A 448876-nucleotide genomic window follows, 5' to 3' on the forward strand; every position below is an offset into this window, starting at 1 on the left:
TATCCGGCAGCATCTTTATAATGGGGCGATGCCTGTTACCGTGCCATCGACGCCCCTCACCTCCCCTCCACTGCCCCCGGCAGCCATTCACTGGTTGGCCGAATTGGGAATTGGCAACCGCCAGCAGCTCAATCAGGTGGGATGCATCACTGCCTTCCTACAATTGAAAGCGGCGGGCCATACCGTCACCCACCGTGTGTTGTTTGCCTTGGCCGCAGCGGCCCGCGGTGTGCATTGGAACCAGCTAACGGATACCGATCGCCAAGACTTGCTGCAACAGCTGGCGCAACACCCGCCGGTCGCCTTGCCTCCGGGGGCAGAAACCATCGCCACGTTCATGCAGGAAGCCATACAGTTGGCCGAACAGGCCAAACAGGCGGGAGAAGTGCCGGTGGGCGCGGTTGTGGTACGAGACGGCCTTATCATCGGACGTGGCTTCAACCAGCCGATTAGCGGCAGCGACCCTTCGGCTCATGCCGAAATGCAGGCGCTACGGGCTGCGGCCCGGCATCAGGGCAATTACCGATTGGATGGCTGTGATCTTTATGTCACGCTGGAACCTTGCCCGATGTGCAGCGGCGCCATCCTGCACGCCCGCGTTGCCCGCGTTATCTATGGCGCCGCAGATGCCAAAACCGGGGCGGTTAAGCAGCGTGATCAACCTGTTCGAAAACCGCCAGCTTAACCATCACACGGCGGTATTTGGCGGGCAACAGCAGGAACGCTGCGCCGCGCAACTGTCCGAATTTTTCCGCCAACGGCGACATTCAGGAAAATGAACATGAAGTCCGTGTGGCTCCACTCTTGTGCACTCACGTTGATGGGCTTGCTTGGCAGCACCGTGGTAATGGCTGACGCCCCCGCAGAGGTGGCAGCGGCCAGCCTGATTCTGCAAGCACAGACCGATGGGCCGTTACAACCGACCCAGCCCAATACCTTGCATTACGGCACCCCGTGGATACGGGTGGGCATCAAATCGCAAACACTGGTGTTATTTGACCCATGGGGCCGGGAGCAGCGTCACTATGTGGTATCCACCGCGCGTAACGGTGTCGGTGAGCGCGTCAACAGCTACCAGACGCCGCGTGGCTGGCACAAAGTTTGCGAAAAAATAGGCGACGGGGCGGAAGCCAATACCATCATCTTCCGGCGCAAGGTGACGCCATGGAAGTACACCGCTCAATTACACGCCGAATATCCCAACAAGGACTGGATACTGAGCCGCATCCTTTGGCTGTGTGGCGAAGAACCGGGCAAAAATCAGGGGGGTGAAGTGGACAGTTACGACCGCGCCATTTATATCCACGGTGCTAAGCGAACACGTGCAATGGGGTGTCCCAACCTCATTGGGCTGTGTGCGCATGCAAAACGGCGATGTGATTGAACTTTTTAACAACACCAGCCTTGGCATCGATGTGCTGATTGACGAGAACGCCTGATCATGAATCCCGCGCTGAACCTGACGACTCCGGCCCTGCTGTTTCCGGCTATTTCCCTGCTGTTACTGGCTTATACCAACCGTTTTCTCGGCCTCGCGGCCATTATCCGTCATCTTTACGATGACTATCGCAAGTCTCGTGACCAGAAAATCCTGCGCCAGATTGGCAATTTGCGCACCCGTATCGCCCTGATCAAATGGATGCAATTCCTTGGCGTGGGCAGCCTGTTTTTGTGCGTGGTGGCGATGTTTCAGGTCTACACTGGCTGGCCTGTGCTGGCGCAACTGAGCTTTGGCATCAGTCTGCTGTTGATGATTGCATCGCTGGGAATCTCGCTGGCCGAACTGGTGATGTCGTCCGATGCGCTGAAGATATTGCTGTCCGATCTGGAAGCACAGAAGGAGGCTTGAACCGCACCAGCCCTCTTTGGCCCGATGTCGTCACGGCCAAGGAGCGGCTTCATGCAGGGCAATGATTTCGGCCAACCTTGTAAGTCAGGCCGACACACGGTTTACAGGGGTTTCCGCCCGGCAATAACATGCAGCGGCATGGTCACCTGACGTATCAACAGTGGGCTGCCCCACGCCCGCATGATCTGATCCTGAGCATCATCCAGCACGCCCGAGCCCGGGCTTTGCATGCACAACTTGGTGGCCGACCGGTACGTAAATAGCCCAGCAACTGGGATAAGTCCCACTGCATGCTGATGACAAACTGGGGCGGGGGTACGGCTGGCAGATGACAGCCCACTTCCCGATACCCATCCCAGAGTAAACGGCTACAACTGGACCAGAACGGCCGCACAATCGACAGATACACCTTGGCGGCCTGATCAATTTCCGGCGTCACGGAAAACCAGTCATAGCCCCACGCGGCAAAGACACCACCGGGTTTGAGCACCCGTTCCAGCTCTGGCCAGAAACGGGGGTAGTCGAACCAGTGCAACGACTGCGCGACGGTAACCAACTCGAATACCTCGTCATCAAATGGCGTTTGCTCCGCCGGGCATTCCCGATAGAACACGCGCGGATGATGCTCCGCGGCGGCCAGTTGATTGGGATTGATATCGGTAGCGTCGACCCGGGCAAAGCTCTGCCCCAACCGGCAAGCCGTCTGCCCGGTTCCGGTCGCGCAATCCCACGCCCGCTGTTTCACCGGACATAACGACTCCAGCCAGGCAAACAGGGCTTCCGGATAGTGCGGACGATAACGGGCATACTGCTCGGAATGCAGGTCAAACGTGGCGATAGCTATTGCTCGAGGATCCATTCTGGCTATCCAGTTTTGCGCCACATGCGCGATGCTAAAGACATTAAATCTATCGCCAGCAAAACACAAGCTAAAACCATTAAATTTAATTAGAATTAAATTTATATATCAAATAACTTGATAGAAAGCCTTCCTGCCCATCGTCCACCTCCGCGCGGCTCGGGACCATCCATCAAGCAGAATGGTGGGCGAGCCAATGATCGAGCTGGCGGGCAAACGCCTGACGATCGGCCTGCGAAAGCGCATCCGGGCCGCCCGTATGCACCCCGCTGCCACGCAAGGTATCCATGAAGTCACGCATGGTCAGCTGCGCGGCAATGGTTTCTGGTGAGTAGACCTCTCCTCGCCAGTTTAGTGCCGCAGCGCCCTTGGCCAGCACTTCGGCCGCCAGCGGAATGTCTGCGGTCACCACCAGATCATGCTCGGCAGTGCGCCGCACGATTTCGTTGTCGGCCACATCAAAGCCCTTGGACACTTGCAAGGTGCGGATGGAGGGCGCGGCGGGAACATTAACCGGCCGATTGGCAACAAATGTCACCGGAACTCCGGTGCGCTGTGCCGCACGGCACAGTACTTCGCGGATCACCCCGGGGCAGGCATCCGCATCAACCCAAATCACCATCCTGTTTCTTTCACGGTAACAAAGCAGGAGCAAGCCTACCCGAATCCTGCCTTAATCGCCGAACAAGGTTGGCCGAAAACGTCAGAAAACATTGGCGCTAACAAAAAAGCGCACGGCCATCACAGCCATGCGCTTTGGCAAGCCAACCCTCCAGACTCAGAGCAGGCCCAGCAACGACCACCAGCTGACTGCAAACAGCAGCAGTAACAGATAGCCAATTCCGGTCAGCCACAGGCCAACCTGAGTAAACTGGCGTGACGTAAAGGTTTCGGTGCCCGGGCACACCATGTTCTGTGGTGCATTGATCGGCAGTACAAACCCGAAGCTGACGGTAAAAGCCAGCAACATGGCAATACCGGGGCCATTGATGGGGCCGGGCAAGCCAGCGAGCACGCTGACCATGATCGGCATCAGTGCGGCGGTCAGCGCGGTGGCACTGGCAAAGCCCAAGTGAATCAGAATCAGGAAGGCGCTAAGCACGGCAAATACGCCCAAGCCCGACAGCGTATCCAGATGCAGGCTGCTCACCACCAGCGTGGACAGCCACGTGGCGGCCTTGGTATCGAGCAAAGCGGTTCCCAAACTGATCCCCACGCCAAACACCACCACGGTGCCCCACGGAATACGTTTTTGCGCGTCACTCCAGCTCATGACCCCCACACCCGGCAGCATCATCAGCGCAATCCCGGCCACCGTACTGGAAGCGGTATCAATATGGTGCAGCTTGCCTTCGGTCGCCCACAGCGCCAGCAGCACCAAGGAGATAGTCAGCAAGCGTTTTTCCGCGCCGGTCATCGCACCCAAGCCCAGATAATCGTTGCGAATGGCTTCACGTCCGCCCGGAATGTCTTCGATTTCCGGCGGCATCAGACGGCGCACAACAAAATACAGCGCCACCGACATCGCCAGACTCCATGGCGCACCAGCGAGAAACCACTGAGTCCAGGTCAAGGCATGGCCAGCACCGAACGCTTTTTCGATAAACCCGCGCGACAGCAAGTTTTGCGCGGCCGAAGTGAGAATCCCCACGTTCCAGATGCTGGTTGCCTGCGCGATGGTAATCATCGACGAGGCTGCCAGCGGGCCTTTGCGATCCAGCTTCAGCGAGGCAATCCCACCCAGCATGATCGGCACCACACAGGCGGTACGCGCCGTGGCACTGGGCACAATGAAGCTCAACAGAATGGTCACGGCAATGGAGCTGATCAGCACCTTCCGCCCCCCAGCGCCGATACGCGACATGGTAAACAGCGCCAGCCGCTTATCCAGCCCGGTATGGGTCATCGCCGCGGCGATGAACAAGGCCGCCGCCACTAGGGCCAGCCCGGAGTTGGCAAAGCCGGAAAGCGCCAGTTTCAACGCTTTGTCCGTACCCAGCAGTTTTTCCGGGTGCAAGACATCCGGCGACATGCCCACACTGAAAATGATGAACACTGCGATCAGAATGGAACTGACGGTGTAATCCAGCGCCTCGCTGATCCAGATGATCACGGCAAAGGCCAGAATCGCCAGCATGTGGTGGCTAAACTTGTGGCAGCGTACCGGCAAGAGGCAAGGCTTCGATGGCGCCAGCAGCGAGCAACGCCAAGAGCGCACCCCAGAAGGTGGCAGGTTTCAGGCCTGCCACAGCGGGTAGATGGAACGACATGATGTCTCCTTTACAGGATGTGTGCACGGACCCGCCGCCGCATAGTTTGCGACACGGTAATCAGCCATACGCAATAGGTAACACTGATCAATCCGGCTATTTTTTTAAATAACTTAATTCATTATAGGAACAGATGTTGGTAATAGCTTGATCCGTATCAACAGAGAACTTCACGTCGTCCCGTGAAGGATCGCCCTCTTCCTCATCGCACACGCCCATGTGGCGGCGCGCGGTAGCATTACAGGTGAATACCGTGTTTTTCGCCTAAAGTAACAGTTGATCTCACCCCCTCAGGAGACGGCGACATGAGCAAACACATCTTGAGCATTTGCGGCGATTACGTGGAAGACTACGAACTGATGGTGCCGTTTCAGGCACTGCAGGCGATGGGACACAGCGTGGAGGCGGCCTGCCCGGGCAAGCACGCTGGCGAACAGATACGGACGGCGATTCATGATTTCGAAGGCGCGCAAACCTATAGCGAAAAACCCGGCCACAACTTCACCCTGAATGCCGATTTTGCCACGCTGGAACTGGACCGTTACGATGCGCTGCTGCTTCCCGGTGGCCGTGCACCGGAGTATCTGCGCCTGAACTTGCAGGTGTTGTCCTGCGTGCGCCATTTTGTTGATAACCACAAACCCATCGCCGCCATCTGCCATGGTGCGCAAATCCTGACAGCGGCGGATGCGGTGCGTGGCAAACAGGTTTCGGCCTATCCAGCCTGTGCGCCGGAAGTGCGTCAGGCAGGGGGAAGTTACGTCGAATTGCCCATGACCGGCGCCATCACGGACGGGCTGCTGGTAACAGCACCGGCATGGCTAAGCACATCCGGCCCGGCTGGCCCAATTCCACGCCTTGCTGAGTTAATCCGCTTACAACAAAACAGCCCCGCTCCATGCAGGAGGCGGGGCTGTTGTCAGCCTGATCCGGCCAAGGTTGGCCGAAAAGGCTGGCGGCTAAGCAGTAATCAGCTTCAGGCTTGGGCGACCGGAATCTTGCCGATCTTCACGCGCCATTCGGCCGGGCCGGTATTGTGTACGGAAGTGCCTTGCGAATCCACGGCCACCGTTACCGGCATGTCTTTCACTTCAAACTCGTAGATGGCTTCCATGCCAAGATCGTCAAAGGCCACCACCTTGGAGGTCTTGATCGCCTTGGACACCAGATAAGCAGAACCGCCCACGGCCATCAGATAAACAGCCTTGTTGTCCTTGATGGCATCAATTGCCGTCGGGCCACGTTCGGCCTTGCCGATCATCCCCAGCAGGCCGGTTTGTTCCAGCATCTGACGGGTGAACTTGTCCATGCGCGTGGCGGTAGTCGGGCCTGCCGGGCCAACCACTTCGTCACGGACCGGATCAACCGGGCCAACGTAGTAGATGAAGCGGTTGGTAAAGTCTACCGGCAGTTTTTCGCCCTTGTTGAGCATATCGACCATGCGCTTGTGAGCAGCATCGCGGCCGGTCAGGATCTTGCCGTTGAGCAACAACACATCGCCCGGCTGCCAGCTTTGTACTTCTTCCGGCGTAATGGTGTCGAGGTTGACGCGCTTGCCGTTGCTCGGGTTGTAGGTGATGTCCGGCCAGTCTTCCAGTTTCGGAGCTTCCAGTTTGGCCGGGCCAGTGCCGTCCAGATGGAATTCCACGTGACGGGTGGCGGCGCAGTTCGGGATCATGGCAACCGGCAGGCTGGCAGCGTGCGTCGGGTAGTCCATGATCTTGACGTCCAGCACCGTGGTCAGGCCACCCAGGCCTTGTGCGCCAATGCCCAGCGCATTGACTTTTTCCAGCAGTTCCAGACGCAGCTCTTCCACGCGGGTCAGGGTTTCGCCACGGGCGGCTTTTTCTTTTACCAGATGGATATCCACCGGCGCCATCAGGCTTTCCTTGGCCATCACCATGGCTTTTTCCGGCGTACCGCCGATACCGATCCCCAGAATGCCCGGAGGACACCAGCTAAGCGCCCATGGTCGGCACGGTTTTCAGTACCCAGTCGACGATGCTGTCAGACGGGTTGAGGGCGTAGAACTTGGATTTGTTTTCCGAGCCACCGCCCTTGGCGGCACAGGTCACTTCGACCTGATCGCCTTCGACGATCTCGTAGTGCACCACGGCAGGGGTGTTGTCCTTGGTGTTCTGACGTTTGCCAGCCGGATCGCGCAGTACCGAAGCACGCAGTTTGTTATCCGGGTTGGTGTAGGCACGGCGTACGCCTTCATTGACCATTTCCTGAACGCTCATCGTGGCATCCCACTGCACGTTCATGCCGACTTTCAGGAACACCACGGCAATACCGGTATCCTGACAGATCGGACGATGGCCTTCGGCACACATGCGGCTGTTGACCAGAATCTGCGCCATGGCATCTTTGGCGGCCGGGCTTTCTTCATGCAGATAAGCCTGGTACAGCGCGTCGATATAGTCCTTGGGATGGTAATAACTGATGAACTGGAAAGCATCGGCGATGCTCTGGATGAAATCGTCCTGACGGATCGTGGTCATTAAGTGTCTCCAGCGTGCTGCATTGAGAAGTGTGGCCGCTATTTTAAGGACTTACGCGCGATGGTTCTAGCCCAATTAACGGTAAAGGCTGATAAAGCCGTGTCCGATCATGCCCAGCTACGGCCAGCGGCGCAGCACGGCCCAACCGCCGGACGCTATCGCCAGCCCGCCTGCACGCAGGCGTTGCAGTAGCCTGCCATGCCATCTGGGTGTAGTGTTTACACAGGTCATCATGACCGCCACGGATCTGCCATAGAAGCAAATCCAGTCTGGCGGGATCTCACCCGTTAGCCTTCATTCAGGCCAGCCATCATGCCAACACCGCCAATACCGCCCCGTTCCGCTTTCTGGCAGCTTCCTGTCGCCAGCTTGTTGCAGCAATTGAAAAGCCGTCCTGATGGCCTCAGCCATGCCGAGGCTGCGGAGCGGTTGGCCGAATTTGGCCGTAATGTTATCCACGGCGAACGTCAGCGGGCGTTACTGGTGCAGTTTCTGGTCAAGTTCCGTAACCCGCTGGTCATCATCCTGCTGATTGCCAGCGCGCTGTCTGCCGTGACCGGCGATGTGGCCAGCTTTTTCATCATCACGGTGATTGTCGTGATCAGCGTGACGCTGGATTTTGTGCAGGAATACCGCGCCGGGCAGGCCGCAGAGCAGCTGCGCCAATCGGTGGCCATCCGCGGGCGCGTGCTACGGGATGGTCAGGCCGTGGAAATCCCGCTGGCAGAATTGGTGCCGGGCGATATCACCCTGCTGCGCGCTGGCGACCTGATTCCGTGCGATGGCCGGTTACTGGAAGCCAAAGACTTCTTCGTCAACCAGTCGCTGCTGACCGGTGAACCCTATCCGGTAGAAAAAACCGTGAGCGAAGGCTCGAGCGAAACCGACATCTTGCTCGCCAACAACAGCGTGCTACTCGGCACCTCGGTGATCAGCGGCAGCGCCAAAGTGCTGATGTGCCGCACCGGCCAGAGCACGACACTTGGCGACATTGCCGACACGCTGTTGGCCAAACCGCCTGCCACTGACTTCGAGCAGGGCATTCACCGCTTCGGCCTGCTGATCATGCGCATGACGGTGTTGCTGGTGTTGTTCGTACTGCTGGTCAATGCGTTCTTCCATCGGCCATGGTTGGAATCGTTCCTGTTTGCGGTGGCTCTCGCGGTTGGCCTGACGCCAGAGCTGCTACCCATGGTGGTTTCGGTCACCCTGTCGCGCGGGGCCCTGCGCATGGCGGCGCACAAGGTGATTGTGAAGCGGCTGGCATCGATTCATAACCTCGGCAGCATGGATGTGTTCTGTACCGACAAGACCGGCACGCTGACCGAGGCACGTATTCGTCTGGAGCGGCATGTCGCGCCGCTCGGGCAGGAAAGCCAACGGGTGCTGGAGCTGGCGTATATCAACAGTTCTTTTGAAACCGGTCTGCGCAGCCCCCGGATGACGCCATTCTGGAACACAAGGAAATTGACGCCAGCGGCTGGCAAAAAATAGATGAAGTCCCGTTCGACTTCGAGCGGCGCCGCGTGTCCGTGCTGGTGGACGATGGCAGTAGCTGCTGGTGGTCAAAGGAGCGCCGGAGGACATTCTACGGTTATCCGTGCGCTACGAAGTGGCCGGTGACGGCACGGCACAGTTGATGGACGAAACGGTGCGTGCGGCGATTAACCAGCAATTTGAAGCACTCAGCCAGCAGGGTTTCCGCGTTTTGGGCATTGCCTCGCGGCAGGTGGGCAAGGACCATCCCCATGCGGTGGTGAGCGATGAGACCGAACTGGTATTTGCTTTGCCGCGTTTCTCGACCCGCCCAAGGAAAGCGCCAAAACGGCGCTGACCAGGTTGGCCGAAGACCGGGTGGCGGTCAAAATCATCACCGGCGATAACGAACTGGTGACTCAGCATCTGTGCGCCCAACTCGGGCTGCCGGTTAGCGGGGTACTGACCGGCAGCGCGATCCAGCAAATGGATGATCAGGCCTTGGCCGCACGCGTGGAACACGTCAACCTGTTTTGCCGGGTGGCACCGGCGCAAAAAAACCGGATCATTCTGGCGCTGAAACGGCGTGGCCACGTGGTGGGCTATTTGGGCGATGGCATCAACGATGCGCCATCGCTACATTCGGCCGATGTGGGGATTTCTGTCGATAGCGCGGTGGATGTTGCCAAGGCCGCGGCGGACATGATTTTGCTGGAATCGAACCTGAACGTGCTGCATGCTTAGGCGTACAGGAAGGGCTGGACGTTCGGCAACATCATGAAGTACATCATGATGGGAACCAGCTCCAATTTTGGCAACATGTTCAGCATGGCCGGGGCAGCGCTGTTCTTGCCCTTCCTGCCCATGTTGCCGGTGCAGATCTTGCTCAACAACCTGCTCTACGACGTGTCCGAACTGCCGATTCCGCTGGATCAGGTGGATGATGAGGATTTGCGCCAACCGCGTCACTGGGACATGAATTTCATCCGCAATTTCATGCTGATCATCGGCCCGGTCAGCTCGCTGTTTGACTTCCTCACCTTCTACCTCATGCTCACGGTGTTTAATGCCTTAGGCGCAGCGCTGTTTCATACCGGCTGGTTTATCGAGTCGATGGCCACGCAGGTCCTGGTCATTTTTGTGATTCGCACCCGTCGCCATCCTTTCCACAGCCGCCCCAACCGCTGGCTGCTGGTCGGTTCCCTCATGGTGGTTGCCACGGCGGTATTGCTGCCGTTTACCCCGGCTGGCGTCCATTTGGGTTTCGTGCCGCCACCGGCTTCGTTCTTTTTCATCCTCATTGCCATGGTGCTGTTTTACCTGCTGGTGGTGGAACGCATCAAACAATGGTTCTTCCAGCGCTTTGCACCGGTCGTGAAGATGACGAACCCCTGAGCGGCCACGCTGATTTAACGTAGCATCCAGCGCGTGGCGTGCGATAACGGGCCTTGCAAGGCATGGGATACACCCGCGGGTAGATCCAGCGGCCTGAGCAGCATCTTGGCGGCCATCTCGATCGGATAATGCGCCTGAATCTGCTGCAAAAGCCGTCGGCTAAGTGCCTTGAAGTCGGCACGGTTGGCTCGAGCCGAGGCCTTGGCGCACGCCATACACATGCCATAAGGCGCACTCGGCATCTCCGCGCCGCGCTTCGAGGGCGCGCCGTTTCAGCGCGGCCATCACCTGCAGACGGCTGGTTTGCTCGCCTTGACGGTATTGGCGGAAATAGCGGAAAAAATGTTTGTAGTGGTCGATCTCTTCGGCACGAATCTGCTGTGCCAGCCCGACCAAAACCGGCTCGTCCGCACAGGCGGCCAGTGCTTGATAGAAGGTGGCCGTTCCGGTTTCCACCACGCATCGCGCCACCAGTTCCAGCCCGCGGGTAGGCTCCAGCTGCTCCATGGTGCACAGCTGCGAATAGTCGGCAACGAAGGCGCGATAGGCTTGCGGCCAGTCGAATTCTGGCCAGACCTGCTCAACATAGCCACGCAGCACCCGGCCGTGGCGGGTTTCTTCCTTCTGCCAATGATCATGCAGCCACGCCGTCACCACTTCATCGTCTGCGAAGCGCTGAGTCAGGTTGTCGGTATAGAGTTCCGACGTGATTTCGATGAACGACGCCGCCGCCACCAGATAGAACACATCCTCACGCTGGCGCACGCGGTCGGCTTGGATCGCGGCCCACGGGATCTGGTCGAGATTCCAGTTGGCCGAAAGGGGAACAGGTTGTTGCATCGCATGGGACTCCCGTTACAAGGCCGCAGACCGCTGGCAACAGCGCGCAGGCAACAAGCAAGGTTGGCCGAACACGCCTCGCTGCGGATAGATACAGACTCAAACCGGGCGACGATAGCCGCCAGCCACGCCTTGCGGTGACAGCACGATCTGCCAGAGCTGATTGAGGCGGGCGCGGAAACTGCTTAACACAGGCCAGCAGGTAATAACGCCACATGCGCTGAAAACGCTCGCCATAGTGCGGCGCAAACTGTGGCGAGGACTGGGCAAAGCGCTCATGCCAAGCCATCAGCGTGCGGTCATAGTCGGCACCAAAGTTATGCACATCCTCGATCAGGAAACGCGCCTCACACGCCTCGGCAATCTGGTCAAGCGAAGGCAGTTCACCGTTGGGGAAGATGTAGCGGTCAATCCACGGGTCGGTGGGGATATGGCGCCGGGTTTTGCCGATGGTGTGCAGCAAAAACAGCCCATCCTCCGTCAGGCTGCGCCGGGCCATCTGAAAAAAAGCACGATAATTCTTGTGGTTAAGCATGCTCGAACATGCCAATTGAAGCAATGCGCTCGAAGCGTTCGTGCCCGTCGCCATTGAACTGGCGGTAATCCTGCAAACGGAATTCCACCGGCAGACCGGCACAACGCTGACGCCCAAGTTCAGCCTGCTCGCGCGAGATCGTCAGGCCAACGCATTGCACGCCATGGCGTTCGGCTGCAAATTTCATCAGGCTGCCCCAACCACAACCAATGTCCAACAACCGCATGCCGGGTTGCAAACCCAGCTTGCGGCACACCAGCTCGAGCTTGGCGGCCTGCGCCTCTTCCAGCGAGCGGGCATCCGCCCAGTAGCCACAGGTATACGTCAGGCGCTGATCGAGCATGGCCGTGAAGAAATCATTGCCCAGATCGTAATGTGCCAGACCCACCGCCCAGGCCCGCCGCAGGTTTTGCAGATTGAACAGCCGCGCACGCACGGACTGCAGCCACAGCCGCGACATGCTTACCTTCTCTTCCAGCCGCGCCATGATCACCCGCGCAACAAACTCATCCAGCTGTGGGCAATCCCACCAGCCATCCATGTAGCTTTCGCCCAGCCCCGGGCTACCTTCCGCCAGAATCCGAGTGGCGGTTTGCGGGTGATGAATCTGCATGTCCCACGGGCGTTCTCCACCAATGCGGATATCGGCTTCGGCCAACAAGGCGGCAAGAGTGTGCCACGCGCTAACAGAATGCTTGCGCACGGGCTGCGACCGTACCGGCGCAGCGGTTTCGGTAATCATGGATGAAAACGGCGGCGATGCCATACGTCCTCCTTTGCCTTGCCATGCTGGGTAATGGCTACGGCGTTTCGGTATGTTCCAGTTGTGCCACACCGGGCCAGCAGCCTGAATCAGCGGCCTCGGCCCGTATGCATCCCCAAAACAACAGTCCATTACCACGGCACCATGGCAGGCATGACGTCAGGTATTGACCATCCCCGAAAAGAAGCCGCGCGAGGAAGGATTATTCGCGGCCTCAACAACGCTATTGCTGGAACTTGACTATCTCTTGCTGCCACAAGGTGGATCACAGGCCAACAGCGGTTACGCTGACAGGCCAAGTCCACATCGAGACACCGTTTGGCACTGGCGAAGTGACCACCGGCTTTTGCGCCCGACTCCGTTCAATCTCCCTCCGCGACGTTTTTTTATGTATAGCCCGCGGTCGGCACATTGCCATGGCCGCGAATAACCCCTGACGCAACATCAGTACAGTTGATAATTTGATATATAGTGAGTAGTTGATGTCATGCATCAAAATCGACGACAAAAAACCTGATGCATACTGAAACGGCTCACTCGACGAGACAGAAAACTGCTTTAATCAACAAAGCATTTTCAATAAAAATGATTATCTGACCGCGCCATCATGGCCAGAGGAACGCATTATGTTTTTCTTCAAAAAACACTCCCAGACACAACCAGCCAACACCAGCGCCGAGCGCCACGCGGCGGGATCGCAGGAAATGGGCATTATCCGTACCGATAATGCCAATTACGTGCGCGCGTTGACCGATGCGGGAAGTGCGTCGGTGCGTCTGGTGCTGGGTTACATCAACCCCGGTGCGGATCTGGATCAGGTGGCGCGTAACGCCGCCACGGCATTCCCCAATGCCAAGGTGGTGCTGTCCACCACGGCGGGCGAATTGTGTTCGCTTTCGGCCAACGATGCGCTTTATCTGCTTACCAATGGCCAATGGCAAAGCATGGTGTTCCAGCTGTTTGACGAGCGTCTGGTCAGCGATGTGTATGTCGCCAGCGTGCCGCTCGCCTGTGAAGACATCAAAAGTGGCACGCCTACCCTGCGCCACAGCGAGCGCCTGCGCCGCCTGAATGAAGCGCTGTCGCGCGTATCGCCACCGTTTGACATGAGCTGTGAAGAAGGCTTTGTCCTGACCCTGATAGACGGGCTTTCCAACAGCGAAAGCTACCTGATGGAAGCGGTGTACGAATCGGACCGTTTCCCGCTGCTGTTTGTGGGCGGCTCGGCCGGTGGCCCGCTGGATTTTTCCATGACGCGGCTGCATGACGGCCAGTCGACCAAAGACGGCCATGCCGTGCTGGTCTTCATCAAGATGGCCAAAGGCTATCGCTACGGCGTGTTCAAATCGCAGAACTTCCGGGAGACCGGGGTCAGTTTCACCATTGCCGAAGCCAATACCGAGCTGCGCCAGGTGACATCGGTCTTTAACCAGAATGGCCAGATCAGCAACGTGCTCGAGGTACTGGCCAAACACTTCAACTGCGCCGAAAGTGACGTCGCCAACAAGCTGGCCAGCTACAGCTTTGGCATCAAGATCAAGAACGAGCTGTTTGTCCGCTCGGTACTGGCGGTGGATACCAAGAAGCGGCTGCTGCAGTTTGCCTGTGACCTCTCGTTTGGCGAAACCCTGCATCTGGTAAAACAGGAAGATCTGGCCGAGCGCACCCGGCAGGATTTTACCAACTTCAGCCGGGGCAAGCCGGTGCCGGTGGGCGGGCTGCTGAATGACTGCATCCTGCGCCGCCTCAACAATGCCAACGCCTTGTCGCGCTGCAATGTCTACGGCGATATCCCCACCGCCGGGTTCTCCACCTTTGGCGAACTGCTGGGGGTGAACATCAACCAGACGCTGACTGCCTTGTTCTTTTATCGGGCTGACGGCACGTTCCACGACGATTTTGTACAGCGCTTCCCGGTGCACTACGCCAACTTCAAAAACTATTTCTATAGCCGCGAAGTGCAACGTGCCAGCATGATCGACCAGATGAAGAGCCGCGTCATCACCGAACTGCAAGGCTACAAGACCTTTGCCAGCCAGTTGATGGAAAGCCTGCCGGTGTTCCGCGACACCACGCGCGAACTGGTGGCCAGCCTGTTGGCCATCCAGCAGCAGATTCAGCAATTCTCCAGCGACGTGGAAGCGGGTAATCAGGTTTCCACCAGCGTGGGCAAGCGCATCGAATTGCTGGAAACCGATGCCCGGCAGATTGGCGATGTGATGCTGATGATCAAGAAAATTGCCGAACAGACCAACCTGCTGGCGCTCAACGCGGCGATTGAAGCCGCCCGTGCCGGTGAAGCAGGCCGCGGTTTTGCCGTTGTCGCCGACGAAGTGCGCAAACTGGCCAATACCACCCAGTCCAATCTGGATGCCACCGGCGGCGCGGTGGATCACGTGATGGCCGGGGTGAAGCAGGTAGGCGGCGACATGCGGGTAATGAGCGATCACGTACACCACTTTGCCAACGAAATGACGCAGATGGTAACCACGCTGCAGGCGCTGGCCGATACCTCGCAAACCAGCCAGCACCGTGTGGACGACATGCTGATGCATACCGAGGAGTTGTATCAGCGCATGAGCGAAGTGGATCGCGAAATGAACGCGATTCTGGCGCTGGAAAAACAGTAACCCCCACGGCACTTACACGATTGCCCTGACTGCGGGCGACAGGCGGCCATGCACCAGCTACGGCTGAAGCATGGCCGCCTGTTTGTTGTGCGTGGCACCGCCCTGCAGAACAGCGCTGCGGCGTTTTTCGGCCAACTACTCTCACTTGAAATTACCTGACCGGCCGGGCGGCTGCCATGTCATAATCGCTTACTGTACACGGCAAAGTCTTTCTGGATCATGGCATTACCCCTCCTTACGGCAACATTTCCGACTGGTTTTTCCCTCCGGGCCGCCGCCCAGACCCCTGCACAATGACGGTCAATACGCCTCTGGAAGGGCAAGCCACGGCTCGCCTGCGTGCGCTCGCGCTGGCAACACTGGCACTGACCATTTGCGCCATCGGCATTTATTGTTGGCGTCTTGAGGTATCCACCACCCACCTGCAGCACGACACACAGCGTCAGGTCGAGCAGCGCGTCAGCACGCTCGCCGGTGCCGTCGCCGGGCAGACGGAAGCGATGATTCAGCTGGTGGATTTCGCGCTGCAACACCTGTGCGATGAATATGAAGACGGCCGTTCCATCGCCAATGATGCGCGCTCGATCTTTCATAATTTTTCAGCTGATACCGTGAAAAACATCGAGGTGATCGATGCTGATGGTTATCGGTCATGGTCGAGCAGCGGCGCGCCAACGCACACCTACCTTGGCGAGCGCGAGTATTTCCGGGTTTTGCGCAACAGCACGGACGATCAGCTGTTTATCAGCCACCCGGTTTGGGATCGCGCCACCGGAACATGGTTAATCCACCTGTCGCGCCCCATCCAGCGTCAGGGGAAATTTGTCGGAGTCATGGTGGTGGCGCTGTCGCCGCGCTACTTTGCCGATAGCCATAACAGCCTCGACCCGCACCCACAAAATGTGATTTCGCTGTTTCGTAGCGATGGTGCCTATCTGGCGCGCACCCCCAACCTGACCACCGCATTGGGTAAAACCGTACCCGCCAGCTAAGCCGTTTATCGGGCCGCACGCCCGCCAGCAAGGCATCTTCCACGCGGTGGCGGCCTTCGACCAGATCAAACGCATTTATGCCCGGCGCCGCGGCACGCACTATCCGATCGTGGTTACCGTTGGTATCGACGAAGCGGCCGCGCTGTTACCGGTGCAACAGGAAAGCCAGGACGGCTGGCAGCGGGCGCTGGCTTAAGCAGCGCGCTGGTACTTGCGCTGGCCAGCATTGTGTCGCTGTTGCTGTTACGTGCAGCGCGCCAGCAGCAGTTTCTGGCGGCGAGCGAAAAGCGCTACCGCTCGTTCTTCCAGAAGAACACCTCGGTCAAGCTGGTGATCAACCCGGCCAATGGCATGATCGTCGATGCCAACCCTGCCGCCGCGGCGTATTACGGCTATACACGCGAGCAGCTGCTGGGCATGGGCATGGCCAACATCGACTGTCTGCCGGTCGAGGCATTGTTGGCCGAAATGCACGCGGCGCAAACCGAGCAACGCACTTATTTCAATCTGCGCCACCGTCTGACCTCGGGTGAGGAGCGCGATGTCGAGGTGTATGCCGGTCCGGTAGAAATCGAAGGCAAGACCCTGATCTTCGCCATCATCCACGACGTGACCACGCGTCACGAGCTGGAGCGCCGCCTGTCGGCCAGCGAGGAGTTGCACCGCAGCCTGTTTCTGACCATCGCCGAAGGCGTGGTGGTGATCAACGGCGACGGCGAAATTACCTCGTGGAACAGCGCGGCCTTGAGCATTCTTGGTGTCAGCGCCGACGCATTGCAAACCCGCCGCTCAGTATTGCTGGATGCCAATGGCGAAGCGTTGGCGCCACACGATTACCCCTCGCGACAAGCGGCGCGCGGCGAGCATCTGACCCAGTGCGCTGTTTGGCGTAGCCAAGGCCGATGGCTCACGCACCTGGCTGCTGTGCAACAGCCGTCCGCTGCTGGCCGCCAGCCACGCCTATGCCGGTGTCGCGGTCTTGTCGTTTGCCGACATCACCCAATTGGTGGACGCGGAAGAATCGCTGCGGCTGGCTCAGTCGGTGTTCGAGGTGGCTGGCGAAGGCATCATGGTTACGAATGCCGAAAACCGCATCATCGCGGTCAATCCGGCCTTTAGCCTGCTAACCGGTTATGAACCGCATGACATCATCGGCCAGATGCCTTCCGTGCTGGCTTCCGGTCAGCACGATGCAGCGTTTTACGCCGAAATGTGGCACCACATCCAGCATGACGGCCATTGGGAAGGCGAGGTGTATAACCGCCGCAAAGACGGCAGCCTGTTTGTCGAGTGGCTGCGGATTACCGTGGTGCCAGAACGGCGGGGACATGGCCGCCGACATGTGGCGATGTTCAGCGACATCACCTCTCTCAAGCATGAGGCGGAAACGGTCTGGCGTCAGGCCAATTTTGACGACCTGACCGGGCTGGCCAATCGCAAGCGACTGGAAGACCGCCTGAAAAACGCCATCGCCCAGGGCTGCGCGCAAACAGGCCATCGTGGCACTGCTGTTTATCGATCTGGACCGCTTCAAGCCGGTCAATGACCAGTATGGCCATGCCACCGGCGATGCCCTGCTGCGTCAGGTGGCCCAGCGGCTGGAACACAGCTTGCGCGAAGAAGACACCATTGCCCGGCTGGGCGGCGATGAGTTTGTCGTGGTGCTGCCGGATCTTGAGCAAACCGACAGCCCGGCGGTGGTGGCGCAGAAGATTGTTTCGGTGCTGTCGCAGCCGTTCAAGATTGACGACAACCTCATCGATATTTCTTGCAGCATCGGGATCAGCGTATTCCCGGAAGACGCCAGCACGGCCGAGGCACTGATTGCCCGCGCCGATGCGGCGATGTATCAGGCCAAGCAGGCCGGGCGCGGCAACTGGCGTTGTGCCAGCCACGACACCACAGCTGGATGTGAGGACGTTCCGGCGTGAGCCGACCGCGACTCTGGCAGCGCCTTCAACAGGTTTTTCGGCCAACCTGACAAACCCGGCTCGGCACATGAGCCGGTATGGACTGTGCACTAAAATCGCCCAACACGGCGGGGACGTTGTACCCTAGCCGCTTATTATTGAAAGTCTCGCGAGTAAACATGGAACAAGCAATCAAACTGATCGGGGCAGCGCTCACGAAAAATGGCAAATACAAGATTTTTCTTGAGTCAGCCGACGGCAGCAACCAACCGATGGGCACCCGCGAGATTGATGCCGATGCCATCCGCCTGCTGTTTCCCGTCCCGCTGAATGACAAGGGCGATGCCAAGGAGCTGGAAAGCCGCCTGCATCAGGGGCTGCTCAACAGCAAGAACGCCAAGGCCATCAAAATCCTGCACGACCTGATCACCATCGACAAGATCGTGCGCATCAAGCGCGCCCATCTGGCCAACTATTAATCCACCATACCAGCCCGGAGCGGCTCGGGGCGTGATATGCCCCTCCTCCGTCCACCGGGCATGGTTTGCCATGCGCTAAAGCCCCCACGCAACACATCACCAGCACTCCCGCCACGTCCTGCCGGTTTCCCCTCTTGTTAATGTCATGATTAGCGGTTACGCTTATAAAATATAAATTTATATAATATTAGGAGTATGCACATGTTGCGCCCCGCTCTCGCTCTTGTTCTTGCCAGCTTCAGTGTGTCCGCCCGGCGGCCGATCCCGCTCCGGAAATCGCCCCGTTGCAAGACGCGGCCAATCGCCTGTTGCAGCGCTTGGGTACGGCACTGAAACAGGAAATGTCCACGCATGGCCCAGTCGCCGCCATTGGCGTGTGCAAGGATCTGGCGCCGCAACTAGCAGGTGAACTGTCGCGGGAAAACGGCTGGAAAGTCACCCGTGTCAGCCTCAAGGTGCGCAACCCGATGCTGGGCCTGCCGGATGCCTCGGGAACAGCAGCAATTGCTGAATTTCGATGCCCAAGCCAAGAACGGCGCCGCTCCCGCCAACCTGCAACACGCCGAAATCATCACCGCGCCGGGGCCGCTATCAGCGCTACGTCAAGGCCATTCCCATGCAACCGATGTGCCTGACCTGCCATGGCCCGGCCGAGCAGATTCCCACCGAAGTGCGGCAGGCATTGCAACGCAGTTATCCGCACGACAAGGCCACCGGTTATCAGCCGGGCATGATCCGTGGTGCGGTGTCGATCACCCGGCCGCTGCCGTAACGCCGGTTTCGGCCAACCTTGGGCCGTCTGACGGCCCGTTTCTGGAAATCACTCCATGCCCAAGCTTTCTCGCCGGATGAAATGGGCGGTGTTCTTGCTGCTGGCGCTGCTGTTTTACCTGTTTGTACTGCGCACCGATCCCAAGGTCAGCGCGCTCAATGACGTCATCGCCCAGCGTGGCAGTAGCGCGCTGCAGCACTACCCCTATCCTTTCCACGTAGTACGGGTAGAAGGCGACACCGCCTACCTCTCCACCCCGCGCTCGCCGGATGTCCCGGTGGTCAGCGTGATTGGCACGATCGAACCCAAACTGGCCGGGGCATCAGATAACGATCCGGACTTCATGGCCGCACAGGCGCGCATGGCCCGGGTACAAGGCGAAGCCCGCGCACTGGTGCTGTCGCAGCCCGGCATCAAACATGTGGAATGGGAGCTGGATCGCTCCCGGCTACTGGACCACGGCGTGATGCTGCCGCCAAGCCAGCCCTGATTGGGCAACCGGGCGTTGCCGTCACGCGACGTCCGGCCGCTGCCAGCCATAAAGTCCTCCCGCTTGGCGCGGTGGCAATGGTATGCTCCGCCTCCCGCGCCACTCGGTTGGCGCCATGACATCCTCAACGCCTGCGGCCAGCGCCGCTCCCGGAGACTGGACCCATGCCATGGACTGACAACGGCGCCCTGGCCGCGCCACTTCACGCTGGTGAGGCCAACATGCTGAACACCATGCCGCGCGTGCTGTCGCTCATCCCGCCGATGACACAGCTCAACACGCCCTACCCCTCTACCGCCTATCTCACCGGTTTTTTGCGCTCACGGCAGATCCCGGCCCAGCAAGCCGATCTGGCGCTGGCGCTGGTGTTGCGGTTGTTTTCCCCCGCGGGTTTGCAGGCCATGCACGCGCGTATCGACGCCATGCCGCACCAACAACGCAGTGCTCAGGTGCAGGAATTTATGGCGCAGTTTCCGCGCTATCTGGCGACCATCGGCCCGGTCATCGGCTTTCTGCAAGGGCGTGATTCCACCGTTGCACACCGCATCTGCAGCCGCCAGTTTTTGCCGGAAGGCAGCCGTTTTGCCTCGCTGGACGTGTATGTCGATCCGGATGACCCGGAAGGTGGCGACCCGCTGTCCGGGCCTTTGGTGCACTGGGCCAGCAGGACCGTGCCCGTCATCTGGCCACGCTCTATCTGAATGACCTTGCAGACGTGGTGCGCGAAGCGGTGGATGCGCGCTTCGAGTTTGTGCGTTATGCCGAATCGCTGGCCATGAGCCAGCCCACCTTCGAGCCACTGGCGCGCTGGCGGCACCGCCCACGCTGGTGGACGAGATGCTGCATCAGCTGACGCTGGAAACCGTCGAACAGCAGCAACCCGATCTGGTGTTGCTGTCGGTGCCATTTCCCGGCTCGGTCTACGCCGCCTTCCGTATCGCACAAAGCATCAAGACACGTTGGCCGAACATCAAAACAGCGCTGGGTGGCGGCTTCGTCAATACCGAACTGCGTGAGCTGAAAGAGCCACGCGTATTCGACTATTTCGACTTCGTCACGCTGGATGATGGCGAAAAACCGATTCTCGCCATTCTGGAACACCTGCAGGGCCAGCGTTCGGCCTCGCGGCTGGTGCGCACCTATCTGCGCGACAACGGCGAGGTGCGCTACGTCAACCTGATGGAGGCCAACATCCCGTTTGCCGAGGTGGGCACACCAACCGGGACGGCCTGCCGATCGACCGTTACCTGTCGCTGCTCGACATGCTCAACCCGATGCACCGACTGTGGTCGGACGGACGCTGGAACAAGCTGACCGTGGCGCACGGCTGCTACTGGAAGAAATGCAGCTTTTGCGACATCACGCTGGACTATATCTCGCGCTACGAAACCGCCACGGCCGCCACGCTGGTGGACCGCATCGAGGCCATCATTGCCGAAACCGGGCAAACCGGCTTTCACTTTGTTGACGAAGCCGCACCGCCCAAGATGCTTCGGGCGTTGGCCGAAGAACTGCTGCGCCGCAATGTGGCGATTTCGTGGTGGGGCAATATCCGTTTCGAAAAGTCCTTTACCCCGGAGCTGTGCCAGCTACTGGCCGACAGCGGCTGCATCGCCATTTCCGGCGGGCTGGAAGTGGCCTCGGACCGGCTGCTCAAGCTGATGAAAAAAGGCGTCTCGGTGGAACAGGTGGCGCGCGTCACCCACAGTTTTACCGAGGTGTTGCGTGCTGGTGCATGCCTACCTGATGTACGGCTTTCCCACGCAGACAGTGCAGGACACGGTGGATGCGCTGGAATACGTGCGCCAGTTATTTGATAACGGCTGTATCCAGTCCGGCTTCTTCCACCGCTTTGCCTGCACCGTGCATTCGCCGGTGGGGCAGCACCCGGAAGAATATGGCGTTACGCTACAATCCTTGCCGCCGGTGACCTTTGCCAAGAACGACGTCGGTTTCATCGATCCCACCGGCACCGATCACAACGCCATGGGCCGTGCGCTCAACAAGGCGCTATACAACTACATGCACGGCATCGGGCTGGATGAGGATGTACGGCGCTGGTTTAGCGGCCGCGTGCCACGCCCGCGTGTGCCGCGCCACTTCATCGCCCGCGCACTGGCCAGCTACTGATATCGCTGCGTTCGGCCAGAGCATGCTGGGGTGCCCGGGCTGACCACCTCGCTAGTTGGCCGAAAAAGCCCGCACGCTGGCTTGCGGCAGACAGAAAAAAGGCCAGCCGTCACCGGCTGGCCAATCAGAGAAACCCAACGCGGCTCTAGTTAAACGCCTGGCTAAAATCCCCGACATTGGCACGCACGCCCGGCAACGGCTGCAAGCGGAAACGGTGCGTCAGAAACTTGAGGATGGAGGTCGTATCGTAGACGGTATGATCCACATAGCCCTTCTTGGCATAGGGCGAAATGATCAGGGTTGGCACGCGTGTGCCCGGCCCCCAGCGGTCCCCCTTGGGCGGCGCCACATGGTCCCAGAAACCACCGTTTTCATCATAGGTAACGATGATGACGGTATGCGGCCACAGCTTGCTGGCGCGGATGCGCTTCACGATCTGGGCAATGTGGGCATCGCCCGACATCACATCGGTATAGCCCGGATGTTCGTTCAGATTGCCCTGCGGCTTGTAGAATGCCACTTGCGGCAGCGTCCCGGCATCAATCGCCGCGAGGAAATCTGCGCCATCTTTCAGGTGTTCTGCCCGCGCGGCCGTACCCGGTGCATAGTTGGCAAAATAGTTGAACGGCTGATGGTGCGGCTGGAAATTGACCTCGCCATCGTTATAGATCTTGCTGCGGTCTTGCAGCGCCGTCTTCCAGCCACCGGCATACCAGGCCCAGCTGATACCCTTGGCCGTGAGCCGGTCACCAATGGTGGGCAAACTTTGCGCCGGTAACGGATGCTTGGCCGGATCAGCCATGGTTGGGTCGCCCTCGGCCTTGGGCGGGATGCCGCTCGGCTGATACGGCGGTTGCGTGGTGTTGACCGCATAACCATCCGGCGTCACCGCGCCATCATGCAGTTTCACTGGCCCCTGCGCGGCAGAGGCGAATCGGCCTTGCGCAACAACCGGCCTTGCGCATCCACCTTGGCGCGCATGCTGTCCGGGGCCGACTGGAACTCTGGCGTACAGGCGCACACCAGCCACATGTGATTCAGGAACGAGCCACCAAACGCGCCCATGAAGAAATGATCGGCCAAGGTGTATTGCACGGCCAGTTGCCACATGGGCAGGCTCGAGCCGTCGTAATAGCCCATGGCCAGACCACCGGCATCCGACAGCGCGGCAAAACGGTCATTCTTGCCACCGTTGATCTGCTCCCGGTTCTGGTAAAAACGGTGCACCAGATCGCGGGTGGCAGAATTGAGCGGCTTGCCGATTGCGGCATCATCCAGCCGGAACGGTTGGTTCGGCAAAGCGGCCGGATAGGACGTATCTGGCTGCTCACCCTTTTTCCACACCGGGGGCAAGCTTGCCAACACCGGCCATTCAGGTCGGCCTGCGGCTGGTAATGCTTTAATGCCTGCGCAATCCCGTCGGCACCGGGGAACAGGCCGTACAGGTTGTCAAAACTACGGTTTTCTCCGTAGATGACGATCACGTGCTGAATCTTGTCGAGGTGGGAAGGACGCGCCTCGGCCGTGTGCCCCAGCGTTGTCAGCGCCAAGCCCAACAAAGGCAGCAAAACAGCCTTGTGCAAAGAGAGATGCATGATAGATTGACCCAAATGCAGGAATGGGAAACAGGCCTATCATGCCTTGGCAGTATGATCAGTTGATGACAGCATCCCATGCGGATAACAGCGCCCACACCATCGTCTCAATCTTGCCATCTGCCAGCGGTTTATCTGTTAGTAAGCAGAACAAATACCTGCGGCTCAGGTACACTTCGCATTAAAGAATCATTACCCAGACCGTATGACCCTCCGTCGCCTCCTCGATAGCGTTGTCACACGCCTGTTGCTTTTGGCGCTCTGCATTGTGACGCTTGGCACAGTCGCTCGCTATTACACGCTCACCCATTTCCTGCACGATGATCTGGGAAACGTGGTGGAAAGCCAGCAATTGGCGCTGGCCAGCTACATTGCCCACGATATCGATGAAAAAATCGTGCAACGGCAGACCATGCTGACACGCCTTGCCACGTCGCTGCCGGTAAACCTGCTCAGCGAGCCGGAACGTCTGCGCGCCCTGGTTGAAAGAACATTACAGCTACCAGCAGCTATTCTCCGCCGGGTTATTCGTGGTCGACAAAAACGGGGCGGTGATTGCCGACTATCCGGCGCTGCCGCGCCGTGCGCGCACCAATTACGCCAGCCGTGATTACGTACAGGCCGCACTGGCAGGCTATGTGCGTATTGGCCGCCCGGCCATGGGGCATACCGCCAACGAGCCAATACTACCCATGGCGGCGCCCATCGCCAGTGGTCAGGCACAACCACCGGCTGTGCTGGTAGGCGTCACCGCCCTGACTGCGCCGGGTTTCCTCGATGCCTTGCGCCACAGCCGGATTGGCGACAGCAGTGGCGGCTTCTTGCTGATTTCGCCCCAAGACAAATTGTTTGTTTCCTCCTCGTCACCGGACATGGAGCTAAAACCCACGCCAGCCCCCGGCGTCAATCCGCTGCATGATCGGGCCATGGCGGGCTTTCGCGGCACGGGTATCACCGTCAACGCACGGGGCGAGGAAGAAGTCTCGGCCATGGTTTCCGTGCCCAGCGTCGGCTGGTTTGTGGTGGCGCATTTGCCCAGCCGTGACGCGTTTGCCACCATCGGCCGCTTGCAGCACTTTCTGGTGAAAAACGCCATCATGGCGACCACGGCGTTTATGTTCCTGTCGGCGCTTGGGCTGTATTTTGTCTTTCGCCCGCTGTTCCACGCCGTGGATCGTGCCGAGCGCATGACCCGTGGCGATTTGCCGCTCGAACCCTTACCGGTGGGACGCCACGATGAAGTCGGCCATCTGCTCATGGCGTTCAACCGCCTGTTAAGCAAGTTAAACGACAATCAGGCCGAGCTAGCTTATCTGGCGCATCACGACAAACTCACCGGCCTGCCCAACCGGGCCTTGCTTGCCGACCGCCTGCACCAGCTGCTAGCTCAGGCCCAACGCAATAATCAGCACGTCGCCGTGTTGTTTCTCGACCTCGATGGCTTCAAGCAGATCAACGACAACCTTGGCCACGAAGCAGGCGATGAGGCATTACGACAAGTGGCCGACCGCTTTGCTCTGATCGTGCGTCAGGCGGATACCCCGGCTCGCATTGGCGGAGATGAGTTTGTCCTGCTGCTCAGCAGCCCGGGCGACAAGGCCGAGCAAGCCGCCAGCGTGGTCGCGGCAAAATGTATCGATACCCTGAAAACACCGGTCATGCTGGGCGATAGCGAATGCGTGGTAGGGGTGTCCATCGGCATCGCGCTGGGCGACGGTTTCAGCACCTCGGATAGCCTGCTACTGGCCGCCGACCAAGCCATGTATCAAGCCAAAAATGCCGGACGCGGCCGCTATGTGATCCACACGCTGGCGCCGTCTTCACAACCGGCCTGAGGTGGATATTTCGCCGCCTGATTGCCACACCGCCAGCCATGTCTGATTCTTTTCTGCGCGCCGAAGCCTTGTTTCAGCAAGGCAACCAGTTGATGGCCACTGGCGATGATGCCGCCGCGCTGCAGTGCTTTAGCCAAGCGCTGGTCTACGAGCCGGAGTTGGCCGAAGCCCACGCCAACCTTGGCTTTCTGCAGGCCAAAGCCTGTCTGCAAGAGGCCGAGCATAGCTACCGCCGGGCACTGGCGCTATTACCGCAGAACCTGCAGATCCATCTGAATCTGGGCGCGTTGCTGATGGAGAGTAAACGCTTTGACGAATCCGAAGCCATCTATCGGCACGCCTTGGCTTTTGCTCCGCAATCCGCCCCGCTGTGGTCAAATCTGGGCGTATTGCTCGCCTGCTGCAAACGCGAAGAGGAAGCCGAACACTGCTATCGCACCGCTCTGGCGTTGGACCCGGATTATGGCAAAGCCCGTTTCAACCTGAGCTATGTGCTGCTGCGGCAAGGCCGTTTTGACGAAGGCTGGCGCTATCTGGAAGCAAGGCATGATTACGGCGCCTTATCGCACCACTTCACTTTTCCGCGCTGGCAAGGTGAGGCGCTGACCGGTAAAACCGTGGTGATTGGCTTTGAGGCTGGCCATGGAGACATGATCCAGTTCTGCCGCTACGCCACACAACTCAAAGCCATGGGAGCGGCACGGGTTTCCATCATTTGCCATCCGGGGCTAAAAACGCTGTTTGCCACCTTGGCGGATGTCGATGAGGTACTGTCTTTTCACGATACCATCCCGCAATCCGGCTGGGATTACTGGACACCACCCCTCAGCCTGCCCGGGCTATGCCATACCCGCCCTGGACAGCATTCCGGCGGCCCTGCCCTATCTCGCCGCTGACCCGGCCAAGGCCCGCCAATGGCGCCTGCGCCTGACCGGCAGCATTAAGCACGTTGGTTTGGTCTGGAAGGGAAACCCGTTATTTGAGAATGATGCAGACCGCTCCTTGCCTGGTCTGAACTGCCTCGCCCCGCTATCGTCCGTTCCCGGCATACAGTTGGTCAGCCTGCAAAAAGGCGCGGGCGAAGACGAAGCCCTCCGCCCGCCAGCGGGGCTAAACGTGTTGCCGCTGGGCGCAGAGCTGCAAGATTTTGCCGACACGGCCGCGCTCATCAGCGCGCTCGATCTGGTCATTAGCGTCGATACCGCCGTCGCCCATCTGGCTAGGCTGCACTGGGTAAGCCTTGCTGGCTGCTGCTGCCGGACTATCGCACCGATTGGCGCTGGCTGACCGGACGCAGCGACTCGCCCTGGTACCCCGACGTGATGCGACTGTTCCGCCAGCCGGGAGGAGGATGGCACCCCGTCATCACTGAGTTGACGGGGTGCCTGCAGGACTGGGTAATGGCGGGTTAGCCCGCGTTCGGCCAACCCCGGTGATATCCCGTGCAAGCATGGGACGCCGAAAGCAAAGCCACGGTCTTCAGTCAGTGTAGCGTCAGAAACCCGCCGACCACGTTGCCAACAAAGAAGTCGTGCCTTTGGAATAAGACGCGTGTTGTTGCCAATAAGCAGTTAGCGCAACCTGCTGTGCCTTGCCAACATCATAAATTGCTCCCGCGTTGGCCATGGCAAGCATGTCACCCTTATGCCCCATCGGCATGTTGAAGCTGGTTACATTAGGAATGTTGCTGACACCAGTGTAATGATCCATCTTGTAGTGCAGATATTGCTGAACCCCAACCCCGACATTAGCCGTCCATTTATCCATCAGACGCAGCGAAATATCAGAACCGGCAATAACAGCAAAGCTGTCCTGCACCATTTTGTTATAGCTTACCGGCCAGATCGTCTGTGATGAGGTGTCTTCACTGTAGGCCCCCATTGCCATGCGAGTGGAACGCACTCCCACATAAGGGATCAGCGTCACACTCCCCGTCAATGGATCAACATAATTTAAGCGGAGGGAATAAGCTTGGCCGGTTAACGCACTCTTGCCTTGCCCATCTTCCGTTGTCGCCGATGCGAGGCGTTTGACCGTCAGATCACTGGATGAAAAAGCGGCAGAGCCTTGAACATTCAGACCATGGCCATCGGGGTTAAGCATCCAGTTGCCAAACAAGCCAAATGTCGGCTGAGTAAAACGTTGAGAGATGGTGCTGCTGCCCTTGGTATCCAGCGGCTGATCGACAAAGACACCCAGTCGTGTCTGGGACGTTGGACGATAAGCTAACGTTACCAGTCCGCCCTGATTGGCAATCGCGTCTTGGGCTGAATAACTGTACCGTCCCCCGGCACTGACACAAACATTGTTGACGTCAAAAACAGTGCAATCATAAGACAGTGCCGTTTGCAAAGCCGCCGCTTAAGTATTGATAACAGATAGCAGGCCGCTGGCATTACGGCGAACCTGTTGCAGGGTGTCGTCAGCAGCGGGCGTCAGGTCCAAGTACACCTGATTAGCATCGTAACCGAGCAGATAACCAAGGCGAGTCACACCAGCAAGGTTATTACTAAAGGTCGAGAATGTTCCTGAACGCCCTCCTGATGCCTCAATCAGGACATAACGGCCAATGGCATAGTTGCCCTGAGCCGCCGTCAGATCAAGCACACCATTAAGAGTCGCGGCACCGGCAATACTGACTTTCTGGAAAGCCCCGGGAGCTCCGGCCATTCTCAATGCCCCGGTACTACCTTGGGTATAACTACCACTGAAAGAAACGCCAGCCGGATTGGCATTTCGCAAATCCAGGATGCCGTTGTTGGTCACGGCCGAAGACGTGCTGATCGACGCATTATTACCCGTCAGGGCAAGAGTGGAACCCGCATTGATCGTTGTCGGGCCGGTATAGGTATTGGCAGCGGTTAAATTGAGAGTGCCGCCACCATCCACCACGACATCCCCAGCCATGGAGCCATCGGTAATCGGGCTACTCACCGTCAGCGTCGTGCCGGGAGCGACGCTAAATACCGGGTCGCCTGCAACGGAAACGGGGGTGCTGATGGTCATGTTTGCCGTCGTTCGTAATGTTGCCGGAGTGGTGGCTGACCCGACCAGAGCCAAGCCCCCCGTCCCTAACGAACGAGGATCTGAAATCCTGAGCACAGCCCCGGCATCGACCTCGGTTCCGCCGGAATACGTATTGACCCCAGAGAGGTCAACATAGCCTTGTCCGGCAGCGCCACTATTGATAATGGTTAATTTCCCGGGCACACCGGGTGCAAGGTCTTGAATGTCACCGGACCATGTTGACGTATTACCGTTCTGGTCAATGGTGCCGTTGCGACTGGAAACGGTGAAATCAGCGCTGACCGTTCCTGCCGCCGACACCTTTAGCGTACCACCATCAAACGCTGGATTTACCGTTGATCCCAAGCCAGAAGAATTGAGCGTGGCACCACTAGTGATATTAGTAGCAACCTGTTGTGGCACATAAGCATATACCACCGTGTCAGAGAGATCATACCAACCAGAAGCTGCACTACCGGAACATAAGTACTGTTATAGTGATTATCAATGTAGGTAACCGATGGTCCACCACACATTATATGCGTCAGCCCACACTCTACAGGATCATAGAATGGTGTTTGTGTTACCAGTCCTGCAGCAAAATAAGGGCTGAAACTGTCCCACCAATTGGGAAATCCCAATTGAGGCCCTAAAGACAAAGCCGCATCACCAGCAAAAGAGCTACTGCCATACCACGGCATATAGGTGGTATTAAAATATGAGGTATTACTATCGTAAGAGCCGGTAAAAGTAGAAACTGTGTAAGTTTGACCGTTAAAAGTCACCGTGGCCGCAGGGGAAAAACTTGCTGCACCAATCAGGATTAATGCCGTGAGCCATTTTAATTTTTGATGACGGAATGTTGATCTGAGCTTCATGGAGTTTCAGTGGGGGTAATAACTGTGTGTGGGAACAATCACTTTACGCAAAAACAATATTCGGAACAACCTAATTTCCAGATTAATTAGCCTAAATGCATCACAATCCGCCGATACTTCTTATCAACTCGCTCGCAAATAAAAACCAGTTAAAACCAATGCCGACATTTAATAGAAATTGCTTTTTAATTTAAATTTTTCTATTTTAATCTTGCTGCAACAAACAACGAGACACCGGTGGTTCACCCAGCTTCTGCACAAATCCCTTGCAAACTAGACGATCGGTCTATTAAAATCACCCCATGTCACGAGTCAGTCAGTTTTCCGATACGCGCGAGCACTTGTTAGCCACCGGTGAAGCCATCATCCTCGGCAAGGGGTTTGCGGCCGTAGGGTTGGCCGAAATCCTGGGTAGCGCGGGTGTGCCCAAGGGGTCGTTTTACCATTACTTCCGCTCCAAGGAAGGTTTTGGGGTAGAGCTGTTGCAGCGCTATTTCGAACACTACGACGCACGCTTGCAACAGCAGTTACAGCAAGGCGAAGGTAGCGCACGCGACCGGTTGCTGGCTTACTTTGATGGCTGGCTGGACACCCACAAATGCTGCGACGAGCAGTCGCAAAGTTGTCTGGCCATCAAACTCGCGGCGGAGGTGTCCGACTTGTCCGAACCGATGCGTGAAGCGCTGGCTGAGGGCATGGGTCGCGTGGTGCAACGGCTGGCCGATTGCATCCGCCGGGGCAGCAACAAGGTTCGCTTTGCACCCAGCTGCCCGCCGACGAAACCGCCAGCGCGCTGTACAGTTTGTGGGTAGGCAGCGCGTTGTTGTTCAAGGTGCATCACAGCCGGGCACCGATGCAGGTGGTGCAGGCACAAACCCGGGCACTGCTGAAGATGCCGCAGTAATACGCAATTTAGCCAAACAAGACCGTCATGGCCGACGGTTTTTTTTGCAACAGAAACTAGACGACTGGTCTACTTATTTTCGGTCTAGTCTTGAACCAGAAAATAGCCAGTCGCTGGCCGCAACCCTGACACGATCTTTCCGGACATCCGGCTTTGCCTTTCCTTACAGGAGACCACGATGAACGCTGACAAATTATTTACCCCGCTCAAGGTAGGTGCTGTCACCCTGAAAAACCGCATCGTCATGGCGCCGCTTACCCGCCTGCGCAATACCGAACCGGGTGACGTGCCGACCGCTCTGGCGGTGGAGTATTACACCCAGCGCGCCAGTGGCGGCTTGCTGATTGCCGAGGGTACGCACATTTCCCCCACGGCCAAAGGCTATCTTAAGCGCGCCCGGCATTTACAGTGAAGCGCAGGTACAAGCCCTGGAAAGCGGTGAATGATTCGGTACACGCTGCCGGTGGCTTGATGGCGCTGCAGTTGTGGCATACCGGCCGCATTTCTCACCGTTCGCTGCAACCCGATGGTGAAGCGCCGGTTGCCCCTTCTGCCATCAAGGCCGACAGCAACACCAACGTGCGCCAGCCGGATGGCAGCTTGGCTCGCGTGCCTTGCGATACCCCGCGCGCGCTGGAAAGCGCCGAGATCGAAGACCTGATCGAAGACTACCGCCGCGCCACCGATAATGCGCGTCGCGCCCTTTGACCTGGTGGAAATCCATGCCGCGCATGGCTACTTGCTGCATCAGTTCCTGTCGCCGGAAGCCAACCATCGCACCGACGCCTACGGCGGCAGCATCGAAAACCGCGCACGTCTGGTGCTGGAAGTGGTGGATGCCATCGTGGCGGAATGGGATGCCGATCATGTTGGTATCCGCATTTCACCGCTAGGCATCTTCAACGGCCTCTCCGATGTCGGTCAGGAAGAGATGGCGTATTACCCGGTGGAACAGCTGGCCAAGCGCAAGCTGGCGTTCCTGCATATTTCCGAACCGGACTGGGCGGGTGGCCCAGCCTTTACCGAAGCCTTCCGCGCCGCCGTACGTCAGCGCTATCCGGGCGTCATCATCGGTGCCGGTGGCTATACTGCCGAGAAAGCGGAAACCCTGATCGGCAAGGGCTATATCGATGCCGCTGCCTTTGGCCGCAGCTATATCGCCAACTCGGACCTGGCCGAGCGCCTGCGCCGCAATGCGCCGCTCAACGAGCCGGATTTCGCCACGTTCTATGGCGGCGATGCCAAGGGGTATACCGACTACCCAACGCTGGAACAGGCGGGCAACTAACCTGCCGTCTGCCACGGCTTAAGCCATCACGCTTACCGTGTTTTGCTTACACGGCCACCTTCGATCAAGGTGGCCGGTATTCAGGAGCTCATCATGCCCAACGTACTGTTTGTTCTGACCAGCCATAACCGGCTGGGTGACACCGGCCAGCCGACCGGTTTCTGGATTGAAGAATTTGCCGCGCCCTACTATCGGCTGGCTGATCAGGGTGTAACGATCACGCTGGCCTCGCCTCAGGGCGGCCAGCCGCCGATCGACCCGAAAAGCGCTCTGCCGGATTTCCAAACGCCCGCCACCGAGCGCTTCAATCATGACAGCGCTCTGCAAGCTAAACTGGCCGCCACCTTGAAGCTGGCCGAGGTCAACGCCAACGACTTCGATGCCGTGTTTTACCCCGGCGGCCACGGCCCGCTGTGGGATCTGGTGGATAACCCGCACTCCATCGCCCTCATTGATGCCTTTGTCCGCGCCGACAAACCGGTTGGGGCGGTCTGCCATGCCTCGGCCGCGTTGATTCATGCCCATCAGGCGGACGGTAAACCGCTGGTGGCTAATGCAAGCGCGTGACCGGCTTTTCCAACAGCGAAGAAGACGCGGTACAGCTAACGCAGGTAGTGCCGCTGCTGGTGGAAGATGCACTCAAGGCGCAGCAGGGCATCTATGAAAAAGGGCCGGATTGGGGGCCGTTTGTACTACAGGATGGACGACTGGTTACCGGCCAGAATCCGGCTTCGTCCGAAGGCGTGGCCGACAAGCTGCTGGCCATGTTGGCCGAACAGTGACCGGACAAGCCACAACGGCCTGAAACCGGCCGCCAGATCATCGGCAAACCGTTGGCAAAACTGGCTGTACCGGGGCGCTTCTGGTAAATTTACAGGCTTTGCTGCGGCGAAGCCTGACTTCCGCCACGCTGTGCCGGGTGAGACCGATCCCGTGTGCGCAACAGCAGCCTAAACCTCCCTGACCTCGACTGTTTCTCGAGACGGATGCCGATGATGAAATCGCAAGAAAAAGCCCGGTAGTCCTGTCCGGCGGACAAGACTCCACCACCTGCCTGTATTGGGCGCTACAAAAATTTGGCGCCGGTAACGTGCAGGCGGTCACCTTTGATTATGGCCAGCGCCACCGTGTGGAACTGGAAAGCGCGCGCACCATCGCCGCCATGGCAGGTGTCCCGCAAACCGTGCTGCCGATCGATACCTTTGCCGCCATTGGCGGTAATGCGCTGACGGACGACGACATCGATCCGGAAAGCGGCGCACAGAACGGCGCAGCGCTGCCCAATACCTTTGTACCGGGCCGCAACCTGATTTTCCTGACCTTTGCCGCCGCGCTGGCCTACACCCGTGGCATCCGTCATCTGGTCACCGGCGTGGCGCAAACCGACTATTCCGGCTACCCGGATTGCCGCGAAAACACCCTCAAGGCGCTGGAGTTGTCGCTGCGCCTCGGCATGGACAGCCGGGTGGAACTGCACACGCCGCTGATGTATCTGAGCAAGGCTGAAACCGTCAAGTTGGCCGAACAGGTGGGCGCCATGGAGGCGCTGGCCTACAGCCACACCTGCTACAACGGTGAACAGCCGCCGTGCGGCCACTGCGCCGCCTGCCTGCTGCGCGCCAAGGGCTTTGCCGAAGCGGGCGTGGCCGACCCGCTGGTCGAACGCTGCAAGGGAGCCTGATATGCACGCTGCTTACGTACTGGCGGCGGCCGGTTTTGAAGCCGCGCGCCGCGTGGAACAGGCGTCCGGCCCGCAAGCCAATTTGCATGGTCACAGCTTTCATGTGCTGGCCCGCGCCGATGTCACCCATACCGATGGCGATTCGCTGAAAGCCGCGTTGGCCGAAGCGGTGGCGCCATTCAACTATGCCGATCTGAACAGCCGTCTGGCGGATACCGATGATCTGGCCATCGCCCACTCGCTGGCGGCCACACTGTCCAGCCCGGTGGCGGTGGCGCTGCGCAGCGCGCCTGACCGTGGCGTCACGGTGGAAAACGGCAGCGCCTACGTGTGGATTCACGTGCACTTCGAGGCCGCCCACCAACTGCCGCAAGTGCCAGTTGGCCACAAGTGCGGCCGCCTGCACGGCCACAGCTTTGCCGTGCGGCTGGTGGCCGATGCGGCGCATGCCAGCCATGCCGATCTGCAAGCCGCCCGGGCACCGCTGTATGCCCGCCTCAACCACCGTTACCTCAACGAGATGGAAGGGCTGGCCAACCCCACCAGCGAAGTCATCGCCCACTGGCTGTATAACGAACTTTCGGCCAACCTTAACGGCCTCAAATGGGTGGAAGTGCGCGAAACCCATACCGCTGGCAGCCAGTACGACGGCGAACGCTTCCGTATCTGGAAAGAGCAGACATTTGAAAGCGCCGTGCCGTTTGACGACGCTTAAGCCACTACACCGGCCACAGTTATCTGATGCGGCTGATGCTGACCGGCAAACTGGATCACACCATGGGCTGGGTACTGGATTTTGGCGACGTGAAAGACCGTTTCAAACCGGTATACCGCCAACTGGACCACAACCCGCTCGACCGCCTGACCGGCATCCGCAACGGCGACAGCCAGTCGGTAGCCGAATGGGTCCATGCGCACCTGTCACCACTGTTGCCGGAACTGACACGCATCGACCTGATGGAACACGACAACCGCGGCGTGTCGCTGATGTTCCACGACGACATGCGCTGGCCGCTGCTGTAAGGACGCCACGCCATGTATACCGTCAAGGAAATCTTCTACACGCTGCAAGGCGAAGGCCGTCAGGCCGGACGCGCCTCGGTATTCTGCCGCTTTGCTTACTGCAACCTGTGGAACGGGCTGGAACGCGACCGCGATCAGGCCATCTGCCAGTTTTGCGATACCGATTTCATCGGCACTGGCCCGGATGGCGGCAAGTTTGCCAGCGCCACCATGTTGGCCGAACGCATTGCCAGCGAATGGCCGCAAAATGCTGGTGGCACACCCTACGTGGTGTTTACCGGCGGCGAACCGCTGCTGCAACTGGATACACCGCTGATCGACGCCTTGCATGAACGCGGGTTCGAGATTGCCGTGGAAACCAACGGCACCATCTCCGCGCTTAAGCAGGCATCGACTGGATTTGTGTCAGCCCCAAGGCGCACCGCTGCAACAAACCTCCGGTCAGGAACTGAAGCTGGTCTATCCACAAGCCACGCAACTGCCGGAAACGGTAGCGCACTTGTCGTTCGAGCACTTTTACCTACAGCCGATGGATGGCCCGCAGCGCGCCGCCAACACCCAGGCCGCCATCGCCTACTGTCTGGCCCACCCGCGCTGGAAACTATCGCTGCAAAGCCATAAAGTGATCAACATTCGTTGAACTTTGCCGCGCGCCAGCCAGACCAATCGCCATGGATACGCGCTTATCCCTTCTTGAGGAACTTAACATGTCCACCTCCAAACAACTGATTGCCTCCGCGCTCGGTGCTGTCGTCGCCATGGGGACACTGGCCCCGGCCACGGTCCATGCTGGCGAAAAGGAAAAATGCTACGGCATCGCCAAGGCAGGCAAAAACGACTGTGCTTCCGCCACCGGCGTCCACTCTTGTGCCGCCCAAGCCAAGGCTGACCACGATCTGGGTGACTGGAAGTTTGTTGCCAAAGGCAGTTGCGAAAAACTGGGCGGCTCGCTGCAACCCAAGAAATAAGCCACGCCAGCCCGCGCCATGGCACTGACCACTCTCCCCTGCCGCAGTGGCATCGGGCTGCGTGCTCCGCACTATCATCAGGTGCTGGCGCAGCGGCCACCGCTCGGCTGGGTAGAGGTGCATAGCGAGAATTTTTTCGACGGCGGCGAGGCTCTCGCCATGCTGCACAAGGTCGCCGCAGAGTGGCCGCTGTCGCTGCATGGCGTCGGTTTGGGGCTGGGGTCAGCCGAGCGCCCCGACCGTCAGCATCTGGCCTCGCTCAGACATCTGGTGGAGCAGCTGCAACCGGCGGCGGTGTCGGAACACCTGTCGTTCAATCATTCTGACCAGCGTTACGTCAACGACCTGCTGCCCATTCCCTACACCCGGGCGGCGTTACCCAGCGTAGCGGCGCACGTCGCCGAAACGCAGGATGTGCTGCAACGGCCGATTCTGCTGGAAAACCTGTCCAGTTACCTGATGTTTCCCGGCAACGACCTGCATGAAGGCGAGTTTCTGGCCGAGCTGGTCAAGCGCACCGGCTGCGGCATTCTGCTGGACGTCAACAACCTGTACGTCAATCACGTCAATCTGGGCGTGGACATCGACGCGGTGTTGTCGGCGCTGCCGCCCGACGCGATTGGCGAGATCCATCTGGCCGGTTATTCGCAGCAGTTCGGTTTGCTGGTCGATACCCATAGCCAGCCGGTGCACCCGGAAGTGTGGCAGCTGTATCGTCAGGTCATCGCGCGCTTTGGCCCACGCCCAACACTGATTGAATGGGATCTGGACATTCCCCCGCTGGCGGTTTTACAAGCCGAAGCCGACAAGGCACAAGCCATCTTGCAGGAGCAGGCATGAACGACTGGCAGGCATGGCAACAGACCTTGCTGGAGTTAATCGCACAACCCGAGTACGACGCTTCGGCCAACCTTGCACTGCCAGCGGCCGCGCTGGCGGTCTACCGCAACAACTACCGCGTCGGTCTCCGCTCAACACTGGCATTCATTTACCCGGTTTGCTTAAGCAACTGGTGGGGGACGAATTCTTCAACGCGCTGGCCGCCGCGTTTATCGAGCAACACCCGTCCCGCTCCGGCAATCTGCATCATTACGGTCAAGAACTGGCCCACTGGCTGGCCGGGTTTGCCCCGGCGCAAAGCCTGCCTTACTTGCCCGATCTGGCAGAGCTGGAATGGGCTGTACATCGGGCCTACTACGCAGCCGATTTCACCCCGCTCGACAGCGCGGCTCTGGCCAAGGTTCCGCCAGCAAGTTGGCCGAACCTGACCTTGCAACTGGCACCCACCCTGACCTTGCTGCGCTCCGACTGGCCAATTGGCACGCTTTGGCTCGCCCATCAAAACGCCAACCCGGATGCAGCGCTGCAACAGATTGAAGCCATCGCAGAAAACGTCGTGGTCACGCGGTGCGCGGGTCAGGTCACCGTGCAATGTATCAGCCGCGCACAGGCCACGCTGATCGCCAGTCTGGCGGCCGGGCAGACGCTGGACGGCGCCACCCAACAAGCGCTGGCGCTCGACCCCAAGCTTGATCTGCAAAGCAGCCTGCTATTGCTGTTTCAGCAACACGGACTCAGCGGTTTTCGTCTGGCCGACCAGCCCGGCCAAGACTAGCGCTCGTCAGCACCAACGTCTTGCCCGCTACGGGCCACACCCCAAACCTGGCACGGCCTAACCGGCCATGCCCGGCGGATCGATTGCGCCAGCGTGGCAAAGCAGCGGGTAATTTCATCTTCATCCACCGGTGCATAGCCCAGCAACAGCCCTTGTTGCGCCGTCGTCCCCGCGCGGTAATAGCGGCTTAACGGCCGGGTGATGATGCCGCGCGCCAAGGCATCGGCACTGATCGCCTGATCGTTGCCCTTTTCGGCCAACCCCAGCACCAGATGCAGACCGGCAGCGCCATCATGAATCGGCAGACTCTGGCCAAACTCGTTGTCAATGGCAGACAACAAGGCTTCGCGCCGGGCCGCGTACAAGTTGCGCATGCGCCGGATATGCGAGACAAAATGCCCTTCCATGATGAAATCGGCCAACACCGCCTGAGTCAGATACTGACCGCCGCGAAAGAGCTCGGACAACCCGGTGCGGAACGGCTCGACCAGTTCTTTGGGCACCACCATGTACCCCAGCCGCAAGCCGGGAAACAGCACTTTGGAAAACGTCGCCAGATAGAGCACGCGGCCATGCTCATCCAGCCCTTGCAACGATGGCAGGGGCGGACGGCCGTAGCGGAACTCGCTGTCGTAATCATCTTCCACCACCCACACCTGATTGCGATGGGCATACGCCAGTAACTGGCGACGGCGCGCCGGGCTCATCACCGCCCCCAACGGGTATTGGTGCGACGGCGACACAAACACCAGCCGTGGCTGTTCCCACGGCATGCCTTCACGCACCTGCAAACCGGCTTCATCCACCGGCATCGGCACCGTTTCCAGCCCTGCCGTCCGCCACACGCTGTGCACCCCCCAATAACTGGGGTTTTCCACCCGAGCACTATCGCCCGGATCGCACAACAGCATGGCAATCAGTTGCAGCGAGGCGTGTGTCCCGTTGGTGATGATGATCTGCTCCGGTTCACAGCGCACGCCGCGCGAGGTGCGCAGATAATCGGCCAGCGCCTCGCGCAAGACAGGTAAACCGGTGTCCACCGAATAGGTCATTAATTCTGGCAGCGGTTTGCGCCAGTAGCGGTTATGCAGGCGCACCCGGTACGCGACGGAAAAGCCCGCATTTCCGGCACCCCGGGCATGAACGCCCCCCACTGCCGCAAACCGGCACCAGCCTGATTCATTAAGCCTGCACCGCGCCGCGACAGCAGCGGCAACACCTTGCTGGCCGGTTCTGGCTGGTCAGCCGTGGCCTGACGCTGGCGCACCATTTTGTCGGGCCGGGTATCCAGCACAAACGTGCCCTTGCCTACGTAAGCGGCCACATAGCCTTCCGCCGTCAGCCGTTCATAGACATGAATCACCGTATTGCGCGCGATGCCCAATTCAGCCGCCAGCTGGCGCGACGACGGTAGCCGACAGCCGGGCACCAGCTCCTCCAGCAAGATGGCCTCGCGCAACAGCCGGTACAGCTGCTTGTTGTCCGATTCCTCGCTGTCATGGGCAAAGCGCAGTTGCAACAAATCGGCCAACAGGGAATGGGGGCGGGTGGCGGCTAAACGAGAGGCTGGCATGGTGACAGTATCGGAACCAATTGGCTCCATTAAAAAAACAGAATTGGGTCTAATTCTATCACCAATCAATGATTACACTGCCGCCGATGCAGCCTTCTAGGTTGCTGATAAAAAAACATAATTGACTCTGGCCACCCTCCCCTACCGGAATTCGGCCAACTACAGAGGAAGTCTGGCTGCCCAAATGTGGCACGACGACTTTCAGGCAAGGAAGAACGATCAATGAGTGCACCTTCTCAAGGTTTGAGCCACGGGCTCAAGCAACGGCATGTCACCATGCTGTCCATTGCTTAAGCGTGATTGGCGCCGGGTTGTTTGTTGGCTCCGGCCACGCCATCGCCGAAGCCCGGCCGTGCTGCTGGCTTATGCCATCGCTGGCATGCTGGTGGTTCTGGTCATGCGCATGCTGGGTGAAATGGCGGTTGCCCAGCCAGATACCGGTTCGTTTTCCACCTATGCCGATCGCGCCATCGGCCACTGGGCGGGCTATATCATCGGTTGGTTGTACTGGTGGTTCTGGGTACTGGTGATTCCGCTGGAAGCCAACGCCGCCGCCACCATTTTGCACGCCCTGGTTCGGCTCGGTGCCGATGTGGGCATTTGCGCTGGGCATCACCTCGCTGCTCACCATCACCAACCTGTTCAGCGTCAAGAACTACGGTGAATTCGAGTTCTGGTTTGCCCTGATCAAGGTGGTGGCCATCGTGGCGTTCCTCGCCATTGCCGGTGCCGCCATCCTTGGCCTGATCCCGACGAGCCAGGTCAGCGGTGTTTCTCACCTGTTTGACCGTGGTGGTTTCATGCCGCATGGCTTTGGTGCCGTACTGGGCGCCATGCTGACCACCATGTTCACGTTCCTCGGCACCGAGATCGTCACCATCGCCGCTGCCGAATCCGACAATCCGGACAAACAGATCGCCAAGGCGACCAACTCGGTTATCTGGCGGATCAGCCTGTTCTATCTGGGTTCCATTTTTGTCGTGATTTCGCTGGTAGCGTGGAACGATCCGCAACTGCCGCTGGCCGGTTCCTATCAGCGTACGCTGGAACTGATCGGCATCCCGCACGCCAAGGCGCTGGTGGATGTCATCGTGCTGGTTTCCGTAGCCAGTTGCCTCAACTCCGCGCTGTACACCGCTTCGCGCATGCTGTACTCGCTGGCGGCTCGTCAGGATGCCTTTGAAATCTTCAACAGTACCGACAGCAATGGCACCCCGCGCATGGCGGTACTGGGCTCGATGGTGGTTGGCTTCCTGGTGGTAATTGCCAACTATCTGGTACCCAAAGAAGTGTTCAATATCCTGCTGGCCACCTCTGGCACCATCGCCCTGCTGGTCTATCTGGTGATTGCCATCTCGCAGCTGCGCATGCGCAAACTGATGGACACCAAGGGCCAGACGCCGTCCTTCCGCATGTGGTGTTTCCCTTGGCTGACCTGGGCCGTGATCGGTTTCATCTGCGCCGTACTGGTACTGATGGCCATTCGTCCGGATCACCAGATCGAGGTCATTGGCACCGCCGTCCTCACCATCGGTTTGATGGTCGTCGGCTGGCTCCGCGCCCGTGCCTTTGGCACGCCATGGCGCCAACCGCTGCTTAACCACCAAATAAACCGACAGTAACCGCCAGAACCTGACCGGGGCAGAGCCTTCGCGCTGACAACAGCACGGAGCCTCCGCCCCGGTTTTTTTCATGACAACCCTCCCGGCCTACCGCCGCATGCTGGCTAGCCATTGGCCCTATCCTCCCCCATCGGCCTCGTAGCGGATGGCCACAGCCAATCATCGACGTCTCCCAAGCCGCGTTCGTGGCTCACACCACATCCATCATTCGGCCAACCTTCAATCCAAATAAAGAACCGTCTGCCCACACCATCGGCTCGCTCCGTCCCCGATGCGACAGGTAATCAGCATTGCAGGTAATGAGTGGGAATGCAGAAAAGACCGCAACACGGCAAAAAAATGGGCTACAAGGGTACACCTAACAACGCTCGTTATGAAGGGAGAACAAGAGGAGAGACCATTGCATACCACTCCCACGATATGCAGGTTTACAACAAAATCGTTACATTCAGCCTGCTACACAATCCAGGCAATCAACGGTGCGGCAAATACGGTAGCCAAGCCACCCAACATCATCGTCAGGCTCGCCACCACGCCTTCTTCCGCACCCAGTTCATTCGCTTTGGCCGTTCCGGCACCATGTGCTGCGGCGCCCAACAACGCGCCCTTGGCCAGACGGGAACGTACCGGCAACCAGGCCAGCATCAATTCACCAATCAACATGCCACATACGCCGGTTACCACCACAAACACCGCCGTCAAATCGGGCGAAGCGCCAATACTCGGTGCCGCCGCCAAGGCAAACGGTGTACTGATCGAGCGCGGGGCCGGCTTTTCTGCAGCAATTGCGACAGATCCAGCCAACGCGCCAACCAGACCGAACTGATCACCGCCACCGGCATGCCAACCAGCACACCACTCAACAACGGTAACCAGTGCTTAAGCGGATCAGTTTGCGCTGCTCATAAATCGGCACAGCAAACGCCACCGTAGCGGGCCCCAACAGCCAAGTCAGCCAGTGGGTATCTTCAAAATAGGTGTGGTAAGGCACTCTGGCCACCACCACCAAGGCAATCAACACCAGCGGTGCCGCCAGAATCGGCGCGCTCCACCATTGATGCGTCTTGCCATATACTTGCTTGGCTACCCAGTAACAAACTATCGTTACCAGCAGGCAACCCAGCGCAATTTCATGCTCCATGGCTTACACTTCCCGGTGACGCCAGCGACGACGCCACACCAGTTCCAACCGATAGCTAAGATCCACAGCAAACGAAGTTGCCGCCATCACCATCATGGTGGAAAGCAGAATCACCAGTGCAATCCGTACTCCTGCGGCAGCGATGACCTGTGGATACTGCACCACGGCAACGACCGCCGGGATAAAAAACAGCAGCATTTCGGCCAACAGCCAACGCGCCCCACTGCGGCACCAGTCCAACGGAAGCCACCCCAGCCAGAGCGCTGCCAGCACCAAGCTCATGCCCAGTATTCCGGCAGGCACTTCCGGCAGGAATTGGCCGCTCAACCAACTTGCGCCCACCCACACCGCACTGAGCAAGACAACCTGACTTACCGTCATCAATGTCTGTTTCACTGCCATAAAATGGGTCGCCATGATTGAGCCACAACACAACACAGGGAGTGATGCAGAGTATAGTCTTGCCAAAGCCATTCAAAAAATGAATTAAAATTATCAGATCAATTCCATAATGGAATCTAAACATGGATATCCGCGCGCTGCGCTATTTTTCCGAAGTTGTAAAACGGCAAAGCTTCACTAAAGCGGCCGAAGCGCTATTCGTCACACAGCCCACCATCAGCAAAATGGTCAAACAGCTGGAAGACGAACTGGGCATGCCGTTGATCCTGCGCGAAGGGCGGCACTTCCGCCTGACCGATGCTTAAGCCGCGTCACCTACGAGCGAGGTCGCGAAATTCTGTCCGCCATGAGCCAGCTGAAAAACGAGCTCAACGACCTGGCCTCGCTCAGTAGCGGCGAACTGGTGGTTGGCCTGCCGCCGATGATGGGGGTGGCTTTCTTCGCGCCGGTGGTCAGCGCCTTCCGCGCGCGCTACCCCGGGGTGGAGCTCAAGATGGTGGAAGAAGGCGCCCTCGGCATCGAACACAGCATCCGTTCGGGCGCACTGGAAATCGGGCTGGCAGTACTGCCGGTCGACAATCAGATCTTCGACCAGTTTGCCGTGGTGCGCGATCCGCTGTGTCTGATTGCCCCGGCAGGTTCACCCGGCATGGGAAATCGGTGATCCATCTGGCGGAAATCGCCGATCAGGCGTTTGTGCTCTACCCGGAAGACTTTACCCTGTACAGCCGCATCACCCATGCCTTCCGCGAGCTGAACAAACCCCTGCACATCGTCGGACGCAGCGCACACTGGGACTTCATCGTGAAACTGGTGGCCGCGCGGCTGGGCGTAACCCTGCTACCACGTTCGGTAGTGGAACCGTTGGACCGGGAGGTTTACGATGTCATTCCCTTGTCCGACCGCCGCCTGATCTGGCACCTTGGGCTGATCTGGCGCAAAAACAGCTATCTGTCTCATGCCGCCCGGGCCTGGATTGCCGTCACCCGCGATGTACTGGGCGGCATGGAATAACACCGACTGCAACAAGGAATCGCTCTCATGAAAACCGTCATGGCCCGGCTACTGGCCGTACTGCTCACCAGCTGTGCCAGCTTCAGCCTGCAAAAGCCGCAAATCCATATCGCGGACATTCAACCGGTTAAGACCACGCTACTGGAACAATCCTTCGATCTGACGCTGCGCGTGCAAAACCCCAATAATCGCGAACTAACCGCCAAGGGCATCAGTTTTGATCTGAACGTCGCGGGCGAGAAACTGGCCACCGGCGTCAGCAACCAGTGCCGTGGCCATCCCGGCTCTCGGCGAAGGTAAAATCAAGCTACGGCTCTATACCTCGCTGGGCAGTTGGCTGAAACAGGCTGGCAAATTCATGGAAAAACCGGACGGCAAACTGGACTACGAAATCAAGGGCTATCTGGACGGGCTCAATGGCTGGGGGCGCATTCCGTTTACCAGCCGCGGCAGCTGGAACAATCCGCTACGCGCCCAGTAAGCAGTACAAGGTTGGCCGAAACACCGGAGAGTTCGGCCAACCTCGTACCTCAGTGACACCGCCATCAGTCGATGACACCACTGACCAGCGCAATAAAAAACGCCACCGTCTGGTGGCGTTTTCAGAGCAAGAACACTTGGCTTGATCAGAGCATGCCTTTGCTTTGCAGCAACTCGAACATGGTCTTGCCGATTTCAGCCGGGCTACGGGTATAGGCAATACCCGCGCGTTCAAAGGCTTTGAACTTCTCCTCAGCCGTACCCTTGCCGCCAGAGATGATGGCACCGGCATGGCCCATGCGCTTGCCCTTGGGAGCGGTCACCCCGGCAATGTAGCCAACCACCGGTTTGGTCACATAGGTCTTGGCAAACTCGGCCGCTTCCTCTTCCGCCGTACCGCCAATTTCACCGATCATCACGATCGCATCGGTATCCGGATCATCCCGGAACAGTTTCAGCGCATCAATGTGGCTAGTACCCGGGATCGGGTCACCGCCGATACCGATACACGTGGACTGGCCCAGACCCAAGGCGGTGGTTTGCGCCACGGCTTCATAGGTCAGCGTGCCAGAACGGGACACGATGCCGATACGGCCCGGATTGTGGATGTGCCACGGCATAATGCCGATCTTGCACTCGCCCGGAGTGATGATGCCGGGGCAGTTCGGCCCGATCAGGCGTACTAAGCCTTCGTCCACGGCTTTCTTCACGTACAGCATGTCCAGCGTCGGCACGCCTTCGGTAATGCAGACGATCAGCTTCACGCCGCTGTCCAGCGCTTCCAGAATGGAGTCCTTGGCAAAAGCCGCCGGTACATAGATCACCGAGGCGTCGGCCCGGGTCTCACGCACGGCATCTTTCATGGTATTGAACACCGGCAAACCCAGATGCTCGCTACCACCCTTGCCCGGTGTCACGCCACCCACTACCTTGGTGCCAACTTTCAGCGCCTGTTCAGCGTGGAAAGTCCCGTTCTTGCCGGTGAAACCCTGCACCAGCACTTTTGTGTTTTTGTTAACCAATACGCTCATGGTCTATTCCTTCGTCTGTGCAGGGGGGATCAGGCAGCGGCCTTGACGGCAGCAACGATCTTCTCGGCGGCGTCATTCAGGCCTTGGGCAGAAGTCAGCTTCAGGCCAGACTCGTCCAGCAGCTTGGCGCCCAGCTCGGCATTATTGCCTTCCAGACGTACCACCACCGGCACGGTGACATGAACTTCTTTCACCGCGGCGATAATCGCTTCGGCGATCATGTCGCAACGTACGATGCCACCAAAAATATTGATCAGCACACCCTGTACCGAGCTGTCGGCCGGATCAGTTTGAAGGCTTCGATCACGCGCTCTTTGGTTGCGCCGCCGCCCACATCCGGAAGTTGGCTTAAGCTGACCGCCCTTGAGCTTGATGATATCCATGGTAGCCATGGCCAGACCGGCACCGTTTACCATGCAACCGATATTGCCTTCCAGCGCCACGTAGTTCAGGTCGAACTCCGAGGCTTTCACCTCGCGCTCGTTTTCCTGCGAGGTGTCACGCTGGGCAGCCAGTTCAGGATGACGATACAGCGCATTGGAATCCAGATTGATCTTGGCATCGACACATGCCAAGGCCCCGCCTTCACGCACAGCCAGCGGGTTGACTTCGAACAGGGCGAAGTCGTTTTCGACGAAGGCCTGATAAGCGCCCAACATCATTTTTACAAAAGCATTGACCTGATCAGCCTTCAGTCCCAGTGCAAACGCCACATCGCGTGCCCGGAACGGCTGCATGCCCACCAGCGGATTCACCTCGACCTTGATGATCTTTTCCGGGGTTTCTTCCGCTACCTTCTCAATTTCCACGCCACCTTCGGTAGAGGCCATGAACACCACACGCTGGGAGCCACGGTCAACCACCGCGCCCAGATACAGTTCACGTTCTACCGGGTACATGTCTTCACATACCAGGACAGAATTGACCGGCTGGCCATTGGCATCAGTCTGGTAAGTCACCAGATTCGTGCCGATTAGCGCCTTGGCCACTTCTGCCGCTTCTTCACGGCTTTTTACCACTTTCACGCCACCGGCCTTACCTCGACCGCCAGCATGTACCTGAGCCTTCACAACGGCAAATTTACCACCAAGTTTGTCGTAAGCAGCGGCTGCTTCTTCCGGTGTCTTGGCAAGTACGCCCAGTTGCACCGGCAGGCCGTATTTGGCCAGCAGTTCTTTCGCTTGATATTCGTGCAGGTTCATCTATGGTTTCCTTTTGGTGGAAATGATGGTGAGCCTTTCGGCCAACGTCTCTCTTCCGTAATTATGTTTCCTCAACCCTTTTTGTATTCAGACCCGGCCACTCCGCCCGGAATAGCCAAGCCTCATACCCTTCTCGGAACCGGTCTTGCCGCAACAAAACCCCAGGGCACCCGACACAAAAATGGGGCGAAAAAGCGTATTTACTTCGTGTAAACAGCATTTTTGCCCCATCTTGCCAGTTTGCCCCATCGGTCTGGACAGCGTAAACCGGCCCTCAGGAATGGGTACCTCATTGCAAGGTACCACATCCTTTACTACTCAACACTACCCACTAGGGTAAGCCCCTAGCTTGCAAGTGGATCAACCGTGCAGCGCGCGCTTGTCAGCAGCCAGAGCGGCTTCGTGCACCACTTCGCTCAGCGACGGATGCGCATGGACAATGCGAGCCAAATCTTCGCTGGCTGCCTTGAATTCCATCGAAACCACACCCTCGGTCACCAGTTCGGACACCATCGGCCCGATCATGTGAATACCCGAGGATACGATCGGTCTTGGCATCGGCCAACAGCTTGACAGTACCTTGAGCCTGGCCCAGACCCAGCGCACGGCCGTTGGCGGCAAAGCTGGAAGTGCCTTTCTTGTATTCGATACCTTCAGCCTTGAGCTGCTCTTCGGTCTTGCCCACCCGGCAATTTCCGGCGAGGTATAGATTACCCAAGGAATGGTAGCAAAGTCGACATGCGGTTTTTGACCAGCAATACGCTCGGCCACAGCCACTGCTTCTTCCGAAGCCTTGTGAGCCAGCATCGGGCCACGTACTACGTCGCCAATCGCCCAAACATTAGGCAGGTTGGTATGACAGTTGTCATCCACCACTACAAAACCGCGTTGGTCGGTTTGCAGGCCCACCACATCGGCACCCAAGCCAGCCGTGTTCGGTACACGGCCGATCGACACGATCAGCTTGTCGAACTCGGCAGCAGTGGTTTCACCGTTCAGTTCGTAGTTAACGGTCACGCTATCGGCAGCGGTCTTGATCTCGCCAATTTTCACGCCAAGCTTGATGTCCAGACCGGTATCTTTGGTCAGCGTCTTGAACGCTTCCTTGGCGATCTGCTGGTCAGCGGCGGCCGGAAGGTAGGTGCCGCTTCCAGAATGGTCACTTCCGCCCCCAGACGCTTCCAGACCGACCCCATTTCCAGACCGATCACCCCGGCGCCAATCACACCCGTGCGCTTCGGCACGGCAGGCAGCGCCAGCGCACCTTCGTTGTCCAGCACCAGCTGGTTATCAGTCGGCAGACCCGGCAGCTGACGCGGGGTAGAACCGGTTGCCACGATAACGTGCGTGGCTTCCAGCGTATCCACCACGGCGCCGTTATCGGTCACTTCAACCACCCAGCGTTCGCCCTGACGGCCCTTGAAGGCGGCAAAGCCATGGATATTGGCAACCTTGTTCTTCTTGAACAGGAAGGCAATACCACCGGCATTCTTGTTGATGATGCCGGTCTTGCGTTCCAGCATGGTGGCCACGTCCATCTTGGCACCGTCCACGCTGATACCGTGCTTGGCAAAGTCATGCTGCACGGCGTGGAAGTTTTCCGAAGATTGCAACAAGGCCTTGGACGGGATGCAGCCCACGTTCAGGCAGGTACCGCCCAAAGACGGCTTGCCTTCCGGGTTTTTGAAGGCATCAACGCATGCCGTGTTGAAACCCAGTTGTGCTGCACGAATAGCCGCAACGTAACCGCCGGGGCCCCCACCAATCACAACCACGTCAAATTGTTGGCTCATGGATTTTTCCTTGTCTGGTTGGCCCAGTGCTTTCGGCCAACCTGCTTCAGTCATAAAGAATGCCTGAATGTTACTCACATCATGCGACGCAACAGTTTCAGGCACCCTTGTCGTTTCTTCAGGCTTGCCGGTATCGCTACCGGCATACCGTTATTACAGGTCCGAGGATCAGACGAGCCGGATCTTCCAGCAGGTCTTTGATCGTTACCAGCGTCAGCACGGCTTCGCGGCCATCAATGATGCGGTGGTCGTAAGACAGCGCCGGTACATCATCGGACGAACAACCACCTGACCATTTTCCACCACTGCACGCTCCTTGGTAGCGTGCATGCCCAGAATGGCAGATTGCGGCGGGTTAATGATCGGAGTGGACATCATGGAACCGAAAGTACCACCGTTGGTGATCGAGAACGTACCACCGGTCAGGTCTTCCAGCGCCAGCTTGCCGTCCTTGGCTTTCACGGCGAAATCAGCGATGGTCTTTTCGATCTCGGCAATCGACATCTGGTCAGCATTGCGCAGGATCGGTACAACCAGACCACGCGGGCTGCCAACAGCGATACCAATGTCAAAGTAGCCGTGATAGATCACGTCGTTACCATCAACCGAGGCATTCACTACCGGGAATTTCTTCAGGGCAGCTACCGCAGCCTTCACAAAGAACGACATGAAGCCCAGCTTCACGCCATGTTCTTTTTCAAACTTTTCCTTGTACTTGGCGCGCAGATCCATCACCGGCTTCATGTTCACTTCATTGAAGGTGGTGAGGATGGCATTGGTCTGTTGCGACATCAGCAGACGTTCTGCCACACGCTGACGCAGACGGCTCATCGGCACGCGCTGTTCCGGACGGTCAGACAGCAGCGAGGCCACATTAACCGCAGCAGGCGTGGATGCCAGTGCCGTACCAGCCGGTGCAGCAGGCTTGGCCAGTACCGGGCCGGATTGTGCCGGAGCTGCACTGGTCTTGGCCGCAGACTGCACATCTTCTTTCAGGATACGACCGTCGCGACCAGAACCAGCTACGTCAGCCAGATTCACGCCGGTTTCAGCAGCCAGCTTGGCGGCCGACGGCATCGCCGCACCACCGGTTGCAGCCGGGGCAGCAGCGGCCGGGGCCGGAGCCGCGGCAGCAGGTTCAGCAGCAGGAGCGGCCGCACTGGCCTTGGCTTCGGTATCGATTTGGGCAATCAGTTGACCAGAGGTCACCGTGGTGCCGTCCTGTTCGATGATCTTGACGATCACACCAGCCTGCGGCGCTGGCAGTTCCAGTACGACCTTGTCTGTTTCCAGATCGATCAGGTTTTCATCACGTTCAACAAAGTCGCTAACCTTCTTGTGCCAGGACATCAGGGTAGCTTCGGAAACCGATTCCGGCAGTTGCGGTACTTTAACTTCGATCAGCATGTTCTTCTCCATGATGGGCGGCCATCAGACCGCCCTCTTCCGTGTCTCTAGGGGTAGGACGTTATTTAGCAATCGTCATGGCTTCTTCGACGAAGCCTTTCAGTTGTGCCACGTGCTTGCTCATGTAACCCACTGCTTACGAGGCGGAGGATGGACGACCAGCAAAAGTCAGCGCTTGTTTGGCACCCATCAGGCCTTCCAGACGGTGACGGATCTGGTTCCAAGCCCCTTGGTTACGCGGTTCTTCCTGTACCCATACCACTTCCTTGGCATGGCTGTACTTGGACAACTCGGCGGCCAGCTGTTCGGTCGGGAACGGATACAGCTGCTCGATCCGCACGATGGCGATATCGTCAGCCAATTCACGTTCTTTGCGGCCGTTAAACAGATCGTAGTAGACCCTGGGCTTAAACACAACAGAACCCGTTTCACTTTCTTGGCATCCTGTACCGTGCTGTCACCGATAACCGGGCGGAAAGCACCGCTGGTAAAGGCGTCGATCGGGCTCATTGAGTCCTTGTAACGCAGCAGACGCTTGGACAGGAACACCACCAGCGGCTTGCGATACGGACGCAGGACCTGACGACGCAGCACATGGAACATCTGGCTGGCTTCGGACGGCATCACCACCGGATGTTGTGCTCGGCACACAGTTGCAACCAGCGTTCCACACGAGCGGAAGAGTGTTCCGGACCTTGGCCATCGTAGCCGTGCGGCAGGATGGTAGTCAGGCCACACAGACGGCCCCACTTGGTTTCACCAGAGGTAATGAACTGGTCAATGGCAACTTGTGCACCGTTGGCAAAGTCACCGAACTGGGCTTCCCAGATCACCAGCTGATCCGGTGCAGAGCAGGCATAGCCATACTCGTAAGCCAATACGGCTTCTTCATTCAGGATGGAGTCAATAACCGGGAACTCGGCCTGATTTTCCGACAGGTTACGCAACGGCACATAGGCGCCCTGATCCCAACGTTCACGGTTCTGATCGTGTACGACGGCATGGCGATGCGAGAACGTACCACGGCCGGAATCTTCACCGGACAGACGTACACCAAAGCCATTGGTCACCAGCGAAGCATATGCCAAGGTTTCGGCCATGCCCCAGTCGACATTCTGTTCACCAGCGGCCATGGCACGACGGGCTTTGAGCACCTTGTCTACGGTCGGGTGAACCTTGAAATCGGCCGGAACGGTGGTGAATTTTTTCGGCCAACCGCTGGATATCAGCCAGCGGCAGAGCGGTTTCGGTCGGATGCGCCCAGTGGGTGCCCATGAACGGGCTCCAGTCCACGGCGTGGCTACGACGGTAGTTGGTGAGGGCAGTCTGTTCAACATGCTCGCCTTTATCCAGCGCATCGCGGTAAGCACGGATGGCACCGTCAGCTTCTTCCTGCTTGAGCAGACCTTCGTTCACCAGACGCTCGGCATACATGGCGCGCACACCTGCGTGCTTGGCGATCTTTTTGTACATCATCGGCTGGGTCAGGAACGGATCATCGCCTTCGTTGTGGCCCAGTTTGCGATAGCACACCAGATCGATGACCACATCCTTGTGGAAGGCCATACGGTAATCCAGCGCTGCCTGCATCACATAGCACACGGCTTCCGGATCATCACCGTTGACGTGGAAGATCGGCGCTTCAACCATCTTGGACACATCGGTACAGTACAGCGTGGAACGCATGTCACGGGTATCGGACGTGGTGAAACCGACCTGGTTGTTGATGACGATGTGGATGGTGCCGCCGGTACCGTAGCCGCGAGTCTGCGACAGGTTGAAGGTACCACGGTTCACACCCAGACCGGCAAAGGCCGAGTCACCATGGATCAATACCGGAATCACCTGACGGCGTTCACTATCTTTGCGACGGTCCTGACGAGCGCGTACCGAACCTTCCACCACCGGATTCACAATTTCCAGATGCGACGGGTTGAACGCTAGGGAAACGTGCATCGGGCCGTTTTCGGTCGGAATATCCGACGAGAAGCCCATGTGGTATTTCACGTCACCGGAAGCCAGTTGCTGCGAGGTCTTGCCTTCGAATTCAGCAAACAGGTCACGCGGCAGCTTGCCCAGCGTATTCACCAATACGTTCAGACGACCGCGGTGGGCCATGCCGATGATCAGTTCTTGCACGCCCACGGCGCTGGAGGCGTGAATCAGGTGATCCAGCGCGGCGATGGTGCTTTCACCACCTTCCAGCGAGAAGCGTTTCTGGCCCACATATTTGGTATGTAGGTAACGCTCCAGCGTTTCGGCAGCAGTAATCTGGCTCAGAATGCGTTTTTTCTTGGCTGCATCGTAACGCGGGGTCGACAGGTCCCCTTCGAAACGCTTCTGTACCCAATGCATTTCATCACTGTTGGTGATGTGCATGTATTCCAGTGCCGATATTGCCACAGTAGGTCTGTTTGAGACGGGCCAGAATCTCGGACAATGGCAACTTCTGCGGGCCAACCAGCGAACCCACATTGAACTGTACCGCCATATCGGCATCGGTCAGCCCATGAGTAGCCGGGTCCAGTTCACGCAGATGGCGCTGATCCATACGCTTGAGCGGGTCAAGGTTAGCCTGACGGGAACCCAGAATGCGGTAAGCCGAAATCAGCTTGAGCACCGCCACCTGCTTTTGCATGGACTCCCATTCGGCGACAGGGCTGGAACGTTGACCGCCAACAGGCTTTTTGGCGAGCTGAACAAACGACTCCTGAATCGGCTGATGCGGAACATCGCGCTCCGCTGCACCGGGAGCTTGCGCCAGCTTGTCAAAATAGTCCCGCCATTCTGCCGGAACCGAATTCGGATCAGAGAGGAACTGTTCGTACAGCTCCTCGATGAACGGTGCATTCCCACCAAACAGGTAGGAATGACTGTACATGTCTTGCATCATTATTCGACCCTTTTTTGTCTACGTTGCAGCACTACAAAACGCTAAGGAAACTCGAGGCGGGATCACGGCAAATACCCCCTCCTTATTTCCGTAACGCTCTGATGGCGTCTGCCGTATTGAATATTGTGTATTGTTGAATACAAAGTGGAGCAAAAAAGGTTGGCCGAACGTTCGGCCAACCCTGTTACTGCAGATTAACGCTTGTCGATAGCTACCACGTCACGACGCGCAGCGCCGGTGTACAGCTGACGCGGACGACCGATCTTCATGCCAGGATCCGAAATCATTTCGTTCCAGTGGCTAATCCAGCCTACGGTACGAGCCGAGGGCAAAGATCGGAGTGAACATGGAAACCGGAATACCGATCGCAGACAGTACGATACCGGAGTAGAAGTCTACGTTCGGGTACAGTTTGCGTTCGATGAAGTACGGATCTTCCAGCGCGATCTTTTCCAGAGCCATGGCCAGCTTGAACTGCGGGTCGTTGTGCAGACCCAGTTCGTTCAACACTTCGTCGCAGGTCTGTTTCATGATCTTGGCGCGCGGGTCCATGTTCTTGTACACGCGGTGACCAAAGCCCATCAGTTTGTGGGTCTTGTTCTTAACGCCTTCCATGAAGGCCGGTACGTTTTCAACCGAACCGATCTCATCCAGCATTTTCAGTACAGCTTCGTTGGCGCCGCCGTGCGACGGACCCCACAGGCAAGCAATACCAGCAGCGATACATGCGAACGGGTTGGCGCCAGACGAACCAGCCAGACGAACGGTGGAGGTCGAAGCGTTTTGCTCATGGTCAGCATGCAAGGTGAAGATACGGTCCATTGCACGAGCAATAACCGGGCTCACCTTGTATTCGTCACACGGCGTCGAGAACATCATGTGCAGGAAGTTCTCGGCATAGCCCAAACCATTCTTCGGATAGGAGAACGGCAGGCCCTTGTTGTAGCGGTAAGCTTGAGCGGCGATGGTCGGCAGCTTGGCGATCAGGCGATGAGCCGAGATGCGACGATGTTCCGGATTGGTGATGTCCAGCGAGTCATGGTAGAACGCGGACAGCGCGCCAACCACACCCACCATTACAGCCATCGGGTGAGCGTCACGACGGAAGCCCTTGAACAGGCTCATCAGTTGGTCGTGCAGCATGTTGTGGCGCATGATGCCACGGTTAAATTCGGCACGTTGCTCAGCATTCGGCAGTTCGCCGTTCAGCAGCAAGTAGCAGACTTCCGGGTAATCGGTCTGTTCAGCCAGTTGTTCAATCGGGTAGCCGCGATAGTACAGGTAGCCTTTGTCACCATCGATAAAGGTGATGGAGGACTCGCAGCTGGCGGTAGCCGGGAAGCCCGGGTCAAACGTAAACATGCCAGTTTTGGCGAAGGTGCGGATGTCCACGACATCCCGGCCCAGCGTACCCTTCAGAACTGGAAATTCCGTGGTATCTTTGCCTTCGTTGTAAGTGAGCGTCACTTTCCGGTTGGTTTCCACAGCAATACTCCCAGTCAGTTTGTTTGTGGTTGTAATGTTTTTTAGCACGGCTAACTGCTACATGCCGTCAGAGTGCCCGCAGAATCTCGACGATACCCATCAATTCAGGATCATCCAGATCGGCTTTGCCGTTCACGACGTCGAGAAAATCGGTATCGGGTAGATCGAGTAGTTTTCTGTAGGCATCAATCTCCGCTGGGGAGAGTGAATCAAAGCGCTGGGCAAAAAACTTTTCCAGCACCAGATCCAGCTCCAATAATCCCCGGCGGGACCGCCAACGGATCCGTTTGAGTTCAATCGGATCGTAGTCGGTCATACAGCACGCTTAACCATCAGATCCTTGATCTTGCCAATTGCCTTCGTCGGGTTGAGGCCCTTCGGACACACATCAACGCAGTTCATGATGGTGTGGCAACGGAACAAGCGGTACGGATCTTCAAGATTATCGAGTCGTTCTGAGGTAGCCGTATCACGGGTATCCGCGATGAAGCGGTAAGCCGCCAACAGGCCAGCCGGACCAACGAACTTGTCCGGGTTCCACCAGAAAGACGGACACGACGTCGAGCAGCAGGCACACAGAATGCACTCGTACAGACCGTTGAGTTCTTCACGGTCAGCTTGCGACTGTCTGCGTTCACGCTCCGGGGGCGGCGTGTCATTGATAACGTACGGCTTGATAGAGTGGTATTGCTTGAAAAACTGAGCCATGTCCACGATCAGGTCGCGGATCACAGGCAGACCCGGCAGCGGGCGCAATTCGATCGGCTGCTTCAGGTCCTTGATGTCGGTCAGGCAAGCCAAGCCATTCTTGCCGTTGATGTTCATGGCATCAGAGCCACAAACACCTTCACGGCAGGAACGACGGAAGGCAATGGAGTCATCCTTTACCTTCAACTTGGTCAGTACATCCAGCAGTTTACGATCAGTGGCGTTGATTTCGACACTGACGTTCTGCATGTAAGGCTTGGCATCTACATCCGGATTGTAACGATAGATGCGAAACTGAACGGTTTGCGTAGTCATCTACAGTGATCCCCTTAGTAGGAACGGGTCTTCAAGGCGATCGTCTCTACGGAGAGAGGCTTCATGTTCACCGGCTTGTATTCCAGACGGTTACCATCGCGGTACCACAGCGTGTGCTTGAGCCAGTTCTGATCATCACGACCATTCGGATGTTCCGGGGTATCCGGAGCATCGTCACGAACGTGAGCACCACGCGATTCGGTACGGGCGTTGGCCGAAATCATGGTGGCCTTGGCCACTTCGATCAGGTTTTCCAGTTCCAGCGCTTCGGTACGAGCGGTGTTCCATACCTTGGACTTGTCGGAGATTTCGGTCTGTTGAACCATCTTCTCGACTTCCGTGATCTTGTCCACACCTTCGCTCAGCAAATCCTTGAAGCGGAATACGCCGCAATGGGTTTGCATGTTGCGCTGCATGGCCGTACGGGCATCATTCACTGCAACACCGTTGGTTTGGGTATCCAGACGGTTAACACGAGCCGGGGCACGATCAACATCCTGCATGGCCAGCGGCGGCAGTTCCTGCGGCTGAGCCTTGATGTAGTCGATCATGGTGTTACCGGAGCTCTTACCGAACACCAGCAAGTCCAGCAGCGAGTTGGTACCCAGACGGTTGGCACCGTGAACCGATGCACAAGCGCATTCGCCTGCTGCATAGAAGCCCGGAACCTTGTCACCGTGAACCATGACTTCGCCATGGTAGTTAGTCGGAATACCACCCATCTGGTAGTGACATGTCGGCACAACCGGAATCGGCGCCTTGATCGGGTCAACACCAGCAAACTTGATGGAAATTTCACGAATACCCGGCAGCTTGGACATGATCACAGCCGGATCCAGGTGAGTGATGTCCAGCAGTACGTGATCCTGATGCGGACCACAACCACGGCCTTCGTTGATTTCGGTCACCATGGCGCGGGATACCACGTCACGCGAAGCCAGATCCTTGGCATTCGGCGCGTAACGTTCCATGAAGCGCTCACCTGCGCTGTTGCGCAAGATACCGCCTTCACCACGCACACCTTCGGTAATCAGCACACCAGCACCGGCTACGCCAGTGGGGTGGAACTGCCAGAATTCCATATCTTCCAGCGGGATACCGGCACGAGCGGCCATACCCAGACCATCACCGGTATTGATGAAGGCGTTGGTGGAAGAAGCAAAGATACGGGTATACACCGCCAGTCGCAAACAGGGTAGCCTTGGCTTGGAACACCACGATTTCCGAGGTTTCCATTTCCAGCGCCACAACGCCCTGAACCACGCCTTCAGCATCGCGGATCAGATCAAGAGCCATCCATTCCACGAAGAAGTGGGTATTGGCACGGACGTTACGCTGGTACAACGCGTGCAGCATGGCGTGACCGGTACGGTCAGCGGCTGCGCAAGCACGGCGAACCGGTTTTTCACCGAAGTTCGACATGTGACCACCAAACGGACGTTGGTAAATCGTCCCGTCAGGGTTACGGTCAAAAGGCATACCGAAGTGTTCAAGCTCTACCACGACTTTCGGTGCTTCACGGCACATGAATTCGATGGCGTCTTGGTCGCCCAGCCAGTCCGACCCCTTCACGGTGTCGTACATGTGCCAGTGCCAGTGATCCTTCTCGGAGTTACCCAGCGAAGCAGACACACCACCTTGGGCTGCCACCGTGTGAGAACGGGTCGGGAACACTTTGGAGATAACGGCAGTTTTCAGACCTGCTTCAGAAAGCTGGAGGGCGGCTCGCATGCCGGCGCCACCGGCACCCACGATCACAGCGTCAAAATGACGAACAGGAACATTCATTACAGCCCCCAGACAACTTTAACTGAGTAGATGAAACAGGACACCAGCCAAACCAGCGTGAAAACATGCAAACCCAGACGCAGGCCCACCGGCTTGATGTAGTCCATCCATACATCGCGAATACCCACCCAGACGTGCATCAGCACAGCCAGAATGGTGGTCTGGGTCAAAACTTGCACCCATACATGACCAAAAAACGCTTTCCAGCCGTCGTAGCTGGATGGCACCGTCAACAGGAACACTGCCAGTGCTACGGTATAGATCATCATGATCACGGCCGTTGCACGTTGCAGTATCCAGTCCCGCAGACCGTAGTGAGCACCTACTACAATACGATTTACCATAGTGATACCCCCAAGATAACCGTCAGGGCCAGGCTGACAGCGAGCACGGTTTTCGCAGTTGCGCGGGCAGTCTGCAGATCGAGTCCTTTATGGATATCGAGCAACAGGAAACGGATACCGGCACAGAAGTGATGCAAATAGGCCCACAACAAACCGATGAGAACAATCTTCATCAGCGGGTGAGACACTACGGCACGGTAAGTTTCGAACGCGTCAGCGGAGCTGAGGGAACCGTGAAGAAGGTAAATCAACAGCGGGAGTGAAAAGAAGAGCGCCACACCACTGATCCGGTGCAGGATCGAGACAATACCCGGAAGGGGTAGCCTGATCGCGGCCAGATCCGAGGTGCTTCGGTCGTTGCTTCTGCATATGGCTTCCTTGGATGTTTTTGAACCAAGAGGTTATATCCAGACCCCTGACAGCGAGGTCCGCCTGAAGGGTTCCACCCTTGTTACTTCGGGCAGTTCCCCCTCAATACCTGTCATGCCGCACGATACAGCAGGTGCAGTATGACTGGAGAATTCTAGCAAAAACTGGAGCTCTTCGGCCCGTTTTTTGCCTGACAATGTTTGAAACGAATCACAACCCCGGCTAACGGGTCATCACGGTATAAGCCAGATCCTGCGTGAGACAATAACGCTCACGCCACTCGATCCGCTCTCCATCCACTGTTGATGACAACCTCAGCACACTCAAAACCGGCAAATCGAGCGAGGCGCCATGCTGCTCGAGCAAACTGGCTTCCTCGCGCGGCAACATGATCGCCCGAAATTGCTCGCTAACCAATTTCACGCGCACACCGAAACGCTGCTGCAACATGGCGTACACCCCTGTGGAGGTACGCAGCCAGTGAGACTCCAATTCTTCGAAACGCTCAGCCGGTAAATAAACATCATCCAACGCTACCGGGCGGCCACGCAGCCGCCAGAGTTGACGGATCCGATGCAGCGCTGCGCCACGCCGCAAACCCAAGGCATCAGCCATTTCTTCATGGGCATTGACCCGAGACAGGCCGAGGAACTCGCGCATCAGGCTGTCTGGCGTTTCATCAAACAACCCCGGGGTCAGCAGACGACCAGCCTCCCAATCGCTCGCTACCTCCGCAATGAACGTCCCCCCTGCCCTGCTGGCGGTACAACACGCCTTCGCCAACCAATTCCGTCAGCGCCTTGCGAACCGTTCCCTGACTGACCGACATCTGTTCGGCCAACTCCCACTCACTAGGCAGCGCCTCTGCCGCAGACCATTCACCGGCACAAATGCGCTGGGTAAGCAGTTGCTTGATTTGGGCATATAACGGCTGCTTAAGCTCAATGTCTTACCTACCATAGTCGACTTTTTATCACCAATTAAATCAAGCGTAAAGACAAGTCTTATATAAGACATAAGTTTTTATGCAGCATAACAGAAGCCGATAGTCCGAATCCACCGCCACAAGGAGAAGACTACGTGTTACACTCCCCAGCACATTGAAAGCACAGAGCAACATCTGTCATCTCACTCAACGGATAAATCAAAGGAGAGTCCGCCAATGAAAGCTCCCGTTCGCGTTGCTATCACCGGTGCCGCCGGTCAAATCGGCTACAGCCTGCTGTTCCGTATCGCCAGTGGTGAAATGCTGGGCAAAGACCAACCGGTCATCCTGCAACTGCTCGACCTGCCGCAAGCGCAAACCGCCGTTAAAGGCGTAATGATGGAACTGGAAGACTGTGCCTTCCCGCTGCTGGCAGGCATGATCGCTACCGACGACCCGAATGTTGCTTTCAAGGATGCTCAGGTTGCCCTGCTGGTTGGTGCCCGTCCGCGTAGCAAAGGCATGGAACGTAAAGACCTGCTGGAAGCCAACGGCGCCATCTTTACCGTTCAAGGCAAAGCACTGAACGACAATGCAGATCGCAACGTCAAGGTTCTGGTTGTTGGCAACCCGGCCAACACCAACGCTTACATCGCCATGAAGAGCGCTCCGGATCTGAATCCGAAGAACTTCACCGCCATGTTGCGTCTGGACCACAACCGCGCGCTGTCGCAGTTGGCTGCCAAAACCGGCAAACCGGTTGCTGCAATTGAAAAACTGGCTGTTTGGGGTAACCACTCGCCGACCATGTACGCTGATTACCGTTTCGCCACCATCGATGGCCAGCCGGTAAAAGACATGATCAATGACGACGTATGGAACCGCGACGTATTCCTGCCGACCGTCGGCAAACGTGGCGCCGCCATCATCGAAGCACGTGGCTTGTCTTCTGCTGCTTCCGCCGCCAATGCTGCCATCGACCACATCCGCGACTGGTCTTTGGGCACCAACGGCAAGTGGGTTACCATGGGTATTCCGTCCGATGGTTCTTACGGCATTCCGGAAGGCGTCATGTACGGCTTCCCGGTTGTATGCGAAAATGGCGAATACAAGATTGTTCAAGGTCTGGAAATCGACGAGTTCAGCCGTGAGCGCATGAACCTGACCTTGGCTGAGCTTGAAGAAGAGCGTGCGGCCATTGCCCATCTGTTCGGTTAATTCTTAACCTGGCAGTCAGATAAAAGCGCACCGAAAGGTGCGCTTTTTGTATTGGGCCGGGTAAATCCGCCAGCCAGACCAATCATCCCAAAAGCTTTTGATTTGGAGTACTCCAGCATGGAAGTTGAAGTTATCAACCAGATTGCCGCCAAGATCGACAACCTGGCCGCACGGATCACCGATATTCGGGGGTATCTTTGACTACGACGGCAAACGTGACCGTCTGGAAGAAGTTGTCCGCCTGACTGAAGACCCGGAAATCTGGAACGACCCGAAACGGGCACAGGATCTGGGACGCGAGCGCAAGCAGCTGGAAGACGTTGTACTGGTGCTGGACAAGATCGGCGCCACGGTGGAAGACAGCCGCGAGCTGTTTGACATGGCTCGGGAAGAAAACGACGACGATACGTTTGCTTCGCTGGAAGCCGACTTGGCTGGCGTCGAGGAAAAAGTTTCCCAACTGGAGTTCCGCAGAATGTTCCATGATCCGATGGATCCGAACAACTGCTTCCGGATATTCAGGCAGGCGTTAAGCGGCACCGAAGCTCAGGATTGGGCTTAGCATGCTGCTACGCATGTATGTGCGCTACGCCGAACGCAAAGGCTTCAAGGTGGAGATTCTGGAAGAATCGGAAGGCGAAGTCGCAGGCATCACCAGTGCCACCATCAAGATTGAAGGCGAATACGCCTTTGGCCTGCTGCGTACCGAAGTGGGGGTGCATCGACTGGTGCGCGTATCACCTTTTGACTCGAACGCCCGCCGCCATACCTCGTTTTCGTCGGTATTCGTCTATCCGGAAGTGGACGACAGCATTGAGGTCGACATCAATCCAGCTGATTTGCGCGTGGACACCTACCGTGCATCCGGTGCCGGTGGTCAGCACATCAACAAGACCGACTCGGCAGTCCGGATTACCCACTTGCCAACCAATATCGTCGTGCAATGCCAAAATGACCGCTCGCAGCACCGCAACCGCGACGAAGCCATGCAGATGCTGCGCGCCAAGCTCTATGAACTGGAGCTGAAAAAGCGCAACGAGGCCAAGCAGGCACTGGAAGACACAAAAACCGACGTGGGTTGGGGACACCAGATCCGCTCGTATGTGTTTGATCAGTCGCGAATCAAGGATCTGCGCACCAGCTACGAAGTTGGCAACATCAAGGGAGTCATGGATGGCGACCGGATGGATTTATCGAGGCAAGCCTCAAGCAAGGCGTCTGATCAAGTTGGCCGCAAGGCTGGGGCGGGCTGCAGGTCCGCCAGTACCCGCAGTAGTAACGGAGTCATCATGTCTGAACACGAACAAACAGCACCCAGCCAAGACGAAAACCAGATCATGGCGGAACGCCGCCTGAAACTTAAGAACATTCGCGAGAAGGGTATCGCCTTCCCGAACGACTTCAAGCGCACCCACTTTGCCAAGAAGCTGCAGGAGGCTCATGCTTAAGCAAAGAACGTGAGCAGCTGGAAGAGGAAAAGATCGAGGTTGCCGTAGTTGGCCGAATGATGCTCAAGCGTGTCATGGGCAAAGCCAGTTTTGCCACGCTGCAGGATGGCAGCGGCCGCATCCGAGGCATTTATTTCCAATGATGGTGTCGGCATTGATCAACACGCCGAATTCAAGCGCTTTGACATGGGTGACATCGTGGCAGTGCGCGGTGCACTGTTCAAAACCAAGACTGGCGAATTGACGGTACATGCCACGGAAGTGCGGCTGCTGTCCAAGAGTCTGCGTCCGCTGCCGGAAAAATTCCATGGTCTGACCGATCAGGAGCAGAAATACCGCCAGCGCTATCTTGACCTGATCATGAACGAGCACTCGCGCGATGTATTCGTGAAGCGCTCGCGCATTGTCCGAGGGTGTGCGTGACTACATGGTGGCGCAGGACTATCTGGAAGTGGAAACGCCGATGATGCACCCGATCCCGGGCGGCGCCACGGCCAAGCCGTTCATTACGCACCACAATGCGCTGGACATGGCACTCTACCTGCGCATCGCGCCGGAACTCTACCTGAAACGGCTGATTGTTGGCGGTCTGGAGCGGGTGTTTGAAGTTAACCGCAACTTCCGTAACGAAGGCATGAGTACCCGTCACAATCCAGAATTCACCATGATGGAGTTTTACGAGGCCTATGCCGACTATCACCGCATGATGGAAATGACGGAAGGCATCATCCAGAAAGTGGCTCGTGACGTATGCGGCAGCGTGCATCTGCAGTATCAAGGCAAGCCGGTGGACCTGTCGCGTTTCGAACGCCTGACCATCACTGATGCCATCAAGAAATACAACCCGCACTATACCGACGAGCAACTGCATGACCGTGCCTTCCTCAAGGCGGAAATCCAGCGTCTGGGCGGCAAACCGGTGCTTGTCGATGGCATTGGCGGGCTGCAACTGTCGCTATTTGAGGAAACCACCGAAGAGAAACTGTGGAATCCGACCTTCATCATCGATTACCCGGTAGAAGTCTCGCCACTGGCCCGTGCCTCCGATAGCCGCGAAGGCATTACCGAACGCTTTGAGCTGTTTGTCGTCGGTCGTGAACTGGCCAACGGCTACTCCGAGTTGAACGACCCGGAAGATCAAGCGGCGCGTTTCATGGAACAAGTGAAACAGAAAGATGCCGGTGATGACGAAGCGATGCACTACGATGCCGACTATGTACGTGCACTGGAATACGGTATGTCGCCGACCGGCGGCTGCGGGATTGGTATCGACCGCTTGGTGATGCTGCTGACTGATAGCGCCTCTATCCGCGATGTGATCCTGTTCCCGCAAATGCGTCCGGAATAAGCACTGAATCGCCGTACGCAAAAAAGGTTGGCCGAATTCGGCCAACCTTTTTTATTGCATCACGTCCAAACAAACCCGGGCATTCATCAGGAAGAAGGCTGCGGCGGCAGCAAGGTTTCATTGAGTAGCAACTTGACGAAATCTTCTGCTGGCAATGGTTTGGCCAACAGATACCCCTGTACCTGATCACACCCCTGTTCGCGCAGGAACTGCCACTGTTCGAGCGTTTCCACGCCTTCGGCCACCACCTTCATGTTGAGGTTCTTGGCCATATTGATGATGGCCTTGGAAATGGCAGTATCGTCCGAGTCGTTGGGAATATCCTGCACGAACGAGCGATCGATCTTGAGTTTGTCCGCCTTGAAGCGCTTGAGGTAAGACAAACTGGAGTAGCCGGTCCCAAAGTCGTCAATCGACAACTGCAGCCCCATCGACTTGATGGCATCGATGGTCTGGATGGTAGAACTCACATCATCCATGATCACGCTTTCGGTGACTTCAATATCCAGCACGTTGCCAGCCAAACCGTTAGAAGTCAGCGAGCGTTGCAACACCTCACTCAAGTCTTGTTGACGGAACTGCAACGCGGAAAGGTTAATCGCCAGCGAGAGCTTGGGTAGCCCTTCGCGTTGCCATTCGGCCAACTGGCGGCAGGCTTCACGAATCACCCAATTGCCCACTTGCACGATAAAGCCACGCTCTTCCGCCACGCTGATAAAGCGCGCAGGCCCCAGCAGTCCAAGCGCCGGATGCTGCCAACGGATCAGTGCTTCAGCCCCCAGAATACGGCCGGTCGCCATTTCCACTTGCGGCTGGTAATGCAGCACAAATTCGCTGCGCTCCAGAGCAAAGCGCAGCTGGCTTTCTACCGCCAGTGTTTCGCGTGCCCGCGCGTTGAGATCGGCGGTATAGAACTTGTAGCTGTTACGGCCGGAAGATTTGGCGTGGTACATCGCCGCGTCGGCATTGCGCACCAGAGTTTCGAAATCACGCCCATCATCCGGATAGACACTGATGCCGATCGAGGACGTAATGGTGAGCACATGATTATGCAGGTCTATCGAATCGACAAACGCATCACGGATTTTTTCTGCCGCGATGGCCGCTTCGCTCGGATCGGAGATCACCGGCAACAGGATGATGAACTCGTCCCCCCCTTGCCGCGCCAACGTCTCGCCCGGTCCCAATACCGACTTGATGCGGTCCGCCGCCACTTGCAACAAGGTGTCGCCAGCAGAATGGCCAAGCGATTCATTGACAGTCTTGAAGCGGTCCAGATCCAAAAGCAGTAAGGCCAGACGCTGGCCGTCGCGGTTGGCATTCTGAATAGCAAGATCCACGCGATCATGCATGTGAGCACGGTTGGGCAGATTGGTGAGCACATCGAAATGCGCCAGGAACTGGATACGTTCGTCTGCTGCCTTGCGTTCGGTCAGATCACTGAAGATGGCGACGTAGTGTGTGACCTCGCCCAGCAAGTTGCGCACGGCGTTGATGGCCAGCCATTCCGGATAGATTTCACCGTTCTTGCGGCGATTCCACACTTCGCCCTGCCATGACCCTTGCTCATTGAGCAGCGACCACATCTGATCGTAAAAATCGGCATCGTCTTAAGCCCGATGACAGCACGCTGGTTTTCTGCCCCAGCACTTCTTGCTGGTTGTAACCGGTGATCTCGGTAAAGGCGCGGTTGACACTGCGGATACGTTTTTCGGCATCGGTGATCATGATGCCTTCCACCGTGTTTTCAAACACCTTGGCCGCCAGTTGCACGCGCTCTTCCGCCGCGCGTTTTTCCGAAATATCGCGCACCATGCGCCAGACAGCATTGATTCGGCCAAACGAATCACGCATGGCGACAGTTTTGACACTCACCGGCACCGGATTACCAAAGCGGTTGATGTAAGTGGCCTCGAACTCATCACAATAGCCGAAACGCAACACCTTGTTGTCCAGATTGAACCGTTCCAGCGCTTCACTTTCCTGCCCGACCAGCGACCAGAAATTTTGCAGTTTCAACTGATCGAGGCTGTAACACATCAAGTTGAGAAACGCCGGGTTGGCATCGATCACCTGCCCGTCCAGCGAGCTGATGACGATACCGTCGAGATTGGACCAGAACAGTTCGCGGTATTTGTTTTCCGAGCGACGCAGGGCATCTTCCACTTCGCGGCGGCGCGCGATGTCGCCCTCCAGCGCCGGGTTTTGGAGCGCAATTCGTCGATCAGGCGCTTGAGTTCGGCACGCGTCCATTCCAGATGCTTACCCAAGCGGCCGATCTCGTCGCGCCGCAACCAGTAAAAGGGAGAATCCAGTTTGAGTTCGGCCAACTGTGTGGCCTGCTCGGCGAGGCTACGCATCGGCCGCAGAAAGCGCGAATGCAGAATTGCCATGATGAGCAAAATGGACAGCAAAAGCTGTGCCGCGAGGATCAGCAGAATGTTCTTGATCTGGTTGCGCAGCTCAATGGCCGGTGTTCGGTATCGAACTCCATGGTGACCGGCCGATTTCTTCGCCACGATACACCACCGGCTTCTGCACAAACGACACGCCACCGATGCGGCGCTCGCCACGCTGGGTGGAAAGAAACACCTGATTGGACTGGGTATCCGTCACGCGAATGGAGATAACGCGGCCATCTTCCATCACCGAAGCCAGCAAAGGGCTGCTTACCGGCGGCTGAGATTCCACAACGGTTCCTGCATCCCCAGCGCGACAATATCCAGCAAGCGCTTCTGGTCAACCTGTAACTCGTTATTGAGGCTGTCGCGCTGAATATTGAAGCTGATATAGCTGATGATCGAGGCAGGAATGAGCAGCCCGAGAATAACCGCGATCAGAAAGACCGTTCTTAGCGACAGACTTGAGGTGACACGCTGTTTTTCTTCCAAAGGGTATGCCATTTCGCGTTTTTTCGCCCACCAAAGTCACAGGCCGACACCTGCACTGCGAAGTATTGTTTATGGTATATCGGAGTATACACGGCATATTCCGTTGCGCTGCCGCTCCCGCCCCAAATTACAGCTAAAAAACAACCACCTGACAGACAGCATCAACGACGATGACACGTTACACCCGTCGTGCCAAGCCCTCATTTGCCATGATCAGGGCTGACGCCTACAATCCACGGCATTCTGAAGACTGAAGGACGATCCGTCACATGCCCCAGTCATGCTATGACACTATTATTACCGCTCGCTGGATCATTACCGTCGAAGCGGATGGCGAAGTGCTGGAAAACCATGCCATCGCCATCAAGAATGGCAGAATTGCCGCCATTTTTCCAGCGGATCAAGCCAGCGCCATGGAAGCGCGGCAACGGGTTGATTTAGGCCATCATGTCTTGATGCCGGGCCTGATCAATCTGCATGGTCATTCGGCCATGACACTGTTGCGCGGTCTGGCTGATGACAAGGCGCTGATGGACTGGCTGAACAACTATATCTGGCTTAGCTGAAGGCAAGCATGTTCGCGATGACTTCGTGTTTGATGGCGCGATGATCGCCATGGCCGAGATGATTCGTGGCGGTAGCACCACCATCAATGACATGTACTTCTATCACGGCGCCATGGCTCGTGCCGGGCTGGCTTCCGGCATGCGTACCTTTGTGGGCTGTTCCATTCTGGAATTCCCCACCAACTACGCGCAAAACGCCGACGACTACATCAGCAAAGGGTTGGCCGAACGCCGCGAGTTCCCTGGGCGAAGAACTGGTGACCTTTACCCCGGCGCCGCATGCGCCATATACCGTCTCGGATGACACCTTCCGCAAGGTCGTGATGCTGGCCGAGCAGGAAGACATGCTGATTCACTGCCACATTCACGAAACCAGCGAAGAAGTGGAGAACAGCGTCAAGGAACGCCACCAGCGCCCGCTGGCACGACTGAAAGAGCTGGGCGTGCTGTCGCCACGGCTGATCGCCGCGCACATGGTGCACCTGAATGCGGACGAGATCGAACTGGCTGCACGCCATGGCATCTCCATCGTGCACAACCCGGCCTCCAACATGAAACTGGCTTCCGGCATTGCACCGGTCAACGCTTTGCTCGCTGCCGGAGTGAACGTCGGGATTGGTACCGATGGTGCCGCCTCCAACAACAAGCTGGACATGTTGGCCGAAACCCGGCTCACCGCGCTACTAGCCAAGGTGGGCACTCTCGACCCGACCGCGGTTCCGGCCGCGACGGCCCTGCGCATGGCCACGCTGCATGGCGCCAAAGCGCTGGGCATTGATGACAAGGTGGGTTCGGTCCGCGTGGGCAAACAGGCCGACCTGATCGCCATCGATCTGTCGGATATCGAAACGGCACCGGCCTTCGACCCGATTTCGCATGTGGTTTATGCGGCTTAGGCCGCGAACAGGTCACCCATAGCTGGGTCAACGGCCGGGCGCTGCTGGCCAATCGTCAGCTGCTGACACTGGATGAAATCGAACTGAAAGCCAAGGCCGAAGACTGGCGCACGCGCATTCTGGCGAGGTAAGACATGAGCAATGTAGACGAACTGGAGCTGGACAAATTCAGTCAGCTCGCCCACAAATGGTGGGATACCAATAGCGAATTCAAACCGCTGCACGAAATCAACCCGCTGCGACTGGATTATATCGACGGGCATGCCGCCATCGCAGGCAAGGCGGTACTGGATGTCGGCTGTGGCGGCGGGATTCTGGCGGAAAGCATGGCCCGCCGTGGCGCGCAGGTCACCGGCATTGATCTGGCCAAAAAATCGCTGAAAGTGGCACAACTGCACAGCCCGGAATCCGGCATTGCCGTGGATTACCGCTGCGTGGCCGTGGAAACGTTGGCCGAAGAAGCACCGGCCAGCTTCGACGTGGTCACCTGCATGGAAATGCTGGAACATGTGCCAGACCCGGAAAGCGTGGTGCGCAGCTGCGCACAACTGGTACGCCCCGGCGGCTGGGTATTCTTCTCCACGCTCAACCGCAACGCCAAGTCCTATCTGCTGGCCGTGGTGGGTGCGGAATACCTGCTCAACATGCTGCCGCGCGGCACGCACGACTATGCCCGCTTTATCAAGCCGTCGGAACTCTCACGCATGACCCGGCATGCCGGGCTGGACGCCGTGGAAGTCAGCGGCATGAGCTATAACCCGCTGACCCGCATCTACGCACTGGGTGAAGACACGCAGGTGAATTACTTGCTGGCCTGCCGTCGGCCTGCACAGTAAAACTAAAGCGTCGCGCATGACCAACACGGGCCTTCGTCTGACGAAGGCCCGCTTGTTTTCTTCCCTGCCCCGTTCTGCATCATCATACAATGCGTCAATATCGAAGAATTGACGCTCACTATTGTCAAACAGCCGGACGATCCCCATGTCCGGATTGTCGAGCACAGACGTACATTGCAAAATAATAATATTAGAAGATGGAGAGATTAATGACCTTCAAGGCGACCGACTCGCTGGCCGAACAAATCGCCCAATATCTGGGCAACCAGATCATTCAGGGCCAAGTGGCGCCGGGTGAGCGCATTCAGGAGCTACGCATCGCGTCAGAACTGCGCGTCAGCCGCGGCTCGGTGCGCGAAGCGTTGCTGATTTTGCAACGTCGCCATCTGGTCGAGATTTTTCCGCGCCGTGGCGCCGTCGTCTCCAGCATTACCGCCAGTGATGTACGCGACTTTTTTGAATTATGGTTTCTGTTGCTGGATCGCGCCGTCTGCCACCTGGCGCTGGCGTGGCGCAATGAAGATCTGGCCGTTTTTTTCGAACTGATGGCACAACTGGATGCCTGCCATAGCCAGCATGACCTGCAAGGATTTTACGAAAACGGCGTCGAGTTTCTGCGCGCCCTGTATACGCATGATAGCAATCGCTACCTGAGAGACACCTTGCTCGATCTGCTGCCACTCACCCAGCGCTGCGTGCACGCCATTCTGCGGGCAGGCAAGAGCCAGATCAGCCACACGCATCGCTTCCTCAACGATTTGCTCAAGGCCATCATCGCACGCGACACCGACAGCCTGCATGCCTGTGTCACGGCTTTTGGCAAGGATTACAGCCTGCTCGCGCAGCAATCGGCGGTGGCACTGGAAGGCAGCGCCCCCCGCTAATTACGATAGATTTCGGCCAACCTTTAGCGGCGACGGTAAGTCACAAAGGCATAGGCCAGACCTTGCGCGCTGACGTGTTCTTCGCGCGCACTTTCCTGCCAGAGGGCGGCATCAATCGCCGGGAAATGAGCGTCGCCCTCATAATCGACGGCGATTTCCGTCAAGCAGATGACATCGGCCTGCCCGATCGCCTGCTGATACAGCTCTGCCCCACCAATGAGGCACACCTCGTCAACATCCCCTGCTGCGGCCAGAGCCTGCTCGAGTGAATGCACCACCGTCACGCCATCGGCCTGCCAGTCTACCTGACGGGTAATCACGATATTCAGCCGCCCGGGTAACGGTCGGCCAATCGATTCATACGTCTTGCGCCCCATCAGCACCGGTTTACCCAGCGTCACCGCCTTGAAATGCTTGAGGTCTTCCGGCAAATGCCGGGCAACTGGTTATTGATGCCTATGGTGTGGTTACGCGCCTTGGCCGCCACCAGTGTCAGCATGGGTTTGTTCATACCGCTACCTGTGCCTTGATATGGGGATGCGGATCGTAGCCTTGCAGCGAGAAATCCTCGAAGCGGAAGGCAAACAGATCGGTCACATCCGGGTTGATCTGCATGGTGGGCAATGGTCGCGGTTCACGGGTCAACTGCAACTGAGCCTGTTCCAGATGGTTGCTATAAATATGCGCATCCCCCAGCGTGTGGACAAAATCCCCCGGCTGCAAACCGCACACCTGCGCCACCATCATGGTCAACAAGGCGTAGGAAGCAATATTGAACGGTACGCCAAGGAAAATGTCGGCCGAACGCTGATACAGCTGGCAGGACAAACGCCCATCTGCGACATAAAACTGGAACAGGCTGTGGCACGGCGGCAGCGCCATTTCATCCACCAGCGCCGGGTTCCAGTGCCGAAACAATCAGGCGACGGGAATCGGGAGAGCGCTTGATCATGTCGACCACATTGCTAATCTGGTCGATATGACGGCCATCCGGCGCCTACCAGCTGCGCCACTGGTAACCGTAAACCGGGCCCAGATCGCCATTTTCGTCGGCCCATTCGTCCCAGATGGATACGCCGTTTTCCTTGAGATAGCGAATATTGGTGTCGCCGGACAAGAACCACAGCAACTCGTGCACGATGGACTTGAGGTGCAGTTTCTTGGTGGTAATCAGCGGAAAACCATCGGCCAGATTAAAGCGCATCTGGTAACCGAAGACCGAGCGGGTACCGGTACCGGTACGGTCGGTTTTGTCATGACCATGTTGCAACACATGGCGCATCAGGTCGAGATACTGTTGCATGGAAAAGTTACCGGAAAATAGCCGGTCATTTTAACCGGTATTCGCAAGAATGAAATGTTATTCAGGCACGGCTGACTGGCACAAAATGGAGCCAATCAGGCCAAACAGCAGACCACAACAGGCTGGCCCGGGCTCCGCGCTTAGGCTACCATCGACAGGTTTGTTTCCATAGCATATTTTCCCCGGCCAGATGGCAGAAGACTCCGACCTCGAACGCACAGAACCCGCGTCAGCCAAACGGCTGCAAACCGCGCGGGAAGAAGGCAACATCCCGCGTTCGCGCGAGTTGTCGACGTTTGCCGTCACCATGACCGGCGTGGCGCTGTTGATGACGCTGGGCGGCAAGATCGCCACCGCCCTGATGCAGATCATGCAGCAGATTTTTACCTTCGATCAGACGGTGGTGCATAAAACCGAGCCGGTTCTACTGCGCTTTCGCGAATCCTTCTTCACTATCGCCTGGCAGTTGTTGCCACTGTTTGGCGCGCTGTTCATCGTGGCCGCGCTGGTACCGTTATTCGTCGGCGGCTGGAACTTTACCCTGAAAACGGTCGAGCCAAAATTTTCCAAGCTCAATCCGTTAAGTGGCATCAAGCGGCTGTTTTCGGTCACCTCAGCGACCGAAGCGCTCAAGGCCATCCTGAAAAGCATGCTGATTGGCGGCGTGGCCACCTGGTTCATCTGGAAGGAACGCGCCGATCTGGTTGGCCTGATTTCCATGCCACTGGAAAGCGGCATCGCCAAGATGGCGGACATGATGATCCACACCTTCTTTGTGGTCACCGGGGCCATGCTGATGCTGGTGGTGGTGGATGTGCCCTTCCAGCTGTGGAACTACCACAAGCAATTGCGCATGACCAAGGAAGAGGTCAAACAGGAATTCAAGGAAGCCGAAGGCTCGCCCGAGGTAAAAGGCCGCATCCGTCAGATGCAGCGTGAAGCCGCCCGCAAGCGCATGATGCAGGAAGTTCCTTCGGCCAACGTCATCGTCACCAACCCGACACACTATGCGGTGGCGATCAAATACAAGGAAGGCATGGCCGCACCGCAGGTGGTGGCCAAAGGTTCGCTCAAGCTGGCCGCCCGGATCGTGGATACCGGCAAGGAAAACAAGGTGACGGTGATGCGTGCCCCCAGCTTTGCCCGGGCACTGTATTTTCATGCGGAACTGGGGCAGGACATCCCGGCCAAACTCTACTCGGCCGCCGCTCAGGTGCTGGCCTATGTTTACCAGTTGAATGTGTACCAGACCAACGGCGGGCTGGCGCCGGTCTACCCGGATCAGCTGGAAGTTCCACCCGAACTTGACCCGGAAAGCAAACCCCAGCAAGATGCGGCGCCGGACAAGGCCAGCAAGCAGGATCATGACAGGCGTTAAATGGATTCCCTACTCGATACACTGAAACGCTTCAACTACACCCGCCGGCCGGGCCCATCCTCATCATCCTCATTCTGACGATGATGGTGTTGCCGTTGCCGCCGGTGCTGCTGGATATTTTCTTTACCTTCAATATTGCGGTATCCGTCATCGTGCTGCTGGTTGGCATCAACGTGCGCCAGCCGCTGGATTTCTCGTCGTTTCCTTCCGTCTTGCTGATTACCACGCTGCTGCGGCTGTCGCTGAACGTCGCCTCCAGCCGGGTGATTCTGCTGGAAGGCCATACCGGTGCCGATGCCGCTTAAGAAGGTCATCGAGTCGTTCTCCCACTTTCTGGTGGGCGGCAATATCGCCATTGGTATTGTGGTGTTCGTCATCCTGACCATCATCAACTTCGTGGTGATCACCAAGGGCGCCGGACGGATTGCCGAAGTCAGCGCCCGCTTCACACTGGATGCCATGCCCGGCAAACAGATGGCGATTGATGCCGACCTCAACTAAGCCTGATCGGCGAAGAAGACGCCCGCCGCCGCCGTGCCACCATTGCCGAAGAAGCCAACTTCTTCGGCTCCATGGATGGTGCCTCGAAGTTCGTGCGCGGCGATGCCATGGCATCCTGATCATCATCATCAACATTGTCGGCGGGCTGATTGTCGGCATCGTTCAGCATGATCTGGCCGCCGGACAAGCGGCCGAGACCTATACCCTGCTCACCATCGGTGACGGTCTGGTCGCCCAGATTCCGGCGCTGATCATCTCTACCGCCGCCGGTATCGTGGTATCGCGCGTGGGCACCGACAAGGACATGTCCGAACAGTTTTTCGGCCAACTGTTCACCAAAGCGCCGGTGCTTTACATCACCGCTGGCGTACTGGGGCTGATCGGCATGATTCCCAACATGCCGCACTTTGCCTTCCTGCTGATTGCTTAAGCACGCTGGCCGGGCTGGCGTGGATGATGGAAAAACGCCAACTGGCGGCAGAGCAACAACAGCAACAAGCCGAAGCCGCCGCGCCGCCACCGGAACAGCCGATGGCCGAAGTCAGCTGGAACGACGTGCAACATGTCGATCAACTCGGGCTGGAAGTCGGCTATCGCCTGATACCGCTGGTGGACCGCAGTCAGGATGGCGAACTGCTGCGCCGCATCCGCGGCATCCGCAAAAAGATTGCCCAAGAGCTGGGCTTTCTGGTGCCGGTACACATCCGCGACAATCTGGAAATCAAACCCAATGCCTACCGCATCTTGCTCAAGGGCGTGGAAGTGGGCGAAGGCGAGGCCTATATCGGCCAGTATCTGGCCATCAATCCGGGACGTGTCAGCGGAGAGTTGGTAAGCGCACCTACCACCGACCCGGCATTTGGCCTGCTTAAACGGTGTGGATCGACGCTTAAGCGCGAGGAAGCCCAGACGCTGGGCTACACCGTGGTCGATGCCAGTACCGTTGTCGCCACGCACATCTCCAACCTGCTGCAAAACCACGCGGCAGAACTGCTGGGCCGCGAGGAAGTCCGGGCACTGATCGACCATCAGGCCAAGGAATCGCCAAAACTGATCGAGGATCTGGTGCCCAAGATCATCCCGATCAGCACGTTGCAAAAAGTGCTGCAACAATTGTTGACCGACGGCATCCACATCCGCGACTTCCGGACCATCGTGGAAACGCTGTCCGACCATATTGGCACCACACAGGACATCGACGAACTCACCTCGGCCGTGCGTACCGCCCTGTCACGCGTCATCGTGCAGCAGCTGTTCCCCGGCGAAACCGAATTGCCGTTGATGACACTGGAACCGGCACTGGAAAATGTGCTGCTGCAGGCCGTGCAATCCAAGACCGGCGGCGGACTGGAGCCGGGTTGGCCGAAAATCTGCTGTCCAGCGCCGCACAAGAAGCAGAGCAAGTGGAAAATCAGGGTTACAATCCGGTGCTGCTCACGCCACCCGGTTTGCGGCCATTATTAGCACGTTTCCTGCGCCGGGCACTCCCGCAATTGCGCGTGATCTCGCATAATGAGATACCTGATAATAAATCCATTCGTATAATTGCCGTCATCGGAGGCAGCAAGGGCTAATAACAGATGGTGGTAAAAAAATTCTTCGGCAAAACCACACGAGATGCACTGCGACAAGTTCGGGAAGAACTCGGTGCGGACGCCTTGATCCTGTCCAACCGCCCCACCATGGGCGGGGGGTGGAAATCATGGCCGTGGCCGATGCCGATGTGGCCAACCCGGCAACCACCTTGTCCACGTCGTCCAGCCGTCATCCGCCACGCAACGCCCCGGCGGCCAACCGTCCGGCCCCGGTGACGCCAACCCATAGCGGCAGTGCCGTCAACCGGGCCATTGCCCGCACCTATGCCATGCCGGTCGAGCCGCTGGAAAGCCCGGCCCCTCCGCGACTGGAAACTGCACCACCGCGCGCCGTGCCACAAAGCGCTCAGGCCTTTGCCAGCATGACGGAACCGGTCAGCGCCCAGCCGCCGGTGCCGCCGCCAGTTACCCGGCGTGAAGCCCCTCGCGCCCCGGCCCCTGCCGTCCCGGTTGAACCTGTCGCACCGCCCAGCGCACCGCTCGCGACCGAAGAACCGGAAGTGATGGCTCAGGAACTGAAGCAGATCGGTGACGAGATCAAGTTGCTACGCAGCCTGTTGCAAAGCCAGCTGGCGAGCTTTGCCTGGTCGGATATGGAAGGCAAAGCACCCAACCGCATCGAGCTGTTCAAACATCTGCTGACCATGGGTTTTAGCGCCAGCCTGATCCGCCAGCTGATCGAAAAAATGCTTAGCTGCAGTATCAAGGTGACGTGGCCATCAAATGGGCCCGTTCGGCCCTGATGCACAACCTGAAATGTGCCAATGCCGATCAGGAACTGATGGACAAGGGCGGAATCTACGCGCTGGTCGGCCCCACCGGCGTGGGCAAAACCACCACGGTTGCCAAACTGGCCGCTCGCGCCACCATGCGTTTTGGCGCCCAGCATGTGGCATTGGTCACCACCGACAGTTACCGGATTGGCGCACAGGACCAACTGCGCATTTACGGCAAAATTCTGGGCGTTCCGGTTTTTTCCGTACAAAACGAAGGCGACCTGCAACTGACGTTGGCCGATCTGGCCAGCCGTCACTTGGTGTTCATCGATACCGTGGGCATGGGGCAGCGTGATGCCCGCGTTGCCACGCAAACCGAGCTGTTCCGCGCTGCGGGCCGCCCGGTGGAGCGCCTGCTGCTGCTGGCCGCCAACGCCGACGGCCACACGCTGGAAGACGTCGTACGCCACTATCGCGGCGGCGGGCTGGCAGGCTGCATCCTGTCCAAGATCGATGAAGCCGTCGCCATGGGGCCGAGCCTCGATGTCATCATCCGCAACCGGCTACCGCTGTTCTACATGACCAATGGTCAGCGTGTACCGGAAGATCTGCACCTATCCAATGCGCCATTCTTGGTCGACCGTGCCCTGCGCGCACCGCAACCCGGTTCGCCGTTTGCCTTGCAGGCCGACGAAGTTCCGATCATGAATGCCGCACAAGCTGGCTGGCTGTAACCATGCTGGATCAAGCTGCCAGTCTGCGCCGCCTCAATGCCCACTCAGGCCGGGCGCCGAGTTTTGCCTTTATCGGCGCCGAAGGGTCGGGTGCCAGCACACTGGCGACCGAACTGAGTCTTGGCCTCGCTTATGCCGGGCAGCGGCCGCTACTGGTCGATTGCAGCTTTGGCCAAATCCAGGCCCGTCGCTTGGGCGTGCCAACCACGGCAACACTGGAAAGCCGGTGGTCAGCGTCAACGGGCTGGATGAAATGATGGTGACCTCACGACAGGGCATCCAGTTGATCAACCTGTATGCCCGCCCGGACGAGCGCGCGCTGTTTTCCGCCCAGCTGTGGCTCAGGCTGGGCAGTGAATTTGCTGCACTGGAACGGGACAGCACGGTTCTGCTGATTGATGTCCCCTCGCCTTCGATCGACCCGGTCCCGGCCAGCGTGGCAGACAACCTGATACTGGTGCTGTCGCTTACGGCCGAATCCCTGACCAGCGCCTATGCCAACATCAAGCGGCTGGCCAGCGGCTTTGGCTAAGCAACGCTTCAATGTGCTGGTCAATCGGGCCCATCATCTGGAAGAAGCGCGAGAATTGTTTACCCGCCTGTCCGCAGTCGCCAGTGAATTTCTCACGGTGTCATTGCGCTGGGTGGGGTTTGTACCGGACGACCCGGCCGTGCGGCGTAGCCATACCCTGCACCGTCCGCTGATGGAAGCGTTCCCGCAGAGCGAAGCCGCCATGGCGTTTTCGCAACTGGCGGCGGTATTGCCGCAATGGGATTCACCGGAAACCGAGCGCCGCGACACCGGCTTCATGGATCTGCTGATTGCCGCCTCGCGCGACTGGGCCGGGGCAGATGGAGTCAATGCACGATGACGTTAGTCTCTCCTCGCCGCAAGGGCTACACCAGCATGGCAACCGCCCATGGCGACATCGACGTAACCGTCTATGCCCCGCTGGTGAAAAAACTGGCCTGCATGCTGATGGCCCGGTTACCGGCATCGGTCGAACTGAATGACCTGATTCAGGTGGGCGTGATCGGCCTGATTGATGCCGCCCGCCAGTTTGATCCCAGCCGGGGCGTGCAGTTTGAAACCTTTGCCAGTCAGCGCGTGCGCGGCGCCATGCTGGACGAGTTGCGACGGGAAGACTGGCTGCCACGTCAGGCCCGACGCCAGTCGCGCCAGATCGAAAATGCCATCGCCACGCTGGAACAACAGCTAGGCCGCCACGTGAAGCGGAAATTGCCGAAGCACTGGCCATGTCGCTGGAAGATTATCAAAGCGCCCTGAGCGATTGTCGCGGCTTGTCGCTGGTGCATTTTGACGATTTTTCCGATCAGGATGGTGAATCACTGGCCGATGCCATCACCAACATCGCCGATGACAAGGCCGAAGACCCGCTGTCCACGCTTACCGATGGTGATTTCCGTCAGGCGCTGGTGGATGCCATCAAGACCCTGCCGGAACGGGACCAGCTGGTCATGTCGTTATATTACGAACAGGAACTCAACCTGAAGGAAATTGGCGCGGTGCTGGAAGTGTCCGAATCACGCGTGTGCCAGCTGCACAGCCGGGCCATCACCCGCCTGCGTACCAAACTCAGAGAATGGCTGTAAGCGCCGCCGCTTCGGCCAACCTTGTGCCGCCAACGGAAGAATTCAGTGGATAAAATCAGCATTATCGCCGTCATCATGGGGCTGACGGCCATCATCGCCGGGCAAGCGATCGAAGGTGGCAACATCGCCTCGCTGTTGCAACTGACGGCGTTCATGATTGTGATCGGCGGCACCGTCAGCGCCGTCATGCTGCAAAGTACGCCCAAGCAGTTCATGGCCGGGCTGCGCATGCTGAAGTGGGTGTTCCAGCCGCCGCTGTTCGACCATGAAAAGATGATCCGCGACATCATCAACTGGAGCCACGCCGCGCGCAAAGGCGGGCTGTTGTCGCTGGAAGGCTATGTCAGCCTGCAAAAAGATCCCTACACGCAAAAAGCGCTGCAAATGCTGGTGGATGGCGCGGAACCAGACACGCTACGCGCGGTGCTGGAAGTCGAAATCGACATGTTTGAACATGCGCGCAAGCAAGCGGCCCGCATCTGGGAATCGGGCTTAGGCGGCTATGCCCCGACGCTGGGGATTCTCGGTGCGGTACTCGGGCTGATCCACGTCATGGAAAACCTGTCCAACCCTTCCAAACTCGGCTCTGGCATTGCCGTGGCCTTCGTCGCCACCGTGTATGGTGTCGGTTCGGCCAACCTGTTTTTCCTGCCGGTAGCCAACAAACTCAAGCACCTGATTGCCTCGGAAGTGGCGCTGAAGGAACTGGTACTGGAAGGCATGGTGGCGATCGCCAATGGCGAAAACCCACGCATCATCGAAAACCGCCTGCGCAGCTTCCTTGCCATGCACGACTAAGCGTAACCACTGCAAGGTTGGCCGAAAAACCGGTGGATGTTCGGCCAACCTTTAACGAATTATTGCCGGTTTTAGCCCAACGCCTCCGGCTCCAGCACGCGCAACGCCGTACCCGGCAACGGTTTGCGCAAGTACGCCTCCAACAGCTTGTACGTATCCAGATCAAAAAGCGGCACGCCATTCAGTGCGCCACTCCCTCCCGCACGCGAGCCCAGATAACACCAGCGGTCAAAGACATACTCGACACTGACGCCGGTCACCTCATCGGTTTCCACCACCGCCACCGGCGCCGGATAAGGCCAGTTCTTCACCCGCAACTGCGCCAAGGCCAACATCAGCCGCTGGTTATGCTGCTCTGCCGTTTCCTTGCCAATACAGGCGCCACGACAGCGTCCCAGTGCATGGGCACAGCATGGCATCCCCTTGCGGCTGGTCACCTTCTCCACCCCCAGCATCGATTGGCACAAGCCATGAGCGGTCGCAATCTCCAGCAACACCTTGCGCGCCTCACGCGGCGTGCGGAACAACCCATACAAGTCAGCCGTACGGTTGAAATCCAGTTGTTCTGCCAGCACGATTCGCGGCCGGACGTAACCATCGTCACACGCTTCCAGCTGCAACGAGCAGGCATCATGCGACAAGCGCCCGCGCGGGTTGTGCGCCGGTTGCAGCGACTTGATCAACTGCGATTCCAGCAGCGTGGCGCCAAACTCGCCCAGCGTTTCATGCCACGCCACCCGGCGAATCTGCGAGGTCAGCAGCCCCCCCTTGCGCGCAGACTGGTCGCCGGCAAAATGCGACAACACCCCCGCCCGCAGATTACTGCCTTTGCCAACGTAGAGCGGCGCATCATCGTCGCCGTATAACATGTACACGCCGGGCACATCCGGCAACTGGTCCACCACATCGGGGGCCAACCCCGGCGGTAGCGCCGGTTTACCCGCCAGCGCCGTTGCGGCCGCCAGAACGGTATCCGCTCCCAATTCCGCTTGGGCACTGAGAATGAAGCGGTACACCGCCTCGGCATCGGCCAGCGCACGGTGGCGGGCATCCAGCTGAATCTGGTGACGGGCGATGATGCTATCCAGATTGTGCTTGAAGTGCTGTGGATACAGCCTAAGCGCGACAGTTTCACACTGCACAGCACCTCGCTCTGGAAGCGAATACCCAAGCGCTTGAACTCGTTTTTCAGGAAGCCATAGTCAAACCGGACATTGTGAGCAATCAGCAAACGGCCTTGCAGCTTGGCGAACAGGGTTTCGGCCAACCCGGCAAACGGTATCGCTTCGGCCACCATGGCATTGGAAATGCCCGTCATGTTCTCGATAAACGGCGGAATGGGCTGCCCCGGATTCACCAGACTTTCAAAGCGTTCGACCCTGTCACCATCAATCAGGATCACCCCCACCTCGGTGATGCGATCCTGCGTAATGTGCCCCCCGGTTGTTTCCAGATCGACAATGGCACAAGGCCGGTCAAACAACGTTTCCACTTTTTATGTGCTTTCATGGCCCGCAGCGGGCAGAAAAGACGATAGACGACCGGCGGCCATCCACAACGATGATTGTTCTTGACGTGCAGGCTCAGTAGACAGGCGTCAGGCAGCGTATGGCCGGGTGTCGCAGCACCTGCTACTCGTTGCACCCGCCGTCCCTAAGGCCACTGGTGTAGGCCACGCACGACAGAAGTCAGACTTAGTGTAACGTTTGCCATCAAAAAAACCCATAGGGTATTGACACCACATGGGCACATGAATAGAATTCGCCTCTCTCGCAAGACGCAAGTCCTGCAAGACAGTGCACCCGTAGCTCAGTTGGATAGAGTATCTGGCTACGAACCAGAGGGTCGGGCGTTCGAATCGCTCCGGGTGCACCAGCAGTCCCCATCGTCTAGAGGCCTAGGACATCGCCCTTTCACGGCGGTAACCGGGGTTCGAATCCCCGTGGGGACGCCAAGTTTGCATCCGTAGCTCAGTTGGATAGAGTATCTGGCTACGAACCAGAGGGTCGGGCGTTCGAATCGCTCCGGATGCACCAGTTGTCCCCATCGTCTAGAGGCCTAGGACATCGCCCTTTCACGGCGGTAACCGGGGTTCGAATCCCCGTGGGGACGCCAGGATTCGACAAAAAAAGCTCGGCTTAGCCGGGCTTTTTTGTTTTCCGCCTTGCCTACCATCCGCACCACAAATTCTCTAAGCAGATTAAGTCTCAAAGCCGCCACCTTACCCGTTGAACGAACAGGCAAAGCGGCGCTATGGCAGAGCCACCCTGATCAATCAGAAGTGATAGCTCACGCCCGTCATCAGCTTAGAGGTCAACTTCATCAAACCGGTCACCGGTGCCGAGCAAGGCTGCCGCGCCCTGCTCATGCGCCATATCAGCATGTTTCAGTTCATCGTCCCGCATCTGTGACACAATGGCCCGGCTGCGGACATCCTGCGCGGGCAACTGCTGCAAGTGGCTATCCAGATGCGCGCCGACCTGATGTTCCGTTTCCTCCAGAAACCCCAGATTCCATTTATCCCCGAGCAACCCGGCCGTGACGCCAATAGCCAGCGAGCCGCCATACCACAGCGGGTTGAACAGGCTTGGTCGTCCACCCAGCTCGCGGATGCGGCGCTCGGTCCATGCCAGATGCTCCACCTCTTCAAACGCCGCCTGACGCAGTGCCTCACGCGCCGCCGGATTGCGCGCCGTCAACGCCTGCCCTTGATACAACGCTTGGGCACAGACCTCACCACAGTGATTGACGCGCATCAGCCCTTGCGCATGACGCTTTTCCTGCTCGGACAACTCGGCTTCGGTCAACCCTTGATCAGGATGGGCACGGCTACTGGCCGCCGAGGCAAATAACGTACGCAGCCCTTTATCAAACTCCACGATCAGGCTATCTAGCATGTCGACGTTCTCAAAACCAATGAAATTGGGCAAAGATTATACCTGCCCACCGCACAGGCGGCACCTGCTGCTATAATCAGCCGCGAATGACAAACCGTATTCAACGACCCTTCTGAAAAGGATTCTGCCTGATGAACCTTGATCTGATCGGCCCGGGCAAAGACATGCCGGGCGACATTAATGTCGTAATCGAAATCTCCGCCAACAGTGCTCCGATCAAGTATGAATTCGACAAGGACAGTGGCGCCCTGATGGTAGACCGCTTCATGGGTACCTCCATGTTCTACCCGGCCAACTACGGTTTCGTACCGCAAACCCTGTCTGATGATGGCGACCCGGTCGATGTACTGGTGGTAACGCCGTTCCCGCTGCCGCCGGGCGTGCTGATCCGCTGCCGTGCACTGGGCATGATCAAGATGGAAGACGAATCCGGCGTGGATGCCAAACTGGTAGCCGTTCCGATGGAAAAACTCTGTCCGATGTACAAGGCCATCCAGAAGCTGGAAGACCTGCCGGAACTGTTGCGCAACCAGATGGTGCACTTCTTCGAGCACTACAAGGATCTGGAAAAAGGCAAATGGGTCAAGGTTCAGGGTTGGGGCACGCTGGAAGATGCCAAGACCGAACTGGTTGAAGGCATTGAACGCGCCAACAAGCAAAAAGCCTGATCGTGGCGGCAACCGCCCACAGATAAAAAGAAGCAAATGTTGCCTTTTTTAATACTCACAATGGTGGAACGACCACCCGCTATCCTCACTCAGCGCGAGGTATGGTGGGTGTCAACCGGATGCAGCGGGTTCTCCGCCGCGACCGGTGTCACCGGCGCCACCGATTGGACAGACACTGGCGTTGCCACCGCCCGCTCACCGCGCGCCTGACGATAATCATAGCCATCGCCAGCCAGTGCCGAGCAACCAACATCAGCGACAGGGCCATTACAGTATGTTTCAGCATGATAAGGGTATCCTGAAAAAGTAGTCGAGGCGACATGGCAAACGCCGCATCGCCTCGAACCATTCAATCAATGGCCGCGATAATTTTCTGCATGGGCCGCAATGGCCTTGGCGGCATAGTCATTGGCGGCCTGGCGTTCGGCATCGCTCTTCACAGACAGGTTCTGTGCCTGCGCCTTGACCACTTGCTGGTTTTTCCAGTTGTCGTAGCCATCACCGGCATACGCCAGAGTGGTGATCAGTGCATTGGCGGCCAAAGCGGCGATAAGGGTTTTCTTAAGCATTTTTTCGCTCCTGTTATGGTGAATCAGGCTCATCGGATCACCGGCACGGCGCGGCGCCATGACGTCTTGGCACAAGAAAAATCAATCAAAAAAATTGATCTTATCTCAGCCATTTACAAGTAAAGATAAACACGGCTTAATGAGCTGTGCGAGTGATCGTGTGGGATTACGGAACTCATTTTAGGCACGACAATGGCGCACTGATAGCGGAAAGAATTGAAACTATATTTCGAAAATTTTGAACATGAAATTATCCCCGGATGCCCTGCTGGTACTGGATGCCATCGCTCGTAACGGCAGCTTCTCGGCCGCCGCCGAAGAGCTGCATCGCGTGCCATCCACGATCACCTACACCATCCAGAAGCTGGAACAGGATCTGGATATCGCGATCTTTGACCGCTCCGGTCATCGCGCCCGCCTCACCCCTAGAGCGAACGCCTGCTCAAGGATGGCCGTTACCTGCTCGATGCCGCAGGCATGATCGAACATCGCATTCGTCGCCTGGCTGGCGGTTGGGAAAGTGAACTATTGATCACCATTGGTGATCTGCTGCAATTCGGCCAACTCGTGCCGATCATTGCCGAATTCGATGCCCTGCATAGCGGCACCCATCTGCGCTTCAGTCGTGAGGTATTTGGTGGCATCTGGGATGCTCTGTACGACGACCGGGCCGATCTGGTAATTGGCGCGCCCAGCCACCCGCCGCCGGGGGATTATTTCGCCCGCGATCTGGGCACCGTTGATTTTGCGTTTGTGGTGGCGCCTCACCATCCGCTCGCGCAGGAAGCCGAGCCGATTCCGCCGCACGTGCTGCGTCGGCACCGCGCCATCAGCGTGGGCGATACCTCACGCCGTTTACCGACACGTTCCTCCGGCATACTGGAAGGCCAGGAAACCCTGACCGTACCGGGTGGAGAAGCCAAGCTTGCCATGCTGGTTGCCGGACTGGGCTGTGGCTATCTGCCGCGCTCCATGGTGGCCAGTTATCTAGAGAGCGGCCAGCTGGTGGAAAAAACCATTCTGGAAAACCGTGGCAATATCAAAGTATTTTTTTCCGGAAGGAACCCCTGCCGAGCAAAGCCTTAAGCTGGTTTATTCAACGGCTGGAATTAGCGGTAAAACGGCAGGAACTGACTTTCTGAGTCGATGGTGACCTACACAGCGCTGGGCAACGCCCCTTACCTCCCTCGGTTTTTGCACCGCTTGGCGGCGCAAGGGGTGGTTGCGTACCCAACGCCTCACCATCTGGCGCAGCACGGCTGGCTCCCCGCGGCATGGCAAGGCTTTCTGGCCGACAACACCCTGCTGGATCTGACCACCGACAACACCGAGCAGCTACTCGCCACCCAGACACTGGCACAACAACACGGTAAAACGCTGATCGAAGTCAGCGGCTCATTCCTGCCCGCTGGCGCAGCACATGGCTTCATGTTGCTGGTCGGCTACTCGGGTGAGCTACCCAATGCCGCGCAACTGTGGCTGGATGCAGCCGCACCGGCGCCGGGTGCGTGGTTACCGTGTGGACCGGTCGGCAGCGCCCGCTTCACCCGCTACATCCTTGATGCCATGCGCTTTGCCCGGCAACAGGCACTGGCCGATCTCACCCCCCAGTCCAGCCAGGGACCCCCTGCATATCGACTGGCAGCAGCTGTTTCAAAAACAGCTGACGTTGGCCGAAAACATGCTGGCCCTCGCCCGGCAATATCTGAAGCGACACGGGCTGGATCACGAGACACTGGAGACCAGCACCGTGCTGGGCGACTTTTCCACCCCCGCCAGAGAGCAAGCTCACTTCGCCGCCAACCTGGCGCGGATGATCGTACTGGCACTGGGCCTTGGCCGAGGCTGTACAGGAAATCTTCAGCACGATAATGCAAGAGCCATCCGGTAACTAAGCACGGACAGCAGAAATGAAAAAACCCGCCGTAGCGGGTTTTTTTATCATGCACTGGCGAGTGAATCAGGCAGCGGTCGAAGCAGTTTTCTTGCGAGAAACGGCATCGGTAGCAGCTTTGGCCGAGTGCGTGGCAGCTTCTACGCTGGCTTCGGCGATCTCTGCGCCAACTTTCTTGGCAGTCTTGGAAACGCTTTCGAATGCAGCATTGGAGCTGTTCACAAAAGTCTTCAGGGCCGATACGGCAACGTCGGAACCAGCCGGAGCATTCTTGGACAGACGGTCCAGCGAGCTCAACAGGGCTTTGTTACCTTCAGCGATCTGTTCTTCCACAAAGGAAGTCAGTTCGTTCTGGGTGGCAACAGCTGCATCGTATACATTGCGTGCTACGGCAAAAGCCTGATCCAGAGCTGAGCCAGACCAGACTGCAGGTCGGCAAAGGCTTTCGGATCTTTGACTTCAGCCAGCGATTTGAAATTCTTGGCGTTGTCAGCCAGCAGCTTGCGGGTCAGGTCCAGCTGCAGATTGGCAAAACGTTCAGCAGAGGCCAGAACGATGGAAGACAGGCGAACAGCTTTGTCGAATTGTGCCTGTCCCAGAGCGGAAATTTCCGGGGTGTTGGTAAACATGTATTAGCTCCTAATGATGTTTGACAGCTCAGCAACAACAGCAACAAAACTGCTTCTCTGTTTTTGCTGCGATGCAGCAATTGCACTGTAATTCAACTGCCGGGAGAGGTCAAGAAATGTTGCGATGCACAAACAAGTAAACGACTATTTATTATGGTTTTTTACAACACAAACATTCCATTGACATGACAAAAATATGAAATCATCAGGCGCCATGGCAAGCTGCCACTGTTACCAGCCCAACAGAGGCCGCAAAACCGCACCCCGGCTGCCCCGCGCCATTGAAAGGGGAGCGCCAAGCCAGTACACTCGCGCAATAGAAGAAAACTATCCGATAAAACAGAATCATGACTATTGCGGCTAACGCCTTTGACATCAAATCAGCCAGTCTCGACCTGCTGGCCCTGCTGTTGCGTACTGACAATCTGGACGAACTGAAACAGGCTTTGGAAGCACGTTTTGGCTCGGCTAGCGCCGCGCCGACCGAGGCCTTCGTGCTGGACGTGGAAGCCTTGGCCGATCCGGCCAATCTGGACTACGGGCGTCTGCTGCCGCTGCTCGGTCGCTGTGGCATCCGTGCGGTTGCCTTGCGTCACCCGGATAGTGCATTGGCCGCCATCGCCAACCGCTTTGGCCTGGTCTACACCGGCACCGTGGGCCAGCCGCGCAGCGTGGCGACGGTACAAGAGCCGGAGCCGGTCAAACCGGAACCCGAAGTTGCCCCCGCGCCAGCGCTTACCCCAGCCACGCCCCCACGCTGATCGTCGACCGCCCGGTGCGGGCTTACCAGCAGATTTATGCCAAGGGCGGTGATCTGGTGCTGCTGGCCATGGTCAGCGCCGGGGCCGAAGTCATTGCTGATGGCAACATTCACGCCTATGCGCCATTGCGGGGCCGGGCGCTGGCAGGCGCGCGTGGCGATACCCGCGCCCGCATCTTTACCTACAGCATGGAAGCGGAGCTAGTTTCGGTTGCTGGCGTTTACCGCACCATTGAGCAAGACTTGCCGCACAGCATTAAAGGCAAGCCCACTCAGGTCTTTCTTGAGAACGAGCGCTTGGTGATGACCGCGCTCGGCGAGTAACGGATATTTCATTCATCCAAAGGGATTTACTGTGGCAAAAATCATCGTCGTGACTTCCGGCAAGGGTGGCGTAGGCAAGACCACCACCAGCGCCAGTTTCGCTTCTGGCCTTGCCCTGCGTGGCCACAAGACTGTCGTGATCGATTTTGACGTCGGCTTGCGTAACCTGGATCTGATCATGGGCTGCGAGCGACGCGTGGTGTACGACCTGATCAATGTCGTGCATGGTGAGGCGACCCTGAACCAGTGCGCTGATCAAGGACAAGCATTGCGATAATCTATTTATCCTGCTAAGCCTCGCAAACCCGCGACAAGGATGCGCTCAGCCGAGAAGGCGTGGAAAAAGTGTTGGCCGAACTGGCCGACAGCGGCTTTGACTACATTGTTTGCGACTCGTATTACCGGTATCGAAAAAGGCGCGCTGATGGCGCTGTATTTTGCCGATGAAGCGCTGATCGTCACCAACCCGGAAGTATCATCAGTACGCGACTCCGATCGCATCCTCGGGAATTCTGTCGTCCAAATCCAAACGGGCGGAAGAAGGCCGCGAACCGGTCAAGGAGCATCTGCTGATCAGCCGTTATGCACCGGCCCGCGTCGACAAGGGTGAGATGCTGTCGGTGGACGACGTGAAGGAAATCCTGCGCGTGCCACTGATTGGTGTCATTCCGGAATCGCAATCCGTGCTGCAAGCGTCCAACTCCGGTACGCTTACCATTCACCTGCAAGGCTCCGATGTCGCCGAAGCGTACTCGGACGTTATTGCACGATTCCCGGGCGAAGACCGCCCGATGCGTTTCCTGCAAGCCCCCAAAGTGGGTCTTCTCAAGCGCCTCTTTGGAGGTTAAGTCATGTCGCTCATTGATCTCATTTTTGGCAAACGTCAAAAGTCGGCCTCTATCGCGCGTGAACGCCTGCAGATCATTCTGGCGCACGAGCGCGATGGCCGCACGGGCGCACCGGACTACCTGCCTACTTTGCAACGCGAATTGATGGAAGTGATCTCCAAATACGTGGCAGTTAATCAGGATGACATCAAGGTCAATCTGGAACGCCGGGACAATCTGGAGGTTCTGGAAGTCAATATCGTGCTGCAGGAAAACCAGCGTTAAATCATGACGCTAACCGAACTGCGTTATATCGTAGCCGTGGCGCGTGAACGCCATTTCGGCCGGGCGGCACAAAGCTGCTTTGTCAGCCAGCCGACGCTTTCCATTGCCATCAAGAAGCTGGAAGACGAACTGGGCGTGACCTTGTTCGAGCGCGGCGGGCAGGAAGTGGCGGTCACCGAAATCGGCGAGCGCATCGTGGAGCAATCGCACCGGGTGCTGGAAGAAGCGGAACGGGTAAAACAGCTGGCTAAGACGAACACCAGAACGAACTGGTCGGGCCGCTGAAACTGGGGGTGATTTTCACCATCAGCCCGTACCTGCTGCCGCGCCTGATCCCTGCCCTGCGGATTCTGGCGCCGGACATGCCGCTGATTCTGGAAGAAAACTACACGCTGCGGCTGGCGGAAATGCTCAAGCGCGGCGAGGTGGATGCCATTATCGTGGCCGACCCGTTTGATGAAGCCGGTACGGAAGCCCGGCCGTTGTATGACGAGCCGTTTGTCGTAGCTACGCCCAAGGGGCACCCGTGGGAGAAGCGCGATACCGTATCGGCCAGCCAGCTGTCGGATGAAAGTGTGCTGCTGCTGACGCAAGGCAACTGCTTCCGTGATCAGGTGTTGCAAGCCTGTAGCGAGCTGGCCAGCCGCCAGAACCAGTCGGCTTGGCCAGCATGTTACAGGGCAGCTCGCTTAATACCATTCGCCACATGGTGGCCAGCGGCATGGGCATTACCGTGATGCTTACCACCTCGGTGGGCCCCAGCGATGCGGCCTTGTTGTCGGTGGTACCGTTCAGCGAACCGGTACCGCAACGTCGTGTTCTGCTGGTCACGCGCAAGCAGTTTTTCCGCAAGAAAGCAGTGGAAACGCTGCAACAGGCGGTATTCCGCTCTGGCCTGCCCGGCGTCACCATGCTGGAAGGCGCGGCGACACCAGCCTAAGGTCGTTAGGTGGAGGCTGTCGGGGATAGCACACAAAAAGGTTGGCCGAATAATTCGGCCAACCTTTTTCATATCAGACCACTAACGCTTAACCGCGGATCAGCGCAGCCAGACGCGCAATGCCTTCGTCGATACGTTCCGGCGCGGTATGACTGAAGTTGAGCCGCAGGTGCCCAATACCGGCGTTCGGATCGGGATAGAACGGCTCACCCGGCATGAAGGCGACATTCTGCTCCAGCGCCCGTTTCAGCACTTCGCGGGTATCTTGCGGTTTTTTCAGGGTCAACCAGAAGAACAGGCCGCCTTTGGGCATTTGCCAATCGGCCAGATCAGCAAAGTGTTTCTCCAGCGCCGCCTGCATCGCATCGCGCCCCACTTTGTAAGTGGCCCGCAAGTTGGTCAGATGCTGCGGATAATCCGGGCTCTTCAGCCACTTGGCCATAAACCACTGGCCGATGCGGTTGGTGTGCAAATCCATCGCCTGCTTCAGCTTGACCAGATACGGGTACAGATCGGGTGAAGCAATCAGGTAGCCTACGCGCAAGCCCGGTGCCAGCGTCTTGGAGAAGGAGCCGGAATAGATCCACGGCGCACTCTTCAGATGGCTGACCAATGGTGCCGGGGCCACGCCGTCGTAGCTCAGCTCACGGTACGGATCGTCTTCCAGTACCGGCACACCAGCCGCGTCGATGACTTCGGCCAACGCTTGCCGCGTAGCGGCGGAATAACAGGCGCCGGACGGGTTCTGGAAACTCGGAATCAGGTAGGTCAGGCGCGGTTTCACGCGTTCAAACGCCGCAGCCAGACTAGCCGGATTGAGTTCGCCATTTTCCTGCGGCACGGCGGTAATATCCGCGCCAAACAGACCATAAGCCTGCATGGTGGCCAGATAAGTCGGGCCTTCGGTCACCACCGGCGTACCCGGATCGATGAACAGCTTGGCGGTCAGGTCAATGGCTTGTTGCGAGCCGGACAGGATCAATACCTGATTGGCGCTGCACGGCACGCCAATCGCGCGGGCCTGTTCGGCGATCAATTCGCGCAACTCCGGTTCGCCCTCGGTGGTACCGTACTGGGCCAACGCCTGCGGCACCCCGCTGAAATCCAGTTCCGGCAGGCATTGCGGCGCAGGCAGCCCACCGGCAAAGGAAATCACTTCCGGACGCTGGGCGGCTGCCGGGATCTCGCGGATCAGTGAGCCGGTCAGACGTTCGATACGTTCTGAAAACATGGTAATCTCCCAAGTGTCATGCCGGAGCGTCCTGCTTTGACCGTGGCAGCGGGTAATACGCCAACGGGAACATCCAAGGCTCCGGAGCGGCGTCGGGTGGACAAGGAACCGCACCGAGGCAGAATGTCAGGCCATGACAGCCTCAATGATAATGATCAAAAAGCGTGCTACTATCGCTTCTCTGGAATAAATGTCAATTTTTTTGACCTAATTTACCCCTCAAGCAGGGCCGTCGTCAATATGTCAGACTCAGCAAGTCGCATCGATCTGCGCGCCACCATGGAAGCTTTCTTCCATGCCTACATGATGTTCACCGGCAGACCGGACGAAATTCTAGCCAAACGCGGTTTGGCGCGTGTGCATCATCGCATCATGTTTTTTGTCGCCCGCTATCCCGGATTGTCGGTCAAGGATCTGCTCGGTGCGCTGGGCGTCACCAAGCAGGCCATCAACATGCCCTTGCGCCAATTGGTGGAAATGGGACTGATCGACTCGCGTGCCGCGCGCCACGACAAGCGCGTCAAGGAGTTGACCTTGACCAGTGAGGGGAAAAAACTGGAGGAGATGCTGCACCGCGAGCAGGTGAAGCTGTTACAGCAGGCCTTTGAGTTGGCGGGAGACAGCAGCATTGCTTAGCTGGATTGCCGTCAACCGCGGTCTGGCAGGTCGCCTGCAGCAAAGCTAGCCCGTTCGGCCAACCTTACCGCCACGGTCAGAGGCCGTGGCCAGATTGATTATTCGATACGCTGATAGCTGACTTCCAGCACTTCGATTTCTTCCTCGCCGTCCGGGCCACGGAAATAAACCGTTTCCCCCTCGCGTGACTTGATCAAGGTACGCGCAATGGGTGAAATCCAGCTGATATGGCCACGGCTCAGGTCGGTTTCATCAACGCCGACAATACGCAACCGCTGTTCGCTGCCATCACCACGCTGGATCAGCACGGTCGCGGCAAAGAATACCTGATCGGTCGCTTCACGGCGTTCCGGATCAACCACTTCGGCCAACTCCAGCCGCTTGGTGAGGAAACGGATGCGCCGGTCGATCTCGCGCAAACGGCGTTTGCCATACAGATAGTCGCCGTTTTCCGAACGATCACCATTGCTCGCCGCCCAGTTGACGATCTGCACCATTTCCGGCCGCTCGCGGTGGACCAGATGGTACAGCTCATCTTTCAGCCGCTGCCAGCCGGGCGTGATGTAGTTCTTGCTGGAAGCTAACAAGCGCTGCTCGGCGGGCAAGTCGTCGTCCTGCTCGTCGTCGCTTTCCTTGGTAAAAGCCTTGCTCATGATTGCCTCGACCCTGTTAAACCTTGCCAACCGGCTGGTGTCCGCGCACCCACCGGCTCTTCCGTTTCACCATTATCATCTGGCGGCAGCCGTGGCGGCCGAATCACCACCACGGTTGGCTGACGCGGTTTAGCGCGGTTTTTTACGACCGGTGATGGTAAGGTCAGACCACTTCATCACAGCGGCCACTTCGGCCTGATTCAGCTCGTAGAACTGGCCACGCTTGAGGCGCGGCGGCAGGCCGATGTTGCCAAAACGCACGCGCATCAGGCGGCTCACCGTCAGGCCGAAGTGTTCGAACATGCGACGCACTTCACGGTTACGGCCTTCCTTGATCACCACGTTGTACCACTGGTTGGCGCTCTCGTCGGCCCCGCCGCGCTGATAGACGCGCTCGAAATGCGCCGGACCGTCGTCCAGTTCCACGCCAGCGGTCATTTCCTTCATGATTTCCGGCGTCAGTTCACCCAGCACGCGCACGGCGTATTCGCGTTCCACCTCAAAGCTCGGGTGCATCATGCGGTTGGCCAGCTCGCCGCTGGTGGTGATCAGCAACAGGCCGGAGGTATTCACGTCCAGACGGCCAATGGCCACCCAGCGGCTGGATTTGGCTTGCGGCAGGCGCTGGAACACGCTGACACGGCCTTCCGGATCATCGCGGCTGACGATTTCGCCTTCCTGTTTGTGATACATGATGATGCGCGGCAGACGATCCGGCCATTTGAGCTTGATGGCATCGCCCTTCACCGTCACCCGGTCGCGCGGGCCAACGCGGTCGCCCAGCTGGGCTTTCTTGCCATTGACCATAACCAGACCGGCTTCGATCCACTCTTCCATCTCGCGGCGCGAGCCGACACCGGAAGCGGCCAGCGCTTTTTGCAGGCGGATGGCGTCGATGTCATCCAGATCGACACGGGCTTCGCGCAAGCGCAGGGATTTTTCCTTGATTTCCTGACTGGGGCTACGCAAGCGCAGTTTCTTGGCTTTTTGCACCAGCGGCTTGCCCGGCCTTTGTCGAGGCGACGTTCCTGGCGCGGCGACAGATCGCCCTCTCCGGTCGGCGTGGCAAAGGTCTTGTTGCCAAAGCGGCGTTCGTGTTCAAGCGTACTGACCTGCCGGATTGCGACGATTACCGGCAGGCTTGTCGCCATACGGGCTACGCGCATTGCCGCGTTCATCGCGTCGGCCATCCTGACCGGCACGACCGCGACCACCAGCGGCACGGCCTTCACCGCGTTGCTGGCGCAGTTGCTGCTGAGCCATTTCCGGCGGCTCATCTTGAACAGCGGTGCAGAGTTATCCTGCGGCTGTTGCCCATCGGCCAGCGGCTGGCGACGGCCAGCGGCTGGGAAATTGGCATTGCCATCCTGCGCACCGCGCCCCTTGCCGAAGCCGTTGGGCTTGCCGCGCGACGAGCCAAAGCTGTTGCCGCGCGGCGCATCCGGGTAGCGCGGAGAAGAGGATTCACGACCTTTGACACGCGCCACCGGCTGGCGGGCGTGGTTACGTTCTTTCGACATGCTTGTCATTCTTTCACTATTAAGGCGCCCGCAGAAACGGCTCGGCGTGGCCCGATACGGCCAGCGCGATGCGCATGAGCACATCGGCCAGTCAGTCAGGCAAGGTAGCGTTTACTCTGCAACAGGCAGCAAGTTGTCCGCCTCATCATCGAGGGGGCTAGTTTCATCGGCTGGGTTTCGGCCAACCTCTTGCGGCGTAGACTCCGGCACCACCAAGGTTCCCAGATCGGCGAGCGGGGGCAGGTCTTTGAGTGAGACAAACCCCAGATCATCCAGAAACTTGCGGGTAGTGGCATACAGCCACGGCCGTCCGGGCACGTCCTTGTGCCCGATTACTTCGATCCAGCCCCGCTCCAGCAGGGTCTGCATCACGCTGGTGGCCACCGAAACGCCACGAATGGCTTCGATATCACCACGGGTAACAGGTTGTTTGTAGGCGATAATCGCCAAGGTTTCCATGACCGCACGCGAATAGCGCGGCGGCTTTTCCGGATTAAGCCGAGCCAGATAGGGCGTGAACTCGGCGCGCGCCCGAAAGCGCCAACCGGATGCCAGCTTGACCAGCTCGATTCCGCGGCCACGCCAGCTGAGGCGGATATCTTCCAGCAGCTCGGTGAGCAACGCGGATTTGATGTCCTCGGTAAACAGCTTTTTCAGCTGTGCCACCGTCAGCGGCTCCTGCGCCGTGAGCAAGGCGGTTTCCAGCACAATCTTGAGATAGTTGAGGTCTGTGATGGTGGTGGACATCGGTCGCAGGCAATTTATTTGCGCAGGAAGGCGCGGATTTTACACGATTTTTTGCCGGTGTGCAGACATCGCAACGGCTTTTCGGCCAACCTTGCCACAGCATGCTCCGTCATACCACGGCCGGGCGGATATAGATCGGCTGATAGGCCGCTTCCTGGCTGACCTTGATCATGCCTTCCTTGACCAGTTCCAGCACGGCGATGAAGTTGACCACCAAGTGCGCCACGCCCTTTTCCACCTCAAACAGGGCTTCAAACGGCACGTACTCGCGCCCGTCGAGATAGCGCAGGATCCAGCTCATCTGCTCGCGTACCGACAGCTCATCCTTCTCCACCTTATGGCTGCGGTTGTGCTTGGCGCGCGACAGAATGGCGAGCCAAGACTGGCGCAAATCAATCGGGCTGACCTCGGGCAGGCGCTGCTCAGCGCCCTGCTCGATCAAGACCGCGAGCCAAGCGAAATCGCGGTCGGCCTGCGGCAGCTTGTCCAGTTCCAGCGCCGCCAGTTTCATCTGCTCATAATCCAGCAGTAAGCGAACCAGCTCGGCACGCGGATCGTCCGGCTCGCCCTCGTCATCCAGCACCGGGCGCGGCAGCAACAGGCGCGACTTGATTTCGATCAGCAACGCCGCCATCAGCAGGTATTCCGCTGCCAGTTCCAGACGGTCAGCGCGCATGGCGTCGATGTAGCCCATGTATTGCGCCGTAATCTGCGCCATGGGGATATTCAGCACGTCGAGGTTTTGCTTGCGGATCAGGTACAGCAGCAAATCCAGCGGGCCTTCGAAACTGTCGAGAATGACCTGTAGTGCATCCGGTGGAATGAACAGATCCTGCGGCAACTCCAGTACAGGTTGGCCGAACACGTGCGCCAGCGGCACCCCGGCGCAAGGTCGGGGGCGTTAGCTGGAACTCGGCAACCGCCGTGTCGTTCATGGAGTCATTCCGCGCAAAGACCAACCAGTGCAGGTTGCCGTATCAGTAGCCCAAGCCCATGGCAGCACGTACGTCGCACATGGTGGCACGGGCGATTTTCTCGGCCTTGGCATTGCCTTCTTCCACAATTTCTTTCACCAATTGCGGGTTGGACAGATACTTTTCGGCGCGTTCGAACATCGGCTGCTGCTCTTTGAGTACGCCTTCGATCACCGGCTGTTTGCAATCCAGACAGCCGATCCCGGCGCTGGTACAGCCTTGCTTGACCCACTCGCGGGTGTTGTCATCGGAATAGACCTGATGCAGCTGCCAAACCGGGCATTTTTCCGGGCTGCCCGGATCGGTACGGCGCACGCGTGCCGGGTCGGTGGGCATGGCCCGTACTTTCTTGGTCACCGTGGCCGGGTCTTCCCGCATGGTGATGGCGTTGCCGTAGGATTTGGACATCTTGTTGCCATCCAGCCCCGGCATGCGCGAGGCCGCAGTGAGGCGCGCCTCCGGCTCAGGCAGAATGGTCTTGCCCTTGTTTTCCAGCCAGCTAAGCCAGCCGTTCGCGGTCGGCGGCGCCCGGGTTCTGGCTACCGGCCAGCAGCTCGCGCGCAGCCGCCAGCGCTTCATTGTCACCGCCTTGCAGATAGCTGGTGCGTAGCTGGGCAAAGGTTTTGCCGCTCTTGCCCATTTTCTTCACGGCGGCCAGCGACAGTTCTTCAAAATTCGGTTCACGACCAAACAGGTGATTGAAGCGCCGTGCCACTTCGCGCGTCAGCTCCACGTGCGGGATCTGGTCTTCGCCCACCGGCACCAAACCGGCCTTGTAAACCAGGATGTCGGCCGCCTGCAGCAACGGGTAACCGAGGAAACCATAGGTGCCCAGATCCTTGGTCGACAGCTTCTCGATCTGATCCTTGTAGGTGGGCACGCGCTCCAGCCAGCCCAGCGGTGTCACCATGGACAGGGCCAGATGCAGTTCCGCATGCTGCGGCACCCGCGACTGGATGAAGATGGTGGACTGCTCCGGGTCCACACCAGCTGCCAACCAGTCGATCACCATGTCCCAGATGCTTTTCTGAATAATGGACACATCGTCGTAGTTGGTGGTCAGCGCATGCCAGTCGGCCACCATGAAGTAGCAGTCATGAGTCTGTTGCAGCTCGACCCAGTTCTTGATGACGCCATGGTAATGGCCAAGGTGAAGGCTGCCCGTGGGGCGCATGCCGGACAGGATGCGGTTGGCAAACATGTGTTGTGTTATCCCGGATAATGGTAATTAGCAGAAAAGCAGTGGTGCACCGGCCCAGCGGCAGGCCAGTTAAGCGGCGGCATCAATGCAGCAGCGGGCCGAGCAGAGCATACACCAAGGCATAGAATGGACGCAGGATGCTGGACAGCATGCCGGTGGCGATGAGCGCAATCAGTATCCACATGCCATAGGGTTCCAGCTGTGAATACTTGTAGGCCAGCCCCGGCGGCAACAGGCTTTCCAGTATGCGGCCGCCGTCCAGCGGCAAGATGGGCAACAGGTTGAGCACCATCAGCACGATATTGATGCTGATACCGGCCCGGCTCATCAGGCGCAGCGGCTCGCTATAGCTGTTATCCATGCTGATGGCCAGACGGAAAAACAGCGCCCACATCACTGCCATGCCCAGATTGGCCAGCGGACCGGCCGCCGCCACCCAGCGCGAGCTGACGCGCGGATTGCGCAGCGCGCTAAAGTTGACCGGCACCGGCTTGGCCCAGCCAAAGATAAAACCGCCCAGCGTGATCGACAGCAACGGCAGCAGCACGGTGCCGATCGGGTCGATGTGCTTGAGCGGGTTGAGCGTCATGCGCCCCATCATGTAAGCGGTGGCATCGCCAAAATGCTTGGCCGCATAGGCGTGGGCCGCTTCATGCAGGGTAATGGCAAACAGGACCGGCAAGGCCCAGACCGTGATTTGTTGTACAAGGGTGAGTTCGCCCATAAGTCTTTCTTCAAAAAGGCTGTCAATGTGAGTCGATTGGGCTGTTCGGCCAACCTTTGGTTCCGCTTGGCCGCTCAGAGGCCAAATAGCGCCGGATCGCCCTTGCCGACCCGCACCAGCTCGATGCCATTGGTCAGGTCGATCACCGTCGAGGTTTGCGTGCTGCACCAGCCGCCGTCAATGATCAGGTCCACCTGGTTTTCCAGCCGCTCGCGTATTTCGTAGGGGTCGGTCATCGGTTCTTCATCGCCCGGCAGCAACAGCGTGGACGACAGGATCGGCTCGCCCAGTTCTTCCAACAGCGCCAGTGCAATCGGATTATCCGGCACGCGCAGGCCGATGGTGGAGCGTTTGGGGTGCAGCGTGCGGCGCGGCACTTCGCGGGTGGCCTCCAGAATGAAGGTATAGCTGCCCGGCGTGCCTTGAGCAAACGGAACTGGGCGTTATCGACCTTGGCGTAATTGGCCAGCTCGGACAAATTGTGGCACACCAGCGTCAGATGGTGCTTGAGGTCGATCTGGCGAATCTGCAGGATGCGCTCCATCGCCTTCTTGTCGCCCAGCATGCAACCGAGCGCATAGCAGGAGTCGGTGGGGTACACCACGACGCCGCCTTCGCGGAAAATCTTTACCGCCTCGCGAATCAACCGCTGTTGCGGATTCTCCGGGTGAATGACAAAAAACTGTGCCATGTGTGTATTGGCTTTCTAACTCAAATCAACTGTCGTTAGAGGGATGGGCGATGCGATCGGCCAATGCTTCCCATGCTTAAGCCGACAGATCGGCGGCAGGTCATCGGTTCTCCCCACATCGCGCCCGCCCTCGCCCCGGCGCATGAAAATCGCTTAAGCGCTGGCATACAACCCGTAACGCTGGGCAATCAGGGCATATTTATGGCGGTCGTCCAGACTGTGGCTGCCACTGGCGACTTCTATCCCCTCACCGCCCGCGTCCTTGAAATCCAGAATCAACCGCTCGGTCAGCGTGCGGCCAAAATCATAGCGGCCGGGGTGAGCAATAACCGCCATGCCGCCTGCCGCGCAAATCCAGCCAACGGCATCAGCCAGACTGGCCCACTGGTGCGGCACATAACCGGGCTTGCCGGGTGTCAGGTATTTGCGAAACACGGTGCGCACGTCCTTGACCTCCCCGCTTGCCACCAGAAAACGGGCAAAGTGCGTGCGCCCGATCATTTCCGGGTTGTCACACACCGCCATGGCACCGTCAAACGCCCCGGCAATGCCGATTTTGGCCAGCGATTCGCCCATCTCGCGCGCCCGGTTGACCCGGCCATCGCGGATGGACTGCAACCCGGCCGCCAACACGGCATTGGACGGATCAATACCCAAGCCGACAATGTGCACCGTATGCTTGCCGCTCCAGGTCACCGACACCTCAACGCCATTCAAGAAACCCAAGCCCAGCTCCAGCGCGCTGGCTCGCGCTTCGGCCAACCCGTTGGTGCAATCGTGGTCGGTCAGCGCCACCAGCGTGGCCTCGCGCTCGGCTGCACGGGCAATCACCTCGGCAGGCGCCAGCGCACCATCGGAGGCGTTGGAGTGAAAATGCAGGTCGATACTGGACACCGGCTACTCTCCTGTCGGCGCCTGAGCCGCCTGGCGCAGTTGCCGGGCCGCCAATTTGACGCGGTATTCGGCCAACTCCGCCGTGTAACGATCCCACACGCACGGCTCGCAGCCGCTGCCACAACATTCGTCGTCGGCTGGCGGCTGTGGTGCTTCCGGCATGGGATCAAAATCGTCGCTCATGCTGCCACCACATGAATGGTAAAGCCATCGCCGGACACCACTTGCCCCACGCGGATCTTGCAGGTTTTGCGCAACTCTTGCTGGCCATCGACCATGACATGGCCCTCGGCGATGAAATGTTTGGCCGCGCCACCGGAATCGCACACGCTGCAGGTCTTGAGCAAATCGCACAGCGCGATGTAATCGGTGCGCAGTTGATAGGTTTCGTTCATTTTTTCACACCTGTTCTGGACAGCACTGTGCATCGGCTGTGGATAGCCGCGGCAAGTCGTTCAGAAACTTCATTATTTTTAAACTGCCTGTTTTTTAGGCACCCGCCCCCGGTACAATCCACGCCAGCAGGTAACAACGCTGTGGGCCGTTTGTGGAAAATGGGGACAAGTGGCTGAGATAAAAGACTTTTGCACTACCTGATTAAAATTTAATCAGCACGCAATACTGGCCGCCGCCGCGACTGTCCAGCCACGGCCGCCGCGTAACTCCAAGCCGTTTCCACCGTTCGGCCAACCTCAGGCATCACGCCAATTATACGCGGCCCGTCCCCTGTACCGGAAATTCTCACAGGGCACGGGGACAGCCTTGTGCGCAGGCTGTGGACAGGCACGGCAACGTGTTGATCACAAAATATTTTTATCTGGCTGGTTATTTTTTAGGCAAACACCGGGATTACTCACATGGCCAGTGAAAAGTCATGTGGAGCGTCTGTGGACAAGTTCGCCAATACCTTGATGCACAAACAAAAACCTTGCCTGCCCATTTTTTAAGCAGCCAGCCAAACCATGCCAAGCCGTGCGCTACGCCGTCAATTCGCTTAAGCAATCGGGGTGCTCAGCGCCGCACGTAACGCCTCGCCGCGCAGGCCGGATGACAACAGTACATGCAGCTTGGCCAAGGCCGCTTCGGGCGTCATGTCGCCCCCGCTCACCGCACCAGCGGTGGCCAGCGGCTGACTGGCGGCATAGGCGCCAACCTGCACGGCACCATGCAAAACCTGACTGATATTCAGCACGGCACCGCCTGCCGCACTCAGGCTCCGTACGCCTTCCAGCAATACCGGATCGGCCGGTGCGTTGCCATTGCCATAGCTCATCAGCACCGCGCCATGCAGATCACCAGCCTGCAACGCCTGACCAATACAGCGAGCACCGGCACCGGGCGTCAGGAAGAAACAACCGATATTGACAGATTCATCCAGCCGTTGCGGCCGGAATGGTTCGGCGGCCTGACGCCAATGCTGGCGTTGCCACTGCTCCGCGATACCGAATTCGGCCAACCTTGGCGCATTCGGCGTGGCAAAACCGGCAAAGCTGGCGGCATCCAGCTTGCGCGCACGGCAACCGCGCAGCACCTGGCGGTTAAAGGCGATCACCACCTCGTGCAAATCCGCCTGTTGTGCCACCGTCAGCGCGTCCGCCAGATTGCTCCAGCCATCCGAGCGCGGGTGTCCCAGCGGCAACTGGGCGCCGGTCAGGACCACCGGCTTGCCCAGCCCGCGCAGGGCAAAGGCCAGCACACTGGCGCTATAAGCGAGGGTATCCGTGCCATGGATGATGACAAAGCCGTCATACGCGGCGTAATGCGCACTGATGTCGTCGATCATCCGGTTCCAGTGCGCGGGCGTGATGGCTGCCGAATCAATCAGCTGTGGATATTCCAGCACGGTCATCTCGACGTCGGCAGGGGCCAGCCGTTGCAACGGTTTGGACAACAAACCCGGCTGCGGGGCCAACCCCTGCGGCGTAGCCGCCATGCCGATGGTTCCCCCGGTATACAGCACAAGCAGACGACACATAGCGCAATCCTTTAACCCATCACAATGCGCGGATACTACCGCAAGCCCGCCAGACCGACATCTGCGCCTCTCACTCAATCACCCGGCTTCAGCAAGCGCCTTTACACGTATCCGCCATCACCTTGGTGAACTTTTGTTTAACTTTTGTTTAACTTTGGTAAACTCGCCCATTCGCCCGCTCAACGCGCAAGGCGGCCATCACCGTGCGAGGCATCTGCAAAACTGCCGTTGCGTCTTGAGCCGATGCACAGCTCCGTTTCTCACCCAACACAACCTACGCTAGTCGGCATTTCGTGCCATCACTGCAATGAATAAAAACTTTTTTACGGCCCCAAGCCCGTCACGTAGCACGTCCATCAAGCCATCGTTCTATGCCTTGCAGGCCAGTTGGGGCATCATCATTGCCGCTGCCATCATGTTTTTTGCCTTGCGTCTGGCCTTGATTGCTTTTTATGCCAAGCCACTGCCGTCGCTTGACGCGCTGGGTGAATGGCCCCACGCCTTGCTTCTGGGCGCACGGTTCGACCTGAAAATTGGCGCTATCGTTGGCGCCTTGTTCAGCCTCGTCGGCTTGCTCGTTCGCCCTGGTGCCAGAAAAATTTCAGCACCAGAAAACCCGCGCGCTACGTCTGGCACTCATCAGCGTGCTGTTTATTTTTTCGCTGATCGGCATCATCAACCTGTATTACTACGGGTTTTATCAGTCGCCGATCAACGCCATTATTTTCGGGCTGTTTGAAGACGACACATCGGCCGTGCTGCATACCGTCTGGGATGATTACCCCTTCGTCACCCTGATCGCCTGTATCAGTGTCGCGACCTATGTTTCCTACCGCGCCATTAACGCTCTCGCCACCCGGCAGTTTGCCCGGCACGCCTCCCGGCGCGGCATCTGGCTGGCCATCGCCTTACATATCGTCATCATGGCCGTGCTCATCCGTGGCTCGCTCGGGATTTTCCCGTTAAGAGAAATGGATATGGCCATCAGCACCAATCCTCTGGTCAATGCCTCCGTCCCCAACGGCATGACGGCGCTCTACATTGCCTACAGTGAACGAAAACAGCAGGCACTGGATGGTGATCCGGCGGTAACGCTGAAAAAGATGGGCTATCCGTCGGCACTGGCGGCGGCCAAAGCACTGGGCTTACCGGCTACAGAAGAAAATCAGGTGGAAAACGCGCTGTTTGCAAAAACCGCTGTCAATCCCCTGGCTGGCCAAGCATCCGCCGCATGTCGTGTTCTGCCAGATGGAAGGCTGGGGACAGCACCTGATGGATTATCAGTCGGCTAAAAACAATGTGATGGGCGAACTGGCCAATCAGCTGGACAAGCTGGTCTGGTATAAAAACTTTACCTCGTCGCAATACGGCACACATCCCAGCCTCGAAAGCCTGATCCTCAACACGCCGATCACGCCGCTCACCCAATCGAGTTACGGCTTCAAGCCGTATGGCAGTTCCATCGCCGGCCGTTCAAACATAACGGCTACCATACGCTGTTTGTGACCTCCGGCTCGGGCATGTGGCGCAACCTGTCCAATCGCCTGCCGGTGCAAGGGTTTGATGAAGTGGCCGATCAAAACACCATCATCAAGGCCAATCCGGCGGCCGGGCGCAGCCTGACCACCGGGGTGTTTATGATGGCTACATGTTCAGCTATGTCGAACAGCGGCTGAAAGCGGCAGAGGCCAAAGGGCAAAAACTGTTTGTCTATATACTCTCAACCACCGCCCATCCGCCCTACACCACGCCGCCGGACTACCACATTCTCCCGGTGGACTACAGCGTTTACCAAGGCAACGTGAATAAAGACCGGCCTTACGCCGAAAGCATCCTGAAAAGCTATCAATACCAAACCGATGCGCTTGGCTGGTTTGTTCATCATGTCAGCGATGCCGATTTTGGCTCCCGCACCATCATCGGCATGACCGGCGACCACAACACCCGGTCGTTCTATCACTACACCGGCACCGATGACATCCTGCACAATTACGGCGTGCCGCTGATGCTTTATGTGCCATCCGCCTATCAAGCAAACTGGCATGTCGACGCTTCGGTTTATGGCTCGCACCGGGATATTTTCCCCACTCTGATCAATCTGGCGCTATCCGATACCGCGTACTACCGCAGCGGCCAAAACCTGCTGGCGGCCAATGCCAGACAAAACGGCGTGGCGCTGTCGGTATACGACGTGGCCTTAACCGGGGACGGCGCCGTGCCGGACATTACGAAAAAACAGTTCATGAAAAAAACCGGCAAGGAATATGTTCCGTGCAAGGGTGCCGACTGCCCGGCTACGCTGGAATCGATGCGCCGCAAGGAACAGGCCTATGTTGGTCTGATGGACTGGTACATCCGCCAGCAGGCCAACCGGAAAAATCACTGAGTCACTGGCGATTGCAGGGTGGCAGGCCCACCCTGTTGGCGCCGCCACTTCAATCTCCGGCCCTTCCAGCCTCAAGGCTACGCAGAGGGCTAAGCCGCACCGCAGTTGCCCGAAGCCGCCGGTGCGTGGTTCCTCCACACCGTCAACCAGACTTGCCAAATTGGACAAAAACGGCTAAATTCGCACACTTCAATAGGCGGGTGTAGCTCAATGGTAGAGCAGAAGCTTCCCAAGCTTACGACGAGGGTTCGATTCCCTTCACCCGCTCCAGACCCTTTATCTTCACACTAGTCCAGCCTTCTTGCATGGCCCTCCCCGAGTAGATACAGATGAAATGGAACTCTGGCCGGTTGTGGCTTCGCATTACCGTTTACGGACTGACCGCCGTGCTCGCGCTGGCGGTGTTGGTGCAATCGCTGATCTTCTGGCAGTTTGACGAAACCCGCGTACGCACCGCCCTGACACACGCGCTGCAAGATACGCATCGTCAGATACAGATCGAAGGTCGTATTTCCCCCAGCCTGTTTCCCTCGCCGGGCATCGACATTGATCACATCATCATTACTGAGCCGGGCCAAACCACGCCATTCGCCCGTATCGAGCAGGCCAATGTCCACCGGCCTGGTGGCCGCTGTTTTTTGGCCGTAAAGAAGTCAAGGCTATCGGCTTGCATGGTGTCAGCGCCCATATCGAGCGCGACAGCGATGGCAGGCTGTCGATTGCCGACCTGTTTCAGCGCCGCCATCAACCCGGCATCACCATCCGCTTGGATACGGTTGCCATCCGGGAAGGCACCTTGATCGTCAATGATCAAGGCTCCAAAACCAGCACCCGGCTGGAAAGCATCAATCTGGATGCCGACAATCTGCGCGACAGCGCCAGCCTGTCGGCCGGAGCGCTGTTGGCCGACAACAAACGGCCGGTACGTCTGGCGATCAACACCCCGCTCACCATTCAGGATGATCAGGTCGATTTGGAACAGCTGGAAGCCGTCGCGCTGTCCAATGTGCAAGGACTGGGCGAAAGCAAGCTGACGCTGAACGGACAGTTCAAACTCAATTTTGCCACGCTGCAAACCACCGGCCAGAACCTCGCCATCACCTTCCACAGCGAGCGCCCCAGCAGCGAAGTGCACCTGACCCTGCCGACGCTGAACGCCAGCTTCCGCGAAATCACCATGCCGTCCGGCAAGCTCAGCGCCAAACTGGTGTACGCACACAGCGAGTATCAGCTGGATACCACGCTCGACAGCCTGAAGCTGGACCAAAGTGGTCTTTATGCTGATCGTCTCAAAGGCAATTTCAACTGGCTGGCTAAGCAAAACCCGTGTCAATGTCAAACTGAACTCGCCGTTGTCCATCATCGGCCTGAAACAACTGCACATGCAGCCGTTAACGCTGACCGCCGCCATCAGTACCCCGGCGCTGCCGCGCGGCACGCTGCAATCAAGCATGAGCGGCTCACTGGATGGCAACATCGACGAACCACGCTTCGATCTGCATGTAGCTAAGCCAGCTGGATGGCTCCAACCTGTCGGTAAATGTCACCCAGTTTGGCCTGATGCGGCCGCGCCACGAAGCAACCCTGTCAGTGGGCAAGCTGGACCTCAACCGCTATCTGCCGGAAGCCAAGGGCAACCCGGTGGCCATCTTCCAGGATACCAAGCCGCTGGCGCTGGACTGGCTGGATTTTTTTGATCTGACCGGCAAGGTATCGGTTGGCGAACTGGCAGTGGGCCGGTTCCGTATCAACAATGTCAGCAGCGATGTGCGCATCAATCCACACGAACTGGAACTGGACCAGATGTCGGCGGATATCTATGAAGGCCGCTTACAGGGGGATGCGCTGCTGTCACGCCGCGACACCCCGCACCTGCAACTGAAGCAGACGCTCAAAGGCATGAACATCCGCCCGCTACTGGTTGACCTGTTCAACTTCAATCGACTGGATGGCAAGGGCAACGGTCAGGTGGACGTCAATGCCGATGGCAAATCGTTTGCCGAATTGCGCAACGCGCTGACCGGATCGGTACAGATGAGCCTGAACAAAGGGGCGCTGAACGGGATTGACTTGGTAGCCGCACTGAAAAACCTGCTTAGGCGGAACTGAAAGGCTGGAATGCCACCGCGCAGGACGGCCAGAAGACCACCTTCTCCACGCTATCGGCCAGCTTCCATCTGGATCAGGGCGTGGCGCGCAGCCGGGACATGAAACTGGCCTCGCAACTGGTCAACGTCAACGGCAATGGCAAGCTGGATCTCAAGCAGAACATCATCGACTACACCATGGACGTGCAGGCCAACCCGCATGAGTTCAGCCGTTTCAAGGGTATCGATGTCCCGCTGAAGATTACCGGGCCGATCAACGCGCCGGTGTATGCGCTGGACTACAACGCCATGGTCAAAGGCAAGAAGACTGAAGGCGAAAAACAGCAGGCGCTCAAGCAGGAACTGAAGAAGCAGATCACCACCATCCTGCCGTAACCGGCAGACAGGGTTGGCCGAAACCGCATCCTTCGGCCAACCTTGGCTGGATGTCTTGATCAGCCTTCCAGAATACGGGCCTCGGCCTGCGCCAGCTGGTCGGGCGCACCCAGCGCCACCAGCACATCCCCTTCCTCAACGATAAAATCGGCGTCCAGATCCACCCTGCTTACTACGGTGCCGACGTACGGCCTTGACCTCTACCCCAAGGTCCTCCAGCTTGAGTTCGCCTAGCGTACGGCCAATCGACGCCGCACCGGAGCAGACCTGAATGCTCCACAAACGCAGCTGTTGCGCCTCGTCCAGCCCATCGCCATTATCACTGACGCCACGGAAGAAGCCGCGGAACAGGTTGTAACGGTGCTCACGCACGGTACGAATGCGCCGCAAGACGCGGTTGAGGGGCACACCCAGCACCATCAGCGCCTGCGACGCCAGCATCAGGCTGCCTTCCATCACATCGGCCACCACCTCGTCGGCACCGGCCTGACGCAGGGTCTGCATATCGACATCATCAAGGGTGCGCACGATCACCGGCAGGGTCTCGCTTACCTGACGCACCGCATGCAGAATCCGTAGCGCCATGTGGGTATCGGTAAAGGTGATCACCACCGCCTTGGCGCGTTGCAAGTAGGCGGCCAGCAACACCTCCTTTTTTTAAGCATCGCCAAACATCACCGGGTCGCCCGCCTCACCTGCCTTATGCACCCGCTCCGGGTCCATATCCGTGGCAAACACCGAGATGCCTTCGGTTTCCAGCAGGCGAGCCAGCGCCTGACCACTGCGGCCATAGCCGCAAATCAGCACGTGATCGCTCTTGGCCATGCTTTCCACCAGCATCTGGTGCAAATCCACCGCCTGCATCATCCAGTCCTGCTTGATCAGCTTGCGGGTAATTTTTTCCCCGTGGATGATGAGGAACGGCGCCAGCAGCATGGACAGCAAAATCGCCGCAATTGCCGCCTGCAGCGTGGCGGCGCTGATCAAACCGAGCGAACCGGACAGCGCCAGCAGGACAAAACCAAATTCCCCGCCCTGTGCCAGCGCCAGCGCGCCACGCATCGAATCATGCGGCTTATGACCAAAGGCCCGCCCCAGCCCAAACACAATCGCCAGTTTCACCGGCACCAACAGCGCCAGCATCAGCAGGACATCGCCAAAACGCTCGTACAGCACCGACAGCTCTACACGCATGCCGACGGTAATGAAGAAGAAGCCGAGCAGGATATCGCGGAACGGCTTGATATCCTCTTCCACCTGATAACGGTATTCGGTTTCGGAAATCAGCATCGCTCGGCAACAAACGCCCCCAGCGCCAGCGACAGGCCCGACAGCTCGGTCAGCCACGCCACCCCCAAGGTGACCAGCAGCACATTGATCATGAACAACTCACCGGAGCGCTGCCGTGCCACCAAGGTGAACCATGGCCGCATCAGACGTTGGCCGAAAAACAACAGCAACGCCATCACCACCACCACCTTGAGCGCCGCCAGCCCCGTGTCGAGCCACAGGCTCTCGCTACCGCCCGCAAAAGTTTAAGCAACAGGATCAGCAGCGGCACCACCGCGATGTCCTGAAACAGCAACACGCCAATGGCCAACTGGCCGTGTGGCTGGTTCAGCTCCAGCCGTTCAGTGAGCAATTTGCTGACAATCGCCGTGGAAGACATCGCCAAGGCGCCCCCCACCGCGAACCCGGCCGGGTACTGCCAGTCAGATATCCAATGGCGCCGGTAATCAGCAGCAAGGTCGCCACCACTTGTGCCAGCCCCACGCCAAACACCAGCTGGCGCATGGCGCGCAATTTGGACAGCGAGAACTCCAGACCAATCGAGAACATCATGAACACGATGCCGATCTCGCCCAGAAACTGCGTTTGCGGCCCTTGCGGTACCAGTTGCAACACGCCGGGGTTTGGCAATGAACCCCACCACCAGATAGCCCAGCATGGCAGGTACTTTCAGGCGGCGGCACAAGGTCACCGCCAACACGGCGGCCAACAGGACAAAAACGATGGGGGCTAATGAATGCATGAATCCAGACGAGTCCCGTGATCAGGTCAAACTGTTATCGATAAGCAAAAGATACACCAGGCTGTGAGCCAGCCGATTATAACCTTGATATACTTTTACCCTATGGAAAAGCCACTACAGCAAAAACGACTGCAATTAGCGCAAGAAGTTCTGGATACCGAAGCGCATGCCATCCTCGCCTTGTCCCGCACACTGGGTGCCGACTTCACGGCAGCCGTGGATGCGATACTCGCCTGCAGCGGGCGGGTAGTGGTGACTGGCATCGGCAAATCCGGACACGTTGGCCGAAAACTGGCCGCCACGCTGGCCAGCACCGGCTCGCCCGCCTTCTTCATGCACCCGGCAGAAGCGGCGCATGGCGACTTGGGCATGATCACCCACAGCGATGTCTTGCTGGCGCTGTCCAACTCGGGCGAAAGCGAAGAAATCATCGCCCTGCTGCTCGGCGCTCAAGCGCAAGGGCATCACCATCATCGCCATGACCGGCCTCGACGCTGGCCCGCGAAGCGGACATTCATCTGAATGCGCATGTGGACAAGGAAGCCTGCCCGCTGGGTCTGGCCCCCACCTCCAGCACCACCGCCGCACTGGCGCTGGGCGATGCACTGGCCGTGGTACTGCTCGATGCCCGCCACTTCGACAAGGAAGACTTTGCCCTGTCGCACCCAGGGCGGCAGTCTGGGGCGCCGGTTACTGGTACATGTGCGCGATGTCATGCATCACGGCGACGAACTGCCGCGCGTCGCACCGGGCACGCCGCTGAAAGACGCGCTGATGGAAATGTCGCGCCAACGTCTGGGCCTGGTGGTAGTGGTCGATGCCGACGCACAAATCCACGGCATCTATACCGATGGCGACTTGCGCCGCACGCTCGAGCGTTCGGCCAACCTGTACGATCTGACCATCGACGAGGTAATGAGCCGCCAGCCGCGTACCATCCATCAAGACAAACTGGCAACCGAAGCGGTGCGCCTGATGGAACAACACCAGATCACCGCCATTCTGGCGACCGACGACGCTGGCTAAGCTGGCTGGCGTGGTTCACATGCACGACCTGCTCAAGGCGGGCGTGGTGTAAGGACAACTATGCAAACGCTCAACGAACTGGCTCGCAATATCCGCCTGCTGATCATGGATGTGGACGGCGTGCTCACCGACGGCCGCATTTACTACAATGCGCAAGGTGAAGAGAGCAAATCCTTTTACGTGCAAGACGGGCTGGGGCTGAAACTGCTGCAGACCACCGATATCAAACTGGCCATCATCTCCGGCCGTGCCGACCGCTGTGTCGAACACCGCGCCAGCGCCTTGGGCATCGACTACTACTATTGCTTAAGCGTACGCGACAAAAAAGTGGCGCTGGATGAACTGTTGGCCGAAACCGGCCTCACCGCCAAACAATGCGCCTTCATCGGTGACGACCTGATCGACCTGCCGATCCTGCGCCGTGTCGGCCTCGCCGTAACCGTACCGGATGCCTCGGCACTGGTGCGTCAACATTCGCATTACGTCACCGGCAGCCCGGGCGGGCACGGCGCCGTACGCGAAGTGGCCGAACTGATCATGCAGGCGCAAGGCACCTTTGATGCCATCATCGCCGGGTTTTTAGCATGATCACCAGCCTGATGCGTTCCCACCGGGTGTTCCCGGTACTGCTGATCGGCCTGACCGCGCTGCTGACGCTGTGGCTCGACCAGATTTCGCGCTGGGAACCCAATAAGCGCGAACTGGACCCGAACAAGCCGGAGTTCGTGGCAGAAAACTTCACTGCCACCCGCTTTAGCCCGGAAGGTAGCTTGCAGGACCGGCTGGTCGCCAGCCGCATGTGGCAATACCCCGGCAAAGCCGATGTCTACTTCGACCAGCCGGATATGCGCGTCTACCAGCAAGGCATACTGCAATATCAGGCCGTGGGCGATAGTGGCCGCTACAACAATAAAACCAAACAGGCGTTTTTTGACCGCAAGGTCACCCTGATCCGCCCTGCCTCTGCCCGGGGACCGGAAACCCGGGTACTGACCAGTGCCATGCATGTTGACACCCAGCAACGCATCGCCAAGTCACAAGCACCCACCACGATTCACTATGGCAAGTCGGTGGCCAACTCCGTCGGCTTTGTCTACGAACAGCAAGCCGGGCAACTGAACCTGCTGTCACACGCAAAGGTTATTTATGAACCGTAACCGCCACCTGCTGGGCCTCCTGCTGGTTAAGCAGCCTGCTGCTGCCCGTGGCCCATGCCGAAAAAGCCGACCGCAACAAACCCATCGAAATCACCGCCAATACCGGCAGCCTGGATCAGCTCAAGGGCGTGACCACCTGGTCCGGTAATGTCGTGGTGATTCAGGGCACGCTCAAGCTCAACGCCGACCATGTCACCGTCACGCAAGACAAACAGGGCAACCAGACCATGCACGCCACCGGCCGCATCGTCACCTTCCGCCAGAAAATGGACGGCAAGAACGAATGGGTGGAAGGCCAGTCCAGTGTGCTCGACTACACCAGCGCCATTCATCTGGCTGTGCTGACCGGCAATGCCCGCGTCAAACGCGGCGAGGATCTGGTAATCGGCAACGTCATCACCTACAACACCGAAACCGAGCTGTATCAGGTCAACGGTGGTCCGAGCAGCGCCCCCAACAAGGGCCGTGTCACGGTAATCCTGCAGCCCAAGAATGCCACGCCGCCCAGCAGCGCCCCCGCCAAATCTGACGGAAAGCCGAAATGACAGACAGCGTACTCAAGGTTGAACGGCTCAAGAAACGTTACAAGAAGCGCACCGTCGTCAAGGACGTGGCGCTGGACATCAAAAGCGGTGAAGTCGTTGGCCTGCTCGGCCCCAACGGTGCTTAAGCAAAACCACCAGCTTCTACATGATTGTTGGCCTGATCGGCGCTGATGACGGGGAAATCACCCTCAACGGCACCCGCATCACCCACCTGCCCATCCATCAGCGGGCGCGCATGGGGCTGGGTTATTTGCCGCAGGAAGCCTCCATCTTCCGCAAGATGACGGTGGAAGAAAACATCATCGCCATTCTGGAGATTTCCGGTTTCAAGGGCGAAGAGCTGCAACAGGAACTCACCGTGCTGCTCGACGACCTGAATATCGCTCACCTGCGTGAGAACAGCGCGCTGTCCTTGTCCGGCGGCGAACGTCGTCGCGTGGAAATCGCCCGCGTACTGGCCACGCGTCCGCGCTTCATCTTGCTGGACGAACCGTTTTTTAAGCGTCGACCCGATTGCCGTCATCGACATCCAGAAAATCATTTCCTTTCTCAAGGAACGCGGCATCGGTATTCTCATTACCGATCACAACGTGCGAGAAACGCTACGCATCTGCGACCGGGCCTATATCATCAGCGACGGCTCCGTGCTGGCTTCCGGCCACCCACAAGAGCTGGTCAACAACGAGAAGGTTCGTCAGGTTTATCTGGGCGAACATTTCCACCTGTAGCCCATGAAACAGTCTCTACAGCTCAAAGTTTCGCAACAGCTCACGCTGACTCCGCAGTTGCAACAGTCGATCCGGCTGCTGCAACTCTCCACCCTCGACCTGCAGGCCGAAGTGGAGCAGTTCCTGCTGGACAACCCGATGCTGGAACGCAGCGAGGACCCCACCTCGCCAGCGGAGAGCCCGGCGCAAAGCGAGGACACGCCTGCATCAGACAGCAAAGACGAACAGGCCGACAGCCGGGACAGTTCAGCCGGAGAACTGCTCGACTGGGGCGGCAGCGGCAGTCGCCGTCAGGATGGCGATGACGAGTTCGACCCGATGCTCAATGTGCCCTGCCCCGTCAGCCTGCGCGAACACCTGCTGGCGCAGCTGGGCGAAATTGCCCTGCCGACGCGCGACAACGCCATTGTGCAGTTGCTGATCGAAGAGCTGGACGATGACGGCTACCTGACGCAGGATCTGGAAGAACTGGCCAGTCACCTGCCACTGGAACTGGAGCTGGAAGCCGATGAGCTGATGATTGGGCTGAAATTGCTGCAGCAGTTCGACCCCCCGGTGTCGGCGCCCGCTCACTATCCGAGTCGCTCAGCCTGCAACTGGCCCGCTTACCCGCCAGCGAGCCGGGGCGTGAGCTGGCACACACCATCGTCACCCAGCATCTCTCACTCTTGGGCAACCGCGACTACACCCGGCTCAAGCGACAGCTGAGTGTGGACGACAGCACGCTGAAAACCGCACAACAGCTAATTGCCCGCCTCAACCCACGCCCGGCCGCCTCTTTGGGCATGAAGATGTGCACTATGTCATCCCGGATGTCACTGTGCGCAAGCGCAAGGGACACTGGGTAGCCGAGCTGAACAATGGCGCCATTCCGCGGCTGCGCGTCAACCAGATGTATGCGCAGATGCTGGCAGCAAACCGCAGTGGCGCGGGCGAATTGTCGTCACGCCTGCAAGAGGCCAAGTGGCTGGTCAAGAACATACAGCAGCGATTTGACACCATCCTGAAAGTATCGGAAGCTATAGTCGAAAGGCAACAAGCGTTCTTTGAACAGGGTGAAGTGGCCATGCGGCCATTGATTCTGCGCGACATCGCAGATGAATTGGGCTTGCATGAATCGACGGTATCCCGGGTTACCACCCACAAATACCTGCTCTGCCCGCGTGGCCTGTTCGAGCTGAAATATTTCTTCGGCAGCTCTCTGGAAACCGATAGCGGTGGCGAGTGTTCGGCTACCGCCATCAAGGCCCATATCCGCCGCATGATCGATGCGGAAAATCACGCCAAGCCACTGTCCGATAGCGCAATTGCCGATGAACTGGCCAAGCAGGGGATACAGGTTGCAAGACGCACGGTAGCGAAGTATCGTGAAGCTATGCAGATACCACCGGTTAACCTGCGAAAGTCCCTGTAAGGCAGCAACAAGAATAAACCATTCCCGGACCGCTTCCGGCCGGGATGCAACACAAGTAAGGAGTACGGTATGAACCTGAAAATCACCGGCCTGCGCCTTGAAGTTACCCCGTCGCTGCGCGAATATGTTGAAACCAAGCTGGAACGGGTTACCCGTCACGTCGACAATGTTGTCGGGATTTCCGTCACCCTGTCGGTAGACAAACTGGTGCAAAAGGCAGAAGTGAACGTACACCTTGCTTAAGCAAGGATGTGCATGTTGAAGCCACCGACGCTGACATGTACGCGGCCATTGATGCGCTGGTGGACAAACTGGATCGCCAAGTGCTCAAGCACAAGGAAAAGCAGGGTGAACACCGCGGCACGCTGCCAGAAGAGACACTGTAACCCATTGAAAAAACAGCGGGAACCTCAGGGTTCCCGTTTTTGTTTGCCAAGGGGCTTTTTAAGCATGTCCCCCGCAACGTAGAATTGCCGGGTTTTTCAAGCTGCAATACCACCCACTATGAGCCTTATCGGGAAAATCCTGTCGCGGGACCATGTTCTTCTGGACCGGATGTCGCCAGCAAAAAGCGCGTATTCGAGCAGGTGGGCCTTATGATTGAAAACACCCACGGCATCGCACGCAGCGAAATTTTTGATTGTCTGTTTGCCCGTGAAAAACTGGGTTCTACCGGTTTGGGGCAAGGCGTGGCCATTCCGCATGGCCGCGCACAGGGGCTGAAAGAAGCCGTCGGGCTATTCATCCGCCTGAAGAATCCGATCCCATTTGATGCACCGGATGCCAAGCCGGTGCAAAGCCTGTTTGTCCTGCTGGTACCGGAACAAGCGACCGACCTGCACTTGCAGCTGCTGTCCGAACTGGCCCAGCTGTTTTCCAGTAGAGCAGATGCGGGAGCAACTGTTAAGCGCCGCCAGCGAAGATGACCTCTACCGCTTGCTGACTGAATGGACGCCACATGCCTAGCGTTAGCGTCCGCAAGCTCTATCAGGACAACCACCAGAAACTGAATCTGCAATGGGTTGCTGAGCACCGGTGGCGCCGACAATGTCATTGGTAATGATGAACAACGCCCAACGCTGGCGCTGGTGGGGCACCTCAACTTCATTCACCCCAACCGCGTACAGGTACTGGGGTTGGCCGAAGTGGATTACCTGAACCGGCTGGAACAGTCTGCGGCCAAAACCGCGCTAGACCAGCTGTTCTACAAGAGCATGTCGGTCGTGATTGTGGCCAACGGCCGGAAGCGCCAACGCTGTTACGCGACTACTGCCGGGCCCACAATGTGCCACTGATGAGCACGCCGCTGGAAAGCCCGTATCTGATGGATGTGCTGCGCATCTATCTGGCGCGCATGCTGGCAGTTTCCACCGTATTGCATGGTGTGTTTCTGGACGTGCTGGAAATTGGCGTGCTGATCATGGGCGATTCCGCCATGGGCAAGAGCGAGCTGGCGCTGGAGCTGATCTCGCGCGGCCATGGCCCGGTTGCCGATGATGCGGTGGAGCTCTACCGGGTTGGCCCGGAAACGCTGGAAGGCCGCTGCCCGCTGCTCCTGCGCGATTTTCTGGAAGTGCGTGGTCTGGGCATCCTGAATATCCGTACCGTGTTTGGCGAAACCGCCGTCCGCCCGAAAAAAGTACTCAAGCTGATCATTCATCTGATGAAGGCCAGCGATCAGGCCATGCAGGCGCTGGATCGCCTGAACATCCAGTCGGAAACGCAGGATATTCTTGGCGTTACCGTCCGCAAGGTAGTGTTGCCGGTGGCAGCGGGTCGCAACCTGGCCGTGCTGGTGGAAGCCGCGGTGCGCAACTACATCCTGCAGCTGCGTGGCATCGACAGCACGCGTGAATTCATCGAACGCCACACCAATTTCCTGCGGGAACAGGAAAATGCGCCTGATTTTGATTAGCGGCCTGTCCGGCTCGGGCAAGTCCGTGGCCTTGCGGGCACTGGAAGATTCGGGCTTTTATTGCGTCGACAATCTGCCCGCCACCATGTTGCCGGAAGCGCTGACGCTGTATAGCGATTATGGCTACGATGAAATCGCCATCAGTGTTGACACCCGCTCCAGCCCATCACTGGGAGCACTACCAACGGAAGTGCTGAAGCTGCGCGAGCGCGGCGTTGATGTGCGCCTGCTGTTTCTGGAAGCCAAGCAAGAAACGCTGGTCAAACGTTTTTCCGAGACCCGTCGCCGACACCCGCTTTCCGGTTCGGCAATGACCGTGGAAGAATGCATCCGGCTGGAGCTGGAGCTATTGGCCAACATTCAGGAGCTGGGCATCCGTATTGACACCAGCGAACTGTCCGCCAATGGTTTGCGCAACTGGGTGAAAAAACTGGTTGGTGCCGACAGCAGCCGTTTGACGCTGACATTCGAATCATTCGGTTTTAAGCATGGCGTACCGCTGGAAGCCGATTTTCTGTTTGATGTGCGCTGCCTGCCCAACCCGTACTACGACCCGCAACTGCGGCCTTTTACCGGCAAAGACCAGCCCATCATTGATTTCTTCCTGCGTACGCCGCAAGTGGCGGAGATGACGGAAGACATTCGCCAGATGGTGGCGAAATGGCTGCTTACCTTCCGCCGCGAAAACCGCAGTTACCTGACAGTTGCCATCGGCTGTACCGGTGGTCAGCATCGTTCCGTCTACATCACCGAACAGCTGGCCGGGCTTTTGCACATGAGCAGGTTCTGATCCGCCACCGCCAGCTTCCCGCCACGAAATAAACCATTTTGGGGCCCGCCGTTTCGGCCAACCTTTGTGGAGATTCACCATGCGTCCGCCTGATACCGTCACCGTGGCGCTGACCGGCGCTTCCGGTCTGCCCTATGGCCTGAAGCTGATCGACAGCCTGATCCGCGCCCAGCGCCGCGTATGGGTGCTCTACTCGCAAGCCGCCCAGATCGTTGCCAAGCAGGAGATGAATATCAGCCTGCCGTCGCGCCCGGCCGAATTGCAAGACTGGTTGCAACAGCGCACGCAGGCGCAAGCCGGGCAACTGGCGGTATTTGGCCGCGAGGAATGGTTTGCTCCGGTGGCTTCCGGTTCCAACCCGGCCGACGCCATGGTGGTCTGCCCGTGTTCGATGGGTACGCTGGCGGCCATCGCGCATGGCATGAGTGACAATCTGATCGAACGCGCCGCCGATGTATCGATCAAGGAACAGCGCAAGCTGATTCTGGTGCCACGCGAAACCCCGCTATCGGTCATCCATCTGGAAAACATGCTGAAACTGGCCCGCTTGGGAGTGGTCATTCTGCCGCCTGCCCCGGGCTTTTATACCCACCCACAAACGGTGGATGACATGGTGGACTTTGTCGTAGCGCGCATTCTGGATCAACTGGGCGTGGAAAACAGCCTGATCCCGCGCTGGGGCAACACGGTAACGGAGCCGACGGCATGAACCGCACCATCCTCAGCCTGCCAGCCTTGCGCCAACTGGAACATACCGCAGCCGCAGCTGGCGTTGATCTGATGCAACGCGCCGCCAGCTGCATTGCCGATTGGGTGCAGCGCCATTATCCGACCGATGCACGCCTGCTGATCGCCGCAGGGCCAGGCAACAACGGCGGCGATGCGCTATTTGCCGCTTGCCAGCTGATGGCCGTAAGCTTTGCCGTGGATGTCCTGCTGCCACAACCACCCACCAGCCCGGATTGCCAGCAGGCGCTGGCCGCCGTGTGCGAGGCGGGCGGTATTCCGCTGACAAGGTTGGCCGAAACCCACGAACCGCCAGACTTGATCATTGACGGCCTGTTTGGCATCGGGCTGAGTCGTGAACTGGGTGAGCCGTGGTGCGGCGTCATCCGGCAACTCAACCGGTTGGGGACGCCAATTCTGGCGCTGGACTGTCCCAGCGGACTCAACGCCTATACCGGCCAGCCAGTCAATGTAGCGATTCGCGCCTGCCACACCCTCACCTTTCTCTGCCACAAGCCGGGCCTCTACACCGCTGCGGGTGTCGATCTGGCCGGTGCGGTGGAACTGGCTACTCTCGATTGCCCGCTCGCGTGGCTACCCGATGCCGACGGCGCGCTCAACACGCTTAAGCACTGGCTGGATTGGCCAGACAGAGCGATAGCCACAAAGGCAGTTACGGTACGGTATGCATTGTCGGTGGTGCGGTTGGCATGCTGGGCGCCGCCCTGCTGGCTGGCCGGGCCGCACTGGCAGGGGGGCCGGTAAGGTGTTTGTTTGTACGCTGGATGACCGACTGGCGGTTGACCCGGTTGCCCCGGAACTGATGTTGCGTCCACTACGGGCCGATACGGCGTTGCCGGAGCACAGCGTACTGGCCGTTGGCCCGGGTTTCGGCCAACAGGACGACGCCCGTTGCTGGCTCGATGCGCTGCTGGCACAGCCCTGCCCGCTGGTACTGGATGCCGACGCCCTCAATCTGCTGGCTCAGGATGAGGCACGCCAGCAACAGCTGCGTGACCGCTGCGCCCCAACCATTCTTACCCCACATCCGGCCGAAGCCGCCCGCCTGCTGGGCACCGACACCGCCACGATTCAGCGCGACCGGGTCGAAGCCGCACGCCAGTTGGCACAACGCTATCACGCCATCGTCGTACTCAAAGGTGCCGAGCAGCCTGATCGCCCGCCCCGATGGCTTTTACCACCTCAATACCACCGGTAGTCCGGCGTTGGCCGTGGCCGGGCAAGGCGATGTTCTCAGCGGCCTGATCGCCGCCTTGCTGGCGCAGGGGCTGGACGCCTTCAGCGCCGCCAGCAGTGCCTGTTACCTGCACGGGCTGGCTAATACGAACAGTATCAGGCGGAAGCGGGTGGACCGATCGGGCTGGGAGCAGCGGCTACCGTGCCGCGCTTGAGCCGACTGATCAACCAGCATCTAGCGAATACACCCACGGCATAATCTATTGTCTACAATCCAATATTTACCCGTAGCCCGAGCCCGGTTAGTATGACCGCCCCGCGCTCAGGAGAATACTGGTGACAGACCAGAAAAAAGCTTATCTTTTCGGCCTTTCCGCCGTGCTTGCCTGGTCGACGGTAGCCACGGCCTTCAAGCTCAGCCTCAGCTACTTGAGCCCGGCACAACTGCTGCTATATGCCAGCCTGGCATCGTTACTCAGTCTGTGCGGCGTTCTGGCCGCCACAGGCAAACTCCCGTTGCTCTGGCCCACCTTGCGCCAACACTGGCGCCGCTCGCTGCTGCTCGGCGCGGTCAACCCCTTTATTTACTACCTGATTCTGTTCAAGGCCTATGCCTTGCTACCGGCACAGGAAGCTCAGTCCATCAATTACACCTGGGCGCTGACCATGACGCTACTGGCCGTACCGCTGCTGAAACAGGCACTGCGCTTAAGAAGATATCGTGGCAGCACTGACCTGCTATCTCGGGGTACTGGTTATCGGCACGCGTGGCGAATTATTGTCCCTGCATTTTTCCAACATGCAGGGCGTGGCCTATGCCTTGGCTTCGACACTGTTGTGGGCTACTGGATTGCCAACACCCGCGATCAACGCGACCCGCTAGTTGGCCTGACCCTCAACTTTGCCCTGTCGCTACCGTTATCGCTGGTCTGGTGTGCCGTCACCGGACAACTCACCAGCGTGGCATGGCAGGGTATCGCCGGAGCGGCTTACGTCGGAGCACTGGAAATGGGCTTTACCTTTGCCCTGTGGCTGACCGCGATGAAGCTCACCCGCCACACCGCCAGCATCGCCAACCTGATCTTTCTGTCGCCGCTGTTGTCATTAGGTTTGATTCACCTGATCGTCGGCGAAGCCATTCTGCCCTCTACCCTGCTAGGGCTGGGATTGATCCTGACCGGGCTATTGATCCAGAAATGCTGGCAGCGCGGACGCTGAACGCGGCAGAGGATGACAGCAAGCTAATTCCCTTCACGCCAAGCCAACTGGTAGCAAGAATGCGTTGAAAATGCCAAGATGTCGTGATTCTTGGCGAAGCGTCATGGACAATGGCAAAAGACATGCTGATGGCGCAAGGAACACCACCGATCATGAAAAGCATCAAAACCCGGCTACTGCTCTGGCTGATGGCCAGTATCACCGTGCTGACCGGCCTGTGCGGCGCCTTGTCTTACCAGCATGAAAGCTCGCCGAGCAAAACTATCAGGACTTGCGCCACGCGCTGCAGCAGCGGCTGGCGTTATCGCTGCCCCACAGTGTCTGGCAACTGGACGAAACCGCAATGCGGCAGATTCTGGATGCCGAACTAGGCTGGCCAGCCATCCACGCCATTCGCCTGCACGACGATGCCAATCTTAACGTTGGCCGTATCCGCGATGAGCGCAACATGCTACGCGACATGGCGCCCTCGGAACGCCCGACCGCTGATGATCTTCTCACCCTTCCCATCGTTTATCAGGGCAAGGGAAACACTCGGCGTTGCCACCGTCTACCTGTCACGTCAGGCCCTGCGTGACCGCCAGCAGCAGCAGGTACTGGAAATACTGCTGCTGATCGCCGTACTCAACGGCGGGGTATGCCTGCTGATGGCAATCAATCTGCAACGGTTGGTATGGCAGCCGCTGCGCCAGCTACTTGAAGCCATGGAAAGTTCGGCCAACGATAGCGTTCCGGCGGTAAACAACGCCAGCGAATGGACCCCGGCCAGACAGCGTTTGCAGCAACTGCGCCAGCAACTGGTCACGGCACAAACTCGCGCCACCGAAGCCGAGACAGCGGCACAGCTGGCCCATGAGCAGGTCGAACACAGCGAACAAACCTTGCAACACACCAGTCAGGCCCTGTTGGCGACGCAGCAACTGGCTGCCTTGGGCGGACTGGTGGCTAAGCGTCACCCATGAGATCAGTCAACCTGTCGGCCTGATGCTGACCACGGCATCGGATTTGGCCAGCACAACCTCCCGCATCAGCGAGAAACTCAACACCGGCGCCATGAGCAAGGGAGAGTGGCAGACGTATCTGGAAGCGGCACAGCACTATGAGGAACGACTGCTCGCACAGGCAGGCAGTGCCTCAAAGCTGATCCAGAGTTTCAAACAGATTGCGCTGGACCAGAGCCAGCCGGTGCGGCGCGATTTTCAGCTCAACCGCTATTTGCATAGCATCATCACCAGCCTGCAACCGACCTTGCGCCACACCACGGTAAAGGTACAAATCCAGTGCGAGGACGATCTGATACTGGACAGCTATCCGGGAACGTTTGCGCAGGTGATGATCAACTTGCTGCTGCATGTCGTGCAGGCAGGGTTGGCCGAACAGCCCACGGCGGAAATTCACATCGACGCGCAGCGCAACGGCCAGCAACAGCTGCTGCTGACCCTGCGGGATAATGGTCTGGGGCTATCGCCAGAACAGCTGAAGCACGTATTCGAGCCATCCTGGCAAACGGAAACCGCACAACCGGGCCATGTTTTGGCGTTAAACGTGATCGAAACGCTGGTACGGCAACAGCTGGGCGGAACGCTGGAAGTCAGCAGCGCCCCGGGGAAAGGGACGCAGTTCAACCTGTTGCTGCCCTTTATGGCACCTGGCCTGCACACACGCTAGCACCGGACAGGCCGAAACAGTCGCAGGCCATGCGTCATGACAGCCAGGCTCAAGCTGGCACGGGCAGGATCAGGCGACGTAAAACAGAATACTCAGGTACTGGCACACGCTGCCGCCCAGAACAAACAAATGCCAGATCCCATGACCGTGCCGGATCTTTTCATCATTGATGAACCAGTAAATCCCTACGCTGTATAACAGGCCACCGAGAGCCAGCCAGACCAGCCCGCCGGTCGGCAGCAGGGCCAGCAGCGGTTTGACCGCCACCAACACCAGCCAGCCCATTGCGACATACAGAATCATCGAGAGTAGCCGTGTCCGCCGCCCCAGCGTCAGCTCCTGCACGATGCCAAACACCGCCAGCCCCCAGCTCACCCCGAACAGTGACCACCCCCACGCGCCGCGCAATGTGATCAGCGCGTATGGCGTATAACTCCCGGCGATCAGCAAATAGATGGCCGAATGGTCGCATTTCTGCAGAATAGCCTTCGCCCGCCCGCGCACGCTGTGATACAGCGTCGAGATCAGATACAACAACACCAGCGTGCCGCCGTACAAGCTGAAGCTGACGACTTTCCAGGGCATCGCCCTGCTAAGCAATAGTCACCAGAACCACCAGGCCGGTAATGGCCAGCAATGCGCCAACCAGGTGGGAAATACCGTTAAAACGCTCCCCGTAATACATCACCATGTTCTCCGAAAGCGGCTTTAAGAACGGGCCGCGCCCCAAGCGGAGCGCCGCCAACCTTGTTAAAACGGCCTTGCTACCGAACGACACACGACGACGACACTCAGCGTTCGGCCAACCTTGCATTACCTGCATTTAATAGGGCAAGGATGGTCCGGGTTGGTTCCGTGTTTTAGCGAATTTGCATGAGAGAGCAAGCCGACAACATTCCCACCACCTGTCATGGCCGTTTTGCCCCCCACAAATTAAAACAGGCGAGCCGCAGCTCGCCTGTGATGCCGATACCAAACGCAGGAACTTAAGCGCCGAGCGCCGCCAGTACCTCGTCTCGTACGGTTTCCACGGCACGGGTGCCATCGATCTTGATGTATTTCGGCGCCTTGGCATCGCCGCTAGCCGCGCGCTGGCCGTAGAAGCCAACCAGCACTTCGGTTTGCTCGTGATACACGGACAGGCGTTTCTTCACGGTTTCTTCCTGATCATCATCACGCTGGATCAGGTCTTCGCCGGTCAGATCGTCCTTGCTTACCACCTTGGGCGGGTTGAACTTGATGTGGTAGGTACGGCCGGAGGCCACGTGCACACGACGGCCAGCCATGCGCTCGATGATGGCGCTGTCCGGTACGTCGATTTCCACCACGTAATCAATGTCCACACCGGCTGCGATCATGGCTTCGGCTTGCGGAATGGTGCGCGGGAAACCATCAAACAGGAAACCGTTGGCGCAGTCGGACTGGGCGATACGCTCTTTTACCAGGCCGATGATGATGTCGTCACGCACCGAGGCCGCTTAAGCATCCATGATGGCTTTGGCTTCCAGCCCCAGCGGCGTGCCTACTTTGACCGCCGCACGCAGCATGTCACCGGTGGAAATTTGCGGAATGCCGAATTTTTCTTTGATGAAGTTGGCCTGGGTGCCTTTGCCAGCGCCCGGAGCGCCCAACAGAATCAGTCTCATGTAATTACTCCTGTCAGTTTTATCTAGCGTTCGTTGTGTTCAGGTGAGTGCCGTCTTGATCGCGGCTTTTTAGCCTGTTCAGGCTGCGGCGAACAACGCGCGGACCCGTTCCCGAGTCTTGCGGCGTGTCCACCCCGGCAGGAGGAGCCTGCTCTACCCGCGCCACCATGATGGCATAGCCGTGCCACAACACACGCAATTGTTCCAGCGCCTCGAACACTTCCAGCGGCGCAGGAGACAGCGTGGTGTAGGTGGTCAGAAACCCAGCCTGGTAAGCGTACATACCAATGTGCCGCAAAACGGGTAAGTCTGGCGGCAAGACGTTTGTATCATGTGCAAACGCATCACGGGCATACGGTATCGGTGCCCGGCTAAAATAAAGGGCACGTCCAGCATGGTCAAGCACCACCTTGACCACATTGGGATTGAACATGTCGGCAGCGCTGTGCACGGGATGTGCGACCGTCGCCATGGGAACATGGCTGTTGGCCATCAGTTCGGCCAACGTGTCGATCAGCGCCGGGTCGATCAGAGGCTCATCGCCCTGCACATTGACCACGATGTCGCTGTCGGCCAAACCCAGCTGTTGTGCCACTTCCGCCAGACGGTCTGTGCCACTGGGGTGATCGGCGCGGGTCAGTACAGCCTCAACCCCGTGCGCAGCACAGGCGGCAATAATCTCGGCATGGTCGGTCGCCACGATCACGCGCGAAGCATGGCTGCGCGCGGCTTGTTCGGCAACACGCACCACCATCGGCTTGCCGTAAGCGATATCGGCCAGCGGTTTGCCCGGCAGGCGGCTGGACGCCATGCGCGCCGGGATGACCACGGTAAAACCGTTCATTTCACTTCTTCTTCCGGTGGCAGTTCGCGCGCCTCGGTCTCCAGCATCATCGGAATGCCATCCTTGATCGGGAAGGCCAGCCGGTCGCCTTTGCAGATTAATTCTTGATTGGTTTTGTCAAACACCAGCGGCCCTTTGCAAAGCGGGCACACCAGAATTTCCAGAAATTTAGCGTCCATGTCGTATCTTCAGTCGGGCTAGGATCCAGTCGGCAAGGTCGGGCTCAAGCTGCGCCGCCACTGGCAGAACCCATAGTCTAGCATGATTGCCGGGGGGCAACTTGACCGCGTCTTTGGCGGTGATGATCACGGCATCCGCCTCAGCGGGAATGTCCGCAACCGTCAGCGCATGATGATCGGGCAACGCCACGGTAGCGGCCAGCGTCACACCCAATTGCTGCAAGGTGGTGAAAAAACGTTCGGGATGGCCAATACCGGCCAATGCCACCACCTGCTGGCCCTGCAGCATCGCTTGCGTACAGCGTTGGGCCGGGTCATCCAGCCGGTACAACTCGCCCGGCTGCAAGGTCATGCCAAAACGGGGGACATCAGCTTACAGCGTCAGCAACGTTTCGGCCAACTTGCCATTGACCACGATGGCATCGACGCTTGCCAGACGGCTGGCTGGCTCACGCAACGGCCCGGCTTAAAAAGAGATGGCCGTTACCCAGTCCGCGCGCGCCATCCAGCACCACCAGCTCCAGATCGCGCCGCAGCCGGTAATGCTGCAAGCCATCATCCGTCAGCAACAATTGCAAATCGGGATGCTGCTGCAACAAATACTGCCCGGCCGCCACGCGGTTGCGCCCCACCACCACCGGGGCACCGGCTGCGGCCAACAGTAACGGTTCATCGCCAACCAGCTGGGCGGAACTCTGCGGGGTCACCGGTGGTTGGCCGAACATGACCACCGCCATAGCCGCGGCTGATGACGCCCACCTTGACCCCACGCGCCTGCAGCGCCTGCAGCAAAGCCACCGTCAGCGGCGTTTTACCCACCCCGCCGACATTGATATTGCCCACCACCACCACCGGCACCGGCAGCGCGACACTGGCGCACCAGCCGCGCCGGTACGCCAGACGCCGCACCCAGCTGATCAGAGCAAACAGCCCTTCCAGCGGAGCCAGAAGGGCTGTCAACCACAGTGTGGGGCGATACCAGTGCCGTTCCAGCCGCGTCACTGTCCCCCCGCCTGAGTGGCAAAGGTCAATTGAGTCAGCCCCGCCTCGCGGGCAGACTCCATCACGGTAATCACCGACTGATGCGTTGCCTTGGCGTCGGCATTGATGATCACCACAACGTCTTTCTTGCCCGCTGCCGTGTCCTTGAACAAATTCACCAGCCCGGCCTTGTCACCGGCGGCCAGCTTGCGCTCACCCACCATCATCTCGCCAGCTAAGCCGAAACGGCCACGTTGATCTCGGTGGTTTTTTGCTGCACGACCTCACCCTGCGCCGAGGGCAGGTTGATTTTCATTTCAGAGAATTTGGAATACGTGGTAGTGACCATCAGGAAAATCAGGATCACCAGCAACACGTCAATCAACGGGATGAAATTGATTTCCGGCTCTTCTCGGGAGCGACCGCGACGAAAGTTCATAATAAGCATCCGTTACGCATCCGAGCCGTTCTTGCGATCGCCATGCAGCACTTCCACCAGCTTCACGGCCCGGGACTCCATTTCTACCAGCAAGCCATCAACCTTGGCGCGGAAATGGCGGTAGAACATCATGCTGGGGATGGCCACGATCAGACCAAACGCGGTGTTATACAACGCCACGGAAATACCGTGCGCCAGTTCCTTGGGGTTGGCACCGGACGGCGCTTGCGAGCCGAAAATCTCGATCATGCCCACCACGGTACCCAGCAAGCCAAGCAGCGGCGCCATGGCGGCAATGGTGCCCAGCGTGGTCAGGTAGCGCTCCAGCTGATGCGCTTCCACCCGGCCCTCGTCCTCGATGGACTCCTTCATGGCTTCACGGCTGCCGGAAACATTGCGCAAGCCCGCGGCAAACAGACGGCCCAGCGGCGAATGGTTCATCAGCGACTGCAGCAACTCGCCGGACGCACCGCTGCGTCGATACTGCTGAATGGTCAGCGCCAACAGGCCATTCGGTGCTACGCGGGAAGCGCGCAGGCTGAAAAAACGTTCAAAAATAATGGCAAGCGAAACGACCGAAGCGGTAAGTATCGTCCAGATCGGCCAGTAACCGCTTCTATGATTGACCACACGGGGCATTCTCCAAGGCAGTCCTAAACGTTAAACTTTAGCGTTGAACGGGGGCGCTCGGCAACCGTCGGCGGTTTTTTTCCTGATTTAGCGGCGCTGGTTCGCAAACCGTTTCAAGGAAATTCGCTAAGCCATGATTTTGTAAGGGAATTTCAGCAACATCCACAAAAGCTGTGGATAAATTTGTTGATAACACGGTGCACAGCAGCGCAAAAGCCCGTCCCGTCAAGGTTCCCATTGGTTTGCCCGAAAATTGGACAAACACAATAAGCATTTGATTTTATTGATAATTAAAAACATCACTCGTCCGTTAGTGACGAGCTTTGTCCGACAATTTACAGACGAAAACATGCAGAACGCATGTTGTGGATGACTTGACAACCATGATTTTCAATGCCCTGAACAGCGACGTCATCAGCGTCTCCTCCCTCAACCGCATGGCGCGCGACCTGCTGGAATCGGGCTTGCCACCGATGTGGATTAGCGGCGAAGTGTCCAACCTGACGCTTGCGGCGTCGGGCCATGCCTATTTTTCGCTCAAGGATGGCGGCGCGCAGGTGCGCTGTGTGATGTTTCGCCACAAGCTGGCGGTGTTGGGGTTTCGGCCAACCGAAGGCATGCAGGTCGAACTGAAGGGGCTGGTCACCTTGTACGAAGCACGCGGCGAGTTCCAGATCAGCGTGGATAGCATGCGTTCGGCGGGTCTTGGGCGGCTATACGAGGCGTTTGAGCAGCTCAAGAGCAAACTGACGGCAGAGGGATTATTCGACGCCGCTCGCAAACGTCCAATTCCCAGCCACCCGGCCGCCATCGGCATCGTCACCTCGCTAAGCGGCGGCCGCCTTGCGCGATGTGGTCACCACGCTGCGACGGCGCATGCCGGGGATACCGGTCATTCTCTATCCAACGCCGGTGCAGGGCGGCAGCGCTGCGGCGCAGATCGCCCAAGCCATCCAGCAGGCCAGCCAGCGTCAGGAAGTGGAAGTGCTGATTGTCTGCCGTGGCGGTGGCAGCATTGAGGATTTGTGGTCATTCAATGAAGAGGTGGTGGCGCGAGCCATCGCCGCCTGTCGCGTGCCGGTGGTCAGTGGCGTGGGGCACGAAACCGATTTCACCATCTGCGATTTCGTCGCCGACCGGCGCGCGCCCACGCCCACGGCAGCGGCGGAACTGGTGTCACCCAGCAGGGAACACCTGCTAGCCCAGCTGGAACATGGTAAACGCGGGCTGGAACGGGCGCTAGGGCGGCTACTGACCGACAAATCACAGCAGCTGGATTTTCTGTCGCGCTTAGCTGGCTCATCCCGGCGAAAAACTGCAACGCCAACAGGAAAGCCTGCGGCAGGCAAAAGACCGGCTACAGCGCCGGTTGCACACCTTGTTCGACCAGCGCCACTGGGCGCTGCAAATGGCGCAGGCACGGCTGGCACGGCATCAGCCGGATCTGAACGCACATCAGCGCCAGCTCGCCATGTTGTCCAGTCATCTGACACGAGCCAGTCAGACGCTACTTCGCCAGCAACAGCAACATCTGGCACGACTGGAAATCGGCCTGACCGCACTGAATCCGGAAGCCGTGCTGGCACGTGGCTATGCCATTGTGCAGAAACAGGATGGCCGGGCCGTCAAAAGTGCGGAGGAACTGCACAACCATGAGCGCGTGTTGTTAAGGTTGGCCGAAGGCAGTACCGAAGCCATCATCGACCACCCACAGGGTGCGCAGCCGGAACTGCCGTTTTAAGCCGCGCACGTGATCACGCTTGACAGCAACGGCGAAATTTCACAGCATGGAACAATTAAAACAATCGTTTGATTTATCCGGCCATGAACTGCCTGCTGCCCTGACCAAACTCATCATCAACCTGTGGCCGCCTTTCCGCGGTGCAGGTATCCGCGTCACCCACCTGTCTGCCGACTGGCGTCAGGCAGAGGTGCAATTGAAGCTGGGGCTGACCAATCGCAATTATGTCGGCGTGCATTTTGGCGGCAGCTTGTACGCCATGACCGACCCGTTTTTCATGCTGCTATTGATGCAGCAGCTGGGGCCGGACTACTACGTGTGGGACAAGGCGGGGCACATCGACTATGTCAAACCGGGGCGCGGCACGGTCAAGGCACGCTTCCATGTGGACGAAGATCTGGTGAGCCACATCCGTCAGCAGACGGCAAGCGGTGAAAAATACCTGCCGCAATTGCAGGTAGAAGTGCACGACCAGCACGGCGACGTGGTGGCCCGGGTGCACAAGACACTCTATATCAAACGCAAAAAAGACCGCTGAGGCGGTCTTTTTTTCCTTAATGGCACAGCAAACAGTGTGCAGCCAAGCAGGGCGCTTCAGTCACCAAAACCACAGAACACTTCGCGCATCATGCGCAGCACTTCCAGTGTACGCAAATCACCCACGCGGTAGTAGACCCGGTTGGCATCGCGCCGGGTACGGAGTACGCCCTTGTCGCGCATGATGGCCAGATGCTGGGAAATATTGCTCTGTGAGGTGCCAACCTGCTCGACGATGTCTTGCACGCTGACCTCCCCCTTCTGCCAGCACCGAAATGATTTTCAGGCGCAGGGGATGCGACATGGCCTTCATGGCCCGGGAGGTCTGCTCGATCTGGTCATCATTGAACAGCAAGGTGCGAACTCCTAACGATGGTCATTATTTAGTGGTCTGATTACGTTACAATACTCGCCAACTCGCTACAACGCCTACCACCATCAAGAATTTCTAATATTCCTAACGAAATACATCATGAAGACTATCACGCCGGTTCTGCTACTGATCATGGATGGATTCGGACATCGTCAGGAAGGTGACGACAACGCCATTCTCCACGCCAACATGCCCAACTGGACGCGACTGCGCCAGGATTACCCCTACGGTGTAATCGACGCCTCGGAAAGCTACGTCGGCCTGCCGGGCGGGCAGTTTGGCAATTCGGAAGTGGGCCACCTGAACATTGGCTGCTTACCGTATCGTGCAACAGGACATCAGCCGCATCGATTGCGATATCGAAGCACCTTTGCCCAAAACCCGGTGTTGGCCGAAGCCATCAACCAGGCCAAGCACAGCACGCTGCACATCCTGGGCTTGTTGTCCGATGGTGGCGTACACAGCCACGAAAACCACATTCATGCGCTGATCCGCAATGCCCGGGCACAAGGTGTGCAAAACATCGCCATCCACGCCTTCCTAGACGGCCGTGACACGCCGCCGCGCAGCGCCGAGGCTTTACCTCAAGCGGCTGGACGCCGTGTTGGCCGAATGCCCGAATGCCCATCTGGCTTCGGTGTGCGGCCGGTACTGGGGCATGGACCGCGACAAGCGCTGGGAACGCGTGCTAAGCCTACCAGCTGCTGGTAGAAGGTGAAGGGCTGTATCACGCCGACAGCGGCCTGCAAGCGCTGGCCGACGCCTATGCCCGTGACGAGAATGATGAGTTTGTCAAAGCCACCGCCATCGGCGCCAAAACGGTGATGCAGGACGGCGATGTCGCGGTATTCATGAATTTCCGCGCCGACCGCGCCCGCCAGCTCACCAGCGCCCTGACAGACCCGAGCTTCGACGGTTTTCAGGCACGCCAGCCGAAACTGGCGTACTTCGCCACCCTCACCTCCTACGGCGAAGCCTACAAAAACCCGGTGGCCTACGCGCCGCAGAAAATCCACAACGGCTTTGGCGAATATCTTGCATCGCTTGGTCTCAAGCAATTGCGGATTGCCGAAACCGAGAAATATCCGCACGTGACCTATTTCTTCAACGGCGGGGAAGAACAGGTGTACCCGGGTGAAGAGCGCATTCTGGTTGCCTCGCCCAAAGTGGCCACCTATGACCTGCAGCCGGAAATGAGTGCGCCGGAAGTCACCGACAAGATTGTCGAAGCCATTCAGTCCGGTCAGTACCAAGCCATCATCTGCAATTACGCCAATGGCGACATGGTGGGCCATACCGGCAACTTTGCTGCGGCCATCAAGGCGGTGGAAGCGCTGGACGTCTGCATGGCGCGTTGCGTCGAGGCCATGCGTGCCGCCGGTGGCGAAGTGCTGATCACCGCCGACCACGGCAACTGCGAAATGATGCACGATGCCGCCAACGCGCAACCGCATACCCAGCACACCCTGAACAAGGTGCCATTCCTCTATGTTGGCCGAAACGCTACCATAGCCGACGGCGGTGCGCTGCGAGATATCGCCCCGTCGCTGCTGGCCATGATGGGCCTGCCGCAACCGGCGGAAATGACCGGCCGCTCGCTGATCAACTTCCAGTAATACTGCTGTCGTCTGCACGGCAGGGCCCCTCGGCCCTGCCTGCGGCTACCGACTACACGGAACAGGAATGAAACCCTACCTGCTAGTTGCCCTGCTCTCCGGCGCCGCCCAAGCGGCCACGCCTCCTCAACCCTGTCGACCGCGCCGCACCAGCAGACGCTGCAGACGGTGCGCAAGCAAATCGACAGTCTGAAAAAAGATCTGGCGCAAAAGCAGGTGGTGCGCAAGGAAGCGCAATCGGCCATTCAGGAATCGGAACAGGCCATCCGCCAAACCAGCCGGGCAATTGCCACGCTGGAGCAACAACAGCATGCCTCGGCCTCGCAGTTGGCCGAACTGCATGCGCAGCTGGAAAACTCGCGCCACAAACTGGCTAAGGCGTACGCCAGCGCGTGACCCAGATGTTGGCCCGCCAGTACAAAAACGGCCAGCACGACGCCATGGCGCTGATGCTCAACGCGCATGATCCCAACCAGACCTCGCGCGACCTGACCTACTACCAACATATTGCCCAGTCGCAGCAACAATTGGTGACGGCGCTGGTCCAACAGCAACGTCAGCTGGAAACGCTGTCGGCCCAACTGGAACAGCAGGTGGATCGGCTGGATCACCTGTCCAGCAGCAAAAGCCGGGAAAAACGCTCGCTGCTACAGGACAAAACCAGCAAGCTGGCGCAACTGGGACGAATCGACGGCGAAATCCAGCATGGCCAGAGCAAGCTGTCGAAACTGCAAGAAGATGAAAAACGCCTGACCAACCTGATCGCCCAGATCAACCGGAAATCAAACGGCGTCAGGCCGAAGCCGCACGGCAGGCCGCCATCGCTGCGCGCAAAGCGGCGGAAGCACGCAAGGCGAAACAGCAAGCCGCCATTCTCGCCGCGCGCAAGGAAAACGAACGACGCCGCAAGTTGGCCGAAAATGCCAAGAAACAAGGCAAGCCAGTGCCGCAGGAAGCACGCAGTACCGTAAAACCGGTGATCATTCCGGCCGAACCGGTACCGCGTGAAGACGCGGCCGACAGCAGCAACAGCGGGCGCGGTTTTGCCAGCTTGCAAGGCCGCATGAAACTGCCGGTTGCCGGGCAGATCGTCGGCCACTTTGGCAGCGCCCGCTCCGAAGGCACCAGTTGGAAAGGCTTGTTCATCAAAACCGGCGCTACCAGAGCGTACGCGCGGTGGCCGATGGCCGGGTGGTATATGCCGACGGACTGCGCGGCTTTGGCAATGCGGTCATCGTGGATCACGGTGGCAACTACATGACGGTGTATACCGGCTTGTCGGCCATCGGCAAGTCCGTGGGTAGCAGTGTCAAAGGTTGGCGACAGCCCTGGGCAGCACCGGGGCACTGGACAGCGGCGAATCTGGACTGTACTTTGAGATCCGACACTTGGGTCGACCACTCAACCCGCAATCCCGGGTACGCTGATACCGGGAACGGAGACGAACGAATTCATCATGACAAGCCAACGAATCAAGAAAATGGCCCGGCTGGGCGCCGGAGCCCTTGCCGGTGGGGTACTCACCCTCAGCCTGCAAGCGTTTGCCGACAAGGAAGTCGCCACACTCCCCCTGAATGAACTGCGCACCTTTGCCGAAGTCTTTGGCCGCATCAAACAGGATTACGTGGAACCGGTAGAAGACAAGAAGCTGATTGCCGATGCGATTAAAGGCATGCTCACCGGGCTTGACCCACACTCCGACTACATGGATGCCGAAGCCTTCAAGGAACTAAAGGAAGGTACGCAGGGCGAATTTGGCGGGCTGGGCATTGAAATCGGCGCCGAAGACGGCCTGGTCAAGGTAGTCGCCCCGATCGAAGACACCCCGGCACAGCGCGTCTAGCATCAAGAGCGGCGACCTCATCATCAAGATCGACGACACACCGGTGCGCGGCCTGAGCCTGAACGACGCCGTCAAACGCATGCGCGGCAAACCGGGCAGCAAAGTCATCCTGACCATCGCCCGCAAGAGCGAAGCCAAGCCGATTGTGGTCAGCCTGACACGCGCCGTCATCAAGACCAAGAGCGTCAAAATCAAGCTGCTGGAACCGGACTACGGCTATGTGCGGATTACCCAGTTCCGGGAACACACCACCGATAACCTGGCCGATGGCATCGCTACGCTGTACAAGGAAAACAAAAAACCGCTCAAAGGCATGATTCTGGACCTGCGCGATGATCCGGGCGGCCTGCTGAACGGTGCCGTCGGGGTTGCCACCGCCTTCCTGCCGCCGAATGCGCTGGTGGTCTACACCGAAGGCCGTACCGCCGATGCCAAGATGCGGCTGACGGCCAATGTGCAGAACTACGGTCGCCCGGGCGCGGCCGATCCGCTGGCGCACCTGCTTACCGACGCGCACAAGGTGCCGCTGGTGGTGCTGGTGAACGGTGGTTCGGCCTCGGCCTCGGAAATCGTGGCCGGTGCATTGCAGGATCACAAGCGCGCCGTTCTGGTTGGCACGCAAACCTTTGGCAAGGGCTCGGTGCAATCCATCCTGCCGCTGGGCAACGCGGGAGGCATCAAGCTCACCACGGCACGCTATTTCACCCCGAATGGCCGCTCCATCCAGGCCAAGGGCATCGTGCCGGATGTCACGGTGGAAGATGCTACCGTTACCTCGGCGGAACAGGCCTTGCGCATCCGCGAAGCCGATCTGGAAAACCACTTGTCCAACCCCAACGGCGACGACAAGAACAGCAAGCCAGCAGTCAAACCGGGCGTGCCAAGCAAGGTTGTGCTTAAGCGCCAAAACCGGACAACAAACGTCCAGCGCCGAAGGATGACGCCAGCCAAGATAACCCGCGCGAGCCGAATCCGAAGAACGACTATCAGTTGGCGCAAGGTTTGAATGTGCTCAAGGTGCAGCAGATTCTGATCAAATAACCACTAACACCGGCAGCCGGTTCCCCGGCCACCCCACCGCCCTGTTGACCGCACCTGATGTGCCAGGCAACAGGGCGCTTTTACTGTAACGGCCAGCGCCGACGCGACTCCGGCATACCCCATGTCCTGACAGGTATGCCGGATTCCTGTTACGCTCCGCCATTAGCTGTCAAAACCGTCATGGCTGGAGTCCAAGCAAGATGTTGAATCGGGAGTTTGTTCTGTCTTTTCGTGAATCCGCCCCTTACATCAACGCCTTCCGCGACAAAATTTTCGTGGTAGCCGTCAGTGGCGAAACCGTGATGGAAGGTGATTTCCATAGTCTGGCCCAGGATCTCAACCTGCTGGTCAGCCTGGGCGTTCGCATCGTGCTGGTGCATGGTATCCGCCCGCAAATCGAGGCGCTGCTCAAACGCTACGGCATTGCCCGGCTCTTTCACCGCGACCGGCGCGTGACCGATGCGATGACGCTGGACATCGTCAAACAGGCCTCTGGTGCCACCCGCCACGACATCGAAGCCAAGCTGTCGATGGGCCTGCCCGATTCGCCCATGCATGGCGCCCACATCCGGGTATCCGGCGGCAATTTGCTGACGGCCCGGCCACTGGGCGTGCTGGACGGCATCGACATGCAGTACACCGGTGAAGTCCGGCGCATCGACAGCGAAGCCATCCACGCCCGACTCAATGCTGGCGAGCTGGTGCTGATTTCGCCGGTGGGCTACTCGCCAACCGGCGAAGCCTTCAACCTCACCATGGAAGATGTGGCCACCCACGTCGCCACCGCGCTCAAGGCGGAAAAACTGATCTACGTGATCGAAGGCCGCGGGGTGATCAATGCCGATGGCCGCTGCCTGAGCACGCTCACCGCGCATCAGGCGGAACAACTGTTGGCCGCCTGGCACGCTGGAAAAAGATGTCGCGGCCTATCTGCCCTACGCCGTGCGTGCCACCCGCAATGGTGTGCCGCGTGCCCACCTGATCAGCTGGAAGACGGCGCCCTGTTGGCCGAACTGTTTACCAACGGCGGCAACGGCACGATGATCGCACGCGATCCGCTGGTAAAAGTCCGCAAGGCCAATATCGACGACATAGGCAAGATCATCAGCCTGATCCGCCCGCTGGAAGAACAGGGCATTCTGGTCAAGCGCAGCCGCGAGCATCTGGAAATGGAAATTGGCGACTTTTCCGTGGTCGAGCACGACGACAAGGTTTATGGCTGCGTGATCATGCACCCGTATCCCGAATCCAGCATGGCAGAGCTGGCCTGTCTGGCCGTGGCACCGGAAAAACGCGCTGCCGGTTTTGGCGAAATGCTGCTGCGCCATGTGGAAAGCCAAGCACGCCAATTGGGCATGAAATCGCTGTTCGTGCTCACCACGCAAACGTCGCACTGGTTTGTCGAGCGTGGCTTCAAGGAAGCAAGGATGCCCTGCCGCCATCGCGCCAGCAACTGTATAACCTGCAACGCCGCTCCAAGGTATTCGTCAAGCCGCTATAACCGCGGTTTCGGCCAACCTTGTCGGCAGCATGGTTGGAATGGCAGTCATCTCTGTGACACAATACTGCAGTATTATTTCAGCCTAACAATGCAAGGAATCGCCATGGCAAGAACCGTTAATTGCGTCAAGCTGGGCCGCGAAGCAGAAGCCCTCGACTTCCCGCCGCTGCCCGGTGAGCTTGGCAAGCGCGTGTTTGAAAACGTCTCCAAAGAAGCCCCGGCAAGGCTGGCTGCGTTATCAGACCATGCTGATCAACGAAAATCGCCTCAGCCTTGCCGATGCCCGCGCCCGCCAGTACCTGAGCCATCAACTGGAAGCCTATTTCTTTGGTCAAGGCGCAGAAACGCTAGGCGGGTTACACGCCGCCGCAAGCCTGATCTGCCAGTTTGCCCAAGCCCTCCTCGCGAGGGCTTTTGCTTATGCAAACCCGCCGCTTGCCTAAGCGGCCGGGCAAGCGCAGGATTATCCAGACAGGCGGGGCATGCGCCTCACCGGCTCTTGGCATTGATTACTTCCTTACCGTCTACGTTTATTGGCTGAATTACCGTATGTCACAACCGCACGACTTGCTACTGAACCGCGAACTGGGCCTGATCGAATTTAACCGCCGCGTGCTTGCACAGGCGGAAGATCCGCGCCTGCCACTTCTGGAACGACTCAAGTTTCTGTGCATCGTTTCCTCCAATCTGGACGAGTTCTTTGAGGTGCGCATCGCCCTGGCTCAAGGAAACCGCCCACGTCACGCCGGAACGCATTCTGGCTGATGGCAAAACACCGGATCAGGCACTGGCCATGGTATCTGCCGCCGCTCATGCCTTGGTCCGTGAACAATACACAGTAATGAGCGATGTGCTGTTCCCGGCCTTGCGCGAGCAGGACATCATTTTCCTGCGCCGGGCCGAATGGAGCACCCAGCAACAGGAATGGATCAGCAATTTCTTCTTCAAGGACCTGATGCCCATCCTGACGCCGATCGGACTGGACCCTTCCCATCCGTTCCCCAAGGTGCTGAACAAGTCGCTCAACTTTGCCGTCGAGCTGGAAGGCCGCGATGCCTTTGGCCGCCAGTCAGGCATCGCCATCGTGCAGGCGCCGCGCATCCTGCCGCGCGTGATCAAGCTACCGCCAGAGGTGTGCGACGGCCATCGTCATACCTTCGTGTTCCTGTCGTCCATCCTGCACTCGCATGTGCATGAATTGTTCCCGGGCATGACGGTCAAGGGCTGCTATCAGTTCCGCGTCACCCGTAACAGTGAACTCAACGTCGAAGACGAAGACCTGAAAAACCTGCGCACCGCCTTGCAAGGCGAATTGCGCCAGCGCCAGTTTGGCGATGCCGTTCGTCTGGAAATTGCCGACACTTGCCCGCCACACATGGAGGAATTCCTGCTCACCCAGTTTGGCCTGCAACCCCGGGACGTGTACCGGGTGGATGGCCCGGTCAATCTGGTGCGCCTGATGCAATTGCCCGATCTGGTCGACCGGCCCGATTTGAAATTCCCGCCGTTCCGGCCGTCCCTGCCGGGCGTGCTGTCCAAGAAAACCCCGCTGTTTGAGGCTATTTCCAAGGGCGATATCCTGCTGCATCACCCCTACCAGAGCTTCCAGCCGGTTATCGACCTGCTGAATCTGGTGGCTACCGATCCTCGCGTGGTGGCGGTGAAAATGACGGTCTACCGTACCGGTACCGACTCGGTCCTGATGGACTCGCTCATTGCCGCCGCCCGCGCTTACAAGCAGGTAACGGTGGTACTGGAGCTGATGGCGCGCTTTGATGAAGAAGCCAATATCAGCTGGGCCAGCTTACTGGAAGACGCTCACGTGGTGTACGGCGTATTTGGCTACAAGGTGCACGCCAAGATGCTGATGATCGTGCGGCGCGAAGAGCACGGCCTGAAACGCTATGTGCATCTGGGCACCGGCAACTACCATCCGCGCACGGCCAGAATGTATACCGACTTTGGCCTGCTGACCTGCAATGAGCAGATCGCCAGCGACGTAAACGATATTTTCGTGCAACTGACCGGTCTGGGCCGCGCCAGCAAACTGCATTTGCTGTACCAAAGCCCGTTTACCCTGCACTCCATGGTGATGACGGCGATCCAGCGCGAGATCGAACACGCCGAAGCAAACCCGCGCAAATCATCGCCAAGATGAACGCGCTGCTGGAACCGCAAGTCATCCATGCGCTGTATCGCGCCAGCCAGGGCGGGCGTCAAGATCCAGCTGATTGTGCGTGGCGTCTGCGCGCTGCGTCCAGGCGTGCCGGGGCTGTCGGACAACATCAGCGTACGCTCCATCGTCGGCCGCTTTCTGGAACATCCGCGCGTGTTCTACTTCTTCAATGACCGTCAGGAAGACCTGTTCATTGCCAGCGCCGACTGGATGGGCCGCAACTTCTTCCGCCGCATCGAAACCTGCGTACCGATCATCGACCCGCGCATCAAGCGCCGGGTGATCAAGGAAGGGCTGCGCCTGTATCTGGAAGACAACGTCAATGCCCGGGAAATGCAGAGCGACGGTAGCTACCGGCGCAAGAGCAGCCGTGGCAAGGAACACTGCGCACAAAATACCCTGATGGCGGAATACAACGTCTAACGGTTTCGGCCAACCCTGTTCCCGACACCCGCTTGCCCCCGGCTCCGGCCGTGGTGCACGCGGGTGTTGTTTTATGTAGTTCCCTGTAAAGAAGCCGCGCAGGCCGATAGCAACAACCGCCGCGAAGGCAGCGCCATTTGGTAGAATGCCGCCATCTTCAAGCTGCAATCTGTATGGAACCTCTATGGCCCAATACGTAATGTCGATGCTCCGTGTGAGCAAGGTGGTGCCGCCCAAGCGCCAGATCATCAAGGATATTTCGCTGTCGTTTTTCCCGGGCGCCAAGATCGGCCTGTTGGGCCTGAACGGGGCCGGTAAATCCACCGTGCTGCGCATCATGGCTAAGCGTGGATAAAGAATACGAAGGTGAAGTTCAGCATCTGCCCGGCGTCAAGATCGGCTATTTGCCGCAGGAACCGCAGCTGGACAACGAAAAAACCGTGCGCGAGGAAGTGGAAAGCGGCATGGGCGATGTCATGAGCGCGCAAAAACGGCTGGAGGAAGTCTATGCGGCCTACGCCGATCCGGATGCCGACTTCGACGCGTTGGCCGAAGAACAGGCCAAGCTGGAAGCGATCATCTCCGCCGGTGCCAATGACAATGTCGAACACCAGCTGGAAATCGCCGCCGACGCCCTGCGCCTGCCGCCGTGGGACGCCAAGATCGGCCCGCTGTCCGGCGGCGAAAAACGTCGCGTCGCGCTGTGCAAACTACTGCTGTCCAAACCCGACATGCTGCTGCTGGACGAACCGACCAACCACCGGATGCCGAATCGGTGGAATGGCTGGAGCAGTTTCTGGTGCGCTTCCCCGGCACCGTGGTCGCCGTCACCCACGACCGCTACTTCCTCGACAACGCCGCCGAGTGGATTCTGGAACTGGACCGCGGTGAAGGCATCCCGTGGAAAGGCAACTACTCCAGCTGGCTGGAACAGAAAGAAGCGCGACTGGAACAGGAAGCCAAATCCGAAGGTGCGCGCATCAAGGCCATGAAGCAGGAGCTGGAATGGGTGCGTCAGAACCCCAAAGGCCGACAAGCCAAATCCAAGGCACGTTTGGCCCGATTTGACGAACTCTCCAGCGTAGAACACCAAAAACGCAACGAAACCCGGGAAATCTTCATCCCCGTGGCCGAGCGGCTGGGTAATGAAGTGATCGAGTTTGAAAACGTCAGCAAAGCCTTCGGTGATCGCTTGCTGATCGACAACCTGAGCTTCAAGGCCCCGGCAGGCGCTATCGTCGGCATCATCGGCCCCAACGGCGCCGGTAAATCGACCCTGTTCAAGATGATCGCCGGTCTGGAACAGCCGGATTCCGGCACGGTAAAAATTGGCCAGACGGTGCAGATGGCCTATGTTGCCCAAACGCGCGAAGGGCTGGAAGCGGACAAGACGGTATTCGAAGACGTGGCCAATGGTCAGGATCTGGTCAACGTTGGCCGTTTTGAAATGAGCAGCCGCGCTTATCTTGGCCGTTTCAACTTCAAGGGCGCCGACCAGCAGAAGAAAGTGGGCATGCTCTCCGGCGGCGAACGCGGCCGCCTGCATCTGGCCAAAACGCTGCTCAAGGGCGGCAACGTACTGCTGCTGGATGAACCGTCCAACGATCTGGACGTGGAAACCCTGCGCGCGCTGGAAGATGCACTGCTGGAATACGCTTAAGCACGGTATTTGTCATCAGCCATGACCGCTGGTTCCTCGACCGCATCGCCACTCATATTCTGGCTGCCGAGGGCGAGAGTCAGTGGACCTTCTTTGACGGCAACTATCAGGAATACGAAGCCGACAAGAAAAAACGGCTGGGCGAAGAAGGCGCCAAGCCAAAACGGCTGCACTACAAACCCATCAGCCGCTAAGCGCATCCCCCCTATTTCGGCCAACCTTGCTCGTCAGGGTTGGCCGAAATTGTTTTTCCGCCACATTTTTGCCACAGCTATTTTCAGCCTGCTTCCAGCCCTATTTTCAATAAGGTCATTGTAACAAACCTGTCAGCAATGCCTGCGGCGCCATCCCGCCAGCACTATTCCCTCTCTCAAGCATGGTTAAGGTTTGCTCGGTAAATTTCCCGCACAGCACGCCTATCCTCACAAATAAATTCATATGTCATTTTAAATAATGTCATAAATAACCGGATTTTTTCTTTACATATCAAGGCATCTATCTTTATCGAAACGAAAATTGAATTAGAGATCCAGTGAGAAAATTTGCATGCTACATACCATAATGACTAAGACATGAGCACGCACCGGATTAGCGCTACGTGCCGCTCGGGATATTAATTTTTGCCAAGGTTCTGCCGCACAACCGGCAACGAGATGGAGTCGGCTTAGTGAAATTTTGGACTGTATGGTCAGGCTGGACACGCCATATCCGGCGTCTACCACGCGTCAGACGCCAGCGGAACCAACCCGGGGCTGACTGGCTGGACAGCAGCCCCAACCCGCTGATTGTCATCCGGCCAGATGGCGGCATCCATTACATCAACCCCGCCGCGCAACACCTGCTCGGCTATGGTGGGACATCCCTGCTCGGCGCTTCACTACAGCGCATCTTGCCCAGTACCGGCGAAGGCGATATTCCGCTATTGCAAATGCTGTTTTCCCATCGCAGCCAGCGCCCTGATGGCTGCATGGGGCTGCGCCAGATGATTTGCCACGATGGCCGCAGCATCATGATGCTGATTGATGCTGTCGCCCTGCCCGATAATCTGGTCATGCTGGTGCCACGCCAGCCCTCGCAGCTCTATCCCGATCTGTCGCAACACTATTTGGCCAACCGTCTGCTCAAATCGACCAACCTCGGCGAGGTCGGCATTGGAACCTGGATTCTGCACATGGATAGCGGTGAACTGGTGTGGAGCGAGGAAATGCACCAGTTGTTCGGCACCCACCCCGCGTCGTTTCCGGCAACGCTGGAGGCCTATTACGAATGCATCCACCCGGAAGACCGGGACGATGTGCGCTTTGCTCTGGAGCAGCACACCCACGGCAACCAACCGTTTGACCTCGAATACCGCGTCGTGCGCGGCGACGGCAGCATCCGCTACATGCTGGAGCGCAACCACATTCACCGTCGCCCCAATGGCAGCATCGATCACCTGTGGGGCACCGTCGCCGACATGACCGTGTTCCGCGAACTACAGGAACAACTCAGCCTGTCGCAACTGGTGGTGGAATACTGCTCGGAAGGCGTGGCGATCATGAACGAATCGTTCGACTGGACCTTCGTCAACCCGGCGCTATGTGACATGACCGGCCTCAGCCGCGAAATGCTGCAACGCTCGCCCCCCATCTTCCTGCACCCACAAACCCATCAGCCGCTACAGTTGGCCGAAATGCTGCCCATGCTGATCAGCCATGGCGGCTTCTGGCAGGGAGAACTGGGCATTGCCCGCGCCGATGGCTATCTGCCGGTGCTCGCCTCACTCTCGGTGGCACACAGCAACCCGGGGCTGGAAGGCAAATACTATATCTGGACCTGCACCGACATCACACCAATCAAGGTCTACGAACGTCAGCTAACCGAGATGGCGTTTTATGATTCGCTCACCGGACTGGCCAATCGCACCTTGCTCAATGACCGGCTACAACAGGCACTGCATCACGCACGCCGGAAAAGGAAGGACTGGCACTGGCGTTCATCGACCTCAACGGCTTTAAAAACATCAATGACAGTTTCGGCCATGCCGCTCGGCGATGCACTGCTCAAGGAAGTCGCCTTGCGGCTGAAAGATGCCGTACGTGACTGCGATACCGTCGGACGCTGGGGCGGCGATGAATTCGCCATTCTGCTTCCCGACTGCCGCGGGCGCGAAGACGCCCTGACACTGGTGCAGCGCCTGCTATCCAGTTGTCGGCTCACGCGGGCCCATGTGCGCGGCGACATGCAGGTATCGGCCAGCATTGGCGTCGTGCACTACCCGGAACACGGGGCCGACCCATCCGGGCTAATTCAACAAGCCGACCAGGCCATGTATAACGCCAAACAATACGGTCAGGGCGTAGTCTGGATTTATGGAGAAACCCAACCTGCCTATGTGCAGGAACAACGTTGCGCCCGTGCCAACAGGCGCGCGGATGCGCCACCACAGCGCTGAGAGATGGCTTGGCAGCTGGCGCCAAGCCTGACGTACTCATCATAAATATTGCAGAACTGCCCATTTTGGGCGAGCATGATTTAAAACTATTCCAACATAAATGATGGATGCTCTTATGTGGCAACGCCTGACGCGGACGTTATTCAGTGGTATATGGCTGGCCTTGGTACCACTTGCCGTGCAGGCAGCCCCCAAGGTCGTCACCATCGCCTTTGGCGAATCCATGCCGCCCTACGTGATTCAAGAAAGCAACAGCGGGCTGGAAATGGATATCGTCCGGGCCGCGCTGAAGGCACAAGGCTACGATCTGACACCGGTCTATTACTCACAGGCGCGGTTACGCCTTGGGCTACGCTCTTCCCGCGTGGATGGCATCGCCACCGTCAATGACGTACCCGGCAACCTGTCCGACATCTACATCCGTTACGAGGATGTGGCCATTACCTTGGCGGAGCGCCATCTTTTGCTGCGCTCCATTGATGACCTCGCACACTACCGCGTACTCGGCTTTCCCCAAGCGGCGCATTATCTGGGAAAGCGGTATTACGCCATGGCGCAGCGCAACCCCAACTATAGCGAACCGCCCAATCAACTGGACCAGAACCGCCTGCTCTACCATAACGCCGCCGACGTCGTAGTAGCCGACCGCCGCATTTACCACTGGATGGATCGCCAGCTGCAGCAGGTCTACAATGAACGACCGCGTCCGGTGGAAGAACACGCCTTGTTCATGCGCGTGCCCTATCGGGTTGTTTTCCGCTCCGCCACCGTGCGTGATGCCTTCAACAGCCTTGCGCACCATACAGAAAAACGGCCAGTACGCCCAAATCCTGAACCATTACCCGTGATGCCCAGTCACAGCGCCGTAACCATTCGGCCAACCCCGGCATTGCCATCCATATAGACACATCGTGAACCGTTACCTGTTACCCAGCCTGATCCTGACCGGCACCACGGCCGGTTGTGCCACTTCCTTACCACAACCAGCACAACCGGTTTCTGCTCCGGTCGCCAGCACACCAGCCGAAGCCATCATCCTGCCCCCCGCAGAAATCGAGGCCCCCACTCCGCCCGTGGTCGTTCCCACCCCGACGGCCCCCAAACCTGTCGTCATCACGGAACAACAAGGCTTGGCAGATTCTGGACAAGACCCTGCCGCCACGCATTGCCGACCGCAAGGGCTGGTCAACCGACATCTTCAATGCCTTCAAATACCTCAAGCTGCCGTATACCCGTGAAAATTTCTGTGCCGTCAACGCCGTGATCGAACAGGAATCAAGCTGGCAATCCGATCCGGGCGTACCCAATCTGCCCGCCATCGTCTGGGGAAAAATTGCGGAAAAAGCACACCGTTACCTGATCCCGCTGCCAGTCGTCAAAGCCGGTTTGATGAAAACCTCGCCCAACGGCAAGAGTTACAAGGAACGCATAGACCATCTGCGCACCGAACGGGAGATGAATGATCTGTTCGAAGACATGAACAGTGAAGCCAAAAAACTGGGCCTGCCCGCCGAGAAGAGCAACCCGATCCGGACCGGCGGCCCGATGCAGGTCAGCGTCGAATTTGCCACCGCACACGTACAGGTCTGGCCCTACCCCTATCCACGCCGCAGTATCCGGCAAGAAGTCTTCACCCGCCGCGGCGGGGTGTATTTTGGCAGCGCCATCCTGTTACAGTATCCGGCCCCCTACACACAAATGCTGTACCGCTTTGCCGACTTCAATGCCGGTCGCTACAGCAGTCGCAATGCGGCCTTCCAGGGCTGCCGTCGAAAAACTGGGTGGGCGCAGGCTATCGCTGGATGGTGACCTGCTCAGCTACCAGAATGGCCGCCCCGCTGCCAGCACAACCGAGCAAGCCCTGCTCGCGCTTGCGGGCCGCTTGGGCATGAGCAGTGGCGAGATCCAGCGTGACCTGAAACTGGAAAAATTTGCCGGATTCAGCCAAACCACGCTGTACCGGAAAGTGTTTGCCTTGGCCGATCAGCGTCTGGGGCGCCCGGCTCCACGTGCCATCCTGCCGCAGATCGATCTGAAAAGTCCCAAGATCACGCGCAAGCTCACCACCGAATGGTTCGCCAAACGTGTCGAAGGACGCTACGAAAACTGTCTGGCACGTTCGAGATAAAAATTGGACAAACTACGCCAGTGGATAGCCTACCGCCGTGGCCTCCGCGCCGGACTCTTTGCCAAAGAAAGAGCCTGAACGCAAAAAGCCCAGCACTGTGTGCTGGGCTTTTTGGTAAATCTTGGCGTCCCCACGGGGATTCGAACCCCGGTTACCGCCGTGAAAGGGCGATGTCCTAGGCCTCTAGACGATGGGGACAGCTGGTGCACCCGGAGCGATTCGAACGCCCGACCCTCTGGTTCGTAGCCAGATACTCTATCCAACTGAGCTACGGGTGCGGTGACTGGCGGAGAAAGAGGGATTCGAACCCTCGATACAGGTTTAAGCCCGTATGCTTCCTTAGCAGGGAAGTGCCTTCGACCTCTCGGCCATTTCTCCGTCGTCAGAGAACCGCAATACTAATAACTGCGGCGCTCTGTGTCAAGCATTAACTAGCAATCAGGCCGCGTGATCCAGCCCAAATGCCTTGTGCAACACGCGCACGGCCAGTTCCAGATACTTTTCGTCGATCAGCACCGACACCTTGATCTCGGAAGTCGAGATCATCTGGATGTTGATGCCCTCTTCGGCCAACGTGCGGAACATGGTGGAAGCCACGCCGCAGTGCGAACGCATGCCGACACCGACGATGGACACCTTGGCCACTTTTTCGTCGGAATCCAGCTTGGCGGCGCCAACGTGAGTCTGTACGTCACGCAGAATGCCAAAGGTACGTTGCGCTTCGCCACGCGGAACGGTGAAGGAGAAATCGGTGGTACCGTTGTCGCCCACGTTCTGGATGATCATGTCGACTTCGATGTTGGCATCGGAGATCGGGCCCGAGGATCTGGTAGGCAATGCCCGGCTTATCCGGTACGCCTTTGACATTGATACGGGCTTCGCTGCGGTCAAATGCAATGCCTGCAACCGGGGCTTTTTCCATATTTTCATCTTCCTCGAACGTAATCAGCGTACCTTCACCCTCCTCCCCGGAAACTGGAGAGCACACGCAACCGAACCTTGTATTTCCCCGCAAATTCTACCGAGCGGATTTGCAGCACCTTGGAACCCAGACTGGCCATCTCAAGCATTTCTTCAAAAGTAATGGTCTTGAGACGACGGGCTTCGGGCACCACGCGCGGGTCGGTGGTGTAAACGCCATCAACGTCGGTGTAAATCTGGCATTCGTCCGCTTTCAACGCTGCGGCAAGGGCGACGGCCGACGTATCCGAACCACCACGACCCAGCGTGGTGATATTGCCGTTTTCGTCCACGCCCTGAAAACCAGCGACGATCACGACGCGACCGGCCGTCAGGTCGGCACGCATGGCGTCTTCGTCGATGGACTGGATGCGCGCTTTGGTGTGGGCATCGTCAGTGGTTACCTTCACCTGCCAGCCGCAGTAGCTCTTGGCATCGACGCCGATGTTCTTCAGCGCCATCGCCAACAGGCCGATGGTGACCTGTTCGCCGGTGGAGATGATCACGTCCAGCTCACGCGGATCGGGATAGTCTTGAATGTCTTTGGCCAAGCCGATGAGGCGGTTGGTTTCGCCACTCATGGCAGAAACCACAACTACCACATCATGACCCTGCGCTTTCCATTTGGCGACACGGCGGGCCACATTCTTGATGCGATCGGTGGTGCCCACCGATGTCCCGCCGTACTTCTGTACGATGAGTGCCATGCTTGCTTCTTATATACAAAGGGTTGAAATGTCGAACACCGATTCTGTCCATATCTTGGCAAGAAATGCAAGGCCGTTGTTGGACAATGACCCACTTAATTGATGCAGCGCAGTACCGTCACGCCTGTCACCTAAAAAGTTGCACGACCTCCAGCCCCCGGCAAGGTTGGCCGAAACCGTCACACCGGCCACAGCGGTGGCTCATCCAGCAACGCCACTTGCTCACGCAGGGTAAGGATTTGTTCTTCCCAATAGCGCTGGCTGTTAAACCACGGGAACGCCGCCGGGAAAGCCGGATCGTGCCAGCGGCGCGCCAGCCGGCACTGAAGTGCAGCAGGCGCAAGGTACGCAAGGCTTCCACCAGATACAGTTCGCGGGTGTCGAACTCGTAAAAATCCTCATAACCGGCCAGAACATCAGCCAGCTGCTGACTCTGTTCTTGCCGTGAACCCGACAGCAACATCCAGATATCCTGAATCATGCGCCCCATGCGGCTATCGTCAAAATCGACAAAATGCGGGCCTGCCTCGGTCCACAAAATATTTCCGACATGACAATCGCCATGTAACCGCAGGGTATTCACGGCACCGGCGCGGTCAATACAACGCTGCACGCCATCCAGCGCCTGACGTGCCACGCCGCGATAGACATCCACCAGTTCGCGCGGCAGTAACCCGCTGGCAAACACATAGGCGAGCGGCTCCTCGCCAAAACTTTGCTGATCCAGCACGGGCCGCTGCTGATAGGGTTCGATTGCGCCCACTGCATGGATGCGCCCGAGAAAGCGGCCAATCCATTCCAGCGTGGCTGAATCGCCCAACTCCGGCACCCGGCCGCCACGGCGGGCAAACAGCGCAAAACGATAACCACCATGTTGATGCAAGGTATGCCCCGGCATGACAATGGCGGCACGACCGGAATCTCGCGTTCGGCCAACTCCAGAGTAAAGGCATGCTCTTCCAGAATCTGGGCATCACTCCAGCGTTCCGGTCGATAAAACTTGGCAACCAGCGGCGGGCCATCATCCATCCCGACCTGATAAACGCGGTTCTCATAACTGTTCAGGGCCAACAGGCTGCCAGAGGTAAGCAGGCCCAGTGCTTTCCACCGCATCCAGCAAGGTATCCGGCGTCAGCCCGGCAAAGGGTGGTGCTACCTCATTTTGTGCAGCGTTCAGTTGTGTCGTTTCAGCCATGCCAGCGTCCCCAGAGCACGATTAATAACCAGGGCGGCCAGTACCCACGCCAACGTAGCCGCTCCCAGCGCATACACCAGCCGCAAACGGTCCAGCAGCAGATAGAGCGACAGCAGATAAATAAAGTAAGGCACCATACCCCACATGCCAAACAGCAGTGTCAGTTTCAGCGCCGGTACGCCACGTTCACTGCCGACAATGTAATGTGCAATCAGCGCAAACGTGGGAAACAACGGCAACAACCCGGCGACAACATAATTGCGGGAACGCGACAGCAGGCTGATCAGCAGCACCACTAACGCGCCCAGCAATGACTTGAGCAACAACATTCCTGCACCGTCCTATTTTTGGCCTCTTGCCACCGATTGTCGCATAGGCCACCACCCACCCCGCAAAAACTCAGGAGTTGCACATCATTCTTGTTTGCATTTCCATTTAAAGTCTTACTACAATTTATTAAGACTTCCTTAATCTAGCTGTGCGATACTGCGGCGTTCCAAATCGTTTACCGACACTGCCATGACCCCATCCACGCGCCTACCCGACCACGTAGTAAGCGAGGAAGAAGCCCGCCACCACGCCGCCCGCACCAGTACGCTGGTCAGCGTTGTCGTCAATATTGTCCTGTCGCTGGCACAGATCAGCATCGGTCTGTTTGCCAAATCCCAAGGTCTGATTGCCGACGGTATCCACTCGCTCTCCGATCTGGTTTCAGATTTTGTTGTCTTGCTGGCCGGGCATCACAGCCGCAAAGGCCCGGACGAAGACCACCATTACGGCCATCAACGCTACGAAAATGCCGCGTCATTGGTATTGGGTGTACTGCTGCTGGCCGTCGGTATCGGCATGCTCTGGTCCGCCGCGGTCAAATTCGAGAACCCGGCTGCGATCCCATCTGTGCATAGCGCCGCGCTGTGGGTGGCGGGTGTGGCACTGCTCTCCAAGGAATTGCTGTTCCGCTATATGCTGGCCGTGGCCGAACGTGTCCGCTCCAGCATGTTGATTGCCAATGCCCGGCACGCCCGTTCCGATGCAGCGTCCTCACTGGTAGTCGCCGTGGGGATTATCGGCAACCTGATGGGTTACCCGCTGCTCGACCCGATTGCCGCGCTGATCGTTGGCTTCATGGTGAGCAAGATGGGCTGGAGCTTTACCGGGATGCCATGCATGACCTGATGGATGGTGCCGCCGACGAAGAAACCGTAGAAGCCATTCGCCAGACCTTGTTGACCACGCCGGGTGTCTACGCTTTGCACGACCTGCGTACCCGCAAGATGGGCGACCTGATCGTCGTGGATGTCCATCTGGAAGTGGACGACCGCATCAATGTAGTAGCAGGCCACGATATTGCCGTCACCGCGCGTCAGCGCGTGATGCAGCAGCACCCGGTACTGGACGTGATGACGCACGTCGACCCGGTTACCCTCAATCCGTCACAAGGCTGACAGGCGGGCCGCTCAAGGGTTTATCCGCATTGGCACACACGCAGCATCCGGCGTTTAATGCAGGCTGGATTGTTGCAACGGCCACGGTTGGAGACCCTTGAGCATCATGAAAATCGGCCTGTTTATTCCCTGTTTCATCAACGAGCTGTATCCGCACGTGGCCATGGCCACGCTGGAACTCTTGGAAGGCTATGGACTGACGGTGGAATTCCCACTGCAACAGTCCTGCTGCGGCCAACCACTGGCCAACAATGGCGACAGTGTTGGCGCCACTCAGGCCGCCCGGCACTTTACCGAGGTGTTCAAAAGCTACGATTACGTGGTCGCTCCTTCTGGCAGCTGCGTGTCACACGTCACCCATCATTACGACTGGTACATCGCCGACGATCGTGACTATCAGGGACTCAAGCCCAAGGTCTACGAAATCATTGAGTTTTTGCAGGACGTACTCAAGGTAGAAAAACTGCCCAAGCCGGTGTATTTCCCGCACAAAGTCTCCATTCACCAAAGCTGCCACGGCCTGCGTGAACTGCATCATGCCGCGCCGTCAGAACTGATGATGCCGTTTCACTCCCGGCTGGCAGACATCCTCAAACTGGTCGACGGCATCGAGGTCGTTACGCCTGAACGTCAGGATGAGTGTTGCGGCTTTGGCGGCACCTTCTGCGTGGATGAGCCGGAAGTATCTACCGCCATGGGCGAAGACCGCATCGCCCAGCACGAAGCCACCGGAGCCGACTACATCGTTGGTGCCGATTCGTCCTGTCTGATGCACATGGGCGGCATTATCCGCCACAACGGCCGCACCATCCGCCCGCTGCATATCGTGGAACTCCTCACCGGACGCGGAGGCCAGCCATGAAGAACGACAGAATCAACCACGCCGAGGCGGCAGTGGGCTTTCTGCAGGATCGCGCCCAGTGCCAAATGGCACGATAGCGCCATCTGGTGGGTGCGCCAGAAGCGTGACGCGCAAGCCAAACAATTGCCGGAGTGGGAGGAATTGCGCCGTCTGGCCAAGGAGATCAAGGGGCACACCCTTTCCCGACTGGACGACTACCTCACCCAGTTTGAGGCCAATGCCCAGAAAAACGGCGTTATCGTGCACTGGGCCAGCGATGCCGACGAACATAACCGCATCGTCCATGGCATTCTGGCCGAACGCGGCGTCAAGAAACTGGTCAAGTCCAAGTCGATGTTGACCGAAGAATGCGGGCTCAATCCTTACTTGGAAACGCGCGGTATTGAGGTGATCGACACCGATCTGGGCGAGCGCATCGTGCAATTGCGCCACGAGCCGCCCAGCCATATCGTCATGCCTAGGCTATCCACTTGAAAAAGAACAGATTTCCGAGCTGTTCCATCAGGAGCTTGGCACCGAGGCGGGCAACAACGATCCCACCTACCTCACCCACGCCGCGCGCGCCAACCTGCGCGAGCACTTTCTCAGCGCCGAAGCGGGGCTGACCGGCGTAAACTTCGGCATTGCCGAAACCGGTGGCATCGTTGTCTGCACCAATGAGGGCAATGCCGATCTGGGCACCAGCCTGCCGCCGCTGCACATCGCCTGCATGGGCATCGAAAAGATCATTCCCAAACTGGAACATCTGGGGGTCTTCACCCGTCTGCTGGCACGCTCGGCCATCGGCTCGCCCACCACCACTTACACCTCGCACTTTCACCAGCCACGACCGGGCGGCGAGTTGCATATCGTGATCGTGGACAATGGCCGCAGCGAAATTCTGGCTAACGACGATTTCTACCAGAGCCTGCGCTGCATCCGCTGCGGCGCCTGCATGAACACCTGTCCGGTTTATCGTCGCAGCAGCGGGCACAGCTATAGCTATGTGATTCCCGGCCCGATCGGCTCCACCCTTGGCCCCAGCCGCGACATCAAGAAACACTCCAGCATGGCATTTGCCTGCACCACCTGTGGATCGTGCTCCAATGTCTGCCCGGTCAAAATCAATCTGCACGAACAACTGGTATTGCAGCGTCGCCGGGCATTCGATCAGGGCGCTCTCAAGCCGGGCAAGAAAATGGGCCTGCTTGCCATGCGGTTCCTGACACAGCATCCGGCATTGTTTGACCTGTCCGGCAAGGTGCTGCGCAAGGTCATCCCCATCCTGCCGCAAGGCTTCGGCCAACATACCGCCGGGGACGCGCCGGGCGTGATTTACCGCAAGCGCCAGCACAAAGTTTCAAGGAAATGTACCGTCGCCGTCAGGAGGACAAAGCATGAGCAGCCGCGAGCGTATTCTGGAAAAAATCCGCCAGTCCCGCCCGGCGGGGCCAGAACTGCCGGATATCCATGCTGTGCCGTTTGTACAGTTCGATGACAAGTTCGGCGCATTCGCCAGCCTGATTCGTAATCTCGGCGGTGAGGCGGTCATTCTGGCCGATGGGCAGAGTATTGCCGACATCATCCACCAACGTTGGCCGAATGCCGGTCGCACGGTGGACCTGACACAACCCGGCAGCGAGCAGCCAGATCAGCCGCACGGCTGGAATGATGTGGATATCGCCATTGTGCCGGGAGCACTGGCCGTGGCAGAGAACGCGGCGGTGTGGGTCAGCCACCCGGACAACCGCTACCGCTCGCTCTATTTCCTGACGCAGAAACTGGTGATGGTGGTAGCCAAAGACGCCATCGTCGATACCATGCGCGACGCCTATGCCCGGGTTGAACTGCACGAGCACGGTTTTGGCAGTTTCATTTCCGGCTCGTCACGCACGGCGGATATCGAACAGAGCCCGGTAATGGGTGCGCATGGTGCCATGGCCGCCCTGGTCATTTTTGTCTGAGCGTGACGGGCGCCACTTGGCGTGACGCCGCCATTTAGCTTCGTTGCTTCCTTCAGCCCCCGCATGGGGGCCTTTTTCGTGTGCAAGGTTGGCCGAAACAACAAAGCCCTGCACAGGCAGGGCTTTGTTCGACGAGCACAACGCTGAATCAGCGTGCGCTTTCTACCTTGTAACGCGGCGGCAACAACAAAGCAGGAATTTCGCGAGCCTTCTTGCGACGTGAACGCGGCGGCAGCATCACATTCTTCAAACCCTCGCCCTTATCGCGAGCTTCGCTACGCACCGGGGTCGCACGGCCGCCGGTGATTGCGCCAGCAGCACCAGCAGCACCAGCAGTCGAGCGGCGCGGCGCACGCTCCTCCTGCCCGGCCGGACGCGGCAGCCGGGACGGCCAGAAGCCATCCACGGTTTGCGGCGTCAGCGTCTGCTTGGTCAACCGCTCGATCGCCTCATGCTGCTTACCCTCATCCGCGCTCATCAGCGAAATGGCCACACCGCTGGCACCGGCACGACCGGTACGGCCAATGCGGTGTACGTAATCTTCCGGCGAGTTAGGCAACTCGTAATTGACGACAAACGGCAGCTCGGAAATATCCAGACCACGCGCGGCCACATCGGTCGCCACCAGAACCCGCAGCGAGCCATCCTTGAACGCCGACATGATTTCCATCCGCATGCCTTGCGACTTGTCGCCGTGGATTGCCTCCACCGACAACCCTTCGCGCTTGAGATCTCGCGCCAGATGATCGGCACTGAGCTTGGTTTTGCAGAACACAATGACCGGCTCATGTCGCGCGTTTTGATCAGGTGCGCCAGCAAATGACGTTTACGTCCGGCATCCACCGAGTAGACAATCTGTTCCACCTGCGCATTGGTCGAGTTCTGCCGTGCCACCTCCACGGTTTGCGGCGTCTTCATGAAATCAGCCGCCAGCCGCTTGATTTCCGGGGCAAAGGTCGCCGAGAACAGCAAGGTCTGGCGCTCCTTCGGCAGCATGCTCATGATCTTGCGGATATCCTGAATGAAGCCCATGTCCAGCATGCGATCCGCTTCATCCAGTACCAGCACATCCACCTTGTTCAGCTGCACGGTCTTTTGCTGAATGTGGTCCAGCAAGCGCCCCGGCGTAGCAATCAGGATCTCCACACCACGACGCAACTCCTGCGTTTGCGGGTCCATATTCATCCCGCCAAAAATGGTGGTCGCCCGCAATGGCAGATATTTGGTATAGGTTTTGACATTCACGCCGATCTGGTCGGCCAACTCACGGGTGGGCGACAATACCAAGGCGCGCACCGGATGCATGGCAGGAGAAACACTCGACGTGGCAAATTTTTTCAACCGTTCCAGAATCGGCAGCATGAAAGCGGCGGTTTTGCCGGTACCGGTCTGGGCCGCAGCCAGCAGATCGTGGCCAGACAAGACCAGTGGAATGGCTTTTTCCTGAATCGGCGTAGGCTGACTATAGCCCTGTTCTTCAATAGCGCGAAGAATCTCGGGAGAAAGCCCGAGTTCGGCAAACAACATGAATAAGTACTCCACGGAATCCTGAACACGACACCAACGACCACCGGGGTCTGGCATACGTCAGAGTTCAATAAAAGGACGCCCACAAAAGGCAAAGCCGCCCGGAGGGCGGCAATATCTAGCGATCAACTCAAATGGTTGACAACACTCACAAGCAGGATGACAAACAACCATAACAACGCGCTACGCCAGATCAATCCCACCGCACTGCGCAAGAAGTTAGGGTCGGCGTCGTCGCCCAGCCCCAGTTCCGGGCGGAACTCGACGCTGTAGTCCTGACGCAGGGGATCACCCAGTTTCACCCCCAAGGCACCAGCGGCTGATGCCAGCAAGATACCATTGGCGTAATTGCCCCGGGTTTTTGCCTGAGAACGCCAGCAATAAACGGCATCTTCAAAGTCACCCATGATGGCAAAGCCCGCCGCAGTCAGGCGCACCGGCAACCAGTCAAGCCACGCGGCCACACTGGCGGCAAAACGGCCAAAGCGATCTTCGGCAGCATCCCGGCTACCCCATTTCTGATTGAGAATGGAGCTCAGGCGATACAGCAGCGCACCAGACGGCCCCGGCAGCAACGCAAACCAGAACATGGTGCCAAACACATGACGATAGCTATCGATCACCCCTTGCTCGATGGCCAGACGTGATACATCGCCCACCGACAGCGCCGCAGTCTGCTGGCCGGTCCAGTTAGCCAAAGCCTGCTTGGCATCCAGCTCGCGGCCTTCGCTCAACGCGACCGAAATCTCGGAGAAGGCGCTGGAAAAATGGCGGAACCCCATGGTCAGGTACAACACCAGCACGTTCCACAGCAAAGCCGAGGATCGGGCTGATTGCATACAGGACATAGTACACAGCCGGGCTAATGGCCGGGATCGGTACGATAGCGGCCAGCCATCCCATCACCCCATGCCGGTTGGAACCCGCATTGAGGTTACGTTCAAGATGATTGGCGTAGCGGGTAAACAGCAACCAGACCCGGTTACGGTTACCAAGCGGTCGCAGTTGCTCCAGTGCCAGAGCGATAATCAGGGAAATAAGGGTCATTGGTTCGGCATAATGGTTTTCTCAGGCCCGGTTGCCAAGATACCACAAAGGCCGCGACACGCCCACCAACAGTCACGCATTGGATGGGGAAAGGGCGAGAAGCCCAAGGAAAGCACACCTAACAACGACCAGTGTCGTTGCTACAGGCGTGACAGACCAGTGCAGGAAGAATCAGGCCGAACCGAGAAAACGGCCGCCGCCATTGATGGTGGGCTGGGTGCCATCAGGGCCATAGCCCAGCGTAGCGGCCGCAGCCTCCTTGAGGACAGTCAGGGCCTCATCGACATTTCCGAGGCGCTCCTGAATAAAGCGGCCATTGAGCTGATTGACGCTCTGGGCACGCAGCAGAATTTCTTCCAGCCGGGTCCAGGCCTCAGTCGCCTCAGGCTTGTCCGCCAGCCAGATATACACCGTATCGCTATCTTGCAAACCCAGACGCTGCATCAGCTGGGTACGATGCTCGGCCTGACGGGCAATGTCATCCAGGACCGGCTTTTGGTATCGGCCACACTTTCCAGCCGGTTAACCTGCCCTTGAATCAGGAGCTGTTGCTCGTCTTCCAGTACAGCCAGCAAGCGGCCCACCTGCTCGGACTCGGCATGGCACAACTGGACAAACTGCTCAACGTCATTCATGGCTATCACTTCCGCCGGTCAGTATTTACTTGGCCAATAACTCGCGTGCCGAAGCAATCAGACTACCCGCAATCTTTTCCGGATTGACGCTAAACGACCCGGACGCAATGGCCGATTTGATTGCCTCAACCTTGGCCGCATCAAAGGCGGGCGTGGCATTTGCCCGGGTTTCTACCGTACCGATATGGCTGGCCAACGGGTTGATCTCCACACTCTCTGCGCGCGCTGCCGTGGCAGTGCTGGCCGGAGCATTGGCATTGCTGTCGCGTTTGGCGACTTTGCTGGTGGTGGTATAAGCACCAATGGCGTTGCCCGAATTGTCGATTTTCATGACGGGGCCTTCCAAAAATAGGGATTGTTTCTATTATCGACCGAAAAAACAATCTCTTGAAACATTTCTCAATAAGTCACGGCCACACTGCCATCCTCGGCCACCACGCCACGGACCACGCGCCCGGAAGCCATGCGCACCGAAACGGATTCGCCAAGCGCCGCGTTGGCAATGGCCGTACCGTCGGCGACCACATCAAAGCCATCGCCTTGTGCCAGCACCCTGACCCGCTGATTGGCGCGCACCAGAAAAGGCATCCGCACCATGAAACCGCGCAACCAGGGCGTTTGGGTGCGCCACTGCGCATGGTATGGCCGATGGCCTGTGACAAGTCGGCCAGAACATTCTGCGCCAGTGCCGGATTCGCAACCTCTACCAACTGAACATCTGCCGCACTCAGCACCTCGCCAGCCGCCACCGCACGGTTCAGCACAACACCCAGACGTTTTTCATGAATGGTTACCGGCAGCCGCAACTGCCAGCCCTGCGCAGGACAGGACAGCGCCACAAACGTCGCCCCGGTGGTCTTGGCGGTGTTGGCCCAACCGGCTTGTGGTTGGGCACAGGTTAAACACGGCCAGATGTTTATCGAGGTGGCCCAATTGATAGCTGGCCTTACGCGCGGTCAATTCCTGCCGCAGAAAACCGTCGGCCAGCCGCTCCAACGCCTAAGCAGGCTCTGGTTGGCAGCCAGTACGCTCGCGCTGGCCAACACTGCCAGCAGGCAAAGTATGAATCGTTGCATCGGCACATTGTAAACCATGAACATTGACGCGGTGTTCGACCGCGCCATGGCGGCAAGGTTCTGCATCCACCTCATGCAAACAGGCTCCACAAGGGAGCCTGTCGAAAACGGCGCACGGCGTGGAATTACGCCTCCAGCTGTTGCTGGATAAAGGCTTTGACCTTGGCGGCATCGGCATCGAACACCACCACTTTTTGCGGCAGTTGCTCGATTCCGTCATAACCGGCCGGACGCGGCGGATCACGATCCAGCGCTTCGCGGATGGTGTCGGCAAACTTGGCAAGGCAGTTTCCAGACACACCACGGTTTCGTCCGGGCGGCGTACTTCGCGGGCAACCTTGATGCCGTCAGCCGTGTGGGTATCCACCACCACGCCATCTTCGGCATCGACGCGACGAATGGTCGCCAGGGCGGTCGGCGTGACTGCTCTTGCCGGAGACAAACCCAAAGGTGTCACGAGCATCGGCAAGGTTGGCCGAAAGATCGAAGCCTTCACCGCGCTCCACCTGAGCCCACAGCGCCTTGACCTTGGCGGGATCGCGACCAACCAGATCAAACACGAAACGCTCAAAGTTGGACGCTTTGGAGATATCCATCGACGGGCTGGAGGTCACGTAGGTATCGGCGGAGCCACGCGGACGATAGATGCCGGTCTTGAAGAATTCATCCAGCACATCGTTTTCGTTGGTAGCGACGATCAAGCGTTGCACCGGCAGGCCCATCTGTCTGGCAATATGCCCGGCGCAGACGTTGCCAAAATTACCGGACGGCACGCAGAAGCTAACCTGCTCGTCATTACTCTCGGTGGCGTTGAAATAGCCTTTGAAGTAATACACCACCTGCGCCACGATGCGTGCCCAGTTGATGGAATTGACAGTACCGATCTTGTATTTGGCCTTGAAGGCGTGATCGTTTTGCACCGCTTTGACGATATCCTGACAGTCGTCAAACATGCCGGTAATGGCGATGTTGTGGATATTGGCGTCTTGCAGGCTGTACATCTGGGCCCGCTGGAACGGGCTCATCAGGCCATCCGGGCTGAGCATGAACACGTTGATGCTTAGGCCTTGCCGCGCATGGCGTATTCGGCCGCCGAACCGGTATCGCCGGAGGTGGCGCCCAGAATGTTGAGCGTCTCGCCTTTTTTAGCCAGTACGTATTCGAACAGGTTGCCGAGGAACTGCATCGCCATGTCCTTGAAGGCCAGCGTCGGGCCATTGGACAGTTCCAGAATCACCAGACCATCGTGCAGGCGTTTGACCGGCGTGATGTCAGCACTGCCATACACGGCCGCCGTGTAGGTGCGCGACACGATGTCCTTGAGGTCCGCCTCCAGAATATCGGTGGCAAACAGGCGGATCACTTCAAATGCCAGATCGGCATAGGACAGCTGGCGCCAGGCATCCAGTTCTTTTCGGCCAACTTGCGGATAACTTTCCGGCAACGCCAGGCCACCATCGGGCGCCAGCCCCATCAGAATAGTGTCGGAAAAAGCCTGCGGCTGCATGCCGCCACGAGTACTGATATAACGCATTAGTTTCATTCCAGATAGTTGGCACAAGCCGCCTTGGCTTTGGCCATTTTCTGCTTGCCACGTGGGTCGTCTTTGCGAATTTGCCCGCTGAGCACGCCCATCACTTCTTCGGCACTGATGTCTTCGGCCAACTTGCGGCTGGCGCACTGGCAATAGCGATTGACCTTGTCGGCCGGATGCATGCCGACACCGTCAGAGGCGTGCGCTTCAGGCAGCCGCGCATCAGTGCTCCCTGCAGCAGGCTGTTTTGTGCCGGAGGCAAGGAGGCTGCGGCCGCGTGCCCGCTAACCACCGTCACCAAGCAGCACAGCAACCAACGGGCGCGCCAGCGGCCACCAGACAAGAGTTGAGCCGACATGATCACTTCATCAGGTAATGGACACAGGCATACACCCCTTTGGCCATCTTGGCCTTGAACTCGGGGCTGGACGCTTGCAGTTTGCCATCCATGATGTTGACCAGATCGTCTTCGGTCAACTCGTCGAACAGCTTGCCGGTTGCGCAATCACAGTAGTTCTTCAACCTGCCGTCCGACAGATTCAGGCTTTTGCCGGTATCGGAACTGGCACCCGAGCTGACGCACTGCTTGCTCATCAGGCTTACCATCGGCTCACGCGCCACATCCTTGATGGATTCGGCCTGAGCCAGCAGCGGGCACAGCAACAAGACGCACCAAAGGGCTTTAGTCATTGAGGTCTTCCATGCGCAGACGAACCACTTTGCCGGTCACGCTATCCAGCGTTTCGATGGCGGCAATGGCGGTGTTGATGGCTTTCTCCTGCACGCGATGGGTCAGGATCACCACTTCGGCAGTTCCTTCGCTGACCGAGCCTTTCTGGATCAGCGCCTCGATGGAGATGCCGTTATCGGCCAGCAGGCGGGTAATGTTGGCCAGCACGCCAGCACGGTCAGCAGCGCCGATGCGCAGGTAATAGGAGCTGACCACTTCGTCGATCGGCAAAATCGGCAGGTCTTTGAGCTGATCCGGCTGGAAGGCCAGCGGCGGAACGCGATGTTCGGTTTCTGCCGTCAGCAGGCGTGCCACGTCGATGATGTCGGCCACCACAGCAGAAGCGGTCGGCAAGGCACCGGCACCGGCGCCGTAGTACAGGGTCTGGCCGATGGCGTCGCCCTTGGCCAGCACGGCGTTCATCACGCCATTCACATTGGCGATCAACTGGCTTTCCGGAATCAGCGTCGGGTGCACACGCAGTTCGATGCCCGCCGCCGTGCGGCGCGTCAGGCCCAACAACTTGACGCGGTAGCCCAGTTCCTCGGCGTAACGGATATCCTTGGCATCCAGCTTGCTGATGCCTTCCAGATAGCACTTGTCAAACTGGGTGGGGATACCAAAGGCGATGGACGCCATCAACGTCAGTTTGTGGTTTAGGCATCATGGCCTTCGATATCGAAGGTCGGGTCGGCTTCGGCGTAACCCAGACGCTGGGCTTCGGCCAACACGTCGGCAAAGCTGGAGCCCTTTTCACGCATCTCGGTCAGGATGAAGTTGGAGGTGCCATTGATGATGCCGAGCAATCCATTGGATATGGTTGGCCGCCAGACCTTCACGCAGCGCCTTGATGATGGGGATACCGCCAGCGACAGCGGCTTCAAATGCCACCATCACGCCCTTTTCCTGCGCGCGGGCAAAAATTTCGTTGCCGTGGATCGCCAGCAGTTTCTTGTTGGCCGTTACCACATGCTTGCCATTCTCGATGGCCTTGAGCACCAGCTGCTTGGCGATGGTATCGCCGCCGATCAATTCCACCACCACATCGACATCCGGATGGGTCACTACCGTATTGGCATCATCAACCAGCGAGACTTCCGGACCCACGATAGAACGTGCACGTTCCAGATCACGATCTGCCGCCATGAACAAACGGATTTCGCGGCCAGCACGGCGGCTGATTTCTTCAGCATTACGCTTCAGTACGGTGGCGGTACCGCCACCAACTGTCCCCACTCCCAGCAGGCCAATATTGATCGGCTTCATGTGATCTCCTGTGATCTATCCGTTATTTGTCCCTGACCCCGCCCGTCATGCAGCCTTGCTGACGAGTCGACAAAGGCCTCGTGGCAAACCGGCACCACCGGCTTGCCACGAAGTCTTTCACCCCGCTAACCAAACCTACAGTTGCGGGCAATAATAAAGGGAGCCTGACAGCTCCCTCGGCATTTTACCAATGGTTGCCCATTTGCGCGCGTTTAGCCTCTGGCTGCGCACACAAACGGCATCCCACCGATTGCATCAATCGGTACCGTAGCGTTTACGGTAGCGCTCAAGGAAGCGGGCGATACGGCCGATGGCTTCGGTCAGATCGTCCGTATTGGGGAGGAATACCACGCGGAAGTGATCCGGCGCAATCCAGTTAAACCCGGTACCCTGTACCAGCAGCACTTTTTCCTGTTGCAGCAGTTCCAGCACAAACTGCTGGTCGTCCTGAATCGGGTAGACATTCGGGTCCAGACGCGGGAACAGGTACAGACCGCCACGCGGCTTGACACAGCTCACCCCGGGAATCTCCGACAACAGCTTCCAGTGCCAGGTCGCGCTGACGGGCCAGACGACCGGTTGGCATGACCAGATCATTGATGCTCTGGTAACCACCCAGCGCCGTCTGAATGGCCAGCTGTGCTTAAGCACGTTGGCGCACATACGCATCGAGGCCAGCATGTTGAGGCCTTCGATGTAATCCTTGGCGTGCGCTTTTTCACCTGACAGGATCAGCCAGCCGCCGCGATAGCCACAGGCACGGTAATTCTTGGACAGGCCATTGAAGGTCACGACGAACAGGTCCGGCGCCAGCGAGCCGATCGAGGTATGTTTTACCTCGTCGTACAGCACTTTGTCGTAGATTTCGTCGGAGTAGATGATCAGTTGGTGTTCGCGCGCGATTTCGACAATCTGCTGCAACAACTCGGGCGAATACACCGCGCCGGTGGGGTTGTTGGGGTTGATCAGCACGATGGCTTTGGTATGCGGCGTGATCTTGGCACGGATATCGTCGAGGCTGGGGAACCAGCCGTTGTTTTCGTCGCACAAGTAATGCACGGCGTTGCCGCTTACCAAGCTCACGGCGGCCGTCCACAACGGGTAATCTGGCGCAGGTACCAGCACTTCGTCGCCGCTATCCAGCAATGCCTGCATCGACATCATGATCAGTTCGGAGACGCCGTTACCGATGATGATGTCGTTTATGGTGACGTTGGGCAGTTTCTTTTCCTGCGCGTAGTGCATGATGGCCTTGCGCGCGGCAAACAGGCCCTTGGAATCGGAATAACCCGACGCTTGCGGCAAGTTGGCAATCACGTCTTCGATGATTTCATCCGGCGCGAAGAAGCCAAACGGCGCAGGGTTGCCGATATTGAGCTTGATAATGCGGTAGCCCTCGTCTTCCATGCGTTTTGCATGATCAAAGACCGGGCCACGAATATCGTAACAAACGTTGTCTAGTTTTTTGGATTTGTGTACTGACTGCATGGCGGCGTGTTTTCCCGGTGCGGGTTAGGCATTCGGAAACAGAGGTTTTTTTCCGGTTGCGCGGTTTATGTTCTTTCATAAGATCCCTTGTGTCTCCCGGCAGCCTGACGCCTCTTGATACCTGCAGCTGTTGTCGCAATGCTTGGCCACCGGGCCATCGCCTTGATGTCTGATCGCATGCTGGGCGGTGGGTCAAGCTATAATCCTATCCCAATCCGTGGTGCGCCGCATCAGGGTTTGGCGTTTCATGGCGACAAAATCTGCCAGCCGCACGCCACGCTTACCACGCGCGCCACAGCGACACGAGGAAACCCGCCCGATGAAAATGCAACAGTCCCCGGGACAAGGCAAAAACCTGTTTACCGGCTACGGTGACGGCCATGTCCTGATCAATGCCCAACGTCACGATGGCCACCTGATCGTTACCCCGGATAGCGTCAGCGCGTGGCAGGTGGAAACCTTCGAGACACTGACGGAACAACACTTTGCCACGCTACTGGCCGAGCAACCGGAGGTGGTGTTGTTCGGTTCCGGCAAAACCCTGCGCTTTCCGCATCCGCGCCTCACGGCGAAGTTGGCCGAAGCCGGCATCGGCGTGGATGTAATGAATACCGCGGCCGCCTGCCGCACGTTCAATATCCTGATGGCCGAGGATAGGCGAGTGGTGCTGGCCCTGCTCGCCATCTGAGCACCCAGATAGCCAAACGCCCCGTTGCAGCCAGTGCACACGGGGCGTTGCTTTATCGGTTGTCGCGTCAGATCAGCATTCCGGGCAGTTTGTGCCGTTGGCCGTTTCCCCGCCGAATTCTTCGTAGGCCATCAGCGCTTCGGCCGCGGTCATCAGGGACGGACCACCGCCCATGTAGACGGCAACTTGCAGCATTTCCATGAATTCGGCACGGGTACAGCCCAGCTTGACCAGTGCCTTGGTGTGGAAACCGAGGCAACCCTGACAACGCCCGGCGATACCAATGGCCAGTGCGATCAGCTCTTTGGTCTTGTTGGACAGCACACCTTCAACGTGTGCCGTCTTGCTCATCATCCCGAAACCCTTCATGGTTTCCGGGATTTCACGATGCATTTCGGCCAACTTGGCGCTCAGGTCTTGGGTCAGTTCGCGGTAATCGTGGCTCATCGCAGTCTCGCTTTATGAAATAACATTATATATTTTACTTAATCATACAGTGTCATGACAAGCCCCTGCACAAAAAAGCCCGTCATGCGACGGGCCCGGTATCCATGTGGCGTCGGTTAGTGCCACACGTCTTTCAGGACAATCACCAATAACAGCACGGCAATGAGCGCCAGCCAGAAATTACGCCGTTTCTGTTCGCGCATCAGGCCGATATAACCTTGCACCAGCAAATCGGTACGATTCGCGGACAAGGCTTCGTTCAGCTTGCGTGGCAAGGTGGGCAGCGTGGTCGCCCACTGTGGCGCTTCGTTTTTCAGCGAGCGCAGCAAGCCGCGCCAGCCAATCTGCTCGTTCATCCATTTAGTCAGGAACGGCTTGGCGGTATCCCACAGGTTCAGTTCCGGGTCCAGCTGCCGCCCCAAGCCTTCGATATTCAGCAGGGTTTTCTGCAACAACACCAGCTGCGGCTGAATTTCCACATTGAAGCGCTAAGCTGGTTTCAAACAGGCGCAACAACACCATGCCAAACGAAATCTGCGCCAACGGTTTGTCGAAGAACGGTTCGCACACGGTACGCACCGCGGCTTCCAGCTCTTCTGCCCGGGTATCACGCGGCACCCAGCCCGATTCGATATGCGCAGTCGCCACGCGCAGGTAATCGCGGTTGAAGAAAGCCGGGAAATTGACGGCCAGATAATGCTTGTCCACTTCCGTCAGACTGCCCACGATACCAAAGTCGAGCGCAATGTAACGGCCGTCTTCGGCCACAAAAATGTTGCCGGGATGCATGTCAGCATGGAAAAAACCATGGCGGAACACCCGGGTAAAGAAGATTTCCACGCCAAAGCGGCTGAGTTTTTTCAGATCAACGCCATCCGCCCGCAACTGGTCGATCTGACCGATTGGCGTGCCGTTCATCCATTCCAGCGTCAGCACGTTGCGCGCGGTGTAGTCATAAAACACTTCCGGCACCAGCAGCATGTCGGAGCCGATAAAATTGCGCCGCAGCTGCGAGGCGTTGCTTACCTCGTGCATCATGTCCAGTTCATCGTGCAGATATTTGTCGAACTCACCCACCACTTCCTGTGGTTTGAGGCGCTTGCCATCGACAAAAAAACGCTCGACCCAGCTTACCAGCGTTTTCAGCAGTGCCAGATCCTGTTCAATCACCGGTTGAATACCGGGGCGCAACACCTTGACCGCCACCTCGCGCCCTTTGCTGCCATCGCTCTGGCGCAACCAGGCCTTGTGCACCTGCGCCACCGAGGCACTGGCAACAGGCACATCACCAAAATCGACATACAGCTCGTCCACCCGTTGCCCTAGGCTGGCCTCGATCACGGCACGCGCCTGTTCGCCGGGAAAGGGCGCGACCTTATCCTGCAACCGCGCCAGCTCTTCGGCGTACTCGGGCGGCAACAAATCGCGGCGGGTGGACAGCACCTGACCAAACTTGACGAAGATCGGCCCCGTGCTTTCCAGCGCCAGACGGACGCGTTGCGGCAACGGTTCCGACGTGTCACGGCGCACCGGACACCAGCGGAACAGGCTATGCACAAAACCCAGACGCGAGTGGCCGCGGAAAAATTCGTCCAGGCCAAAGCGGTAAAAGGTGGAAACAATCTTGAAAAAACGCGAAGTGCGCATAAGGGCAAAATGCCTGTCAGAAAGGTTGGGAAGGAGGCAGCACCGCGGCTTCCAGCTGCGCCGGGCGCTTGTCCAGCCGGGCAACATCGTCGCGCAATGCATCCACCTGCTGCACATAACGGTTGACGTCGTCCTGTCGCGCCAACAGCGGGGCTTCTTCGCGCAGATGCTCCAGCCAGTTTTCGGCCAACCTCAGCGCCACATTGCCCTTGAAACCAAGCAGTCCACGCGCCCAGCCTTGCAGCCGGTTGGCGGCCACGTCACCCAGCAGGCGGGACAGGTCTTCTGTCGCATCCCATTGCAAGCGCGCCACCAGCTTGCCGACAGCAGCCGCCAGTTCGGCATCACCTTCCAGGCTGACATCGGCCAATGCCGGGCTTCGTCGCTGCAAGGCGGCGAGCGCGGCGGCGTGCTTGAGACGGATCATTGCCTCCGGTTCGCCCTCGCAACCGGCCAGCCAGCCTTCTTCGGTAATCACGCCCGTTACCTGCAACGGCGGCAGCACGATACCGATGCGCCGCCCGGCATAGGCGGCCAGCTCAGCGCGCCGCGCTGCTGGCCCAGCACATGATTAAACACTGCAATCTGGATTTTCATGCCCTGCGGCCTCCTGCGAGCAAACGGGCGGCGAAGGTAGCGGCTTAAGCAACGACAACGCCCTTCGCGCCTCATGGCGGTTGGTCAGACTTTGTAACCTTTGTGCAACGCCACCACGCCACCGGTCATGTTGTGGTAATCGACCTTGCCGAAACCGGCGTCGATCATCATCTGTTTGAGGGTTTCCTGATCCGGGTGCATGCGGATCGACTCGGCCAGATACTGGTAGCTATCCGGATCATTGGCCACCAGCTTGCCCATCAGCGGCAATGCCTTGAACGAGTACAAGTCATAGAACGGCGCCAGCGGTTTCCAGACCTTGGAGAATTCCAGCACCATCAACTTGCCGCCCGGCTTGAGCACCCGGCACATTTCCTTCAGCGCCAAATCCTTGTGCGTCATGTTGCGCAGGCCGAAGGCCACCGATACGGCGTCGAAGTAATTATCCGGAAACGGCAGCTTCTCGGCATCAGCCAGCGACACCGGCAGGATCAGGCCTTCGTCCAGCAGACGGTCACGGCCCACGGTCAGCATCGAGCTGTTGATATCGGTCAGCCACACTTCGCCGGTCTTGCCGACGCGCTTGGCCCAGCCGCGTGCCAGATCGCCGGTACCACCGGCAATGTCGAGCACCTTGTCACCGGCGCGTACGCCGGAGGTAGTCAATGTGAAATGCTTCCAGACCCGGTGCAGGCCACCGGACATCAGGTCGTTCATCACATCGTACTTCTGGGCCACCGAGTGGAACACGCCAGCTACCTTGGCGGCTTTCTCGCTTTCGTCTACCGTCTTGAAACCGAAATGGGTCTGCTTGTCCATGTCTACTCCCTGCTCGCGCCAGCGGCGGCGAGGCGATTCAGATAATCCTGCCAGTACTGGTCGTGCTTGACGCCCAGATCGTAAAGGTAATCCCGTGTATACAACCCGCTGTCGTGCCCATCATCAAACACGATTTTCAGCGCATAGTGTCCAACCGGCTCCGGGCAGTAATCGCCACATTTTTCTTGCCGGTTTGCAACACCTCTTGCCCCACGCCATGGCCACGCACCTCAGCCGAGGGCGAATACACGCGCAGATATTCACACGACAACGAAAAACTGGCGCCATCGTCAAAACGAATTTCCAGCTGATGCGAGCGTGCATGCAACTGGATTTCCTGCGGTCGCGGTGTCGCGGAAGTCAGCCCGGCCATGATGTGCTTGCTCCAGTCAGATAAACGGTGTCCGGGCGCTTCGGCCAACCCGGCCCGCGCCACGGCATTCGGTGTTCAGTTCTTGCGCTCCAGCAGCATGGCATCACCATAACTGAAGAAGCGGTACTCGGCCTGCACGGCATGCTGGTAGGCTTGCCGGATTTCATCGTAACCGGCAAAGGCCGACACCAGCATCATCAATGTCGACTTGGGCAAGTGGAAATTGGTCAGCAGGCGATCAACCACGCGGAATCGGTAACCCGGCGTGATGAAGATGTCGGTTTCCCCACGCCCGGCACACAACACGCCGGACTGCGCCGCCGATTCCAGCGCACGCATGCTGGTGGTTCCCACCGACAGCACCTTGTGCCCGGCGGCGCGCGCAGCGGCAATGGTCTCGACCGTGACCGGCGGAATCTCGTAAATTTCGCTGTGCATCTTGTGCTGCTCGATATTTTCCACCCGCACCGGCTGGAACGTACCGGCGCCGACATGCAAGGTCACGTAGGCCAGCTTGACGCCTTTTTCGGCCAACCTTTGCAGCATCTCATCGGTAAAGTGCAGGCTTAGACAGTCGGTGCCGCCACCGCGCCTTTTTCCCGAGCATAAACCGTCTGGTAACGCTCATCGTCCTCGCCCTCGGCCGAACGTTCTATATAAGGAGGCAACGGCAGCTTGCCGGAGGCATCCAGAATGTCGAACACGTTGGCCGAATCGACAAAGCGCAGTTTGAACAACTCGCCTTGCCGCTCCTCCATGACCGCCTCCCAGCGTCCGGCAAACAGCAAACGGCTGCCCGCCTTGGGCGATTTGGAGGCCCGCACGTGCGCCAGCGCCGTGTGTTCATCCAGCACCCGTTCGATCAGCGCCTCCACCTTGCCGCCGCTGGCCTTCTCGCCAAACAGGCGCGCCTTGATCACGCGGGTGTCATTGAATACCATGACGTCGCCCGCCGACACCAGATCGATAAAATCGGCAAACTGCAGGTCAGTCAGGGCCAAACCATCCACATGGAGCAGACGGCTACTACCACGCACAGCCGGATGCTGGGCAATCAGCCGCTCCGGCAAGTCGTAATCAAAATCGGAAAGCTGCATTATTCTGGGGACACGGTTTAAAACCGCCGAATTATACCCCTTGACGCGCCCGCCCGGCAGCCGCTTGTTTACGCCCGACGGCCGCCACTCACCTGAGGTACGCACGGCAAAAAGGTTGCACCGTTTGCCAATGCGGTTCACTCTAGACAAATTCAGCGCGGAGCATACGAGTGTACCTCCACGGCAGGCAAACCAAACACTCGTTTTAATTTCAGCAAAAGCTGGACATCTTGCAGCCAAATGCGGCAAACTCGCGCCCATGATGAAAACAGGAGTCAAGCCTTGACCCGAAAAATCCTTGTGCTGCACGGCCCCAATCTCAACCTGCTCGGAGTTCGGGAACCACAGCACTATGGCCGGGACACGCTTGCTGACATCAACCAGCGCCTGCAACACCGGGCGGCGGCGGCAGGCTTCGAACTGACGGCACTGCAAAGCAATGCAGAGTACGTGCTGGTGGAACGCATCCACCAGTGCCTGCAGGATGGCACGGACTTCATCATCATCAATCCGGCAGCCTTTACCCATACCAGCGTGGCGCTGCGCGATGCGCTTGCCGGAGTAAAGGTACCGTTCATCGAAGTACACCTATCCAACGTCCACGCCCGCGAGCCCTTCCGCCAGCACTCTTATTTTTCCGATCTGGCGGTCGGCGTGATTTGCGGGCTGGGGGCACACGGTTACGAATTGGCACTTGCGCACGCCCTGCGGCATGTCGCAACACAAGCCTGACCACTCAAAGAACATCCCATTCGAAGGATTGACATGGATCTGCGTAAACTCAAGAAACTGATCGACCTCGTCGAAGAATCCGGCATCGCCGAACTCGAAGTGACCGAAGGCGAAGAAAAAGTTCGCATCACGCGCGTAACAGCCGCTAACCAGCTGACCTACGCCCAACCCATGACCGCCCTTCAGGTTCCTGCGGCTGCACCGGCTGCGGCTGCCGCCCCGGCACCGGCTGCCGCCGAAGTGGCACCGGCCGACAACAAGAACGCGCTCAAGTCACCGATGGTAGGCACCTTCTACCGTTCGCCGAGCCCGACCGCCAAAGCCTTTGTCGAAGTGGGCCAAAGCGTCAACGCTTACGATACGCTGTGCATCATCGAAGCGATGAAGCTGATGAACGAGATCGAAGCCGACCGTTCCGGCGTCGTCAAGGCCATTCTGGTCGACGATGGCCAGCCTGTGGAATTTGGCGAACCGTTGTTCATCATCGAGTAAGTCCCAATATCGAGAAACGTGAAATGGGAAAAGTGTCCGGCCCAGCCCCACTTTTCACGTTTCACGTTTCGCTTTTTACGGGTGTATCCCATGTTTGAAAAAATCCTCATCGCCAACCGCGGAGAGATTGCCCTGCGTATTCAGCGGGCCTGCCGTGAAATGGGCATCAAGACCGTGGTCGTTCATTCCGAAGCCGACCGTGAAGCCAAATACGTCAAGCTGGCGGATGAATCGGTATGTATTGGCCCGGCGCCGTCGATGAAGAGCTACCTCAACGTGCCGAGCACTGATCGCCGCCGCTGAGGTCACGGACGCACAGGCCATCCATCCCGGCTATGGCTTCCTGTCGGAAAACGCCGACTTTGCCGAGCGCGTGGAACAATCTGGCTTCGTGTTTATCGGTCCGCGCCCGGAAACCATTCGTCTGATGGGCGACAAGGTTTCGGCCAAGCAAGCCATGATCGAAGCCGGTGTGCCGTGCGTACCGGGTTCCGATGGCGCGCTGCCGGATGATCCGGCAGAAATCGTCAAGATGGCGAAGAAAATCGGCTTCCCGGTGATCATCAAGGCCGCCGGTGGTGGCGGTGGTCGCGGCATGCGCGTGGTACACACCGAAGGCGCGCTGCTGTCCTCGGTACAAATGACCCGCACCGAAGCCGGTGCCGCCTTTGGCAACCCGACGGTGTACATGGAAAAGTACCTGCAGGAGCCACGCCACATCGAGATTCAGGTGTTGGCCGACGAATACGGCAATGCCATCTATCTGGGTGAACGTGACTGCTCCATGCAGCGCCGTCACCAGAAAATCATTGAAGAAGCACCGGCTCCGGGCATTACCGACGAGCAACGCCAGCGCGTAGGCGAAGCCTGCGCCGCTGCCTGCCGCCGCATTGGTTACCGTGGGGCCGGTACTTTCGAATTCCTGTTCGAAAAAGGCGAGTTCTACTTCATCGAAATGAACACGCGCGTACAGGTGGAACACCCGGTTACCGAGATGATTACCGGTGTCGACATCGTGCAGGAACAGATCCGCATCGCGGCTGGCGAGAAACTGCGCTATCAGCAAAAAGATATCGTCTTGCGTGGCCATGCCATGGAATGCCGTATCAACGCGGAAGATCCGTTCACCTTTGTCCCGAGTCCCGGCAAGATCGACGGCTACCATCCGGCCGGTGGCCCGGGTATCCGTATCGATTCACATATCTACCGGGGTTATACCGTGCCGTCGCACTACGACTCCATGGTGGGCAAGATGATCGCCTACGGCGACACCCGTGAGCAGGCCATGGCCCGCATGCGCGTGGCCCTGTCGGAAATGGTGATCACCGGCATCAAGACCAACATCCCGCTGCATCAGGAACTGTTCATGGATGCAGCCTTCCAACGTGGCTGCACCAGCATCCACTATCTGGAAGAACGGTTGTCCCAGTCTAAAAAGGGTACGGAATAATGGCCCGGCTGCAAGCCACCATTGAAGCCGATTCTGCCGTGGCAGAACGGTTGGCCGACGCCTTGATGGAAGCTGGCGCCCTGTCGTCTTCCATCGAAGACGCCTTGGCACGGAGCAGGAAGAGCCGATTTTCGGTGAGCCCGGCGAGCCGGTAGACCAGCTGTGGCGCCAAAGCCGTCTCGTCGTGCTGTTCGACGAAGCGGCCGATGTTGCCCTGCTGATTGCCGCCGCCGCCAACGCCTGCCAGCTGGCTATCCCGGCCTATACGCAGGAAAAGGTGGAAGAACAGGATTGGGTACGCATGACCCGGGCCCAGTTCGACCCGATCCGCATCTCCGACCGGCTGTGGATTACGCCGACCTGGCACCAGCCATGCGCCCCGGATGCGATCAACCTGCAACTGGACCCGGGCCCGGCATTTGGCACCGGCAGTCACCCCACCACCCGGCTGTGCCTGCAGTGGCTGGACGCCAATATCCGTGGCGGTGAATCGGTACTGGATTACGGCTGCGGCTCCGGCATTCTGGCAATTGCCGCGCTCAAACTGGGAGCGGCCAGTGCCGTGGGCGTGGATATCGATGCACAGGCGGTACGCTCCAGTCTCGACAACGCCAGCCAGAACAACGTGGTGGCGCACTTCTGTCTGCCGGACGCTGATCCCGAGGCCACCTATGATGTCGTCCTCGCCAACATTCTGGCCAATCCGCTGCGCATGCTTGGCAACCTGCTGGCCAGTCATGTAAAAACGGGGGGCAAGATTGTACTCTCCGGTATTCTGGCCGAGCAGGCAGAAGAACTGTCTGCCATCTATACCCAGTGGTTCGAAATGGACGCTCCGGTATTCGATGAGGGCTGGACCCGACTGACAGGAACCCGACGGTAGGCGGTATGACATACACCACACAGTGCCCCAGTTGCCAAACGCGCTTCAAGGTCAATAACCAGCAGCTAGCAGCTGCCAAAGGCTTGGTCCGCTGCGGGCGCTGTGCGCATGTCTTCAATGCCACCGAGCATTTCGTCAGCAGCGAACCACCGGCCGTGGCAGCTGCTCCGGCCCCCGCTGTCGCGGCACCACTGCCCACGCCACCGCAAGCAGCCGCCAGCCCGCTGCCAGCGACCAACAATCCAGCCGATGACTTCGAGCTGGAGCTACCCGATTTTGACCCGCTGGGTCCGTCGGCCGAACCGGTTCCGGCACCCGAGTTCGAGTTGAGCCTGCTCACCGAGCCGCTGGCCATGCCTACGCCGCCGGTCGAAAACCACGACCCGGTAGCCGCCGAGGCAGAGGAATTCCAGCGTGCGCTGGCAGAAGCCATGCAGAACCGGCATGTCAGTGCGCCAATCGGCAACCCGTTTGATGAGCCGTTGCCGACTCCGACGGCAACCGAATTGCCTGAAGACATAGCCACTCGTCAGATCACTGGCAGCGAGCCGATGGCAGAGGCCGTCGCACCGCAACCAGAAGAAATCATCCCCGCACCGGAAGCGCCGCTCGCGCCGGTGGCTGCACCAGAACCGGCAGCCAAAGTCGATGCGGCCAGCGAAAACGCCGTAGACGCGCCGGAAAAGGCAGCACGCTCGGGGCATATGCTGACGATCGTCATCGCTCTGGCCAGCGTGCTCGGTCTGGTCCTGCTGGCAGGCCAACTGGTGATGCTCAACCGTACCCGTATCGCCGCCGAGATTCCGGAAGCCCGTCCGACACTGGAAGCCGCCTGCCGTACCTTTGGCTGCCGGTGGGTTGGCCGACCGATATCGCACTGATCCGCACCGAATGGTCAGAGCTGGCTCAGGTTCCGGAACATCCCAATCTGATTCAGCTATCCGCTACGGCAAAAAATCACGCGCAATACGGTCAGAGCTATCCGATGCTGGAAGTGTCGCTCAAGGATGCCGACGATCAGGTCTTGATCCGCAAGGTCTTTACGCCCAAGGAATACCTGAAGAAGGATGACTTCAAGCTGGAGCACTTTAACGCCAACAGTGAAGTCAAAATCACCATGCGACTGGATGCTTAAGCAAAATCCGTCCCATGGGCTACAGCCTGTACTGGTTCTATCCCTGATCTCATGCCAAACGGCCGGATGGGGCATTCCTCCCGGCCACGGCAATCACAACGTACCCGGGGTTGCCACGGCCATTTCGGCCAACCTGATGCCTTAACCCGCGCAACCGCTTGCATTTCTCTCCCCCTGAGCCACTCTTAGAGAAACCAGAGGAGCATGACAATGAGTAATTTTCAGCTGTTGTATGGTGACGAAGCGTTACAGGTAAGCGGCAACTTCCCGCAAGCGGGCGAGACGCTGCCCAGCTTCATGCTGGTGGATGAGGGCAAACATGATGTTGCGCTGGAGGCCTTTGTTAAGCAAGCCCAAAGTCCTGTTGACGCTGCTCTCGCTGGATGAAGAAGAACATGGCGGCATGCGGCTGCTGCGCGCCACCCGACGCTTTCTGGAGCGCTGGCCACATGTCCAGCTGCTGGTGGTGACAGTGGATTCGCCCTCATCACTGGCGCGTGCCCGGCAAGAACACGGGTTGCCCGGTGTTGCCCTGCTCTCCACCTTGCGCGGACGCGACTTTCACAAGAGCTACGGCGTACTGATCACCGATTACCCGCTCACCGGCTACACCAGCCCGGCAATCTGGCTGGCCGACAGCCGGGACAAGATTCTCTATGCCGAACGCCTGAGCAACACGCTCAATGATTTTGACTTTGAAACCCTGACCAAGCTATAGCCGCCTTGATCTGCGCGTCACCTTATGCCAGAACCAACAAAGCCTCCCATTGGGAGGCTTTGTTGTAGTCAGGCCGTGTTAATCGTACCGTTGTTACAACAGCACGCCACCACCTTCGGATTTGGGCGAGCGGTTGAGCAAACCTTCCACCGCCTGATGCGGATCGTTGCCCTGATACAGCAAGCCGCACACGGCCGCGGTAATCGGCATATCCACTTCCAGCCGCTCGGCCATGGTCAGGACTTCGCGGGCCGTCGGCACACCTTCCGCCACATGCCCCAGTTCCGCCAGAATGGCTTCGACCGATTTGCCTTCGGCCAACTTCAGGCCCACCTGACGATTACGCGACAGCGCGCCGGTACAGGTGAGAATCAGATCGCCCATGCCGGACAAGCCCATCATGGTTTGCTGGCTGGCCCCCAAGGCCATGGCCAGACGGGTGATTTCGGCCAACCCGCGGGTGATCAGTGCCGCACGGGCGTTCATGCCAAAGCCCAGCCCATCGGCCACACCGGTGGCAATCGCCATCACGTTCTTGACCGCACCGCCCACTTCCACGCCCACCAGATCATCGTTGGCGTACAGGCGCAGGCGCGCGCTGTGCAACGTCTTGACCAGATGTCGGGCAAACGCTTCATTATCGGATGCGATGGTCACGGCAGCCGGTAAACCTAATGCCACTTCGCGGGCGAAGCTCGGGCCGGATAACACCCCGCACAGCTGATCCGTTAAGCAACTCTTCCGCCACCACCTGATGTGGCAACAGGCTGGAGCCGGTTTCAAAGCCCTTGCATGCCCACAACAGCGGCGGCAGCGGACGCTCCAGTGCCGTCAGGGCACGCAGGGTTGGCCGAAGCCCGGCAATCGGGGTCACCACCAGAATCAGTTCGGCACCGTCCAGCGCGGTGGATAAATCTGCCGTCAGGCCCAGCCCGTCGGGAAACGGACAATCCGGCAGGTAACGGCGGTTGACGCGCTCGCGCGCCAGCTCTGCGACCTGTTCGGCATCACGTGCCCACAGGGTAACCGTATGGTGTTTGGCAAAGGTGATCGCCAGTGCGCTGCCCCATGCCCCCGCTCCCAGAATAGCCAGTTTCATACCGCGCCTTTTTTACAAGCCCCACAGATCGGCAATGCTGGCATAGTTTGCACTGCCGTCGCGATGACGCACCTTGACCCAACCTGCCTTGGCTTAAGCTCCAGCATTTCCAGTACGCCATCACGCGCGACGGAGAACAGCGTGTGGCCATCCACCGCCGGGGCGTCCTTGACCAAAGCCTGATCCGCCGTCACCAGCAACCAGTGCTGGCGGGACAGCGCCGCCGCAGGAATCCAGTGCGATGGCACCGCTGGCATCACGCACCCGCGCCCACTCTTTTTGCCGTGAGATCACTTCAACCGGATAGTAACGACTGACCACAAACAGCTTGGTCGCCGTCAGTGCCGGTGCCTCATACAGCGCCACGCCGGTTTCCTTGACCGAGCGAAACTCTGGGCAAACGCCGCCGAAGGCAGCAAACCGGCACACAGGGCCAGCAGAGAAAAGAGGCGCGTCATGGCAGCACTCTTAATCAGGCGTTACCGGCTTCGGCCTGGCCTGCACGTTGTTGCATGTACAGCGCCTCGAAGTTGATCGGCGACAGCAGTACCGGCGGGAAGCCGGCACGGTTGATCACGCTGGACACCGCTTCGCGGGCATACGGGAACAGGATGTTGGGGCAGGCGACACCCAGAATCGGGTCGATATCTTCGACCGGGACGTTCTGCACACGGAAGATACCGGCTTGTGCCACTTCCACCAGGAACATGGTTTTTTCCGGCAGTTTGGCGGTGACGGTAACGGTCAGGCTCACTTCAAAGAAACCGTCATCGATCTGGTTGCCGGTGCTGGCGATCTGCATGTCGATTTCAGGCTGTGCTTCTTCCGGGAAGACCTGCGGGGCATGCGGCACTTCCGGGGAGAGGTCCTTCACGTAGATTTTTTCAATGGAGAAAACCGGTTGTACGTCTTGTTGCTCGCTCATGTCGTATCTCGCGTAAGGCTGCCATGGCAGCCGGATTGGAATCAGGATTCAGTCCGCATCATCGCATGAAAAGGCGGGTTCGGACCAGTGACTGCACGCGGCCTCAGTCGGCCAGCAAGATATCCAGTTTACCTGCCCGGTTCAGGGCCAGCAGATCATCACAGCCACCAACGTGCGTGTCGCCAATAAAGATTTGCGGCACGGTACGGCGGCCGGTCAGGCTCATCATCTTGTCGCGTTCGTCCGGTTGCAGATCGATGCGGATTTCCGTGATGGCCTCCACCCCTTTGCTGGCCAGCAACTGCTTGGCACGAATGCAATACGGGCACACGGCGGTGGTATACATGGTGACGGCTTTCATGGCCTTTTTCCTTGCTGAATACAGATGGTTCTTGAACGCCGATTATAGCGTCAAACTTCACTGGCCCCGGATGGCGGTCAGGCCGATGTTAGGGCGCCGCGCTGGCAAAACGCTCGATGACATCGTCCACAACCTGATCCAGCGCCTTGCCCATGGCCAAGGCCCGCGGGCTGTTGACGATGGCCACCAGCGCCAGACGGCGCCCATCCGGCGCCTGCCAGTAACCGGCCAGCGCCTTGACGTTGCTCAGCGTGCCGGTTTTCAGGCGTAGCCGCGGCCCCACGTCCTTGAAACGTTTTTTCAGGGTCCCGTCGGTACTGGCAATCGGCAGGCTGGCGATGAATTCGCCTAACATACGGGCCACGTGCGCTATTGAGCAAGACCTCACCCAGCATGTGCGCCGATACCCGTTCACGCCGCGACAGGCTGTTTGCGCCATTTTCCAGCACCAGCGGTTCGTCGGAGATATGGTTTTCGGCCAACGTGCGCCGCACGGCGTATTCGGCATTGGCGACGGTATCGGGGCTATGGCCGTCTTCGCGCCCCAGTGTCAGGTACAACGCCCGCGCCATGGTGTTGTTGCTGTATTTGTTCATTTCGGCCAACTCAACCGGCAATGGCTCGGATTCGAAGCTGGCCAGCAATCGCGCATTGCTGGGCGCAGCACCGACAGTCACCTCGCGCGGTCCTTGGCCGCCCAGCTCATGCCACAACGCGGTAAATGCCTGACCGGCGTAACCGACGTGATCGAGCACGTTGACAAAGGCCTGCTGGCCATCGCAACGGCGTGGCAGCGTACCGCTGACGCGAATCTGGTTGTCGGCCTCATGAATATGCACATGCTGCCGCACATCGCCGCAGGCCCCTTGCCCGCCGGGCTGCAAGTTGGCCGAAAGTGTCACCCCGGGCAGCGCCGGGTCCAACGCCACACGCGGGCCATTGTCATCGTGATAAAAGTGCAGCCAGGCCACTTTAAGCTGCGTCAGCTGGGTATCGGGATCAACCATGAAGGTTTTGCCGTCATCACCGCCAAATTTCTCGGCCGAGGCGATGCGGCTGAACGCCTGACGATCCAGCACCAGACGACCATCGATCTGCTGGATGCCGCGCCGCCGCAATTCCCGCAACAGCTGCTGCAAGTTGGCATTGGAAAAGCGCGGATCACCACGTCCCAGCCAGTACACATCGCCCTTGAGTACGCCATTTTCCAACGGCGCCGCCGACACCAGATCGGTTTTCCAGCGGTAGGTTGGCCCCAGCCGGTTAAGCGCCGCCCGGAGGTGAGCAGCTTCATGGTAGACGCCGGGTTGACTGGCACATCGGCGCGATGGCTGGTCAGAATCCCGCGCCCCTCGACCGGCGCCGCCCAGAGGGCAATTTCATCCGGCTTGAACCCATGCAAATCCAGCGCACATGCAGGCAAAGCCGCACCCAGCATGCCAAGCGCCAGCAGTTGTCGTATCCATCGTGTCATCTACATCTCCTGCGGGTCGACATCCAGCGACCAGCGTAATCCCTTGCCATGGCGGCGGGCGGCCGCCTCAACCACGGGCAGCAATTGCTCAAGAAAACGGTGCAAGTCAGCGCGCCGCGGCGATTCGAGCATCAATTGTGCCCGCTCGCGGTTGGCCAGCCGCACCATCAGCGCTGGCGCCGGGCCGGACACCAGCACGTTTTCGGCCAACGTTTCGATCTGCTCGCGCACGGCAGTCAGAAACGCCGTTGCCTCGTCCAGCTGTGCGGCATCGGCTCGCAGCAGCGCCTGATACACCGCGGGCGGGAAACCGGCCATCTGCCGTTCGGCCAACAAGGCATCCGCAAAACCATAAAAATCATGTGCCACCAGCGACTGGTATAACGGGTGCTCCGGCCACTGCGTTTGCACCAGTACCAGCCCGGCGGTTTCGGCCCGGCCAGCCCGGCCAGACACCTGCATCAGCTGGGCAAACAAGCGCTCGGAGGCACGGTAATCAGCCGAATACAGCCCGCCATCGGCATTGAGCACCACCACCAATGATAGCGTGCCAAAATCATGCCCCTTGGCGAGCATTTGCGTGCCGACCAGGATATCCACCTCGCCCTGATTGACCTTGCGGTAGATATCGTCCCAGTGCCGCTTTGTGGCGTGTGGTGTCACGGTCGATACGCAACAAGCGCGCTTGCGGCAACAACCGGCTCAACGCCGCTTCCAGCCGCTGCGTGCCCTGCCCCAGCGGCTTGATATCCGGATTGCCACATTCCGGACAAGCGGCACCGCTTGCTCCCAGCCGCAATGGTGGCAACGCAACTTGCGCTCCGGCAGATGCACCACCAGCTTGGTGGAGCAACGCGGGCAGCCACTGGTCCAGCCGCAATCACTGCAGGCCACCACCGGGGCGAATCCTCGCCGGTTGATGAACACCAGGCTCATCTGCCGCCGCGCCAACCGCTGCTGCAACGCCGCAATCACCGGTTCGGCCAACCCGTCGATCAACTTTTGCCGCCGGGTATCCACCAAATGAATCTCCGGCAACCGGGCCGCGCCGTGTGCGCGCTGCGACAACACCAGTTTGCGATAACGGCTAAGCCACCACATTGGCCACCGTTTCCAGACTGGGGGTTGCGCTGCCCAGCAGCACCGGCACGCCCGCCGTACGCGCACGCCACACCGCCAGGTCACGGGCATGGTAGCGTAACCCATCCTGCTGCTTGAACGAGCCATCATGCTCCTCGTCCACCACAATCAGGCCCAGTCGCGGCAACGGCGTAAACACCGACAAGCGGGTGCCAATGACAATATCCGCCTCGCCCTGCCATGCCGCCACCCAGCCTTTGAGGCGCTCTCCATCGGCCAGATTACTGTGCTGTACCACCAGATGCGATGACGGGAAGCGGCGCTCAAAGCGTTCGATCAGCTGCGGAGTCAGGTTGATTTCCGGCACCAACACCAGCACCTGACGCCGCTCGGCCGGGCGCTGACCTATCCATTGCAAGTACACCTCGGTCTTGCCACTGCCCGTTACACCGTGCAACAGCCACGGCTGAAACCCATCGGGTTGTGCCGTTAGCGCCCGCAGCGCCGCCTGTTGTTCGGCATTCAGATCCGGCCCGGGGGTAATCGTCAAGGCAGCAGGCATTGGCTCCACCCGCTCCACCCAACCGCTAGCCAGCCATTCGGCCAACAGCTTGCTGGCTTGTGGCGTCACCTGCCGCGCTTGCGTCAAGGATAACGGCCCCGCTTGCAAGGCCAGCCACAGTGCCAACCGTGCACGTTGCCGGGCCGTTAAGCCTACTCTGTTGCCCGGCAGGGGTCAGCGCCCAGCCACGGTTATCCGGCAGGACCACATCGCGTGGTGCACGCAAGGCAGTGGGCAAGGCGGTAAATAGCGTCTGACCAAGTGGATGGTGGTAATAATCAGCGGCAAACTGCACCATCGCCAGAAAATCGGCAGGTAATGGCGGTACACCCGACAACGGCCGCCCCAACGAACGGAGCTTTGCCGGGTCCAAGTCAGGTTGAGAGGCCAAATTCACCACAACACCGCACAACTGGCGCCCACCAAACGGCACGCACACTCGTTGCCCCACCTCAACGGCGCAAGACGTCAGATAACTGAACGTGCCAAACAGCGGCACATCCACCGCCACCTGCACCTGTCCGGCATCCGTTCGTTCCATGCAATCCCCTTAAAACCCAGCGCCGACAAGGCTTTGCGCCAACTACACACAAAAACTGTGGATAACTTTGTGCACAACCTTGAGGATTACCCGGCAAAATAAGCTGGATCGCCGTTCCCGCTGGATTGCACAAAAATTAATCAAACAAAATTTCTTTTTATTTTCAATGACTTAAAAATATTGCATCAATCTTGCCCAACGCTCTTGACAGGTAAAAGACAACCCGGTAGCGCGTGTGCATAACTTCAGGAACACCACACGCCAAAACTGTCAATCCCCCATGGTTGCCACCAGTCAAAGCAAAACGGCCACTGGAAAACCAATGGCCGCCTCAACAACATCCATGACCGCAATCAGCCGGGCTGATGGTAAGTACGCGACAGGCGATGCACCGCCTCCACCAGCGCGGCGGCATGCTCAGGCTGGGCAAACTGCGAAATGCCATGCCCCAGATTGAAAACGTGGCCCGAGCCATGACCATACGCCGCCAGAATGCGGGAGGCCTCCTGTTCAATCGCGGCAGGCTCGGCAAACAAGGTATTCGGGTCCATGTTCCCCTGCAACGCCACCTTGTCGCCTACCCGAGCACGCGCCTGACCGATATCGGTGGTCCAGTCGAGGCCAATTGCATCGGCTCCGATCGCCGCGATATCTTCCAGCCACTGCCCACCGCCCTTGGTAAACACAATGACCGGCACACGGCGGCCATCTGCTTCACGCTTGAGTCCCGAGACGATCTGCTGCATGTAGGCGAGCGAGAATTCACGATACGCCGCAGGCGTCAACGCACCGCCCCGGTGTATCAAAGATTTGCACGGCCTGAGCGCCAGCATCGATCTGCGCATTCAGATACGCCGTCACGCTCTGCGCGGTAATGCCAAGCACACGGTGCAGCAGCTCCGGCTAAGCTATACAACATCGCCTTGACGTGACGGAAGTCGGCCGAACTGCCGCCTTCGATCATATAACACGCCGGGGTAAACGGGCTGCCGGAAAAACCGATCAGCGGCACACGGCCATCCAGCGCACGGCGAATGCTGGTCACCGCATCAAATACATATTGCAACTTCTCCAGCGGTGCCACGGACAGCGCCTGAATGGCGGCTTCATCACGTAACGGCCGTTCAAACTTGGGACCTTCGCCCTCGGCAAAATACAGCCCCAACCCCATGGCATCCGGCACAGTCAGGATATCGGAGAACAGAATGGCGGCATCCAACGGAAAACGCTCCAGCGGTTGCAACGTCACCTCGGTGGCAAACTCCGGGCTGGTGCACAGGCCCATAAAGCTGCTTAAGCGCGGGCACGCGTGGCACGGTATTCCGGTAAATAACGGCTTACCGGCGCATCATCCAGATCGGGGTATAGTCAACCGGCTGCTTGAGCAGGGCACGCAAAAAAGTGTCGTTCTTGAGCTGGGTCATGATGGCTGAATGTCGGTGAAATTGGCGGGCATTATACCTTGCTTAAGCAAGATGGCGTCCCCGACTTGGATCAAGGTCGCTACTCTGGCAGAGGCATCAGCCGCTCCGCCGCCAGCGCATAAAAAAAGCGGCAAAGGCCGCTTTTCCCTACCAAGGCCAACATCGCTACACGTCAGCCTCGACCTCGTTCCCCTTGGCCTCCATCCAGCTACGACGGCTGGACGCTTCACCCTTGCCCATCAGCATGATGAACATCTCGCGGGTATGCGCCAATTCGCCAGGTCTGACGCGCACCGGGTCAGGCGACGGGTATCCGGGTTCATGGTGGTATCTTTCAGCTGCTCGGGGTTCATTTCACCCAGACCCTTGAAGCGCGAAATACTCCACGCGGTTTCCTTCACCCCTTCACTACGCAAGCGATCCAGAATGGCATCCAGCTCCGCCTCATCCAGCGCATAAATCTTGCGTGGCGGCCGATTCTTGCCTTGCCCCGGCACATCCACACGGAACAGCGGAGGCTGAGCGATGTAGACGTTGCCGTTCTCGATCAGGCGTGGGAAATGGCGGAAAAACAGCGTCAGCAGCAAAACCTGAATATGCGAACCGTCCACATCGGCATCGGAGAGGATGGCGATCTTGCCATAGCGCTGCCCGCTCAGGTCGGGGGTATCGTCCGGGCCATGCGGATCAACCCCGATCGCCACGGAAATATCGTGGATTTCCGCGTTGGAAAACAACTGGTCCCGATCGGTTTCCCAGCTATTGAGCACCTTGCCGCGCAACGGCAGGATAGCCTGATATTCCTTGTCGCGCGCCAGCTTGGCCGAACCACCGGCAGAGTCGCCTTCCACCAGAAACAACTCGTTGCGCTCGATGTCTTCGCTTTCGCAATCGGTCAGCTTGCCCGGCAATACCGCCACGCCGGAGCCTTTCTTTTTCTCGACCTTCTTCACCGATTTGAGACGGCTTTGTGCCTGACGAATCGCCAACTCGGCAATCTTCTTGCCCGCCTCGACGTTCTGACTCAGCCACAATTCAACCGGATCGCGCACCAGGCCGGAAATCAGCTTGAGCGCATCGCGGCTGGTCAGCTTATCCTTGGTCTGGCCCTGAAACTGAGGGTCGAGCACACGGGCCGACAACACAAAACGCACCCGGCTCCACACATCTTCTGCCATCAGCTTGACGCCACGGGGCAGCAAATTGTGATGGTCGACAAATCCCTTCACGGCTTCGAACACGCTGCGCCCGCAGCCCGGCCTCGTGCGTTCCGCCCAGCGGTGTAGGAATCAGGTTGACATAGCTCTCGCCACTGGCACCGTCCTCAAACCAGGCCATTGCCCACTGTGCGCCTTCACCTCGGGCAAACTGTTCATGTTCGTCACCGATAAACGCTTCGCTTAAGCAAAGAGCGGCGCCACCGGCTCATCGCCATTGCACAATTCTGCCAGATAGCTTTTCAACCCTTCCGGATAATGCCAGGACTTCACTTCATCGCCACTGGCTTTCTCCAGCGTCAAGGATACCGACACCCCGGGCAACAGCACCGCCTTGGCACGCAACAAGCGCTCCAGATCAGGCAAGGAATAGCGCGGGCTTTCAAAATAGCGGGCATCCGGCCACACCCGTACCCGGGTGCCGCTGGTACGCGGGCCACATTCGCCAACCTGTGTCAGCGGCTCGATCACATCGCCACCGGAGAAAACTAGCCGGTACACTCCGCCATCGCGCTTCACTTCCACTTCCAGACGGGTCGACAGCGCATTGGTGACACTAACCCCTACGCCATGCAGACCACCGGAAAAGGCGTAGGCACCACCGTCTTTCTTGTTGAACTTGCCACCAGCGTGCAGCCGGGTAAAGACCAACTCGACCACCGGTACATTCTCGGTGGGATGCAAGCCCACGGGAATCCCGCGGCCATCGTCCTCTACGCTGAGGGAACCATCCTGATGCACCGTGACGGCGATCTTGCGGGCATAACCACCCAGAGCCTCATCGGCCGCATTGTCGATCACCTCCTGACAGATGTGGGTCGGGTCGGTGGTCCGGGTATACATGCCCGGGCGTTCTTTCACCGGCTCCAGGCCTTTGAGTACCCGTACCGAAGATTCGTCGTACTGTTGCGTCATGTTGTTTCGAGGCTATCCAGATCAGTATTGGCCAGTTCGGCCAACTGACGGTTGTGACAACGATAAAAGAGGAATTGACTGGCTACCGAGCCGATCAGGGCGCAGAACATATCCCACTGGGTATCCCACGGATCACCCTGCGTGGCAAGAAACGCATCAGCCCCGGCCCCCAGCGCTACGGCTGTCCACCACTCGATCAACTCATACAAGGCGGACAACGCGAGACAGAAACAGGTGGTGAGAAACCCCAGCCAACCGCCGAGCAAGTGCGTACGGCGTGCCAGCACTTCCCGGGCCAGAATAGCCGGAATGGCCCCCTGCGCCAGATGGCCCAGCCGGTCATAATGATTGCGCGCCGGGCCCAAGGCGTCCTGCACCCAGAAGCCCAATGGCACCTGCGCATAGGTGTAGTGCGCCCCCACCAGCAAAATGCAGGCATGTAGCGCCATCATCCATACCGCCAGCTTCCCGGGCAAAGCGCGGCCACAACCACCACACGACCGGCAAACCGATCAGGGCCGGAATCGCTTCCAGCCACCGGTAGGGTAATCATGAGGCCGCACCACCGACCACAGCATGACCAGCAGGGCGCCACAAAATGGCAACCACGGACGAGCGGGTATCTGCACGGTTAACGGCATCAATAGGCTTCCGGCTCATCAGGTTTGGCGCCGACGCGCAGCAAGTAGTCGTCGCGGCTTTCTACCCCTTTGAGAAAGCGCGTCAATTCGGTCAGCGCACGGATATAGACATCGCGCTTGAAGTCGATGACGGCATCCACTGGCGCCCAGTAATCATTCCAGCGCCAGCCATCAAATTCAGGATGATTGGTTGCACGGAGGCACACGTCACATTCCCGCCCCACCAGCTTGAGCAAAAACCAGATCTGTTTTTGTCCCTTGTAACTGCCGCGCCATTCACGTCGCACCCAATTAATGGGGACGTCATAACGCATCCAGTCGCGGGTTCGGCCGAGAATCTTTACGTGCTGCGGCAACAGCCCCACTTCTTCCAGAAGTTCGCGGTACATGGCCGCTTCGGGACTTTCGCCGGGTTTGATGCCTCCTTGCGGAAACTGCCACGAGTGTTCACGCACCCGCTTGCCCCAGAACACCTCATTCTTGCCGTTGATGAGGATGATTCCAACATTGGGGCGGTATCCGTCCCGGTCCAGCATGGAGTAAACCTGCAATTCGTCTAGTTACCGGAATTTTTGCACATTTCGCCAGTGCATGCCATTCGGCCAACCACTAACGGCGCCGCGCCGGGCGGTCGGGCAGGTAATTCAGCGCTCTTGTCATCATGGCTTCAGGCCAGCCTACCAATTAGCAAGCAGGCATCTTGCACCAAGATAAGGCATCGCCATGACACGCCTATCGCCTGTGGAGCGACAACTCATCGTAAGCACATGAAACAAGCGTATAGCGGAAAACATTAGCGACAGCTATCACCATGCCAGCCGAATCGATGCAAAGCACCATGCAGGCCTGTTTCTTGCTGAAGGACACCTTGTCACTGCCGCCCTCACTCAATTTTCAGGGAAGCCGATCATGTCGATGCCAATTGCCCCGCACCTGACCGATTTCAAAGGGTTTCCACTTCATAGCTGGTACTCCGACGAGGCGCGCTTCACCGAGCGCTATCCCTTGCTGCAATCCGCACTGGATGTCGATGTCGCAGTGATTGGAGGAGGATTTACCGGGCTGTCGAGCGCACTAACGTTGGCCGAAAAGGGGCTTAGCGTGGCACTGCTGGAAGGCGCGCTGATCGGCTACGGCGCCTCGGGGCGCAACGGCGGGCAAGTTCTCCACGGATTTGCCGCACCGCAAAGTCAATTACGCAAGCAACTGGGGGAGTCCATGGCACGGCAGTGCTGGGAACTCTCGCTGGCCGGAGTCGATCTCCTGGCCGAGCGCATCACAAAGCACAAAATCGACTGCCACCTGCATTGGGGTTATCTGACCACTGCCAGCACCCCGCATCAGATCGCGCAGCTACAAGGCTGGCAGCAACAACTGGCCGACTATGGCCACAACGACACCCAGTGGCTGGACGAAGCGGAACTAGCACAACACATCCACTCGCCGACCTACCGCGCGGGCTTGTACGATCGCCGTTGCGGTCACATTCAGCCGTTACGCTACGCGCAAGGACTGGCCCGTGCCGCCTCGCAACTGGGCGTCAACATCTTCGAAGCCAGCCCGGCGGTCGCCCTCGAAGAAACCGCACACGCCGTAACCATTCGTACCGCCAGAGGGCTGATTCGTGCCGGTACGGCCATTCTGGCCTGTAATGTCGACATCGGCCGACTTCGGCCAACCCTGCGCCGCCGCTTTGTACCCGTCGCCTCCCACATCATCGCCACCGAACCACTGGGGCAGGAGCATGCCCAGCAACTCCTTCCCGGCAACGCAGCCGTTTGCGACAGCAATCATCTACTGGATTACTTCCGCCTCACGCCCGACCATCGTCTGCTGTTTGGTGGTCGCGCGCATCGCCCGGAGCGGCACGAAAGCTTTGTCATCCAGGAGAGACAACGCAAGCTTGGCAGTATCTTTCCTTCACTGGCTTCCTGCAAAATCGACTACAGCTGGCACGGCTATATCGACATCGGGCTCAACAAGCTGCCGCAATTAGGCCGGGAAGGTTCACGCGTCTATTACGCTCAGGGGTTTGCCGGGCATGGAGTCGCGCTGAGTGGGCTGGCTGGCTGGCTCATCGCCAATGCCATTACCGGCACCTCAAAAGACTTCGATCTATTGGCCGCTTTACCTGAGAGCAGGCTACCGCTGCCACTGGCACTACAGAACAGCCTCGTCCGCTTGGCAACACTGTATTACCGCCTGCGCGACAAGCTTGGACGATGAACAAGTTTCCCGCCAAGACCTCGAACATATCGCCCGCGCGCATTCGGTGGTAGCATGCGTCGATTAAACGTTGCACACCGGTCAGTCATGGCTTTTCTTCTTACGCCTCCATCGCTGGAGCGACTTCCTAAAATCGCTCTGGATGCGGCCGATTTCATCACTCTGAACAGCCCGCTCGAATTCCGTCAAACCTTGCTCAAGGCCATCGCCCGGTGCAGAACAGCGCATTTACATTGCGGCGCTCTATCTGGAAAACGACGAAGCCGGACAGGAAGTTCTGGCGGCACTGTATCAAGCCAAAACCGCACGGCCACAGCTGGACATCCGGATTCTGGTGGACTGGCACCGGGCACAACGCGGACGTATCGGCGAAGCCTCACAAAGCTGTAACGCCCGCTGGTATCAGGCACAACGACAACTGCACAACGTCGATTTGCCTGTTTACGGCATTCCGGTCCAGACCCGCGAACTATTTGGCGTTCTGCACCTGAAAGGCTTCATCGTCGACAACAGCGTACTCTACAGCGGCGCCAGCCTGAACAACGTCTACCTGCACAAACAGGAACGTTACCGCCTCGACCGTTACCATCTCATCCACAACGCAAGGTTGGCCGAAAGCATGGTAAGCTTCATCGCGCGTTACTTCTGTAATGATCCGGCGGTATTCCGTCTCGACCAGCCCGTACCGACCACGCGCAGCATCCGCCATGAAATCCGGCAATTCAGAAACCGGCTCAGCCGTGCCAAGTACACCCTGCCCGGTATCCACGCCAGCCGGGACGAGTTGTCCATCATGCCATTGGCAGGCCGGGCAAAAATAACCCGCTCAATCGCCTGATCATTCAGCTACTCAGCAAGACACGGCAAAAACTCATTATTTGCACCCCTTATTTCAATTTCCCTCTGGCCATCACGCGAGCGATTAACCGCGCTTTGCGTAACGGAGTAGAAATCGAAATCATTATTGGCGACAAAACCGCCAATGACTTCTACATACCCGAATCAGAACCGTTCAAACTGATCGGCGCCTTGCCGTATCTGTACGAAATGAACCTGAGACGCTTTATCAAGAAGCACCAGAAACAGATTACGCAAGGCCAGCTCCACATACGCCTCTGGCAACAGCAAGAGCATACCTACCACCTCAAGGGCATCTGGAGCGATGATCAGTACATCCTCCTGACGGGCAACAATCTCAATCCGCGAGCCTTCCGTCTGGACCTGGAAAACGCCTTGCTCATCCACGATCCCAAAGCAGAACTCAAAGAGCAAAGTCAGCAAGAGCAGCAGCGAATCTGCCAGGACACGCGGTTGATCGAGCATTACCGCGAACTGGAATCCCCGCGTCACTATCCGGTGAAAGTCAGAAAACTGCTCACACGTTTGAGTCGAGTACGCATCGACAGAATGCTCAACCTGATGCTGTAACACCACGTAATCAACGACAAGTATCAGCAAGGAAATAGCCCTCACTGCTCGACACGGGCAGGGACCGCTTGTTCACGGATTAAGACAGGACAGGATGCGGAGCCGGGGACCTTAAGCCAAGGCGCGGCCCGGCCATGGAGCCAGAGGAGAAGGCGCGGTGGCCGGTGTGAAATGCAAGAAGCCCAGCTGATTGAGCTGGGCTTCGTAAGGGGAGTCTGGCGGTGTCCTACTTTCACATGGCGAATGCCACACTATCATCGGCGCTAAGGCGTTTCACGGTCCTGTTCGGGATGGGAAGGCGTGGGACCACCTCGCTATGGCCACCAGACATAAGCTGTCAACAAACTGCAAGAAGCCTTGGGTTGATCTCTCAACCCTGAATTAACTTATGATTTCGGTAATTGATTGCACGTCGCACATTTACAGCCAGCTCGGTTTCCCAAGCCACTCAAATGATAGGATCAAGCCTCACGAGCAATTAGTATCGGTTAGCTTCACGCCTCACAGCGCTTCCACACCCGACCTATCAACGTCCCGGTCTCGAACGACTCTTCAGGAGGGTCAAGCCCTCAGGGAAGTCTCATCTTCAGGCGAGTTTCCCGCTTAGATGCTTTCAGCGGTTATCTCTTCCGAACTTAGCTACCCGGCAATGCCACTGGCGTGACAACCGGTACACCAGAGGTTCGTCCACTCCGGTCCTCTCGTACTAGGAGCAGCCCCCGTCAAACTTCCAACGCCCACTGCAGATAGGGACCAAACTGTCTCACGACGTTTTGAACCCAGCTCACGTACCACTTTAAATGGCGAACAGCCATACCCTTGGGACCGGCTACAGCCCCGGGATGTGATGAGCCGACATCGAGGTGCCAAACTCCGCCGTCGATGTGAACTCTTGGGCGGAATCAGCCTGTTATCCCCGGAGTACCTTTTATCCGTTGAGCGATGGCCCTTCCATTCAGAACCACCGGATCACTATGTCCTGCTTTCGCACCTGCTCGACTTGTCGGTCTCGCAGTTAAGCTACCTTTTGCCATTGCACTATCAGCACGATTTCCGACCGTACCTAGGTAACCTTCGAACTCCTCCGTTACACTTTGGGAGGAGACCGCCCCAGTCAAACTGCCTACCATGCACTGTCCCCGATCCGGATAACGGACCAAAGTTAGAACCTCAAAGGGGTCAGGGTGGTATTTCAAGGTTGGCTCCACCAGAACTAGCGTCCCGGCTTCTAAGCCTCCCACCTATCCTACACAAACCACTTCAAAGTCCAATGCAAAGCTACAGTAAAGGTTCACGGGGTCTTTCCGTCTAGCAGCGGGTAGATTGCATCTTCACAAACACTTCAACTTCGCTGAGTCTCAGGAGGAGACAGTGTGGCCATCGTTACGCCATTCGTGCGGGTCGGAACTTACCCGACAAGGAATTTCGCTACCTTAGGACCGTTATAGTTACGGCCGCCGTTTACCGGGGCTTCGATCAAGAGCTTGCACCCCATCACTTAACCTTCCGGCACCGGGCAGGCGTCACACCCTATACGTCCACTTTCGTGTTGGCAGAGTGCTGTGTTTTTGTTAAACAGTCGCAGCCACCGATTCTCTGCGACCTGTCGTAGCTTCAACCGCAAGGGTTTACACCACAACAGGCATACCTTCTCCCGAAGTTACGGTATCAATTTGCCGAGTTCCTTCTCCTGAGTTCTCTCAAGCGCCTTAGAATTTTCATCCTGCCCACCTGTGTCGGTTTGCGGTACGGTTCTCGTATAGCTGAAGCTTAGTGGCTTTTCCCGGAAGCGTGGTATCAGTCACTTCAGATCCGTAGATCCTCGTTATCACGTCTCGGCCTTAAGGAGAGGCGGATTTGCCTACCTCTCCAGCCTACCGGCTTGAACCAGGGCATCCAACACCGGCTGACCTAACCTTCTCCGTCCCCACATCGCACTATACGAAAGTACGGGAATTTTAACCCGTTTCCCATCGACTACGCTTTTCAGCCTCGCCTTAGGGGCCGACTCACCCTACGCCGATGAACGTTGCGTAGGAAACCTTGGGCTTTCGGCGAGCGGGCTTTTCACCCGCTTTATCGCTACTCATGTCAGCATTCGCACTTCTGATATCTCCAGCATGCCTTACGACACACCTTCACAGACCTACAGAACGCTCCCCTACCACGCACAGTAAACTGTGCATCCGCAGCTTCGGTTATAAGCTTGAGCCCCGTTACATCTTCCGCGCAGGACGACTCGACCAGTGAGCTATTACGCTTTCTTTAAATGATGGCTGCTTCTAAGCCAACATCCGGCTGTCTAGGCCTTCCCACCTCGTTTACCACTTAGCTTATCATTTGGGACCTTAGCTGGCGGTCTGGGTTGTTTCCCTCTTGACGATGGACGTTAGCACCCACCGTCTGTCTCCCATGCTTGCACTTTCCGGTATTCAGAGTTTGCCATGGTTTGGTAAATCGCAATGACCCCCTAGCCATAACAGTGCTTTACCCCCGGAAGTGATACATGAGGCACTACCTAAATAGTTTTCGGGGAGAACCAGCTATCTCCGAGTTTGTTTAGCCTTTCACCCCTATCCACAGCTCATCCCCTAATTTTGCAACATTAGTGGGTTCGGACCTCCAGTGCGTGTTACCGCACCTTCATCCGGCCATGGATAGATCACTCGGTTTCGGGTCTACACCCAGCGACTAAGACGCCCTATTCGGACTCGGTTTCCCTACGCCTCCCCTATTCGGTTAAGCTTGCCACTGAATGTAAGTCGCTGACCCATTATACAAAAGGTACGCAGTCACCCCTTGCGAGGCTCCCACTGTTTGTATGCATCCGGTTTCAGGTTCTATTTCACTCCCCTCCCGGGGTTCTTTTCGCCTTTCCCTCACGGTACTGGTTCACTATCGGTCGATCACGAGTATTTAGCCTTGGAGGATGGTCCCCCCATCTTCGGACAGGATTTCGCGTGTCCCGCCTTACTTTTCGTACACTTAGTTCTTGCCATGGCTTTTCGTCTACGGGACTATCACCCACTACGGTGGCACTTTCCAGAGCCTTCGACTAAGCCAAGTCATAAAGAGTACAGGCTGTTCCGCGTTCGCTCGCCACTACTGACGGAATCTCGGTTGATTTCTTTTCCTCGAGTTACTTAGATGTTTCAGTTCACTCGGTTCGCTTCCACTGACCTATGTATTCAGTCAGGGATACCTATTGCTAGGTGGGTTTCCCCCATTCGGATATCGCGGGATCAAAGCTCTATTGCCAGCTCCCCCGCGCTTTTCGCAGGCTTACACGTCCTTCATCGCCTGTGATCGCCAAGGCATCCACCAGATGCACTTAGTCGCTTGACCCTATCATTTCAGTAACCTGGTTACTTCCACAACAGGCTGTGTTTGTGCGACATGTCACACCGCCCCTTTTGATATGGCGACATGACATCGATACAATCAAATTACCCAAAGTCGACAAGCTTTCCAACGAAGACTTAACTCCGTTTTCCTTCTTGCCGTCTTGTTAATTCGGCTTCTTCAGTTTGTTAAAGATCGAGCGTACGACCTTGCGGTCTGTCAACGCAAACAAAAATTCACCGCCTCTCGACGATGCGCTTTTGTTTGGGCTGAGTGGTGGAGGATGACGGGATCGAACCGACGACCCCCTGCTTGCAAAGCAGGTGCTCTCCCAACTGAGCTAATCCCCCAACAGGTCAAATGGTGGGTCTGGTTGGACTCGAACCAACGACCCCCGCCTTATCAAGACGGTGCTCTAACCAGCTGAGCTACAAACCCAGTTGACGATGGCGTCTCGCCTTCCGGCTAAACTCCATGCCCTTAACTTCCAGAACAACCGATAGGTTGTGAGTACTCGGCTTCCGCCTTTCTCTAGAAAGGAGGTGATCCAGCCGCAGGTTCCCCTACGGCTACCTTGTTACGACTTCACCCCAGTCATGAAGCATACCGTGGTAACCGGACCCCCGAAGGTTATCCTAGCCACTTCTGGTATCCCCCACTCCCATGGTGTGACGGGCGGTGTGTACAAGACCCGGGAACGTATTCACCGCAGCATGCTGATCTGCGATTACTAGCGATTCCGACTTCACGCACTCGAGTTGCAGAGTGCGATCCGGACTACGATCGGTTTTCTGAGATTAGCTCCACCTCGCGGCTTGGCAACCCTCTGTACCGACCATTGTATGACGTGTGAAGCCCTGCTCATAAGGGCCATGAGGACTTGACGTCATCCCCACCTTCCTCCGGTTTGTCACCGGCAGTCTCATTAGAGTGCCCAACTTAATGATGGCAACTAATGACAAGGGTTGCGCTCGTTGCGGGACTTAACCCAACATCTCACGACACGAGCTGACGACAGCCATGCAGCACCTGTGTTACCGCTCCCTTTCGGGCACCCTCTAATCTCTCAGAGGTTCGGTACATGTCAAGAGCAGGTAAGGTTTTTCGCGTTGCATCGAATTAATCCACATCATCCACCGCTTGTGCGGGTCCCCGTCAATTCCTTTGAGTTTTAACCTTGCGGCCGTACTCCCGGGCGGTCAATTTCACGCGTTAGCTACGCTACCAAGGATTCAAACCCCCAACAGCTAATTGACATCGTTTAGGGCGTGGACTACCGGGGTATCTAATCCTGTTTGCTCCCCACGCTTTCGTGCATGAGCGTCAGTATCATCCCGGGGGGCTGCCTTCGCCATCGGTATTCCTCCACATCTCTACGCATTTCACTGCTACACGTGGAATTCTACCCCCCTCTGACGTACTCTAGTCGTGCAGTCTCCAATGCCGTTCCCGGTGTTAAGCCCGGGGCTTTCACATCAGACTTGCACAACCGCCTGCGCACGCTTTACGCCCAGTAATTCCGATTAACGCTCGCACCCTACGTATTACCGCGGCTGCTGGCACGTAGTTAGCCGGTGCTTATTCTTCAGGTACTGTCATCCCCGATCGCTATTAACGACCGGGATTTCCTCCCTGACAAAAGTCCTTTACAACCCGAAGGCCTTCTTCAGACACGCGGCATGGCTGGATCAGGGTTGCCCCCATTGTCCAAAATTCCCCACTGCTGCCTCCCGTAGGAGTCTGGGCCGTGTCTCAGTCCCAGTGTGGCGGATCATCCTCTCAGACCCGCTACGGATCGTCGCCTTGGTAAGCCTTTACCCCACCAACTAGCTAATCCGACGTCGGCCGCTCGAATAACGCGAGGCCCGAAGGTCCCCCGCTTTCCTCCTCAGAGCGTATGCGGTATTAGCACTCCTTTCGAAGCGTTATCCCCCATTACTCGGCACGTTCCGACGCATTACTCACCCGTTCGCCACTCGCCACCAGGAGCAAGCTCCCGTGCTGCCGTTCGACTTGCATGTGTAAAGCATGCCGCCAGCGTTCAATCTGAGCCAGGATCAAACTCTTCAGTTCAATCTCTTAGCAAATTTCTGGCACGCAAGATCAAAGAAATAAAACAAGTATTTCTGTCTCTTGCAGTGCAAGTGTTGGCTTCTACCAAGCACTCACACCTATCGGTTATTCTTTCTGTTAAAGATCGGTGCCAACCGCTTCGTTTCCGTTGCGTCGTCAGCTGAGGAGGCGAACTATACCCACCCCGGCCACACCCGTCAACACCTTTTTGCTAAAAACCCCGAACATTTCCCTGCCGACTGTTCCAAGCCGATAAATTTAAAGAAAAAAATAGGCCCCCTGTGCGGGGGCCCGGAATCGAAAGAAATAAGCTGCGACCAGATTATCATGCAGCTGTTACAAATTTATGTGGGCGCTATTGATGCCGGGCACCAATCTGGTTGAGCCATTACACGGACGGTTGGGCATTTGCAGCCATCTCTGCCTGCACCTTGTTCATGTCCAGATCACGTACAGCCTGGATGAGTTGTTCAAACTGCGTCGCCATCATGGCGCTTAAGCCTGATTGAACACCATCACGCGGTCTTTCAACACAATCAGGGTAGGAATGGAACGAATGCCGAAGTGTGCAGCCAGCTCTTGCTGTTCTTCTGTATTGATTTTGCCGAATACGATATCAGGGTGGTTGGCCGCCGCAGCCTCGAAGGTTGGGCCAAACATTTTGCATGGCCCACACCGGGGTGCCCAGAAATCCAGAATGACGATGCCGTCACGATCGACAGTGTCGTTGAAGGTTTCCGCGGTAACAGTAATGTGCGCCATGACGGCCTTTCTGCCGGGACTACCGGCCTGCATTGAAGATAACGCTATGGATATGCAGGCCAAGGGGGCGCGTTGCAAGCCGACGAGCCGATGGTTTTTACCAATGGCAGTGATTGGCACACGCTAAGGGTTGGCCGAAACACCCACTCAGAGAATGAGTTTGCGATAGCTCTCGCGCTCGATCTGGCGGATTTCCACGCAAAGCTGGGTACCGGCCGGGCCAGTAATATAGTGTGGCAATGTTTCCAGCAGCTGCGCCGACAGTTGCTGGCGCACACTCAGTTCGCGCCCACTGAGGATATAAAGTTGCAGATGCACAAATGGGGCTTTACCCGGTTCGACGCCGGTGAGCCAGTGCTCTCGCTGCACAGCCCGGGTTTTGATGTCACCAACGCTAAACAATCCGGTATCGGCCAATACTCCATTGAGCGCCTGCAAGGTAACGGGGATATCCAGACTCACGCCCGTGCTGTATTCGAGGATCATCTGTGGCATGTCAGGCGCCCTTGTGCTGAATGCGATAGCACTGGTGGATTTTACGGTTACGAAAATCCTCCGGCACCGACTGGTTGCTGATGTCCTGAATGGCGTAATCGTCCAGCAAGCGGTTATCCAGAACAAAACTGCGCAGGTTATTGGAGAAATAAAGCGTGCCGCTTGCCAGCAGTGCCATGGCGTGGTCGATCAGCCATAAGTGGTCACGCTGCACGTCCAGTACATCGCGCATTTTCTTGGAGTTGGAAAACGACGGCGGGTCCATCACGATGAGATCAAACTGGCGACCTTCCTGCACGGCGCCCTCCAGATACTGGAACACATCGGCACGAATCAGCTGATGGCGCGACAGATCGAGTCCATTGAGTTCGAAATTGCGCCGCGCCCAATCCTGATAGGTGTTGGACATGTCGACCGTTTCCGAACTGACGGCACCACCGGCGGCGGCGTAGACGGTAAAGCTGCCGGTGTAGGCAAACAGATTGAGAAATCGCTTACCGGAGGCTTGTGCGCGTACGCGCTTGCGGGTGTTGCGGTGATCAAGAAACAGCCCGGTATCCAGATAGGCGTCCAGATTGACGATGAAACGTTGGCCGAATTCTTCAACGACAAAATCCTTGCCGCCCTGCCCGACTTTTTCGTACTGGCTAATCCCTTTCTGGCGCTAAGCGGTTTTTCAGCGTGACGTGGCCGGGCGGAATTTCCAGCACACTGGCGATAGATTCCACCACGGCATCGACCCAGCCGCGATAGGCCTCGTCCGGCATCTCCCAACCGGTGTCATATTCCTGCAGGTGCACCCGATCCTTATAGATGTCCACGGCAAAAGGGAATTGCGGCACATCGCGGTCATAGGCACGCCAAGCATCCAGCCCCTGCCGACGGGCCCATTTGGAGAAATGTTTGACATTCTTGGCCAGCCGATTAGCAAAGGGAGAGACATCCACCATGACGATTCCTTGAAAACTTTAATGAGACAAACATTTGCCAGCCCAATGGCCTGACAAAAAAATACGCGCCAGTCGCATGGTACTGGCGCGCAGGTATTCGGCCAACCCTGAGGGGCCGAACACTGTTCATTTTGGCGTATACATGGCCATCAGCTTGCGGTAGACCGGTTCCGGCAGGTATTGGCGTATGACGTTTTCCCAGCCATGCGGCCCGACCAGGCCCTTGACCATGGTGGACGACACTTCGGCATATTCGCGCGGCGGCAGCAGGAAAACGGTGGTGATATCCGGATGCAGGTCGGAATTGATATAGCGCATGGTGCGCTCGTACTCGTAATCGCTGGCGGTGCGGATACCGCGCACGATGTAATTGGCACCCGCGCTTTGCGCGTAGTCGACCAGAAACTGGTTCTCGAATACGTCGACGCGCAATTTATCGAAGCCACGCGTGACCGCCCGTAGCATATCCACCCGTTCCCCCACACTGAAGGTACAGTGCTTTTCCGGATTGACGCCAACCGCCACCACCAACTCGTCAAACAGCTCCACCGCTTCACGAATCATCCACAGGTGACCGTTGGTTACTGGGTCAAAACTTCCGGCATAGACAGCTCGCTTCAATTCGGAGATTCCTTTGAGTGGATGGCGCAAAGCGGAATGTAACGTGCACACCTCAGAGGGTAAAGCCATTTTTGCTGCAATGCGCTAAAAATTTGCCAGATTAATAATGCGGCAGGCGTAATTATTCACTGCTGCAGACAACCGAAGTCATAGCGGAGGGCAACAATTATTACAGCGCTAACACTTCTGGTATCACAAACAACAGGCGGGAAAGCTGGAGAGACGGGAATAAAGAGGGTGCCGGTTGGTAACGTCCCCGAACCACCCACCCACATCGGCGACGCCACCATCACGGCAGCGCCACGATTACCAGCCGCCCCTCAAATAGCGTTTGACGCAAATCAAGGGAGCCGCATCAGCCAGACTAGCCCTGCCGGATAGCCCCAATTCCCCGGCGGCACAACGGAACAGGCAAAGCGCCAATAGTTGTTATTCCACGAGAGCAGCAGCGCCGTTTTTCGGCCAACCTTAACCGACCACGGCAGGGCTCAACACTTGCGAATGACCACGCTACCAACCGAATAGCCCGCACCAAACGACGAGATCACACCAATATCGCCAGCCCGTAAGTCGGCATGGTGCAGATGGAAGGCAATGATCGACCCCGCCGAGCTGGTATTGGCGTAACGGTCCAGAATCACCGGCGCTTCGTCCAGCGACGCGTCACGCCCCAACACGCGACGGGCAATCAGCTGGTTCATGCTGAGATTGGCCTGATGCAGCCAGAAGCGTCGTACCGCCTGTGGCGCGAGCGCCAAAGCCTGTAAATGACCGGCGATATGCTCTCCCACCAGCGGGCACACCTCTTTGAATACCTTGCGCCCTTGCTGCACAAACAGCTTGTCTGGCTGTCCGATTCCGGCTTCGTCGCAGCGATTGAGAAAACCGAAGTTATTGCGAATGTTATTGGAGAAGCGTGTAGCCAGCTGGCTGCCCAGCACTTCAAACGCGTTGGCCGAAACCGCCGCGTCCGCCCGCTCCAGCACCAGCGCGGTACAGGCATCGCCAAAGATGAAATGGCTGTCACGATCACGGAAATTGAGGTGTGCCGTGCAGATTTCCGGATTCACCATCAGCACCGCGCGCGCCCTGGCCGCACTGAATGGCGTTGACGCCGTTCTGGATACCAAAAGTGGCGGAAGAACAGGCCACGTTCATGTCAAAGGCGTAGCCGTCAATGCCGAGGGCGTGCTGCACTTCAATGGCAACCGCAGGATACGGCCGCGACAGATTGGAGCAAGCGACAATGACCATGTCGATATCCGCCCCCGTGCGCCCTGCCCGCTGCAGCGCTTCACGTGCCGCCGCCACTGCCATTTCCGCCTGCAGCGACAGCTGATCATCGGGACGCTGCGGCAAATAAGGTGTCATGCGTTGCGGGTCGAGAATCCCCGCCTTGTCCATGACATAACGTTGCTCGATGCCCGACGCCTTGACAATGAATTCGGTACTGGATGGCGCCAGCGCGGCCAGCGTACCGGCGTCGATCTCGGCCTGATGGCTGTCGTTGAAGTCCTGAACATACCGATTAAACGCTTCGACCAGCTCGGCATTACTGATCACATGCGGCGGCGTGAACAGGCCGCTCCCGCTAATCACGACTTTATTCATGACGGTTCCTTCCGTGTGATCGCCAGCCGTGAGCGCGCTCATCACACCCTGTCCGAGCACCGTCAGCAGCGACCCAATTAAAACAATTGTTTGATCCAATCATACACGAAAGCGACACGGACACCGGCAAGAAATCCATCCCCATCGCCCAAAAAACCTAGTAAAATGCTCAACTTTCCGGCCGGAGGGGCGCTCTCATGCAAACGCATGATTACCCCGCGTCACAAATAGTTGACTAAATTAGTCGGAAATTAGATATAATCACTCCAGAACGATTGAAGGAGTCCGAGACCATGCGTTTAACCACAAAAGGCCGCTTTGCGGTAACGGCCATGCTTGATTTGGCCATGCGCGAAGCCAAGGGCCCGGTCACGCTGGCGGGAATCAGCGAACGCCAGAGCATCTCGCTATCCTATCTGGAGCAGTTGTTTGGCAAATTACGCCGGGCCGAACTGGTGGAAAGCGTACGCGGCCCCGGTGGCGGGTATAATTTGGCCAAGACACCGGTCGACATTGCCGTGTCCGACATCATCGCCGCCGTGGATGAACCGGTGGATGCGACCCAGTGTGGCGGGCGCGAAAACTGTCATGGCAACAACCGTTGTATGACCCATGACTTGTGGACCAATCTGAACGCCACCATTTTTGAATATCTGTCCAAGGTAAGCCTTGCTGATCTGGTGGAAAAGCAGCTTACCAAGGAACAATCCGTTGTGCAGGACAAGCGTGAATGCAGCTCGCGTCAGTAAGCCGCATCCGCACCCGGCAGTCTGTAACGCCGGACAGCCTTCGTGGAGAATTTTAGAATGAGCCAGCTCAAGCTTCCGATCTACCTCGACTACTCGGCTACCACGCCAGTAGATCCGCGTGTTGCCGAGAAAATGATCCCTTATCTGACCGAGAAGTTCGGTAACCCGGCATCGCGCAGCCACAGCTTCGGCTGGGAGGCGGAAGAAGCAGTGGAAAACGCACGCGCCGAAGTGGCCCGGCTAATCAATGCCGACCCGAAAGAAATCGTCTGGACTTCCGGCGCAACCGAATCGGACAACCCTGGCCATCAAGGGCGCGGCCGAGTTCTACAAGAGCAAGGGCAAGCACATCATCACGGTCAAGACCGAACACAAGGCCGTGCTGGATACCTGCCGCGAGCTGGAACGTCGTGGTTTTGAAGTGACCTATCTGGGTGTGCAGGAAAATGGCCTGATCAATCTGGATGAATTCAAAGCTGCCATCCGCCCGGACACCATTCTGGTGTCGGTGATGTTCGTCAACAACGAGATCGGCGTGATTCAGGACATTCCGCAGATTGGGGAAATCTGCCGCGAAAAAGGCATCATCTTCCACGTGGATGCCACGCAGGCACCGGGCAAGGTCGATATCGACATGGACAAGCTCAAGGTGGATTTGATGAGTCTGTCTGCGCACAAGGTGTACGGCCCGAAAGGCATTGGCGCCTTGTATGTACGCCGTAAACCGCGCGTCCGGCTGGAAGCCCAGATGCACGGCGGTGGCCACGAACGCGGCTTCCGCTCCGGCACGCTGGCCACCCACCAGATCGTTGGCATGGGCGAGGCGTTCCGTCTGGCGCGCGAGGAAATGGCCAGCGAGCAGGCACGCATCCGCCAGCTACGCGACCGCCTGTGGAATGGTCTCCGAGGATATGGAAGAAGTCTATATCAACGGCGACATGGAACATCGCGTTCCCAACAACCTCAACGTCAGCTTCAACTTTGTTGAGGGCGAAAGCCTGATCATGGCGATCAAGGATTTGGCTGTTTCCAGTGGTTCGGCCTGCACTTCGGCCTCGCTGGAGCCGTCGTACGTGCTGCGCGCGCTGGGACGCAATGATGAACTGGCCCACAGCTCGATCCGTTTCACCCTCGGCCGCTTCACCACGGAAGAAGAAATCGACTACACCGTAAAGCTGCTCAAGGAAAAAATCGGCAAGCTGCGCGAACTGTCGCCGCTGTGGGAAATGTACAAGGACGGCGTGGACCTCAACACCGTTCAGTGGGCTGCACACTAACTGATTGATAGACGCTTTCGGCCAACCCGGACAAAGCCGCAAGGTTGGCCGAAACCGCAGGAGAAGCACCATGGCTTATAGCGACAAGGTACTGGAACATTACGAGAACCCGCGCAACGTCGGGGCATTTGAAAAAGGTGACGACACCGTAGGCACCGGCATGGTGGGCGCAAAGCCTGTGGCGACGTGATGAAGCTGCAGATCAAGGTAGGCGAAAATGGCGTCATCGAAGACGCCAAGTTCAAAACCTATGGCTGTGGTTCGGCCATTGCCTCCTCATCGCTGGTGACCGAATGGGTCAAGGGCAAGACGCTGGATGAAGCGCTGGCCATCAAGAACACCGACATCGCCGAAGAACTGGCGCTGCCGCCGGTCAAGATCCACTGCTCGATTCTGGCTGAAGACGCCATCAAGGCGGCAGTGAGCGACTACAAGCAAAAACACGGCAAGTAATTCAAGGCACGCGATCATGGCCATTACTCTGACTGAACGTGCCGCCCAGCACGTGAGCGACTTCCTTGCCAAACGCGGCAAGGGTCTGGGCATTCGTCTGGGGGTCAAAACGTCTGGCTGCTCCGGCATGGCATATAAGCTGGAGTTTGTCGATGCGCCCAGCGATGATGACATCACCTTCGACAGCCACGGCGTCACCGTGTTTACCGACGCCAAAAGCCCGGCCTACCTCGATGGCACCGAGCTGGATTACAGCAAGGAAGGCCTGAACGAAGGCTTCAAGTTCAATAACCCCAACGTGAAGAACGAGTGCGGTTGCGGCGAAAGCTTCAACGTCTGACCAGCCCTGCCGCTGGCGCTTCTGAACTTACGTTGTCGCTTACCTGATGGGCCGGTCGTTTCTTGTGCCCCCATCCGCCCGCGGACTAACACTATGCATGTCGATTTCTCGCAGGATCACTTCAGCCTGTTTGGTTTACCCGCCCGTTTCGCGCTCGACCTGCCCGCGCTGGAGCAGGCGTGGCGTACCGCCGCCGCTGAAGTGCACCCGGACCGTTACGCCAGCCATGGCGAGGCCGAAAAACGCATGGCGCTGATGATGGCCACACGCGTCAATGAGGCTTATCGCACGCTCAAGTCACCGCTGGCACGCGCCCGATACCTGCTGCAGCTGCGGGGCGTCGACACCCGGGAAGAAACCAACACCAGCATGCCCACGGATTTCCTCATGGCGCAGATGGAATGGCGCGAAGGAATTGAAGACGCCAAGGCCGCGGGCGATGTGGACGCACTGGAAGCGCTGTCACGTGACCTGCGTGGCGAAACCCGCCAGCTGGAAAACTTGCTGGAGCTGGCGCTGGATCAGCAAGCAGATTTGGACGCTGCCGCCCTTCTGGTGAGAAAATTGCGTTTTCTGGAAAAACTGGAACAGGAAATCGGTGACGCCATCGAAACTCTGCTGGACTGATACCGCCCGGCAAGCCGCACCGACGCCGTCAGGTTGGCCGAACGCCTGACGCTCCGCTCACAATAAAGACACGACGCTTATCATGGCTCTCTTGCAAATCGCCGAACCCGGCCTCTCCGCCGCCCCGCACCAACACCGCCGGCCATAGGCATCGACCCGGGCACCACCAACTCACTGGTCGCCACCGTGCGCAGCGGTTCCGCCACCGTGCTGGCCGACACAGATGGCCGCGGCCTGCTGCCGTCGGTCGTGCGCTACACGGAAGACGGGCAAACCGTGGTTGGCCATGAGGCACAAAAAGAGCAAAGCCGCGATCCGCACAACACCATCGTTTCGGTCAAGCGCTTCATGGGGCGCGGCCTTACCGACATTCAGGATGCAGGCAGCCTGCCCTATCGGTTTGTCGATGCGCCCGGCATGGTGCAACTGGTCACCCGCGCCGGGGTAAAAAGCCCGGTAGAAGTTTCTGCCGACATCCTGCGCGTGCTGCAGCAACGGGCACAAGCGGCGCTTGGCGGCGAACTGACCGGCGCCGTGATTACCGTACCGGCCTATTTTGACGACGCCCAACGCCAGGCCACCAAGGATGCCGCCCAGTTGGCCGGGCTGCATGTGCTGCGCCTGTTGAACGAACCGACTGCCGCTGCCATTGCCTACGGGCTCGACAATAGCTCGGAAGGCACTTACGTGGTCTACGATCTGGGCGGTGGCACCTTTGACGTTTCCATCCTGAAGCTGACGCGTGGCGTGTTTGAAGTGATGGCAACCAGCGGCGACTCCGCCCTCGGTGGCGACGATTTCGACCACCGCGTGTACTGCTGGATACTGGAGCAAGTTGGCCTCTCCGGCCTGAATGCACAGGACAGCCGCCTGCTGCTCACCTGCGCCCGGCAAGCCAAGGAAGCGCTTACCGATCACGCCGAAAGCCAGATCACCGCATTGCTCTCCGATGGTCAGGCCATTGATCTCACGCTGGATCAAAACACCTTCCGCCAGATCACCAAAACGCTGGTGGATAAAACCCTGACACCGGTACGCAAGGCACTGCGCGACGCTCGGCATCCAGCGCGAAGACGTCAAAGGCGTGGTCATGGTGGGCGGCGCCACGCGCATGCCACACGTACAAAAAGCGGTGGGGGAGTTTTTCGGCCAACCTCCGCTCACCAATCTCGACCCGGACAAGGTGGTTGCGCTGGGAGCAGCGATCCAGGCCAATGTGCTGGCTTAAGCAACAAGGGCGACGACGAATGGCTGCTGCTGGATGTCATCCCGCTGTCGCTGGGCATCGAAACCATGGGCGGCCTGACCGAAAAAATCATCCCGCGCAACAGCACCATTCCGATTGCCCGCGCGCAAGACTTCACCACCTTCAAGGACGGCCAGACGGCCATGTCCATCCACGTTTTGCAGGGTGAACGCGAACTGGTGAGCGACTGCCGCTCGCTGGCCAAATTCGTCCTGCGCGGCATCCCGCCGATGGTGGCTGGTGCCGCCCGCATTCGCATCACCTTTCAGGTGGATGCCGACGGCTTGCTGGCCGTCTCGGCGCGCGAGCTGACCTCCGGCGTGGAAGCCAGCATCGAGGTCAAACCGTCTTACGGTCTGACCGATGACGAAATCAGCCGCATGCTGACCGAATCGCTCGACCACGTTCAGGACGACATCGAAGCCCGCAAGCTGCGCGAGGCCATCGTTGATGCCGAAAGCCTGGTCGCCGCCACCCGCGCGGCGCTGCAAGCCGATGGCGAATTGCTGGCCGATGACGAACGTCTGGGCGTGGATAACGCCATCGCACAGGTTGAACAGGCCATCGCCAGCCGGGTCACCCGCCAGGTCAATGCCGCCGCCAGCCAGCTCAATCACGCCACCGAAACCTTTGCCGCCCGCCGCATGGATCGCAATATCCAGCGCGCGCTCAAAGGCCAGAACATTGCCGAACTGTAAGGACCATCATGCCGCGCATCATCGTTTTGCCGCATAGCCAGCTGTGCCCGGAAGGGGCCGTCATCGATCAGGCCGAACCCTGGCAAAAACATCTGTGAAACCCTGCTGGAACACGACATCGAGATCGAGCATGCCTGCGAAATGTCCTGTGCCTGCACCACCTGTCACGTGATCATCCGCGAGGGCTTCAATTCCCTCGCCCCCTCGGATGAACTGGAAGACGACATGCTGGACAAGGCCCGGGGGCTGGAGCCGACTTCGCGCCTGTCCTGCCGGGCACTGATTGGCGATCAGGATCTGGTGGTGGAAATCCCCAAATACACCATCAACCTGGCCCGTGAAAACCACTGAAAAGGATGCACGACATGAAGTGGACCGACGTCAACGACATTGCCATCGAACTGAGCGAAACCCACCCAGAGGTTGATCCCACGCAAGTGCGCTTCACCGATCTGCACAATTGGGTGCTGGCGTTGCCGGGCTTTGACGATGGTTAGGCGACGCGGCGGTGAGCGCGTACTGGAAGCCATCCAGCAAGCGTGGATCGACGAAGTCAACTGACCCGCCCACACGCCGCCGAACGCCCTGCCAGCCACCATCTGGCCGGGCGTTTTTTGTTTACGGCTTGCAGCCGTGCGGCGTTTGCCGTCCAATCAATACTTATCCCTCGCTCACGGAGTCGGCCATGTTTACCCTGATCATCGGCAGCAAAAACCATTCATCCTGGTCACTACGCCCCGGCTGGTCTTGAAAATGCTCAATGAGCCGTTTCTGGAACAGCTCATCCCGCTGTTTCAGCCTGAGACCAAGGCGCGCATTCAGGCCATCAGTCCATCCGGCAAAGTACCGGTCTTGCTTGATAACCAACAACGCATCTGGGATACGCTGGCCATTTGCGAATACCGGCCGAATGCTTCCCCGCTGCGCGACTATGGCCCGATGATGCTGCCGACCGGGCTCAGGCACGCTCGATCAGCGCCGAAATGCACGCCGGCTTTACCGCCCTGCGCACCCACATGCCGATGAACATTACCGCTCGCCATCCCGGTGTCGGTCACACGCCGGAGGTAGACGCCGACATCGCGCGCATTACCGGGCTGTGGCAGGAGTTGCGCCACCAGCACCAGGCCGATGGCCCGTTCCTGTTTGGTCACTTCACCATTGCCGATGCCTTCTATGCGCCAGTGGTCACCCGCTTCCTGACCTACGACGTGCCCCTGCCACCGCTGGCACAAGCCTACGCCGACCACATCCTGTCGCTGCCCGCCATGCAGGAATGGTATGACGCCGCCGCGGCCGAAGTGGCTTGACACGAGGGTTGGCCGGTTCGGCCAACCCTGCCACAGCATCCCTTCCACATGGAGGGTGGCCATACCATGTAGCACTCCCACGTGATTGGGGCCCCCCTTGACGACCACCATGCCGTCTTCTGCTCACGACATGGGTAGAGTTGTCACCATGACCACTGCGACGCCCTTGACGCAGCACATCGCGACGTAAAAAAGCCTGCATGCCTTATCGGCCATGCAGGCTTTTTCTGGTCCACTCATCCAGCAATGCTGGCAAGCGGATCAGATCGTCTTGGAATAACGCGCCTTGGTTTCTTTTTCGCGCAGATAACGGTCGAAAATCATCGCAATATTGCGGATCAGGAACCGCCCTTTCGGCTCTACCATCAGGAAATCACCGTCAAACGTCAGCAAGCCTTCTTTCTGCAACTCACGAATTTGCGGCAATTCATCCGCAAAGTGATTGGCAAAATTGATCCCGTACACCTGCTCAATCGCTTCCACTGACAACGAGAAACGGCACATCAGGCCATGAATGATACTGCGACGCAGAATATCGTCTTCGTTCAGCATCAAACCGCGCAGTACCGGTAAATGGCTTAAGCATCAATCCGGGCATAGTAACGGTCCAGATCTTTCTCGCTCTGGCTGTAACACGGGCCAACCTTGCCGATCGACGACACGCCAAAACCGATCATGTCACAGTCCGCGTAGGTGGAATATCCCCGGAAATTGCGCTGCAACCGCCCCTGACTCAAGGCCACCGACAGGTCGTCTTCCGGCTTGGCAAAGTGGTCCATACCGATAAACACGTAACCGGCATCCGCCAGAGCCTTGACCGAGTCTTGCAGAATATCCAGCTTGACGGCAGCAGCAGGCAAATCCGCCTCATTGATACGCCGCTGTGGCATGAACACGCTAGGCAAGTGCGCATAGTTGTACAAAGCAAGCCGATCCGGGCTGATGGCAATCACTTTTTCCAGCGTACGCGCCACGGATTCACGCGTTTGCAGCGGCAGGCCATAAATCAGGTCGATGCTGACTGATTTGAAGCCCGCATCACGCGCCGCCTGGATCACCTCCAGCGTTTCTTCCTCGCTCTGGATACGGTTAACCGCCTGCTGCACGCGCGGATCAAAATCCTGCACCCCGACGCTCATGCGGTTGAAACCCAGCTGGGCCAGATGAAAAACAGTCTCACGTCCCACTTTGCGCGGATCGATCTCTATGGAATACTCGCCCTCCGGCAAGAATTCGAAATGGGTGCGTAAAATTCCCATCAGTCGATCGAGTTGTGCATCGGACAGGAAGGTGGGCGTGCCGCCGCCAAAATGCAGCTGGATGACCTTTTCGCGATAGCCCAAGGCATCCGCCACCATCTTGATTTCCTTCTCAAGATAGTCGATGTAGGCATCGGCGCGGCTCTTGTCCTTGGTGATGATCTTGTTGCAACCACAGTAATAGCAAATAGTGTTGCAAAACGGTATATGCACGTATAGTGACACTGGCTTATGGTTAGCACCGATCTGGTGTAACTTCAGACAATGTTTATAATCCTCCTCCGTGAAGGCGGCCGTGAAACGGTCCGCCGTCGGATAGGACGTGTATCTTGGCCCCGAGCCATCGAGCCTTTCGATCAGTGCTCTGTCGAACTCGAAATGGGCGGGAGAAAACGGGTGGGTGGTCTTCATGTCGTCTTTAGATGGAAAAACCTCGGGTGGACTGGTAAATTTGCGGAAAACGTGCGAATTCCGCTTTGACCACGGTCAAGCTTCTTTACAAGGTGGGACAAAAACTTGCATGACTGATCAGACTCCTATTCCTCTGAACACGCTGAAAGTGTCGTGCTCCAATTGCAGTTTGCGCGAGCTGTGCCTGCCGGTTGGCCTGAACCGCGATGAAATGACCCAGCTCGATGCCGTCATCCGCCAGAGCCGTCGCTTCAAGCGTGGCGAGTATCTGTTCCGCAGCGGCGAAGCGTTCAAGTCGCTGTTTGCCGTGCGCACCGGTTTCTTCAAGACCAGCGTTGCCAGCCGGGATGGCCGCGAGCAGGTCACCGGCTTCCTGATGTCGGGCGAGCTGATGGGGCTGGACGGCATTTCGTCCAACGTGCACGGCTGCGATGCCATCGCACTGGAAGACAGCGAAGTGTGCGAGCTGCCGTTTAACCGCATGGCCAGCCCGGGACGCGACATTCCCAGTCTGCAGCACCATTTTTACCGCCTGATGAGCCGCGAGATCGTGCGCGATCAGAACTCCATGCTGCTGCTTGGCAACATGAAGGCCGAAGAACGCCCTGGCCGCATTTCTGTTGAATCTGTCGCAACGTTTGTCTACTCGCGGGTTTGCCGCCAACGATTTCATTCTGCGCATGAGCCGGGAAGAAATTGGCAGTTTTCTGGGGCTCAAACTGGAAACCGTCAGCCGGACGTTATCCAAATTCCAGCAACAAGGCTGGATTACCGTCGATCACAAGCATATTCAACTGGGTAAGCCGGAAGCGCTGAAAGAGCTGATTGCTTAAGCTGCCTGCATCCGCACGCGGAATAACCGCGCAAAGAGATAAAACCGCTTGCTCGGGGCATGTCATCTTGTTGGCATGCCCGTCACCTCCCACTCATCATTGACGACAACATTCCGTTTGCCAAGGTAACACTGCGGCTAACCGGCGACTTTCTGAAAAAATCTTGATCTGGAACAGAAGTGACGGCCACGTGGCTGTGGCGTATCGACCCAAGGCGGTTGCATCAGCCTGGATGAAAGATCGCCGCCGCCGGTGCGGCAGTGGAAGCTGGCAGGGCCTGGATACGCTGGCACAACGCCGCCAGACGCTCGGCATCAGGCCAGTCTGACGGAGTCACAAAGCCTCGCGTCACCTCGCACCAAGTACCGGTACTGTCCGGTTGCAACGCAGCCACCAGTTGCGGTCCCGTTGAGCAGTGCCAGCCGTGCGCGCAGGTCAGATTCGGCCAACGTATATTCCTCGCTCACGCGCGCTGGCGATAACCACGCCAAACGCGGCAATAGCACCCAACGCGCCCCGGCAGGCCGACACGGCCATGCTCCGCTCACCGATGCCACCCAGCCCGCGGGTTGGCTCACGGGTTGGCCGGAAGTGAAGCGCCAGCCGGTCAGGCGCAATCCTGCACGACAACCGACAAACCCCGGAGGCAACAGCGCTGAAGCAGCAGGATGGCGCGACAAAACCAGTTGTTGTGCCAGCTTGGCCGCCTTGAGCGGCCGGGCATCCTGCAAGCCGGGTCCGACCCACTCCGCATCGGTCTGAGGTTGCTGCAGGTAAAACTTGCTGGCAACTTCCAGATGCCACGGCTCGCCATCCAGCCGCAATAAAAAATCAAACTCGCCGACGGTATGGCTTTTTGCGTCGCGCACCGCCAGGTTGGCCGAAACCAGCTGGATGTGCGGGGCAAATTGGAACCAGAAGGTCAGCAGCAACTCGGCATAACGGCCAAGGCGACGTAGCGGCTGGTGCGACGCCAACCAGTCGAGTAATGGCTGCGGCCGGGCATCCAGCTCGCGCAAGCGTTGCTCGCCTTGTGCGCCCAGAAGCCTGGCAGGATCGATATCGCAACCGGATGTCCATGGCGAAGGCGCACTCAGCAAGAAGGCCAGATCGCGCACAGACTGCCGTGCCGGCAGGCGGCAACGAGCGGCAGTTCAATCGTCGTCGTGCTGGACATGGCCGTCGGCCACACGCTGCACCTGCTTGAGGAAGCCACGCAGAATATCGACTTCTTCGCGCAGCATGCCGGCGCGGTTGAACAGCGTACGCATGCGCCGCATCAGCCGTTCGCCATTGCGGCGGCGGTAGTAACCGATGTGTTCCAGTGTTTGGTCCAGATGACCACAGAAGCCTTCCACCTCACCACGGGTAGCCGTTTCACCCTCTGCGCGCAAGTAATCGACGGTGACGCCACTATGGCTGAACAGCTCGTAGGTCATCACCTGCACGGCCATGGCAAGGTTGAGCGAGAAGTAGTCCGGGTTGCCGGGAATGGTCACCAGCCGGTTGCACTGTTCGACCTCATCAATCGACAAGCCAAAGGTTTCGTTGCCAAACACCATGGCAACCTGCTCGCCGTCTTGCGCCCGGGCAATCAGCTCCGGGGTCGTCTCGCGCGGCGTGGACAGCGGAGTCGTCAGTTCGCGGCGACGGCTGGTGAGCGCGCACGCTACCGTCACGTCAGTCAGCGCTTCGGCCAACGTTGGTACCACCACCGCCTGTTCCAGTACATCGACAGCACCGGAGGCCAGCGTATTGGCTTCGTCACTGGGAAAGGTTTTCGGTTCAACCAGATAGAGCCGGGTCAGGCCCATGGTTTTCATGGCGCGGGCAGCCGAGCCGATGTTGCCGGGATGACTGGGGCGCGCCAGCACCACGCGAATGTTTTTCAGAAAATCAGGTACTTGGGGTTTATTCATCAGCGGTTTCGCATTAAAATGGCAGGCATTCATAAAGCCCGCGCCTACGCGTCGGGTTTTTTTGTTCCTTAACCCAGATTGTTATCAGCAGGTGTCCCGTGCTCACACGGGCTATCTGCCATTGTTGATAGTGTAGAGGCCGTCAATGCATCCGATGCTCAATGTCGCGGTTAAAGCCGCTCGTCGCGCTGGCAACGTTATCCAGCGTGCGTCGCTCAACCTCGATGCCGTTCGCGTAGAGAAAAAGCAGTTCAACGATTTTGTTACAGAGGCCGATCGCTCGGCGGAACAAACCATCATCGAAGCCATTCTCGACGCCTATCCGAAACACGCCATTCTAGCAGAAGAGACCGGCGCTCAAGGCATTGGCACCTCCGAGTACGAATGGATCATTGACCCGATCGACGGCACTACCAACTTCATGCACGGCCACCCGCAATACGCCATCTCCATTGCGCTGGCACACAAGGGCCAGATTCAGCAGGCCGTGGTGTATGACCCCAACCGTAACGATCTGTTTACCGCTTCGCGCGGTGTCGGTGCGTTCCTCAACGACCGCCGCATCCGCGTTTCCAAACGCTTCCTGATGAACGAATGCCTGATCGCCACCGGCTTTCCGGTTACCGATCAGAGCTATATCGACACCTATCTCTCCATGCTCAAAGACGTACTGGCCAAAACCGTCTGGCGTGCGTCGTGAAGGTGCGGCTTCGCTCGACCTGTGTAACGTGGCCTGCGGCCGCGTCGAAGGTTACTGGGAATTCAACCTCAAGCCGTGGGACATTGCCGCGGGCAGCCTGATCGTGCAAGAAGCCGGTGGCATTGTTACCGACATGCACGGTGAACAAGGTTGGCTGGAATCTGGCGATATCGTTGCCGCCAACCCGAAAGTGCTGGCACAGATGCTGCACCTGTTGGCTCCGCATCTATAAAAACATTAATTAGAAATTAATTTAAAATCCTCCGGCGCTGCTGGAGGATTTTTTTAATCAAAATGCACTTATTTGTTTAAAAAACAATTCTTATGACATGAATGAAAACAAAACACATCAAAAATAGATCACGGCTGTAAGTGTTTATTTGCAAAAGAATTATTACTTCCCGAATTGAGCAGCACACCCTATCTTTTTTTATAAATTGTCTTACAATCTGTCTGAGCACCATTAACAACGCTGTCCATGACAATAACGGAGTGTGCCAGATGAAAATAAGCCAACGACTCCTGCTAACCCTGTCCACTGCCTTGGTTGCCTTGCTAGCAGTCGGTTCATTTGGGCTGTGGCAACTGAAACAAGCCAACACCCGTTTTGATTACATTGCCGAAAACACCATGCCCAGCGTGCTGGCACTGGATCATGTCAAAGACACGTTTGCAGAAATGCGGGTGCAGGTTTACCGCCACGTGCTGGCCAACAATCCGGAACTGAAACAAAAAGAAGAACAACTGATTCGCGAATCGGACCAGAAGCTGGCTAGCGAGCTGAACGATTACGAAAAGAACCTGATCTCCAATCAGGAAGACCGTGATCTGCTGGCGAAAGACCGGCTACGCTCAAGGCCTATGAAGCCGGACGGGTGAAGTTGCTGCAACTTTCCAATGCCAACCAGCAAGCCGAAGCGCTGAATTACCTGATGCAAGGCACGCTCAGCACGCTAGCCGGGAAATGCGTGAGGCCATCGACGCACACAGCAAATTCAACTACAACGAAGCCAAGAAAATGACGGCGGACAACCACGCCGCCTATGAGCTGGCGTTCAAGTCCTGTCTGGGAGCCATGCTGCTGGCACTGATCGTCACCGGCGTCATGGCCATGCGTCTGTTCAGCAGCCTGCGCAGCAGCCCTGGATGGCATCAGCAGCACGCTGGTGAGCGTCAAGGACACCCTGAACTTCAAACAACGCGCACCGGTAGAACGCATGGATGAAGTGGGCCTGACGGCAACGGCCTTCAACGAGCTGCTGTCCACGTTGCAAAGAAGCTTTGGCGAAATTCGCAGCAGTGTCGGCAATATCGACCATTCGATGAGCGAAATGTCGAGCAACGCCGGTGAAATTGCCAAGAGTTCGGTGCATCAGAGCGAAGCGGCCTCCAGTATGGCGGCCGCGGTGGAACAAATGACGGTCAGCATCAACCATGTCGCTGACCGGGCACAGGAAGCCAGCCAGCAAACGCGCGATGCTTCAGCCAGATTGCCGAGGAAGGCAGCAAGGTTGTGCTGACCACGGTGGAAGGCATTACCACCATCGCCAGCTCGATCCGCGAAGCCGCTGATCGTATCTCGCTGCTGCGCGACGACAGCGAAACCATTGCCTCGGTATTGGGCGTGATCAAGGACATTGCCGACCAGACCAACCTGTTGGCGCTCAATGCCGCGATTGAAGCGGCGCGCGCCGGGGAAATGGGCCGTGGTTTTGCCGTGGTGGCCGATGAGGTGCGCAAGTTGGCCGAACGTACCGCCAGCTCCACCACGGAGATTTCCTCGGTCATCGCCAAAATGAAACAGGGAACCAACGATGCGGTGGGCAGCATGCAGCAAGTGGTGGAGCGCGTTACCCGGGAAGCCGACTGCGCCCGCGAAGCCAGCGATGCCATCGACCGTATCCAGCGCAATACGCAGCGTGCGATGGAACTGGTGCAGGATATTTCCGACAGCATCGTCGAGCAAAGTTCGGCCAGCCAAACCATTGCACAGAACGTCGAGCAGATTGCGCAGATGGCCGAAGAAAACTCGGCGGCATCCAGCAGCTCGGCGGATGCGGCCAAGCAGTTGCATCAGCAGGCACGCCAGATTCTGACGACGGTATCGCAATATCAGGTCTGAGTAGCGGGTCGTTGTGACCCGGTTCAGCAAAAAAAGGGAAGCCTGGCTTCCCTTTTTTCTTTCGGCCAACCCGGCTTCAGCGCCGTATGGCGAGTGGCCAGTCGAGCCGGTCAGTGCACAAACAATCAACGCCCCACTGGTATAAGCGCTGGGCGGAGGCAAGATCATTCACTGTGTAGCACAGCAGCCCGTAGCCCGCTGCCTTGATGGCGGCAGCTTGAGGCCGGGTTAAAAGTTGGCCATCGACATGCAACGCCACCGCCCCCAGTTGCTCTAATACGCTGGCCCAGTCATCCGGCACGGCTTCGGTCAGCCAAGCGCGCGGCAAATCCGGAGCCGCCGTGGCCGCCGCCAGTAGCGCGACACGGGAGAACGAGGACAACAGCGCTGGCACCTCGCTGCCCGTCCATATCCGGGCAGCGGCCCGGGCCACCAGCCGCCCGGTCATCGCCTCCTGCCCGGGGCCGGGTTTGAGTTCGATATTCAGCAACAGTTGATTGGCACGGCAGTAGGCGGCGACGTTGGCCAGCGTCGGTATCGGCTCGCCAGCGAATTCCGCGCCCAGCCAACTGCCAGCATCCAGTTCGGCCAACCCTGCCATCGGCTGCTGTGCCAGCGCGCCATGACCGGAGCTGGTGCGCTCCAGCGTGTCGTCGTGCATCAGCACACATACCTGATCGGCCGATAGCTTGACGTCACACTCCGCAGCACTGAAACCGTAGCGCACGGCAGCACGAAAACCCGCCGGGTGTTTTCCGGCGCCAGCGCCCCGCCACCGCGATGCGCCATCAGCGGCGGGTATGGCCAGCCGGTGCCATGGGGCATGGTCATGACAGCCTCCTGTAAAATATTGCGAATTGCGCGTGCGCCGTCCGGGCGATTTTCGGCCAACCTTTGGCACACCAGTAGCCTTGCCGACTGCGAAGCAGCAGTCGTACAGTAGCCACTTCCTCACAAGGATGCACTGATATGAATCCGACTGTCGTCATTATCGCCCGCTGGGTTGCCTTGCCGGGCAAAGCGGCTGACGTTGCGCACTGGCTGGAACATGCCGTAAAGGCCGCCCGGCAGGAACCGGGCTGCCTGCGTTATCAAGTCCACCACGGGCTGGATAATGCCAACCTGTTTGTCCTGTATGAAGAATATGTCGATGCGGCCGCCCATCAGACCCACATCAGCAGCACGGCTTTTCAGCAGATCGTGCTGGGGCAAATCGTGCCCCTTCTGGCCGAACGCCAGGTTGACCGGTTGCAAGCCGAATAAACGCTCCGCTACAGCAATGAGGCACCAACAAACCAGCACGGAGCTTAAGCACAGCCCGCATAATAGCGGCCGTCACCGCTTACGATGACCACCACAACCGGCGCTGGCCCGATATCGCCAGCGCCTGACAACACAGATGCCCTTCCCCCGGCCTGGTCCATGCCAACCGGGGCGTAATACGCCAACCGCGAAGTTATAACGATTTAAATGAAAAAAAGCAGCGAACACGAAGCCAAACACACGCCCATGATGCAGCAGTATCTGGCCATCAAGCGCGAACATGCCGACAAACTGGTGTTTTACCGCATGGGCGACTTTTACGAGCTGTTTTATGACGATGCCGAAAAAGCGGCCCGTCTGCTGGATATCACCCTCACCACGCGCGGCGCCAGCGCGGGCGTGCCGATCAAAATGGCCGGGGTGCCCTATCACGCGGTAGAAGGCTATCTGGCACGGCTGGTGAAACTGGGCGAATCGGTGGCCATTGCCGAGCAGATTGGCGACCCGGCACTGGCCAAGGGCCCGGTGGAGCGCAAGGTGGTACGCATCGTCACACCCGGCACGCTTACCGATGCGGCCTTGCTGGACGACAAACGCGACAATCTGGTGATGGCCATCAATCTGGTCAAGGGGACGCTGGGCTTAGCACGGCTCTCGCTGGCCAGCGGCGAATTCAAGATCATGCAAACCAGCGTGGACGAACTGGCCAGCGAACTGGAACGCCTGCGTCCTGCCGAACTGGTGATTCCGGACGATACCGGCCTGCTGCTGTTCGACCAGCTGACCATGCCGCGCAAGAAACTGCCGCCGTGGCAGTTTGACGGCGAATCGGCACAGCTGGCGCTGACTCGCCACTTTGGCACGCACGATCTGGTAAGCTTTGGCGCCGACACCCTGCCGGTTGCTGTCGGCGCTGCCGGAGCCTTGCTGGAATACGTCAAGACCACGCAAAGCGTCAATCCGGCGCACATCTCCGGACTGGCCGTGGAAGACGCTCGGCGACTTGATCCGCATGGATGCCGCCACCCGCCGCAATCTGGAACTGACCGAAACCATCCGTGGCGAACCGTCGCCCACGCTGGCGTCATTACTGGACACCTGCGCCACCAGCATGGGCAGCCGCTTGCTGCGCCATTGGCTGCATCACCCCATCCGCCAGCACGGCAAGCTCACGCGCTGGCTGGAAGCCGTGCGCGCCCTGCTACCGATACATGCCGACATCCACCAGGCACTGCGTCCGGTGGCGGATATCGAACGCATCACCGCGCGCGTGGCGCTGAAAAGTGCCCGCCCGCGCGATCTGGCGGCACTGCGCGATTCGCTGGCCGCGCTGTCGGCCGTCAAGACGTTGGCCGAACCACTGGAGGCACCGCTACTACAAGAACTGGCTGCGCTGCTGCCGGAACAATCGCCAGTGGTTGCGCTGTTGCAGGCCGCCATTCTGCAGGAGCCGTCGGTCTTGTTGCGCGAAGGCGGGGTAATCAACCACGGCTATTCGGCCAACCTGGACGAGTTGCGCGCGCTGCAAACCGACTGCGGCGACTTCTTGCTGCAACTGGAAGCACGCGAAAAGGCACGCACCGGCATCAGCACGCTGAAAGTCGAATTCAACCGCGTGCACGGGTTTTACATCGAAGTATCCAAGGCGCAGTCCGAGCATGTGCCGGATGACTATCGCCGCCGTCAGACACTGAAAAACGCCGAGCGTTACATCACGCCAGAGTTAAAAGAGTTCGAAGACAAAGCGCTGTCGGCGCAGGACCGTGCGCTGGCTCTGGAAAAACAGCTGTACGACGCGTTACTGGACCAACTGGCACCGTTCATTCCTGACCTCAAGCTGATTGCCAGGCCGTGGCGGGTGTGGACGTGCTGGCGGCGTTTGCCGAGCGCGCTGTTTTCCACAATTACGTTGAACCGGAATTCGTCAACGACACACGGCTGGAGATCATCAATGGCCGTCATCCGGTGGTGGAAGCCGAGGTCGAGCGCTTCATTGCCAACGACACCCGCCTGAGTGCCGAGCGCAAGCTGCTGTTGATCACCGGCCCGAACATGGGCGGTAAATCCACCTACATGCGGCAGAATGCGCTGATCACGCTGCAGGCACACATCGGCAGCTTCGTGCTTAAGCCAGCCGCGCCGTGATCGGCCCGATCGACCGGATTTTCACCCGCATCGGCGCCTCCGACGACCGGCCGGTGGCCGTTCCACCTTCATGGTGGAAATGACCGAAACCGCTAACATCCTCAATAACGCCAGCGAACACTCGCTGGTGCTGATGGATGAAGTCGGCCGTGGCACCTCCACCTTTGACGGGCTGGCGCTGGCTTGGGCCATCGCCAAGGCGCTGATTGAGAAAAGCCGCGCCTACACGCTGTTTGCTACCCATTACTTCGAGCTGACGCAGTTAGCCAGCGACTACCCCAGCGTGGCCAACGTGCATCTGTCTGCGGTCGAGCACAAGGACCGCATCGTGTTTCTGCATCATGTGGAAGACGGGCCAGCCAGCCAGAGCTATGGCCTCGCCGTGGCGCAGTTGGCAGGGGTGCCGCCCAAGGTGATCCGCGAAGCCAAACACTATCTGGCCGAACTGGAAAACCAGTCCATCGCACGCCAGCAGCCCGATCTGTTTGCCGCACCGCTGCCGTTACCGGCCGAAGCACCAGCCAATCCACTGGCAGACAAGTTGGCCGAAATCGACCCGGACGAGCTGACACCACGGCAAGCGCTGGAATTGTTATATGCATTGAAAAAACTGGTGGATTGAGTTAAGCAAAACGCTGAACATTGCCTACAATAAACCATGAAGTTCTGATGACACCTTGCAAGGAGAACCTAGATGTCCGATAGCACTGCCGTAAGTCCCGGTCTGGTTCGGCTGTTTGGCTTGACGGAAGAGGATGGCAGTATTTCCCTGGTCACGGTACGCGAGCGCGCCAACCGGCAGCTCACTCGCTTTGCCGATCTGGCCTTGCGCCAGTTGGCCGAACGCCACATCAGCATGCCACCGGCGCTGAGCCCGGTTGGCAATATCGGGGAGTGTTTGACGTTGGAAAACGAGCATCCGCAAGCGGCCGAGATTCAGCACTGGCTGCAAGGAAATGTCATGCTGTACAAGCATTTCAAGGAGGCGGAGGTGTTGTTCGAGGTGGTACGCGCCGCAGAATGCATCGGAGAAACCTTTCCGGAAGACTCCTGCTTTCATGTCGGGCTGACCAGCGCGGGGCCTATCGGTTACTTTGAAGTTTCCCACGCCCACTGACGGCGCGACGATACCGGCCACAAACCCAAAGGGGAAGCTCAGGCTTCCCCTTTTGACATGGCTCACGGCTAAACCGTCATCACTTCCGGGCCGCCACTGGCCGCCGCTTTGCCATGGCCACCATAGCGGCTGGCATAGCAGTTGATAAAGCGCATTTCGATCGGGTACGGATAAAAATCCTCGATATAGCCCTGACGGATGCGCTCCTGCCGATGCTGCCAGAAACGGGGATCGAGCAAATCCCGGTGATACTGCAGAAACACCTTGCGTACCTGCGGATCACCCAGCAAGAAGGTGCCAAACTCCTCCGGGAACACGTCGTTACGCGCCACCGGATACCATACCTCGCCGGACATCTCCATTTCCGGGTTGGGCGCTTCCGGAATCACGCGGAAATTACAATCGGTCATGTACTCGATTTCGTCGTAATCGTAGAAGATCACCCGGTTGTAACGCGTTACCCCAAAGTTCTTGAACAGCATGTCGCCGGGGAAGATGTTGGCCGAAGCCAGCTCCTTGATGGCATTGCCGTAATCGCGCACCGCCGCGTCTTTTTCTTCCGGCGTACAGGTTTGCAGATACAGGTTGAGCGGCTTCATGCGCCGTTCGATATAAACGTGCTTGATAATGATAGCGTCGTCGGTTTCCTCGATCATCGACGGCGCCAGCGTGCGCAGCTCCTCGATCAGCTCATCGGTAAAACGCGCCTTGGGGAAAGCCACGTTGGAAAACTCCAGCGTATCAGCCATGCGCCCCACCCGGTCGTGATGCTTCACCAGCTGGTATTTGCGTTCCACCGTCGCCCGGTCAACCTCCTTGGTGCGCCCGAACACGTCCTTGATCAGCTTGAATACATACGGATAGGACGGCAGCGTGAACACCAGCATGACCAAACCACGAATCCCCGGCGCGATGATGAACTGGTCATTGGAATGCTGCAGATGGTGCATGAAATCGCGGTAAAAAGTGTTCTTGCCCTGCTTTTGCAGGCCCAGCATGGTATACAGCTCGGCCTTGGTCTTGGTCGGCAACATCGAACGCAAGAACTGCACGTAGCCGGACGGCACCTCCATATCCGCCGGGAAATAGGCGCGGCTGAACGAGAACAGCACGCCAATACGCCAAGGCTCCAGCAACACCGTATCCAGATACAGCTTGCCCTCGGCGTCGTGCAACACCGGAATGGCAAACGGGTAGCTGCTGCCACCGTTGAGCACCTTGCCAAAGATATACGCCGTCTTGTTGCGGTAAAACGGTGACGACAACACCTGAATCTGCAGATTGGCCTCGGCTTTCGGCCAACGATGTTCCAGAAACTCATCGGCCTTGCGCAACACAAACGCCAGATCACGCCGTTGATTGGCAAAGGGCCGCTTCCAGTCAAAGTCGGTAATGATCTGCTGCATCACCTTGTGCAGATTGCTGTGGCGCGGGTAATAGCTGCGATACGACGGCGGATTGGATTCGATGTACTCGGTGGAAATCGCTTAAGCCGGATGAAGATGAAATCGTTGTTGAAGTAATCGCGATGCAGGATGCGGGTAAAAACCGAATTGAAGAAGGTTTCGGCCAACTCCGGCTGCTTGTGATTGGTCAGCAGGCCAATGAAATACAGCTTGGCCTGTTGCCAGATTTCATCATCCAGCAAACCGGCGTGAAATTCCCGGCTCAAGCGGATGGCCGTTTCCCTCACCCGGTCATCGTAAAACTGGATACGATCGCGGATCGACTGCTGCAACCCCTGCCAGTTGGCTTCCTCGAATAGCGTCTTGGCCTGACGGTTGCATTCACGAAACAGGCGGTAGTGCTTATTGAAGCCTTCGATCAGCGCCAGCGCGATGTCGCGCGCTACCGGGTTGTAATATTCGGGGATCAGCATGCTCTCACCTCGGGTAGTCATGCACACACACTGCTCACATCATCGATCGTGTGCAGTGTAGTTAGGCAACAGGCCGGGCCGCCGCAAGGCCAGCCCTGCGTTCAATGCCTCACCGTTTCGGCTTGCGGGCAAAGCGGAAGGTTGGCGACGGCGCCGTGGCTGACGGAGATCGGCCTGCCGGGGCCGCACCACCGGCGCGGTTAGCATGCGGGACACGGGGCAAATCTTCAAGATTCACCGTCAACTGGCGCAACTCGCCGGGCGCCAGGTCATCCAGCCGCCACGGACCAATGGCCACCCGCACCAGCCGCAAGGTCGGCAGCCCCACTTTGGCCGTCATCCGGCGCACCTGACGATTCTTGCCTTCACTGATGATAATCTCCAGCCAGCAATCCGGCACCGTCTTGCGAAAACGCACCGGCGGCACCCGCGGCCACAGCTCAGGCGTATCAATCTGCCGCACCTGCGCCGGGCGCGTAATGAAATCGCCCAGATCAACCCCCGCCCGCAGTTGCTCCAGCTGCGCTTCCGACGCCTGTCCCTCCACCTGAACCCAATACGTCTTCGGCAGCTTCCAGCGCGGATCGCTGATGCGGTGCTGCAAACTGCCTTCGCCCGTCAACAACAGCAGCCCCTCGCTATCGGTATCCAGCTTCTAGGCCGGATATACCCCCGGAATGGCGATATGGTCCTTCAGTGTCGGATGGCGTTCATGCTGCGAAAACTGACAGATGACACCGTATGGTTTATTGAACAAGATGAGCTGAGGCATTGTCTGGTAAGCGAAAATGAATCATGCGCCGGATAATAGCAAGGTCTGCCCCAAACAGTTACCCCGCCAACAGCCCCATCCCAACGCATCCATTCAGACTCTGGTCGCGGTAAGCGCAGAACCAGCGGCATGGCAACAACATTTCCATCCCCGGGGCAAGCCAATATCCTCACACCGACACCCCGGCCAACCGGCACATTCGGCTCCTTAAAATTCGCATTCGAACCATTGTTTGCCTATCTGTACCGATCAAAGTTCGTATCTGCACCAAACAGAGTGCCCGATGCGAGGTATAATTCACTTCCGAAAAGTCATCCGAAAGTCTCCGGGTATCACCGTCCCGTTACATGATCCATGTAGAGTGCGGACCAGGAGCGCGCCTTTCCAAGGCTTTTCGACGCGCCTAGCGAGAGCTTGCCCCATATACCAAAGCCGCCTAGCGGGAGCTTGTCCCACAGACCCAAGCCCCCTCGCGCAATCGTTCTCACGTCAAAATAATCATGGAGATAGAGTAATGCCCTCGGAACAGCCGACCATCATCTACACACTGACCGACGAAGCCCCCGCACTAGCTACCCGCGCCTTCCTGCCCATCATCCGTACGTTTACCGATGCAGCCAGCATCAATGTCGCCACGGCCGATATCTCGGTAGCAGCGCGTGTACTCAGCGAATTCCGCGATTATCTGACTGACGAACAGAAAGTACCGGACACCCACGGCCGAGCTGGCACAGCTCACTCAAGAACCCGACACCAACATCATCAAGCTGCCTAACATCAGCGCCTCCGTGGCCCAGCTGATCGCCGCCGTCAAAGAGCTGCAGAGCAAGGGCTACGCCATTCCGGACTATCCGGAAAACCCGGCTAGCGACGAAGAAAAAGCCATCAAGGCCCGCTACGCCAAGTGCCCGGGTTCGGCCGTGAACCCGGTACTGCGCGAAGGCAACTCTGATCGCCGTGCCCCGCTGGCAGTAAAGAACTACGCAAAAAAACACCCGCACTCCATGGGTGAGTGGAAAGCATGGTCGCAAACGCATGTATCTCACATGGACCATGGCGACTTCTATCACGGCGAAAAGTCCATGACCCTGGACAAGGCGCGCAACGTGAAGATGGAACTCACCACCCAGAGCGGCAACACCATCGTACTGAAGCCGAATATCCCGCTGCTGGAAGGCGAGATCATCGACTCCATGTTCATGAGCAAGAAAGCACTGTGTGACTTCTACGAAAAGGAACTGGAAGATTGCCGTCAGCTTAGGCATCCTGTTCTCGCTGCACGTAAAAGCCACCATGATGAAGGTGTCGCACCCAATCGTGTTCGGCCACTGCGTCAAGATCTACTACAAGGACGCCTTCGAAAAACACGGCAAGCTGTTTGACGAACTGGGCATCAACGTCAACAACGGCATGGCCACGCTGTACGAAAAGATCGAAACCCTGCCGGAATCCCAGCGCGACGAAATCATCCGCGACCTGCACGCCTGCCAGGAACATCGTCCGCGTCTGGCCATGGTCGATTCGGCCAAGGGCATCACCAACTTCCACTCGCCCAACGACGTGATCGTCGATGCTTCCATGCTTAAGCCATGATCCGCAACGGCGGCAAGATGTGGGGTGCCGATGGCAAGCCTTCCGACTGCAAGGCCGTGATGCCGGAGTCCACCTTCGCCCGCATCTATCAGGAAATGATCAACTTCTGCAAATGGCATGGCAACTTCGATCCGAAGACCATGGGCACCGTGCCGAACGTTGGCCTGATGGCACAAAAAGCGGAAGAATACGGCTCTCACGACACCACCTTCGAGATCCCGGAAGACGGCGTTGCCAACATCGTCGACGGCTACCGGCGAAGTACTGCTGTCGCAAAACGTCGAAGCTGGCGATATCTGGCGCATGTGCCAAGTAAAAGACGCCCCGATCCGCGACTGGGTCAAACTGGCCGTTACCCGCGCCCGTAACTCCGGCATGCTCAAGCTGTCTTCTGGCTGGACCCGTATCGTCCGCACGAAAATGAACTGATCAAGAAAGTCGAAAAATACCTGCAAGATCACGACACCAGCGGGCTGGACATCCAGATCATGTCGCAAGTTCGCGCCATGCGCTTCACGCTGGAACGCGTCGTACGCGGCCTAGACACCATTTCGGTAACTGGCAACATTCTGCGCGACTATCTGACCGACCTGTTCCCGATCATGGAACTGGGCACTTCCGCCAAGATGCTGTCCATCGTTCCGCTGATGGCTGGCGGCGGCATGTACGAAACCGGTGCAGGTGGTTCCGCGCCGAAGCATGTGCTGCAACTGCTGGAAGAAAATCACCTGCGCTGGGATTCGCTGGGTGAATTCCTCGCCCCGGCTGTTTCGCTGGAAGAGCTTGGTCTCAAAACCGGCAACAACAAGGCGAAGATCCTAGCCAAGACGCTGGACGATGCCACTGGCAAGTTGCTGGATAACAACAAGTCGCCATCCCGTCGTACCGGCGAGCTCGACAACCGCGGCAGCCAGTTCTACCTCGCCATGTACTGGGCACAGGCACTGGCCGCACAAACCGAGGATACCGAACTGCAGGCCCGTTTTGCACTGTTGGCCAAAACACTGGCTGAGAACGAGCAGCAGATCATCGACGAGCTTAAAGCCGTACAAGGCAAGCTAAGCCGACATCGGTGGCTACTACCTGCCGGATACGCAAAAGTGTGACGCCGTCATGCGTCCGAGCGCAACGTTCAACAGCATGCTCGCAGCCGCCCTCGCCTGAGGAAAAGCACACGGGCACGGCCATCCTCATCGTCGTGCCCAGACACTTTGCCATACAAAAGCGCCAAGGCTCGCCTTGGTGCTTTTTTTGTTTCCATAGATAAAAATCAACCCAACGCGATTTTCGTAGTCATTTGATGGATAATCCTGCATCACAGCTTCGGTACAGCCGAGACTGAGGACTACAATAGGGAGTGCCAGCGGTTATCCACCGCGACACGACAAAAACACGGAAACATGCCACGCCCCCCATTTGCAAGGAGAGAAAAAGCATGAGCGCATCCCATATCAAGGTTCCGGCAAACGGACAGAAGATCATCCCAGGACAAGCCATTCCCAACAACCCGATTATCCCCTTCATCGAAGGTGACGGGATTGGTGTCGACATCACTCCGGTCATGATCAAGGTGATCGACGCAGCAGTTGCCAAAGCCTATGGTGGCGAGAAAAAAATTCACTGGATGGAAGTCTACGCGGGCGAAAAATCCACCCAACTGTATGGCCCGGATGAATGGCTGCCCAAGGAAACCCTTGACGCGCTGAAAGAATACTCCGTCTCGATCAAGGGCCCAATGACCACTCCGGTCGGTGGCGGCATCCGTTCGCTCAACGTGGCATTGCGTCAGGAACTGGACCTGTACCAGTGCGTACGCCCGGTACAGTACTTCAAAGGGGTTCCTTCCCCGCTGAAACAGCCGGAACTGACCAACATGGTCATCTTCCGCGAAAATACTGAAGACATCTACGCCGGTATTGAATGGGCCAACGGCTCGGAAGGCGCCAAGAAGGTTATCAAGTTCCTGCAAGAAGAAATGGGCGTTACCAAGATTCGCTTCCCGCAAAGCTCGGGCATCGGCATCAAGCCGGTGTCAGTGGAAGGCACCCAGCGCCTGGTACGTGCCGCGATCAACTATGCCATCGACAATGACCGCAAGAGCGTAACCCCGGTCCACAAGGGCAACATCATGAAATTCACGGAAGGCCTGTTCCGTGATAGTGGCTACGAACTGGCCAAAACGGAGTTTGGTGCCGAGCCGATCAACGGCGGCCCATGGTGCTCGTTCAAAAACCCGAAAACCGGTAACGAAATCATCGTCAAAGATGCGATTGCCGATGCCTTCCTGCAGCAAATCCTGCTGCGCCCGGCGGAGTACGATGTGATTGCCTGCTGCAACCTGAATGGTGACTACATCTCCGACGCACTGGCTGCACAGGTGGGTGGCATTGGTATCGCCCCCGGCGCCAACATCTCCGACCAATACGCCTGCTTTGAAGCCACCCACGGTACGGCCCCCAAGTATGCGGGTCTGGACAAGGTCAACCCGGGTTCGCTGATCCTGTCTGCCGAGATGATGCTGCGCCACCTAGGTTGGAAGGAAGCCGCCAATCTGGTGATCAAAGCCATGGAAGCGGCCATTGCCGACAAGCAAGTCACTTACGACTTTGCCCGTCTGATGGATGGTGCAACCGAGGTCTCCTGCTCGGCCTTCGGCGATGCGATGATCGCCCGCATGTAAAAGCACCTACACGGCTACAGCAAGCCCGCCAAGGCGGGCTTTTTTATTGGCTGTGCCAGACTCCACCACCGTTTCGGCCAACCTGTAGCCAGACAAGAGAAGAGCCCGCCAATAATGACGGGCTCTTGGACTGTATCGGTCTTAGCGCTGACATGACGTCAGCGGGTAAAAATCCGGATTACGCAGCCTGAATATTCGACGCTTGTTTGCCCTTCGGACCAGTCGTCACTTCAAAGCTTACTCGTTGACCTTCTTTCAGGGTCTTGAAGCCTTGCATGTTGATGGCCGAGAAATGAGCGAACAGATCTTCACCACCTTCATCCGGGGTGATGAAACCGAAACCCTTAGCGTCGTTGAACCACTTTACGGTACCAATTGCCATTTTACTTCCTTGCATAAACAGGCTGGTGAAGCCGACCAAACTACAGCCTAAAGCGGCTCAGGCTCAAGCGTCCCAATGCCAAACAATTAAGCCAAGCACCAGACATCATTTCTACGCAACCATTGTTGCAGCGTCAAGTCAGAAAGGAAAAGAATGCGCACTACTTGAAAAAAAGTTGTCCGGGGCCAAAATTGAAGTAAACCGCAGTTACACTGAAAGTTGCCATGACAACGCAGGTCAACGACGACGTTGAACAAGAAAGCTCACGGGTACGCACCACACCGCCCCCGATGTATAAAGTCTTGTTATTGAACGATGATTACACCCCAATGGATTTTGTCGTAGAAGTATTGCAACAGCTCTTCTACCTGACACGGGGAAAAGCAACACGCATCATGTTGCAGGTGCACACGCAAGGCCGCGGCGTGTGTGGCGTTTATACCAAAGACGTGGCCGCCACCAAGGTCGAGCAGGTGTTACAGTATGCGCAAGCACACCAATATCCGCTCCAGTGCGTAATGGAGGAAAACTGATGATTGCCCAAGAGCTGGAAGTAAGCCTGCACATGGCGTTTATGGACGCCCGGCGCAAGCGGCACGAATTCATCAGCGTAGAGCATCTGCTGCTTGCCATGGCAGACAATCCCTCCGCTGCCGAAGTTTTGCGCGCCTGCGGTGCCAATCTCGATCAACTGAAAAAGCAGCTGTCCGACTTCGTCGACGAGCATACGCCGACCGTACCGGGCGATGCCGAAGTGGAAACCCAACCAACCCGGGCTTCCAGCGGGTCATCCAGCGCGCCATCTTGCACGTACAGTCGTCCGGCAAGAAGGAAGTGACCGGCGCTAACATCTTGGTCGCCATCTTTGGCGAAAAAGATTCGCACGCGGTGTACTACCTGCACCAGCAAGGAATTTCCCGTCTGGATGTAGTCAACTTCATCTCGCACGGCATCACCAAGCAACGCTCGCCACAACAGCCGCCGGAACCACGCGAAGGCAGCGATGTGGAGAGCGAAGAGGCAGCCAGCGGGCCGGGGGGCGCACTGGAAAACTACACCCAGAACCTCAACCAGCAAGCCCGTGACGGCAAGATCGACCCGCTGATCGGCCGCGAACACGAGCTGGAACGCACGGTACAAATCCTGTCGCAAGCGCCGCAAGAATAATCCGTTGCTGGTTGGCGAAGCCGGGGTGGGCAAAACGGCGATTGCCGAAGGCTTGGCTCGTCGCATCGTCAACAATGAAGTACCGGAAGTACTGAGCAACGCAACGGTGTACTCGCTCGATATGGGGGCCCTGCTGGCTTAAGACCAAATACCGCGGCGACTTTGAACAACGGCTGAAAGCGGTGATCAAACAGCTTTGTGATGATCCGCAGGCCATTTTGTTCATCGACGAGATCCATACGCTGATCGGTGCTGGTGCCGCTTCGGGGGGCACATTGGACGCGTCCAATCTGCTCATTAAGGCACTCTCCAATGGCAGCCTGCGCTGCATTGGGGCGACCACGTACAACGAGTACCGGGGCATTTTTGAAAAGGACAACGCCCTGTCGCGGCGCTTCCAGAAGATAGATATCAACGAACCGACGGTAGAACAGACCGTGGAAATTCTCAAAGGGCTGAAATCGCGCTTTGAGGCCCACCACGGGGTGAAATACACGCAGTCCGCGCTCGCCACGGCAGCCGAGTTGTCGGCCCGTTACATCAACGACCGTCATTTGCCGGACAAGGCCATCGACGTCATCGACGAGGCTGGCGCTGCTCAAAAGATTCTGCCCAAGTCGCGGCAGAAAAAAGTGATCAACAAGGCAGAGATCGAAGAGATTGTCGCCAAAATTGCGCGAATTCCACCGAAGAATGTCTCCAGCAACGATAAAAACGTGCTGAAGAATCTGGAACGCGATCTACGCAATGTGGTGTTTGGTCAGGACAAGGCGATTGAGAGCCCGGCAGCCGCCATCAAGATGACACGCTCCGGACTGGGTAATCCGCAAAAGCCGATCGGCTCTTTCCTGTTCTCTGGCCCGACTGGCGTGGGCAAAACGGAAGTGGCCCGCCAGCTGGCTTATGCCTTGGGTGTGGAGTTGGTACGGTTCGACATGTCAGAATACATGGAACGCCATGCAGTCAGCCGACTGATCGGGGCGCCTCCCGGCTATGTTGGTTTTGAACAGGGCGGTCTGCTGACGGAAGCGATCAACAAGAGCCCGTACTCGGTGCTGCTGCTGGATGAAATTGAAAAGGCCCATCCGGACATTTTCAATATTCTGCTGCAGGTGATGGATCACGGCACACTGACCGACAACAACGGTCGCAAAGCCGATTTCCGCAACGTGATCATCATCATGACCACTAACGCGGGCGCGGAGAGCCTCTCCAAACCGACGCTGGGCTTTACCGGCAGCAAGGCGCTGGGCGATGAAATGGCTGATATCAAGCGGCTATTCAGTCCGGAATTCCGCAACCGTCTGGATGCCATCATTCCGTTCCGGACGCTGGATGAAGCGATCATCCTGCAGGTGGTGGACAAGTTCCTGATGCAGCTGGAACAACAGTTGGCCGAAAAGAAAGTGGATGCCCACTTTACCGACAGCCTGCGAACGTTCTTGGCCAAGCATGGCTTCGACCCGCTGATGGGTGCCCGCCCGATGGCTCGTCTGATTCAGGACACCATCCGCAAGGCGCTGGCCGACGAGTTGCTGTTTGGTCGGCTGGTGGATGGCGGCGAAGTCACCATCACGGTAGATGCCGACGACAAAGTACAGCTGTGCTTTGAACAGCCGGAGCCACTCGCCGCAGAACCCGTCTGACGAATGCTCTTGGCACCTTAAGCTAGCCAACGCCCGGTCTAACCGGGCGTTTTCTTGCCTCTCCACGAATAAGTACAGTCGTCGACATAAAAAAAGCGCAAGGCCTAAGCCCTGCGCTTTTATCAAGCCAGCAAGAAGCTGGATTAGCCTTGCTTGCGAGCTTTTCTTTGATACGTGCAGACTTACCGGTACGACCACGCAGGTAGTACAGCTTGGCACGACGTACATCACCACGGCGCTTCACTTCAATCGAAGCCAGCAGCGGGGAGTAGGTTTGGAAGGTACGCTCAACACCTTCACCGGCGGAGATCTTGCGCACGATGAAAGCACTGTTCAGGCCGCGGTTACGCTTGGCGATAACAACACCTTCGTAAGCCTGCAGACGTTCGCGGTTACCTTCCTTTACTTTTACCTGAACAACCACGGTATCACCCGGGGCGAATTCCGGAATGGTTTTACCCAGACGGGCAATTTCTTCCTGCTCAAGCTTCTGGATCAGATCCATGTGATTACTCCTGATTTTTTTTAGAGTCTTGTTCCTGCTGGTACTCTGCCAGCAGCCGAGACTCCTGTTTTGACAAGGTGCGGTATTTTAGCAAATCGGGGCGGCGTTGCCACGTACGCCCCAGTGACTGCTTCAACCGCCATGTTGCAATCAGTGCATGATTACCGGACAACAACACCTCCGGCACCCGCATGCCCTGATAGTCTTCGGGTCGGGTATAGTGCGGACAATCAAGCAGTCCGTTTACGAATGAATCTTCATAAGCCGACTGAATATCGTTGAGCGCACCAGGGCAACAGACGGATCACCGCATCCATCAGTACCATGGTAAGCAGTTCGCCGCCGGATAAAACATAGTCACCAATGGAAACTTCTTCATCCACCTGACTTTGAATCAGGCGCTCGTCGATGCCTTCATAACGTCCGCACAGCAAAATCAAACCGGGACGCTGCGACAACTCCACAGCTTTGGCATGGGTCAAACCCCGCCCCTGCGGCGACAGATAAACCACATGGCTATTGGCGACACCAGCTTGCTGCTGGCGCTGACGAGCAGCTGCCAATGCCTGCTGCAGCGGCTCGATCAACATCACCATGCCGGGACCACCGCCATAAGGGCGATCATCCACCCGATGATAGTTGTCTACCGTGAAATCGCGAGGATTCCGGGCATGAAACCCCCAAAGGCCCAAATCAAGCGCCCGCTGGCTGATGCCGAAGCGGGCGATGGAAGCAAACATATCCGGAAACAGGGTAATGGCATCAATTTGCATTAGTAATCGATGCCCCAATCCACCAGAATACGTTTTTCGGCCAACTTGACGTCCAGCACATACTGGCCGACAAAGGGAATCAGGCGTTGCCCGGTTTCGCCATCCACAACCAGAATGTCATTGGCACCGGTTTCCATCAGCGCGGAGACCTGCCCCAACGTAACGCCATCCTGATTGACGACATCCAGACCAATCAGATCAGTCCAGTAATATTCATCGTCGCCCGCGTCAGGCAATTCGCTACGCGGAATGGCAATCTGCATGCCACGCAATGCTTCGGCAGCATCACGATCATCGACACCTTCCAGTTTTACTGCCAACGCTTTAGGCTGGACGGCGCCGTTTTCAAACTTGTACGACTTCCAGTTGCCTTCTTTACCCAGCCACCAGACCGGGTAATCAAACAGACTGTCGGGGTACTCGGTGTCAGCATGAACCTTGATGGAGCCACGAACACCGAAGGCGCCGCGCACAAACCCCATGGTTACGAGATCTTCGTTGCGCATGCGCCTTCAATCCAGCAGTGTTGAATCAGCAAACAGATCAGGCTGCAACTTTCTGCTCTTTGAGCAGCTTGGTCACGGTGTCGGAAACTTGAGCGCCAACGCCGATCCAGTAGTTCAGACGATCTTGGGTCAAACGCACGCGTTCTTCCTTCTCGTTTGCTACCGGGTTGTAGAAGCCAACGCGCTCGATGAAGCGACCGTCACGACGGTTACGGGAATCGGTCACCACGATATTGTAGAACGGACGGTTCTTGGAGCCGCCACGTGCCAGACGAATCACTACCATTGTCGATTGTCCTTGAAATAAAAACAGTATCTTAGAAAAGCCCTCGATTTTAGGTTACTTTTCCCTTATCGTGCAAGCGCTTAATCCATGCACGGCTTACACGGTGCCAGCCGATGGGGCGGGCACCGTGCCGCAATTGGCCGCCATGGTGACATGACCAGCCGTTTCGGCCAACCTTTACAGGATCTTGGTCACGATGGTAAGCGCCCGGTCTTCCGGATGGGTTTCGACGGTGAAACCCAGTTTGTGCATCAATTTGAGCATGCCCTTGTTACCCGCCAGCACCTCGCCACGCATCACGGTCAGCCCCTGCTCGCGCGCCGCATCAAACAACGCATTCATCAGGATAGGACCGATCCCGCGCCCCTGCCACTTGTCGGCAACTTCCAGCGCAAACTCGCAACCTTCGTTGTCCGGATCGGTGATGAAGCGCGCCACAGCCATCTGCTCTTCGCCCTGTTCGCCTTCGCAAGTCATGGCCGGGCCATTTCACGGTCGTAGTCCAGTTGGGTGAAACGCACCAGCATAGTTTGCGATAGCTGCTTGATACTCGACAGATAGCGGTTATAACGGCTTTCATCCGACAGGTTACGCACAAATTCCTGCTGCATTTGTGCATCTTCCGGACGTACCGGACGGATCATGACCTTGGTTTGGTCGTTGAGGGTGGCACACTGCACCATGTGGGTCGGATAAGGCATGATGGCCATGTGCTGGTAACGCCGCACGTCTGGCTTGGCGGCCTCAACGATGATGCGGGCATCCAGCGCGATCACGCCAGCCTCGTCGGCGACCAGCGGATTGATGTCCATTTCGCGCACTTCCGGCAATTCGCACACCATTTCCGACACCCGCAGCAGCACGCTTTCCAGCTCGACCATGTCCACAGCTTAAGCAGGTTCTTGAATGTCCCCAGTAATTTGCCGATCCGGGTCTGGTTGATCATGCTGTGAACCAGATAATCGTTCAGCGGTGGCAATGACAGCGCGCGGTCATGCATCACTTCAACGGCAATACCACCGGCGCCAAAGGTAATCACCGGACCAAACGAGGCATCGTGCGTCACCCCCACCATCAGTTCGCGGGCATAGCGGCGTTTGCGCATCGGCTGTACCGAGATGCCATCGATACGTGCGTCCGGCCGGGCTTGGCGGGTACGTTCGACGATGCCGTTGAATGCGCTGCGCAAGGTGGCTTCGTTGCTGATATTCAGCTCCACGCCCCCCACATCAGATTTATAGATGATGTCCGGCGAGTCGATTTTCAGTACCACCGGATAGCCGATCTCTTCGGCCAGACGAACGGCCTCGCCCTCGTCACGCGCCAGATGCGTGGGATTGACCGGGATATGAAACGCAGCCAGCACATTCTTGGATTCGCGCTCGGACAGAATGGTACGGCCTTCGGCCAACGCGGCGGCGATGACGCTACGCGCTAGACGAATATCCGGCGAGGCACGCTTTTCTTCCAGCGGGCCCGGCGTTTGCAGCAGCAACTGCTGGTTCTGGTGATACGACGCCAGATTGCGGAACACCTCGATGCCGTACTCCGGTGCGCGGAAATGTGCACACTTGGCTTTGGAAAACAGCTCGCGGCTTTCGGACACCTTGGCGTCACCCAGCCAAGACAGGAAGAGCGGTTTGTTCGATTCGCGCTGCAAACCGATCATCAATTGCGCCGTGGTCAGATGGTCGGTCCCCGCCTGCGGCGTGAAGATGACCAGCACGCCATCGACGTTGGGGTCATCCTGACAAGCCTTGACGGCGGTACGGAAGCGCACCGGTAGGCATCGCCGATGATGTCGATAGGATTGCCACCGGACCAATTGCGCGGCAGCGCACCATTTAGCAATTCCATCGTGGCATCAGACAGCTTGGCCAGCTCCACGCCATTGCTGTAGGCACTGTCGGCCGCCAAAACGCCCGGACCGATCCCGTTGGTGACGATGGCCGGGCGGCGCCCGCCAACACGATAATTGGCCGCCAGCACCTTGGCGGCGGTAAACAGCTGGGCAATGGAGGACACCCGCAGCACACCGGCGCGCGACAGCGCGGCGTCGAACACGTCACCGCTTTCCACCATGTTACTGGAGTGCGTCACGCCGGTGACGTCATCCTGATAACGCCCGGACTTGATAACCACCACCGGTTTGGTGCGGGCGGCAGCACGCAAGGCACTCATGAAACGGCGGGCATCATGGATGTGGTGGACATGCAACAGAATGCCCTGAGTGAAGCTGTCGGCCACCAGATAATCGAGGATCTCGCCAAAATCGACATCCAGCCCCTCCCCTACGGAGATGACGCTGGAAAACCCGATACCTTTGCTATCGGCCCAATCGAGCATGGCAGTACACAGGGCCGAGGATTGCGACACCAGCGCCAGATTCCCCGGCCGCACTTTACTGGTGTAATTGGTGGCGTTAAAACCCGCTACCGGGCGCATCAGGCCGAGCACATTCGGGCCGAGCACGCGAATCCCGGCCTGACGGGCAATGTTGAGCGATTCGTTGAGGACCTCGCGCTCAAGCTTTTCGCTATCGGCAAACTCCTTGGCCAGCAGCACCGCCTTGATGCCTTTCTTGGCACAGTCCCTCATGATGGTAAGCAAGGTCCGCAACGCGGTGCAGACGACCGCCAGATCAATCGCTGACTCCAGCTGGCGGACCGATGGGACGGCCGGAATGCCGCCAACCACCTTGTGATTCAGGTTGACCGGAAACAGCTTGCCCGGAAATTGCCAGCCAGCAGGTTGGCAAACACGGCCTGACCGATGGAGCCGGGGGTATCGCTGGCGCCAACCACGGCCACGTTGCGCGGGGAAAACAGCGAGGTGAGATAGTGAGGCCTCATGCGTTTTTATCCAGAAATTGATATTCGTTCGACACGACATTGACACCAACACACCGCTGCGGTGCCCTGCTGGCTCAAATGTCATGCTTAAGCAAATCATTGCGACAGCACCGGCGACATGTAGCGACCGGCGCTCCCATCTATCTACAGACTTCACACTATGCGGAAAGCCGGGGCCAATGCCAAGCGTCAGCACCGCAAAAATAGAGCGATCACCCTACATCCGTACAGCCGGTAGCCAGCCGACCAAGCAGGGTTGGCCGAAACCAGCGGGCGTCTCCATCATGCTGCATAGCCGCACGCTGCTTGGTGTTGACTTCCGACAATCTTCTGTCAATCGGGTTTCTTCGATTTTTCCAACTTGCCAATAGCATGACCAGCACTAAGCCAGTAGCGCTAACATGGCAATGTTGCTACTCTTTCGGGTTTGGTACACCACAATTATATTGCGTCGCATCAAGAGGGTAGCCGTACCTCCCGGTGGATACGGCAGGAGTTAAGGTCATCATGTCGAAACGCGTTGTTACACTCGCTCATTACTATACCCAGCCCGAAATTCAGCAGATGGCCGATAAAGTCGGCGACAGTCTGGAGTTGTCGCTGTACGCCAAGGAAGCACAAGCCGACACCATCGTGTTTGCCGGTGTGCGCTTCATGGCGGAAACCGCCAAGATTCTGAACCCGCAGGCAGAAGTCATTTTGCCCGACGCCGGTTCCACCTGTTCGCTGGTTACCCAGACTGACGTGGCAGCGCTGAAAGTATGGCGCGAAAGCTACCCCGACCACGTGCATGTGTCGTACATCAATTCCAGCGCCGAGCACAAAGCCCTGTCCGACTGGATTGTCACCAGCCGTAACGTCGATGACATCATCGCTTATCTGTATGAACAGGGTAAGAAGGTGATCTTCTCTCCCGATCGCAACATGGGTGCCTACCTCAACTACCAGTACGGCTACGACATGCCGCTGTGGTCGGCCGTGTGCGAGGTGCACGACAAGTTCAACGAAGCCGCCCTGAACGAAGCGTTCAATGCCGCACTCGGTGAAAAATACCTGATTGCTCACCCGGAAAGCCCGCTACCAGTGCTGAAGAAAGCCGACTACGTCGGCTCCACCTCTGGCATGCTCAACTGGGTAAAACAATTCAAGGGTGGCAGCAATGCCGTCATCTTTGTCGCCACCGAAGACGGCATTCTGTACAACATGAGTCTGGCCCGCCCGGATCTGGATTTGCGCCAGGCGCCAATCTACGCCGGTTGCCAGTGCAACTCCTGTCCTTACATGAAGCTGAACACGGTCGAGGCCGTCAAACGTGCCCAGCAAGGCGAAGGTACACGCATTGATTACCTCACCCCCGAGCAAATGGATGCAGCGCGCATCCCGATCGAGCGCATGCTTGAATTCAGTCAGCGCTACTATGCCTGATCGCACAAACCCGCCAGTTGGCGGGTTTTTTTACGCCACAAAACAACACAATGGCTTGGCACGGTTTTCCTGCCTCGTGGCTAAACGATACAATCTTGCTCATTATTCCGGGGTGATCGCATGAAATTTCTGATCAGTAATGACGATGGCTATTTTGCTCCGGGCATTGCCATGTTGGCCGAAACGCTGGCGCGCCACGGCGAGGTAGTGGTGGTAGCGCCGGAGCGTGATCGCAGCGGAGCGAGCAACTCGCTGACGCTCGACCGCCCGCTGACCGTACGCCGGGCCGCCAATGGCTATTACTATGTCAACGGCACCCCAACCGACTGTATTCATCTTGCCGTCACCGGCATGCTGGATTACAGCCCCGACATGATTTTCAGTGGCATCAATCACGGCCCCAACATGGGCGATGACACCATCTACTCCGGCACCGTGGCCGCTGCCACCGAAGGCTTTCTACTCGGCATTCCCTCCGTCGCCATTTCTCTGGCTAAGCTACAGCGGCCAACACTTTGCCACCGCCGCCGTGGTGGTTGAGCAACTACTGGAGCGTTGCCAGCGCGCGCCGCTGCGGGAACCGGTGCTGTTGAATGTAAATGTGCCAGACATGCCAGTTGAACAACTGCGTGGCACCCGGGTCACCCGGCTGGGGCGGCGCCATCATGCCGAACCGGCCATCAAGACTCAGAATCCGCGCGGCGAAACGATATACTGGGTCGGCCCGGTCGGCAGCGCACAAGATGCCGGTGAAGGGACCGACTTTCAGGCCGTCGGCAACGGCATGGTCTCGGTTACCCCCCTGATGCTAGACCTGACCGCTTTCGGCCAACTTGATGGAATCAACTCATGGCTTCACCGCTGACACAGGATCGGCAGGATTACGGCATGTTCTCCGAACGCACACGCAAGCGTCTGGTCGAGCGGTTGCGCCTTAAGCATTCAGGATGAACGCGTACTCAAGGCCATGTACGAGGTGCCCCGTCATCTGTTTGTCGATCAGGCTCTGGCCACCCGCGCCTACGATGACGTGTCGTTACCCATCGGCCACGGCCAGACCATCTCCCAACCGCTGACCGTGGCACGCATGAGCGAACAGCTGTTTGCACAGCGGCAACCGGGCAAAGTGCTGGAGATCGGCACCGGCTGCGGTTACCAGACCGCTGTCCTGCTAAAAATGGGCGCGGAAGTCTATTCGATTGAACGACTTGGCGCGATACTGGACAAAGCTAGACAGAACCTGCGCGCGGCCAAACTGGTACATGCCCGGCTGGTACACGGCGATGGTCATTTTGGCTTGCCGGAAGCCGCGCCATTTGACGGCATTATCATGACCGCCGCTGCACGCAACATTCCGGAAGCACTGGTGGAACAGTTGGCCGAAGGTGGCCGCCTCATCATGCCGATCGGCGAGAATGATCAGCATTTGTGGCTGATCGAACGCACCTCGCAGGGGCTACAAAAAACCCGACTCGACCCAGTCAAGTTTGTACCACTGCTGCCCGGGCGTAGCTGACAAGACCAAAATGCAACAATGGCGTCACTTAGCCATTTGCAACAATCTATTAATTGACATATAAAGAACAGGTATGAGTACACAGCGTTATCGGAATACTTACCCGCTGATTACCTCATTAGCGGTGACACTGCTGGCGGGTTGCAGCAGCCTGAGCCAGCAAGCCGCACCAGTAGAAAACGCCAACGCCGCACCGCTCACCGGTAGAGTTACCAGCATGCTTACGGCGGCCAGTGTCGCAACGGCGCAACCGGTTGCCGTCGCACAACCGCTGCCCTACCAGAGCAGCGACACCCCGGCTGCCACGCCGGTTGTTACAAGGCCAGCAGCCCCGTTGGGGGAAAAGACCCACGTGGTGAAGGCCGGTGAAAATCTGTTCCGTATTTCACTGAATAACGGCTTGAAATACAAAGATGTAGCCAACTGGAACAACTTGCCTGACACTAACATCAAAGTAGGTCAGGTACTGCGACTGACGCCGCCGGACAGTGAAACCGCTGCGGCCAGCGCAAACAGCCGCCTGCCAGCCAAGGTGACACCGGCAGCAAGCGACAAGAACACAACAAATAGCAACAGCAAGAATTACCCCAAAGCGCTCAAGCTGCCTTATTCAGCAGACGCAAATAAAACCCTCGCCCAGCAAAGTGAGGGCACGAGTAGCAAGAAACCGATGGCCAGCGCTGGCAAGGGCAACCGCCGCCACCCTCGAACATGGCAAACCGGTTTCACCGGCCAAGAAGGAAGCCAGTTCAGGGGTGGTAGCCAGTGGCAAGAAAGCGGATGACAGCACCGCCAAGCCTGCGGCGGAAGAGACACTCAGCTGGATCTGGCCAACGGAAGGCAAGGTGATTCGTGGCTACTCCGAGAACAACAAGGGTGTTGATCTCAGTGGACACAGCGGCCAGCCGGTGATGGCCGCCAGTGAAGGGAAAGTGGTATACAGCGGGAATGGCTTGCGTGGCTATGGCAAGCTGATCATCATCAAGCACAACAAGACATTCCTGTCTGCGTACGCCCACAACAGTCAGCTTTTAGTGAAGGAGGGCCAGTCCGTCAAGAAAGGGCAAAAGATTGCCGAAATGGGCAATACCGATGCCGACCAAGTGAAACTGCATTTCGAGATACGCCGTTTCGGAAAACCGGTGGACCCGATGCAGTACCTTGACCACAAATCCTGACTGAGAGGGTGACGCCCCTCCGGTGCAGGACACATGCAACGGGGGAGTTATGAGTCATAACATTGATATCCTCGAAGAAGAGGAAGTCCTCGAAGTCGAAGTAGTGGTGGAAGAAGCGGTTGCTGAAGCCGAACACGATGAAGTTGCCGAAGCTCCGGCGGCTTACGAAGAAGTGGCGGATGTCACCCAGATTTATCTCAACGACATCGGCAACAATGCCCTGCTGACACCCCAGCAGGAATTGGAGCTGGCACGTCGGGTGGTCGATGGCGATTTTGAGGCACGCCAGCGCATGATTGAACACAATCTGCGGCTGGTGGTGAACATCGCCAAGCACTACATCAACCGTGGTCTGGCCTTGCTCGACTTGATCGAGGAAGGCAATATCGGCCTGATGCATGCACTGGAAAAGTTCGATCCGGAACGCGGTTTCCGCTTTTCCACCTATGCCACCTGGTGGATTCGGCAAAGCATCGAACGCGCGATCATGAATCAATCGCGCACCATTCGCCTGCCGGTACATGTGATCAAGGAACTCAATGTCTACCTGCGCGCGTCGCGCCATCTGGAAAGCCAGATCGGACGGGAACCGACGCAGGAAGAGATTGCCCACCTGGTTGGCCGACCGGTGGAAGACGTCCGCCGGGTCATGAGCCTGAATGAACGGATGGCTTCACTGGATGCGCCACTGGATATTGACCCAATGCTGTCCATCGGCGAATCCATCCCGGACGAGCAGCAGGAAGAACCAGAAATCCAGCTGCACAACAGCCGTCTGGAACGCTTTGTGCACGATTGGCTGGCCCAGCTGAACGATAAACAACGCATGGTGATTGAACGGCGTTACGGGCTCAATGGCCATGAAATCAGCACGCTGGAAGAGTTGGCCTCAACGCTCAACCTGACGCGCGAGCGGGTTCGGCAAATCCAGATTGAAGGATTGGAACAATTGCGGCGCATCCTGCGGCGCAAGGGTATTTCCAAGGATTTCGTGTTGTAGCAACAAGCCCTCGCACACTCACCATACCCCCTGCCCCGGCAGGGGGTTTTGCATTATTTCCACCGTAGCATGGTCATAACCGCAGTCGTTTGACTTCAGCGAGCCAGTGACGGACAGCGGCATCGGTTGGCGCTGGTCCGTAACGCAAGTCGGCGTAACGGAGAATCAACGGCTTGACCCGTTGATAATCGGCTTCGGGCAAGGCACGCGCCTTGCGTCGCACCTCCAGCGGGCCATCGGATGGCAACACGCGAATCTGCCGGGCCTGCAATTTGCGCCGCAGCAGCATCCAGCCCAATGGCAACGGGGAGGATGCCACCGGACGGCGACGCCACCACAGCCACATGGGTAGCGCAGCAAGCAGCCCCCCCCAGCAATAGCGCTCGCAGCACACTCCCCGCCTCAACATGCTGCCCCAACCCCAGTGCGTTGATACACACTCTGCTGACGCTGGGCATCGTAACCCACCACCCACTGCTGCCAGACAAACGCGGCGGTCTGCCAGTTTTGCCGAGCCGCCAGCCACCAGCCGGGTACGGCCCGATGCGTCAGCGGCAAGGTTTCCGCTGCACCAGCAACACTCTGTTCGATGCTCTGCTCCACCCGGTTGGGCGCAATCGCGGCGGTGGCATCGACACGTAGCCACTGCTGGCGCGACGGCAACCAGATTTCGCTCCGGCATGGGCGTCCGACGAGCGTATCTGCCAGAACCGCCCCACCGGATTGTATTCACCGCCCTGATAACCCACCACGACCCGGGCGGGCAAAGTTTAGGCGGCACGCGCCAGAAAGGTCAGCGCGCCAGCATAATGTTCGCAAAAGCCTTGCCGAGTAAGGAACAGGAATTGGTCGATACTGTTTTCGGCCAACCTTGGCGGCGTCAGCGTATAGCGGAAACCTTCCAGCCGGAAATGCTCCAACGCCGCCTGCACCCAGGCGCGGTCATCCGGACTGCGTTGCCACAGGCTTTCGGCCAACTGCCGGGCCTGCGGATTACCCGCTGGCAAGCGGCGATAAAATGCCTGCTCCTGAGCGCTCAACCGTGCATACACACTGGCACCACTGGCGCTGGCCAGACGATAACGGCGCAGATCATCGTTTTTTATCAGTTGCCGCAACGTCCCGCCCTGCGCCAGCGCCGTATCAGCGCTCCCCGGCAACGGGTAATCCAGCGCGGGCAGACGGCCTTCCTCCGGACGCGTGGTCAGGCTGTAATGCCAGACCTGACCGCCGCTCAGGCTGACGCGCTCCTGCTGTATGGCGTGCAGGTTGGACCAGCGCTGGCCATCAAAATCATCGAAGGTCATCACCCGCCAATACAAGGCCCGCCGCGGCGGAGCTGGCTCGTTGAATACTACGGAAAACACCGGGTCATGGCGCGGAATCAACTGGCTGATACTGCCCGGCTCCATCGAATCGGCCAGCCCGGTGCTGGCCGTATGGCGGCTATCCGGCATGGACCAGAGCGGCCCGGGCAAACGTGGCATCGCGACAAACAACACCAGCATCAACGGCAATGCCAGCAGCAGGCTGACTACGGCCGTGCGCCCGCTGCCAACCGGTGGCGTACCGGCCAACAGCGCCATCGCCCAGGTCAACGCCAGCAGCGTCAGCACCAGCCATGAGGCCGCCAGCGGCGACTGATCAAACAACAGCGGCATGGCCGCCAGGAAGAAACCGAGCGTCAGCAAGACCCGCCAGTCGCGCAGGTTTTGCGTTTCAAATGCCTTGAAGCCCACCAGCAGCAGTAACAGCGCCACACCGCCTTCGCGCCCCACCAGCGTGCGCAATGTCAGCCATAACAGCACCACCGGCACCACCACGGCCAACAACACCAGCCAACGCGGCGGCAGTGTACTACCCCGCCAGACGCCCCGGGCCCGGCTTAAGCCAGCATCACGGTAAACAGCCATGCCACCCAGCCAGGCAAGAAGAACAACAATGGCGCCGCGGTAATCAGCAGCGCCGCCAGCACCGCCAGTTGGCCCGGTCGATGTGCGATCTGGCTCATGCTGCATCCTCATGCAGCGCCAGCGTTTGTAGCGCTTGTCCGGGCGCGGCAGCAGCCGAATCGATAATCTCGTTGGGGAGTTGCAACACATAGCGCTGCCCTTGCTGCTCACACCGCAGCACCCGCCAGCACAAACGCGAGAGCCGCGCTTCATCATCCAGCGTGGACGGATAATCCTGCCAGCTCAACTGCTGCAGGCTGGCCGCACTCGCGCCGACAAAACGCTTGCTGACCAGCACATCCCGCCGCGCCAATACGTTCCGTGCGATATGCCGTGGGGCATCGCCCTGCTGATAGGGCTGCAAATGGGAAAAATCGTCGTGCCCGGATGGGCTGGCGCCTTCGCCCTGCCCTTGCTGCGCGGAAACCTGGTTGTCCGTCATATCCTCCTGCGGCGCGGGATAGACCAACAGGTTGGCCGAAAAACGCAGGTAGGCAAATGCCCGCACCAGCCCAAACGGCGCCTCACTCCACACCGTCATCAGCGGATAGGGCCATAACCCGCGCTGCGGCATGGGCACCGGCAACGACAACAGCAGCTCGCCGTGTGGCGAGAGATGGCCCGGCACATCACCACCCCGCAGCGTCGCCAGTCCCAGCCAGATGGCCCGGCCAAGGCCTTGTGTGTCCTTGATCTGCAGCGTGCACGGCATGCTCCCCCCCCGCGAACACAGGCTCCGAGGACTGCGGAGTCAACTGTAGGCTTACCAACTGCCGATAGGCCATAAGCACCGCCACCAGCAACAACGCCACCAGCCAGAAAGCCAGCGCATAGGCGAGGCTGACGGAGTAATTGAGCGCCCCCAGCCAGATGGCCGCCGCGACCAGCAACAAGGTCCAGCCAAAGCGTGTGGGCAGCAGGTAGATACGGCGCTGCGTCAGCGTGCAACTGGTTTCGCACGGGAGGCGGTTCAGCCACCATTGCCGCAGACGGCTAGGGGATGGCCACATGGTTGAGCAGCTGCATCATGTCATCGTCCTGTCTGGCACCGGGGCGTGAGGAGGCCAGACGATGGCTTAAGCAACGCTGGGGAACACGGCCTTGACGTCTTCCGGCAGCACGTGACTGCGCCCTTCCAGCAAGGCCAGGGCACGCGCCGCCGACAACAGCGCCAGACCGGCACGGGGGCTGAGGCCTGCGGCGAAGCGGTCGCTGCGGCGCGTGGCTTCGGCCAACTCCAGCACATATTCCGCCAAGGACTGACTGACCTTGACCTGCTGCACCTGCGCTTGCAGCTGTTGCAAATCGGCGGCACTCATGGCCGGAGCCATGCCCGCCAACAACTGGCGCCGGTCTTCGCCCATCAGCAAAGACAGCTCGGCCTCTCGCAGAGGGAAACCGAGGGAAATCCGCATGAGAAACCGATCCAGCTGCGACTCCGGCAACGGAAACGTGCCGAGTTGCTCCTTGGGGTTCTGCGTGGCGATCACGAAAAACGGCTGCGGCAAGCGGTGGGTTTCACCATCCAGCGTCACCTGCCGCTCTTCCATCGCCTCCAGCAAGGCCGACTGCACCTTGGGCGAGGCACGGTTGATTTCATCGGCCAGCAACACCGGCTGAATACCGGGCAACAAAACGGAAGTCAGAGGTCTGCCGGTCAAAGATATTTCCGCCGAGGATATCGGCTTACAACAAGTCGCTGGTGAACTGTACGCGACGGTAGTGCAAACCCAGCACCCGCGCCAGCCCGTGCGCCAGTGTGGTTTTTCCGACACCGGGCAAATCTTCGATCAGCAAGTGCCCACCCGCGATCAAACATGCCAGCGCCAGCCGAATCGGCCGGGACTTGCCCGGGATCAGGGTATTGAGTTGGCGATACGCCAAGGAGAGTGATTGCATTTATAAACGGTTACGAGCAGTATTTATCAAAAAATCATACAACAAAGCCCATCGTACGCAACAAGGAAACGCTCGTGTTTACCTGGCTCAAAAACCATCTGCACCGGGCAGGACTGACTGCCTACATTACCCATTCCGAGTGTCTGCAGCACAACATGGGGGAGGGACACCCGGAATGCCCCGAGCGGCTTACCGCCATTCGGGATCAACTCATGGCGTCACAGATCTTTGACAGCCTACAGGAAATCGATGCCCCGGAAGTGACCGAGCAGCAACTGGCGCGCGTCCACCCGCCACGCTACGTGGAATACATCGAATCCTGCACGCCCAGCGTGGGCACCTTCCGCATCGACCCGGATACCGCCATTGGCCCCGGCACGTTCCAGGGCAGCCAAACGCGCGGCGGGTGCTGTGGTCAAGGCGGTGGATCTGGTGTGTGAGGACAAGGTGCCCAATGCCTTCTGTGCCATCCGCCCACCCGGCCACCATGCCGAAAGCGCCAAATCCATGGGCTTTTGTTTCTTCAACAATATCGCCGTCGGCGTGGCACACGCCCTGTCGGTGTACCACTATGAACGGGTCGCCATCATCGACTTCGACGTGCACCACGGCAACGGCACCGAAGAAATCTTCAAGGACGATCCGCGCGTGATGATGCTGTCAATTTTTCAGCATCCGTTCTTCCCCTACTGCGGCGACCAGCCGCTGGGCAGCAACATGCACAACACGCCGCTCAAAGCAGCACCGGCCGCGAGTTCCGCGAAGTGGTGGAACACAGCTGGCTGCCGCTGTTGCACGATTTCCAGCCGCAGATGCTGTTCATCTCGGCTTACTTTGATGCGCACCGCGAAGACGATATGGGCACCATGGGGCTGGTCGAAGCCGATTACGAATGGGTCACGCGTCACCTGCTGCAAATCGCCAACCAGTATGCCGAAGGACGCGTGGTTTCCGTGCTGGAAGGCGGCTATGACCTCTCCTCGCTGGCACGCAGCGTCACGGCCCATATCAAGGCGCTGTCCGACGGCTAAGTCCGGGTTTTCGGCCAACCTGCGCATGAAAAAGCCGCCTTTAAAGGCGGCTTTTTTGTGGCGAGAGCGACCCGTTATCGGGGTTACTGCAGCGGCGTATCCTTACCGCTGGCCACATCACTCTTTTCACCGATCTTGCCTTCCTGCCCGGTCAAGAGGTTGATCAGGTTCGACTTGTGGCGATGCACCACCAGAATGGCGATGATGATGCAGGTGCCAAAATACACGCTGTGCGGGCCGACGATGAAATAGGCATACACCGGCACCAGCACGCTGGCAACGATGGCGGCCAACGAGGAGATCTTGATGACAAAGGCCATGAACAGCCAGCTGGCCAGCGCCGCCAACGCCAGCCAGACGTTAAAGCCGAACAGCACGCCCACCGCCGTGGCAACGCCTTTCCCGCCCTTGAAACCAAAAAATACCGGCCACATGTGCCCGATCAGCACGGCCAGCGCCGCCATGGCGATGGCTTGCTCGCCCAGTCCATAGCGCGGCCCAACCCACGCCGTCAGCGCCACCGCCAACCAGCCCTTGGCGCCATCGCCCAGCAGCGTCAGCACCGCGGCCAGCTTGCGGCCAGAGCGCAACACGTTGGTGGCACCGGGGTTTTTTGAGCCGTAACTGCGCGGGTCGGCCATACCCATGGCACGGCTGACAATCACGGCAAACGACAGGGAACCGATCAGGTAGGCGGCAACAACAAATGCAAAAGCTGTTGTGGTCATGGCTTATCCACTAGAATACAAGGCTTCGGATTTTACGGTATCGGGCGGCAAACCCCAACCGCCGCAACTGAATGGACATCATATTTCTGCGCCAAGTGCGTGCCGACACCGTTATCGGTGTCTACGAATGGGAGCGTCAGGCTCCGCAGACCATTGAACTGGATCTGGAAATCGGCATCCCCAGCGAGGTGCCGTGCCACAGCGACGACATTGGCGACACCATCCACTATGGCGTGGTGGTGGAACGGCTGCGCAAGGCGTTGGCCGAACAACATTTCCTGCTGATCGAGGCGTTGGCCGAATACATTGCCAAGATGATCCGCGAGGATTTCGGCGCGCCGTGGGTCAAGGTTTCCGTCACCAAACTGGGCATCTTGCCCGGCGTAAAATACGTCGGCGTCCTGATCGAGCGCGGCCACCGCCCGCGTTAAACAAAAAAGTCCCGCCCGGCGGGACTTTTTTCATCACAACACTCTCATTCCGGCTGGTTGCGCATGAAATCGGCGGTGTTGTAGAACGCCTCAATCAGCTTCTGTTTCAGCCACTCCTCCACCATCAGCTCATCCACCGCCTTCTTCATGCAGTACATCCACTGATCGCGCGCACTGCTGTCCACCGGAAACGGCGCGTGACGCATGCGCAAGCGCGGATGGCCAAATGCCTCCATGTACAACGACGGGCCACCGAGCCAGCCGGACAAGAACATGAACAGCTTCTGGCGCGATCCCGCCAGATCCGCCGGATGCATCTCACGCAGCGCCTTGACCGACGGGTCGCTATCCATGATGTCGTAGAAGCGGTCGACCAGCCAGCGCACCACGCCCTCGCCTCCCAGCAACTGATACGGCGTCATCTCCTGCATGTTGTTCACTCCCCCTTAACCGGTTTGACCAAGGCGGCGGCTTGCTGCGCGCGCGAGCGGGCGGTTTCCACGTCCTCGGCGCGCACTACGGCCACGCCCATGCGACGGCGCACAAAACTTTCCGGTTTGCCAAACAGGCGGATATCCGCGCCCGGCACGGCCAGCGCTTCGGCCAACCCTTCGTAGGCAATGCCGAGCGGCGGCCATGCCACCATAGATCACGGCCGACGCTCCCGGGCTTTGCAGACTGGCATCCACCGGCAAGCCAAGAAGGGCACGCGCGTGCAGATCAAACTCCGAGAAGCGCTGAGTCGCCAGCGTCACCAGCCCGGTATCATGCGGACGCGGGCTGACCTCGGAAAACCACACTTGATCACCCTTGACGAACAGCTCCACCCCAAACAGCCCACGGCCGCCCAGCGCCTCGGTCACCGCCTTGGCCATGTCACGCGCGCGCTGCAAGGCCAGTTCACTCATCGCCTGCGGCTGCCAGCTTTCCACGTAATCACCGCTTTGCTGACGATGGCCAACCGATGCACAGAAATGCGTGGCAATGCCGCCCTGACCATCACTGGCGCGCACGGTCAGTTGGGTAATTTCATAATCAAAATCGATAAAACCTTCGACAATGACGCGGCCCTTGTCGACCCGGCTAAGCACTAACGGCATAGTTCCGTGCGGCCTCAACATCTGCCGGGCCTTTCAACAGCGATTGCCCCTTGCCGCTGGAGGACATCACCGGCTTCACCAGACACGGATAGCCGATGCTCGGCATCGATGGCGGCCTGCAATTCGGCCAGACTGGAGGCAAACGCGTAAGGCGAAGTCGGCAACCCCAACTCTTCGGCGGCCAGACAGCGGATGCCTTCACGGTTCATGGTCAGATGTGCGGCACGCGCAGTCGGAATGACTTCGGCCAACCCATCGGCCTCGATACGCAGCAGCTCGTCCGTGGCAATGGCCTCGATCTCCGGCACAATCAGGTGCGGTTTGACCTGTTCCACCAGACGACGCAATGCCTGCGCATCGGACATGTCTATTACGTAGTGATGATGAGCTACCTGCATGGCGGGGGCCCGGGGATAACGGTCTACCGCGATGGTTTCCACCCCCAGCCGCTGCAAGGCGATGACCACTTCCTTGCCCAGTTCCCCGCTGCCCAGCAGCATGACCTTGAGCGCACTGTTGCTCAGCGGCGTTCCGATACGCATGGCGATTCTCCCCAGTGATGAATGGCTTAGGCATCTTACCACGAGCACCGCTTACCAACTTGACGTGCGACAGCAGAACTGGCTGTCGCTTCATACCCCGGTAAAGGCAAACTCCACCGGGGGGCGTTGCCCGGAAATGATGGCAGCCAGCGCACGACCAGAACCCGGGCCTTCAGTCCAGCCCAGCGTGCCGTGGCCCGTATTCAGATACAGGTTGCGATAGCGCGTGCGGCCGATCAGCGGCACGTTGCCCGGTGTCGCCGGGCGCAAGCCGGTCCAGAAACGCGCCTCGTTCCAGCGGCAGGCATCGGCAAACAGCATTTTGCCGTGTCGGATCAGGGCCTGACAGCGCACGGCATTGAGGGCGGTGGAGTAGCCGTTGAGTTCAGCCGTACCGGCAATGCGCAGGTTGTCCCCCAGCCGCGAGATGAAAATCTTGTGCTCTTCGTCGGTGATACTCACCATGGGCGCGGCCGAGGCGTCCTGCAGCGGCAAGGTGGCGGAATAGCCTTTGAGCGGATAAACCGGCAATGCCAAACCGAGCGGCCGGGCCAGCAGAGGCGAGTAACTCCCCAGCGCCAGCACATAGGCATCGGCCTTGAGGCTATCGAAGGCCCCGTCCGGGCGCGTCACCGAAATGGCGCCAATCTGCTCACCGTCATGCTCCAGCGCGTTGATGCGGGTGCCGTAGCAGAACTCCACCCCGCGTGCGGCGGCCATGTCGGCCAACCGGCTGGTAAACAGATGTACGTTGCCGGACTCGTCGTCTTCGCAGAAGGTGGCCCCTGCCAGACGTGGTGCCGGTTAAGCCAGTGCCGGTTCCAGCGCGGCCAGCTCCTCGACCGTGATCAGCCGCTTGTTGACCCCAAACTGCTGCATGACCGCGGCAGTGTGTGCCGCTTCGTCCACCTCCTGCTGCGACCACAGCAAGGTGACAATGCCGCGGGAGAGCTGCTGATAATCGATGCCGGTCTGTTCGCGCAAGGCAATAAAGGTTTCGCGGCTGAACTTGCCAAGGTTGAGCATCTGCACCATGTTGTGATGCACCCGGCTACGGCGGCATTCCCACAAGAACTGCAAGCCCCAGCGCCATTGCGCCGGGTCCAGCCGTAAACGGAACAACAGCGGCGCATCTTCCTTGAGCAACCACTTGAGGGCCTTGAAGGGTGCCGAGGGCTTGGCCCGGTGGTTCGGACTGACTGACGGAAATCTGCCCGCCGTTGGCGAAGCTGGTTTCCCGCCCGGCGCCACTGGCCCGGTCCACCACCACGACCTCATGGCCGTGTTCCGCCAGAAACCACGCCGTGGATACCCCGACCACGCCCGCCCCCAGAACCGCGACTTTCATCTTTCCTCTCCGGCAGCAAACAAAACGGGCAAGCCGACCTTGCCCGTCATTTGAAACGTCAGATGGTAACGCCGCCATCGGGCAATCTCAATGGGGATAGCCCGGACAGCCGCGCCTACTGCGGTCAGGATTTGTGCACGCGCTCGTAGACCGTCTTGCCGCGCAGATGGAAATACTCGGAGGCAAAATAGAAGTTCTCCGAATGGCCGACAAACAGCAGTCCCTCCGGCTTGAGCAACGGCACAAAGCGCTTGAGCACGCCAAACTGGGTCTCGCGGTCAAAGTAGATCATCACGTTGCGGCAGAAAATGGCATCGAACTGTTTATGTAACAGCCAGTTGTGTTCGATCAGGTTCAGCCGCTGGAAGGTAATCATGTTGCGTAGCACCGCCTTGGCCTGAAATTGCCCATCCGGCAACTTGTCGAAATACTTGCTGGCATAACCCGCCTTAAACAAACGCGCCACCTTGTCGGCGGGATAAATCCCTTTTCGGCCAACCTCCAGCACGCTGGTATCCAGTGTCGGTCGCCAGAATCGAAATAGACGGCCGGTGCCCGTGCGGAAAAGCCTCCAGCGCAGTGATGGCAAGGGAATATGGCTCCTCGCCGGTGGAGGCGGCGGCGCACCAGATGCTCAAGTCGTTGGTCCCGGCGGCGGCACGTTGTTTGAGATGCTCGGCCAGAATCGGGAAATGATGCTCTTCACGGAAAAAGAACGTCAGATTGGTGGTCAGCGCATTGACGAATTGCTCGAACTCGCGCTTGCCTGCCAGCGATGACAGGAAATCGACATAGGCAGCAAAGCTGGTCAGTTTCAATTCGCGGATACGGCGCACCAGACGGCCATACACCATATCCTTCTTGGAAGGATTCAGCGCGATGCCCGCTTCCTTGTAAATCAGTGCGCGGATACGCTCGAAATCCGCATCGCTGAATGCGAACTCACGATTGAACTCAATCTTGGGCAGGGTGATCGGTGGCAGCTTGGTCATCGGCGCTCTCAACAAAAAAGCCCGGGTCAATACCCCGGGCTTCTATCTTATCCTGTCTGACGGCACTCAGACAGAGAAGGATGAGCCACAACCGCAAGTGGTAGTGGCATTCGGGTTGCGAATCACAAACTGCGAACCCTCCAGGGCTTTCCTGATAGTCGATCTCGGCACCAACCAGATACTGGTAGCTCATCGGATCAACCAGGGAACGTCACGCCGTCACGCTCGATCGAGGTGTCATCTTCGTTGGCAATTTCATCAAACGTGAAACCGTACTGAAAGCCCGAGCAACCACCACCGGTCACGAACACACGCAGTTTCAGATCAGGATTGCCTTCTTCCGCGATCAGGTCGCGTACTTTGTTGCACGCGCTATCGGTAAACGCGATCGGGGACGGCATTTCGGTTGCAGCAGCAGTCATGTTAAACCTCGCAAATCAGTAAAATTCCCATATGCCCAGCCACCAATCGTGCAACACGACGGCCACCGGCTATCACCTACTATTTTAGTCGGATATTAGGGCAGATGGCGAGCTTTCAAGCTATGCCGTTACGGCAGCAACGGCACAATGTCCAAACCGGCGTTCTCGGGTTGGCCGAACATCAGGTTCATTACCTGCACGGCCTGACCGGAAGCCCCCTTCACCAGATTGTCTTCCACCACCAGAATGATCAGCAGATCGCCATTTCCCGGGCGATGCAAGGCGATGCGCGCCGTGTTGGAACCGCGCACGGAACGCGTTTCCGGATGGCTGCCAGTCGGCAACACGTCAACAAACGGCTCACCGGCAAAACGCTGTTCAAACAGGGACTGGAAGTCGGTTTCCAGCGCATCCGGCTTAATCCGCGCATAAATGGTGGAATGAATCCCGCGGATCATCGGCGTGAGGTGCGGTACAAAGGTCAGCTTCACCGGTGCGCCATGAATGGTGGACAAACCTTGCTCGATTTCCGGCAAGTGACGGTGGCCAGCCACGCCATAGGCCTTGAAATTGTCACCGGCTTCGGCCAACAAGCCACCCACCGCCGCCTTGCGGCCCGCGCCGGAGACGCCGGACTTGCAGTCGGCAATCAGCGTCTGGGTATCAATCAACGACTTGCCGCCTTCCAGCAGCGGCAACAGGCCCAACTGCACGGAGGTGGGATAGCAGCTAAGCCATACCGATCAGGCGTGCCTGCTTGATCGCTTCACGATTCACTTCCGGCAGGCCATACACGGCTTCGGCCAACAGGTCGGTACAGGAGTGCTCCATCGCATACCATTGCTGGAACACCGCCGGGTCTTTCAGACGGAAGTCAGCCGCCGGGTCGATCACCTTGACGCCCGCCGCCAGCAGCTCGCGCGCCTGCGCCATGGCCACACCGTGCGGAGTGGCAAAAAACACCACGTCGCATTCGGTCAACGGCGTTTCATCCGGAGTGGAGAAGGCGATGTCCACGCGACCACGCAAGCTGGGGAACATGTCGGCCACTTTCATGCCAGCCTCTTTGCGCGAGGTCACAGCCGTAACCTTGGCCTCGGGATGCCCTGCCAGCAAACGCAACAATTCGACTCCGGTATACCCCGTGCCGCCGACGATACCCACCTTGATCATTCCGGGCTTCCTTCTGAGAAATGGTCCAAAGCCAGAAGTCTAAGGAGTACGCCATGGCAACGCAACAAAAGTTGCCACCCGCCCTCTCCGACAACCAGACAAAACAAAAGCCGCCCAGTGGGCGGCTTGCTGTGAAACAGTAAGTAAGCGGATTAACGCTTGGAGAACTGTTTGGCGCGGCGAGCTTTGCGCAGGCCAACTTTCTTACGTTCAACTTCACGAGCATCGCGAGTCACGAAGCCAGCGGTGGACAGAGCCGGTTTCAGGGCGCTGTCGAAGTCGATCAGGGCACGGGTGATGCCGTGACGGATAGCACCCGCTTGGCCGGTTTCACCACCACCTACAACGTTTACCTTGATATCGAAAGATTCGAGGTTTTCGGTCAGGGTCAGCGGCTGGCGGATAACCATGCGGCCGGTTTCACGAGCAAAGTATTCGTCAACAGGTTTGCCGTTAACGATAATCTGACCGGAACCTTTTTGCATGAACACGCGAGCAACAGAGCTCTTGCGACGACCGGTGCCGTAGTAATATTTACCGTTCATTTCTATGCCTTAAAATCAGATTTCCAGCACTTTGGGCTGTTGGGCTGTGTGCGGGTGCTCAGTACCGGAGTACACCTTGAGCTTCTTGATCATGGCGTAGCCCAGCGGACCCTTCGGCAGCATGCCTTTTACGGCTTTTTCCAGAACGCGTTCCGGGAACTGGTTTTGCAGTTCGGTGAAGTTGCGTTCGTAGATACCACCCGGGTAGCCGGTATGACGGTAATATTTTTTGTCCTGAGCCTTGGCACCGGTAACGCGCAATTTCTCAACGTTTACGACAACGATGTAATCACCGGTGTCAACGTGAGGGGTGTATTCCGCTTTGTGCTTGCCACGCAGACGGCGGGCAATCTCAGCCGCGAGGCGGCCCAGCACCTTATCGGAGGCGTCGACCACGTACCACTCGCGCTTTACTTCATGCGGCTTGGCAGAAAAGGTCTTCATGGAAATCTTCCATCGTAATTCTTGAAAGTTCCGGATTCTATTACAGTGGTGTTTAGACTGTCAAACCCTTGTGAGACAACAAGAAACAACACCACAAACTGTGGCGTGAAATGACCTGTCGGGCGCTGTCTATAGGTGGTTTTTCCTGTCTCAGCGGGCGACGGATCGCACACCACCAGCGCAGGCAAAAAAAAGCGCAATCGATTCTGATTGCGCCAAGTTCCACCTAAAGAAGGAGGATGGAGGAGACAACACCAAAACGCACACATTGCATGCAACGTCCTGATGCAGATTCGATTATCTGCCATGCATGCGGAACTTGGCAAGATTTTTGTGCGGTGCACGATAAAATGTCACGACCATTTCTACAACACACTCAAAACCTGGGCAAAACCACGGGAAATGGCCACTGAAATAGGCCTATGGATTGGTGTAACTGGCCTGACAGCGCTAGCAAAACGCTTTTTTTGTCATTGCTGCATCGCAACAATTATTACTTGGCAAACCTGCATCGCACACATCCAGCCCGCTACGTAAGCTCCGGTACTACTACGGTTTGATCAATCGCCGCTAATTTCGTGCTGCAAAGCCGTCAGCAAGCGGGAGGAGCCAAAACGGAAATGCTCGGCCGTCACCCACTCCGCGCCCATCACATGCTCGGCCAGATCGATGTACTCGGCAGCCTGCTCCACCGTTTGCAACTGGCTTAAGCGGCTTTGAACCCGCAGCGGCCACCACTGGCGCGGATAGCGGTCAGCATGATACCGGCGGCTTCCAGTGTGCACCCCACTGCCACCGTGCCGGTCGAGGTCTTGATGAAATCAGCGAAGCCGGCGATGGCGAGCAGGCTGGCATCCCGAATCTGCCGTGGGCTATCCAGTTCACCCGTTTCCAGTATCACCTTGAGCGTTTTCTCACCACAGGCGTCCTTGCAGGCTTCCACCAATTCGGCGGCCAGTTCTGCCTGCCCTTGCTGGAATGCCCGATAGGGAAACACGACATCAACTTCATCGGCGCCATCGGCGATGGCCGCACGGGTTTCTGCCACGGCCTGCGCCACATCGTCCGAGCCATGCGGGAAGTTGGCAACGGTTGCCACACGGACCTGCGCCAGGCCCAGTTCGTTCAGCGTTTGCCGCGCCAGTCGCACAAAAGCAGGCCGGATGCAGACGGCAGCAACCGTACCGGCAGCACTGCGAGCTTGCTGACACAGCGCGACAATGCTGTCGGCGGTATCGTTGGGATTGAGGCTAGTCAGGTCCAGCATGGCTAGCGCCCGACGGGCAACAGGAGTCAGTTCACTCATGGAATTCTCTCGAAAAAACACAACGGCCAACCCTGCCAAGGTTGGCCGAAAAAGCTAAACGGCGATGGCCCGCGCCGGGCTAGCCAATCGTTATACGCGGCGCGCTTCGATCACGCCTTGCAGGTCGCGGATACGCCCCAGCACGCGGTTGATGTCGTTGAGGTTGCGCACTTCCACGGTAAAACCCATCTTGGCATGCAGGTCGCGCGACAGAGTGTTGACCGCGATCAGGTTGAGCTTTTCCCGCACCAGCACGTCGGAAATATCGCGCAGCAGGCCGGTGCGATCCAGCGACTGCACCTCGATATCAATCGGGAACACGCTGTTTTTCTGGTCGCCCCATTCGGCGGTGATCAGCCGTTCGGGCGCGTCAGCCGACAGGCGCTTGAGCGTGACGCAGTTGGCGCGGTGAATGGAAATGCCACGTCCCTTGGTGACGAAGCCAACCACGGCGTCGGGCGGTGCCGGTTTGCAGCACTTGGCCAGCACCGTCATCAGGTTATCCACGCCTTCGATCAGAATGCCACCCGAATCATGATGGCCCTTGCTGGCTCTGATCAGGCTGGCCGGATTGACCTCGGCGGGCGCCGCCGGTGCAAAGCTGTCGATCGCCTGAGCAACCGAGCGCGTGGTCAGTTCGCCATGCCCCAGCGCGCCGTACAGCTCGTCCAGCTTGGCGTAGCCGAGCTTTTCGGCCAACGCATTGAAATTGGGTTGCATCCCTTGGTGGCGTGACAGTTCGCGCTCAAACAGCTGCCGACCGGTTTCACGTACCGTATCGGCATTTTGCAGACGGATATACTGCCGAATCTTGGAAATGGCGCGATGGCTTTTCACCCAGCCGTCGTGCAGCCAGTTGACCGACGGCCCGCCTTCCTTGGCGGTCAGGATTTCCACGCGCTGACCGTTTTGCAGCGGCGTGGATAACGGCACGATCTGCCCTTCCACCTTGGCGCCACGGCAGCGGTGGCCCAGATCAGAGTGGATGGCGTAGGCAAAGTCGATGGGCGTGGCGCCATGCGGCAGCGCCAGAACCCGCCCTTGCGGCGTCAGCACGTAGATGGTGTCGGTAAACAGCTCGGTCTTGAAGGCTTCGGCCAACCCTTCGCGATCTGACATTTCCTCACGCCAGTCCAGCAGCTGGCGCAGCCGGGAGATTTTCTCCTCGTACTGCGCATCGCCCTTGCCGCCTTCCTTGTAGCGCCAATGCGCGGCCACGCCGAATTCGGCATGTTCGTGCATGTCGAAGGTGCGGATCTGTACCTCCAGCGCCTTGTCTTCCGGTCCGATCACGGCGGTGTGCAGGCTACGGTAGTTATTGGCCTTGGGGTGGCTAATGTAGTCGTCGAACTCGCCGGGAATGGGCTGCCACATGCTGTGAATCAGCCCCAGCACGGTGTAGCAGTCCGGCAGTTTTTCCACCGGGATGCGCACGGCGCGGATGTCGTACAGCTCGGAGAAATCGAGTTTTTTCTTCTTCATCTTTTTCCAGATGGAGAAGATATGTTTTGGCCGCCCCGCCACTTCGCCCTTGATACCGGCTTTTTTCAGTTCGTTGCGCAGCGCTTCCAGCACGCGGCCGATATAGTCGATACGCTCCAGCCGCCGCTCGTCCAGCAACTTGGCGATTTTCTTGTAGCTTTCCGGCTCGACATGACGGAAGCCGAGGTCTTCCAGCTCCCATTTGATCTGCCACACCCCCAGTCGGTTGGCCAACGGGGCGAAGATGTCCAGCGTTTCGGTAGCGATGCTGTGACGCACAGCTTCATCCGCCACGTGCGGCAGGTAATGCATGGTCTGGGTCCGCCGAGGCCAGCTTGATCAGCACCACGCGGATATCTGCCACCATCGCCAGCAGCATCTTGCGCATGGTTTCCGCCTGCCGCGCCCGCTCTTCCGGGGTATCCAGCTTGTCCAGCCGGGCGATTTCGGTAATCCGCCGTACGCCGTTGACACCATCCACCAGTACCGCCACGGTCTTGCCAAAGCTGCTGGTCAGCCACTCCTGCCAGTCGGCACGATAATCCGGCACGCAAAACAGCAAGGCAGCGGCGATGGCGTCGGGCAGCAGGTTCAGGTCGGCCACGATGGCAGCGGCTGACACGGCATGGCTAAACACGTCCTCGCCGGTATGCGCAAGTCGCTTGCCCTGATACAGCTCACGCGCGGCCTCAAAGGCGCGCGCCAGCATCACCCGGTCCTCGACGGACAAGGTCGCGGACAATTGTTCAAGCCACTGATGCGGATCAGCGGCGCTTACCAACGTATCGGCCACGGAGCGGACTACGGAAACCATATCGATCTAGTTCTTGGCGGTCAGGCCATTTGATTCGGTTGTTGGGGAGGCGGCAAGCCGCCGGGCCGGTACAGCTCAGACCTGTTCGGCCAACCTGAGCAGCAAGCGCCGTACCGGCGCTGGCACGCCGTAAGCATCGGGCGCGGCCAACAGGTCAAACCAATTGCCATTATTCTCCTTTACCGCCGTCGCGGAAAGAGCCTCCAGCCGCACCGGTAACGGCGTAATGATCAACCGGTAATGGGAAAACACGTGTTCCAGTTCCGGCCGGTTAAGCAAGACGTCGCCCAGACCGGTTGCGGCCAGCCAATCGTCCACCGCTTGCGAGCTGTCAAACTCCGGCAAGGACAGCAAGCCCCCCAGATTCCGGTCGGCGGCCGCCGCTGCAACCACACTTTATGTCCGTGGCAGGCCAGCAGCATGACGGTATGCCGCGTCGGCAAGGCTTTTTTGGGGCGCGGCGTGGGTAACTCTGCCGTCCGGCCGCTTTGCCAGGCAACACAGCCATCACGCATCGGGCAGTTTTCGCAGGCCGGTTTGCCACGGCGACACACCGTCGCGCCCAAATCCATTAGCCCTTGCGTGTAGGCGGTCATATCGGCGGGCGGTGGCGGCAACAGCTTTTCGGCCAACGTCCACAACCGCTTTTCTACCGCCCGCTCGCCGGGAAACCCTTCAATACCAAAGCAGCGCGTCAATACCCGTTTGACATTACCATCCAGAATGGTTTCCCGCTGGCCAAAAGCAAAGGCGGCAATCGCTGCGGCCGTGGAGCGCCCCACGCCCGGCAAGCGTTCTATCTGCTCGCGCTCACACGGAAAGACTCCGCCAAATTCGTCGCGCACCATCTGCGCCGCCTTGTGCAAGTTGCGCGCGCGCGAGTAATAACCAAGGCCGCTCCATTGCGCCAGCACCTCGTCTACCGAGGCAGCCGCCAGCGCAGCAATATCGGGGAAATGCTGCAAAAACCGGTCATAGTAGCCCAACACACTGCTAACCTGAGTCTGCTGCAGCATGATCTCCGACAGCCACACCCGATAAGCATCGCGCACCTGCCACGGCAGACCGTGCCGCCCGTGCTGTTGCTGCCGGGCGATCAAACGCGCGGCAAAAGCCTGTTCCAACATGATATTTCTTTGCTGCAATCGAACCGGAGATGGTACCGGAAAGCACAGGCGGCACCAAGCAGCAGGCCAGCAAATACGATAGAATGAAACATTGTTCAAAAAGGATGTTTCATGGCTACTTTCCGCTCCCGCCAGCGCGCCCAATTGCGCCGCGATACCAACAGCCGCGACCCTGCCACCGGCTCGTGCCATGGCGGGCAGCCAGCAACACCCAGCAGCAACGGCCCGTTGATTCAGAAAAAGCCATCCTCGGGCGCCCCCAGCAACACCGCTCCACGCGAACCCTACGCTGGACGGCGTCCCGGCCCTGCCGGAGGCAAACCGTCATTTGGCCGCGATAACCCGCGCCAAGATGAAGGTCGCCGCTTCGAACGAAACGAACGAGGCAACACTCCACGCTTCGAACGCCGCGATGATGAACGCAAGCCATTCAATCGTGAGCACTCAGCCACCGGCGCCAAGCCGCCGTTCAACCGAGAGGCACCGCGTCAAGGCGAAGGCCGCCGCTTCGAACGCGACGAACGCAGCAGCAACCCGCGTTTCGAGCGCCGCGATGACGAACGCAAACCTTACAGCCGGGACCGTGGCCCGTCTGGCCCGAAACCACTATTCGGCCAGAGCGACAAGCCGCAAGGCGAAGGCCGCCACTTTGAACGCGACGAGCGCGGTAGCAACCCGCGTTTCGAGCGACGTGATGACGAGCGCAAACCTTACAGCCGTGACCGTGGCCCATCCGGCCCGAAACCGCTATTCGGCCAGAGCGACAAGCCGCAAGGCGAAGGCCGCCGGTTTGAACGCGACGAGCGCAGCAATGCACCGCGTTCCGAGCGCTGCGATGACGAGCGCAAACCTTACAGCCGTGACCGTGGCCCGTCCGGCCCGAAACCACTGTTCGGCCAGAGCGACAAGCCGCAAGGCGAAGGTCGCCGTTTCGAGCGTGACGAGCGCGGCAGCAACCCGCGTTTCGAGCGCCGCGATGACGAACGCAAACCTTACAGCCGGGACCGTGGCCCGTCCGGCCCGAAACCGCTGTTCGGCCATGGCGACAAGCCGCAAGGCGAAGGTCGCCGCTTTGAGCGTGACGAGCGCAGCAACGCACCGCACGCTAACGACACAGATACGCGACAAAGCCGTTGGCACTACAGCGACAACCGTCAACCCGGTGGTTTGAAGCCGTTGGCAGCACCGCATCGGCTGGAAACACCGCATGGCCGTCAACAGCGCCACCAGGCCGATGCCCAACACAAGCCCGCAGCAACACGCCGTCTTCGCTTACCCGGCAATGTCACAAGCGCGACTGAAAGACGCTGAACTCGGCCTGTTTGCGCCGTGTCCGCGCGGGCTGGAAGGCATACTGGCCAAGGAATTGACGGCATGCGGGGCGCGAAACGTGGATGCGACCGATGGCGGCGTACGCGCCTCCGGCAATATGGACGTGATCATGCGCGCCAACCTGATGAGCCGTACCGCCAGCCGCATTCTGCTCAAGTTGGCCGAAGGTCCTTATCGCAGCGAACACGACATCAACCGTCTGGCCATGTCGATCGACTGGCCGCGCTGGTTTGACGTGCAGCGCAGCATCAAGGTCAAGACCGATGGCATTGGCACCACCGTGCGCAGCCTCGATTACATCTCGCTGACGGTCAAAGACGCCATCTGCGACCGCTTCCGCCCTGGCACAACTCGGGCGGCCCAACGTGGACACGCGCCAGCCGGACATGCGCATCCACACCTTCCTCACCCGTGACCACGCCATCATCTATCTGGACACCAGCGGCGAACCGCTGTTCAAGCGTGGCTGGCGCGAGGAAACCGGCGAAGCGCCGCTCCGCGAGAACCTGGCGGCAGGCATTCTGCTGCTGGCTTAAGCTACGATGGCAGCCAGCCGCTGATTGATCCGCTGTGCGGCAGCGGCACCTTTCTGGTTGAAGCCGCCGATATCGCGCTACAGCGGGCACCGGGGCGCCTGCGCCGCTTTGCCTTCCAGAAACTGCGCGAATTCGATGCCCTGAGCTGGGAAGCCTTGCAAAACGAGGCAAGGTTGGCCGAAAAACCGCTATGCAAGCTGGCAATCGCCGGTTCCGACCGCGATGCGGAAATGATCCGCGTCACCCGTCACAATCTGGAACTGGCCGGGCTCGCCACCGCCGTGGACACCAAGGTGCAGGATATTCTGGATGTCCGCCCGACCGCGCCGCATGGCCTGATCGTCAGCAACCCGCCCTACGGCGTGCGGCTGGATGAGCAGGACGCACTGGCGGCATGGTATCCCCAGTTGGGTACGTGGCTGAAAAACCATTTTTGCCTAGCTGGACGGTCCATCTGCTCAGCGGTGACCTGCGCCCTGGCGAAACTGATCCACCTGTCGCCCAAGCGCCGTACGCCGCTGTATAACGGCTCGCTGGAATGCCGCCTGTTCATGATCCAGATGGTGGCAGGCAGCGCTCGGCGCGAAAAACCGTCTGCTGACAAGCAGGAATAAGCACTAATCGCCGGGCAGGCCCTCCTGCCCGGCCGGTGCGCGTGCCATAATCATCGCCATCTCAAGATACCGATGCCCGGCCCGCTGCATGGAAACCTCTTTTCTCTCCGCCACCATTCTGCTGATCCTGATTACCGACCCGCTCGGTAACATTCCGCTGTTCATCACCGCCCTCAAGCAAGTCAAACCGGAACGCCGCAAGCACGTGGTATTGCGTGAATGCCTGATCGCCTTCACCGTGCTGCTGATTTTCATGTTCTTCGGGCGCGACTTTCTGGAGGTGATGCACCTGACCGACGAATCGGTACGCATTGCCGGTGGCGTGATTCTGTTCCTGATTGCCATCAAGATGATTTTCCCCGGCGAAGGCAGCGTGTTTGGCGGCGACCACATGCACTCCGAGCCATTCATCGTGCCCATTGCCATTCCGCTGATTTTAGCCCCGTCTGCCATGGCCACGGTGCTACTGATGTCCACGCGCGAACCCACGCGCATGCTGGAATGGGTCGGTGCGCTCACCCTGTGCATGCTGGTCACGACCGTGGTGTTCCTGTTCTCCGGCAAACTGCAAAAACTGCTGGGCGAACAAGCCATTACCGCGCTGGAGCGGCTGATGGGGCTGGTCCTTACCGCCATCGCCATTGAAATGTTGCTCGGCGGCATCGCCTCGTACATCCGCCAGTTTCACTAATGCCCACGGCATGACCTGTCCAATAAATGGTGATGGCAGGATGACAGCAACGGCCATGACAAAGCCACCTCTTAGGGATTTCGGCAATTAGCCCAAGGCTTGCAGGCTGCTAGCATGGTGAGAAAAGGGCCACTTCGAGCCCGAATGCCAGAATAAAACCAACGCTAGAGAGACCGTTCATGCAAGCTAAAAAACCGTTTTATGCGCGGCTGTACTTTCAGGTACTTGCCGCCATCGCCATCGGCATCCTGCTGGGGGCATTCTTTCCGTCCACAGCGGCCAAGATGAAACCGCTAGGGGATGCCTTCATCAAACTGATCAAGATGATGATTGCCCCGATCATCTTCACCACGGTGGTGGTGGGCATTGCCAAGATGGGCAACATGAAGGAAGTGGGCCGCGTCGGCGTCAAGGCGCTGTTTTACTTTGAAGTGGTTACCACGCTGGCACTGGTTATCGGTCTGGTAGTGGTCAATGTGCTGCAACCGGGTTTAAGCCCTGAACGTTGACCCGAGCACGCTGGACACCAAGTCCATCGCCAAGTTCACCGCCAGTGCCAAGGAAATGAACACGGTTGATTTCCTGATGCACATCATTCCTGACACGGTAACCGGCGCGTTTGCCACCGGTGAAATCCTGCAGGTTCTACTGTTCTCCGTGCTGCTGGGTCTGGCGCTCACACACATGGGCAAGCGCGGTGACGCCGTCATCGAGTTCCTCGACGATCTGTCCCACGCCCTGTTCGGCGTCATCAACCTGCTGATGAAGCTGGCCCCTATCGGCGCCTTTGGTGCCATGGCCTTTACCATCGGCAAATACGGAGTGGGTTCGCTCAAACAGCTCGGCTTCCTGATGCTGTGCGTCTACATCACCTGTTTTGCCTTCGTGTTTGTGGTACTGGGCCTGATTGCACGCTTCAACGGCTTCAGCATCTTCAAATACCGGCGTACATCAAGGATGAAATCCTGCTGGTACTGGGTACCTCGTCGTCGGAATCCGCGCTACCGGGCATGATGAACAAGATGGAAAAACTGGGCTGCTCCAAACCGGTTGTCGGCATGGTGATTCCAACCGGCTACTCGTTCAACCCGGACGGCACCTCCATCTACCTGACCATGGCCGCCGTGTTCATCGCACAGGCTACCAACGTACAACTGTCGCTGGGTGAAGAGCTGGGCATCATCGGCGTGTTGCTGCTCACCTCCAAGGGTGCCGCTGCCGTGACCGGTGGTGGCTTCATCACCCCGGCTGCCACGCTGGCCACCATGGGCGGCAAGCTGCCGGTAGAAGGCCTGGCCTTGCTGATTGGTATTGACCGCTTCATGTCCGAAGCCCGCGCCATTACCAACCTGATCGGTAACGGCATCGCCACCATCGTCGTGGCACGCTGGGAAAAATCGCTGAACGAAGATCGCCTGCACGCCGTGCTGAATGGCAAGATCTACGAGGATGAAGACACCCTCAAGGAAGAAGATCAAGCCTCGGTACAAGCTGCCGTAGACAGCGCCACCGCCAGCTGATCACCAAACACAGCAACCTTGATAGCCCGCCACGGTGGTGGGCTTTTTTTCGTCTCAAAGTTGGCCGAAAAACGCCAGCAAGTAATCGACAAACACCCGCACCTTGCCGGGTACATGGCGCCGCACCGGATAAACCGCAGACAGCTCCAGCGCCGACCAGTGATACGCCTCCAGCACCGGCACCAGTTTGCTTACCTGTAACGCCTCTTCCAGCAAAAAACGCGGCTGCAGGATCAGCCCCATGCCCTGGATGGCAGCATCGGCCAGAATATCGCCATTATTGGCCCGTAGCGGCCCGTTGACCCGCACCTTGTCCTGCCTGCCCGCATCATCGGTATAACTCCACAGCGTCGGCTGCTGGGCCAGCGTATAGATCAGGCAATCATGCCCCGCCAATTCAGCCTGTCTTGGGCACGCCACGGCGAGCAAAGTAAGAAGGGGCCGCACACAAAACATCGGCCACACGCGCCAGACGGCGCGCCACCAGCGAGGAATCCGCCAAGCTGGAAACCCTGATCGCCAGATCAAACCCCTCCTCCACCAGATCCACGCGCCGGTCGTTCAGCGACAGCTCCACGTCCACGTCCGGGTACTGCTGATGAAACCCAGCCACGGCTCGGCCGAGATAACGCATGCCAAACGATACCGGTGCCGTGACACGCAGCCGCCCTACCGGCAGCGTAGAGCCATGAGACAACTCCGCATCCAGGTTATCCAGTTCCGTCAACAACGCCCCGGCTTGCGCCAGATAGGTTTGCCCGGCCTCGGTCAGCGACAGCCGCCGGGTGGTACGCTGCATCAGCCGCACCCCCAAACGCGTTTCCAGCGCCGACACCAGCTTGGTGACCATGGCGCGCGACAGCTCCAGCCGCTCCGCCGCCGCGACGAAGCTCCCCAGCTCCGCCACGGTGACAAAAGCTCTGATTTCCGAGAAACGGTCCATTTGCATTACCAACAGAGCAAGAACTGCCCTATATATACCCCATTATTCACCAAAGCTGGCAAATGGCGATTGGGAATGACTCCAGCCACCTTACCGGCCAGCAGCCACCCCCAAACCAATGAGCCAGTGCCAGCCGCGCATGAAAAAACCCCCGAAAGGCGAACTTTCGGGGTTTTTCTTGATACAACCAAGCATAGCCTGGATGTTATCGAATTCTGGTGGCCAATCTCGGAATCGAACCAAGGACACACGGATTTTCAATCCGTTGCTCTACCAACTGAGCTAATTGGCCAACTGATTAGGTAACAAGCGGGTTTGATGGTGGCCAATCTCGGAATCGAACCAAGGACACACGGATTTTCAATCCGTTGCTCTACCAACTGAGCTAATTGGCCTCAAACTGTGCTGGAGCACCGTCAGAGCCACGCATTAGACCAGAATGGCCGCACAGCGTCAAGAAAAAATTGCAAAAACCCATGCCACAAGCCCGGCCCAAAATCCCGGCACAGCGCGCGAAACAACGCTCAGGCTCAGGGCCTGGGTTGCCGAATGCGCCACTTCACCGACATGCAACGATCAGTAATTGGTCAAAACACTACAGATTCGCAGCATGATGGCATTTTATGCTTTCATCAAAACCATTTACCCGAGACATCAGGCCAACTGCCCGTATAATCTGGCACAAGGTTTTGGCTTAGGCATTGCTCGCAACGAAACCACCATTACCCCAAACAACGACTCAACAAGTCGCCGCAACGCCCAAGGCCGCAGCATGACTGCATCCCTCTGGCGCGCGTTGCCCCTAAAGGAATACCCATGCCAAGTCTTACGCTAGATAAGACCGATTTGCGCATTCTGGCCGAGCTGCAACTGAACGGCCGCCTGACCAATGTCGAGTTGGCCGAACGGGTGGCGCTCTCCCCCTCCCCTTGCCTGCGCTTACCAAGCAGCTGGAAGAATCCGGCGTCATCCGCCAGTACGTCGCCTTGCTTGATCCGGCCAAGGTCGGGCTGGGGCTGCAAGGTTATGTGCGCGTATTGCTGGAAAAACGTGGCACCACTCACGTACAGGGCTTTATCGATGCGGTACAGCAGTGGCCGGAAGTCATCAACTGTCTGGCCATGACGGGAGAGATGGATTATCTGCTGCAGGTTTATGTGCAGGATCTGGAACACTTCTCGCGTTTCGTCATGGATCAGCTATTGATGATTCCGGGCATTCAGGATGTCAAATCCAGCTTTGTGCTGAAAGAAATCAAACGCACCACCTCACTGCCGCTGTCGCATATCTCGGTCTAGCTCGTACGCTGACCAACAAAAAAGGGCATGGCCGGGATGAACCGGTACATGCCCTTGTTCGTTACGTGCAGGCGCTGGCGGTTACAGCCCCAGACGCTGCCACACGGTGGACACCAGCCCGGCGGCGTTAAGCGTGTAGAAATGCAGCCCCGGCGCACCGTTGGCCAGCAACCGGTCACACAGTTCCGTCACCACATCCAGGCCCAGCGCACGAATCGACGCCGTATCGTCATAGTAGGACTGCATGCGTTGGCGCAGCCAGCGCGGTACTTCCGCCCCGCACATGTCGGAGAAGCGGCAGAGTTGGCCGAAATTGACGATGGGCATGATGCCCGGCACGATCGGAATCTCCACGCCACGCGCGCGCACTTCATCGACAAAGCGGAAGTAAGCATCGGCGTTGAAGAAGTACTGGGTAATGGCGGAGTTGGCGCTTGCATTGGCCTTGCGCACGAAGTTGTTCAGGTCGTCCTCGGCCGATTTGGCCTGCGGGTGAAACTCCGGATAGGCCGCCACTTCGATATGGAAGTGGTCGCCATGTTCCGCCCGGATAAACTCCACCAGCTCGTTGGCATAGCGGAATTCTCCTGCCTCAACCATGCCGGACGGAATATCGCCCCGCAGTGCCACGATGTGACGAATGCCGTGGTTACGGTATTCGTTCAGGATGGAACGAATGTTGTCGCGGGTAGAACCAATGCAGGACAGGTGCGGAGCGGCCGCATAGCCTTCATTGCGGATTTCCAGCACGGTCGCCAGAGTGCCCTCACGCGTGGTGCCGCTTACACCAAAGGTGACGGAAAAAAACTGTGGGTGAAACTGAGCCAGTTGCTGACGCGTGGTACGCAGCTTGGCCATGCCTTCTGCCGTTTTGGGCGGAAAAAACTCAAAACTGAAGGTTTTTTTCTGCTCGCTCATGATCTCTCTCCCGGCCGAACACGCAAGTTGGCCGAATGTACTCCGGTGTCGCGGCTTAAGCGCCACGGCCGCCCGGCACCAGACCGGTCAAAAACGGGCAGGAACTACTCCCTGCCCGTCGCACTTGCCGTGTATCAATAACGGTAGTGATCCGGCTTGTACGGGCCTTCCTTGGGCACACTGATATAAGCGGCCTGTTCGTCGCTCAACTCCGTCAGGTTGGCCCCGATGCGCTTCAGGTGCAGGCGAGCCACCTTTTCATCCAGATGCTTCGGCAACACATAAACCTGCTTGCCATACTGGCTGCCATTGGCAAAGATTTCGATCTGTGCCAACACCGGTTGGTAAAGGAGTTGGACATCACAAAGCTGGGGTGCCCCGTGGCGCAGCCCAGATTGACCAGACGGCCTTCGGCCAACAGGATGATGCGCTTGCCATCCGGGAAGATGATGTGATCGACCTGCGGCTTGATGTTTTCCCACTGATACTGACGCAAGCTGGCGACTTCGATTTCGCTATCAAAGTGACCGATGTTGCAGACAATTGCATTGTTGCGCATGCGCACCATGTGCTCATGGGTGATGACCGAGACGTTACCGGTGGTGGTCACAAAGATGTCCGCCTGATCGCACACATCGTCCATGCGTACCACGCGGTAGCCTTCCATCGCTGCTTGCAGCGCACAGATCGGATCAACTTCCGTCACCCATACCGTGGCACCCAGGCCACGCAGGCTTTGCGCGCAGCCCTTGCCCACGTCGCCATAACCCAGCACCACGGCTACCTTGCCAGCCACCATCACATCAGTAGCGCGCTTGATACCATCTACCAGCGATTCGCGGCAGCCGTACAGGTTGTCGAACTTAGACTTGGTGACCGAATCATTGACATTGAACGCCGGGAACGGCAAATGGCCATCTTTTTGCAGCTGGTACAGGCGATGCACGCCGGTAGTGGTTTCTTCCGTCACGCCCTTGATGTGCTGCAGACGCTTGGAATACCAGTGCGGGTCGATCTCGAGGTGACGCGCAATGGCGGCAAACAGCGCGGTTTCTTCCTCGTTGGACGGATGGCTGATCACGCCGGGATCATTTTCAGCCTTGCTACCCAGCATCAGCAGCAAGGTGGCATCGCCGCCATCGTCCAGAATCATGTTGGCAGGCTGGTTTTCCGGCCATTCGAAGATTTTGTGCGAGAACTCCCAGTATTCATCCAGACTTTCACCCTTGAAGGCAAAAACCGGAATATTGCTGGCAGCAATTGCCGCAGCAGCATGATCTTGTGTCGAGAAAATATTGCAGGAGGCCCAGCGTACATCCGCGCCCAGCGCTACCAGCGTTTCGATCAGCACGCCGGTCTGGATGGTCATGTGCAGGCTACCGGCGATACGGGCACCACGCAGCGGTTGCTGATGCTGGTACTCTTCGCGCAGCGCCATCAGGCCCGGCATTTCGGTTTCGGCAATCGCCAGTTCTTTGCGGCCCCAAGCGGCCGGGTTAATGTCGGCAACGTGGTAATCGTTGAATTCAGCCATCGTGAGATATCCTTGCACGAGGCCGGGAGGGACGCGGCTCACCCGTCATCCCGTGCCCGGCACGGTGTTGAGTCAGGTGAGCGCGGTTCTTGACAGGATAGTCAGTCAGTCCGAGCCCGGGGTAAAACCTTGCAGCGCTCCTCGGATATGGCGGCGATTATAACCGTGCTTGCCGCCACCTGTCGCCTATCAGACCATGGCAAAGGCACGGCGTGTCAGATTTTCCCTGCAAAAAGCCAGAGACAAAAAAACCGGAGCCAAGGCTCCGGTTTGCTGTGACGGCTCATCGCCAGTGCCGCGCTTACAAGCGGAGGCGCGCAAGGCTTCCACCTTGTCGGTACGTTCCCAGCTAAATTCCGGCTCTTCCCGGCCAAAGTGGCCATAGGCGGCGGTTTTGGAGTAGATCGGGCGCAGCAGATCCAGCATCTGGATAATGCCTTTCGGACGCAGGTCGAAATGCTGACGTACCAGTTCGACGATCTGTTCGTTCGGGATCACATTGGTGCCAAAAGTATCCACCGAAATCGACGTCGGCTGCGAGACACCGATGGCGTAAGAAACCTGAATCTGGCACTGACGCGCCAACCCGGCCGCCACAATGTTCTTGGCCACATAACGGCCAGCATATGCGGCAGAGCGGTCCACCTTGGACGGGTCTTTACCGGAGAAGGCACCACCGCCATGCGGTGCGGCACCACCGTAGGTATCGACAATGATCTTGCGCCCGGTCAACCCGCAGTCGCCCATCGGGCCGCCAATCACAAAACGTCCGGTCGGGTTGATCAGATATTTGGTTTCAGCCGTCAGCATTTCCGGCGGCAGCACCGGTTTGATGATGTCTTCGATCACCGCTTCGGTCAGGGTGGCGTGATCAATTTCCGGGCTATGCTGGGTGGACAACACCACGGTATCGATGCGCTTGGGCAGACCGGTTTCGCCATCGTAGACGCAGGTAATCTGGCTCTTGGCATCCGGGCGCAGCCACGGCAAGCGGCCGTCTTTGCGCAACTCTGCCTGACGCTGCACCAGACGGTGCGAGTAGTAAATCGGGAACGGCATCAGCGTCGGCGTTTCATCGCAGGCATAGCCAAACATCAAGCCTTGGTCACCTGCCCCCTGATCCAGATCGACGCCTTCACCTTCATTCACCCCTTGGGCAATATCCGGCGACTGGCGGTCATAGCACATCATCACGGCGCAGCCATGATAATCAAAGCCCAGCTCGGAGTTGTCGTAGCCGATACGCTTGATGGTATCACGCGCAACCTTGATGTAATCGATGTTGGCCGAAGTGGTAATTTCCCCCGCCAGCACCACCAGCCCGGTGTTGACCAGTGTTTCGGCGGCAACACGAGCGTGCTTGTCTTCACGCAGAATGGCGTCGAGGACGGCATCGGAAATCTGGTCTGCCACTTTGTCCGGATGGCCTTCCGACACCGATTCCGATGTAAACAGATATTCGCTCATTTCTTGTTCATTCCAGAATAATGCAAATCAGTGTAATGATAAAATAAGCCGCTTTAGATCACGATGGATCTTACATGTCCACGCTAGTCCACTTTTTATTGTCGCTGCTGGCACGTCTGCCATTGCCATGGCTGCAGCAGCTGGGCGCGGTGCTCGGGCGGCTCACCTACCATGTGTCTCCCCGCTTTGCGGCAAGACTCAAGGAAAATCTTGGGTCAAGTAAAATCTGTGGAAACTATCAGGTTTTTCACGACCTCGTCAAACAAAGCGCGGCCGAAACCGGTAAAGGCGCGCTGGAACTGGCCATTGCCTGGTGTCGCGAACCGGAAGACATTGCCGCCATGGTAAAAGCCTGCCATGGCTGGGAACATGTCGAACGCGCACTGTCGCTGGGGCACGGCATCATCTTCGTCACCCCGCATCTGGGTAGCTATGATATCGCCGGGCGTTATATCAGTTCACGCCTGCCCTTCCCGCTCACCGCCATGTATCGCCCACCCAAACTGCGCTGGCTGGAACCCGTGATGCAAGCCGGGCGTGCACGTGGCAAGGGCAAGACTGCTCCGGCCTCTGCCGCCGGAGTCCGTGTGCTGATGAAGGCGCTCAAATCCGGCGAGGCGACCATTATCCTCCCAGATCAGGTTCCGGGAAACGGTGAAGGCGTCTGGGCGCCCTTTTTCGGCCAACCTGCCTACACCATGACGCTGGTACCGCGACTGGCACAAGTCAGCAACGTCGATATTCTGCTGTTTGTAGGCGAGCGTTTGCCTGCCAGGGCTTTGTGGTGCATATTGATACCATGCCCAGCCCGTTTACCAGCGACAAGGAACACGATGCCACCCTGCTCAACCAGGCCGTCGAGCAACTGATTCGTCGTTTCCCGGCGCAATACCTGTGGAGCTACAACCGTTATAAATGTCCAGCCGGGGTCAGTCGGCCGGGCGAAGACCAAGGACACTCATGAAATTTGCCTTCTTGCTACTCTGGCTGATCCGCCTGCTGCCGATGTCGATCATCGGTGGGCTGGCACGTGCGCTGGGCTACATCGCCTACGCCGTGGCGAAAGAACGCCGCCGCGTCGGGCTGATTAACCTGCAACTGTGTTTTCCAGAATTGCCTTCAGCGGAGCGCCGCCGCCTGATTCGCAACAACTTTGTTTACATGATGCGGCTGGTTTTGGAATACGGCGTGGTGTGGTGGAGTCGGCCGGAACGCTTGAAAAAGCTGGTGACCATCAAGAACCTGCACTATGTCACCGACCTGCGTGCGCAAGGACAAGATGTCATCTTGTTCTACCCGCATTTTGTCGGCTTTGAGATGTGCGTGTATGCGCTCAACCAGTACATTCCACTGGTCAGCGTCTATTCCCATCAGAAGAATGCTGTCATGGATCAGCAGATCTATACAGGCCGCCAGCGTTTCAACAATTGTTATATCGTCTCCCGCCGGGAAGGATTACGCCCCATCATCAAGGCCATGCGCAAGGATCATGCCCCGTTCCTTTACCTGCCGGATCAGGACTTCGGTACCCGTGATTCAGTCTTCGTCAAATTCTTTGGCAACGACGCCGCTACCATTACCGGCCTGTCCCGCATCAGCAAGCTGGCCCGGGCCAAGGTAGTACCCACCATTGCCCGTCGGGTGGGCAACCGCTTTGAACTGGAGTTCTACCCCCCTTGGGACAACTATCCCACGGAAGATGCGATGGCCGATACCCAGTGCATGAACGACTTTTTGGAAGAACGCATACGGGAAATTCCCGATCAATACTTCTGGCTGCATAAACGCTTCAAGAGTCGGCCGGATGGGCAAGCCAAAGTGTACTAATACGCCGAGCGATAGCATGGCCAAGACGGAAGTCCCTCGGCCATGCTCTGCACTACCAAGGCAGCACTTCACTCCACGCTCCCGAAGCAACCATTCCGGACCATCTCATCAAGCGATGTTCTGACAGCGCACAGCCTTAACGGGTTGACTTGCGCACACGCCACCGGCGCAACGAGAGATGTTCAAGCGCAAGTGATGCCGTACGACGTGGAACCAGCTAGGCAACAAGGCAATCCATCCATACATGACACGCAAAAGAAAAAGCCCGGTTAGCGTCCGGGCTTTTTTATTGCTATCGAGCATCAGCGCTACTGTCAGCTGGTGCGCTTTTTCCAGAAATAGCGAAACACAAATCCGGGAAAAGCAAACACCAGAAACAATGCAAAGGTTGCTACATAGAACTGCCAGTGCTGCGGCTGAACCGGCATCTGCTGGGCTTCCAGCACACGAGCCAGCAGCCCAACGGCTACGAACAGCACCAGCAACTCGAAGAAGCGCCAACCAAAATGCTTGTTCTTGAGCCGAATCACTCCCACCAGCCGCTGGCTGACAAACGGCCAGTTAGCGGCAAGAATGGCAACGAACAGCAAAGTGGTAACGCTGGCTTGCATGATGCTTCCTTAGAGTGACGTGAGCGATTGTTTCATCGCTTCGACACACAATGCCACCAGACGTTCCGGCACAACACCCAGCACCAACAAGGCCAGCGCGTTCACGGACAATACCAGCTTCATGTCAGCACGCACGACGATCTCGCTGTTGTCCTGAACATCGTCAAAGTAAATGTGTTTAACGACACGCAGGTAGTAGAAGGCACCAATCAGCGACATCATGACCGAAACTACAGCCAACCAGTACAGGTGAATATCCACGACCGACTTGATCACGGCAAACTTGGCATAGAAGCCAGCCAACGGCGGAATACCGGCCATGGAGAACATCGACAGCAGCATCAGGAAAGCATACCAGCTGTTGCGCGAGTTCAGGCCCTTCAGATCTTCCAGTTTTTCGCAGTCAAAACCGGCACGCGACAGCGCCAGCAGAATACCAAAGCTGACCATCGACATCAGGACATACACAATCGCGTAGAACAGCGCAGACGAGTAGCCATCCGGAGTCCCTGCGACGACGCCCAGCAGCAAGAAACCCATGTGGGAAATGGTGGAATAACCCAGCATGCGTTTGATGTTGGTCTGAGCAATGGCTGTGATGTTACCCAGAGCCATCGACAGTACGGCAACAATGGCCAGCATGCTCTGCCAATCAGCGATCAGGCCGTTCAAGCCCTGAACCAGGATACGGATCACAAACACGAAAGCAGCCAGTTTCGGTGCTGCACCTACCATCAGGGTCACCGCCGTCGGCGCGCCTTGGTAAACATCCGGTACCCACATGTGGAACGGCACGCCGCCCAGCTTGAAGCACAGACCAGCAACCACAAACACCAGACCAAACACCAGCAGCAACTCGTTGGCCGAATGCATCTTCACGGCTTTGGCTACCGTCGCGATATCCAGCGAACCGGTCGCACCGTAGATCATGGAAATACCGTAGAGCAACAGACCCGAAGCCAGCGCACCCAGCACAAAATACTTCATGGCCGATTCGGTGGCACTCACCGAATCACGCTGTAGTGCAATCAGCGAGTACAGCGACAGTGACAACAGTTCCAGGCCCATATACAGCGACAGGAAATGGGACGAGGACACCATCAGGTTCATGCCCAGCAGCGCAAACAAGGCCATGGTGAAGTATTCACCTTTGAACATGCCTCGGTTTTCGATGTATTGCCGGGAATAAACCAACACCACACCCGTTGCCACATACATGGCAATCTTTACCAGACTCGACAGCGGATCGCTGACAAACATACCGGAGAACGTATGCTCGGCATACGGCGTGAAGGTCGCAACCTGCAAAACCGTACAACCTGCCAAGGTCAACATGGTCAAACCGTAGGTCACACCACGCTTGGCATCCGATATGAAAAGATCGAGCATGAGGATGACCAGCACCGCCAAGACCATGAAGATCTCGGGCAAGGCGCATCAGATTTAAATCAGCCCAATTCATTATGTTTTCCTTCTGGCCTTACAGCTTGGTTTGCGCAACATGCGCAATCAGGTCATTGACGGACAAGTGCATCTTTTCGACGAAAGCCTGCGGATACAAGCCCATGCCCAGCACGGCAACCGCAAGAATCACTAACAACAGGAATTCACGCTTGTTGACGTCTTTCATCTCGGCCACATGAGCATTGCCCACATCACCAAAGATCACCCGCTTGTACATCCAGAGGGTATAAGCCGCACCAAAGATCAGGGTGGAGGCAGCCAGTACCGCATACCAGAAATTAACCTGAACCGAACCCATGATGACCATGAACTCGCCGACAAAACCGGAGGTTGCAGGCAAACCGGAGTTAGCCATGGCAAACAGCATCATGAAGGCGGCAAAGATCGGCATCTTGTTAGCCACGCCACCATAGTCGGCGATATTCCGCGTGTGCAAACGGTCATACATCACACCGATACAAAAGAACATGGCGGCAGAAACAAAACCATGGGACACCATCTGTACCAGAGCACCTTCAACCGCCCACTGATTCAGGTGTGAGCCTACAAACATGAACATGCCCAAGGTGACGAAACCCATATGGGAAATAGACGAGTACGCCACCAGTTTTTTCATGTCGGTCTGCACCAGAGCCACCAGACCAATGTAAACCACAGCCACCAACGACAGCGCCACCATGATCCAGGGACAGCTCACGGGCGGCATCCGGCAGAATCGGCAGAGCAAACCGCAGGAAACCGTAAGCACCAATTTTCAGGGTGATCGCCGCCAATACCATGGAACCACCGGTCGGTGCTTCCACGTGGGCATCCGGCAACCGGTGTGAACCGGCCACATCGGCACCTTGACGGCAAACGACAGGAAGAAGGCGATAAACAACAGAATCTGGGTCGTCAGCGCGATCTTAGGAATGTTGTGGAACGCCTGAATATCGAAAGTGTTGCCAGCCGGGAAATACAGATACATCAAGGCAACCAGCATCAGCAACGAACCGAGCAGGGTGTACAGGAAGAACTTGACCGACGCATAGACGCGACGCGGCCCCCCCAGACACCGATGATCAGGTACATCGGGATCAGCATGCCTTCGAAGAACACATAGAACAGGATGGCATCCAGTGCAGCAAAGGCACCGTTGATCAGACCAGACATGATCAGGAACGCTGCCATGTACTGAGACACGCGCTTCTTGATCACTTCCCAACCAGCCACCACTACCAGCAAAGTGGTAAAGCTGTTGAGCACCACAAACAGCATAGAGATGCCATCAACACCCAAATGGTAGTTAATGCCCAACGCAGCAATCCACGGCTTCATCTCGCCAAACTGCATGCCACCGTTCAGGTTATCGAACCCGGTAAACAACGGTATGGACAACAGGAAACCGGCCAGTGAGCCAGCCAGTGCCAACCAGCGTGCCAGAGGTGCACGCTGGTCACCTCCGGTGGCCAACACTAGCAACCCGGCCACGATAGGGGTCCAGATCACCAGACTTAACAGATTTGTGAACATAGTCAAAACCTAAGTTGTTATTCCAATTCCAGAGCTCTGGAGGTCAGCGCACAATCAGCTGCCAGAACCAGAGGGTCATCAGTGCCAGGACACCAATAATCATGGTCGTTGCATAGCTGTAAATAAAGCCAGTTTGCAACTTGCGCACCACTCCGGAGAAGGCCCCTACCAGCTTGGCGGCACCGTTCACCACGAGACCATCGATCAGCAACATGTCACCCACCTTCCAGAAGAAGGTACCAAGCAGGCGCGAACCTTTGGCAAACACGTTGAAGTACAGCTCGTCCGGGTAGTACTTGTTTTCCAGCAGGTTATTGACCAGCACAAACTTCTGCTTGATCGCGGCCGGAATCTGCGGAGCCTTCATGTAGAAGAACCAGGGCGACAACCACACCGGAGAGGGCCAGCAAGAACGGCAGCGAAGTAAACGCGTGCATGCCCATGCCAGCGGCACCGTGGAACTCATGCTTCAGCTCTTCCATCACCGGGTGAGCTTCCGGATTGATGAAAATCACCCCCTTGAAGAAGTCACCGTACAACAGCGGCTCAATGGCAAAGTAACCGACCACGACAGACGGAATCGCCAACAACAGCAACGGCAGCGTCACGACCCAGCCATTTTCATGCGGCTTATCGTTAGGGACCCAGCCCATGATGGTGTTCGTGATCATCATGACCATGTTGGTCATGCGATTTTTCCATCCAGCGTTCTTTCCCGTGGAATACCGGGAAGTACATGCGGAAGGAGTAGAAGGCGGTAACGAATACGCCAACGATCACGGCAAAGTAACCAAAGCATGGCAGCAGGCAAATGCGAGGCCTGCACGGCTTCGATAATCGAATCCTTGGAGTAGAAACCGGAGAAGAACGGCGTACCGATCAGCGCCAGCGAACCGAGCAAGGAAGTGATCCGGGTAATCGGCATGTATTTGCGCAAGCCACCCATGTTGCGCATATCCTGATCGTGATGCATGCCCATGATGACCGAACCGGCACCAAGGAACAGCAGCGCTTTGAAGAAAGCGTGAGTCATCACGTGGAACATTGCTACCGGGTAGGCCGAAACACCCAGCGCCACCGTCATGTAACCCAACTGCGACAGGGTCGAATAAGCCACGACACGCTTGATGTCGGTTTGCACAACCCCGAGGAAACCCATGAACAGTGCAGTAATAGCACCGGCTACCAGCACTACGTTCAGCGCGGTATCAGACAGCTCATACAGCGGGCTCATGCGCGACACCATGAAGATACCAGCCGTCACCATGGTGGCAGCGTGAATCAGCGCGGAGATCGGGGTCGGGCCTTCCATTGAGTCCGGCAGCCAGACATGCAGCGGGAACTGGGCAGACTTACCCATGGCACCAACAAACAACAGCACACAGGTAACCGTCATCAACGACCAATCCACACCCGGAATAATCTGAACGGTTTTATGGGCCAGTGCAGGTGCCGCAGCAAACACATCCGTGTAGTTAAGCGAGCCACCAAAGTAAGCCAGTACCATCCCGATCCCCAGCAGGAAACCAAAGTCGCCCACACGGTTAATCAGGAAGGCCTTCAGGTTGGCAAAAATCGCGGTGGAACGCTTGAACCAGAAGCCGATCAGCAGATACGACACCAGACCCACTGCTTCCCAACCAAAGAACAACTGAACGAAGTTGTTGCTCATGACCAGCATGAGCATGGAGAAGGTAAACAGCGAGATATAGCTGAAAAAGCGTTGATAACCCGGATCTTCATGCATGTAGCCGATGGTATAGATGTGCACCATCAGTGACACGGAGGTCACCACCACCAGCATCATCGCGGTGAGCGAATCCACCAGGAAACCGACCGAGAATTCATGGCTTAAGCAACCGTCAGCCGGTGTAGACCGGTCCGTTGAACACTTCAGCCTGCCCGTTAAGGAAGGCAAAAAGTACCTTGAGCGAAAGAACCGCAGAAACCGCAACGCCCAGAATCGTCACGACGTGCGCGGGACGGCGGCCTATCGCCCATCCAAACAAGCCTGCGATGAGAGACCCCGCCAGCGGCGCGAGTGCAATCAGCAGGTATAAGCTCTTCATATCCATGCTTGTGTGCTTTGTAGTTTGGTATTCGGTTTGCCTTAGCCCTTGAGGCTGCCCAAGTCTTCAACATTGATGGTTTGCTTGTTGCGGAACAACACCACCAGAATGGCCAGACCAATGGCCGATTCTGCGGCAGCAACCGTCAGGATGAAGAATACGAATATCTGACCAGCCGTATCCGAGAGGTAATGCGAAAACGCTATGAAGTTGAAATTCACGGCGAGCAGCATCAGCTCAATGGCCATCAACAGAACGATCAGGTTCTTGCGGTTCAGGAAAATCCCCAACACGCTGATGGCAAAAAGGATTGCGGCCAGCACCAAGAAGTGAGTCAGTGTCAGCACATTTTCTCCCTTATTTCTTGTGGCCGTCAGGCCTGTTGCTCACCGGACTCGGCTGGTTCAGCCGCTTCCACAGGTTTTTCTGCATCCATTTTCAGAATGCGGACTCGGTCTTCACGCTTCACCTGCACCTGAAGTGCCGGATCAATCACGCGGGTATCCTTGCGGCTACGCATGGTCAGGCCGATGGCTGCAACCATGGCCAACAGCAGGACCATGGCCGCCAACTCAAACGGCAGCAGATACGTGGTATAGAGCTGATGACCCAAGACCTTGACGTTGCTCGCGTCGGCGGCCAGCGGTGCAGCCGCCTTGAATTCGGCCAACCCAGCTTGTGGGCTCATCAGGATCAGAGACATTTCCAGCATCATGATCACGCCAACCGTGGCCGCCACCGGCAGATTGCGCCAGAAGCCCTCACGCAATTTCTCGATGTTGATATCCAGCATCATCACGACGAACAGGAACAGCACCATCACCGCACCCACGTAAACCAGGACCAAGGTAATAGCGAGGAACTCCGATTCCAGCAGCAGCCAGTGACCGGCACTGGTGAAAAACGCCAGCACGAGATACAGCACGGCATGAACAGGGTTCTTGGCCGTTACGACACGCACACCTGAATAGATCAGGATGGCGGACAGAACGTAGAAAACAACCATTGTAAAGTTCATGAGCGCCCCTTAGCGATACTTGGCATCGGCTGCCTTGCGGGCAGCGATCTCGGACTCATACTTGTCACCGATAGCCAGCAACATCGGCTTGGTGTAGTAGAGGTCGCCACGTTTTTCACCGTGGTATTCAAAGATATGGGTCTCTACGATGGCATCGACCGGGCATGCTTCTTCACAGAAACCACAGAAGATGCACTTGGTCAGATCGATGTCATAACGCGTGGTACGGCGAGTACCGTCATCGCGCTGATCCGACTCGATGGTGATCGCCATTGCCGGACAAACCGCTTCGCACAATTTACAGGCAATGCAACGCTCTTCACCGTTGGCATAACGGCGCTGGGCGTGCAGGCCACGAAAGCGAGGAGACTGCGGCGTCTTTTCTTCCGGAAACTGTACGGTAATCTTGCGGGCAAACAAGTAACGGCCAGTGACCATCAGGCCTTTGACCAACTCCACCAGCAAGAAGGTTTTGAAAAACTTCCTAATCATATCCATCTTTTCACCTTCCCCCGTCTCAGTTCCAGAGCGATAGCGGAGTCATCATCCAGGCACCCAATACCAGCACCCATACCAAGGTAACCGGGATGAACACTTTCCAGCCCAAACGCATGATCTGGTCATAGCGGTAACGCGGGAATGTTGCGCGGAACCACAGGAAGCAGAACAGCACCAGCGACATCTTCATCGCCATCCAGACAAAACCGGAAGCCCCCAGTAAGCCCCACGTTGCAGGGAACGGAGACAACCAGCCGCCCAAGAACAGCAACGACGTCAGTGCTGACACCAGAATCATGTTGGCGTATTCAGCCGGGAAGAACACCGCGAAGGCCATACCGGAATATTCCACATGGAAGCTACTACGATCTCCGATTCACCTTCTGCCACGTCAAACGGTGCACGGTTGGTTTCTGCTACGCCAGAAATCAGGTAGACGATGAACAGCGGGAACAACGGCAACCAGTTCCACGACAGCACAGAACCACCTGCCAGCCCATGTCCCTGCTGGTTAACAATATCGATGAAGTTAAGACTACCCGACACCATCAGCACACCAACCAGAGCAAACCCCATCGCCAGTTCGTAGGACACGATCTGTGCGGCCGAGCGCATAGCACCCAAGAACGAATACTTGGAGTTACCAGCCCAACCGGCAACGATAATCCCGTACACGCCCATGGAGGTCAGCGCCATGATATAGAGCAGCGAGGCGTTGGTATTGGCCAGAACCAGTTTGTCAGTAAAAGGAACTACTGCCCAAGCCGCCAAGGCAGGACCAATTGCCAGCACCGGAGCCAGAAGGAATAGCCCCTTGCTGGAGTTGGTCGGCAGGATGATTTCCTTCATCAACAATTTGATACCGTCAGCCAACGGCTGCAGCAAGCCCAACGGACCTACCCGGTTCGGCCCGATACGCACTTGCATGTAGCCAATGACTTTACGCTCGACGTAAGTCAGGTAGGCTACAGCAACCATCATCGGCGCCACGATTGCAATGATTTTCAGCAAGGTCCACACAGCGAGCCCCGCCTCATTGCCCAGTAAGCTTTGCAAGAACTCCATGGTTTACCCCTGCTTGATTTCGATAGGATCGAACATGCCGCCCAAGGCTACCGTGGTCGGATGAGCCGTTGCCGGGCGAACAACGCCATCCGGCAACGCATCATCGGCATCAATCGCCACGCGAATCTCGGCTTGACCACGGCGTACCAGTACGGTACTGCCTGCGCTGAGGCCCAGAGCAGCAAGCTGTTTGCCGGACACGGAGGCGACCGGAACCGCTGCGGCCTGCGTTTGCTGCAGCGAAACCGCACGACGGCACAAGGCATCGGCCTGATACAACGGCACCTCACCAATACGCACCAGACCAGACTGGCTGACAGGGTTGGCCGAAACCCGGGAGAGCTGATTGTTCAGTGCATCTGCAACCGCGCCCTTCGCCAACAGTTCGGCACGAACTTCTTCCGCACTGTTGTAATCGAAACCATCCAGATTCAGCATGTTGCCGAGAACGCGCAGTACCTTCCAAGCCGGGCGGGTTTCACCCAGCGGACGAACCACACCGTTGAACGATTGCAGCGTGCCTTCCATATTGACGAACGAACCGGCCGTTTCAGAGAAAGGTGCAATCGGCAGCAGTACGTCGGCGTAATCCAGCAAACCATCGGCCTTGAATGCGGTCAGAGCGATTACCGTTTCGGCCTGTTTCATGGCAGCCACGGCGGCGTGCGGGTTGTAGCTGTCAAATTCCACTTCGGTATTCAGCAGCACATATGCTTTGCGCGGCGCCGCCACCATTGCAGCTGCATTCAGACCGGCCTCGACGGAGGCACCCATGGCGCCACGCTGCGGCAGCACACCGGCCAGTTCGGCACCGACGCTGTTTGCTGCTTCGGCCAACAGCCCGAAGCGCGCGCCGGTGAGGCGGGCAATTTCCTGAGCCAACGACCATAGTTGGCCGAAAGCCGGATGGTGTTGGGCAACGTTGCCCAGTACCAATGCAGCGACTTCGGCAGCACACAAGCTATCAGCAATGCGTTGCGCGTCGGCAGATACCTCAACAGCTGCCAGATCCAGACTGGTTTCGCCAGCCTTGGCAGCCACCACGGCTTTCAACACTTGCGACAGTGCATTCACCAGCGCAGTAAGACGACACGATCAGCTTGCCGTGTACGGTGGTCAACAACTCATCGTCTGCCACATGCACGATATTGAGCTGTGCGCCCTTCTTCACGGCCTGACGCAGACGGGACGCCAGCAACGGTTGCTCCTGACGCAAAGTACTACCAATAACCAGCATGGCATTGGCAGCGGCCAGTTCAACGATACTGGAACCAAGCCATTGCACGCCTTGCTGTGCCGCATCACTGGAGAAATCGCTACGGCGCAGACGGTAGTCGATGTTGTTCACACCAAAGCTACGCGCCAGTTTCTGTGCCGGTACAGTTCTTCGGTGGTGGAATGCGGACTGGCCAGCACACCGATGGCATCCTTGCCATGCTCGGCAGAGACGCCGTTCAGACCTTTCACCACATATTTCAGTGCGGTTTCCCAATCAGCTTCATGCCACTGATTGTCGTACTTGATCATCGGACGAGTCAGACGCTCGGTCGAGTTCAAGCCTTCATAAGAGAAGCGGTCACGGTCGGCCAACCAGCATTCATTAATGCTTTCGTTTTCCAAAGGCAAAACGCGCATGACCTGATTGTTTTTCACCTGAACGATCAGATTGGAACCCAATCCATCGTGCGGGCTAACCGATTTACGGCGCGACAGTTCCCATGCACGGGTGGAGTAACGGAACGGCTTGGAGGTCAACGCACCGACCGGGCACAAGTCGATCACGTTACCGGAGATTTCCGAGTTCACGGTCTTGCCAAGATACGGCATGATTTCCGAGAACTCGCCACGGTTTGCCATGCCGATTTCCCGGAAGCCACCGATTTCCTCGGTAAAACGCACGCAACGGGTACAGTGGATGCAACGGGACATTTCTTCCGCCGAAACCAGCGGCCCCATGTCCTTGCCCACTACCGAGCGTTTTTCTTCCTGATAACGTGAAGTGGAGTTACCGTAGCCCACTGCCAGATCCTGCAACTGACACTCGCCACCCTGATCGCAGATCGGGCAATCCAGCGGGTGATTGATCAGCAGGAATTCCATGACACCGTGCTGGGCCTTCTTGGCCATGTCAGAGTGCGTATGCACCTTCATGCCGTCAGTAACCGGCGTGGCACAGGCCGGTAACGGTTTCGGTGCTTTTTCCACTTCAACCAGACACATCCGGCAGTTGGCCGCGATGGACAGTTTCTTGTGATAGCAAAAATGAGGAATATACGTTCCCACCGAGTGGGCAGCTTCCATCACGGTGCTGCCCGGGGAACGGTCAGTTTCTTACCATCGATTTCGATTTCAAGCATAGCTGTTCGCTACCTGAGTAAGGCGACCCTGAGGCCAGATCAACACCATTTGTGCTCAACCATGCACTTCTTGTGTTCGATGTGGTACTCGAACTCATGACGGAAGTGCTTGGTAAAGCTACGAACCGGGAATACTGCAGCGTCAGCCAGCGCGCAGATCGTGCGGCCAGCCATGTTATTGCCGACAGAAGCCAGCAATTCCAGATCATCCGGACGCCCCGGGCCATTTTCGATACGGTGTACGACACGGTACAGCCAGCCGGTACCTTCACGGCACGGCGTGCACTGACCGCAGGACTCTTCATGGTAGAAGTAGGACAGTCGCTCCAAGGCCTTGACCATGCACACGTCCTCATTCATGACGATGACGGCGCCCGACCCCAGCATTGGTAAGCTTTGGAAATGCAGTCATAGTCCATGGTGAGATCCATCATGATTTCACCCGGCAGGATCGGCGACGACGAACCACCGAGGAATCACCGCCTTGAGCTTTTTACCATCCTTGACACCGCTTACCATTTCCAGCAACGCGGCAAAAGGCGTACCCAACGGAATCTCGTAGTTACCCGGACGGTTCACGTGCCCAGAGATCGAGAACAGCTTGGTACCGCCATTGTTCGGCTTGCCAGCTTCGAGGAACTTCTGTGCGCCATCACGCATGATGAACGGCACCGAAGCAAAGGATTCCGTGTTGTTGATGGTGGTCGGCTTGCCATACAAGCCGAAGCTGGCCGGGAACGGCGGTTTGAAACGCGGCTGCCCCTTCTTCCCTTCCAGCGATTCCAGCAACGCGGTTTCTTCACCGCAGATATAGGCGCCGTAACCGTGGTGGGCATGCAGCTCGAACGAGAAATCGGTACCGAGAATACTCTGACCGAGGAAACCCGCCTGACGGGCCTCTTCCAGCGCAGCCTCAAAACGTTCGTACGCTTCGAACACTTCACCGTGGATATAGTTGTAGCCGACTTTGGTACCCATGGCGTAACCGGCGATGATCATCCCTTCGATCAACGCATGCGGGTTAAAACGCAGGATATCGCGATCCTTGAAGGTACCCGGTTCGCCTTCATCGGTATTACAAACGACATATTTATCGCCCGGGAACGAGCGCGGCATGAAGCTCCACTTCAAGCCGGTCGGAAAGCCAGCGCCACCACGACCACGCAAGCCGGAGTTCTTCACTTCGGCAATAACGTCTTCCGGGCCATCTTGCTTTCGACAATACGACGCAGGGCCTGATAGCCGCCACGGGCGACATAGGCATCAAGATGCCAGCAGTCGGCATCCGAGGTATCTACGCCGTCAAATATCACACCATTGACGAAAACTGCCATTATTCGAACTCCGCCAGTTTTTTATCAATAGCTTCAGGAGTCATGAAGCTGCACATTTTGTGGTTATTAACCAGCAAGACAGGCGCATCACCACAGGCTCCCATGCACTCGCCTTCCAGCAGCGTAAATTTGCCGTCAGCCGTAGTCTCACCCAAACCGATACCCAGCTTCTGCGACAGGTACTCGGCGGCATTCACACCACCACGCAAGGCACAGGGCAGGTTAGTACAAACAGTGATCTTGTACTTGCCTACCGGCTTCATGTCATACATGTTGTAGAACGTGGCTACTTCGTAGGCCGCTACCGGCGGAATTTGCAGGTAATTGGCCACAAATTCGATTACTTCGGCATTCAGACAGCGCTGCTCGGGAGTTTCCCCGGTCTGGCGGCGCTCTTCCAGAGCGATCCGCAAGGCAGACATCACGGCCGAACGCTTCTGATCGGCAGGATACTTGGTCAGCTCACGGTCAATTTTTGCAAGCGATTCTGCGGTCAGCATCAGCGGTCAATCTCCCCAAACACGATATCCTGCGTACCAATGATGGCGACAACGTCGGCAATCATGTGGCCGCGGGCCATCTCATCCAGCGCAGCCAAGTGCGCATAGCCCGGCGCGCGAATCTTCAGGCGGTACGGTTTATTGGCGCCGTCTGATACCAGATAAATACCGAACTCACCCTTCGGATGTTCAACCGCGGCATAAGCTTCGCCTTCCGGCACATGCATACCTTCGGTAAACAGCTTGAAGTGGTGAATCAGGTCTTCCATGTTGGACTTCATGCCCTCACGGGACGGCGGTGCCACCTTGTGATTGTCGGTGATGACCGGCCCCGGATTGGCCTTCAACCATTTCACGCATTGCTGAATGATGCGGTTGGACTGGCGCATTTCTTCGATACGCACCAGATAACGGTCATAACAGTCACCGTTCACGCCGACCGGGATGTCAAAGTCCATACGATCATAAACGTCGTACGGCTGTTTCTTGCGCAAATCCCAAGCTACGCCGGAACCACGCAACATGGCACCCGTCATACCCAGATTGAGAGCTCGCTCGGCCGACACCACGCCAATACCAACCGTACGCTGTTTCCAGATGCGGTTATCGGTCAGCAGGGTTTCATACTCGTCCACGTAACCCGGGAAGCGGTTGGTGAAGTCTTCGATGAAATCCAGCATGCTACCCGGCGGTTTTCATTCAGCCGCGCCAGTTCCTTGGCGTTCTTGATCTTGGATACCGTGTACTGCGGCATGCTGTCCGGCAGATCACGATAAACACCACCCGGACGGAAATAAGCGGCATGCATACGAGCACCGGACACGGCTTCGTAGCAGTCCATCAGGTCTTCCCGTTCGCGGAAGGCGTACAGGAACACCGTCATGGCACCAATATCCAACGCGTGAGCTCCAATCCACAACAAGTGGTTGAGGATACGGGTGATCTCGGCAAACATCACACGAATGTACTGGGCGCGTTCCGGCACTTCGATGCCCAGCAGTTTTTCGATAGCCAGACAGTAAGCGTGCTCGTTGCACATCATGGATACGTAATCGAGACGATCCATGTAAGGCAACGATTGAATGAACGTCTTGCTTTCGGCCAACTTCTCGGTGCCTCGATGCAACAAGCCGATATGCGGATCGGCACGCTGAATCACTTCACCATCGAGCTCCAGCACCAAGCGCAGCACACCGTGTGCGGCCGGGTGTTGCGGACCGAAGTTAAGAGTGTAATTGCGGATCTCAGCCACCGTAGTTCTCCTCGCGAATGATGCGCGGGGTGATCTCACGCGGCTCGATAGTCACCGGCTGATAGATCACACGCTGCTGGGTCGGGTCATAACGCATTTCCACATGACCGGAAAGCGGGAAATCCTTGCGGAACGGATGGCCGACAAAACCGTAGTCGGTCAGGATGCGACGCAGGTCCGGGTGGCCTTCGAACACGATGCCATACAGGTCAAACGCTTCGCGCTCAAACCAGTTCGCGGCATTCCAGATCGGCTCAACCGACGGCACAACCGGGAAATCGTCATCACTGGCAAACGTGCGCAAGCGCAGACGCCAGTTATGCTTGACAGACAACAGGTGATAAACGACGGCAAAGCGTGCGCCGTCCCAAGCCGCATCGCGATACGTGCTGTAGTCCATACCGCACAGATCAATGCACTGTTCAAAGGACAAATCGGCGTGGTCACGCAGTTGCTCGGCCACTTCCAGCAGATCTGCTTAAACTTGCAAACAATAGTCAGCTCATCAAGGGCGAGTGTGCTTTGGACGACTTTACTGCCCAGCACCTGCTCGACGGTCGACTTGAGCGCTTCCATTTTTTGGGAGGCCATGAGTTCTTACCTTAGCGGGCGATTGTATAGGTGCGTTTGATTTTGTTCTGAAGCTGGATGATGCCGTACAACAAGGCCTCAGCCGTCGGGGGACAGCCAGGGGACATAGACATCGACCGGAACGATCCGGTCACAACCCCGAACAACGGAATACGAATAATGGTAATACCCGCCACCATTGGCACAGGAGCCCATGGAGATCACCCAGCGCGGCTCGGCCATCTGGTCATAAACCTTGCGCAAGGCGGGGGCCATCTTGTTGCACAGCGTACCGGCAACAATCATCAGGTCAGACTGGCGAGGGCTAGGACGGAAGACGATACCGAATCGGTCAAGATCGTAACGGGCGGCACCTGCATGCATCATCTCGACGGCACAACAGGCCAGACCGAACGTCATCGGCCACAGCGAACCGGTACGGGTATAGTTGATGAGCTTGTCAGCCGTTGTGGTAACGAAGCCCTTTTCCAGAATTCCTTCTACTCCCATTCCAGAGCCCCCTTCTTCCACATGTAGACAAAGCCGAGCGTCAACACGGCCAAGAACTCCACCATGACACCGAAACCATACATACCCAACTCTTTCAGCACCACGGCCCACGGAAACAGGAAGGCAATTTCCGGGTCGAACAGAATGAAGAGAATGGCAATCAGATAGTAACGGACGTCAAATTTCATGCGCGCATCTTCGAAAGCCTCGAAGCCGCACTCATAAGGAGAGAGTTTTTCAGGGTCGGGACGATTGGGCGCAAGCAGCCTACCCAACAAGATGGGACCAACACCAACCAGGACCCCGACAATGACAAACAACAAAATGGGAAAATAATTTTCCAGCATTTCCCGCACACCCCCAAAAAAAGGAGGTTTTACCCTCCTAGGCTCCAAATAAAACAGGCCACCGGATTCCCGGTGGCCTGTTTTTGAATGGTGGTGCCGACAGTGAGACTCGAACTCACACAGCCTACGGCCACTACCCCCTCAAGATAGCGTGTCTACCAATTTCACCATGTCGGCACTATCAAGCTGTTTATTACTCCGGAATCGTAGAACGCGGACCCGAAGCACTTTCACTAGGCTTTCCGCCCGGGATTTGCGGAGCAACCTGTTCAACCTTGCCACCCATAACGCCCAGATCGTTTTTTCCGCCGCCAGACAGATAAACCAGAGCGAGACTCGTGGAGAAGAATACAACCGCCGCAATCGCAGTGGTTCTACTCAAGAAATTCGCGGAACCAGACGCACCGAACAAGCTACCGGCAGATCCACCGCCGAAAGCCGCCCCCATGTCCGCACCCTTACCGTGCTGCATCAACACCAGCACAATAATTGACAAAGCAGAAAGGAGATTTACAATCCAGATAAGCGTCTTAATGAGTTCCATACTATATCATTTTTCCTGCGGCCCGGCAAATCAGCCCGAATGTTCCGGCGTCCAGAGATGCCCCACCCACAAGGGCTCCGTCGACATTTTCTGTCTTTAAAATTGACTCGGCATTCTCTGCCTTAACACTGCCGCCGTAGAGGACGCGAATATTATCGGAGCACCCGTTGTTTTGCAAGCACCATTTTTTGATCTCACAATGAATTTCAGCGATTTGCGGCAAGGAAGCGACGCGTCCGGTACCAATGGCCCAGACCGGTTCATAGGCAATCACCACGCGCGAGACATCCAGCCCACTCAAAACCGACAACTGGGAGAAAATCACTTGCAAATATATACCGGACTCTCGTTCGGCCAACGTTTCGCCGACACACAGCACCGGGGTGAGCCCAGCGGCTAGAGCATGCTGCAACTTTTGCAGCAACAACTGATTATCTTCGGCAAAGTACTGGCGGCGCTCGGAATGGCCAATCAACACATACTGGCAACCCACATCTGCCAGCATAGCGGCTGAAATCTCTCCGGTGTAGGCACCATCTTGCGCAAAACCGCTGACGTCCTGAGCCGCCAGCTTGATGGCACTACCTTGCAGGCGCGCCTGCCCTTGCGACAGATAGACCGCAGGCATTGCCACGGCAACCCACGGCTGGTTGGTTTCCGGATTGGCAACCGGGGCATCCAGCAATGCCGTCGCGCTAGCTTGCCGGGTATTCATCTTCCAGTTTCCAATGACGAGTTTGCTTAAGCCATGGAGGTTCTCCTTAATCAAAGTCCGGGCGATTATAGCCAGCCGTTTGCCAAGTTAAAACACCACCCAGACGGTTTCGACGACTTGTAATATTTCTGAAAACTACCCGCGGTACGATGCGCCAACTAAAACAGTACCTTATTCACTCAGGAGCAAGCATGAAACAGTCTACTCGTCTGGCTGCATCGTTTTTTCTGACCGGTGCATTCTTTGCAGGTACTGCAGCCGCGGCCGATATTACCGGCGCTGGCGCCACCTTCCCGTATCCGTTGTACGCCAAGTGGGCGGCTGCATATAAGGCAACCTCCGGTAACAGCATGAACTATCAGTCGATCGGCTCTGGTGGTGGTATCAAGCAAATCCAGTCCAAGACGGTTGACTTCGGTGCTTCTGACATGCCGCTGAAACCGGAAGATTTGTCCAAGTCCGACCTGACCCAGTTCCCGACCGTTCTGGGTGGCGTAGTACCGGTGCTCAACGTTCCGGGTATCGCTGCTTAACCGGTGAAATTTACCGGCCAATTGTTGTCCGACATTTTCATGGGCAAAGTCACCAAATGGAATGACGCAGCGATTGCCAAGCTGAACCCGGGCGTAAAACTGCCGGATCAGAAGATTACCGTGGTTCGCCGTTCCGATGGTTCCGGTACCACTTTCATCTTCACCAATTACTTGTCCAAAGTGTCGCCGGAATGGTCGAGCAAAGTGGGCGCCAATACTTCGGTCAACTGGAAGACCGGTGTGGGCGGCAAGGGTAACGAAGGTGTTGCCAACTACGTTACCCGCATCAAGGGTGCCATCGGTTACGTGGAATATGCGTACGCCAAGCAAAACCACCTGACTTACGGCCAACTGAAGAACCGTGCAGGTAACTTCGTCGCTCCGAATGATAAAAGCTTCCGTGCTGCAGCGGCCAACGCCGACTGGAAAAAGGCTCCGAACTTCTATCTGATCCTGACTGAACAGCCGGGCAAGGATAGCTGGCCGATTTCCGGTGCCACGTTCATCCTGATGCACAAGAAACAGGACAAGCTTAAGACAGGGCACCGAAGTTCTCAAGTTCTTTGACTGGGCATACAAGAATGGCGACAAGACTGCACTGGGCCTTGACTACATTCCGATGCCGGACAGCGTGAAAAACACCATTCGCGGCAGCTGGAAGCAGATCACCGATGCCAGCGGCAAAGCCGTGTGGAAATAAATCGCCACTCTGACTACCGGCTGGCAAAATGGACAACCTGAGCCTACCAGTAAGCTAGGCAAACAGGCCGGGGCTCGCTCCCCGGCTTTTTGTCTGATAAAGAGAAGATCGAACCGCAATGGAAAAATTCAACAATAATCAGCAGCTTCAGCGCCAGCTACTGGTGGACAACCTGTTCCGGTTGTTGACCCGCAGCTTTGCCTTTCTGGTACTGGCCTTGCTGGTGGGAATTCTGATCTCACTGGTGATTGGCGCCATGCCCAGCATCAAGGCATTTGGCTGGAGCTTCTTCTTCACGAGTGACTGGGACCCGGTTTCGGCCAAGTTTGGTGCCGTTGTACCGATTTTCGGAACGTTGGCGACTTCCTTCATCGCTTTGCTGATTGGTGTACCGGTCAGCTTTGGGGTTGCCCTGTTTTTGACCGAGCTGTGCCCGGTATGGCTAAAACGCCCGCTTGGCATCGCGGTAGAATTGCTGGCGGGGATTCCCTCCATCATTTACGGCATGTGGGGTTTGTTTGTCTTTGCTCCGCTGTTTGCTGATCATGTGCAGCCGATGCTGATCGATAATCTGGGCGAGTTGCCGCTGATCGGTTTCCTGTTTCAGGGCGCGCCGATGGGCATTGGCATTTTCACCGCTTAAGCCTGATCCCGGCCATCATGGTGATTCCGTTTATCGCATCGGTGATGCGCGATGTGTTCGAAGTGGTTCCCACCATGCTGAAAGAATCGGCCTATGGTTTGGGCTCCACCACCGGGAAGTGGTTCGTTACGTGGTATTGCCGTACACCAAGACCGGTGTGGTCGGCGGGATCATGCTGGGGCTGGGCCGTGCCTTGGGCGAAACCATGGCCGTGACGTTCGTGATCGGTAACTCTTCCCATTTTGCAACCGGCTTGTTTGAGCCGGGCAACTCGATTGCGTCTTCGCTGGCCAACGAATTTGCCGAAGCCAGTGGCGAACTGTATATGTCGTCGCTGATTCAGCTAGGTCTTATCCTGTTCTTTATCACCTTTGTGGTTCTTGCCTGCTCCAAACTGCTGCTGCTGCGTTTGAAGAAGCAAGAAGGCAAGGCATCTTGAGCACAAGGGTAACCCAAATGAGCCATACCTCTATGACGGAGTCGCTACCGCTACGCGACTCCACCGGGAACAGTCTGACCATGAATAACGCCATTTATCGCCGACGTCGCTTCGTCAATGCCTTCAACATGGGCGCCTCCATGCTGGCCATGTTATTCGGGCTGTTCTGGCTGTTCTGGATTCTGATCACACTGCTACAGCACGGACTGGGCGGCCTGAATCTGGCTGTGTTTACCAGCAGTACACCGCCGCCGGGCGCACAGGGCGGTCTGGCCAACGCCATTTATGGCAGCCTGCTGATGACGTTGTTTGGCACCCTGATCGGGACTCCTATCGGGATTCTTGCTTAAGCGTCTATCTGGCGGAGTTTGGTGAACGCGGCTGGCTGGCCCCGGCGACCCGCTTTATCAATGACATTCTGCTGTCGGCTCCGTCCATCGTGATCGGCCTGTTCATCTACGAAGTGTACGTAGTCAGCGTGGGGCACTTTTCCGGCTGGGCCGGTTCGGTGGCTTTGGCGCTGTTGGTGATTCCGGTGGTGGTACGGACCACCGAGAACATGCTGCGACTGGTACCGAACAGCCTGCGTGAAGCGGCCGTGGCACTGGGTACGCCGCAGTGGAAAGTGATCATGTATGTGACGCTGCGCTCGGCCAAGGCCGGGGTACTGACTGGTATTTTGCTGGCGGTGGCCCGCATTTCCGGCGAAACCGCCCCGCTGCTGTTTACCGCACTGAACAACCAGTTTTTCAACAGCAACATGAACCAGCCGATGGCCAACCTGCCTATCGTGATCTTCCAGTTTGCCATGAGCCCATACGAGGACTGGCATACCCCGGCTTGGGCAGGTTCGCTGCTGATTACCTTCAGTGTACTGGCGTTGAACATTGTTGCCCGCTGGATGGGCAGCCAGAAAAACCAATCGCATTAAGGCTTGACGTATCATGACTGAAACTAACAGCAAGCTGCAGGTCAAGAACCTCAACTTCTACTACGGCAATTTCCATGCAATCAAGAACGTCAATCTGGACATTGCTCCGCGCAAGGTAACCGCGTTCATCGGCCCGTCTGGCTGCGGTAAATCCACGCTGCTGCGCACGTTCAACCGCATGTTCGAACTGTATCCGGGCATGCGTGCCGAAGGCGACATTCTGCTGGATGGCCGCAACATTCTGGCGCGCGACATCGACATCAACCTGCTGCGCGCCAAGGTCGGCATGGTGTTCCAGAAGCCGACGCCGTTCCCGATGTCGATCTACGACAACATCACCTTTGGCGTGAAACTGTACGAGAAGCTCTCCAAAGCAGAGATGGACGACCGGGTGGAATGGGCGCTGCGCAAGGCCGCGCTGTGGGATGAAGTGAAGGACAAGCTCAAGCAATCGGGCAATTCCCTCTCCGGCGGCCAGCAACAACGTCTGTGTATTGCCCGTGCGGTAGCCGCCCGGCCGGAAGTTCTGCTGCTGGACGAACCGACATCGGCGCTTGACCCGATTTCCACCGCCCACATCGAAGAGCTGATTCACGAGCTGAAAGAGGACTACACCATTGCCATCGTGACGCACAACATGCAGCAGGCAGCACGTGTGTCGGACTACACGGCCTATATGTATCTGGGTGAGTTGATCGAATTTGGCGAAACCGACACGATCTTCACCACGCCGAAGAAAAAGGCCACCGAAGACTACATCACCGGTAAATTCGGCTAAATTTGCCGACGTTACCCCAGCCCCTGTCTGGCTTGTAGCTTAGGGGGCTTTGTGTTGCCTGCGGATCAGATTATGACAATGCCCAAGCCGTAGAGCGGCGTCATCGTCAAACAGTTGCGCGATCGCGTAACCGCCAATGCCACATCCTGCAGCAAGTTTGATGATTCAGCTTGACGATTGGCGTGCTGGCACCAACAATCCGGGCTTCCTCAACAAATCTGTCACAACCATGCTGGATCTTTTCTCAGGGCTTGATACCCATGTTGCCATCACCCTGATCCTGTCACTGGGCTTTGTCCGGCTTTCGAATTCATCAATGGTTTTCACGACACCGCCAATGCCGTGGCCACCGTCATCTATACCCAATCGATGAAACCGCGCCTGGCGGTGTTTGCGTCCGGGATTTTCAACTGTCTGGGCGTCGTTTCTGGCGGCCTCGCGGTGGCTTATGCCATCGTGCACCTGTTACCGGTGGATTTGCTGGTTTCGGTCAACACCGCGCGCGGCCTGGCCATGGTCTTCGCACTCTTGGCGGCGGCCATCATCTGGAATCTGGGCACGTGGTATTTTGGCTTGCCAGCGTCCAGCTCACACACCCTGATCGGAGCGATTCTGGGGGTGGGTGTCGCCAACAGCCTGATCAATGGTACGTCCATGTCGTATGGCATCAACTGGAGCAAGGCGATTGATGTGGGTGCCTCGCTGCTGTGTTCGCCGCTGGTGGGGGCGATTCTGGCTGGCTTGATCATCTGGTTGCTGCGTCGCTACCGCCCGATGAGCAACATCCACAAAACGCCATTTCAACGACAACAGGTTGAAGGGCGTAAACACCCGCCGTTCTGGACCCGTTTCATGCTGATCGTATCGGCCATGGGGGTCAGCTTCTCGCATGGTTCCAACGACGGGCAAAAAGGCGTGGGGCTGATCATGCTGGTCTTGATTGGTATTGTTCCGGCCAAGTTTGTGCTCAATCTGGAAAGTTCGCCTTATCAGCTGGAGCGTACGCGTGATGCGGCCATTCACCTGCAGCAATTTTATAACCGCCATCAGGCTGATCTGCAGAAGATCATTCTGCCGCCGTCGGCTAGTGCAAGCCATTACGAGTGCCGCCCGCTGGATACCGATGCCACCGCCAGTAGGCTGCTGGCAACCTTGAGCGATGCCAATGATTATCACCAGTTAAGCGCCACCCAACGCTGGGATGTGCGTACCCAGTTGCTGTGCCTGGATGACGCTGCCAAACGGGCTGGCAAGCTGCCGCATTTGACCGGTGCGGACAAGTTGCATCTGGAAAACCTGCGCAAGGATCTGACGGTTACCACCGAATATGCGCCCACTTGGGTGATTCTGTCGGTAGCACTGGCCTTGGGCGTAGGCACCATGATCGGCTGGCGCCGGGTGGTCAAGACCGTCGGCGAAGGTATCGGCAAGAAAGACATGACCTATGCGCAAGGGGTATCGGCGCAAATCACGGCCTCGGTGTCGATCGGGCTGGCCAGCCAGTTTGGCTTCCCAGTATCCACCACGCAGGTGCTGTCCAGTGCGGTAGCGGGCTGTATGGTGGCCGATAAAGCCGGGCTGCAATGGGCGACCATCCGCGCCATTCTGCTGGCGTGGCTGTTTACCTTGCCGGTGTCCATGCTGCTCTCCGGCGGCATGTATTATCTGGCGTCCTACTGGATTCACTGAGCCGGACAACGGCACACAAAAAAGCCACCATGCTTTAGGCATGGTGGCTTTTTTTATCTGCGGGACTCAGGCCTTGAGAAAGTGCTCACGCCCGGCCAGCCAGCGGTCCAGATGCGCTTCCACCGCTTTCGGCCAACGTTCCAGCAGATGCGGCGCCCACTCCTTGGCGGCTTCCAGCAGTTCGATATCTTCTTCCAGATTGGCAAAACGCAGCATCGGCACCCCGCTTTGCCGCGCGCCGAGAAATTCCCCCGGACCACGGATCAGCAAGTCCTGCCGGGCGATTTCGAAGCCATCGGTATTCTCGTAGATCACCTTGAGGCGGGCCTTGGCCAACTCCGACAGCGGCGTTTCGAACAACAGCACGCACACGCTCTTGGCACTGCCACGCCCAACGCGCCCGCGCAGCTGATGCAACTGCGCCAGCCCCATTCGCTCTGCATGTTCGATCACCATCAGGCTGGCGTTGGGAACATCCACCCCCACCTCGATCACCGTGGTCGCCACCAGCACTTGTAACTCGTTGCGGGCGAAAGCGGCCATCACGGCGGCTTTTTCATCCGGTTTCATGCGGCCATGCACCAGCCCAACGCCCCATTCGGCCAACTCCTCGCTCAACTGCGCATGGGTATCGACTGCCGTCTGCAGCTGCAAGGTTTCCGATTCTTCAATCAGCGGACACACCCAGTACGCCTGTTGCCCTTGCCGACAGGTCTTGTTGACGTAGGCCACAATCTCCTCGCGGCGGCCACTGTTGATCAGTTTGGTCACGATGGGCGTGCGGCCGGGAGGCAACTCATCAATCACGGACACGTCCAGATCGGCATAAAAGCTCATCGCCAGCGTGCGGGGAATCGGCGTGGCCGACATCATCAGTTGGTGAGGCTCGGCCCCCTTGTCCTTGAGCGCCAAGCGCTGGCCCACGCCAAAGCGATGCTGTTCGTCGACGATGACCAGCCCGAGGCGGGCAAACTGCACGTCATCCTGAAACAGCGCGTGCGTACCGACCGCCAAATGCGTGGCACCACTGGCCATGGCTTCCAGCGCGGCGCTTTTCTGTTTCTTGCGCAGGCTACCTGACAGCCAGCTGACCGTCAGGCCCAGTGGCTGTAGCCAGCTGGCCAGCTTGAGGTAATGCTGCTCGGCCAGAATCTCGGTCGGCGCCATCAGAGCAACCTGAAAGCCCGCTTCAATCGCGGCCAGTGCGCTCATCGCCGCGACGATGGTTTTGCCGCTGCCCACGTCGCCCTGCAATAGCCGGTGCATGGGATGCGGCTGCGCCAGATCGGCAATAATTTCAGCCAGCACCTTGTGCTGGGCGGCCGTCAGGGCAAATGGCAGGTTGGCCGAAAGCTGGCTGCGCCAGCGGCCATCGCCCTGAATCACCGACGCCCGCCCCTGCCGCCTAGCTCGATAGGCCAAGCGCATCGACAGCTGTTGCGCCAGCAGCTCGTCAAATTTCAGCCGCTGCCAGGCTGGTAATGTCGGGTCGGTCAGCTGACTGATAGAGTAATCCGGCGTGGGGGCATGCAGCAGGCGCACCGACTCGGCAAACGACGCCAGTCGCAACGGCTGCACCAGTTCCGGCGGCAGCGTTTCCGCCAGTGACAGGTGCTTGAGTTCACCATGGATCAAGCGGCGCAGCACCGGCTGGGTCAGGCCGTTAACGGTGGGATAAATCGGCGTCAGGCTATCGGCCAGCGGGTCGCCCGGTAGCACCTCACGGGTCTTCGGGTGCACCATCTCATCGCCGTGAAAGCCGCGCCGCACCTCGCCCAAAGCGCGCACCCGCTTGCCTTGGACAAACTGTTTGAGCTGGCTGGGATAGAAATGGATGAAACGCAACACCAGCGTGCCGCTGGCGTCTTCGATCTGCACCACCAATTGTTTGCGCGGCTTGAACTGTACCTCGTGCGCGATGACCTCGCCTTCCACCAGCACCGGTTTGCCATAAGGCGCGTTGGCGATGGGAAACAGGTGCGTTTCGTCTTCGTAACGCAGCGGCAAATGCAGGATCAGGTCGAAACGGCGGCGGATACCGAGTTTTTCCAGCTTTTTGGCCGTGGCAGGAGCCACCGTCAGTGGCTGGTTGGCAGGATCATGGTCGAGGCTCATAGCCTGCCGATTGTACCCAAAAAGACGGGGAGGACGAATCTGGCGATTGCATCACTCCCCCAATGTTGCGGTGTTCATGACGACACCGCGCCTCATGGAGCCTTAAGTGGCGTTACTGACGTTCCCAGATCTGCGTGCGCCCGAGCAAGGAGATCCCCAGAAAACCGCGCACTTCCAGCTTTTTGCCAGCGTCGGTCAACTGTGCCTTGGCGCTGTACACCTTGCCGGATTTGGGGTCGAGAATTTTGCCGCGTCCCCAGCCTTCGTCGTCTTTCTTCAGCCCCCACATGATCGTCAGGCCATTGATCGGTTTGCCCTTGTTGGCCCCTTCGCACTTGTCGCACAACGCATCCGGGTTGTGAAACAGTTTGACGATCTTGCCGGTCAGTTCGCCGTTAGCCGCTTCGCTGATCTGTACCAAGGCCTTGGGCTGGTGGGTAGCATCATCGATGGTTTTCCAGTGCTTAAGCGGCGGATTCGGCCAACGCCAGCGAGCAGGACAGTCCCAGCAATACCGCCAGTCCCGCCCCTTTCCATTGTTTTTGCATTATGGTCTCCTCGTGTTGCAGCAATCATAAGAACGATCGTTTGAAGCTACAACTCTAGACTGCCAGCCGCCAGAAAAGACGTCAAGCATCGCTATATATTTTCGGCCAACCTGCCAGACAACGCCCCGGCTAACAGTGCCAGAACCACTGCCCAGCAAGCAAAAAGCGGTTGTGGTGAATCGGTAACACCAGGGCACAAGTGTCACTGGTGCAGGCACGACCCCATGCAGGAATAGCCGCCACAATGCGGGGCAACACGGAAGAAGAGGAAAGGAAGATAGCCGCCGACCATGGCGGCCAAGACAGAAATAGAGCGTTAGCCCGCGCCGGTATCAGGCGGGGAAGCGGGCGCAATCCCGCTCTTGCTGTTGGGTACGCGTACGGCGCAGTTCGCGTTGCGCCCGCACGCGATCGGCATGGCTCTGGGCGTTCTGGCTTTCCTCGTTCAGCCACGCCTCACGCCGACGCCATTGCAGGCAGCGCTGACGTTCCTGTTCCAAGTTACGCTCTTGCCGGGCCTCACGGCGTTTGTCGAGCTTGGCTTGCTCACGCGCCGTACGCGCCTGCTGTTTTTCCCAGTCAGACAACCCATGCTGGAACTGCGCGGTTTGCTGCTTTTGCCGGGCATCCTGAGTTACCACGCTGACATTGGCTTAAGCCCCATGGTTTGTGCGGTCTGGCCAGCCATGCAGGGTTGGGCACTGTAACTGACCACACCTTGCGGTGACTGGCATTTGTACACTTGGGCAGAGGCCAGCGCAGGCAGACAAAGCGACAATAGCAGCAGTGTTCGCATGGAAATATCCTTGCTTGAGAAAGCCACCATTTATACATATGACATAAAAATCGGCAATACCAGGGCAAAAAAACGGCCCGGAAGGGTTTCTTCGGGCCGTTTTGATGCGTATCGCGAGTGAGCAGATCAGCTACCCAGCACCATCACCGCTTCAGCTTCCACCTGAACGCCCTTGGGCAGGCTGGCCACGCCAACGGCGGCACGCGCCGGGAACGGCTGGCTCATGTATTGCGCCATCACTTCGTTGAAGGTGGCAAAGTTGGACAGATCGGTCAGGTAAGCATTGAGTTTGACGATCTGATCCAGGCTACCACCGGCGGCTTCACAAACGGCCTTGAGGTTTTTGAAAACCTGATGGGCTTCAGCAGCAAAACCACCTTCCACGACCGTCATGGTGGCCGGGTCGAGCGGAATCTGGCCGGACAGGTAAACGGTATTACCGGCTTTTACCGCTTGCGAGTAAGCGCCGATGGCTGCCGGGGCTTTGTCGGTATGGATGATTTCTTTCGCCATGAGTCAATCTCCTTCCTTGAGGAAAAGGGTAAGCAAATCGTTGAGAAAGCGCTGGCCGCGCAAGGTGGGCCGGATCATGTTGGCGTCGGCAGTCAGCAAGCCTTGCGCTTCGGCCTGATCCAGCGCCGACTGGATAGAGGATACCGGCAAGCCGGTGCGTTCGGTAAACAGTCTGCGCTCGAAACCGTCGGTCAGGCGCAACAGATTCATCATGAATTCGAAGGCGCGCTCGTCACGCGCCACCTTGTGCTGCGTCTGCAGCGGCTGGTTTAAACGGCTACCGCAGCCAAGTAGGCGGCGGGCTGTTTATGCCGCATTTCGCGCCGGATGCCGTCATGTTGGCTGATTTTGCCATGCGCACCGGCGCCGATACCAAGGTAATCACCAAACTGCCAGTAGTTGAGATTGTGCTGGCAACGCCGTCCCGGCCGGGCAAAGGCGGAGGTTTCGTAATGCTGGAAACCGGCCTCCGCCAACCGGGCCTCAATCGCCTCTTGCATGTCGGCGGAGAGTTCATCGTCTGGCAAGTTGGTAAGCGTCTGCACGGCAAACAGCGTGTTGGGTTCAATGGTGAGGTGATAGGCGGAGAGATGCGTCACGCCCAAAGCCAGCGCGGTATCAATGTCGGCCAATGCTTCGGCCAACGTTTGCTGCGGCAAGGCGTACATCAGGTCCAGATTGACGTTGTCAAAATGGCGCAAGGCCAATTCCACAGCGCGGTACGCTTCGTGCTCGTCATGGATACGCCCCAGCGCTTGCAGATGGCGCGGGTTGAAGCTCTGGACACCAATCGACAGGCGGTTGACGCCAGCGGCACGGTAGCCTAAAGTTATCGGCCTCCAGCGTACCCGGATTGGCTTCCATGGTGATTTCCGCTTCCGGCTGCAAGCGGACTCGCGCCCGCACCCCCGCCAGCAGAGCATCAATGGCCTGCGGAGAAAACAGGCTGGGCGTCCCGCCGCCCATGAAGATGGTATGCACCGGCCGCCCCCACACCGCAGGCAGGCTGTACTCCGGGTCGCGCAGCAGGGCTTCCACATAGGCCATTTCGTCGAAACCGTTTTTCGGCTCGTGCGAATTGAAGTCGCAATACGGGCACTTGCGCACACACCGGGGAAATGAATATACAGCGACAGCGGCGGCAGCTCGCGCAGGCCACCGCTCAGGCCGGAGACATCAATCACGCTCATGCCAGCGCCTGCAGTTTGGTCAGCAACACCTGCATCGCTTGCCCACGATGGCTGATGGCATTCTTGCTAGCGGCTTAAGCAACTGGGCGGCCGTGCAGCCAAAGGCTGGCAGATAGAAGTACGGATCGTAGCCAAAGCCGCCGTCACCCCCGTGAGCTGATCCTGCACCTCACCCCACCACATGCCGTCCGCGACCAACGGCTGCGGATCATCGGCATGGCGCACCAAAACCAGCACGCAGTAATACCAGGCCCGGCGATTGGCCACACCGTTCAGTTTCTCGACCAGCAGCGCGTTATTGCGCGCATCCGACTTGGGCTCGCTTAAGCAAAACGCGCGGAGAACACCCCGGGTGCACCGCCCAAGGCTTCCACACAAATACCGGAATCATCGGCCAACGCCGAAGCAGGCCGGTCACCCGGCTGGCGTGACGCGCTTTTTCCAGTGCGTTCTCCAGAAAGGTGAAATGCGGCTCCGGGCATTCCGGCACATTCAGCTCACCTTGTGGTTTGACCGTAATACCCAGCGGCGCGAGCAAGGCCGAAAATTCTTTCAACTTGCCAGCATTGTTACTGGCGAGGACGAGCGTATCGAACATGGTGGGTTCTATCCTTGAAATGACAAAGGTTGGCCGAAAACACCGTTCGGCCAACCTTGGCAACAATCCTGAGCCTCAGCGCGCGGCGTGCTCTTGCACGGCCTCCAAGGCGCGCCACAGCAAGGTTTCATCCGCGCCATCCAGCAGCCCTGGCATCGGACAGCATACGGCGCCACTGGCGCGCACCGGGCATTCCCTGAAACAGACCGAGGATATGGCGGGCAATGTTGCGTACCTTGTGGCCTTCCGCCAGACGCGCCCGCACATAAGGCAGCATCGCCGCCACCACCGCTTCCCGACTGCGCGCTGGCTGGGTCTCGCCATAATAACGCGCATCCCAGTCAGCCATCAGATAAGGATGATGATAAGCCTCACGCCCAACCATGACGCCATCCACATGCGCCAAATGGGTGTCGATGTCGGCCAGAGTCTTGATCCCGCCGTTAATGATGATTTCCAGATCCGGCCGCTCCTGCTTCAGCCGATAGACATAGTCATACTTGAGCGGCGGAATCTCGCGGTTTTCCTTGGGACTCAGCCCCTTGAGGATGGCATTACGGGCATGCACGATGAATGTCTGACAGCCCGCCTCGGCCACGGTATCGACAAACTCACGCAGGTAATCGTAATGCTCGATCTTGTCGATGCCGATGCGATGCTTGATCGTGACATCAATCGCCACCGCATCCCGCATGGCCTTGACGCAGTCGGTGACCAACTGCGGCTCCGCCATCAGACAAGCGCCAAATGCCCCCTTCTGCACCCGCTCGGACGGGCAACCGACGTTGAGGTTAACTTCGTCATAGCCCCACTGTTCGGCCAACCCGGCGCAACGCGCCAGCTCGCCAAGTTCAGAGCCGCCCAGTTGCAGGGCCAGCGGATGTTCGCTGTCATCAAAACGCAAATGACGCTCGACATCGCCATGCAGCAGCGCACCGGTAGTCACCATCTCGGTATACAACCGGGTATGGCGGCTGATCAGACGGGCAAAAAAGCGGTAATGACGGTCGGTCCAATCTAGCATGGGTGCCACGGAAAGCCGTCTGGCCGAACGGGCGGCGTGATTCGCAAGAGAACCGGCGTGATCGGCGCCGTTAGCAGGTGTTTCGTTTCTATTCATACAGGTCGATTCTTGACCAGTGGTGCTTACCCCTGCGATGCGACGATTCTTCTGCATCGCAATACCGCTGTGGCGGATTAAGCAATTGAAAAGTCGGCAATTATCCCGTTCCCGGACCGTACGGGTCAAGGTGAAGTCTGTCCTCGAGGCCGTCGACAAGCAAGCCCGGGTATTACCAATGCAGATTCTTCGATATCTGGCACATCGCCCCCCCTTAACTGTAAAACAGCGTGCAAAAGTGACCAGGTTTCCGGGGTGATCAGCGTCCAATTTTGACCACCCCGGGTGTGCCACACTTCCGCCTTTTAGGCGGAGGTCTACCGGAGTGCTTTGCATGGAATCCATCGGCAAGATTCGTCGCCGACACCTCGTCAACGGCGAGAGCATCAGTGCCATCGCCCGATCTCTCAACCTTTCCCGCAACACCGTCAAGACATACCTCAACACTACCGCCGAACCCACCTACCAACGGCAACGTCAACCCAAACCGCAACTGGGTGCCTTTCAGGCAACACTGGAGCAGTGGCTTGAGCTCGACCACTCTCTGCCCAAAGCGCAGCGCCGTACGGCTCGCCGATTATTCGAATTCCTACAAGCTGAAGGCTATCGCGGGGCCTACGACAGCATCCAGCGCTATGTCCGGGCCTGGAATGCGAGTGCTACAAAGATCGTCAGAACACAGGCTTTTGTCCCGTTGTCATTCGCTCCTGGTGAAGTGGGTCAGTTCGACTGGAGCTACGAACATGTGGTGCTCGGTGGTGTTACCCAGACCATCAAACTAGCCCATTTCCGTCTGACCTACAGTCGGCAGATGTTTGTCGTTGCCTATCCGCGCGAGACCCGGGAGATGGTGTTCGATGCCCATCGCCGCGCCTTCGCTTTCTTCGGTGGGGTCCCGCACAAGATGGTCTACGACAACCTCAAGACCGTGGTGGAGACAGTGTTTGCTTAACAAAGAGCGCCAGTTCAATCGCCGCTTTCTGGCGCTGGCGAATCATTACCTGTTTGAGCCGGTAGCCTGCACGCTTCAGGCTGGGAGAAGGGCCGGTCGAGAATCAGGTGGGCAATATCCGTGAATGGCTATTCACGCCGACGCCGCGCTTTGCTGACTTCAGCGGCTTGAACCAGTGGCTGGAACAGCGCTGTCGAGAACTGGCGGGACGACGTCATCCCACGCAAGAGGCCACCATTGCGGATGTACTGAAGGTGGAACGCCCTCATCTGCGACCGGTCACCATGCCGTTCGACGGTTACGTCGAACATCTGTTGCGCGTCTCCAGCACCTGTCTGGTCTCGGTGGATCGCAACCGTTATAGCGTCCCCGCCGAATGGGCTAAGCAAGGTCGTTTCGGTACGTATCAATGCTTAAGCACGATTCGTATCGTGGCCGATGGCCGGAGCTGGCCTGCCATGTTCGCCACTTTGGCCGGGACCAGATGGTCTGCGAGCCCCGGCATTACCTGTCGATACTGGAGACGAAACCTGGTGCCCTCCGTCACGGGCGGCCATTCATCGAATGGGTCCTCCCTCCCGCTATCGAAGCGGTTCGTCAGCAGGCCCTTAAACAGCCCGGGGGAGATCGTGCCTTTGCCGAGCTACTGCTGGTGGCGCGTGAATCCGGCCCTGGAGACGCTGGAAGTGGCCTGCCAACTGGCGCAGAAATATGGTAAGCCCAGCACGGCAATTGTACTGAACGAGTTACGGCGATTGACCCGCCCCCCTCGAGTGGCCGTGGTGGAGACACCCGACACATTGAGCCTCCGTGAGGAGCCGGTGGCGAATTGCGACCGCTACGATACCCTGCGGGAGGTGGCGCATGTCTGAGTCCTCCCATCTGGCCCGACTGCAAACACTGCGGTTGTACGGCATGGCCGAAGCATGGCGCGAATTGCAAGCAGAGGTTCACCGGCACCCCCTTTCGGGAGAGGCGCTGCTGCGACGATTGCTCGATGCAGAACAAGCCGACCGACAGGCACGCAGTCTGAGCTATCAACTCAAAGCAGCGCGCTTCCCGGTGCACCGTGACCTGAGCGGCATTGACTGGTCAGAGACCCCGCTGGAGTCAGCCCGTATCAAGCAACTGGCGAGTGGCAGCTATTTGGATACCGCGCACAACCTGATCCCTGGTGGGAGGCACTGGAACCGGTAAAACCCACCGGCGACAGCCTTGGGTATTGCGGCCATTCATCAGGGCAAACGGGTGCGGTTCTACAATGCGGTAGACCTGGTGAACCAGTTGGAGAAAGAGAAACAGCAGGGTAAAACGGGACTGCTGGCACGCCAACTGGTACTGATGGATGCCGTGATTCTGGATGAGCTGGGCTACCTGCCATTCCCCGAATCGGGTGGGGCGTTGCTGTTTCACCTGATCAGTCAGTTGTATGAGAAGACTTCGCTGATCATCACGACCAATCTGAGTTTCGGGGAGTGGGTGAGCGTGTTTGGCGATGCCAAGATGACCACTGCGCTGCTGGATCGGGTGACGCACCACTGCGACATTCTGGAAACCGGAAATGACTCTTACCGGTTCAAGCAGAGGAGGAAAAACGGCTGATTTGCCTGGTCAAATTTGGACGCTGTTTGCTGGTCAAAATTCGACGCTGATTGACACCCTTAACATCAACAAGGCAGGCATTCCCCCTCGGTCTCGGACTCTGCCCCCCTCCGTACAAACACTTACCCCCGCCACGCTGCCTTGCCCCATCCATGTCGTCGGCATAAACTCGCGCTTTCAACCGTTCGTGAACACTCACGTCACCCGACGTGACAAGACTCCATGGATCTGTCTGCCCTGCTCGCCAGCTTCGCCAGCGCCTTCACCCAGCACCAGCGCCTGCTCACCCTGCAGCTCGAGGCCCCATCGCTCAGCGCCGAATCGTTGTTGCCCCACGCGCTGGACGGCCGCGAGGGCGTCTCCGAGGCCTATCTCTATCAGCTCACCTGTCTGTCTCCCGATACCCATCTTGAACTCAAGTCGCTGCTCGGCCTGACCGCCCGGCTGGGGGTACAGGAGGCCGATGGCCGGGAGAGTATCCGCTGTGGCGTCGTCTCGCGCGCCGAGTTGTTGGGCGCCGATGGCGGTTTCGCCAAGTATGCGCTGACCCTCGAGCCGCCGTTTGCCCTGTTGCGCCACCGCCGGACTTCACGGGTGTTTCAGGATCTGACCGTCCCGGAGATCGTGACGCAGATCCTCCACGAGCATCAGGCCAATAATGCCGTCTTTGCCCGGTGCAGACGCTGAGCTTTCACACCCAGCCAGCCGCTCCCCGCCGGTATTGTCTGCAGTACCGCGAGAGCGATTTCGATTTCATCGTGCGGCTGTTGCAGGAAGAAGGCTATGCCTGGCGTTTCGAGCACCACGACGGGGAGACGCCACAGGTGGAACTGGTGGTGTTCGACGATCCTTACAGCCTGCCCGCCGCGCCGTTGGAGCGGGTGCGCTATCACCGTCGTGATGCCACCGAGGACGAAGACGGGCTGACCGACTGGTCGGCCAGCCGTCAGGTGGTCGCCAGTCAGGTGGCGTTGGCCAGCTTTGACTACCAGCCGGTGGCGACCCAGCACAGCCTTGACCAGAGCCGTATCGATCAGGGGGCACGCGGCGAGACGCTGCAATCCACCTTGCAGGACTACGATCCGCAATCGCTCCACTATGCCAATGACGCCGATCAGCTTGGCCAGTATGCCCAGCTGCGCCAGCAGGCACACGATGCCCAGTGCCAAGACCTTCAGCGGCAGCGGGTCAGTCCGTGGTCTGTGTGCTTAAGCCAATGGTTCCGGCTGGATGATCATCCGGCGCACGAGGGGGACAGCCGTGAGCAGCGTGAATTCGTGGTTACCCGGCAGACCTTCCGGGCGCGTAACAACCTGCCCGTCGACCTGCAGGGGGCGCTGTCCGGCCTGATCGGCCAACCCGAGGCGGATGCGGCCAAGTCGCCGTTCGAGACCGAATTCACCGCCCAGCGGCGCGGTCTGCCGCTGACGCCAGCGTATGCACACAGCGAGCTGGCCCGACCGACCTCCCGGGGGGTACAGACCGCCACGGTGGTCGGCCCGGCCGGTGAGGAGGTGTATACCGATGCCCGTGGGCGCATCAAGGTGCAGTTCCACTGGCAGCGGCCAGACGAACACCCGACCCTCGGCGCCAATCTCGATGACCAGTCCTCCTGCTGGCTACGGGTGGCCATGCCCTCGGCTGGCGGCTTGGGGGCACCAGTTCATTCCGCGCATCGGTCAGGAAGTGCTGGTCGACTTCATCGAAGGCGACATCGACCGCCCGGTGATTGTGGGCGTGCTGTACAACGGTAGTCATGCCACCCCGGCCTTTAGCGGCGCCGGTGCCCTGCTTACCAACAAGACCCTGTCCGGCATCAAGTCGAAAGAACATCAGGGTGGGCAATACAACGAACTGCTGTTCGACGACACCCCCGGCGAAGTGCGGGCCAAACTCAGCAGCGAATCCGGCAAGACCCAGCTCAACCAGGGCTTTCTGACCCAGCCGCGCACGAACGGCAAAGCCCAGCCGCGCGGTAACGGCTTCGAACTGCGGACCGACCAGCACGGCGCGATCCGCGCCGCCCACGGTCTGCTGCTCACGACCGAGGCACAGAATGGGGCCAGCTCCCACAGCTGGCACGGGAGCACGTACAAAGCCAGCTCGATGCCGCCCTCAACCTGAGCCAAAGCCCGGCCGACACCGCCAGCGCCCAGTTGGCCGACCGCATGGAAACCGGGCCGGAGGCCATCAATCCGGACAACAGCGCCGCCGGAAAGAAAGACAGCGGCCACCTGCAACACCACGTCGCGGCCCTCAAAGCCCGGGAAGCAGCAACACCGATAAAGAGGGCAAGACCGCCAAAGACCAAAGCGGTCAGCAACCGTTACTCATCCTGTCCGGCCCGGCCGGTATCGCCAGTGCCAGTGAACAAAGCCAGACCCTCAGCGCTTAAGCACCAACCTTAACCTGATCGCCCAGCGCGACAGCAACCACACCACCGGTCGCCGCTGGCTGCACAACGTCGGCCAGCACATCAGCCTGTTTGTGGCGGGGGTGAAGGACAAGGTGGCGCTGAAGCTGATTGCGGCCAAAGGCAAGGTACAGGTGCAGGCACAGAGTGGGGAGATGGAGCTGACGGCGGACAAGGATGTCACCGTTACGTCGTGTAAAGGCAAGGTCACGATTGCGGCCAAAGAAGAAATCCTGCTGACCAGCGGGGGCGGCTATATCCGGCTGAAGGGGGGGAACATCGAGATTCACTGCCCGGGCTCGGTGAGTGTGAAGGGGGCCAGTCATACACTGTGTGGGCTTAGCTAGATTCAACTTTGATTTCCCCAAGATTCTTGGCACTAAAGATGTTCATGATGAGAAGTTCAAAATAAACAGTATCGAAAGTCTGAATTTATATCGTGGCTACAAATATCGCATGACACTTGCTGATAACCAAGTAAAAGAGGGTACTCTGGATAAGGCGGGCGCTACTGGCAGACACTATACCAAACAATCAGAAGAGATAAGTAGCATTGACATATTGCCGTCTACCGTTATTAAACTAGATGAAGGGGACTACTAATGCTTGGCACTATAAAAAGCCCCGGCGCTACCAACACTACCAAAGATAGTCAGAAAGAGCTATCCATGGATGATGGCCGGAAGCTTACCTCAGGTGAAATTGAGCTTTGCAAAAAGCTTTTTGGCAACGCAATCGACTATCGTTTCGTAAGAATACATAAAGGAAAACTCATTCCGTGTGTGCAGTCTGGTCAAGTGTCCATGACACCATGGGGTGAGTTGTATATGCCAGATGACAACTATCTTGAGGATTTCTCTACAGTAACCGGAAAAAAGATAAATTACTTGCATCATTTTATTCACGAGATGGTTCACGTTTGGCAATACCAAAGAAAAAGCAAGCTCACCCGTGGCTCCATAGTTATCTGTGGTGGAGCATTATCAATAAACACCGGCATTGCAAACGCAATAGAATCCTTAGGGAATGCTCTCAAAAATAGGGCCGGTGAAATATTGAAAGACATCTCAGCGGAAATTGACCCTTACACATACATAGAATCCTCACAAAAAAATTTCTTCCAATACAACATGGAATCTCAAGCAGAAATGATTGCCGATTATTTTATGTCAGAAATAATCGGCATTACAGGGTACACTGGGAAAAATTCAAACAGGAGAACAAGGGCAAAATTCTTCTATAAAGATACACTAAAGCTATTCTTCGAAGAGGTGGATCAATCAAGCCGTCGGCCAAGAGACTTAAAAAAGCAATGGGAGTTAAAGTGAAAATTAAAATTATCGTGGCACTGATATTAGCATCGATTTTGATAATTTATTTTTGGCCAGAAAGAAAAATATTTACAATAAAAAATATAAAGAATGAGCCGTCAGTACTTTTCGAGGATACCTGTAATTACAACTCTTTCTACATTGAAGACAAAGATGGAAATGAGTTATCAAGTATTGAGTACTCAAACATTCCTGGCGAAGGAAAAGTCTACAAAATCAATACATACATAACCATAAATAAACTTATGCGCGTAAAGCTAGAACAAAATCGCATATATACATTATCTGCAATTACAGAGTGCGCGGAATACCCAATATATAGAAAATATATCACGTTTAAAATATCAAATAAAAACATAAAGATAACAAACCGCAACTAGCCGTCACATCCGGGCGATCACTCGAGCAAAATTCACTGGAAAGTTGCGCTCACCCGTAAAAATATGAGTATGGCTTTGCAAGCAAAAAAGTTTTTTGCTGCGGGAGGGGGGGCGTCATAGTAACTGCTAATAGCATCGATGTTATCGCCGGAAAAATCGTCACGTGAAATACAGCCGAGGCAAGTGGCTAAATCATTGATTCATACATATATGCTTGCCTAGCAAGAAAAAACCAATCGATTATAGAACCCAATCCAAAACTAAAATAAATATCGATTATTTTTGCGCAATAATTTGCAATCAACATCTCCATAAAAATTAAATAAAATACATATCATTCATTTTTGCGCGAAAAAATTTCGAACAAATTTCTAGAAATAATATCTAGATGAAGAAAACAGCAACACTCCTTACCCCCATAATATTATTTATTCTTATTTGGTTACTTTTTTACCATGGCGGTAAAAGTGCAGATGTTTTTAAAATGGAAAATGGGGATTTTTTGCTGATATACAATAGGCGTGCAACCATATATACCGTCGGATTTCGCGAGCTATCTAGTGGAAACAACGTAGCAGCATTACAAACCGAAGCAAACAACCAACATTATAAATACCCCAACAGAAAAACATTAGTGCGCGTAAGGCATTTACAGCGATTCATAAAAAAAGGGGTGCCATATGTTGCGCTAATAGGATCTGATAACGGATATATTGTTGCCACTTTCTGCGAATCAACACAAGGAATATTAAACAGGCAGGAAGGTTGGCTTACAGAGTCAGAAGAGAACTTCACAAAAAGATGCGCAGCTAAACAGTTAGTCTCACATTAAAAAACCACCAATAAGCTTAAATTACCAACCTCAAAAACAATAAAATATTCTTAGACATCTTTTACAAAATGCAAAAACATTAAAAACACAAAAACGCCATCAAAATAATGACGCACCCAGCCATTTCAACAGCCACTACTACTCAGACTTTTACTTAGCAAAATCAACCTACCAGCATAACAAAAATAAAAATTACCGCATCTATACCCCGATATAACCAGACAGCATTTTATATAAAAATTGTTTTTGTAAGCCAACCAGCTTAAGCGCAACAAAAGAAAATACATCAAGCCACCAACAAACAATAGCAATCACCAAGCAGCGGCACTCCACAATATAAATGTGATGGATTTTAACCATGCACGCTAAAGAAATTTTATTACTTTCACTTCGCCTTTTATATACGATAGCCAAATGGTTATTGATTGGCATTTTTGGAATCGTGTTACTTGGGTAAGCGCTTATGGAATGTACAGGATGCTAAGCATGTGGACCTATGAAACAGATTTAATGGAACATGATAAGCCGTACGGCGGTGGCGATATGCGCATCCGGGGACGGCACGTGATGGTATTCAAGCCAATTGGTCCGGAACTTAAACCGAAACCATCCTCTGAATGGAAAAATCGAGATATTGCTGAAATGACTGAGCCATGGATGGATGACTCATCAGAACGACTTAACCGTCATACGATTCGCCTGCTGCGTGGCGACATGGATCAAGGTATTCGTCGTATCTTTGAAAAGCCCGGTCAAGATGGGGCCTGGTGGTTGTCGCCGGACTGGCAGACCCTTTACGTCAGTACCGAGTGGACCAACTTTCACCTCCCCCCGGGGCCTGACGGGTATGGTCAGCGCTGGACCAGCTTGTGGAAATCCACCGACGGCGGGCAACACTGGCAGAAGCTGCCCGGCCTGACCGTATCCCTCCGGGTCAGCCCTTGTTCCTGCCCGATGGCAAGCGCGGCTTCCTGGTGGCGGATGGCATGCGCATCTGGCGCACCCTTGATGGCGGTGACCATTGGCAAGCCATCGTACTGCCAGCCTGGACGAATCAACAGTTGACGGGGCATCCCAGTGGTAACGGCCTGTTGCCAATGATAAAGGACAGCCAAGCCACCTTTAGTGCCTTTGATCTGGCCGAGGATGGTACGTTGCGAGTGGCTTTTTACATTCGTAAAGCGAAATTGGCGGCAGGGATTGGTGAAGTGAAAGAGAGCACTTTGCTCTATAGCTTGCCATTAACCGCCCCGCTTGAGGAGCTGTCACACCGCTGGATGCAACCGGATATCGTACTGCCAAAGCAGTCCATCGTAGACATCAAAGCCTCGCGTGACGGCAGCCTGCATCTGATGGCCCTGCAAGGCCAGTTACCGCCAGAACGTGTGGCTGACGCTCCGCGTCGCACAGCGGCCTACGTACATTGGGCGAAAGGCAAAGAAGAGTTCCGCCATGTGTTTGAGCCACGCGTCATTCCCGGTGCGCTGTTTATCGGGCCACAGGATCAGTTAGTGCTGGCAGGAGACAGCCGCAAACCGGACCAGATCATGAGCGATTCGATTACCTTGGTCAGTACCGACAAAGGTCGTAAATGGGAGGAAACCGATGACGGGATGGCTTATGCCCGGTACTACGAGGCGGAAAAGAACCGGATCTGGAAGTACCAGTTTCATTCGTTGTATTGGCGTGAACTGAAATAAGTTGGGGGCATTCAGAAAACCAGCTGACCTGATAAGCATAGGTACTTATCAGGTCAGCTGGTTTTATTTTGACGAGCGCGGGAAACCTCAAGCATCAAGAGGCCATTGGAAGCACGAATACCGCCAAGCACGCAGAGCCACTATCGCTACGACAGCCAGCATAAAAAAAGCTGATGAGCACTTAATGCACCGCATCTAACCATCGCGCCTCGCTGTACGACGCCCTCTCACATCAGCCATTGTGATTGACAAAGCATTCAATAGTCTTCCCCACGCACGTGGGGGTGTTTCTAGCGATCACGATGCTTGACCCGCATCCCGGCAGTATTCCCCACGCACGTGGGGGTGTTTGCACATTGAACATGCGCAGGGCACGAGGGGGAGAGGTCATCACAGACGGTGCACATCAAGCATTTCCCCCTGATTTTCCTTGGCCCTTAGAAACTTCAATGAACGTCCGCGACAACAGAGCAAGGAACGGCCACCACACCAATAACGAGCTTAACCAATTGAATTTGGGTTGGATCACAGGAAAATATTAAGTCATATATGTCAAACACGGCGCCTCAATGGGTTGAGCCTGACGGCCGGTCACGCCATACTGCCGGACACGCCTGTTTTTCACTCTGTCTGGATACCCACCGCATGAGTTATCGCATCGTATTTGTTGAAGACGATCCCGACCGGCCGAACTGATCAGCGACTTCCTCTCGCGCCACGAAATGGATGTGGTGATTGAGCCTCGCGGCGACACTGCACTGGACACCATAGAACGCGAAGCCCCTGATCTGGTGTTGCTGGACATCATGCTGCCCGGCAAGGATGGCTTGTCCATCTGCCGTGAGCTGCGCCCCAAATTCAACGGTCCCATCATCATGCTCACCTCGCTGGATAGCGACATGAACCAGATTCTGGGGCTGGAGCTGGGCGCCAACGATTACATCCTCAAGACCACGCCGCCTTCGGTACTGGTCGCCCGGCTGCGCGCCCAGTTGCGCAACATGCGCAGCAGCCAACCTGCCGATGCACCGCAGGCACCCAAAACACAGCACCAACTGGTGTTCGGCCAACTTACCATTGACCCGGTCAACCGCGATGTGGTGCTGGCCAATGAAAAAGTTGCCCTGTCGACCTCGGACTTTGATCTGCTCTGGCTGCTAGCCAGCCATGCTTAAACGAAACACTCAACCGCGACACCTTGCTCAAGGAAATGCGCGGCGTCAGCTATGACGGGCTGGATCGCAGTATCGACGTGGCGATCTCGCGGCTGCGCAAGAAACTGGGCGACAACCCCAGCGAACCGTTCCGTATCAAGACGGTGCGCAACCGCGGTTATCTGTTCTCGCTGTCTGGCTGGGAGTAATACGTGCGCCGCCTGTTCATCCAGTTTTACCTGCTGTTGATGGCCTGCTTTCTGGTCGCCGTCGTTCTGGTGGGGATGGTGTACAAACAAGCGGTCGACGACGTGGGCGAGCGCTATCTGTCTGACCTGTTGCGTACCACGCTATCGCTGATCGAAGCCGACCTGCGCGGCGTACCGGAAGATCGCTGGAGCGAAACACTGGCCAATGCCGACCACGGTTTCACCTTCAAGGTAAAAGTCGAACAGGAAAGCAGCTACATTCTGGATGACGAATCCAAGCAGGCGCTGCACCGCGGCGAAATCGTCATGCTGGAAAACAAATACCTGTTCTTGCAAAAAATCGAGGACAGCGATTACCTGCTGGTGGCCGGGCCATTGCGCTACCTGTTTTTCCTGCATCAGCTCAAATGGTTTGATTACGCCCTGCTCGGCTTACTCGGGCTGTCGCTGGCCATCCCGGTGTTCCTGTGGATGCGGCCGCACTGGCGGGATCTGGTCCTGCTGGAGAAAACCGCGGGCAAGCTGGCCCTTGACGACTTTTCCGCCCATGTCGACTTGCCCGCGCGCTCCGGCATTCGCCAGTTGGGTGAAGCCTTCAATCACATGGCCGACAACATTGCCGCTCTGCTGGCCAGCAAGCGCGCCCTGACCAATGCCGTGGCCCATGAATTGCGCACGCCGCTGGCCCGGCTGCGTTATCGCATGGCTCTGCTGGAAGGCGATCAGGAAAGCCCGGCACGTCAGGCGATTGAGCGCGACCTCACCGCCATCGACAAGCTGGTTGAAGAGCTACTATTGCACGCCAAGCTGGACCGATCGCAGACGCCGCTCAAGCTCACCACTTTCGACGCCATACCGTGGGCGTGCGAGCGCATCGACGAACAGGCAACGTTGGCCGAACACCTGCATTGGATCAAGCCGGAGGGCGAGCCGGTCAGCTTTACCGCCGACCAGCACCTGATCACCCGCGCGCTCGACAATTTCCTGTCCAATGCCCGCCGCCATACCAAAAGCACCATTCAAACCACGGTACAGATTGATCAGCACTACTGCGTGATCATGGTGGACGACGACGGGCCGGGCATTCCCGAGGCAGACCGCGCACGGGTCTTCGATCCATTCGTGCGACTGGATGAAAGTCGTGGCCGTCAGACCGGCGGGCACGGTCTGGGGCTGGCCATCGTAGCTTAAGCATCGCCACCGCGCATCATGGCGAAGTCCGTATCGAAACCTCGCCGCTGGGCGGCTGCCGCTTCATACTGCGCTGGCCGATATAACCTCTCCGCCAGCACGGCATTACACGGCGTTACACAGGGATACAAAGGCCATCTAGACCCTAGGCGGGGCCATCGTTAGCATTTCACCCTGAAAATCAATATATCTGGGACTGGCTTATGCAGCATGAGAGCCGAGGCAACAGACTCTCATCCAGGAGTGTGACAATGAAAAAACTGGCCCTGCTTGCCCTCACTGCCGCCTTGGGCGTTACGGCGGCTGCTTTGCGGCAGAAAAGAAAGAAACCGGCACCTCCGCACCGGTGACCATCCACAAGGCCAAGCGAGCCGAAAAGAAAGTCACCGTCGCACCGGCACAAAAAGCCCAGTCGGCCAAGAAAACCCCGCACAAAACAGCGGCTGCCTCGGCGGCCAAGTAAACACGGCACAGCTCCGGCCAACCTTGCGCTTGTTACCCGTACGGGGCGCCACGCGCCCCGTTTGCTTTTCCGGACCCCATCACATGTCACACCGCGCCCTGCTCTCCCTTGGTCTGGCCTTGAGCCTCACCCTGTCACCACTTGCCTCGGCCAAGGAATCGGCCAGAGAACACAAGATTCTGTTTTTCGGCAAGGATGAGCGCGTCAAAACGGCACCCACTCACGCACCGTGGACCTCGGTCGGCCAGCTGGAAACAGCCACCGGCACCATCTGCACCGGCACACTGGTCGCCGACGATGTCGTCCTCACCGCTTACCATTGCTTCATCGATGAAAAAGGCCGTTTCGACCCAGCCACCCTGTTTACCGTCGGACTCTGGGGCAAACAGCATCGTAGCCAAAGCAAGGTGACTCAGGTACAGGTCGACCGTACTTTCCTCAAGGGGCTGAAACACGTCAACGGCAGCATCATCATTCCGCCACGCATTGCCGGGCGCGACGTAGCCTTCGTGCGCTTGAGCAAGCCGCTGGGCAAGCAGGAGGGCGTAGTCGAAGTCTTTGTCGGCAACCACCCGCAACTGCAGCAATTGATGCGCAGCAACCAGTGGAAAGTGACGCAAGGGGGCTACCCGATCGACGACCAGACGCATCTGCTGGTACATAGCCGCTGTGATGCCACCGGGTTTCTGCCGGATGGCCGCCTGACCCACCATTGCGATACTCTGGCCGGAGACAGCGGCTCACCGATTTTTGCCCAGCGCGATGGCAAACCGGTGATTGTAGCCATCCAGAGTTCGGCTCCGGATGCCAAAGACCGCAAGCGCGCCGACAACATGGCGCTGTCGGCTCCGGTGTTCTACCGGCAACTGCAACAGTTCATTCACGCCCGCTAAAAACAACAAGGCCGCGCAATGCGCGGCCTTGTCAGTGTGATCACAGACAACTGATTACAGGCCAAGCGCCTGCTTTTGCCTTGCCACCAGCTCGGCGATGCCTTGCTTGGCCAGCGCCATCATCTGCTGCATTTCGTCCTCGCTAAACGGTTCGCCTTCGGCCGTGCCCTGCACTTCGACAAAACGCCCAGCGCCGGTCATCACGACATTCATATCGGTTTCGCAGCCGGAGTCTTCCAGATAATCCAGATCCAATACCGGCTGCCCCTGATAAACACCCACCGACACGGCAGCCACGAAATCGCGAATCGGGCTTTCGGCCAACTTGCCCTGTTGCAGCAAGCCGCTAATGGCATCATGCAAGGCGACGAAGGCGCCGGTGATGCTGGCCGTACGGGTGCCACCATCGGCCTGAATGACGTCACAGTCGATCAGAATCTGGCGCTCGCCCAGCTTTTTCAGGTCCACCACTGCGCGTAGCGAACGGCCAATCAGGCGCTGAATTTCCTGCGTCCGCCCCGATTGCTTGCCCGCCGCCGCTTCACGCCGCATGCGGCTCCCGGTAGAACGCGGCAACATGCCATATTCGGCCGTGACCCAGCCTTGCCCCTTGCCTTTGAGAAAGCCCGGCACGTTTTCTTCCACGCTGGCGGTACAAATCACCTTGGTATCACCAAATTCCACCAGCACGGAACCTTCGGCATGTTTGGTATAGCCGCGCGTCAGCTGGATGGTGCGCAGGGAATCGGCAGGGCGAAGCGAAGGTCTCATAATGGTTTCCTGTAGTGAAGACGGCAATTATAGCAGCGCCAGCCGCTCTGCCCGGGCGTTTCGGCCAACCTGTATCAGCCTTTGTTACCCAGCGGCTCGCCCGGCCGACTATCAAGGATTTCCTGATGCATCAGAGCCAGATTGGGATCAAGAATTACCCGGCTCGCCTGCTTGGCTGGCGTCTGCACCGTATCCAGCGCATCGCTGCGCCCGCGCACGTCCACCGTATCCTCCAGCAGGGTAACCGCCACTGCCGACAGGTTATCGCCGCCGCGGCCAGCCCGGCGCTCGGCGACGTTCATCAATGCTCGGCATCACCGGCCCACCATCCGCCCCATAAACACCTTGGCCATCTCGCCATCATCGATCTGCGACCACAAGCCGTCTGAACACAACATAATGGACGTACCCGGCGAGACAAACTGCTTCTCACCGATATCAATATCCGGATCGCTGGTCGCGCCCAAGCAGTTATAGATCTTGTTGCGGTCAGGATGGGTTTTGGCCCCCTCCTCGGTCAGGCGCCCCTGATCAATCAGCTGCTGAACCTGCGAGTGGTCTCGCGAGCGCAAGCGCAAACCATGGCGATCGAGCAGATACAAGCGGGAATCCCCGACATGGCACCAGTACAGCATGCCCTGCTGGATGATGGCGGCCACCACCGTGGTACTCGGGATCTCCGGCAGCCGATGATCGGCGGCATAATCCAGAATCGCCTGATGCGCCGCACTGATGGCATTCACCAGAAAGCGGTTGGGGTAGGCGAGAACTGGCGTGGCTTGCTGATAGAACAGCTCGCCCAGTAAGTCGATGGTGATCTGCGCCGCCACCTCACCCTGCAAGTGCCCGCCCATGCCATCGGCCATGACCAACAGGACCGCATCACGCGAATGGGCAATCAACAAACGGTCTTGGTTATAAGGACGTCCGCCGACACGGCTATCCTGAAAAATGGCTAATTTCATATCTGCAATCCTCAGGAAGAACGTCCGCCGGTCAGGCCCTTGAGCCATCCCACCAATTTATGCGCCGCCTGAACCGGCTCGCTGCGCGGCTCGGGCGGACTATATGCCGTTTCCATCAACCGCTTCTGGATAGCCAGCAGGCTCGGAGGGCGCTCATCCGGCGACAACGCCAGACACTGGTCCACCAGCTCCAGCAACTCGCGCGAATAGTCATGGCGGAACGCCCTGACCGCCGGTACCAGCTTGTCGTCCACCACCCGCTCTTTGGCCACCTGCGGGGTACGCCCTCCCATGCAGACATACAGACAGGCCCCAACCGCATAAATATCCGTCCACGGCCCCAGTGACGGGGATTTCTCATATTGTTCCGGCGCAGCAAACCCGGGGGTGTACATGGCGGCGAAATGTTTGTCGCGCTGGGTCAGCGTCAGACGCGCCGCCCCAAAGTCCAGCAACAGTGGTTGCCCACCTCGGCGCAGATAAATGTTGGCTTGATGTCCAGATGCAGCAGGCGGCGGGTATGCACCTCACGCAAGCCGGACAACAACGCGGCAAACCATCGACGCAGACGACGCTCCTCAATCCGCCCCCCGGCCAGCTCCACTTCACGACCAAGCGAACGGCCATCGGCATACTCCATCACCATGTATACCGTCTGATTGGCCCGGAAAAAATTGCTGACATGCACAACGTTGGGATGGTGCACTTCTGCCAGAATGCGCCCTTCCTCGAAAAAGCATTTCAGACCAAGATTGAAGGCATCCTGATCCATTTCATGAGAAACGCTGACACGGCCGTTGTCACCGCGTTCGGCCAGATGGCGCGGCAAGTACTCCTTGATCGCCACCTTGCGATCCTCATCATCCAGAGCGAGGTACACCACACTGAACCCCCCACGGACAATTGGCGGACAATGGTATACCCCTCCAGTGCGATAACCCGGTGGCAAGGCAGTTTGTTGGCTGGATTGAGTCATGACATCGCTGTTGTTATAGTGGACACAAGCCCGGAATTGATTGGCAGAAAGAAGCAATTCGGGCTCTGTTTTTTAAACGCATCACCCAAGTTTACCGGGAGTCCACCATGATTTTAAGCATGACCGGCTTTGCAGCCAGCAACCAAGAATTTACCGGCGGCATCTTGAGCCTAGAAGTCAGGGCCGTCAATCACCGTTATCTGGATGTGCAGATGCGCCTGCCAGAAGAATTGCGCGTCATCGAACCCCAGTTGCGCGAGATGATTGCCGCCAAGGTATCGCGTGGCAAACTGGAGTGCCGCGTCGGACTCAACCAGCTCGACACCAGCACGCCAACACTAGAACTAAACCGTGACTACCTGGTAAGCTGATCAGCGTCGCCAATGACGTCCAACAGCTGGCCATCGGGATTCAGGGCCTGTCAGTTGGCGAACTGATGCGCTGGCCGGGCGTTCTGAAGAGCAACACACTGGCTCCCGAAGTATTGCAACAACTTTGCCTGAAAAATCTGAGCAGCGTACTGGAAGATTTCAATGCCTCCCGCGCTCGAGAAGGAGAAAAACTCAAGGCCGTCCTGATCGCCCGCGTGGAAGGCATGGAAGCCATCGTCGCTTAAGCATCAAACCCAAGCTGCCACAAATTCTGGAAGCCTATATGAACAAGCTCTCCGGACGGCTGCAAGATGCCCTCGGCAGCGTCGACGATGATCGCATCAAACAGGAATTTGCCCTGTTCGCACAGAAAATCGACGTTGATGAAGAACTCTCCCGGCTTTCCACCCACCTGAGTGAAGTACGCCGCATCCTGAAAGCTGGCGGTCAGGTAGGCAAACGGCTGGACTTCCTGATGCAGGAACTCAACCGCGAAGCCAATACCCTCGGCTCCAAATCAGTATCGACCGAAACCACCCGGGCATCGGTGGAACTCAAGGTACTGATCGAACAAATGCGGGAACAAATTCAAAATATCGAGTAACCTTTCATGTCGTGTCACACCGTGGCACCGATCACACAAAAGCCCCGTCATTCGGGGCTTTATTCATTTCATCTCGTGTCACACCATATCAACAAAGCGCATACTTAGCGTGTACACCTAGGTGTACACCTTAGGAAAAATGGAAAATTTTAGGTGTACACCCCCTATTCACTGTTTGATTTTTTGACGAATCAGCAATGACAAGGGCTGAGGGCCGATACTCACTATTCAGGATGTGACATGGCAAAGCTGACAGACATGCAAATCAGAGCCCTGGATCAAAGCAGGGGAACGCTTTGAAGGCCTAGCCAATAGTGATAGCCTGTACTTGGGATACCGGGAAAGTTACGCCGTACAGGTCTGACGATTCATTCACCCCACAGCCATCCCAATCCATCCTAAACCACATAAAAAAGCCAAGGTTCAGAATGAACCTCGGCTTTTACCATCGGAATCAGTTTTCAGCCCAAATCAAGCGGGCAATCGCGGCGGAATCCAGCTCACCATTACCTTGCTGTACCAGTTCGGCAATCAATTGTGTTACGCGCTCGGCCTCCGGTAACTTGATGCCTAGCTCCTGAGCGGTAGACATCACAATTCCCATGTCTTTCAGATGCAGCTTAGCCTTGAAACCAGGCGCGTAATTATCGTCGATCATGCGCTGACCATGAATGTCCAAGACCCGGCTTTGGGCAAAACCACCTAGTAGCGCCTGTCGTACTGGGATTGGGTCCACGCCACACGCCTTGGCCAGTTTCATGACTTCTGCCACGGCCGCAACACCAACCCCGACGGCAATCTGGTTGCAAGCCTTGGCAACTTGCCCTGCACCGGAATCGCCGATACGGGTAATGGTCTGCCCCATGGCCTGCAGCACCGGGCGAATTTTTTCCAGCGCCTCACTTTTTCCGCCCACCATAATGGTCAGTGTGCCATTGATCGCCCCCACTTCGCCGCCAGAAACCGGGCAATCAAGGAAGTCCACACCTTTTTCGGCCAACGTAGCGGCCATCTTGCGTGTAGCGATAGGTGAAATCGTACTCATGTCGGCACACACCAGACCGGCTCGCGCGCTCTCAATCACCCCGTTGGCACCGAGTAATACCGCTTCGACGTCAGCGGTATCGGATACATTGGTGACCACTACATCCACATCAGCCGCCAAGGCGGCCGGGCTATCACGCCATTGTGCCCCGGCTTGTAACAGCGCCTCGGCGGCTTCGCGTCGTCGAGCCCAAACCAGCACCTCGTGGCCCGCCTTGAGCAAGTTCAACGCGCAAGGCTTCCCCATGATGCCCAAGCCAATATATCCCACTTTCATTTGAGGTTCCCCTATTGAGTATTGATGCGTGCGAATCATCGGCACGCTTATTCTGGCTGAGATGGACGAGCTGCTAACCACGCCTCAAATTCGAAATTCTGCCCGGCAGCCTGATGTTCAAGAAAATAGACAAACGCCAACACTTCAGCGACCGCCCGGTAAAGGGCCTCTGGTATTTGCTTGTCCAAATCCACCTGCATCAGCAGGTTCACCAACTCGGGCGAGTCATGAATAAAAACACCGGCATCGCGGGCGCGCTCCAGAATGCGATCCGCCAAATTGCCATAGCCCTTGGCCACCACCTTTGGCGCCCGACTGCCTTCCTTGTAAGACAGGGCCACCGCCGAGCGGCGCGGATCGTCAGCTCGGCGCTTCGTCATGTTTGACCACCAGACTGGCCAAGGTCAAGCCAGCCGATTCCATACCACTTTGTAAACGGGCCATATTCGTTTCGATCAGGCGGCCTGCCTGCGACTCCTCGGCCACGAACGACACTTGTACCGTTTGGCCTACCAAACGGATACGGGCATTCATCCCACCAAGCGATGGTAAATTCAGCGACAACTGGGTTGACCAGGTTAAGCCAAGGCGTCACTCCCGGAATGAGAACCATCGGCTTCAGTCTCGTCAGGCTGGATTTGCACTTGCACCGGTTGCCCGGCCACGCCATACCCTGTAACACAACCTGGCGATTCTCCAGCGTGTCGAGTTGTCGCTGCACCAGGTTACCCAGTTCTTGTACCGCTTACCGACTGGAGGAAGGTGCAGGGTCGGCCAACAGCTGTCCCAGTTTGTTTTGCGGCTCGCTGCGCACATCATCCAGCGGCTTGCGGCCATCCATCCAATCCTGAACATGTGACTCATAAAACAAACCACTTTGCGTGACGCCCTGCTTCAGATGTTCGGCCAACTTGGCAGGCGGCTCTTTCGAAGCATCAAGCTGCACGGTTTTGATCGTCGTGTCAGACTTGGCATTAGCCAGTAGATCCGTCAGGTATTGCGATGCAGAACTGAGTTTGACCTGAACAGAGCCATCGGTGGTCGGCGTATCTGCAGCGCCATCAACCAGGGCGAACGTCACCGCAGGGCTCAACGAAGCCACACGCAGATTAAGCGTGTCGCCCTGAACTTGCATGCCTTGCGGCAATTTGAGATTGAACAGGCCGTTCTTGATCAATACCGCCAACTGGCCGTTATCCAGTTGGTCGGCAACTCGCGCGGTGACTTGCTCACCGACGATCAGTGACGGGATCTTGGCAGGAAGAGTACTTGCCTCGATAAACAGGCGGCTGCCTTCTTTCAGCAGCCGCAATCCTGCAACCGTTTGGGTCGTTAACGAAGCTCCGGGCAGGGTAGGAATCATGAGGTAGAACTATTACGGTACAAGGAAACAATCAACTCCGCCTCGCTGCGGGAGATGCCACAGCGAGAAGCGACTTCGTGCGCAGACATCCCCTGTCGGATCATCTCAATCGCTTGGTTATACGGACTGATATCTGGCTCGGATGGCAAATGCTGTTTTTCCTGCCTCGCAACGACACGGGCCAAATCCCGCTGCAGATCACTGATTTGCTGTTGCAGTTGGTCCAGATACAACGGCGTAATCGTGTCCTCAGGTTGCTGCCTAACACGCCGGTACAACATGCCAACCACTAGCGCCAATGCCACCCAGAGCAACAGCAGAAGATAAGGGAAAAAAGAACCAGACATTGACTCCCCCTCACACAAACTTGGGCTAGGTTTTTAAGTCTATGAGCAAACCACTCCCAACCCAAGTACAAATTTATAGCGAGTAGGTTTTGATGAGCCGATTATTCTGATTTATGGACACCAGTTCTTGCTGTACGTCTCGACTCCAGTCAGCCAACAAAGACTGAACTTCTTCCCGCTGAGTCAGCACTGTTTGCAGAATCTGTCGATCTTCACCGCTTAACGATTCGCCTTGTCTAACCGCTAGCAGTACGGTTTCCAGACACAACTCCTGCTGAGCACTCAAAGGGGCCAACGCATCAAATTTTCGCTCAACTACACAAGTTCTGACCTCTTCGGCCAACCTTGCCAACTCCAACACCTTATCGGCCAATTTATTGTCCGGCATGATCAGGCCTCCATTCTGCCCCAGTCCTTAATTAAAGCTGGGCACCGGGACGGTCTACTTGCTGCCATGCGGGTAATAAAGTTTCCAACAAACCCCGCACCTCAAGAAAGATATCTAGATCATTCTTGAGGTTGGCAACAACCAAACGGCTTTTCATATAAAGATACAAATCATTCAGATTAACTGCAGCTTCTGAGCCTTGCTCCAAATCCAGAGACTCTCTCAAGCCATCAATGATATCAATGGCTTTTGACGTCAACCGTGCTTTCTCATGAAAATTCTGGGACTGCAATGCTATGCCAGCCTGAATAATTGCCTTGATTGCCCCTTCGTATAGCATGACCACAAGCCCAACAGGGCTTGCCCCATAAACAGCTGCTTTCAAAGCATCATCTTCATATGCCTTGTTAAATTGCTTGAGCACTTTTGAAGAGAGCATCGTGATTTACCATCATAAATTAGGAAGAACTGGAAGATAACAAACCAGCCAAGTTGGTCGTAGCCTGCTGCATTTGAGCCAACGTAGCATTTAGCGTTGTGTACTGCTGAGTATATTGGGCTTTTAATGCCGCCAGTTTCGAATTCAGGCTTGTTTGCAGATTATTTTCTAAACTAATACGGCTATTTATTGAGCTTGTACTCGTTTGAACAATACCATCTGGGCCAAGCAATGAATTAATCGTAGCGTTAAATCGATCGGCAAACCCTGTATTACTGGAATTACCAAAAAGGTTAGTCACGGCTGATGGGTTATTATTCAATGCTGTATTGAACGCAGTTTGGTCAAGTTTTAAGGTTCCATCCTTTTGAATGGAGATACCTACCTGAGACAAATAGGCGTACGAATTTACCGGATCAGCGCCAGCGACAGGCGTTTGCAGCACAGAAACCAATTGCTGCTGCACAGACAGCACAGAAGCATTACCAGACATACTGCCGTTGCGGGCGGAGTCTACCGCAGATTTTACCTGATTATATGCATCAACAAAGCTCTGTAAACTATTCGCAATCGCGCCACTATCTTTAGTCAAAGATATCGTGGCAGACCCTAATTTACTGATATCGACCTCAACACCTGAAATTACATCCGTAAGTTGATTGCTACCGGAGGTAACACTGACACCATTTACCGTCAGCATCGCATCGGTAGCATCATGCGACTCGCTTACTCCCGTACTACTCTGCCCCAGACCGGAATAGTGGTCAGCGTATTACCATTGGCATCCGCCATGGAAAAAGCATTACTCGTACCTGCTGACGCCGAAGCCAAAACAAGCTTGTATGAACCGTTATTCTGAACGATTGAGGCATTTACCCCAGCACCAGCCCGATTAATGGAATCGGCGATGGTCTGTAAGGTATTGGAACTGGACAAATCAACAGTCGTAGAGGTTGAGCCAACCTTGAATGTCAGTGAACTTGGCGTGCCGGTTAACGTAGCTGTTGGATCGGTAATCGCTGCACCGCCAGATGTCTGGTCAATAACCATTTGCTTGGATTGGGCCAGCTGCGTCACATTCAAGGCATAGCTACCAGCCAACCCATTAGTGGTAGTAGAAACAGAGGCAACTGTTGAATCGGTAGAAGAGGCTTTCACCGCTTGCAAAAACGAACCAGAGGAGAGCTTGGTAGCTGCGGTCTGCAAACTGGACAATGCAGAACTGATCTTCCCGATGCTACTTAGCTGTGAGTTATATGTACTCACTCTGGATTGGCTTGCAGTCAGAGGCTGCTGCTCAATAGTCATCAGCTGGCTGACTATTGACTGTACGTCCAACGTACCGACGCTAGTGGTAATGGAAGTCATGACAACATACTCCTACAGCATAAATGCCAAAAATCAGGCCTGTTCTTTAAGAAGCAGCCCTTTAAAATCTCCGATGGCCTTGGCGATACGAATAGCATCTTCCGACGGTATTTGACGGATGACTTTCTGGGTATCTTTATCGATTACTTTGACCACTTCAATATTGGTACTTTTATCAACCGAGAATTCCAACTGGCTATTGTATAGCTTAGCCACATCATTGAGTTGTTTCAGCGAATCTTCCAGCTCTTTTGGTTGTGGCTTGCGACTGGATAATGCGTTTTTTGATTGCCCTTGTGCCTGCCCCTGAGCAACAGCGGCTACGGCTTGAGCTGTGTTCGGTGCCACTGCCGCCGCCGCATCTCCATTCACGGACTGAGCCAGCTCAACCGGTTGGCGTTGAGAGGACAAATTAGTAGCAATGGACCCTAGTGGTTGTAACAATGGTATTTGCATATCATCCTCTCTTGCGCCAAGAGCCCCGGCGCTATACCGAGGCTCTCACGGTCAAATAACCTACGAACTAATTATTACTGCAGCAAGGTCAAGGCCGATTGAGACAGCGTGTTAGCCTGTTTCAGAATCGAGGTACCAGCCTGTTGCAGAATCTGGTTCTTGGTCAGGTTGGCCGTTTCAGAAGCAAAGTCTACATCCATGATACGGCTGTTAGCACTGGTCAGGTTTTCAGTGTAGTTCTGCAGGTTAGCTACAACTGCATCAAAACGGTTTTGTACCGCACCAAATGTCGAGCGACTATCCGATACTTTACTAATATCTGCATCCAAATTGGACAAGGCAGCTTGAGCAGCAGTTTGAGACGTCACATCAACGGTCCCAGTACCGGTCAGTGCGGAAGCATAAGTTTTAAGGGTTGTCAAGTCCGCAGCAGACACAGAAACCGTATTATCCGTTGAGCCAGACGAACCCACCGGAACGTCAAAGTAGAAGCACCGGACAACAACGAAGTTCCGTTAAACTGAGTAGTCTGGGTAATACGCGAAATTTCCTGCGTCAGTTGATCTACTTCCTTTTGCAGCTGCGAACGGTTGGTATTACTTACCGAGCCGTTAGCCGACTGCACGGCAATTTCACGGATACGCTGCAGGTTATTTGCGATTTGCCCCATCGCACCTTCAGCCGTCTGACCAACCGAAATACCGTCGTTGGCATTACGGATGGCTTGGTTGTTACCACGGATAGCCGAAGTCAGCGTTTGCGAAATCGCAAGACCGGCAGCATCGTCTTTGGCGCTGTTAACACGCAGACCGGAGGACAACCGCTGCAACGACTGGCTCAGAGCGCTACTGGAGGTGGAAAGATTACGCTGAGCATTCAGCGAGGCCATATTGGTGTTAACGGTAAGTGCCATGACGGTTCTCCTTAGAACATTCGGGGACAACAACTAGTGTCTTTGATTTGTTATCGTCCCGCGTAAAGCAAACTTTAGTCACATCTTGATTATTTTTTATCGATACCACCGAGCAAGCTCTGATACCAATCATCCAGGTGATCTTCCAGCCAGTAATCACGATCCACCCAACGGCGCAGTTGGTCACCTTCACGGTACGCTGCATCCAGGTCATAGATACGCTCGCGAATGGCAGCCACCCAAGCCTTGGCAGTATTAGGCACACGACATACCGGCGCTCCGTTGGTTTGATAAGGAAAGATATCAGAGCAAATCACCGGCCAACTCATCACACCATACTCCAACAACCGCAGGTTACTCTTCGACTCATTGAAGGCATTGATTTCTAGCGGGGCAATCGCCAAATCCAGATTCAGGCTCGCCATCTTGTCAGGATACGTCTGGAAAGGGATGCATGGGTATTCTTCTGCAATATAAGGACGCAACTCGGGGAGGCACATGCCCATGAACACCCACTCCACCTCCTCAGCCGTTTCTTTGACTACATCGATGATCTCGGCCAAATCACCTTGGTGCTGCATTGCACCAACCCAACCCACTCGTGGTTTACGACCTTGACCACGCAGAGAGGACACCTCACCCCACATCCGGCGTGACAATCGGTTGGGTATGACAATAATGTCGTCATTCATATCGCGGCAAGCATCCCGCAGTGGCTCGGTAGAAACGATGACGCTATCAAAGTATTTGAGTACATTACGCAGCCGAGTTCGAGAGTCCGGCATAGTTTTACGCCATACTCGGTGCAGGATACTTTTTTCTGGCATTGCGCCAACCAGATCATCCAAACCAAACACCAACCTGATATCTGGCAAGAATTCCCGATACTGTTTGATTGCATACTGCATGCCGTCCGTCAGAAGGGAGTGAACCAACACGACCTCAGGATTCAAACGGGCCATATCCACTACAGAGATTATAGGGATGCTGTTCTTCTCTCCCGGAATAACGGCAGCATCCAGCCGCCCACCTTGCTGCAATGCCTGAAAGGGCTGCGCCACACGATACTCGCCACTGGCTCCCGCAATCGGAATGCCCAGCACCTTGGCTCGGCCAACTTGATGCGGCGCCCAATTTGCATAGCGGCTTGGCTCGATCCCCATGTTTTTGTCGCACAGGGTTAAATGGCGATTGTAAGCCGGGTCATAGGCAAGTCGCGGGAGCCAGCGCTTAAGCATGATCTTTAGTTCTTTTCGTTCACGCACCGCCGCAGTCAATGCCACTTCAGGCTCGTAAGTCTGTTTGCCAATACTTTTGGCATGATGGTGCACGAGCGTGACATATGGAGTGTAGACATTGATCAGCCCCTGCTTTTGTAGTTTCAGACAGAAATCGACATCATTGAACAACACTGTCAGATCTGCAGCATCGAATCCGCCGATCTGCTGATACTTCTGTTTTGAAACCATCAGACAGGCGGCGGTGACGGCAGAATAGTTTTGCTCGGTCAGCAATCTATTCATATAGCCGGGAGCGTCGAGAGCTTCTTTTTCAAACACATGGTCGGCGACAGACAGTACCCCGCCAGGCAAGCCCAAAACAATACCCGCATGCTGGATACGGCCGATTTCCGGGTACGCCAACCGTACGCCAACCGCCCCCACCTCAGGGCGCTGCGCCAAACCGATCATGCGTTCCAGCCATTCTGACTGGATGATCTCGGTATCATTATTCAGCAGTACAATGTACTCACCACGGGCTTGCTCGACGCCAAGGTTACACTGTGCGGAGAAATTGAATGGCTGCGGATAATCAATAATGCGGATCTGATTGGGATGATCACGTTCAATATCCTGATAGAAGTGGAACGTATCAGGGTTTTGCGAAGCGTTATCGACGATCAACAATTCAAAGTTCTGATACTTCGTGCGCTCAAACAGGCTTTCCACGCAGGGCTGCAAATATTCCAACTTATCCCGAGTCGGAATAATGATCGACACCAATGGCTGGCCGGTAACGCGATAATCAACGTGCAACGTGTTATCGACAAACCCCTTGCTCACGGTGGCCTCGATACCCAACCGCTGCAAATGGTTCTCCAGCGCCACGTGACGCGCCGCTTCCTGCTCATGTCGTTCACCCGGCGCGCGGGCAGGTAAATGCATCAAGACTTCATCAATATGCTGGATAACATCCAGACCATAGTTTTCGGCCAACCGTAACAGGTGATTCCACACCTCACAGGACGGATAAGGATCAAAACCGCCAAGGCTTGCCAACGCCCGGAAGGACAACGCAACAGCACCGCCGATGTAGTCGTAAGCGCGCAGATAGTCCAGCGAGAAATCGGGTTTAAGCGCTGGCTGGACAAAGCTGTCCGGCTGGGTATAGCAGTCATGGTCGGTATAAATCGCCAACGACTGTGGCTGGGAATGGGCTATATCCCCCATGCGCAGAAGCAGCTGAGGCACCAGCATAGTGCCAGCAGGCAACAACATTACCCAATCGCACCGGATCTCTCCCAATAGACCATTGAGTGCTTGAGTGTAGAGTTGTGGATCATCGAGAGAATCGAGCTGTAGCCATCCCAAAGTATTATTGCTATTGAAAATGGGATCAGGTTGCGCCCAGTCAGCTACAACGATAAGTTTCCAGTGTCGATATAACTGCCGCTGCAACGATTCGATCGATGCCGCCAATGCCTCTCGCTCAGAGTAACGCACTGGCATAATCAACAGATATTCCGGCTGTTGGTTCCACTGGCGCATCATGCGCTCGGCCATCATTTCAGCATCGATTTCGCGCAACTGGTGACGATCACGCCAAGATTGCCAAGTACTGAAATTTTTATGGGTCATTAAACCAACAGCCCTCAACTCTACTGATGCATGCCTTGGCTCATAGCTATCGAGAGTTCCTGCAAGCTGGTTATCCAGCAAATCGCGTAGCAAATTCACCCATTGGTAAGCCTGCGTATCCAATGTTGCGTATCGCTGTAGATAGTCATAGGACCTACGTTGCAGGCTTTGTCGATAGGTGTCATCCTCTATCAAGCGAATTATCGCGGCCTCCCAACTGGCGGTATCGTTTTCGACCACTTCAGCCAATCCAAGAGCTTTTGCTTCTTGATATGGGGCAACATCGCTGAGAATGCATGCCGCTCCTGCTGCGGTATACTCCAACCATTTTAGGTCCGACTTACACTGATTGAAGAGATTATCTTCCAATGGAGCAAGTGCTATATCCAACTTAAGTGAATTCAGCTTTTCCAAATAAAGGGGGTACGGAACACCTTCCTGCACAACTTTTATATTGTTTGCCCCCTCAAAACCAACCGGAGCCACACCCCAGAAAACGAAGCGGATGGAATGCTCCCCATACTTTTTCTGTATATTACTCAGCGCCTTTATAATAATCTTGACATCCCCTTCATGAGTTGACGTTCCGGCAAAACCAATTGTAATCGGAGCGCCCTTTTCATGCTGCCATGACTGCAGACTCTGATACCGCTGTGCAGCCAAGGCATTAGGTAAAACACGAACATCAGGTAAATACTGACGCAAGTGAACCGCAATAGCTTCAGTGCTTACGGTAGCCACAGAATAAAAATGTAACTGTTCACGCCAAGTACGCGACAAAGCGTAGGGATCAAACTCAAAAAACTGTGAGTGAGAGGCAGGCATAGCAGGCAACCAATCATCCAGTTCAAATATTATTTTTTTACCAGATGCGTAAAGCTCATTTAAAAACTTGTTATTTGGCTCACTCAATACAGCCCGCTTGCACCACGAAGATATCAGCCCATACAGCAAATTTATCAATATCTACCGCCTCATTAGGCATCCCATAGATTGTATTACCGGGGAAATATATAGTTTCAACCCAAGGAGTCAATAAGCTAAATACATCATGCAATCGGAGACGCATACAAGCGCCATCGATATCATCTCCTGAAAGCACTGCAACACGTAAGCGTCGGGATTCTGCATTCAGAATAGAACGAGCCTTAATTGGAAGTGGATCAATCCTCATCGTACGAATGCTCATACAATCACGCGCATCACTCGACATATGTAGACTTGTTATCTCATGACTGAATTGACCCACACCTTCCTCCACTATTGATTATATTTTCTATGACAATTTGTTTTGATATCAGCTCAAAACAGAAGAATTAAAACAAGAAAAATATTTTTACTTCCAACACCAGTGTAAAATACACCAACAATAAACCACCATACAGTAGCAAATAAATAAAGAGCCTAAGAAAAAAGCAAGCCCTTCAACCATCATCAGCAGAAATCAAGCGACCTTTCATCAAATCCTCTCGAATTTTTTTTGGCTCATTCCACATTAAAACATCTACAATAGAAAGTTCTCTCTCAAAAATGTAAGAAGGCGTTGAATATTGCAAAACAGGTGGAGAGAGAAACTCAAGCGTCACACCCGCCTGACGGTATAAATGATGATTAAAAATCCCCTTACCACCCAGCGGATTAATATAATGCTGATAGCCTAGTTTTTGACAAATTGCCAGCGCCCATTCTCGAGGTCGATAATGATTATCAAGAGCCAAGTTCAACTCAGAGCAGATACTTCTATTAAATGGAATATCTAAATAGCGGCATACCACATCTAGCGAATGGACATTAAGATTAACCAATGATTTGTCACCTGACGAGAGAGCAAACACCTCCTCAATCAACCCTATGACTTTGCCATAATAAGGCGCTTTCTTCCGGTAGTGTGTCAATTTACCAAGCACACTTTCCTTGGCCTTTTCCAAATTCAATATTGATGCCTCATGAATCTTTATCGAGATGGAAGAGTTGCTCAACGGGACGTTAATCCAGTTCCAGCCTTGTACAGGATGTAAGACTCGATTCCGACTAATCCAAGACTTAGGAGTATACTGTGTAACATCAAAGACAATCCACTTATCCGCATGAGCAATCAGGGAAAAATGCCCGGCATATGGAAAAAAATAAGGCTGCATAATGGCAACCTTCATTATTTTTTCTCCTTAATTACGCTATCGAATTTTGACATTTTCTGAATAGATCGGATTAAATCGCAGATCATTCCCACATCATTTATACTAACCAAACTACCTATTGGCAATTGCAGGATCTGCTTATTCAACATATCGGTAATCGGCAAAGCATCTACGAACTGTGGTAATTGTTCGACATATGGAGTACTACGATGAGCACCGGGAGTAAAATAGCGCCTAGCAATAATATTTCTGCTAACTAAGATAGCAACCAATTGGTCGCGGGATAGTCCAAAGTCTTCCTCGCTAAGCCTACACACAATGTATTGATAATTAGTATAACTGACATTACATGGATAAATGAGTTGAATACCGGGGATGCCGGACAATCCGCATTCATAACTCTTAAAAATTTCCTTATTTTTTTCAATAACTACAGGCAACTGCTCTAGGTTCATCAGAGCAAGCGCTGCATGGGCCTCAGACATGCGACCATTACTGGTCTTGACAACATGTACAGCTGGGCCAGCCCCATAGCTACTACGGATATTCCGTAATTTTGCAGCTAACTCATCCGAGTTAGTTGTAATGCACCCTCCTTCTCCTGCGCTCAGTACTTTTGTTGCGTGAAAGGAAAAAACCTCCAGTGCTCCAAAGCTACCAATAGGAATTCCATTTATTTCACATGCCATTGCATGGGCAGAGTCGAAATAAACAGGAATACCATACCTGTGAGCTAACGCCTCAATTTCGACAGGATTGCAGCTCCCCCCCCAGAGGTTGACCCCCAAAATCGCACTGACATCAGACGAAATTAGTTGCTCAATCATACTAGGAGAAAGCTGATGGGTAATTGGATCAACATCGCAGAATACCGGTTCCAAACCAGCCCATGTTAATGACTGAACTGTAGCTATGAACGTAAAAGATGGGACAATGACCTTGCCTTTTAAGCATAAAGCCTCAGCTGCCATGACAAGGCCAATCGTGGCATTACTTACACAAATAGCATGTTTTACCTGTAGTCGTTCTGCCAGTTTCAACTCAAGCTGCTGCAAAAGTGGCCCATGGTTTGTATAATACTGTCTATCGAACAAATCTTGGAAAGATGCCTCATACTGTTCCCAAGATGGCCAATATAACTGACCAACGGGCAATGGAGTCGCCCGTTTGGGAAGAGCATCCAACCAGTGAATCTGATCACAAACAGCTGGAAGTGAGATATTCATGCTAGCCTCTCTTTTATCGCTACAGCATGATCAGCAATGAATTCCAATAAAGCGATAAAGGTTTTTATATCTGAAATTTTCACCAGATGCCCACAAGGCAACAACATGAACAGCTTAGATAAACGTTCAGTTAATGGTAATACAGTAGGAACATGCGGATATTCCATAGCTCTGGTATGTAAAGCCGGGGAATAATATGCTCGAACTAGAGCACCTTCCCTGTTGAGAATTTCCAAAGTAAGCTCACGATCCAAAGGCCAGTCGCTCAGTATTTCAACAACAATATTTTTAAAACTCGTTTTTTCCTTTTCATCAAAAGGCAACAAGCGTAGGGATGGAATCCGAGCCAAAAGCTCCTGATAGCAGCGATAACGTTGACGATTCCGATCAATCTGATCCTCAAGATCATCTAATGCTGCCAAGGCCATAGCGGCATGGACTTCGCTCAACTTTGCATTCAAGCCCAACATTTCGATATTGTCGTGTCCATGAAAACCAAACCCCCGCATCATGGCAATCTGCTGGGCTAATATCTCATCGTTGGTCGTGATATAGCCACCCTCAAAACCATTGATAAGCTTGCTAGCATGCATGGAAAAACACTCGGCACTACCAAAACCACCAACTTTCTTCCCACCAATTGTTTCATACACAGACTCAACCGAATCAAACAACAAGGGAATATTTTGTTCTGCGGCGACATCCTCAAGCATTGGTGCATCACAAGTATTGACGATGGGGTGAGCCGCCAGTATCAGTGCCGTCTCGGCACCGATCAACTGCCTGACATGCTCGGGATCAATTGCCAACGTTTTGGCATCAACTTCACAGAAACATGGTTTGAGTCCAGCCCACGCTACCACGTCAGCTAAACGACGGTACGTAAGAGAAGGCATAATTACTTCGGTTCGCCCCGGCAAGGCAAGCGTTTTAATACACAGCACCAAAGCCCAAAACCCGTTAGCTAGCACTCGGCAAAATTGAGTCCCATGAAATTCGGCCAGACGCTGCTCCAATTTTTTCAAAAGTGGGCCATTATTTGTATAAATGTGCTGCTCATACATAGTTCTGGAATAGCCAAGAAACCGCGAAAAATTAGGCCGCACCAGATTTGATGTCGAAATTGGCGGGGTAAATAAAGGCTTCCCTCCAAAGATAGCCAAGTCATTTACGGATTGCTTCATGGAAAGTTGGCTCATAATCAATTTTTCAGAACTTCGGAGAGCGATGAAGAATGACATCGTAACGGAAATGAGCGCCATAAAACTGCGGAGGCATTCTACGTGTCTCTATATACCACCCTGCGGCAATGGCAATCTCTCTGAACTCGTTCTCAGAGCGCCATATGCCAATCTGTGACTCACAAATATCTAGTTCATTAAGATAATTCTTGCCAACAGGATAAAAAGGGGGGGCCCGATCTCGGTCAGGAAGATTACCAATAAATACTCGAGAAATATTTACAAAACGTTTGTGCAACTCTTCGAGCATGACGAAAGCATCATCTCTAGAAAAGTAAGAAAAGCTACCATAACATAGTGCTTTACTAAACCGTTCCGGCTGACTTTCGATACGAACGTAGTTTGCAACATCGCCAACTTCGTAGACTGCCCTCTCCGGTACAGAAAACTTTTTCTTTGCGATGTCTATAAGATATTCAGAAGCGTCTGTCCCGTAGAGCTTCCCACAGTAAGGCAGAAGCCTGTTTGACAGAGCACCATTTCCACATGCGATATCGACGAGAGCATCAGAACTGTTGAGAGCTAGGCCATCCACGATGGCATGAACAATCAGCTGAATCTGCTCTTCGGACACTGCCTTACCGTTAACTGTTCTCCTGACTTGTCCCCATACATCATCTTCCGCAAGCGTCTTGGGATATTCTTTGTAGTCCCATTTTGGATATTGCATGCACCTTCCTTTGTCTGGGAGTCAACTCTTGGCCAGCATGCGTATTGCAATCGTACAATCCGCAAGGTTGAGCGCTTCTCGAAAACGATTAGACATGAAATGCCCTTGGAGCGGCAGCCCCTGCAGATCGATAAATCCTTGAAGTTCGGGGTACTGCCCAACAAATCGTTGATAGAGCTGCATTTGTTGATGCTCGCCAAAGAAATAGTCACCAGAACTTAATAACTGATTCTCCGCAGCCCAACGCCGTAGCAACTCCCATTCATAAAGCCCTGCAGAAAACCCAGGATAGCCTCTCCCTGAAGTTTGCTGAGAATGCTGACGGAAAGCTGACCCAAACTCCGCAGCACCGACCAGTGAATGACCAGATGCTGCAAAGTTAGTATACAGAGCAACATCTGTCAGGAAGCGCATACGCCGCCCTCCGATGGCAAATGGGAAAGGCATTGCCCGTAACGTTGTTGTATGGATCAGAATATTCGATGGCTCCCCGATGGGGTTGTGAGCATTCTTGATAATTTGCGAGAAATAGACATCTGGCGCAATTTCTGCATACCCACCACCGACGATGCAGGTCGGCGACGCAAGTAAGTTCCCATTACTATCAACAGCATGACGGTTATGAAACGCCAAGCGTGCATCAAATTCCAAGCACGCATACAAGAGAATTTCAACGGATCTAGGAAGAAGATAATCATCATCAAACAGAAATTTGATGTAGTCGCCCCGGCCTGCTGAATCAGCATGTCGCGATTCGAGCCAGGGCTGACCACGTCGCGGATTCCTGATGTAGCGAATCCCGGGGTCTGATACGTGAGCTAGCACCTGTTGCACAGCATCATTAGGGGCATCATCCCCCACGATAATCTCAATATTTTTATGGGTCTGGGCGAGCGCACTCTCCAAGGCTACATCTAGCCAACTAGATCGATACGCTGGGATGAGAATGGAAACAAGAGGGCTGCTCATTTGGTAAATACGAAGAAAGGCTCCTGCTGATTAACACCAAACGCCTCTGCATCTACGCCTTTTAAGATCAAGTCGTGATCCAGCAACTCACCTTTAAAGCCTGCTTGGGCGAAGTAGGCTGTAATGTCTGAGCCGAACAAACGAACGTGATCTTCTTGACCAAAGAAGAGGCGCGCAAAGGCAGGACTAACTGTCTCATTAACTTCAAAAGTGTTTTTCAGGAAAGGTGAATAGGGTGTCTGGGCAATCAATATGCCATTGGGCCCAAGACAACGATGAAACTCCGTCAAGGCCTGTATTGGTGTAGACACATGCTCAAGCACATGGTTACAGATTACCAAGTCAAAACTTTCATCATCAAAAGGAAGAGCTTGAACATCCAACTGCTGATGGTCAGGTTTTTTAGGATACAAATCACCGGCAATATAAGCAGCTGGTGTCAGTTGCTGAATCAGAAGCTCTAAATGCGGCTCAGGTGCAATATGCAGAATGCGCAGGTTTGGTATCTCATTAACCACGCCGGTCGCGTTCATATAAAGCCAGACATGCCGGTCGCGATCATTACATCCACAGGAAGGGCACTGGTACACCCGAAGATCGGAGCCTACAGCACGCATCATGATTGAAAATTCGCTGCGCTGGGAAATGCTCTGGTGTGGAATCCAAGCTGCGACAGCTTGGTTGCAAATAAAACAGTGAGCCATGGAATAATTTTCTGGGCCAGTCAATAAAATACGATATTTGTTGAATACAAAGATTGAGGGGTTGACATCGCTCACGATAAGCCACGCTACCAAGCAACAGCAAGACAACAATGTCTAGTTACTTAGCGGAGTTCCATGCATGACGAGTAACAGCACCCATACTACTGGCGGGAGCTTGATGAAGTCCAGCCATTCAGCTGATTACACAAATTTAGCCAGCACACGGCAACTCAATCTCAACAGACACCATACGCACAAGAAACTTCAAGACAGCGACACTAGCCACGAAGAAGCTGATACTGGGCGTCTAAGGCTCCTTTTCATAATGAGCACGTCAATGCACGGCTATTCAGGAGAAAAGTTGGCTAATCAGGGCATGGACTTTGTCCATGCCCTGCATTCCTTCAACAAAATGTACTGCCGCACTGGAATTACCTTTACCTGCAGCCCAATTTGTCACGAGGCACAAGTGTGCATAGGGCATATTTAATTCACGAGCCAAGCTGGCCTCCGGCATGCCTGTCATGCCAATCAAATCAGCACCGTCTCGTTCGAACTTGGTGATTTCTGTTGCAGTTTCCGGGCGCGGCCCTTGAGCACAGGCATAAACGCCATGAGGAATCACCGCTACGTTGGCCGAATGGGCGGCGGAGAGCAAACGCTGGCGCAATACCTGATCGTATGGTTCGGTAAAATCGACATGAACCACGGGACGTTCCGGCCCTTCAAAAAAGGTGTGTTTACGCCCCGGGTGTAATCAATGATGTTATCCGGCAGTACTAAAGCACCCGGTCCCATATCTGGGCGAATACCCCCGACTGACGCAATGGAGATGATGCCGGATACGGCTTGGTTATGCAGCGCCCAAATGTTGGCACGATAGTTGATTTCATGGGGTGCCAGCGAATGCCCGTAGCCATGACGGGCGATAAAAACGACGTTCTGCTGGCCGATGCGACCAAAGGTCAGGGCGCCGGAAGTATCGCCAAACGGGGTACGTACCATCTGCCGATGAGTGATTTCCAGAATGGGCAATTTGGCGAGCCCGCTGCCGCCGATAATGGCTAACATGCTGATTCCTGTTTTGATTGCTTTGGCTGTAAGAGGGGGGCAAACGGAAGAAAACTCGTCACTCCACCACCACAGCGATTTTCATTGGGGATAACGGAGTGTATAGCAATCGACCACACTTGGCGCGGGCCTTACGGATAAACAAAAACCGCCTTTGATACGGATCAGAGGCGGTTATGTTGGAGGAACAGAGCGGCTTATTTCAGCGCATAGATTGCTTAAGAGGTTGCGCCAGGATCCTCGTACGTCCATGCCATAGCCAAAGACATAGCGGTCTGGCACGTCAATACCGACAAAATCGGCAGCAATCGGTTTGGATTTGGAGATGAGTTTATTGGCGAACACCCCGCTATAAAAGGCCTTTGCCCCCATGTTCAGCACTCTGTCGCGGATGGCCGCCATGGTTTCGCCTTCGTCCAGAATGTCATCCAGAACCAGTACCACGCGGTCTTGGACGTCCTCCTTGGGGGCTTGGCGCCACACCAGTTCACCACCTTTGGTCTTGTCGCCGTAGCGGGAAACATGCACGTAGTCGAAATCCAGCGGAAATGCAAGGCGAGGCAGCAGCTGCCCGGTAAAGACGACGGCACCGCCCATGACCGACAGCACCAGCGGATAGGTTTCCCCCAGTTTCTCGGTGATTTCTGCCGCCATGCGTTCTACGGCAGCCGACACTTGTTCGGCGGTAAACAGGACGTCGGCACTATTCAAAATACCGCGGGCTTCGGACACATTGGGCATGTTGGCTCCTTGATCTGCGCAAATACGCTTACCGTAACGCAGGCAGGCGCTACGGTGCTTGGTCTATAAATTATTATTTTAACGTAAAGATAGACCGCTGAGGTATTCGGCAAAGCCCTCACCCACTTCATGGTGCTTGAGGCCGTAACTCACCGTCGCTTTCAAATAGCCAAGCTTTGAGCCGCAGTCATAGCGCACCCCACGGAACGGCAGGGCCAACACGGGTTCTTCCTGCAGCAAGGCGGCGATGCCATCGGTCAGTTGGATTTCGCCGCCAGCGCCAGCCGTAGTATTCAGCAGCTTGTCAAAAATACGGGGGGTGAGAATGTAACGCCCCACCACGGCGAGATTAGACGGTGCCTCCTCTGGGCGAGGTTTTTCTACAATGCTGGTCACTTGCTGATGGCTTAAGCTGTCGTTCGGCCAACTTCAACGATACCGTAGGAGCCGGTTTCTTCCGGCGCGACGGTTTCCACACCAAGAATGGAGCTATGGGTTTCGCCAAACAGCTTGACCATCTGTTCCATGGCACCCGGTTCACCATCAATCAAATCGTCGGCCAGAATCACGGCAAAGGGTTCATTGCCGACCACCGGGCGCGCGCACAGCACGGCGTGCCCCAAGCCCAGTGCTTCAGTCTGGCGAATATAAATACAGCTAACCGAGGGCGGAATGATGCCCTGTACCAAGTCCAGCAGCTTGCGCTTGTTCTTGTTTTCCAGTTCGGTTTCCAGCTCATAAGCCTTGTCGAAATGATCTTCGATGGAGCGCTTGTTACGGCCGGTGATAAAAATCAACTCGGTAATACCGGCTGCGATGGCTTCTTCCACAGCGTACTGAATCAGCGGTTTATCCACCACCGGCAACATTTCCTTGGGGCTGGCTTTGGTCGCAGGCAGGAAACGGGTTCCCAATCCGGCTACCGGGAAAACGGCTTTACTGATTTTTTTCATGTTCAGATTTCACCAAAACGAATGGTATTGATCGAAAAATATTTTAATGTACCGACAGCGGCTGAAAATGTTCCAGAGCCCTGGCTAACTTGCTGCAAAACTGGTGTCCAGTCTCCTGGCGTGGTTTGTCGCCAGATGGTCATGGACGGATACCAAGGCGACACGGCTCCTTTGGCCATGAAGAACGGCGCGCTTTCTGCCCGCATCAACACCCACACAGGTTTCCCCATGGCCCCGGCAAGGTGAACCACAGAGGTATCAACGCTGATAACCAGATCGAGTTGGCTAATGATAGCCGCCGTATCGGCAAAGTCGCTGATCGGACATGTGAGCACTTGCTGCCGCCATCCATCCGGCAAGTCACCCAATTGCAGCGACACAAATTCAATATCTGGCCGTGCCAGCAAGGTTGCGAACTGATCGATGGGAACTGACTTGTTCTGTCTAGCATGATCAACAATCCCCACGCCCCAAGTACCGGTTTCCCAGACGATCCCCACCCGCAGGCGGTCATGACGGCGAGCATGGCGGAATCCGTGCCCAGCGCCTGCAAGTAGGGCTTGGCTTAGCAGGTTATCTAACGTGATGCCAAGGTGTCCGGGCAATGACATCAACGGTAGCTGCCAATCATAAGCTGGCGGTGTCACGCCCAATTCCAGCAAGGTAATGCCGTCTAGTTGGCCGAACAGGCGCAGAAACGTTGTGGGCACAGCAAACAGAATCGTTGCACGCGGATACTGTTGCTGCAGTTGCGGCAAGAAACGCACCATCTGCAACGTATCACCCAGGCCCTGTTCCGCCCAGATCAGCAGGGTCTTACCATCCAGATTCTGTCCGCCCCAGCGCTGCTCCACATAACGTGGCTGCAAGATGGCGTCCCAGCGCGATTCATAAAGTGGCCGGGCTTCTTGGTAGCTCCCTTGCAGAAACAGCACGATGGACAAGTTGAAACGCGCAAACGGATCGTCTCCGGCCAACTGCAAAGCATGCTGATACGCCTCGACCGCCTCATCCAGTTGCAAAGCACAGCTGTAGGCATTGCCCAGATTATTAAATCTGGCTGCTGACGGGCCTGCACAGGCCACCGCCTGACGATGTGCCGCGATTGCCTCCGGGTACTGCAAGCGGTGCTGCAGCACCACGCCAAGATTGCTCCATGCATCAGCATTGTCGCGATCCGCCGCCAGCACTTCCCGCAGCAGGCTCTCGGCCAAGGCCAGTTCGCCCAGCTCCTTGAGTAACACGGCAAGATTACATTTCACACTGTTGGCAGCCGGATTAATGGCGGCGGCCTGCAAATAATCGGCCAGCGCCAGATCATACTGTTTGCCTTGCAGCCGGGCATTGCCACGATTGGACAATGCCTGCCAGTCTTGCGGGTTGCGAACAAGGCAACGGTCGAAGGCACTGATGGCTTCATCGATACGGCCTTCGGCAAGCAGCTGATTACCCCGTTCAAAATCGGTCACAGTCATCACGTCCTTCAGGCCTCAGGCTGTTCTAGCAAGGTACGCAGCCCGGCTTCATCAATCACCGTCACACCCAGCTGCTCGGCCTTGGCGAGTTTACTGCCTACTTCGGCTCCGGCGACGACATAATCGGTCTTTTTCGACACGCTGCCACTCACTTTCCCGCCCGCTGCTTCGATCAGCTCTTTGGCCTGATCCCGGCTCAAACCCGGCAATGTGCCGGTGAGCACCAGAGTTTTACCGGCGAGCGGCAAGTTGGCCGAAAGGTCAGCCGCTTGCAAGATCTCGCTAATGTGCTGGCAGATTTCGGCCAACTGGCGCACCAGCCGCCGGTTTTCCGCCACGTCCAGCCAATCTGCCAGCGCATTGACCACTTCGGTAAGCAGCGGCAAGTCCAATACCGGCGGCGCTCCAGCGCGGCCAGCTGCGACGGGCCAATGCCGTGTTCGGCCAACTGCTGGCTACGCACGTCGGTCAGCCGCGGGATATTCAGCCGCGCCAGCAAAACCGCTGGACTGAGCCGTTCGGCCAACCGGGCCGCTGGCGCATGTTCATCCACGGGCGTGACGTTTTGCAACAGCGCATCCAGCGCTGTTTCGTTATTCGCTTCGGCAAAAAAATCGGCAATGGACTGCGCCATCACCTGACCGATATCCGGCAGGGCGGCCAGCAATGGTGCAGGGGCGCGGCGGATCAGCTCCAGCCGCCCCAGCCAGTCGGCCAAGGTCTTGGCCGTGGCTTCACCGACATGGCGAATGCCCAGAGCAAACAATAGGCGCGCCAGTGGCGGCGTTTTGCTGGCGGCAATACCGGCCAACAGATTTTCGGCCCATTTGCTGGCGATCTTGCCCGCCTTCACCGTTTCCGGCTGCACGCCATCGCGCTCGTCAGCGCGCCGCTTCATGTCCAGCAGGTCATCCAGCGTCAGACGGTACAGATCGGCCACGCTGTGCACGTAGCCAAACTCCACCAGGTTTTCCACATAGCGCTCGCCCAGCCCGTCGATATCCATCATGCGCCTACCAGCGAAATGCTGAATCGCCTGACTGCGCTGTGCCTGACACGCCAGACCGCCGGAGCAGCGCGCCACGGCTTCGCCTTCTTCGCGGACCACGTGGCTGCCGCACACCGGGCAACGCGCAGGCAGGCGATAAACCGGATAGCGCGGTTCTTCATGCTGGCTGAACAGATCATCGCCGCCAGCCGGGCGCATCGGCTTAACGCTCCAGAACCACCGACACCACCTCCGGAATCACATCCCCCGCACGGCGCACGACCACGGTATCGCCCACGCGCACATCCTTGCGCCGCACCTCGTCTTCGTTGTGCAAGGTGGCATTGGTGACGGTCACGCCGCCGACAAATACCGGCTGCAGGCGCGCCACCGGTGTAATCGCGCCGGTTCGGCCAACCTGCTCTTCAATGGCCTCGACGATGGTGAGTGCTTCTTCGGCGGGAAACTTGTGGGCAATCGCCCAGCGCGGTGCACGCGAGACAAATCCAAGCTGCTGCTGCTGCGCCAGGGCTGTTGACCTTGTACACCACGCCATCGATGTCAAACGGCAGATCCGGACGACGTTGCAACACGCCGTGGAAATAGTCCGCCAGCCCTTGCACGCCCTGCACCACCGGGCGTAGATCATCAGCCACCACCGGAAAGCCGAGCGACTGCAACCAGTCCATCTCGGCCTGATGCGTGTCTGGCCAGTCGGCGCCTTCCACTTGGGCAATGGCATAGGCGAAGAACGACAGATGACGTTGGGCAGTAATGCGTGAATCCAGCTGGCGCAAACTGCCTGCCGCCGCATTGCGCGGGTTGGCAAAGGCCTTGTCGCCACGTTCGGCCTGCTCGGCGTTGAGCCGCGCGAAGTCAGCCTTGAACATCAAGACTTCGCCACGCACTTCCAGCAAACGCGGTACGGCGGGGCCGACAATGCGCAGCGGCACGGAGCGGATAGTGCGCACATTGGCGGTGACATTTTCGCCAGTCAGGCCATCACCACGCGTGGCGGCCTGCACCAGACAACCATTTTCGTACCACAAGCTGATGGCCAGACCATCAAACTTGGGCTCCACCGCGTACGCCACCGTATCGGTATCCAGCGCCTTGCGAACGCGCTCGTCAAATTGCAGCAGCTCGGCATGACGTTGGCCGAACTCGGCTTGTTGCAAGTCGGAAAAGACATTACCCAGCGACAGCATCGGCACCACATGCTCGACCTGTTCGAAGGCTGGTAGCGGGGCGCCGCCAACACGGCGCGTGGGCGAATCCGGCAACGCCAGCGCGGGATGCGCTTCTTCCAGCTGCTGCAACTCACGGAACAGCCGGTCGTACTCGGCATCCGGCACGCTTGGCGCGTCGTGCAGATAGTATTCGGCGTTATAGCGCTCCAGCAGGGCACGCAATTCGGCCGCACGCGCTTCAACGGCAGGGAGGGTCATCGGCAAACATCTCAAACAGAAACAGAAAAGGGCCGACAGGACGTCGACCCGATGACACATGGAGCAGGCGGTGCCTGCCCCAACCGCTCAGACGCCGCCATGGCGAGCGTCAGGCAAACAAACGCAGCGCCGCGACGCTGCCCGGAGCAATGCCACGGTCGTCCATGTTGCCATAGATATGCACCAGCTGTTCACGAATGCGCGACAGGCCAACGTCGGTCAGGGCGCGGCGATTGTCATCCACCAGTTGGGCATCGAACTCCTGAGCCAGTTGTTTGGCAAACTGCACGGCGCGATCGAACACCTCCACCCCGCCAGCCACGCGCGGCACGTCAAACAGCAAGGTCAGCGCCGGGAACGATTTATCCAGCAGCGTGTGGAAGGTAAACGGCATCTGGTCCGCCGACATCAGCGAATACAGGGTATTGCCGGAATCGGCCAGATAATGGAACGCGCCATCCGGCTCCAGCTGCAAACCGGCGCTCTCGACAAAGCTGCGCAGACGCGCCCCTTCTATCGGCGTGGCAGCCGCCAGATTGATGCCAATCAGCACGTCCACATCGGCGCAGAACCGGTCGAGTTCGCGTGCAGCCACCAGTTTTTGCTGGCGGTGCGGGAAGCTGACTGCTGCCTTGTGCTGTTCCGCAAACTGCGATACCTGCTGGCAGAAGGCAGCCAAGTCCTGCTCGGTCATGGCACCACCGCGATCCACCATCTGCATACCAATGTTGATCTGCTTGTAGCGCGTACCCGGCACCGCTTCGGCCGGTTTCCACAGGCCTTTTTCGGTGCGGCCGATGATGTGCGTGCGCTTGCTCACCGTGAAACGTGGCAGCGCGGCCAGTTCGTGCGGATCGTGGAACACGACTTCGGCAATGAAATCCAGCGTCGGGTCGAGCAAGGCCACGATCAGCGCCTGATGGTCGGCAGAGTTCATCGGCGATTCGGCCTCGTCCTCCTCCAACACCAGCGGCGATTCTTTCGGCAGCTCTTTAACCGGTTCAGTTACCGGCTCGGCAGGCGGCAGCACGACAGGTTCGGGGATTTCCGGCTCAAACGGCGGGAAATCATCGGCATCGTCCACGTCCGGCAACGGCGTATCGACCAGCACCGGTTCCATGCGATCCGCCTTGACGCCATCGCGCACGTTATTCTTGGGTACGTTCAACAGGACGTCATCATGCTGACGTGCAAACGCCTGACTGGTTTTCTTGCGAAAACGCCATTCCTGAAAAACATTAAACCCGTACACCAGAGCGATGACGGCACCGCCCAAAATCAATACACCAATTTGCAATTCGCTCATTAGCCTGTCCGCGTTAAGGCGAATAATCCTTAGGTATTATAACGACAGCCTCGCCATTGACGCCATGGCTGGCTGAAATGTTGTTTTTAATCGTTCGTCATGAGCAAATACCGCCCGTCAAGCGCACTTGCGGCACACGTTTGCCATCCACCCTAGCCCACGCTCCAGCTAATCTTGCCTGCTCTGCCCGGCACATCGCGGCCTTAGCCGCACACCGCCGCCTTTCTTCGCGCTAAGGATAAGCGCTTCAACACGGCCTGCCACGCACAAGACCAGAGCGGGCGGCGCTGATCAGCAGCGTAGGCGGCACACCACGAAGTCAAGCACTTTAACGCCATTTTACCCTCGGCAGGGCCTTTCGTCGGCGCGGATCGGCACACCGCTTGCCGTAGCCTTTGTGCGATAACCGCCACACCCTGAACAGTTGCAGACACATCACCGCTTGCCATTTAGTTCTAATGCGAACTATACTGATCGAAACTATTGGAGCAACCATGAGCGAACATATCAAGGAGCCTTTCTTGCCGGTACTACGGGAATTGGCCCGGGCGTTCCAGATGTTTGAGCAGTTTTCCGCTCATCACATCCGTCAGACCGAACTGACCCCACCGCAGTTCGACGTCGTGGCGACGTTGGGCAACACCCCCGGCATGACCTGCAAGGAGCTGTCGGAAAAAACCTTGATCACCAAGGGCACGCTGACTGGCGTACTGGACCGGCTGGCGGACAAGGGCATCGTGACCCGCCAGAGCCTGCCGCACGACCGCCGCAGCGTGTTCATCGCGCTGACCGAAGCCGGACAGGCCTTGTTTGACCGCACCTTTCCGGCCCATCTGGCCTACATGCGCCCGGCCTTTGCCGCCTTTAGCCGAGCCGATCTGGACCGTCTGCACGACGACCTGAACCATTTGCGCGAAGCCTTTGCCAGCGCGCTGGAGCAACAGAAATCATGACTGCCGCAACGCGTTATTCGTTTCCGTCCATTGTGCTGCACTGGCTGGTGGCGCTGCTGATCATCACCGCTTTTGCCATTGGCCTGACGGTGGCGGACATGCCGCTATCGCCCACCAAGTTTCATTGGATGGCGTATCACAAGTGGATCGGCATCAGTGTGCTGACGCTGGCACTGCTCCGCCTGCTGGTGCGGCTGATGACGAAAGTGCTTCGGCACTGCCGGACAGCATGTCGCCGCTGATGCAGCGGGCGGCCCATGCTTACCACTGGGTGCTGTATGCGCTGATGTTTGCCGTGCCGCTCACCGGCTGGATGATGAGTTCGGCTTATGGTTTTCCGGTGGTGTTCTTGCAGATCGTGCCGTTGCCGGATCTGGTTTCGGCCAACCCTGAGCTGGCCAAACAGCTGAAGGAAGTGCATGAGGCGCTCAACTGGGTGCTGGCCGCCGCCGTGGCTTAAGCCATGCCACGGTGGCCCTGAAACACCACTTTATCGACAAGGACGGCCTGCTGTGGCGCATGAGCCTGCGTCAACCGCGCGCCTGAACACCGACGACTGAATCGCCCACCGCGTTCTCCGGCATCGTGAATGTCCGCCCGACGCGCTGGGCCTGTAAAGGAAAAGCAACATGAAAAAACTGATTTTGCTGACCGCTTTGCTGGCGACTGGGCTGGCACAGGCCGCCCCGATCAACAGCGCACAAAGCCATATCGGCTTCACCATGAAGCAATTGAACGTGCCAGTGGATGGCAGCTTCAAGAATGTATCCGGCACGGTAACGCTGGACCTGAAAAAACCGATCGCTTAAGCTAAGGCTGATCTGGTGATCAATACCGCCAGCATTGCGCTGCCAACCGCTGAGGCGCAGAACACGGCCAAACAGAAAGACTGGTTCAATGTCGGCCAGTTTCCAACGGCGCATTTTGTTACCAGCAGCATCAAGGGGCTGGGCGGTAACCGTTACCAGTTCAACGGCAAGCTGACGCTCAAAGGCACCACCAAGCCGGTTTCCGCCACCTTTACCGCCAAGCCGCAAGGCGCGCTGACGGTAGTGGAAGGCGTACTGCCGGTGTCCCGCCCGGCTTACAAGATTGGCGAAGGCGAATGGGCCGATACCGGCACCGTCGCCGATGAAGTACAGATCAAGTTCAAAGTGGCCTTCCCGGCCAACAAGTAATTCAGACCCCTGTTAACGGTCTGGAACTGCCTGACGTCATGGCTGGCAAGCCATGGCGCACCCCCACCAAGGAGAATATTGCCATGAAAAAAACCCTGATTGCCGCCCTGTTTGCCGGTGTAGCCGGTGCCGCTGTAGCCGCCCCGGCCACCTACAACGTTGACCCGACCCACACCTACGCCCAATACGAAGTGGGCCACATGGGCTTCTCGGTACAGTCCGGCAGCTTCACCAAAATCACCGGTACCGTGGTACTGGACACCCGGGCCAAGAAGGGCGCCGTGGATGTCACGCTGGATGCCAATTCGCTGGAAACCTTCTTCCCGGCCCGTGACAAACACCTGAAAAGCAAGGATTTCTTCAACGTTGAAAAATTCCCGGCCCTGACCTTCAAGTCCAAGGATCTGGAATTCAAGGGTGACAAACTGGCCGCCGTTAAGGGCAACCTGACCTTGCTGGGCGTGACCAAGCCGGTGACCCTGACCGTGACCCACTTCCACGGCGGCAAGAGCCCGATGACCGGCAAGGACACCTACGGTGCCAACGCCGTGGCCACCATCAAGCGTAGCGACTTTGGCATGATGACCTACCTGCCGGGCATCTCCGACGAAGTTAAGCTGAATCTGGTGATCGAAGCCAGCAAGGCCGACTAAGCCACGCGCCCGTCGCCAAGCATGCAAAAGCCCGCCAAGTGCGGGCTTTTTTGGGTCTGAGGTTGGCCGAAAACCGCTCAGTTATCACCATTTTCCAGCCGGAACGGAATCGGCACCAACAGCCACGACTCAATCGCCTGACCGTTTTCCCGGGCCGGGACAAAGCGCCAGCCTTGTATCGCCTGCTGCGCAGACTGATCCAGCCGCCGATAACCGCTGCTGCGCGCCACCGCCACCGACACCGGCTCGCCATTCTTGCCGACCCGCACCTTGATCTCCACCCGGCCCTCCTCGCCCAACTCGCGTGAGCGCTCCGGATAGGCCGGTTTGGGATTGTGCAGATAACTGGAGCGGTACAGCGCCGGGCTGGAATCACCCGCCCCCCGCTCTGGCTGACCGTGCGTGGTAGTCGCCGCCCCGCGCACGGCCGCCGCTGGCGCGGGAGTGGATTCGGCAGCAGCCTTGCTGCGCTGCGGCGGGGTCGGCTCGGCTTAAGAAGGCGGCCTGTTTCGTCGGCAGTGGCAACGCCTTGGGCACCAGCCCAGGCCGCACCAGTACCGGATGATGGTGCGGCGGCACGGCTGGCTTCGGGCGCGGAGATGGTTTCGGTACCGACTGCGCCGGTATCAGCGGGGCGGCATCAACAACCGCAGGCACGCCGGCCTGCAACGCCACGCGCAATGGCTCGCCCGGCAGCGGCTGGCGCACGGCGACGCTCGGCTGCAGCCGGTCACCAACGCCGCATGTACCAGTGCCGACAGTAGCAGCGTCAGCGGTAACGCCAGCCGTGCAGGCTGGCTGTGCCCGGGTTGGCCGAATCCATGGAGTCAGTCATCAGGCGCTCTCACGCATCTTCAGCGCCTCAACAATATCCACCGCCACGATGCGGCTGACCCCCTGCTCCTGCATGGTGACGCCCACCAGCTGCTCGGCCATTTCCATGGTCAGGCGGTTGTGGGAAATGTAGAGGAACTGCGTGCGTTCCGACATCTGCTTCACCAGATCGCAGAAGCGGCTGGTATTGGCATCGTCCAGCGGCGCATCCACTTCATCCAGCAGGCAGAACGGTGCCGGATTGAGCGAAAACAGTGAGAACACCAGACTCATGGCGGTCAGCGCCTTTTCCCCGCCAGACAGCAGGTGAATGGTGCTGTTTTTCTTGCCCGGCGGCTGGGCAATGATCTGCAAACCGGCATCCAGCAAGTCTTCGCCGGTCAACACCAGCTCGGCACGACCACCGCCAAACAGCGTCGGGAAAAACTCGCGCATCTTGGCATTGACCGCGTCGTAGGTGGTTTGCAGCATGTCGCGCGTTTCGCCGTCGATCTTCTGGATTGCCTCTTCCAGCGTGGCCATGGCCTGATTCAGGTCGTCGGACTGATTCGCCAGATACTCGCCGCGCGTGCGTGCTTCGTCCAGCTCTTGCAAAGCGGCCAGATTGACCGCACCCAGCCCGTCCAAGGCACGTGCCAGCCGGGCGATTTCTGCTGCCAGCGCATTGGGCTTGATTGCATCGGTCAGGTCGGCGCGCAGTGCCACTTCATCCGCGCCCGCTTCCTGCAATTCTTCGGCAAAACGCTCCATCGCCAGCCGCGCTTCCTGATGCTTGAGCAACCAGTCGGAGCGCCCTTCGCGCAGCGCCAAGGTGGCGTTGATATCCTGTTGCTGCTGGTTCAGCTGGCGTAACTGTTCGGTCAGGCCGTTGAGGCGATCACGCACGGCGCCCAGTTGCTGTTCGCGCTCGTCGCGCTCGGCAATGGCCTGTTGCAATGCCTCGTCCGGCACCGCTTCGTCCACCATTTCCGCTTCTTCGGCCAACGTTTGCAGGCGCTCGGCCAGCGCGCAGTCGCGCTCCTCCAGCTCCTGCCCGCGCCGCCCCAGCTCTGCTACTTTTTGTTCCGCCGTGGTCTGTGCCAGACGCACTTCGTGCAACTGGCGTTCGGCATCACGCGTCTTGTTGCGCGCCAGCTCCAGCCCGGTTTCGGCATTGAGCCGGTCAAGGCGCAGGTCTTCCAGCTGTACCGCCAGTTCCTCCAGCGTCATGGCCGATTCTTCGCCCAGCAACTCGGCGTCACTTACTGCTTCGTCGGCCTGACCACGCTCGGCCTGAATGCGCTCGCGCTCCGCTTCGATCGACCCCAGCCGCGCGGCACCTTGCCGTGCCGCCTGATCCAGCTTCACCTGCTCCAGCGTAACGGCGTTGAGTTCCGCTTCCAGCCGCGTCAGTGCCGCCTTTTGCGCCCGCACTGCTTCGGCCAACATGTTGCGCTGGCTCACCAGTGCCTCGCGCTTAACGCTGCAATTGCTCGATCTCGGCTTGCAACGGAGCCAGCCGCGCCTGCGCCGCTTCCAGTTGCGCCTTGCGCGCCATCACCCCGGCACCGCTGGCTTCGCCGTAAAAACTGACGGCATGGGCGGTGACGCGATGACCTTGCGGCGTCACCCAGCACTCGCTTACCGCCAGTTCATGGCGCTGTTCGATGGCGCTGGCCAGCGTATCGGCGCAGTACACCCCGGCCAGCCAGTCGGCCACCGCTGCGGCAAATGGCGCGTCGGCCTGCACATGCTGCGACAGTGGCGCGGCCAGCCGCGGGGCAGCCGCCACCGTCGTTCCCCCTGCCACATCCAGCAAGGTCAGGCTGGCTGGCGGCGAGGCCTCTGGCAACGCGGCGACCCGCGCGGCCAGCCGTTCGGCCAACACGGCCTCCAGCGCGGTTTGCCGGGCGCTATCCACCTGCAGCGCTTGCCAGAGCTGCGGCGCATCGCCCAATTGGTGTTCGGTGAGCCAGCTAGCCAGTTTCTCGCCCGCCGCTTCGCGCTCCAGCATGGCCGACAGGGCGGAAGCCTCGGCCTCGGCCCGCGCCAGTTCTGCACGCTGTGCCGATAACTGCTGATCCAGCCGCTCGCGCTCGGCGGCCAGATCGGCCAGTTTGGCTTCGTCCGCCACCACGCGTGCCCGCACCGCTTCCAGCGCCGCTCGCGCCTGTTCGACGTTGTGCTGCGCGTTGGCCAGCGCCGTGCCATCTGGCAGATTCAGTTCGGCCAACTCGCGTTGCAGCGCCTGCTCGCGTTCGGCCAACCTTTGTAACGACAGCTTGAGGTGTTCGATCTTTTGCCGCGCCAGATCGCGCTCGCGCGTCAGGTTGGCCTGCTGGGCGGTGAGTTGTGACAGCAACTGGTCTTTGGCGCGGAACTCGGCTTCGGCTTGCGGCAGGCTGTCAGCCCCGTCTTCCAGCGCCAGTTGCGCTTCTTCGTAACTCAACTGCGCTTCTTCCAGTCGTGGCAGCCAGTCGTCCAGCTCGCTGGCCACCTGCTGACGGTTTTCCGCCAGCGTTTGCCGCTCGCTGCGTGCCGCCGCCAGTTCGCGCTCAATACGCTGGCGATTTTGCTCGCCGTGGCGCTGCGCCTCTTCCAGCCGCGCCAGTTGCGCGTTGGCATCAAACAGCGCCTGCTGGGCCTCGTGCACCTGATCGCTGGCGCCAAAGTGCTGCTCGCGCACCACTTCCAGTTCGCTATCGACATGCGTCAGCGCCGCGGCCAACGCCGTCTCTTCGGTTTCGATGCGCGCCAGCTCGGCCCGCGCCGCCGCTTCGTTGCGCGCCGCTTCTTCACGCCGCGCCAGCGCCAGCAGGTTCTGCTTGTGCGTGAGCGCGCCTTTCAGGTCGTGATACTGCGCCGCCACCTCGGCCTGTTCGGCCAACTTCTCCACCTGCCGCTCCAGCTCCTGGCGCAAGTCTTCAATCCGCTCCAGATTGGCGCGCGTGTCGGCCAGCCGGTTTTCCGTTTCGCGCCGACGTTCCTTGTATTTGGACACCCCGGCCGCTTCTTCCAGATAGGCGCGCAACTCTTCCGGCCGCGCTTCGATAATGCGCGAGATCATGCCCTGCTCGATCACCGCGTAACCGCGCGCACCCACGCCGGTGCCGAGGAACAGGTCGGTGATGTCGCGCCGCCGCACCTGCTGGTTGTTGATGTAATAACTGGAATCGCCCTGACGCGTGAGCACGCGCTTGATCGCCACTTCGGCATACTGGCCCCGTGCACCGGTCAGCTGGCCATCGGCGTTATCGAACACCAGCTCGACCGAAGCCCGGCTCACCGGCTTGCGGCTGGAGGAGCCGTTGAAGATGACGTCCTGCATCGACTCGCCGCGCAGCTGCTTGGCCGACGATTCGCCCAGCACCCAGCGCACCGCGTCGATCACGTTGGACTTGCCACAACCATTGGGGCCGATCACCGCCACCAGTTGGCCCGGCACCGGAATACTGGTGGGGTCAACAAATGACTTGAAACCGGAAAGTTTTACGTGAGTCAGGCGCAAGACGTCCTCGCAATGCAGGGCAGCAAAACCGGCATTTTAGCAGCCTCGCTCGCCACGGCTACGGCAACCGGCACAGAGTCGCGCTCCGCGCGTGCACTTGGGCAGCAAAAACACGGCTTTCGCCCCGCCTCGCGCTGCCGGTCGCTTGTGCCATAATGGCCTTATGAAACCACTTTCTCTCGCCAATCAGTTTTTGATCGCCATGCCCAACATGGCCGATCCCCTGTTTGCCCGCGCGCTGGTTTATCTGTGCGAACACAGCGAAAACGGTGCACTGGGGATGATCGTCAACAAACCGTCGGGCATCGCCATGGCCCAGCTGTTTGAGCAGATCGACCTGCCGCTGGAGCACGACGAGATACGTCTGGAACCGGTGTACTTTGGTGGGCCGGTGCAGCCGGATCGGGGCTTCGTGCTGCATTCGCCGGTGGGCAACTGGCAATCCAGCCTGCTGGCCACCGACGAAATCGCCATGACCACTTCCAAAGACGTGCTGGTCGCCGTCTCCGAAGGGCGCGGGCCGGACAAGATGCTGGTGACGCTGGGTTATGCTTACTGGTCGGCAGGCCAGCTGGAAGACGAGCTGGCCAACAACGGCTGGCTGACCGTCGACGCCGACCCGGCCATCATTTTTGGCCTGCCGCCGGAAATACGTTACGACTCGGCCATGGCCTTGCTCGGCTTCGATCCGGCGCGGCTGTCGGGAGAGGCTGGCCATGCGTGAAGGGACCGCACTGGCATTCGATTTTGGCGAGCGTCGTATCGGTGTGGCCGTGGGCGAAAGCCTGCTCGGCATCGCTCACCCGCTGGTCACCATCGACAGCAACGTCAACGATGAACGCTTTGCCATCATCAGCCAGTTGATCGACGAGTGGCACCCCACCGATCTGGTGGTTGGCCTGCCGATGCACGGCGACGGTACTGAACACGCCATGACACAACTGGCGCGCCGCTTTGCCAACCGGCTCAAGGGCCGCTATCGCCTGCCCGTCTGGCTGGTGGACGAGCGCCTGACCTCGGTCGAAGCCGAAGCCATGCTCAATGAAGTGGGCCTGCGTGGCCGCAAGCAGAAACCAGCGCTGGATCAGGTCGCCGCCCGTGCCATCCTCACCACCTGGTTCGAGGCGCCGGGTACGGCGGTGTAGCGTTCGGCCAACCTTGTCGCCATGGGCGTTACCCCTATGGCGCTGGCGCGGCGCGACAAACAAAACGGCCGTCGGGGCAACTAACACCCCGGCGGCCGTTGTTCTTTCTGGCTACAAACGCGCTTAGCGGCTACCCTGCTTGCGCGCTTCTTTTTCTTTCTGCTGTGCGGCTCGCTCGGCAGCACGCTGCGCCGCCAGTTCCTTGGCGCGTTTTTCCCAGACTTTCCATTCATCCGGGCGTTCCAGCGTAATGCGACCGATGGCACCGTCGCGGAACTCGGTCAACACGATCTCGGCAGCTTTCTGGATATTCACCCGGCCGCCACCCAGCATGGCCCCACGCTTGCGACCGATCATCTCCAGCACCTGCCAGTCTTGCAGGCCATCGATGTCGTCCAGCTTGTAGCGCGCCACCAACAAATCGGCATAGCGCAGCATCAGGTACTTGAGCAGCTCCAGCGCCACTTCTTCCTCATCCATGGCATTGCGCCCCACCGCGCCACTGGCCGCCGGGTTATAGCCGCCCTCTTCCACTTCGATCTTGGGCCACAGCATGCCCGGGGTATCAAACAGCTCGAAGTCATCGGCCAGCAGAATGCGCTGCTCGTTCTTGGTCACCCCCGGCATGTTGCCGGTCTTGGCAATCTTGCGGCTGGTCATGCTGTTGATCAGCGTGGACTTGCCCACATTGGGAATGCCACAGATCAACACCCGCAACGGCTTGTCGAGGCCGCCGCGATTGGGCGCCAGCTCGCGGCAGGCGGCAATCAGCTTTTGCGACGGCGCACGCTCACCGGCATCCAGCGCAATGGCGTTGGTGCCCGGTTTGGAGCGATACCAGTCCAGCCACAATTGCGACACCGCCGGATCGGCCAGATCCTGCTTGTTGAGGATTTTCAGCTTGGGTTTGGCCTTGGCGATATACGCCAGCATCGGGTTGGCACTGGAGGCTACAGGCGGGCATCCAGCATTTCGATCACCACGTCGATGTCCTTCACGCGCTCCGTCACATCCTTGCGCGCTTTGTTCATGTGGCCGGGGAACCATTGAATTGCCATGTTTGAAACCTGTAGAAAAGCCATCCGCCGCCGCGGAAGGGAAATGATTAGCGGCGCTGCCGCAGCGGAGTTAATAACGAGGACAGCCCGTTATGATCCAGCTCCTGCATCAGGGCCAGCAGGCGGCCGATCTCACCGGGCGGGAAGCCCTCGCGGGCAAACCAGTTGAGGTAATTGCCGGGCAAATCGCAAATCAGCGTGCCCTTGTATTTGCCAAACGGCATGGCCCGGGTCACCAGGCGCTCCAGATCGTCTGCTTGCATCAGCGCGTTACCAAGAAACCGCCAGCCACATCGACCGCGGCAACAGCAGGAAAACGGTTTGGAAAAACGGCGCCAGCGGTGCGCTCCGCGTTTCCAAACCGATTGCCAGCCAGACGTTGCGCGCCATTATAGCGGCATTGCCTTGCCATCATTGAAATACAGTATGCCCTTGACGATACGGTAGACATACCACAGCCAGACCACCCCGGCGATCAGCACACCCAAGCCAAAGGCAAACACCAGCATGCTTACCACGATATAACCAAGCAAGGCATACCAGAAGGTCCGCATCTGCCAGATACAGTGGCTTTCATACGCACTGCCGCGCCAATCATCGCGCTTGATGTAGTTGATGATGATGGCCACCAGCGCGGTTACCCCGACAAACAGGCTGACCGCCTGCAGGATATACACCACCAGAGTGATGGTATGCAGCTTTTGCTCATCCTCACGCGTCAAGATTTCCATCTATTACCCCCGTCTAATCCTGCAAGGTTGGCCGAACACCATGACTCGGCACCACAGCCGCCAGCAGATGTTGCAAGCGAAAAGCGCAGCGGCGATGGGCTGCCAGCGAACACTGCACTAGCGATGATATGTCATTCACCACAGTTTGGTGATCAAACAGCGGTTGGGCCGCCCAGCCACGCAACACACGGCCATCAGACGGTGCCGCCTCGGTACGGGTCAACAACACCGGCGCCGCCGTCGCCAGGCTGACACGGCTACGTTGCGCCAGCGCCGCCAGCCGGCGATTGGCCTCATCCAGCTGCGCCAGTCCGGACAGGGTCACTTCCACATGGCTCAAGCCCAGCACGGCAATCCGCGCCGCCAGCCAGTCGGCTGCGTCGGCAAAGCGCGCCGGTGATGCCGCCTCGTCCAGCGACGCCCGCTGGCTGGCCAGCAACATCGCCAGCGTACGGATATCCGGCAACAACGACTCCAGCACCCATTGCGAGGCAGCACAAGTGCGTTGCGGCAGCAACGACGCCACCATGGGCGACGAAGTCGGTACGCGCTGACCGGGTACTTCGCCATCGGTCAGCAGGGTAATGGACGACAACGCCCCTTCCGCCCGCACACGCTGGCATTCACTGGCTATCGGTTGTACATCACTAACTGGATTCACGGCTGATCTCCTGTCGGTATTACGGCCACCGTCCGGAGATCATTTGCTGGGAAACAGATAAAACAAATGCCGCCGGAGGTGCGGCGGCATTTATCGGGATGGTGTTCTGCTGGTATTTCGTCAGTCCACAAACTGCCCTTGGTGCCGCAGCGAGAGGCGGTACCAATACGAATAGGCAAACGGGAACAGAGACAAAGTAACCATGCATCCATCCTGCCAAGGATTACCACAGACGTCAAGGGCGGCCCCGTTGGCGCGGACAAAAAAACAGGCCCGCCATGGCGAGCCTGTACTGTCCTGCACAAATTACATGTTGGGGTAGTTCGGCCCGCCACCACCTTCCGGCGTGGTCCAGTTGATATTCTGGGTCGGGTCCTTGATGTCACAGGTTTTGCAATGCACACAGTTCTGCGCATTGATCTGCAGACGCGGCTCGCCTTCGTCCTGCCCCACAATTTCATACACCCCGGCCGGGCAATAGCGTTGCTCCGGTGCAGCATAACGCGCCAGGTTGATGGCGATCGGCACCGCCGGATCTTTCAGCTTGAGGTGCGGCGGCTGGTCTTCGCTGTGATTGGTGTTGGAGATGAACACCGACGACAGGCGGTCGAACGTCAGTACGCCATCCGGTTTCGGATAGGCAATCGGCGTGCACTCGTCAGCTTCAGCGTCTGGTTGTCAGCATGACGATGATGCAGGGTCCACGGCGCATTGCCGCCAAACAGGAAGGTATCGATGGCCGAATAAATCATGGCTTACCACAGCCCCCAGCGGAACGCCGGACGGATGTTCCGTACCTTCCACAATTCGCGGTGCAGCCAGCTTTGCTGGACCTTGCCCTGATAGCTCTTGGCTTCCCCGCCCGGCTCTCTGCGTTGGCCGAAAGCAGCTCAAACACCGCTTCCGCCGCCAGCATGCCCGACTTCATGGCGGTATGCGTGCCCTTGATCTTCGGCACGTTGAGGAAACCGGCGGTATCGCCCACCAGCGCGCCGCCCGGGAAGGTCAGCTTGGGCAGGCTCTGGATGCCGCCTTCCGACAAGGCGCGGGCGCCATAGGAAATGCGGCGCGCGCCTTCAAACACACCCTTGATGGCCGGGTGGGTCTTGAAGCGCTGGAATTCTTCATACGGCGACAGGTAGGGGTTCTTGTAGTCCAGACCGACAACAAAACCAACCACTACCAGATTGTCTTCCGGGTGATACAGGAAGGAGCCGCCGTAGGTGGTCTGGTTCATCGGCCAGCCGACAGTATGGGTAATCTTGCCCGGCTGATGGTGGCCCGGTTGCACTTCCCACAGTTCCTTGATGCCAATGCCGTAGGTTTGCGGATCGACACCGTCACGCAGGTTGAAGCGTTCAAACAGCGTCTTGGTCAGGGAGCCACGGCAACCTTCGGCGAAGATGGTCTGCTTGGCCCACAGCTCGATACCCGGTTCGCCTTCCTGATCGCCATTCTTGCCGGTGCCAACATTGCCGGTGGCAACGCCTTTGACCGAGCCATCTTCATGATACAGTACTTCCGCGGCGGCAAAACCCGGGTAAATTTCCACCCCCAGTTCTTCGGCCTGCTGCCCCAGCCAGCGACAGAAATTACCCAGACTGATGATGTAATTGCCGTGATTATTCATCTGCGGCGGCGTCGGCAACTGGATCGATTCGGTTTCTGTCAGGTACAAGAAACGGTCGGAGGTAGCCGGGGTATTCAGCGGCGCGCCTTTTTCTTTCCAGTCGGGGATCAGTTCGTTGAGCGTGGTCGGTTCCAGTACGGCGCCGGACAGGATGTGAGCGCCGATTTCCGAGCCTTTTTCCAGCAGACAAACGCTGATTTCCGGCCTTTTTCTGCCGCCAGTTGCTTGAGGTGAATGGCAGCGGACAAGCCGGACGGGCCTCCGCCTACCACCACCACATCATATTCCATGTACTCGCGTTCCACCGTTTCTCCTTTGCACGCGCAGGGCCGTTTTCATTGGGTAGCCGCTAATAATGCAATGAATATCCTTTACTCGTCAAAGTCAAACGATCGTTTAAATAACTTTATTATCGCTTAATGTCTTAATATAAACTTTGTCATACCCAATAGAAGATAGTATGCCATTGGTATGCTCACCCAGCGATGGCGGCGCCTGATGGTACTGTACCGGCGTGGCGGAAAGCTTGATGGGACAAGCCACTTGCGGGATTTTCTGCCCATTTGCCGCCGTTAATTCGATTTCCATGGCACGGGCGCGAATTTGCGGATCACGAAAAGCCTCATCCACGGTATTAATCGGGCCGCACGGTACGCCAGCCTGATCCAGCTGCTGTAACCATTCATCGCGGCTACGCTGTAAAAAGGCCGCGGCCAACAAGGGAACAATTTCGGTCCGGTGCGCCACGCGCTGCGGGTTGCTGGCAAAACGCGGATCATCCGCCAGCTCGGGTTGGCCGATGACCTGACACACCGCCTTGAACTGGCGATCATTGCCACAGGCCAGAATGAAGTGGCCGTCACCAGCGGTTTTGAACACTTGATAGGGCACGATATTGGGGTGAGCATTGCCCAGCCGTGGCGGCACTTGCTGACCAATCAGCCAGTTCATATTGATGTTGGCCAGCATGGCCAGTGCGCAATCAAACAGCGCCATGTCGATGTATTGGCCTTCACCGGTGCGGCTGCGCGCCATCAGGGCGGCCAGAATGGCATTGCTGGCATAGAGCCCGGTGAACAGGTCGGTCACCGCCACGCCCACCTTGTGCGGTTCGCCATCGGCTGGGCCGGTGACGCTCATCAGGCCGGACATGCCCTGCACGATGTAGTCGTACCCCGGTGACTGGGCATACGGCCCGGTCTGGCCAAAGCCGGTAATCGAGCAATAGATCAGGCGCGGGTTGATGGCCTTGAGACTGTCGTAATCCAGCCCGTATTTTTTCAGGCCGCCCACCTTGTAGTTTTCCAGCACGACATCGGCCTGTTCGGCCAACTTGCGGATGATTTCCTGCCCTTCTGGCCGGGTGATATCGACGGTGATGGATTTTTTGCCACGATTGGCACACAGGAAATAGGCGGCGGTGCCGTCCGGCAGGCTGGGCGGCGACCAGTGGCGGGTGTCATCGCCGGTTTCTGGCCGCTCCACCTTGATCACTTCTGCGCCAAGGTCCGCCAGCAGCTGTCCACACCAAGGCCCGGCCAGCACCCGACTCAAATCCAGCACCTTGATCCCGGCAAGTGCACCCGTCATGAACTTCTCCTCTAGCAAATTGTTAGGCCGACGCCAGCCCTACCGGGCCGGGCACTTCTGGCAGGGTTGGCCGAACCCCGGGACATGCCGTGGTGGCCGAAAAAATGGCCCGGAAACAATCCGGGCCCGAATGACAGACAGGAACTCACACCGGCAACGCCCGGAGCATCGCCGCCGATGTCCATCAGGCAAACGCCTGAATACCCGTTTGAGCCCGGCCCAGAATCAGGGCGTGCACGTCATGCGTGCCCTCATAAGTGTTGACGGCTTCCAGATTCATGACGTGACGGATGACGTGGAACTCGTCGGAAATGCCGTTGCCGCCGTGCATGTCGCGCGCCACGCGGGCGATATCCAGCGCCTTGCCACAGTTGTTACGCTTGATCAGCGAAATCATTTCCGGCGCTGCTTTGCCTTCATCCATCAGTCGGCCGACGCGCAAGGCTGCCTGTAGTCCGAGGCTGATTTCCGTCTGCATATTGGCCAGCTTGAGCTGTACCAGCTGCGTGGCGGCGAGCGGACGATCGAACTGCTTGCGATCCAGCGTGTACTGGCGGGCGGCATGCCAGCAGAATTCGGCGGCACCCATGCTGCCCCGGGCAATACCAAAGCGTGCCTTGTTCAGGCAGCCAAACGGGCCTTTCAGGCCTTTTACACCCGGCAGCAGGTTTTCTTCCGGCACAAACACGTCGTCCATGACGATTTCACCGGTAATGGAAGCGCGCAGGCTGAACTTGCCGTGGATCTTGGGTGCGGACAGGCCTTTCATGCCTTTTTCCAGCAAGAAGCCGCGGATTTCGCCGTCGTCGTCCTTGGCCCAGACCACAAACACATCGGCGATCGGGCTGTTGGTAATCCACATCTTGCTGCCCTTGAGCAGATAACCGCCGTCGGTCTTGCGGGCCCGCGTCTTCATGCTGGCCGGATCGGAACCGGCATCCGGCTCAGTCAGGCCAAAACAGCCCACCAGCTCGCCGGTGGCTAGCTTGGGCAGGTATTTGTCCTTTTGCGCCTCGGTGCCATAGGCCCAGATCGGGTGCATCACCAGACTGGATTGCACGCTCATGGCCGAACGGTAGCCGGAATCGACCCGCTCCACTTCACGCGCCACCAGGCCATACGCCACGTGCGACAAGCTAAACACAGCCATAGCCGTCGATGGTGCAACCGAGCAGCCCCAGTTCTCCCATCTCGCTCATGATCTCGCGGTCAAATCGCTCTTCGCGGTTAGCCGTCAGCACGCGCGGCAACAGCCGGTCCTGACAGTAGGCCTGAGCGGTTTGCTGTACCAGGCGTTCTTCATCGGTCAATGCATCGGTCAGCAGCAAAGGGTCGTCCCGTGTAAACGGAGCGCGACTGTTGGAGGCGGCCATGGATATCTCCTTGTGATCTGGCGTTATTTGTTCCGCTAGACGGAACCACATTTCACTATGCAAAATAGACTAGCAACAGCCCGATCATGCTGTAAAGTATTTTCTGGTGTCCGGCACGCTGGCCGTTGCAACCGTACGACGCGTGGCCGATCACCCCGGCACGGCTTCTCAGAGTCGCCGCAGACACGTTATGCTTGGCAGCCCGGCCGGGCCCGAATGATGGCTGAATAAAGGAAAGAGACTGCATGGAAGACGACAAAGACCGCCTGTTTGTCACCGCTTTGGCGCGTGGACTGAAGGTATTGGCGGCCTTTCGGCCGGGAGAGGCCAGCCTGTCCAATCAGGAACTGGCAAAACGCACCGGTCTGCCCAAATCCACGGTGTCGCGTCTGACCTACACCCTGACCAAACAGGGTTATCTGTCGCAGGATGCCGACAGCGGTTTTTACCGGCTGGGCGTGGCGGTACTGGAACTGGGGGCGGCGGTGCTGGCCAGCTACGATATTCGCCATATCGCCGGGCCGTTGATGCGCGAGTTTGCGCTGGCCAACAATGTTTCCATCAGCCGGCCACGCGCGATGGCACCGACATGGTGTATCTGGAAACCTGCCGCAGCCAGGCCAAAGTATCGGTGCAACTGACGGTGGGCTCGCGTGTACCCATCGCCACCACGGCGATCGGCCGGGCCTACTATCTGGGGTTGGCCGAAACCGAGCGTGAGCATCTGGACGCACAGCTGGCCGAGCGTTATGGCAAGCAATGGTAAGCGCTACAGCAACAGCTGCAACGCGAACAGGCCAATTACCAGCAGCGCGGATTTTCGGTGTCGTTTGGTGAGTACGAGCAAGACGTGATGGCGGTAGGCGTGCACCTGCCGTCGCTCTCGGCCAGCCAGCTTACCATGAGCCTCAACGCCAGCGGCCCGGCCTTTGCCTTTAGCGCCGACACCATGCAAAACGTCATCGCCCCGGCGCTGCTGGCATTGCGCCAACGCCCGGTACCACGCGGTTAAGTCACCGCCCGCCAGCGTGGTGGGCGGTGGCGGCCTCAGGCACTCTGGATGTAATGCACCAACTGTTCGATGACAAACTTCTGCTCTTCGATGGTGGCGTGCACCAGATCGCCAATCGAGAGAATGCCTTTGACGCAGCAGCCTTCCAGCACCGGCAGGTGACGGATGCGTTTTTCCGTCATCAGCGCCATGCACTCGTCCAGCGTATTGGCGTCACGTACACCACGCGGCTGGTCATGATGTCGCGCACCTGCGTGCCAGCTGAGGTGCGCCCCTGCAGCACCACGCGCCGGGCGTAGTCACGTTCGGAAAACACGCCGACCACAGCCCCCTCTTCCATCACCAGCACCGCCCCGACGTTTTTTTCGGCCATCAACTGCAACGCCTGAAACACGCTACTCTCTGGCGAAACGTGGATCAATGCACTGCTGGCCTTGTTTTCCAATAGCTGCTTTACCGTTTGCATGGCGTTCCCCTTGTGGGTGGTCATGTGGGATGGGTATGCAGAAACTATAGACTACGCCAGCGCACTGGCTAGCGGATTAAAGCGGGGAGAACAAGAAAAGGCAGGGAAGACGGGCAGCCAGAAGAGGCTGCCCGGCAAGGACTTACAGCACCGATGGTGCCTTGATCATGGTACCGACACCCACATCTGTGAGGATTTCCAGCAGCAACGCATGTGCCACACGGCCATCGATGATGTGTACCGAATTGACGCCGTTCTTGGCGGCTTCCAGCGCGGAACCAATCTTGGGCAACATGCCACCGTGGATGGTGCCATCCGCAAACAGCGCATCGACCTGCGCCGCACTCAAACCGGTCAGCAGCTTGCCATTCTTGTCCAGCACGCCCGGCGTGTTGGTCATCAACACCAGCTTCTCGGCGTGCAGGGTTTCGGCCAACTTGCTTGCGACCACGTCGGCGTTGATGTTGTAGGCTTCACCATTGGGGCCAACGCCAATCGGCGCCACCACCGGGATGAAATCCTGTTGTTCGAACAAGGCTACCAGGCTTGGGTCGATGTACTGGATTTCGCCCACCTGACCGATGTCGATCGGGCCTTCGTCCTTGGATTCCAGATACATTTTCTTGGCACGGATGAAGTGGCCATCCTTGCCGGTAATCCCCACGGCCTTGCCGCCGAACTTGTTGATCAGCGACACGATTTCCTTGTTGACGAGGCCGCCCAGCACCATCTCCACCACATCCATGGTTTCGCTGTCGGTGACACGCATGCCCTGAATGAACTTGCCTTCCTTGCCAACGCGCTCCAGCAGTTCGTTGATCTGCGGGCCGCCGCCATGCACCACAACCGGGTTCAGGCCGACAAGTTTCAACAGCACGACATCTTTGGCGAAGTCAGCCTTGAGGGCATCATCCGTCATGGCATTGCCGCCGTACTTGATCACGATGGTCTTGCTTAGCAAAGCGGCGGATATACGGCAGGGCTTCGGCAAGAATCTGCGCCTTTTCGGCGGCGGGAACAGTCACGGCTAACTCCTTGAGTCTCTAGTCGGGAGGAACAAGTGTTGCATTCTAATCAATCAAATTACTGAACTGTTATTTATTAATTGCAAACAGGCGGATTTTGCTCGTACAGTGCCAGCCAATTTCCTAAATACCAGTTCAGTTACTCCGCCATGAACGACAAAACGCCAGCACGCTGGCAACGCAAGAAAGACGCGCGCCCGGCCGAAATACTGGACGCAGCCCTTACCCTGTTTGTGGAAAAAGGTTTTCGCGCCACCAAGATGGAAGACATCGCCCGGGCGGCCGGTGTAACCAAAGGCACGCCCTACCTTTACTTCCACAACAAGGAAGACATTTTCAAGGCGGTGGTGCGCGATACCATCGTCGCGCGCTTCAACGATTTGCGCAGCAGCATGCAACAGCAGCACGGCAGCGCCGCCCAGCTACTGCAATGGGCGCTGGATGGCTGGTGGGAAAAAATCGGCTCTGGCCGTGCCGCCGGTTTGTGCAAACTGATGATGGCCGAAGCGGCCAACTTCCCGGAATTGGCCCAGTTCTATTATGAGGAAGTGATCCTGCCCGGCCGCACCTTTACCGCACAGATTCTGGAACAAGGCATCGCGCGCGGAGAATTCCGTCCGGTACACATCGACCACACGGTCGATACGCTGGTCGCCCCGCTCCTCACCACCATGATCTGGGGGCACTCGTTTGGCTGCGTTCCCGCCTGCCAGACAGCGACCACCGCCCAACCGCAAGCCTTCCTGCACCACGCTCTGGAGCTGGTGCTGCGCGGGTTGCAGGCGACGCCACAAGGAACTCCAGCATGACACGCCATTCTTTCCATCCACTCGGTCTGGCCGCGTTGCTCTTGCTGCTCTTGTCCGCCTGTGGCAAGGCCCCCACGGCGGTCGAAGAAGTCCGTCCGGTGCGTTACGTGATCGCCGGTGCCGGGGCCGAACAGGTTTGGCGACAGCTATTCCGGCGAAATCCGCGCCCGTCATGAAACCAGTCTGGCGTTTCGCGTCGGTGGCAAGGTGATCGAGAAACGGGTCAACAGCGGTGAACGGGTGAAAAAAGGCCAAATTCTGGCGCGGCTAGATGTGGCCGATTATGCACTGGACCTGAGCGCCAAACAGGCCGCACTGGCGGCGGCACAATCCGACCTGACGCAACAGCAGCTCAATCTCAAGCGCTACCGCGAACTGCTCAACAAGCAGTTCATCAGCCGAGCGCAAGTGGACAACCAACAAAATACCGTCAACGCGGCGCGCGCCCGAGTGGAACAGGCCAGCGCCCAGCTGTCGGCCAGCCATAACCAAAGCCGCTACACCACGCTCAGCGCCGATGCCGACGGCGTGATCAACCAGATGTTGGCCGAACCCGGTCTGGTGGTCGCCGCTTACCAACCGGTAGCCAGACTGGCGCAAGACGGCAGCCGCGAAGTGGCGATTCAGGTACCGGAAAATGCCTTGGACAAATTCCGTCACACCAGCCAGTTCCAGATCCGGCTGTGGTCTGGCGGCAAGAGCTATGCCGGTACGCTGCGCGAGCTGGCGACCGATGCCGACCCGGCCACCCGCACCTACCCGGCACGCATCGCGCTGACGCAGCCGGATGCCGATGTCAAACTGGGCATGACCGCCAGCGTCATCCTGCCGGACAACCGCCAGCCGCAATGGCTGCGCCTGCCGCTGACCGCGCTGCTGGATCAGCAGGGCCGCCATTATGTCTGGCGTATCGATGCGCGCACCTCGCGCGTCAGCCGCTGCCCGGTGACGGTGCAGAGCCTGAGCAACGACAGCGTGCTGATTACCGGTGGCATCCACCGTGGCGACCGCATTGTCAGCGCTGGCGTCCACCTGTTGCACGATCAGCAACGCGTCACCCTGCTCAAACCCTGAAGGTTGGCCGAAATGAAAAAACTCAACCTGTCGGAATGGGCACTGCACCATCAGGCGCTGGTGATGTATCTGATGGTGGTGCTGATGCTGGCCGGGATGCTGGCGTACTCCCGTCTGGGGCAGAAGGAAGACCCTGAGTTCACCTTCAAGGCCATGATCGTGCAGGTCAAATGGCCCGGCGCCACGGCCAATGAAGTCGAGCAGCAAGTCACCGACAAGCTGGAAAAAAAGCTGATGGAGATGGGCGAGCTGGATTACGTGCAGAGCTACACCAAGCCCGGCGAGGCGTTGATGGTGCTGTCGATCCGCGAGGAAGTGCCGCCCAAGAACGTGCCGCAACTGTGGTATCAGGTGCGCAAGAAAATGGGCGACATTCGCAGCCAGTTGCCCAGCGACATTCAGGGGCCGTACTTCAATGACGAATTTGGCGACACCTTCGGCAACATCTACGCCTTTACCGGCGATGGCTTCAACGACGAAGAGCTACGCCGCTATGTGGAAGATGCCAAGCGCGAGGTGTTGCGCGTGCCGGATGTGGGCAAGGTCGACATCATTGGCGAGCAGGAAGAACGCATTTACGTCGATCTCTCCAGCGCCAAGCTGGCTTCGCTGGGACTGGACTCCGCCAGCATCTGGGCCGCGTTGCAGCAGCAAAATGCCATGACGCCAGTATGACACCTTCGAAACCCCGAGTGACCGCATCTGGGTGCGCCCGACCGGCGGTTTCGATTCGGTGCATACCATTGCCAACACCGCTGTCGCCGCCAACGGCAAGACTTTCCGGCTGGGCGATATCGCCAGCGTGCACCGTTCGTTCGTCAATCCGCCCACCTTTCGCATGCGTTTTAATGGCCAGCTTAAGCACTCGGTCTGGCGATCACCATGAAAGACGGCGGCGATGTCCTGAAACTGGGCAGCAATCTGGATACGCTGATGGCGGATATCCAGCACAAACTGCCGGTCGGCGTGCAGATTCATGCCGTTTCCGATCAGCCCAAGGTGGTACACAACTCGGTCAGCGAATTCATGCATTCGCTGGTGGAAGCCGTCATCATCGTACTGGCGGTGAGCTTCTTCAGCCTCGGCCTGCGCACGGGCGTGGTGGTCGCGCTCTCAATCCCGCTAGTGCTGGCCATGACGTTTCTGGCCATGTATTTCTTCAAGATCGACCTGCAGCGCATCTCGCTCGGCTCGCTGATTATCGCGCTCGGCCTGCTGGTGGACGACGCCATCATTGCCGTGGAGATGATGGCGCTCAAGCTGGAACAAGGCTGGAACAAATTTCAGGCCGCCACCTTTGCCTACACCAGCACCGCTTTCCCCATGCTGACCGGCACGCTGATTACGGCCGCCACCTTTTTGCCGGTGGGCATGGCCAAGTCCAATGCCGGTGAATACGTGTTCAGCCTGTTTGCCGTGGTCAGCATCGCCCTGATCCTGTCGTGGATTGTGGCGGTGGTGTTTACGCCGTTTCTCGGCTTCAAGCTGCTGCCGGAGCACCCGCCCGGCAGCCAGCACGACGACGTTTACCATAAGCCGTTTTATCTGAAGTTCCGCCGGATCGTGGAATGGTGTCTGGATCACCGCAAGACGGTGATCGCCATCACGCTGGGGACATTTCTGCTGTCGCTGCTGGCCTTCAAGCTATTCGTGCAGCAACAGTTTTTCCCCGCCTCCAACCGCCCGGAACTGATGGTGGACATGTGGCTACCGCAAAGTGCCAGCTATCAGGCCACGGAACGCGAGGTGAAAAAGCTGGAAGGCCTGTTGCGCCGGGATCGCCACGTCAGCAGCGTCACCAGTTACGTCGGCAGTGGCAGCCCGCGCTTTTATCTGCCGCTCGACCAGCAGCAACAGCACCTCAACTACGCACAGCTGATGGTGATGACTCAGGACGAACACGTGCGCGAGGAGGTCAAAACCCGGCTGGAAAAACTGTTCAACAGTGATTTCCCGCTGGTGCGCGGACGCGTCACGCGGCTGGAAAACGGCCCGCCGGTGGGCTATGCCGTACAGTTCCGCGTACTGGGCGAAGATCACGACAAGGTCCGCCAGATTGCCGCGCAGGTGGAAAACATCATGCGTGCCCATCCGGCCACACGCCATGTCAATAACGACTGGGGCGAGCAGGTGAAGGCGTTGCGCATCCAGATCGATCAGGACAAGGCGCGCGCGCTGGGGGTGTCATCACAGCAACTGAGCCGTCAGCTGCAAATGCTGATTTCCGGCGCGTGGATCACCGATTATCGCGAAGGCGACCGCACCATCGGAGTGGAAGCGCGGCTGAATCCGCAGGAGCAGCAGAACGTCGCCGGGCTGGGCAATTTGATGATTCAGACCGCCAGCGGTCGCTATGTACCAGTGTCGCAACTGGGCAAGATCGACTATCAGCCAGAGGAAAGCATCATCTGGCGCCGCAATCGGCTGCCCACCATCACGGTACGGGCCGATGCCGCCGATGGCGTACAAGGGTCGGACATCGCCGCGCAATTGCAGCCCGAGGATGCAGGCGCTGGAGAAAACCCTGCCGCTGGGCTATCACATTGAGCTGGGCGGCACGCTGGAAGCCAGCCAGAAATCGCAGGGCGCCATCCCGGCCGTGCAACCGCTGATGCTGGTCATCGTACTGACCTTGCTGATGCTGCAATTGCAAAGCTTCCAGCGTACGCTGATGGTCGTGCTGACCGCGCCACTGGGGCTGATCGGTGTCACGCTGACGCTGATTCTGTTCCATGCCCCGTTCGGTTTTGTGGCACTACTCGGGGTGATTGCGCTGTCCGGCATGATCATGCGCAACTCGGTGATTCTGGTCGATCAGATCGAACACGACATCCGCGATGGCGTGCCAAAATGGGAGGCCATCATCGGCTCCACCGTGCGCCGATTCCGGCCTATCATGCTCACCGCGCTGGCGGCCATACTGGCGATGATTCCACTCACCCGCAGTACGTTCTGGGGGCCGATGGCCGTCGCCATCATGGGTGGGCTGCTGGTCGCCACCGTATTGACGCTGCTGTTCCTGCCTGCCCTGTATGCGCAGTGGTTCAAGGTCCAGCGTCCGCTCGTCCATCATTTGGAAAACGTATGAAATACCTGTGTTCACGTTGGCTGGGCATCGCCTTGCTGGCCCTCGCCCCAAGCGCATACAGCTATGATCTGCTCGATGCCCGGCACGCCGCGCGCGACTACAATGCCGACTTTGCCGCCGCCCGCGCCAATCTGTCCGCCGGGCGCGAACAAGCCATTCAGGGTCGTGCCCAGTTGCTGCCGCAAGTGGGGGCTTCGGCCAACTACAGCTATACCCACCTGACGCTGCTTACCAATCTGCCCGGTTATGACAGCACCAGCTATGGCGTCAGCCTGAAGCAGCCGTTGTTCGATATCAGCAAATACACCGGCTACCAGAAGGGGCAGATCGGCACGCGTCAGGCCGAAATCAGCTTTCAGGCCAGCGAACAGCAACTGATGCTGACCATCGCCCAAGCCTATTTCAAGGTATTGTTGGCACAAGACACACTGGCCGCCACCCAAGCCAGCAAGAAGGCCTACCAAACCCAGCTGGCACAGGCGCGCGCGGCTTTTGATGTCGGCACCGCCACCATCACCGATACGCACGAAGCACAAGTAATTCTACGATGCAGCATCGGCGCGGGAAATCAGCGCGCTGAATGATCTGGAAGTCAGCCAATACACCCTGCGCCAGCTGACCGGGCTGGAAGTACAGGGCATTCAACCGCTGCAAGCCAACCTGCCGTTGACACGCCCGTTGCCGGATTCGCTGCAAGCCCTGGAGCGATAACGCGCTGCGTAACAGCCTGACCATCCGGGCAGCCGAACAGGCGCTGGAATATGCCCGCCAGACGGTAACCGAAAAACGCGGCAATCACCTACCGGTGGTCAGTCTGGAAGCGGGCTACACCGATAGCCGTAGTCACCTGAGCATCAACCAGATGCCACAAAACCGCGGCAGCAGCATCGGCGTGGGGGTGACACTGCCACTGTTTGCCGGTGGCGGCATCAATTCGCAGGTACGCGAGGCACTGGCCAAGGAAGAGGCCGCGCGTGACCAGCTGGAAGCCAGCAAGCGGCAAGTGCGGGAAAACGTCCGTCAGGCGTTTCTGGGAATCACCAATGGCGCGGCACTGGTACGCGCGCAGCAGCAGTTGCTGGTTTCGGCCAAGAGCAAACTCGACTCCACGCGGCTGGGCAAGGAAGTGGGCATCCGCACCAATCTGGATGTCCTGCAGGCCGAACAGTCTTACTACGATGCGCTCACCAGCCTCGCCACCGCCAAATACAACTACCTGCTGGCGCGACTGGCGCTGGCACAAAGCGCTTACCAGCTGGACGAAGCCCTGCTTGCCGACGTCAACCGCGTCATCCGTCATTAAATCCCATCAATTCTGCACACCCCGCAGCGAAGTACTAGCCGGTTCGCTGTGGGGTTTTGGCGTCACTTTTCTCTCGTGTGTTTAATTTTTTAAAATGATGTAGCATTTTTCTAAACACCCACATAGAATGCGCTGAGAGTAACAGCAGCGAAACACCTGTCTTGATTGTGGTGGTGAAGCAGTGGTTTTACCAAGAAAAAAATTGCAAGACAGGCAAGGGCGCAACACCTTAACGAATCGTCTGCTGACGTTGCCACGGCCATACCGATAATTTGGCAGGGCAACCTCAGGTCTTCCGCCAAAGACCGCTGGCCCATGATTAATTAGGAGAAATCTGATGAGCAACAAAGATTTGATGCAGCGTAAAGCTGAAGCCACCCCGCGCGGCGTGGGCGTAATGTGTTCCTTCTTTGCCGACCGCGCCAAGAATGCCGAGATCTGGGACGTGGAAGGCAATCGCTACATCGACTTTGCTGGTGGCATTGGCGTGCTCAACACCGGTCACCTGCACGACCGAGTGCAAGCGGCAGTCGAAGCTCAACTGAAGAAATTCAGCCACACCTGTTATCAGGTTGTTCCTTACGAAAGCTACGTTTCGGTAGCTGAAAAACTCAACAAATTGTCGCCGGGCGACTTTGCCAAGAAAACCGCTTTCTTCTCCACCGGCGCAGAAGCCGTGGAAAATGCAGTGAAGATTGCCCGCGCTGCCACCGGCCGCCCGGCCATCATCGCCTTCGGCGCCGCCTTCCATGGCCGCTCGCTGCTGACCATGGCCCTGACCGGCAAAGTGGCTCCGTACAAGATCGGCTTTGGTCCGTTCCCGGGCGACGTTTACCATGCGCTGTACCCGAACGCCCTGCACGGCGTGAGCGTGGATGAATCCATCGCCAGCATCGAACGCCTGTTCAAATACGATGTAGAAGCCGCACGCGTTGCCGCCATCATTTTTGAACCGGTACAAGGCGAAGGCGGTTTCAACCCGGCTCCGGCCGAATTCGTACAACGTCTGCGCGAGCTGTGCGACGCACACGGCATCCTGCTGATTGCCGACGAAGTCCAAGCTTCGGCCGTACCGGCAAGCTGTTTGCCATGGACAACTACGAAACCCGCGCCGACATCATCACCGGGCCAAGAGCCCGGCCGGTGGTTTCCCGCTGTCAGCTGTTACCGGCCGTGCCGAAGTCATGGACGCTCCGGTTCCGGGCGGGCTGGGTGGCACCTATGCCGGTCACCCGCTGGCGCTGGCCGCGGCCGAAGCCGTGATCGACATCATGCACGAAGACAAGCTGCCGGAACGCGGTCAGGCCTTGGGCGACAAGCTCAAAGCCCGCGTTGAATCGCTGCGCGCCGACGTTCCGGAAATCCGCGACGTACGTGGTCTGGGTGCGATGGTCGCCGTGGAATTCATGAAGCCGGGCACGGATGAACCGGATGCCGACTTCCCGAAAAAAGTGCAGCGTTTCGCACTGGAACACGGCCTGATTCTGCTGACCTGCGGCACTTACTACAATGTGGTACGTTTCCTGTTCCCGCTGACCATCGAAGACGACGTGTTCGATGAAGCGCTGGACATTCTGGAAGCCGCACTGAAAGCCTGATCGGCGCGGGGCTGCACGCCCCACCCCGGTGTTTCGGCCAACCTTGTCACAAGGTTGGCCGAAACTGTACTGGCTGTTCCGCCCCCCGATGGAGAACACCACATGCTGAATCTGAAAGACCCCTCGCTGCTCAAGCAGCAATGCTATCTGAACGGCGAATGGGTGGATGCCGATAACGGCGCCACCATCGACGTCATCAACCCGGCCAATGGCGAAGTGATCGCCACGGTCCCGAAAATGGGCCGAGCCGAAGCAGAACGCGCCGTCGCGGCGCCGCCGAAGCCTTCAAGAGCTGGAAAAAAACCACCGCCAAACAGCGCGCGGCGCTGCTGCGCAAATGGTTTGACCTGATGATGGCGCATCAGGACGATCTGGCCGCCATCCTCACTGCCGAACAAGGCAAACCGCTGCCGGAAGCCCGTGGCGAAATCGCTTATGGCGCCAGCTATATCGAATGGTATGCCGAAGAAGCCAAGCGTATTTACGGCGACACCCTGCCGCAGCCGGACAACGACAAGCGCATTCTGGTGACCAAGGGCCCGATCGGCGTCACCGCCGCCATTACCCCGTGGAACTTCCCCAATGCCATGATCACGCGTAAAGCAGCTCCGGCCACGGCCGCTGGCTGCCCGATGATCGTACGCCCGGCCAGCCAGACACCGCTGTCCGCGCTGGCCATTGCCGAACTGGCCCACCGCGCCTAGGCATCCCGGCCGGGATTTTCTCGGTGATCACCGGTGGTTCCACCGACATCGGCGCGGTTCTCACCGGCTCCGACACCGTGAAGAAATTCTCCTTCACCGGCTCGACCGAAGTGGGTCGCAAGCTGATCGGCCAATGCGCCGAAACCGTGAAAAAGGTGTCGATGGAACTGGGCGGCAACGCTCCGTTCATCGTGTTCGATGATGCCGATCTGGATGCCGCAGTCGAAGGCGCCATGATCTCCAAATACCGCAACGCTTACCAAACCTGCGTCTGCGCCAACCGCCTCTACGTACAAGACGGCGTGTACGATGCCTTTGCCGAGAAGTTTGCAGCAGCCGTTGCCAAGCTCAAGGTTGGCCATGGCACCGAGCCGGGTGTGACCCAGGGCCCGCTGATCGACGAAAATGCGGTCAAGAAAGTGGAAGAGCACGTCGCCGATGCCCTGTCCAAAGGTGGCAAGCTGCTGACCGGTGGCCAGCGTCATAGCCCGGGCCACAGCTTCTTCGAGCCGACCGTGATCACCGAAGTGACGGCCGCCATGAAAGTGGCCAAGGAAGAAACCTTCGGCCCGCTGGCTCCGCTGTTCCGCTTCAAGAGCGAAGAAGAAGTCATTGCTCTGGCCAACGACACCGAGTTTGGCCGGCCAGCTACTTCTATGCCCGCGACATCGGTCGCATCTTCCGCGTGTCGGAAGGCCCTGGAATATGGCATGGTGGCGGTGAATACCGGCATCCTGTCGAACGAGACGGCACCGTTTGGTGGCGTAAAGCAATCGGGACTCGGCCGCGAAGGCTCCAAGTACGGGATCGAAGATTATCTCGAGATCAAGTACGTGTGCCTGGGCGGTATCGCTAGCTGATTGCAGTCAAGACCCTGCTAATGTGAACGTTTCGGGCCGGTCAACACCGGCCCGTTTTTTTTGCCCTCACCAGCCGTTCGGCCAACCTTGGCCTACGCGCATCAGGCCATCGTCACCAAGCGGTTGCGCCCCTGATGCTTGGCCAGATAACACCGCATGTCGGCACGATCCAGTACATCCTGCGGCAACTTGTCCTCGGCCTGCAGCAGTGCAATACCAATGCTAGCGGTGACATGATACGGATGTGAGTCACACACCATCACGTGTTCGGCAATCTGCTGACGCACGCCTTCCAGCAGATCGGCCGCATGCTCACGATCGCAATCATAGAGAATAAAGGCAAACTCATCTCCACCCAGACGCGCCACCACATCGCTGGCCCGTAGCCGGTGCAGCAACAGGCTGGCGATGTCCTGCAACAGCCGGTCACCCGCGCTGTGCCCGGCCCGGTCGTTGACCTCCTTGAAGAAGTCCAGATCCAGCATAGCCACCGCATGTGGCTCGTCCTGTCGGTCAGGACGCGACAACAGCTGGTTGAGTGCGGCAAGGAAACCACGCCGGTTGGCCAACCCCGTCAGCGGATCATGGCTGGCCTCCCAGCGATGCGCCTGTTCGCGCTGGCGCCGTTCGGCGTCATCATGCAACACGTACACCCGATAGCCGTGCATGCTGCCTTGGCGCTGGACACTTCCGAGAGCGTCAATTCTATCGACAGGCGACGAGCGCCACGCGTCAGCAACTCCAGTTCCACCTGACGGCGACCACGCAGCGCCTCCAGCGGGCAGAGCACCGGCACGGCGGCGCCGTCTGGCTCGGCAAAGCTGGCAAATTCGGCCAGCGGCTGGCCGTGCGCCTCGCTGGCTGCCACGCCCAGCATCGCCTCTGCTTAAGCATATTCAGGAACATCACTTCGTCGTGTTCGTTGGTCAGCACCACCGCATCGGCAATCGAGGCCAGAATCGCCATGGCACGCTCGCGTTCGGCCAACAGGGCGCTCTTGGCTTCTTCGCGTTCGGTCACGTCCAACATGATGACCAGGCTCTGCTCCCGTTCGCCATTGAGCAACGGACTAAAGTGCAGTTCCACCAAGGCATCGCCGCCTTCGCGGTGTGACAAACGGCACTGGGTACGAAAACGACCATTCAGGATCACCGACTCGCGCCAGGACTGCGCCAGCCCATTTCGTTCCTCCGCATGCACCAGATCCAGCCAATGGTCCCCCACCCAATCCCGCTCACCGCGTGGCGGAGCCAACTGCGCGGCGGCACGATTGATGTAGTTGATGTGGCCATCCGCCTCAATCACGAAAATGCCAAACGGTGAATCCTCATTCAGCGTACGGAAAAACACCTCACGTTCGGCCAACCGCTGCGCAAAATCCTCACGCTCAACAAACACCTTGCTGACGCTTTCCGCCACCGCCTGTAATTCTGCTGCCCCGCTAATCCGCAACGGCAACTGGGCTGGCGCATGCTGCAAGCTGGCCACCTGCTCTTTCAACGTATCCAGCGGCGTCAGCAAGCGGCGCATCCACCACCAGGTCAGTGGCAAAATCAATATCAGCAGCAGCACCCCACCCATGACCAAAGTTACGGTCAGGCGGTGCAACGAGGCATATGCTTCGTCACGCGGCAACAAACCGCCCACCACCCAGTCCACCGAATGCATATGACGGTACGCCACCAGCATGGCTTCACCGGTACTGATTTCTGCCTCGGTGACGCCCTCCCAACCATTAATGGCGCGGTGCAGGGCCGGGCTTTTATACGCAGGAGGAACCGGATGCATGATACGGCTACGATCCGGATGGTAGATATTGACCATGGTGTGGGCCGAGTTGACGGTGATATAGCCGGTCTGGCCCAGATGGATGGTTTTCAGTTCGCTAAAGAACTCGGGCGAGGACAACTCCAGCGTCGCCCCCAGCATGCTTAAGCAAAGTGCCCGTTGGCATCTTTCAGCGGCACGGTAAAAATGATGATGTTGCGCTGTAACTGTCCGCGGGTTTGCACCGGCCCGGTGATCTGTGGCCGCAAGCTTTGCCGGGTTTCACGGAAATAATCTCGATCGGCGATATTCATGCCGTGCAGGCTGGATAGCGTCGGATAATCGGCCAGAATGCTACCGTCGCGGCCATAAAGGACAACCGAGTTAAACGGCCCTTTCAGATACTGCAGCGTCCCTATTAACCGGGCGCTCTCCGGTTCGGCCAACCCCTGCTGCGGTGTGATTTGCTTTGCCGCCTGCACCAGCAAATGCTGACGCCACAACAAGCGCGCATCCAGATCGGCACATACCCGTCCGACCATGTCGTACAAATAATGGAACCGTGCCTCGCGGATATAATTCTTGCCAATGCCGTAGCTCAGTGCGCTGATCGTGAGCACCAGCAAGAAACCCCAAAGCACGGAAAACAGTGCGACACGGTTTTTAAGGGAAGCAGGCTGTAGCATGGGCAGCGATCCGGAAGACGGCACAATCAGGGGCAAGTCATACACTGTCCCCGGCATTGAATCGGGCAATACGGCGTACCCGTCTTATTACAGCCTATCAGGCGGATCACTCACCGACAAACCTGCACTGCAAGTTACGGCTGTGATGCGGCCGTTCAGTGCAACCGGGCCACCCGCTCGCTCAACGGAATTCCCGCTTCTTTCAGGCAATCGCACAGATCACGCCAAGCACGTTCGCGTTCTGGCGCAACATCTGGCACCAACATCCACGGTGTGTAAGCCAACACCTCATCCTGATCCTTGCGCTTCAGGCTCACCTGATAACCCTGTGTTTCCGGCTGATACTCAGCAACGGCCTCAATTTCCGGCAAGCCGCTATCCGAGGCCGCCACCAGAGCCACGGTAATCCCCAGCCGTTTGCGGTTCCACGCCTGCACGCCAGAATTCAGCGCCTCCCACCATGGCAGCGGCGCAAACAACTCGGCTTCACCATATTCCATTTCCGCGCCAATGGCCTGCTGCACCACTGGCATGGCAGCATCCAGAGCCTTACGTGCCAGCCTGCGCGCCTTCTCCATGGGAATCGCCCCACGCTCTACCAGAAACGGAATCCAAGCCAGCACCAGTTGCGGATCAGTCGTCTTGCGTGCCGCATCATATGTCGCGCGAGAAGATTCCGGGTCCAACGGAGCAAAATCGCAGCCCGCATCCATCACCGGAGCAAGATGCACCAAGTCCTGACAGGAGCGCTCATTGAGCATTTCCAAGGTAAACACGGTAGGCGAAATCCACAGAACGGACTTTTCCGACACGTCCAAGGCATCTGCCAGCACAGTCTCCACCCGTTCCAGCAACGGGAAATGCCACCACACCCCGCCCTGCGCACGGGTAAAAGCGAGTGGTAACGCCCACAATTCGTAGGAAACAACACTACCGTCCGGATGAACCACTTCAGGAAAAGCAATCAGATCGCGCGCCGTATGAATCAACAACTCACGCGCCCCCGGTTCAGGCAACAAGGCCAACTGGGCTTCGGTAAACACCGCCTGGTCACCGCTCGACAACGCCATTTGTACCGCGGCGGTCAGGTGAATACGGCTTAACGGGTCAGCCAGCGCCGCACGAGCCTGTTCGGCCAACTGCTGCACTGCCTGACGACGCTCGACAGGAGGCAAAGGCTCGGTCGGTCCTGCGCGCATTTCGCGTGTGGGAGGCAATGCTTCCCGTTGCTCGTAAGCCATGTGCAGTCGACGATAAGCCTGCATCGCAGCATCACAAATATGCTGCAACTGTGCGGCCGTCGGCACCTCACTCTGGAAGCAGAAATCAAACAGGCGCAATCCCTGATTGCAGACATACAGAGTGAGATTTTCTGCGTCGTCCAGCAAGACTGCACTGGCAAACTCATCAGACTCCCGTCCCGGAAACGGGGTCGTATCATTCCCCACCAGGGCGGCAGACAAACGCCGGGGCTTCGGTATGAATCAGATACTCCGTCGCTTCCAGTCCGTTCTCATCCACGGCATCGCCAAAAATGAAACGATTAGGCAAACAGGGCTCGCCCTTGATACGGGCATTTCGAGGATGGGGCGTCATGAACCAGCAACAATCTTCAGCAAAATAAACAGGTTATTCTACTCGCCCCCATCCACCGCATGGTAGAGCTAATCCACATTCGCCGGTTCATAACGCAAAAAGCCCGGACGTCATCGTCCGGGCTTTATATTTAGCGTTTGGCGGTGTCCTACTTTCACATGGCGAATGCCACACTATCATCGGCGCTAAGGCGTTTCACGGTCCTGTTCGGAATGGGAAGGCGTGGGACCACCTCGCTATGGCCACCAAACATAAACTGTTACCGCAAGCTCATGGTGGAGACAACTCAACACCCAAGCTTGCATCATGCTTACCCTAAAACAGGTGAAGCAAGAAGCCCAGCTGATTGAGCTGGGCTTCGTAAGGGGAGTCTGGCGGTGTCCTACTTTCACATGGCGAATGCCACACTATCATCGGCGCTAAGGCGTTTCACGGTCCTGTTCGGGATGGGAAGGCGTGGGACCACCTCGCTATGGCCACCAGACATAAGCTGTCAACAAACTGCAAGAAGCCTTGGGTTGATCTCTCAACCCTGAATTAACTTATGATTTCGGTAATTGATTGCACGTCGCACATTTACAGCCAGCTCGGTTTCCCAAGCCACTCAAATGATAGGATCAAGCCTCACGAGCAATTAGTATCGGTTAGCTTCACGCCTCACAGCGCTTCCACACCCGACCTATCAACGTCCTGGTCTCGAACGACTCTTCAGGAGGGTCAAGCCCTCAGGGAAGTCTCATCTTCAGGCGAGTTTCCCGCTTAGATGCTTTCAGCGGTTATCTCTTCCGAACTTAGCTACCCGGCAATGCCACTGGCGTGACAACCGGTACACCAGAGGTTCGTCCACTCCGGTCCTCTCGTACTAGGAGCAGCCCCCGTCAAACTTCCAACGCCCACTGCAGATAGGGGACCAAACTGTCTCACGACGTTTTGAACCCAGCTCACGTACCACTTTAAATGGCGAACAGCCATACCCTTGGGACCGGCTACAGCCCCGGGATGTGATGAGCCGACATCGAGGTGCCAAACTCCGCCGTCGATGTGAACTCTTGGGCGGAATCAGCCTGTTATCCCCGGAGTACCTTTTATCCGTTGAGCGATGGCCCTTCCATTCAGAACCACCGGATCACTATGTCCTGCTTTCGCACCTGCTCGACTTGTCGGTCTCGCAGTTAAGCTACCTTTTGCCATTGCACTATCAGCACGATTTCCGACCGTACCTAGGTAACCTTCGAACTCCTCCGTTACACTTTGGGAGGAGACCGCCCCAGTCAAACTGCCTACCATGCACTGTCCCCGATCCGGATAACGGACCAAAGTTAGAACCTCAAAGGGGTCAGGGTGGTATTTCAAGGTTGGCTCCACCAGAACTAGCGTCCCGGCTTCTAAGCCTCCCACCTATCCTACACAAACCACTTCAAAGTCCAATGCAAAGCTACAGTAAAGGTTCACGGGGTCTTTCCGTCTAGCAGCGGGTAGATTGCATCTTCACAAACACTTCAACTTCGCTGAGTCTCAGGAGGAGACAGTGTGGCCATCGTTACGCCATTCGTGCGGGTCGGAACTTACCCGACAAGGAATTTCGCTACCTTAGGACCGTTATAGTTACGGCCGCCGTTTACCGGGGCTTCGATCAAGAGCTTGCACCCCATCACTTAACCTTCCGGCACCGGGCAGGCGTCACACCCTATACGTCCACTTTCGTGTTGGCAGAGTGCTGTGTTTTTGTTAAACAGTCGCAGCCACCGATTCTCTGCGACCTGTCGTAGCTTCAACCGCAAGGGTTTACACCACAACAGGCATACCTTCTCCCGAAGTTACGGTATCAATTTGCCGAGTTCCTTCTCCTGAGTTCTCTCAAGCGCCTTAGAATTTTCATCCTGCCCACCTGTGTCGGTTTGCGGTACGGTTCTCGTATAGCTGAAGCTTAGTGGCTTTTCCCGGAAGCGTGGTATCAGTCACTTCAGATCCGTAGATCCTCGTTATCACGTCTCGGCCTTAAGGAGAGGCGGATTTGCCTACCTCTCCAGCCTACCGGCTTGAACCAGGGGCATCCAACACCTGGCTGACCTAACCTTCTCCGTCCCCACATCGCACTATACGAAAGTACGGGAATTTTAACCCGTTTCCCATCGACTACGCTTTTCAGCCTCGCCTTAGGGGCCGACTCACCCTACGCCGATGAACGTTGCGTAGGAAACCTTGGGCTTTCGGCGAGCGGGCTTTTCACCCGCTTTATCGCTACTCATGTCAGCATTCGCACTTCTGATATCTCCAGCATGCCTTACGACACACCTTCACAGACCTACAGAACGCTCCCCTACCACGCACAGTAAACTGTGCATCCGCAGCTTCGGTTATAAGCTTGAGCCCCGTTACATCTTCCGCGCAGGACGACTCGACCAGTGAGCTATTACGCTTTCTTTAAATGATGGCTGCTTCTAAGCCAACATCCCGGCTGTCTAGGCCTTCCCACCTCGTTTACCACTTAGCTTATCATTTGGGACCTTAGCTGGCGGTCTGGGTTGTTTCCCTCTTGACGATGGACGTTAGCACCCACCGTCTGTCTCCCATGCTTGCACTTTCCGGTATTCAGAGTTTGCCATGGTTTGGTAAATCGCAATGACCCCCTAGCCATAACAGTGCTTTACCCCCGGAAGTGATACATGAGGCACTACCTAAATAGTTTTCGGGGAGAACCAGCTATCTCCGAGTTTGTTTAGCCTTTCACCCCTATCCACAGCTCATCCCCTAATTTTGCAACATTAGTGGGTTCGGACCTCCAGTGCGTGTTACCGCACCTTCATCCGGCCATGGATAGATCACTCGGTTTCGGGTCTACACCCAGCGACTAAGACGCCCTATTCGGACTCGGTTTCCCTACGCCTCCCCTATTCGGTTAAGCTTGCCACTGAATGTAAGTCGCTGACCCATTATACAAAAGGTACGCAGTCACCCCTTGCGAGGCTCCCACTGTTTGTATGCATCCGGTTTCAGGTTCTATTTCACTCCCCTCCCGGGGTTCTTTTCGCCTTTCCCTCACGGTACTGGTTCACTATCGGTCGATCACGAGTATTTAGCCTTGGAGGATGGTCCCCCCATCTTCGGACAGGATTTCGCGTGTCCCGCCTTACTTTTCGTACACTTAGTTCTTGCCATGGCTTTTCGTCTACGGGACTATCACCCACTACGGTGGCACTTTCCAGAGCCTTCGACTAAGCCAAGTCATAAAGAGTACAGGCTGTTCCGCGTTCGCTCGCCACTACTGACGGAATCTCGGTTGATTTCTTTTCCTCGAGTTACTTAGATGTTTCAGTTCACTCGGTTCGCTTCCACTGACCTATGTATTCAGTCAGGGATACCTATTGCTAGGTGGGTTTCCCCATTCGGATATCGCGGGATCAAAGCTCTATTGCCAGCTCCCCCGCGCTTTTCGCAGGCTTACACGTCCTTCATCGCCTGTGATCGCCAAGGCATCCACCAGATGCACTTAGTCGCTTGACCCTATCATTTCAGTAACCTGGTTACTTCCACAACAGGCTGTGTTTGTGCGACATGTCACACCGCCCCTTTTGATATGGCGACATGACATCGATACAATCAAATTACCCAAAGTCGACAAGCTTTCCAACGAAGACTTAACTCCGTTTTCCTTCTTGCCGTCTTGTTAATTCGGCTTCTTCAGTTTGTTAAAGATCGAGCGTACGACCTTGCGGTCTGTCAACGCAAACAAAAATTCACCGCCTCTCGACGATGCGCTTTTGTTTGGGCTGAGTGGTGGAGGATGACGGGATCGAACCGACGACCCCCTGCTTGCAAAGCAGGTGCTCTCCCAACTGAGCTAATCCCCCAACAGGTCAAATGGTGGGTCTGGTTGGACTCGAACCAACGACCCCCGCCTTATCAAGACGGTGCTCTAACCAGCTGAGCTACAAACCCAGTTGACGATGGCGTCTCGCCTTCCGGCTAAACTCCATGCCCTTAACTTCCAGAACAACCGATAGGTTGTGAGTACTCGGCTTCCGCCTTTCTCTAGAAAGGAGGTGATCCAGCCGCAGGTTCCCCTACGGCTACCTTGTTACGACTTCACCCCAGTCATGAAGCATACCGTGGTAACCGGACCCCCGAAGGTTATCCTAGCCACTTCTGGTATCCCCCACTCCCATGGTGTGACGGGCGGTGTGTACAAGACCCGGGAACGTATTCACCGCAGCATGCTGATCTGCGATTACTAGCGATTCCGACTTCACGCACTCGAGTTGCAGAGTGCGATCCGGACTACGATCGGTTTTCTGAGATTAGCTCCACCTCGCGGCTTGGCAACCCTCTGTACCGACCATTGTATGACGTGTGAAGCCCTGCTCATAAGGGCCATGAGGACTTGACGTCATCCCCACCTTCCTCCGGTTTGTCACCGGCAGTCTCATTAGAGTGCCCAACTTAATGATGGCAACTAATGACAAGGGTTGCGCTCGTTGCGGGACTTAACCCAACATCTCACGACACGAGCTGACGACAGCCATGCAGCACCTGTGTTACCGCTCCCTTTCGGGCACCCTCTAATCTCTCAGAGGTTCGGTACATGTCAAGAGCAGGTAAGGTTTTTCGCGTTGCATCGAATTAATCCACATCATCCACCGCTTGTGCGGGTCCCCGTCAATTCCTTTGAGTTTTAACCTTGCGGCCGTACTCCCCGTGCGGTCAATTTCACGCGTTAGCTACGCTACCAAGGATTCAAACCCCCAACAGCTAATTGACATCGTTTAGGGCGTGGACTACCGTGGTATCTAATCCTGTTTGCTCCCCACGCTTTCGTGCATGAGCGTCAGTATCATCCCGGTGGGGCTGCCTTCGCCATCGGTATTCCTCCACATCTCTACGCATTTCACTGCTACACGTGGAATTCTACCCCCCTCTGACGTACTCTAGTCGTGCAGTCTCCAATGCCGTTCCCGTGTTAAGCCCGGGGCTTTCACATCAGACTTGCACAACCGCCTGCGCACGCTTTACGCCCAGTAATTCCGATTAACGCTCGCACCCTACGTATTACCGCGGCTGCTGGCACGTAGTTAGCCGGTGCTTATTCTTCAGGTACTGTCATCCCCAAACGCTATTAACGCTCAGGATTTCCTCCCTGACAAAAGTCCTTTACAACCCGAAGGCCTTCTTCAGACACGCGGCATGGCTGGATCAGGGTTGCCCCCATTGTCCAAAATTCCCCACTGCTGCCTCCCGTAGGAGTCTGGGCCGTGTCTCAGTCCCAGTGTGGCGGATCATCCTCTCAGACCCGCTACGGATCGTCGCCTTGGTAAGCCTTTACCCCACCAACTAGCTAATCCGACGTCGGCCGCTCGAATAACGCGAGGCCCGAAGGTCCCCCGCTTTCCTCCTCAGAGCGTATGCGGTATTAGCACTCCTTTCGAAGCGTTATCCCCCATTACTCGGCACGTTCCGACGCATTACTCACCCGTTCGCCACTCGCCACCAGGAGCAAGCTCCCGTGCTGCCGTTCGACTTGCATGTGTAAAGCATGCCGCCAGCGTTCAATCTGAGCCAGGATCAAACTCTTCAGTTCAATCTCTTAGCAAATTTCTGGCACGCAAGATCAAAGAAATAAAACAAGTATTTCTGTCTCTTGCAGTGCAAGTGTTGGCTTCTACCAAGCACTCACACCTATCGGTTATTCTTTCTGTTAAAGATCGGTGCCAACCGCTTCGTTTCCGTTGCGTCGTCAGCTGAGGAGGCGAACTATACCCACCTCACCCACCCCCGTCAACACTTAACTTCATAAAAATTCGCCACCCAGCAGCAAAAAATAGTAAGACACTGTTTTTTAATTATATTTATTACCATTGTTTTTTCGAGAATTTGCGCAATACCGATATGCCGCTCTGCCGTTAAGCGGCAATTCGGTTGATAATGCATGCTGGATTTTTGCCATGGATGCTGTTGTGACCGCACCAACCTGGATTTTTGACTTAGACAACACACTACACAACGCCAGTTTGGGCATTTTTCCTCACATCAATAAGATGATGGGGCAGTACATTATGCATTACCTACGTCTAAATGAAGCAGAGGCGCGGCAACTGCGTGAGGACTACTGGAAACGCTATGGTGCGACTTTGCAGGGATTGGTCAGGCATCACGGCATTGATCCCAACCATTTCCTGCGCGAGACCCATTCCTTGGCAGAGCTCGAGCAATGGCTTAGCTGGGAATCCGGCCCGGCATCCACCTTACGCCAGTTGCCGGGCCGAAAAATTTTGCTGTCCAATGGACCACAGCATTACGTCGAAGGACTGCTGCGGCGTATGGGAATACAACATTTGTTTTCGGCCATCTATGGTATTGAGCGCCGGACTTTACCTCCAAGCCTCAGCCGATGGCATTTCGTCGCGTGTTAGCAAAGGAGAAACTGATCGCAAGACACTGCGTGATGGTGGAAGATTCTCTGGACAATCTTAAAGCGGCGAAACGACTGGGCATGAGAACCGTCTGGATCAGCCGTCAGTGGCGAAAACCAGCCTGTGTGGATTTCCGCACCGACGCCATTGCCAAGCTATTACGTCTAGGGTTGTTTCAATAAACAACAAGATGAGTACACCATCAGCTCTCAAGACTTAATTAGTCTGAGTGGCTTGACAACAAAAAAGGCACCCGCAGGTGCCTTTTCACGATGTAACCAAGTTAGATTAGAACTTGGTACCGATACCTACACCGATGACCCACGGGTCAAGCGTCAGAGTACCCAGTTTGGTACCAGCCAAAGCACCCTTGGAAACATTTACATCGGTCTTGATGTACAGCTTTTTCACATCAAAGTTGACGAAAATATCTTTAGTAACGGCATAGTCAGCGCCGACTTGCAGAGCAGGACCCCAGCTACTGCGATCAACATTCAGTTGATTGTTGAGCAGGCCAACATTATAGAACTGGGTGTAGTTCACACCAACACCAGCGTACGGACGGAAGGTCGCTTCCGGAGCGAAGTGGTATTGCAGAGTCAGAGTCGGCGGCAGCACCGAAACTTTCCCAATATTACCAAGTGTCGTATCTACTTTATGACGCGAAGTACCCGAGGATCAGTTCAGCACCGATGTTGTTGGTGATCATGTAGGTGAAGTCGAGTTCCGGAACGGTGTCGTCTTTTACATCCGTTTTCAGGTCAGACAAGCCCAAACCGAGAGAATGAGCAGCAGAGGTATTACTGGTGCTGACATCTGGGTTTACGTTGATCACGCGGAAACGGGCCGGATGTCACCTTGAGCGGCGAAAGCGCTGGCGGAAATCAGGCCGATCATGGCGGCGAGAGCAAGCTTTTTCATTTTGTGTTCTCCAAGAGTGTTGGCTAAATCTCGGTCCAACGCCCTCCACCAACATTGACTTCCTTACTTGGCGGCAGTAGCGTGCGACGTCCGAGGGCAAGACTACCATTTCCCTTCCTGAAAACTTTGCGCCAGATCATGAAAAAATCATGAAATATGCTGACCTGCGGGACTTTGTTGCACAATTGGAACAACAGGGTGAATTGAAACGTATTGCTTCACCTGTTTCCCCCCATCTTGAAATGACTGAAATCGGCGACCGGGTGTTGAAAGCCGGGGGATCGGCCTTGCTGTTTGAACACCCGACGAATGCCGGGCAGCCTTATGCTTTTCCGGTCTTGTCCAATCTTTTTGGCACTCCCCGACGCGTGGCCATGGGGATGGGCGCCAATGATGTGATGCAATTGCGGGAAATTGGCAAGACGCTGGCTTACCTGAAAGAGCCGGAACCGCCAAAGGGGTTGCGCGATGCCCGGGACAAGCTGCCGTTATTGAAGCAGGTATTGTCGATGGCGCCCAAGGAAGTGAAACGGGCGCCGTGCCAGCAAATTGTCTGGGAAGGCAATGAGGTGGATCTGGGCAAGCTACCGATCCAGCACTGCTGGCCCGGCGATGTGGCACCGCTGATTACCCGGGGCTGACGGTTACCCGAGGCCCGAACAAGAAACGGCAGAATCTGGGTATTTACCGGCAACAGGTGATCGGCAAGAACCGGGTGATCATGCGCTGGCTGGCACATCGGGGTGGCGCACTGGATTACCGCGAGTTCCGTTCGGCCAACCCTGATACGCCTTATCCTGTTGCCGTGGTTTTGGGATGTGATCCGGCGACGATCCTGGGTGCAGTCACGCCGGTGCCGGATACGTTATCGGAGTATCAGTTTTAGCTTGCTGCGCGGCAGTCGCACGGAATTGACGCGTTGCATTGGCTCCGATTTGCAGGTACCGGCACGGGCGGAAATCGTGCTGGAGGGACACATTCACCCGAATGACATGGCACTGGAAGGCCCGTACGGTGACCATACTGGTTATTACAATGAACAGGATCATTTCCCTGTCTTTACCATTGACCGCATCACCATGCGGGAAAACGCCATTTATCACAGTACCTACACCGGCAAACCACCAGATGAGCCAGCGGTGCTGGGTGTGGCGCTGAATGAGGTATTTGTTCCCATTTTGCAAAAGCAGTTTCCGGAAATTGTCGATTTTTATCTGCCGCCGGAAGGATGCAGCTATCGCATGGCGGTGATCAGCATCAAGAAACAGTATCCGGGCCACGCCAAGCGGGTGATGATGGGCTGCTGGAGCTTCTTGCGCCAGTTCATGTATACCAAGTTCATTGTGGTGGTGGACGACGACGTCAATACGCGTGACTGGAAGGAAGTGATCTGGGCGATTACCACTCGCATGGACCCGGTGCGCGATACCACACTGATTGATCACACGCCGATTGATTACCTGGACTTTGCCAGCCCGATATCGGGACTGGGCGGCAAGATGGGACTGGATGCCACCAACAAGATGCCCGGCGAAACCAACCGCGAATGGGGCACACCGATCATCATGGATCAGGCCACCAAGCAGCGGGTGGATGATTTATGGAGTGAATTGGGGTTGTAACCCACGATGGCCGACCGGCTGACACGCAGGTTGGCCGAAACTTTCGGCGTGGCGGGTGGTTTGGCCGGTCACGCTCAACGATATTTTGCCCGGAGACCTGCATGACAACTGCCCGCAATCCGAATTCCACTCGCCGCCTGAAGCGGCTTAACAACCGTCAGCGCAAGAAAATGCGCGTGGGCGACTACCGTGAGCTGGGCTTTCATCTGACCATCAACTTGCAGGCTGATGCCGATACCGATGGTTTGCTGGATGGCTGGCTGAGCCGTGTCGATGAAGCCGATGTCAGCTTTGGCGGCCATTTTGATGGCAAGGACAAACTGGAAGGCGTGGTGTTTCCGATCAGCCAAACCAAGATTACCGATGCGCTACGCGGTGAACTGATCGCCCTGGCTGCAAGCGCGCAGCGAAGTGGCAACGCTGGAAGCCAGCGAGCTGCTTGATCTGTGGCATGCGGTATAAGCTCTGTATGAATGGCAAGAAAAACCGGCGTAACGCCGGTTTTTTTTATGGTGTGCACTATTGGAACGCTTGCCCTGACCAGTACGCCGCGGCAAGCCACTTGGGACGCCATCAGGACAGGATGCGGAAAATCCGGTAGCCGACATACAGCCGGGTTTCCCGCAACAGGAACTTGGCCCAGCTGCCGGTGGTACTGAACCGGCTGGACAGCGTGGGTGACGGCGCGGCATTCAGCCCGAGATCATGCGCCATCAGCACCGCACGACGCATGTGCAGCGGGTCACTGACCAGCAAAAAGGTGCGGATACCAAATGGCCGGGTCAGGGTTTTGGCATTGTCGAGATTGGCCCAAGTGGTGCGGGACTGGTTTTCGGCCAACATGGCGGTCATCGGCACACCGGCCTTGAGGGCATATTCACGCCCGACATCGGCTTCGGCGGGATAACCCGGCTGCGGCGTGCCTCCGGTAAAAACAATCCAGTGCACCTTGCCACTCTTATATAGAGTGACGGCATGTTTGATGCGCTCGCGAAACACCGGGGAGGGGCGATTGCCCCATGCCGCCGCACCCAACACCAAAGCGGCATCGGCACGCTCGTCAGGCAGCGATTTGCCGTAATCGATGATGCTCCAGTGCTGCATACAGGAAGCCAAGCAGCACCAGCAGCACGGCAATCAGAAAGCCTTTGCACATCAAACGAAGGTAAAGCATGGGCATGACCGGGATAGACAAGCTGTTATTTTACCTGCTTATCCCCGGTTGCATTCAAGTCGCATCAAATGTTGTGTTATCGCACATACGCTCCGCCGCCCCATTCTGGTCGGGGCCTATTTGGCACAAAAATCAAACAGTTGCTTGTGTGTGAGGGTCATAATGTTTGATTTAGTACAAGGTTCTGCCAGAAACCCTGCGGCAGACTGCAACGATCAAAAAAACCATAACACCATGCACATCACCGATTACCTCTGGCAGCGCTTACAGGCGTTGCTCCCGGGTGAACTGGCGCCTCATGAGGCCAGCGGGCTGATCCGCCCTTGCGGCCACATGCCACTGATGCAACAACGGCGCGCACGCATGATCATCAATCGCGTCCGGTTGTTTGCCACGCTATTCGCCATCCTCACGCCATTGTGGATTGCCGTCGATACGCTCACGCTACCGTTCCCGCTCTGGCTGGAACTGGCTGCCCTGCGGCTGGTTGCCACACTGGCATTCGTGGCCCTGATCGTGTGGTATCCGCAAGAGAGCAGGCTGCGTAGCGCCTATCGCGGCATGGCAACACTGTTTGCCATACCAACGCTGTTTTTTGTCGCTTCCCACCTCTTGTTGTCTCATTACCAGCTGGCGGGCGTTTCCGCCGCCATCGGTACCGGCTATGCCTTCTTGCCCTTTGTGCTACTGGCCGGTTTTGCCATCTTTCCCCTCACCCTGCTGGAAAACCTGGCGTTTGCCATGCCCATGCTGGCGGCTTTTGCCCGGCCGGACTGATGAACCTGTCGGTGGCGAGCTGGCCGTCACACAGTGGCCAGTTCTGGTTGTTGACGCTACTCACCGGCGTGGCCAGCCTGGCGAGCATGAGCCAGCTGGCGTTCATCATCGCACTGGTCAATCAGGCCATCCGCGACCCGCTCACCGGCACTTTCTCACGCCGTAGCGGCAAGGAGTTGCTGGAGTTGCAGATGGTGTTTGCCCGGCGCAACCAGACGCCGCTGTCGGTGGCCTTTATCGATCTGGATCACTTCAAAAGCATCAATGACAACTTTGGTCATGGAGGTTGCGACAAGGTGTTGCAGCAACTGGCACCGGCCGTGGCGCAATGCATGCGTAGCGGCGATATTCTGGTGCGCTGGGGCGGTGAAGAGTTTCTGCTGTTGATGCCGGGCGCAAATCTGGCGCAGGCGGAACAGGCGCTGCAACGGCTGCGGCTGTATGGCTTGGGCAACCGTCCGGATGGCCAGCCGCAGACCGCCAGCATAGGGTTGGCCGAATGGCAGGCCGATGAGACGGACGACTGGCACCAGCTGGTGGAACTGGCGGATGAACGCATGTATCAGGCCAAGCAAGGCGGCCGGGACCGTATCGTCAGCCATCACTAAGCCACGCTCCGGATAATAAAAAAGCCGCACCCAATGGGAAGCGGCTTTTTTCTGGCAGCAGGCTGGCTATTCGGCCATCGACGCCACCCAATCGTGGGTTTGCGGCGCGGCATGAAATTCATGCACCACCTGCTGCATCAGCGCAAAGGCGGCACGGGCGTCCTGCTGCTGGCAGGCCACGGCCAACTGCTGCATTTTTTCGGCCAACTCCTGCTGCTCCAGATGGTATTCCTGCGCCCGCAGAATACGGCTGTGATCAGTCGGCAACACGTTGTCGCCAATCAGCAGTTCTTCATACAGTTTTTCGCCAGGACGCAGGCCGGAGAAGCGGATCTCGATATCGCCATGCGGATGCGCGTCGTCCTTCACTTCCAGCCCGGACAGGTGAATCATGCGCCGCGCCAGATCGGCAATCTTGACCGGCTGGCCCATGTCCAGCACGAACACATCGCCGCCCTCACCCATGGCACCGGCCTGAATCACCAACTGCGCAGCTTCCGGAATCGTCATGAAATAGCGGGTGATTTCCGGATGCGTGACCGTCACCGGGCCGCCACCGCGAATCTGCTGCTTGAACAGCGGCACCACCGAGCCGGAACTGCCCAGCACGTTGCCAAAGCGCACCATGACAAACCGGGTGGTGCTGCCACGCGCATGACGCCCTTGCAGGCAGAGTTCGGCCAACCTTTTGGTGGCGCCCATGACGTTGGTGGGGCGCACCGCCTTGTCGGTGGAGATCAGCACAAAGGTGTCGACGCCGCAGTCTTCTGCCGCCCGCGCCGTGGTATCGGTACCAAAGGCATTGTTGAGAATACCGGCCACCGGGTTGTGTTCCACCATCGGCACGTGTTTATAGGCGGCGGCATGATAGACCGTGGACACCTGAAAGGCACGCAGCACCTGGCACAACCGGTCGTAATCGGTGACGGAGCCGAGCAGTGCCACGCGCGGCACGTGCGGTGCCGTGACCGATAGCTCATGGTCGATGGCGTACAGCGCGTATTCGGACAACTCGAACAGCACGATGCGGGAGTCCGGTTCCGCACGATCTGGCGTACCAGCTCGGAGCCGATGGAGCCACCCGCGCCGGTCACCATCACCACCTTGCCTTCGATATTGCGCGCCAGCAGCTCGGCACGCGGCGGCACCGGCTCACGGCCAAGCAGATCTTCAATCTCGACCTCTTTCAGTTCTTCGACCTTGACTTCGCCGGACACCAGATCGGCCATGCCGGGCAGGCGTTTGATCGGCACGCGCAGGCTTTCCAGCCGTTCCAGAATTTCGCGCTGGCGGCCACGGCTGGCCGAGGGGATGGCCAGCAGAATGCTCTTGGCCTGTACTTCCTTGATCAGCGCCGCCAGTTCCGTGCTCGCGTGCACGGCCAGACCACGGAAGGTTTTGCGCCACAAATCGGCGTTGTCATCGACAAATGCCATCGGCCGGTATTCGCGCCCGGCCTGCAAGGCCAGCATCAGCTGGATACCGGCATGGCCCGCACCATAGATGATGACGTGTTCACGCGGCGCATCCACCGCATCCAGCCGCCGCACCAGCCCGCGCAGCAGGAAGCGGCTGCCGCCGATGTAGGCCATGGCGAACATCCAGAAGATGATGATGGAGGAACGCGGAAACGGCCCGATGCGCGCCATGACGATCACGCCGGTCAACACCAGCACCGCCAGCGTGACGCCGTAAAACACCGTGTAGACGATCTTGTCGTCCAGATACTTCAGCACCGCGCGATACAAGCCGAGCTTGACGAAAATGGGGATGACCCACAACGGCGGCACGATGAAGATCCACAAATAGGCATCCAGCTTGGGGTCCCAGCTGCCGCCCAGCCGCAGGATGACGGCGCTCCACAGCGCCAGCGGCAACAACAGCGCATCCATCAGCGCCAGCAGCGCCATCTTGTTGTGACGCGAGAAGGAAAGCAGGTTTTCCAGCATGGTAATTACCGTGTAACGATCTTCATGAGCGTAGCCAGAATGATACGGATATCTTCGGCCAAGGTATGTGACTGCGCGTAACGCACGTAATAGCCCAGCTTCTCCGGCAGTATCTGTTCGATATAGGCACGCTCGGGATCTGCCGCCTGACCGAGAATGTCGTTTTCGTCGATCATCCTGATTGATGCCCAGTCGGTAATGCCCGGCCGCACCGACAGCACCACATCACGCACATCGTCCGGATAGTGCGCCACGTATTTGGGCACTTCCGGCCGCGGCCCGACCAGACTCATATCGCCAAACAACACATCCAGCAGTTGCGGCAGCTCGTCCAGCTTGGTTTTGCGCAGCAGGCGGTTAAAGCGCCGGTGACGCGCGCATCGCTACCCACCGTCAGTTGGCCGTGGCGTTCGGCATTGACCTGCATGGTGCGGAACTTGTGGATACGGAACAGCACGCCGTTTCGGCCAACCCTGACCTGGCGGAAGAACACCGGACCGGGCGAATCCAGCTTGATCCACAGCGCCAGCAGCAACAGCAACGGCGCGAGCAGCAGCAGCCCGGCTCCGGCGGCGAGCAGGTCAAAACCACGCTTGAGCCAGCGCGAGCCGTGCGTGCGCGGGGCGCAGCAGGGCGGCAGGTGGCCGGGCTTGGAAGGCTGTGCACTCATGCGCCAAGAATCTCCCGCACGGCAGCGATGACGCGGGTTTGGTCGGCCTCGGTCATTTTGGTATAGAGCGGCAAGGTCACTTCAGCCGGAAGGCCGCATCGGCTGCCGGGAACTGTTCCGGTGTCAGCTGATAGCCGTCGCGCCATACCGGCTGACGATGCAACGGAATGAAGTGCACCGAGGTGCCGATGCCTTTTTCCGACATTTTCAGGATGAAGTCGTCGCGGCTGATACCGGCTTCGGCTTTCAGGCGCACCGGATACAGGTGCCGGGCGTGATGGTCGCTGGCCAGCGCCGGGCGTGCCGGCAAGGGATCAGCGGCAAATCAGCCAGTTCGCGATCAAAGCGTTGCGCCATCTGCTCGCGTTTTTCGCGGAAGGCGTTGATCTTTTTCAGCTGGTGGATCCCGATGGCGGCAGCGATGTCCGGCATGTTGTATTTGAAGCCCGGCGCAATCACTTCGTAGTACCAGGCCGGGGTTTTGGAAACATAGCGATCAAAAGCATCGCGGCTGATGCCATGCAGGCGCATGATCTTGCAACGCGCCATGATCTCCGGATGACGCGACACCACCATGCCGCCTTCGCCGGTGGTCATGGTTTTGTTGGCGTAGAAGCTGAACACGGTCACGTCGGACTGCAGCGTGCCAATCAGTTGACCCTGATAGCTGGCTTAGGCATGGCGTGAGCGGCGTCTTCCACCACTTTCAGCTTATGCTCGCGGGCAATAGCCAGAATTTCCGCCATTTCGCACGGCAGGTAACAAAGTGCACCGGCATCACCGCCTTGGTTTTGTCGGTAATGGCGGCACGGATGGCGGCAGGCGAGATGTTGAGCGTCACCGGATCCACATCGACAAACACCGGATGCGCACCCAGATAGCGCACGACTTCGGCGGTGGAGGTAAAGGTGTACGTCGGCACGATGACTTCATCGCCGGGGCCGATGCCGACGGCTTCCAGCGCCAGATGCAGGCTTAGGCGGTGGCGGAGTTGACGGCGATGGCCTCAACGCCACCACCCAGCAGCGCGGCAAAGTCGGCTTCAAAACGCTTGGCCTTGGGGCCGGTAGTTACCCAGCCGGAACGCAGGGAATCGACTACTTCATTGATTTCGTCTTCGCCGATATCCGGCAGGGCAAAGGGAAGAAAGGCTTGTTCGCTCATGGTATTTGTCGTCCATCAAGTAAGGCGCCGCCACGCCGGGCGCGCCAACAGTGGGTTATTCGCTTAATGCCAGCAGGCGTTGAGAAAACGCCGTGCCAAAATCCGGTAATCGTGATTGGCCAGCACGTATTGCTTAAGCGGCGCCCATGCGCCCGCGGGAGTTGGGCGTCAGGGCCATCAGTTCGCGCACTGCGGTGGCAATCGCCGCCGGGTCTTCCGCTGCCACACTGAGGCCAGCGCCGGCATCCTTGACCATATCGTTGCCCGCCTCGACCGAGTGGATCACCGGTTTGCCCGCCATCAGGTAGTCAAACAGTTTGTTGGGGTTGATGCCGAAACGGTAGATCGGCAATTTGCGCCAGCCGATAAACAGCGCATCCATCTGCGCGAGGAACGCCGGGACGGCTCGCTTGGGAATGCTGTCGAGAAACTCGACATGCTGCAGGCCAAGTTGCCGGGCCTGCGCTTGCAGCGCCGCCTTGTCCGGGCCATCACCCACCAGCACAAACGTCACCGGCTGCTCCTGTAGCTGCGCGGCCGCCTGCAACAGGAAATCGAGCGCATTGGCCAGACCATGACCGCTTAACATAGCCGATCAGGAAACGCTTGTCGGCCTTGAGTTCGGCCAACCTTTGCACATGCGCGGCGGGCAGCGGCTGGCTGGCGCCCTGCCACTCGTCCACGTCCACGCCGTTGGGGATCACATGGTATTTTTCCGCCGCCATGCCATGCGCCATCATGTAATCCTTGGCACACGGCAGCATGGAAATGACGGTATCGGCTTTCTTGTAGCCAAAGTCTTCCGCCCACTGCAGCAAGCGGATGAACGGGTGTTTCGGGCTCATGCCACCCACTTCCACCGGGGTCAGCGGCCACAGATCGTGCACTTCGTACACCAGCCGCGCGCCGGTTTTGCTTAACGATGAAGGCGGCCGGGACGGTATCGAGCGGATAGGTGGACGAGGCAATGACCACATCCGGCCGCCAGGCTTGCAGATAGCGGCGCGACAGCCCCATCAGCTTGCCGAGGAAACTGAAGATATTGATCACCCGCTTGAGGCCATTGCCCTGATAGGCCGGGGTTTTGCACCGGTATAACGGATGCCGTCGATGTCTTCGTCGCGGTATTTTTCGGCCAACTCGGGGTTGCTCTGGCGCAGGTGCGAGGTATCGGCCGCAACGATATTCACCTCGTGGCCTAAGCCCGTACCCACTCGCGCGCCAGATAATAGGGGCGAAACTCCATGCCGTGGCGCGGACTGCTTAAGCGTAGTGGTTGATGTAGAGAATTTTCATGATTTACGCAGCGCGTCGTACAGGCGCACCAGTTTCAGTCCTTCTGCGGCCCAGCTGTATTTGTTCAGCACAGCCTGTTTGCCAGCGTCGCCCATGGTGCGCGCCAGCGTTTCATCCGAGAGCAGCCGGTTGATGGCGGCGGCGATGGCGGCCGGGTCTTGCGGGTCCACCAGCAGACCGCAGCCAGCGTCATCGACAATTTCGCGCCACACCGGAAAATCCGACGCCACCACCGGCATGCCGGCGGCCATGTATTCAAACAGTTTGATCGGCAGCGCATCGACATAGTTGGGCGTGGGAAACAGCGTCACCAGCCCGACTTTGCTGCGCGCCAACACGGCGGCCACGCCTTGGCGGTCGAGCACGCCCAGATCATTGACCCGTGCCCAGCCTTCGTGTTCCAGTTGGGCTTTCAAATCCGGCTCGCTCCACGGCCCGGCCAGATTCAGCCGGGTGTTGGTGTCCGGCAGCGCCGCGACAATCGGTTCGATGCCGCGAATACGGCTGATGCCACCGATGTAGCACACCTCGTTACGGCGGCTGTCCCACGCCGTGTCGCGCACCAGTTCTTCCAGAATGGGGAAGTTGCACACGTCGATGGCATTGGCACCCAGTTTGGCAAAACGCTCGCGGATATGTGGCGTGGAGGTGACGATGGCGTCAAAGCGGCGTGCCGACCAGTCTTCCAGCGTTTCAAAACTGCCGGACACCAGTGGCCGCACCATGCCGGGAATCCAGTGCTTGGCCAGAATCTGTCGCGGCACGTCTTCGTGCACGTCATACACCACCTTGATGCTTAAGCCTGTTTCAGGCGCAGCGCCGCCGGGATCAGTTCGGGATCGTGAAAATGTACCACGTCCGGCTGCAACGCCAGCGCGGCCTGATAGACACGCTTGACGGTGCCGGTCATGCGGGCAAAACGCCCGCCGGTTTTTGGCCCGACATCGTGGAAACGTACGCCGCGGCGGATTTCCTCACCCTTGCCGTCGGCCACGATCAGCGTCACGTCATGGCTTCGGCCAACGTCACGCATTCCTTGACGAAGATACGGATGTCATAGCGCGGATGGGCACTGGTGAGATGGGCAATTTTCATGGTTCAACCTTGTTCCTGGCGGGCTGCAACGCCGCCCGTTTTGCCCTGACGGGCCAGCAGTTCGCGGTAAAGCGCGGCAAACGCCGCCATGTTGTCGGCATGCAGCGCCTTGGCTGGGACCAATTCACGATTGATCGCCACGCTGCGCGCCAGCTGCTCATTATCCTCCGCCAGCGTCATGGCGCGCATCAGGCTGGGGGCGAGCTGGGCTACATCTTCGGCGATGATGCCGTTGAGGCCGTCGATCACCCACTCGCCATTGGTTAAGCAGATTGGACAGCAGCGGCAGGCAGCCATGCCCCATGGCTTCCAGCAGGCTGATGCTGGTGGCGTCGGAGCGTGGCACACTGACAAATACCCGCGCCTGACGGTACAGCTGGTTCAGCACGTCACTGGAGACAAAACCGGTAAAGTCGACACGCCGCAACCCGAGGTTTTCGGCCAACCTTTTGAGGGCATCGGTTTCGCTGCCACTGGCCGCCACGGTCAGGGTCCAGTCGGCAAAGCGCGGATCGGCCTCCACCGCCGCCCAGCCACGCAGGATGGCGTCGATGCGATAAAGCGGCTTGTGTAGCTAAGACGACAGCACGTTGCGCGGCTTGGCCGCCAGATCTGGCGCGGCTAAGCAAGGCGTCGATACCATAATTGAGCAAACGGATCTGGCAGGATTCGCCAGCCAGCGCCCGGATGCGCGCGGCCATGTAGAGCGAATCGGAAGTGATCACGTCGGCGGCCTTGAGGTTGGCGCGCACCATCTGCCGCATCAGCCGGTTACGTTCCGGCAGCAGCAACACGTCAGAGCCCCACGCCGTCAACACCAGCGGGATGCCACTGCCAGCCAAGGCGCGCTGGGCGTGCCAGGCCACGCTGTTGGCCTGATGCACATGCACCAGTCGCGGCTGGATTTCGGCCAACCAGTGCTGCAGCCGCCGCGCCGTACCGAGCGCCGCCGGGCGGAAGTCCACCCGCAGCACGTCTTTCAGGTTGGCGGGACGGCGCTCCGGCGGAACGTCGCCATTGCACGCCAGATAGAGTTCGTCCACATGCGGGGCAATACCGGCCAGATAGCGCCGGTATGCACCGAGGCCGAGCCGATGATCAGGATGCGCGTCGGACGCTCAGTCACGCGTCGCCTCCTCGCCGAGGCTTGATAAAACGTCTTGAGTTCGGGATAGCTGGTGAGCCATTCGGCATCGCCATCGCGCGTATCGCCCACCACCTTGGCCGGGTTGCTTAAGCCAGAATGGCAAAATCCGGATAGCTGCCCTTGGCCACATAGCTGAAGGCCGCCACCAGCGTGCCTTTGCCCAGTTCCACGCCCGGCATCAGCACGCTGTGCGGGCCGATAAAGCTGTACGGGCCGATGCGCGAGGAGTGGCGCACGTAACCGACATGATTGCGCTGCCGCATATAGGCATCGCCATACAGGCGGATGGCAACATGGCTGGAATGGGTGAGCACCGACACATAGTTGGTGATCTGGCAGCCCTCACCGATGGTCAGGCCACCGGAGGCATCCACCAAATTGAAATGGCCGATCCAGACGTTATCGCCAATCTGCAGCGAAGCCGGGCCTTCCAGCCGCGTCATGTTGGAAATGCGGGTGCGCGGCAACAGCGTGCCGTCATGGCGCCGGTAGCCGTATACCATGCGCGGGCCGATCCAGCGCGACAGCCGGAAACGGATACGGTTAAACCAGACAGTCCAATTCATCGGGCAGCCTTGTAGAGCCAAGCAAAATAACAGAGAAAATAACCGGCCATCACCACCGACACCAGCTGAAAAGTCGGCACGGCCTGATGCCATAGCATGAAGCCGCCCCACAAGGAACCAAGGAACAACGCCGACTGTACCAGCGAAAACAGAAACGCCGTACGCTGGCGCTGAATCACCGGCGGCACCATGCCCAGCGGCGAGGCCACAAAGTGGAACAGAATGAACAATGCCATGGCCTCGGCATACTGGCCAGCGGTATGCCAGTTGGGGCCAAATACCAAGGCAAACAATGGCTCGCTTAAGCAAACTGGATCACCAGAAACGGCAGCAAGGCAAGGCAAGTGCCAGCATCATCTTGCGCAGAATCGGCCGCAATGGCTGACCCTGATTGCGCGCTTCGGCCAACTCGCGGTAAGCCACCTGCGCCACCGCCTGACCAATCAGGGCGGCCGGTAGTTTCAACACGCGCATCATCAGGCCATAAGCCCCCACCGCCGCGCTACCGGCCAGAACCGTCAGCACCGACAGCGTGATGGAATCCAGCAGCGCGGTAGACAGCGCATGCGGCGCATTGACACGGGGAAACTCGACGTATTCCCGCGCCACCTGCCACATGCCACGTCGGCTGACATCGCGCCACCAGCCCAGCTTCTGGCGGATATCCAGCCAGGTCTGCGCCACCAATGAACCGATCTGGCTTAAGCAAACTGCCCCAGAATCAAGCCACCGGCACCGCCACCCAGCAAACCGCCCACCACCTGCGTGCTTAAGCCATGCTGAACGACTGCAGCATGCGGCCGCTGGCATTGGCCCGATAACGCCGGTGACGATTGTTCCAGTTGGTCCAGGGCTTGCATCAGCCCCGCCAGCAACAGCGACAGCGGCATCAGCAACAGCCAGTCTTCCAGTTCGGGCGTGCCCAAGTAATCCGCCAGCTGGGCGTGACCATCCAGCGCCAGCACCACGCCCACCAGAAGCGCCGGGGCAAACGAACAGAGCAGCGACAGGCCCATCAGGTTGCTTGCCTTGGTTTCTTCGGCAGGCAACACAATGGCCATTTCATAGCGCGCCGTCGCCAGCACCGCCAGCGACGACAACCACGACACATACACCGCCTGTACCCCCACGGCCTGCGGGGTATACAAGCGGGTAATCAACGGCGACGCCAGCAGCGGCACGATCTGTGCCACCGCAGCGCCGGTGACCAGCGTGATGATATGTTGCAGGAACGGGCTACGCCCGGAGTGCTTCAAGAATGGCAGCATGCAGCGATCAGGCCAGCGCGCTCTTGACGGCGGCGACGATGGCATCCTGCGTGGCTTCATCCGAGGAACGGATGCATCGGCAGGCTCATTACCCGCTTGCCTGCCGCTTCGGCCACCGGGAAGCTGCCCTCGCCCAGACCCAGCGCAGCAAACGCCGGTTGCAGATGCAGCGGAATCGGGTAATGCACCGCCGTCGGCACGCCCGCTTCTTTCAGCTTGGCTTGTACCGCGTCGCGGTTGTCCACCTCGATGGTGAACTGGGCATAGACATGGCCTTGCCCCTCGCCCACCACCGGTACGCGTGCCACGTCACCCAGCAAAGCGCTGTAACGCGCGCCAATGCGGCTACGCGCTTCCACTTCCTGCGGGAAACTCGGCAGCTTGGCCAGCAGCACGGCCGCCTGAATGGTGTCGAGGCGGCCATTGATACCGATCGCGGGATGGTGGTAGCGACGGTCCTGACCATGCAGGCGGATTTCGCGCATTTTCTTGGCCGGGGCATCGTCATTGGTAAAGCACGCCCCGCCATCGCCATAACAGCCCAACGGCTTGGACGGGAAGAAACTGGTGCACCCGATGGTGGACAGGCTACCGGAGCGCTTGCCGTGGTAGCTGGCACCAAAGCTTTGCGCACCGTCTTCGATCACCGGCAGGCCATGCTTGGCGGCAATGGCATTGATGGCATCAAAGTCGGCACACTGGCCATACAAGCTCACCGGCATGATGGCACGCGTACGCGGCGTGATGGCGGCTTCCAGCTTGGCCGGATCAAGGTTGTAGCTGACCGGATCAATATCGACAAACACCGGCTTGGCACCGAGCAGAGCCACCATCTCGCCGGTGGCAATAAAGGTAAACGGCGTGGTGATCACCTCGTCGCCCGGCCCCACCCCCAGCGCCATCAGCGCCACTTGTAGCGCAGCCGTGCCATCGCACACACCGATGGCGTGCTTGACGCCGACGAATTCGGCCAACCGGGTTTCCAGCTCGCTGACTTCCGGCCCCATGATGTACTGGCCATGATCCAGCACCGCGTGAATGCGGGCGTCGATATCGGCTTTCAGATGCTGGTACTGTGCTTTCAGATCAATGAACTGGATGCTCATCGTAATGTCCTTGGCCTGTTAAGCCCATGAGGCCGACAGTGCAATCAATGGGAAAGAGGCGTGCAGTGGTGACCACGCACTTCATAACGGATATGACAGGCCGGGCAGGTGTGCGTGCCAATATCATTGGGCAAGCGTTCGCCACAGGCGCACATCCAGCCCAAACGCCGCGCCGGGCTGCCCACCATCAGCGCATAGGCCGGTACATCGCGGGTCACCACGGCACCGGCGCCGATGAAGGCGTATTCGCCCACGGTATGCCCGCACACCACGGTGGCATTGGCGCCAATGGAAGCGCCCTTTTTCACCACGGTGCGGCGATATTCGTTCTTGCGGTTGATATGGCTGCGCGGATTGTTGACGTTGGTAAACACCATGCTCGGGCCGCAGAACACGTCATCTTCCAGCGTGACCGCGTCATAGATGGAAACGTTGTTCTGCACCTTGACGTTGTTGCCGATCAGCACGTCATTGCCGACAAACACGTTCTGGCCAAACGAACAGCGCTCGCCGATGCGCGCGCCGCCGCAAATGTGTACCCAATGCCAGACACGGGTGCCTTCGCCAATCTGCGCACCCTCGTCGACGATGGCGGTGGGATGAATGTGATCACTCATGGAGCGCCCTCTCAGTAGTCCAGCGGCAGGCTGACGCGACGGCCATCGCGGGCCGACAGATAGGTGGCGATCAGCAGTTCCAGCGACTTCAGTCCTTCGCGACCATCGGTTTCCGGATCGGCTTCACCACGCATCACCTGAATCACATTGTCGTAATACAGCGGGTGGCCAAAACCGTACACGCTGGTGGTGGCGTAGCTGGCGTTCTTGATCTCGTCGTCCATCGGATGGGCTTCGGCAAATTCCCAGTGCTGGATTTCGTTGACAGCGACACCGCCCACACGCACCGAACCTTTTTCACCAAGAATGGTAATCGAGCCTTCCAGGTTTTTCGGATAGGTCAGCATGGTGACGTTCATGCTGCCCAGCGCACCGGAGCGCCATTTGATGCTGACAGTCCCGGTATCTTCCACTTCGATATTGCGTTCCAGCGTGGCGGTATACGCCTGCACGCTTTCCACCGGCCCGATCAGCCAATCCAGCAAATCGACATAATGGCTGGCCTGATTCATGAAGGCGCCACCATCGTATTCCCGGTGCCGCGCCGGGCGGCCTGATCGTAATACTCTTGCGGGCGGGTCCAGAACACGTTGACGTTGACCATATAGATACGGCCAAAACGCTGTTCCTGCATGGCGCGCTTGAGCAATTGCAGCGTAGCGTTGCGACGGTTCTGTTTGACCACGAACAGGCGCTTGCCAGCCTTGTCCGCCGCCTTGACCATGGCCGGGCCATCCTGCCAGCGAGTGGCCATCGGCTTTTCGGTCATCACGTGGAAACCGGCTTCGGAGCACTGGATGCTCTGCGCCGGGTGCAGGCCGGACGGCGTGGTCAGGACGATGATGTCGGCGTTGGTTTCGGCCAACATGGCGTTCAGATTGCTGTGACCGCGCGCGCCGGTGCGCTCGACGGCAGCCGCCAGCGCGGCCGGGTTGATATCACAAACATCCACCAGTTCGGCACGCTCGGCATGCTTCTCCAGCGAGCCAAAATGGTTATTGGCAATACGACCACAGCCCACCAGGGGCAAAGCGGATTTTGCGGTCGGTAATAGGCGGGTGTTGAAAGGCTTGCATGGCAAAAATCTCGTCTCGATAAACGGCAAAGGGCGACCCGTTAGCAGGTCGCCCGCAGAGGAATGCTGAACGATCAGGCCTTCACGATATTGGCGGCCGGTTCCAGATACTTGCCCCGGCTGTCCACCACCAGTTGGGCATTGGCCTTAATCATGTCGAAGTCGAACTTGTCGTGATCGGTTGCCACCAGCACGCAGTCAAAGTCTTTCAGGCTGTCAGCCGTCACCGGCACGCTCTTCAGGTCAAAGTGGTGCTCGCGCATTTTCGGGAACACCGGCACGTGCGGGTCGCTGTAAGACACTTCGGCGCCCAGATCGCGCAGTTTTTCCATCAGCAAAACCGACGGGCTTTCGCGCATGTCGTCGACGTTCTTCTTGTAGGCAATGCCCAGCACCAGTACGCGGCTGCCGTTGATGGATTTCTTGCGCAGGTTCAGCGCCGATGCCACCTTGCTCACCACATAGTCGGGCATGGAGGAGTTCACCTCGCTAAGCCAATTCGATGAAGCGGGTGTTGACGCCGTATTCGCGCGCCTTCCGGTGAGGTAGAACGGGTCGATCGGAATGCAGTGGCCGCCCAGACCCGGGCCCGGATAATAAGGCACAAAGCCGAACGGTTTGGTCGCGGCCGCGCGGATCACTTCATGAATGTCGATGCCCATGCGGTCGGCAACGATCTTCATTTCATTCACCAGACCGATATTGACGGCACGGTGGATGTTTTCCAGCAGCTTGGTCATTTCTGCGGCACGGGTGCTGGAAACCGGCACCACTTTGTCGATCACCGCCGAATACAGCGCCACGCCGATTTCCTGACAAGCCGGCGTCACACCGCCACAGACTTTGGGAATGGTGCGGGTACAGAAGTTGGGGTTACCCGGATCTTCACGTTCCGGCGAGAACACCGGAAGGCGTTTTCGCCCACTTTCAGGCCACGCGATTCGATGCGCGGCAGCAGTTCTTCGTCGGTCGTACCCGGATAGGTGGTGGATTCCAGCGATACCAGATGGCCTTCACGCAGATACGGCACCAGCGAGTCGATGGTATTGAGCACAAACGACAGGTCCGGCTCGCGGTATTTGTTCAACGGGGTCGGCACACACAGAATCAGCGTATCGGCTTCCGGCGCGCGGGAGAAATCGGTCGTGGCTTCAAAGCCGCGGGAACGCGCCGTGGCAATGCTGTCGGCCGGGATGTGTTCGATGTAGGAGCGGCTAGGCGTTGAGCGCTTCCACCTTGGACGGGTCGATGTCGAAACCCAGTACCTTGTAGCCCACTTCAGCAAAACGCAACATCAACGGCAGGCCGACATAGCCCAGGCCGACAATGCCAATGACAGCGGATTTATCCGCGATGCGGTTCAGCAATTGCTGCTTGATCACGATGACTATCCCAATAAAGGTAAATTCGTGGTGGTGGTCCTGAGCCACCCACCCAAAACGTTGCGGCTGGCATGCCGCTCCGGCACAAAACACTTCATGCCGGTCTATCGCGGCATTATACGCCGCATTGAAACGGCGTATTTGTTACCAAACGTGACGGCGCTTGTCGCACTTTTTTCTCATAACAGAAGATGGTTGGCCGAACACTGGTTGGTCATTTTGATGCGGCTGACGAATTCGCCAAACTCCAGCCCGAACTGCCCTTCCAGCTCCTCGGCACGCGCCTTGAGCGCCTCCAGATGAGTGAGTGTCGGGCTCTGGCGAAACGCCATCACCGCCACGTTGCCATGCGTGGCGGCAGGCAACTCCAGCACCCGGCCTTCAAACACGCTGAGCAGACGTTCGACAAAGGTGTGGTAACGCTTGTCGCCACTCCACCAGTTGGTAACGAACACGCCCTTGGGGCTTAACGCACGCTTGCAGTCTTCAAAGAAGTCTTCCGTAGTCAGCGCATCGACAATCTGCAAGCCGTCAAAGCCATCGACCAGAATGGCATCGGTGGAGCCGCGGAAAATTTTGACGTAGTCGGCGCCGTCGGCTTCAACGATCTCGAAGAAGTCGCCTTCCTCCGGCAACTGGAAGAAGGCGCGCGCCACGGCAATCACCTGCGGGTTGATGTCCACCGCCACGCTAACGGCGTCCGGCAGATACTCATCAATGAAGCGGGCAAACGAACCACCGCCCAGCCCGATCTGCAGGATGTGACGCGGGTCCGGATTGAACAGCAAGAAACCCATCATCGCCCGGCTATACGACAACACCAGATCAGCCGGATCATCCAGATCCATCGAGCTTTGAATGGTTTCCGAGCCCAGATGCAGCGAGCGGATGGAGCCTTCCTCGGAAATTTCCACTTCCGGCATGTGCTCGATCGCCCCGCGTACCCGGCGGCGGAACGGGTGCAATGCGCGTTTAGCTGCCACAGCCGGACTCCTTGGGGCGGGAATCGAGGATGCTGATGGTACGGCGCAGCGGCGTGGTTTCGGCCAACCCGGCCTCGTCCGGCGGCAACGGCGGGTCGCGGAATTCTTCCTTATCGAAGGCAATGTCCCCCCCCGGCAAATGGCGCCTCGCCCGTTTGCAGCCCGGCAAAATCAAACAGTGCGGTATCGGCCAGATGCGATGGCACCACGTTTTGCAGGGCGCGGAACATTGACTCCACCCGCCCCGGGAAACGGCGATCCCAATCGTTGATCATTTCCTTCACCACCGGCGCTGCAGGTTGGGCTGCGACCCGCACAGGTTGCACGGGATGATCGGGAACGCGCGCAGTTCGGCAAAACGTTCCAGATCTTTCTCGCGGCAATAGGCCAGCGGGCGGATCACCATGTGCTTGCCGTCATCCGACACCAGCTTGGGCGGCATGGCCTTGAGCTTGCCGCCGTAAAACATGTTGAGGAACAGCGTTTGCAGGATATCGTCGCGGTGATGACCGAGCGCAATCTTGGTGGCGCCCAGTTCGTCGGCCACGCGGTACAAAATACCGCGACGCAGGCGCGAACACAGGCTGCAGGTGGTTTTGCCTTCCGGCACCAGACGTTTGACGATGCTGTAGGTATCTTCTTCCACGATGCGGTACTCGACACCAATGGACTGCAGGTACTCCGGCAGCACATGCTCCGGGAAACCGGGCTGCTTCTGGTCGAGGTTGACCGCCACGATGGAAAAATCGATCGGCGCCGACTTCTGCAAGCCCAGCAGGATGTCCAGCAGCGCATAGCTGTCCTTGCCACCCGACAGGCAGACCATGATGCGGTCGCCCGATTCGATCATATTAAAGTCATTGATGGCATCGCCCACATGGTGGCGCAGCCGTTTGGCCAGTTTGTTGCTCTCGTACACGGCTTTCTTGGCCTTGTCGTCGGCAACGGCATTCTGTTCGGACATGGAAGACGGCTAAGAAATTGAAAAACGGACGATTTTAACGGATTTCCACCGGCGCGGACTATGCTTAACCACGCGCACTACACCAAAAAGCATCAAAGCTTGCGGCTATAGCACGATGCTGCGGCCACCATCCACCGCCAGAATCTGGCCAGTCATATAGCTGGCATCAAACAGCAAAAACGCCACCACGCGGGCGATGTCGTCCGGCGTGCCGATGCGCCCAAGCGGAATACTGTTTTCAATTTGCTGCCGCAGCGCAGGCGTAAACACCTCCGCGCTCTCCGGCCAGATATTCGCCCCCGGCGCCACGCCGTTGACGCGCACCAGCGGCGCCAGCTCGATCGCCAGGCTGCGCACCAGCTGGGCATGACCGGCCTTGGCCAGGTTGTATACCACATGGTCTTTCATCGGCCGTTCGGCATGAATATCGACAATACCGACAATGGCACCGGCGCTAGCGCGCAAGGCCGGGGCCAAGGCCCGGCTCAGGAACAACGGCGCCTTGAGGTTGCTGCCCATCAAATCCTGCCAGCCTTCGTCGATCTGCCCCACCGGCGTGGGAAAAAACTGGACGCGTTATTGACGAGGCCATCCAGCTTAAACCAAACGCCGCGACGGCGCGCGCGGCTACTGCGGCCAAACCCGCCTCGTCCAGCAGATCCGCCTGCAACGGCACAGCCGAATCCGGCCGCACTGCGTTCAGTTCCGCGGCCAGCTGCTGCGCTTCCGCCTGCGAATCACGGTAATGCAACACCAGCCGCGCGCCGCGTGCATGCAAGGCCCGGGCAATGCCCGCCCCTACCCGCCGTGCCGCGCCAGTAATCATCACCACCCGCTGTTCCATGGCTACTTGCTGCATGTTGCTGCTCTCTCCTGCCCATTACGGTCACCGGCGCTCAAGGTTGGCCGAAAACCCTCCGGCCTCTTCACCTTTCGCGCAGAATCGCCCACAATCGCGCCACATTGTAGCAGGATGCACAGCCATGACCGACCTCCCCGCCGCCAGCCCCGAAGCGCTGGCCGTCAGCAACCGCCTTACCGCCCTGATCCGCCAAACCATCGCCGACGCTCGGCGGCTGGATACCGTTCTCACGCTATATGGAACTGGCGCTGTACGCGCCGGGACTGGGCTACTACTCGGCCGGTAGCCACAAGCTGGGCAGCGCCGGTGATTTCATCACCGCGCCCGAGATGTCGTCCTTCTACGGCCGCACCCGGCACAACAGTTGGCCGAACTACTGCCACAAACCGTCGGCTAGACGGTATACGAGTTTGGCGTGCCGGCACCGGCAAACTGGCCATCGACATCCTGAGCGAACTGGAACAACTGGGCCAATTGCCGCAACGCTACATCATCATTGACCTGTCCGCCGACCTGATCGAACGCCAGCAGCAAGCCATCCGCCAGGCGCTGCCGCATCTGGCCGAGCGAGTCAGCTGGCTCAACCAGCTGCCAGAACAGCTCGATGGCATCATCATCGGCAACGAAGTGCTGGACGCCATGCCGTGCGAACTCATCCACTGGGCCCCGCAGCCACAGCAACGTGGCGTCAGCGTGCAGGACGACCACTTCGTCTGGCAAGACCGGCCGATCACCGACGCCACCTTACAAAGGTTGGCCGAACGACACAGCCCGCAACAGCCGGGCTACCTCTCCGAAATCAGCCCGGCCAACCTCGCCTTTATCCAGACGCTGGGGCAACGCCTGCAACGCGGCGCCATCTTGCTGATCGATTACGGCTTCCCGGAACGCGAGTACTACCACCCGCAGCGCCACATGGGCACACTGATCGGCCACTACCGCCATCACACGGTTGACGACCCGTTCTTCCAGCCTGGCCTGATGGACCTCACCTGCCACGTCGACTTCAGCGCCATCGCCCAAGTTGGCATCGACAGCGGGCTCGACCTGATCGGCTATCTCACCCGGGCACAATTCCTCATCAATGCTTCGGCATTACCCAACTGTTAAGCCAGCTCGACCCGGCCGACGCCGCCCACTACCTGCCCCAAGTCGCCGCCGTGCAAAAGCTGCTGTCCCATGCAGAAATGGGAGAACTATTCAAAGTGATCGGCTTTGGCAAAAACGTCAGCATCGACTGGTGCGGCCTCACCCAAGGCGACCGCTGCCACATGCTCTGAGCACCGGCCATCGCCACAACACACCAGAAACAATCCGGCCAGCACGACCTCAGGCAAAAAAGTGAAAACACCCGCTTGACACCAAAAAAAAGCCTAGGTATAGTTCGCCCCACTTCAACGCAGCAATGCAACGAAGCCATGGCGAATTAGCTCAGTCGGTTAGAGCGACGGAATCATAATCCGCAGGTCCGGGGTTCGAGTCCCTGATTCGCCACCACGAATTCAAAAAGGCTATAAGTTCTTGATTTTTAAGACTTATGGCCTTTTTACATTTCACCTAGTTACCCAAGCCCCCCACCACTGGGACTTCTCACCCCATCCTGCATGACGTCGACGTTGCTACACATCCCCTACTGATAGTCTCGTCAGATCAAGTTGAACGTCCTGTTGACCATGCCGCAGACTAATCATCGAACAAATTTCCACCATCGTTAGAACCCAGAATGGGATACGAACGTCTTTGACTGTTCGTTGAACAAATCCATCAGCGACACAGCATCGTCAACTTACAGCCTCTCTCCGTGCATCTCCAAATTACATAGGGCAATTGTAAAATTTTTACCCATATGGAATAGTATATATGCATATATTGAATGAGAAATAGTTATAGTGGTAATGACCGACGATGTAGATACTTTAGGAGAATAATGATGAGCATGGTATTTTGCCGCGACTGTGGCAAGGAAATACACGAGTCGGCCCCAACTTGTCCGCAGTGCGGAGCGCCACAAATGGTAGACAGCACAGCAAGCGCTTCTATTGGCAGTGATGGTTTCTTTGAACTGGGACTAATGCCTTTCAAACGGTTTGCCGATTTTTCCGGTCGTGCCCGGCGCAAAGAATACTGGTACTTCGTCTTGATCACCATGATCATGTCGATCGTGTTTTCGTTGATTCATCCCGCGTTGTATGTCCTGAATTCGGTCATCCTGCTGCTGCCCACGATTGCCGTGACAGTTCGGAGAATGCATGACACGGACCGGAGCGGCTGGTGGATGCTGGTGCCCATCGTGGGATTCGTGTTCCTGTGCTTGGACAGCCAGCCCAGCACGAACCGGTTTGGCCCTTCGCCGAAAGTGGTTTGATCGATGGCCATGGTCTATTGCCGAGGGTGCGGCAAGGAAATCCACGAAACCGCCCCCTCATGCCCGCACTGCGGGGCCCCCCAACGCATCCCGGGCGTAACTACATCCAGATGCACCAGAAATACGGCAAGTCTCATTGGACTATGCATTGTCTGGACCTTGGTTATGTGGATCAGCTCTTTATTCATTGTTGGCATGCTAGCGGGAGCTTCCCATCCGCAAACCGCCTCGGCCGCGGGCCGGGCAGCAGGGGCGGCGTTGAGCATTCCTCTCTTTCTGATTGCCACCATGGCATCCATCATTCTGACCAGCCTTGGCATCCTGCCGAGAACCAAGAAACCGGACAGACATTGATGCACACAAGCTAAGGTGACTGCGATAGTGCAAAGACAAAACCAGCCCTCTGGCATGCCGCGAGAGGCTGGCGTAGGTTCACTCCCGGTTATTCAACAGCCTCAAGCCATTAAAAACTACCAAAAGACTCGCTCCCATGTCTGCAAAGACGGCCATCCACATCGTGGCATGGTCAAAAAGTGCCAGCAGCAGGAAGACCAGTTTGATCCCCAGCGCCAGCATGATGTTTTGCCACAGCACTACATGAGTTCGCTTGGACAATTCAATGATTTCAGGGACCCGACGCAGGTCGTCGTTCATGATGACGACATCGGCAGCATCCATGGCGGTGTGAGTGCCCGCCAATCCCATGGCAAAGCCGATGTCCGACGCGGCCAAGGCGGGCGCATCATTGATGCCGTCGCCAACCATGGCAACAGCATAGCCATCACCGGCCATCGCCCGGATGGCGTCCAGCTTTGCTTGAGGCAACAGATTGGCACGTACCTCGGTAATACCGGCTTCGGCGGCAATGTGTTGTGCCGTTGCCGCGTTGTCTCCGGTCAACATCACCGGGGTCACCGCCTGTTGCTTCAACGACTGAATGGCTTCTATTGACGTGGCTTTGATGCTATCAGCTACCACAAACAGGGCGAGCACCTGCGCGGTGTCGGCCAATAACGTGACGGTTTGGCCAGCACGCTCGTATTGCTGCAACAAGGCTTCAATCTCCGGAGAGCAGAGCGCACGCTCGTGAATCCAGCGATGATTACCCGAGGATGTAGCGCTTGCCTTCCACCTCACCGTACACCCCGTGGCCAATTTCGGCGCCAAAGTCCGACACGGCTAGCGGCATCGCCTCGATCCCGGCCGCAATGGCTTTTGAAACCGGATGATCCGAACGTGCTGCCAAGCTGACGGCAATGCGCAAACTATCATCTGCCGCGGCAAACAGCTGTTGGTCAACTAACTTGGGCTGGCCTTCAGTCACAGTGCCGGTCTTGTCGAGCGCAATGAACTTGAGTTTGCGCGCCTCTTCAAGATAAACACCGCCCTTGATGAGTATGCCCCGGCGCGCGGCCGCCGCTAAACCGCTGACGATGGTGACGGGAGTTGAAATCACCAAGGCACACGGGCAGGCAATCACCAGCATTACCAATGCTTTATAAATACTGGTCATCCATGCCCAGCCAAAGAGCAGTGGCGTACCGACCGCAACGGCAAGGGCCAGAACGAAGACCAGCGGCGTATAGACCCGGGCAAACTGGTCGACAAAACGCTGCGTGGGCGCCCGCTTGCCTTGCGCCTCCTCCACCGCATGAATGATGCGGGCAAGCAACGTGTCACTCGCCGGTGCCGTCACTTCAAATTCGATCGAGCCGCTCTGATTGATACTTCCGGCAAATACCTCATCGCTTAAGCCGTCTTTTCTGCCGGAATGCTTTCTCCAGTCACTGGCGACTGGTCGACCGCACCATGGCCACGTACCACACGGCCATCCAGCGCCGGGCGTTCACCGGGGCGCACGCGAATCACAGCCCCGACGTCAATGGCCGCGGCGGGCACACTTGCCCACGAGCCATCCGGCTGCAATACCTCGGCCTGCGGCGGAGACAAATCGAGCAAGTCTTTGATCGCGTTACGCGCCCGAGTCACGGCGCGGGCCTCAATAAGCTCCGCTAACGAATACAGCGCCATTACCATGGCGGCTTCGGGCCACTGACCGATGATAAACGCTCCCGACACGGCCACCGTCATCAACGCACTGATATTCAGTTGTCCGCGCAACAGAGCCGCCGCCCCCTTGTGAAACACCGAGAAACCCGCCAGACCGATGGCAAGCGCCGCCACGGCCATACCCACGACTAGCCAGAACAGGCCACCGGGCGCGGCAAAGGCAACCACTTCGGCCAACCCTGCCACCACCAGCGCCAGTACCAGCCGCACAGATTCTTGTTGCGCACGTTGCCAAGCCTTCGTCTCCAGCCACCGGCGCACTGAGCCTTTCCGATGGAAATCCCGCTTGTTGCAGCGCGTTCTCAATGGCAGGCCAGTCAGCCTGCGGAGCATCAATAGCTAATGCCCGAGCGGGTAAATCGAAGCGCAGATGCCGGATCGTGGTAAAGCGCTCGAGGATGGCCCGGATCTGCCCTTCTTCAACCGGGCAATCCATGGCCGGAATACGCAGCAGCAGCGATTCCGAACCGGCCATGGCCAATAACGCACTCGCTTGCGCTGCCGGTGCCGCGACATCGGTATGCTGACAGCCGCACGAGGCAGAGCAAGACGCTGGGGCTGGGGCTGGGGCTGGGGCATGAGTGTGCGAGTGTGCGTGATCATGGTGATGCTCGTGACCATCATGCTCAGAATGGGGGTGGTGTGAGGACATGTCAGGTTTCGCGGCCGTTATTAGGTATCGTGGTCGAAACCATTTAAACTCCTGTAGTTACTATAGAGTCAACCCCTAGCTGCCTGCCACGAGGAGATGCCTCATGAAGATTGGTGAACTGGCGACCGCCGCCTCCACGCCCATAGAGACCATTCGCTACTACGAGTCCCAAGGCCTGCTGCCAAAGCCTGAACGGACGGCTAAACTTTCCGTGTGTATGATGCGCTGGCGTTAGAGCGACTGCAGTTCATTCGTTACTGCCGCAGTCTGGATATGTCGCTGGATGAGGTGCGGGTATTACTGAAATTCCGGGATACGCCCAAAGACAGTTGTGACGACGTCAACCGGCTGCTGGATGAACATATCGGACACGTCTCCCACCGCATCCGCGAGCTGCGGCTGCTGGAAAAAGAGCTGAAGGCGCTACGTCAGCGATGTGGCGAAGCGCGCTCGGCAGATCAATGCGGCATCCTCACCGAACTGTCGCAAGCCTCGCGGGAAGGTACGGGCAAGACAACAAAGACAGCCAGCCATCTGCGCTCGATACACTCGGTGTAACGGCTGGGAGGCGCGCATGGCAGCGACAGCGTGAACGGTGGTTGTTCAACTCAGCAAGGCTGTAACGCGCTGACGGCTAATCCCCGATAAAGCCGGGGCAACAGCCGAGAACATCCGGTATGCTTAAGCGACTGGCACAGCATAGACTGAAACCCGCTGGCAAACGTCTCGGCCCACTCCTTACTTGCAGGAACAGAAGAAACCTCGATCTGCTGCCCGGCCTGATCAATGGTCTGGCGCACGGCAGAACGCGCGCGCTGCACACTATCCAAGGCAGCGATGATTTGCGGCAGGGTTTGTCGCATGGAGACCGGATCGTCCACCTGCCAAGACTCAGGGTCAATCACTCCACCCGCCGCTTCGACACGAACACGATTAGGCTGGCCGCCGGGAAAGCGAATACCACCACCTTTGATCATCAGCTGGTCAGCAATTGCTTAACAAACGCCAACTCCGGCACAGACAGCTCTAGCTCTCCCTGCGCGGAGAGTGTCACCCGGATACCTTCAGGCGATAACGCCTTGTCCAGCCGACCGGTAATAGCCTGTACCGTCAGACCAGGCTCCAGAGAGACTGCCACCGCGGTTTTGGACAACCCACCGGGGTAAAACGTCAGGATTTCAGCCCCGCCGGACTGTAATGACGGAAGGTCCAGCCCTCTCACCTGAAACGACTGTCGCGCCGCACCGGCACCAACCAGCGCTAACTGCGCATCCAGGCTGGCAGAAGTCGCCGCCTATCTGCCCACTGTCTGGTGAATTGCTCAAGGCGTGCTTCCAGCTGCCCCTGATCAATATTGCGACCGCCCAGTTTGGCACTAACCGCCACTTTGAGGGATTGCAGGTTAACGGCGGCGGTATCCAGAAAACCAAGCGCCTGCTGGGCACAGGTGACATCACTATTGAATTGGCTGTCCGCCGTATGGCTTTCCGGTGGTCGCGGCGACAAGGGGGCACTCCCCGTGCCGACCGGTATGGCCGCAGCACCTCGAGAGGTTCCGGTTGCCGACCAACCATCCAGCGGTTGAGCCGCCCCCAGATTACCGTTATCGGGCCGGTTTAAGGTAAGACTCATCCCTTACCTCGCCTTACAGGGCGGAGAACAGCGACAGTTGGCTGACCCGGCCATAGGCCTTCTGTGCTGCCTGCACTGCCGTGGTGTAGCCGTTGAGCTCTACCGCCGCCTTGTTATAGTCAGTTTGCCCCAGCGTGATGGCCGCCTGCTGGTTGGACAATGCCACGCTGGCATGATTGTCATCCGGGGTGCTCAACGAATTCTGAATGCCGCCCAACACGGTTATTTTTCCTTCGATCGAAGTCATGGCGGTATCAACAGCTGTCACACTGGCAGCCACTACCGCGTGCGTCGTCGCATCATTAACCACGGTAGGCGACGCCATAGTGGCAATCGTACTGTCCAGAGTATTCAGCAAAGCCGCCATCTCCTCTACGCTGACATTCCCGGGCTGGGTCACACCATTACCCACCACCACCAGCTGTTTGTCGGTATTGCCTTGAAAGGTGTAACGCGAACCGGCCGGAGCCGCCGGGTTAAAGGCAATGGGAGCCTGCGAGGTTGCCGTGCCACCAAATTGATAACGGCCTTCGGAGTCTTGCCGGTTCGCGGTTGCCAGCAGACTGTCGCGCAATGCGGCCAAGGGCGTTGCCATGGCGTTCAGGTCTGCCGGAGTGTTGGTGCCATCGGAGGCGCTGACCAACGTATCCCGCACCTGCAACAGGTCTTTATTCAGGCTGGACATGGCGGTTTCGTTATCCTGCAAACGAGAGCGCAGGGCCGCGATATTGCTACGGTACTGGGTGATGGCATTATCTTCCTGATCCAGCCGGGTCAATCGTACGGAGGCAATGGGATCATCCGAGGGCCGCAAAATCCGTTTGCCACTGGAAATTTGCTGCATGATGTCTTCCAGCTTGCCGCTGGCCTGCTGGAGAGCATCGTTCATGGTGGCGCTATATTGGGTACTGGCAATACGCATGGGATTTCCTTACTGAATCATGTCGAGCGTGGCGGTCAGCAGCTGATTGGCAACGGTGATGACTTTCAGGTTTGCCTGATACATTTGCTGGTATTGCACCAGATTCATCGCTTCTTCATCCTGATTGACCCCACTCGTCGATTTCCAGTCTTGTTCCGCCACGGGTTCTTACCGTCTGAGCGGTATCCAGCGAAGCCTGATTCTGCTGGCTGGTTGACCCCACCCATCCAACCAATTGAGCGTATGCGTCATTCAAGGTCATGGTGCCCAGCGATGGCAGCGTCACGGCCTGGTTATGCAGGCCAATCAGCGCCAGCAGGTTGCTGCTATCGCCCGGTTTGGTGGCATCGCTGGAGAAGGCCAGATCATTGGCCTGCATGCCGGAAGTTACCGTCAGCATGGAACTGGTACTGGTCGGATTAAACACAAACAGCGGCCCGCCCGCGGTGCCTGGAGTAAAACCGGCGGCAAGCTGCGTATTCACGCTGGAGGCAATGTCGCCAGCCATGGTGGACAGCGCCTGCTGCATGGGATGCAAGGTATCCTGTTCATAAAGACTCAGCCCACCTAACGCGCCGCCTAGCTGGGTGCCCGCCATGGTAAAGGTCTCTTTGGCAAACTGGACTTTCAGCGTCTGCGACCCGGATGCCGTGCCTTGCAATGTCAGGCTGGCTGCCTGCAATCCGACCACAAGCGGCTGCCCCGTCGCCAGCGACACACTACGCGAACCATCCGGTTGCGAGATTTGCTGGATGGACACCAGATTGGCCAACGCATCAATGGCCGAGTCGCGCTTGTCGATCAAGCCGGAAACCGATGATCCGGTCGCCTGTGCAGCAGTAATCTGCTGGTTCAGGTTGGCTATCGATGCAGCCAGATCGTTGACCTGAACCACCGAGGAGCTTCGTTGCTGGTTTAGCGTAATCTGTTGATTGGCCAGTACGTCTGCCAGATTGTTATAGCGTTCGCCAAGCCCTGCGGCAGCAGTAATCACCTGCTGACGCAACGGCGCCGACGTTGGATCGACACTGGCGGCATGTAACGCGCTGAAGAAGTTGTCCAGCCCGGTACTGATACTGCCGGTGGTATTGTTCAGAACCTGTTCGATCTGGGACAGATAGGATTGCGCCGCGGTGTGTTGGCCCAGTGAAGAATTTGATGCCCACATATGCACCGTCTTGTATTCATCGGCGAAGCGGATCAGTCCTTTGGCATTGACCCCAAGGCCGGGAGAGGCGGCGCCCAGCCCGGACGCCTGCATCGACTCCAGCAGCACGCCCTGACGGGTATAACCCGGTGTCATGACGTTGGCGACGTTCTGGCTGGTCGTGTTTAGTCCAAGCTGGGCCGCGGTGGCACCAGTCATCGCGTTATTGATCAGACTCATGAGCGTTCTCGCGGATTAAGGGGAAAAGGCATGGCAGGGTTGGCCGAAACGCTGGCGGGCAAGGTCAGCTGGCGTACCACCATGTCAGCGATCCCGAAAGCGCGCTGTGACGCCATGGAGTCCGCCACCATGGTATCGGCCAGGTCGAGCATGTCCGTACCGATCTTGTCCTTGAAGATGCTGCCTTCGGGGCTGATTTGCTCGGTCGATTTGCGCATTTCCTTGAGCATCTGCGTAATGAACAGTCCTTCCATTTTCACGGCCGCCTCATTGACCTTCTTGACGTAGTCGGGATTGGCTTGATGCTGTCATCCGAACTATCGGTGGGTGCCGGAGATGGCGTATTGATCAGTAATCCACCCAGAAAACGGTTATCCATTACTCAATCCACTCAGATCACGACCAGTTCGCCATTGATGGCACCGGCCTCATCCAGTGCCTGCAAAATGGCCATGATGTCGTCCGGTGTCGCCCCGGTACGATTGATGTTATCGATGATCTTGCGCAAGCTGACACCCGCTTAAGCCAGTTGAACATGTGGCCCTTGCCCTGATCGACCGAAACCTTGGAAGAAGGCGTTACCGCTGTCTGGCCATTACCAAACGAGTTAGGCTGGCTGACGTTGGCACTCTCCGAAATCACTACCTTGAGAGTGCCATGTGACACGGCAGCCGGTTTGACCGTCACCCCTTGCCCAATAACCACCGTACCAGTGCGGGAGTTGAAGATCACCTTGGGAATATCGCTGCCGACTTTGACATTGAGATTCTCCAGTTTGGCCACAAACGCTACGCGTCGTGTCGGATCGCTTGGTGCCATCACATCCACCGAAGTCGCGTCGCTGGTGGAGGCGATATTGCCGCCAAAACGTTTGTTGACGGCCTCGACAATATTGGTCGCTGTTTGAAAATTGGGGTGTTTCAGGCTTAAGCGCACGGTCGGCTTTTCGGCGAAATCCGTATCAATTTCTCGCTCGATCGTCGCCCCTCGCGGAATACGCCCGGCGGTTGGGGTATTGATGGTAATACTGGAGCCGCTGTTCCCCTGTGCACTCAGGCCCGCCACCACGACGTTGCCCTGTGCCAGCGCATACACTTCACCATTGGCGCCATGTAATTCGGTCAACAGCAACGAGCCACCACGCAGGCTTTTGGCATCGCCCATGGAGGAAACTGTGACGTCAATTGCCTGCCCGCGCTTATAGCCGGGAGGAAAGACCGCACTGACCATGACGGTCGCCACATTCTTGGCCTTGAGGCTTTGAGCACTGCTGTCCGGCAACTTGACGCCAAACTGCTTGAGCATATTGTTGACCGTCTGGCCGGTATATTTGATCTGCGTGCCGTCGCCGGAGCCGTTCAGCCCGACCACCAAACCATAGCCAACCAACTGGTTTTCCCGAATTCCTTCGATACTCACCAGATTACGCAACGCTTGGGCACTGGCCGGAGCCAGCGCTCCCAGTGCTGATCAGGCCAGCCAAACAACCCGCTATTAGTCTTGTCGTCCGTGTCACATTGGCATCCATGGGCTGTTGAAGAAGCGGGTAAGCCAGCCCGCATTGTTGGAATCAGCAAGCGCACCTTTGCTTAAGCATACTGGATGCGCGCATTGGCCACGCGCTGCGATGACACATGGTTATCGGCGTCAATGTCATCCCTGCGCACGTAACCGGCCAAGCGCACCACTTCCTCGCCCTGATTCAACGACAGAATCTTTTCTCCCCGCACCTGTAACAGGCCATTGGGCAAAACCTTTTGCACAATCACGGTCAGGGAACCTTGCAAGGTGTTTTGCTGCGAACTGGTACCGCTGCCGGTAAAGTCGCGTTTGGCCCCTACCCCGACATCGGTCTTGAAGGTGTGACCGGCAATGACGGTAGGCTGAATCGCGGCGTTGCTGTTCTTGCTGAAGCTGGTATCAGCCGTCTTGCTGGCCTGGGTTGTCTCTTCCAGACTCACCGTCAGCACATCACCGGGGCGGAAAGCGCGTTTGTCGGCAGTCAGGGTCCAGTGCCGACCCAGCGGAATAAAGCCCGCCGCCTCCGACTCGTGCCAGTTGCATCGCGTGTTCGGGCGGCTCGTAGCTGGCATCCGCGGAAGGCAGGCTCTCTGGCAGCCCCGCACACCCGCTCATGCCAGCCACCAGGCCAAGCCACAGCAAAGAGCGCATCCTCATCGTGCTGCTTGCGCCGGGGTTTGCATCATGTTGTCGGCAGCAGACAGCACTTTGGTATTCATCTCATACGTGCGTTGTGCCGAGATCATGTCCACCATTTCTTCCACGACCTGCACATTGGAACCTTCCAGCGTGCCCTGCTTGAGCTTGCCCAGTGCGCCACTGCCGGGGTCGCCGACATTGGCCGTACCAGAAGCGGGAGTCTCTTGATACAGGTTGTCACCCAATGCCAGCAAACCGGTCGGGTTGACGAAACTGGCCAGTTGTAACTTGCCGATTTCGGTTTGCGCCGTGGCACCGGCTTGAGTGACCGACACCGTACCGTTTTCTCCGATACTGACGCTGGTGGCTGTTGCAGGAATGGTGATGTCCGGAATGACCGGCAAACCCTGAGCGGTAACCAGGGCGGCCATCGGCGTTCAACTGCAGTTGCCCTGCCCGGGTATAACCGGTTTCACCATTTTCCATTTCCACCTGCAGAAAGCCGTTGCCGACAATCGCCACATCCAGCGATTGCCCGGTCGTTTGCAGGTTACCGGTGGTAAAAACCTTCTGTGTTCCCACCAGCCGGGTGCCGTTACCCAACTGCACACCGGTAGGAGAAACCGTGTTGGCGCCCTGCTGTGCGCCGGGCTGCTGATCCACCTGATAGAACAAATCGGCAAACACGGCCCGGTCACGTTTGAAGCCTACGGTATTGACGTTGGCCGGGTTGTTGGCAATTTCCTGCAACTTGGCATCTTGTGCCTGCAGGCCCGTCTTGGAGATGAACATTGCGGGATTCATGGAGTTTCCTTTTATTCTTTTAAGCGCGGATCAACCGGTTACCGGCATCGGCCATATCGTCAGCGGCTTTGAAGAAGCGCATCTGCACCTCAAAATCGCGATTGAGGGCCATCGTGGCAACCATCTCTTCGACGGCCGACACATTGCTGCCTTCCAGATGGCCACTTTGCACACTCACGCTATCGTCAGGAGGGAGAGGGCTGCCATTGCGCGCCACGATCAGGCCTGCCGGGTTTTTGACGACATCAGCGGCGGCGGGTTTGACCAGCTTGAGCTTGTCCACCGGCTGCATGTCGGTAGCGCCTTCGGCACGAATGGATAACGTGCCATCGGCACCGATCTTGATGGCTTCATAAGGCGGCAGCACAATCGGGCCACCGTCACCGAGCACCGGCATGCCATTGACGGTTAGCGCGCCCTGGCTATCCACCACAAAACTCCCGGCACGGGTGTAGGCTTCGCTGCCATTGGCTTCCACAGCAAAATAGCCATCACCTTGAATTGCAGCATCCAGTTCGCGGCCGGTCGTCTGCGTCGTCCCGGCTTTGCCACTGACTGCATTGGCTTGCAGCGATGCCATGTGGCGCGCGTCGTAGCCATAACCGGGCACTGACTGGCTGGCCGCCACCTCGAGATCGGCGCGGAAGCCTCCGGTCTGGACGTTGGCAAGGTTATTGGCGTGCACCTGCTGCGCATGCAAGGCGCGATCGGCCCCGCTCATTACGGTGTAAATCAGCGAATCCATGGCTTACACCGCCTGCATCAGCGCTTGCATCATCTGGTTTTGCGCGGTGATGACCTTGCTGTTGGCCTGATAGTTACTCTGTGCTGCCATCAAGTTGACCAGTTCGGACGTCATGTTGACGTTAGACTGTTCCAGCGAGCCGGTGACCAGCTTGCCCGCCAGACCGGCACCGGGGGTGGAATACAGCGGGGCACCGGATTTGCTGGAAGCCTCCCGAGGATGTGCCAGACACCGGCGTCAGGCCACCTTCGTTGGGGAAGCCTGCTAATGCCAGCATGCCCACCGTCTGCTTTTGACCGTTGCTGTACTGCGCCTGAATCGAACCGTCTTCAGTCAACGCCACGCCGGTAAAGGTCCCCGAGGCATAACCATCCGTACTGTTGGCCGAAGTGGTGGTTTGCCCGGCAAATTGCGTCGTGCCGAGATAGTTAACATCCACTGAAAGTGCTGCGGCCCCCGCAGGCGTGCCAAGCGCTACCGTCACCGGTGCGGCTGGTGCCGTGAGTTGGCCATCGGTGCCAAAGCTCAAGGTGCTGGCGGTGGCAAGATCGGAGCCATCAAAGGCATAGTGCACATCAACCTGATTGCTGCCGGTCTTAACAAAATACTGAGTCAGCGTATGTTGTGTGCCCAGCGAGTCATAAACCGTGGACACCACCGAGGAGTTGAATGTCTGCGGGTCGGTTTTATCAAACGGGGTGACCGCCGGTACGCTCCAATCGGCGGAAAGATTGCCCACGTAGCTGACACGGCTACTGGCCTGAGCGGCCACCGGCCGTTGGGGATCAGCAGATCACCCATCGCCCCCAGCGTCGTTGAGCCCGGAGTCATGGCATAACCCTGCACCCGCCGCCCATCACTATTGACCAGATAGCCAGTTTTATCGACATTGAAAATACCCACCCGGCTATAGAGCACGCTGCCATCGGTATCACGGCTAACGAAAAAACCCCGCCCCTGAATGGCGGCATCCAGAGAACGACCGGTAGTTACCAGACTGCCGCCGGTTTCAATGTTCTGCGTCTTGGATGCGACTTCGACACCGGTTTCCCGGCTGTTTAGCGTACATGGAGGCAAAATTGGCACGCGAGGACTTGAACCCGGTGGTAGCCGTATTGGCGATGTTGTTACTGATCTCGTCCAATTGGCTGTTGATAGCGTTGATGCCGGACAGGGTGATATTGAAACTCACGACGGTATCTCTCTATAGGGGAAATTAAACGGCAGAACGACCGTTGAACTGGGTAATGGCACTGGCGTCGACCACGCCGACACCGGAGACAGACAACTGGGTGGTATTGTTTGCCCCCACTCGTACGCCCTGCAGTTGGCCGAGCACTTCAACATCGGGGGACAGACCGCTGTCGGTGGAGATGGCCACCGAATAATGCCCCGGAGCCAACCCAAGCTTGGCAGGGTCAAGGCTGAACTGCACCGATCCGGCAGCTTGCGGCCCAATATCCACGGTATGGCGCACACCATCCAGACCCGTCAGCACGATTGCGGTATTGGCACTACCGCTGGATAGCGCAAAGCCACCGTGTACCGTCTGGTCAGACAGCTCCAGCGTCTGGGTTTTCACCATGATGTTGGACCCAACCTGAGCGCCGAGTGACTGCGCCTGCAAGCTGGCAAGCGATGCCGCGGTATTACCGGACAGGCTGGCCATTTTTTGTAACGCTTCCACTTGCGACAGCTGGGTCAGCTGATTGACGAACTGGGAGGGATCGGTCGGTTGCAACGGGTCCTGATGCTGAATCTGAGCCACCAGCAGCTTGGTAAACATATCGGACAGATTGCTGCCATCGGCGGCCGTACTGACAGGGTTGGCCGAAGTGGTTGGCGAGGACGAGCCATTCGTCGTGGTATTAAGCGTGGTCTGCATCAGCCCTGCCCCATCTTGAGGAGGTCCTGCTGCATCCCCTTCACACGGGTCAGCACCTCAACATTGGTTGAAAAGGCCCGCGAGGCGGCGAGCATGTCCGTCATTTCCTCGACCGGATTCACGTTCGGATAGAAAACCATGCCCTCGCCATCGGCCAGTGGGTTGCCCGGCTCATAGGCCTTACGTAACGGCTCGGTACTCTGAACAACATCCAGAACTTGCACGCGCGCGCCGTCCATCCCCTCGCCGCGCAGATTGATTGCCGCAAATACCGGTTTGCGGGCGTGATAGGTATTCTTCTCGTTACCGGCAGCAGATTGCGCGTTGGCAAGGTTGGACGCGATGGTATTGAGGCGCACGGTTTCGGCCGACATGGCTGACCCGGCAATGGTGGAAATGTCACGTAAGCTCATTAGCTATTCCCGGTAATGGCCTTTTCAAGGCCTTTTATTTTCATGTTGATGAAAGTAAGACTCATCTGAAAATCCGAGGTGTTCTGCGAGAACTCCGCCTGCTCAACCCCAATTTCCACGGTATTACCATCTTCCGTCGGGTGATTAGGCACCCGGTATAACAAATCATCCTCCGTGCTCAGGGATAATCCGTCAGCCGCTTCACCCGAGGCCATCTGCTGCAGGCTGGAACGGAAATCGATATCGCGCGCCTTGTAGCCGGGCGTACTCTCGTTGGCAATGTTGGAGGCCAGTATCTTTGTGCGCTCGGCACGCAAACGCAGTGCATCGGCATGTACTTCCAGCTCTCGCCCCAAATCCAGACCCATAATGCAATCCTTACCCATTCCCGCTCAGAAAGCCGTTATCATACCCTTTAATGGTATTTTGGTTATCAATAAGAGCCATATTTTATAGATAAATCGATATTACAAGCAAAACATGACCCAACCATGAAACGAATAGCCCAATTTCTAACGATCTGGTTTCTGGCATGCCCGGTGGTACAGGCCGCCCCCGGCCTGACTGAACAAACCAAGCAGGTGGCACATGCCTACCTGAAAGAGGTGGTGCGACAGCAGGGCCTGAGCTGGGCCGATTTCACCATACAGGTGCTCCCCGCCAGCAGGGCTGCGACGCCCTGCAACCAGAGTTATCAGCTCGAGCCGACCGACACGCGCTTCCTGTCTCGCATGCGCTTCACCGCTTACTGCCCCGGCAATCCGCAAGGCACCGACATCATCGTGCGCGCCGACATGAGCGCCGATGTCGTCACGGCCAGCCGTGATATTGCGGCAGGCCGGTGATTACCCCGGATAACCTGACCGTGCAGAAACGCCATATCACCAACGTTATGGATGTTCTGTCCCGCCCCGGCGAAGTTGTCGGGCAGAGCAGCCGACGCCTCATTCGCGCCGGACAACCCCTGCAAAAACGGTTGCTGTTGACGCCAGAACTGGTCAAACGCGGACAATCCGTCCGCATCGTGGCCCGTGATAGCGGCATTGAGGTGACGGTTCCGGGGGAAGCCTTGCAAAGCGGTGGCGCAGGTGCCGTCATCAAGGTGCGCAATGTCCGCAACGGCAGCAGCCTGTCGGCCCGAGTGGTTGAAGCGCTTGCACGGTAGAACCGCTAGAACAAGCATCAAGCCCGCGCGAACCGGCTCACGAAAACGACGAGAATTAACCGGCCAGCAACTTGCTCAGTTTTCGGGCAATGTTCTGCAGCTTGTCTGCGTAGTGCGGGTCCGTGGCGTAACCGGCGCGCTGTAACGCAGAAGCGAAGGCCTCGGCATTGCTGCCGACATTCAGTGCACCGGCAAACCGGGGATTGCTCTTGAGCAGGTGGGCATAATCCTGAAAAGCGCTCTGAAAATCGGGATAAGCGCGGAAACGCTGGGTGGTTTTAATGTCCGCGCCATTGAAATGCTCGGTCGTCAGCGCATTGGTAACGGCGCCCTGCCACCCCCTGCCAGCCTTAATGCCAAACAGGTTATGGCTACTGGAACCATTCGCTGTTCGCAATGGATGCTGGCCCCAGCCCGATTCGAGCGCGGCATGGGCCAGCACCAACTCGGGCGCCACTCCCAGTTGCTGTCCGGCCTGTTTCGCCCACGGGCCAATATTTTCCAGAAACGACTGCTGATCGCCCGAAATATCATCAGCACTGCCATCTGGCACAGCTGATGCCCCTCTTAGCGACTGCATCAGTGCTCGCGCCTCACTGCTCAAGGCCGGAGCCGGGCGGTCATCGGAATCGGAACTGACACCATCCCGGATAAAGGCCGTGATCTCGGCATTATTGCGGTCAAACAGCGCGGAGAACTGACCTCCCGGCTACCTGCCTGCGGCAGTGCGATATCGCCCATCCGCCCGGCACCAGCCCCGGCGCGATCAAGCTGGAGCATAAACATCCTTTTCTCCATGCAGTACACGTTGCATGATTTCGTATTGCGACATCAGCAACTGTCCGTTACGGGTATTCAGGGTCTGACAGTGACGGGCCAGATACCCCAAATCGGCCCACCATGACTGCAAGGTGTCATGCACCTTGCCGGTGACGCGCTCAATCACCGCTTCGACACTGACGGGCTGCCCGGCCCCCAAAAAGGCAATGACCAGATCAATGCGTTGATGCCGACGCTGCTCCATGGCTTCCACGATATTTAGGATATCGCTGGCAATGGAGGCCAGTTCCGCCGCGTTGTGCTGCAAGGCAGCCGAAAACTGCTGCTCCAGCAAGCGCGTCAGTTTGCGGTAATCAAAACGGTCCCGATCCATGCCGATCAGTAAAGCCTTCACGGCATCCTGCCCGGTCATCACGATTTTCCTCCGTGATAACGCTGTATCAATCCAGCCAACTTACCCGCGTCAAACTTAATACTGCCCTTGGCCAGCGCGGCACGAATTTCCGCCACGCGGGCCTCATCCACTTCGTCCAGCTGCGCCAAGGCGGCCTGCGCCGGTTTGAGCACGTCCAGTTGCAGATCGCCAGAAAGCTCCGAGGCACTCGCCGCTGTCGGCGCATCGCTCACCGGCACCTCGCGCGATGTGCGGGTGGACTCACGTAATCTGGGCAGACCCTTGTTATTGGTAATTTTCATGATGACTCTCAGTGCGCTGCTTGACCGCACCGCGCAGTTTCTCCAGTGCTGCCTTGTCCGGCGTGACGCTGTCTACGCCGGGGGCCAGCGGCACCACATCGTGTGGCATGCCGTACATTTGAGAAATCAGCTTGGCCTGCCCGGGAGTCAGAATCAATAATTCGATGCGCCGATTCACCGCCCCCTCGGGATCGTGAGCGTTCAACGGCGCACGATCCGCCATGCCCACCACTTGCAGAACGCTCTGGGCCTTCATGCCGCCCTCCAGCAAGTTGGCCCGAGCCGCCATCGCGCGGTTACTGGACAAGCTCCAGTTGGAAAATGCCGCACCACCCTGACCTCGGTATTGCTTGGCATCGGTATGCCCAACCACCAGCATCTGATTGGTAATCCGGGAAAACAACGGGCCCAGGCGATGCAACAACTGGCGGAAAGGATCACTGGGCACCGCGCTGCCGCGCTGGAACATGCCCTGTTTGTCGGTATCGTGCAGCATGACTCGCAGGCCATACGGGGTGATGATGGTCTGCAAGTTGCCCGCCAGTCCGCTCTCATCACTCAGTTTGGCCAGTACCGTCGCCAGCTCTTTCATGTCAGCGGGCGAATCGTAGTGGGTTTTGGTCAGTTTGGTTTCCGGATCGGGCGACGTAGCCGGACCTGGATTGCCGCCGCCTTTACCCGGGATGGGCTCACGCGAAATCAGGCTACCGGCCGGATTGGTGATGTTGTCCATCATTTTGTCGCCGCGCGAGAGGTCTTGCGGACCCGAGCCGGACGCCATGATGGACTCCAATTGCTCCTTGCTACGGGAAGCCAGCACCCACAGCACCAGAAACAGGCACATCAAGGCCGGGCAGAAATCGGCAAAGGCCACCTTCCACGCGCCGCCATGCCCGTCATCGTCATGCTTGCGCGACACCCGCTTGACGATGGCTTCCTCTTGCAGCTTTTGTCCCTTGGCTGGCGTCATGCGGCTACCTTGATGTCATTGATCCACGACTCCAGCTGAGCAAAGCTTGGTTTGATGTTCAGCTGCACCAGACGCCGCCCGGCATCGATGGCCAACAACGGCGGCTTCTGGTTACGACATGCGCCACCAGCACCACCTTCACGGATTCGAAGTTGGACATTTCCGAATCAACCAGCTGCTTCATCATGTTGGCGAGCGGGTCCATCAAGCCATAGCAGGCAAAAATCCCGATGAACGTCCCGACCATGGCCGCCGCAACGCGCTCGCTGATTTCTGCGGCCGAGGCACCGGAGCTGACGGTATTCATGGCCATGACAATCCCCAGTACGGCGGCCAGAATACCGAACCCCGGCATGGCTTCGGAGATCTTGTGCAGCGACTTCGATGGCTGGATCAGTTCATCATGAATCGCGTCGATTTCCTGATCCAGCACGCCCTCCAGCTCGTGGCTGTTGATCTTGCCCATCGCCATCAGGCGAAAGTTATCCACCACAAAGGCCAGTAATTTGGCATCGTCCAGAATCAGTGGGTAACGGCGAAACAGCGGGCTGTCTTTGGGCGCTTCCACATGGGCATCCAGCGCTTTCAACCCGCCAGCGGCCGTCTCGATCAGTTCATACATGAGCAGCAGCAACTGGCGCTGGTATTCCTGACCCCGTCGGCTAAACGACATGACCTTGCGCAGCTGGCCGATCATTTCCATCAGCACATGGCGGCTGTTTCCCAGCACAATCGCGCCCATTGCCGCGCCCATGATGATGAGCAATTCCAGCGGTTGCCAGATGACGTGCAAGCTGCCGCCATTCAACAGAAAGCCACCAAATACGGCTCCCAAGACAATCGCAATACCGATCAGTTGCTGCATGCTTTCTCTCTACTTTTATGTTCGGATTATGGTTAGGCGAGGACAGCCCGCATTTTTTTCAAGGCGGCCCGGCTGATCTGGCCGACCCGAGACTCCGACAAGTCCAGCACGGCGGCGATCTCTTTCACACTCAGATCAAACTCATAACTCAGCTGGATCACCCGCTGTTCGCGCTCATCCAGTGCCAGCAGCGCTTTTTCCAGGCTACGGCGAATCACGATGACCGACTCGGGGCCCGCCTGCTCATCCACATCGCTCTGCCATGACTCGTCATGCTGCTGAATCAGCTCATCCAGACTCGATAGCGATTCGGCATTTTCGGCCAACAAGTAATCCTGAAAATCGCTGGACGAGACACCCAGCGCCGCCCGGGCCTCCGCCTCGCTGGGCTCACGCCCCAGCTTGCGCGTCAAGGCACGCAGGGCATCGCGAATACGGTGGAATTCCTGCCGCACTTGGCGCGGGCGCCAGTCCAGCCGCCGCAACTCATCCAGAATGGCGCCACGGACACGCGTGGTGGCATAACCGAGGAAGCGTTCATCCGGCTCGCCGTAACGCCGCAGCGCATCCAGCAGCCCGAGCAAACCGATCTGCTCCAAGTCATGGCGATCCGCAGCTCCCGCCACCTGCGAGGCCAACTGTCCGACCACCCGTTTGACCAATGGGGTGTACTGCACCAGCCAGCGTTCCTCGGCTTTGTTAAGCTATCGCTGGAAGCGACGGCCTGAAATTCGGCATACCCGGTGTGCATGTCCATGCATCACTCGATAATGAGTTTGCTGATCAGCGCCGTCTTGAACGGCTTGTCGCTGTGCGAGTGGACATAGTCCTCGTCAAAAGCCTTGTTCAGGGCAGCCGTCGTCTGGTCCACCGTCATGCTCCTGGCTTTATCCGGGGCGTAGTTCGATAGCGAACGCAGAGCAATGCTGCGCAGAAGAGGCAGCTGTTCCTTGGTTTCGGCTTCTTTCTCTGCCGCCACCTTGATCACCAGATCCACCGCCAGATAGTGCGGCTGTGCGCTATCGGCCGGGTCGCGCAACATGACGATCACCTTGTCCACGGAAAGGTATTTGTAGACGGTTTTATCCTGAGCCACTGTTTCAGGCGCTTCGGCGGTGGCCTTGTGCTGCGGACCTTTGAGCACAAACCACGTAGCGGTGGCCCCGGCAGCAGCGACCGCCATCCCGAGCGAAACGGCCATTACCCATGTTTTTATAGTCATCGTTTTTTCTTACCTGTTACTCACTGGCCTGCGCGAGACTGAAGTGCGCATCGCCTTCTTGCGGTGACCGCGCCGACAATGCGCGGCCGGGCTTGCCCTGTTCCTGCTGCGGCGCCGGTTGCTCGCGTGATTGCCGACCATCACCAAATCCCTGTGTCCGGCTATCGGCAACCACCACGGCAACATCGGTGAATTGTCGCCCGGCCAAATCCTGACGAATCTTGTCGCTAATATGCTGTAACTGGCTGACCACCTCGCTGTTGCTGGCCGTCAATTGCACTTGCAGCCCGCAGCCTGATGCCGGATGGCGATCTCCAACGAGCCAAACATGGGGGGATCCAGCCGGATCACGGCATTATCAATGCCCTGGTTCAGCTGCACGCTGACCCGGTCGCCTAGTGCGGTCAGCAAGGTTGGAGCCCATTGCTGGGGAGCTGCGGTTGGCAGCTTGACCGGTACCCATTCCGCCGCAGACAAGGGCGCAGCGACAGCAGAGGGAACCAGCGACGCCAGTGGCGGTGCCTGCATCGCGGCCGTTTGGGGTAACTCCGGCACTGACGCAGGCAGAAGCTCACGCCGACTCGCCAAGTTGGCCGAACTGGCCAACTCCGCTACCGTCTGTTCCGCCGCCTTGCCCACTCCCGCCCACGGCGGCATGGCCATCTGACGTCCGGCAAGCTGGCTAAGATCAGGCGTTCCTGCCTTACCATCTGCCACAACCGCGGTCGGCGTGATGACTGCTACGGCGCGCTCATGCCCGGTAACCATGACAGCAAAGGCACATCGGCCAACGAATCTTCCGATGCCGACTCATCATGTCGTGCCGTTTTAGGGTTGGCCGAAGTCAGTGAATGGGCGCCCTCTGGCTCGGCTGATAGTGCTGATGCCACTTGCGGCATGGTCACTCGCTCATCGACCACCGCCACGGGAATCAGGGCAACAGGATCGGGCGGCTGAGCACCAGCCGTCTGCGGCACCTCCGCTACATCCGTCGCGGCTGAGTCCACAGGCTCCACCATCGCGACAGGCGCTTCCCCTGCTTGCTGATAAATGGCACCGAAGCGGCCATCTGCCTTTGTGCTGCTCCCGGCGACATCTTTTGCACTACAGGCAGACACTGGCCGACCAGCCGCCGGAGAATTGGCAGGCATCACGGCGCTCACACTGGATGGCGGCGTCGCGTGCGCGGAATATCGTGTTTCAATCATGCTGATGGCTATTCATCCTGGCTGGCATCGGTGGTCAGGGCATAAGCGATATACCCCTCGGCATTACGGCGTAACTGACACAGTTTTTCCGCCAGGTCTCTGGCCTCGACCGCACAACGGCGCGAGGCATACTGGTGTGCCAGCAGCACCTGAGCCACGGCATCCTGTTCTGGCTGGGTCAGGGCTGGTCTGGCTGACAGTCGCGTTGCCGTTACGGCTACCGCTTGTGCCGTGGCCTCCACCGTTTTCCAGTCGCAGTCATTCACCGCACGGATCAGGCGATCGGCCAATGTCAGTAGTCGCCGGGTATTAGCCATGCGCCGCTTGCATACCCAGCCAGCCCCCGCGGATCGTGGCCATCAACCGGGTGACTTCGTCGATCAACGACACATCCAGCTTCAGGCCCGCCTCATTCAGACGGCGGGCACAGTACTCGTACAAGCGCGCGAGGTTTTCTGCCACCTCACCGCTTGAGCATCCAGATCCAGCGAACTGGAAAGGCCGTTCAGGATATCAATGCACTTGGAAACACAACGCCCTTTGGCCTCGTAACGCCGTTGCTCGATGTGGGCTCGAGCACGCGCCATTTCTTCCAGCAGGCCATCCATCAGAAGAACCATCAATTGCACCGGCGAGGCCGTCGAGGTCTGCGCGTCCAGATTCACCGCGTGATAATCGCGATAGCCTTCGTAATCCAAAATCAGCCTTTCTTTGTTCAATTTAGTTGTTGGAAGATGAACCGGACCCGGCCAGATTGCTCAAGATGCCGGTGTTCTGGCTGATCAGCGACTGAATCGACTGCAGCGCCGAGAACTGCGCCAGATAGCGCTTGTAGGCCTGGTCGTACTGATCGTTGAGCACGCTTTGACGCGAGGTCAGATCCTTTTGCAAGCGCTGCACCGAATCCTGCCGCGTCTTGATCTGCCCGGAAGAAAAATTGAGCCACGAATCCAGATAGGATTTGGCGGTACCCAGCAATCCGGTCGTGGAGTTGCCACCCAGCACCTTGTCCAGCCCGGTCGGGTTGCTTGCCAGAGCGTTTTGTAACTTGGTCTGGTTGAGCGACAACGTGCCGTAGCGGTCAGCACTAACGCCGTACTGCAACAGCGTGCCACCGGCAAATGTCTGCCGGATGATGGTGTTGAGGCGGTCACGCAGTGAACGCACACCGGCATCGGAAGCAAACGCCGCCGCGGCTTTGCCATTAGCGGCATCGCCGGTGTCGGTCAGCTTGTCCAGCGCCGTTTTCAGACTGTTATAGGCATCGACAAACCCTTGTACATTTTTTGCCGTCGCACTGTTATCGGTGGCGACGGTAAGCGTCACCGGCGCCGTCCCTGTCGCCCGGGCCTGGCTAAACGTCATGCTGACGCCAGCGATGGAGGTATAGGTGTTTGACGCCTGCTGCATCTTGATGCCGGTGCCTTGGGCGCCCAGCCAGACGATGGAATCCTGCGCGGCAACCAAGGTATTGGCGGTGCCCAGCGCCGAAGCCAGCGTGCTATCGGTAACGCCCGAGGTATCCAGACTGATCTGGCTATTGGCACCGGTATGCCCGGCGGTCACCACCATTTGCGACACCCCATTGACGGTAATCACCGAGGCCGCCAGCTTGGCGTTCGCCGTATTCTGGTTGATGGCCGAGGCAATTTCCGCCGGGCTCAGTTGGCCATCGCCATTGGTATCGGCCGCCGCCAGATTGACGTTAAGGCTGGTGCCATCCGCCATCTTGACCACCAGCGTCCCCGCGCTGCCAACCGGAGTGGCCGCCGGAACGCCCTGAAAAGCCACCTGACTGGCCTGAGCCAGCTGTTCCGAGAAGAACTGATAACTGCCAGCCGTTGCTGTGCCGTTGGCCGTGGCACTACCAATCGCGCTATTCGAGAAGGTGGCACTTTGCGCCACGGCGGTCGGTTGGCCGGACAGCGTATTCAGCGCACTCTGAAAGACCTGCAATGCCGATTGCAAAGAGGTCAGTGCAGAGGAAGTCGTCTGTGCATCCTGTGTTTGCGTCGACAACAGGTTTTGCGTGCCCTGCGTATACGCCGTCGCCAGCTGTTGCGCCATGTAACTCGGGCTTGTCGTGGAGGTATCAATCATTGCCGGTCCCTTGCTTGAGGTTTTTCGGGGCTTACCTTGAAGAAAGGCGACCCGGTTCCGGCAAACCGCCAATTAGCGCCGCAAATAATCATGGCACCGTCCTCCGCAACCATACCGGGCGGCTAACTCATCCTGCCGTTTCTGCTCCCGGCCAGACTGCTCGCGCCGCAGTATTTCGCGCTTTTGCTCCAGCATCTGCGCCATCACTTCACTTTGCCGCGTTGCCTGCATCAGATGCTCCCGCGTCACGGCCATGTCGGCTTCATGTAATGCCAGATCCATTTGGTGCGAAGCCATCATGCTCATGACGGTCAGTTTGTAGCTGGCGCAATTGAGCGATAACGCAGGTGGCAAACTGCCGCTGGCGCCGCTGCCCTCACACAAACCGGCCATCCGGGCCAGATTTTTCTGGTAACGCTGGCGCGTAGCTTCCTGTCTGGCGATATCGGCGCTCAGACGATCCACCTCGCCCTGACGCAAGGCAGTCAGTTGGCTCAGGCTCTGAATCGTATGTTCGAGACTCATGCCACCAGTTCCTTCAGTCGGGGCAGCACATTCGCCAGTGGCGCGGATTCATGCATGCCTTGCCGCAAGAAGGCTTCGATACGCGGATACAGATCGACGGCGCGATCGGTCAACGGCGCCGCGCCCCGGACATAGCCGCCCAGCGGAATCAGATCACGTACCTGAGCGTAGCGGGACAGCAGATCCTTGACGCTGACGGCGCACTCCATTTGTTCCGGGCTGGCAATCTGCGCCATGCAACGGCTGATGGAACGGGATACATCAATGGCGGGGTAATGACCGCGTTCGGCCAACTCGCGGGAGAGCACGATATGCCCATCCAGAATCGCCCGGGCGGTATCGACGACCGGGTCTTGCTGATCGTCACCTTCGGCCAACACGGTATAGATGGCACTCATGCTGCCGCTGCCTTCGCCATTGCTTAGCGCTTTCCACCAATTGTGGCAACAAGCCGAATACCGATGGCGGATAGCCGCGCGTTGCTTAACGGCTCGCCCAGCGCCAAAGCCACTTCACGCCGGGCCATGGCGTAGCGGGTCAGTGAATCGACCAGCAGCAACACGTTTTGCCCCTGATCGCGAAAATGGGCGGCAATGGCGTGGCACAGTTCAGTGGCCCGCATGCGCATCAGCGGCGACTCATCGGCCGGAGCAACCACCAGCACCGCCTTGGCTAACCCTTCGGCGCCCAATGCGTGCTCAACAAATTCGCGTACTTCGCGGCCACGCTCGCCAATCAGTCCAACCACCACCACATCCGCCTCGGTATGACGGGTAATCATGCCCAGCAACACGCTTTTGCCCACGCCGCTGCCAGCAAACAAACCCACACGCTGGCCTTTGCCAAGGGTCAGCAAACCATTGATGGCCCGGACCCCAACGTCCAGGCTTTCACGCACGGGCTGTTTGGTCAGCGGGTTGACACTCGGCGGCTGGGGATTGAGTGGCTGCTCGCCCCCCCAATCGGCCACGCCCGTCAATCGGCTCACCCATGCCATTAACGATGCGGCCCAACCATGACGGGCCAATCAAGAGCTGATCCTGTTCATTACCCGCCAACACCCGCGCCCCGCTCATCAGCCCCACCGGCTTCTGAATCGGCATCAGATAGGTGATGTCCTGACGAAACCCGACCACCTGTGCATCCAGCCAGCTGCCATCGGCTTTTTCGATCTGGCAGTGCTGCCCGGTTTCCAGCGGACAACCGGTAGCTTCCAGCAACAATCCGGTGACCCCCGTCAGCTTACCAGTGAGCGTGGCTACCGGCACATCGGTCAGTTCCAGCTTACGCAAGGCGGCCGTCAGCATCAGGCGTGCTCTTTTCCATCTGGAGCCGAGGCCGGAGCATGCAATTGCTCTTTGACCTGCTCCATGCAGGATTCCAGCCGTTGTCGGCAGGCATCTGCCTCGTGATTACCCGACTTGACCCGACACTCACCCGCTTCCAGCGAGGAATCGGGAATCAGCGACCAGCGCGCGGCACGTTCCGGCGCCAGCTCATGCAAGCGCTGACACTCCTCCGGGTTGAGATACACTTCCACCTCGCCGTTCACGACCGGCATGGTCGCCAGCGTTTCGTCGACCAGCGAGAGCAACTGTACCGGCTGTAGCGCCAGTTCACAGCGGATGACCCGGCGGGCGACCTTGCCCACCAGCTCGATCACTTCCTTGTGCATCGCCGCCTGATAATCCGCCTGCAGCGTGCGCAAATTGGCCAGCATGGCATCCAGCGGACGGGCCAATTCTTCAATGGCAGCCGCCACCTCTCCTTTGGCCTCGTCGGCAGCCTGTTTCAGGCCATCGGTATAGCCCTTGTCAAAACCTTCCTTGTGGCCAGCCGCCACGCCGCTGTCGTAACCTTCGCGATAGCCGGTATCCATGCCTTGCTTGAAGCCCTTGGCCAGCGACGCTTGCCATTGCGCCGCATCGCCGGGCGCCGCACCGGTTGGCTCCGGCTTGGAGAGCGGGGGGAAACGGTAAGGACGAAACGGCGTCATTCCACGACATCCTCGGCAAACAGCTGCAGGTCGATTTCTCCACTTAGCGCCAGGTTGCGCACTTCCACCATGATGTCCTGTCGCACCTGATGCACCCGGCTGAGTGGAACCGGGCCGATACGGCGTACCTGCTCCTCAAATGCCTGCGCCTGACGACGCGGCATAGACTGCAACAGCGCATTGCGCACTTCGGGTTCCACCCCCTTGAGGGCAATCGCCCATTGCTCCATGTCCACGGCTTCGACAATGCGCGTCAATACCGCTTCCGTCTGCTTGCAGAGGATGTAGAAGTCGTACATGTTCGACTCGATCTTGTTCACCACATCCGGATCGTGGGCGCGTAACAGCTCGACCATCTGGGCGCGGTCGCCCGGCAAGCGGTTAATGATTTCGGCCGCCTGCCGCACCCCCTCGACATTGGCGCTTTGCATGGAAAGATTCTGCAGACAGCCATCCACCACCTGCTCCAGCTCCACCAGCAGCTCGCGCTCCACTTCGGTCAGTCGGGCGATGTTGATCAATAACAGGTCACGCCCTTCTTCCGGCAAGGCAGCAATCACCTGACTGGCTTGTGCCGAAGGCAGAAAACTCAAAAACACGGCCTGCATGCGCACATGCTCATTGGCGATACGTTCGGCCAACCATGCCGCTTAAGCACCCACTGCAAATGCGCCATCTTCGGGCGGATGGCATCACCGTAGATGTTGTTCAGTACGCTGCTGGCAATGTCACTGCCCAAGGCCAGATCCAGCGAACGTTTCAGATAAGAGCGCGAGGCACCATGCACGCCAGACTGTTCGCGGTATTCACTAAAGAACTTCTGAATCGACTGCTTGACGGCATCCACCTTGATGCCGCTCATGCGCGACATCACCTGCGTCACCTCCAGCAACTCCTCGCGATCCAGACAGCGCAGGACGGCGGATGCTTCGCTCCTCGCCCATACTCAGCAACACGATGGCGGCCTGCTCCACCGGCTTCATCACGGAGCTATTCTCTTGCTCAGCCATTACGCTTCTGCACCCACTGTTTGATCACTTCGGCCACGCGGGCTCTTTGTCTGCCAGTTTCTTCAGGTGATCCACCAGAACGTCCACACTGGATCCTTCCGGCGGCAAATCGTAGCTTTCCAGCAAAGGCACCACCGGCATCGACTCAAGGCGCTTGGGTTCAGCAGTGTCAGCCCCCCCTTCACGTTCCAGTTCTTGTTCGGTAATGGCCAATGGCGGGTCAATTTCACGCAACTCGGCTTCTTCTTGTCGGCTGTATCGCTGTTGCAGCAGCCGGATCAGCGGCCGTGCAATGAACAGGTAACTGAGCAACATGGCCAGCGCCGCGGCGGCATAGCTGCCAGCGCTCGCCAGCGTATCGCGCTCCATCCACCATGGCGTTTCCTCTGGCACCGCCGGGAAGCTGAGTGTTGAGACGGCCAGCACATCGCCACGCGCCGCATCAATACCCAAACCGTTACGCAGAATCTTGTCGATATTGGCAAGCTGTGCCGGGGTCCACCCACCCTTCGGCGCCGCCGCATTGTTCAGCACCACCGAAACGCTGAGCTTCTTCAGGCCACCGCGAGCGTGCTTGATCTGGGTGATATCCTTGTCATACGCGTACTGTCGGGTTGCCGCTTTCTTGCTGGCCTGTCCCGGTACGGCACCGGCGGGTGCAGAGGCATTGATCTGCAATGGCCGGTTACTGAGCGACCCCGGCACGCCCAAGGCTGGGTCGCCTTGCGGCTGAGCCTCGTCGCGCGTGGCTTCATTGGTGACTTTCGGCGCCTCGCCATAACGTTCGCGCGTCTCATCGATCTTGTCGTTGTCTGCGACGGCGGTGACGGTGGCCTTGAAATTGTTGGCCCCCAGCGTCGGCTCCAGCAGGTCCCGGATATTGCGCAACGTTTCGTCCCGATAGCGCGTTTCCGCCTCATCGGCCGTGTTGATGCTTAAGCACCATCACTCAAATCCACATGTGAAGACAAAAAGTTACCAGCCTGATCCACCACCGTTACCCGCTGGGGATCAAGGCTGGCCACACTGCCCGCCACCATGTTGATGATGGCGGCCGTCTGTTCTTTATTGAGCTTCTGGCCCGGCTTGAGATTTAGCACCACCGAAGCCGTGCTTTTTTCGCCATCGGCGGAGACAAACGAGCTGGATTTGGCAATGGACAGATGCACCCGCGCCGACTGGATCGGGTCCAGAGTCATGATGCTTTGTGCCAACTCCCCTTCCAGACCGCGACGAAAACGCACGTCCTGAACAAACTGGCTAACTCCTAACGGATCATTCTTGTCCATCAACTCCAGTGCCAGCTTACAATTTGGCCACCACGCCTTTGGAGGCCAGCAACATGCGTACTTTGCCCAGCGATGCTTCCGGCACCAGCACCTGTCCGGTATCGGGATGCAGGCGGTAAGGAATATGTTCGGCATCCAGCACGGCCATCATGTCGGCGGCCACGATTTTTTCTTGCGCACCAAATACCGGCTTGAAACCGGACTGGTCATGCCACATCCACATCATCACCAGCGCCGTCAAGGCCACGGCCAACAACAGAATGGGCGTTATCTTCTTGAGGAAAGAAGAGGAAAGCGCCAAGGCTGACGCTCCTCCATTGGGCTGCATACGTGCCCGGTCGATTTGATGGCAGCTAACAAGACAGGAACCTACGGCTAAATGCTTACAAAGGCATCTTGATCAGATCATCCACCGCGCCCATCACCTTGTTACGCACTTGCGTAAGCATAGTGAAAGACAGGTTGGCATCCTGGCTGGCCAGCATCGCGCCGACCAGATCATCACTTTGCCCGCTATCGACGGCCGCCATCTTGTCGGCAGCCTGACGTTGCTGGTCGTCAACCCCGTGCAAAGCCGCCTTGAACGTTTCGGCAAAACCAGCCTCGGGCTCCGCACTGTCTGGCGACACACTGGCTTAAACGGGATTGCAGCCTCTTGAGCCATTCCCGTCATTTCGCCACTGATACGGCCCAGATCGGTATGAATCAAAGCGGCCAATTGAATCGACATGCACTACTCCATCCAGTTACGGGGAAATCTCCCCGCGTCAAGAAACAGGTGTCACAAACAGAACCTGCGCCCCCTTTACCGAGCATTCCCCGTCACCATGGACGGTTTGCATTCCCGATTTCAGGAGGGGCCCTGAATATGCCGGGGGCAACATATCACAGGACAGATTATAAATAAACACCATATTAATGACGGCCATATTTAAAAGAACAATCCGATATAATCAGCACCAGACCTGCTACCGGTACCATGGCAAGCACTAGCAAAATCAGCTATCTCACTGTCCTGATTGAAGTTTTTATCCGGATGACAACGATTATTGATAGCGAACATGGAAAGCCATTGGCATAACCACTTGGTACAGGCCGAATCGTGGCTGCACGCGTATTGATAAGCCTTCACATGGACGTTGTATTTACACAACAAGTCTTGTTTTTATTATGTTTCATGAGCACCGAGGACTCTCCGGCTTACTTGCCAGCCCCCTGCAAGTTCGTGACGTACGGATTCCTCTGAACTGAACTCAATGCCTAAAAGCAAAATTATCTCAGCCTCCCAAACCGGCAACCTGACCGTGCTCGACCCCTGTTTACTGGGGCGCCCCACTCACCAGTTAGATCGCTTCGGGATTCAGCTACAAGAGACCCTCCAGCACTTTTTTTCACTGCGCTTCAACCGTCGCTACGGTGCGACGTTCCGCGTCACTGACGTCGCCCTGCATACTGACGGACCACTCGCCGAAGCCCGGCTCTGGCGCAGTTACCTTGACCCGGTTGGCCGAATTGCTTGCGCGCTGGATCGCGCACTACTCCTGACCGCTCTGGATTACCGCTATGGCGGCAGACACCGGGCAGCCATTCCCTCGAAACCGATTGATACCTCGATTCCCGAAACAGAAACCGAGCAACGCTTCTCCTCCATGCTGGCAAAGGGAATGCTCGGTGAGATTGCTTCCTGCGTTGACCGCCTGCACTACGGCAACGACCACCCCGTGCGTGGTGATCTGGCAGCGGTGCAGTTGGTAGCCCCCAGCCAGCAAGGGCAGATTGTCCGCATCGGACTGGAAGAAGAAGCGCACCGCGTCGCCGGTGAACTATGGCTGGCTCTGGATGCTGGCTGGATGGCGCATCTGTTAGCAGGGCTGGGGCAAAGAAGCCTTCCCGTCAGCACCACCGCAAACGAACCGGTACCGCTGGCCACCCAACTGCCAATCAAACTCACGGCCCGGCAATTGGAAATGTCCGTCCCCTTCGGCACGGTGCTCGACCTAAAACCGGGGGATGTCATTCCGGTACGTGTCAGCGAACAGGTGGCAGTGCTGGTCGGCGACTCACACCTGTTTCACGCGACCGTGGCGGAAGACAGCGGCAAGCTGTGGCTAACCTCATTTGAAGATGTGGAGTAACAAAGATGGAAACGATGGAACCGTTGAATGTCGATTCGCTACTGGACGATATGATCCCGGACAACACGCTCTCCGCCAGCGAGCCCGTAAGCGTGCCACCACGCCGCGACATGACCGCCATGCTGCGCAAAATTCCCGTCACCCTGACGCTGGAAGTCGGTTCGGCAACCGTATCGCTGCATGAGCTACAGTCGATTCATACTGACTCGGTCATCGAGCTGGATAGGTTGGCCGGAGAACCGCTACTGATCAAAGTCAACGGCGTTGAACTTGGCCGGGCTGAAGTGGTGGTGGCGGGCGAGAACTATGGCCTGCGGGTTGTCGAGCTCAACCCGCTGGATCTGGACTCGTTGGCATGAGCATCCGGTTTTACTCCCGTGCCGGAGCCACGGCATTGCTAATGCTACCGCTGTCGCATGCGGCACTGGCGGCGTCGATTCCCCTGCTCAGTGGCCCGGCTGGCGCAGGAGACTTCACAGTCAAGACTCAGCTGCTAATCATCATGACGCTGCTCGGGCTGTTGCCCGTACTGCTCATGATGATGACCAGCTTTACCCGTTTTGTCATTGTGTTGTCGTTGCTGCGTCAGGGGCTGGGGCTGCAACAGGGTTTGCCCAGCCGCATCGTTACCGGCATTGCCATGATTCTGACCATGCTGGTCATGCGCCCGGTCGGCACCGAAGTGTATGACAAGGCATTTGTCCCCTACGACCAGAACAAGATTGGATTCCAACAAGCGCTAGCGACCGCGCAGGTGCCATTGTCCCGCTTCATGCTTGCCCAGACCAGCAAGGCATCATTGGCCACGATAGCCCGGCTCTCCGGCGAGGCCAGTATTGCCAAACCACAAGATCATTCCTTTGTGGTCAAAGTATCCGCCTACATGCTTTCTGAATTGAAAACGGCCTTCCAGATCGGCTGCATGCTGTTTATCCCATTTCTCGTAATTGATCTGGTGGTGTCCTCGGTGCTGATGGCGATGGGGATGATGATGTTGTCGCCACTGGTGATCTCGCTGCCGCTCAAGCTGTTGCTGTTTGTTCTGGTGGATGGCTGGACCCTGACGGTCAACACCCTCGTTTCCAGCATACAGGCGTACTGATCATGGTAACGCCAGATACCGCCGTCGACCTAATCAACCAGGCCTTGCACATCGTCATGCTGCTGGTCACCGTATTGGTACTGCCGGGTCTGCTGGTTGGCCTATTAATCAGCCTGTTTCAGGCCGCCACACAAATCAACGAACAGACCTTGAGCTTTTTGCCACGCCTACTGGTCACGCTGGCAGCCATTGGCTTTGCTTACCACTGGGCGGCACAAATGTTGATGGATTTCTGTGTCAGCATCTTCGAACAAGCTTCCCATCTGGTCGGTTAACTGATGGAAGAATTGATCAAGGCACTACCGGAGCTGCTCTCTACCATCTGGTGGCCGTTCTGCCGGTTCATGGCTGCCCTCAGCCTGGCCCCCTTCCTTGGAGAAAACTCGGTACCGGTACGGGCCCGCATGATGATCGCCATAGCCCGGCGGTCATCGTCATTCCGGTCGCTCGCCCACTCACAGCCGTCGATCCGGTTTCTTTGCACGGCATCGTGGTTGCCATTGAACAGGCCATGATTGGGTTACTGTTCGGACTGGCGTTTCATCTGGTCAACGCCGCCATCATGATGTTTGCGTTTCTGGTGTCCTCCCAGATGGGCCTGTCTATGGCGGTGATGAATGACCCAATCAACGGCGCTTCGTCCGATGTCATCTCCAGCCTGTTATTCGTCCTGACTGCCCCGGTGTTTTTCTCCATTGACGGCCATTTGATCGTGACCAACGAAGTGTTCCACAGCTTCAAGGCATGGCCGGTAGGGCAAGGGCTGGACATGCTGTCGTTCAAAACACTGGTCTATAGCACCTCATGGATGTTCTCGGCAGCACTGCTGCTGTCTTTGCCCATCGTATTCTCGACCATGGTGGTACAGATCGGCTTCGGTTTTCTCAACCGGGCCGCCGCCACGCTCAATCTGTTCTCGCTCGGTTTCTCGGTGATCACGCTGTTCGGTCTGGTTATGCTGAGCTACCTGATCCGCTCCGTACCCGAGCATTACCTGCACATGACCGATCAGGTACTGACCATGCTGCACCAACAGATGGGAGGGGGCGTGGCTGAGACCACTTCTGGCGACAAGACCGAAAAAGCCTCGCAGCAAAAACTGCGCAAGGCACGCGATAACGGTCAAGTCATACGTTCGCGCGATGTCGCCACCGCCATTGGCATTGTGGTGGGACTCAAGCTGCTACTCATCGTGCTCCCCGACTGGCTACAGGCATTTCGTAGCCTGTTTATCCTGTCCCTCGCCAACCTGCACGGTGATGGCGGTTTCGATAACGCTTGGTCGATACTGTTCCCGGCCTCCCTCTGGCTACTGCCCAAGATGCTGTTACCACTGTTTGCCATACCGGTCTGCATCATCATCGGCTCGCTGATTCCCGGCGGCTGGGTATTCTCCACCGGACATCTGCTGCCTCGTTTCAATCGGCTCAGCCCGATCAATTTCTTCGAGCGCGCATTCTCTACCAAGAACGCCTCACAAGTCGGCATCTCACTGCTCAAATCGGTGCTGATAGGACTGGTGCTGTGGTATGTGGTGCAGGCAAACATCACCAGCTTCCTGCGTCTGCAGCGGCTACCGCTGGGTGAGGCCATTGTGCGCTGTGCCGATTTGACCCTGAACGCTGTGCTGCTGCTCAGCATGGTGTTTGTCGTGCTGGCCCTGATTGATGTGCCGTTGCAAGCGTTGCTGTTCCTGCGCGAACAACGCATGTCCAAGCAGGAAATAAAGGAAGAATATAAAAACAGCGAAGGCCGCCCGGAAGTACGTCAGCGCATTCGCCAGATTCAGCGCCAACTGGCACAACGCTCCATCAGAAAGGCCGTGCCGACCGCCGACGTGGTGATCGTCAATCCGACTCATTACGCCGTAGCGCTCAAATACGACGAAGAGCGGGCCGAGGCGCCCTATGTCGTAGCCAAAGGCGTGGATGAGATGGCGTTTTACATCCGTCAGCTCGCTACCGATCATCACGTGGAAGTCATTGCCTTGCCGCCGCTGGCCCGCGCCATCTACAACACCAGCCAGGTTCAGCAGCAAATTCCCGCTGCGCTGTATCAGGCCGTGGCCGCCGTACTAACTTACGTCTTGCAGATTCAGGCTTTCCGCGAGGGGCGTCGCCAACTCCAGCCTGACCTGCCCACCCATTACGCCATTCCCGAGGACTTCCTCACCGCACGCCAACCATGAACTCACTGACCAAACTTTTCTCCGATTTACGCCACCAGAAGCTGGTGACACCGATGTTCCTGATGGCCATCCCGGCCATGGTCATCCTGCCGCTGCCGCCGATGGTGCTGGACGTTCTGTTCACCTTTAACGTTGTACTGGCCATTGTTGTGATACTGGTCAGCGTCTCCGTCAAACGTCCTCTCGAATTTTCCGTCTTTCCAACCATCATCCTCGCCACCACGCTGATGCGGCTGACGCTTAATGTCGCCTCCACACGCGTGGTGCTATTGCACGGACACGAGGGAACCCAAGCGGCCGGTCAGGTCATTGAAGCGTTCGGCAAGGTCGTGATCGGGGGCAACTTTGTTGTCGGGCTGGTGGTTTTCGTGATCCTGATGATCATCAACTTTGTGGTAGTAACGAAGGGGGCCGAGCGGATATCCGAGGTTTCTGCACGCTTTACCCTGGATGCCCTGCCCGGCAAGCAGATGGCCATTGATGCCGATCTGAATCTTAAGCCCTGATCAACCAGGAAAAGGCGCAACAGCGCCGTCGCGAAGTGGCTACCGAAGCAGATTTCTACGGGGCCATGGATGGCGCGTCGAAATTTGTGCGTGGCGATGCCATGGCGGGCATCCTGATCTTGCTGATCAACATGATCGGCGGCCTCGCCATTGGCGTGCTGATGCACGACCTCAGTTTTGCCGAAGCCTTCAAGCAATATGCGCTGCTGACCATTGGTGACGGTTTGGTCGCCCAGATTCCCGCGCTGTTGCTGTCCTCGGCCGCCGCCATTATCGTCACGCGCGTCAGTGATTCGGGCGACTTCGAACAACAAGTCAGCTCGCAAATGCTGGCCTCGCCCACGGTGTTGTACAGCGCTGCCGCCTTGATGTTTGTGCTTGCCATCATTCCCGGCATGCCCGGCTCACCTTCCTCGGCTTTTCGGCTCTGCTCGCCTACGTTGCCCGGCGCGCCAGCCGCCACGCGCCAGCCAGGCTAACGACGATACCGCCGCGATTGAAACCGCCCTGCTCACCGATAGCCGTCCAGAGCTGGACTGGAACAGCCTGCCCTATGTCGATGTGCTGGGCATTACCCCGGGCTACAAACTGGTTGGCCTGCTCGATCCGGCACAAGGAGCCGCCTTGCAGAAACGCGCCAACGGCGTACGCCAGAGCCTGAGCGAAAACTTCGGGCTGCTACTGCCGCCAGTCGGCTTGCGCGATGACCTGTCGCAGCCCGCCACCCAGTATTCGATTTTGCTGAGCGGTAGCGTCGTGGCTCAGGCCAATCTTCAACCCGGCATGCTGATGGCCATCCCGTCACCCACCGTCTATGGCGAACTGGACGGTACGCCCGGAATCGACCCAGCCTATAACATGCCCGTCATCTGGATTCGGCCGGAACACAAGGCACAGGCGCTGGGACTGGGTTATCAGGTAGTGGATGGCGCCAGCGTCATCGCCACTCACCTGAGCAAAGTGATACGTGAACACCTGCCGGAACTGTTCCGCCACGATGATGTCGCGGCACTGCTCGCCCGCTTAACGACGCTCTCACCCAAGCTTGCTGCCGCACTGGAAAAAGCCATGACGCACAGTCAGCTCCTCAAGGTATTCCGCGTGTTGCTGACGGAAAATATCTCGCTCAAGGACATCGTACCCATCGCCAGCACCTTGCTGGAAAACAGCGAAACTACCAAAGACCCGATCCTGCTGGCCGCCGAGGTACGTTGTACCTTGCGCCGAGCAAATCGTCACCGGGCTGATCGGAACCAAACCGGAGCTCAAGGCGTTCAGTTTGTCGGAGGAACTGGAAAACATGCTGTTGGGCGCACTCAGCCGGGCGCAACAACTTGGCAAGGTAATTCTGGATAATTTCGCACTGGACCCACAGCTCTTGCAGCAATTGCAGCTCAACATGCCGGTGATTCGTGAACAGATGAAGCAACAGACAACACCGCCGGTGCTGCTGGTAACGCCACAAATTCGGCCCATTCTGGCCCGTTATGCGCGGCTGTTCGCGCCGGGACTGCATGTTCTGTCTTACAACGAGATTCCTGAACGCAAGGACGTTGCCATTATCGGCACGCTAGGCTGACTCGCGGTTTTCGGCCAACCTTAGCAAGGCCTGAGCGGCCACGGCAAACAGGTCCGGCGACAAGTTGTGCGCCACCTGTTGCCACGCAGGCACAGGCTCCGCCAGACGCCGACCGCGCACCGGGCCTTGCAGCAGCCTTAGTTGTACGGGCCGTCCGGCATACGTCATACCCGCTATCCGTTGACGCACCTGTTGCAGCGCGGTTTCCGTTTCGGCCACCAGCGTCAAGATAACCAGCGCGCCGGGGGTTGGCCGAAGACACAATAACAACCAGCCCAACCCTTGCAATTCCACTTCCAGCAACAGCGCCGTTTCCTCCTCCAGCCCATCAGAGGTAGCGGGCTCACTGAAACGCCCCAGCCCCGGGCGGATCGGCAAGCCTTTCCGGGCTAGCAACGGAAACCACCATGGCTCGCCAACCGGAGGTTGTAGCGGTTTGGCACCTTCGGCCAACCAGCGGCCTAGCGACATCCCCGCTTCGGCACTGAGCAAGCCGGAAGAAAAACGCCGATGCTCACTCTGCTCTCGCTGCCGGGCTCCGCCGATCAGTTGGCCCAACAGCAGCAGACGCCAGTTTTGCGCCAGCGACATGGGCTCGGGTCGTGCCCAGTGCAGCGCCTGCAATGCCTCCGGTTCCGGCCCGCGCGGCAGCAACGCACCGGAGGGTGACTCAACGGATGGCTCCGCTGCACGAATATTCAGCAACGCCAATTGCAAAGCAGGCAAAGTGGCCTGCACCCGCAGCGTCAGCACATCACTGGGTGACAAATCTGGCCAGTTCGCTGACAAGGACAACGACGCCCCCGTTTCGGTGCGGGCGCTCAGGGTGCCGTCGTCCATCGCCAGCACCGTCAGCGTCAAGGTTTGCCCAGCCGACCATTGCGGGCCATCATCGGCTAGTGGCCGTACAGCCGTCACGGCAGGCAAGGCCGCAATGAATTCAAGTGGCATCCACACCCCTCCTGACAAGAAAAAGCCAGCTTGCGCTGGCTTGATCGTCCCTAACCTTGAGCAAATTATTGCAACAAGGACATCACCATCGAGTTCATCGAACCCGACTGTTTCAGCATGGCAGTACCTGCCTGCATCAGCATCTGATGCTGAGTCATGTTGGCCGACTCGGTCGCGTAATCAACATCCATGATGCGCGACTGGGCTTGCTTGGTATTGGTCACTTCGTTGGACAAGTTATTGTAAACATGGTCCAGACGGTTGGACGCTGCACCAAACGAGGAACGCAGCGTGCTGACGGCATCAATCGCATCGCTCAGTTTTTGAATGCTGCCATTAGCGGCCGATGCGGTAGAAATTTCAGTCCCTGCGGTCGTAACGTTACCCGCGGTGTAGGTGCTGGTCGCGGCACTCAGCTTGGTGTCAACGGCGTTCAGGTCGGTCGAACCGTCGTATGCCATGGTTTCGGCCGTTGCCGCGCCGATCTGGAAATTAACGCTAGCGCCAAACTTGCCCGCAGCGGTACCCGTACCCGTGCCCGAACCACCCAGCAAAGCCTGACCACCGAACGAGGTGTTCTTCATGATGTTATTCAGTTCAACACCCAGCTGGTCGTATTCAGCCTGCATGGCAGTCTGGTCAGCCGTGCTGGCCGTGGCATCCGCCGCCTGAGTAGCCAAATCCTTCATGCGCAGAAGAATGTTGGAGGTTTCATTCAGCGCGCCTTCGGCTGTCTGCAGCATCGACTTGGCGTTTTGGGTATTTTGCATTGCAACCGTCATGCCACGCGATTGTGCATCCAGACGGGTAGCGATTTGCAGGCCCGCAGCATCGTCCATGGCGGAATTGATGCGGTAACCGGTACCCAGACGGGTCATCGACGTGGTCAAGCCCGATTGGGTGCTGCTCAGGGCACTTTGCGTATTCAGCGAGGCGATGTTGGTGTGTAGGCTCAGCATGCTATCCATTCCTTGATCGGTAGTTGGTATCACGGGCATCCACGACGCCCCTACTCATGAATAGCGACCAAGTTCTGAAAAATACGCAGCACAAATGTAAATTTTTTTGAAAAATGTTTGCCTGCCCGCACCAACAGCGCCCTCCGCACGGGGATGAGCTTTCCGCCAGCACGCCCGGAGGAGCTTAAGCAGCTCATCGACCAACTGACAGCAGGAGACACTGCCACATCAAGGCAGACGCTCCCATTGCCAATCAGCCCCAACTCACACCCCATGCGAGCGTAACCAGTCCAGCGCCAGCGCCCATGCCGACTGTGCCGCCGTTTTGTCGTAGCTCGGGCGGTAATCGGCATTAAACCCGTGGTTGACGTGCGGGAACACCACAATCTGCGAACCGCTGCTCGATTGCGCCAGACCAGCACGCATACGTTCAATCGCCGCGGGCTTGATAAAGCTGTCCTCGCTAAGCATACAGCCCCAGCACCGGAACCGTGAGGCTGGCGGCAAAATCGACCGGGTCCTGTGGCTTGATGTCGGACTTCATGCCTTCCAGCAAGCCGTAGTACGCCACCGCTGCCTTGAGTTGCCGGTTGTGCCGGGCGTAAACCCAGTGCTGCACGGCCGCCCCAGCAATAGCCGACCAGACCAAGATGTTGAATATCGCCGTGACCACTAGCGTGGGCAAACGCCACGGTCGCATCAAGATCGGCATTGACCTGCGCATCCGGCACCTTGGCCACCACCGTGGACATGATGGTGGCAATATCGGTCATCTTCGACACATCACCCTGACGGGCGAACAGCTCGGGAGCAATGGCGTAATAGCCCTGCTTGGCAAAGCGCTTAACATGTCCTGAATATGTTCATGCACGCCAAAGATTTCCTGTACCACCAGCACCACCGGATATCTGCCCGGCTTGGCTAAACATGGCCCGGTAGCCGGGGACTACACCATCCGCCACCGGGATGTACACCTCACCGGCAACCAGCCCCGGGAATCGGTTTTGATCGCCTGTGCCAATAGCGGGCTGGAAGCCGTGGCAAAGCCGGATGCCAGCAGGCTCACCACGAAGGTACGGCGCGACAGCCCGGCGGGTTCATCTGCCTTCTGTGGGTCTTGCCAATCAACCGGCTTGAGGCCGTATTCCATCATGTTCATGGTGACTCCTGACTAATTAGAGAGTGGAACCTGCGCGGCTATTTGTTGCGATTACTGCGCGCGCTGGGCTTGCGGGTTTTCTTGGGGGCTTTTTCTTCAGGCACGGCAGGCACTTCAACCTCCGGCGTTACCACCACTTCAGCGGCTGGCAATGGAGTTGGCGCCTCGGCTGCCGCCTTCTTGGTGGCTGGCTTGCGGCCTCCGCGGCCCTTGCGCGGCGTGGCGGGTTTCTCGGCCACCGCGTCGGTAACCACCGGCACCACGACTTCAACCGCTGGGGACGCTGAAGGCACTGGCGTGGCCACGGCAGCCGTCACCTCATGCTGCCCCGCCGTCGTACCATTGCTGCGATAGACGTAGGCACCGGATTTTTCGTCGCGGCCAAACTCCAGCAAACCACGCGCCTGCGCTTCTTCCAGCAGGTTGCCAAAGGCGCGGAAACCATAGAACGCCTCACTGAAATCCGGTTTGCGCCGCTTGATGGCTTCCTTCAGCACCGAGGCCCAGATCTTGCCGCTGTCGCCCTTTTCCGACAGCAACGCATCAAAGGTTTCCACCGCAATCTCGATCGCGGCGCGCTTGCGCGCCTCCATTTCTTCCTTGTGACGTTTTTCCTCATCCGGCGTCCGCTTGACGGATGGGTGGTTAGCCCGCGGATTGCGTTTGGCCGCAGCACGCTGGATTTCGCGCACCAGATCATCGTAAAAGATGAACTCATCGCAGTTGGCAATCAGCAAATCAGAAGTGGATTGCTTGACGCCGACACCGATCACCTGTTTGGCGTTCTCACGCAGCTTGGACACCAGCGGCGAAAAATCCGAATCGCCACTGATTATCACAAAGGTATTCACGTGTGATTTGGTATAGCAAAGATCCAGCGCATCCACGACCAGACGGATGTCGGCCGAATTTTTGCCGGACTGGCGCACGTGGGGGATTTCGATCAATTCGAAATTGGCCTCGTGCATGGTGGCCTTGAAATCCTTATAGCGCTCCCAATCGCAATAGGCCTTCTTGACTACGATATTGCCTTTTAACAGCAGGCGTTCGAGCACCGGCTTGATGTCGAATTTTTCGTATTTTGCATCGCGAACGCCGAGGGCGACGTTTTCGAAATCACAGAAAATCGCCATGCTGACGTTTTCGGGGGAGGAAGTCATGAGCGCTCCAAACCGCTGCGCCGCCCGGTAACCACCAAACCGGGATCAGGGTGACGCATCAATATTCAAAAGACCGGGTCAAGCCAAGACCAAACACCACGACTGCCGCGTGGGCCAGCCACATTCACCGACACGCGGCCGATGGCGTCATCGCGACGCCTACCAGCCGTACCAGCCAGCGTACTATCGCAACCATTCTAATCAGCCTGACTAACTTTGGCGAAACCATCGCAGCGCTAGCGTACCCTGCGCCGGAAACCCCTTGCCGCGGCTTGGCGGCCAGCCCCGGCAACCGTCCAGTCATGAGATGGGGTAGACTGCCGCTCATGCCTTCCTGCCACCCCAGCCGCACCACGCCGCCCGGCCCATGTGGTTCTGGTCGTGTGATGATTGTGCTAAACTTGCGCAACACATTCATTTGATTATGAAAACACTTACCACCGCCCTTTTGGCCCTCGCCTTGTCCCTGCCCGCCGGGCCGTCAATCGCGTGTTGCCCGCTACGGTACAGCCGGGTCTGTTACAACAGGCAGAAGGTAAGCGTGTCGCTTTTCTGCCCAAAGGTAGTAGCAACGGCTTGTTTGGCTTGTTCGCCAGCGCTGGCAACAGCTATACCGTCGCGCCCGGCCTGCGCATCATCGATGAGAACAACCGCATGTTGCTGATGGGCCGACTGCCCGCGCTGGTGGGCAGGCAGGTGGGTGTCACCTTTGACCTGTACGGCAATATCAACCGCATCTGGCTGTTGACCGACGACGAGTGGAACGCCCTCAACGCGCGGCAATAACGGCCCGGTGCCTCCCGAACCGAACACGCTGGAATCCTAGTTGCAATGAAGAAGGTATACATCAAGACCTTCGGCTGTCAGATGAACGAGTACGACTCGGACAAGATGGTCGATGTACTGTCCGACGCCGAAGGCATGATCAAGACGGACAACCCGGAAGAGGCCGACGTGATCCTGTTCAACACCTGCAGTGTGCGTGAAAAAGCACAAGAGAAGGTGTTTTCCGATCTGGGCCGCATCCGCCCGCTGAAAGATGCCAACCCCAACCTGATCATCGGCGTGGGCGGCTGCGTCGCCAGTCAGGAAGGCGACACCATCGTCAAGCGCGCTCCGTATGTAGACGTGGTATTTGGCCCGCAAACCTTGCACCGCCTGCCGGAACTGCTCAAGGCCCGCGCCGACAGCGGTGCCTCACAAGTCGATATTTCCTTCCCGGAAATCGAGAAATTCGACCACATCCCGCCCGCCAAGGTGGAGGGTGGCGCCGCTTTCGTCTCCATCATGGAAGGCTGCTCCAAGTATTGTTCGTTCTGCGTGGTGCCCTATACCCGCGGCGAGGAAGTTTCACGGCCGTTTGAGGACGTGCTGGTGGAAGTGGCCGGGCTGGCGCAACAGGGCGTGAAGGAAATCACGCTGCTGGGCCAGAACGTCAACGCCTACCGCGGCGTGATGGCAGATGGCGAGATCGCGGATTTTGCCCTGCTGCTGGAATATGTGCATGAAGTGCCGGGAATTGAGCGCATCCGCTTTACCACCAGCCACCCGCGTGAATTCAGCCAGCGCATCATCGACTGCTATGCCAAGCTGCCCAAGCTGGTTTCGCACCTGCATCTGCCGGTACAAAGCGGCTCCGACCGGGTGTTGATGGCGATGAAGCGCGGCTATACCGGGCTGGAGTACAAGTCCATCATCCGCAAGCTGCGCACCATCCGCCCGGACCTGTGCCTGTCTTCCGATTTTATTGTCGGCTTCCCCGGCGAAACCGAGGCCGATTTCAACGCCACGCTCAAGCTGGTCAAGGATCTGGAGTTCGATTTCAGCTTCGTATTCATCTACAGCCCGCGCCCCGGCACCCCGGCAGCCAACCTGCCGGATGACACGCCGCATGCCGAGAAGGTACGTCGGCTGGAAGCGCTGAACGAAGTGATCGAAGCCAAGGGCTTTGCCATCAACCAGAGCATGGTGGGCACCACGCAACGCGTACTGGTGGAAAACGTGTCGAAAAAAGATCCGAACCAGCTGGCGGCACGCACGATGAACAACCGCGTGGTCAACTTTATTGGCCATCCGCGCCTGATCAATCAGATGATCGACGTGGTCATCACCGAAGCCCATCCGCATTCGTTGAGCGGACGCGTGCTGACCTCGGAAACGGCTTAATCTTAACTATCCGTTCGGCCAACCTGGCGCATTCAGGTTGGCCGAATTGCATCAACAAGGCACCATGTCCCATTCCGAACACCTCAGCTTCAAACCGGTCGACAATGACCGGCTGGCACGCCTGTGTGGCCCGCTGGACGAAAACCTCAAACAAGTGGAAACCGGGCTGGATGTCACCATCCAGCGTCGGGGCGAAAGCCTGCGGATTCAGGGCGAACGAGCCCGTGACGCCGTCACCGCGCTGACCCGCTTCTATCTGTTGGCCGAAAAACAGGATTTGTCGATCGACGACATCCAGCTCGGGCTGGTTGAAGTACGGCAGGCCGCGCCGACGGGCGAGGAAGCTGAGGCGGATGCGCCAGCGCTGGTAACGCGCCGCGGCGATTTGCGGGGCCGTACGCCACGGCAAAACCGCTACATCAAGGCCATTCAGGACTATGACATCACCTTTGGCATCGGCCCGGCCTAAGCACCGGCAAGACCTATCTGGCCGTCGCCAGCGCCGTCGATGCCATGGAACGCGATGCCATCAAACGCATCGTGCTGGTGCGCCCGGCGGTGGAAGCGAAAAGCTGGGGTTCCTGCCCGGTGATCTGGCACAGAAGGTCGACCCCTATCTGCGGCCGTTGTATGACGCCTTGTATGACCTGATGGGCTTTGACAAGGTGACACGGCTGTTTGAGAAGAACCTGATCGAGATTGCGCCGCTGGCATACATGCGCGGCCGCACGCTCAATAGTGCGTTCATCATTCTGGACGAAGCGCAAAACACCACGCCGGAACAGATGAAAATGTTCCTGACCCGCATCGGCTTTGGCTCCAAGGCCGTCATCACCGGCGACATCACCCAGATCGATCTGGCCAAGAACCAGAAAAGCGGTCTGGTGGAGGTTGAGCACATTCTGTCCAAAGTGCGCGGCATTCATTTCCACCATTTCCAGAGCGACGACGTGGTGCGCCACCCGCTGGTGCAAAAAATCGTCGACGCCTACGACAATTACCAGGCAAAACCGCATGAAACAAGCCAAGCGTAATCCCCTGCGCCAAAGGTTGGCCGAACGGCTCGACCTGACCCCGGACAACCGTACCGATTCGGCCAACCTGCCCACCGCAGCCCAGTGGCGCCGCTGGGTACAAGCCGCCCTGCAACCGGGCGTACGTCAGGCGCAGATCAGCCTGGTGATCGTCGAGGCCGACGAAGGCCAGACGCTCAACCGCGACTACCGCCACAAAGACTACGCCACCAACGTGTTGAGCTTTGCCCTGAACGAAGGCGAGCCATTGCCCGGCCTGCCACTGTTTGGCGATCTGGTACTGTGTGTGCCGGTGGTGGAACGTGAAGCCACCGAGCAAAACAAGAGTCTGGAAGAGCACTACGCCCACCTGACCGTGCACGGCATGCTGCACCTGCAAGGCTTTGACCACGAAGACGACGACGAAGCGGAAATCATGGAAACGCTTGAAACCGCCATTCTGGCCAAGCTAGGATATGCCGATCCGTATGCCGAGGAAAAACACTAAACCCTATGGAAGACCCCAGTAAGCCCCGCCCCAATTGGTTTGAACGCCTGTCCACCCTGCTGCTGCGCGAGCCGGAGGACCGGGAAGAACTGATCGCCCTGCTCCACTCCGCCTTCGAACGCAACCTGCTGGACGCCGAAGCGCTCGGCATGATCGAAGGCGTATTGGGCGTCAGCGAACTGACCGTACGTGACGTGATGATTCCGCGCAGCCAGATGGATGTGCTGCGCATCGCCGACCCGATCGGCCGTTTCCTGCCCGACGTCATCGGCACCGGCCACTCCCGCTTTCCCGTCATCGGCGACAACAAGGACGACGTACTGGGCATCTTGCTGGCCAAGGATCTGCTGCGCCACTTCCTTAGCCCCAAAACCTTCGACCTCAAGGCCACCCTGCGCCAGCCGATGTTCGTCCCGGAATCCAAACCGCTGGACGTGCTGCTGCGTGACTTCCGCTCCACCCGCAACCACATGGCCATCGTGGTGGACGAATACGGCGGCGTTTCCGGCCTGATCACCATCGAAGATGTGATCGAACAGATCGTCGGCGACATCGAAGACGAATACGATTTCGACGACAGCGAAGACAATATCGTGCCGGTGCGCGGTCAGCGTTACCGGGTCAAGGCGCTGACCGAAATCGCCGATTTCAACGAATATTTCGACACCCGCTTCGATGACGACGATGTCGACACCATCGGCGGGCTGGTGATTTCCCTGATGGGCCATCTGCCCAAACGCGCCGAAACGGTGGAAGCCGACGGTATCCGCTTTACCATCCTGCGTGCCGATAGCCGCCGCCTGCATTCGCTGCTGGTGGAACGCCTCCTGCCGCCGACCGACGACACACTCACCGACTGATGCCACGTACCCTGTTGTTGCTGGCCGCTGCCGCCCGGCCGGGGCACTGACGCTGTTTGCCTTTGCCCCGTACCGCCTGTTCTGGATCATGCCTTTGTCGCTGGCCGCCCTCGCAGGGTTGGCCGAACACCAGCCGCGCCTTGCCGGGCGACTGGGCTATATCTGGGGGCTGGCGGCCTATACGGCCAACTTCAACTGGATCTACAACAGCCTGCATGACATTGCTTAAGCCTGCAAGCGATCCCGGCGCTGCCACTGGTATTTTTACTACCGGCCTATCTGGCGCTCTACCCGGCGCTCGCCACCGGCTCGCTTGCCGTATCGACACACGTCCGGCCATCCGCTGGCTGCTGGCCTTCCCGGCGGCCCGGGAGCTGGGCGAATGGCTGCGCAGCTGGCTGCTTACCGGTTTCCCCGGGGCGCCGCGGGCTACTCACAAATCACGGAAAGCCCGCTGGCTATGCCCCGCTGGCCGGGATTCATCTGGTGAGCTGGCTGGTCGCACTGACCGCTGGGGCAGTGTCGTTAATGGGCCGTGCCACGCCACGCCAGCGCAGCGGGTTATTGGCAGCGGCACTACTGGTCTGGGGCGGCGGCGCCGCACTCAAGCAAGTGACATGGACCCAGCCCGCGGGTAAGCCGTTCACCGTGGCGCTGGCGCAAGGCAACATCCCGCAAGCACTCAAATGGAAGCCGGAAACGGCGGAATACACGCTAATCACCTATTATCGGCAAGTCGCCGCCACGCGTGCCGACCTGATGATCCTGCCTGAGACAGCCATGCCGCTGTTTCTGGAAGACCTGCCCGCCAACTATCTGGCCTTGCTGACCCGCACCGCTGCCGAGCAACACATGGCACTGGCCAGCGGTGTGCCACGCCGCACGCCCGACGGCCGTGGCTATCTGAATGCCGTGGTGGCTCTCTCAGATCCGCGCCTGCCGTCCTATGCCAAAGACCATCTGGTTCCGTTCGGCGAGTTCATTCCGCTCCCCGGTCTCATCGGCTGGATCTACCAGTTCATGGACATGCCGCTGTCCGGCTTCTCACGCGGCGGCAGCAACCAGGCACCGCTGCAACTGGCGGGCCAGCGGGTGGCGTTCAACGTCTGCTATGAAGACAGCTTCGGCGAGGAGCTGATCGGCCCGGCGGCACAGGCCACCCTGCTCGCCAACGTCAGCAATCTGGCCTGGTTCGGCAAAAGTGTGGCCATGCAACAGCATCTGCAGCTATCACAAACCCGGGCACTGGAAACCGGCCGGGTGATGCTGCGCGCCACCAATACCGGCATGACCGCCATCATCAACCCCGATGGCGAGATTGCCACGCTGGCCGCGCCATTCACCCAGCAGGTATTGCAAGGCAAGGTGCAGGGACGACAAGGACTGACGCCCTACATGCGCTGGGGTAATCTGCCGACATTACTCCTGATGGCCGCATTACTGGCCGTGGCGACCGCACTCGGCGCCCACCGTCGTCGCATGGTCGCCCATTAATCCAGGCAGCTCTTTCACCGACGTGGCGCATCCGTCACGCCAACAAGAGCGCGATGGTTAAAGGCCAATCGCACATGAATAAACCGCTTGCCCGGTATCCCGGCACAAGCGGTTTTTCACTTTCTAGCTAAAGGTTGGCCGAATAACGGCCAGCAGCCCAGCCATGTACTACCGTACAACTTAAACCCGGAAGCTCGACACCAGCGTGCGCAGGTTATCGGCCAGACGATGCATGCTGTCGATGGCCTGTGACGTGCTCACTGCCGCCTCGGCATTGGTGCTGGCACTTTGCGCAATCCTTTCCACATGCTGGGCAATATCCTGGCTGGCCTGGCCCTGCTCCTTCAGCGCATGGGAGATATCGTTCACCACGCCATCCACCCCCACGGCCCCCTGACGAATCCGCGCAATCGCATCACCGCCCTGTTCCGCCAGATTCAGCCCGGATTTGACCCGGTTCACCGCCTCTTCCATGCAGCTATGCGACTGATCGGAACTCACCTGAATTTCCTGAATCATCACGGCAATTTCCTGCGTCGCCTGGCCGGTACGTTCCGACAGCTTGCGCACCTCGTCCGCCACCACGGCAAACCCGCGCCCCATCTCGCCTAAGCACGGGCCGCTTCGATCGCCGCATTGAGCGCCAGCAGGTTGGTCTGGTCGGCAATATCCTTGATTACCTGCATGATGGAAGAAATGGTCTGCGTCTTGGTCGCCAATTCGGCAATCGTCACCGCCGCCTGATCTACCGATTCATTGATCCGGCGCATTTCCGTCACCGCCTGCGAGATGACTTCCCCGCCCTCATGCGACAACTCGCCCGATTGTTTCGACAGCTGATGAGCGTCATGTGCGTGGTCAGCGATCTGGTTGATGCTCACCGTCAGCTGTTCCACCGAGGCGGCCATCGCCGTTGCAGCCGTACTTTGCTGCTGTGATCCGTCTTCCACCAGTGCCGAACGTTGCGTAATCTGGCCGCTCATTTCGGACAGCTTGTTGGCGTCATCAATAATCTGCCGTACCAGCTGTTTGAGTTGCTGCTGCATGGTTGCCACTGCCGCCATCAGGCTGGAGTCGTCACCCGGCGCGAGTGGAATCGTTTCATCCAGCCTTCGGCAATCTTCTTGACCACCGCGACGGTTTCCCGCGGATCAGCCCCCAACTGCCCCAGTACCGAACGCAAGATCAGCACCCCGGCCATGCCCAGCAACAGCAAGGCCACGCCTATTTCCAGCGCCAGCGTAATCAATTCCTGCTGAAAAGCGGCCGCCACATCATCCAGATAAATGCCGGTACCGATGACCCATTTCCAGCGCGGCGTCACCATGGCGTAGGAAATCTTCGATTGTGGCTGCTCAAAACCCGGCTTGTCCCAAACATACTCGACAAACCCTTTGCCCCCACCACTTTGCATCGCCCTGGTCAAACAACTGGCCGACCACCGCCCCGGTCGGGTCCTTGATCGCCATGACATCCTTGCCAAGCATGGCCGGTTTCACCCCATGGGCGATATAACGCCAGTTATTGTCGAAGGCGAAGAAATACTCGCGCTGGTCATAGCGGATACCATTCAGCACATTCACCGCTTGCTGTTTGGCCACGACTTCCGGCAACTTGCCACTGGCCGCCAGCCCTTCGTAGTACTGCACCATGCGGTAAGAGCTTTCCACCAGGTTGCGTACTTTATCCTTGCGATCCTGCAACATGCTGTGTTTCAGGTTGAACACGGCCATGGTGCCCAGCGCACAAATGACCACGGCCATCAATACCAGCAGGCCGGTCAGGCGTGCTTTCAGCGTCATACCCGTTTGCTGTTCATTCATGTTTGCTCCCGATTATTCTTGTCATGATTTTGTTGTTTACGGCCCTGTTCTGCGACAGGGCGCCACGGCTTCCGGCACAATCTTTGCCTGTCGCCCATGCTAACTCAGCCAGCAGGCTTGCCCCAGCAGTTTACCGGGAATATGCCGTATTCCCTATCGGGCGGCGTTCCGGCACAAGGAACCCACCATGCAACAAGCCTCAATCTCCCCTCTGTCCCAATAAAAGACAGGGCCAATCAAGCGCAGTTTCCATGATAGGGCATGGCAAGAAAAAAGCGACGCTTCGCCATCCATAGCCACAAATACATTATGGTTTTTTTGATCCAAGTCTAGTGCTTTTGCTCAGTTTATAGGGAGGAATAATAATCTGCCAATCCATAAGCCCGCCACACCATAAAAAAACCCGGCCTGAGCCGGGTTCAATCCTGCCGCAAACCTGCATTACTTCATGGTTGGCATGACAAACTCCGCCGCCAGGTTCTCTGGCCAGCGGCTGGTAATGGTTTTCATGCGGGTATAAAAACGCACACCTTCCGGGCCATGCATATGGTGATCGCCAAACAGCGACGCCTTCCAACCACCAAAACTGTGGAACGCCATCGGCACCGGAATAGGCACATTGACGCCCACCATCCCCACCTGAATACGTTGGCCGAACTCACGAGCCGCCGCACCGGAGCGGGTGAAAATGCTGGTACCGTTGGCAAACGGGCAGCGGTTGATCAATTCCACGGCACTGTCAAAATCCGGCACACGCACCACAGCCAGAACCGGGCCAAAGATTTCCTCTTTGTAGATCGTCATCTCAGGCGTAACGTGGTCAAACAGGCACGGCCCCGGGAAGAAACCGTTCTCATGGCCGGGGTGACAGTAACCGCGGCCATCCACCAGCAAGGCTGCACCCTCGGCTACGCCCTGATTCACATAACCAGTTACCTTGTCCAAGTGCTGGCGCGTCACCAGCGGCCCCATCTCGGCGACGGCATCCTCCCCAACGCCGATCTTGACCGAGCGCGCACGCTCGGCCAACTTGGCCACCAGCGCATCGGCAACCTCGCCAACCGCCACCGCCACGGAAATGGCCATGCAGCGCTCACCGGCCGAGCCAAATGCCGCGCCCATCAGCGCCTCCACCGTGCCATCCAGATCGGCATCCGGCATCACCACCAGATGGTTCTTGGCACCGCCCAACGCCTGCACGCGCTTGCCATGACGCGCGCCCGTCTGGTAAATGGAACGGGCAATCGGGGTCGAACCGACAAAGCTGACCGCTGCCACATCAGGATGCTGCAGCAACTCATCCACCGCCAGCTTGTCACCGTGCACCACGTTGAAGACGCCGTCCGGCAAGCCTGCCGCAGCAGCTCTGCCAGAAACAGCGCGGCTGACGGCACGCGTTCGGAAGGCTTCAGTACAAAGGTATTGCCACAGGCAATGGCCACCGGGAACATCCACATCGGAACCATGGCCGGAAAATTGAACGGCGTAATCCCCGCCACCACCCCCAGCGGCTGACGTAACGAAAAGCTGTCGACGCCACTGCCCACCTGCTCGGTGTATTCACCCTTGAGCAATTGCGGAATCCCGCAAGCAAACTCCACCACTTCCAGACCGCGCGTCACCTCGCCCATGGCATCCGACACCACCTTGCCATGCTCGCGTGAAATGATTTCGGCCAACCTTCCCTGATGTTCATCCAGCAAAGCCTTGAACTTGAACATCACCCGGGCGCGTTTAAGCGGCGACAAGGCCGACCAAGCCGGAAGCGCCTGCCGTGCCGCGGCCACCGCAGCGTTGACTTCGGACTCACCAGCCAACGGTACCTGAGCGATCACCGATCCCAGCGCCGGGTTATACACCTCACCAAAACGGCCACTCTGGCCAGTCAACAACTCACCACCGATATAGTGCGAAAGCGTCGTCATAACAATCCTGTCCTGTGTGACCGGGCGCATCATCACCCGGCCAGCTTTGTTCCATCAAACACGCATCACTGCAACGTACGCAATACATCCGCAATGGTGCCAAACAGCTGCTCTACCTGCTGCCGGTTGATGATCAGCGGCGGCGACACGGCGAGCACATCACCGGTGCAACGCACCATCACGCCACGTTCCCAGCACTGAACAAACGCCTCAAAGCCGCGTTTGCCCACCGCACCCGGTCGGCTTTCCAGCTCAATCCCGGCCACCAGGCCCAGGTTACGAATATCCTTCACAAACGGCAGGCCCTTGAGTGCATGCGCCTGTTCTTCAAAATACGGCGCCATCTCACCCGCATGCTCAAAAATCTTTTCGTCGCGATACAGATCCAGCGTGGCAATCGATGCGGCACAGGCCAAAGGATGCGCCGAATAGGTATATCCGTGCGGAAACTCAATGGCACCCTCAGCGGCAGCTGCCATGAATGCCTCGTAGATCGCCGGTTTGGCCAATACCGCACCCATCGGAACCGTACCATTGGTCAGGCCCTTGGCGCAGGTCATGATATCCGGCAACACCCCAAACTTGTTGGAGGCCCAATCCTGCCCCAACCGCCCAAAGCCGGTGATGACCTCATCAAAGATCAGCAGGATGCCATATTTGTCGCAAATTTCACGCAGGCGCTTCAGATAACCCTTGGGCGGAATCAGCACCCCGGTCGAGCCAGCCATCGGCTCAACCATCACCGCCGCCACGGTGGACGGATCATGCAAGGTCAGCAGGCGGTTTTCCAGCTCGTCAGCCCATTCCGCGCCATACTCCGGCTCGCCGCGAGAAAACGCATTGCGCGCAATATCCAGCGTGTGGCGCAGGTGATCGACCGTCGGCAACGCCACCGGAAACATCTTGCGGTTACCCGCAATGCCGCCAACAGAAACGCCACCAAAGTTAACCCCGTGATAACCACGCTCACGGCCAATCAGCTTCACCCGAGCGGCGTCACCCCGTACCCGATGGTAACCAATCGCCATTTTCAGTGCAGTGTCTGCCGCCTCCGACCCCGAGTTGACATAAAACACCTTGCTCAAGCCCGTTGGTGCCATAGCCGCCAGCTTTTCTGCCGCCTCAAATCCGAGCGGATGCCCCATCTGGAAGGTCGGGGCAAAATCCATGGTCGCCACTTGACGCTGCACCGCTTCCACAATTGGCTGGCGGTTGTGGCCCGCATTCACACACCACAGCCCTGCCGTACCATCCAGCACCTGACGCCCCGCGTCATCGCGGTAATACATGCCGTCCGCGCTAACCAGCAAGCGTGGCGCGCTCTTGAACTGACGGTTGGCCGTAAACGGCATCCAGAAAGCATCCATACCTTGATGTGACATCGTTGTCTCCTGACGGCGCCCGATTGCGCTCAGATGACATCAATGTAGCCAGCCAATTCTCGCCATTACAGGTACAGTTGGCCCAGTTTCGCGTCATACTGTATTGGCAAAGTTGCCAATACAGCCAGCATGCATTCCTGCCATCGGTATGCTCCGATATAGGCTCCATGCGCAAAGCGAAAATCGACAATAATGCAAACATTGCAACCACACTCATCCTGCAATCCAACCGCCAACAGGAATTGCCATGCAACTGCGTCAGATGATCATCTATCCCATCCAGTTTTGTCATGGCATCACCTACAGCCGCGCCTACGCCAGTCGACAGGGCTTGTTGCATGATCGTGAATGGCTAGTGACGACACCGGACGGGAAATGCCTCACCCCACGTGAATGCCCACAACTCCCACAGCTACAAACCGACCTGATCCCGGGAGGAGTATTACTAAAGGCCCCAGAGCAACTGCCAATTATGGTCATGAGTACGGTCTACCACACGCCTCGGCTTTGTACGCAGGAAAACGTCACTCTTTCCGGCTACCACGGCGATCCACGCGTGGATGACTGGTTTAGCAAATGGCTGGGTAAAGACTGCCAGTTGGTATGGCACCGTAATCCAGCACCACCACCTCTGGCACCTCAGGACATGCCGCGACCACCTGCGTGTACCAGCCCGTTTATTCTAGTTAGCGATGCTTCGTTGAAAGCCATAAGTCAACACAAAGGTCAGCCTGACACGCCACGTCTTCCCAATCTTGTCATCGATGGCGTACCGCCATTTGCTGAGAACTCTTGGCAAACCTTACAAATTGGAAACGTGGTATTTGATGTGATAAAACCGGAAGCACCAAACACGACCAGCGCTATTAATCACGCAACCGATATCGTGTCTTCTCAGCAAGAACCAGCGCCAACACCGCTACACAACTCCCAGCCGACGCACAACCTAGACATCGGCATCGCACTGATAGCACGAAATGAAGGGCTGCTGCATACCGGCGACTCAGTCAAGATCCTGGCAGAGCACGTCAGGTGGTAATGGCTCAGCAATAATAACCATAGTTGGCTCCTGAAAACCGACAGTCACGGCACGAGCAGAAATGAAAAAAGGCCAACACAAGGTTGGCCTTTTTTCACTTACTGAAACGACTTATTCAGCCGATTCGTCTACAACTTCTGCATCCTCAGGACGGTCAACCAGCTCAACCAGAGCCAGCGGAGCATTGTCGCCCTTACGGAAGCCATACTTCAGCACGCGTACATAGCCGCCATTGCGGGCGTTGTAGCGCGGGCCGAGTACGTCAAACAGCTTAACCACGATATCACGATCGCGGGTGCGGTCGAAAGCCAAACGACGGTTGGCCAACGACGGCTTTTTACCGAGCGTGATCAACGGCTCGGCCACACGACGCAGTTCCTTGGCTTTCGGCAGTGTGGTCACGATCACTTCGTGACGCAACAGCGAGTTAGCCATGTTGCGCAGCATCGCCAGACGATGGCTGGTCGTGCGGTTCAGTTTACGATTACTGTAACGATGACGCATTGTTATGTCCTTTTATCTCAAACCTTACGGCTTTTCTAGCCCTGCCGGTGGCCAATTCTCCAGCTTCATACCGAGAGTCAGGCCTTTGGAAGCGAGAACTTCTTTGATCTCGTTCAACGACTTGCGTCCGAGGTTCGGAGTTTTCAGAAGCTCGGTTTCAGTACGCTGAATCAGATCACCGATGTAATAAATGTTCTCGGCTTTCAGGCAGTTGGCCGAACGAACCGTCAGTTCAAGATCGTCAACCGGACGCAGCAAGATCGGATCGATCGGCGGCGCCTTTTCAATGACTTCTTCAACCGCTGTACCACGGAGATCAGCAAAAATTGACAGCTGATCCATCAAGATGCGTGCCGCATTACGCACGGCTTGTTCCGGCTCGATAACACCATTGGTCTCAATATCAAGAACCAGGCGATCGAGGTCGGTACGTTGCTCAACACGAGCGCTTTCCACAGCAAAGCTTACACGGCGAACCGGCGAGAAGGAAGCATCCAGTTGAATCGTACCAATGGAACGATTGTCATCATGAGAAGAACGAGCAGAAACCGGTTGATAACCCCGGCCTTTCTCAATCTTGATCTCCATGTCGACCTTACCACCGGCAGAAAGATGACAAATCACATGATCAGGATTAATCACTTCTACATCGTGCGGTACGTCGATATCGCCAGCCAAGACAGCACCTTCACCTTCCTTTTTCAAGGAAAGGACGACACTGTCACGACCATGCAGTTTAAGCACTACGCCCTTGAGGTTAAGCAGGATATCCACGACATCCTCGCGAACACCATCAAGAGCGGAATACTCATGCAAAACGCCAGCGATAGTCACTTCGGTGGGAGCAAAGCCCGGCATCGACGACAGCAGAATACGGCGCAGCGAATTGCCCAAGGTATGGGCATAGCCGCGCTCGAACGGCTCCATCGACACACGTGCCGGGTCGCAGACACAGGTTGAACGTCGATGAGTCGAGGTTTCAGAAATTCCGAAGCGCTGTTTTGCATAGTCATTCCCTAAGAGCTAGCGATTACTTGGAGTAGAATTCCACAACGAGCTGTTCGTTGATATCGCTAGACAGTTCGGAACGTTCCGGAGCAGATTTGAAAGTACCTTCCATCTTGGTACTGTCAACAGATACCCAAGACGGGAAGCCAGATTGCTCGGCCAGAGACAAACCTTCAGCAATACGGGCTTGTTTCTTGGCTTTTTCACGGACAGACACTACGTCACCAGCTTTAACCGGAAAGACGGAATGTTAACGACTTGGCCGTTCACGACGATGGCCTTATGGCTTACCAACTGACGTGCTTCTGCACGCGTGGAGCCAAAGCCCATGCGATATACAACGTTGTCCAAGCGGGATTCGAGAAGTTTCAACAGGTTTTCACCCGTGGAACCCTTGCGGCGAACAGCTTCGGCAAAATAATTGCGGAACTGACGCTCAAGAACACCGTAAATACGACGGATTTTCTGCTTTTCACGCAGCTGGACGCCATAATCAGACAGACGGCTCTTACGGGCGCCATGCTGACCAGGAATGCTATCCAGTTTGCACTTGGAATCCAGTGCGCGACGCGCGCTCTTCAGGAAAAGGTCGGTGCCTTCACGACGAGCGAGCTTACATTTTGGGCCAATATAACGTGCCATGTTCTCACACTCTCCGAATTAGATACGACGTTTTTTGGGCGGACGGCAACCGTTGTGCGGTACCGGCGTCACGTCGGAGATGCTGGTAATCTTGAAACCCAGCGCGTTGAGTGCGCGAACAGCGGATTCACGACCAGGGCCCGGGCCCTTGATACGAACTTCGAGGTTCTTCACACCGTATTCTTGGGCAACTTTACCAGCGTGCTCTGCTGCTACCTGAGCAGCAAAGGGTGTACTCTTGCGCGAGCCCTTGAAACCAGCGCCGCCAGAGGTAGCCCAAGACAAAGCATTGCCTTGACGGTCGGTGATCGTGATGATGGTGTTGTTGAACGAAGCGTGCACATGCACGATGCCTTCGCTAACACTCTTGCGCACTTTCTTACGTACACGGGCAGCTGTGTTTGCTTTAGCCATTATCTGTGTTCCTTAAATTTACTTCTTTAAGCAATCGCCTTGCGCGGACCCTTGCGAGTACGAGCATTGGTGCGAGTGCGTTGACCGCGGCACGGCAAGCCACGACGATGGCGCAGGCCGCGATAGCAACCCATATCCATCAGACGTTTGATGCTCATAGTGATTTCACGGCGCAGATCACCTTCAACAGTGAACTTAGCCACTTCTTCACGCAGAGTTTCCATCTCGGCGTCAGTCAGATCCTTTACCTTGGTAGAAGGATTTACATTCGCTGCAGCACAAATCTGCTGCGCACGAGTCTGACCGATACCGTAAATTGCCTGCAGGCCAATGACGGCATGCGCATGATTGGGGATATTTACCCCTGCAATACGGGCCATAGTCTTCCCTTAAGCCTTAAGACCTTGAAAAGTTTGCGATTGTAACACGCAAAGACAGGGCTAACAAATGTTAGCCTTGCTTTTGCTTGTGACGAGGGTCCGTGCAGATCACGCGTACAACGCGATTGCGGCGGATAATTTTGCAATTACGGCAAATTTTCTTTACCGAGGGCTGTACTCGCATATCAGTTCCTTTCAATACTCAAAGAGCGAGTGCTTACATAAGCACGGAACACGATTCGGGCACGGGTTAAACCGTACGGAGTCAACGCCACCGTAACCTCATCACCAGCGAAATGCAGACAAACCTCGCCTGCATTTCTCCAGAGACATGTCGTAATACCACACATCAATGTTCAGTACCGTTTAGCAAAAACAGCTAAGCAGCTGTTTTACCAATCATATTCTGTACTTGGGTGGGTATTTCTTGGCCATAAACCCAGTGTGAATACGTGTATCAGCGGGGCTGATTATTGCCTTTGAAGTTAGCCTTCTTCAGCAAACTTTCGTACTGGTGCGACAGTACATAAGATTGAATCTGAGCCATGAAATCCATTGTCACCACAACAATAATGAGCAGTGAAGTACCACCGAAATAGAATGGAACATTCCACTTCAGAATCAGGAACTCAGGCAACAGACAAACCAGAGTGATGTAAAGAGCACCAACTAACGTCAGGCGAAGAATAATCTTCTCAATATAGCGAGAAGTCTGTTCACCTGGACGAATACCCGGGATAAATGCACCACTCTTCTTCAGGTTATCTGCCGTTTCCTTGGGGTTAAATACCAAGGCGGTATAGAAATAACAGAAGAAGATAATAGCCGTAGCATAGAGCAGTACATAAATAGGCTGCCCAGGATGCAACTTGTCAGAAACCCCCTTCAACCAACCCATGCCTTCAGTATTGCCAAACCAACCCAGCACAGTAGCTGGGAACAGGATAATACTGGAAGCAAAAATTGGAGGGATAACCCCAGCCATATTCAACTTTAGCGGCATGTGTGTACTTTGACCCTGCATCACTCGGTTACCGACTTGACGCTTGGCATAGTTCACCAACACCTTACGCTGACCACGTTCAGCGAAAACGACCAGATACGTGATCAGTATCACCGCCACAAACAGCAGAATGGCAAACAGGATAGGCAACGATCCCTGACTGGTTAGAGTCAGAGTTTTGCCAATCGCAGCAGGAACACCGGCAGCAATACCCGCACAGATAATCAGCGATATACCGTTTCCGATACCCCGCTCAGTAATCTGCTCACCCAACCACATCAAGAACATGGTTCCGGTTACGAGAGTCACTACCGTGGTGAGATAAAACTCCCACTGGGCAGTCACTACCAAGTTAGGCTGCTTGTAAAGCATCACCGCAATACCAAAGCTCTGGAATGTCGCCAACAAAACGGTGGCATATCGAGTGTATTGGGTAACTTTACGACGTCCCGCATCACCTTCCTTCTTCAACTGCTTCAAACTTGGCAAAACTTCTGAAGCCAGTTGAAGAATAATGGAAGCGGAAATATACGGCATGATGCCCAAGGCAAAAACCGTAAACCGAGACAAGGCACCGCCCGAGAACATGTTGAACATGTCGAGCAGGCCTGTCTGTGATGTGTGGAACAACTTCGCTAGTTCGGCAGGATTAATCCCGAGGCACCGGGATGTGGGCACCAATGCGATATACGATAAGTGCGCCAATCAAAAACCAGATGCGTTGTTTAAGATCACCAAACTTACTGGCATTTGCCACTAGAGAAGTATTCGCCACGTGTGTATGCCTTATTCAATGCTGCCACCGGCAGCTTCGATAGCAGCGCGAGCACCGGCTGTAGCGCCAATACCACGCAGCTTAACGGCACGTTCAATCTTGCCGGAAAGCACTACCTTGGCAACCAAAGTCTGAGTAGCAACCAAACCAGCCTGTTTCAGGGCGAGGAGATCAATTTCCTCGACCGGCAGCAGATTCAGTTCAGACAAGCGAACTTCAGCAACTTTGCCAGCAGTCAGCGATTTGAAACCACGCTTCGGCAGGCGACGTTGCAGCGGCATTTGACCGCCTTCAAAGCCTACTTTATGGAAACCACCAGCGCGGCTCTTCTGACCTTTGTGACCACGGCCAGAAGTTTTACCCAGAGCCACTGCCAATGCCACGACCTACACGGCGCTTGGCATGCTTGGGTAAGCACCCGGTTGAATGGTGTTCAGCAGCATTTGTTAGCCCTCGAATTTCAGCAGATAGCTGATCTTGTTGATCATGCCGCGGTTCTCAGGAGTATCGATCACTTCAACGGTCTGGTTGATTTTCTTCAGACCGAGACCACGGGCGCAAGCCTTGTGAGACTCCAGACGACCGATAAGGCTTTTGACCAGAGTCACCTTTACAGTCTTGGCGTTACTCATGCTCCACCCCGGGGATTTCCTCGACACTCAAACCACGCTTCGCAGCGATTTGGGCAGGAGTACACATTTTGCTCAGACCGTCCAGAGTTGCACGAACCACGTTGTACGGGTTGGTGGAACCATGGATCTTAGCCGAAACATTGTGAACACCCAGTGCATCAAAGATTGCGCGCATCGGACCACCAGCTTTCACACCGGCGCCATCTTTAGCGGGCTGCATGAAAACAGTGGTAGCACCATGTTTGCCAATGACATTGTGCAACAGGGTACCGTTTTTAAGCGGAACCTTGACCAGGGTGCGACGAGCCTGTTCCATTGCCTTTTGCACGGCAACCGGAACTTCCTTGGAACGTCCCTTGCCCATGCCAATACCGCCATCGCCATCACCCACCACGGTCAGGGCGGAGAAAGCCATGATACGGCCACCCTTGACTACCTTGGTGACGCGGTTGACGCTGATCATTTTTTCGATCAAACCGTCGCCACGATCTTCCATTTCGTGTTTAGCCATTCTTCACTCCGAATTAGAATACGAGACCGTGTTCGCGGGCTGCGTCAGCTAGGGCTTTCATACGACCATGGTATTTGAAACCAGAACGGTCGAAAGACACCTTCTCGATACCAGCTGCTTTGGCTTTTTCTGCAATACGCTTGCCAACCACAACCGCAGCAGCCACATTACCGCCATTAGAGAGTTCAGCACGTACTTCGGCTTCCAGCGAAGAAGCGCTAGCCAGTACCTTGCTGCCAGTCTCATCAATGATCTGAGCATAAATGTGGCTATTGGTGCGATACACGGCGAGGCGCACCATCTTGAGCTCCGCAATCCGAGCACGGGTTTTGCGTGCACGGCGGAGTCGAGCTTGTTTTTTGTCCATGTCAGAGCCTCAATTACTTCTTCTTGGTTTCTTTCAGAACCACGACTTCATCCGCATAGCGAACGCCCTTACCTTTATAAGGTTCCGGAGCACGATAAGCGCGGATTTCAGCGGCGACCTGACCCACGAGTTGCTTGTTAGCACCCTTGATCAGAACTTCAGTCTGAGTCGGGGTTTCCACTTTCACGCCTTCCGGCATTTTGTGGGCAACAGGATGAGAGAAACCCAAAGACAGGTTCAGGGTGTCACCTTGAGCTTGGGCGCGATAACCCACGCCGACCAGCTGCAGCTTTTTCTCAAAGCCTTTGGAAACACCAGTTACCATGTTATTCAGCAAGGCACGCAGAGTGCCAGACATGGCACGAGCAAACTTGCTATCGTTTTTGGCAGCGAAGGTCAGCTGGTTGTTATCCAGCTTAACGTCAACCTCTTCACACAACGGAGTGCTCAAGGTGCCCAAGGCGCCCTTGACGCTAACTTCCGCTGCGCCAAACTTAACTTCAACGGCCTTGGGGATCGCTACAGGATTCTTAGCTACGCGAGACATTTAACCAACCCCCTTAAGCTACTACGCAGAGCAGTTCACCACCGATACCGGCGGCACGTGCCTTGCGATCAGTCATGACACCTTTGGATGTGGACAAGATAGCCACGCCCAAGCCGTTCATAACTTTCGGGATTTCAGTCGAACCCTTGTATACACGCAAGCCGGGCGGGAAACACGTTCGATGCGTTCAATCACCGGACGGCCAGCATAGTACTTGAGTTGAATATCAAGAACAGGCTTCTTTTCTTCGCCAGCAACAGCGAAGTCTTCGATATAGCCTTCGTCTTTCAAAACCTGCGCAAGCGCAACTTTAAGTTTCGAAGACGGCATAGCAACAGCCACTTTAGAAGCGTGCTGGCCGTTGCGGATGCGGGTCAACATATCGGAAATAGGATCATGCATGCTCATTCTGTGTCTCCTATTACCAGCTGGCCTTCACAACACCCGGGATCTCGCCTTTCATGGCGATTTCACGAAGCTTGTTACGACCCAGACCGAATTTACGGAAAACGCCACGCGGACGACCAGTAACAGCACAACGACGACGTTGGCGAACCGGGCTAGCGTTACGCGGCAGTTGTTGCAGCTTCAGACGAGCAGCAAAACGCTCATCTTCAGACAGATTCTGATTGTTGATGATGGCGAGAAGCTCTTCGCGTTTGCCAGCATATTTCTTGGCCAGCTTTTCACGCTTCTCTTCACGGTTAATCAGTGCAAGTGTTGCCATGTGCTTAACCTTTGAACGGGAACTTGAAAGCAGCCAGCAAAGCGCGGGCTTCTTCGTCAGTTTTAGCCGTAGTGGTAATGGTAATGTTCATCCCGCGCAGAGCATCGATCTTGTCGTACTCGATTTCCGGGAAAATGATCTGTTCACGTACACCCATGTTGTAGTTACCACGTCCGTCAAAAGACTTGGCAGATACACCACGGAAGTCACGCACGCGCGGCAGCGCGATGGTTACCAGACGATCCGAGGAACTCGTACATACGTTCACGACGCAAAGTCACCTTGCAGCCGACCGGATAATCATCACGGATCTTAAAACCAGCAATGGACTTGCGTGCGGTTGTCACAACGGGCTTTTGGCCAGCAATCTTCTCCAGATCGCCAACAGCAAATTCCATAACCTTTTTATCGGCTACAGCTTCGCCAACACCCATATTGACAGTGATTTTCTCAATACGTGGGACTTCCATAATCGACTTGTAGCCAAACTGTTTTACCAGTTCAGGAACTACGCTGTCTTTGTAGAAATCGTAAAGACGTGCCATGTTATCTCCTTACGCCCCGATAACTTCGCCATTGGACTTGAACACGCGCACCTTACGGCCGTCTTCAAGAACCTTGAAGCCCACGCGGTCAGCCTTTTGGCTTGCCGGATTGAAAATCGCGACGTTCGATGCGTCAACAGGCATGGTCTTTTCAACGATGCCACCCGCAACACCACGGACCGGATTCGGCTTTTGGTGCTTCTTGGCAACATTCACGCCTTCCACAACCAGCTTGTCATCCAGAACACGCAGTACGGTGCCGCGCTTACCTTTGTCTTTGCCGGTGATTACTACTACTTCATCACCCTTGCGAATTTTGCGCATGCGGCCTCCTTACAGCACTTCCGGAGCCAGCGAAACGATCTTCATGAAGCGCTCGGTACGCAGTTCACGCGTAACAGGCCCGAAGATACGAGTGCCGATCGGCTCAAGCTTGGTGTTCAGCAAAACAGCAGCATTGCTGTCAAATTTGATCAACGAGCCATCCGGACGGCGCACACCTTTGGCGGTGCGAACCACAACGGCATTAAACACGTCACCTTTTTTGACGCGACCACGCGGCGCAGCATCTTTGATGCTCACCTTGATAATGTCGCCAACGCTTGCATAGCGACGCTTGGAA

The 448876-nt window shown here is 57.6% G+C and carries 487 protein-coding genes, 16 tRNA genes, 7 rRNA genes, 128 pseudogenes and 1 riboswitch (1 of these 639 cut by a window edge); of the genes and pseudogenes, 272 read left to right on the forward strand and 366 right to left on the reverse strand.

Annotated features, from left to right (window positions below; genetic code table 11):
- Window positions 1-40: 40 nt before the first annotated feature.
- The 4 genes from GKE73_RS04460 to GKE73_RS04470 all read left to right on the forward strand — a co-directional run bounded on the left by GKE73_RS04460 (window position 41) and on the right by GKE73_RS04470 (window position 1849).
- Window positions 41-685: a tRNA-specific adenosine deaminase gene (locus GKE73_RS04460; protein WP_230369241.1), complete on the forward strand. Its 645-nt coding sequence runs from the start codon at window positions 41-43 to the stop codon at window positions 683-685.
- A 96-nt stretch (window positions 686-781) separates the two neighbouring features.
- Window positions 782-1384, forward strand: a complete 603-nt coding sequence (locus GKE73_RS04465) for a L,D-transpeptidase (protein ID WP_230369242.1) — start codon at window positions 782-784, stop codon at window positions 1382-1384.
- Complete coding sequence (locus tag GKE73_RS25350) at window positions 1362-1439, forward strand: hypothetical protein (RefSeq protein WP_376767409.1); 78 nt, start codon at window positions 1362-1364, stop codon at window positions 1437-1439. The genes GKE73_RS04465 and GKE73_RS25350 overlap by 23 nt, the downstream gene beginning before the upstream one ends.
- A 2-nt stretch (window positions 1440-1441) precedes the next feature.
- The gene (locus tag GKE73_RS04470) at window positions 1442-1849 is read left to right on the forward strand and encodes a DUF2721 domain-containing protein (RefSeq protein WP_230369243.1); all 408 of its coding nucleotides are present in this window, start codon (window positions 1442-1444) and stop codon (window positions 1847-1849) included.
- 154 nt (window positions 1850-2003) lie between these two features.
- Here the strand turns inward: GKE73_RS04470 and GKE73_RS04475 are convergent, their stop codons facing one another.
- The 4 genes from GKE73_RS04475 to GKE73_RS22485 all read right to left on the reverse strand — a co-directional run bounded on the left by GKE73_RS04475 (window position 2004) and on the right by GKE73_RS22485 (window position 4978).
- A complete protein-coding gene (locus GKE73_RS04475; protein WP_230369244.1) occupies window positions 2004-2708 on the reverse strand; it encodes a class I SAM-dependent methyltransferase in 705 nt (234 codons plus the stop codon).
- Between the two features lie 172 nt (window positions 2709-2880).
- Window positions 2881-3330, reverse strand: coding sequence for a YaiI/YqxD family protein (locus tag GKE73_RS04480; protein ID WP_230369245.1), 450 nt, complete (start codon window positions 3328-3330; stop codon window positions 2881-2883).
- A 156-nt stretch (window positions 3331-3486) separates the two neighbouring features.
- Window positions 3487-4845, reverse strand: a complete 1359-nt coding sequence (locus tag GKE73_RS04485; protein WP_230369246.1) for a DASS family sodium-coupled anion symporter — start codon at window positions 4843-4845, stop codon at window positions 3487-3489.
- 7 nt (window positions 4846-4852) lie between these two features.
- A complete protein-coding gene (locus GKE73_RS22485) occupies window positions 4853-4978 on the reverse strand; it encodes a hypothetical protein (protein WP_280954761.1) in 126 nt (41 codons plus the stop codon).
- Window positions 4979-5337: 359 nt separating this feature from the next.
- Here GKE73_RS22485 and GKE73_RS04490 point away from each other — a divergent pair, with 359 nt between their 5' ends.
- Window positions 5338-6081 (forward strand): DJ-1/PfpI family protein, encoded by a 744-nt coding sequence (locus tag GKE73_RS04490; protein WP_230371397.1) that lies wholly within the window; start codon window positions 5338-5340, stop codon window positions 6079-6081.
- On the opposite strand, the pseudogene GKE73_RS04495 reads toward GKE73_RS04490, so the two are convergent.
- Window positions 5967-7482 (reverse strand): annotated as a pseudogene (locus GKE73_RS04495) (fumarate hydratase); the annotation flags it as partial. The gene GKE73_RS04490 and the pseudogene GKE73_RS04495 sit on opposite strands and share 115 nt — an antisense overlap.
- A 312-nt stretch (window positions 7483-7794) precedes the next feature.
- On the opposite strand from GKE73_RS04495, the gene GKE73_RS04500 reads away from it, so the two are divergent.
- The 4 genes from GKE73_RS04500 (at window position 7795) to GKE73_RS04515 (ending at window position 10353) form a co-directional block, all read left to right on the forward strand.
- On the forward strand, window positions 7795-8976 hold the full coding sequence (locus GKE73_RS04500) for an HAD-IC family P-type ATPase (protein ID WP_230369247.1): 1182 nt from the start codon (window positions 7795-7797) through the stop codon (window positions 8974-8976).
- 67 nt (window positions 8977-9043) lie between these two features.
- Complete coding sequence (locus tag GKE73_RS04505; RefSeq protein WP_230369248.1) at window positions 9044-9316, forward strand: hypothetical protein; 273 nt, start codon at window positions 9044-9046, stop codon at window positions 9314-9316.
- Window positions 9317-9321: 5 nt separating this feature from the next.
- Window positions 9322-9702 (forward strand): HAD-IC family P-type ATPase, encoded by a 381-nt coding sequence (locus tag GKE73_RS04510; RefSeq protein WP_230369249.1) that lies wholly within the window; start codon window positions 9322-9324, stop codon window positions 9700-9702.
- A gap of 33 nt (window positions 9703-9735) precedes the next feature.
- A complete protein-coding gene (locus GKE73_RS04515; RefSeq protein ID WP_230369250.1) occupies window positions 9736-10353 on the forward strand; it encodes a cation transporting ATPase C-terminal domain-containing protein in 618 nt (205 codons plus the stop codon).
- A 14-nt stretch (window positions 10354-10367) separates the two neighbouring features.
- On the opposite strand, the gene GKE73_RS04520 is transcribed toward GKE73_RS04515, so the two are convergent.
- Genes GKE73_RS04520 through GKE73_RS22495 form a run of 4 tightly spaced genes read right to left on the reverse strand, consistent with a single transcriptional unit; the run spans window position 10368 to window position 12494 of the window.
- The gene (locus GKE73_RS04520; RefSeq protein ID WP_230369251.1) at window positions 10368-10568 is read right to left on the reverse strand and encodes a hypothetical protein; all 201 of its coding nucleotides are present in this window, start codon (window positions 10566-10568) and stop codon (window positions 10368-10370) included.
- Complete coding sequence (locus tag GKE73_RS04525; RefSeq protein ID WP_230369252.1) at window positions 10513-11118, reverse strand: ferritin-like domain-containing protein; 606 nt, start codon at window positions 11116-11118, stop codon at window positions 10513-10515. The genes GKE73_RS04520 and GKE73_RS04525 overlap by 56 nt, the downstream gene beginning before the upstream one ends.
- Window positions 11105-11692, reverse strand: a complete 588-nt coding sequence (locus GKE73_RS22490; protein WP_280954762.1) for a class I SAM-dependent methyltransferase — start codon at window positions 11690-11692, stop codon at window positions 11105-11107. The genes GKE73_RS04525 and GKE73_RS22490 overlap by 14 nt, the downstream gene beginning before the upstream one ends.
- 28 nt (window positions 11693-11720) lie before the next feature.
- Complete coding sequence (locus GKE73_RS22495) at window positions 11721-12494, reverse strand: class I SAM-dependent methyltransferase (RefSeq protein ID WP_280954763.1); 774 nt, start codon at window positions 12492-12494, stop codon at window positions 11721-11723.
- Between the two features lie 701 nt (window positions 12495-13195).
- On the opposite strand from GKE73_RS22495, the pseudogene GKE73_RS26450 reads away from it, so the two are divergent.
- The 16 genes and pseudogenes from GKE73_RS26450 to GKE73_RS04605 form a co-directional block, all read left to right on the forward strand.
- Window positions 13196-14305 (forward strand): annotated as a pseudogene (locus tag GKE73_RS26450) (FIST signal transduction protein); the annotation flags it as partial.
- Window positions 14306-14317: 12 nt separating this feature from the next.
- The gene (locus tag GKE73_RS26455) at window positions 14318-15121 is read left to right on the forward strand and encodes a methyl-accepting chemotaxis protein (RefSeq protein WP_446686349.1); all 804 of its coding nucleotides are present in this window, start codon (window positions 14318-14320) and stop codon (window positions 15119-15121) included.
- 293 nt (window positions 15122-15414) lie between these two features.
- Window positions 15415-16113, forward strand: a complete 699-nt coding sequence (locus GKE73_RS04545; protein WP_230369253.1) for a PDC sensor domain-containing protein — start codon at window positions 15415-15417, stop codon at window positions 16111-16113.
- 46 nt (window positions 16114-16159) lie between these two features.
- Window positions 16160-16309 carry a PDC sensor domain-containing protein gene (locus GKE73_RS04550; RefSeq protein ID WP_230369254.1) on the forward strand — a complete coding sequence of 50 codons (150 nt, stop codon included), beginning with the start codon at window positions 16160-16162 and terminating at the stop codon, window positions 16307-16309.
- A 32-nt stretch (window positions 16310-16341) separates the two neighbouring features.
- Window positions 16342-17232 (forward strand): PAS domain-containing protein, encoded by an 891-nt coding sequence (locus tag GKE73_RS04555; protein WP_230369255.1) that lies wholly within the window; start codon window positions 16342-16344, stop codon window positions 17230-17232.
- Entirely contained in the window at window positions 17183-17659 is a 477-nt protein-coding gene (locus GKE73_RS04560) for a PAS domain S-box protein (RefSeq protein WP_230369256.1), read from the forward strand. The genes GKE73_RS04555 and GKE73_RS04560 overlap by 50 nt, the downstream gene beginning before the upstream one ends.
- On the forward strand, window positions 17613-18044 hold the full coding sequence (locus GKE73_RS04565; RefSeq protein WP_230369257.1) for a diguanylate cyclase domain-containing protein: 432 nt from the start codon (window positions 17613-17615) through the stop codon (window positions 18042-18044). The genes GKE73_RS04560 and GKE73_RS04565 overlap by 47 nt, the downstream gene beginning before the upstream one ends.
- A gap of 158 nt (window positions 18045-18202) precedes the next feature.
- The gene (locus tag GKE73_RS04570) at window positions 18203-18502 is read left to right on the forward strand and encodes a hypothetical protein (protein WP_230369258.1); all 300 of its coding nucleotides are present in this window, start codon (window positions 18203-18205) and stop codon (window positions 18500-18502) included.
- Window positions 18503-18786: 284 nt separating this feature from the next.
- Window positions 18787-19137 (forward strand): hypothetical protein, encoded by a 351-nt coding sequence (locus tag GKE73_RS04575; RefSeq protein WP_230369259.1) that lies wholly within the window; start codon window positions 18787-18789, stop codon window positions 19135-19137.
- Window positions 19119-19274: a c-type heme family protein gene (locus GKE73_RS04580; protein ID WP_230369260.1), complete on the forward strand. Its 156-nt coding sequence runs from the start codon at window positions 19119-19121 to the stop codon at window positions 19272-19274. Before GKE73_RS04575 ends, GKE73_RS04580 begins: the two co-directional genes overlap by 19 nt.
- A 55-nt stretch (window positions 19275-19329) precedes the next feature.
- The gene (locus tag GKE73_RS04585) at window positions 19330-19764 is read left to right on the forward strand and encodes a hypothetical protein (protein WP_230369261.1); all 435 of its coding nucleotides are present in this window, start codon (window positions 19330-19332) and stop codon (window positions 19762-19764) included.
- A gap of 164 nt (window positions 19765-19928) precedes the next feature.
- Window positions 19929-20465, forward strand: coding sequence for a hypothetical protein (locus GKE73_RS04590; protein ID WP_230369262.1), 537 nt, complete (start codon window positions 19929-19931; stop codon window positions 20463-20465).
- Between the two features lie 17 nt (window positions 20466-20482).
- Entirely contained in the window at window positions 20483-20617 is a 135-nt protein-coding gene (locus tag GKE73_RS22505) for a hypothetical protein (protein WP_280954764.1), read from the forward strand.
- Window positions 20602-21078 carry a radical SAM protein gene (locus GKE73_RS04595; RefSeq protein WP_230369263.1) on the forward strand — a complete coding sequence of 159 codons (477 nt, stop codon included), beginning with the start codon at window positions 20602-20604 and terminating at the stop codon, window positions 21076-21078. The genes GKE73_RS22505 and GKE73_RS04595 overlap by 16 nt, the downstream gene beginning before the upstream one ends.
- Window positions 21027-21581, forward strand: coding sequence for a radical SAM protein (locus GKE73_RS04600; protein ID WP_230369264.1), 555 nt, complete (start codon window positions 21027-21029; stop codon window positions 21579-21581). Before GKE73_RS04595 ends, GKE73_RS04600 begins: the two co-directional genes overlap by 52 nt.
- Window positions 21547-21894, forward strand: coding sequence for a hypothetical protein (locus GKE73_RS04605; protein ID WP_230369265.1), 348 nt, complete (start codon window positions 21547-21549; stop codon window positions 21892-21894). Before GKE73_RS04600 ends, GKE73_RS04605 begins: the two co-directional genes overlap by 35 nt.
- A 145-nt stretch (window positions 21895-22039) precedes the next feature.
- Here GKE73_RS04605 and acpA read toward each other — a convergent pair whose 3' ends face one another.
- The 3 genes and pseudogenes from acpA to GKE73_RS22510 form a co-directional block, all read right to left on the reverse strand.
- Window positions 22040-22804, reverse strand: a complete 765-nt coding sequence (acpA, locus tag GKE73_RS04610) for an acid phosphatase (protein ID WP_230369266.1) — start codon at window positions 22802-22804, stop codon at window positions 22040-22042.
- Window positions 22801-23256: an alkaline phosphatase family protein gene (locus GKE73_RS04615; RefSeq protein ID WP_280954765.1), complete on the reverse strand. Its 456-nt coding sequence runs from the start codon at window positions 23254-23256 to the stop codon at window positions 22801-22803. The genes acpA and GKE73_RS04615 overlap by 4 nt, the downstream gene beginning before the upstream one ends.
- 74 nt (window positions 23257-23330) lie before the next feature.
- A pseudogene (locus GKE73_RS22510) lies at window positions 23331-23489 on the reverse strand (hypothetical protein); the annotation flags it as partial.
- A gap of 253 nt (window positions 23490-23742) precedes the next feature.
- On the opposite strand from GKE73_RS22510, the gene GKE73_RS04620 reads away from it, so the two are divergent.
- The 4 genes from GKE73_RS04620 to GKE73_RS04635 all read left to right on the forward strand — a co-directional run bounded on the left by GKE73_RS04620 (window position 23743) and on the right by GKE73_RS04635 (window position 26611).
- A complete protein-coding gene (locus GKE73_RS04620; RefSeq protein ID WP_230369267.1) occupies window positions 23743-24099 on the forward strand; it encodes a hypothetical protein in 357 nt (118 codons plus the stop codon).
- Complete coding sequence (locus tag GKE73_RS24535; RefSeq protein WP_230369268.1) at window positions 24020-25324, forward strand: diguanylate cyclase domain-containing protein; 1305 nt, start codon at window positions 24020-24022, stop codon at window positions 25322-25324. The genes GKE73_RS04620 and GKE73_RS24535 overlap by 80 nt, the downstream gene beginning before the upstream one ends.
- 38 nt (window positions 25325-25362) lie before the next feature.
- A complete protein-coding gene (locus GKE73_RS04630) occupies window positions 25363-26220 on the forward strand; it encodes a tetratricopeptide repeat protein (protein ID WP_230369269.1) in 858 nt (285 codons plus the stop codon).
- Window positions 26221-26326: 106 nt separating this feature from the next.
- Window positions 26327-26611, forward strand: coding sequence for a hypothetical protein (locus tag GKE73_RS04635; protein ID WP_230369270.1), 285 nt, complete (start codon window positions 26327-26329; stop codon window positions 26609-26611).
- A gap of 207 nt (window positions 26612-26818) precedes the next feature.
- Here GKE73_RS04635 and GKE73_RS04640 read toward each other — a convergent pair whose 3' ends face one another.
- On the reverse strand, window positions 26819-27676 hold the full coding sequence (locus GKE73_RS04640) for an autotransporter outer membrane beta-barrel domain-containing protein (protein WP_230369271.1): 858 nt from the start codon (window positions 27674-27676) through the stop codon (window positions 26819-26821).
- A gap of 9 nt (window positions 27677-27685) precedes the next feature.
- Window positions 27686-28753 (reverse strand): autotransporter-associated beta strand repeat-containing protein, encoded by a 1068-nt coding sequence (locus tag GKE73_RS04645; RefSeq protein ID WP_230369272.1) that lies wholly within the window; start codon window positions 28751-28753, stop codon window positions 27686-27688.
- A gap of 757 nt (window positions 28754-29510) precedes the next feature.
- Between GKE73_RS04645 and GKE73_RS04650 the strand changes: the two genes are divergently transcribed.
- From GKE73_RS04650 to GKE73_RS04705, 12 genes and pseudogenes are all read left to right on the forward strand, one after another.
- Window positions 29511-30020: a TetR/AcrR family transcriptional regulator gene (locus tag GKE73_RS04650; RefSeq protein ID WP_230369273.1), complete on the forward strand. Its 510-nt coding sequence runs from the start codon at window positions 29511-29513 to the stop codon at window positions 30018-30020.
- A gap of 270 nt (window positions 30021-30290) precedes the next feature.
- Window positions 30291-30524 (forward strand): oxidoreductase, encoded by a 234-nt coding sequence (locus GKE73_RS22515; protein WP_280954766.1) that lies wholly within the window; start codon window positions 30291-30293, stop codon window positions 30522-30524.
- Between the two features lie 59 nt (window positions 30525-30583).
- Window positions 30584-31400, forward strand: a pseudogene (gene nemA, locus GKE73_RS04655) (N-ethylmaleimide reductase).
- A 93-nt stretch (window positions 31401-31493) separates the two neighbouring features.
- Window positions 31494-31967, forward strand: a complete 474-nt coding sequence (locus tag GKE73_RS04660) for a type 1 glutamine amidotransferase domain-containing protein (protein WP_230369274.1) — start codon at window positions 31494-31496, stop codon at window positions 31965-31967.
- Complete coding sequence (locus GKE73_RS04665) at window positions 31964-32182, forward strand: type 1 glutamine amidotransferase family protein (RefSeq protein ID WP_230369275.1); 219 nt, start codon at window positions 31964-31966, stop codon at window positions 32180-32182. Before GKE73_RS04660 ends, GKE73_RS04665 begins: the two co-directional genes overlap by 4 nt.
- Before the next feature lie 218 nt (window positions 32183-32400).
- Window positions 32401-33081 (forward strand): 7-cyano-7-deazaguanine synthase QueC, encoded by a 681-nt coding sequence (gene queC / locus GKE73_RS04670; protein WP_230371398.1) that lies wholly within the window; start codon window positions 32401-32403, stop codon window positions 33079-33081.
- 1 nt (window position 33082) lies between these two features.
- Entirely contained in the window at window positions 33083-33796 is a 714-nt protein-coding gene (locus tag GKE73_RS26460) for a 6-pyruvoyl trahydropterin synthase family protein (protein WP_245393819.1), read from the forward strand.
- A gap of 26 nt (window positions 33797-33822) precedes the next feature.
- Window positions 33823-34104 carry a 6-pyruvoyl trahydropterin synthase family protein gene (locus GKE73_RS04685; RefSeq protein WP_230369276.1) on the forward strand — a complete coding sequence of 94 codons (282 nt, stop codon included), beginning with the start codon at window positions 33823-33825 and terminating at the stop codon, window positions 34102-34104.
- Window positions 34105-34116: 12 nt separating this feature from the next.
- Window positions 34117-34725 carry a radical SAM protein gene (locus GKE73_RS04690; protein ID WP_230369277.1) on the forward strand — a complete coding sequence of 203 codons (609 nt, stop codon included), beginning with the start codon at window positions 34117-34119 and terminating at the stop codon, window positions 34723-34725.
- An 86-nt stretch (window positions 34726-34811) separates the two neighbouring features.
- Window positions 34812-35072: a BufA1 family periplasmic bufferin-type metallophore gene (locus GKE73_RS04695; protein WP_230369278.1), complete on the forward strand. Its 261-nt coding sequence runs from the start codon at window positions 34812-34814 to the stop codon at window positions 35070-35072.
- 18 nt (window positions 35073-35090) lie between these two features.
- Complete coding sequence (gene bufB, locus GKE73_RS04700) at window positions 35091-35912, forward strand: MNIO family bufferin maturase (protein WP_230369279.1); 822 nt, start codon at window positions 35091-35093, stop codon at window positions 35910-35912.
- Window positions 35913-35925: 13 nt separating this feature from the next.
- Window positions 35926-36687: an HvfC/BufC N-terminal domain-containing protein gene (locus GKE73_RS04705; protein WP_230369280.1), complete on the forward strand. Its 762-nt coding sequence runs from the start codon at window positions 35926-35928 to the stop codon at window positions 36685-36687.
- Here the strand turns inward: GKE73_RS04705 and pdxR are convergent.
- Together pdxR and GKE73_RS04715 are read right to left on the reverse strand one after the other, a co-directional pair.
- Entirely contained in the window at window positions 36684-37784 is a 1101-nt protein-coding gene (pdxR, locus tag GKE73_RS04710) for a MocR-like pyridoxine biosynthesis transcription factor PdxR (protein ID WP_230369281.1), read from the reverse strand. The genes GKE73_RS04705 and pdxR overlap by 4 nt on opposite strands.
- Window positions 37739-38260, reverse strand: a complete 522-nt coding sequence (locus GKE73_RS04715) for a GntR family transcriptional regulator (protein WP_230369282.1) — start codon at window positions 38258-38260, stop codon at window positions 37739-37741. The genes pdxR and GKE73_RS04715 overlap by 46 nt, the downstream gene beginning before the upstream one ends.
- A gap of 352 nt (window positions 38261-38612) precedes the next feature.
- Between GKE73_RS04715 and GKE73_RS22530 the strand changes: the two genes are divergently transcribed.
- Together GKE73_RS22530 and GKE73_RS04720 are read left to right on the forward strand one after the other, a co-directional pair.
- Window positions 38613-38924 carry an amino acid permease gene (locus GKE73_RS22530; protein WP_312854361.1) on the forward strand — a complete coding sequence of 104 codons (312 nt, stop codon included), beginning with the start codon at window positions 38613-38615 and terminating at the stop codon, window positions 38922-38924.
- Complete coding sequence (locus tag GKE73_RS04720) at window positions 38851-39882, forward strand: amino acid permease (RefSeq protein WP_280954767.1); 1032 nt, start codon at window positions 38851-38853, stop codon at window positions 39880-39882. The genes GKE73_RS22530 and GKE73_RS04720 overlap by 74 nt, the downstream gene beginning before the upstream one ends.
- Before the next feature lie 456 nt (window positions 39883-40338).
- On the opposite strand, the gene GKE73_RS22535 is transcribed toward GKE73_RS04720, so the two are convergent.
- From GKE73_RS22535 to GKE73_RS04730, 3 genes are read right to left on the reverse strand one after another with little or no spacing between them, the layout of a single operon-like run.
- Window positions 40339-40686 carry an LrgB family protein gene (locus GKE73_RS22535; protein ID WP_280954768.1) on the reverse strand — a complete coding sequence of 116 codons (348 nt, stop codon included), beginning with the start codon at window positions 40684-40686 and terminating at the stop codon, window positions 40339-40341.
- Between the two features lie 55 nt (window positions 40687-40741).
- Entirely contained in the window at window positions 40742-41023 is a 282-nt protein-coding gene (locus GKE73_RS22540) for an LrgB family protein (protein ID WP_280954769.1), read from the reverse strand.
- A gap of 3 nt (window positions 41024-41026) precedes the next feature.
- Complete coding sequence (locus tag GKE73_RS04730) at window positions 41027-41440, reverse strand: CidA/LrgA family protein (protein ID WP_230369283.1); 414 nt, start codon at window positions 41438-41440, stop codon at window positions 41027-41029.
- A 107-nt stretch (window positions 41441-41547) separates the two neighbouring features.
- Here GKE73_RS04730 and GKE73_RS22545 point away from each other — a divergent pair, with 107 nt between their 5' ends.
- From GKE73_RS22545 to GKE73_RS04750, 5 genes are read left to right on the forward strand one after another with little or no spacing between them, the layout of a single operon-like run.
- Entirely contained in the window at window positions 41548-41730 is a 183-nt protein-coding gene (locus GKE73_RS22545; protein ID WP_280954770.1) for a LysR family transcriptional regulator, read from the forward strand.
- Between the two features lie 41 nt (window positions 41731-41771).
- A complete protein-coding gene (locus GKE73_RS22550) occupies window positions 41772-42089 on the forward strand; it encodes a LysR substrate-binding domain-containing protein (protein WP_280954771.1) in 318 nt (105 codons plus the stop codon).
- A complete protein-coding gene (locus GKE73_RS22555) occupies window positions 42086-42439 on the forward strand; it encodes a LysR substrate-binding domain-containing protein (RefSeq protein ID WP_312854362.1) in 354 nt (117 codons plus the stop codon). Before GKE73_RS22550 ends, GKE73_RS22555 begins: the two co-directional genes overlap by 4 nt.
- Before the next feature lie 27 nt (window positions 42440-42466).
- Window positions 42467-42739 carry an LEA/WHy family protein gene (locus tag GKE73_RS04745; protein WP_230369284.1) on the forward strand — a complete coding sequence of 91 codons (273 nt, stop codon included), beginning with the start codon at window positions 42467-42469 and terminating at the stop codon, window positions 42737-42739.
- Window positions 42711-42920, forward strand: a complete 210-nt coding sequence (locus GKE73_RS04750; protein WP_230369285.1) for an LEA/WHy family protein — start codon at window positions 42711-42713, stop codon at window positions 42918-42920. The genes GKE73_RS04745 and GKE73_RS04750 overlap by 29 nt, the downstream gene beginning before the upstream one ends.
- Before the next feature lie 145 nt (window positions 42921-43065).
- On the opposite strand, the gene sucD is transcribed toward GKE73_RS04750, so the two are convergent.
- The 13 genes and pseudogenes from sucD to GKE73_RS04815 form a co-directional block, all read right to left on the reverse strand.
- On the reverse strand, window positions 43066-43950 hold the full coding sequence (gene sucD / locus GKE73_RS04755) for a succinate--CoA ligase subunit alpha (RefSeq protein WP_230369286.1): 885 nt from the start codon (window positions 43948-43950) through the stop codon (window positions 43066-43068).
- Between the two features lie 29 nt (window positions 43951-43979).
- The gene (gene sucC, locus GKE73_RS04760; RefSeq protein ID WP_230369287.1) at window positions 43980-45152 is read right to left on the reverse strand and encodes an ADP-forming succinate--CoA ligase subunit beta; all 1173 of its coding nucleotides are present in this window, start codon (window positions 45150-45152) and stop codon (window positions 43980-43982) included.
- A 360-nt stretch (window positions 45153-45512) separates the two neighbouring features.
- Window positions 45513-46945: pseudogene (gene lpdA / locus GKE73_RS04765) on the reverse strand (dihydrolipoyl dehydrogenase).
- 136 nt (window positions 46946-47081) lie between these two features.
- Window positions 47082-48352: pseudogene (gene odhB / locus GKE73_RS04770) on the reverse strand (2-oxoglutarate dehydrogenase complex dihydrolipoyllysine-residue succinyltransferase).
- Window positions 48353-48413: 61 nt separating this feature from the next.
- Window positions 48414-51245 (reverse strand): annotated as a pseudogene (locus GKE73_RS04775) (2-oxoglutarate dehydrogenase E1 component).
- A 194-nt stretch (window positions 51246-51439) separates the two neighbouring features.
- Window positions 51440-52730: pseudogene (gene gltA, locus GKE73_RS04780) on the reverse strand (citrate synthase).
- 67 nt (window positions 52731-52797) lie between these two features.
- Window positions 52798-53046 carry an FAD assembly factor SdhE gene (locus GKE73_RS04785; protein ID WP_230369288.1) on the reverse strand — a complete coding sequence of 83 codons (249 nt, stop codon included), beginning with the start codon at window positions 53044-53046 and terminating at the stop codon, window positions 52798-52800.
- Window positions 53043-53753, reverse strand: coding sequence for a succinate dehydrogenase iron-sulfur subunit (locus GKE73_RS04790; RefSeq protein WP_230369289.1), 711 nt, complete (start codon window positions 53751-53753; stop codon window positions 53043-53045). Before GKE73_RS04790 ends, GKE73_RS04785 begins: the two co-directional genes overlap by 4 nt.
- 14 nt (window positions 53754-53767) lie before the next feature.
- Window positions 53768-55541: pseudogene (gene sdhA, locus GKE73_RS04795) on the reverse strand (succinate dehydrogenase flavoprotein subunit).
- On the reverse strand, window positions 55541-55885 hold the full coding sequence (gene sdhD, locus GKE73_RS04800; protein ID WP_230369290.1) for a succinate dehydrogenase, hydrophobic membrane anchor protein: 345 nt from the start codon (window positions 55883-55885) through the stop codon (window positions 55541-55543). Before sdhD ends, sdhA begins: the two are co-directional and overlap by 1 nt.
- The gene (sdhC, locus tag GKE73_RS04805; protein ID WP_230371399.1) at window positions 55879-56256 is read right to left on the reverse strand and encodes a succinate dehydrogenase, cytochrome b556 subunit; all 378 of its coding nucleotides are present in this window, start codon (window positions 56254-56256) and stop codon (window positions 55879-55881) included. The genes sdhD and sdhC overlap by 7 nt, the downstream gene beginning before the upstream one ends.
- Window positions 56257-56476: 220 nt before the next feature.
- The gene (locus GKE73_RS04810) at window positions 56477-57037 is read right to left on the reverse strand and encodes a UTRA domain-containing protein (protein ID WP_230369291.1); all 561 of its coding nucleotides are present in this window, start codon (window positions 57035-57037) and stop codon (window positions 56477-56479) included.
- Window positions 56934-57200, reverse strand: coding sequence for a GntR family transcriptional regulator (locus GKE73_RS04815; RefSeq protein ID WP_312854541.1), 267 nt, complete (start codon window positions 57198-57200; stop codon window positions 56934-56936). The genes GKE73_RS04810 and GKE73_RS04815 overlap by 104 nt, the downstream gene beginning before the upstream one ends.
- A gap of 216 nt (window positions 57201-57416) precedes the next feature.
- Here GKE73_RS04815 and GKE73_RS04820 point away from each other — a divergent pair, with 216 nt between their 5' ends.
- The 3 genes and pseudogenes from GKE73_RS04820 to lysS all read left to right on the forward strand — a co-directional run bounded on the left by GKE73_RS04820 (window position 57417) and on the right by lysS (window position 61193).
- Window positions 57417-58397 (forward strand): malate dehydrogenase, encoded by a 981-nt coding sequence (locus tag GKE73_RS04820; protein ID WP_230369292.1) that lies wholly within the window; start codon window positions 57417-57419, stop codon window positions 58395-58397.
- A gap of 117 nt (window positions 58398-58514) precedes the next feature.
- A pseudogene (prfB, locus tag GKE73_RS04825) lies at window positions 58515-59619 on the forward strand (peptide chain release factor 2).
- A gap of 67 nt (window positions 59620-59686) precedes the next feature.
- Window positions 59687-61193, forward strand: a pseudogene (gene lysS / locus GKE73_RS04830) (lysine--tRNA ligase).
- A gap of 86 nt (window positions 61194-61279) precedes the next feature.
- Here the strand turns inward: lysS and GKE73_RS04835 are convergent.
- From GKE73_RS04835 to GKE73_RS04855, 5 genes are read right to left on the reverse strand one after another with little or no spacing between them, the layout of a single operon-like run.
- The gene (locus GKE73_RS04835; RefSeq protein WP_230369293.1) at window positions 61280-62779 is read right to left on the reverse strand and encodes a putative bifunctional diguanylate cyclase/phosphodiesterase; all 1500 of its coding nucleotides are present in this window, start codon (window positions 62777-62779) and stop codon (window positions 61280-61282) included.
- Complete coding sequence (locus tag GKE73_RS04840) at window positions 62760-63359, reverse strand: PAS domain-containing protein (RefSeq protein WP_230369294.1); 600 nt, start codon at window positions 63357-63359, stop codon at window positions 62760-62762. Before GKE73_RS04840 ends, GKE73_RS04835 begins: the two co-directional genes overlap by 20 nt.
- Window positions 63263-63712, reverse strand: coding sequence for a HAMP domain-containing protein (locus GKE73_RS21595; protein WP_230369295.1), 450 nt, complete (start codon window positions 63710-63712; stop codon window positions 63263-63265). Before GKE73_RS21595 ends, GKE73_RS04840 begins: the two co-directional genes overlap by 97 nt.
- Window positions 63657-63884: a hypothetical protein gene (locus GKE73_RS04850; protein WP_230369296.1), complete on the reverse strand. Its 228-nt coding sequence runs from the start codon at window positions 63882-63884 to the stop codon at window positions 63657-63659. The genes GKE73_RS21595 and GKE73_RS04850 overlap by 56 nt, the downstream gene beginning before the upstream one ends.
- Window positions 63863-64084, reverse strand: a complete 222-nt coding sequence (locus GKE73_RS04855; RefSeq protein WP_230369297.1) for a hypothetical protein — start codon at window positions 64082-64084, stop codon at window positions 63863-63865. Before GKE73_RS04855 ends, GKE73_RS04850 begins: the two co-directional genes overlap by 22 nt.
- 269 nt (window positions 64085-64353) lie before the next feature.
- Here GKE73_RS04855 and GKE73_RS04860 point away from each other — a divergent pair, with 269 nt between their 5' ends.
- From GKE73_RS04860 to GKE73_RS04875, 4 genes are all read left to right on the forward strand, one after another.
- Window positions 64354-64650, forward strand: a complete 297-nt coding sequence (locus GKE73_RS04860) for an amidohydrolase family protein (RefSeq protein WP_230369298.1) — start codon at window positions 64354-64356, stop codon at window positions 64648-64650.
- Between the two features lie 86 nt (window positions 64651-64736).
- On the forward strand, window positions 64737-65546 hold the full coding sequence (locus GKE73_RS04865) for an amidohydrolase family protein (protein ID WP_230369299.1): 810 nt from the start codon (window positions 64737-64739) through the stop codon (window positions 65544-65546).
- A gap of 134 nt (window positions 65547-65680) precedes the next feature.
- Window positions 65681-66382 carry a bifunctional 2-polyprenyl-6-hydroxyphenol methylase/3-demethylubiquinol 3-O-methyltransferase UbiG gene (ubiG, locus tag GKE73_RS04870; protein WP_230369300.1) on the forward strand — a complete coding sequence of 234 codons (702 nt, stop codon included), beginning with the start codon at window positions 65681-65683 and terminating at the stop codon, window positions 66380-66382.
- 209 nt (window positions 66383-66591) lie between these two features.
- Complete coding sequence (locus GKE73_RS04875) at window positions 66592-67266, forward strand: GntR family transcriptional regulator (protein ID WP_230369301.1); 675 nt, start codon at window positions 66592-66594, stop codon at window positions 67264-67266.
- Between the two features lie 23 nt (window positions 67267-67289).
- On the opposite strand, the gene GKE73_RS04880 is transcribed toward GKE73_RS04875, so the two are convergent.
- Window positions 67290-67667: a dihydrofolate reductase gene (locus GKE73_RS04880; RefSeq protein WP_312854363.1), complete on the reverse strand. Its 378-nt coding sequence runs from the start codon at window positions 67665-67667 to the stop codon at window positions 67290-67292.
- A gap of 106 nt (window positions 67668-67773) precedes the next feature.
- Window positions 67774-68569, reverse strand: a pseudogene (locus GKE73_RS04885) (thymidylate synthase).
- A 190-nt stretch (window positions 68570-68759) separates the two neighbouring features.
- Here GKE73_RS04885 and flhB point away from each other — a divergent pair.
- From flhB to GKE73_RS04935, 14 genes and pseudogenes are all read left to right on the forward strand, one after another.
- The gene (gene flhB, locus GKE73_RS04890; protein WP_230369302.1) at window positions 68760-69947 is read left to right on the forward strand and encodes a flagellar biosynthesis protein FlhB; all 1188 of its coding nucleotides are present in this window, start codon (window positions 68760-68762) and stop codon (window positions 69945-69947) included.
- An 80-nt stretch (window positions 69948-70027) separates the two neighbouring features.
- Window positions 70028-70252 carry an FHIPEP family type III secretion protein gene (locus GKE73_RS22560; protein WP_280954772.1) on the forward strand — a complete coding sequence of 75 codons (225 nt, stop codon included), beginning with the start codon at window positions 70028-70030 and terminating at the stop codon, window positions 70250-70252.
- Window positions 70242-70448 (forward strand): FHIPEP family type III secretion protein, encoded by a 207-nt coding sequence (locus GKE73_RS22565; RefSeq protein WP_280955106.1) that lies wholly within the window; start codon window positions 70242-70244, stop codon window positions 70446-70448. Before GKE73_RS22560 ends, GKE73_RS22565 begins: the two co-directional genes overlap by 11 nt.
- 41 nt (window positions 70449-70489) lie before the next feature.
- Window positions 70490-70878 (forward strand): annotated as a pseudogene (locus GKE73_RS22570) (FHIPEP family type III secretion protein).
- Between the two features lie 23 nt (window positions 70879-70901).
- Window positions 70902-71912, forward strand: coding sequence for an FHIPEP family type III secretion protein (locus GKE73_RS22575; RefSeq protein WP_280954773.1), 1011 nt, complete (start codon window positions 70902-70904; stop codon window positions 71910-71912).
- Window positions 71852-72022 (forward strand): FHIPEP family type III secretion protein, encoded by a 171-nt coding sequence (locus GKE73_RS22580; protein WP_312854364.1) that lies wholly within the window; start codon window positions 71852-71854, stop codon window positions 72020-72022. The genes GKE73_RS22575 and GKE73_RS22580 overlap by 61 nt, the downstream gene beginning before the upstream one ends.
- Window positions 72023-72141: 119 nt before the next feature.
- The gene (locus tag GKE73_RS04900; RefSeq protein WP_230369303.1) at window positions 72142-72786 is read left to right on the forward strand and encodes a flagellar biosynthesis protein FlhF; all 645 of its coding nucleotides are present in this window, start codon (window positions 72142-72144) and stop codon (window positions 72784-72786) included.
- Complete coding sequence (locus GKE73_RS04905) at window positions 72756-73493, forward strand: flagellar biosynthesis protein FlhF (protein WP_230369304.1); 738 nt, start codon at window positions 72756-72758, stop codon at window positions 73491-73493. Before GKE73_RS04900 ends, GKE73_RS04905 begins: the two co-directional genes overlap by 31 nt.
- 2 nt (window positions 73494-73495) lie before the next feature.
- A complete protein-coding gene (locus GKE73_RS04910; protein ID WP_230369305.1) occupies window positions 73496-73750 on the forward strand; it encodes a hypothetical protein in 255 nt (84 codons plus the stop codon).
- Window positions 73720-74025: a MinD/ParA family ATP-binding protein gene (locus tag GKE73_RS04915; RefSeq protein ID WP_230369306.1), complete on the forward strand. Its 306-nt coding sequence runs from the start codon at window positions 73720-73722 to the stop codon at window positions 74023-74025. The genes GKE73_RS04910 and GKE73_RS04915 overlap by 31 nt, the downstream gene beginning before the upstream one ends.
- A gap of 13 nt (window positions 74026-74038) precedes the next feature.
- A complete protein-coding gene (locus GKE73_RS04920) occupies window positions 74039-74365 on the forward strand; it encodes a MinD/ParA family ATP-binding protein (RefSeq protein WP_230369307.1) in 327 nt (108 codons plus the stop codon).
- Window positions 74362-74781, forward strand: a complete 420-nt coding sequence (locus GKE73_RS04925; RefSeq protein ID WP_230369308.1) for a sigma-70 family RNA polymerase sigma factor — start codon at window positions 74362-74364, stop codon at window positions 74779-74781. The genes GKE73_RS04920 and GKE73_RS04925 overlap by 4 nt, the downstream gene beginning before the upstream one ends.
- A complete protein-coding gene (locus GKE73_RS04930; RefSeq protein ID WP_230369309.1) occupies window positions 74751-75107 on the forward strand; it encodes a sigma-70 family RNA polymerase sigma factor in 357 nt (118 codons plus the stop codon). Before GKE73_RS04925 ends, GKE73_RS04930 begins: the two co-directional genes overlap by 31 nt.
- 45 nt (window positions 75108-75152) lie before the next feature.
- A complete protein-coding gene (locus GKE73_RS04935; protein ID WP_230369310.1) occupies window positions 75153-75905 on the forward strand; it encodes a flagellar motor protein in 753 nt (250 codons plus the stop codon).
- A gap of 71 nt (window positions 75906-75976) precedes the next feature.
- Here the strand turns inward: GKE73_RS04935 and GKE73_RS24540 are convergent, their stop codons facing one another.
- Together GKE73_RS24540 and GKE73_RS24545 are read right to left on the reverse strand one after the other, a co-directional pair.
- A complete protein-coding gene (locus GKE73_RS24540) occupies window positions 75977-77047 on the reverse strand; it encodes an ethanolamine utilization protein (protein ID WP_230371550.1) in 1071 nt (356 codons plus the stop codon).
- A gap of 38 nt (window positions 77048-77085) precedes the next feature.
- Window positions 77086-77397, reverse strand: a pseudogene (locus tag GKE73_RS24545) (3'-5' exonuclease); the annotation flags it as partial.
- A gap of 306 nt (window positions 77398-77703) precedes the next feature.
- Here GKE73_RS24545 and GKE73_RS04950 point away from each other — a divergent pair.
- The 4 genes from GKE73_RS04950 to GKE73_RS04965 all read left to right on the forward strand — a co-directional run bounded on the left by GKE73_RS04950 (window position 77704) and on the right by GKE73_RS04965 (window position 78020).
- Window positions 77704-77780 (forward strand) — tRNA-Arg (locus tag GKE73_RS04950).
- A gap of 3 nt (window positions 77781-77783) precedes the next feature.
- Window positions 77784-77859 (forward strand) — tRNA-Glu (locus GKE73_RS04955).
- A 5-nt stretch (window positions 77860-77864) separates the two neighbouring features.
- Window positions 77865-77941, forward strand: a tRNA-Arg gene (locus GKE73_RS04960).
- A 3-nt stretch (window positions 77942-77944) separates the two neighbouring features.
- A tRNA-Glu gene (locus GKE73_RS04965) sits at window positions 77945-78020 on the forward strand.
- Window positions 78021-78180: 160 nt separating this feature from the next.
- On the opposite strand, the pseudogene coq7 reads toward GKE73_RS04965, so the two are convergent.
- A pseudogene (gene coq7 / locus GKE73_RS04970) lies at window positions 78181-78802 on the reverse strand (2-polyprenyl-3-methyl-6-methoxy-1,4-benzoquinone monooxygenase).
- Between the two features lie 131 nt (window positions 78803-78933).
- Between coq7 and ppa the strand changes: the two are divergent.
- Complete coding sequence (gene ppa / locus GKE73_RS04975; protein ID WP_230369311.1) at window positions 78934-79470, forward strand: inorganic diphosphatase; 537 nt, start codon at window positions 78934-78936, stop codon at window positions 79468-79470.
- A gap of 353 nt (window positions 79471-79823) precedes the next feature.
- Here the strand turns inward: ppa and GKE73_RS04980 are convergent, their stop codons facing one another.
- A complete protein-coding gene (locus tag GKE73_RS04980; protein WP_230369312.1) occupies window positions 79824-80099 on the reverse strand; it encodes a hypothetical protein in 276 nt (91 codons plus the stop codon).
- Window positions 80100-80283: 184 nt separating this feature from the next.
- On the opposite strand from GKE73_RS04980, the gene GKE73_RS04985 reads away from it, so the two are divergent.
- The 3 genes from GKE73_RS04985 to GKE73_RS04995 are packed head-to-tail and all read left to right on the forward strand — an operon-like array spanning window position 80284 to window position 81911.
- Window positions 80284-80520 (forward strand): LysR family transcriptional regulator, encoded by a 237-nt coding sequence (locus GKE73_RS04985; protein WP_230369313.1) that lies wholly within the window; start codon window positions 80284-80286, stop codon window positions 80518-80520.
- A complete protein-coding gene (locus GKE73_RS04990) occupies window positions 80517-81125 on the forward strand; it encodes a LysR substrate-binding domain-containing protein (RefSeq protein WP_230369314.1) in 609 nt (202 codons plus the stop codon). The genes GKE73_RS04985 and GKE73_RS04990 overlap by 4 nt, the downstream gene beginning before the upstream one ends.
- Window positions 81126-81185: 60 nt before the next feature.
- Window positions 81186-81911 carry a hypothetical protein gene (locus GKE73_RS04995; protein ID WP_230369315.1) on the forward strand — a complete coding sequence of 242 codons (726 nt, stop codon included), beginning with the start codon at window positions 81186-81188 and terminating at the stop codon, window positions 81909-81911.
- Between the two features lie 88 nt (window positions 81912-81999).
- Here the strand turns inward: GKE73_RS04995 and GKE73_RS05000 are convergent, their stop codons facing one another.
- Complete coding sequence (locus GKE73_RS05000; RefSeq protein WP_230369316.1) at window positions 82000-82266, reverse strand: hypothetical protein; 267 nt, start codon at window positions 82264-82266, stop codon at window positions 82000-82002.
- A 53-nt stretch (window positions 82267-82319) separates the two neighbouring features.
- Entirely contained in the window at window positions 82320-82562 is a 243-nt protein-coding gene (locus GKE73_RS05005; RefSeq protein ID WP_230369317.1) for a phasin family protein, read from the reverse strand.
- A gap of 347 nt (window positions 82563-82909) precedes the next feature.
- Here GKE73_RS05005 and GKE73_RS05010 point away from each other — a divergent pair, with 347 nt between their 5' ends.
- The 5 genes and pseudogenes from GKE73_RS05010 (at window position 82910) to GKE73_RS05030 (ending at window position 85698) form a co-directional block, all read left to right on the forward strand.
- Complete coding sequence (locus GKE73_RS05010; RefSeq protein WP_230369318.1) at window positions 82910-83323, forward strand: hypothetical protein; 414 nt, start codon at window positions 82910-82912, stop codon at window positions 83321-83323.
- A 14-nt stretch (window positions 83324-83337) separates the two neighbouring features.
- Window positions 83338-83646 carry a septum site-determining protein MinC gene (minC, locus tag GKE73_RS05015; protein ID WP_230369319.1) on the forward strand — a complete coding sequence of 103 codons (309 nt, stop codon included), beginning with the start codon at window positions 83338-83340 and terminating at the stop codon, window positions 83644-83646.
- Between the two features lie 31 nt (window positions 83647-83677).
- A pseudogene (minD, locus tag GKE73_RS05020) lies at window positions 83678-84494 on the forward strand (septum site-determining protein MinD).
- Between the two features lie 3 nt (window positions 84495-84497).
- On the forward strand, window positions 84498-84758 hold the full coding sequence (minE, locus tag GKE73_RS05025; protein WP_230369320.1) for a cell division topological specificity factor MinE: 261 nt from the start codon (window positions 84498-84500) through the stop codon (window positions 84756-84758).
- Window positions 84759-84761: 3 nt separating this feature from the next.
- Window positions 84762-85698: pseudogene (locus tag GKE73_RS05030) on the forward strand (LysR substrate-binding domain-containing protein).
- A gap of 88 nt (window positions 85699-85786) precedes the next feature.
- Here the strand turns inward: GKE73_RS05030 and GKE73_RS05035 are convergent.
- Complete coding sequence (locus GKE73_RS05035; protein ID WP_230369321.1) at window positions 85787-86929, reverse strand: aminotransferase-like domain-containing protein; 1143 nt, start codon at window positions 86927-86929, stop codon at window positions 85787-85789.
- A gap of 279 nt (window positions 86930-87208) precedes the next feature.
- On the opposite strand from GKE73_RS05035, the gene GKE73_RS05040 reads away from it, so the two are divergent.
- The gene (locus tag GKE73_RS05040) at window positions 87209-87565 is read left to right on the forward strand and encodes a MarR family winged helix-turn-helix transcriptional regulator (RefSeq protein WP_230369322.1); all 357 of its coding nucleotides are present in this window, start codon (window positions 87209-87211) and stop codon (window positions 87563-87565) included.
- A gap of 98 nt (window positions 87566-87663) precedes the next feature.
- Here the strand turns inward: GKE73_RS05040 and greB are convergent, their stop codons facing one another.
- From greB to GKE73_RS05100, 12 genes and pseudogenes are all read right to left on the reverse strand, one after another.
- Entirely contained in the window at window positions 87664-88218 is a 555-nt protein-coding gene (gene greB / locus GKE73_RS05045) for a transcription elongation factor GreB (RefSeq protein WP_230369323.1), read from the reverse strand.
- Window positions 88219-88347: 129 nt separating this feature from the next.
- Window positions 88348-89244, reverse strand: a pseudogene (locus GKE73_RS05050) (pseudouridine synthase); the annotation flags it as partial.
- 605 nt (window positions 89245-89849) lie between these two features.
- Window positions 89850-90485 carry an SMC-Scp complex subunit ScpB gene (scpB, locus tag GKE73_RS05055; RefSeq protein WP_230369325.1) on the reverse strand — a complete coding sequence of 212 codons (636 nt, stop codon included), beginning with the start codon at window positions 90483-90485 and terminating at the stop codon, window positions 89850-89852.
- A gap of 109 nt (window positions 90486-90594) precedes the next feature.
- On the reverse strand, window positions 90595-91365 hold the full coding sequence (locus GKE73_RS05060) for a segregation and condensation protein A (RefSeq protein WP_230369326.1): 771 nt from the start codon (window positions 91363-91365) through the stop codon (window positions 90595-90597).
- 97 nt (window positions 91366-91462) lie between these two features.
- Window positions 91463-92038, reverse strand: a complete 576-nt coding sequence (locus tag GKE73_RS05065; RefSeq protein ID WP_230369327.1) for a nucleotidyl transferase family protein — start codon at window positions 92036-92038, stop codon at window positions 91463-91465.
- Window positions 91959-92660, reverse strand: coding sequence for a tryptophan--tRNA ligase (gene trpS / locus GKE73_RS05070; protein ID WP_230369328.1), 702 nt, complete (start codon window positions 92658-92660; stop codon window positions 91959-91961). Before trpS ends, GKE73_RS05065 begins: the two co-directional genes overlap by 80 nt.
- Window positions 92661-92742: 82 nt before the next feature.
- Window positions 92743-93384 carry a site-2 protease family protein gene (locus GKE73_RS05075; RefSeq protein ID WP_230369329.1) on the reverse strand — a complete coding sequence of 214 codons (642 nt, stop codon included), beginning with the start codon at window positions 93382-93384 and terminating at the stop codon, window positions 92743-92745.
- 74 nt (window positions 93385-93458) lie between these two features.
- A pseudogene (locus GKE73_RS05080) lies at window positions 93459-94075 on the reverse strand (L-threonylcarbamoyladenylate synthase).
- Between the two features lie 153 nt (window positions 94076-94228).
- Window positions 94229-94969, reverse strand: coding sequence for a PHP domain-containing protein (locus GKE73_RS05085; protein WP_230369330.1), 741 nt, complete (start codon window positions 94967-94969; stop codon window positions 94229-94231).
- Window positions 94970-94972: 3 nt separating this feature from the next.
- Window positions 94973-95152, reverse strand: a complete 180-nt coding sequence (locus tag GKE73_RS05090; RefSeq protein ID WP_230369331.1) for an oxidoreductase-like domain-containing protein — start codon at window positions 95150-95152, stop codon at window positions 94973-94975.
- A complete protein-coding gene (locus tag GKE73_RS05095; RefSeq protein WP_230369332.1) occupies window positions 95149-95364 on the reverse strand; it encodes an RNA-binding S4 domain-containing protein in 216 nt (71 codons plus the stop codon). The genes GKE73_RS05090 and GKE73_RS05095 overlap by 4 nt, the downstream gene beginning before the upstream one ends.
- Before the next feature lie 599 nt (window positions 95365-95963).
- Window positions 95964-96944, reverse strand: a complete 981-nt coding sequence (locus tag GKE73_RS05100) for an asparaginase (protein WP_230369333.1) — start codon at window positions 96942-96944, stop codon at window positions 95964-95966.
- A gap of 415 nt (window positions 96945-97359) precedes the next feature.
- Between GKE73_RS05100 and GKE73_RS05105 the strand changes: the two genes are divergently transcribed.
- The 10 genes and pseudogenes from GKE73_RS05105 (at window position 97360) to GKE73_RS22590 (ending at window position 101813) form a co-directional block, all read left to right on the forward strand.
- The gene (locus tag GKE73_RS05105) at window positions 97360-97683 is read left to right on the forward strand and encodes a hypothetical protein (RefSeq protein ID WP_230369334.1); all 324 of its coding nucleotides are present in this window, start codon (window positions 97360-97362) and stop codon (window positions 97681-97683) included.
- Window positions 97589-98236 (forward strand): LTA synthase family protein, encoded by a 648-nt coding sequence (locus tag GKE73_RS05110; protein ID WP_230369335.1) that lies wholly within the window; start codon window positions 97589-97591, stop codon window positions 98234-98236. Before GKE73_RS05105 ends, GKE73_RS05110 begins: the two co-directional genes overlap by 95 nt.
- Window positions 98217-98450, forward strand: a complete 234-nt coding sequence (locus GKE73_RS05115; RefSeq protein WP_230369336.1) for a hypothetical protein — start codon at window positions 98217-98219, stop codon at window positions 98448-98450. The genes GKE73_RS05110 and GKE73_RS05115 overlap by 20 nt, the downstream gene beginning before the upstream one ends.
- Window positions 98447-98620, forward strand: a complete 174-nt coding sequence (locus tag GKE73_RS05120; RefSeq protein ID WP_230369337.1) for a hypothetical protein — start codon at window positions 98447-98449, stop codon at window positions 98618-98620. Before GKE73_RS05115 ends, GKE73_RS05120 begins: the two co-directional genes overlap by 4 nt.
- On the forward strand, window positions 98593-99330 hold the full coding sequence (locus GKE73_RS05125) for a sulfatase-like hydrolase/transferase (RefSeq protein WP_230369338.1): 738 nt from the start codon (window positions 98593-98595) through the stop codon (window positions 99328-99330). Before GKE73_RS05120 ends, GKE73_RS05125 begins: the two co-directional genes overlap by 28 nt.
- Before the next feature lie 196 nt (window positions 99331-99526).
- A tRNA-Gly gene (locus GKE73_RS05130) sits at window positions 99527-99600 on the forward strand.
- Between the two features lie 59 nt (window positions 99601-99659).
- A pseudogene (locus GKE73_RS05135) lies at window positions 99660-99875 on the forward strand (AsmA family protein); the annotation flags it as partial.
- 122 nt (window positions 99876-99997) lie between these two features.
- Window positions 99998-100840, forward strand: a complete 843-nt coding sequence (locus GKE73_RS05140) for an AsmA family protein (RefSeq protein WP_230369339.1) — start codon at window positions 99998-100000, stop codon at window positions 100838-100840.
- Window positions 100841-100920: 80 nt separating this feature from the next.
- On the forward strand, window positions 100921-101439 hold the full coding sequence (locus GKE73_RS22585; protein ID WP_312854365.1) for an AsmA family protein: 519 nt from the start codon (window positions 100921-100923) through the stop codon (window positions 101437-101439).
- A gap of 80 nt (window positions 101440-101519) precedes the next feature.
- On the forward strand, window positions 101520-101813 hold the full coding sequence (locus GKE73_RS22590) for a hypothetical protein (RefSeq protein ID WP_446686323.1): 294 nt from the start codon (window positions 101520-101522) through the stop codon (window positions 101811-101813).
- A gap of 59 nt (window positions 101814-101872) precedes the next feature.
- On the opposite strand, the pseudogene GKE73_RS05150 reads toward GKE73_RS22590, so the two are convergent.
- Window positions 101873-103845 (reverse strand): annotated as a pseudogene (locus tag GKE73_RS05150) (monovalent cation:proton antiporter family protein).
- Window positions 103846-103947: 102 nt separating this feature from the next.
- Between GKE73_RS05150 and GKE73_RS05155 the strand changes: the two are divergent.
- From GKE73_RS05155 to GKE73_RS05235, 18 genes and pseudogenes are all read left to right on the forward strand, one after another.
- Window positions 103948-104923: pseudogene (locus GKE73_RS05155) on the forward strand (KpsF/GutQ family sugar-phosphate isomerase).
- 8 nt (window positions 104924-104931) lie between these two features.
- The gene (locus tag GKE73_RS05160) at window positions 104932-105459 is read left to right on the forward strand and encodes a KdsC family phosphatase (protein ID WP_230369340.1); all 528 of its coding nucleotides are present in this window, start codon (window positions 104932-104934) and stop codon (window positions 105457-105459) included.
- Complete coding sequence (lptC, locus tag GKE73_RS05165) at window positions 105456-106028, forward strand: LPS export ABC transporter periplasmic protein LptC (protein ID WP_230369341.1); 573 nt, start codon at window positions 105456-105458, stop codon at window positions 106026-106028. Before GKE73_RS05160 ends, lptC begins: the two co-directional genes overlap by 4 nt.
- Window positions 106029-106075: 47 nt before the next feature.
- On the forward strand, window positions 106076-106573 hold the full coding sequence (gene lptA / locus GKE73_RS05170) for a lipopolysaccharide transport periplasmic protein LptA (protein ID WP_230369342.1): 498 nt from the start codon (window positions 106076-106078) through the stop codon (window positions 106571-106573).
- Window positions 106570-107301 (forward strand): annotated as a pseudogene (lptB, locus tag GKE73_RS05175) (LPS export ABC transporter ATP-binding protein). The gene lptA and the pseudogene lptB overlap by 4 nt, the downstream one beginning before the upstream one ends.
- Window positions 107302-107304: 3 nt before the next feature.
- Window positions 107305-108715: pseudogene (locus tag GKE73_RS05180) on the forward strand (RNA polymerase factor sigma-54).
- A gap of 69 nt (window positions 108716-108784) precedes the next feature.
- Window positions 108785-109101, forward strand: a pseudogene (gene hpf / locus GKE73_RS05185) (ribosome hibernation-promoting factor, HPF/YfiA family).
- A 118-nt stretch (window positions 109102-109219) separates the two neighbouring features.
- Window positions 109220-109681 (forward strand): annotated as a pseudogene (ptsN, locus tag GKE73_RS05190) (PTS IIA-like nitrogen regulatory protein PtsN).
- Window positions 109674-110630, forward strand: a pseudogene (hprK, locus tag GKE73_RS05195) (HPr(Ser) kinase/phosphatase). Before ptsN ends, hprK begins: the two co-directional pseudogenes overlap by 8 nt.
- Window positions 110611-111452: pseudogene (rapZ, locus tag GKE73_RS05200) on the forward strand (RNase adapter RapZ). Before hprK ends, rapZ begins: the two co-directional pseudogenes overlap by 20 nt.
- Window positions 111453-111499: 47 nt before the next feature.
- A complete protein-coding gene (locus GKE73_RS05205) occupies window positions 111500-112129 on the forward strand; it encodes a flavin prenyltransferase UbiX (protein WP_230369343.1) in 630 nt (209 codons plus the stop codon).
- Window positions 112126-112911 (forward strand): NAD(P)H-hydrate epimerase, encoded by a 786-nt coding sequence (locus GKE73_RS05210; RefSeq protein ID WP_230369344.1) that lies wholly within the window; start codon window positions 112126-112128, stop codon window positions 112909-112911. The genes GKE73_RS05205 and GKE73_RS05210 overlap by 4 nt, the downstream gene beginning before the upstream one ends.
- A 1-nt stretch (window position 112912) precedes the next feature.
- Window positions 112913-113365, forward strand: a complete 453-nt coding sequence (locus GKE73_RS05215; protein ID WP_312854366.1) for an ADP-dependent NAD(P)H-hydrate dehydratase — start codon at window positions 112913-112915, stop codon at window positions 113363-113365.
- Window positions 113307-113558, forward strand: coding sequence for an NAD(P)H-hydrate dehydratase (locus GKE73_RS22595; protein WP_312854367.1), 252 nt, complete (start codon window positions 113307-113309; stop codon window positions 113556-113558). Before GKE73_RS05215 ends, GKE73_RS22595 begins: the two co-directional genes overlap by 59 nt.
- Before the next feature lie 121 nt (window positions 113559-113679).
- Window positions 113680-114561 carry a DMT family transporter gene (locus tag GKE73_RS05220; RefSeq protein WP_230369345.1) on the forward strand — a complete coding sequence of 294 codons (882 nt, stop codon included), beginning with the start codon at window positions 113680-113682 and terminating at the stop codon, window positions 114559-114561.
- Window positions 114562-114832: 271 nt separating this feature from the next.
- Window positions 114833-115138, forward strand: coding sequence for a hypothetical protein (locus tag GKE73_RS05225; protein ID WP_230369346.1), 306 nt, complete (start codon window positions 114833-114835; stop codon window positions 115136-115138).
- Window positions 115050-115523, forward strand: a complete 474-nt coding sequence (locus tag GKE73_RS05230; protein ID WP_230369347.1) for a hypothetical protein — start codon at window positions 115050-115052, stop codon at window positions 115521-115523. The genes GKE73_RS05225 and GKE73_RS05230 overlap by 89 nt, the downstream gene beginning before the upstream one ends.
- 22 nt (window positions 115524-115545) lie before the next feature.
- Complete coding sequence (locus tag GKE73_RS05235) at window positions 115546-116229, forward strand: sensor histidine kinase (RefSeq protein WP_230369348.1); 684 nt, start codon at window positions 115546-115548, stop codon at window positions 116227-116229.
- 69 nt (window positions 116230-116298) lie between these two features.
- On the opposite strand, the pseudogene trhA reads toward GKE73_RS05235, so the two are convergent.
- The 9 genes and pseudogenes from trhA to GKE73_RS05275 all read right to left on the reverse strand — a co-directional run bounded on the left by trhA (window position 116299) and on the right by GKE73_RS05275 (window position 121222).
- A pseudogene (gene trhA / locus GKE73_RS05240) lies at window positions 116299-116914 on the reverse strand (PAQR family membrane homeostasis protein TrhA).
- Window positions 116915-117215: 301 nt separating this feature from the next.
- Window positions 117216-117875: pseudogene (adk, locus tag GKE73_RS05245) on the reverse strand (adenylate kinase).
- Between the two features lie 78 nt (window positions 117876-117953).
- Window positions 117954-118719: pseudogene (gene kdsB, locus GKE73_RS05250) on the reverse strand (3-deoxy-manno-octulosonate cytidylyltransferase).
- Window positions 118716-118898, reverse strand: coding sequence for a Trm112 family protein (locus GKE73_RS05255; protein ID WP_230369349.1), 183 nt, complete (start codon window positions 118896-118898; stop codon window positions 118716-118718). Before GKE73_RS05255 ends, kdsB begins: the two are co-directional and overlap by 4 nt.
- Window positions 118888-119900 (reverse strand): annotated as a pseudogene (gene lpxK / locus GKE73_RS05260) (tetraacyldisaccharide 4'-kinase). The gene GKE73_RS05255 and the pseudogene lpxK overlap by 11 nt, the downstream one beginning before the upstream one ends.
- Window positions 119897-120106 carry an ExbD/TolR family protein gene (locus GKE73_RS22600; protein WP_280954776.1) on the reverse strand — a complete coding sequence of 70 codons (210 nt, stop codon included), beginning with the start codon at window positions 120104-120106 and terminating at the stop codon, window positions 119897-119899. Before GKE73_RS22600 ends, lpxK begins: the two are co-directional and overlap by 4 nt.
- 8 nt (window positions 120107-120114) lie before the next feature.
- On the reverse strand, window positions 120115-120327 hold the full coding sequence (locus GKE73_RS22605; protein WP_280954777.1) for an ExbD/TolR family protein: 213 nt from the start codon (window positions 120325-120327) through the stop codon (window positions 120115-120117).
- 3 nt (window positions 120328-120330) lie between these two features.
- Window positions 120331-120948, reverse strand: a complete 618-nt coding sequence (locus GKE73_RS05270; protein ID WP_376767274.1) for a MotA/TolQ/ExbB proton channel family protein — start codon at window positions 120946-120948, stop codon at window positions 120331-120333.
- 37 nt (window positions 120949-120985) lie between these two features.
- A complete protein-coding gene (locus GKE73_RS05275) occupies window positions 120986-121222 on the reverse strand; it encodes a hypothetical protein (RefSeq protein ID WP_230369351.1) in 237 nt (78 codons plus the stop codon).
- Between the two features lie 109 nt (window positions 121223-121331).
- On the opposite strand from GKE73_RS05275, the pseudogene xseA reads away from it, so the two are divergent.
- Window positions 121332-122689: pseudogene (gene xseA / locus GKE73_RS05280) on the forward strand (exodeoxyribonuclease VII large subunit).
- Window positions 122690-122735: 46 nt separating this feature from the next.
- Window positions 122736-123227, forward strand: coding sequence for a DUF4442 domain-containing protein (locus GKE73_RS05285; protein WP_230369352.1), 492 nt, complete (start codon window positions 122736-122738; stop codon window positions 123225-123227).
- Window positions 123228-123283: 56 nt separating this feature from the next.
- Here the strand turns inward: GKE73_RS05285 and GKE73_RS05290 are convergent, their stop codons facing one another.
- Window positions 123284-123472: an ArsR/SmtB family transcription factor gene (locus tag GKE73_RS05290; RefSeq protein WP_230369353.1), complete on the reverse strand. Its 189-nt coding sequence runs from the start codon at window positions 123470-123472 to the stop codon at window positions 123284-123286.
- A 259-nt stretch (window positions 123473-123731) separates the two neighbouring features.
- Between GKE73_RS05290 and GKE73_RS22610 the strand changes: the two are divergent.
- The 17 genes and pseudogenes from GKE73_RS22610 to GKE73_RS22635 all read left to right on the forward strand — a co-directional run.
- Window positions 123732-124115, forward strand: a pseudogene (locus tag GKE73_RS22610) (2,3-bisphosphoglycerate-independent phosphoglycerate mutase); the annotation flags it as partial.
- A gap of 85 nt (window positions 124116-124200) precedes the next feature.
- Window positions 124201-124317, forward strand: coding sequence for a hypothetical protein (locus GKE73_RS22615; protein ID WP_312854368.1), 117 nt, complete (start codon window positions 124201-124203; stop codon window positions 124315-124317).
- Window positions 124318-124351: 34 nt separating this feature from the next.
- On the forward strand, window positions 124352-125215 hold the full coding sequence (gene gpmI, locus GKE73_RS22620; protein WP_280955113.1) for a 2,3-bisphosphoglycerate-independent phosphoglycerate mutase: 864 nt from the start codon (window positions 124352-124354) through the stop codon (window positions 125213-125215).
- A 168-nt stretch (window positions 125216-125383) separates the two neighbouring features.
- On the forward strand, window positions 125384-125611 hold the full coding sequence (locus GKE73_RS05300; protein ID WP_230369354.1) for a hypothetical protein: 228 nt from the start codon (window positions 125384-125386) through the stop codon (window positions 125609-125611).
- A complete protein-coding gene (locus tag GKE73_RS05305) occupies window positions 125608-126186 on the forward strand; it encodes a murein hydrolase activator EnvC family protein (protein ID WP_230369355.1) in 579 nt (192 codons plus the stop codon). Before GKE73_RS05300 ends, GKE73_RS05305 begins: the two co-directional genes overlap by 4 nt.
- On the forward strand, window positions 126159-126476 hold the full coding sequence (locus GKE73_RS24550; protein WP_230369356.1) for a hypothetical protein: 318 nt from the start codon (window positions 126159-126161) through the stop codon (window positions 126474-126476). Before GKE73_RS05305 ends, GKE73_RS24550 begins: the two co-directional genes overlap by 28 nt.
- On the forward strand, window positions 126407-126793 hold the full coding sequence (locus GKE73_RS24555) for a hypothetical protein (protein WP_230369357.1): 387 nt from the start codon (window positions 126407-126409) through the stop codon (window positions 126791-126793). Before GKE73_RS24550 ends, GKE73_RS24555 begins: the two co-directional genes overlap by 70 nt.
- Window positions 126696-127058, forward strand: coding sequence for a S41 family peptidase (locus GKE73_RS05320; protein WP_230369358.1), 363 nt, complete (start codon window positions 126696-126698; stop codon window positions 127056-127058). Before GKE73_RS24555 ends, GKE73_RS05320 begins: the two co-directional genes overlap by 98 nt.
- Window positions 127059-127086: 28 nt before the next feature.
- On the forward strand, window positions 127087-128064 hold the full coding sequence (locus tag GKE73_RS05325) for a S41 family peptidase (protein WP_230371401.1): 978 nt from the start codon (window positions 127087-127089) through the stop codon (window positions 128062-128064).
- Between the two features lie 235 nt (window positions 128065-128299).
- Window positions 128300-129466: pseudogene (gene argA, locus GKE73_RS05330) on the forward strand (amino-acid N-acetyltransferase); the annotation flags it as partial.
- A gap of 237 nt (window positions 129467-129703) precedes the next feature.
- Window positions 129704-129978, forward strand: a pseudogene (locus GKE73_RS05335) (oxidative damage protection protein).
- Window positions 129979-130149: 171 nt separating this feature from the next.
- Window positions 130150-132199: pseudogene (ppk1, locus tag GKE73_RS05340) on the forward strand (polyphosphate kinase 1).
- Between the two features lie 184 nt (window positions 132200-132383).
- Window positions 132384-134053, forward strand: a pseudogene (gene ettA / locus GKE73_RS22625) (energy-dependent translational throttle protein EttA).
- A 473-nt stretch (window positions 134054-134526) separates the two neighbouring features.
- Window positions 134527-136293 carry a diguanylate cyclase domain-containing protein gene (locus tag GKE73_RS05360; protein WP_230369361.1) on the forward strand — a complete coding sequence of 589 codons (1767 nt, stop codon included), beginning with the start codon at window positions 134527-134529 and terminating at the stop codon, window positions 136291-136293.
- A gap of 163 nt (window positions 136294-136456) precedes the next feature.
- Window positions 136457-137197: a substrate-binding periplasmic protein gene (locus GKE73_RS05365; protein ID WP_230369362.1), complete on the forward strand. Its 741-nt coding sequence runs from the start codon at window positions 136457-136459 to the stop codon at window positions 137195-137197.
- Between the two features lie 59 nt (window positions 137198-137256).
- Window positions 137257-138102 carry a DUF1615 family protein gene (locus GKE73_RS22630; protein WP_312854369.1) on the forward strand — a complete coding sequence of 282 codons (846 nt, stop codon included), beginning with the start codon at window positions 137257-137259 and terminating at the stop codon, window positions 138100-138102.
- On the forward strand, window positions 138041-138421 hold the full coding sequence (locus tag GKE73_RS22635; protein WP_280954778.1) for a DUF1615 family protein: 381 nt from the start codon (window positions 138041-138043) through the stop codon (window positions 138419-138421). Before GKE73_RS22630 ends, GKE73_RS22635 begins: the two co-directional genes overlap by 62 nt.
- Window positions 138422-138543: 122 nt before the next feature.
- Here the strand turns inward: GKE73_RS22635 and GKE73_RS05375 are convergent.
- The 8 genes and pseudogenes from GKE73_RS05375 to GKE73_RS05410 all read right to left on the reverse strand — a co-directional run bounded on the left by GKE73_RS05375 (window position 138544) and on the right by GKE73_RS05410 (window position 141606).
- Window positions 138544-138619: transfer RNA gene (locus GKE73_RS05375), tRNA-Glu, on the reverse strand.
- Window positions 138620-138622: 3 nt separating this feature from the next.
- Window positions 138623-138699 (reverse strand) — tRNA-Arg (locus GKE73_RS05380).
- A 6-nt stretch (window positions 138700-138705) separates the two neighbouring features.
- A tRNA-Ser gene (locus tag GKE73_RS05385) sits at window positions 138706-138799 on the reverse strand.
- 60 nt (window positions 138800-138859) lie between these two features.
- Window positions 138860-140088: pseudogene (locus GKE73_RS05390) on the reverse strand (aspartate kinase).
- Window positions 140089-140215: 127 nt separating this feature from the next.
- The gene (locus GKE73_RS05395; protein ID WP_230369363.1) at window positions 140216-140986 is read right to left on the reverse strand and encodes a serine/threonine protein kinase; all 771 of its coding nucleotides are present in this window, start codon (window positions 140984-140986) and stop codon (window positions 140216-140218) included.
- A gap of 59 nt (window positions 140987-141045) precedes the next feature.
- Window positions 141046-141201: pseudogene (locus GKE73_RS24560) on the reverse strand (stress response kinase A); the annotation flags it as partial.
- Window positions 141140-141283, reverse strand: coding sequence for a hypothetical protein (locus GKE73_RS05405; RefSeq protein WP_230371551.1), 144 nt, complete (start codon window positions 141281-141283; stop codon window positions 141140-141142). The pseudogene GKE73_RS24560 and the gene GKE73_RS05405, both read right to left, overlap by 62 nt.
- On the reverse strand, window positions 141262-141606 hold the full coding sequence (locus tag GKE73_RS05410; RefSeq protein ID WP_230369364.1) for a GlpM family protein: 345 nt from the start codon (window positions 141604-141606) through the stop codon (window positions 141262-141264). Before GKE73_RS05410 ends, GKE73_RS05405 begins: the two co-directional genes overlap by 22 nt.
- A gap of 196 nt (window positions 141607-141802) precedes the next feature.
- Between GKE73_RS05410 and GKE73_RS05415 the strand changes: the two genes are divergently transcribed.
- From GKE73_RS05415 to GKE73_RS05440, 6 genes are all read left to right on the forward strand, one after another.
- The gene (locus GKE73_RS05415) at window positions 141803-142459 is read left to right on the forward strand and encodes a cation diffusion facilitator family transporter (RefSeq protein WP_230369365.1); all 657 of its coding nucleotides are present in this window, start codon (window positions 141803-141805) and stop codon (window positions 142457-142459) included.
- Window positions 142447-142728, forward strand: coding sequence for a cation diffusion facilitator family transporter (locus GKE73_RS05420; protein ID WP_230369366.1), 282 nt, complete (start codon window positions 142447-142449; stop codon window positions 142726-142728). Before GKE73_RS05415 ends, GKE73_RS05420 begins: the two co-directional genes overlap by 13 nt.
- A 106-nt stretch (window positions 142729-142834) precedes the next feature.
- Entirely contained in the window at window positions 142835-143590 is a 756-nt protein-coding gene (locus GKE73_RS05425; protein WP_230371402.1) for a (Fe-S)-binding protein, read from the forward strand.
- Window positions 143591-143680: 90 nt separating this feature from the next.
- On the forward strand, window positions 143681-144064 hold the full coding sequence (locus GKE73_RS22640; protein ID WP_312854370.1) for an LUD domain-containing protein: 384 nt from the start codon (window positions 143681-143683) through the stop codon (window positions 144062-144064).
- A gap of 19 nt (window positions 144065-144083) precedes the next feature.
- Entirely contained in the window at window positions 144084-145067 is a 984-nt protein-coding gene (locus GKE73_RS22645) for an LUD domain-containing protein (RefSeq protein ID WP_280955117.1), read from the forward strand.
- A complete protein-coding gene (locus tag GKE73_RS05440; RefSeq protein ID WP_230369367.1) occupies window positions 144967-145533 on the forward strand; it encodes a LutC/YkgG family protein in 567 nt (188 codons plus the stop codon). The genes GKE73_RS22645 and GKE73_RS05440 overlap by 101 nt, the downstream gene beginning before the upstream one ends.
- 148 nt (window positions 145534-145681) lie before the next feature.
- Here the strand turns inward: GKE73_RS05440 and GKE73_RS05445 are convergent.
- From GKE73_RS05445 to GKE73_RS05495, 12 genes and pseudogenes are all read right to left on the reverse strand, one after another.
- Window positions 145682-147060 (reverse strand): annotated as a pseudogene (locus GKE73_RS05445) (DEAD/DEAH box helicase).
- Window positions 147061-147185: 125 nt separating this feature from the next.
- Window positions 147186-147899 (reverse strand): CobD/CbiB family protein, encoded by a 714-nt coding sequence (locus tag GKE73_RS05450; RefSeq protein WP_230369368.1) that lies wholly within the window; start codon window positions 147897-147899, stop codon window positions 147186-147188.
- A gap of 379 nt (window positions 147900-148278) precedes the next feature.
- Entirely contained in the window at window positions 148279-148551 is a 273-nt protein-coding gene (locus GKE73_RS05455; protein WP_230369369.1) for a flagellar protein FlgN, read from the reverse strand.
- Window positions 148551-148742, reverse strand: coding sequence for a flagellar protein FlgN (locus tag GKE73_RS05460; protein WP_230369370.1), 192 nt, complete (start codon window positions 148740-148742; stop codon window positions 148551-148553). The genes GKE73_RS05455 and GKE73_RS05460 overlap by 1 nt, the downstream gene beginning before the upstream one ends.
- 25 nt (window positions 148743-148767) lie before the next feature.
- Complete coding sequence (flgM, locus tag GKE73_RS05465) at window positions 148768-149073, reverse strand: flagellar biosynthesis anti-sigma factor FlgM (protein ID WP_230369371.1); 306 nt, start codon at window positions 149071-149073, stop codon at window positions 148768-148770.
- A 68-nt stretch (window positions 149074-149141) separates the two neighbouring features.
- Window positions 149142-149339 carry a flagellar basal body P-ring formation chaperone FlgA gene (gene flgA, locus GKE73_RS05470; protein WP_230369372.1) on the reverse strand — a complete coding sequence of 66 codons (198 nt, stop codon included), beginning with the start codon at window positions 149337-149339 and terminating at the stop codon, window positions 149142-149144.
- Window positions 149340-149434: 95 nt separating this feature from the next.
- Window positions 149435-149581 (reverse strand): annotated as a pseudogene (locus tag GKE73_RS25355) (flagellar basal body P-ring formation chaperone FlgA); the annotation flags it as partial.
- Window positions 149582-149943: 362 nt separating this feature from the next.
- Window positions 149944-151352: pseudogene (gene thrC / locus GKE73_RS05475) on the reverse strand (threonine synthase).
- Between the two features lie 5 nt (window positions 151353-151357).
- Window positions 151358-151534, reverse strand: a complete 177-nt coding sequence (locus GKE73_RS05480) for a hypothetical protein (protein WP_230369373.1) — start codon at window positions 151532-151534, stop codon at window positions 151358-151360.
- A gap of 178 nt (window positions 151535-151712) precedes the next feature.
- Window positions 151713-152042 carry a hypothetical protein gene (locus GKE73_RS05485; protein ID WP_230369374.1) on the reverse strand — a complete coding sequence of 110 codons (330 nt, stop codon included), beginning with the start codon at window positions 152040-152042 and terminating at the stop codon, window positions 151713-151715.
- A pseudogene (locus tag GKE73_RS05490) lies at window positions 152035-153348 on the reverse strand (homoserine dehydrogenase). Before GKE73_RS05490 ends, GKE73_RS05485 begins: the two are co-directional and overlap by 8 nt.
- Before the next feature lie 255 nt (window positions 153349-153603).
- A pseudogene (locus GKE73_RS05495) lies at window positions 153604-154836 on the reverse strand (pyridoxal phosphate-dependent aminotransferase).
- Between the two features lie 247 nt (window positions 154837-155083).
- Between GKE73_RS05495 and GKE73_RS05500 the strand changes: the two are divergent.
- Window positions 155084-155524 carry an Mth938-like domain-containing protein gene (locus GKE73_RS05500; RefSeq protein WP_230369375.1) on the forward strand — a complete coding sequence of 147 codons (441 nt, stop codon included), beginning with the start codon at window positions 155084-155086 and terminating at the stop codon, window positions 155522-155524.
- A gap of 72 nt (window positions 155525-155596) precedes the next feature.
- Here the strand turns inward: GKE73_RS05500 and GKE73_RS05505 are convergent, their stop codons facing one another.
- From GKE73_RS05505 to queA, 7 genes and pseudogenes are all read right to left on the reverse strand, one after another.
- Entirely contained in the window at window positions 155597-155971 is a 375-nt protein-coding gene (locus GKE73_RS05505) for a carboxymuconolactone decarboxylase family protein (protein ID WP_230369376.1), read from the reverse strand.
- 116 nt (window positions 155972-156087) lie between these two features.
- Window positions 156088-156450: a hypothetical protein gene (locus GKE73_RS26885; protein WP_512698914.1), complete on the reverse strand. Its 363-nt coding sequence runs from the start codon at window positions 156448-156450 to the stop codon at window positions 156088-156090.
- The gene (locus GKE73_RS05510; protein ID WP_512698915.1) at window positions 156332-157735 is read right to left on the reverse strand and encodes an AarF/UbiB family protein; all 1404 of its coding nucleotides are present in this window, start codon (window positions 157733-157735) and stop codon (window positions 156332-156334) included. Before GKE73_RS05510 ends, GKE73_RS26885 begins: the two co-directional genes overlap by 119 nt.
- The gene (locus GKE73_RS05515; protein ID WP_230369377.1) at window positions 157635-158123 is read right to left on the reverse strand and encodes a ubiquinone biosynthesis accessory factor UbiJ; all 489 of its coding nucleotides are present in this window, start codon (window positions 158121-158123) and stop codon (window positions 157635-157637) included. Before GKE73_RS05515 ends, GKE73_RS05510 begins: the two co-directional genes overlap by 101 nt.
- A 176-nt stretch (window positions 158124-158299) precedes the next feature.
- Window positions 158300-159034 carry a bifunctional demethylmenaquinone methyltransferase/2-methoxy-6-polyprenyl-1,4-benzoquinol methylase UbiE gene (ubiE, locus tag GKE73_RS05520; RefSeq protein WP_230369378.1) on the reverse strand — a complete coding sequence of 245 codons (735 nt, stop codon included), beginning with the start codon at window positions 159032-159034 and terminating at the stop codon, window positions 158300-158302.
- Between the two features lie 2 nt (window positions 159035-159036).
- A pseudogene (locus GKE73_RS05525) lies at window positions 159037-159407 on the reverse strand (gamma-butyrobetaine hydroxylase family protein).
- A gap of 75 nt (window positions 159408-159482) precedes the next feature.
- Window positions 159483-160504 (reverse strand): annotated as a pseudogene (gene queA, locus GKE73_RS05530) (tRNA preQ1(34) S-adenosylmethionine ribosyltransferase-isomerase QueA).
- A 240-nt stretch (window positions 160505-160744) separates the two neighbouring features.
- Here queA and aroQ point away from each other — a divergent pair.
- From aroQ to GKE73_RS05565, 8 genes and pseudogenes are all read left to right on the forward strand, one after another.
- Window positions 160745-161236: a type II 3-dehydroquinate dehydratase gene (gene aroQ / locus GKE73_RS05535; protein WP_245393820.1), complete on the forward strand. Its 492-nt coding sequence runs from the start codon at window positions 160745-160747 to the stop codon at window positions 161234-161236.
- 33 nt (window positions 161237-161269) lie between these two features.
- Entirely contained in the window at window positions 161270-161728 is a 459-nt protein-coding gene (accB, locus tag GKE73_RS05540; protein ID WP_230369380.1) for an acetyl-CoA carboxylase biotin carboxyl carrier protein, read from the forward strand.
- A gap of 90 nt (window positions 161729-161818) precedes the next feature.
- Window positions 161819-163178: pseudogene (gene accC, locus GKE73_RS05545) on the forward strand (acetyl-CoA carboxylase biotin carboxylase subunit).
- A pseudogene (gene prmA / locus GKE73_RS05550) lies at window positions 163178-164061 on the forward strand (50S ribosomal protein L11 methyltransferase). The pseudogenes accC and prmA overlap by 1 nt, the downstream one beginning before the upstream one ends.
- A gap of 5 nt (window positions 164062-164066) precedes the next feature.
- On the forward strand, window positions 164067-164942 hold the full coding sequence (locus tag GKE73_RS05555) for an MJ0042-type zinc finger domain-containing protein (protein ID WP_512698894.1): 876 nt from the start codon (window positions 164067-164069) through the stop codon (window positions 164940-164942).
- A complete protein-coding gene (locus GKE73_RS26890) occupies window positions 164915-165196 on the forward strand; it encodes a DUF3426 domain-containing protein (protein WP_512698895.1) in 282 nt (93 codons plus the stop codon). The genes GKE73_RS05555 and GKE73_RS26890 overlap by 28 nt, the downstream gene beginning before the upstream one ends.
- A 210-nt stretch (window positions 165197-165406) precedes the next feature.
- Window positions 165407-165583: a hypothetical protein gene (locus GKE73_RS05560; protein ID WP_230369381.1), complete on the forward strand. Its 177-nt coding sequence runs from the start codon at window positions 165407-165409 to the stop codon at window positions 165581-165583.
- Entirely contained in the window at window positions 165561-165914 is a 354-nt protein-coding gene (locus GKE73_RS05565) for a thioredoxin domain-containing protein (RefSeq protein ID WP_230369382.1), read from the forward strand. The genes GKE73_RS05560 and GKE73_RS05565 overlap by 23 nt, the downstream gene beginning before the upstream one ends.
- 93 nt (window positions 165915-166007) lie before the next feature.
- On the opposite strand, the pseudogene GKE73_RS25360 reads toward GKE73_RS05565, so the two are convergent.
- From GKE73_RS25360 to GKE73_RS05640, 14 genes and pseudogenes are all read right to left on the reverse strand, one after another.
- Window positions 166008-167013: pseudogene (locus GKE73_RS25360) on the reverse strand (NAD(P)H-dependent glycerol-3-phosphate dehydrogenase).
- Window positions 167014-167133: 120 nt separating this feature from the next.
- A complete protein-coding gene (locus GKE73_RS05580) occupies window positions 167134-167379 on the reverse strand; it encodes an SH3 domain-containing protein (RefSeq protein ID WP_230369385.1) in 246 nt (81 codons plus the stop codon).
- Between the two features lie 106 nt (window positions 167380-167485).
- Window positions 167486-167938: a protein-export chaperone SecB gene (secB, locus tag GKE73_RS05585; protein ID WP_230369386.1), complete on the reverse strand. Its 453-nt coding sequence runs from the start codon at window positions 167936-167938 to the stop codon at window positions 167486-167488.
- Between the two features lie 103 nt (window positions 167939-168041).
- On the reverse strand, window positions 168042-168299 hold the full coding sequence (grxC, locus tag GKE73_RS05590) for a glutaredoxin 3 (RefSeq protein ID WP_230369387.1): 258 nt from the start codon (window positions 168297-168299) through the stop codon (window positions 168042-168044).
- Between the two features lie 88 nt (window positions 168300-168387).
- Window positions 168388-168807: a D-alanyl-D-alanine carboxypeptidase gene (locus GKE73_RS24565; RefSeq protein WP_312854542.1), complete on the reverse strand. Its 420-nt coding sequence runs from the start codon at window positions 168805-168807 to the stop codon at window positions 168388-168390.
- Window positions 168710-169525: pseudogene (locus tag GKE73_RS05600) on the reverse strand (D-alanyl-D-alanine carboxypeptidase/D-alanyl-D-alanine-endopeptidase); the annotation flags it as partial. The gene GKE73_RS24565 and the pseudogene GKE73_RS05600, both read right to left, overlap by 98 nt.
- A 248-nt stretch (window positions 169526-169773) precedes the next feature.
- Window positions 169774-170436 carry a helicase-related protein gene (locus tag GKE73_RS05605; RefSeq protein ID WP_230369388.1) on the reverse strand — a complete coding sequence of 221 codons (663 nt, stop codon included), beginning with the start codon at window positions 170434-170436 and terminating at the stop codon, window positions 169774-169776.
- 39 nt (window positions 170437-170475) lie between these two features.
- On the reverse strand, window positions 170476-170874 hold the full coding sequence (locus GKE73_RS05610) for a hypothetical protein (protein WP_230369389.1): 399 nt from the start codon (window positions 170872-170874) through the stop codon (window positions 170476-170478).
- Window positions 170861-171502 (reverse strand): DEAD/DEAH box helicase, encoded by a 642-nt coding sequence (locus GKE73_RS05615; RefSeq protein ID WP_230369390.1) that lies wholly within the window; start codon window positions 171500-171502, stop codon window positions 170861-170863. The genes GKE73_RS05610 and GKE73_RS05615 overlap by 14 nt, the downstream gene beginning before the upstream one ends.
- Window positions 171441-171956 (reverse strand): primosomal protein N' family DNA-binding protein, encoded by a 516-nt coding sequence (locus GKE73_RS05620; RefSeq protein WP_230369391.1) that lies wholly within the window; start codon window positions 171954-171956, stop codon window positions 171441-171443. The genes GKE73_RS05615 and GKE73_RS05620 overlap by 62 nt, the downstream gene beginning before the upstream one ends.
- Window positions 171957-172309: 353 nt before the next feature.
- Window positions 172310-173380 (reverse strand): annotated as a pseudogene (gene hemE, locus GKE73_RS25365) (uroporphyrinogen decarboxylase).
- 165 nt (window positions 173381-173545) lie between these two features.
- Window positions 173546-175512: pseudogene (parE, locus tag GKE73_RS05630) on the reverse strand (DNA topoisomerase IV subunit B).
- Window positions 175509-175988, reverse strand: a complete 480-nt coding sequence (locus GKE73_RS05635) for a DUF2238 domain-containing protein (RefSeq protein ID WP_280954781.1) — start codon at window positions 175986-175988, stop codon at window positions 175509-175511. Before GKE73_RS05635 ends, parE begins: the two are co-directional and overlap by 4 nt.
- Before the next feature lie 164 nt (window positions 175989-176152).
- Window positions 176153-176689, reverse strand: coding sequence for an RNA pyrophosphohydrolase (locus GKE73_RS05640; protein ID WP_230369393.1), 537 nt, complete (start codon window positions 176687-176689; stop codon window positions 176153-176155).
- A 373-nt stretch (window positions 176690-177062) separates the two neighbouring features.
- On the opposite strand from GKE73_RS05640, the gene GKE73_RS05645 reads away from it, so the two are divergent.
- The 3 genes from GKE73_RS05645 (at window position 177063) to pssA (ending at window position 179807) form a co-directional block, all read left to right on the forward strand.
- Window positions 177063-178379 (forward strand): NAD(P)/FAD-dependent oxidoreductase, encoded by a 1317-nt coding sequence (locus GKE73_RS05645; RefSeq protein ID WP_230369394.1) that lies wholly within the window; start codon window positions 177063-177065, stop codon window positions 178377-178379.
- A 247-nt stretch (window positions 178380-178626) separates the two neighbouring features.
- A complete protein-coding gene (locus GKE73_RS05650; RefSeq protein WP_230371405.1) occupies window positions 178627-179217 on the forward strand; it encodes a hypothetical protein in 591 nt (196 codons plus the stop codon).
- Between the two features lie 2 nt (window positions 179218-179219).
- Window positions 179220-179807, forward strand: a complete 588-nt coding sequence (pssA, locus tag GKE73_RS05655; RefSeq protein WP_230371406.1) for a CDP-diacylglycerol--serine O-phosphatidyltransferase — start codon at window positions 179220-179222, stop codon at window positions 179805-179807.
- A gap of 213 nt (window positions 179808-180020) precedes the next feature.
- Here pssA and rrf (GKE73_RS05660) read toward each other — a convergent pair.
- From rrf (GKE73_RS05660) to GKE73_RS05710, 11 genes and pseudogenes are all read right to left on the reverse strand, one after another.
- Window positions 180021-180135, reverse strand: a 5S ribosomal RNA gene (gene rrf, locus GKE73_RS05660).
- A 129-nt stretch (window positions 180136-180264) separates the two neighbouring features.
- Window positions 180265-183152 (reverse strand): 23S ribosomal RNA (locus GKE73_RS05665).
- A gap of 271 nt (window positions 183153-183423) precedes the next feature.
- Window positions 183424-183499, reverse strand: a tRNA-Ala gene (locus tag GKE73_RS05670).
- Between the two features lie 11 nt (window positions 183500-183510).
- Window positions 183511-183587, reverse strand: a tRNA-Ile gene (locus GKE73_RS05675).
- Window positions 183588-183684: 97 nt separating this feature from the next.
- A 16S ribosomal RNA gene (locus tag GKE73_RS05680) occupies window positions 183685-185222 on the reverse strand.
- The 16S, 23S and 5S rRNA genes sit together here with 2 tRNA genes alongside, the layout of an rRNA operon.
- 495 nt (window positions 185223-185717) lie before the next feature.
- Window positions 185718-185984, reverse strand: a complete 267-nt coding sequence (locus GKE73_RS05685) for a thioredoxin family protein (RefSeq protein ID WP_230369395.1) — start codon at window positions 185982-185984, stop codon at window positions 185718-185720.
- 147 nt (window positions 185985-186131) lie between these two features.
- On the reverse strand, window positions 186132-186479 hold the full coding sequence (locus GKE73_RS05690) for a 5-carboxymethyl-2-hydroxymuconate Delta-isomerase (RefSeq protein ID WP_230369396.1): 348 nt from the start codon (window positions 186477-186479) through the stop codon (window positions 186132-186134).
- Window position 186480: 1 nt separating this feature from the next.
- A pseudogene (locus GKE73_RS05695) lies at window positions 186481-187429 on the reverse strand (class I SAM-dependent methyltransferase).
- A 126-nt stretch (window positions 187430-187555) separates the two neighbouring features.
- Entirely contained in the window at window positions 187556-188050 is a 495-nt protein-coding gene (gene coaD / locus GKE73_RS05700; RefSeq protein ID WP_280954782.1) for a pantetheine-phosphate adenylyltransferase, read from the reverse strand.
- Between the two features lie 488 nt (window positions 188051-188538).
- Window positions 188539-189123: a beta-ketoacyl-ACP synthase III gene (locus GKE73_RS05705; protein WP_230371408.1), complete on the reverse strand. Its 585-nt coding sequence runs from the start codon at window positions 189121-189123 to the stop codon at window positions 188539-188541.
- Entirely contained in the window at window positions 189080-189661 is a 582-nt protein-coding gene (locus GKE73_RS05710; RefSeq protein ID WP_230369397.1) for a hypothetical protein, read from the reverse strand. Before GKE73_RS05710 ends, GKE73_RS05705 begins: the two co-directional genes overlap by 44 nt.
- Before the next feature lie 293 nt (window positions 189662-189954).
- Here GKE73_RS05710 and iscR point away from each other — a divergent pair, with 293 nt between their 5' ends.
- The 10 genes and pseudogenes from iscR to GKE73_RS05760 all read left to right on the forward strand — a co-directional run bounded on the left by iscR (window position 189955) and on the right by GKE73_RS05760 (window position 196361).
- Window positions 189955-190410, forward strand: a complete 456-nt coding sequence (iscR, locus tag GKE73_RS05715; protein WP_230369398.1) for a Fe-S cluster assembly transcriptional regulator IscR — start codon at window positions 189955-189957, stop codon at window positions 190408-190410.
- A 57-nt stretch (window positions 190411-190467) separates the two neighbouring features.
- Window positions 190468-191687, forward strand: a pseudogene (locus GKE73_RS05720) (IscS subfamily cysteine desulfurase).
- Window positions 191688-191757: 70 nt separating this feature from the next.
- Window positions 191758-192140: pseudogene (iscU, locus tag GKE73_RS05725) on the forward strand (Fe-S cluster assembly scaffold IscU).
- 16 nt (window positions 192141-192156) lie between these two features.
- Window positions 192157-192480 carry an iron-sulfur cluster assembly protein IscA gene (iscA, locus tag GKE73_RS05730; RefSeq protein WP_230369399.1) on the forward strand — a complete coding sequence of 108 codons (324 nt, stop codon included), beginning with the start codon at window positions 192157-192159 and terminating at the stop codon, window positions 192478-192480.
- Between the two features lie 93 nt (window positions 192481-192573).
- Window positions 192574-193107 (forward strand): Fe-S protein assembly co-chaperone HscB, encoded by a 534-nt coding sequence (hscB, locus tag GKE73_RS05735; protein ID WP_230369400.1) that lies wholly within the window; start codon window positions 192574-192576, stop codon window positions 193105-193107.
- A 186-nt stretch (window positions 193108-193293) separates the two neighbouring features.
- Window positions 193294-195051 (forward strand): Fe-S protein assembly chaperone HscA, encoded by a 1758-nt coding sequence (gene hscA / locus GKE73_RS05740; RefSeq protein ID WP_230369401.1) that lies wholly within the window; start codon window positions 193294-193296, stop codon window positions 195049-195051.
- 8 nt (window positions 195052-195059) lie between these two features.
- Window positions 195060-195402, forward strand: a pseudogene (gene fdx, locus GKE73_RS05745) (ISC system 2Fe-2S type ferredoxin).
- Between the two features lie 14 nt (window positions 195403-195416).
- A pseudogene (iscX, locus tag GKE73_RS05750) lies at window positions 195417-195612 on the forward strand (Fe-S cluster assembly protein IscX).
- A 192-nt stretch (window positions 195613-195804) separates the two neighbouring features.
- Window positions 195805-196077, forward strand: a complete 273-nt coding sequence (locus GKE73_RS05755; protein WP_230371409.1) for a glutathione S-transferase N-terminal domain-containing protein — start codon at window positions 195805-195807, stop codon at window positions 196075-196077.
- Window positions 196035-196361: a glutathione S-transferase C-terminal domain-containing protein gene (locus GKE73_RS05760; protein WP_230369402.1), complete on the forward strand. Its 327-nt coding sequence runs from the start codon at window positions 196035-196037 to the stop codon at window positions 196359-196361. The genes GKE73_RS05755 and GKE73_RS05760 overlap by 43 nt, the downstream gene beginning before the upstream one ends.
- A gap of 261 nt (window positions 196362-196622) precedes the next feature.
- Here GKE73_RS05760 and hemN read toward each other — a convergent pair.
- Window positions 196623-198031 (reverse strand): annotated as a pseudogene (gene hemN, locus GKE73_RS05765) (oxygen-independent coproporphyrinogen III oxidase).
- Between the two features lie 109 nt (window positions 198032-198140).
- Here hemN and fnr point away from each other — a divergent pair.
- Window positions 198141-198864: pseudogene (gene fnr, locus GKE73_RS05770) on the forward strand (fumarate/nitrate reduction transcriptional regulator Fnr).
- Between the two features lie 314 nt (window positions 198865-199178).
- Here fnr and GKE73_RS05775 read toward each other — a convergent pair.
- Window positions 199179-199982 carry a DUF1853 family protein gene (locus GKE73_RS05775; RefSeq protein WP_230369403.1) on the reverse strand — a complete coding sequence of 268 codons (804 nt, stop codon included), beginning with the start codon at window positions 199980-199982 and terminating at the stop codon, window positions 199179-199181.
- Window positions 199983-200018: 36 nt separating this feature from the next.
- Window positions 200019-200783: an RNA methyltransferase gene (locus GKE73_RS05780; protein WP_230369404.1), complete on the reverse strand. Its 765-nt coding sequence runs from the start codon at window positions 200781-200783 to the stop codon at window positions 200019-200021.
- Between the two features lie 145 nt (window positions 200784-200928).
- Between GKE73_RS05780 and GKE73_RS05785 the strand changes: the two are divergent.
- The 5 genes and pseudogenes from GKE73_RS05785 to GKE73_RS05805 all read left to right on the forward strand — a co-directional run bounded on the left by GKE73_RS05785 (window position 200929) and on the right by GKE73_RS05805 (window position 203605).
- Window positions 200929-201715 (forward strand): annotated as a pseudogene (locus GKE73_RS05785) (inositol monophosphatase family protein).
- A gap of 269 nt (window positions 201716-201984) precedes the next feature.
- Window positions 201985-202362, forward strand: a complete 378-nt coding sequence (locus GKE73_RS05790) for an MCP four helix bundle domain-containing protein (RefSeq protein WP_230369405.1) — start codon at window positions 201985-201987, stop codon at window positions 202360-202362.
- 85 nt (window positions 202363-202447) lie between these two features.
- The gene (locus tag GKE73_RS05795; RefSeq protein WP_230369406.1) at window positions 202448-202708 is read left to right on the forward strand and encodes a hypothetical protein; all 261 of its coding nucleotides are present in this window, start codon (window positions 202448-202450) and stop codon (window positions 202706-202708) included.
- Window positions 202650-203003, forward strand: coding sequence for a methyl-accepting chemotaxis protein (locus GKE73_RS05800; protein ID WP_230369407.1), 354 nt, complete (start codon window positions 202650-202652; stop codon window positions 203001-203003). The genes GKE73_RS05795 and GKE73_RS05800 overlap by 59 nt, the downstream gene beginning before the upstream one ends.
- Window positions 202997-203605 carry a methyl-accepting chemotaxis protein gene (locus tag GKE73_RS05805; RefSeq protein WP_230369408.1) on the forward strand — a complete coding sequence of 203 codons (609 nt, stop codon included), beginning with the start codon at window positions 202997-202999 and terminating at the stop codon, window positions 203603-203605. The genes GKE73_RS05800 and GKE73_RS05805 overlap by 7 nt, the downstream gene beginning before the upstream one ends.
- 76 nt (window positions 203606-203681) lie before the next feature.
- Here GKE73_RS05805 and ugpQ read toward each other — a convergent pair whose 3' ends face one another.
- Entirely contained in the window at window positions 203682-204332 is a 651-nt protein-coding gene (gene ugpQ / locus GKE73_RS05810; RefSeq protein WP_230369409.1) for a glycerophosphodiester phosphodiesterase, read from the reverse strand.
- A gap of 242 nt (window positions 204333-204574) precedes the next feature.
- Between ugpQ and GKE73_RS05815 the strand changes: the two genes are divergently transcribed.
- The 3 genes and pseudogenes from GKE73_RS05815 to GKE73_RS05825 all read left to right on the forward strand — a co-directional run bounded on the left by GKE73_RS05815 (window position 204575) and on the right by GKE73_RS05825 (window position 208130).
- Entirely contained in the window at window positions 204575-204868 is a 294-nt protein-coding gene (locus GKE73_RS05815) for a putative quinol monooxygenase (RefSeq protein WP_230369410.1), read from the forward strand.
- A gap of 207 nt (window positions 204869-205075) precedes the next feature.
- Window positions 205076-207635: pseudogene (mutS, locus tag GKE73_RS05820) on the forward strand (DNA mismatch repair protein MutS).
- 72 nt (window positions 207636-207707) lie between these two features.
- Entirely contained in the window at window positions 207708-208130 is a 423-nt protein-coding gene (locus tag GKE73_RS05825; RefSeq protein WP_230369411.1) for a hypothetical protein, read from the forward strand.
- A 68-nt stretch (window positions 208131-208198) separates the two neighbouring features.
- On the opposite strand, the gene aceK is transcribed toward GKE73_RS05825, so the two are convergent.
- From aceK to GKE73_RS05835, 3 genes and pseudogenes are all read right to left on the reverse strand, one after another.
- Window positions 208199-209614 carry a bifunctional isocitrate dehydrogenase kinase/phosphatase gene (gene aceK, locus GKE73_RS05830; protein WP_376767411.1) on the reverse strand — a complete coding sequence of 472 codons (1416 nt, stop codon included), beginning with the start codon at window positions 209612-209614 and terminating at the stop codon, window positions 208199-208201.
- Window positions 209536-210009, reverse strand: coding sequence for an isocitrate dehydrogenase kinase/phosphatase AceK regulatory subunit (locus GKE73_RS25370; protein ID WP_376767277.1), 474 nt, complete (start codon window positions 210007-210009; stop codon window positions 209536-209538). The genes aceK and GKE73_RS25370 overlap by 79 nt, the downstream gene beginning before the upstream one ends.
- Before the next feature lie 217 nt (window positions 210010-210226).
- Window positions 210227-210781, reverse strand: a pseudogene (locus GKE73_RS05835) (pseudouridine synthase); the annotation flags it as partial.
- Window positions 210782-211295: 514 nt separating this feature from the next.
- Between GKE73_RS05835 and GKE73_RS05840 the strand changes: the two are divergent.
- Together GKE73_RS05840 and icd are read left to right on the forward strand one after the other, a co-directional pair.
- Window positions 211296-213538: pseudogene (locus GKE73_RS05840) on the forward strand (NADP-dependent isocitrate dehydrogenase).
- Between the two features lie 271 nt (window positions 213539-213809).
- Window positions 213810-215054 (forward strand): NADP-dependent isocitrate dehydrogenase, encoded by a 1245-nt coding sequence (gene icd / locus GKE73_RS05845; protein ID WP_230369412.1) that lies wholly within the window; start codon window positions 213810-213812, stop codon window positions 215052-215054.
- A gap of 178 nt (window positions 215055-215232) precedes the next feature.
- Here the strand turns inward: icd and GKE73_RS05850 are convergent, their stop codons facing one another.
- Window positions 215233-215436 (reverse strand): cold-shock protein, encoded by a 204-nt coding sequence (locus GKE73_RS05850; protein WP_230369413.1) that lies wholly within the window; start codon window positions 215434-215436, stop codon window positions 215233-215235.
- A gap of 224 nt (window positions 215437-215660) precedes the next feature.
- Between GKE73_RS05850 and clpS the strand changes: the two genes are divergently transcribed.
- The 4 genes and pseudogenes from clpS to GKE73_RS26905 all read left to right on the forward strand — a co-directional run bounded on the left by clpS (window position 215661) and on the right by GKE73_RS26905 (window position 218249).
- Window positions 215661-215969, forward strand: a complete 309-nt coding sequence (clpS, locus tag GKE73_RS05855) for an ATP-dependent Clp protease adapter ClpS (RefSeq protein ID WP_230369414.1) — start codon at window positions 215661-215663, stop codon at window positions 215967-215969.
- A 41-nt stretch (window positions 215970-216010) separates the two neighbouring features.
- A pseudogene (locus GKE73_RS26895) lies at window positions 216011-216603 on the forward strand (Clp protease N-terminal domain-containing protein).
- 4 nt (window positions 216604-216607) lie between these two features.
- A complete protein-coding gene (locus GKE73_RS26900) occupies window positions 216608-216745 on the forward strand; it encodes an AAA family ATPase (RefSeq protein WP_512698896.1) in 138 nt (45 codons plus the stop codon).
- 40 nt (window positions 216746-216785) lie between these two features.
- On the forward strand, window positions 216786-218249 hold the full coding sequence (locus GKE73_RS26905; protein WP_512698897.1) for an AAA family ATPase: 1464 nt from the start codon (window positions 216786-216788) through the stop codon (window positions 218247-218249).
- 148 nt (window positions 218250-218397) lie between these two features.
- Here GKE73_RS26905 and rplS read toward each other — a convergent pair.
- From rplS to GKE73_RS05900, 9 genes and pseudogenes are all read right to left on the reverse strand, one after another.
- A pseudogene (gene rplS / locus GKE73_RS05865) lies at window positions 218398-218754 on the reverse strand (50S ribosomal protein L19); the annotation flags it as partial.
- A 4-nt stretch (window positions 218755-218758) separates the two neighbouring features.
- Window positions 218759-219527 (reverse strand): annotated as a pseudogene (trmD, locus tag GKE73_RS05870) (tRNA (guanosine(37)-N1)-methyltransferase TrmD).
- Window positions 219527-220033, reverse strand: coding sequence for a ribosome maturation factor RimM (gene rimM / locus GKE73_RS05875; protein WP_230369415.1), 507 nt, complete (start codon window positions 220031-220033; stop codon window positions 219527-219529). The pseudogene trmD and the gene rimM overlap by 1 nt, the downstream one beginning before the upstream one ends.
- A 37-nt stretch (window positions 220034-220070) precedes the next feature.
- The gene (gene rpsP / locus GKE73_RS05880; RefSeq protein WP_230369416.1) at window positions 220071-220319 is read right to left on the reverse strand and encodes a 30S ribosomal protein S16; all 249 of its coding nucleotides are present in this window, start codon (window positions 220317-220319) and stop codon (window positions 220071-220073) included.
- A 177-nt stretch (window positions 220320-220496) separates the two neighbouring features.
- Window positions 220497-220796 carry a GNAT family N-acetyltransferase gene (locus tag GKE73_RS05885; RefSeq protein ID WP_230369417.1) on the reverse strand — a complete coding sequence of 100 codons (300 nt, stop codon included), beginning with the start codon at window positions 220794-220796 and terminating at the stop codon, window positions 220497-220499.
- Window positions 220793-221200, reverse strand: a complete 408-nt coding sequence (locus GKE73_RS22660) for an acetate--CoA ligase family protein (RefSeq protein WP_312854372.1) — start codon at window positions 221198-221200, stop codon at window positions 220793-220795. Before GKE73_RS22660 ends, GKE73_RS05885 begins: the two co-directional genes overlap by 4 nt.
- A complete protein-coding gene (locus GKE73_RS05890) occupies window positions 221092-222099 on the reverse strand; it encodes an acetate--CoA ligase family protein (protein WP_312854373.1) in 1008 nt (335 codons plus the stop codon). The genes GKE73_RS22660 and GKE73_RS05890 overlap by 109 nt, the downstream gene beginning before the upstream one ends.
- Window positions 222003-223016: a CoA-binding protein gene (locus GKE73_RS05895; protein ID WP_230369418.1), complete on the reverse strand. Its 1014-nt coding sequence runs from the start codon at window positions 223014-223016 to the stop codon at window positions 222003-222005. Before GKE73_RS05895 ends, GKE73_RS05890 begins: the two co-directional genes overlap by 97 nt.
- Before the next feature lie 8 nt (window positions 223017-223024).
- Window positions 223025-223171 (reverse strand): hypothetical protein, encoded by a 147-nt coding sequence (locus GKE73_RS05900; protein ID WP_230369419.1) that lies wholly within the window; start codon window positions 223169-223171, stop codon window positions 223025-223027.
- A gap of 507 nt (window positions 223172-223678) precedes the next feature.
- Between GKE73_RS05900 and nadA the strand changes: the two genes are divergently transcribed.
- From nadA to rpoS, 6 genes and pseudogenes are all read left to right on the forward strand, one after another.
- Window positions 223679-224596, forward strand: coding sequence for a quinolinate synthase NadA (nadA, locus tag GKE73_RS05905; protein ID WP_230369420.1), 918 nt, complete (start codon window positions 223679-223681; stop codon window positions 224594-224596).
- Window positions 224597-224716: 120 nt separating this feature from the next.
- A pseudogene (surE, locus tag GKE73_RS05910) lies at window positions 224717-225461 on the forward strand (5'/3'-nucleotidase SurE).
- 102 nt (window positions 225462-225563) lie between these two features.
- The gene (locus GKE73_RS05915; protein WP_446686324.1) at window positions 225564-226112 is read left to right on the forward strand and encodes a protein-L-isoaspartate(D-aspartate) O-methyltransferase; all 549 of its coding nucleotides are present in this window, start codon (window positions 225564-225566) and stop codon (window positions 226110-226112) included.
- Window positions 226113-226185: 73 nt separating this feature from the next.
- A complete protein-coding gene (locus GKE73_RS25375) occupies window positions 226186-226896 on the forward strand; it encodes a LysM peptidoglycan-binding domain-containing protein (protein WP_376767278.1) in 711 nt (236 codons plus the stop codon).
- Between the two features lie 37 nt (window positions 226897-226933).
- A pseudogene (locus GKE73_RS25380) lies at window positions 226934-227290 on the forward strand (peptidoglycan DD-metalloendopeptidase family protein); the annotation flags it as partial.
- 49 nt (window positions 227291-227339) lie between these two features.
- Window positions 227340-228290 carry an RNA polymerase sigma factor RpoS gene (gene rpoS, locus GKE73_RS05925; protein ID WP_230369421.1) on the forward strand — a complete coding sequence of 317 codons (951 nt, stop codon included), beginning with the start codon at window positions 227340-227342 and terminating at the stop codon, window positions 228288-228290.
- Between the two features lie 73 nt (window positions 228291-228363).
- Here the strand turns inward: rpoS and GKE73_RS05930 are convergent, their stop codons facing one another.
- From GKE73_RS05930 to GKE73_RS05955, 7 genes and pseudogenes are all read right to left on the reverse strand, one after another.
- Window positions 228364-228636, reverse strand: a complete 273-nt coding sequence (locus tag GKE73_RS05930; protein ID WP_230369422.1) for a DUF4129 domain-containing protein — start codon at window positions 228634-228636, stop codon at window positions 228364-228366.
- A 56-nt stretch (window positions 228637-228692) separates the two neighbouring features.
- Entirely contained in the window at window positions 228693-228953 is a 261-nt protein-coding gene (locus GKE73_RS05935; RefSeq protein WP_230369423.1) for a hypothetical protein, read from the reverse strand.
- A 107-nt stretch (window positions 228954-229060) separates the two neighbouring features.
- Window positions 229061-230203 carry a transglutaminase TgpA family protein gene (locus GKE73_RS05940; RefSeq protein ID WP_230369424.1) on the reverse strand — a complete coding sequence of 381 codons (1143 nt, stop codon included), beginning with the start codon at window positions 230201-230203 and terminating at the stop codon, window positions 229061-229063.
- Window positions 230176-230301, reverse strand: coding sequence for a hypothetical protein (locus tag GKE73_RS22665; RefSeq protein ID WP_280954783.1), 126 nt, complete (start codon window positions 230299-230301; stop codon window positions 230176-230178). The genes GKE73_RS05940 and GKE73_RS22665 overlap by 28 nt, the downstream gene beginning before the upstream one ends.
- Complete coding sequence (locus GKE73_RS05945; protein ID WP_230369425.1) at window positions 230298-230954, reverse strand: DUF58 domain-containing protein; 657 nt, start codon at window positions 230952-230954, stop codon at window positions 230298-230300. The genes GKE73_RS22665 and GKE73_RS05945 overlap by 4 nt, the downstream gene beginning before the upstream one ends.
- Window positions 230872-231252, reverse strand: coding sequence for a hypothetical protein (locus GKE73_RS05950; RefSeq protein ID WP_230369426.1), 381 nt, complete (start codon window positions 231250-231252; stop codon window positions 230872-230874). Before GKE73_RS05950 ends, GKE73_RS05945 begins: the two co-directional genes overlap by 83 nt.
- Window positions 231236-232141, reverse strand: a pseudogene (locus GKE73_RS05955) (AAA family ATPase). Before GKE73_RS05955 ends, GKE73_RS05950 begins: the two are co-directional and overlap by 17 nt.
- Before the next feature lie 74 nt (window positions 232142-232215).
- Here GKE73_RS05955 and GKE73_RS26465 point away from each other — a divergent pair.
- The 3 genes and pseudogenes from GKE73_RS26465 (at window position 232216) to GKE73_RS26475 (ending at window position 233172) form a co-directional block, all read left to right on the forward strand.
- Window positions 232216-232581: a hypothetical protein gene (locus tag GKE73_RS26465; RefSeq protein WP_312854374.1), complete on the forward strand. Its 366-nt coding sequence runs from the start codon at window positions 232216-232218 to the stop codon at window positions 232579-232581.
- Window positions 232565-232786: pseudogene (locus GKE73_RS26470) on the forward strand (histone deacetylase family protein); the annotation flags it as partial. The gene GKE73_RS26465 and the pseudogene GKE73_RS26470, both read left to right, overlap by 17 nt.
- A gap of 44 nt (window positions 232787-232830) precedes the next feature.
- Window positions 232831-233172, forward strand: coding sequence for an arginase family protein (locus GKE73_RS26475; protein WP_312854543.1), 342 nt, complete (start codon window positions 232831-232833; stop codon window positions 233170-233172).
- 83 nt (window positions 233173-233255) lie between these two features.
- Here the strand turns inward: GKE73_RS26475 and plsY are convergent, their stop codons facing one another.
- Window positions 233256-233900 (reverse strand): glycerol-3-phosphate 1-O-acyltransferase PlsY, encoded by a 645-nt coding sequence (gene plsY / locus GKE73_RS05965; protein ID WP_230369427.1) that lies wholly within the window; start codon window positions 233898-233900, stop codon window positions 233256-233258.
- Between the two features lie 71 nt (window positions 233901-233971).
- Here plsY and GKE73_RS05970 point away from each other — a divergent pair, with 71 nt between their 5' ends.
- Complete coding sequence (locus GKE73_RS05970) at window positions 233972-234331, forward strand: dihydroneopterin aldolase (protein ID WP_230369428.1); 360 nt, start codon at window positions 233972-233974, stop codon at window positions 234329-234331.
- Window positions 234332-234375: 44 nt separating this feature from the next.
- On the opposite strand, the gene GKE73_RS05975 is transcribed toward GKE73_RS05970, so the two are convergent.
- From GKE73_RS05975 to mutY, 17 genes and pseudogenes are all read right to left on the reverse strand, one after another.
- Window positions 234376-234762 carry a group II truncated hemoglobin gene (locus GKE73_RS05975; protein ID WP_230369429.1) on the reverse strand — a complete coding sequence of 129 codons (387 nt, stop codon included), beginning with the start codon at window positions 234760-234762 and terminating at the stop codon, window positions 234376-234378.
- A gap of 5 nt (window positions 234763-234767) precedes the next feature.
- Window positions 234768-234977: a hypothetical protein gene (locus GKE73_RS25390; protein ID WP_376767280.1), complete on the reverse strand. Its 210-nt coding sequence runs from the start codon at window positions 234975-234977 to the stop codon at window positions 234768-234770.
- 136 nt (window positions 234978-235113) lie between these two features.
- Window positions 235114-235452: pseudogene (locus GKE73_RS25395) on the reverse strand (ATP-grasp domain-containing protein); the annotation flags it as partial.
- Window positions 235446-235973 carry an NAD-dependent epimerase/dehydratase family protein gene (locus tag GKE73_RS24585; protein ID WP_312854375.1) on the reverse strand — a complete coding sequence of 176 codons (528 nt, stop codon included), beginning with the start codon at window positions 235971-235973 and terminating at the stop codon, window positions 235446-235448. The gene GKE73_RS24585 and the pseudogene GKE73_RS25395, both read right to left, overlap by 7 nt.
- A 90-nt stretch (window positions 235974-236063) precedes the next feature.
- Window positions 236064-236765 (reverse strand): FAD-dependent oxidoreductase, encoded by a 702-nt coding sequence (locus GKE73_RS05990; RefSeq protein ID WP_312854544.1) that lies wholly within the window; start codon window positions 236763-236765, stop codon window positions 236064-236066.
- Between the two features lie 12 nt (window positions 236766-236777).
- Window positions 236778-237095, reverse strand: a complete 318-nt coding sequence (locus tag GKE73_RS05995; protein WP_230371552.1) for an FAD dependent oxidoreductase family protein — start codon at window positions 237093-237095, stop codon at window positions 236778-236780.
- The gene (locus GKE73_RS06000) at window positions 237025-237321 is read right to left on the reverse strand and encodes an FAD-dependent oxidoreductase (RefSeq protein WP_230369431.1); all 297 of its coding nucleotides are present in this window, start codon (window positions 237319-237321) and stop codon (window positions 237025-237027) included. Before GKE73_RS06000 ends, GKE73_RS05995 begins: the two co-directional genes overlap by 71 nt.
- 124 nt (window positions 237322-237445) lie before the next feature.
- Window positions 237446-237787 (reverse strand): CheR family methyltransferase, encoded by a 342-nt coding sequence (locus tag GKE73_RS06005; protein WP_230369432.1) that lies wholly within the window; start codon window positions 237785-237787, stop codon window positions 237446-237448.
- Window positions 237771-238313, reverse strand: coding sequence for a CheR family methyltransferase (locus GKE73_RS06010; protein WP_230369433.1), 543 nt, complete (start codon window positions 238311-238313; stop codon window positions 237771-237773). Before GKE73_RS06010 ends, GKE73_RS06005 begins: the two co-directional genes overlap by 17 nt.
- 66 nt (window positions 238314-238379) lie before the next feature.
- Window positions 238380-238714, reverse strand: a pseudogene (erpA, locus tag GKE73_RS06015) (iron-sulfur cluster insertion protein ErpA).
- Window positions 238715-238863: 149 nt separating this feature from the next.
- Window positions 238864-239908: pseudogene (gene argC / locus GKE73_RS06020) on the reverse strand (N-acetyl-gamma-glutamyl-phosphate reductase).
- A 152-nt stretch (window positions 239909-240060) separates the two neighbouring features.
- Window positions 240061-240453: a 30S ribosomal protein S9 gene (gene rpsI / locus GKE73_RS06025; RefSeq protein ID WP_230369434.1), complete on the reverse strand. Its 393-nt coding sequence runs from the start codon at window positions 240451-240453 to the stop codon at window positions 240061-240063.
- 15 nt (window positions 240454-240468) lie between these two features.
- A complete protein-coding gene (gene rplM, locus GKE73_RS06030; RefSeq protein WP_230369435.1) occupies window positions 240469-240897 on the reverse strand; it encodes a 50S ribosomal protein L13 in 429 nt (142 codons plus the stop codon).
- Window positions 240898-241457: 560 nt separating this feature from the next.
- Complete coding sequence (locus tag GKE73_RS06035; RefSeq protein WP_230369436.1) at window positions 241458-241598, reverse strand: hypothetical protein; 141 nt, start codon at window positions 241596-241598, stop codon at window positions 241458-241460.
- Window positions 241599-241603: 5 nt separating this feature from the next.
- Window positions 241604-242203, reverse strand: coding sequence for a deoxyribose-phosphate aldolase (deoC, locus tag GKE73_RS06040; RefSeq protein WP_230369437.1), 600 nt, complete (start codon window positions 242201-242203; stop codon window positions 241604-241606).
- Window positions 242204-242293: 90 nt separating this feature from the next.
- Window positions 242294-244499, reverse strand: a pseudogene (locus GKE73_RS06045) (RelA/SpoT family protein).
- 75 nt (window positions 244500-244574) lie between these two features.
- A pseudogene (gene mutY, locus GKE73_RS06055) lies at window positions 244575-245626 on the reverse strand (A/G-specific adenine glycosylase).
- 111 nt (window positions 245627-245737) lie between these two features.
- Between mutY and GKE73_RS06060 the strand changes: the two are divergent.
- From GKE73_RS06060 to GKE73_RS06075, 7 genes and pseudogenes are all read left to right on the forward strand, one after another.
- On the forward strand, window positions 245738-246937 hold the full coding sequence (locus tag GKE73_RS06060) for a hypothetical protein (protein WP_230369440.1): 1200 nt from the start codon (window positions 245738-245740) through the stop codon (window positions 246935-246937).
- A complete protein-coding gene (locus GKE73_RS25400; protein ID WP_376767281.1) occupies window positions 246909-247373 on the forward strand; it encodes a THUMP domain-containing protein in 465 nt (154 codons plus the stop codon). The genes GKE73_RS06060 and GKE73_RS25400 overlap by 29 nt, the downstream gene beginning before the upstream one ends.
- Window positions 247345-247494 (forward strand): hypothetical protein, encoded by a 150-nt coding sequence (locus GKE73_RS25405; RefSeq protein ID WP_376767282.1) that lies wholly within the window; start codon window positions 247345-247347, stop codon window positions 247492-247494. Before GKE73_RS25400 ends, GKE73_RS25405 begins: the two co-directional genes overlap by 29 nt.
- Window positions 247495-247547: 53 nt before the next feature.
- Window positions 247548-248108: a hypothetical protein gene (locus tag GKE73_RS25410; protein ID WP_376767412.1), complete on the forward strand. Its 561-nt coding sequence runs from the start codon at window positions 247548-247550 to the stop codon at window positions 248106-248108.
- 88 nt (window positions 248109-248196) lie between these two features.
- Window positions 248197-248799: a MarC family protein gene (locus tag GKE73_RS06070; protein WP_230369441.1), complete on the forward strand. Its 603-nt coding sequence runs from the start codon at window positions 248197-248199 to the stop codon at window positions 248797-248799.
- Between the two features lie 179 nt (window positions 248800-248978).
- Entirely contained in the window at window positions 248979-249308 is a 330-nt protein-coding gene (locus GKE73_RS22670) for a cation:dicarboxylate symporter family transporter (protein WP_280954784.1), read from the forward strand.
- A gap of 55 nt (window positions 249309-249363) precedes the next feature.
- Window positions 249364-250319 (forward strand): annotated as a pseudogene (locus GKE73_RS06075) (cation:dicarboxylate symporter family transporter).
- Window positions 250320-250373: 54 nt separating this feature from the next.
- Here GKE73_RS06075 and GKE73_RS06080 read toward each other — a convergent pair.
- The 4 genes from GKE73_RS06080 to GKE73_RS06095 form a co-directional block, all read right to left on the reverse strand.
- Window positions 250374-250715, reverse strand: coding sequence for a LysR substrate-binding domain-containing protein (locus tag GKE73_RS06080; RefSeq protein ID WP_376767284.1), 342 nt, complete (start codon window positions 250713-250715; stop codon window positions 250374-250376).
- Window position 250716: 1 nt separating this feature from the next.
- Window positions 250717-251268: a LysR family transcriptional regulator gene (locus tag GKE73_RS06085; RefSeq protein WP_230369443.1), complete on the reverse strand. Its 552-nt coding sequence runs from the start codon at window positions 251266-251268 to the stop codon at window positions 250717-250719.
- Window positions 251269-251478: 210 nt separating this feature from the next.
- A tRNA-Phe gene (locus GKE73_RS06090) sits at window positions 251479-251554 on the reverse strand.
- 27 nt (window positions 251555-251581) lie between these two features.
- Window positions 251582-251657, reverse strand: a tRNA-Phe gene (locus GKE73_RS06095).
- A 421-nt stretch (window positions 251658-252078) separates the two neighbouring features.
- On the opposite strand from GKE73_RS06095, the pseudogene GKE73_RS06100 reads away from it, so the two are divergent.
- Window positions 252079-252560, forward strand: a pseudogene (locus GKE73_RS06100) (Lrp/AsnC family transcriptional regulator).
- An 81-nt stretch (window positions 252561-252641) separates the two neighbouring features.
- Here GKE73_RS06100 and metF read toward each other — a convergent pair.
- From metF to metK, 3 genes and pseudogenes are all read right to left on the reverse strand, one after another.
- On the reverse strand, window positions 252642-253478 hold the full coding sequence (metF, locus tag GKE73_RS06105; RefSeq protein WP_230369444.1) for a methylenetetrahydrofolate reductase [NAD(P)H]: 837 nt from the start codon (window positions 253476-253478) through the stop codon (window positions 252642-252644).
- 134 nt (window positions 253479-253612) lie between these two features.
- Window positions 253613-255012: pseudogene (gene ahcY / locus GKE73_RS06110) on the reverse strand (adenosylhomocysteinase).
- A gap of 71 nt (window positions 255013-255083) precedes the next feature.
- Window positions 255084-255161: riboswitch (S-adenosyl-L-homocysteine riboswitch) on the reverse strand.
- Window positions 255162-255318: 157 nt separating this feature from the next.
- Window positions 255319-256479, reverse strand: a pseudogene (metK, locus tag GKE73_RS06115) (methionine adenosyltransferase); the annotation flags it as partial.
- Between the two features lie 74 nt (window positions 256480-256553).
- Here metK and GKE73_RS06120 point away from each other — a divergent pair.
- Both GKE73_RS06120 and GKE73_RS06125 read left to right on the forward strand, forming a co-directional pair.
- Window positions 256554-257443: pseudogene (locus GKE73_RS06120) on the forward strand (lysophospholipid acyltransferase family protein).
- Window positions 257440-258306, forward strand: a complete 867-nt coding sequence (locus tag GKE73_RS06125) for a lipid A biosynthesis lauroyl acyltransferase (RefSeq protein ID WP_230369445.1) — start codon at window positions 257440-257442, stop codon at window positions 258304-258306. Before GKE73_RS06120 ends, GKE73_RS06125 begins: the two are co-directional and overlap by 4 nt.
- 314 nt (window positions 258307-258620) lie before the next feature.
- On the opposite strand, the gene GKE73_RS06130 is transcribed toward GKE73_RS06125, so the two are convergent.
- From GKE73_RS06130 to tpiA, 20 genes and pseudogenes are all read right to left on the reverse strand, one after another.
- Entirely contained in the window at window positions 258621-258917 is a 297-nt protein-coding gene (locus GKE73_RS06130) for a DUF2818 family protein (protein ID WP_230369446.1), read from the reverse strand.
- 9 nt (window positions 258918-258926) lie between these two features.
- Window positions 258927-260379: pseudogene (gene nuoN, locus GKE73_RS06135) on the reverse strand (NADH-quinone oxidoreductase subunit NuoN).
- 18 nt (window positions 260380-260397) lie between these two features.
- Window positions 260398-261078: an NADH-quinone oxidoreductase subunit M gene (locus GKE73_RS26910; RefSeq protein ID WP_512698898.1), complete on the reverse strand. Its 681-nt coding sequence runs from the start codon at window positions 261076-261078 to the stop codon at window positions 260398-260400.
- Window positions 261079-261135: 57 nt separating this feature from the next.
- On the reverse strand, window positions 261136-261363 hold the full coding sequence (locus GKE73_RS26915; protein WP_512698916.1) for a proton-conducting transporter transmembrane domain-containing protein: 228 nt from the start codon (window positions 261361-261363) through the stop codon (window positions 261136-261138).
- Window positions 261363-261869, reverse strand: coding sequence for a hypothetical protein (locus tag GKE73_RS26920; protein ID WP_512698899.1), 507 nt, complete (start codon window positions 261867-261869; stop codon window positions 261363-261365). The genes GKE73_RS26915 and GKE73_RS26920 overlap by 1 nt, the downstream gene beginning before the upstream one ends.
- Window positions 261870-261936: 67 nt before the next feature.
- Window positions 261937-263968, reverse strand: a pseudogene (nuoL, locus tag GKE73_RS06145) (NADH-quinone oxidoreductase subunit L).
- Between the two features lie 35 nt (window positions 263969-264003).
- Entirely contained in the window at window positions 264004-264309 is a 306-nt protein-coding gene (gene nuoK, locus GKE73_RS06150) for an NADH-quinone oxidoreductase subunit NuoK (RefSeq protein ID WP_230369447.1), read from the reverse strand.
- 26 nt (window positions 264310-264335) lie between these two features.
- Complete coding sequence (locus tag GKE73_RS06155) at window positions 264336-264980, reverse strand: NADH-quinone oxidoreductase subunit J (RefSeq protein ID WP_230369448.1); 645 nt, start codon at window positions 264978-264980, stop codon at window positions 264336-264338.
- A gap of 9 nt (window positions 264981-264989) precedes the next feature.
- Window positions 264990-265472: an NADH-quinone oxidoreductase subunit NuoI gene (gene nuoI, locus GKE73_RS06160; RefSeq protein ID WP_230371412.1), complete on the reverse strand. Its 483-nt coding sequence runs from the start codon at window positions 265470-265472 to the stop codon at window positions 264990-264992.
- A 25-nt stretch (window positions 265473-265497) separates the two neighbouring features.
- Window positions 265498-266543, reverse strand: a pseudogene (gene nuoH, locus GKE73_RS06165) (NADH-quinone oxidoreductase subunit NuoH).
- Between the two features lie 3 nt (window positions 266544-266546).
- Window positions 266547-268900, reverse strand: a pseudogene (gene nuoG, locus GKE73_RS24590) (NADH-quinone oxidoreductase subunit NuoG).
- Window positions 268901-268939: 39 nt separating this feature from the next.
- A pseudogene (gene nuoF / locus GKE73_RS06180) lies at window positions 268940-270234 on the reverse strand (NADH-quinone oxidoreductase subunit NuoF).
- Window positions 270234-270734: an NADH-quinone oxidoreductase subunit NuoE gene (nuoE, locus tag GKE73_RS06185; RefSeq protein WP_230369450.1), complete on the reverse strand. Its 501-nt coding sequence runs from the start codon at window positions 270732-270734 to the stop codon at window positions 270234-270236. The pseudogene nuoF and the gene nuoE overlap by 1 nt, the downstream one beginning before the upstream one ends.
- Window positions 270734-271986: pseudogene (locus GKE73_RS06190) on the reverse strand (NADH-quinone oxidoreductase subunit D). Before GKE73_RS06190 ends, nuoE begins: the two are co-directional and overlap by 1 nt.
- Window positions 271979-272562: pseudogene (locus GKE73_RS06195) on the reverse strand (NADH-quinone oxidoreductase subunit C). The pseudogenes GKE73_RS06190 and GKE73_RS06195 overlap by 8 nt, the downstream one beginning before the upstream one ends.
- A 26-nt stretch (window positions 272563-272588) precedes the next feature.
- Window positions 272589-273066 (reverse strand): annotated as a pseudogene (locus GKE73_RS06200) (NuoB/complex I 20 kDa subunit family protein).
- Window positions 273057-273413, reverse strand: coding sequence for an NADH-quinone oxidoreductase subunit A (locus GKE73_RS06205; protein WP_230369451.1), 357 nt, complete (start codon window positions 273411-273413; stop codon window positions 273057-273059). The pseudogene GKE73_RS06200 and the gene GKE73_RS06205 overlap by 10 nt, the downstream one beginning before the upstream one ends.
- Window positions 273414-273504: 91 nt before the next feature.
- Window positions 273505-273590: transfer RNA gene (locus tag GKE73_RS06210), tRNA-Leu, on the reverse strand.
- Between the two features lie 16 nt (window positions 273591-273606).
- On the reverse strand, window positions 273607-273957 hold the full coding sequence (gene secG / locus GKE73_RS06215; protein ID WP_230369452.1) for a preprotein translocase subunit SecG: 351 nt from the start codon (window positions 273955-273957) through the stop codon (window positions 273607-273609).
- 1 nt (window position 273958) lies between these two features.
- Window positions 273959-274726, reverse strand: coding sequence for a triose-phosphate isomerase (tpiA, locus tag GKE73_RS06220; RefSeq protein ID WP_280954785.1), 768 nt, complete (start codon window positions 274724-274726; stop codon window positions 273959-273961).
- A 137-nt stretch (window positions 274727-274863) separates the two neighbouring features.
- Between tpiA and pstS the strand changes: the two are divergent.
- From pstS to GKE73_RS06250, 6 genes and pseudogenes are all read left to right on the forward strand, one after another.
- A pseudogene (gene pstS / locus GKE73_RS06225) lies at window positions 274864-275772 on the forward strand (phosphate ABC transporter substrate-binding protein PstS).
- Window positions 275773-276023: 251 nt separating this feature from the next.
- Window positions 276024-276987, forward strand: a pseudogene (gene pstC / locus GKE73_RS06230) (phosphate ABC transporter permease subunit PstC).
- Window positions 276988-277067: 80 nt separating this feature from the next.
- Window positions 277068-277918: pseudogene (gene pstA, locus GKE73_RS06235) on the forward strand (phosphate ABC transporter permease PstA).
- 13 nt (window positions 277919-277931) lie between these two features.
- Window positions 277932-278696, forward strand: coding sequence for a phosphate ABC transporter ATP-binding protein PstB (gene pstB / locus GKE73_RS06240; RefSeq protein ID WP_230369453.1), 765 nt, complete (start codon window positions 277932-277934; stop codon window positions 278694-278696).
- A 160-nt stretch (window positions 278697-278856) separates the two neighbouring features.
- A complete protein-coding gene (locus GKE73_RS06245) occupies window positions 278857-279069 on the forward strand; it encodes a hypothetical protein (protein ID WP_230369454.1) in 213 nt (70 codons plus the stop codon).
- The gene (locus GKE73_RS06250; protein ID WP_230369455.1) at window positions 279039-280385 is read left to right on the forward strand and encodes an inorganic phosphate transporter; all 1347 of its coding nucleotides are present in this window, start codon (window positions 279039-279041) and stop codon (window positions 280383-280385) included. The genes GKE73_RS06245 and GKE73_RS06250 overlap by 31 nt, the downstream gene beginning before the upstream one ends.
- A 66-nt stretch (window positions 280386-280451) precedes the next feature.
- On the opposite strand, the gene recG is transcribed toward GKE73_RS06250, so the two are convergent.
- The 8 genes and pseudogenes from recG to dusA all read right to left on the reverse strand — a co-directional run bounded on the left by recG (window position 280452) and on the right by dusA (window position 287169).
- Window positions 280452-282500 (reverse strand): ATP-dependent DNA helicase RecG, encoded by a 2049-nt coding sequence (gene recG / locus GKE73_RS06255; protein WP_230369456.1) that lies wholly within the window; start codon window positions 282498-282500, stop codon window positions 280452-280454.
- A gap of 112 nt (window positions 282501-282612) precedes the next feature.
- Window positions 282613-282921, reverse strand: a complete 309-nt coding sequence (locus GKE73_RS06260) for a DUF2147 domain-containing protein (RefSeq protein ID WP_230369457.1) — start codon at window positions 282919-282921, stop codon at window positions 282613-282615.
- A 459-nt stretch (window positions 282922-283380) separates the two neighbouring features.
- A complete protein-coding gene (locus tag GKE73_RS06265) occupies window positions 283381-283689 on the reverse strand; it encodes a hypothetical protein (RefSeq protein WP_230369458.1) in 309 nt (102 codons plus the stop codon).
- Window positions 283683-283874 carry a DUF4124 domain-containing protein gene (locus GKE73_RS25415; RefSeq protein ID WP_376767285.1) on the reverse strand — a complete coding sequence of 64 codons (192 nt, stop codon included), beginning with the start codon at window positions 283872-283874 and terminating at the stop codon, window positions 283683-283685. Before GKE73_RS25415 ends, GKE73_RS06265 begins: the two co-directional genes overlap by 7 nt.
- A 96-nt stretch (window positions 283875-283970) precedes the next feature.
- Complete coding sequence (ridA, locus tag GKE73_RS06270) at window positions 283971-284357, reverse strand: deaminase RidA (protein ID WP_230369459.1); 387 nt, start codon at window positions 284355-284357, stop codon at window positions 283971-283973.
- Window positions 284358-284360: 3 nt separating this feature from the next.
- Window positions 284361-285547: pseudogene (gene hemW / locus GKE73_RS06275) on the reverse strand (radical SAM family heme chaperone HemW).
- Window positions 285544-286145 (reverse strand): annotated as a pseudogene (gene rdgB, locus GKE73_RS06280) (RdgB/HAM1 family non-canonical purine NTP pyrophosphatase). Before rdgB ends, hemW begins: the two co-directional pseudogenes overlap by 4 nt.
- 127 nt (window positions 286146-286272) lie before the next feature.
- Complete coding sequence (gene dusA / locus GKE73_RS06285) at window positions 286273-287169, reverse strand: tRNA dihydrouridine(20/20a) synthase DusA (protein WP_230371414.1); 897 nt, start codon at window positions 287167-287169, stop codon at window positions 286273-286275.
- 430 nt (window positions 287170-287599) lie between these two features.
- Here dusA and istA point away from each other — a divergent pair, with 430 nt between their 5' ends.
- The 16 genes and pseudogenes from istA to GKE73_RS06355 all read left to right on the forward strand — a co-directional run bounded on the left by istA (window position 287600) and on the right by GKE73_RS06355 (window position 300385).
- On the forward strand, window positions 287600-288217 hold the full coding sequence (gene istA / locus GKE73_RS06290) for an IS21 family transposase (protein WP_230369460.1): 618 nt from the start codon (window positions 287600-287602) through the stop codon (window positions 288215-288217).
- A 107-nt stretch (window positions 288218-288324) separates the two neighbouring features.
- On the forward strand, window positions 288325-289089 hold the full coding sequence (locus GKE73_RS06295) for a Mu transposase domain-containing protein (protein ID WP_230369461.1): 765 nt from the start codon (window positions 288325-288327) through the stop codon (window positions 289087-289089).
- Window positions 289082-289819, forward strand: a pseudogene (gene istB, locus GKE73_RS06300) (IS21-like element helper ATPase IstB). The gene GKE73_RS06295 and the pseudogene istB overlap by 8 nt, the downstream one beginning before the upstream one ends.
- A 222-nt stretch (window positions 289820-290041) precedes the next feature.
- Window positions 290042-290506, forward strand: coding sequence for a contractile injection system protein, VgrG/Pvc8 family (locus tag GKE73_RS22675; protein WP_280954786.1), 465 nt, complete (start codon window positions 290042-290044; stop codon window positions 290504-290506).
- Window positions 290494-291573 (forward strand): type VI secretion system Vgr family protein, encoded by a 1080-nt coding sequence (locus GKE73_RS06305; protein ID WP_312854376.1) that lies wholly within the window; start codon window positions 290494-290496, stop codon window positions 291571-291573. The genes GKE73_RS22675 and GKE73_RS06305 overlap by 13 nt, the downstream gene beginning before the upstream one ends.
- On the forward strand, window positions 291506-291943 hold the full coding sequence (locus tag GKE73_RS06310; protein WP_230369462.1) for a type VI secretion system Vgr family protein: 438 nt from the start codon (window positions 291506-291508) through the stop codon (window positions 291941-291943). Before GKE73_RS06305 ends, GKE73_RS06310 begins: the two co-directional genes overlap by 68 nt.
- Before the next feature lie 32 nt (window positions 291944-291975).
- Complete coding sequence (locus tag GKE73_RS06315) at window positions 291976-292227, forward strand: hypothetical protein (protein WP_230369463.1); 252 nt, start codon at window positions 291976-291978, stop codon at window positions 292225-292227.
- 46 nt (window positions 292228-292273) lie between these two features.
- Window positions 292274-292579 (forward strand): DUF2345 domain-containing protein, encoded by a 306-nt coding sequence (locus GKE73_RS06320; protein WP_230371415.1) that lies wholly within the window; start codon window positions 292274-292276, stop codon window positions 292577-292579.
- Window positions 292580-292834: 255 nt separating this feature from the next.
- Entirely contained in the window at window positions 292835-293560 is a 726-nt protein-coding gene (locus GKE73_RS06325) for a hypothetical protein (protein ID WP_230369464.1), read from the forward strand.
- 771 nt (window positions 293561-294331) lie between these two features.
- Window positions 294332-294775 carry a hypothetical protein gene (locus GKE73_RS06330; protein ID WP_230369465.1) on the forward strand — a complete coding sequence of 148 codons (444 nt, stop codon included), beginning with the start codon at window positions 294332-294334 and terminating at the stop codon, window positions 294773-294775.
- 486 nt (window positions 294776-295261) lie between these two features.
- On the forward strand, window positions 295262-295840 hold the full coding sequence (locus GKE73_RS06335; protein ID WP_230369466.1) for a hypothetical protein: 579 nt from the start codon (window positions 295262-295264) through the stop codon (window positions 295838-295840).
- Window positions 295841-295872: 32 nt separating this feature from the next.
- Window positions 295873-296475, forward strand: a complete 603-nt coding sequence (locus GKE73_RS06340; RefSeq protein WP_230369467.1) for a hypothetical protein — start codon at window positions 295873-295875, stop codon at window positions 296473-296475.
- A gap of 722 nt (window positions 296476-297197) precedes the next feature.
- Window positions 297198-297650 (forward strand): response regulator, encoded by a 453-nt coding sequence (locus tag GKE73_RS21610; RefSeq protein ID WP_245393822.1) that lies wholly within the window; start codon window positions 297198-297200, stop codon window positions 297648-297650.
- Between the two features lie 23 nt (window positions 297651-297673).
- Window positions 297674-297838, forward strand: coding sequence for a winged helix-turn-helix domain-containing protein (locus tag GKE73_RS21615; protein ID WP_245393823.1), 165 nt, complete (start codon window positions 297674-297676; stop codon window positions 297836-297838).
- A gap of 3 nt (window positions 297839-297841) precedes the next feature.
- Window positions 297842-299029 (forward strand): two-component system sensor histidine kinase RstB, encoded by a 1188-nt coding sequence (gene rstB / locus GKE73_RS06350; RefSeq protein ID WP_230369468.1) that lies wholly within the window; start codon window positions 297842-297844, stop codon window positions 299027-299029.
- Between the two features lie 546 nt (window positions 299030-299575).
- Window positions 299576-300385, forward strand: a complete 810-nt coding sequence (locus GKE73_RS06355; RefSeq protein ID WP_230369469.1) for a trypsin-like serine peptidase — start codon at window positions 299576-299578, stop codon at window positions 300383-300385.
- Window positions 300386-300439: 54 nt separating this feature from the next.
- On the opposite strand, the gene rph is transcribed toward GKE73_RS06355, so the two are convergent.
- The 4 genes and pseudogenes from rph to GKE73_RS25420 form a co-directional block, all read right to left on the reverse strand.
- The gene (gene rph / locus GKE73_RS06360; RefSeq protein WP_230369470.1) at window positions 300440-301156 is read right to left on the reverse strand and encodes a ribonuclease PH; all 717 of its coding nucleotides are present in this window, start codon (window positions 301154-301156) and stop codon (window positions 300440-300442) included.
- 74 nt (window positions 301157-301230) lie between these two features.
- A complete protein-coding gene (locus GKE73_RS06365; RefSeq protein ID WP_230369471.1) occupies window positions 301231-301458 on the reverse strand; it encodes a hypothetical protein in 228 nt (75 codons plus the stop codon).
- Between the two features lie 12 nt (window positions 301459-301470).
- On the reverse strand, window positions 301471-302121 hold the full coding sequence (locus GKE73_RS06370; protein WP_230369472.1) for a PP2C family protein-serine/threonine phosphatase: 651 nt from the start codon (window positions 302119-302121) through the stop codon (window positions 301471-301473).
- Window positions 302122-302132: 11 nt separating this feature from the next.
- Window positions 302133-303097, reverse strand: a pseudogene (locus GKE73_RS25420) (serine/threonine protein kinase).
- Between the two features lie 107 nt (window positions 303098-303204).
- On the opposite strand from GKE73_RS25420, the pseudogene GKE73_RS06385 reads away from it, so the two are divergent.
- A pseudogene (locus tag GKE73_RS06385) lies at window positions 303205-304072 on the forward strand (YicC/YloC family endoribonuclease).
- A 454-nt stretch (window positions 304073-304526) separates the two neighbouring features.
- Here GKE73_RS06385 and GKE73_RS06390 read toward each other — a convergent pair.
- The 26 genes and pseudogenes from GKE73_RS06390 to GKE73_RS06510 form a co-directional block, all read right to left on the reverse strand.
- A complete protein-coding gene (locus tag GKE73_RS06390; protein ID WP_230369475.1) occupies window positions 304527-305393 on the reverse strand; it encodes an NAD(P)-dependent oxidoreductase in 867 nt (288 codons plus the stop codon).
- A gap of 47 nt (window positions 305394-305440) precedes the next feature.
- Window positions 305441-305773 carry an EscU/YscU/HrcU family type III secretion system export apparatus switch protein gene (locus GKE73_RS06395; protein ID WP_230369476.1) on the reverse strand — a complete coding sequence of 111 codons (333 nt, stop codon included), beginning with the start codon at window positions 305771-305773 and terminating at the stop codon, window positions 305441-305443.
- Entirely contained in the window at window positions 305754-305927 is a 174-nt protein-coding gene (fliK, locus tag GKE73_RS06400) for a flagellar hook-length control protein FliK (protein ID WP_230369477.1), read from the reverse strand. The genes GKE73_RS06395 and fliK overlap by 20 nt, the downstream gene beginning before the upstream one ends.
- A gap of 211 nt (window positions 305928-306138) precedes the next feature.
- The gene (locus GKE73_RS06405) at window positions 306139-306705 is read right to left on the reverse strand and encodes a hypothetical protein (RefSeq protein WP_230369478.1); all 567 of its coding nucleotides are present in this window, start codon (window positions 306703-306705) and stop codon (window positions 306139-306141) included.
- 47 nt (window positions 306706-306752) lie between these two features.
- Window positions 306753-307103 (reverse strand): DUF2802 domain-containing protein, encoded by a 351-nt coding sequence (locus GKE73_RS06410; protein WP_230369479.1) that lies wholly within the window; start codon window positions 307101-307103, stop codon window positions 306753-306755.
- 73 nt (window positions 307104-307176) lie between these two features.
- Window positions 307177-307491, reverse strand: a complete 315-nt coding sequence (locus tag GKE73_RS06415; protein ID WP_230369480.1) for a hypothetical protein — start codon at window positions 307489-307491, stop codon at window positions 307177-307179.
- A 31-nt stretch (window positions 307492-307522) separates the two neighbouring features.
- Window positions 307523-307930, reverse strand: coding sequence for a flagellar export chaperone FliS (gene fliS, locus GKE73_RS06420; protein ID WP_230369481.1), 408 nt, complete (start codon window positions 307928-307930; stop codon window positions 307523-307525).
- A 19-nt stretch (window positions 307931-307949) separates the two neighbouring features.
- Window positions 307950-308630 carry a flagellar filament capping protein FliD gene (gene fliD / locus GKE73_RS06425; RefSeq protein WP_230369482.1) on the reverse strand — a complete coding sequence of 227 codons (681 nt, stop codon included), beginning with the start codon at window positions 308628-308630 and terminating at the stop codon, window positions 307950-307952.
- Window positions 308631-308656: 26 nt separating this feature from the next.
- The gene (gene fliD, locus GKE73_RS06430; RefSeq protein ID WP_230369483.1) at window positions 308657-309298 is read right to left on the reverse strand and encodes a flagellar filament capping protein FliD; all 642 of its coding nucleotides are present in this window, start codon (window positions 309296-309298) and stop codon (window positions 308657-308659) included.
- Window positions 309299-309331: 33 nt separating this feature from the next.
- Window positions 309332-309670 (reverse strand): flagellar protein FlaG, encoded by a 339-nt coding sequence (locus GKE73_RS06435; RefSeq protein WP_230369484.1) that lies wholly within the window; start codon window positions 309668-309670, stop codon window positions 309332-309334.
- Between the two features lie 158 nt (window positions 309671-309828).
- Entirely contained in the window at window positions 309829-310176 is a 348-nt protein-coding gene (locus tag GKE73_RS25425) for a flagellin (RefSeq protein WP_376767287.1), read from the reverse strand.
- Window positions 310173-310667 carry a flagellin N-terminal helical domain-containing protein gene (locus GKE73_RS25430; RefSeq protein WP_376767288.1) on the reverse strand — a complete coding sequence of 165 codons (495 nt, stop codon included), beginning with the start codon at window positions 310665-310667 and terminating at the stop codon, window positions 310173-310175. Before GKE73_RS25430 ends, GKE73_RS25425 begins: the two co-directional genes overlap by 4 nt.
- Window positions 310668-310756: 89 nt before the next feature.
- On the reverse strand, window positions 310757-314437 hold the full coding sequence (locus GKE73_RS06445) for a glycosyltransferase (RefSeq protein WP_230369485.1): 3681 nt from the start codon (window positions 314435-314437) through the stop codon (window positions 310757-310759).
- A complete protein-coding gene (locus GKE73_RS06450) occupies window positions 314430-314774 on the reverse strand; it encodes a hypothetical protein (RefSeq protein WP_230369486.1) in 345 nt (114 codons plus the stop codon). The genes GKE73_RS06445 and GKE73_RS06450 overlap by 8 nt, the downstream gene beginning before the upstream one ends.
- A 175-nt stretch (window positions 314775-314949) precedes the next feature.
- The gene (locus GKE73_RS06455) at window positions 314950-315678 is read right to left on the reverse strand and encodes a WbqC family protein (protein ID WP_230369487.1); all 729 of its coding nucleotides are present in this window, start codon (window positions 315676-315678) and stop codon (window positions 314950-314952) included.
- Complete coding sequence (locus GKE73_RS06460; protein WP_230369488.1) at window positions 315678-316889, reverse strand: DegT/DnrJ/EryC1/StrS family aminotransferase; 1212 nt, start codon at window positions 316887-316889, stop codon at window positions 315678-315680. The genes GKE73_RS06455 and GKE73_RS06460 overlap by 1 nt, the downstream gene beginning before the upstream one ends.
- The gene (locus GKE73_RS06465; RefSeq protein ID WP_230369489.1) at window positions 316886-318130 is read right to left on the reverse strand and encodes an aminotransferase class I/II-fold pyridoxal phosphate-dependent enzyme; all 1245 of its coding nucleotides are present in this window, start codon (window positions 318128-318130) and stop codon (window positions 316886-316888) included. The genes GKE73_RS06460 and GKE73_RS06465 overlap by 4 nt, the downstream gene beginning before the upstream one ends.
- The gene (locus tag GKE73_RS06470; RefSeq protein ID WP_230369490.1) at window positions 318099-318800 is read right to left on the reverse strand and encodes a class I SAM-dependent methyltransferase; all 702 of its coding nucleotides are present in this window, start codon (window positions 318798-318800) and stop codon (window positions 318099-318101) included. Before GKE73_RS06470 ends, GKE73_RS06465 begins: the two co-directional genes overlap by 32 nt.
- 21 nt (window positions 318801-318821) lie before the next feature.
- Window positions 318822-319769, reverse strand: a complete 948-nt coding sequence (locus GKE73_RS06475; RefSeq protein ID WP_280954787.1) for a glycosyltransferase family 2 protein — start codon at window positions 319767-319769, stop codon at window positions 318822-318824.
- Window positions 319766-320548 carry a class I SAM-dependent methyltransferase gene (locus GKE73_RS06480; RefSeq protein WP_230369492.1) on the reverse strand — a complete coding sequence of 261 codons (783 nt, stop codon included), beginning with the start codon at window positions 320546-320548 and terminating at the stop codon, window positions 319766-319768. The genes GKE73_RS06475 and GKE73_RS06480 overlap by 4 nt, the downstream gene beginning before the upstream one ends.
- 274 nt (window positions 320549-320822) lie before the next feature.
- A pseudogene (locus tag GKE73_RS06485) lies at window positions 320823-321544 on the reverse strand (S-methyl-5'-thioinosine phosphorylase).
- A 174-nt stretch (window positions 321545-321718) separates the two neighbouring features.
- On the reverse strand, window positions 321719-322285 hold the full coding sequence (locus GKE73_RS06490; protein ID WP_230369493.1) for a hypoxanthine-guanine phosphoribosyltransferase: 567 nt from the start codon (window positions 322283-322285) through the stop codon (window positions 321719-321721).
- 78 nt (window positions 322286-322363) lie between these two features.
- Window positions 322364-323238, reverse strand: a pseudogene (gene galU / locus GKE73_RS06495) (UTP--glucose-1-phosphate uridylyltransferase GalU).
- 2 nt (window positions 323239-323240) lie between these two features.
- Window positions 323241-324713: a tetratricopeptide repeat-containing glycosyltransferase family protein gene (locus GKE73_RS06500; protein ID WP_230369494.1), complete on the reverse strand. Its 1473-nt coding sequence runs from the start codon at window positions 324711-324713 to the stop codon at window positions 323241-323243.
- Between the two features lie 8 nt (window positions 324714-324721).
- A pseudogene (gene ligA, locus GKE73_RS25435) lies at window positions 324722-327149 on the reverse strand (NAD-dependent DNA ligase LigA).
- Between the two features lie 109 nt (window positions 327150-327258).
- A complete protein-coding gene (locus GKE73_RS06510; RefSeq protein ID WP_230369495.1) occupies window positions 327259-328455 on the reverse strand; it encodes a cell division protein ZipA C-terminal FtsZ-binding domain-containing protein in 1197 nt (398 codons plus the stop codon).
- Window positions 328456-328949: 494 nt separating this feature from the next.
- Between GKE73_RS06510 and GKE73_RS06515 the strand changes: the two genes are divergently transcribed.
- The 6 genes from GKE73_RS06515 to GKE73_RS06535 all read left to right on the forward strand — a co-directional run bounded on the left by GKE73_RS06515 (window position 328950) and on the right by GKE73_RS06535 (window position 331239).
- Window positions 328950-329408, forward strand: coding sequence for a MarR family winged helix-turn-helix transcriptional regulator (locus tag GKE73_RS06515; RefSeq protein ID WP_230369496.1), 459 nt, complete (start codon window positions 328950-328952; stop codon window positions 329406-329408).
- Window positions 329405-329650, forward strand: coding sequence for a cytochrome b (locus GKE73_RS22700; RefSeq protein ID WP_280954790.1), 246 nt, complete (start codon window positions 329405-329407; stop codon window positions 329648-329650). Before GKE73_RS06515 ends, GKE73_RS22700 begins: the two co-directional genes overlap by 4 nt.
- Window positions 329638-329868, forward strand: a complete 231-nt coding sequence (locus GKE73_RS22705) for a cytochrome b (RefSeq protein WP_280954791.1) — start codon at window positions 329638-329640, stop codon at window positions 329866-329868. The genes GKE73_RS22700 and GKE73_RS22705 overlap by 13 nt, the downstream gene beginning before the upstream one ends.
- A gap of 169 nt (window positions 329869-330037) precedes the next feature.
- Window positions 330038-330217 (forward strand): YceI family protein, encoded by a 180-nt coding sequence (locus GKE73_RS06525; RefSeq protein WP_230369497.1) that lies wholly within the window; start codon window positions 330038-330040, stop codon window positions 330215-330217.
- A gap of 15 nt (window positions 330218-330232) precedes the next feature.
- Window positions 330233-330586, forward strand: coding sequence for a YceI family protein (locus tag GKE73_RS06530; RefSeq protein WP_230369498.1), 354 nt, complete (start codon window positions 330233-330235; stop codon window positions 330584-330586).
- Window positions 330587-330669: 83 nt separating this feature from the next.
- Window positions 330670-331239, forward strand: coding sequence for a YceI family protein (locus tag GKE73_RS06535; protein WP_230369499.1), 570 nt, complete (start codon window positions 330670-330672; stop codon window positions 331237-331239).
- A 77-nt stretch (window positions 331240-331316) separates the two neighbouring features.
- Here the strand turns inward: GKE73_RS06535 and GKE73_RS21620 are convergent, their stop codons facing one another.
- The 3 genes and pseudogenes from GKE73_RS21620 to smc all read right to left on the reverse strand — a co-directional run.
- A complete protein-coding gene (locus tag GKE73_RS21620; protein WP_230369500.1) occupies window positions 331317-331664 on the reverse strand; it encodes an energy transducer TonB in 348 nt (115 codons plus the stop codon).
- Window positions 331612-331947: a hypothetical protein gene (locus tag GKE73_RS06545; protein ID WP_230369501.1), complete on the reverse strand. Its 336-nt coding sequence runs from the start codon at window positions 331945-331947 to the stop codon at window positions 331612-331614. The genes GKE73_RS21620 and GKE73_RS06545 overlap by 53 nt, the downstream gene beginning before the upstream one ends.
- A gap of 126 nt (window positions 331948-332073) precedes the next feature.
- Window positions 332074-335520 (reverse strand): annotated as a pseudogene (smc, locus tag GKE73_RS26480) (chromosome segregation protein SMC); the annotation flags it as partial.
- Window positions 335521-335723: 203 nt separating this feature from the next.
- On the opposite strand from smc, the gene GKE73_RS06560 reads away from it, so the two are divergent.
- Window positions 335724-336284 carry a YqgE/AlgH family protein gene (locus GKE73_RS06560; RefSeq protein WP_230369504.1) on the forward strand — a complete coding sequence of 187 codons (561 nt, stop codon included), beginning with the start codon at window positions 335724-335726 and terminating at the stop codon, window positions 336282-336284.
- Window positions 336277-336705, forward strand: coding sequence for a Holliday junction resolvase RuvX (ruvX, locus tag GKE73_RS06565; RefSeq protein WP_230369505.1), 429 nt, complete (start codon window positions 336277-336279; stop codon window positions 336703-336705). Before GKE73_RS06560 ends, ruvX begins: the two co-directional genes overlap by 8 nt.
- A 123-nt stretch (window positions 336706-336828) precedes the next feature.
- Here the strand turns inward: ruvX and ylqF are convergent.
- The 7 genes and pseudogenes from ylqF to GKE73_RS21625 all read right to left on the reverse strand — a co-directional run bounded on the left by ylqF (window position 336829) and on the right by GKE73_RS21625 (window position 343748).
- Window positions 336829-337763: pseudogene (ylqF, locus tag GKE73_RS06570) on the reverse strand (ribosome biogenesis GTPase YlqF).
- A gap of 47 nt (window positions 337764-337810) precedes the next feature.
- On the reverse strand, window positions 337811-338026 hold the full coding sequence (locus GKE73_RS06575) for a DUF3820 family protein (RefSeq protein ID WP_230369506.1): 216 nt from the start codon (window positions 338024-338026) through the stop codon (window positions 337811-337813).
- Between the two features lie 126 nt (window positions 338027-338152).
- Window positions 338153-338494, reverse strand: coding sequence for a DUF4870 family protein (locus GKE73_RS06580; RefSeq protein WP_230369507.1), 342 nt, complete (start codon window positions 338492-338494; stop codon window positions 338153-338155).
- Window positions 338495-338507: 13 nt separating this feature from the next.
- On the reverse strand, window positions 338508-339155 hold the full coding sequence (locus GKE73_RS06585) for a hypothetical protein (RefSeq protein WP_230369508.1): 648 nt from the start codon (window positions 339153-339155) through the stop codon (window positions 338508-338510).
- 306 nt (window positions 339156-339461) lie between these two features.
- Window positions 339462-341075 (reverse strand): annotated as a pseudogene (locus GKE73_RS06590) (electron transfer flavoprotein-ubiquinone oxidoreductase).
- A 106-nt stretch (window positions 341076-341181) separates the two neighbouring features.
- Window positions 341182-342375, reverse strand: coding sequence for a CaiB/BaiF CoA transferase family protein (locus GKE73_RS06595; protein WP_230369509.1), 1194 nt, complete (start codon window positions 342373-342375; stop codon window positions 341182-341184).
- Window positions 342376-342559: 184 nt separating this feature from the next.
- Window positions 342560-343748 (reverse strand): annotated as a pseudogene (locus tag GKE73_RS21625) (acyl-CoA dehydrogenase).
- Window positions 343749-343993: 245 nt separating this feature from the next.
- On the opposite strand from GKE73_RS21625, the gene GKE73_RS06605 reads away from it, so the two are divergent.
- The 3 genes from GKE73_RS06605 to GKE73_RS06610 are packed head-to-tail and all read left to right on the forward strand — an operon-like array spanning window position 343994 to window position 344760.
- A complete protein-coding gene (locus GKE73_RS06605; RefSeq protein WP_230369510.1) occupies window positions 343994-344389 on the forward strand; it encodes an IclR family transcriptional regulator in 396 nt (131 codons plus the stop codon).
- A complete protein-coding gene (locus tag GKE73_RS22710; protein WP_280954794.1) occupies window positions 344380-344514 on the forward strand; it encodes a hypothetical protein in 135 nt (44 codons plus the stop codon). The genes GKE73_RS06605 and GKE73_RS22710 overlap by 10 nt, the downstream gene beginning before the upstream one ends.
- Window positions 344515-344571: 57 nt before the next feature.
- Window positions 344572-344760: a hypothetical protein gene (locus GKE73_RS06610; RefSeq protein WP_230369511.1), complete on the forward strand. Its 189-nt coding sequence runs from the start codon at window positions 344572-344574 to the stop codon at window positions 344758-344760.
- 35 nt (window positions 344761-344795) lie between these two features.
- Here the strand turns inward: GKE73_RS06610 and GKE73_RS26485 are convergent, their stop codons facing one another.
- The 3 genes and pseudogenes from GKE73_RS26485 to argB all read right to left on the reverse strand — a co-directional run bounded on the left by GKE73_RS26485 (window position 344796) and on the right by argB (window position 346251).
- The gene (locus tag GKE73_RS26485) at window positions 344796-344951 is read right to left on the reverse strand and encodes a CBS domain-containing protein (RefSeq protein WP_230369512.1); all 156 of its coding nucleotides are present in this window, start codon (window positions 344949-344951) and stop codon (window positions 344796-344798) included.
- Complete coding sequence (locus tag GKE73_RS06620; protein ID WP_230369513.1) at window positions 344942-345226, reverse strand: CBS domain-containing protein; 285 nt, start codon at window positions 345224-345226, stop codon at window positions 344942-344944. Before GKE73_RS06620 ends, GKE73_RS26485 begins: the two co-directional genes overlap by 10 nt.
- A gap of 142 nt (window positions 345227-345368) precedes the next feature.
- Window positions 345369-346251 (reverse strand): annotated as a pseudogene (gene argB, locus GKE73_RS06625) (acetylglutamate kinase).
- Between the two features lie 149 nt (window positions 346252-346400).
- Here argB and GKE73_RS06630 point away from each other — a divergent pair.
- The 13 genes and pseudogenes from GKE73_RS06630 to GKE73_RS22740 all read left to right on the forward strand — a co-directional run bounded on the left by GKE73_RS06630 (window position 346401) and on the right by GKE73_RS22740 (window position 355687).
- Window positions 346401-347060: a TetR/AcrR family transcriptional regulator gene (locus GKE73_RS06630; protein ID WP_230369514.1), complete on the forward strand. Its 660-nt coding sequence runs from the start codon at window positions 346401-346403 to the stop codon at window positions 347058-347060.
- Window positions 347057-347236 carry a hypothetical protein gene (locus GKE73_RS06635; protein ID WP_230369515.1) on the forward strand — a complete coding sequence of 60 codons (180 nt, stop codon included), beginning with the start codon at window positions 347057-347059 and terminating at the stop codon, window positions 347234-347236. Before GKE73_RS06630 ends, GKE73_RS06635 begins: the two co-directional genes overlap by 4 nt.
- Window positions 347178-348134, forward strand: a complete 957-nt coding sequence (locus GKE73_RS06640; RefSeq protein ID WP_230369516.1) for an efflux RND transporter periplasmic adaptor subunit — start codon at window positions 347178-347180, stop codon at window positions 348132-348134. The genes GKE73_RS06635 and GKE73_RS06640 overlap by 59 nt, the downstream gene beginning before the upstream one ends.
- Before the next feature lie 12 nt (window positions 348135-348146).
- Window positions 348147-348809 carry an efflux RND transporter permease subunit gene (locus tag GKE73_RS22715; protein WP_280954795.1) on the forward strand — a complete coding sequence of 221 codons (663 nt, stop codon included), beginning with the start codon at window positions 348147-348149 and terminating at the stop codon, window positions 348807-348809.
- Between the two features lie 31 nt (window positions 348810-348840).
- On the forward strand, window positions 348841-349020 hold the full coding sequence (locus tag GKE73_RS22720) for a hypothetical protein (RefSeq protein WP_280954796.1): 180 nt from the start codon (window positions 348841-348843) through the stop codon (window positions 349018-349020).
- The gene (locus tag GKE73_RS22725; protein ID WP_280954797.1) at window positions 349017-350681 is read left to right on the forward strand and encodes an efflux RND transporter permease subunit; all 1665 of its coding nucleotides are present in this window, start codon (window positions 349017-349019) and stop codon (window positions 350679-350681) included. The genes GKE73_RS22720 and GKE73_RS22725 overlap by 4 nt, the downstream gene beginning before the upstream one ends.
- Window positions 350638-351222: an efflux RND transporter permease subunit gene (locus GKE73_RS22730; RefSeq protein WP_280954798.1), complete on the forward strand. Its 585-nt coding sequence runs from the start codon at window positions 350638-350640 to the stop codon at window positions 351220-351222. The genes GKE73_RS22725 and GKE73_RS22730 overlap by 44 nt, the downstream gene beginning before the upstream one ends.
- Window positions 351219-351806, forward strand: a complete 588-nt coding sequence (locus GKE73_RS06650; protein WP_230369517.1) for a TolC family protein — start codon at window positions 351219-351221, stop codon at window positions 351804-351806. Before GKE73_RS22730 ends, GKE73_RS06650 begins: the two co-directional genes overlap by 4 nt.
- Window positions 351807-351976: 170 nt before the next feature.
- Entirely contained in the window at window positions 351977-352525 is a 549-nt protein-coding gene (locus tag GKE73_RS06655) for a TolC family protein (protein ID WP_230371416.1), read from the forward strand.
- 397 nt (window positions 352526-352922) lie between these two features.
- Window positions 352923-353528, forward strand: a pseudogene (locus GKE73_RS24600) (aminotransferase class III-fold pyridoxal phosphate-dependent enzyme); the annotation flags it as partial.
- A gap of 181 nt (window positions 353529-353709) precedes the next feature.
- Complete coding sequence (locus tag GKE73_RS24605) at window positions 353710-354123, forward strand: aminotransferase class III-fold pyridoxal phosphate-dependent enzyme (protein WP_312854379.1); 414 nt, start codon at window positions 353710-353712, stop codon at window positions 354121-354123.
- Between the two features lie 102 nt (window positions 354124-354225).
- Window positions 354226-354827, forward strand: a pseudogene (locus tag GKE73_RS22735) (aldehyde dehydrogenase family protein).
- Between the two features lie 23 nt (window positions 354828-354850).
- Window positions 354851-355687 (forward strand): aldehyde dehydrogenase family protein, encoded by an 837-nt coding sequence (locus GKE73_RS22740; protein WP_312854380.1) that lies wholly within the window; start codon window positions 354851-354853, stop codon window positions 355685-355687.
- Window positions 355688-355788: 101 nt separating this feature from the next.
- Here the strand turns inward: GKE73_RS22740 and GKE73_RS06670 are convergent, their stop codons facing one another.
- The 11 genes from GKE73_RS06670 to GKE73_RS06720 all read right to left on the reverse strand — a co-directional run bounded on the left by GKE73_RS06670 (window position 355789) and on the right by GKE73_RS06720 (window position 365311).
- On the reverse strand, window positions 355789-356355 hold the full coding sequence (locus tag GKE73_RS06670) for a GGDEF domain-containing protein (RefSeq protein ID WP_230369518.1): 567 nt from the start codon (window positions 356353-356355) through the stop codon (window positions 355789-355791).
- 64 nt (window positions 356356-356419) lie between these two features.
- On the reverse strand, window positions 356420-357616 hold the full coding sequence (locus GKE73_RS06675; RefSeq protein ID WP_230369519.1) for a PAS domain-containing protein: 1197 nt from the start codon (window positions 357614-357616) through the stop codon (window positions 356420-356422).
- A 2-nt stretch (window positions 357617-357618) separates the two neighbouring features.
- The gene (locus GKE73_RS06680; protein ID WP_230369520.1) at window positions 357619-358185 is read right to left on the reverse strand and encodes a PDC sensor domain-containing protein; all 567 of its coding nucleotides are present in this window, start codon (window positions 358183-358185) and stop codon (window positions 357619-357621) included.
- Window positions 358186-358295: 110 nt separating this feature from the next.
- Window positions 358296-359588 carry a hypothetical protein gene (locus GKE73_RS06685; protein ID WP_230369521.1) on the reverse strand — a complete coding sequence of 431 codons (1293 nt, stop codon included), beginning with the start codon at window positions 359586-359588 and terminating at the stop codon, window positions 358296-358298.
- A complete protein-coding gene (locus tag GKE73_RS06690; protein WP_230369522.1) occupies window positions 359578-359736 on the reverse strand; it encodes a hypothetical protein in 159 nt (52 codons plus the stop codon). The genes GKE73_RS06685 and GKE73_RS06690 overlap by 11 nt, the downstream gene beginning before the upstream one ends.
- A 135-nt stretch (window positions 359737-359871) precedes the next feature.
- Window positions 359872-359986: ribosomal RNA gene (gene rrf / locus GKE73_RS06695) — 5S ribosomal RNA — on the reverse strand.
- Between the two features lie 119 nt (window positions 359987-360105).
- Window positions 360106-360220 (reverse strand): 5S ribosomal RNA (gene rrf, locus GKE73_RS06700).
- Window positions 360221-360349: 129 nt separating this feature from the next.
- Window positions 360350-363240: ribosomal RNA gene (locus GKE73_RS06705) — 23S ribosomal RNA — on the reverse strand.
- Between the two features lie 271 nt (window positions 363241-363511).
- Window positions 363512-363587 (reverse strand) — tRNA-Ala (locus GKE73_RS06710).
- Between the two features lie 11 nt (window positions 363588-363598).
- Window positions 363599-363675, reverse strand: a tRNA-Ile gene (locus tag GKE73_RS06715).
- A 97-nt stretch (window positions 363676-363772) separates the two neighbouring features.
- Window positions 363773-365311 (reverse strand): 16S ribosomal RNA (locus GKE73_RS06720).
- A 364-nt stretch (window positions 365312-365675) separates the two neighbouring features.
- On the opposite strand from GKE73_RS06720, the gene GKE73_RS06725 reads away from it, so the two are divergent.
- Together GKE73_RS06725 and GKE73_RS06730 are read left to right on the forward strand one after the other, a co-directional pair.
- Window positions 365676-366143, forward strand: a complete 468-nt coding sequence (locus GKE73_RS06725) for an HAD hydrolase-like protein (protein WP_230369523.1) — start codon at window positions 365676-365678, stop codon at window positions 366141-366143.
- Window positions 366122-366325, forward strand: a complete 204-nt coding sequence (locus tag GKE73_RS06730; RefSeq protein WP_230369524.1) for an HAD-IA family hydrolase — start codon at window positions 366122-366124, stop codon at window positions 366323-366325. The genes GKE73_RS06725 and GKE73_RS06730 overlap by 22 nt, the downstream gene beginning before the upstream one ends.
- Before the next feature lie 106 nt (window positions 366326-366431).
- Here GKE73_RS06730 and GKE73_RS06735 read toward each other — a convergent pair whose 3' ends face one another.
- Together GKE73_RS06735 and GKE73_RS22745 are read right to left on the reverse strand one after the other, a co-directional pair.
- Window positions 366432-366761 (reverse strand): OmpW/AlkL family protein, encoded by a 330-nt coding sequence (locus GKE73_RS06735; RefSeq protein WP_312854381.1) that lies wholly within the window; start codon window positions 366759-366761, stop codon window positions 366432-366434.
- Between the two features lie 37 nt (window positions 366762-366798).
- Window positions 366799-366978 carry an OmpW family outer membrane protein gene (locus GKE73_RS22745; RefSeq protein WP_312854382.1) on the reverse strand — a complete coding sequence of 60 codons (180 nt, stop codon included), beginning with the start codon at window positions 366976-366978 and terminating at the stop codon, window positions 366799-366801.
- Window positions 366979-367213: 235 nt separating this feature from the next.
- Between GKE73_RS22745 and ubiD the strand changes: the two are divergent.
- Window positions 367214-368686 (forward strand): annotated as a pseudogene (ubiD, locus tag GKE73_RS06740) (4-hydroxy-3-polyprenylbenzoate decarboxylase).
- A gap of 101 nt (window positions 368687-368787) precedes the next feature.
- The gene (locus tag GKE73_RS24610; RefSeq protein WP_312854383.1) at window positions 368788-369129 is read left to right on the forward strand and encodes a 50S ribosome-binding protein YggL; all 342 of its coding nucleotides are present in this window, start codon (window positions 368788-368790) and stop codon (window positions 369127-369129) included.
- Window positions 369130-369259: 130 nt separating this feature from the next.
- Here the strand turns inward: GKE73_RS24610 and GKE73_RS06750 are convergent, their stop codons facing one another.
- Window positions 369260-369790 (reverse strand): YdcF family protein, encoded by a 531-nt coding sequence (locus GKE73_RS06750; protein ID WP_230371417.1) that lies wholly within the window; start codon window positions 369788-369790, stop codon window positions 369260-369262.
- Window positions 369791-370094: 304 nt separating this feature from the next.
- Here GKE73_RS06750 and GKE73_RS06755 point away from each other — a divergent pair, with 304 nt between their 5' ends.
- Window positions 370095-370637, forward strand: a complete 543-nt coding sequence (locus GKE73_RS06755; RefSeq protein ID WP_230369525.1) for a hypothetical protein — start codon at window positions 370095-370097, stop codon at window positions 370635-370637.
- Window positions 370637-371245, forward strand: a complete 609-nt coding sequence (locus tag GKE73_RS06760; RefSeq protein ID WP_230369526.1) for a GGDEF domain-containing protein — start codon at window positions 370637-370639, stop codon at window positions 371243-371245. Before GKE73_RS06755 ends, GKE73_RS06760 begins: the two co-directional genes overlap by 1 nt.
- Window positions 371246-371311: 66 nt before the next feature.
- On the opposite strand, the gene GKE73_RS06765 is transcribed toward GKE73_RS06760, so the two are convergent.
- The 32 genes and pseudogenes from GKE73_RS06765 to GKE73_RS22795 all read right to left on the reverse strand — a co-directional run bounded on the left by GKE73_RS06765 (window position 371312) and on the right by GKE73_RS22795 (window position 387386).
- Window positions 371312-372268 carry a UDP-N-acetylglucosamine 4,6-dehydratase family protein gene (locus GKE73_RS06765; protein ID WP_230369527.1) on the reverse strand — a complete coding sequence of 319 codons (957 nt, stop codon included), beginning with the start codon at window positions 372266-372268 and terminating at the stop codon, window positions 371312-371314.
- 278 nt (window positions 372269-372546) lie between these two features.
- Window positions 372547-373194 (reverse strand): annotated as a pseudogene (locus tag GKE73_RS06770) (nucleoside-diphosphate sugar epimerase/dehydratase); the annotation flags it as partial.
- A gap of 5 nt (window positions 373195-373199) precedes the next feature.
- Window positions 373200-373502: a sugar transferase gene (locus tag GKE73_RS22760; RefSeq protein WP_376767290.1), complete on the reverse strand. Its 303-nt coding sequence runs from the start codon at window positions 373500-373502 to the stop codon at window positions 373200-373202.
- On the reverse strand, window positions 373484-373864 hold the full coding sequence (locus GKE73_RS22765; protein WP_280954799.1) for a sugar transferase: 381 nt from the start codon (window positions 373862-373864) through the stop codon (window positions 373484-373486). Before GKE73_RS22765 ends, GKE73_RS22760 begins: the two co-directional genes overlap by 19 nt.
- Before the next feature lie 76 nt (window positions 373865-373940).
- Complete coding sequence (locus GKE73_RS22770) at window positions 373941-374120, reverse strand: DegT/DnrJ/EryC1/StrS family aminotransferase (RefSeq protein ID WP_312854384.1); 180 nt, start codon at window positions 374118-374120, stop codon at window positions 373941-373943.
- A complete protein-coding gene (locus tag GKE73_RS22775) occupies window positions 374111-374494 on the reverse strand; it encodes a DegT/DnrJ/EryC1/StrS family aminotransferase (RefSeq protein ID WP_312854385.1) in 384 nt (127 codons plus the stop codon). Before GKE73_RS22775 ends, GKE73_RS22770 begins: the two co-directional genes overlap by 10 nt.
- A 20-nt stretch (window positions 374495-374514) precedes the next feature.
- Entirely contained in the window at window positions 374515-374610 is a 96-nt protein-coding gene (locus GKE73_RS25440; protein ID WP_376767291.1) for a DegT/DnrJ/EryC1/StrS family aminotransferase, read from the reverse strand.
- On the reverse strand, window positions 374571-374786 hold the full coding sequence (locus GKE73_RS22780; RefSeq protein ID WP_312854386.1) for a DegT/DnrJ/EryC1/StrS family aminotransferase: 216 nt from the start codon (window positions 374784-374786) through the stop codon (window positions 374571-374573). Before GKE73_RS22780 ends, GKE73_RS25440 begins: the two co-directional genes overlap by 40 nt.
- 53 nt (window positions 374787-374839) lie before the next feature.
- On the reverse strand, window positions 374840-375028 hold the full coding sequence (locus GKE73_RS22785; RefSeq protein WP_280954800.1) for a DegT/DnrJ/EryC1/StrS family aminotransferase: 189 nt from the start codon (window positions 375026-375028) through the stop codon (window positions 374840-374842).
- A 133-nt stretch (window positions 375029-375161) separates the two neighbouring features.
- Complete coding sequence (locus tag GKE73_RS06785; protein ID WP_230369528.1) at window positions 375162-375542, reverse strand: glycosyltransferase; 381 nt, start codon at window positions 375540-375542, stop codon at window positions 375162-375164.
- On the reverse strand, window positions 375520-376005 hold the full coding sequence (locus tag GKE73_RS06790; protein WP_230369529.1) for a glycosyltransferase: 486 nt from the start codon (window positions 376003-376005) through the stop codon (window positions 375520-375522). The genes GKE73_RS06785 and GKE73_RS06790 overlap by 23 nt, the downstream gene beginning before the upstream one ends.
- A gap of 69 nt (window positions 376006-376074) precedes the next feature.
- Window positions 376075-376218, reverse strand: a complete 144-nt coding sequence (locus GKE73_RS06795) for a hypothetical protein (protein WP_230369530.1) — start codon at window positions 376216-376218, stop codon at window positions 376075-376077.
- 102 nt (window positions 376219-376320) lie between these two features.
- The gene (locus GKE73_RS06800) at window positions 376321-377109 is read right to left on the reverse strand and encodes a glycosyltransferase family 4 protein (RefSeq protein WP_230369531.1); all 789 of its coding nucleotides are present in this window, start codon (window positions 377107-377109) and stop codon (window positions 376321-376323) included.
- Between the two features lie 11 nt (window positions 377110-377120).
- Window positions 377121-377330: a glycosyltransferase family protein gene (locus GKE73_RS06805; protein WP_230369532.1), complete on the reverse strand. Its 210-nt coding sequence runs from the start codon at window positions 377328-377330 to the stop codon at window positions 377121-377123.
- A gap of 92 nt (window positions 377331-377422) precedes the next feature.
- On the reverse strand, window positions 377423-377716 hold the full coding sequence (locus GKE73_RS06810; protein ID WP_230371553.1) for a hypothetical protein: 294 nt from the start codon (window positions 377714-377716) through the stop codon (window positions 377423-377425).
- Between the two features lie 34 nt (window positions 377717-377750).
- Window positions 377751-377942: pseudogene (locus tag GKE73_RS06815) on the reverse strand (glycosyltransferase); the annotation flags it as partial.
- 169 nt (window positions 377943-378111) lie between these two features.
- Window positions 378112-378462 (reverse strand): annotated as a pseudogene (locus tag GKE73_RS06820) (glycosyltransferase); the annotation flags it as partial.
- Window positions 378399-378638 carry a hypothetical protein gene (locus GKE73_RS06825; protein ID WP_230369533.1) on the reverse strand — a complete coding sequence of 80 codons (240 nt, stop codon included), beginning with the start codon at window positions 378636-378638 and terminating at the stop codon, window positions 378399-378401. The gene GKE73_RS06825 and the pseudogene GKE73_RS06820, both read right to left, overlap by 64 nt.
- Window positions 378639-378652: 14 nt before the next feature.
- The gene (locus tag GKE73_RS06830) at window positions 378653-379132 is read right to left on the reverse strand and encodes an LbetaH domain-containing protein (RefSeq protein WP_230369534.1); all 480 of its coding nucleotides are present in this window, start codon (window positions 379130-379132) and stop codon (window positions 378653-378655) included.
- Window positions 379129-379425: a hypothetical protein gene (locus tag GKE73_RS06835; protein ID WP_230369535.1), complete on the reverse strand. Its 297-nt coding sequence runs from the start codon at window positions 379423-379425 to the stop codon at window positions 379129-379131. The genes GKE73_RS06830 and GKE73_RS06835 overlap by 4 nt, the downstream gene beginning before the upstream one ends.
- Before the next feature lie 22 nt (window positions 379426-379447).
- A complete protein-coding gene (locus GKE73_RS06840) occupies window positions 379448-379816 on the reverse strand; it encodes a polysaccharide biosynthesis protein (RefSeq protein ID WP_230369536.1) in 369 nt (122 codons plus the stop codon).
- 17 nt (window positions 379817-379833) lie between these two features.
- Window positions 379834-380400 (reverse strand): lipopolysaccharide biosynthesis protein, encoded by a 567-nt coding sequence (locus GKE73_RS06845; RefSeq protein ID WP_230369537.1) that lies wholly within the window; start codon window positions 380398-380400, stop codon window positions 379834-379836.
- Between the two features lie 7 nt (window positions 380401-380407).
- Window positions 380408-381506 (reverse strand): annotated as a pseudogene (locus tag GKE73_RS06850) (DegT/DnrJ/EryC1/StrS family aminotransferase).
- 44 nt (window positions 381507-381550) lie between these two features.
- A complete protein-coding gene (locus tag GKE73_RS06855; protein ID WP_230369539.1) occupies window positions 381551-382123 on the reverse strand; it encodes an acyltransferase in 573 nt (190 codons plus the stop codon).
- Between the two features lie 11 nt (window positions 382124-382134).
- Window positions 382135-383199 (reverse strand): annotated as a pseudogene (locus GKE73_RS06860) (Gfo/Idh/MocA family protein).
- Between the two features lie 73 nt (window positions 383200-383272).
- Window positions 383273-384103 carry a nucleotide sugar dehydrogenase gene (locus GKE73_RS06865; protein WP_230369540.1) on the reverse strand — a complete coding sequence of 277 codons (831 nt, stop codon included), beginning with the start codon at window positions 384101-384103 and terminating at the stop codon, window positions 383273-383275.
- Complete coding sequence (locus tag GKE73_RS06870; RefSeq protein WP_312854387.1) at window positions 384025-384483, reverse strand: nucleotide sugar dehydrogenase; 459 nt, start codon at window positions 384481-384483, stop codon at window positions 384025-384027. The genes GKE73_RS06865 and GKE73_RS06870 overlap by 79 nt, the downstream gene beginning before the upstream one ends.
- A complete protein-coding gene (locus tag GKE73_RS24615) occupies window positions 384413-384628 on the reverse strand; it encodes an NAD(P)-binding domain-containing protein (protein ID WP_312854388.1) in 216 nt (71 codons plus the stop codon). The genes GKE73_RS06870 and GKE73_RS24615 overlap by 71 nt, the downstream gene beginning before the upstream one ends.
- 131 nt (window positions 384629-384759) lie before the next feature.
- Complete coding sequence (locus tag GKE73_RS06875) at window positions 384760-385503, reverse strand: polyamine aminopropyltransferase (RefSeq protein ID WP_230371418.1); 744 nt, start codon at window positions 385501-385503, stop codon at window positions 384760-384762.
- Window positions 385504-385552: 49 nt separating this feature from the next.
- Window positions 385553-386527 (reverse strand): annotated as a pseudogene (ttcA, locus tag GKE73_RS06880) (tRNA 2-thiocytidine(32) synthetase TtcA).
- Between the two features lie 105 nt (window positions 386528-386632).
- The gene (locus tag GKE73_RS22790; RefSeq protein ID WP_280955134.1) at window positions 386633-387046 is read right to left on the reverse strand and encodes an SDR family oxidoreductase; all 414 of its coding nucleotides are present in this window, start codon (window positions 387044-387046) and stop codon (window positions 386633-386635) included.
- Complete coding sequence (locus GKE73_RS22795; protein WP_280954801.1) at window positions 386982-387386, reverse strand: SDR family NAD(P)-dependent oxidoreductase; 405 nt, start codon at window positions 387384-387386, stop codon at window positions 386982-386984. The genes GKE73_RS22790 and GKE73_RS22795 overlap by 65 nt, the downstream gene beginning before the upstream one ends.
- Window positions 387387-387510: 124 nt before the next feature.
- Here GKE73_RS22795 and GKE73_RS06890 point away from each other — a divergent pair.
- The 3 genes and pseudogenes from GKE73_RS06890 (at window position 387511) to GKE73_RS06900 (ending at window position 389754) form a co-directional block, all read left to right on the forward strand.
- Window positions 387511-388669 (forward strand): annotated as a pseudogene (locus GKE73_RS06890) (class I SAM-dependent methyltransferase).
- Between the two features lie 140 nt (window positions 388670-388809).
- Window positions 388810-388886: transfer RNA gene (locus GKE73_RS06895), tRNA-Met, on the forward strand.
- Between the two features lie 514 nt (window positions 388887-389400).
- Window positions 389401-389754 (forward strand): DUF805 domain-containing protein, encoded by a 354-nt coding sequence (locus GKE73_RS06900; protein WP_230369541.1) that lies wholly within the window; start codon window positions 389401-389403, stop codon window positions 389752-389754.
- A gap of 432 nt (window positions 389755-390186) precedes the next feature.
- On the opposite strand, the gene GKE73_RS06905 is transcribed toward GKE73_RS06900, so the two are convergent.
- From GKE73_RS06905 to GKE73_RS24620, 3 genes are all read right to left on the reverse strand, one after another.
- The gene (locus GKE73_RS06905) at window positions 390187-390891 is read right to left on the reverse strand and encodes an HAD-IC family P-type ATPase (protein ID WP_230369542.1); all 705 of its coding nucleotides are present in this window, start codon (window positions 390889-390891) and stop codon (window positions 390187-390189) included.
- Window positions 390857-391426 (reverse strand): HAD-IC family P-type ATPase, encoded by a 570-nt coding sequence (locus GKE73_RS06915; protein WP_512698900.1) that lies wholly within the window; start codon window positions 391424-391426, stop codon window positions 390857-390859. Before GKE73_RS06915 ends, GKE73_RS06905 begins: the two co-directional genes overlap by 35 nt.
- Window positions 391427-391503: 77 nt before the next feature.
- Window positions 391504-392085, reverse strand: a complete 582-nt coding sequence (locus GKE73_RS24620) for a P-type ATPase actuator domain-containing protein (RefSeq protein WP_312854390.1) — start codon at window positions 392083-392085, stop codon at window positions 391504-391506.
- A 243-nt stretch (window positions 392086-392328) separates the two neighbouring features.
- On the opposite strand from GKE73_RS24620, the gene GKE73_RS06920 reads away from it, so the two are divergent.
- The 3 genes from GKE73_RS06920 to GKE73_RS06930 are packed head-to-tail and all read left to right on the forward strand — an operon-like array spanning window position 392329 to window position 393034.
- Entirely contained in the window at window positions 392329-392523 is a 195-nt protein-coding gene (locus GKE73_RS06920) for a hypothetical protein (RefSeq protein ID WP_230369543.1), read from the forward strand.
- A gap of 56 nt (window positions 392524-392579) precedes the next feature.
- Window positions 392580-392711, forward strand: a complete 132-nt coding sequence (locus GKE73_RS06925) for a MerR family DNA-binding transcriptional regulator (RefSeq protein WP_230369544.1) — start codon at window positions 392580-392582, stop codon at window positions 392709-392711.
- Entirely contained in the window at window positions 392690-393034 is a 345-nt protein-coding gene (locus GKE73_RS06930; protein ID WP_230369545.1) for a MerR family DNA-binding protein, read from the forward strand. Before GKE73_RS06925 ends, GKE73_RS06930 begins: the two co-directional genes overlap by 22 nt.
- Before the next feature lie 50 nt (window positions 393035-393084).
- Here the strand turns inward: GKE73_RS06930 and GKE73_RS06935 are convergent, their stop codons facing one another.
- From GKE73_RS06935 to flgB, 20 genes and pseudogenes are all read right to left on the reverse strand, one after another.
- A complete protein-coding gene (locus tag GKE73_RS06935) occupies window positions 393085-393453 on the reverse strand; it encodes a hypothetical protein (RefSeq protein ID WP_230369546.1) in 369 nt (122 codons plus the stop codon).
- Window positions 393453-393698, reverse strand: coding sequence for a hypothetical protein (locus GKE73_RS06940; RefSeq protein ID WP_230369547.1), 246 nt, complete (start codon window positions 393696-393698; stop codon window positions 393453-393455). The genes GKE73_RS06935 and GKE73_RS06940 overlap by 1 nt, the downstream gene beginning before the upstream one ends.
- 38 nt (window positions 393699-393736) lie before the next feature.
- Window positions 393737-394108, reverse strand: coding sequence for a hypothetical protein (locus GKE73_RS06945; protein ID WP_230369548.1), 372 nt, complete (start codon window positions 394106-394108; stop codon window positions 393737-393739).
- Window positions 394109-394121: 13 nt separating this feature from the next.
- Window positions 394122-395030 (reverse strand): flagellar hook-associated protein FlgL, encoded by a 909-nt coding sequence (flgL, locus tag GKE73_RS06950; RefSeq protein ID WP_230369549.1) that lies wholly within the window; start codon window positions 395028-395030, stop codon window positions 394122-394124.
- A 9-nt stretch (window positions 395031-395039) separates the two neighbouring features.
- The gene (locus GKE73_RS24625; RefSeq protein ID WP_230369550.1) at window positions 395040-395192 is read right to left on the reverse strand and encodes a flagellar basal body rod C-terminal domain-containing protein; all 153 of its coding nucleotides are present in this window, start codon (window positions 395190-395192) and stop codon (window positions 395040-395042) included.
- Window positions 395146-396417, reverse strand: coding sequence for a flagellar hook-associated protein FlgK (gene flgK, locus GKE73_RS06960; RefSeq protein ID WP_230369551.1), 1272 nt, complete (start codon window positions 396415-396417; stop codon window positions 395146-395148). The genes GKE73_RS24625 and flgK overlap by 47 nt, the downstream gene beginning before the upstream one ends.
- Window positions 396414-396671: a rod-binding protein gene (locus GKE73_RS06965; protein WP_230371420.1), complete on the reverse strand. Its 258-nt coding sequence runs from the start codon at window positions 396669-396671 to the stop codon at window positions 396414-396416. The genes flgK and GKE73_RS06965 overlap by 4 nt, the downstream gene beginning before the upstream one ends.
- Window positions 396672-396808: 137 nt before the next feature.
- The gene (locus GKE73_RS22805; protein WP_280954802.1) at window positions 396809-396925 is read right to left on the reverse strand and encodes a flagellar basal body P-ring protein FlgI; all 117 of its coding nucleotides are present in this window, start codon (window positions 396923-396925) and stop codon (window positions 396809-396811) included.
- 68 nt (window positions 396926-396993) lie between these two features.
- Window positions 396994-397836: pseudogene (locus tag GKE73_RS06970) on the reverse strand (flagellar basal body P-ring protein FlgI); the annotation flags it as partial.
- Between the two features lie 170 nt (window positions 397837-398006).
- On the reverse strand, window positions 398007-398510 hold the full coding sequence (locus tag GKE73_RS06975; protein ID WP_230369552.1) for a flagellar basal body L-ring protein FlgH: 504 nt from the start codon (window positions 398508-398510) through the stop codon (window positions 398007-398009).
- A gap of 81 nt (window positions 398511-398591) precedes the next feature.
- Window positions 398592-399008 (reverse strand): flagellar hook-basal body complex protein, encoded by a 417-nt coding sequence (locus tag GKE73_RS26490; RefSeq protein WP_280954803.1) that lies wholly within the window; start codon window positions 399006-399008, stop codon window positions 398592-398594.
- A 37-nt stretch (window positions 399009-399045) separates the two neighbouring features.
- A pseudogene (locus GKE73_RS26495) lies at window positions 399046-399381 on the reverse strand (flagellar hook-basal body complex protein); the annotation flags it as partial.
- A gap of 19 nt (window positions 399382-399400) precedes the next feature.
- Window positions 399401-400126, reverse strand: a complete 726-nt coding sequence (gene flgF, locus GKE73_RS06985) for a flagellar basal-body rod protein FlgF (RefSeq protein ID WP_230369553.1) — start codon at window positions 400124-400126, stop codon at window positions 399401-399403.
- A gap of 3 nt (window positions 400127-400129) precedes the next feature.
- On the reverse strand, window positions 400130-400240 hold the full coding sequence (locus tag GKE73_RS25445; RefSeq protein ID WP_376767294.1) for a flagellar basal body rod C-terminal domain-containing protein: 111 nt from the start codon (window positions 400238-400240) through the stop codon (window positions 400130-400132).
- Window positions 400241-400247: 7 nt separating this feature from the next.
- On the reverse strand, window positions 400248-400898 hold the full coding sequence (locus GKE73_RS06995) for a flagellar hook-basal body complex protein (protein WP_312854393.1): 651 nt from the start codon (window positions 400896-400898) through the stop codon (window positions 400248-400250).
- 104 nt (window positions 400899-401002) lie between these two features.
- Window positions 401003-401212 (reverse strand): annotated as a pseudogene (locus GKE73_RS24635) (hypothetical protein); the annotation flags it as partial.
- Window positions 401136-401318, reverse strand: a complete 183-nt coding sequence (locus tag GKE73_RS07000) for a flagellar basal body protein (RefSeq protein ID WP_230369554.1) — start codon at window positions 401316-401318, stop codon at window positions 401136-401138. The gene GKE73_RS07000 and the pseudogene GKE73_RS24635, both read right to left, overlap by 77 nt.
- A 24-nt stretch (window positions 401319-401342) precedes the next feature.
- A complete protein-coding gene (locus tag GKE73_RS07005) occupies window positions 401343-402011 on the reverse strand; it encodes a flagellar hook capping FlgD N-terminal domain-containing protein (protein ID WP_230369555.1) in 669 nt (222 codons plus the stop codon).
- Entirely contained in the window at window positions 402011-402424 is a 414-nt protein-coding gene (gene flgC, locus GKE73_RS07010; RefSeq protein ID WP_280954804.1) for a flagellar basal body rod protein FlgC, read from the reverse strand. The genes GKE73_RS07005 and flgC overlap by 1 nt, the downstream gene beginning before the upstream one ends.
- Window positions 402424-402792 carry a flagellar basal body rod protein FlgB gene (gene flgB / locus GKE73_RS07015; RefSeq protein ID WP_230369557.1) on the reverse strand — a complete coding sequence of 123 codons (369 nt, stop codon included), beginning with the start codon at window positions 402790-402792 and terminating at the stop codon, window positions 402424-402426. Before flgB ends, flgC begins: the two co-directional genes overlap by 1 nt.
- 171 nt (window positions 402793-402963) lie before the next feature.
- Between flgB and GKE73_RS07020 the strand changes: the two genes are divergently transcribed.
- Together GKE73_RS07020 and flgA (GKE73_RS07025) are read left to right on the forward strand one after the other, a co-directional pair.
- Window positions 402964-403269, forward strand: a complete 306-nt coding sequence (locus tag GKE73_RS07020; RefSeq protein ID WP_230369558.1) for a hypothetical protein — start codon at window positions 402964-402966, stop codon at window positions 403267-403269.
- Window positions 403266-403589 (forward strand): flagellar basal body P-ring formation chaperone FlgA, encoded by a 324-nt coding sequence (gene flgA / locus GKE73_RS07025; protein WP_230369559.1) that lies wholly within the window; start codon window positions 403266-403268, stop codon window positions 403587-403589. Before GKE73_RS07020 ends, flgA (GKE73_RS07025) begins: the two co-directional genes overlap by 4 nt.
- 55 nt (window positions 403590-403644) lie before the next feature.
- Here the strand turns inward: flgA (GKE73_RS07025) and flgJ are convergent, their stop codons facing one another.
- The 25 genes from flgJ to fliE form a co-directional block, all read right to left on the reverse strand.
- Window positions 403645-404277, reverse strand: coding sequence for a flagellar assembly peptidoglycan hydrolase FlgJ (flgJ, locus tag GKE73_RS07030; RefSeq protein WP_280955137.1), 633 nt, complete (start codon window positions 404275-404277; stop codon window positions 403645-403647).
- A 78-nt stretch (window positions 404278-404355) separates the two neighbouring features.
- Window positions 404356-404781 carry a flagellar protein FlgN gene (locus GKE73_RS07035; RefSeq protein WP_230371422.1) on the reverse strand — a complete coding sequence of 142 codons (426 nt, stop codon included), beginning with the start codon at window positions 404779-404781 and terminating at the stop codon, window positions 404356-404358.
- Window positions 404781-405065 carry a flagellar biosynthesis anti-sigma factor FlgM gene (gene flgM, locus GKE73_RS07040; RefSeq protein ID WP_230369561.1) on the reverse strand — a complete coding sequence of 95 codons (285 nt, stop codon included), beginning with the start codon at window positions 405063-405065 and terminating at the stop codon, window positions 404781-404783. The genes GKE73_RS07035 and flgM (GKE73_RS07040) overlap by 1 nt, the downstream gene beginning before the upstream one ends.
- Entirely contained in the window at window positions 405049-406035 is a 987-nt protein-coding gene (locus GKE73_RS07045) for a flagellar motor protein MotB (protein ID WP_230369562.1), read from the reverse strand. The genes flgM (GKE73_RS07040) and GKE73_RS07045 overlap by 17 nt, the downstream gene beginning before the upstream one ends.
- A gap of 58 nt (window positions 406036-406093) precedes the next feature.
- Window positions 406094-406900, reverse strand: a complete 807-nt coding sequence (gene motA / locus GKE73_RS07050; RefSeq protein ID WP_230369563.1) for a flagellar motor stator protein MotA — start codon at window positions 406898-406900, stop codon at window positions 406094-406096.
- A 32-nt stretch (window positions 406901-406932) separates the two neighbouring features.
- Window positions 406933-407577: a FliA/WhiG family RNA polymerase sigma factor gene (locus GKE73_RS07055; RefSeq protein WP_230369564.1), complete on the reverse strand. Its 645-nt coding sequence runs from the start codon at window positions 407575-407577 to the stop codon at window positions 406933-406935.
- Between the two features lie 83 nt (window positions 407578-407660).
- Window positions 407661-408122: a flagellar basal body-associated FliL family protein gene (locus tag GKE73_RS07060; RefSeq protein ID WP_230369565.1), complete on the reverse strand. Its 462-nt coding sequence runs from the start codon at window positions 408120-408122 to the stop codon at window positions 407661-407663.
- Window positions 408123-408138: 16 nt separating this feature from the next.
- Window positions 408139-408396 carry a hypothetical protein gene (locus GKE73_RS07065; RefSeq protein WP_230369566.1) on the reverse strand — a complete coding sequence of 86 codons (258 nt, stop codon included), beginning with the start codon at window positions 408394-408396 and terminating at the stop codon, window positions 408139-408141.
- On the reverse strand, window positions 408393-408839 hold the full coding sequence (locus GKE73_RS07070) for a hypothetical protein (protein WP_230369567.1): 447 nt from the start codon (window positions 408837-408839) through the stop codon (window positions 408393-408395). Before GKE73_RS07070 ends, GKE73_RS07065 begins: the two co-directional genes overlap by 4 nt.
- Window positions 408840-408862: 23 nt before the next feature.
- On the reverse strand, window positions 408863-409330 hold the full coding sequence (locus GKE73_RS07075; protein WP_230369568.1) for a hypothetical protein: 468 nt from the start codon (window positions 409328-409330) through the stop codon (window positions 408863-408865).
- A gap of 8 nt (window positions 409331-409338) precedes the next feature.
- Window positions 409339-409647 carry a hypothetical protein gene (locus GKE73_RS07080; protein ID WP_230369569.1) on the reverse strand — a complete coding sequence of 103 codons (309 nt, stop codon included), beginning with the start codon at window positions 409645-409647 and terminating at the stop codon, window positions 409339-409341.
- The gene (locus tag GKE73_RS22825; protein WP_280954805.1) at window positions 409640-409771 is read right to left on the reverse strand and encodes a flagellar protein FliS; all 132 of its coding nucleotides are present in this window, start codon (window positions 409769-409771) and stop codon (window positions 409640-409642) included. Before GKE73_RS22825 ends, GKE73_RS07080 begins: the two co-directional genes overlap by 8 nt.
- Window positions 409744-410028 (reverse strand): flagellar export chaperone FliS, encoded by a 285-nt coding sequence (locus GKE73_RS22830; protein WP_280954806.1) that lies wholly within the window; start codon window positions 410026-410028, stop codon window positions 409744-409746. Before GKE73_RS22830 ends, GKE73_RS22825 begins: the two co-directional genes overlap by 28 nt.
- Window positions 410029-410050: 22 nt before the next feature.
- Window positions 410051-411430: a flagellar filament capping protein FliD gene (gene fliD / locus GKE73_RS07090; protein WP_230369570.1), complete on the reverse strand. Its 1380-nt coding sequence runs from the start codon at window positions 411428-411430 to the stop codon at window positions 410051-410053.
- Window positions 411431-411502: 72 nt separating this feature from the next.
- Entirely contained in the window at window positions 411503-411955 is a 453-nt protein-coding gene (locus GKE73_RS07095; RefSeq protein ID WP_230369571.1) for a flagellar FliJ family protein, read from the reverse strand.
- Complete coding sequence (locus GKE73_RS25450; protein ID WP_376767413.1) at window positions 411952-412425, reverse strand: hypothetical protein; 474 nt, start codon at window positions 412423-412425, stop codon at window positions 411952-411954. Before GKE73_RS25450 ends, GKE73_RS07095 begins: the two co-directional genes overlap by 4 nt.
- Window positions 412377-412853 (reverse strand): hypothetical protein, encoded by a 477-nt coding sequence (locus GKE73_RS25455; protein WP_376767295.1) that lies wholly within the window; start codon window positions 412851-412853, stop codon window positions 412377-412379. The genes GKE73_RS25450 and GKE73_RS25455 overlap by 49 nt, the downstream gene beginning before the upstream one ends.
- Window positions 412846-413262, reverse strand: coding sequence for a hypothetical protein (locus GKE73_RS25460; RefSeq protein WP_230369572.1), 417 nt, complete (start codon window positions 413260-413262; stop codon window positions 412846-412848). The genes GKE73_RS25455 and GKE73_RS25460 overlap by 8 nt, the downstream gene beginning before the upstream one ends.
- Entirely contained in the window at window positions 413262-413951 is a 690-nt protein-coding gene (gene fliH, locus GKE73_RS07115) for a flagellar assembly protein FliH (protein WP_230369573.1), read from the reverse strand. The genes GKE73_RS25460 and fliH overlap by 1 nt, the downstream gene beginning before the upstream one ends.
- Window positions 413948-414592 (reverse strand): FliG C-terminal domain-containing protein, encoded by a 645-nt coding sequence (locus GKE73_RS07120; protein ID WP_230369574.1) that lies wholly within the window; start codon window positions 414590-414592, stop codon window positions 413948-413950. The genes fliH and GKE73_RS07120 overlap by 4 nt, the downstream gene beginning before the upstream one ends.
- The gene (locus GKE73_RS07125) at window positions 414541-414834 is read right to left on the reverse strand and encodes a hypothetical protein (protein ID WP_230371424.1); all 294 of its coding nucleotides are present in this window, start codon (window positions 414832-414834) and stop codon (window positions 414541-414543) included. The genes GKE73_RS07120 and GKE73_RS07125 overlap by 52 nt, the downstream gene beginning before the upstream one ends.
- Before the next feature lie 151 nt (window positions 414835-414985).
- Window positions 414986-415849: a flagellar M-ring protein FliF C-terminal domain-containing protein gene (locus GKE73_RS07130; RefSeq protein ID WP_230369575.1), complete on the reverse strand. Its 864-nt coding sequence runs from the start codon at window positions 415847-415849 to the stop codon at window positions 414986-414988.
- Window positions 415850-415896: 47 nt separating this feature from the next.
- Window positions 415897-416250, reverse strand: coding sequence for a hypothetical protein (locus tag GKE73_RS07135; protein WP_280954808.1), 354 nt, complete (start codon window positions 416248-416250; stop codon window positions 415897-415899).
- A gap of 16 nt (window positions 416251-416266) precedes the next feature.
- Window positions 416267-416551 carry a hypothetical protein gene (locus GKE73_RS22840; protein WP_280954809.1) on the reverse strand — a complete coding sequence of 95 codons (285 nt, stop codon included), beginning with the start codon at window positions 416549-416551 and terminating at the stop codon, window positions 416267-416269.
- A gap of 82 nt (window positions 416552-416633) precedes the next feature.
- Window positions 416634-416879, reverse strand: coding sequence for a flagellar hook-basal body complex protein FliE (gene fliE, locus GKE73_RS07140; RefSeq protein ID WP_312854394.1), 246 nt, complete (start codon window positions 416877-416879; stop codon window positions 416634-416636).
- 627 nt (window positions 416880-417506) lie between these two features.
- Between fliE and GKE73_RS07145 the strand changes: the two genes are divergently transcribed.
- The 10 genes from GKE73_RS07145 (at window position 417507) to GKE73_RS22865 (ending at window position 423760) form a co-directional block, all read left to right on the forward strand.
- On the forward strand, window positions 417507-418385 hold the full coding sequence (locus tag GKE73_RS07145; protein ID WP_230369576.1) for a flagellar motor switch protein FliM: 879 nt from the start codon (window positions 417507-417509) through the stop codon (window positions 418383-418385).
- 5 nt (window positions 418386-418390) lie between these two features.
- A complete protein-coding gene (locus tag GKE73_RS07150) occupies window positions 418391-418744 on the forward strand; it encodes a FliM/FliN family flagellar motor switch protein (protein ID WP_230369577.1) in 354 nt (117 codons plus the stop codon).
- A complete protein-coding gene (gene fliP / locus GKE73_RS07155) occupies window positions 418741-419487 on the forward strand; it encodes a flagellar type III secretion system pore protein FliP (RefSeq protein ID WP_230369578.1) in 747 nt (248 codons plus the stop codon). Before GKE73_RS07150 ends, fliP begins: the two co-directional genes overlap by 4 nt.
- A gap of 2 nt (window positions 419488-419489) precedes the next feature.
- Entirely contained in the window at window positions 419490-419762 is a 273-nt protein-coding gene (gene fliQ / locus GKE73_RS07160) for a flagellar biosynthesis protein FliQ (RefSeq protein WP_230369579.1), read from the forward strand.
- Between the two features lie 69 nt (window positions 419763-419831).
- Window positions 419832-420002 carry a hypothetical protein gene (locus GKE73_RS22845; protein ID WP_280955140.1) on the forward strand — a complete coding sequence of 57 codons (171 nt, stop codon included), beginning with the start codon at window positions 419832-419834 and terminating at the stop codon, window positions 420000-420002.
- Entirely contained in the window at window positions 419999-421675 is a 1677-nt protein-coding gene (locus tag GKE73_RS07170; protein ID WP_280954810.1) for an EscU/YscU/HrcU family type III secretion system export apparatus switch protein, read from the forward strand. The genes GKE73_RS22845 and GKE73_RS07170 overlap by 4 nt, the downstream gene beginning before the upstream one ends.
- Window positions 421672-422181 carry an FHIPEP family type III secretion protein gene (locus GKE73_RS22850; RefSeq protein WP_280954811.1) on the forward strand — a complete coding sequence of 170 codons (510 nt, stop codon included), beginning with the start codon at window positions 421672-421674 and terminating at the stop codon, window positions 422179-422181. Before GKE73_RS07170 ends, GKE73_RS22850 begins: the two co-directional genes overlap by 4 nt.
- A 35-nt stretch (window positions 422182-422216) precedes the next feature.
- Complete coding sequence (locus tag GKE73_RS22855; protein WP_312854395.1) at window positions 422217-422660, forward strand: FHIPEP family type III secretion protein; 444 nt, start codon at window positions 422217-422219, stop codon at window positions 422658-422660.
- Window positions 422560-423537 carry an FHIPEP family type III secretion protein gene (locus GKE73_RS22860; protein ID WP_280954812.1) on the forward strand — a complete coding sequence of 326 codons (978 nt, stop codon included), beginning with the start codon at window positions 422560-422562 and terminating at the stop codon, window positions 423535-423537. The genes GKE73_RS22855 and GKE73_RS22860 overlap by 101 nt, the downstream gene beginning before the upstream one ends.
- Window positions 423461-423760 (forward strand): FHIPEP family type III secretion protein, encoded by a 300-nt coding sequence (locus GKE73_RS22865; protein ID WP_280954813.1) that lies wholly within the window; start codon window positions 423461-423463, stop codon window positions 423758-423760. The genes GKE73_RS22860 and GKE73_RS22865 overlap by 77 nt, the downstream gene beginning before the upstream one ends.
- Here the strand turns inward: GKE73_RS22865 and GKE73_RS07180 are convergent.
- From GKE73_RS07180 to GKE73_RS07200, 7 genes and pseudogenes are all read right to left on the reverse strand, one after another.
- Entirely contained in the window at window positions 423752-424711 is a 960-nt protein-coding gene (locus GKE73_RS07180) for a hypothetical protein (protein ID WP_230369580.1), read from the reverse strand. The genes GKE73_RS22865 and GKE73_RS07180 overlap by 9 nt on opposite strands.
- A 65-nt stretch (window positions 424712-424776) precedes the next feature.
- Complete coding sequence (locus GKE73_RS07185; RefSeq protein ID WP_230369581.1) at window positions 424777-425670, reverse strand: flagellin N-terminal helical domain-containing protein; 894 nt, start codon at window positions 425668-425670, stop codon at window positions 424777-424779.
- A gap of 264 nt (window positions 425671-425934) precedes the next feature.
- Window positions 425935-426141: a dienelactone hydrolase family protein gene (locus GKE73_RS22870; protein WP_280954814.1), complete on the reverse strand. Its 207-nt coding sequence runs from the start codon at window positions 426139-426141 to the stop codon at window positions 425935-425937.
- Window positions 426134-426289 carry a hypothetical protein gene (locus tag GKE73_RS22875; protein ID WP_280954815.1) on the reverse strand — a complete coding sequence of 52 codons (156 nt, stop codon included), beginning with the start codon at window positions 426287-426289 and terminating at the stop codon, window positions 426134-426136. Before GKE73_RS22875 ends, GKE73_RS22870 begins: the two co-directional genes overlap by 8 nt.
- A gap of 37 nt (window positions 426290-426326) precedes the next feature.
- Window positions 426327-426485: pseudogene (locus GKE73_RS25465) on the reverse strand (dienelactone hydrolase family protein); the annotation flags it as partial.
- A gap of 131 nt (window positions 426486-426616) precedes the next feature.
- Window positions 426617-426829, reverse strand: coding sequence for a hypothetical protein (locus GKE73_RS07195; RefSeq protein WP_230369582.1), 213 nt, complete (start codon window positions 426827-426829; stop codon window positions 426617-426619).
- A 38-nt stretch (window positions 426830-426867) separates the two neighbouring features.
- Complete coding sequence (locus tag GKE73_RS07200; protein WP_230369583.1) at window positions 426868-427989, reverse strand: NYN domain-containing protein; 1122 nt, start codon at window positions 427987-427989, stop codon at window positions 426868-426870.
- Window positions 427990-428478: 489 nt separating this feature from the next.
- Between GKE73_RS07200 and GKE73_RS07205 the strand changes: the two genes are divergently transcribed.
- The 7 genes and pseudogenes from GKE73_RS07205 (at window position 428479) to lnt (ending at window position 434030) form a co-directional block, all read left to right on the forward strand.
- Window positions 428479-428775, forward strand: coding sequence for a hypothetical protein (locus GKE73_RS07205; protein WP_230369584.1), 297 nt, complete (start codon window positions 428479-428481; stop codon window positions 428773-428775).
- Window positions 428776-428820: 45 nt separating this feature from the next.
- Complete coding sequence (miaB, locus tag GKE73_RS07210; protein ID WP_230369585.1) at window positions 428821-430155, forward strand: tRNA (N6-isopentenyl adenosine(37)-C2)-methylthiotransferase MiaB; 1335 nt, start codon at window positions 428821-428823, stop codon at window positions 430153-430155.
- Between the two features lie 64 nt (window positions 430156-430219).
- Window positions 430220-431189, forward strand: a pseudogene (locus GKE73_RS07215) (PhoH family protein).
- Window positions 431170-431676, forward strand: a complete 507-nt coding sequence (ybeY, locus tag GKE73_RS07220) for an rRNA maturation RNase YbeY (RefSeq protein ID WP_230369586.1) — start codon at window positions 431170-431172, stop codon at window positions 431674-431676. The pseudogene GKE73_RS07215 and the gene ybeY overlap by 20 nt, the downstream one beginning before the upstream one ends.
- A gap of 5 nt (window positions 431677-431681) precedes the next feature.
- Window positions 431682-432536 (forward strand): CorC family transporter, encoded by an 855-nt coding sequence (locus GKE73_RS07225; RefSeq protein WP_230369587.1) that lies wholly within the window; start codon window positions 431682-431684, stop codon window positions 432534-432536.
- 88 nt (window positions 432537-432624) lie between these two features.
- Window positions 432625-432765: a hypothetical protein gene (locus GKE73_RS07230; protein ID WP_230369588.1), complete on the forward strand. Its 141-nt coding sequence runs from the start codon at window positions 432625-432627 to the stop codon at window positions 432763-432765.
- Between the two features lie 50 nt (window positions 432766-432815).
- Entirely contained in the window at window positions 432816-434030 is a 1215-nt protein-coding gene (lnt, locus tag GKE73_RS07235) for an apolipoprotein N-acyltransferase (protein ID WP_230371426.1), read from the forward strand.
- Window positions 434031-434210: 180 nt separating this feature from the next.
- On the opposite strand, the gene GKE73_RS22885 is transcribed toward lnt, so the two are convergent.
- From GKE73_RS22885 to aptA, 6 genes and pseudogenes are all read right to left on the reverse strand, one after another.
- The gene (locus tag GKE73_RS22885) at window positions 434211-434633 is read right to left on the reverse strand and encodes a methyl-accepting chemotaxis protein (RefSeq protein WP_280954817.1); all 423 of its coding nucleotides are present in this window, start codon (window positions 434631-434633) and stop codon (window positions 434211-434213) included.
- Window positions 434634-434638: 5 nt separating this feature from the next.
- The gene (locus GKE73_RS22890) at window positions 434639-435094 is read right to left on the reverse strand and encodes a methyl-accepting chemotaxis protein (RefSeq protein ID WP_280954818.1); all 456 of its coding nucleotides are present in this window, start codon (window positions 435092-435094) and stop codon (window positions 434639-434641) included.
- On the reverse strand, window positions 435094-435456 hold the full coding sequence (locus tag GKE73_RS22895) for a cache domain-containing protein (RefSeq protein WP_280954819.1): 363 nt from the start codon (window positions 435454-435456) through the stop codon (window positions 435094-435096). The genes GKE73_RS22890 and GKE73_RS22895 overlap by 1 nt, the downstream gene beginning before the upstream one ends.
- Complete coding sequence (locus GKE73_RS22900; RefSeq protein WP_280954820.1) at window positions 435386-435853, reverse strand: cache domain-containing protein; 468 nt, start codon at window positions 435851-435853, stop codon at window positions 435386-435388. Before GKE73_RS22900 ends, GKE73_RS22895 begins: the two co-directional genes overlap by 71 nt.
- A 441-nt stretch (window positions 435854-436294) precedes the next feature.
- Window positions 436295-437778 (reverse strand): annotated as a pseudogene (locus tag GKE73_RS07250) (CoA-acylating methylmalonate-semialdehyde dehydrogenase).
- A 65-nt stretch (window positions 437779-437843) separates the two neighbouring features.
- Window positions 437844-439160: an omega-aminotransferase AptA gene (aptA, locus tag GKE73_RS07255; protein WP_230369589.1), complete on the reverse strand. Its 1317-nt coding sequence runs from the start codon at window positions 439158-439160 to the stop codon at window positions 437844-437846.
- Window positions 439161-439407: 247 nt separating this feature from the next.
- Between aptA and GKE73_RS07260 the strand changes: the two genes are divergently transcribed.
- On the forward strand, window positions 439408-440199 hold the full coding sequence (locus tag GKE73_RS07260) for an MOSC domain-containing protein (protein WP_230369590.1): 792 nt from the start codon (window positions 439408-439410) through the stop codon (window positions 440197-440199).
- 111 nt (window positions 440200-440310) lie between these two features.
- Here GKE73_RS07260 and rplQ read toward each other — a convergent pair whose 3' ends face one another.
- From rplQ to rplN, 18 genes and pseudogenes are all read right to left on the reverse strand, one after another.
- Window positions 440311-440703 (reverse strand): 50S ribosomal protein L17, encoded by a 393-nt coding sequence (gene rplQ, locus GKE73_RS07265; protein ID WP_230369591.1) that lies wholly within the window; start codon window positions 440701-440703, stop codon window positions 440311-440313.
- A gap of 24 nt (window positions 440704-440727) precedes the next feature.
- Window positions 440728-441710, reverse strand: a pseudogene (locus tag GKE73_RS07270) (DNA-directed RNA polymerase subunit alpha).
- A 23-nt stretch (window positions 441711-441733) separates the two neighbouring features.
- Window positions 441734-442353, reverse strand: a pseudogene (gene rpsD / locus GKE73_RS07275) (30S ribosomal protein S4).
- 18 nt (window positions 442354-442371) lie between these two features.
- Window positions 442372-442767: a 30S ribosomal protein S11 gene (gene rpsK, locus GKE73_RS07280; protein WP_230369592.1), complete on the reverse strand. Its 396-nt coding sequence runs from the start codon at window positions 442765-442767 to the stop codon at window positions 442372-442374.
- 26 nt (window positions 442768-442793) lie between these two features.
- Entirely contained in the window at window positions 442794-443147 is a 354-nt protein-coding gene (gene rpsM / locus GKE73_RS07285) for a 30S ribosomal protein S13 (protein WP_230369593.1), read from the reverse strand.
- Between the two features lie 70 nt (window positions 443148-443217).
- A complete protein-coding gene (rpmJ, locus tag GKE73_RS07290; protein WP_011137711.1) occupies window positions 443218-443331 on the reverse strand; it encodes a 50S ribosomal protein L36 in 114 nt (37 codons plus the stop codon).
- A 1-nt stretch (window position 443332) separates the two neighbouring features.
- Window positions 443333-443493 (reverse strand): annotated as a pseudogene (locus tag GKE73_RS26925) (S1 domain-containing protein); the annotation flags it as partial.
- A gap of 111 nt (window positions 443494-443604) precedes the next feature.
- A pseudogene (secY, locus tag GKE73_RS07295) lies at window positions 443605-444925 on the reverse strand (preprotein translocase subunit SecY).
- A gap of 11 nt (window positions 444926-444936) precedes the next feature.
- A pseudogene (gene rplO, locus GKE73_RS07300) lies at window positions 444937-445368 on the reverse strand (50S ribosomal protein L15).
- A 3-nt stretch (window positions 445369-445371) separates the two neighbouring features.
- A complete protein-coding gene (rpmD, locus tag GKE73_RS07305; RefSeq protein WP_230369594.1) occupies window positions 445372-445557 on the reverse strand; it encodes a 50S ribosomal protein L30 in 186 nt (61 codons plus the stop codon).
- Complete coding sequence (gene rpsE, locus GKE73_RS07310) at window positions 445550-446068, reverse strand: 30S ribosomal protein S5 (protein ID WP_230369595.1); 519 nt, start codon at window positions 446066-446068, stop codon at window positions 445550-445552. Before rpsE ends, rpmD begins: the two co-directional genes overlap by 8 nt.
- Window positions 446069-446081: 13 nt before the next feature.
- On the reverse strand, window positions 446082-446435 hold the full coding sequence (rplR, locus tag GKE73_RS07315) for a 50S ribosomal protein L18 (protein ID WP_230369596.1): 354 nt from the start codon (window positions 446433-446435) through the stop codon (window positions 446082-446084).
- 13 nt (window positions 446436-446448) lie between these two features.
- The gene (gene rplF / locus GKE73_RS07320; protein WP_230369597.1) at window positions 446449-446982 is read right to left on the reverse strand and encodes a 50S ribosomal protein L6; all 534 of its coding nucleotides are present in this window, start codon (window positions 446980-446982) and stop codon (window positions 446449-446451) included.
- A gap of 13 nt (window positions 446983-446995) precedes the next feature.
- Window positions 446996-447390: pseudogene (gene rpsH, locus GKE73_RS07325) on the reverse strand (30S ribosomal protein S8).
- A gap of 13 nt (window positions 447391-447403) precedes the next feature.
- Entirely contained in the window at window positions 447404-447709 is a 306-nt protein-coding gene (gene rpsN / locus GKE73_RS07330) for a 30S ribosomal protein S14 (protein ID WP_230369598.1), read from the reverse strand.
- Between the two features lie 4 nt (window positions 447710-447713).
- Window positions 447714-448254, reverse strand: a pseudogene (gene rplE / locus GKE73_RS07335) (50S ribosomal protein L5).
- 9 nt (window positions 448255-448263) lie between these two features.
- Window positions 448264-448578: a 50S ribosomal protein L24 gene (rplX, locus tag GKE73_RS07340; RefSeq protein WP_230369599.1), complete on the reverse strand. Its 315-nt coding sequence runs from the start codon at window positions 448576-448578 to the stop codon at window positions 448264-448266.
- Between the two features lie 9 nt (window positions 448579-448587).
- Window positions 448588-448876, reverse strand: the 3' portion of a protein-coding gene (rplN, locus tag GKE73_RS07345; RefSeq protein ID WP_230369600.1) for a 50S ribosomal protein L14. 80 nt of this gene lie beyond the right edge of the window; the window shows 289 of its 369 coding nt (coding positions 81-369); the start codon falls outside the window, past its right edge; its stop codon occupies window positions 448588-448590.

It is taken from the genome of Paludibacterium denitrificans (genome assembly GCF_009707705.1).
Classification (GTDB): Bacteria; Pseudomonadota; Gammaproteobacteria; order Burkholderiales; family Chromobacteriaceae; genus Paludibacterium_A; species Paludibacterium_A denitrificans.

What these genes read in the sequence shown, in the direction of transcription:
- GKE73_RS04465 (WP_230369242.1), top strand. Translation starts at nt 782, where the DNA reads ATGAAGTCCGTGTGGCTCCACTCTTGTGCACTCACGTTGATGGGCTTG.
- GKE73_RS25350 (WP_376767409.1), top strand. Translation starts at nt 1,362, where the DNA reads ATGCAAAACGGCGATGTGATTGAACTTTTTAACAACACCAGCCTTGGC.
- GKE73_RS04470 (WP_230369243.1), top strand. Translation starts at nt 1,442, where the DNA reads ATGAATCCCGCGCTGAACCTGACGACTCCGGCCCTGCTGTTTCCGGCT.
- GKE73_RS04475 (WP_230369244.1), bottom strand. Translation starts at nt 2,708, where the DNA reads ATGGATCCTCGAGCAATAGCTATCGCCACGTTTGACCTGCATTCCGAG.
- GKE73_RS04480 (WP_230369245.1), bottom strand. Translation starts at nt 3,330, where the DNA reads ATGGTGATTTGGGTTGATGCGGATGCCTGCCCCGGGGTGATCCGCGAA.
- GKE73_RS04485 (WP_230369246.1), bottom strand. Translation starts at nt 4,845, where the DNA reads ATGCTGGCGATTCTGGCCTTTGCCGTGATCATCTGGATCAGCGAGGCG.
- GKE73_RS22485 (WP_280954761.1), bottom strand. Translation starts at nt 4,978, where the DNA reads ATGTCGTTCCATCTACCCGCTGTGGCAGGCCTGAAACCTGCCACCTTC.
- GKE73_RS04490 (WP_230371397.1), top strand. Translation starts at nt 5,338, where the DNA reads ATGGTGCCGTTTCAGGCACTGCAGGCGATGGGACACAGCGTGGAGGCG.
- GKE73_RS04500 (WP_230369247.1), top strand. Translation starts at nt 7,795, where the DNA reads ATGCCAACACCGCCAATACCGCCCCGTTCCGCTTTCTGGCAGCTTCCT.
- GKE73_RS04515 (WP_230369250.1), top strand. Translation starts at nt 9,736, where the DNA reads ATGAAGTACATCATGATGGGAACCAGCTCCAATTTTGGCAACATGTTC.
- GKE73_RS04520 (WP_230369251.1), bottom strand. Translation starts at nt 10,568, where the DNA reads ATGGCGTGCGCCAAGGCCTCGGCTCGAGCCAACCGTGCCGACTTCAAG.
- GKE73_RS22490 (WP_280954762.1), bottom strand. Translation starts at nt 11,692, where the DNA reads ATGGCCCGGCGCAGCCTGACGGAGGATGGGCTGTTTTTGCTGCACACC.
- GKE73_RS22495 (WP_280954763.1), bottom strand. Translation starts at nt 12,494, where the DNA reads ATGGCATCGCCGCCGTTTTCATCCATGATTACCGAAACCGCTGCGCCG.
- GKE73_RS04545 (WP_230369253.1), top strand. Translation starts at nt 15,415, where the DNA reads ATGACGGTCAATACGCCTCTGGAAGGGCAAGCCACGGCTCGCCTGCGT.
- GKE73_RS04560 (WP_230369256.1), top strand. Translation starts at nt 17,183, where the DNA reads ATGGTTACGAATGCCGAAAACCGCATCATCGCGGTCAATCCGGCCTTT.
- GKE73_RS04570 (WP_230369258.1), top strand. Translation starts at nt 18,203, where the DNA reads ATGGAACAAGCAATCAAACTGATCGGGGCAGCGCTCACGAAAAATGGC.
- GKE73_RS04580 (WP_230369260.1), top strand. Translation starts at nt 19,119, where the DNA reads ATGCAACCGATGTGCCTGACCTGCCATGGCCCGGCCGAGCAGATTCCC.
- GKE73_RS04585 (WP_230369261.1), top strand. Translation starts at nt 19,330, where the DNA reads ATGCCCAAGCTTTCTCGCCGGATGAAATGGGCGGTGTTCTTGCTGCTG.
- GKE73_RS04590 (WP_230369262.1), top strand. Translation starts at nt 19,929, where the DNA reads ATGCCATGGACTGACAACGGCGCCCTGGCCGCGCCACTTCACGCTGGT.
- GKE73_RS04595 (WP_230369263.1), top strand. Translation starts at nt 20,602, where the DNA reads ATGCTGCATCAGCTGACGCTGGAAACCGTCGAACAGCAGCAACCCGAT.
- GKE73_RS04600 (WP_230369264.1), top strand. Translation starts at nt 21,027, where the DNA reads ATGCTCAACCCGATGCACCGACTGTGGTCGGACGGACGCTGGAACAAG.
- GKE73_RS04630 (WP_230369269.1), top strand. Translation starts at nt 25,363, where the DNA reads ATGTCTGATTCTTTTCTGCGCGCCGAAGCCTTGTTTCAGCAAGGCAAC.
- GKE73_RS04650 (WP_230369273.1), top strand. Translation starts at nt 29,511, where the DNA reads ATGTCACGAGTCAGTCAGTTTTCCGATACGCGCGAGCACTTGTTAGCC.
- GKE73_RS22515 (WP_280954766.1), top strand. Translation starts at nt 30,291, where the DNA reads ATGAACGCTGACAAATTATTTACCCCGCTCAAGGTAGGTGCTGTCACC.
- GKE73_RS04660 (WP_230369274.1), top strand. Translation starts at nt 31,494, where the DNA reads ATGCCCAACGTACTGTTTGTTCTGACCAGCCATAACCGGCTGGGTGAC.
- GKE73_RS26460 (WP_245393819.1), top strand. Translation starts at nt 33,083, where the DNA reads ATGCACGCTGCTTACGTACTGGCGGCGGCCGGTTTTGAAGCCGCGCGC.
- GKE73_RS04685 (WP_230369276.1), top strand. Translation starts at nt 33,823, where the DNA reads ATGCGGCTGATGCTGACCGGCAAACTGGATCACACCATGGGCTGGGTA.
- GKE73_RS04690 (WP_230369277.1), top strand. Translation starts at nt 34,117, where the DNA reads ATGTATACCGTCAAGGAAATCTTCTACACGCTGCAAGGCGAAGGCCGT.
- GKE73_RS04695 (WP_230369278.1), top strand. Translation starts at nt 34,812, where the DNA reads ATGTCCACCTCCAAACAACTGATTGCCTCCGCGCTCGGTGCTGTCGTC.
- bufB (WP_230369279.1), top strand. Translation starts at nt 35,091, where the DNA reads ATGGCACTGACCACTCTCCCCTGCCGCAGTGGCATCGGGCTGCGTGCT.
- GKE73_RS04705 (WP_230369280.1), top strand. Translation starts at nt 35,926, where the DNA reads ATGGCAACAGACCTTGCTGGAGTTAATCGCACAACCCGAGTACGACGC.
- GKE73_RS04715 (WP_230369282.1), bottom strand. Translation starts at nt 38,260, where the DNA reads ATGCCAGCCTCTCGTTTAGCCGCCACCCGCCCCCATTCCCTGTTGGCC.
- GKE73_RS04720 (WP_280954767.1), top strand. Translation starts at nt 38,851, where the DNA reads ATGTGGGCATTTGCGCTGGGCATCACCTCGCTGCTCACCATCACCAAC.
- GKE73_RS22540 (WP_280954769.1), bottom strand. Translation starts at nt 41,023, where the DNA reads ATGGAGCATGAAATTGCGCTGGGTTGCCTGCTGGTAACGATAGTTTGT.
- GKE73_RS04730 (WP_230369283.1), bottom strand. Translation starts at nt 41,440, where the DNA reads ATGGCGACCCATTTTATGGCAGTGAAACAGACATTGATGACGGTAAGT.
- GKE73_RS22545 (WP_280954770.1), top strand. Translation starts at nt 41,548, where the DNA reads ATGGATATCCGCGCGCTGCGCTATTTTTCCGAAGTTGTAAAACGGCAA.
- GKE73_RS22550 (WP_280954771.1), top strand. Translation starts at nt 41,772, where the DNA reads ATGAGCCAGCTGAAAAACGAGCTCAACGACCTGGCCTCGCTCAGTAGC.
- GKE73_RS04745 (WP_230369284.1), top strand. Translation starts at nt 42,467, where the DNA reads ATGAAAACCGTCATGGCCCGGCTACTGGCCGTACTGCTCACCAGCTGT.
- sucD (WP_230369286.1), bottom strand. Translation starts at nt 43,950, where the DNA reads ATGAGCGTATTGGTTAACAAAAACACAAAAGTGCTGGTGCAGGGTTTC.
- sucC (WP_230369287.1), bottom strand. Translation starts at nt 45,152, where the DNA reads ATGAACCTGCACGAATATCAAGCGAAAGAACTGCTGGCCAAATACGGC.
- GKE73_RS04785 (WP_230369288.1), bottom strand. Translation starts at nt 53,046, where the DNA reads ATGACCGACTACGATCCGATTGAACTCAAACGGATCCGTTGGCGGTCC.
- GKE73_RS04790 (WP_230369289.1), bottom strand. Translation starts at nt 53,753, where the DNA reads ATGACTACGCAAACCGTTCAGTTTCGCATCTATCGTTACAATCCGGAT.
- sdhD (WP_230369290.1), bottom strand. Translation starts at nt 55,885, where the DNA reads ATGGTAAATCGTATTGTAGTAGGTGCTCACTACGGTCTGCGGGACTGG.
- GKE73_RS04820 (WP_230369292.1), top strand. Translation starts at nt 57,417, where the DNA reads ATGAAAGCTCCCGTTCGCGTTGCTATCACCGGTGCCGCCGGTCAAATC.
- GKE73_RS04835 (WP_230369293.1), bottom strand. Translation starts at nt 62,779, where the DNA reads ATGTGGTCGCTGCTCAATGAGCAAGGGTCATGGCAGGGCGAAGTGTGG.
- GKE73_RS04860 (WP_230369298.1), top strand. Translation starts at nt 64,354, where the DNA reads ATGCCCCAGTCATGCTATGACACTATTATTACCGCTCGCTGGATCATT.
- GKE73_RS04865 (WP_230369299.1), top strand. Translation starts at nt 64,737, where the DNA reads ATGACATGTACTTCTATCACGGCGCCATGGCTCGTGCCGGGCTGGCTT.
- ubiG (WP_230369300.1), top strand. Translation starts at nt 65,681, where the DNA reads ATGAGCAATGTAGACGAACTGGAGCTGGACAAATTCAGTCAGCTCGCC.
- GKE73_RS04875 (WP_230369301.1), top strand. Translation starts at nt 66,592, where the DNA reads ATGACCTTCAAGGCGACCGACTCGCTGGCCGAACAAATCGCCCAATAT.
- flhB (WP_230369302.1), top strand. Translation starts at nt 68,760, where the DNA reads ATGGCAGAAGACTCCGACCTCGAACGCACAGAACCCGCGTCAGCCAAA.
- GKE73_RS22560 (WP_280954772.1), top strand. Translation starts at nt 70,028, where the DNA reads ATGATGGTGTTGCCGTTGCCGCCGGTGCTGCTGGATATTTTCTTTACC.
- GKE73_RS22565 (WP_280955106.1), top strand. Translation starts at nt 70,242, where the DNA reads ATGCCGCTTAAGAAGGTCATCGAGTCGTTCTCCCACTTTCTGGTGGGC.
- GKE73_RS22575 (WP_280954773.1), top strand. Translation starts at nt 70,902, where the DNA reads ATGATGGAAAAACGCCAACTGGCGGCAGAGCAACAACAGCAACAAGCC.
- GKE73_RS04910 (WP_230369305.1), top strand. Translation starts at nt 73,496, where the DNA reads ATGCTGGATCAAGCTGCCAGTCTGCGCCGCCTCAATGCCCACTCAGGC.
- GKE73_RS04925 (WP_230369308.1), top strand. Translation starts at nt 74,362, where the DNA reads ATGACGTTAGTCTCTCCTCGCCGCAAGGGCTACACCAGCATGGCAACC.
- GKE73_RS04930 (WP_230369309.1), top strand. Translation starts at nt 74,751, where the DNA reads ATGTCGCTGGAAGATTATCAAAGCGCCCTGAGCGATTGTCGCGGCTTG.
- ppa (WP_230369311.1), top strand. Translation starts at nt 78,934, where the DNA reads ATGAACCTTGATCTGATCGGCCCGGGCAAAGACATGCCGGGCGACATT.
- GKE73_RS04980 (WP_230369312.1), bottom strand. Translation starts at nt 80,099, where the DNA reads ATGGCGCCGCGCCGTGCCGGTGATCCGATGAGCCTGATTCACCATAAC.
- GKE73_RS04985 (WP_230369313.1), top strand. Translation starts at nt 80,284, where the DNA reads ATGAAATTATCCCCGGATGCCCTGCTGGTACTGGATGCCATCGCTCGT.
- GKE73_RS04990 (WP_230369314.1), top strand. Translation starts at nt 80,517, where the DNA reads ATGATCGAACATCGCATTCGTCGCCTGGCTGGCGGTTGGGAAAGTGAA.
- GKE73_RS04995 (WP_230369315.1), top strand. Translation starts at nt 81,186, where the DNA reads ATGGTGACCTACACAGCGCTGGGCAACGCCCCTTACCTCCCTCGGTTT.
- GKE73_RS05005 (WP_230369317.1), bottom strand. Translation starts at nt 82,562, where the DNA reads ATGTTTACCAACACCCCGGAAATTTCCGCTCTGGGACAGGCACAATTC.
- GKE73_RS05010 (WP_230369318.1), top strand. Translation starts at nt 82,910, where the DNA reads ATGACTATTGCGGCTAACGCCTTTGACATCAAATCAGCCAGTCTCGAC.
- minE (WP_230369320.1), top strand. Translation starts at nt 84,498, where the DNA reads ATGTCGCTCATTGATCTCATTTTTGGCAAACGTCAAAAGTCGGCCTCT.
- GKE73_RS05035 (WP_230369321.1), bottom strand. Translation starts at nt 86,929, where the DNA reads ATGTTTTCAGAACGTATCGAACGTCTGACCGGCTCACTGATCCGCGAG.
- GKE73_RS05040 (WP_230369322.1), top strand. Translation starts at nt 87,209, where the DNA reads ATGGAAGCTTTCTTCCATGCCTACATGATGTTCACCGGCAGACCGGAC.
- greB (WP_230369323.1), bottom strand. Translation starts at nt 88,218, where the DNA reads ATGAGCAAGGCTTTTACCAAGGAAAGCGACGACGAGCAGGACGACGAC.
- scpB (WP_230369325.1), bottom strand. Translation starts at nt 90,485, where the DNA reads ATGTCCACCACCATCACAGACCTCAACTATCTCAAGATTGTGCTGGAA.
- GKE73_RS05065 (WP_230369327.1), bottom strand. Translation starts at nt 92,038, where the DNA reads ATGAAGCGCTGGCGGCTGCGCGCGAGCTGCTGGCCGGTAGCCAGAACC.
- trpS (WP_230369328.1), bottom strand. Translation starts at nt 92,660, where the DNA reads ATGTTTGCCAACCGCATCCTGTCCGGCATGCGCCCCACGGGCAGCCTT.
- GKE73_RS05075 (WP_230369329.1), bottom strand. Translation starts at nt 93,384, where the DNA reads ATGGGCGAACTCACCCTTGTACAACAAATCACGGTCTGGGCCTTGCCG.
- GKE73_RS05090 (WP_230369331.1), bottom strand. Translation starts at nt 95,152, where the DNA reads ATGAGCGACGATTTTGATCCCATGCCGGAAGCACCACAGCCGCCAGCC.
- GKE73_RS05095 (WP_230369332.1), bottom strand. Translation starts at nt 95,364, where the DNA reads ATGAACGAAACCTATCAACTGCGCACCGATTACATCGCGCTGTGCGAT.
- GKE73_RS05100 (WP_230369333.1), bottom strand. Translation starts at nt 96,944, where the DNA reads ATGTGTCGTCTGCTTGTGCTGTATACCGGGGGAACCATCGGCATGGCG.
- GKE73_RS05105 (WP_230369334.1), top strand. Translation starts at nt 97,360, where the DNA reads ATGTTTTTTGCCTTGCGTCTGGCCTTGATTGCTTTTTATGCCAAGCCA.
- GKE73_RS05115 (WP_230369336.1), top strand. Translation starts at nt 98,217, where the DNA reads ATGGATTATCAGTCGGCTAAAAACAATGTGATGGGCGAACTGGCCAAT.
- GKE73_RS05125 (WP_230369338.1), top strand. Translation starts at nt 98,593, where the DNA reads ATGTTCAGCTATGTCGAACAGCGGCTGAAAGCGGCAGAGGCCAAAGGG.
- GKE73_RS05160 (WP_230369340.1), top strand. Translation starts at nt 104,932, where the DNA reads ATGCAAACGCTCAACGAACTGGCTCGCAATATCCGCCTGCTGATCATG.
- lptC (WP_230369341.1), top strand. Translation starts at nt 105,456, where the DNA reads ATGATCACCAGCCTGATGCGTTCCCACCGGGTGTTCCCGGTACTGCTG.
- GKE73_RS05205 (WP_230369343.1), top strand. Translation starts at nt 111,500, where the DNA reads ATGCGTCCGCCTGATACCGTCACCGTGGCGCTGACCGGCGCTTCCGGT.
- GKE73_RS05210 (WP_230369344.1), top strand. Translation starts at nt 112,126, where the DNA reads ATGAACCGCACCATCCTCAGCCTGCCAGCCTTGCGCCAACTGGAACAT.
- GKE73_RS05230 (WP_230369347.1), top strand. Translation starts at nt 115,050, where the DNA reads ATGATCTTCTCACCCTTCCCATCGTTTATCAGGGCAAGGGAAACACTC.
- GKE73_RS05235 (WP_230369348.1), top strand. Translation starts at nt 115,546, where the DNA reads ATGCTGACCACGGCATCGGATTTGGCCAGCACAACCTCCCGCATCAGC.
- GKE73_RS05255 (WP_230369349.1), bottom strand. Translation starts at nt 118,898, where the DNA reads ATGGACGCTAAATTTCTGGAAATTCTGGTGTGCCCGCTTTGCAAAGGG.
- GKE73_RS22600 (WP_280954776.1), bottom strand. Translation starts at nt 120,106, where the DNA reads ATGATGGTGGGTGAGCGCAAGCTGGCCGCCGGTGACAAGGCCGGGCTG.
- GKE73_RS22605 (WP_280954777.1), bottom strand. Translation starts at nt 120,327, where the DNA reads ATGCTTATTATGAACTTTCGTCGCGGTCGCTCCCGAGAAGAGCCGGAA.
- GKE73_RS05275 (WP_230369351.1), bottom strand. Translation starts at nt 121,222, where the DNA reads ATGCTTATTGTGTTTGTCCAATTTTCGGGCAAACCAATGGGAACCTTG.
- GKE73_RS05285 (WP_230369352.1), top strand. Translation starts at nt 122,736, where the DNA reads ATGGAACAATTAAAACAATCGTTTGATTTATCCGGCCATGAACTGCCT.
- GKE73_RS05320 (WP_230369358.1), top strand. Translation starts at nt 126,696, where the DNA reads ATGGCCCGGCTGGGCGCCGGAGCCCTTGCCGGTGGGGTACTCACCCTC.
- GKE73_RS22635 (WP_280954778.1), top strand. Translation starts at nt 138,041, where the DNA reads ATGCGGCCTTCCAGGGCTGCCGTCGAAAAACTGGGTGGGCGCAGGCTA.
- GKE73_RS05395 (WP_230369363.1), bottom strand. Translation starts at nt 140,986, where the DNA reads ATGCCGGGGCATACCTTGCATCAACATGGTGGTTATCGTTTTGCGCTG.
- GKE73_RS05405 (WP_230371551.1), bottom strand. Translation starts at nt 141,283, where the DNA reads ATGGCTGAAACGACACAACTGAACGCTGCACAAAATGAGGTAGCACCA.
- GKE73_RS05415 (WP_230369365.1), top strand. Translation starts at nt 141,803, where the DNA reads ATGACCCCATCCACGCGCCTACCCGACCACGTAGTAAGCGAGGAAGAA.
- GKE73_RS05420 (WP_230369366.1), top strand. Translation starts at nt 142,447, where the DNA reads ATGCATGACCTGATGGATGGTGCCGCCGACGAAGAAACCGTAGAAGCC.
- GKE73_RS05425 (WP_230371402.1), top strand. Translation starts at nt 142,835, where the DNA reads ATGAAAATCGGCCTGTTTATTCCCTGTTTCATCAACGAGCTGTATCCG.
- GKE73_RS05440 (WP_230369367.1), top strand. Translation starts at nt 144,967, where the DNA reads ATGAGCAGCCGCGAGCGTATTCTGGAAAAAATCCGCCAGTCCCGCCCG.
- GKE73_RS05450 (WP_230369368.1), bottom strand. Translation starts at nt 147,899, where the DNA reads ATGCAATCAGCCCGATCCTCGGCTTTGCTGTGGAACGTGCTGGTGTTG.
- GKE73_RS05455 (WP_230369369.1), bottom strand. Translation starts at nt 148,551, where the DNA reads ATGCAGCGTCTGGGTTTGCAAGATAGCGATACGGTGTATATCTGGCTG.
- GKE73_RS05460 (WP_230369370.1), bottom strand. Translation starts at nt 148,742, where the DNA reads ATGAATGACGTTGAGCAGTTTGTCCAGTTGTGCCATGCCGAGTCCGAG.
- flgM (WP_230369371.1), bottom strand. Translation starts at nt 149,073, where the DNA reads ATGAAAATCGACAATTCGGGCAACGCCATTGGTGCTTATACCACCACC.
- flgA (WP_230369372.1), bottom strand. Translation starts at nt 149,339, where the DNA reads ATGGTGCGGATGCCTTTTCTGGTGCGCGCCAATCAGCGGGTCAGGGTG.
- GKE73_RS05480 (WP_230369373.1), bottom strand. Translation starts at nt 151,534, where the DNA reads ATGCATCCGGCCGACAAGGTCAATCGCTATTGCCAGTGCGCCAGCCGC.
- GKE73_RS05485 (WP_230369374.1), bottom strand. Translation starts at nt 152,042, where the DNA reads ATGACTAAAGCCCTTTGGTGCGTCTTGTTGCTGTGCCCGCTGCTGGCT.
- GKE73_RS05500 (WP_230369375.1), top strand. Translation starts at nt 155,084, where the DNA reads ATGGCGACAAAATCTGCCAGCCGCACGCCACGCTTACCACGCGCGCCA.
- GKE73_RS05505 (WP_230369376.1), bottom strand. Translation starts at nt 155,971, where the DNA reads ATGAGCCACGATTACCGCGAACTGACCCAAGACCTGAGCGCCAAGTTG.
- GKE73_RS05510 (WP_512698915.1), bottom strand. Translation starts at nt 157,735, where the DNA reads ATGTGCAGCAGGTGGATGCATTGCGCGACGATGTTGCCCGGCTGGACA.
- ubiE (WP_230369378.1), bottom strand. Translation starts at nt 159,034, where the DNA reads ATGGACAAGCAGACCCATTTCGGTTTCAAGACGGTAGACGAAAGCGAG.
- aroQ (WP_245393820.1), top strand. Translation starts at nt 160,745, where the DNA reads ATGCGGCAAACTCGCGCCCATGATGAAAACAGGAGTCAAGCCTTGACC.
- accB (WP_230369380.1), top strand. Translation starts at nt 161,270, where the DNA reads ATGGATCTGCGTAAACTCAAGAAACTGATCGACCTCGTCGAAGAATCC.
- GKE73_RS05555 (WP_512698894.1), top strand. Translation starts at nt 164,067, where the DNA reads ATGACATACACCACACAGTGCCCCAGTTGCCAAACGCGCTTCAAGGTC.
- GKE73_RS05560 (WP_230369381.1), top strand. Translation starts at nt 165,407, where the DNA reads ATGAGTAATTTTCAGCTGTTGTATGGTGACGAAGCGTTACAGGTAAGC.
- secB (WP_230369386.1), bottom strand. Translation starts at nt 167,938, where the DNA reads ATGAGCGAGCAACAAGACGTACAACCGGTTTTCTCCATTGAAAAAATC.
- grxC (WP_230369387.1), bottom strand. Translation starts at nt 168,299, where the DNA reads ATGAAAGCCGTCACCATGTATACCACCGCCGTGTGCCCGTATTGCATT.
- GKE73_RS24565 (WP_312854542.1), bottom strand. Translation starts at nt 168,807, where the DNA reads ATGCCGAATACGCCGTGCGGCGCACGTTGGCCGAAAACCATATCTCCG.
- GKE73_RS05610 (WP_230369389.1), bottom strand. Translation starts at nt 170,874, where the DNA reads ATGTGGTGGCTTAGCCGTTATCGCAAACTGGTGTTGTCGCAGCGCGCA.
- GKE73_RS05620 (WP_230369391.1), bottom strand. Translation starts at nt 171,956, where the DNA reads ATGGAACGAACGGATGCCGGACAGGTGCAGGTGGCGGTGGATGTGCCG.
- GKE73_RS05640 (WP_230369393.1), bottom strand. Translation starts at nt 176,689, where the DNA reads ATGCTGGACCGGGACGGATACCGCCCCAATGTTGGAATCATCCTCATC.
- GKE73_RS05645 (WP_230369394.1), top strand. Translation starts at nt 177,063, where the DNA reads ATGTCGATGCCAATTGCCCCGCACCTGACCGATTTCAAAGGGTTTCCA.
- GKE73_RS05685 (WP_230369395.1), bottom strand. Translation starts at nt 185,984, where the DNA reads ATGGCGCACATTACTGTTACCGCGGAAACCTTCAACGACACTGTCGAT.
- GKE73_RS05690 (WP_230369396.1), bottom strand. Translation starts at nt 186,479, where the DNA reads ATGCCACAGATGATCCTCGAATACAGCACGGGCGTGAGTCTGGATATC.
- GKE73_RS05705 (WP_230371408.1), bottom strand. Translation starts at nt 189,123, where the DNA reads ATGGTGAATCCGGAAATCTGCACGGCACACCTCAATTTCCGTGATCGT.
- GKE73_RS05710 (WP_230369397.1), bottom strand. Translation starts at nt 189,661, where the DNA reads ATGAATAAAGTCGTGATTAGCGGGAGCGGCCTGTTCACGCCGCCGCAT.
- iscR (WP_230369398.1), top strand. Translation starts at nt 189,955, where the DNA reads ATGCGTTTAACCACAAAAGGCCGCTTTGCGGTAACGGCCATGCTTGAT.
- iscA (WP_230369399.1), top strand. Translation starts at nt 192,157, where the DNA reads ATGGCCATTACTCTGACTGAACGTGCCGCCCAGCACGTGAGCGACTTC.
- hscB (WP_230369400.1), top strand. Translation starts at nt 192,574, where the DNA reads ATGCATGTCGATTTCTCGCAGGATCACTTCAGCCTGTTTGGTTTACCC.
- GKE73_RS05755 (WP_230371409.1), top strand. Translation starts at nt 195,805, where the DNA reads ATGCTCAATGAGCCGTTTCTGGAACAGCTCATCCCGCTGTTTCAGCCT.
- GKE73_RS05760 (WP_230369402.1), top strand. Translation starts at nt 196,035, where the DNA reads ATGCACGCCGGCTTTACCGCCCTGCGCACCCACATGCCGATGAACATT.
- GKE73_RS05780 (WP_230369404.1), bottom strand. Translation starts at nt 200,783, where the DNA reads ATGAATAAACCCCAAGTACCTGATTTTCTGAAAAACATTCGCGTGGTG.
- GKE73_RS05790 (WP_230369405.1), top strand. Translation starts at nt 201,985, where the DNA reads ATGAAAATAAGCCAACGACTCCTGCTAACCCTGTCCACTGCCTTGGTT.
- GKE73_RS05795 (WP_230369406.1), top strand. Translation starts at nt 202,448, where the DNA reads ATGCGTGAGGCCATCGACGCACACAGCAAATTCAACTACAACGAAGCC.
- GKE73_RS05815 (WP_230369410.1), top strand. Translation starts at nt 204,575, where the DNA reads ATGAATCCGACTGTCGTCATTATCGCCCGCTGGGTTGCCTTGCCGGGC.
- GKE73_RS05825 (WP_230369411.1), top strand. Translation starts at nt 207,708, where the DNA reads ATGTCCGATAGCACTGCCGTAAGTCCCGGTCTGGTTCGGCTGTTTGGC.
- GKE73_RS25370 (WP_376767277.1), bottom strand. Translation starts at nt 210,009, where the DNA reads ATGCTGATCCCCGAATATTACAACCCGGTAGCGCGCGACATCGCGCTG.
- icd (WP_230369412.1), top strand. Translation starts at nt 213,810, where the DNA reads ATGAGCGCATCCCATATCAAGGTTCCGGCAAACGGACAGAAGATCATC.
- GKE73_RS05850 (WP_230369413.1), bottom strand. Translation starts at nt 215,436, where the DNA reads ATGGCAATTGGTACCGTAAAGTGGTTCAACGACGCTAAGGGTTTCGGT.
- clpS (WP_230369414.1), top strand. Translation starts at nt 215,661, where the DNA reads ATGACAACGCAGGTCAACGACGACGTTGAACAAGAAAGCTCACGGGTA.
- rimM (WP_230369415.1), bottom strand. Translation starts at nt 220,033, where the DNA reads ATGCGCAACGAAGATCTCGTAACCATGGGGTTTGTGCGCGGCGCCTTC.
- rpsP (WP_230369416.1), bottom strand. Translation starts at nt 220,319, where the DNA reads ATGGTAGTGATTCGTCTGGCACGTGGCGGCTCCAAGAACCGTCCGTTC.
- GKE73_RS05885 (WP_230369417.1), bottom strand. Translation starts at nt 220,796, where the DNA reads ATGACTTGCGAAGGCGAACAGGGCGAAGAGCAGATGGCTGTGGCGCGC.
- GKE73_RS22660 (WP_312854372.1), bottom strand. Translation starts at nt 221,200, where the DNA reads ATGGTCGAGCTGGAAAGCGTGCTGCTGCGGGTGTCGGAAATGGTGTGC.
- GKE73_RS05900 (WP_230369419.1), bottom strand. Translation starts at nt 223,171, where the DNA reads ATGAGGCCTCACTATCTCACCTCGCTGTTTTCCCCGCGCAACGTGGCC.
- nadA (WP_230369420.1), top strand. Translation starts at nt 223,679, where the DNA reads ATGTCGAAACGCGTTGTTACACTCGCTCATTACTATACCCAGCCCGAA.
- GKE73_RS05915 (WP_446686324.1), top strand. Translation starts at nt 225,564, where the DNA reads ATGTACGAGGTGCCCCGTCATCTGTTTGTCGATCAGGCTCTGGCCACC.
- GKE73_RS25375 (WP_376767278.1), top strand. Translation starts at nt 226,186, where the DNA reads ATGAGTACACAGCGTTATCGGAATACTTACCCGCTGATTACCTCATTA.
- rpoS (WP_230369421.1), top strand. Translation starts at nt 227,340, where the DNA reads ATGAGTCATAACATTGATATCCTCGAAGAAGAGGAAGTCCTCGAAGTC.
- GKE73_RS05930 (WP_230369422.1), bottom strand. Translation starts at nt 228,636, where the DNA reads ATGTGGCTGTGGTGGCGTCGCCGTCCGGTGGCATCCTCCCCGTTGCCA.
- GKE73_RS05940 (WP_230369424.1), bottom strand. Translation starts at nt 230,203, where the DNA reads ATGGCTGTTTACCGTGATGCTGGCTTAAGCCGGGCCCGGGGCGTCTGG.
- GKE73_RS22665 (WP_280954783.1), bottom strand. Translation starts at nt 230,301, where the DNA reads ATGAGCCAGATCGCACATCGACCGGGCCAACTGGCGGTGCTGGCGGCG.
- GKE73_RS05945 (WP_230369425.1), bottom strand. Translation starts at nt 230,954, where the DNA reads ATGCCGTGCACGCTGCAGATCAAGGACACACAAGGCCTTGGCCGGGCC.
- GKE73_RS05950 (WP_230369426.1), bottom strand. Translation starts at nt 231,252, where the DNA reads ATGTGGCCATCCCCTAGCCGTCTGCGGCAATGGTGGCTGAACCGCCTC.
- plsY (WP_230369427.1), bottom strand. Translation starts at nt 233,900, where the DNA reads ATGACCACAACAGCTTTTGCATTTGTTGTTGCCGCCTACCTGATCGGT.
- GKE73_RS05970 (WP_230369428.1), top strand. Translation starts at nt 233,972, where the DNA reads ATGGACATCATATTTCTGCGCCAAGTGCGTGCCGACACCGTTATCGGT.
- GKE73_RS05975 (WP_230369429.1), bottom strand. Translation starts at nt 234,762, where the DNA reads ATGCAGGAGATGACGCCGTATCAGTTGCTGGGAGGCGAGGGCGTGGTG.
- GKE73_RS25390 (WP_376767280.1), bottom strand. Translation starts at nt 234,977, where the DNA reads ATGGTGGCATGGCCGCCGCTCGGCATTGCCTACGAAGGGTTGGCCGAA.
- GKE73_RS24585 (WP_312854375.1), bottom strand. Translation starts at nt 235,973, where the DNA reads ATGCGTATCGGAACGCCGCTGAGCAACAGTGCGCTCAAGGTCATGCTG.
- GKE73_RS06000 (WP_230369431.1), bottom strand. Translation starts at nt 237,321, where the DNA reads ATGAAAGTCGCGGTTCTGGGGGCGGGCGTGGTCGGGGTATCCACGGCG.
- GKE73_RS06010 (WP_230369433.1), bottom strand. Translation starts at nt 238,313, where the DNA reads ATGACCAAGCTGCCACCGATCACCCTGCCCAAGATTGAGTTCAATCGT.
- rpsI (WP_230369434.1), bottom strand. Translation starts at nt 240,453, where the DNA reads ATGAACGGTAAATATTACTACGGCACCGGTCGTCGCAAGAGCTCTGTT.
- rplM (WP_230369435.1), bottom strand. Translation starts at nt 240,897, where the DNA reads ATGAAGACCTTTTCTGCCAAGCCGCATGAAGTAAAGCGCGAGTGGTAC.
- deoC (WP_230369437.1), bottom strand. Translation starts at nt 242,203, where the DNA reads ATGAGTGAACTGACTCCTGTTGCCCGTCGGGCGCTAGCCATGCTGGAC.
- GKE73_RS06060 (WP_230369440.1), top strand. Translation starts at nt 245,738, where the DNA reads ATGGCTACTTTCCGCTCCCGCCAGCGCGCCCAATTGCGCCGCGATACC.
- GKE73_RS25400 (WP_376767281.1), top strand. Translation starts at nt 246,909, where the DNA reads ATGTCACAAGCGCGACTGAAAGACGCTGAACTCGGCCTGTTTGCGCCG.
- GKE73_RS25405 (WP_376767282.1), top strand. Translation starts at nt 247,345, where the DNA reads ATGCGCATCCACACCTTCCTCACCCGTGACCACGCCATCATCTATCTG.
- GKE73_RS06070 (WP_230369441.1), top strand. Translation starts at nt 248,197, where the DNA reads ATGGAAACCTCTTTTCTCTCCGCCACCATTCTGCTGATCCTGATTACC.
- GKE73_RS22670 (WP_280954784.1), top strand. Translation starts at nt 248,979, where the DNA reads ATGCAAGCTAAAAAACCGTTTTATGCGCGGCTGTACTTTCAGGTACTT.
- GKE73_RS06085 (WP_230369443.1), bottom strand. Translation starts at nt 251,268, where the DNA reads ATGCAAATGGACCGTTTCTCGGAAATCAGAGCTTTTGTCACCGTGGCG.
- metF (WP_230369444.1), bottom strand. Translation starts at nt 253,478, where the DNA reads ATGAGCGAGCAGAAAAAAACCTTCAGTTTTGAGTTTTTTCCGCCCAAA.
- GKE73_RS06125 (WP_230369445.1), top strand. Translation starts at nt 257,440, where the DNA reads ATGAAATTTGCCTTCTTGCTACTCTGGCTGATCCGCCTGCTGCCGATG.
- GKE73_RS06130 (WP_230369446.1), bottom strand. Translation starts at nt 258,917, where the DNA reads ATGCAAGCCAGCGTTACCACTTTGCTGTTCGTTGCCATTCTTGCCGCT.
- GKE73_RS26915 (WP_512698916.1), bottom strand. Translation starts at nt 261,363, where the DNA reads ATGCTGGTTGCCTTGATGTATCTGTATTTCCCGGCTGGCAACACTTTC.
- GKE73_RS06155 (WP_230369448.1), bottom strand. Translation starts at nt 264,980, where the DNA reads ATGAACTTTACAATGGTTGTTTTCTACGTTCTGTCCGCCATCCTGATC.
- nuoI (WP_230371412.1), bottom strand. Translation starts at nt 265,472, where the DNA reads ATGATTAGGAAGTTTTTCAAAACCTTCTTGCTGGTGGAGTTGGTCAAA.
- nuoE (WP_230369450.1), bottom strand. Translation starts at nt 270,734, where the DNA reads ATGCTGACCGCAGAATCGCTTGCAAAAATTGACCGTGAGCTGACCAAG.
- GKE73_RS06205 (WP_230369451.1), bottom strand. Translation starts at nt 273,413, where the DNA reads ATGCTGGAAAATTATTTTCCCATTTTGTTGTTTGTCATTGTCGGGGTC.
- secG (WP_230369452.1), bottom strand. Translation starts at nt 273,957, where the DNA reads ATGGAACTCATTAAGACGCTTATCTGGATTGTAAATCTCCTTTCTGCT.
- pstB (WP_230369453.1), top strand. Translation starts at nt 277,932, where the DNA reads ATGACTGAAACTAACAGCAAGCTGCAGGTCAAGAACCTCAACTTCTAC.
- GKE73_RS06245 (WP_230369454.1), top strand. Translation starts at nt 278,857, where the DNA reads ATGATTCAGCTTGACGATTGGCGTGCTGGCACCAACAATCCGGGCTTC.
- recG (WP_230369456.1), bottom strand. Translation starts at nt 282,500, where the DNA reads ATGAGCCTCGACCATGATCCTGCCAACCAGCCACTGACGGTGGCTCCT.
- GKE73_RS25415 (WP_376767285.1), bottom strand. Translation starts at nt 283,874, where the DNA reads ATGGTGGCTTTCTCAAGCAAGGATATTTCCATGCGAACACTGCTGCTA.
- ridA (WP_230369459.1), bottom strand. Translation starts at nt 284,357, where the DNA reads ATGGCGAAAGAAATCATCCATACCGACAAAGCCCCGGCAGCCATCGGC.
- dusA (WP_230371414.1), bottom strand. Translation starts at nt 287,169, where the DNA reads ATGCTAGATTGGACCGACCGTCATTACCGCTTTTTTGCCCGTCTGATC.
- istA (WP_230369460.1), top strand. Translation starts at nt 287,600, where the DNA reads ATGGAATCCATCGGCAAGATTCGTCGCCGACACCTCGTCAACGGCGAG.
- GKE73_RS22675 (WP_280954786.1), top strand. Translation starts at nt 290,042, where the DNA reads ATGGATCTGTCTGCCCTGCTCGCCAGCTTCGCCAGCGCCTTCACCCAG.
- GKE73_RS06325 (WP_230369464.1), top strand. Translation starts at nt 292,835, where the DNA reads ATGCTTGGCACTATAAAAAGCCCCGGCGCTACCAACACTACCAAAGAT.
- GKE73_RS06330 (WP_230369465.1), top strand. Translation starts at nt 294,332, where the DNA reads ATGAAGAAAACAGCAACACTCCTTACCCCCATAATATTATTTATTCTT.
- GKE73_RS06335 (WP_230369466.1), top strand. Translation starts at nt 295,262, where the DNA reads ATGTGGACCTATGAAACAGATTTAATGGAACATGATAAGCCGTACGGC.
- GKE73_RS06340 (WP_230369467.1), top strand. Translation starts at nt 295,873, where the DNA reads ATGATAAAGGACAGCCAAGCCACCTTTAGTGCCTTTGATCTGGCCGAG.
- GKE73_RS21610 (WP_245393822.1), top strand. Translation starts at nt 297,198, where the DNA reads ATGGATGTGGTGATTGAGCCTCGCGGCGACACTGCACTGGACACCATA.
- GKE73_RS06355 (WP_230369469.1), top strand. Translation starts at nt 299,576, where the DNA reads ATGTCACACCGCGCCCTGCTCTCCCTTGGTCTGGCCTTGAGCCTCACC.
- rph (WP_230369470.1), bottom strand. Translation starts at nt 301,156, where the DNA reads ATGAGACCTTCGCTTCGCCCTGCCGATTCCCTGCGCACCATCCAGCTG.
- GKE73_RS06365 (WP_230369471.1), bottom strand. Translation starts at nt 301,458, where the DNA reads ATGAACGTCGCCGAGCGCCGGGCTGGCCGCGGCGGCGATAACCTGTCG.
- GKE73_RS06370 (WP_230369472.1), bottom strand. Translation starts at nt 302,121, where the DNA reads ATGAAATTAGCCATTTTTCAGGATAGCCGTGTCGGCGGACGTCCTTAT.
- GKE73_RS06390 (WP_230369475.1), bottom strand. Translation starts at nt 305,393, where the DNA reads ATGAAAGTGGGATATATTGGCTTGGGCATCATGGGGAAGCCTTGCGCG.
- GKE73_RS06395 (WP_230369476.1), bottom strand. Translation starts at nt 305,773, where the DNA reads ATGACGAAGCGCCGAGCTGACGATCCGCGCCGCTCGGCGGTGGCCCTG.
- fliK (WP_230369477.1), bottom strand. Translation starts at nt 305,927, where the DNA reads ATGAATGCCCGTATCCGTTTGGTAGGCCAAACGGTACAAGTGTCGTTC.
- GKE73_RS06410 (WP_230369479.1), bottom strand. Translation starts at nt 307,103, where the DNA reads ATGTCTGGTTCTTTTTTCCCTTATCTTCTGCTGTTGCTCTGGGTGGCA.
- GKE73_RS06415 (WP_230369480.1), bottom strand. Translation starts at nt 307,491, where the DNA reads ATGCCGGACAATAAATTGGCCGATAAGGTGTTGGAGTTGGCAAGGTTG.
- fliS (WP_230369481.1), bottom strand. Translation starts at nt 307,930, where the DNA reads ATGCTCTCTTCAAAAGTGCTCAAGCAATTTAACAAGGCATATGAAGAT.
- fliD (WP_230369482.1), bottom strand. Translation starts at nt 308,630, where the DNA reads ATGCTGACGGTAAATGGTGTCAGTGTTACCTCCGGTAGCAATCAACTT.
- fliD (WP_230369483.1), bottom strand. Translation starts at nt 309,298, where the DNA reads ATGACTTCCATTACCACTAGCGTCGGTACGTTGGACGTACAGTCAATA.
- GKE73_RS25430 (WP_376767288.1), bottom strand. Translation starts at nt 310,667, where the DNA reads ATGGCACTTACCGTTAACACCAATATGGCCTCGCTGAATGCTCAGCGT.
- GKE73_RS06455 (WP_230369487.1), bottom strand. Translation starts at nt 315,678, where the DNA reads ATGAAGGTTGCCATTATGCAGCCTTATTTTTTTCCATATGCCGGGCAT.
- GKE73_RS06460 (WP_230369488.1), bottom strand. Translation starts at nt 316,889, where the DNA reads ATGAATATCTCACTTCCAGCTGTTTGTGATCAGATTCACTGGTTGGAT.
- GKE73_RS06465 (WP_230369489.1), bottom strand. Translation starts at nt 318,130, where the DNA reads ATGTCATTCTTCATCGCTCTCCGAAGTTCTGAAAAATTGATTATGAGC.
- GKE73_RS06470 (WP_230369490.1), bottom strand. Translation starts at nt 318,800, where the DNA reads ATGCAATATCCAAAATGGGACTACAAAGAATATCCCAAGACGCTTGCG.
- GKE73_RS06475 (WP_280954787.1), bottom strand. Translation starts at nt 319,769, where the DNA reads ATGAGCAGCCCTCTTGTTTCCATTCTCATCCCAGCGTATCGATCTAGT.
- GKE73_RS06490 (WP_230369493.1), bottom strand. Translation starts at nt 322,285, where the DNA reads ATGCCCAATGTGTCCGAAGCCCGCGGTATTTTGAATAGTGCCGACGTC.
- GKE73_RS06500 (WP_230369494.1), bottom strand. Translation starts at nt 324,713, where the DNA reads ATGACTGTGACCGATTTTGAACGGGGTAATCAGCTGCTTGCCGAAGGC.
- GKE73_RS06510 (WP_230369495.1), bottom strand. Translation starts at nt 328,455, where the DNA reads ATGAGCGAATTGCAAATTGGTGTATTGATTTTGGGCGGTGCCGTCATC.
- GKE73_RS06515 (WP_230369496.1), top strand. Translation starts at nt 328,950, where the DNA reads ATGAGCGAACATATCAAGGAGCCTTTCTTGCCGGTACTACGGGAATTG.
- GKE73_RS22700 (WP_280954790.1), top strand. Translation starts at nt 329,405, where the DNA reads ATGACTGCCGCAACGCGTTATTCGTTTCCGTCCATTGTGCTGCACTGG.
- GKE73_RS22705 (WP_280954791.1), top strand. Translation starts at nt 329,638, where the DNA reads ATGTCGCCGCTGATGCAGCGGGCGGCCCATGCTTACCACTGGGTGCTG.
- GKE73_RS06525 (WP_230369497.1), top strand. Translation starts at nt 330,038, where the DNA reads ATGAAAAAACTGATTTTGCTGACCGCTTTGCTGGCGACTGGGCTGGCA.
- GKE73_RS06535 (WP_230369499.1), top strand. Translation starts at nt 330,670, where the DNA reads ATGAAAAAAACCCTGATTGCCGCCCTGTTTGCCGGTGTAGCCGGTGCC.
- GKE73_RS06560 (WP_230369504.1), top strand. Translation starts at nt 335,724, where the DNA reads ATGAAACCACTTTCTCTCGCCAATCAGTTTTTGATCGCCATGCCCAAC.
- ruvX (WP_230369505.1), top strand. Translation starts at nt 336,277, where the DNA reads ATGCGTGAAGGGACCGCACTGGCATTCGATTTTGGCGAGCGTCGTATC.
- GKE73_RS06575 (WP_230369506.1), bottom strand. Translation starts at nt 338,026, where the DNA reads ATGCAAGCAGACGATCTGGAGCGCCTGGTGACCCGGGCCATGCCGTTT.
- GKE73_RS06580 (WP_230369507.1), bottom strand. Translation starts at nt 338,494, where the DNA reads ATGGAAATCTTGACGCGTGAGGATGAGCAAAAGCTGCATACCATCACT.
- GKE73_RS06595 (WP_230369509.1), bottom strand. Translation starts at nt 342,375, where the DNA reads ATGACGGGTGCACTTGCCGGGATCAAGGTGCTGGATTTGAGTCGGGTG.
- GKE73_RS06605 (WP_230369510.1), top strand. Translation starts at nt 343,994, where the DNA reads ATGGAAGACGACAAAGACCGCCTGTTTGTCACCGCTTTGGCGCGTGGA.
- GKE73_RS26485 (WP_230369512.1), bottom strand. Translation starts at nt 344,951, where the DNA reads ATGGCGCTGATGACGGAAAAACGCATCCGTCACCTGCCGGTGCTGGAA.
- GKE73_RS06620 (WP_230369513.1), bottom strand. Translation starts at nt 345,226, where the DNA reads ATGCAAACGGTAAAGCAGCTATTGGAAAACAAGGCCAGCAGTGCATTG.
- GKE73_RS06630 (WP_230369514.1), top strand. Translation starts at nt 346,401, where the DNA reads ATGAACGACAAAACGCCAGCACGCTGGCAACGCAAGAAAGACGCGCGC.
- GKE73_RS06635 (WP_230369515.1), top strand. Translation starts at nt 347,057, where the DNA reads ATGACACGCCATTCTTTCCATCCACTCGGTCTGGCCGCGTTGCTCTTG.
- GKE73_RS22715 (WP_280954795.1), top strand. Translation starts at nt 348,147, where the DNA reads ATGAAAAAACTCAACCTGTCGGAATGGGCACTGCACCATCAGGCGCTG.
- GKE73_RS22725 (WP_280954797.1), top strand. Translation starts at nt 349,017, where the DNA reads ATGAAAGACGGCGGCGATGTCCTGAAACTGGGCAGCAATCTGGATACG.
- GKE73_RS22730 (WP_280954798.1), top strand. Translation starts at nt 350,638, where the DNA reads ATGCAGGCGCTGGAGAAAACCCTGCCGCTGGGCTATCACATTGAGCTG.
- GKE73_RS06650 (WP_230369517.1), top strand. Translation starts at nt 351,219, where the DNA reads ATGAAATACCTGTGTTCACGTTGGCTGGGCATCGCCTTGCTGGCCCTC.
- GKE73_RS24605 (WP_312854379.1), top strand. Translation starts at nt 353,710, where the DNA reads ATGGACGCTCCGGTTCCGGGCGGGCTGGGTGGCACCTATGCCGGTCAC.
- GKE73_RS06670 (WP_230369518.1), bottom strand. Translation starts at nt 356,355, where the DNA reads ATGCACGGCTATCGGGTGTACGTGTTGCATGATGACGCCGAACGGCGC.
- GKE73_RS06675 (WP_230369519.1), bottom strand. Translation starts at nt 357,616, where the DNA reads ATGCTGGGGGCGACGCTGGAGTTGTCCTCGCCCGAGTTCTTTAGCGAA.
- GKE73_RS06690 (WP_230369522.1), bottom strand. Translation starts at nt 359,736, where the DNA reads ATGACGCCCCATCCTCGAAATGCCCGTATCAAGGGCGAGCCCTGTTTG.
- GKE73_RS06725 (WP_230369523.1), top strand. Translation starts at nt 365,676, where the DNA reads ATGGATGCTGTTGTGACCGCACCAACCTGGATTTTTGACTTAGACAAC.
- GKE73_RS06730 (WP_230369524.1), top strand. Translation starts at nt 366,122, where the DNA reads ATGGCATTTCGTCGCGTGTTAGCAAAGGAGAAACTGATCGCAAGACAC.
- GKE73_RS24610 (WP_312854383.1), top strand. Translation starts at nt 368,788, where the DNA reads ATGACAACTGCCCGCAATCCGAATTCCACTCGCCGCCTGAAGCGGCTT.
- GKE73_RS06750 (WP_230371417.1), bottom strand. Translation starts at nt 369,790, where the DNA reads ATGCAGCACTGGAGCATCATCGATTACGGCAAATCGCTGCCTGACGAG.
- GKE73_RS06755 (WP_230369525.1), top strand. Translation starts at nt 370,095, where the DNA reads ATGCACATCACCGATTACCTCTGGCAGCGCTTACAGGCGTTGCTCCCG.
- GKE73_RS06760 (WP_230369526.1), top strand. Translation starts at nt 370,637, where the DNA reads ATGAACCTGTCGGTGGCGAGCTGGCCGTCACACAGTGGCCAGTTCTGG.
- GKE73_RS22765 (WP_280954799.1), bottom strand. Translation starts at nt 373,864, where the DNA reads ATGAGTGCACAGCCTTCCAAGCCCGGCCACCTGCCGCCCTGCTGCGCC.
- GKE73_RS25440 (WP_376767291.1), bottom strand. Translation starts at nt 374,610, where the DNA reads ATGGCGGAAATTCTGGCTATTGCCCGCGAGCATAAGCTGAAAGTGGTG.
- GKE73_RS22785 (WP_280954800.1), bottom strand. Translation starts at nt 375,028, where the DNA reads ATGAGCGAACAAGCCTTTCTTCCCTTTGCCCTGCCGGATATCGGCGAA.
- GKE73_RS06790 (WP_230369529.1), bottom strand. Translation starts at nt 376,005, where the DNA reads ATGTGGTCATTGCCTCGTCCACCTATCCGCTCGATACCGTCCCGGCCG.
- GKE73_RS06810 (WP_230371553.1), bottom strand. Translation starts at nt 377,716, where the DNA reads ATGGCTGCCTGCCGCTGCTGTCCAATCTGCTTAACCAATGGCGAGTGG.
- GKE73_RS06830 (WP_230369534.1), bottom strand. Translation starts at nt 379,132, where the DNA reads ATGAATTGGACTGTCTGGTTTAACCGTATCCGTTTCCGGCTGTCGCGC.
- GKE73_RS06845 (WP_230369537.1), bottom strand. Translation starts at nt 380,400, where the DNA reads ATGCTGCCATTCTTGAAGCACTCCGGGCGTAGCCCGTTCCTGCAACAT.
- GKE73_RS06855 (WP_230369539.1), bottom strand. Translation starts at nt 382,123, where the DNA reads ATGAGTGATCACATTCATCCCACCGCCATCGTCGACGAGGGTGCGCAG.
- GKE73_RS06875 (WP_230371418.1), bottom strand. Translation starts at nt 385,503, where the DNA reads ATGCCGGAAGTGGAAATTTCCGAGGAAGGCTCCATCCGCTCGCTGCAT.
- GKE73_RS22790 (WP_280955134.1), bottom strand. Translation starts at nt 387,046, where the DNA reads ATGGGCAGCAACCTCAAGGCGCCGTTGTTCCTGAGCCGGGCCTTGGCC.
- GKE73_RS22795 (WP_280954801.1), bottom strand. Translation starts at nt 387,386, where the DNA reads ATGCAGCAAGTAGCCATGGAACAGCGGGTGGTGATGATTACTGGCGCG.
- GKE73_RS06900 (WP_230369541.1), top strand. Translation starts at nt 389,401, where the DNA reads ATGGTAGACAGCACAGCAAGCGCTTCTATTGGCAGTGATGGTTTCTTT.
- GKE73_RS06925 (WP_230369544.1), top strand. Translation starts at nt 392,580, where the DNA reads ATGAAGATTGGTGAACTGGCGACCGCCGCCTCCACGCCCATAGAGACC.
- GKE73_RS06935 (WP_230369546.1), bottom strand. Translation starts at nt 393,453, where the DNA reads ATGATCAAAGGTGGTGGTATTCGCTTTCCCGGCGGCCAGCCTAATCGT.
- GKE73_RS06945 (WP_230369548.1), bottom strand. Translation starts at nt 394,108, where the DNA reads ATGAGTCTTACCTTAAACCGGCCCGATAACGGTAATCTGGGGGCGGCT.
- flgL (WP_230369549.1), bottom strand. Translation starts at nt 395,030, where the DNA reads ATGCGTATTGCCAGTACCCAATATAGCGCCACCATGAACGATGCTCTC.
- flgK (WP_230369551.1), bottom strand. Translation starts at nt 396,417, where the DNA reads ATGAGTCTGATCAATAACGCGATGACTGGTGCCACCGCGGCCCAGCTT.
- GKE73_RS06965 (WP_230371420.1), bottom strand. Translation starts at nt 396,671, where the DNA reads ATGGAAGGACTGTTCATTACGCAGATGCTCAAGGAAATGCGCAAATCG.
- GKE73_RS06975 (WP_230369552.1), bottom strand. Translation starts at nt 398,510, where the DNA reads ATGCCAGCTACGAGCCGCCCGAACACGCGATGCAACTGGCACGAGTCG.
- GKE73_RS26490 (WP_280954803.1), bottom strand. Translation starts at nt 399,008, where the DNA reads ATGGCCGCCCTGGTTACCGCTCAGGGTTTGCCGGTCATTCCGGACATC.
- flgF (WP_230369553.1), bottom strand. Translation starts at nt 400,126, where the DNA reads ATGGATTCGCTGATTTACACCGTAATGAGCGGGGCCGATCGCGCCTTG.
- GKE73_RS25445 (WP_376767294.1), bottom strand. Translation starts at nt 400,240, where the DNA reads ATGACGTCCGAACTGGTCAACTTGATGGCAGCACAGAGTAACTATCAG.
- GKE73_RS07005 (WP_230369555.1), bottom strand. Translation starts at nt 402,011, where the DNA reads ATGCAGACCACGCTTAATACCACGACGAATGGCTCGTCCTCGCCAACC.
- flgC (WP_280954804.1), bottom strand. Translation starts at nt 402,424, where the DNA reads ATGAGCTTACGTGACATTTCCACCATTGCCGGGTCAGCCATGTCGGCC.
- flgB (WP_230369557.1), bottom strand. Translation starts at nt 402,792, where the DNA reads ATGGGTCTGGATTTGGGGCGAGAGCTGGAAGTACATGCCGATGCACTG.
- GKE73_RS07035 (WP_230371422.1), bottom strand. Translation starts at nt 404,781, where the DNA reads ATGACCGGGCAGGATGCCGTGAAGGCTTTACTGATCGGCATGGATCGG.
- flgM (WP_230369561.1), bottom strand. Translation starts at nt 405,065, where the DNA reads ATGAAAATTACCAATAACAAGGGTCTGCCCAGATTACGTGAGTCCACC.
- GKE73_RS07045 (WP_230369562.1), bottom strand. Translation starts at nt 406,035, where the DNA reads ATGACGCCAGCCAAGGGACAAAAGCTGCAAGAGGAAGCCATCGTCAAG.
- motA (WP_230369563.1), bottom strand. Translation starts at nt 406,900, where the DNA reads ATGCAGCAACTGATCGGTATTGCGATTGTCTTGGGAGCCGTATTTGGT.
- GKE73_RS07060 (WP_230369565.1), bottom strand. Translation starts at nt 408,122, where the DNA reads ATGACTATAAAAACATGGGTAATGGCCGTTTCGCTCGGGATGGCGGTC.
- GKE73_RS07075 (WP_230369568.1), bottom strand. Translation starts at nt 409,330, where the DNA reads ATGATTGAAACACGATATTCCGCGCACGCGACGCCGCCATCCAGTGTG.
- GKE73_RS07080 (WP_230369569.1), bottom strand. Translation starts at nt 409,647, where the DNA reads ATGGCTAATACCCGGCGACTACTGACATTGGCCGATCGCCTGATCCGT.
- fliD (WP_230369570.1), bottom strand. Translation starts at nt 411,430, where the DNA reads ATGATTGATACCTCCACGACAAGCCCGAGTTACATGGCGCAACAGCTG.
- GKE73_RS07095 (WP_230369571.1), bottom strand. Translation starts at nt 411,955, where the DNA reads ATGAGTCTCGAACATACGATTCAGAGCCTGAGCCAACTGACTGCCTTG.
- GKE73_RS25460 (WP_230369572.1), bottom strand. Translation starts at nt 413,262, where the DNA reads ATGCTGACGGCCGCCTTGCGTAAGCTGGAACTGACCGATGTGCCGGTA.
- fliH (WP_230369573.1), bottom strand. Translation starts at nt 413,951, where the DNA reads ATGACGCCGTTTCGTCCTTACCGTTTCCCCCCGCTCTCCAAGCCGGAG.
- GKE73_RS07135 (WP_280954808.1), bottom strand. Translation starts at nt 416,250, where the DNA reads ATGGACAAGAATGATCCGTTAGGAGTTAGCCAGTTTGTTCAGGACGTG.
- GKE73_RS07145 (WP_230369576.1), top strand. Translation starts at nt 417,507, where the DNA reads ATGCCTAAAAGCAAAATTATCTCAGCCTCCCAAACCGGCAACCTGACC.
- GKE73_RS07150 (WP_230369577.1), top strand. Translation starts at nt 418,391, where the DNA reads ATGGAAACGATGGAACCGTTGAATGTCGATTCGCTACTGGACGATATG.
- fliP (WP_230369578.1), top strand. Translation starts at nt 418,741, where the DNA reads ATGAGCATCCGGTTTTACTCCCGTGCCGGAGCCACGGCATTGCTAATG.
- fliQ (WP_230369579.1), top strand. Translation starts at nt 419,490, where the DNA reads ATGGTAACGCCAGATACCGCCGTCGACCTAATCAACCAGGCCTTGCAC.
- GKE73_RS22845 (WP_280955140.1), top strand. Translation starts at nt 419,832, where the DNA reads ATGGCTGCCCTCAGCCTGGCCCCCTTCCTTGGAGAAAACTCGGTACCG.
- GKE73_RS07170 (WP_280954810.1), top strand. Translation starts at nt 419,999, where the DNA reads ATGATTGGGTTACTGTTCGGACTGGCGTTTCATCTGGTCAACGCCGCC.
- GKE73_RS22850 (WP_280954811.1), top strand. Translation starts at nt 421,672, where the DNA reads ATGAACTCACTGACCAAACTTTTCTCCGATTTACGCCACCAGAAGCTG.
- GKE73_RS07180 (WP_230369580.1), bottom strand. Translation starts at nt 424,711, where the DNA reads ATGCCACTTGAATTCATTGCGGCCTTGCCTGCCGTGACGGCTGTACGG.
- GKE73_RS07185 (WP_230369581.1), bottom strand. Translation starts at nt 425,670, where the DNA reads ATGCTGAGCCTACACACCAACATCGCCTCGCTGAATACGCAAAGTGCC.
- GKE73_RS22870 (WP_280954814.1), bottom strand. Translation starts at nt 426,141, where the DNA reads ATGCTTAGCGAGGACAGCTTTATCAAGCCCGCGGCGATTGAACGTATG.
- GKE73_RS07195 (WP_230369582.1), bottom strand. Translation starts at nt 426,829, where the DNA reads ATGAACATGATGGAATACGGCCTCAAGCCGGTTGATTGGCAAGACCCA.
- GKE73_RS07200 (WP_230369583.1), bottom strand. Translation starts at nt 427,989, where the DNA reads ATGACTTCCTCCCCCGAAAACGTCAGCATGGCGATTTTCTGTGATTTC.
- miaB (WP_230369585.1), top strand. Translation starts at nt 428,821, where the DNA reads ATGAAGAAGGTATACATCAAGACCTTCGGCTGTCAGATGAACGAGTAC.
- ybeY (WP_230369586.1), top strand. Translation starts at nt 431,170, where the DNA reads ATGAAACAAGCCAAGCGTAATCCCCTGCGCCAAAGGTTGGCCGAACGG.
- GKE73_RS07225 (WP_230369587.1), top strand. Translation starts at nt 431,682, where the DNA reads ATGGAAGACCCCAGTAAGCCCCGCCCCAATTGGTTTGAACGCCTGTCC.
- GKE73_RS07230 (WP_230369588.1), top strand. Translation starts at nt 432,625, where the DNA reads ATGCCTTTGTCGCTGGCCGCCCTCGCAGGGTTGGCCGAACACCAGCCG.
- GKE73_RS22885 (WP_280954817.1), bottom strand. Translation starts at nt 434,633, where the DNA reads ATGGGGCGCGGGTTTGCCGTGGTGGCGGACGAGGTGCGCAAGCTGTCG.
- GKE73_RS22890 (WP_280954818.1), bottom strand. Translation starts at nt 435,094, where the DNA reads ATGGCGGCAGTGGCAACCATGCAGCAGCAACTCAAACAGCTGGTACGG.
- GKE73_RS22900 (WP_280954820.1), bottom strand. Translation starts at nt 435,853, where the DNA reads ATGAATGAACAGCAAACGGGTATGACGCTGAAAGCACGCCTGACCGGC.
- aptA (WP_230369589.1), bottom strand. Translation starts at nt 439,160, where the DNA reads ATGTCACATCAAGGTATGGATGCTTTCTGGATGCCGTTTACGGCCAAC.
- GKE73_RS07260 (WP_230369590.1), top strand. Translation starts at nt 439,408, where the DNA reads ATGCAACTGCGTCAGATGATCATCTATCCCATCCAGTTTTGTCATGGC.
- rplQ (WP_230369591.1), bottom strand. Translation starts at nt 440,703, where the DNA reads ATGCGTCATCGTTACAGTAATCGTAAACTGAACCGCACGACCAGCCAT.
- rpsK (WP_230369592.1), bottom strand. Translation starts at nt 442,767, where the DNA reads ATGGCTAAAGCAAACACAGCTGCCCGTGTACGTAAGAAAGTGCGCAAG.
- rpsM (WP_230369593.1), bottom strand. Translation starts at nt 443,147, where the DNA reads ATGGCCCGTATTGCAGGGGTAAATATCCCCAATCATGCGCATGCCGTC.
- rpmJ (WP_011137711.1), bottom strand. Translation starts at nt 443,331, where the DNA reads ATGCGAGTACAGCCCTCGGTAAAGAAAATTTGCCGTAATTGCAAAATT.
- rpmD (WP_230369594.1), bottom strand. Translation starts at nt 445,557, where the DNA reads ATGAGTAACGCCAAGACTGTAAAGGTGACTCTGGTCAAAAGCCTTATC.
- rpsE (WP_230369595.1), bottom strand. Translation starts at nt 446,068, where the DNA reads ATGGCTAAACACGAAATGGAAGATCGTGGCGACGGTTTGATCGAAAAA.
- rplR (WP_230369596.1), bottom strand. Translation starts at nt 446,435, where the DNA reads ATGGACAAAAAACAAGCTCGACTCCGCCGTGCACGCAAAACCCGTGCT.
- rplF (WP_230369597.1), bottom strand. Translation starts at nt 446,982, where the DNA reads ATGTCTCGCGTAGCTAAGAATCCTGTAGCGATCCCCAAGGCCGTTGAA.
- rpsN (WP_230369598.1), bottom strand. Translation starts at nt 447,709, where the DNA reads ATGGCAACACTTGCACTGATTAACCGTGAAGAGAAGCGTGAAAAGCTG.
- rplX (WP_230369599.1), bottom strand. Translation starts at nt 448,578, where the DNA reads ATGCGCAAAATTCGCAAGGGTGATGAAGTAGTAGTAATCACCGGCAAA.